This window comes from Aquibium microcysteis (assembly GCF_014495845.1).
GTDB classification, from domain to species: domain Bacteria; phylum Pseudomonadota; class Alphaproteobacteria; order Rhizobiales; family Rhizobiaceae; genus Aquibium; species Aquibium microcysteis.
Genome location: NZ_CP061080.1, coordinates 2,265,814 through 2,716,094, shown reverse-complemented (window position 1 = coordinate 2,716,094; position 450,281 = coordinate 2,265,814). Strand labels below are relative to the sequence as shown.

The window sequence follows — 450,281 nt, the reverse complement described above, 5'->3', positions numbered from 1 at the left end:
GCCACCGAAGGCTTGCGTCCGGCGATCAGGAGCCGCGCGACGTCGTGGAGGATGGCCATGCGGCGCCGGGCGATGTCGGGATCGCTCGTCATGGCCGAGATGTCGCCGCCCGACGAGAAGCTGCCGCCGGCGCCGGTGAGGATGATGCCCGTCACGTCCGCGTCGTCCTGCGCTGACGCGATGGCTTCGCGCAGTTCGGCGCGCAGCGTGTCCGTCAGGGCGTTCTTCTTGCCCGGAACGTTCAGGGTCAGTCGCAGGATGCCGCCGTCCTTCACGCAATCCAGTTCCTGCACGTCGCGACGCCTCCCCAAACCCATGCCCGCGATCGCCGCCCGGCGACCTTGCCAGCGCCATAGCACGGGACGGGGGCGCCGGGGCAAGCGGCAACCGTGTCCGTCTCGGCCCATCGATGCGATCGGCGTTGTCGACGGCAATCTGGCGGCCTATGGAAGACCGATGATACCCTGGATCCAGCTCGACAGCGCGCGCGTGCCCGGCGGCGGCGAATTGCGCCTCAAGCAGCGCGGCGGCGAATTCTCCATCATGCTCGGCACCAACGAACTGATGAACAGCCGGCTGAGCGGCTCCGAGGAGGCGCTGGCGAAGCTGGCCTGTGCGCGCATCGGCGGCCGCGCGGCGCCGCACGTGCTGATCGGCGGGCTCGGCATGGGGTTCACGCTGCGCGCGGCGCTGGCTGCGCTCGGGCCGGGCGCCCGCGTGACGGTCGCCGAACTCGTGCCGGAGGTCGTGGCATGGGCGCGGGGGCCGATGGCGCCGATCTTCGAGGGATCGCTCGACGACCCGCGCGTTCTCGTGCGCGAACACGACGTCGCCGACCTGATCCGATCGGCGAAGGCCTCTTACGACGCCATCCTGCTCGACGTCGACAACGGGCCGGAAGGGCTGAGCCGGGCGGCGAACGACGCCCTCTACGATCGCGCCGGCCTCGCCGCGGCACGGGCGGCACTTCGGCCGGGCGGGGTACTGGCGGTGTGGTCCTCCGGACCGGACGCCGGGTTCACCCGCCGTCTCGGGCAGGCGGGCTTCGATGTCGAGGAAACAAGGGCTCGGGCCCGGCGCGGCGGGGGAGGGGCGCGCCACGTCATCTGGCTGGCGGTGCGGAGATAGTCCAGCACCGCACGATCTCTTCCGGTGATGCCCGTGACCGACCATCGGTTGCATGATCGATAGGGAGGAGTTCGGGCGCCTAACGGATGCGCTGGCAGGCGGTCTCCACGCGGGCGTCCTGATGCGCGAAATAGTTGTACATGTTGTTCATGTCACGCGGGATCACGAACAGTGAAAACATCGCCTGGTTTGGCGGAGCGATCTGGATGCGAACCATGGCCTGCCCGTTGTCGCCCGGACCAATACTCCATCGTCCGCTCGCGCGGGTGTAGGGAAAGTAACCGCTCGTCCCATTGAGAATGACGATGCCGTCGGCGACGGCCGAAAAGTCGGGCGCGAGATACACGGTCGTTTCTACCGTTGCGGGGACCGAGTTCATCACGCAACGCCATGTCCCGCTGAGTGCTGCGGCATTCTGGGCCAGCAACGGTGTTGGGCAGAGCGCAAGAAGCGCAGCCGTCGCCAAGATCCGTCCCGACATCGGAAGACTCCCGCATTCGCTCGAAGACGACGTTACCGTATCTCAGCCTTGCCTCCACTGCCAGCAGCATTGTGTTCTTCAGTATGGCGGGTGGCATGCATGTCATGATCAATTTCGTCGCCCGTCGGTGCAGGTCGGGGCAGCGTTCCTCATCCGGGGACCGCGTGGCGGATCCCCGCCTGCCAATTTCCGGGAGAGGGAAATCCGGCCGGGACGGCTTCCCCTTCGCGCCGCGTGCGATAGCTTCCGGGCATGCTTCTCGACATCGACGCCATCACCAAATCCTACCCTGGTCCCGACGGGCCGGTCCCGGTCCTGCGCGGGGTGACGCTGACGCTCGGCGCAGGCGAGAGCCTGGCGCTGACCGGCGAGTCCGGCTCCGGCAAGAGCACGCTCCTGCATCTCGTCGCCGGGCTCGATCGCGCGGATGGAGGCCGCATCCTGATCGACGGGACGGAGGTGACGGCCCTGGACGACCGGGGCCGCGCGGCCTTGCGGCGAAAGGCGATCGGTATCGTCTTCCAGCAGTTCAACCTGATCCCCTCGCTCGACGTCGCGGCCAACATCGCCTTCCAGGCCCGGCTGTCGGGAGGCGCGGACGAGACGAGGCTTCGCGATCTCGCGACGGCGCTCGGGCTCGAAGCGCATCTGCGCAAGTATCCCGAGCAGCTGTCGGGCGGCCAGCAGCAGCGCGTGGCGATCGCCCGCACGCTCGCCGCGCGCCCCAGGCTCATCCTCGCCGACGAACCGACCGGCAATCTCGACGAGAGGACGGCGGACGAGGTGATGGACCAGTTCCTCGGCCTCGTCGGCGAGGCGGGTGCCGCGCTCCTGATGGTCACCCACTCGCCGCGCCTGGCGGCCAGGCTCGGCCGGCACGCGCATCTGAGCCGGGGACGTCTGGCATGACGGCGGCGACGCTCGCCGCGCTCGTCTCCCACTGGCGCCGCAACCCTGTCCAGTTCCTGACCCTCGTCGTCGGGCTGGCGCTGGCGACAGCCCTGTGGTCGGGCGTACAGGCGATCAACGCGGAGGCGCGCGCGAGCTACGATGCGGCGGCCGCGACGCTGGGCGAGGGCCGGCTCGACCAGCTCGTGCCGGCGGCCGGGGAAACGATGCCGCAGGAGCGCTTCGTCGCGTTGCGCCGCGCCGGGTGGCTGGTCAGCCCGGTCGTCGAGGGACGGCTTCGCGCGGGCACGACGTCGCTGAGACTGGTCGGGATCGACCCGCTGACGGTGCCGGCCGGCGCCGCGGCGGGCACGGCGCTCGGCAGCACCGACCTTGCCGGTTTCCTCGGAGCCGACACGCTGCTGGCCGGGCCGCAGGCGGCGGACGTGCTGCGGGGCGCGTTGCCGAACCCGGTGATCGTCGATGCCTCGATCGCGCCGGGAACCGTGATCGCCGACATCGGGGTGGCGCAGCGTCTGCTCGACCGGGCGGGGCAGATCAACCGGCTTGTGGTCGCCGAGGTCCAGCCGCTGCGCCAGCGGCCGCTTGCCGAGGTGGCCCCCGACCTCGTCCGCCAGCGGGCCGACGGGGCGAGCGACGTCGGCCGCCTGACCGACAGCTTCCACCTCAATCTGACCGCCTTCGGCTTCCTGAGCTTCGCGGTCGGCATCTTCATCGTGCATGGGGCGATCGGACTCGCCTTCGAGCAGCGGCGCGGCATGGTGCGCACGTTGCGCGCGCTCGGCGTCCCGCTCGATCGGCTGATCGTGCTGATGATCCTCGAACTGGTCGCGCTGGCGACGCTGGCGGGCGCCATCGGGATCGTGCTCGGATATGTCGTGGCAGCAGTGCTGCTGCCGGACGTCGCGGCGACGGTCCGCGGCCTCTATGGCACCGACGTCGCGGGCACGCTGCAGATCCGGCCCGTCTGGTGGGCCTCCGGCCTGGGCATGGCCGTCGGCGGCGCGCTGGCCGCGGCGGCCGGCGCGTTGTGGCGGATCGCGCGCATGCCGATCCTGGCGAGCGCCGGCGGCAGGGCCTGGGCGGTCGCGTCGGGTCGCGGGCGGCTGGTCCAGGGTTCGACGGCACTCGTCCTCTTCGCTGCCGCAGGCGGGTTCGCGGCCATGGGCACGGGGCTGGTGGCCGGGTTCGCCATCCTCGCCTGCCTGTTCCTCGGCGGGGCGCTCGCCCTGCCGCTCTGCCTCGCCGTGATCCTGAAGGCGGGGCAGGACCGGTCGACGGGCGTTCTGGCGCAATGGTTCTGGGCCGACAGCCGGCAGCAGCTGCCGGGTCTCAGCCTCGCGCTGATGGCGCTGCTGCTGGCCATGGCGGCCAATGTCGGCGTCTCCACCATGGTGTCGAGCTTCCGGCTGACCTTCACCGGCTTCCTCGACCAGCGCCTGTCGGCCGAACTCTACGTCGACGCGGCGGAGGTTCAGGATCGTGCGGCGCTGGAGCGTTTCCTCGGCACGCAAGCCGACGAGATCCTGCCGATCCTCTCGGTCGAGACCGAACTCGCCGGGCTGCCGGCGGAGCTCTACGGCGCGCGGGTCGGGCGGACCTACCGCGAGAACTGGCGCTTCCTCACCGCCGAGGCGGATGTCTGGGACCGCGTGGCCGATGGCAGCGCGCTGATCGTCAACGAGCAGCTGTCGCGCCGTGCCGGCCTCGCGCTCGGCGATCCGCTGACGGTGGCGCCGGGCGTGACGCTGCCCATCGCCGGCATCGTCGGCGACTATGGCAATCCGATCGGCCAGGCGATCATGGCCGAAGACCTGTTCCGGCAGGCCTATCCGGCCGTCGCGGCGGCGCGTTTCGGCCTGCGAACGGGCGATGCCGCGGCATTGCGGAGCGCGCTCGTCGACACGTTCGGCCTGCCGCCGGCGTCGATCATCGACCAGGCTGCGATCAAGCGGTTCTCGCTGTCGGTGTTCGAGCGCACCTTCTCCGTCACCGGCGCGCTCAACGTGCTGACGCTGGCGGTCGCGGCCTTTTCCATCCTGATGAGCCTGCTGACGCTCGCGGCGATGCGGCTGCCGCAGCTCGCGCCGGTCTGGGCGATGGGGGTGACGCAGCGGCGCCTGGCGGGACTGGAGGTGCTGCGCACCGTGCTCCTGGCGATGCTGACGGCGCTGCTCGCCATCCCGCTCGGGCTGCTGCTCGCCTGGGTGCTGCTTGCCATCGTCAACGTCGAGGCTTTCGGCTGGCGCCTGCCGATGTATCTCTTCCCGCTGGAATATGCCCGGCTGGTGCTGCTGACGCTGGCGGCAGCGCTTGCCGCCGCGTCCTGGCCCGCCCTGCGGCTGTCGCGCATGGCGCCGGCGGCCCTGCTCAGGATCTTCGCCCATGAACGATAGCATCCGGTCGCTTGCCGTCATCGTCTGGCTGTTCGGCTGCGGCGCGGCGTTCGCGCAGGGGTTCGCCGGGCTCGGAACGGAGGCCGAAGGCTTCGCCCTGCCGCAGCCGGGGCGCGCCTTGTCGTTCCCCCAGGATCACGGCGCTCACCCCGACTTCCGCATCGAGTGGTGGTACGTCACCGCCAACCTGACCGGCCCCGACGGCACGCCCTACGGCCTGCAATGGACGCTGTTCCGCTCGGCGCTGAAACCGGGTGAGGCGGGCGGATGGGAGAGCCCGCAGGTGTGGTTCGGCCACGCGGCGGTGACGAGTGCGACCATGCACAGGGCCGCCGAGCGCTTCGGGCGCGGCGGGACGGGACAGGCCGGGGTGACCGCGGCGCCCTTCCAGGCCTGGATCGACGACTGGCACATGACCGGCGACCTCCTCGGCACCGCCCGGCTGGCCGCCACGGGGACGGATTTCGCCTACGAGATGACCATGCGCGCCGCCGGGCCGCTCGTCTTCCACGGCCAGAACGGTTTCTCGGTCAAGTCGGCGGCGGGGCAGGCGAGCCATTATTATTCGCAGCCCTTCTTCGAGGTCGAAGGCAGGCTCGTCCTGCCGGAAGGGGAGATCCCGGTGCGCGGTTCGGCCTGGCTCGACCGGGAATGGTCGTCGCAGCCGCTCGCCGAAACCCAGTCGGGCTGGGACTGGTTCTCCTTGTCCTTCGCCAGCGGCGAGAAGCTGATGGGCTTCCGGTTGCGCGATGCGACCGGCGGAGACTTCACGTCCGCGACCTGGATCGAACCGGACGGAACGGCGACCGCCTATGCCGACGGCGCATTCGCGGCGGTGCCGCTCGCGGAGAGCCCGGTGGCGGGGCGCCGGGTGCCGACGCGCTGGCGGGTGACCCTGGCCGAGCGCGGTCTCGACGTGACGGTCGCGGCGCTGAACGACCAATCCTGGATGGGGCTGACGGTGCCCTACTGGGAAGGACCGGTCACCGTCAGCGGCAGCCATGACGGCCGCGGCTATCTCGAAATGACCGGTTACGGGGAGGAGTGAATGCCGGCGGCGGATCCGTTGCCCGATCGGCAACGCTGATGACGACAATCGATGATTGTTTGGAACGCATCCGACTGCGACACTCGCCGCATCGAGGAGATCCGACGGCACGATGGCCTACATCATCACCGAGCCCTGCATCGACGTGAAGGACGGCTCATGCACCGCCGCCTGTCCCGTCGACTGCATCTACGAAGGCGGACGGATGTTCTACATCCATCCCGAAGAATGCATCAATTGCGGGCTCTGCCTGTCGATCTGCCCCGTCGACGCCATCGTCTGGGACGGCGAGATGAAGCCGCAGCACAAGCCGTTCGAGGCGGTCAACCGCGACTTCTTCGGCGACGCGGTGACGGGATGGCACTCGCCGGGCGGCTGGGACGCCACCCGCAGGACCGAGCTCGACCATCCGCTGGTCGCCGGCTGGGAGCAGCGGGGGAAGGATCAGCCGGCGTAGCCCGCAAAGTGGCGCCGGACGACCTGCGAGAGGAAGCGCGCATCGTCGCGCTGCCCGCCGAGCTTGCCCGCTGAAAGGCGCGCCTGACCGACCAGCTCGCGGCGCGCCGCCTCGAAGTCGACCGTGGCCAGCCGTCCGTCCGCCACCACCGAGCGGCCGCCGACCACGAGCCCGCGCACGTGGCCGGCCGTCATGCGGCCCAGCAGCAGCTCCGCCTCGTCCAGATCGTCGAACATGGCGTCTTCCAACAGGGCCGCATAGTCGACGACGACGAGGTCGCGGGCCGGCGGCTGGTTGACGACGGCCGCGCCGCGCAGGATCGCGGCGTCGAAGATTTCGGCGGTCGGGACCGCCGGGTCCAGACCGCGCCCGCCGTGCAGGAGATGGAACAGCCGCATCTCCCGCCAGATGTCCTGGTCGTCGTCGATGCCGGTGCCGTCGAGGCCGATGGCATAGGACAGTCCCGCCTTGCGGATCGCCTCTACCGGCGCGACGCCCGACCGCAGGCGCAAATTGGCCGAGGGGTTGCTGGCGAGGATGACGCCGCGCTCGGCCATGAGTTCGCATTCGTCCGGCCTGAGCTGGACGCCGTGAGCGACTGCCAGCCGCGGCGACAGGAAGCCGATCTCGTCGAGGAACCGCACGACGCCCTGCGGGAATCGCCGGTCGAGCCAGACGCGCTGGCGCGGGCTTTCGAGCAGATGCATGTGGATGCGCCGGCCGGTCCGCGCCGAGGCCTCGGCGACGGCTTCGAGCAGCGCGTCGCTCGCCCATTGCGGGCCGATCGGGCCGTACTGGACGTCGACCATGCCGGAGCCGTGCAGGCGGGCGATGGCGTCGACGGCCGCGAGCTGCTCGCCGATCGGCGCGTAGGTCGGCGCCAGCGCTTCCACGCGGGTGCGCTCGGCGGCCGAAAGGCCGGGCAGCAGTTCCGGCAGGCCGCCATAGACGAAGGGCGACGTGTCGAGGAGCGGGCAGGAGAGGCCGAGCCGGATGCCGACGTCGCGCGCGGCCCGCACCACCGCGCCCGCCTCGTCGACTAGCGTCGCGACGTTGAGCGAGTTGTGGCAGTGCATCGTCGCGCCGCAACCCGATCGCGCAATGCGGCCAAAGGCCACCAGGGCTTCGAGATAGGGATCCGTCTTCGGCCGCAGCCGCATGAAGGGGATCCAGGGCTCGAGCGCGTCGTCGAGGCCGCCGAAGTCGTAGGGCCGGATGCCGTAGCCGTGGTCATGGGCGTTGACGGGCGCCGGCAGCGCAAGCAGGCCGGCGCCGGAGGTGCTGCTTCCCGTCGCTGCCAGTCCGTCCGCGCCCGCGGTGACCGCAACGTCGCGCGATGCGGCTGCGTGGCCCGGGGCCGGCAGGTAGCGCTCGACGGAGACGGTGATGCTCATCGGTTCAGCACCGCGTGAATGTCCTTGCTGTAGGCGACCAGTTCGGCGGCGATGAAATCGACGAAGGCCTGCGTGGCCCCGGTCAGGGGGCGGTTGCGGGGCACCATGACCGAAATCTCGAGTTCCTGGAGCCTCGACCCGGCGATGGGGAGGGCGACCACGCTGCCTTCGCGCAACTCGTTCAGCAGCCCGATGGGCGTGAAGAAGGCGACGCCGATGCCGGCCAGGATCAGCGGCTTCAGCATCATCTGGTTGTTGGTGGCGACCAGCGTGCGGCCGGTCCGGTCGAGCGCGGCGAGCTCGATCGAGATCATCGAGCTCATCACCTCGTTGTCGAGCTGGAGCAGGAGGTTGAACTGGGCGCATTCCTGCAGGGTGACGGACTTTTGCTTCGCCAGCGGGTGGCCCCGTGCCACCATGGCCATCAGCGGCATCGGCACGCCGGCGACGCGGCGGATGTCCTCCGGGCGGGCGAGGTCGAAGGTGATGCCGACGTCGACGTCGCCATCGGCGACGAAGCCGAAGATCTGGCTGTAGTTGTCGTTGCGGATCCGGAGGTCGATCGCCGGGTGGAGGCGGTGGAAGGTCATCGCCCGCTCGGGCAGGAACTGCACCGAGAGGCTGTCGAGGCAGGCGACGTGGACGCGGCCGGTCTTCTTGCCCTTCAGGTCGCCGAGTTCGCCGCGCATGATGTCGAACTGGTGCAGCGTGTCGCGCGCGTGGCGCAGGGCGATCTCGCCGGCCCGCGTGAGGCGCAGGCCGTTCGGCAGACGCTCGAACAGCGGCGTGCCGAGCTCGTCCTCGATCTTCTGGATCTGGCGGCTGACGGCGGAACTGGCGACGTGCAGTTCCTCCGAAGCCTTGCGGATCGAGCCCGCGCGCGCCACGGCGACGAAGTAGCGCAAGACGGCGGCATGCATGGTGACGGGTCGCTCCTCCGCGATGGATGGTCGGGCGACCCTACCGTCCCTTCCACACCGGCGCACGCTTTTCGTTGAAGGCGCGGACCCCTTCCTGCGAGTCCTCGCTGGCGAGCGCTGCGACGAGGGCGGGCGTGCGCAGCGCCTGCGCCTCCGCCGGCGACAGATGCCCGGTGCGGTTGACCGTCTGCTTGATGGCGCGCAGCGACAGCGGTGCATTGGCGACGATGTCGGCCACCCAGCGGTCGACGGCCGCGTCGAGCCCATCGGCGGGCGCCACCTCGTTGACGATGCCGAAGCCGGCCATCTCGGCGGCCGAGAAGCGGCGGCCGGTCAGCATGACGCCCATGGCGAGGTTGTGCGGGATCTTGCGCTGCAGCAGCACCATGCCGCCGTCGAGCGGCATGCGCCCGACGCGGCCTTCAGGCAGGCCGAACTGCGCCTTCTCGGAGGCCACGACGATGTCGCAGCCGAGCACCATCTCGAAGCCGCCGCCGAGCGCATAGCCGTTGACGCGGGCGATCACCGGCACGTCGAGCGAGCGCCGGTAGGCGATGCCGCCGAAGCCGTGCGGTCGCGCGTCGGCCCAGTATTCGAGGCCGGACTTGCCGACGTCCTTCATGTCGGCGCCGACGCAGAAGGCCTTCTCGCCGGCACCGGTCAGCACCACGCAGGAGACGTCGCCGCGGCGCTCGATCTCCTGCCAGGCCGCCTCCAGTTCGGCCTCGTGCGCCGCATCGATGGCGTTCAGCCGGTCGGCGCGGTCGATGACGACGCGCGCGACGCGGTCGGCGATGTCGAGGCGGACGCTCATGCAGCCCCCCGCCGGCGCTCGTCGGCCATGCCGAGCACCTCGTCATTGTGTTCGCCGAGACGCGGCGGCGCATGCCGGACCACGACCGGCGCGGCCGACATGTCGATCGGGCTGCCGATGAGGCGGATCGGGCCGTTCGGCGACCGGCCGGCATCGAGGATCATGCGGTTGACCAGCGTCTGCTCGTCCTCCAGCGCCTCGGCCAGCGTGCGCACCGGCGCGCAGAGGATGTCGACCTTCTCCAGCCGCGCCAGCCAGTGGTCGCAGCTCCTTTCGGCGAAGCGGGCGCGGAAGACGGCCTGCAGCTCGGCCTTGTGCTCCATCTGCCGGTCGAGATCGGCGAAGCGCGCCTCCTGCGACAGGTCGTCGATCTCCAGCGCCTCGCAGATGTCGCGCAGCGGGTTCTGCTTGAAGGCGCCGACCATGACGATCGGCCGGTCGGTGGTCTCGAAGACGCCGGTGAGCGGGAAGGCCGCCCAGTTCAGGTCCTTGCCGCGCATCATGTGGGCCGCACCCTCCTGCATCTGCATGGCGAGCATGGAGTTGTAGAGCGACACCGAGACAACCTGGCCGAGGCCGGTCTTCTGGCGCTGCAGCAGGGCGAGCAGCACGCCCTGCACCAGGTGCATACCGGCGGAATAGTCGCACAGCGCCGTCGAGTAGATCGACGTGGCCTGGGTGGCGTCGGCCTTGCGCGCCATGACGCCGGTCATCGCCTGGGCCAGCACGTCCTGGCCGCCCTTGTGGACGTTGGGGCCTTCGAGCCCGAAGCCGGAGCCGATGGCGAAGACGATGCCGGGATTGCGTGCCCGAAGCTCCTCGTAGCCGAAGCCCATGCGCTCCATGACGCCCGGGCGGAAATTGCTGACGACGACGTCGGCGCCGTCGATCAGCGCCAGCACCTGCGCCTTCGCCGCGTCCGACTTCAGGTCGAGCGCGACGCTCTTCTTGTTGCGGTTGAGCGAGGAGAAGACCGGGTTGTTCAGGCCGTCCGGATCGGAGCCGAGCGACCAGCGCGACAGGTCGCCGATCCGGTCCTTCTCGATCTTGATGACCTCGGCGCCGTAGTCGGCGAGCATCTGGGTGCAGCAGGGACCCATCATCACCTGGGTGAAGTCGATCACCCGGACGCCGTCGAGCGGGAGAGGGTTCATTCGGCGGCCTCCAGGAGCATGGCGTTTTCGGACGGGACGTCACCCGGATCGGCACCCTGGGCGCGCATCTGGCGCTGGATGGCGGCGACGTCGGCATGGCGCACCTTGACGCCGGCGTTGAGCGCCACGGTGGCGGCGATGCCGGCGGCCTCGCCCATGGCCATGCAGGGCGGGATCTCGCGGCTCGACTTCTGTGCCTGCGGCGTCGCGGAATAGTGCCGGCCGGCGACGATCAGCTGGTCGACCTCGCGCGGCAGCATGGCGCGGTAGGGCGTGTAGTAGTCGCGGCCGCGGCAGACGGTGTCGGCGAAGTGCCGGCGCTGCATCACGTCGTCCTTGGTGACGACGTACTCGCCTTCCAGCATGCGCGTCTGGCGCACGCCGGTCTGCGGCGCGAAGTCGACGACGTAGGCCTTCTCGAAGCCGGGCATGTTCTCGCGCGCGAAGGTCATCAGGCGCTCCATCCGGGCGCGGCCTTCGATCTCCACGGCGGTCAGGTCGGCGACCTTCAGCCCGTGCAGCTTGGGCACGTGCGGGCAGTTGAGCCAGACGACGCCCGGCAGCGGCGTCTTCAGCCACCAGAAGTTCCAGCAGCCGCCGATGATGCGCTTGGCCTCGTGGTCGAGCCTGGCGAATTCCTCCGGCCGCTCGAACTGGAAGGCCTCGGCGCGGTCGGTATCGACGCCGCCCCAGCGCGAGACGGTGGTGAGGATGAAGGAACTCTCCTGCGACTTCGCGCCGGCGCTCGCCGCCACGTCGAGATCGCCGGTGGCGTCGATGACCACGTCGCCGAGGATCGCCTGGCGGCCTTCCTTGGTCTCGCAGATCACGCCCTTGATGGCGCCGTCCTCGACGATCGCCGAGGAGAACCAGGAATGGGCGCGCAGCTTGACGCCGGCATCGCCGATGACGGCGTAGGAAGCGCGCTTGAAGGCGTCGGGATCGAAGGCGGCGGCGAAACAGGCCGGGTGCGGCATGGTCTGGGTGTGGAAGTCGAACAGGCCCCAGCGCGCCCATTTGCGCCACATCGCCTCGGTCTCGCGGACGCCGGGCCGCAGGTCCTCTTCCGGCGGGGTGACGCAGAGGCCCCAGGCACGCATGCGGTCGATCATCTCCATGCAGATGCCCCGCACGGTGATCTCCTCGCCATTGTGCATGTCGTCCAGCACCAGCACCATGCCGCCGGAGGCGAGGCCGCCGAGATAGGGATAGCGCTCGAGCAGGGTGACGCTGGCGCCGTTGCGGGCGGCCGAGACGGCGGCCGAGATGCCGGCCGGTCCGCCGCCGACCACGACGACGTCGGAGCGGTCGGCCACCGTCGCCTCGCGCGCGGCTTCACGAATGGTCACGGGTGCCATGGTGTTCCTCCGTTTTTTTTCTGGTCGACAGACGTTGCGGTCTCAGTGGACGTCGGACGTCTTCCACCGGATCAGGCGCGTCTCGGCGACCGAGACGAGGGTGAAGAGCAGGACGGCGAGCAGCGCCGCCGTGAAGACCGTCGCGTAGAGCAGCGGCGAGCGGAAATTGTAGGTCGCCTCGATGATGAGCGCGCCGAGGCCGTAGTTGGAGCCGATCCATTCCGCCACGATCGCCCCGATCACGCAGGTGGTGCTGGCGATCTTCAGCGCCGCGAAGAGGAAGGGCAGGGAACTCTGGATGCGCACCTTCCAGAAGATCTCGCTCTTCGAGGCCGAAAGGACGCGCATCAGATCGAGGGTGGCCGGGGTGACCGCCTTCAGGCCGCGCACCATGTTGACCAGCGTCGGGAAGAAGCAGATCAGCGCGGCGATGATGACCTTCGGCAGGTAGCCGCTGCCGAAGATCAGCACCAGGATCGGCGCCACGGCGATGATCGGGATCGTGTTGATGAAGACGGCGATCGGATAGAAGGCCTTTTCGGCCGTGCGTGAATGGACGAACCAGATCGCGAGCAGGATCGCGACGAGATTTCCGAAGATGAAGCCGAGCACGGACTCGAAGAAGGTCGGCCAGAAATTGCTCCACAGTGTCCAGCCGTCGTCGCGGAAGGAGGCGAGAACGTCGAGCGGGCCGGGCGCCATGTAGGTCGGCACCGAGAAGGCCCAGACGATGAATTGCCAGCCGGCGACGAGCCCGACAACGGCGAGCAGGGCGGGAAGCTTGTCGCGAAACCGGTCGGCGAAGCCGAAGGCGGCCGTCTGGTTGAGGGCAGGGGAGCGATGCGCGACGTCGGCCATCAGCATTCCTCCAGAAGGCGGCGCAGATGCGCCGTGATCTGCACGAATTCGAGCGTGTCGCGCATGGCCAGCCGCCGCTCGGCGGGCAGGTCGACGGTCACAAATTCCTTCACGCGGCCGGGGTGGGAGGCGAGCACGAGGACGTGCTGGCCGAGGAAGGCGGCCTCGGGAATGGAGTGGGTGACGAACATGATCGTCGTGCCCGTCTCGCGCCAGATGCGCAGCAGCTCCTCGTTGAGCTTGTCGCGGGTGATCTCGTCGAGCGCGCCGAAGGGTTCGTCCATCAGCAGGATCTTCGGCCGCGAGACCAGCGCCCGGGCGATCGCCACGCGCTGGCGCATGCCGCCGGAGAGCTCGGACGGCAGCGCCTTCTCGCGGCCCTTGAGGCCGACGAGCTCCAGCAGTTCGGCGGGTTCGGCGTGGGCCGAGCCGCCGCCGCCGACCTCGAGCGGCAGGCGGACGTTGTCGATGGCGCTGCGCCACGGGAGCAGCGTGGCGTCCTGGAAGACGAAGGAGAAATTGCGTTCGCGCCGCGCCTGCTCCGGCGACCGTCCGAGCACCGTGATCTCGCCCGCGCTGAGCGGTACGAGATCGGCGATGGCCCGCAGCAGGGTCGACTTGCCGCAGCCCGACGGTCCGAGCATGGTGACCAGCGACCCGGCGGGAATGTCGACCGACACCCCCGACAGCGCGGTGACGGCGCTGTCCCTCTCGCCGAAGACGACGTCCACGCCGCGAACCGCGACGGCGACGTCCGCCTTCTCTGCGGGTGCCGCGGGCATGGCGGCCGACCGGGCCAGCGCGCTCGCGCCCATGACCTCAGCCGACCTTCTTGCGGATGTCGGCGGTGGCTTCGAGGATCGCCAGCGTCATGATGTCGTCGACGGTCGGCACCGTGCCCTTGAACTGGTCGAGATCGGCGTAGGTCTTCAGCTGGGCCTCCCAGTTCGCCCGGTTCATCGCGCCCCAGCCCTCGGCCTTGGTGGTCTCGCCGAAACTGAACTCGAGCACCGGCTTGACCGCTTCGAGCTCGCTCGCCTTGTCGAGGTTCGGATAGGCCTCGACGAGGATCTCGACGGCCTCTTCCGGGTTGTCCTTGGCGTAGCCCCAGCCCATGGCGGAACCGGCGATGAACTTCGCCAGCACGTCCGGCGTCTCGGCGATGGCCTTGTCGGTGGCGAAGTAGACGTTGGCGTAGAGCTGGATGCCGGTATCCCAGAGCATCATGTCGACGCGGTCGTCGCCCAGGATCTTCAGCGCGTTGGTGTTGGTGAGCCAGCCGGTGGCGGCCTGCGCCTGGCCGGTGAGCAGCTGGTTCATGTCGGCGCCCATGTTGACCAGCGTCACCTGGTCCTCGGCGATACCGTTCTTGGCGAGCAGCGCGCGGGCGAGGATGAAGGCGGTGGGCTGGGTCGCGATCGTCTTGCCGATCATGTCCTTCGGCTCGCGGATCGGATCCTTGGCGAGCGAGAAATAGGTGAAGGGGTGCTTCTGGTAGCCGCCGGCGATCGCCTTGATCGGGATGCCGGCCGAGCGGGCGAGCATGACGGAGGGGCTGGACGAGGTCTGGCCGACCATCGCCTGGCCGGAGGCGACGCTGGCGACGCCGTCGACGTTCGGGCCGCCGGGCGTGATCGTGAGCTCGACGCCCTGCTCGGCATAGAAGCCCTTCTTGATGGCCACCACTTCGCCGAGGATGCCGTTGGAGGCGAGCCAGCCGAGCTGCATGTTGACCTTGGCCGGCGACTGCGCCGAGGCGCGGGTGACGTTGAGCAGGCTGTGGCTGGCGACGAGGCCGCCGACGGTGGCGGCGGTCTGGAGGAATTGACGGCGCGTGCTGCGGAATTCAGGCATGGTCGATCTCCCGTTGGTGGACCCTGGCGCGTTCCCGTGCGCCGGCTGAGCTCTGAGGTCGGAGCGGATGATGCGGCCGACGGACGTTCGAATAAAGTAGAATGATTCGGACCGCCCGTTGCCGATGCGGCAACGGGTGCGCGACCAGCGGCGGGATTTGCGGCTCCTGGCGGGGGCGGCGATCGACGGCCGGCGGGCGGGACCGGGGCGACAAGGGGCGGGAAATGCAGTCGGCTTGAAATGCGGCGCCGGGAAATGCGGTGACCGTCTACGTAGTCCGCGTGATCCCGCCGCTCAGGCGGACGCGCTGCTATCCCGAGTTGAGTACACGGTCCCTGTTTTTCCTGTCGCTGCGCAGACCGCACCGCGCGGCGATGCGGCCACTCGCAACGCGTGCTGAAAGAAATTTCATCGATAGAATTTTATGTCGATTCACTTGACAGGGTGCGTGACCGCTGATTGTATCCGCGACGTCGCGATAACATTCGCGCAGTGAAATTTCTTGCAAACCTTGTGCCGTGCTGGCAGCATCGGTGCGGTGGCAGGAGCCAAAGTGGAGGAGACAATGAAGACATTCGGACTGGCCGCGCCCCTGGCAGCGGCAACGATGACGGCCGTCCTCGCCTCGACCGCGGGGACATTCGCGCAGAGCAAGTTCCAGTGCGAGCCCGGCGAGACCTTCGTCATGAACGTGATGGTGTCGGCGCATCCCTACTGGGTGCCTGTCTACCAGGGCTTCAAGCAGGCCGCCGAAGCCATGGGCTGCGAGACCGTGTTCTCGGGCACGCCCGACTACGACATCACCAAGCAGATCGCCTCGTTCGAGCAGGACCTGGTGAAGAACCCGTCCGGCATCCTGCTGCATCCGATGCAGTCCGATCCGTTCATCGAGCCGATCAACCGTGCGATCGACGGCGGCGTCTCGGTGGTGACCTTTGCGGCCGACTCGCCGAAATCGAAGCGGACCGCCTACATCACCTCCGACAACCTTGCCGAGGCGAAGTTCGCGGCCGAAGAAATCGTCAAGCAGGTGGGCGACAGCGCCGAGTATGCGGTGCTGGAGAACCCGGGCCAGAGCAACCACGACCTGCGCGTCACCGCGCTGATCGCCTATTTCGAGAAGAACTATCCGAAGATGAAGCTGGTCGGGCGCCAGGCCACCAACCAGGATTCCAACGCGGCCTACCGGGCGACGGCCTCGATCCTGCAGGCCAACCCCAATCTCGCGGCGATGTGGATCCCCGAGGCGGGCTCGGCCGAAGGCGCCGTGGCGGCCGTGCTGGAGGCCAAAGCGAAGGTGCTGATCATGCATGCCGACGTGACGCCGACGACGCTGGAGCACATCAAGGCCGGCAACATCCACATGTCTCTCAACCCCAACCAGGGCGTGCAGGGCTTCATGGGCTTCATCGCCACCTTCCTCGCGACGCGGCCCGAGATGTTCGACCCGTTCAACGACTACAAGGTGTCGGGCTACAACCCCATGCAGATCCCCTTCGTCGACAACGGCTTCGCCGTGATCACCAAGGAGAACGCCGATTCCTTCGACCTCAACGCCTACATGAAGGGCCGCGATCCGAGCTGATGATCTCAGCCCGACGAGACGGCATCCGCGCGCCCCGCGCGGATGCCGGTTCCCACCGCGCATGCGAGGACCAGCGGCATGGCGAGCGCCGATCGCGACGACCCGATCCTGAAGATCTCCGGCCTGACCAAGGCGTTCGGCCCGATCAGGGCGCTGCGCGGCGTCGACTTCGAACTCAGGCGCGGCGAGATCCACGCCCTGGCCGGCGAGAACGGGGCCGGCAAGTCGACGCTGATGAACATCGTCGACGGCATCCTGAAGCCTGACGGCGGCGAGATCCGGCTCGACGGCGTGCCGGTGACGATCACCTCTCCGGCCATGGCGCAGAGGCTCGGCATCGGCTTCGTGCACCAGGAGATCGCGCTCTGCCCGGACGTCACGGTGGCGGAAAACATCTTCATGGCCGCGACGAACACCAGCCGTTCTCTGCTGATGGACTACCGGACGCTGGAGCGGCGCGCCGCCGATATCCTGCATCGCCTCGGCGACATCGATCCCAGCGCGCTGGTCGGCACGCTGTCGATCTCGCAGCAGCAGCTGGTCGAGATCGCCAAGGCGCTGACGCTCGACTGCCGCGTGCTGATCCTCGACGAGCCGACGGCGGCGCTGACGGAACGCGAGGCGCAGGTGCTGTTCGAGATCATGCGCAAGCTCGTCGCGCAGGGCATCTCGATCATCTACATCTCGCATCGCATGGTGGAGATCTTCGACAACTGCCACCGCGTGACGGTGCTGCGCGACGGGCAGTACATCACCACGCTCGACGTCGCCGACACCACGCCGGGCGAAGTGGTGAGCGCGATGGTCGGCCGGGTGATCGACAGCCTGTATCCGCCCAAGCTCGCAGAGGCGGAGCGGTCGGACGAGATCGTCCTCGACGTGCGGGGCCTGACGGAGCGGCGGCGCTTCAGCGACGTGTCGTTCCAGCTGCGCAGGGGCGAGATCCTGGGGCTCGCCGGCCTGATCGGGGCCGGGCGCAGCGAGATCGTGAAGGGGATCTGCCGGCTCGAAGGGGAGGTGACGGGCGAAATCCGGCTGCACGGCCGGCCGCTGCGGCTGGCGCATTATGCCGACAGCATCGCGGCGGGTCTGGTCTACCTGTCGGAGGACCGCAAGGGCGACGGGCTGTTCCTCGACATGTCGATCGCGGCGAACGTGTCGGCGCTGAAGCTGGAACAGGTGGCGGGCCGCGCCGGTATCATCGACGAGCGGGCCGAGGCCGCGCAGGCCGAGCGGCTGGGCGCGCGGCTGAACCTGCGATACGGCCGTGTCGGCCAGGCGCTGTCGTCGCTGTCGGGCGGCAACCAGCAGAAGGTGGCGATCGCCAAGATGCTGTCGGTCGACCCGAAGGTCATCTTCCTCGACGAGCCGACGCGGGGGGTCGACGTCGGCGCCAAGGCCGAGATCCACCGCATCCTGCGCGACCTCGCGCGGAGCGGCGTCGGGATCGTCGTGATCTCGTCAGAGCTTCCCGAACTGATCGGCGTCTGCGACCGGGTGCTGGTGGTGCGGGAGGGGCGGCTCGCCGGGGAGGTGACGGGCGAGGCGATGACGGAGGACCGCATCCTGTATCTCGCCTCCGTCGGCGACGGGCGGCGGCTTCAATCATGAAGGCGGAGGAAACGATGACCATGGCGACGACCCCCGCCGCAAAGGACGGCGGTTCGGCCGGCGGCCTGGCCGGAACGCTGCGGCGCCTGCTGCGGATGCGCGAGACGGGGCTGATCCTGATCATCCTCGTGCTGTTCGTGGCGATGTCGTTCGCCTCGCCCTATTTCCTGACCTGGAACAACATGCGTGCCATGGCGATGGCCTTCGCGGTGGAGGGCATCGTCGTCGTCGGCATGACCATCCTGCTGATCTCGGGCGGCATCGACCTGTCGGTGGGCTCGGTGACGGCGCTGGCCATGGTGATCGCCGGCCTGCTGTTCCTCAACGGCGTCGACCCCTGGGTGGCATCGGCGATCGCGATCGCCGCCTGCACGGCGATCGGCGCCACCATGGGCTTCTTCGTCACCCGGGTGGGGCTGCATCATTTCATCGTGTCGCTGGCTGTGATGGTGATCGCGCGGGGCCTTTGCCTTCTCGGCACCGGAGGGCGGCCGATCGGCCTCTACACGCTGCCGCCGGAGTTCAAGTTCATCGGCCAGGGCTCGATCGGCGTCATCCCGGTGGTGATCATCCTGTTCGTCGTGGTGGTGGTGGCGTTCGACTTCCTGCTGCGGCGCACGACGATGTTCCGGAAGGTATTCTATACGGGCAGCAACGAGAAGGCGGCCGCCTATTCGGGCATCCGCACCAAGAAGGTGGTGTTCCTGACGACGACGCTGTGCTCGGCGCTGTGCGGCGTCGCCGGCATCATCTACATGGCGCGCTTCGGCTCGGCGCAGCCGACCTTCGGCGTCGGCATGGAGCTCAACGTCATCGCCGCCGCGGTGATCGGCGGGGCGAGCCTGTCGGGCGGCACCGGGACGATCCTCGGTGCCATCCTCGGCACGATCCTGCTTTCGGTGGTGTCGAGTTCGCTCGCGCTGCTCGACGTCTCGGTCTACTGGCAGGACATCATCCGCGGTTCGATCCTGCTCGCCGCGGTGACGATCGACCACTACATCAACAGGCGGCGCGGCTGACATGGCGGACAACAAGGACGATTTCGAAGCGATCCGGCAGATCTACACGGTGCTGATGCTGCATTTCGTGGACGGCATGAAGCAGTCGGACATCGCCCAGGCGATGAACCTGTCGGCCTCGAAGGTGAACCGGCTGATCGCCCAAGGGCGCAAGCTCGGCATGGTGAAGATCGCCATCGAGAGCCCGTTCCAGCGGCTGGTCGAGCTGGAGCGGCGGCTGACCGCGGCCCGGGGCGTGTCGAGCATCGTCACGCCGGCCGTCGCGGGGAGCCCGGACACGACGCTGCAGCAGGTGGGACGGGCGGCGGCCAACCAGGTGCTGGAGACGCTGCGCGACGGCGACGTGATCGCGATCACCGGCGGTCGGGCAGTGAGCGCGGTGGTGGAGAACATGCAGCCCGAGCGCGCCTTCGACGTGACCGTGGTGCCGCTGACCGGCGGCGTGCAGGGCAAGTTCTACACCGACGTCAACCATCTGGCCTCGCGACTTGCCGAGCGCCTCGGCGGCCGCACCATGCTGGTGCACGCGCCGCTGTTCGCCGAGAGCCGAAAGCAGCGCGACATGCTGATCGAGATGGCCTCGATCAGGGAGGTGTTCGACCTCGCCCGCAAAGCCGCGATCGCGCTGGTGGGCATCGGCTCGATCGTCACGCCGGGCTCGAGCTATTACGACCTGCATCCGCTGCCCGACCTCGACCGGGAGAACCTGATCCGCAGCGGCGTGCGCGGCGAATTCCTGGCGCATCTGATCCGCGAGGACGGGACGGTGGCCGACCATCCGTTCAATTCGCGCCTCGTGGCGCTCGAACCGGCCGAACTGGCGGCCTGCCCGCGCCGGATCGGCGTCGCGGCGGGGCCGGCGAAGGTCCTGCCGATCCGCGCCGCCCTCAACGGCCGCTTCCTCGACACCCTTGTCGTGGACGAGGAGACCGCCGCCTCCGTGCTCGAAACCCTGGAGCCCCTGCAGAATGTCGCATGAGATGATCACACGGGAGATCGGCCGGTCGGGCATCACGGCCTCGGCGATCGGGCTCGGCACCTGGGCCATCGGCGGCTGGATGTGGGGCGGGACCGACGAGGCCGCCTCGGTCGCCGCCATCCAGGCCTCGATCGACGAGGGCGTGAGCCTGATCGACACCGCGCCGGCCTACGGGCAGGGGGTCGCGGAGGAGATCGTCGGAAAGGCGATCCGCGGCCGGCGTGAGGCGGTGGTGCTGGCCACCAAATGCGGGCTCGTGTGGCATACGCGGAAGGGCAACCACTTCTTCGACTATGACGGCCGGCCGGTGCATCGCCACCTCGGGCGCGAGTCGATCGTCCACGAGGTGGAACAGAGCCTGCGGCGGCTCGGCACCGACCACATCGACCTCTACATCACGCATTGGCAGGACCCGACGACGCCTGTGGAAGAGACGGTGGCGGCGCTGCAGGACCTGAAGCGGCAGGGCAAGATCCGGGCGATCGGCGCGAGCAATCTCTCGGTGGCCGAGCTCGAGGCCTATGTCGCGGCGGGCGGCCTGGATGCCATCCAGGAGGAATACAGCATGGTGAAGCGCGGCATCGAGCGGACGCTGCTGCCGGTCTGCCTGCGCGAGGGCATCTCGGTGCTGTCCTATTCGTCGCTGGCGCTCGGCCTGCTGTCGGGACGCATCGGGCCGGAGCGGGTGTTCTCCGGCGACGACCTGCGCCGGGACAATCCGCGATTCTCGATCGCCAACCGCGAGAAGGTGGCGCGGCTGATGGCCGAAATCGCCCCGATCGCCGCCGTGCATGACGCGACGCCCGCCCAGATCGTCATCGCCTGGACGATCCGGCAGCCCGGGATCACATTCTCGCTCTGCGGCGCGCGCAACCCCGACCAGGCGCGCGAGAACGCCCGGGCCGGGCGTATCCGCCTGTCTGACACGGACATCACGACGATAAGCGAGGCAGCCACGCGCCATCTGATCGACCTCGACGCCTGACCGCACGACCACAACCCGGAAGGACAAGCGCCGTCTCGCGACGGCGAACGACACGCCATGCCCCGAAACAGAGACGACACTCTGGACCAGCTGCGCCGCGACGGCGCCTTCGACGTCGTCGTCGTGGGCGGCGGCATCAACGGCATCGGCGTCTACCGGGAGCTTTCGCTGCAGGGGCTCAGGGTGCTGCTGGTCGAGCGCAACGACTTCTGCTCGGGCTGCAGCGCGGCACCCTCGCGGATGATCCATGGCGGGCTGCGCTACCTCGAGAACGGCGAGTTCGACCTCGTCTGGGAATCGCTGCGCGAGCGCGACGCGCTGCTCGTCAACGCGCCGCACATGGTGCGGCCGCTGCCGACGACGATCCCGATCGGCCGGATCTTCTCCGGGCTGATGAACGGGGCCGCCGGGTTCCTCGGCCTGTCGAGCCGGCCGGCGAGCCGCGGCGCGCTGCCGATCAAGATCGGGCTGATGCTCTACGACTGGACGACCAGGCACCGCCGCCTGATGCCGAAGCACCGTTTCCGCAAAGCGGCCGAGACGATGCGGCTGTGGCCGGCGCTGTCGCCGCGGCTGCGGTTTTCGGCCACCTACCACGACGCCTGGATCAGCTATCCCGAGCGGCTGGGCGTGGAACTGGTGCTCGACACCGCGCGGCTGGCGCCCGGAAGCCTGGCGCTGAACCATGCCGAGATCGCGCGCTCGGGCGACGGCTTCACCGTCACCGACCGGCCGACGGGCGCCGTCCTGCCGGTGACGGCACGCGTGATCGTCAACGCCACCGGCGCGTGGCTCGACGAGGCGCTGGCGAGCCTCTCGGACCAGGGGGAGGCGGCGGAGCCCTTCATCTCGGGGACCAAGGGATCGCACCTGATCCTCGACTGCCCGGCGCTGCACCAGGCGCTGCACGGCCACATGATCTTCTTCGAGAACGACGACGGCCGGGTGTGCATCCTGTTTCCCTATCTGGGCAAGGTGCTGGCCGGATCGACCGACATCAGGGTGGACAGGGCCGACCGGGTGCGCTGCGAGCCGGAGGAGCGGGACTATATCCTGGAGGCGGTGCGGGAGGTGTTTCCGGGCGTCGCGGTCTCGGCCGACGACGTCGTCTACAGCTACAGCGGCATCCGGCCCTTGCCCCGCAGCGACCAGGCGTTCACGGGACGCATCTCGCGCGGCCATTCCGTCCGGCCGATGGGCGGCCTGATCCCGCAGTTCTGCATGATCGGCGGCAAGTGGACGACGTTCCGCGCCTTCGCCGAACAGACCGCCGACGTGGTGCTGGCCGAACTCGGCCGCCCCCGGCTCACCGACACGATCGGGCTGCCGATCGGCGGCGGAGCCGGGTTCCCGAAGAACCCCGCCGATCTCGTGGCCGAGCTGGCCGGCCGCGGCATCGCCTGGCAGCGCGCCGCCTGGCTCGCCGACGCCTACGGCACGCGCGCCCGCGACGTGCTCGACTTCTGCCTCGCCCGCAGCGACGATGTACCGCTGGCTGCGGGCGGCGTCATCACGGCGGCCGAGATCGTCTTCCTGACGCGCAGCGAATGGGCGGTGCGGCTGGAGGACATGCTGTTGCGGCGCACGCCGCTTTCGATCCGCGGCGACGTGTCGATGGCGATCATCGCGGCCGCCGCCGCGGCCATGGCAGGGGAGCTCGGCTGGGACGACCAACGCCGGGCAGGCGAGATCGACGATTTCGTCCGCGACCTCGCGGATTATCACGGCGTCTCGCGCGAGATGCTTCAACGACGAGACGAGGACGGGAGACAGGGATGAAACTGAGCACCAAGGCGCGGATGAACCGGCTGTTCACGAATGGCGGCTGCCTCGACGTCGCCGTCGACCACGGCGTCTGCAACGAGCCGGGCTTCCTGGCGGGTCTGGAGGACATGCCGGGCGTGGTCGACACGCTGGTGCGCGCAAGGCCCGACGCGATCCAGATGGCCTACGGCCAGGCCGACCTGCTGCAGGGCCGGCCGGAGAAGGACAAGCCGGCGCTGGTGATGCGCATCGACATGGGCAACCCCTACAATGCCGAGCGCCACCGCGTGATGTGGTCGATGCTGCAGAACCAGGACGAGCCGCTCGTCGGCGCGCTGGAGATGGATGCGGCCTGCGTGGTGGTGAACCTGTTCATGCTGCCCGACGAGCCGGAGCTGTTCCGCCAATGCGTGGAAAACATCGCCCGCGTGCGCGCCGACTGCCACCGCTACGGCATGCCGCTGATGATCGAGCCGCTGGTGATGCTGCCGAACGCCGTGCGCGGCGGGTATCAGGTCGACGGCGACACGAAGAAGATCGTCACGCTGGTGCGGCTCGCCGCCGAGATGGGCGCCGACATCATCAAGGCCGATCCGACCGACGACCCGGAGGATTTCCACAAGGTGGTGGAGGCGGCGCGCGTGCCCGTGCTGGTGCGCGGCGGCGGCAGGGAGGAGCTGAAGGCGGTGCTGGCGAAATCGGCCGTGCTGATGCGGCAGGGCGCGAAGGGCATGGTCTATGGCCGCAACGTCTACCAGCACGCCAATCCGAAGGCGGTGGTGGCCGCGCTGATGGCGATCATCCACCAGGGAGCGGACGGCGAGGGCGCCCTCGAGGTCTACGCGCGTGGCTGAGGGGCAGAGCTACCTGCTGGGGCTCGACGCCGGCAACACGGTCATCAAGGCGGTGCTGTTCGACGCGGCCGGCCGGCAGATCGCCCAGCATGCCATCGACGGGAAGACACACAAGCCGGCGCCCGGCATGGTCGAGCGGTCGGTGCCCGAACTCTGGCAGAACGCCAGGGCGGCGATTGCCGGCTGCATCGCTTCGGCCGGCATCGACCCGCGCGCCATCGCGGCGATCGGGACCGCCGGGCACGGCAACGGCCTCTACCTGCTCGACCGCGACGGCCAGGCCCTGATCGGCATCCAGTCGCTCGACACGCGCGCCGCCGGGCTTGCGGCGGAGCTCGACCGCGCGGCGGGGGCAGCACTTCACGCCATCGCGCTGCAGCGGCCGTGGCCGTCGCAGACGCCGGTTCTTCTCGCCTGGCTGAAGCGGCACAGGCCGGACCTCTACGCGAAGGCGGGCACGCTGCTGTTCGCCAAGGACGTGGTGACCTTTCACCTGACGGGCGAGCGCGTCAGCGAGATCTCCGACATGTCGGGCGCCGGCCTGCTGCGGCTGCCGGAAGCCGCCTATGACGACGCGCTGCTCTCGCTCTACGGCATCGCGGATGGAAAGGCCCTGCTGCCGCCGCTGCACCAGCCATCGAGCGTCGTCGGCGCCGTCACGCCCGAGGCGGCCGCGGCGACCGGGCTCGCGGCAGGCACGCCGGTGGTGGCGGGCTATTTCGACGTCGTCGCCTCCGCGCTCGGATCGGGTGCGGTTGGCGCGGGGGCCGCCTCGATCGTCGCCGGCAGCTGGTCGATCAACCAGGTGTTCTCGGACGCCCCGGTGCGCGACGAGCGGGTGTTCATGGTGGCGGCGTGGCGCCCCGGGCGCTTCCTCAACATGGAAAACAGCGCCACCTCGGCGGCGAACCTCGAATGGTACGTGCGCACGCTGGTGGAACGCGGCGGCCACCACGACGATCCGTTCGATTTCGTCAACCGCGCCGTCGGGGCGGTCGAGCCCGCGCCCGACGATCCGCTGTTCCATCCGTTCCTCTATGGCGGACGACAGGGCGCCCACCAGCGCGGCGGCTTCCTCGGCCTGGCCGGCTGGCACGGCGAGGGGCACCTGCTGCGGGCGATCTTCGAAGGCGTGATGTTCGAGCACCGGCGGCATGTCGCGGTGCTGGCTGAAGCCGGCGTCACCTTCGCCACCGCCGCGCTCTCCGGCGGCGGCTCCCGCTCGCCGCACTGGCCCCAGATGTTCGCCGACGGCCTCGGCGTCGCGGTCACCGTCGCCGAAGCGCGCGAAACCGGCGCGCTGGGCGCCGCCATCGCCGCCGCGATCGGGGCCGGGCTGTACCCCGACGAAGCCGCCGCGGTGGCGGCAATGACGCGTCCGGCCCGGACCTACGTGCCCGACCCGGCGATGCGGGCGCATTACGACCGGCGGTATGCGATCTGGAGCCGGTGGACGGAGGCGATGGAACCGCTGTGGCGGGCGATGGCGGGGGAAGGGGCGGGGTGAGGGCGGGGCTGGCAACGGAGCTGGCGGGCCAAGTCCTCGCTCTCACCTTGATTGCCGCCCCGCGGGTCGTCGTCGTATCGGGACCCGGCCGTCCTCTTCCGGGGAGGCCGCGCAACGTAGCATTGAGCAACGTCGGTCTGGCACTCGTCCATCATATCGAGATGCACGACCTTGGAAACCCGATAGGGCGCGCGTACAACTTGAGCATGTACGACTTCCGGGGAAGACGGAAATGCCCAGAGCCGCCGAGAATGCCAACAAGCGCTTGACCCTGAGGGTCTCCCCGGAGACGAAGGCCAAGCTCGCGCGCGCCGCTGCGCTGCGCAACACCGATCTGACCAGCTTCGTCACACAGAGCGCCTTGCGTGAAGCCGAAGCCGTGATCGAGGCGGCCGACATCGTCCGCCTGACGACGCGCGACCATGCGCGCGTGCTCGAACTCCTGGAGAATCCGCCCAGGCCCAACGCAAAGCTGCGGGCGGTGATCGCGGCGTTGCCCAATAGTCTGTGACGCTGCCCGGCGGGAGTAAGGAAGCCGTCGCGACATCGCATGATCGCCAGTGCGCAAACGAGCGCGGGCCTCCTTGAAGCGTCCGGCTGTAAGCCGTACAATCTCCTCCAGGCAATCATCAAGGCAATAGCCCATGAAACGTGCGGCGGGCAAAAGGCGGGTCGCGGCCCGGAGCGAGCGACTGGAGGCGCGCGTGTCCTCCGATCAGAAGGAACTGTTCCTCCGTGCCGCCGAGTTGCAGGGCCGAACGCTCACGGACTTCGTCATCGCGAGCGTGCACGAGGCCGCCGTGCGCACCCTTGAGGACCTGCAGTCGGTCAGGTTGGCGGTTGATGAAAGCCGCGCTTTTGCCGAGGCTCTTCTGAACCCGCGAGAACCAGGCCCGCGACTTGCCGCGGCCGCGCGACGCTATGTGGCGTCGGTTGCGGCGCATGATCCGAACGCTCGTTAGCTCTTGTTAGTCGAGCCACTCGACGACTCCCACGATCGCGCCGGCTTCGAATCCGGCGTGGACGTGCTCGACCGATATTTCCGCACCCAAGCCGGTCAGGACGTTCGCCGACGCGTCGCCTCCTGTTTCGTCCTCGTCGAGGATGATCGCGTGCCTCTCGCGTTCTCGACACTCGCCGCGACATCGATCGCGCTGTCCGACCTTCCGGCAACGCTGGCCAAGCGCTTGCCGCGCTATCCCACCGTACCGGCGACGTTGCTGGGGCGCCTCGCCGTCGACCGGCGCCATCGGGGACGCCGACTGGGCGAGCACATGCTTCTGGATGCATTCGCGCGAGTGCTGCGCAGCGAGATCGCCACATTCGCTATCCTGGTCGACGCGAAGGACGAAGCCGCCGCCGCCTTCTACCGCGCCTATGACTTCCTTCCCCTGGACAACGCCGGCCGTCGTCTTTTCATCCCGATGGTCGAGGTCGCCCGCCTCTTCGCCTGACGTGGTGGGCCTCCAAGCGCGAGTTCCCCCTCGAAAACCAAAAAGAGCTCACCGAGCGGCGAGCCGCAGAGCGCCACCTGCCGCGATCGTGGTACCAACCAAACCTCCCCATCACCCCCGCCCCGCGCTCCGCCTTCCAAACTCCCTGTCCGCAATGACCCCGAGCAGGATCACCGAGCCCATCACCGCGAAGTTGAGGGAACTCGGGATGCCCAGCAGGTTGACGAGGTTCTGGAGGATCTGGAGCAGGACGGTGCCGAGCACGACGCCGAGGATGGAGCCTTCGCCGCCGCGCAGCGAGCAGCCGCCGAGGACGGCGGCGGCGATGGCGTAGAGTTCGTAGAAGCTGCCGTGCGAGGATGGGGAGATCGAGCGGGTGTACATGGCGACGAAGATGGCGGAGACGGCGGTCAGGCCGCAGCAGATGACGTAGGCGGCGATGACGATGCGGTCGGCGTCGATGCCGCTGTAGCGTGCGGCCTCCTCGTTCCTGCCGACGGCGAAGAGATGGCGGCCGTAGACCGAGCGGTGGAGGACGACGCCCATGACGATCGTGATGGCGAGGAAGGCGATGAGGCTGTGCGGCACGCCGAAGAAGCGGCCGGTCGTCAGCCATTCGAGCAGCGGGAACGAGGCGCCGAAGGGAAAGCCGGCGGTTGCGTCCTCGGTGTAGTAGCGGGCGGCGCCGCGGTAGATCAGCAGGCCGCAGAGCGTGACCACGAAGGGCTGGAGACCCATCTTCGTGATCAGCAGGCCGTGCGCGAGCCCCATCAGGCAGCCGAGCGCGAGCACGAGGATCGCGGCCATGCCGGGGGGGATGGCGCCGCCGGCGACGAGGTCGACGAAGATCACGCCGAGCAGCGCGATGATCGAGCCGACCGACAATTCGATGCCGCCGGAGATGATCACGAAGGCCTGCGCCACCGCGAAGATGCCGAAGAGGCCGATCAGGTTGGCGGTGTTGGCGAGGTTGATCGGCGACAGGAAGCGCGGGTTGATGGTCGCGACGACGGCGCCGACGACGAGGATGAGGGCGAGGAGGCCGAGGTCCTTGCGGCTGATCATGGGCGGCGGTCTCCTCAGAGCGTGTGAATCAATCGAGGATGCGGAAGAATGCCCCCTGAAATCCTCGAGATGTCTGGCTCGAGCGGCGCGGAAGCGGGCATTCCTTCGCTTCCTCTCAGTGGTCCTGCGCGGCGAGGCGGCCGACGGCGAGCGACAGGATGGCCGCCTCGCTCAGGCCGTCCCGTTCGAGAAGGCCGGCGATGCGGCCCTCGTGCATCACGGCGACGCGGTCGCTGACGCCGATGATCTCCTCCATGTCGGACGAGATCATCAGGATGCCGACGCCCTCGTCGGAGAGCTGCCGCATCAGCCGGTAGATCTCGCTCTTGGCGCCGACGTCGATGCCCCGCGTCGGCTCGTCGAAGATCAGGACGACCGGACGCATCGACAGCCATCTGGCGAGCACGACCTTCTGCTGGTTGCCGCCGGACAGCGACCCCGCCCGGACGGCAATGCCGGGTGTCCGGATGTCGAGGCGCGCGCATTGCGCGACGGCCTCCCGATCCTCGGCGGCGCGGTTGACGAGGCCGCGGCGGGCATAGGCGCGGAGGTTGGCGAGCGTGACGTTGGCGCGGATCGGGAAGTCGAGGACGAGGCCGCAGCGCTTGCGGTCCTCGGGGACGAGGTAGAGGCCGGCGGCGATGGCGCTCCTGGGGGAGGCGGGCGGGAGCGGCCGGCCGTCGATGCGGACCGTGCCGGAGAGCGGCGGCTGCAGCCCGAAGGCGGCGCAGGCGAGTTCGGTGCGGCCGGAGCCGACGAGTCCGGCGAGGCCGAGGATCTCGCCGCGGCGGACCGCGAGGTTCACCGTCTGATCGGGCCTGTAGGCGGTGCGGACGGCTTCGAACTCCAGCACCGGCGCGCCCGGCGGGGCGGCGGGCGACCGGTAGACAGCGTCGAGGCCGCGGCCGATCATGTGGCGTATCATGGCCGGCGCGGCGATCTGCGCCTGCGGCAGTTCGGCGACGCACCGGCCGTCGCGGAGCACGACGACCCGGTCTGCAGCATGCTCGATCTCGGCAAGGCGGTGGGTGATGAGGATGACGGCGACGCCGTCGGCCTTCAGGCGGGCGATCACGGCGAGCAGCCGCTCGGTCTCGGTCGACGTCAGGCTCGAGGTCGGCTCGTCCATGATGACGAGACGGGCCTTCAGCGACAGCGCCTTGGCGATCTCGACGATCTGGCGCTGTGCCAGCGACAGACGTGCGACCGGCGCGGCGGCATCGAAATCGGCCCCGAGCTGGCCGAGCAGCGGCGCCGTGCGGCGCTCGAGCTCCCGTTCGTCGACGAGGCGCAGCGGGCCTGCCCTCAAGGGTTCGCGGCCGATGAAGACGTTGGCGGCGACGCCGAGATTGTCGAAGAGGTTGAGTTCCTGGTGGACGAAGGCGATCCCCGCCGCCATCGATCGCGCGACCGTCAGGGCGGGCAGGTCCTCGCCGTCGATGGTGATGGTTCCGGCGCTCGGGGCGATGACGCCGCCGAGGATCTTCATCAAGGTCGACTTGCCGGCGCCGTTCTCGCCGACGATGCCGAGGACCTCGCCCGGCATGACGGACAGGCTGACGTCGTCGAGCGCCCGGACGCCGGGATAGGTCCGGGAGATGCCCGTCATCGCGAGAAGGGGTGTCGGCATGGCGTGCGCGCGTGGCTGGCTCGGTGTCGGTCGGGTGCCAGGCAGGCCGGCGGGAGGTACGTGCAGGCCGGCCTGCCGGCTCGAGACCGTCAGCCGCTGATCCTGGACTTCAGCTCGGCCTCGAACGCGTCGACATTGCCCTTGTCGATGATCTTCGTCGGGACGATGACCAGACCGTCGGCGGGAATGCCGGATTTGTCGCCCTCCAGGAACTTCGCCATCAGCTTCATGCCCTGGTATCCCCATTCGTAGGGCTGCTGGACGACCGTTCCGGCGATTGAGCCCTCGCGGACGCCGCCGAGCGTGATCGGATCCTCGTCGAAGGCGATCACGGTGACCGCGCCGAGCTTGCCGGATTCCTTCAGCACCTCGTAGATGCGCGGCGGGTTGTAGGAGTAGAAACCGACCATGCAGTCGATGTCGGGATTGGCGGCGAGCGCGTCCTCGACGTTGCGCTTGGCCCGCGTCATGTCGATGTCGTCGCCGCGCACGTCGACGAGCTCCACCTTCGAGCCGGCGATGGCCGCCTTCATGCCCTCGATGCGCTCGCGCGCGTTGTCGGCGCCGGGAAGGCCGACGAAGCCGATGCACTTGCCGCCGTCGGGCAGGGCCTTCAGTGCGATCTCGCCGGCCTGCCGGCCGGCATCGCCGTTGGACGAGCCGATATAGGCGATGCGGTTGGTGTCGGGCGCGTCGGAATCGGTGGTGAACAGCGGCACCTGGCCGCCGATGCGGTTGAGCGCGTCGGTGGAGGATTTCGGGTCGACGGCGCTGACCATGATGGCCGAGACGCCGGCGGCGACGAGGTCGTCCATCAGGCGCTGCTGCACGGCGGCGGCGGCCTGCTCGGGATATTTGAACTGCAGATCGTAGCCGGGCAGTTCGGCCTGCGCCTTCTTCACGCCCGCCTCGGCGAGCTTCCAGAAATCGGACGCGCCGTTGACCACGAAGGCCATCGACTTCTTCTCCTCAGCGACCGCCGTCGTGGCGGCGAGCGCCGCCGCAAGCGACAGCGCCAGGGCCGTGGTGTGGAGTCTCATCGTTCTCTCCTTGCGTTGACTGGAACACGTGACGTCCCGTCCCGGGCACATGGGCGGCCGGGGCTCGACGGGACAGGGAAGGGGCCCGGCCGAAGCCGGGCCGGTTGGTGGGCTAGCCGCCGATGCAGCTGTCGGCGTTGTCCTGGGTGCATTCGTCGAGCCCGGTGTAGATGATCGGGTCGACCGGCTTGCCGTCGATCAGGTCGATCATCACGCTCGGCGCCCGATAGCCCATCTCGAACGGCCGTTGGCCGACCTGGACGTGGCTGCGGCCGGCCTTCAGCGCTTCCATCTGCGGCGGCAGCGTGTCGCCGGCGACGATGGCGAGCGTCTTGGACTTCAGCTTGTCCATGACCTGGTCGGTGACCTGGACATAGGCCTGCGGGGCGAACTGGGCCCAGCCGCCGATCAGCATGAAGGCGGTCAGGTCGGGATTGGCGGTGAAGGTGTCCGCCATCTGCTGGTTGGCGAGGTCGGCCTGGTCGTTGGTGAAGACCGGACAGCCGGCGATCTCGGTCCAGCCGCCCTGGCCGGCCAGCCGCTCGATGCCCTTTTCGCCGCCCAGCGTGTCGCGCGTGCCGGCGGCGCGCTGGTTGATGTTGTCGGCCGCGACGTTGCCGAGCTGCAGGCAGACGGTGCCGCCATCCGGCTTGAGCGCCTTCAGGTGCTCGGCGAACTTGACGCCCATCAGATAGTTGTCGGTGCCGAGATAGGTCTTGCGCAGGGCCGCGTCGTCGGCGCCGAGGTCGGCGTCGATGGTCATGACGGGGATCTTGGGCGCGCGGTCGCGCAGCAGGCGCGCCATCAGCGGGGCGTTGGAGGGCGAGATGGCGATCGCCGCGACGTCCGGCCGCGTCAGGAGGTCGTCGACGACCTGGATCTGGCCGGCTTCGTCGGCGCTCGAGGCGGGGCCGGTGTAGAGGCACTTGTACTCGGAGCCCTTGTTCTCGGCGTTCCATTTCTGGCAGCCGAGGTTGACCTGTTCGAAGAAGGGGTTGTCGAGCCCCTTTACGACGATGGCGAGGGTCTTGTCCTGGGCGAGCGCGGCGCTTGCGAAGGCAAGCGTGGCCGCGCCGGCGAGAAGCAGTGTGGTGATCTTCATGATGTTTGGTCCTCCCTTGGTCTGTGCAGTCGTCTTCGGTTCATCCGTGCCGGCGCTGCCGGCGCGGCTTCAGCCGGGGTACCAGACCCGCCGCGGTTCCTCGGGCGGGCGGGCATAGTCCCAGGCGGAATCGATCAGTCGCGCCAGGTCGTAGGCCGGGCGCCAGCCGAGCTCGGCCTTGGCCCGGCTGTTGTCCATCCAGTTGCCGACATAGGGGCCGCGCACCGGGGTCGCGGGCAGGCCCCGCGTCCGCGCCAGATGGGCGGCGACCTTGGCGTAGTCGACCGGCTCGTCCATGCAGATGTTGTAGAGGCGCTGGCGCGCCGCCTTCGCGGTGAGGGCGAGCAGGATCGCCTCGACCAGATCGTCGACATGGACGAAGTTGCGGCGCAGCGGCGTGCCGTCCTCCTCGAGAAGCAGCGGCACGGCGCCGGTCTCGCGGCTCCGGCGGGCGACCTCTGGGCCGACCATCTCTTTCCAGTCGGGACCGCCGAAGAGATCGTCGCCGAAGGACAGGCTGCAGCGGAAGTCGTCCTTCTCCATGATCCATGGCGCGCGCAGGCAGCACCAGTCGATGCCGTACTGGATGCCGAATTGCTCCAGCATCACCTCTTCCAGAACCTTGGAAAGCGCGTAGCAGCCGGGATAGGCCCTGTGCGGTGCATCCTCGGTGATCGGCTGCGGGTGCCGGTGGAAGAAGTGGCCGACGGCCGCGTCGCCGCCGATCAGGACGAAGCGCTGCGCCACGGGGCTCTCCCGGAAGGCTTCGAGGAGCCAGAACAGGCCCTTCACGGTGACGTCCATGACGTCGTCCGGCGTCTCCTTGCAGGTGGCGAGGTGAACCACGTGCGTCACGCCGTCGAGCGCGGCGCGGCAGATCTCCCGGTCCGCGATGCTGCCCCTGACGACGGACAGCGTGTCGGTCTCGGGCAGCACGCGGTTGTGGCAGAGGGCACGGACCTTGACGTCCGGCGCCATGGCGCCGAGCCGCGCGATCAATGCGCGGCCGACCTTCCCCGTCGCTCCAGTCACGAGAACCAGCATCGGCTTCCTCCCGCCGCGCAATACAGAACAGGGCAGGGCGGCTTGTCAAGCATTTGTCTGATAAATACGATAAATCGGATTTGTCTACTATTGACGGATGACGGCGGCATCCGCTACCTCGTCTGACGGGAGGAACGGGCATGACGGCTCTGCGGCTGGAAGGAATCTCCAAGCAGTTCGGCGCGATTCACGCGCTCAACGACGTGTCGCTGTCGCTGCAGCCGGGCGAGATCCTCGGCCTGATGGGGGACAATGGTGCGGGCAAGTCGACGCTGGTGAAGATCATCGCCGGCAACTTCCGGCCGACCCATGGCAGGGTCTTCATCAAGGACCGGCCGATCGTCTTCGACGGGCCGCTGGACGCGCGCCAGCACGGCATCGAGATCGTCTACCAGGACCTCGCATTGTGCGACAATCTGACGGCGGCGGTGAACGTCTTCCTCGGCCGCGAACTGACGCGGTCGGTCGGGCCGTTCCGCATCCTCGACTACGGCGCGATGAACCGGCGCGCGGCCGAGCTGTTCAAGGAACTGAAGTCGGAGACGCGGCCGCGCGACACGGTGAAGTCTATGTCGGGCGGCCAGCGCCAGGCGGTGGCCATCGCCCGCACGCGGCTGAGCGACGCCGACATCGTGCTGATGGACGAGCCGACCGCGGCGATCTCCGTGCGCCAGGTCGCCGAGGTGCTGAACCTGATCCGGGAACTGAAGCGGCAGGGGATCGCCGTCGTCCTGATCAGCCACCGCATGCCCGACGTCTTCGCCGTCACCGACCGCATCGTGGTGATGCGGCGCGGCACCAAGGTGGCCGACAAGCCGACCGCGGCGACGTCGCCGGAGGAAATCACCGGTCTCATCACCGGAGCGATCGAGCATGCCTGAGACGACGAACACGACAGCCGCGGCCGGCATCGACGGTGCGATCGCGCGGGAAACGCATTCGCCGCTCGGCCGACTGCTCTCGCAGCAAGCCTTCTGGGTGTTCGTGGCGGCGGTGATCGCCTGCGTGTCGCTGGCGCTCGCTACCGACACCTTCGCCACCTCGCAGAACCTGTTCAACGTGACGCGCAATTTCGCCTTCGTGGCCATCGTCGCGCTCGGCATGACGGTGGTGATCATTTCCGGCGGCATCGACCTGTCGGTCGGATCGGTGCTGTGCCTGTCGGCCATGGTGCTGGCGATCACCATGAATGCGGGATATCCGCTGGCCGTCGGCGCGGCGCTCGCGCTCGCGGCGTCGCTTCTGGTCGGCTTCGTCAACGGCGTGCTGATCGCCTATCTGCGCATCCCGCCTTTCGTGGTGACGCTCGGCATGCTGTCGATCGCCCGCAGCGCGGCGATGGTGCTGTCCAACAACAAGATGATCTTCCAGTTCGGCCCCGACGAGAAGCTGCTGTTCTTCCTCGGGGGCGGGGCGAGCTTCGGCATCGCCAATCCGGTCATCGCTCTCTTCGTCCTGGCCGTGGTGACGGGACTGATCCTCAAATGGACCCGCTGGGGCACGCATGTCTTCGCCATCGGCGCCAACGAGCGGGCGGCCGTGCTGACCGGGATCGCGGTGACGCGGGTCAAGATCAGCGTCTACATGTTCTCCGCGCTGATGGCCGGCATCGCCGGTGTGCTGGAGGCCGGCTGGCTCGGCGGCGTCACCACCAATCTCGGCCAGTCGATGGAGCTCTCCGTCATCGCCGCGACCGTGATCGGCGGGGCAAACCTGCTCGGCGGGGCCGGCACCGTGTTCGGCTCGGTCGTGGGCGCGGCGCTGATCGAGGTGATCCGCAACAGCCTGATCCTGCTCGGCATCAGCACCTTCTGGCAGGGCGCGTTCGTGGGCAGTTTCATCGTGCTCGCCGTTGCGTTCGACCGCATCCGGGCCTATCGCGAAAGCGATCATTGAGGGCGGGCATCGTGGCGGGCAGGAAGACCAAGGACGGCGGATCGGGCAGGACGCCAGTTCCCGAGGCCGCGCCGCCCGCCGCCCGGCCGATGGTCACGAGGCAGGTCTCGCCGCGCATCGCCGGCACCTTCGTCCATTTTTCGGTCGCCAACGAGATCGGCCAGCGGATCGTGCGCGGCGACTATCCGCCCGGCTCGATCCTGCCCAACGAGGCGGAATGGTCCGAGATGTTCGGCGTGGGGCGGTCGGTGGTGCGCGAGGCCATCAAGATGCTGATGGCGAAGAACCTGCTCGCCTCGCGGCCCAAGATCGGCAGCTGGGTGGAGCCGCGGGAGCGCTGGAACCTGCTCGACCGCGAGGTGCTGACCTGGTACGCGGCCTCGCCGGAACGCCACGCCTTCCTGAAGACCGTGCAGGAATTCCGCTACATCATCGAGCCGGAAGCGGCCGCCCTCGCTGCCGTGCGGCGGAGCGAGGACCAGATGGAGGCGATCAGCAAGGCCTGCCGCGAGATGGGCACGGCGCCGACGCTGAGCGAGCGGACCGCCGCCGACACGCGCTTCCACCTGGCGATCCTGCGGGCGGCCGGCAACGAGCTGCTGCTGCCGCTCGGCGCCCTGATCGATTCGGCGCTCGAAGGCCTGTTCGTCTTCGTCACGCGCGAGGTCAACGACATCCGCCATGCGCAGGACCTGCACGAGGAGATCGAGCGAACGATCCGGCTCCAGCGGCCGGACGCAGCGCGCAAGGCCGTCCGACGCCTGCTTGCGAATACGGACGAGGTGATCGCCACGCAGGGGGGCGGCGGCCGACCGCGCTGAGGCGGAGGCCTGGCGGGGATTCCAACGCCGTGGCAACTCCGCCGCCGTCATCCTCGCGTCTGTCCCGAGGGTCTGCCATGGCCGGCGATCCTACGCGTCTCGACATCGCGCGGGAGCCTCGGAACAGCCCCTCTGGCAACGGCTGGCAGATCCTCGGGACAAGCCCGAGGATGACGCCCCGCCCCGTTTCGAACGTGCCCTCGTAACGGCAGAGGCGGAGGCGGAGGTGTCTCGCCCGGTCGAAGCCCGGAGATGCTGGTGTCAAGCCCTGCCGGCGAACCGGCTTGCGATCGTCTGAGCGACGATTGCAAATCGCGCTGAGGCGGAGGCGGCGCCTGCCCGTCACGTCCCGCCGCCGTCATCCTCGGGCTTGTCCCGAGGATCTGCCAGCCTTTGCCGGCAAAGCGCTTCCGTGGCTTCCGTACGACGCCGAGAAGCGTGCAATCGCCCGCCATGACAGATCCTCGGGACAAGCCCCATACGCGCTAACATAGCGTTGACGGTGCATTCGCCGCGTGATTCGTTTGGCGCATGAATGATTCGCTGCACGCATGGAATTGGGACGAGCTGGTCGCGCGACTGGGCTCGGAGGAGGAGTTGACGAGGAGCGCGCGGGAGGCGGGTGCGCTGCTTCGAAAGCGGCAGGTGTCCAGCGCCACAATTCTGTTGCGGTTGTGTTTCGCCTATGTGCTGGGGCGGTTTTCGCTTCGCACGCTGGCGGCCTGGGCCGAGCAGCGAGGCCTGGCGTCGATGTCCGACGTGGCGATGCTCAGGCGGCTGAAGGCCAGTGCCGACTGGGTGGGCGACCTGGTCTCGGACCTGCTCGCCGAGCGCTGCCCCGAAGCCCTGGCCGGTTCGAGCGGCGGACTGCGGATGATGGCGGTCGACGCCACGGTGGTGGCGCCGCCCGGACCCAAGCGGGCCTATTGGATGGTGCATACGGTGTTCGACCTCTCGAGGCTCAGGCTGTGTTCGGTGGACGTGACCGATCGGCATGATGCCGAGCGGTTGTCGCGCGGCGTCGTCCAGGCCGGCGAATTGCGGATCGCCGATCGCGCCCACGCCAGGGCGGACGATCTGGCTCGGGTGGTCGAGGCTGGCGGCGCGTTCCTGGTTCGCGCCCCTTCGACCCATCCGCGCCTGGTGGATGGGGAGGGTCGGCTGCTGGATCGTCTGGCGCTGTGCCGCGAGGCGGGCGAGAAGGGCGTGCTCGATCGGCCGGTGAGGGTCCAGGACCGCAAGTCGAAGGTCGAGGTGGCCGCCCGGGTGGTGATCCTGCCCCTGCCGCCCGAGGCGGCGGCGAAGGCCAGGCGCGCGGCGCGCCGTCTGGCCGCCAAGGCGGGGTACGAGCCCAGCGAGGCCGGCATCGAGATGGCCGGTTGTCTGGTGCTGCTGACGTCGCTCCCGTCGGACGGCTGGCCGCCCGAACGGCTCGCCTCGACCTATCGGCTGCGATGGCAGGTCGAGCTGGCGTTCAAACGGATGAAGTCGCTGGTGGGCCTGGAAGACCTCCGCGCAAAAGATCCCAACCTGGCGCGCCTGTGGATCAACACCGCCCTTCTGGCCGCCCTGCTGACCGAAGACGACCTGCCGGCCCTCGGTCCCGAGGCGCCGGACTCTCTCCCCCTGGCCGCCTGAACCGGGCCGCCCTGCCGATCTGGCGTCTCGCAGCCATGGCGCTCGCCAACATCTCCCTGGCGGTCCTGCAGGGACCAACCAGACGGATCCCCATCGACCGTCTGCTCCACCGACTGCGCGAGCCACCGCGACGACGGCGCGCAATTGCACATCGGCAGCTATGTTAGCGCGTATGGGGACAAGCCCGAGGATGACGGCGTTGCTACGTTGCAGGTGCTCCCGGAACGGCAGGGGCAGGGGCAGAGGCGGAGGCAGGCACTGGCAGAGGCGGAGGCGTCTCGCCCGTTCGAAACCCGGAGTCGCCGGTATCAGGTCCTGCCGCCGAGCCGGTGTGCGGTGGTCTGCGCGGCGATGGCGAGGCGGGTGACGGCGAGCGCGTGGCCCGGCGGCATCGCGGTCGCGGTGCGGTCGCGGAGGTCGGCCTGGAACCGGGCGAAATAGGTCAGCGGTTCGGACGAGCAGTCGATGTGACGGGCGCCGGCGCCATCGACGAGGAAGAGGTGGTCGGCGCCGGGACGGCCGTCGACGTCGACATATTTCCGGAGTTCGATCGTTCCCCGGGTGCCGAGCAGGAACAGCCGCCCGTCGCCCCAGGCCGGCAGGCCGTCGGGCGTGTACCAGTCGACGCGGATGTAGCCGGAGGCGTTGCCGGCGCGCAGCAGGATCTCGCCGAAATCCTCGAAGGCCGGCACCTCCGGCAATGCGTGGTTGGCGACGGTGCTGGCCACGATCCCGGCATCGGCATTGCCGGTGAAATGCAGGAACTGGTCGATCTGGTGCGAGGCGATGTCGGTGAGGATGCCGCCGAAGGTTTCGGGCCGGAAGAACCAGTCCGGGCGGATCGCCCTGTTGAGCCGGTGCGGTCCGAGACCCGTCGTCTGCACCACGGGGCCGATGGCGCCCTCGGCCACCAGGCGCGATGCCGCTTCGCAGGCCCGCACGACGAAGCGCTCGGAGAAGCAGATGGAGAAGATGCGCCCCGTCTCCCGCGCGACGCGCTCGATGTCGGTGACCTGCGCATCGGTCACCGCGCCCGGCTTGTCGACCATCACGTCCTTGCCGGCGCGCATCGCCGCGACCGCGATGGCGGCGCGGTCGACGGGGATGGCGGCGCAGACGACGAAGTCGATCGTCGGGTCGTCCAGAAGCCGCCCGCGTTCGACGGGCCTCAGATGCGGGAAGCGCTCGCGAAAACCGTCGAGCACGCGCGGATCGCTGGTCTGCGGGCAATAGCCGACGCATTCGGCGCCCGCCGCGACGTTCTCGCCCACCAGATGGTAGATGTGGCGGTGGTCGAGGCCGATCGCGGCGAAGCGCAGGCCGCGCCTCATCGCACGACCTTCGCGGGCGCGCCGGTGCGGCCGGTCTCGATCAGCGCGTCGATCAGGCGATGGACCTTGAGCGCTTCCTCGCCCGTCACCTTCGGCTGGCGCCCCTCGCGGATGGCGGCTGCGAAATCGGCCATGACGGCGCGGTGATAGTCGTGCGGGAAGGCCATCGGGTCGGCCCCCGTGCCGCCCGCGCTCCGGTCCGCCTCGATCGCCACCCTGCGACCGTCCTGCAGATGTACGAGGAGTTCGGTTCCGGCGAGCCGCGCCGTGCCCTTCTCGCCCGTGACGACGATCTCCTCGAGGAAGCCCGGATAGGCGGCGGTGGTGGCGTCGACGGTGCCGAAGGCGCCGTTGTCGAAGCGCATCGCCGCGCAGACCATGTCCTCGGTTTCCATGCGGTGGACCGGCGTCGTGGTGGCGAAGCCGGTGACCATGTCGACCTGGCCGGCGAGCGACAGCATCAGGTCGAGCGTGTGGATGCCTTGCGAGATCAGGACGCCGCCGCCGTCGCGGGCGAAGGAGCCGCGGCCCGGCTCGTCATAATAGGTCTGCGGCCGCCACAGCCGGATGGCCGTGGAGCAGCCGACGATGCGGCCGAGCTCGCCGTCGGCCAGCATCTGCGCGAGCTTCATGCCCGCCGGGCGGAAGCGGTGCTGGAGCACCACGCCCATGGTGACGCCGGCGCGTCGGCATCCCTCCACCAGTTCGACGGCGCGGGCGGTGGTGATGTCGAGCGGCTTTTCCATCAGGACGTGCTTGCCGGCGGCGGCGCAGGCAAGCCCGATGTCGCGATGGGTGCTGGCGGGCGTGAAGACCGCGACGGCCTCGACGCTTTCGTCGTTCAGGATGGTGTCGAGGCTGTCGCAGGTCGGGAACGGGAAGCGTTCCGCAAACGTCCGGCGGCGATGCTCGCTCGGGCTGAAGGCGTGGACCACATCGATCTCGCCCGACAGATCCATGAGGCCCCTGGCATGCGGCGTGACCGCCATGCCGAGGCCGACGATTGCAATGCGCGTCTTCTTCACTCGACGAACTCCGGATGATCGACCGTCAGGGCCCGAGCCATCGCACAGGCAGCAGCGTGAAGCCGGGTACATACGTGATCAGGAGGAGCACGCCTACCAGGGCCAGGATGAAGGGCACGATCGCCTTGAAGGTCTCGGTCTGGTTGGCGCCGCCGACGCGGGCGGTCGTGAAGACCAGCACGCCGAGCGGCGGGGTCAGGGCGCCGATGACCAGGTTCATGACGATGACGATGCCGAAGTGGATCGGGTCGACGCCGGCTGCGATGACCAGCGGCACGAGGATCGGCACCAGGATCACCAGCGAGGCGATCATTTCCATGAACAGCCCGACGATCAGCAGGAAGAGGTTGATCGCCAGCATCAGCAGCACCGGCGTGGAGACGAGCCCCGACAGTTGCTGCGCGATCTTCTGCGGCACCTGCTCGAAGGCGAGCACCCAGGCGAAGGGGGCGGCGGCGGCGATGATGACGACGATGACGACGGTGTCGAAGACCGATTCGCGGATCGCGGCCAGGAGGTTCGACGGCGTCAGCTTGCGATAGAGCAGGGCGCCGCACAGCAGCGCGTAGAGGAAGGCGATGGCGCCGGCCTCGGTGGCGGTGAACATGCCGAAGCGCACGCCGCCGACGATGATCACCGGGAGGATGAGTGCGGGAATCGCCAGGCCGAGCGACGTCATGCGTTGCCGCAGCGAGGCTTTCGGGATGTCGCCACCATAGCCGCGCAGCCGCGACAGCCCGTAGACGACCAGCATCAGGGAGGCGGCGACCATCAGCCCCGGAACGATGGTGGCGACGAACAGCGCACCGACGGACACGGAGGCGAGCGCGGCGTAGATGATCAGGCCGAGGCTCGGCGGGATGAGGTTGGCGAGCGTCGCGCTGGCCGCGGTCAGGGCGGCGCTGAAGGGCCGGCCGTAGCCACGCCGCGCCATTTCCGGCACCATCAGCTTGGCAATCGTCGAGGCGTCGGCGGTCGACGATCCGGAAATGCCGGCGAGCATGGTGTTGGTGATGACGTTGGCCTGGCCGAGCCCGCCGCGGAGGTGGCCGACGAGTTGCATGGCGAGATCGACCAGCCGCGGGGTGATGCCGCCCGCGTTCATCACCGCAGCCGCGAGGATGAAGAAGGGGATGGCGAGCAGCGTGAAGGAGTTGAGCGCCGCGCCCATGTTCTGCGCGATGGTGACCAGCAGGATGGGGTTGAAGGCGGCGAACGCGGCGAAGGCGCCGAAGGAGAGCGCGAAGGCGACGGGCACGCCGATGACGATCGAGACGATGCCGACCAGGACGAGGACGATCGCGCTGCCGCTCTCGCCATAGACGCTGGAGGCGCCGAAGCGGATGGCGAGATAGAGCGCCAGACCGCCCGCGATGACGGCTGCGCCCTGCAGCAGGCTGCGGCCGGGCCTCGGCCAGAACAGGAAGAACAGGTTCAGCGCACCGCCGACCGGGACGGCGAGGAAGAAGTACTTCATCGGCCATTGCAGCGCCGGCGACGCCGCGATCGCGCGGCTGACATAGTCCCAGCCATGCATGACCAGCATGATGCTGGCCGCCGCCATGACGGCGCGGTTGAAGACGAGCAGCAGTTCGCGCGGCCGTGCGGGCAGCGCGCGGGTGACCACGTCGATGGCGATGTGGGCGTCGCGCCCCGTCGCCACGGCCATGCCGAGAAAGACCGCCCAGGCGAAGACCCAGGTGGCGAACTCCTCCGGCCAGGGCAGGCCGGAGTTGAAGCCGTAGCGCAGCACCACCTGCAGGCAGGCGACCGCGACCGCCGCCAGCATCAGTCCGACGCAGAGCGCCTCCAGCACGCGGTCGACGATCCGCGCGAAGCCGGCCAGCGACGTGTCGGCCGCCGCACCGTCCGGTGCGGCGCCGGCCTCGGCATTCATCGGCATCCGACCGGTCTCAGCCCAGCGCCCGGATGGCCATGATCATCTCGGCGGTCTCGGGGCTCTTGGACCCGAACTCGTCGAAGAGCTTCGCCGTCTGCGCCTCCATCCTGGCGAGTTCCTCGGCCGGCAGCTGCTGAACCGAGACGCCGAGGCCCTTGAGGTCTTCGAGCGTCTTGGCGGCGTTGGCGCGGTTGACCGTGCGCTGCTCGGCGAAGGCCTCCTTGGCGGAGGTGCGGACGAGATCGCGCAGGTCTTCCGGCAGGCTGTCCAGCCAGGCGGCGTTGACGCGCACGGCCTTGGGCAGGAACCAGTGGCCGGTCAAGGTGAGGTTCTTGGCCTGTTCGTGGAACTTGAAGCCGACGATCGAGAAGACGTCGGAATCGATGGCGTCGATGATGCCGGTCGACAGCGCGGAATACTGCTCGGAATAGGGCAGCGGCGTCGGCGCGGCGCCGAGCAGTGACCAGAAGTCGACCCAGATGCGCAGCTGCGGCACGCGAATCTTCAGGCCGGCGAGATCGGCCAGATTGCCGACGGGGCGCTTGGACAGGATGTGGCGGAAGCCGGTCTCGCCATAGGCGACGAATTCCACGCCGGTCTTGGCGCGCGCGATGTCGGAGCATTTCTGGCCGAGTTCGCCCTGCAGGACGGCATCGACATGCGCCTCGTTCTTGTAGATGAAGCCCGGCGCTCCGCCGAAAGCGGCGATCTCGGGGGCGATGGCTTCTTCCGAATCCGGACCGGCCGTGGTGACCTGGATGGTGCCGATGCGGCTTCCTTCCAGCGCCTCGGCCAGGCCGCCGAGCTGGGCGGCGGGGAAGTGCTGGGCGTCGATGCGGCCGCCGCTCTTCTCGTTGAGCACCTTGGCCCAGGCGTCGAAGGCATTGGTGATCGGCGTGCCGATGCCCTCGGTATGGGCGATCTTGCAGACGTATTTCTCCTGCGCGCGCGCATCGCGGATGAAGGCCGGCATCGCCAGGGCGGCGGTTCCGACGGCGATGAAGCCGCGCCTCGAGATATGTGTACGCATGGCGGTCATTGTTTCCTCCCTCGGACGTCTTCTGGTGTCTCATCCCCATGCTTGCGGTATGGCACCATACTGGTAGGATACATCGTCGAGCGGCCAGCGCAAGTGTGGTCGGACCAGTTGCAGGAAATCATCGCGTGGCCCGGCGACCCAGAGCGGGCTTCGGAGGATCGTGACGGATGGACATCGCGCTGCGCGCCCGGGAGCCCATCGCGCCCCAGCTCTTCTCAGCCCTGCGGCAAGGGATCGTGGAGTTGCGCCTGCGGCCCGGGGAAGCCCTGTCGGAAAACGACGTCGCCGCCCGGTTCGGCGTGAGCCGGCAGCCGGTGCGCGAGGCCTTCATCAAGCTGTCCGAAGCCGGGCTCGTTGAGATCCGGCCGAGCCGCGGCACCTACGTCATGAAGATCTCGGCGCGCGAACTCGCCAATGCGCGGTTCGTGCGCGAGGCGATCGAGTGCGACATCGCCAGCAACGCCGGACGGCTTGCCGGACCAGAGCATGTCGTGACACTGCGCAGGCACCTCGACCGGCAGCGCGTCGCGGCCGCACACAACGACTACCGCAGCTTCAACGACCTCGACGAGGCCTTCCACCGCGCCATCGCCGACATCGTCGACTGCGACTATGCCTGGCGGATCGTCGAGAGCGCGCGGGTGCAGACCGACCGCGTGCGCTTCCTCAGCCTCCCGGACGCCTCGCCGATGCCGCTGCTCATCCGCCAGCACGAGGCGATCGTGGAACGCCTGGCCGCCAATGATCCGGACGGGACCGAAGCGGCGATGCGCCGGCACCTGCGCGAGATCCTGGTGGCACTGCCGCAGATCGCCGCCGCCCATCCCGACCTGTTCGCCGACACCGACCTGCCGGCCCACTCCGCCGGTCTTGCTCCGGTGGACTGAGCCATGGCGGCGTTCACGCTGGACTCCGATGCGATCGTCCTGCCGCCGGGCGCCTGGGCGAAGACTCATCGGCTTCGGCTGCGCCGTCATGGCGCCGGCGTGCTGGCGCTGACGCAGGGACCCTTCCGGCCCTATCTGCACCCGCTGTCGACGCCCGCCGGCTATTGTGTGACGGCCGAAGCGCCCGCCGACCACCCGCACCACAGCGGTCTCTGGATCGGTGCCGACCATGTGCATGCGCAGGTGCCGGCCGCGCACGGCATGATCGAGGAGTACACCTACAATTTCTACGTCGACGAGATCTTCCAGGGGCGCGCGCCGGGGCGGATCGTCGGGACCGAACACAGCGGCGAGGCCCTCGACGACGACCGGTTCCGCATCGTGCAGCGGCTCTGCTGGCGCGGGCCGCGGGAATGGGCGGCTCCGCAGGGCCGGCTGGTGGCCGTCGAGACGCGGACGATCACGGTCGAGGCCGGGGACAGGCGACACCGAATCGATCTGGCCTCCCGGCTCGAATGCGGCGAATTCGCGCTGAAGCTCGGTCCCACCCGCCACGCCTGGTTCAACGTGCGCGTCGCCGAATCGATGATCGTCGGCAATGGCGGCGCCGTGACCGACGACAAGGGGCGCAGCGGCGGCGGGGCGGTGAGCGGGGCAGGCGCGCGCTGGATCGATTTCACCGGCCCCGTCGGCGGCGGCGCGGTGGCCGGCGTCAGCGTGATCCCGCATCCGGGCGCGGGCCGCGCGCCCTTCTGGTTCGTGGCGGACTGGGGCGTCGTCACCGTCGGGCCGTTCCGCGAAGAGCCACTCGTTCTCGACCGCGGTGAAGGTTTCGACAGTCGGTGCACGGTGCTTCTGCACGACGGTCCCGCCGACCGCGACGAGATCGAACGCATCGCCGCATCGGGAGGAACAGGTTGAAGGGGAGGGGGACGACGATGCTCATCGCGCGATACCGGATCGGCACGGCCATCCACTACGGGGTGCTCGAGGACGATCGGCTGCACCGGCTGGCCGGCTCGCCCTTTGCGGCAGTGGAGCGGGCCGGCATCACCGACAGCCTCGCCGACGCCGCGCTGCTGGCTCCGGTCGAGGCACCGCGGATTTTCGGCGTCGGGCTCAACTACGTGGCCCATATCGAGGAATCGGGGGCGAAGACCCCGGTGCGGCCGCTGTTCTTCATGAAGCCGTCGACCACGGTGGTCGGACCGGGGGCGCCGATCGTCTATCCCCGCGAGGCCCGCAACGTGCATTTCGAGGCCGAGCTCGCGGTGGTCATCGGCCGGTCGGGCCGTCGTATTGCGCCGGAGGCCGCACCCGACCACGTGCTCGGCTATACCTGCGCCAACGACGTCTCCGAACGGGTGATCCAGAAGGAGGAGATGGACCAGGGCGCGCTGCTGGTCGGCAAGGGCTTCGACAGCTTCTGTCCGCTCGGCCCGGTGATCGCGACGGGGCTCGATCCGCGCAGCCTTCGGCTGGGCGCCCGCGTGAACGGGATCGAGCGTCAGTCGAGTTCCACGGCCGACCTGCTGTTCGGCGTCGCGGAACTCGTCTCCTATCTCAGTTCGGCGATCACGCTCCAGCCCGGCGACGTCATCATCACCGGAACGCCGTCCGGTGTCGGACCGGTGACGCCGGGCGACAGCGTCGATATCTGGGTCGAGGGCGTCGGCACGCTGACGAACCCGGTGGTCGCGGAGTAACCGGACCCTGCTGGCTCCTGCCGAACCGGCCGCGGCCGGGCGATCCGGCCCGAGCGCGGTTTGCGGATGCCCGGCGGCGCCTCGACGTTCAGCCTCGCCGCGCGGACAGGAGCCAGAACAGGTGGGCGACGAAGGAGCCGGCGAGTGCCAGCAGGATCGGAACGGCGCCGTGGCCGCGCAGTGCCAGACCGAGAGCGGCGAGGATCAGGATTCCGGCGAGGCCGTTGGCGGCGAAGGCGGTCCGTCCCGGATTGCCGCTCAGCCAGACGATGACGACCTCGGTGGCAATGATGGCCGCGGCGACGAGCGCGACGGCGCCGCTCTCCACCAGGGCGATCAGCACGGGAGGACTCGCGGCTTGCGGCGCCAGCCGCCGCAGCAGCAGTCAGCCGCGATCGGTCGCGCCGGGCACATCACGTACCCTGGAAGGCGAGGCGCACCATCTGGCCGAGATCCTTCACGAAGACCCGCAGATGGGCGAGCGGGTCGCTGCGCTGCAGGCGCTTGTCGAGATAGGAGGTCCAGGTCAGCCGCTGCACGTCGGGGTCGGCGCAGATCGCGACGAAGCGCTCGCGCCGCTTGTCGCTGCGGTACCAGAAGGACTGCATGAAGCCGAGGACCATGAAGACGCGGCCGTGATCGGCCATGAAGCGCCTGCGCGCCGTGGCGAGCGCGCGGGCGTCGCCGGTGCGCAGGAAATCGTTGCCGGCCTCGGCGGCCAGCCGCCCTGCCGTCATGGCGTACCAGATGCCCTCGCCCGAGGCAGGCGCGACGATGCCGGCCGCGTCGCCGGCGAGCAGCACGGCGCGACCATCGTCCCAGCGCGACAGCGGCTTCAGCGGCAGGGGCGCACCCTCGCAGCGGATCGTCTCTGCATCGGCGAGGCCGGAGGCTTCGCGCAGCATGCGGGTCGCAGCCTTGAGGTCGAAGCCCTTGACGGCGGAGCCCACGCCGATGCTGGTGGCTTCGCCATGCGGGAAGACCCAGCCGTAGAAGTCGGGCGAGACGCGGGCGTCGTAGTGGACCTGGCACGCGGCCGGATCGAAGCCGGCGGTCGTGGCGGCCGGCGAGCGGACGATCTCGTGATAGGCGAAGACGTAGGGCGGCCGGCGATCGGGGCCGAAGGCGGCCTTCCGGACGAGCGAGTTGGCGCCGTCGGCGCCGATGACGAGCCGCGCGCGGATGCTCTGCGTGGCGCCGCCCTGGGCCGGCTTCAGCCGCACGACCGCGCCGCCGGCCGGATCGTTCTCGATCTCGGTGAAGCGGCCGATGGCGAGCGTGGCACCGGCGGCCTGCGCGCGCGCGCGCAGCCAGGGGTCGAAGCGGTCGCGGTCGACCATGCCGACATAGCCGCCCTGGACCCGCATGTCGACGCGCCGGCCGGAAGGCGCGACGATGTCGGCGGCGGCGATGCGGGCGGTGAGCTGGCTCTCGGGCACGTCGAAATCGGCGAGCAGGCGCGGCGGGATGGCGCCGCCGCAGGGCTTGATGCGATCGGCGCGGTCGACGAGCAGCGTGCGCCGTCCGGCGCGCGCCAGGTCCGCCGCGGCGGTCGCGCCGGCAGGGCCGCCGCCGACCACGACGACGTCATAATCGAAAGGGCGGGCTTCGGCGCTCATTCGGCAGGCACCATGGCGGGAGAGGGGGAGGGCCGCGCGCCGGCGAGGCGCAGGGCGATGACGGCAGCCGCGACGAAAGCAACGCCTTCGAGCGCGAAGACCGCGCCATAGGCGGAGGCGGCATCGTCGGTGACGAGGCGTAGGAGATCGACCGCCACGGTGCCGGCGAGACCGCCGAGGCCGAAGGCGATGGCCTGCGCGGCACCCCAGAGGCCCATGCGCATGCCGCTGCGGCGGGGACCGGCCGAGCCGGCGAGCGCCATCATGGAGCCGATGGCGGCGACGGCGAAGACGCCGTTCGCAACGCCGAGCGCGACCACGTTGGCGAGCAGTGGCCAGCCTTCCGGTGCCGCGGCGGCGAGAACGAGCCCGCCGATCATGAGCGCGGAACCGAAGCAGCCGGCGACCGTGAACGCCCGCAGCACGCCCGGATGGCGGGTCGACAGCCACGTACCGACGATACCGGTGAAGACCATGCCCAGGAAGACGCCGCCATGCTGCATTCCGGCGAGCGTCGTCGTCTCGCCGGGCGTCATGGCGAAGACGAGCCCGGCGAAGGGCTCGAGGATCAGGTCCTGAGCACTGTAGGCGAGCATGGAGACGAAGACGAAGACGGTGAACAGCCTCGCCTGCGGGTCGGCCCAGGCGTCCGCGAGGCTGACACGGAAGCCCGGCGCCAGAGGCTCGGCGGCGACGACCGCCGGGCGGGCGAGGCGGCTCTCGACGCGGAGGAGCGCCGCGCAGGCGAGCAGGAAGGCGAGCCCGGCGACGGCCCCGGTGACGGCGACGAGCCGCAGGGGCGAATAGGGATCGAGGAGCCCGCCGGCCAGGACCGCGGTGACGGCCATGCCGAGGATCATCATCAGCCAGACGATGGTGGCTGCCGCCGGACGGCGGGCCGGGGCGACGGCGCTCGCGAGCAGCGCGAGCAGCGACGTGCCCGCTGCGCCGACGCCGATGCCGACCAGGAGGAAGGCCAGGATGGCGAGCGTCATGCCGAGGGCGAAGCGGTCCGCCATCAGAGCGACCGAGAGGGCGGCCAGCACGCCGCCGAGCCCCAGCGTCGCCATGCCGCCGAGAATCCAGGGCGTGCGCCGGCGGCCGCGGTCGGATCGATGGCCCCAGACGGGCCGCAGGATCTGGACCGCATAGTGCAGGCCGACGAGGGCGCCCGGGATGGTGGCGGCGAGTGCCAGTTCCACCACCATGACGCGGTTGAGGGTGGCCGTGGTGAGCACCACGATCGCGCCGAGCGCGGTCTGGACGAGGCCCAGCCTGACGATGCCGATCCAGCCGAGTGTCGCGTGCATGGCGGTCATCCCATGGCCTGGAGTGCGAAGGCGGCAGCCAGCATGCCGAGCACGTAGAAGGTCGTGCCGGTGGCGTTGTACCAGGCGGCATGGCGCTGCGGATCGGACAGCAGCCGCAGCATGCAGGCCGCCTGGAGCAGGAGGAGCAGGGCGACCGCGCCGGCGTGCCAGGGGAAGCCCCAGGAGAAGAGGAGGCCGATCACCACCAGCTGCGGGGCGGCCATGACGGCGCAGGCGACGCGCGCGGCGAGGCTCTCGCCGAGCAGCACCGGCAGGCTGTCGATGCCCGAGACGCGGTCGCCACCGACCGCCTTGAAGTCGTTGAGCGTCATGATGCCGTGCGCGCCGATGCTGTAGAGCAGCGCCATGGCCACCACGGGCCAGGCCGGAAAGCCGCCGGCGACGGCGGCGGCCGCGGTGAACCAGGGCAGGCCTTCGTAGCAGAGCCCGACGGCGGAATTGCCCATCCAGCCGTTGCGCTTCAGCCGGAAGGGCGGCGCGCTGTAGGCCCAGGCGAGCGCGAGCCCGACCAGAGCGGCGAGGAACACGACGAGACCGAGGATCGCGGCGACCAGGAGCGAAAGCAGCGTGCCCGCCACCGCGACGGCGAGACCCCAGCGGCCGGGCATCCGGCCGGAGGGGATGACCCGGTCCGGTTCGTTGATGGCGTCGACCTCGCGGTCGAACCAGTCGTTGATGGCCTGGCTCGTGCCGCAGACGAGGGGACCGGCGAGGAGGATGCCGGCCAGCGCATAGGGCCAGCGGTCGACGGTCGCGCCTCCGACGGAAACCAGACCGCAGCCGTAGGCCCACATCGGAGCGAACCAGGTGATCGGCTTCAGCAGTTCGAGCACCGCGCCCGGCGTGGGCGTCCGGACGGCGACGGCTGCGATGAAGATCGGTGAGGCCATGCCGCAGACTAAGTCGGCCGGTCCAGTTCGTCAACCTAAATTGACACTTCGGAGTGTCAATCCGTATCGTCTTCGACGTCCGAAATGCCGTAGCGGCGGAGCTTGATGTAGAGGCTCTGGCGGGACAGGCCGAGCATGTCGGCGGCCGAGGCGCGGTTGTTGTCGGTGAGCTTGAGGGCGGCTTCGATGCAGAGCTTCTCGATGATGTCGGCGGTATCGCGCACGAGATCCTTGAGCGGGACGCGGCCGACGAGTTCGGTGAGCTGGCCGGCCGACTGGGCGTTCATCGCGCCGAGCGGCGAGGGGACCGCGTCGCCGCGCGGTGCGGTCCGGACGGAGAGGCCGTAGCGCGGGCCGTCGTGCCCGGCGACGCGGGTGGCCGAGATTTCCACGGTCTCGGTGCCGCCGAGGTCGTCGCGCACCATGGTTGAAAAGCGGCGGACGGAGCCGTGCTCGCGCAGATTGGCGATCAGAACCTGCAGGTCGACGGCCGAACCGCCGATCCAGGCATCGGCGCTCTTGCCCTCGATCCGGTCGAAGCCGACGACCCGGATCATGTCGAGGAAGGCCATGTTGGCTTCGAGGACCCGGCCCTCGCCGTCGACGACGACGAGGCCATCCGGCAGGCTCTCGGCGAGGGACAGCATGGCCGACACCGAGGAGACGCCGCCCTCGAGGTCGCGGTCGGCCAGGAAGCAGACGAGCAGGTTGGTCCGCCCGAACTCGCGAAAGGGGGTGACGCGGATCGACAGGGGCTCGTCCAGCGTCGCGATCCGCGCCGTGATGACGTCCTCGCGCCCGCGCGCCGCGATCGCCGACAGCGCCTCGGAGACGGCCTGCTGTTCCGTCCGCGCGAAGGCGGCGGTTACCGGCGAACCGGTCAGCTTCTTGGCCGGCCGCGCGAACAGCCGGGCGGCCGCCTCGTTGGCGTCCATCACCTTGAAGCTCTGCGAATCGACGACCAGCAGGGGCTCGTAGGCGAGATGGAAGATGATCCGGTAGCGCGCCTCGATGTCGCGGACGCGCCGGTAGTCGCGCTCCATCTCGAACTGGGCGCGCACCAGCCGCTGCTGCATGTCCGCCATCGAGCGGGAGTCCGAACCGAGCGCCAGACGGGCGCCGCTGCCGGGAATCGAGGCGAGACGGTAGGAAACCGGGAGGTCGCGTGTACCCGTACCCGGATGGTTGACCTGACGGGAGCGTGTAATCTGGACCGTCGCCGCGTCGCTGAGGAGATCGCGCAGTTTCTCGCGGCTCTCGATCGTCACGGTATCCTGCCAGTGCCTCCCGACCCAGCCGTCGAGCCCCCAGGCCTTCAGCTCGCTGTCGCGATAAGCGATGTCGAGTATGTCGCCGTCGGGCGACAGGACGAGTGCGATGTCGGCGCCGGCCGTGACGATCGTCGATACGGCCTCAGCGTCCAGCTCCTTCAAGAACCGGCCACTGTCGCGAAACGAGCGGCACACGTCCCGTGAAACCAGCTTGTCCATCTGAGACTTTCGAGTTCCAGTTCATACCGGCGGCGACCGTCGGACGCGTACCGCCCGCCCTGTCGTCGGATAGGGCGGCGATGGCCACCGCATGCCGAGCGTTCAGGGCCAGGGAATCGGCCCCGACCTCCAATGCCAGTTCCGGCTTATCGACGAATATCGGTCCGCCGACAAGAATGGTGGCCGATTTGTTGCGCATCGAAGACTTCAGTCTGGCGATCGCAGACGCGAGTTCGGGCAGCAGCGCCGAACCGGAGAGCGAAAGGCCGACGAGGGCATAGTGGCCGCTCTCCGCCAGCCTGAACAGGTCCGGGCCATCGCCGCAGCCACAGCAGTCGACGTGCCAGCCATCGCGCCGCAAGGCATCCTCCACGATGCTGAGGCCGAAGGAATGCTGTTCGCCAGGCGTCGGAGCGAGCAGCGCCGTCCGCCCCGGGCGGACCGCGCCGACCGCGGGATACTCCGTCGCCAGCCGCCAGAACAGTCGCTGGATCCGGGTCATGACGACCGTCACCTGCATGAAGTCGCAGATGTCCATGCGCCAGTACTCGCCGACGAGGCGCGCCGCCGGCGCGAGCAGTTCCTCGGTCGCCGCCTGCGGGTCACCGTCGAGCGACACGAAACCTTCCAGCACGTCCTCGCAGCGCGAACTGTTCTCGTCGAGGAGGAGGCGGGTGAAGTCGTCGATGGCCGGGCTTCGCGAGGACACACCGCCGCGGCGCTGGGGCCTGCCCTGGGCATTGCGCCCGACGAGCATGGGCACGACGTTCTCGCGCAGGGTGGCGGCGAGCCGCTCCGAAACATCGAGCTCGGCGCCATGGGATCTGCGCTCGCCATGACCGCGGCCGACCGGCACGAGGCCGCGTGTCGCGGTGACGCTGCAGGTGGAGTCGGGGCTTCTGCTGGTCATGACTGGCGATCCCTCCGTTCGCCAGCGTAAAGGTCGCGCGCTGTGCTTCCCCCCGCGCCGGTGCTGCCGCACGGGGCGCCGATGGTGGCATGGCGTGGTCTTCGCGCTGATCCTTATTGTTGTTCCAACGATACTCCCTTCACGCCGCTTGTCCAGCGGAATCTGTCCATCGGTTTTGACATCGTCAATTCGAATGGACGTCAATCCAGATTGACACTTCCGGTGTATCGGGATTACTCTCCCCGGACTGCTCGAAAAGAACGACAAGACACAACGAGAGGGAGGCGGTCGGGCAAGACGATGAGGGAGGCACCAGCAGAGGGTTCGGCCAGACGCCCGCTCTACACGCCCGAGCAACGGCTTCGGCGCGATGCGACCGCCTGGACGGTCGTGCAGGGTGTGCTCGCCCCGCTGCAGTTCGTGGTTTTCCTGGCCAGCCTGATCCTCATCCTGCGGTATCTCGCGACCGGCGAGGGGATCGCGGCCGCCAATGCGTCGGTGGTCGCCAAGACCTGCGTCCTCTACGCCATCATGGTCACCGGCTCGATCTGGGAAAAGATCGTCTTCGGCCGCTGGCTCTTCGCCCCCGCCTTCTTCTGGGAAGACGTCTTCTCGATGCTGGTGCTGGCGCTGCACACCGCCTATCTCGTCGCGCTCTTCCGGGGCACGCTTGACCCGGCGGGCCTGATGCTCCTGGCGCTCGCGGCATATGCAGCCTACGTCGTCAACGCCACGCAGTTCCTGGTGAAGCTGCGCGCCGCGAGGCTCGACGCCGCCCGCGTCCGAGCCGTGCTTCCGGAGGCAGGCCGATGAACGCGATGCCGCCCCGGATCGGCGCGCAGGACTGCGGCCCCGCCGCGCCCCTGCGGCAGCGCGGCCAGCACGAAGTCTTCTGCGGCCTGACCTCGATCATCTGGCTGCACCGCAAGGTGCAGGACGCCTTCTTCCTGATCGTCGGGTCGCGCACCTGCGCCCATCTCATGCAGTCCGCCGCGGGCGTCATGATCTTCGCCGAGCCACGGTTCGGCACCGCCATCATCGAGGAGCGCGACCTCGCCGGAATGGCAGACCTGCACGAGGAACTCGACCGCGTGGTGGCGCGCCTGCTCTCGCGCCGGCCGGACATCCGCATGCTGGTGCTGGTCGGCTCCTGTCCGTCCGAAGTGATCAAGCTCGACCTCGGCAAGGCCGCCGAGCGGCTCGCCCGCCTGCATGCGCCGGCGACGCGGGTGCTGCACTTCTCGGGAAGCGGCATCGAGACGACCTTCACGCAGGGCGAGGACAATTTCCTGGCGGCGCTGGTGCGCGAACTGCCGGCGGCGGACGCCAAGGCGCCGCCGTCGCTGATGGTGGCGGGGGCGCTGCCGGACGTCGTGGAGGACCAGTTCCGCCGAATCTTCGATGCGCTGGGCATCGGCCCGGTCGCTTTCCTGCCGTCGCGCGCCTCCTCGGGACTGCCGGCGGTCGGCGCCGCGACGCGCGTGCTTTTGGCGCAGCCCTATCTCGGCGAGGCGGCGCGGGCGCTGGAGGCGCGCGGCGCCACTGTGCTCGCCGCGCCGTTCCCGCTCGGCGAGGAGGGCACCACCGCCTGGCTGCGCGCGGCCGCGGACGCCTTCGGCGTGGCGCCGGGCCGCTTCGATGCCATCACCCGGGCCGGACGGCGGCGCGCGCGCGAGGCGGTGGGGCGCCGTCGTGCCGAACTCGAAGGCCGGCGCGTGTTCCTGTTTCCCGATTCGCAGCTCGAGCCCTCCATCGCGCGCTTCCTGGCGCGCGAGGCGGGCGCCGAGATCGTCGAGATCGGTTCGCCCTACCTGCACCGCCAGCATCTGGCCGGCGAGTTCGCGCTGCTGCCGCCCGGAATTCCGTTCTCCGAGGGCCAGGACGTCGATCGCCAGCTCGACCGCTGCCGCGCCGCGCGGCCCGATCTCGCGGTGTGCGGCATGGGCCTCGCCAATCCGCTCGAGGCCGAGGGCATCGCCACCAAATGGTCGATCGAGCTCGTCTTCACCCCGGTGCAGGGCTACGAGCAGGCCGGCGACCTCGCCGAACTCTTCGTGCGGCCGCTCGCGCGCCGCGCCGTGCTGAAGCTGGGGGCCTGACCATGCAGCTCACCGTGTGGACCTACGAAGGACCGCCCCATGTCGGGGCCATGCGGATCGCCGCATCGATGCGCGGCCTGCACTACGTGCTGCATGCGCCGCAGGGCGATACCTATGCCGACCTTCTGTTCACGATGATCGAACGGCGCGACACGCGTCCGCCGGTCACCTACACCACCTTCAAGGCGCAGGACCTCGGCGCCGATACGGCGGAGATCTTCAAGATCGCCTGCCGGGACGCCGTGGAGCGGTTCCAGCCGGAGGCGATCATCGTCGGCGCCTCGTGCACGGCGGAACTGATCCAGGACGATCCGGCAGGGCTTGCCGCCGCGCTGGCGCTTCCGATCCCGGTGATTCCCCTCGAACTGCCGTCCTACTCCAAGAAGGAGAACTGGGGCGCGGCCGAGACCTTCTACCGGCTGGTGCGCGCCTTCGCGCCGGCGCCGCAGCGTCCCGCACCGCGGGTCGTGCGCCCGGCCGGCGAGCGCAGCTGCAACATCCTCGGTCCGACGTCGCTCGGCTTCCGCCATCGCGACGACATCGAGGAGGTGCGCCGCATGATCGAGGGGCTGGGTGTGGCGGTGAACCTCGTGGCGCCGCTCGGCGCCAGTCCGTCGGACCTCGCGCGGCTGCCCGAAGCGGACTTCAACGTGGTGCTCTATCCCGAAATTGCCGGCACGGCGGCCGACTGGCTCAAGCGCAACCACGGCCAGGCCTTCGTGACGATCCCGCCGATCGGTGTGCGCGCCACCGCCGAGTTTCTTGCCGCCGTGGCCGGCCTCGCGGGGGTTGTGCCACCGGCACCGCCCGCGACGCTGCGGATGCCCTGGTACTCGCGCTCGATCGATTCGACCTATCTCACCGGCAAGCGGGTGTTCATCTTCGGCGACGCCACCCATGCGGTTGCCGCTGCCCGCGTGGCGGCCGACGAACTGGGCTTCGTCGTCTGCGGGCTCGGCACCTACAGCCGCGAGTTCGCCCGCGAAGTCCGAGCGGCTGCGGTCCGGTACGGCGTCGAGCCGCTGATCAGCGACGACCACCTGGCAGTCGAGGACGCCATCGTCGCCGCGCAGCCCGAACTCATCCTCGGCACGCAGATGGAGCGGCACGTCGCCAAGCGGCTGCGCATTCCCTGCGCGGTCATCTCCGCCCCGGTCCACGTGCAGGATTTTCCCGCGCGCTACTCGCCGCAGATGGGGCACGAGGGCGCCAACGTGCTGTTCGACAGCTGGGTGCATCCCCTGATGATGGGGCTGGAGGAACATCTGCTCGGCATGTTCCGGGACGATTTCGAGTTCAACGACACGGCCGCGCCGTCACATCTGGGCCATGCGGCTCCGGCGGCGTCGGAAACCGAGGAGCAGACCCTCGTGGTGCTGGAGCGGCCCGTCGCCTGGACCGGCGAAGCCGAGAAGGAACTGAAGAAGATCCCGTTCTTCGTGCGCGGAAAGGCACGCAGGAACACCGAGCGCTTTGCGGCCGAACGCGGGCTGCAGACCATCACCATCGAGACATTGTACGATGCCAAGGCCCATTTCAGCCGCTGAAGCGACGCCGATCGCCGTCACCATCGTGACTCTCGACAGTCACATGGCGAGCGCCGTCGAGCGCGCGTCGATCGTGCTGAAGCGGGAACTGCCGGGCCTGAGGCTGACGCTGCATTCCATGGCCGAATGGGGATCCGAACCGGCCGCGGAAGAGCGCTGCCGCCGCGACGTCGAGACGGCCGACATCGTCGTCGCCAACATGATCTTCCTCGAGGAGCACATCCGGAAGGTCCAGCCCTGGCTGGAGGCGCGGCGCGAGGCCTGCGACTGCATGGTGGGTTGCCTCTCGGCCGGCGACATCGTGCGGACCACGCGGCTCGGCGGCTTCTCGATGTCGGGTGCGCCGGGCGGCGCGCTGGGGCTGCTGAAGCGCCTGCGCGGCGCCTCGAAGCCCGGCCAGTCGGGCGGCCGCCAGCAGATGAAGATGCTGCGCCAGATCCCGCGGCTGCTGCGCTTCATCCCGGGCAAGGCGCAGGACGTGCGCGCCTATTTCCTCACCCTGCAATACATGCTCGCCGGTTCCGACGACAACGTCGCCAACCTCGTGCGTCATCTGGTGTCGCGCTATGCGGCCGGCCCGCGTGCGGCGCTGCGCAAGGCGGTGACGGCGCGCGCGCCGCTCGACTATCCGGAGGCCGGGCTCTACCACCCGCGGCTGGCCGGGCGCATCGGCGAGACCCTGCGCGACCTGCCGGGAGCCGGAGCGGCCGGAACCGTCGGCCTCCTCGTGATGCGCTCCTACGTGCTGGCGGGCAACACGGCCCACTACGACGCGGTGATCGGCGCGCTGGAGGCGAGGGGACTGAAGGTCGTGCCGGCCTTCGCCGCCGGGCTCGACGCGACGCCCGCCGTCGAGCGTTTCTTCATGGCCGATGGCCGCGCGACGGTGGACGCCGTCGTGTCGCTGACCGGGTTCTCGCTGGTCGGGGGACCGGCCTACAACGACAGCCGCGCGGCCGAGGAGATGCTGGCCCGGCTCGACGTGCCCTATCTCTCGGCCTTCGCGGTGGAATTCCAGACCATCGAGGAGTGGCGCACGGGCGATCACGGACTCACCCCGGTCGAGACCACCATGATGGTGGCGCTGCCCGAGATCGACGGCGCGACGGGACCGATGCTGTTCGGTGGCCGGACCTCTGCCGGCGGCGCGGACCGCGGGGCGGGGCGCCGCGACATGGCCGGCGAGCCCGAGCGTGCGGCCATGCTCGCCGCGCGGGTCGAGAAGCTGGTGCGCCTGCGGCGCACGGCGCGGGCCGAGCGCAAGGTGGCGGTGGTGCTGTTCAACTTCCCGCCCAATGGCGGTGCGACCGGTACGGCCGCCTATCTCTCCGTCTTCCGCTCGCTCTGGAACACGCTCGCCGCGATGAAACGGGCCGGCTATTCGGTCGACCTGCCGGCCAGCGTCGAGGCGCTTCGCACGAAGATCCTCGAAGGCAATGCGTCGCGCTTCGGCCATCCGGCCAACGTCGCCGCCCGCATCCCGGCCGAACGCCATGTGCAGCGCGAGACGCATCTGGCCGAGATCGAGGCGCAATGGGGTGCGGCGCCCGGCCGCCACCAGTCCGACGGCTCCTCTATTCTCGTGCTCGGCGAGCGCTTCGGCAACGTCTTCGTCGGCGTCCAGCCGGGCTTCGGCTACGAGGGCGATCCGATGCGCCTGCTGTTCGAGAAGAGCTTCGCGCCGACGCATGCCTTCGCCGCCTTCTATCGCTGGCTGCGCGAGGATTTCGGCGCCGATGCCGTGCTGCACTACGGCACGCATGGCGCCCTGGAGTTCATGCCCGGCAAGCAGGTCGGCCTGTCGCGCGACTGCTGGCCGGACCGGCTGATCGGCGACCTGCCGAACCTCTATCTCTACGCCGCCAACAACCCGTCGGAAGGCGCGATCGCCAAGCGGCGCGGCAATGCGACGCTCGTCAGCTACCTGACCCCGCCGGTCGCGGCCGCGGGCCTCTACAAGGGGCTGGTGGAACTCAAGGCGTCGCTCGACCGGTGGCGCGGCCTGCCGCCATCCGACGTCCATGAACGGACCCGGCTGGAGGAGACCATCGTGGCGCAGGCCGGCGCGCTCGATCTCGAGACGGCCAGCCTCGTGAACGGCCGGCCCGACGTGCCGACGCTGGTCGAGGCGGTCGCCGAACTCGAAGCGACGCTGATCCCGCACGGGCTGCATGTCGTGGGCGAGGCCGCGACGGCGGAGGAGCGGGCCGATCTCCTGCAGGCGGTGGCCGAGGCTTCGCACGGCATCGTCCTGCCGCGCGACCTGGCGCAACGGCTCGCGGAGGGCGAGGTGCCGGTCAAGGCGCTCGAAGCCCTGCAGATGGCCGGGGACGAGCGCCTGCGCGCTGCCGCTCCGATGCTGGCCGAAATGGCCTCGCAACTCTCCCACGACCACGAACTGCCGGCGCTGATCGCCGCGCTCGACGGCCGCTACATCCGCCCCGTCTCCGGCGGCGACCTGATCCGCTCGCCGCAGATCCTGCCGACGGGCCGCAACCTGCACGGCTTCGATCCCTTCCGCCTGCCGTCTGCCTTCGCGCTGGCCGATGGCGCCCGCCAGGCGACGCTGCTGGTCGAGCGGCACGTCAAGGACAAGGGCGCCCTGCCGGAGTGCATCGCGCTGGTGCTCTGGGGCACCGACACGATGAAGACCGAAGGCGCCCCGATCGGCCAGGCGCTGGCGCTGATCGGCGCCAGGCCCCGCTTCGACAGCTACGGCCGGCTGGCCGGCGCCGACCTCATCCCGCTCGCCGAGCTCGGCCGTCCGCGCATCGACGTGATGATGACGCTGTCGGGCATCTTCCGCGACCTGATGCCCCTGCAGACGAAGCTCCTGGCCGAGGCGAGCCTGCTCGCGGCCGAAGCCGACGAGCCGCTGGAGCGCAATTTCGTGCGCAAGCACGCGCTCGCCTATGCGGCCGAGAAGGGCTGCGGCATCGAGGAAGCGGCGCTGCGCGTCTTCTCCAACGCCGCCGGCGCCTACGGCTCCAACGTCAACATGATGGTGGAATCGGGCTGCTGGGAGGACGAGGACGAACTGGCGGAAGCCTATTCGCGGCGCAAGTGCTTCGCCTATGGCCGCGACGGCAAGCCGGTGAAGCGGCCCGAGCTGATGGGTGCGATCCTGAAGGACGTCGACGCCGCCTACCAGAACCTCGAATCGGTCGAGCTCGGCATCACCACCATCGACCACTACTTCGACACGCTGGGCGGAATCAGCCGCGCGGTGCGCCGCGCTTCGGGCGGCGACGTACCGGTCTATGTCGGCGACCAGACGCGCGGCCAGGGCAAGGTGCGCACGCTGTCCGAGCAGGTGGCGCTCGAGACGCGCACCCGGACACTCAATCCGAAATGGTACGAGGGCCTGCTCGCCCATGGCTACGAGGGCGTGCGCCAGATCGAGGCGCACGTGACCAACACCTTCGGCTGGTCGGCCACGACCGGTCAGGTCGCGCCCTGGGTCTACCAGAACATGGCCGAGACCTTCGTTCTCGACGAGACGATGCGCCGGCGCATGGCGGACCTCAATCCGCGTGCCGCCTCCAAACTCGCCGGCCGCCTGATCGAGGCGACCGACCGTGCCTACTGGACCCCGGATGCCGCCACGCTCGATGCGCTGCGGGCCGCCGGAGACGAACTCGAGGACCGCGTCGAGGGCGTGGGCGTGGAGGCTGCCGCATGAACGTGTTTACCCATCCCAGGGACCTGAAGGCCGCTTCCGGCCGGGAGGACGGCGAAGGCAGCGTCCAGGTGAGGCTCGATCCGACGCTGGAGATCGGCCAGGCCAAGGTCTTCGCCATCTACGGCAAGGGCGGCATCGGCAAGTCGACGACCTCGTCGAACCTGTCGGTCGCCTTCTCCATGCTCGGCAAGCGCGTGCTGCAGATCGGCTGCGATCCCAAGCACGATTCGACCTTCACGCTGACCAAGTCGCTGATCCCGACGGTGATCGACATTCTCGCGCAGGCGAACTTCCACACCGAGGAACTGCGCGCCGACGACTTCGTCTTCGAAGGCTTCAACGGCGTGCGCTGCGTGGAGGCGGGCGGTCCGCCGGCCGGCACCGGCTGCGGCGGCTACGTGGTGGGCCAGACGGTCAAGCTCCTCAAGGAGCACCACCTGCTCGAGGACACCGACGTCGTCATCTTCGACGTGCTGGGCGACGTCGTCTGCGGCGGCTTCGCCTCGCCGCTGCAGCATGCCGAGCGGGCGCTGATCGTGGCGGCCAACGACTTCGATTCGATCTTCGCGATGAACCGCATCGTGGCGGCGATCAAGGCGAAGTCGAAGAACTACAACGTGCGCCTCGGCGGCGTCATCGCCAACCGTTCGCGCGAGACCGACCAGATCGACCGCTTCAACGCGGCGATCGGGCTGAAGCGGGTGGCCCACATCCGCGATCTCGACGCGGTGCGGCTCAGCCGGCTGAAGAAGCGGACCCTGTTCGAGATGGATCCGTCGCCGGAGGTGCTGGCGGTGCAGCGCGAATATCTGCAGCTCGCCGAGATGCTCTGGGCGGGGTCGGAGGAACTCGACGCCAACCCGATGCCCGATCGCGAGATCTTCGACTTCCTGGGGTACGACTGATGGACGGCGCAGCCTATATCGAGCGGCGGGACCGGATCCGCACCTATTTCGACCGCACCGCGGTGGATGCCTGGAAGCGGCTCGCCACCGAGGCGCCGCTCGGCCGCATCCGGGCGACCGTGCGCGAGGGCAGGGCGCGGATGCGCGCGGCCATGCTCGACATGCTGCCGCAGGACCTCTCCGGCTGGCGCGTGCTCGACGCCGGCTGCGGTGCCGGCATGTTCTCGGTCGAACTCGCCCGTCGCGGAGCGGACGTCACCGCGATCGACCTGTCGCCCGAAATGGTCGACTTCGCGGCGAAGACCCTGCCGGCCGACCTCGGTTCCGGCCGCATCCGGTTCCTTTCGGGAGACATGCTTTCCGACAGGCTCGGCCGCTTCGACGCGGTGGTGGCGATGGATTCGCTGATCCACTATCCGCTCGCCGACGCCGCCGAGGCGCTGGCGCGCCTCTCCGCGCGCACCGAGCGCAGCATCGTCTTCACCTTCGCGCCGCGCACGCCGGCGCTGGCCGCCATGCATGCGGTGGGCCGGCTGTTCCCGCGCGGCGACCGGGCGCCGGCGATCGAGCCGGTGCGACCGGAGGCGATCGCCGCGCGCATCGACGGCATTCCCGGCTGGCACGCCGGCCGCACGACCCGCATCGGGCACGGCTTCTACACCTCGCAGGCGATGGAGGTGGTGCGGTCATGAGCAGGCGCGGCGGTTTCGCGATGTCCTCGGCATGGATCCGGCTCGGAAGCCGGTTCCTGCCCTTCGCCGATGCCGCAACGGACGGCCTGCCGCTGTCACGGCTGCTGCGCCTGTCGCTCTTCCAGGTCTCGGTCGGCATGGCGATGGTGCTGCTGACCGGTACGCTGAACCGCGTCATGATCGTCGAGCTCGGCGTGCCGGCGACGGTGGTGGCGGTCATGGTCGCGCTGCCGATCCTGCTTGCGCCGGCACGTGCGCTGATCGGCCACCGCTCCGACACCCACCGCTCGCATCTCGGCTGGCGGCGCGTGCCCTACATCTGGTTCGGCACGCTGCTGCAGTTCGGCGGCTTCGCGATCATGCCGTTCGCGCTGCTCGTGCTGTCGGGCGGCGGCGAGGCGGCGGTACCCTATGCCGGCGAAGTGGGCGCAGCACTCGCCTTCCTCCTGGTGGGCGCCGGACTTCATACCGTGCAGACGGCCGGGCTCGCGCTCGCCTGCGATCTGGCGCCGGAGGACAGCCGCCCGCGCGTCGTGGCGCTGCTCTATCTCGTGCTGCTCGTCGGCATGTTCGTCTCGGCGATCGCATTTTCGCTGCTGCTGGCCGATTTCGGCCACGTGCTGCTCATCCAGGTCGTCCAGGGGGCCGCGGCGGTCACCATGGTGCTCAATCTCGTGGCTTTGTGGAAGCAGGAAGGCCGCGATCCGCGCGTCACCGCGCACGACCGCCCGCGCCAGCCTTTCGGCGAGGCCTGGGCGATGTTCGTCCGTGCACCGGGCGCCCGGCGCCTGCTGGTCGCGGTGTCGCTCGGCTCGGCCGCCTTCGCCATGCAGGACGTGCTGCTCGAACCCTATGGTGGCGAGGTTCTGGGGCTCGACGTGGGCCAGACCACGCTGCTGACGGCGATGCTGGCCGGCGGCACGATCGCCGGTCTTTTCCTTGCGGCGCGTGCGCTCGACCGCGGCGTCAATCCCTATCGCCTCTCGGGTGTCGGCGGGGTTGCCGGCATCCTGGCCTTCACGCTGGTCATCATCTCGGCGCCCCTGGAATCCGGCGGCCTCTTCAGGGTGGGCGCGGCGCTGATCGGCTTCGGCGGCGGTCTCTACACGGTCGGCCTGCTGACGGCGGCGATGAACATCGGACGCATGACGGACAGCGGCATCGCGCTCGGCGCCTGGGGGGCGGCCCAGGCGACCGCCGCGGGTCTGGCCGTCGCGGCAGGCGGGGCGGTGCGCGACATCGTGACGACGCTTGCCGCCAACGGCACGCTCGGCACGGTCTTCCAGGGACCCGAGGCCGGCTACGGCGTGGTCTATCATGTCGAGATCGCGCTCTTGTTTGCGGCACTCGTCGCCGTCGGCCCGCTCGCCCGCTACGCGGGGTCCGAGACGATCCGGCGGGACGGAGACACTTTCGGTTTGGCGGCTTTTCCCGGCTGAGGCCGGTACAGGGGAGAAAGAGCATGTATCCCAACGAGTTCTCCAGCTACATCGACGCGGCGCAGGTGGCGCTCTACGTCTTCTGGCTGTTCTTCTTCGGCCTGGTCTTCTGGCTTCGGCGCGAGGACCGGCGCGAGGGCTATCCGCTGGAATCCGATCCGACGGGCAAGGTGAAGGACCGCGGCTTCCTGCTGCTGCCGAGCCCGAAGACCTTCCTTCTGCGCGACGGCACGACGGCCACCGCTCCGAACTTCAAGCGGGACCAGAGGCCGGTCGCGGCCGTGCGCGTCGGCCCGTGGCCGGGCGCACCGCTGACCCCCACCGGTGATGCGCTGGCCGACGGCGTCGGCCCGGCCGCATGGGCCGAACGCCGCGAGGTTCCGGACCAGACCTGGGACGGCCACAACAAGATCGTTCCGACACGGGTGGACGGGCATTACGGTGTGGCGAAGGGCGACGTCGATCCGCGCGGCCTGGCGGTCGTCGGCCTCGACCGCAAGGTCGCCGGCACGGTCGTCGATCTCTGGATCGACCGCGCCGAGCACGTGATCCGCTACCTCGAGGTCAAGGTCGACGTGCCGGGCATCAACAACGTGCTGATCCCGATGACCCTTTCGACGATCGAGGGATCCGGACTCTCCGGCCACAGCGTCAAGGTGCGGTCGCTGAAGGCCGAGCAGATCGGCCGGGCGCCGCGGCCGGCGTCGGCCGATTCGGTCACCTTCCGCGAAGAGGACCGCATCTGCGCCTATTTCGGCGGCGGGCACATGTATGCGACGCCGCTGCGTTCGGAGCCGCTGCTATGACACAGGGCCACGACGACTTCGCCTTCGAGGCAGCACCCGGCCTGCCGGCGCCGCTGCCGCGCGGCGAGCGCCTGTTGTGGCAGGGTCGGCCGCAGTGGACGGCGCTGGCGCTCTCGGCGTTCAGGCTGCGGGGCGTCGCGATCTACTTCCTCCTGGTCGGTGCGTGGCGCGCCGCCTCGGTGTGGGCCAATGGCGGCTCGGCCGGTGACATCGTGGCCGCCGCCGTCTGGATCACGCTGCTCGCGGCGATCACGCTGGCGATCCTTTCGACGCTCGCCTGGTTCTACGCGCGCACGACGGTCTATTCTCTGACGTCGAAGCGGCTGCTGATCCGGTCGGGCATCGCGCTGCCGATCACGCTCGACATTCCGCTGTCGCTCGTCGAGACCGCAGCCGTCCGGTCCGCGCCTCTGGGCACGTCGAGCATCAGTTTCGTGATCGCGCGGCCGAACCGCATCGCCTGGCTGGCGCTCTGGCCGCATGCCACCCCCTTCGCCTTCAACCATCCACAGCCGATGCTGCGCGCCATCGCCGACGCACCCGCGGTCGCGCCGCTGATCGCCGAGGCGATGGCCGCGACCGGACAGGGCACCGTCGGTCCGGCGGCGCGCCTGCCGGGCCGCGCCTCCGCCGCCTCGTCGGCGTCGCCGGGCCCCATCGGCCTGCCAGCCTGAGAAGGAAGCCGCCATGACCCAAGCCATCCGCCAGCCCGACCCGCTCCGCCGCCCGGCGATCGCCTGCGGCGCGCTTGCGATGATGGGGATCCTGATCGCGGCCTTCTCGCCCAGGTCCGAGGCTCCGTTGCCGGCTGGACCCGTGGAGGTCACCCTGCCGCTCCGCTTCACGGACGAGCCGGGCGGCGTCGTCGTCGTCAGCGACGCGTCGACCGGCGATCAGCTGGCGCGCCTGGGCGTCGGCGAGGGCGGTTTCGTTCGAACGACCGTGCGTGGCCTTGCGACGGCCCGCAAGAAGCGCGGCATTTCCGATGCCACGCCCTTCGACCTCGTCCGCTATGCGGACGGGGCCCTGCGACTGGTGGATCCGGAGACCGGACGGACCATCACCCTGAATGCCTTCGGTCAACCGAATGCCGCAGCATTCGGTGCTTTCATCGATCAGAGGAGGGAACCGCAATGATCGAGCAACTGGGACTGGGACGCGAGAAGATCGACGTCCGCTGCATCATCGAGATCGAGAACACCTGGGAGAGCCTGCATGCGCATGTCGAACTGGACGGCGTCGACGTCGGTCCGGGCGACGAGGTGCACGTGCAGGGCGGCGAGATCGTCGTGCCTTACGGCGAGCGCGTGACGCTCGAGCGGATGGCGACCGTCACCAGGGCGGCCGCGCCCGAGCGCCTGTGGGTCAGGATGACCGGAGACTTCGAGTTCATGGAACTGCTGGAGTTCAGCTTCTCGTCGGGGAGGGCGTCATGACCATCGAGAAACTCTCGCTGAAGGCCGCCGACACCGACGGAATGGCCGCGCAGTCGACGCTCTTGTCGCCGCGCTTCTACACCACCGACTTCGAGGCGCTCGACCGCATGGACGTGTCGAGCGTCCGGGCAGAATGGGATGCGCTGCTGCAGGAGATGGAAGACGATCCGAACCGCGGCCATTTCAAGCGCAACGCCGACTGGGACAAGATCGATTTCGAAGCGCTGCCGGAAGGGCTGCGCAACGAGTTCGTCGACTTCCTCGTGTCGTCGCTGACGGCGGAATTTTCCGGCTGCGTGCTCTACAAGGAGATGAAGAAGCGCGGCAAGAATCCGGAGATGGTGCGCCTGTTCGGGCTGATGAGCCGGGACGAGGCGCGGCATGCCGGCTTCATCAACGATTCGCTCAAGGAGTTCGGGATCGGCGTCAATCTCGGCTTCCTGACCAAGGCGAAGAAGTACACCTATTTCCGGCCGAAGTTCATCTTCTACGCCACCTACCTGTCCGAGAAGATCGGCTATGCCCGCTACATCAACATCTACCGCCATTTCGAGCGGCATCCGGAGCGGCGGTTCCATCCGATCTTCAAGTGGTTCGAGAAGTGGTGCAACGACGAGTTCCGCCACGGCGAGGCCTTCGCGCTGCTGATGCGCGCCAATCCGGACTATCTGAAGGGCATGAACCGGCTCTGGGTGCGCTTCTTCGTGCTCGCCGTCTACGCGACCATGTACGTCCGCGACCATGCGCGGCCGGAGTTCTACAAGGCGCTCGGCATGGATCCGACCGAATATGACTACAAGGTCTTCCGGCTGACGAGCGAGATCACGCGGCAGGTCTTCCCGCTGGTGCTCGACATCGACCATCCGCGTTTCCGCAAGGGGCTGGAGAAGCTGCGCCGCATCAACGAGAAGGCCGACGCGATCAAGGGCGACGGCCTCGTCGCCAGGATCCGGCGCGCCGGCTGCGGGCTGTCGGCGGCGCTGACCTTCGTGTCGCTCTACACGATCCCGACGATCGAGAACGAACTGCCGGACACCAGCCGCATGCAGCCGGTGTGGTAGGAGGCGTCATGTCCGGCTACGCGGCACCCGTCCTGTTCGCCCTGTTCGCCTGGTGGTTTTCCACCGGGGCGATCATCTGGCTCGACGGGCTGCCGCGCGTCACCTTCAAATGGACCATGGCCGGCGCCACGGCGCTGGCCGTGGCCGGCTTCTGGCTCCTGTGGACGTCGGCCGGCGGTACGGATGCGCACGACGCCTACATCGCCTTCTGCGGCGCGCTGGCGGTCTGGGCCTGGCTGGAAGCCAGCCTCTATCTCGGCTTCGTCACCGGGCTGCGGGTCGAGCGCTGCGCGCATGACTGCAAGGGATGGCGGCATTTCGGCCATGCCCTGAAGGCCAACATCTGGCACGAGCTCGCCATCGTGGCGCTGTTCGGTGCCGTTGCCTGGATTTCCTGGGACGCGCCGAACAAGACGGGGCTCTTCACCTTCCTGATCCTGTGGTGGATGCACGAGAGCGCCCGCCTCAACGTCTTCCTGGGCGTGCGGAACCTGAACGAGCATTTCCTGCCCGAGCACCTGGAGTTCCTGAAGGGGTTCATGCGCAAGGCCGACATGAACCTCCTGTTCCCGGTCTCCGTGACGGTCTCCACCGTCGTTTGCGCGCTGACGGCCGTCGCGGCCGTCGAGGCCGAGAGCGACTTCGAACGCACCAGCATGATGTTCCTCACGACCATCATGGCGCTCGCCATCATCGAGCACTGGTTCCTGATCCTGCCGCTGCCCTTCGAGGCGCTGTGGAACTGGAGCCTCGGCTCGCGGGAGCGGGCGGCCAGGCCGCCTGCGGCAGCCGGCCGCATCGCGCCGGCGACCAAGATCAAGCAACCGAGGCCGGCCGCATGAGCGCCGTGCCGAACGACCGGGAGCGGCAGGGCCGCGCCCGCGCATGGAGGAGGACTGCCCCGTGAACTTCGAAGCCTTTTTCGCCACGAAGCTCGACGGCCTGCGCGGCGAGGGCCGCTACCGGGTCTTCGCCGACCTGGAGCGGCAGCGCGGCACCTTTCCGCGGGCGACCCGCCATGTCGACGGACAGACGCGCGAGGTCACCGTCTGGTGCTCGAACGACTATCTGGGCATGGGCCAGCACCCCAAGGTGATCGCGGCCATGCACGAGGCGATCGACCGCTGTGGCGCCGGCGCCGGCGGCACGCGCAACATCTCCGGCACCAATCACTACCACGTGCTGCTCGAGGACGAACTCGCCGACCTGCACGGCAAGGAATCGGCGCTGCTGTTCACCTCCGGCTACGTCTCGAACTGGGCGGCCCTCGGCACGCTCGGCTCGACGATCCCGAACTGCGTCATCCTGTCGGACGCCGGCAACCACGCCTCGATGATCGAGGGCATCCGCCAGTCGAAGGCCGAGCGCCGCATCTGGCGCCACAACGACGTGGAGGACCTCGACCGGATCCTGTCGGAATACGGGCCGGAGCGGCCCAAGATCGTCGCCTTCGAGAGCGTCTATTCGATGGACGGCGACATCGCGCCGATCAAGGACATCCTCGACGTCTGCGAGAAGCACGGCGCGATGAGCTATCTCGACGAGGTGCACGCGGTCGGCCTCTACGGGCCGCGCGGCGGCGGCATCGCCGAGCGCGAGGGCCTGATGGACCGCGTGACGCTGATCGAGGGCACGCTGGGCAAGGCCTTCGGCGTGGTCGGCGGCTACATCGCCGGCTCGGCGGCGCTGTGCGACTACATCCGCTCCTTCGCTTCGGGCTTCATCTTCACCACCGCCCTGCCGCCGCACGTGGCGGCCGGCGCGCGGGCCTCGATCCGGCACCTGAAGGAGAGCCAGATGGAGCGCGCCCGCCACCAGGAGCGGGTGCGCAAGGTGCGCGCGCGCCTCGACGGCATCGGCATTCCGACCATGCAGAACCCGAGCCACATCGTGCCGGTGATGGTGGGCGACGCGGCCAAGTGCAAATGGCTGTCGGACCTCCTGCTCGACAGCCACGGCATCTACGTGCAGCCGATCAACTATCCGACCGTGCCGCGCAAGACCGAGCGGCTGCGCATCACGCCCACACCGTTCCACACCGACGCCGACATCGACCACTTCGCCGGCGCCCTCTCGGACCTCTGGTCGCGCTGCGCGCTGGCCCGGAAGGTGGCGTGACGGGAAGCACCATGCCGGGGAGGTCGGGTCGATGAGAGCAGCGAGCGCGAGCCTGCAGCGCCGGAATGCGGACGAGGAGACCATCGTCGCCATCGAGAGCGACGGGTCCTTCCTGCCGGTCGGCAAGCTCGAGGCCCATTATCGTGGCCAGAAGCACCTCGCGGTGTCGGTCTTCGTCTTCGCCGGCGACCGGCTGCTGGTGCAGCGCCGGGCGTCCGGAAAATACCATTCCGGCGGCCAGTGGGCCAATTCCTGCTGCACCCATCCCAACTGGGCCGAGGCGCCGGCTGCCTGCGCGCGCCGACGCCTGCAGGAAGAACTCGGCTTCACGCTGCCGCTCGCCGCGCGGAGCGTGGTCGACTACCGCGCCGACGTCGGCAGCGGCATGATCGAGAACGAGCGGGTGCACATCTTCGAGGCCAACCTGGCGCCCGCGTCCGCAGCGGCCGGAGGCGCCGCTGCGCTCCCGCTCGACCGCTTCGACCCGGCCGAGGTGCAGGCCGTGGCCTGGCTGGACCGGGACGAGCTGCACGCGGCGATCGCCGCCGACCCCCAGTCCTTCACGCCGTGGTTCCGGATCTATCTGGACCGCTGGAGCGAGCTCGGCCTCCAGGCTGCCTGAGCCGGGCAGGGGAAAGCACGACGATCGTCCTGCCCCGCCACCAACCGCCGAAGATGATCATCCAGCGTCATCGTCCCCCCGACACGCAGGGGCTCCCAACCAAGCGACTTGCGCTTTGCAGATCGGGCAATGAACGGCGCGTCCTTCCGCGGTGAATGCAAGTGGCGCGCGGCGGCGATGGGCGTCAGCCATCTCGAAACTCTTCGCACACGTACCGACAGCACCGCCTGCGGCGCGGGGAGGAAGGACGAGCACCACCTGCACCGCAGCCGCACCGGCTTCGAGCCGTCTGTGAAGGAACTGGCCCGCGTCGACGGATCGGTGCACCTGCTCGGCCCGGAAGAGATGGCTGGGCGCGGTCGATAGCCGCTTCCGGCCGCGCTCCTGCCAGCGCGTACCGGACAGACCTGGTCGGTCTCCTTCGGGCGCCATCGCAGGTCCCCCGCCAGACGGCGAGGGCCCGGATCCTGCTCGGATCCGGGCCCTTTCCTTCAGGACGAACAGGAGGGGACGTCCGTCCCTGCCGCGGCGCCAGGCGTTGCGATCCCGCCTTGCGCCGACGTCGAACCGGGCTTCCGCAGGTCGCCCGGCCCGTCTCGATCAGCCCGGGGCGAGACCGTGCTTGACGCCCCAGCCGAACCAGTCGTCGACGACGGTCCCGGTCAGCAGGATGCCGATGCCGCCGGTGAGCGGGCAGAGAACGGCGAACCACCAGGCCCAGCGGTGGATCGATTCCATCGTGGCGTTGAAGCCCATCGTCCAGCGCCAGAACAGCGCCGCCCTCTCCGAGGCCGTTCCACGATCGACGATCTGCTCGATCTCGCGCTCGCCGCCGAAGCGGCTGACGGCCAGGATGGTCGCGCCATGCATGGCGAACAGCACGGCCGAGCCGTAGAGGAAGGCGATGGAGAGCGCGTGGAAGGGATTGTAGAACAGGTTGCCGTAGACCAGCGAAAAGTTGTTCGTCCAGTCGAGATGCGGGAAGATGCCGAAGGGCACGCCCTCGCTCCACGATCCCATCAGCAGCGGGCGGATGAAGCCCAGGACCAAATAGAGCCAGATCGCCGAGGCGAAGGCCCAGGGCACGTGCGTGCCCATGCCGAGCGCCCGGGCGCGGCGGTACATGCGGGCCCACCACAGGAGGATCGCCGAGGTGAGGAAGAAGCCGGCCATCAGCCACCATCCGCCTTCCTTCAGCGGCGGCAGGATGCGCAGCCCGTGCTCGGGCAGGGGCGGATCGAGCGACAGCCAGAAGAACTGCTTGATGAATTCCTGCGGATCCCAGTTGACCTTGGCCAGCATGTTCAGGCCGATGATCTCGATGGCGACGAAGCCGCACATCAGGGATGCGAGACCGAGCCAGCCGAGGTAGATCGGGCCGATCTGCGCGTCGCCGAAACGACCGAACAGATGGACGAAGCGGGTTTCCGTCTCGCGGTTCCAGATCCCGGCGGGGATCGGCACGCCCATGTCGGGGGCGCCGCGCACCTGGACCCGGGTGAAGATGTTCTGATTCTCGAGCATTGTCGTTTCCCCTCAGCTCCAGACCGGAATCCGGCGCCACCACTCCCACCATTCGGACCAGGCCTCGGTCCACAGCGGCCCGGAGATGATGATGCAGACCGCGCTCCAGAAGGACGCCGAGATGGCGAGGAACAGTCCGAGCCGGTGGATGCCCAGCGTCCCGATCGAATAGCCGATCGTGTCGCGGAAATAGGTGTTCTCGTGCTCGGCGGTCTTCACCGCCTGGCCCTTCTTCGGATTGGTGGCCGACAGGATCAGGCCGCCATGCATGGCCAGCGCCAGGCAGTTGGTGAAGAAGAAGGTGATCGCGATCATGTGCGCGGGGTTGTAGTGGAAGTTGCCGTAGGCGTAGCCGGTGGCCGACACCCAATCGAGATGGGTGAAGATGCCGTAGGGAAAGCCGTAGGACCACGCGCCCATCAGCACCGGTCGGAACACGACCAGCGTGACGTAGGCCAGGATCGCGAAGGAAAAGGCCCAGGGGATGTGCATGCCCATGCCGAGCTTCCGCGCGATCTCGGCCTGGCGCAGCGCCCAGGAGCCGAAGGCACCGATGGCGCAGATGGTGATCACCTGCCACAGCCCGCCTTCCTTGAGCGGGGCGAAGCCCAGACCGATCTCCTCGGCCGGCGGATTGATCGAGATCTGCCAGATGTTCCAGGTCGGACCGAGTGACGCGCCATAGGCGATCAGCGCCACGCCGAGCGCGGTAAAGAAGATGGTCGTGACCCCGAAGAAGCCGACATAGAAGGGGCCGACCCAGAAATCGAAAAGGTCACCGCCGAGCAAGGTACCGCCCCTGACCCGGTATTTGCGTTCAAAACTCAGCATCGCCATGTCGAGCCTCCCCCATCAGGGCGCGAATTGCGCGGCGCGACGGCGCCGCCGAACTGGATCGGCGCGGGCGGCACGGTCGCCGCCCGCGTCATTCTCGGTTCCGTCCCGGCCTCGCCCGTCAGGCGACGTCGGCGACCAGCTCCACCGTGGCGGCGGCAGCGGCAGGCCGCGGCCCTTCCAGCCAGTTGAAGCGATCGGTGCTGAGCAGGATGAAATGAATCACCAGCGCCAGCACGAACAGGAAGGTGAACAGTGCGACCAGCGACCTGCGCGGATCGAACAGAAGCCAGATTCTCCACATCGTATGTTCCCCCTTATGCGACGAGCGAGAGGAGGGCGCTCGCGATCGGCTTCACGCCGTTCTCGAGCGATGCGTAGCCTTCCGGCCCGGGAAGCCACGGACGCCACATCCAGGCGAGGATGTGGGCGATGACCGCGACGATCACGAACGCAATAAAGCTACTCATGAACACGGAATGGAATTCCCTGGCTTCCGCTTCTGAGAGCCCCGACAGGGACCCGTCACTTGCAGCCATGGCTACCTCCTTCAGTTCGGCCTTTCGGCCATGGACCGGACGGTGATCCGCCCGGCGGTTGTGCCGGCGGCCCGTAGGCCGTCGACCTCCTCCGGCGGGTCGCCCCGCCGGAAGCTCTGACGTTCACCGAAAGGCGAACGGAATGCAGGATCGCGCCGCGGCGCGGGCTTCCGAAAAGACGTTGCGGCGCGGCGTGCGCGGTGCCTCGACCAGGCCGACGAGACCGAGGAGACGTCCGATCACGACCGCGAGCAGGAACAGCGGATAGGCCAGGATGCAGATCAGCCGGTATTCGCGCTGCTCCGCCCGGCGGCGGCTGTGGCGCGGGTAGCGGGCGTCCATTTCGATGCTTGCCATGGTCGTTCTCCCCTTGTTGGTCCGCTTTTCAGGCGAGCTCGAGCGCCTCGGCCAGGATGGCCTCGATGCGTTCGCTGGTGACGCGCCGTTCGCCGGCGCTGCGGGCGGATCGTTCGGTGCGGTCGCGCAGTCGCTTGGCCGCCGAGATGCGCACCAGCACCGGATAGGCGTCGACGGCCCGGTCGAGCGCAGTACGTGCGTCCTCGTCCCAGGCGAGTTCACGCTGCGACCGCGCCGGCGTCGCCTCGACCCGGTCGAGGTCCGATGCCATCGGCAGGATGCGGAAGAGCGCGTCGAAGAGCGCGTTGCAGACCTCCTGGATCAGGTAGGTCGCACCCGAATAGCCCATGAACGGCGTTCCCGTGTGCCGGCGGATGATCGCGCCGGGAAAAGAGGCCGGAATGTATGTCGAGCGGCCGCCTGCCTCTGCGGCGTACATGCGCTCGTTGAAGGAGCCGAACAGGACGAGCGGCTGCTTGCCCCTGACCAGCGCCCGCACCGCCTCGTTGTCGGGCTTCTCGCCCGGCTTTCTGGCCACCGCGAAGGCGCAGGGAAAGCCGAGGTCGGTCTCGAGGAAATTGCGCACGCCGCGCGCATAGGTCTCGGTGGCGACGATGCCGAAGCTGGCGGTGGCGAAGAAGTCCTGCGTCACGGACCTCCACAGATCCCAGGCCGGCTTCAGCGTCGTCATCTTCTCGCGCTCGATGAAGGGTTCGGGATCGACCCCGGTCAGCTCGCCCAGCTTGCGCAGGAATGCGGTGGTGGAGTGGAGCCCGATCGGGGCCTGCAGATAGGGCTTGTCCAGCGCCTCGCAGAGCTTGCGGCCGAACTCGCGATAAAGGCAGACGTTGACGTCGGCATCGGCGAGCTTCGGCGTCTCGGAGAGGTCGGCGCCGAGCGGATAGACGAGGTTTATCTCGCAGCCGATGCCTTCGACGAGCCGGCGGATCTCGGCCAGGTCGGACGGCATGTTGAAGGTGCCGTAGATCGGGCCGATGATGTTGACCCGGGGCCTGGCGCCCTCGGGCCGGACCGGCGCCTTCTTCGGCTTCTTCTTCTGGCCGAACTCCTTCCAGAGCCAGAGCAGCGCGCGGTCTGCGCTCTGCCACTGATCCTCGTCGATGGTGCGCGGCAGGAAGCGCATGATGCGCGTGCCCTCCGGCGTCACGCCGCCGCCGATCATCTCGGCGATCGAGCCGGTGACGACGACCGCGGGCTTGTCCGGATCGAGTGTCCCATGGGCGCGTTTCATCGCCTGTTCGGTGCCCTTCTGGCCGAGTTCCTCCTCGGCGAGGCCGGTGACGACGATCGGCAGTTCGTGCGGGGGCAGCGCGTCGGTGTAATGAAGCACGGCCGTCACCGGCAGGTTCTCGCAGCCGACCGGCCCGTCGATGATCACCTGCAGGCCCTTGAGCGCGGTGAAGACGTAGACGGAACCCCAGTATCCGCCGGCGCGGTCGTGATCGGCGACCAGCATCAGAAGTCCTCCATCCTGACGGAGGCCTTGGCGGCGACGAGCGGCCTGGCCGCGACGGGCTTTTCCTTCGGCGGGAGCCTTCCGGCATCCGGCCAGATGCCCGACCGGTGGCCCTCGCCGACGCCGTCGAAGAAGTCCGACATGCGCCTGAAGCGGCCCTTGTTGGCGACGGCGGCATTGACGACGGCGGCGAGCGAGCCGGCACCGGCCGGACCCATCAGCGGCCGCGCCGAGATGAGGTTGGTGAAGTAGAGCGAGGGGATGGACTTCTGCTTGGCGTGCTGGACGACCGGCGTCGTGCCGATGGCGAGGTCCGGTTCGTATCCGTCGACCGCGGCGAGATCGGTCTCCAGGGAGGCGCGGAACTCGACGTGGATGCCCTGCGCGCGCAGCCAGGCGGCATCCTCGGCATTCCAGCGGGTGGCGGGGCAGGCGGTGCCGACATAGCGGAGATCCGCTCCGGATTCCTTGAGGAGCCGGCCGACGATCAGTTCGGATCCCTCGTAGCCCGACAGCGTGATGCGGGCCTTGACGGGCGCGGTCTCGAGCGCGCCGCGGATCGCGGCGAGGATCGGCGCCTTGGCCCTGTCGACGGTCGATCGGGAGACGCCGCAGGCGCGTCCGACCGCATCGAGCCAGGCCGCCGTTCCGGCGATGCCGACCGGGGCGGAGCCGACGACGGGTCTGCCGGCAGCCTCGAACTCGCGGATCGAGGCGGTGTAGAAGGGATGGATGGCGGCAACCGCCACGCAGTCGAGCGCGGCATAGAGTTCGCGCCATTCGCGCGTCGGCACGACCGGGCCGGCGGCGAGGCCGAGCGGCTCCAGCATGCGGCCGATGGCGATCGGATCGGCCGGGAACATCTCGCCCAGAAGCGCCACGGCGGGCAGTTCCTTGCGGCCGCCGGCCGGCGCCTGCACGGGGCCGGACTGGGCTTCGCGTCGGGCATAGGCGAGCATGGCGCCGGCAAGCACGTCCTTGGCTTCGGCATGGGTGGGGACGCCGAAGCCCGGCACGTCGATGCCGATGATGCGCACGCCGTTGATCTCCTTCGGCAGCGCGCGCAGCGGCACGCCAGAGGCCGTGGGGACGCAGAGATTGGTGACCACGATCGCGTCGTAGAGCGCCGGGTCGGCCAGGCCGTGCACGGCGTCGCGGATGTCTTCGTAGAGCTTGCCGGTGACGAGCGTCTCGGAGTTGAAGGGCACGTAGCCGACGGTGCGCTTGGCGCCGTAGAAGTGCGAGGTGAAGGTCAGGCCGTAGACGCAGCAGGCCGAGCCCGACAGGATGGTCGCCGTGCGGCGCATGCGCAGCCCGACGCGCAGCGAGCCGAAGGCGGGGCACATCGACTGCGGCTGGTCGTGCGGGCCCTGCGGGTAGTCTGCCTTCAGCCGCTCCATCAGCTCGGAATTGCCGGAAGCCATCGCCGCCCGTGTCAGCTCGGCCTTGCCGCCATGGCAACCCTGGCCCGCAGCGCCGTCGACCTCGAGGGCGACCGGATGCGCTGCGGCCGGGGCGGCCTGCGCCGGATCGCGGGAGGATGCGACCGGCAGGTTGTCCAGTCGGGTCTCGGCGGCGCGGTCGTAGACGACCTCCGGGCCGGCGGTGTCGTGCGACCTGTCTGGGCTGTGCGGAAGGCTTTCCATGGGGGGCGCCGCTCAGATTTCGTCGTAGACGACTTCGAGGGACGGGCGCTCGACGACGATGCCGCCGCGCATGTCGGCCTGGGAAGCGGGTTCGAGCACGACGTTGCCGCCGGTGTCGCTGGCCGAGAACAGGCCGAGCAGCATGTCCTGGGTGAGCGGGGTGGGGCGTTGCGGCGGTGCTGCCGCGACGTTCTCGGCGAGTTCTGCGAAGAGCGAGCCCCACTCGCCGCCGGGATAGCCGACGATCTGGTAGTTGGCGCTCTTCTTGCGGATATCGTCGTTGGCGGGAATCGAGGCAAGGACGGGAATGCCGACCGCCTTGGCGAACTCCTGCGCCTCGCCGGTGCCGTCGTCCTTGTTGATGACCATGCCGGCGACGCCGACATTGCCGCCGAGCTTGCGGAAGTAGTCGACCGCCGAGCAGACATTGTTGGCGACGTAGAGCGACTGCAGGTCGTTGGAGCCGACGACGATGACCTTCTGGCACATGTCGCGGGCGATCGGCAGGCCGAAGCCGCCGCAGACCACGTCGCCCAGGAAGTCGAGCAGGACGTAGTCGAAGCCCCAGTCGTGGAAGCCGAGCTTCTCCAGCAGTTCGAAGCCGTGGATGATGCCGCGCCCGCCGCAGCCGCGGCCGACCTCCGGACCGCCGAGCTCCATGGCGAAGACGCCGCCGCGCTTGAAGCAGACGTCGCCGATCTGGACGTCCTCGCCGGCGGCCTTCTTGCGTGCCGAGGTCTCGATGATGGTCGGGCAGGCACGGCCGCCGAACAGCAGCGAGGTCGTGTCGCTCTTCGGGTCGCAGCCGATCAGCAGGACGCGTTTGCCCTGCTGCGCCATCATGTGGGAGAGGTTGGCCAGCGTGAACGACTTGCCGATGCCGCCCTTGCCGTAGATCGCGATGATCTGCGTCTCCTTCTTCACCTCTCCCTGGTGAACCGGATCCGGTTCCTGCGCGGCCTCGGCCCGTACGGCCTCGACCAGAGCGAGCAGGCCGCCCTCCGGCGATTTCACGGGAGCGTTCATGCGGCAGTCCTCCAGTCCAGCACCATCTTCAGGCAGGACGAGTCGCCGAAAGCGGTGCGGTAGGCATCGCCGGCGTCGGCCGGGCGAGCGTGGTGCGTGACGATGCCGTCGAGCGACAGTCGGCCGGCCTCGATGAGCGCCGTGACGCTGTCGAGGTCACCCGGGCGCCACTCGGCCGCGACGCGGAACCGCGCCTCCCGCATGAAGGCCGGGGGAAGGAAAAGGAGACGCGGTCGGCATAGAAGCCGCCCAGCGCGATCTCGCCACCGCGGGCGATCCGGGCGACGAGGCTGTCGAAGATCGCGGCGTCGCCGGACAGGTCGAGGATCCGGTGGTAGTCGCGGCGCTGGTCGTCGTCCGGCGCGACGACCGCATAGGGGAAGTCGCCCGCGCGGCGCATGGGATCGGTCTCCCACACGGTCGGTGCGCGTCCGCCAGTGGCAAGGACGATGCGCGCCGCCAGCCGCCCGAGAGCGCCGTGGCCGACGATCAGCTCCGGCGGGCGGCACTGGTCGGGCGACAGGGCGTGCCAGGCGGTGGCCGCAAGCGCCAGCAGCACGGCGTCGTCGCCGATGGACGGCGAAACGGCCATGGTGCGGCGGCCGGGGACGACGATGCGCGAGGCGGCACCGCCGAACAGGCCGCGCACGGGACCGTAGCAATTGGCGCCCGGGACGAAGACACGGTCGCCGACGCGTCGCATGGACTGCGGCCCGGCTTCGGCGACGAGGCCGACCGTCTCGTAGCCGGGAACCAGCGGGTAGGCCATTCCGGGGAACGCCGGCATCCGGCCGGTGAAGAGGAGCTTCTCGGTTCCGGTCGAGATGCCGCTGTGCTCGACCTCGACGATCACGTCATCGTCGCCCGGGTCGGTTAGATCGAGTTCCGCGAGTGAGATGTGCCCGGGGCTCTCGAGAACGACGGCCTGTGACCGCATCCCCTCCTCCTTGTCGCCGGCTCAATCCGGCGATCTGCTATGAGTGTCATCTTATATTTACAGTTATAGCTGTCAATTAAAATGTACAGCGATCGCCGTCAGGCCTGTGCGCAGAGCACGCGCACGAGAAGCGGCGTGGCTGTGGGACGCTCCCGGACTCGCCGGAAACCTGCCGCCTCCACCATCCGGGCGAGCTCCTCGAAGCGTCGCGGGCGGCCCTGCCGCATGGCCAGGAGATAGAAGCCGAAATAGGCATGACCGGAGCGTTCCGCGCCCGGCGTGCCGGCCATGGGCTCGGCGATGGCCAGCGTTCCGCCGGCCGGCAGGGCCGCCCGGACGGCCGCCAGAATCGCCAGCGCCGCGGGCTCGTCGTGATCGTGGAGGACGCGGTTGAGAGTCACGATGTCGGCGCCCGCGGGCAGAGGGTCGGCGAAGACGTCGACGCCGTGGACACGGATGCGGGACGCCAGGCCCCGAGCCGAAAGGCGCGTCCTCGCGAGAGCGGCCACGTCGGGCAGGTCGGCAAGGATGAGGCCGATGCCGGCGGAGCGGCGCGCGGCCGCCGCGACGAAGGCGCCGGTGCCGCCGCCGACGTCCATCAGGCGGTGATGCCCTGACAGGGGCAGGACGTCGAGCACCTCGTCGGCGACGAAGGCCTGCGATGCCTCCATGAGTGCGGAGTAGGATGCCGATTCGCCGGCCGCGCCGGGATCGCGCGCAGCATAGCTCCAGAAACGGGACAGCGCCGTCTCTCCGTCCGAAGCGAGCAGGTGCACGGGATCGCGCAGGTCCTCGTAGAGCAGCGCGTGGTGCTCGATCATGGCGGTCACGCCGTCATTGCCGACGAGGGCGGCGCCGCGCTCGCCGAGCCCCCAGCGGCCGTCCCGCCGGCGCCGCGCCAGGCCGAGCGCCGCGGCGGCCTCGAGCAGCCGCTCGGTCCGGTCGGCGGGGAGCCCGATCCGCGCGGCGACTTCCTCCAGCCGGCGGGGAGCGGCGTGAAGCAGGCCCGGAAGGCGCAGCCGCACGAAGCCGGCGAGAACCTGGGAATAGACGAAGCCGGCCGTCAGGTCGAAGAGGTCGGCCGCGGCGCGGCGGGCGACGAAACGCGTCGGCCAGAACCGGGCGGCGAAGCGGCGGAAGCGGGGGTCCGCCAGGCGGCGGATCTTCCAGTCGGCGAAGGCGTCGGCGAGACTGGTGCCCGCCGGCGCCGGCGCGTCGCTGCGTTCGAGGCCGCCGTCGGCGCTCACGCTGCGACCCTGGAGGCCTCCCGCGGCAGGAAGCGCGAGGCCTGGCTCTGGATTTCGGCCCGAAGCACCGTCTGCCCGGGACAGGCCGGGACCGATGCCACCGCTTCGTCGACGAGGTCCTTCAGCCGCCGGGCAGCGCCGGCGACGCCTAGTTCGCGCACCATGTTCGGCCGCCCGAGCGCCTCGTCCTGACCGATCGGTTTGCCGATCTCGGCCTCGCTGCACAGCACGTCGCGGATATCGTCAGCCACCTGGTAGGCCTCGCCGAGGCAGAAGCCGAGCGCACCCCAGGGCTCCGCATCATGTCCGGCCGCCGCCGCGCCCGCCATCGAGGCACCGGCAAAGAGCGAACCGGTCTTGGCACGCTGATAGGCGACGAGGTCGGGTGACGGCTCGCTCTCCCAGGCCTGACCGGCGACGATCCCGTAGGGCATGCCGACGGCACGCGCCACGACGCCCGAGAGTGCCGCCGCGCGCAGCGGATCGGCCGCGGCTGCGAGCGCCACCGTTTCAAAGGCGAGCACGATCAGGCCGTCGCCTGACAGCAGCGCGATCTGCTCGCCATAGGCGGCGTGCACGGAAGGCCTGCCGCGCCGTATGCCGGCATTGTCGAAGCACGGCATGTCGTCGTGAACGAGCGAGGCGCAATGCAGCAGTTCCACCGCAGCCGCGCCGGCGGCCGACAGGAGCGGCACGTCGTCGCCGCACGCCGCGGCGATGGAGAGCGTCAGCCGGGGCCGGATCCTCTGGCCGCCCGGGAAGACCGCATGCTGCATGGCGGCCGCAATCCTCGGCGGCGCAGAGCGTCCGCAACTTCGCGCCAAGGCGTGCCGGAGGGCCTGTTCGATGCGGTTGGCGGCATCGTCGAGGGACATGGGCGGTATCCTCCAGCTGTCACGTTGTTTGGACTACATTGCATGTAAAAAATAGTTTACACAAGGGCATGGCGAAGGAAGCGTTCCGCAGCGGCGGGGGGGAGACCGGAAGACGGGTGGCGGTCGTCGGCGCAGGCGTCGGCGGGCTTTCCGCCGCCCTGCTCCTGGCGTCCCGCGGGCATCGGGTCACGGTGCTCGAGAAGGAACCGCGCCCCGGCGGCAAGCTCCGTGCGATCGAGGTGGCGGGCCGTCCGGTGGATTCGGGGCCGACCGTGCTGACCATGCGCGGCATCTTCGAGGGGTTGTTCGCGGCGGCCGGGCTGAGTTTTGCAGAGCGCGTGCCGACGACGAAGGCGGACATCCTCGCCCGGCACTGGTGGCCCGACGGGTCCCGCCTCGACCTTTACGCAGACGTCGACCGGTCGGCGGAGGCCATCGGCGTCTTCGCCGGCACGCGGGAAGCGAAAGCCTATCGTGCCTTCTGCGACCGGACGCGGGAGGTATTCCGCACGCTCGACGCATCCTTCATGCGCGAACCCGAGCCGGGGCTGCCGAAGCTCGTCGCCGGCGGCGGGATCGGCGGCCTCGCCGCGCTCGCCCGCATCCGGGCCTTCTCGTCGCTGTGGCAGGTGGTGTCGTCCCATTTCGCGGACGAGCGCCTGCGCCAGCTCTTCGGCCGCTATGCCACTTATTGCGGATCCTCGCCCTATGCGGCACCCGGCCCCCTGATGCTTGTCGCCCATGTCGAACAGTCGGGCGTATGGCTGGTCGAGGGCGGCATGCGCCGGCTGGCGGAGGGGCTGACGGGCGCCGCGACGTCGGCCGGCGCGGCGATCCGCTGCGATGCGGCCGTGGAGGAGATCGTGATCCGGGCGGGCCGGACGGCAGGCGTGCGGCTTTCGTCTGGCGAGATGGTGGAGGCCGATGCCGTCGTCTTCAACGGCGATCCGGCCGCGCTTGCGGCCGGCCTGCTCGGCGCATCGGCGGGGCGCGCCGTCCCGCCGGTCGCCGACACGGAGCGGTCGCTCTCGGCGCTGACGCTGTCGATGGTCGCCGGTTCGGACGGTTTCCCGCTGACCCGGCACGGCGTCTTCTTCTCGGCCGACTACCGGAGCGAGTTCGACGACATCTTCGCACGGCGCAGGCTTCCCGCGGACCCGACCGTCTACGTCTGCGCGCAGGACCGCGACGACGGTGCCGCCGCGCCGGCCGGGCCGGAGCGGCTGTTCGCCATCATCAATGCGCCGGCCGAGACCGGTACCACGTCACTTCGGAGCGAGGAGATCGCGGCATGCGTCGAAGCCTTCGAGAGGAGACTGCGGCGGTCGGGTTTCGCGCCGACGATCGTCGAGACGAAGACGACGCCGCCGGCGGCGTTCGGGCGGCTGTTCCCGGCGACGGGCGGAGCGCTCTACGGCAGGGCTTCGCACGGCTGGGCGGCGTCCTTCCAGCGGCCGACGGCGAGGAGCCGCGTCCCGGGGCTCTACCTCGCGGGAGGGGCGGTGCATCCGGGGCCCGGCCTGCCGATGGCGGCGCTCTCGGGCTGGCACGCGGCGGATCTCCTGACCCGCGACTTCGCTTCGACGGCGACGTTCCGCCCGGCGGCTATGCCTGGTGGTACGTCGACGCGACCAGCGACGACGGACGCCACGCGCTGACGATCATCGCCTTCGTCGGCAGCGTCTTCTCGCCCTACTATGCCTGGGCGCGGGGGCGCGGCCGAAGCGACCCGCTGGACCATGTCGCGGTGAATGCCATCCTCTACGGCGCGGGTCCTGGACGCTGGGCCATGACCGAGCGGGGCGCGGGGGCGCTGGCGCGGACGCCGGACCAGCTGACGGTCGGCCCGAGCAGGATGCGATGGGACGGAGGCAAGCTCGTCATCGAGATCGAGGAACGGGCCTTTCCGCTGCCGCGACGGATGGCGGGGCGCGTCGTCGTGGATCCGGGGCCGCTGTTCGGCACGGTGCACGCGCTCGATGCGGACGGCCTGCATCGCTGGCGGCCGGTGGCGCCGCTGGCGCGTGCGGCGGTATCCTTCGACGATCCGCGCCTGGCCTGGAGCGGATCGGCCTATGTCGACATGAATGCCGGCGACGAGCCGATCGAGAACGGCTTTCGCAGCTGGACATGGTCGCGCACGGCCGTCGCCGGCGAGACGACGATCTTCTACGACGTCGAGACGCGGCGGGGCGGGGAGAGGGGGCTGGCGCTGTCCTACCGTGCCGACGGCAGCATCGGGCAGGCGGCGCGTCCGCCGGTCCGGCCGCTGCCGGGTACGCTCTGGCGGGTGGCCCGCAGCCTCCGCTCGGCGCAGGCGCCGTCCGGCATCCGCACCTTCGAGGACACACCCTTCTACACCCGGACCGGCTGCATCGCGGGCGAGCCCGGCCGGGCCGGACCCACCGTCTGCGAAAGCGTCGATCTCGACCGCTTCGCATCGCCATGGGTGCGCATGCTTCTGCCGTTCCGGATGCCCCGGCGCCGCTAGCGGCTGCCGGTGCATCGTCCGCCCGCAGCAGGCTCAGTCGCCGCCCTGGCCGTCCTCCGCGCGTCTGGCCGTGGCTGCCGCCTGCCGGTTCCGTTCCGCCCGCTCCCGGTCGAAGCGCCGCAGGTTGCGCAGTTCGCGCACGCCGAAGACGAGCGCCAGGCCGAGCACCAGCACCAGTTCGAAGAGGATGATGTAACCGGAGCTCACGGCTGCGAACGCTGGGCCCGCCCCAGCGGCAGCCGCCCCGCCTGCGGGCGGCGTTGGAACGTATGGAGCAGTTCGACCATCCGCAGGGCGCGCGCCTCGACCCGCCACCAGGGAGGCATCGCGGGGCTGCGCGCGGGCGGCGCCGACCGGACGACCGCGCGGATCATGCCGCGAGCCTCGTCGAGCGCCGGCCACGCGGAGGGCGCCTCCGCCGGATAGGACTGGCCGACCGCTTCCAGCATGAGGGCGAGCTTGCGCGGCGCGGCGACGACGGAGCGACGCGCGACCGGGTCGAGGCCGGCCGCGACGCCGCGTCCGATCTCCCGGTAGAGCAGGCGTGCGGCCGCGATTCCGATCCGCGTCGATGCCGGAAGCGCCGCGATGCCGCTGAGAGAGCGGTCGTAGAGCTTCTCGGCCTCGGCCAGCAGTTCCGCCACGACCGCCCGCAGCGCCGGCGTGCAGACGGGGTCGGCGAGGAACCGCTGTGGATCGATGCCGTGTCGCCGCAGCATGTCGAGGGGCAGATAGAGCCGTCCGGCACGGGCATCCTCGCCGACGTCGCGGCAGATATTGGTGAGCTGCATGGCGACGCCGAGGTCGCAGGCACGGGCGAGAACCGCCGGCAGGCGGCGGTCCATCACCAGCGTCATCATCGCGCCGACGGAGCCTGCGACGCGCATGGCATAGGCGCGAAGATCGGCCAAGGTCTCGTAGCGGCGCGCCTGCGCATCCCAGGCGAGCCCTTCCAGCAGCGCGTCGGGGAGGGCGCGGGGAATGGCGAAGGCCATCACGACATCGGCGAAGGCGCGCTCGACGGTGCTTTGGCCGGGCGCGCCGGCGTAGACGCGGTCGAGCAGCGCCCGCATGTCCGCCACCGCGTGCAGTCCGCCGTCTTCCTTGTCGATGCGGTCGTCGGCCATGCGGCAGAAGGCATAGACGGCGTAGGCCGGCTCCCGGATCGCCACCGGCAACAGGAGGGAGGCGAGGTAGAAGGAGCGCGAGCCCTGGCGGATCGCCTGGCGGCAGGCCGCGCAGTCGGCCGGGGTCGAGAAGCGTCTATCGAAGGTAGGCGCTGGCATCGGGCACGACCGTGTCGAGGATGCGGGCGGACGACAGCACACCCGGAAGTCCGGCGCCCGGATGCGTTCCCGCGCCGACCAGGAAGAGGTCGCGGACGGTTTCGCTGCGGTTGTGCGGGCGGAACCACGCGCTCTGCGTCAGGACCGGTTCGAAGCCGAAGCCGGCGCCGTAAGCGGACAGGTAGTCGTCGCGAAAGTCGACCGGCGTGATCACCCTCGAGGTGACGATGCGGCCGGGCAGGCCCGGCATCACCGTTTCCGCGAGACGGCGCTCGATCGCCGCGCGGCGCCGCTCCGATTCGACCGACCAGTCGACGTCGCCCTTCAGGTTGGGGACAGGGGTCAGCGCGTAGAAGGCATCGCAGCCCGCGGGCGCGACGCCGGGATCGCTGGCGCTCGGACGGTGGAGGTAGATGGAGAAGTCGTCCGTCAGGCGCTTGCGCTCGAAGACGTCCTCGATCAGGCCCCTGTAGCGCGGGCCGAGCAGGATGGTGTGATGGCCGACGGCATCGAAGCGGCCGCTCGTGCCGAAGAACCAGACGAGCAGGCCCATCGAATGGCGCGCGCGCTCGATCCGGCGGTCGCTCCAGCGGCGGGCCGCCGCCTTGTCGAGCAGGCGGCCATAGGTGGTGGCCGCATCGGCGTTCGAGACGACGAGATTCGCAGCGATGCGTTCACCGGAGACGAGCCGCACGCCTGTGGCGCGGCCGTCCTTCGTCTCGATTTCCGCGACTTCGGCCCGCGTGCGCAGCATCCCGCCTTGCCCGGCGATCAGTCCTGCGAGGCCGTCGACCAGCCGGCCGACGCCGCCGAGGGGATAGTGCACGCCCCAGCGCCGCTCGAGATCCGGGATCAGGCAGTAGATGGCGGGGGCACGGAACGGGTTGCCGCCGATGAGGAGAGGATGGAAGCTCAGCACGGTGCGCAGCTTCGTCGAGCGGACGAAGGACGCGACGAGACCGTGGACGCTGCGCCAGCCCTGAAGGCGGATGAGATCGGGTGCGATGCGCAGCATGTCGGCGAAGGACGAGAACGGCCGGTGGCCGAGCTGCTCGAAGCCGATGCGGCAGATCTCGCGGGCCATCGTCATGAAGCGGTCCCAGCCCTCGACGTCACCGGGTGCGACGCGCGCGACTTCGGCGCGCATGGCGTCGGCGTCGCGCCAGCAGTCGACATGCGAGCCGTCGTCGAAGCGGATGCGGTAGAAGGGGTCGAGCGCGCGCAGGTCGAGGTCGTCCTGCATCCGCCGCCCGGCGAGCGTCCAGAGTTCCTCGAACAGGAAAGGCGCCGTGACGATGGTCGGTCCCCGATCGAAGGTGAACCCGTCCTGGACAAGGACGGAGGCGCGGCCGCCGAGCCGCTCGAGCCGCTCCAGAACGGTCACCCGGAAGCCGCGGGCCCCGAGCCGGACGGCTGCCGCGAGGCCGCCGAAGCCGGAGCCGACGACGACCGCGTGCGGCCGCCGGCCGGTCGGGTCGAACCTTCGGTTGCGGTCGGGGCTTGTCAACATGAATGGACAGTATGCGATGTCATTCGAAATGACAAAAGAAAACGTCAGGCGTGCTCCGCCGCTGCCCGACCGGCGATCAGCGCGGCGATCTCGTCCGGGCGCTCCTCATGGACGAGGTGCCCGCCCGTCGGCAGCAGCAGCGCTTCGGCCCTTGGCGTGCGGCGCGCGAGTTCGGTCGCGTCGCCGGGCGGGATCGCCCTGTCGCCGGCGGCGGCCACGAGCAGCAGCCGCGGATTCAGCTGTGCGATGCGCCGCGGCAGGTCGTCCAGGTCCCAGGCCGCCATCATGCCGAGCGTCGCCTCGATATGGCCCGCCGTCCGGAACAGCCTCTCATAGAGCGCGACGCCGCGCGCATCGATGGTCGAGCCGGTCCCGGCCAGCAGCCGTTCCGTCGCGCCCGGTGCCTGCGCCCGCCAGGAAAACAGGCGCGGCGCGAGCGGATTGAGGAAGAGCAGTCTGGCGAGCGGCGAGAACACGCCCGCGCCGCGGATGGGCTTGATCGCGCCGTTCAGCGAGAGGATCAGGTCGGGCGCCAGGCGCAGGTCGAGCGCCATCTGGATGGCAATGGCCGCGCCCGCCGAATGGCCGACGACGACGCCGGGCGCCAGGCCCAGTTCGGAGACGAGGGCGGCGACGCGCATTGCCATTCCGGGCAGGGACATTCCCTCCGACGGCGGCATCGCCGTGAAGCCGTGGCCGGGGAGATCGGGCACGATGACGGTGTAGCGGTCGGCGAGACGGGGAGCGACGTCGCGCCAGCTGTGGCTGGCCGCCCCGGTTCCGTGCAGCAAGAGCAGCGCGGGTCCCCGGCCCATCACCTGGACGTGCCAGTTCAGACGCGCGGCCGACACGAAACGGCTCGCTTCGCGGTTCGGCCAGTCGCGGCCCTGCCTGTTCCAATCCGGCCGCTCCATGCAGCGCTCCAGGCTTCGCTGAGTCAGGTCCGGGCGTGCAGGTGCGCGGAGAGCTCGCGGCTGATCCGCCGGCTGTCGCCGTGCGGCAGGGGAGAATACTCCGCGCCGAGCCTGCGCGCGAGGCCCGCCAGTGCGGCCTGCGGGCGGGAGGCCGTGTCGATGACGACGCCGCGCGTCCGGCCTGCACGGAACACCGCGGCCGCACGTTCGGCGTCTTCCGCCGCCCGTTGCCGGCCCGGCGCGCCGCCGAAGCCGATGTTGGGGCGGCCGTCGGTCAGGAACACGGCGACAGCCTCCCGCCCCGTGCGCGTGACCGTGCCGGCCAGCGAGTCGGCCGCCAGGATCGCATCGGCGAGCGGGGTGCCACCGCCGCCCGGCAGAGCGGCGAGCGCCCGCTTGGCGCGAACCAGCGATCGCGTCGGCGGCAGCACGAGGTCGGCGCCGGTGCCGCGGAAGGCGATGAGCGCCACTTCGTCGCGCCGGCGGTAGCTCTCGGCCAGCAGCAGCTCGACGGCGCCCTTGGCTTCGGCCAGCCGCGCGGCGGCGGCCGAGCCGGAAGCGTCGACCACGAACACCACCGTGGTGCCCTGCGGTTCGCGGCGGCGCAGCCAGCGGAAATCGTCGGTCCGCACCATGATGCCTCCTGCCGGAGCATCCCCGCGGTCTTCGCGACCCTGACCGCGGCGGATCGCCTGCCACGGAGCCGCGGCGCGCAAGGTGGCGAGCACGTCCGGCCGTGCTCCCGGATAGGGTGCCTTCGACGCGATGCCGACGGCCGGTCCGCGGCGCCCACCCGTCCTCGCCGCTCCGGCGCCGCTGCTGCGGCCCTTGCGGGTGGCGGGCGCGCCGGCCCCTTCGAGCAGGCCTGGCGGCAGTACGGCGGCGGCGGCCTCCAGCACGACATCGGCCAGTTGGGCGCCGTCCTCGGCGTTCTCCCGCCGCTCCTGCGCAGGATCCGGCGGCGGTGGCGGCGGGGATTGCTGCGCGGCTTCCGCGACGGCCTGAACGCCGAGGACGAGCCGCAGGGCCAGGGCTGCGTCTTCGGTCTCGACGGCCGGACTGCCGCGCATCGCGGCTGCGGCACGGGTGGCCCGGACCAGGAAGAGGAGCCGGCGCGGCGAATGCGCCATGGCGAGCGCAGCCAGCGCATCGAGCAGGCCATCGTCGAGACGGATACCGGGCAGCCGCGATCGCGCGGCGAGGAGCGTGTCCATGTCCGGGGCGCATTCTTCCATGGCGGCGACGCCCGAAAGATCGATGGCGAAGGCGAGCCGTTCGGCGAGCGGGAACGGAATCGTCTCGCCCGGCTCGGCGCCCTCGTCGAGAGCGAGCAGCGCGAAACGCGCCGGCAGGTCGCCGGAAAAGCCGTCGCGCTCGAGCCTCACGGCGCCGCGGTCGATGGCGGCGCAGACGGTGGCCGTCTGGGCGCGGTCGAGCCGTTCGGCCATCGGCACGACGATCGTGCCGCCATGCGCTGCAGCCAGAAGCCCGATGTCGAGGATCGGCCGGCCGGCGGCCAGCGTCGCTGCCACGTCGAGACCTCCCGCCAGGCGGGCAGGGTCGCAGCCGGCCGGGAGCCGCCGCCGCGCTGCCCCTTTCGGGAAGCAGCCGAGGGCAAGGTCCACCCAGCGGTCGCGCGCGGGGCCGGCGCGGGCCCGAAGATGCACCCCGACGAGGCCTTCGGGGTCGATCGCGAGGAGACAGGCGGCGGCGACGGCGTCGGCCCAGCTCCGGTCGGGCCCGGCATCCCGGCTCATCGGCCCGCGAGTTCCGCGATCGCGCGTTCGATGCGGACGGTCGAGCCTGCTTCGTCGAGCGGATCGCGCCGCAGGCGATGGCGCAGGGCCGCCGGCGCGATCGCCGCGATCGCGGCGGCGTCCACGCGTTCGCGACCGTCGAGCGCGGCCGCGGCGCGAGCGGCACGCAGCAGCGTGAGTTCGCCGCGCAGTCCGTCGACGCCGAGCGCGAGGCACAGGCGGCTGGCGAACTCCATCGCCTCGTCGGGGGTCTCGACCGAGCCGATCCCGCGCCGTGCCCGCGCGATCCTCGACCGCAACCGGGCGTCCGCGCGCTCCCATTCGGCGGCGAAGGCTTCGGGATCGCGATCGAAGCGGTCGCGACGCTTCACCACCTCGATGCGCTGGGCGATGTCGGACGGCGATCTCACGTCGACGGACAGGCCGAATCGATCGAGCAGCTGGGGCCGCAGCTCGCCTTCCTCGGGGTTGCCGCTGCCGACCAGGACGAAGCGTGCCGGGTGGCGGACCGACAGGCCGTCCCGCTCGACCACGTTGACGCCCGAGGCGGCGACGTCGAGCAGCAGATCGACGAGATGGTCCTCGAGCAGATTGACCTCGTCGATGTAGAGGAAGCCGCGGTGGGCGGCGGCGAGCAGGCCGGGTTCGAAGGCCTTCTCGCCATGCGCGAGCGCCTTCTCGAGGTCGAGCGCGCCGGCGACCCGGTCTTCCGTGGCGCTGAGCGGAAGATCGATCACGGGGACCGGGACCTTGCGCGGGCGGCCGGGCTTGCGCGCCCGGCATGCCGGACAGAGACTCGCGGGCGCGGCCGGATCGCAGTTGAAGCGGCAATCGCCGGCGACCGTCATGGGCGGCAGCAGCCGGGCGAGGCCGCGAACGGCGGTGGACTTGCCCGTGCCGCGGTCGCCGAAGACGAGGATGCCTCCGATCGTCGGATCGACGGCGGCCAGCATCAGGGCATGCTTCATCCCGTCCTGTCCGACGATGGCGGAGAACGGGTAGGTCGTGGACGAAAGTCCGGAATGATTTACGAAGGCGTATGTCAACTTCGTTTACCTCGCCCTATTCAAAGCACGGGTCGGATCGGTTATCAATCGGAATTGTCAGTGCGAACCGCCGATCGTCCAACCGGCTTGACAGTAAACGCTTGACGACGCAGCGTCCCGGCCTAAGTGTCGGGACGAAGGGAAACAGTCCGGGAGGAACCCATGACAATGTCCATACGCCTTGCCGCCGCCGCTGCCTTGCTCATCGGCATTCCGTCGATTGCCGTCGCGCAGGACGCCGCCAAGGGCGAGACGATCTTCAAGCGCTGCGCCACCTGTCACGGCATCGGCGACACCACCAAGCCGATCGCGCCGAACCTGAACGGGGTGATCGGCCGGGTGGCCGGAACGCAGGAGGATTTCGTCAAGAAATACTCGAAGGCCATGGTGGCGGCAGGCGAGGGCGGACTCGTCTGGACCGAGGCCGACATCGACGAGTACATCACCGACCCGAAGAAGAAGGTGCCGGGCAACAAGATGGCCTTCCCCGGCCTGAAGAAGCCCGAGGAGCGCGCCGACGTGATCGCCTACATCAAGACCTTCTCGCCGGAAGCGGGCTCCCAGTAACCGCACAAGTCTATGGACAGTGACGGCGCTTGGTGTCAATCTGAGTGGACACCAAGCGCCGCCGGTCTCCTGGTTACTGCCGGCTCTGGCGCCTGAACGGAGGCGGCGTGCCGTGTCGCGTCGCCGGGGAGGACGCATGGACAGACCGGCAACCCCGTTGCTCGACCGGATCACGGATCCCTCCGACCTTCACCGGCTTGACGACGCCGAACTCGTCCGGCTCGCGGACGAACTGAGGTCCGAGACCATCTCGGCCGTGTCAGTGACGGGCGGCCATCTCGGTGCCGGGCTCGGCGTCATCGAACTCACGGTCGCCATCCATGCGGTGTTCGAGACGCCGCGCGACCGGCTGATCTTCGACGTCGGGCACCAATGCTATCCGCACAAGATCCTGACGGGCCGGCGCGACAGGATCCGCACCCTGCGCCAGGGCGGGGGCCTTTCGGGCTTCACCAAGCGGTCCGAAAGCGACCATGATCCGTTCGGCGCGGCCCATTCCTCGACGTCGATCTCGGCCGGACTCGGCTTTGCCGCCGCGCGTGACCTCGGTGCGGACGTCGGCGACGTGGTCTGCGTCATCGGCGACGGCGCGCTTTCGGCGGGCATGGCCTACGAAGCGATGAACAATGCAGGCGCGCTGGGAAAGCGGCTGGTCGTGATCCTCAACGACAACGAGATGTCGATCTCGCCGCCCGTCGGTGCGATGTCGCGTCATCTGACGCGGCTGCAGGCGGGCACGCCTTCGCCGCAGGTCGCGACGGATCGGGCGGACTCAGCGGCGCGGCTCAGGTCTCCCGCGTCGTCCGGGGCAGAGCGCGCGCGCGACATGGTGGCGGGGCTCCTGCCGGAGCGTTCGCTGTTCGAGCACCTCGGCCTATCCTATGTCGGGCCGGTCGACGGTCACGACATGCACGCCTTGCTTTCCGTGCTGCGGATGGTGCGCGGGCAGGCGGACGGCCCGGTGCTCGTGCATGCGGTGACCTGCAAGGGCAAGGGCTATGCGCCCGCAGAACGCTCCGCCGACAAGTACCACGGCGTCGGCCGCTTCGACGTCGCGACCGGTGCGCAGGTCAAGGCGCCACCCGGACCGCCGTCCTTCACGAAGGTGTTCGCAGACAGCCTGATCGCGGAGGCCGAAGCCGACTCGCGCATCGTCGCCGTCACCGCCGCTATGGCCAGCGGCACAGGGCTCGACGCGTTCCAGAAGCGGTTTCCCGACCGCTTCTTCGACGTCGGCATCGCCGAACAGCATGGCATTACCTTCGCGGCGGGAATGGCGGCAGCGGGAATGCGTCCCTTCGCGGCGATCTACTCGACCTTCCTGCAGCGCGCTTATGACCAGGTGGTGCACGACGTGGCGCTGCAGCGGCTCCCGGTGCGCTTCGCCATCGACCGTGCCGGGCTGGTGGGGGAGGACGGACCGACCCATGCCGGGTCCTACGACCTCGCCTATCTCTGCAACCTGCCGGACTTCGTGGTCATGGCCGCCGCCGACGAGGCGGAACTGGTCCACATGGTCGCCACAGCCCGCACCATCGATGACCGTCCCTCCGCTTTCCGCTACCCGCGCGGGGCGGGGACGGGCGTGTCCCTGCCTGCCTGCGGCGTTCCGCTCGAGATCGGCCGCGGCCGTCTCCTGCGCGAAGGGTCCTCGGTGGCGCTGCTTTCGCTCGGCGGCCGGCTGGACGAATGCCTGGTGGCCGCCGACGAACTGGCCAGGCGCGGCATCACCGCGACCGTGGCCGACGCACGGTTCGCCAAGCCTCTGGATCGTAGGCTGATCCTGGCCCTGGCGCGCGACCACGAGGCGCTGATCACGGTGGAGGAGGGGGCAGCCGGCGGCTTCGGCGCGCATGTGCTGCACCTGCTCGCCGCGGCAGGGGTGCTGGACAGGGGCCTGCGGATCCGGACGCTGACCCTTCCCGACCGCTTCATCGAGCATGACAAGCCGCGCACGATGTACGAGGCAGCCGGGCTGAACGCGCCGCAGATCGTGCTCTCGACGCTGGACTGCCTGGGCTTGATGGAGCGCAGGCTCTATCCGGTGCCGGCGATGCCCGCCGCCTGAGCCGTCAGGCGACCTGCGGGTTCCTGCGCCAGACAGACCGGTTCAGCGCCGCCGCGATCGACACCCAGACCAGGTAGGGGACGAAGAGCAAGGCCGCCCAGCCCGACAGGGCAGACGCGCTGACGATGAAGGCCGCGATCAGGAGCCAGAGAAGCACCACGTCGACGAAGGCGAGGTCCATGCGGCGACGGCCGAAGAACAGCCAGGACCATGCCGCATTGACGACCAGTTGCGCGCCCCACAGCACGACCGGAAGCGACCAGCCGCCCGCGCGCCAGACGAGCCACCCGGCGACCGCTATCATCAGGAAAAGGATGGTCCAGACGACGCCGAAGGACCAGTTGGGCGGCGTCCAGGATGGTTTGTCGAGCGTCTCGTACCAGGCACCCGGCTGGAACAGCGCGCCGCTCGACGCAGCAACGATGCAGAGCACGACAAAAACGGCGAGGGACCAGTCCAACATGACGCGGACTCCGGCTGGGGTTCGTCCGCATCACATAGCGCCGCTGCGTTCCTGCGCAAGCGTCAACGACATCTCAGGCCTTGGATTCGTAACCTTCCTCGGTCGCCTCGCCGAAATCTGCCGCGCCGGCAACGAGACGGTAGACCCGCGCAATCTCCGAGAGCAGGCCGAGCCGGACCAGTTCGCGCGCGGCTTCCGACCGGTCCGCCACGCGGTTCGCGTAGCGCCAGCCCTCGAGAGCGGCGAACTGCTCCTCGTCCAACATCAGTTCAATGCGCCGGATGCCGGATGTTGCGCCGGCCGCCGGAGCATCGCCGTTGCCATTCTTCGGGGCGGACACGCCACCTACTCCCTGTATCGCCGATCCAGAGCCCGAAACCGCCCGGACGGCTGCTCGGCGTTCCTCCACGATGCCGAAGGTAGGGCCAAAGTGCTCGCGCCTCCATTGCGGAAAAACGCCTACGGGAAAACTACGTACGGAGCGGGACGCCGCGCCCATCAGGCATCCGCAGCGGTCCGGCGCGACGTCCGTGCGCAGCCGTGACACGTCTCATCGAAGCCGGTCCGGTCCTCCGCTGAGAATGCGGGGATCCGACTCGCCGAATCGCGGAGCGTCGATCCCGAAGAGCGCGACACGCCTCAGCGCATCATCCGGATGAGGTCGGACAGGCCGCGCGCCTCGAGCTTTTCGCGGATCCGGGCGCGGTGGATCTCGACGGTGCGCTGGCTGATGCCGAGCTGGTCGGCGATGGCCTTGTTGGTCTCGCCGAGCACGAGGTGATCGAGCACTTCGCGCTCGCGGACCGTCAGGCGCGCGAGACGGTCGGCGACCTCTTCCGGCGCGATGGCGCTGGGCGCGCGGTTGGCAACGGCGTCGGCGGCAAGTTCGATGGCCGCAAGGATCTGCTCTTCGGTGCCGGGCTTCTCGATGAAGTCGAGGGCCCCTGCCTTCATGGCTGCGACGGCCACCGGCACGTCGCCATGACCGGTCAGGATGACGATGGGAATGGCGTCGCCCTTCTCCCGCAGGTGTCGCTGCAGTTCCAGCCCGTCCATGCCCGGCATCCGCAGGTCGAGAAGCAGGCAGTCGGCGGGCGTCCGGTCCCCGGTTGCGAGGAAGGCTTCCGCCGAGACGTGCACGACCGCCCGGGCCCCGTGGGCGACCAGGAGCGCCCGCATCGAATCGAGCACCGATGGGTCGTCGTCGACGACGTGGATGCGCAGCCGCTCAGCTCTCCAGGGCATGCGCGCCTCCGCCGATCGGCAGGGAAAAGACGATCAGGGCGCCCTGCGACACCGGCCGCGAGCCGATCCGTCCGCCGTGGGCCTCGACGATCGACCGGCAGAGCGACAGGCCGAAGCCCATGCCGCTGCTGGTCGAGGGATGGAAAGGCTCGAAGAGCCGAGCGACGATCTCGGGCGGGATACCGTGCCCGGTGTCGCGCACGCCGATCTCCGCTTCCGCGCCTTCCCTCCGCACGGTCACTTCGAGAAGCCGTTCGTCGCTGTCGCGCATGGCCGCGAGACTGTTGCGAACCAGGTTGAGCACCAGCTGGCCGAGCTGGATCGGATCGGCCACGACGGCTGGCAGCGATCCCTCGAAGGCGAAGCGCACCGTCGGTTCGGGATCGTCGGAGGCGGCGAGCGCCAGTTCGACACCCTGGCGGACGACCAGGCGCAGGTCGACCGGCTCGGCGACGAGTTCGCCCTGGCCGATGAAGTTGCGCAGCCGCCGCACCAGCTCCGCCGCCCGCCGCGATTCGACCACCGCGCGGTCGATCAGGCCGTTGATGTTGTCGGGAATGGCGACGCCGTGGTTGCGCAGTTCCTGCCGGCAGGCGTTGACGTAGTTGGTGACGGCGGCCAGAGGCTGGTTGAGTTCGTGCGCGAGGGCGGAGGCGAGCTCGCCCATCGAACTGCGCCGCGCGGCGTCCATGACCATGAGGCGAAGTCTCGCCTCCTCGGCCTCCGCCAGCTTCTGCGCAGCGACGGCCGCCCGTTCGCGGTCGAGGCTGTTGAGCGCGAAGAGGGCGCGGCGCAGGATGCGAAGCGCTTCGCGGTCGCTCTCGGAAAACGGCTTGCTGCGGCCCCGCCGCTCCTCGCTCCACAGCGCGAAGGAACCGCGCGGCGACAGGCGTACGGTCCCGTCCGCACCGATCCGCTCGACCTTGTCGGGCTTCCCCGCCCAGGCGATGGTGTGCTCGTATTCCTCGCGCAGGAAGACGAGGAAATCCTCGCCGTCCTTCGACAGTTCGAGATAGGCCGCGCCGGAGGCCGTCGACCAGTGGGCCGGATCGAGATCGAGCTGTGCAGGCAGGGAATCCTGGGTGGCCAGGCCTTCGACGAGGTCGCTGCGCAGGCCGTCGAGCGGCGGCAAGGGTCGCGGCGTGCGTCCGAAGCAGGTGACGGCGCCGCCGAGCTTCAGCACCATGCCCTGGGCATCGGCGTGCTGCATCAGTTCGGCGGCCTTCTCCGTGATGATCGACGCGAGCGGCCGTCCCTCGCGCGCGCTCCGCTCGATCTCGGACGCCGTCCGCTCCGCCCTGATGCTCTGGCGCAGCTGGGCCGCGTTCTCGAGGCTCTGCAGCAGCGCGGAGATCGTGCCGCCGAGCAGTTCGCAGAAGCGGAAACGGCTCCACGGAAGGTGCAGCGGTCCGTAATGGTGGCAGGCGACGAGGCCCCAGAGATCGTCGTTCGAGATGAGCGAGATCGACATCGACGCGCCGACACCCATGTTGCCGAGATACTCCACGTGGACCGGAGCCACGCCGCGGAGTTTGGAATGGGTCAGGTCGAGGGCGGCGGGATGGGATGCGTCCGCGATCGCGCCGCGATGGGTCAGGATCGGCACCGGTTCCGCCATGATGTCGGGGATCGAGCGGATCACGTTCAGCGCGAAGTGCCGGCGCGCCGGCTCCGGAATATCGGAGGCGGGGTAGTGCAGGCCGAGGAAGGAATCCTCCCGGACGGTGCTCTCCGCGATGACCTCGCCGTGCAGGTCCTCGGCGAAGCGGTAGATCATCACCCGGTCGAAGCCCGTCACCTCGCGCACGATCTGCGCGCTCGCCCGAGCAAGTTCCGTCAGCGTGTCGGGGCGGATGAGTTCTGTGATGACGCGCTGACGCAGTTCGTCCTCTTCCCAGACCCGGTCCGGTCCGTGCTCCGGCAGCACGAACTCCAGGATGAAGCTGCCGCCGTAGAGGTGGGGGAAGCACTCGAGGCGGACCGGGCCGTCAGGGCGGACGAGGTCCACGAACCACGGCTTGATCAGGTCCGGGCGCCGCGGCTCCAGCGCGCGCGAGTGCAGTTCGTCGGCAAGGACCGGACCGAGCAGGTCCTCGACCGGCCGCCCCAGCAGCTTTTCCGGCGCATGACCGAGATAGGCGGCGGTATTGGCGCTGACGTAGTCGATGCGCCGGGAAACGACATCGGCGGCCACCAGCGCTCCATTCGGCTGGATGGACCCGATGAAGTGTATCGGTTCGGTGTCGCACGACGTCAGGTCGATGCGCGGTCGCATGTACGATCTCCCGGCGCCGGTCTGGCGGTATCCGGCGAAAGGACGCTTTCCGGCGCTTTTTTCGCCGGCGCGGGTGGCGATCGCGTCCTCCGCTCCCCATCTGCGCCAAGTTAGGCAAGGCCACCCGCCAAGGCAATGGAATGAGTTGACACCGCCGGGCCCCGGCGCGAAGACGAAGCCACCGTCAGATGCGGCCGAACCCCGCGCCTCCTCGGCCTCGAAAGCCCGCAGAACAGCCATGTCGGGACAGGACATCCTCCACACCGCCTTCGGAAAGGCCGATCCGGATTCGCTTGCGCGGATGATCGCCTCCGTCGCCGACGTCGCCGTCGTTCTCGACCGCCAGGACCGGGTGCGGGATGCCTCGTGGGGAGGGCGATCGGGCGGGTTCGCGGCGGACGTCGCCTCGTGGACGGGACGCAGCCTGCCGGATCTCGTGGCGGCGGAGAGCGTGGACGACCTGCAGGATCTGCTGGCCGCGGCACGGGCTGGCGGGAACGGCCTGCCGAGGACGATCCGTCACCCGACGCCATCCGGCCATGTTTCGGTCGAATATGCCGCGATGGCTTTCGGCGGAGAGGGCGAGATCGTGCTCATCGGCACCTCCGCGCCGCCCGTTCCGCGTCCGCAGTCGTCCTCGGAGAGCCTTTTCCACAGGCTGTGGGCGATCGGCAGCGAGGCAATGCTCCTCGTCGATGGTCGCACGGGTGCCATCCGCGACGGCAATCGTGCCGCTGCGGTGCTGCTCGGCATCCAGGCGGAGGCCGTCCGGTCCGGGCGCCTCGCCGACCACATCGAGGGAAATTCCCGCGCGGAGGTCAGCGTCCGGCTGCGGGGGGTGTTGTCGTCGGGGCGTCCCGACCGCTTCCAGACGCCCCTGCGGGGCGACCGCGGGGGGCGCCTGTCGCTGGTGGCCGAACCCGCTGCGGGTGGCGAGGCCGGGCTCCTGCTCGTGCGGCTGTCACAGGCAGGCGAACGCGACGCGGGCGAAGATCCGTCCTCGTCGTTGCCGCAGCTGATCCGGGAGAGCCCCGATCCGGTCGTGCTGATCGATCCGGCCGGCTCCATCCTCTGGGCCAATGATTCGTTCCTCGCCGCGGTCGGCGCGCCGGCCGAGGTGCTCGCCATCGGACGCGGCATCGACGAGTTCGTGACGGTGGACGGCGGGCGGCGTCTGGCCGATCTGCTGTCGGCGGCCGAACGTCAGGGACGGCTTCTGGCCGGCGGGCTCGGTCTGGAGGCACTCGATCACGGAACCACCCCGTGCGAGGCCGTCATCTTTCACGCCCCCGATCCGGTGCTGCCGCGATTCGGCATCGTGCTGCGGGTCCTGCGTGCGGGGGCCGGCTCGGCGCCCTCAGACGGGGACAGGCTCGACCTGACGGCTCTGACCGATCTGGTGGGCCGCACGCCGCTGCGCGATCTCGTCCAGAACACGACGGATCTGATCGAGAAGATGTGCGTGGAGGCTGCCCTCCGGCTGACTGGCGACAACCGGTCGGCCGCAGCGCGCGCGCTCGGTCTCAGCCGTCAGGCTTTCTATCTGAAGCTCCGGCGGTTCGGACTGGCCGGCACCGCCGACGACTGACGCGGCCGGCGCGGAGCAGCCGCAGAGTGACGGTTGCGCGGCGGGCGCAGGCGTCTGCTATGACACCGTAGCACCGTGATTCCCGAAGAAGGCCGATTTGTCCGCCGATCCCCGACACATTCTCAAGACCGTCTACGGCTACGACGCCTTCCGGGGCCCGCAGGCGCGGATCGTCGACCACGTGGTGGCAGGAAACAACGCCTTCGTGCTGATGCCGACGGGCGGCGGCAAGTCGCTGTGCTACCAGATCCCTGCGCTGGCGCGGCCGGGGATGGGGCTGATCGTCTCGCCGCTGCTGGCGCTGATGGCCGACCAGGTGGCGGCCCTGCGGCAGGCCGGCGTGCGCGCGGCGGCGCTGAACTCCGACCTGCCGGGCGATGAGCGGTCCCAATTGTGGCGCGACATCGGGCAGGGCGCGCTCGATCTCCTGTATGTGGCGCCGGAGACCCTGCTCCGATCCGAGACGCTCGACCGGCTGCGCCGGGTTCCCCTGTCGCTGATCGCCATCGACGAGGCGCATTGCCTGTCGCAGTGGGGGCACGACTTCCGGCCGTCCTACCGGCAGCTCGATGCGATCGTCGATCTGTTTCCAGGCACGCCGCGCATGGCCCTGACGGCGACCGCCGATGCGCCGACGCGGGCGGAAATCCTCGATCATCTCAAGATCGCCGAGACGGACGCCTTCATCGCCGGTTTCGACCGCCCCAACATCCGCTACGCCATCAGCGAGAAGGACAATCCGCGCGCGCAGCTGAAGCGCTTCCTGGCGGGCCACGAGGGCGAGAGCGGCATCGTCTACTGCCTGTCGAAGCGCAAGACGGAGGAGACCGCCGAATGGCTTCGCGGCCAGGGCTACGACGCCCTGCCGTATCACGGCGGCATGGACAAGGCCGCGCGCGAGGCGAACCAGCTGCGCTTCCAGCGCGGGGAAGCCGTCGTGATGGTGGCGACCATCGCCTTCGGCATGGGGATCGACAAGCCCGACGTCCGCTTCGTCGCGCATACCGACCTGCCGAGCAGCATCGAGGCCTATTACCAGGAGACCGGGCGCGCCGGGCGCGACGGTCTGCCGTCCGATACGCTGATGCTCTACGGCTCGGAGGACATCGCGCTGCGCAGCCGGTTCATCGAGGAGTCAGATGCGCCCGACCAGCGCAAGCGCACCGAGCGCCAGAAGCTCGACGCGCTGCTGGGCCTCGCCGAGACGGCCGGCTGCCGCCGCCAGGTGCTCCTGTCCTACTTCGGGGACAACTGCGCGCCGTGCGGCAATTGCGACACCTGCGCCAAGCCGCCGGACCTGTTCGACGGGACGACGGCCGCGCTGAAGGCGCTGTCCTGCATCTACCGGACGGGCGAGCGCTACGGCCAGGCCTATATCGTCGACGTACTTCTCGGCGTCGAGAATGTGCGCATCGCGGAACAGGGTCATGACCGGGTCTCCACCTACGGCATCGGCAAGGAGCACGACAATCGCACCTGGCGCGGCATCCTGCGCCAGCTTATCGCGCTGCGCCTGATCGACGTCGATCTCGCCGGCCATGGCGGTCTGTCGATCGGCGAGGCGGGGAGGCAGTTCCTGCGCGAGAAGCCGACACTGATGCTGCGGCTGCCGTCTGCGCCCCGCGCCGAACGGACGAAGGTCTCGTCGCGCAGGCAGGCGACGGAGGCGCTGCCGGAAGAAGACCGCAGCCTGTTCCAGGCGCTGCGGGAAAAGCGCATGGAGATCGCCCGGGCGCAGAACGTGCCGCCCTACGTGATCTTCCACGACCGCACGCTGATGGAACTGGCGTCGGCCCGTCCGCGGACCCGCGGCGCGATGAGCGCCGTTCCGGGCGTCGGCGAGGCGAAGCTGGAGCGCTACGGACCCGCCTTCCTGTCGGTCATCGCCCAGCACGCCGATTGATCCGCAGTTGCCGCGCGCGTATTCCCGGCGTCTCAGAACAGGAGGTCGGGCAGGAAGGTGACCAGCGGCGGAACGTAGGTGAGCAGCAGGAGGACGGCGATCGCGGCGGCGAGGAAGGGCAGGAACGCCTTCGTGAAATCCTCGACCGAACAGCGCGTGATCGAGCAGACGGTGAACATGACGGTCCCGACCGGCGGCGTCAGCGAGCCGATGGTCGTGTTGAACACCAGCACGACGCCGAGATGGACCGGGTCGATGCCGAGGCTCTGCGCCACCTGCACCAGCAGGGGACCCAGGATGACGATGATCGCCAGCCCCTCGAAGACGGTGCCGAGAAGGAGCAGGGCGACGTTGATGACGAGCAGGACGACGAGTTTGTTGTCGGACACCGACAGAAGCGCGGTGACGAGCTGCTGGGGCATCTGTTCGAGGCTGAGGATCAGCGAGAAGACCGAGGCGGCGGCGACGATGAAGAGGACGCCGGCGGTGGTGGCTGCGGATTCCTTCAGGAGCGACAGGGTGTCGCCCATGGTGAGCCCGCGATAGACGAGCACGCCGACGAGGAAGGCGTACACCGCCGCGACCGCGCCGAGTTCGGTGGGGGTGAACCAGCCGCTGCGCAGCCCGAGAAGCAGCATGACCGGCATGGCCAGCGCCCAGAGCGCCGCGCGGCCGTTGGCGAGCACCTCGCGCGGTTGGGCGCGGTTCTCGCGCGCCGGTGCCAGGTTCATGCGCCCGGCGGTCCAGCGCACGGTCAGCATCAGGGCGATGGCGATGATGAAGGCGGGCACGATGCCGCCGACGAACAGGCGGCCGATCGAGGTGTTGGTCAGGAGGCCGTAGACGATCAGCGCGATGCTGGGCGGCATGATCGGCGCGATCATGGCAGAGGCCGCGCTGACGACCGAGCCGTAGGCGTTGGAATAGCCGCGCGCCCGCATCACCGGCACGATGGTGCGCGCGTCGATGGCGGCGTCGGCATTGGCCGAACCGGACATGGCGCCCATGAAGACGGAATTGAGCACCGCGATCTGCGCCAGCCCGCCGCGCCAGTGGCCGACCAGCGTCTCGCAGAAGGCGTAGAGCCGATCGGCGATGCCGCCGCGCGCCATGGCCGCGCCGGCGACGACGAACAGCGGGATGGCGAGAAGCGGGAAGGACTCGAGGCCGGACGACATGCGCTGCGCGACGAGGCTCGCCATCATCGGGTTGACGGCGAAATAGGCCATCGAGGCGCCGAGCATCACGAAGCCGACGGGCAGGCCCAGAACCAGCAGGAGGACGAAGACGATGGCGACGATGGTCACGGGCGGCTGTCCCGGAGGCTGTCGCCCATCTGCACGAGGCGCCCGGCGATGACGAGGCCCATGCCGACGACCAGGATCGCCGCCATGATCCATTTCGGCCAGCCGAGCGTGAGGAAGACCGTGAAGCGCGCCGTCGCGATCTGCGCGAAGGCGGCGCGCATCACCTCGGCGGCGATGACGAGCACCAGGAGGTCGGCGACGAGCCGGGCCCAGAAGGCGGCCCGCGGCGGCAGACGGTCGACGAAGAGCGCGATGCCGAAGAGCTGTCCCTGCAGAGCGGCCCCCGACAGGCCGAGCCAGACCGTTCCGCCCAGGAGAATGACCGCCAGTTCCTGAGCCCACAGGATCGACATCGCGAAGGCGTTGCGCGCGACGACGTCGGCCATGACGATGGCCACCAGCGCCGCCAGCAGCAGGGCCGGCAGCGTCAGGCCGAGAAACTCCAGCAGCCTGCGCAGGGACGTCATCGTCTGAACCGCCTCCATCGGTGCAGGGGCGCCGGGCGAGCCGAAAAGGCCGCCCGGCGAACGGCATCACTTCCCGGTAGCCGCGGCCCGGACCTGATCATAGAGGCCGGCCGGCCAGTTCGGGAAGCTCGTGTAGAAGCTCGCCGTCGCCTTGCGGTAGGCGTCGATGTCGGCCTCGTGGAAGGTCACGCCCGACGCTTCGAACTCGGCGCGGATCTCGGCTTCCAGATTGGCGGAGATTTCGCTCAGGTCCTGGCCGCCCTTGCGGAACTCCTCGAGCAGAATGCCGCGATCCTCCTCGCTCATCTGCTGGAACGCAGCCTCGCTCATCACCCAGCCGGTGAAGAGGTTGAAATGGCCGGTGAGCGTGATTTCCTTGGCGACCTCGGGCCATTTCGAGGCGCGCAGGCCGGTGAGCGGGCTCTCCGCCGCCGTCACCACGCCCTGCGACAGGGCCGAATAGACCTCGGCCGCCTCGACCGTGGTGGCGACGACGCCGAGCGGCTGGAACGTCTTCAGCCAGGTCTCGACCGGCGGAACGCGCATGCGCACGCCCTTCAGATCGTCCGGCGACGGATAGCCGGCGGTGCCGATCATGTGGCGGGGGCCATCGAACCAGTTGATCGCGACGACGCGGATGCCTGCGGTCTCGGCCAACCGGTCGTAGTAGCCCTTCATCAGGTCGGAAAAGGCGAGGGTCTCGGCTTCGGCCGTGCCCGAGACGATGAAGGGACCTTCGACGATCGACAGTTCCGGCACGCCGAAGCGCGAGAGGAACGAGGCCGAGGTGAAGGTCATGATCGGCAGGCCCTGGCTCGCCTGCTCGATGGAATCGGTGGTGGTGCCGAGCTGCCCGGAGGGAAAGCCCTCGAACTTCACGCGGCCTTCGGTGCGCTCGGTGACACGCTCGGCCGTGGCCATCACACCCTTCCAGGACTCGCTGGTGGGGGCATTGACGCTGGCGATGCGGATCGTCAGGTCCTGCGCGAGGGCGATACCGGTGAGCATCGTCGTCATCGAAGCCGCGGCGGCGAGTAGCCGGATCGGGGCGGTGTAGCGGTTCATGGTGGTCCTCCTTCCGTGGGCTCTGCCCGTTCTGGTTCGGTTGTTTCGTTCAGGCACGTCCGGGCGGGGCGGAAGGCGTTTGTGAGAACGTTTTCCGCCCGCTCTCATTGTCATTCCGCAGCCGTGGGGTCCGCTCCGGGACCGGGGACGGGACGCGTCGAGGCATAGATGTCGTCGATGGTGAGCATCGTCGACATGTCGAGGTTCATCGGCGCACCGTGTCCGAAAGCGCCGGGGGACAGGCATGTGCGAGCGGCTGCCTCCGCCGCCTCGCCCAGGATGGATCCCGGCGCTTCCCCGCGCAGCAGGCCCACGAGCGTGCGGGCGATGAAGGTATCGCCGGCGCCGAGCGTGTCGACCGGCCGCACGGGGACTGCCGGCGCTTCGTGGACGCCGTGGCGCCCGGCCAGCAGCGCGCCTCTGTCGCCGCGCGTGATGACCACCCATTCGGCGCCGTGCCGGAGCGTCATCGATGCCAGTGCGAGCGCTTCCGCATGGTCGAGGTCACCGCCGGAAAAGCCGGCGAGATGGCAATGGGGAGCGACGGCGGCGATGCGTCCTTCGTCGCGGATCGTCGCGAAATCGTAGGAGATTCGCGTGAGCGAGGCGAAATGGCCGAGCCAGGAATCCACATGGCTGGAGCGGCCGGTGTGGACGGCGTCCGCCGTCCGCATCCAGCCGAGATCGGCGGGGGAGGGCGCGATGATCGAGACGCCGAGATTGGCGCCGACGAAGACGCGCTCGCCGCCCTCGGTTGCGATCACGCAATAGGCGGTCTGTCCCGGCAGGAAGCGCAGCAGCGACGTCTCGACACCTTCGGCGACGAGGGCATCGCGGATGGCGCGGCCGGCCGCATCGTCCGCCACCGCGCCGGCATAGGCGGTCGTGGCGCCGAAGCGCCGCGCGAACACGGCATGGTTGACGCAGTTGCCGCCCGGAAACATGCGCTGCCGGTCGCGGTAGCAGTCGACGACGTTGTCGCCGAAAGCGAGGATCCTGGGGGTGGTGCGTGACACCGGCATCTCTTCCCTGTGACGGTATGAGAACGTTCGCAAGAAAGGCGGCGGCTTGTCAATGGCGCCTTGACACTCGGACAGCGAAATTAATATGTCTTATGTCATCATATCAGAAGGCGCCCCGCAGATGTCCTTACCAGACCGTTATCACCCGGCCGTTTCCGCCGCGCTTTCCGCCATCGACGTGTCGGCGCTGCGCCACGTGTTCTTCGTGGCCTGCGGCGGCTCGCTGTCGATCATGCACCCGGCGAAGTTCATGCTCGACCAGCACGGCACGCTGCCGTCGGACGTCTTCAACGCGGCCGAGTTCGTCGCCCGTGCGCCGAAGCGCCTCGGGCCTGACACGCTCGTCGTTCTGTGTTCGATGACCGGGACCACGAAGGAGACGGTCGCCGCCGCCCGCTTCGCACGCGCCGGTGGAGCCGTGACCATCGGCCTGACCGTGGAGCCCGGCTCTCCGCTGGGCGAGGCGGTCGACCATCCGGTCAGGTTCGAGGCACCCTACACCACCGGCGTGCCGATCGACGCGAAGGACAGCAACTATTCGATCATCTACCAGATCGTGCTCGGCCTCGTGGCCGGATCCGGCGGCGAGGATCTGACCGAGGAACTGATCGACAGCCTCTGCAACCTCCAGGTCGTGATCGACCGCGCGCAGGAGAGCTTCGCGCCGCTCTGGGACCGCTATGCCGAGCACTTCGCCAGGCAGGACGTGATCTACACGATGGCCTCCGGCGCCAGCTACGGCGCGGCCTATTCCTTCGCCATCTGCGTGCTGATGGAGATGCAGTGGATCAACAGCCAGGCCATCCACTCGAACGAGTTCTTCCATGGCCCCTTCGAGGTGCTGGACGAGACGCGCTGCTTCGTCCTGATGAAGGGCATCGATTCCACCCGCGATCTCGACGTCCGGGCCGAGGAATTCCTGCACCGGTTCGGGAAGGCCGAAAACATCCTCGTGCTCGACGCCCAGGCGCTCGACATGACGGGCATCGACCCGCGCTTCCGCGGCAACGTCGCGCCGCTCATCTTCTTCGACACGCTGTGGCGCTTCATCTACAAGGTGGCCGGGTTCCGGCAGCAGGTGATGCTGGACGGTCGCCGCTACATGAAGAAGCTCTCCGACTACTGAGGTGCCGATGACGCAAGACGGCCTCCTGCCGCTCTACGAACAGGTGAGGCGCAAGCTCCTGTCCGAGATCGAGGCCGGCCGCCTTGCCGAAGGGAGCTTCCTGCCGCCCGAGTTCGAACTGTGCGAGACCTATGGTGTCAGCCGCATCACGCTGCGCCGCGCGGTGGGGGAGCTGTGCGCCGAAGGGCTGCTCGTGCGCCAGCAGGGGCGCGGCACGCTGGTGGCTCCGCGCAAGATGCAGCTGACCATCTCGCTGTCGGGCTTTTCCGACGTGGTCGAGGGCCGCGGGCTGAAGCCCGGCCACCGTATCATCGAAGGTCAGGAGCGAGCCGACGCCCCCGCCGTGGCGGCGCGGCTGCAGGCCCTGCACCTGTTCCGCTTCGTCCGGCTGCTTGAGGTGGACGACCGGCCGATGACGCTTGAGACGCTCTATTTCGACGCCGAGCGCTTCGCCGACGCCTTCGGCCCGGTCGCCGCCGGCGGCAGCTTCTTTTCCAGCCTGCGCAGCGCCTACGGCGTCGAGCCGGCCGGCGCCGAGCGGGTGATCGACGTCGGTTTCGCGGGCGGCAGCGAGGCACCGCTGCTCGGCGTGTCCGCCACGCAGCCGGTCTACCGGATCGAGAAACTGGTGCTCGACGGCGAGGGCCGGCCGCTCGCCCTGTCGCAGTCCGTCACGCCCTGTCACCTCGTCACGCTTGCCGTGAAGAACTGAAGCCCGGCCCACGGGGCAAGGAGGAAACGTCATGAAGGTCTTCGATGCAGCGGCGGTCCACGCGGCCTTGCCCTGGCCCTACCTGATCGGCGCGCTGTCGCGGGCGCATCGCGGCGCGATGCCGGTTTCGGACGTGGTGGTTCAGAGCGATCCGGCGGGAAGCGGCAATCAGTTCATCACGCTTCCGGGATGGGTGCCGGGCGGTCCCGTCGCGGTGAAGATGGTGGGCGTGTTCCCCGGCAACGAGAGGCTCTCGCCGCCGCAGCCCAATGTGCAGGGACTGGTCGCCATGTTCGACGGCGCCACCGGCGCGCCGCTTCTGGTCGCCGACGGCGCGGCGATGACGGCGCGCAAGACGGCGGGCGATTCCGCGCTGGCCGCGTCGCTGCTCGCGCGCGAGGATGCGCAGGTGCTTCTGGTGGTCGGGGCCGGGGCGCTGGCGCCGCATTTCGCAGCCGCGCACATCGCCGCCCGGCCCTCCCTGAAGCGCGTCCTGATCTGGAACCGGACGGCGGCCAAGGCCGAAGCGGTCGCGGCAGAACTTCAGGGCAAAGGGCTCGACGCACAGGCCGTGAGCGACATCGACGCGGCGGTGGCTGCCGCCGACGTCATCACCTGCGTGACCATGTCCGACCGCACGCTGGTCAGAGGCGCGCTGCTCCGGCCGGGCACGCATCTCGATCTCGTCGGCGCCTACATGACGAGCCTGTGCGAGACCGACGAGGAGGCGCTCTCGCGCGGCCGCATCTTCGTCGACACGCGGCGCGGGATGGAGAGCACCGGCGACCTCGGGCCTGCCCTGGCTTCGGGCCTCGTGCCGGCCACGTCGATCGCCGGCGATCATTTCGATCTCGCGCAGGGCAAGGTGCAGGGGCGCCGGTCGGCGGACGAAATCACTGTCTTCAAGAATGTCGGCGGCGCGCATCTCGACGTCTTTACTGCTATCGCGCTGAATGACGCCGCGTGATTGAAACGACGCGTTGCGGTGGAGGCGATTCGCCGCGAGCGCGGGACGGCTTGGCCGGCAGACGGGCGTAAAGGGAACGGCAGGCGGTGGCGAAGACCTCGAAGGCGACGATCGCGGACGTTGCGCGGCTTGCCGGCGTGTCGACGGCGACGGCCGGACGCGTTCTCGGCCGATACGGCTACACCCGCGAAGAGACGCGCCAACAGGTCCTGCAGGCGGCTGCCAAGCTCGGCTATCGCACCAACGCACTCGCCCGCAGCCTCATCACCGGCAAGACGCGCACAATCGGCGTGGTGGCCGGCGACATCCAGAATCCGTTCTATGCGTCCATCCTGCGCGGCATCGCCGACGTGGTCGAGCGGCGCGATTTCGGGCTGCTGATCGTCAATTCGGACGAGAGTCTCGACAAGGAGATCCGGGCGGTCGACCTGCTTCTCGAGAAGCAGGTCGACGGATTGATCGTCTCGCCCTGCGACACCCGCAACGCGCGGCACCTGCGCGACCTCCACTCGGGCGGACTGCCGCTCCTGCTGCTCGACCGCAGCGTGGCCGGGCTGGAAGTCGATCGCGTGGGAATCGACAACATCGCCGCGGCCGAGCGTGCGGTTGGCGTGCTGATTGCGGCCGGCCACCGGCGGATCGGGCTCGTCGGGGAGATGCTCGAGGAGCAGGATGGCGGCTTCGATGCCTTCATCGCCCGCGGTCTCGCAGGCGAAGTGCTGTCCACCGACACGCTTTACCCGAGCTGGCAGCGCCTGCTGGGCTATCTGCGCGCCCACCGGCAGGCGGGCATGGCGGTCGATGCGTCGCTGATCCGGCGGGTCGGCGCCTATTCGGCGCAGGCTGCACGAGAAGTCGCCCGCACCCTGATCGCGCGGCCGGACCGGCCGAGCGCGGTGTTTGCGACCGACGGCACCATGTCGGAAGGCGTGATCGGAGCCGTCACGGAAGCGGGGCTGGTTCTGCCCGATGCTCTTTCGCTCGTCTGTTTCGACGACCTGGACTGGATGAGCTTCCTGTCGCCCGGCATCTCCACGATGGCACAGCCGCGGCTTGCGATGGGGGAAACGGCCGCAAGCATGCTGCTGGAGCGGATCGAAGGATCGAGAGAGCCGATGCGCACCGTGGTGATGCGGGCGGATTTCGTCGAACGTGGATCGATCGCGGCCGCGCCGGCGTGCTGACGGGGACTTCGTTGCCGGCTGCGCGCGGCCCTCGTCACGGGCGCACCCGGAAGCGAGGATCGGTCCTCGACGTGCCGTTCCTCCTGCCAATGGCCGACCGGCGCCGGGATGCGCCGGTCGAGGGTGCGGCGTCCTACCCGATGTCGAACGACACGCCCTGAGCCAGCGGCAGGGCCCGCGAATAATTCACGGTGTTGGTGGCGCGGCGCATGTAGGCCTTCCAGGCATCCGAGCCGCTTTCGCGGCCGCCGCCCGTCTCCTTCTCGCCGCCGAACGCGCCGCCGATCTCGGCGCCCGATGTGCCGATGTTGACGTTGGCGATGCCGCAGTCCGAGCCGTCGGCCGACAGGAAGCGTTCGGCCTCACGGACGTCGAGCGTGAAGATGGAGGAGGAGAGGCCTGCCGCGACCGCATTGTGATCCTCGAGCGCCCGCTCGAAATCGGCGTAGCGCATGACGTAGAGGATCGGCGCGAAGGTCTCCTCCAGCACCGGACCGCACTGGCTGGGCATCTCCACCAGCGCCGGCCGCACGTAGTAGGCCGTATCCTTGCCGGCCTCGGCCACGCGCTCGCCACCCGTCACGACGCCACCCTCGGCCTTTGCCTCCGCCAGCGCCTTCTGCATGCCGTCGAAAGCCTGCCGGTCGATCAGCGGCCCGACCAGCGCGGACGTCTCCAGCGGATTGCCGACGGAAACGCTCTCGTAGGCTCGTCTCAGCCGCGGCACGAGGGCGTCGTAGACGCTGTCGTGGACGAAGAGGCGGCGCAGCGTCGTGCAGCGCTGGCCCGCCGTGCCCATGGCGCCGAAGGCGACTGCGCGCAGCGCCATGTCGAGATCGGCCGAGGGGCAGACGATACCGGCATTGTTGCCGCCGAGTTCCAGGATCGAGCGGGCGAAGCGCCGGGCGAGCCGGGGACCGACCTCGCGGCCCATGCGGGTCGAGCCCGTCGCCGACACCAGCGCCACCTTCGGGTGGTCGACCAGCGCCTCGCCGATCGCGCGGTCGCCGATCAGCACCTGCGACAGCTTCTCCGGCGCGTCGCCGAAGCGCGCCAGCGCCCGTTCGAGGATCGCCTGCGAGGCGAGCGCGGTGAGCGGCGTCTTTTCCGACGGCTTCCAGACGATGGCGTTTCCGGCAACGAGCGCCAGCGCGGCGTTCCAGGACCAGACGGCGACGGGGAAGTTGAAGGCCGAGATGATGCCGACGACCCCGAGCGGGTGCCAGGTCTCCATCATCCGGTGGCCGGGCCGCTCGGTGGCGATGGTCAGGCCGTAGAGCTGGCGCGAGAGGCCGACGGCGAAATCGCAGATGTCGATCATCTCCTGCACTTCGCCGAGGCCTTCCGACGCGATCTTCCCGGCCTCGATCGAGACAAGCCGGCCGAGATCGGCCTTGGCGGCGCGAAGCTCCTCGCCGAGCAGGCGGACCAGCTCGCCGCGGCGCGGGGCCGGCACCAGCCGCCAGGCCCTGAAGGCTTCGTGCGCAGCCTCGATGGCGGTCTGCGCGGCTTCGGGAGACGTGGTCGCGACGGCCGCCACCTGCTCGCCGCTCACCGGACTGAAGGAGGCCATGTCGCCGCCATTCCAGGAGGCGCGCGGCACGCCCAGCCGGTCGAGAAGTTCCGCCGTTTCCCGCTTCACGTCGATGCCAGCGCCCATCGCTCTTCTCCGTTGATGGTGATCCAGATCGCCCGGACGCAGCATTCCGGACCCAGCATCTGGTAGCCATGTGAAAAGCGGCCCGCAACATGCTATCGCATGCTTTCTCGGACTGACTTGATGCGAAAGCGGAATGAACCTCAATCGTGCCTCCATTCCCGACCTGGCGGTGCTGCAGGCCTTCGAGGCGGCCGCGCGCCATGGCAATTTCACCAAGGCGGCCGCCGAACTCAGCCTCACGCAGAGCGCAGTCAGCCGTCAGGTGCGGACGCTGGAAGTCCTGTTCGGCGTACCGCTGTTCGAGCGGTCGCGCCAGAGGGTACATCTTTCGGTTGCGGGACGGCAGGTCCTGCCCGGCGTGCAGCGCCTGCTCGCCCAGTCCGAGGAACTCGTCGTGAAGGCACGCTCGGCGGTCGCAGCCGATGGCCGGCTGTCGATCGCGGCGCTCCCGACATTCTGCAACCGCTGGCTGATGCCGCGCCTGCCGACGTTCCTCGCGTCCCGGCCGGGGCTGACGGTAGAAATCGCGTCGCGGTCGGCACCGTTCGATCTGCACGAGGCCGACGTCGACATCGCCATCCATTTCGGCCAGCCGGTGTGGGCCAACGCCACCTGCACCTACCTGTGCAGCGAAGTGATCCTCCCGGTGGCCGCGCCGGCGCTCGCCCGGCCCGGCGACATGCGCACGGCTGGCGACGTCGCGCGCCTGCCGCTGCTGCACCTGACCACCCGGCCGATGCTGTGGGCCGAGTGGTTCCGGGCCTGCGGAACCGGCGACCAGGTGGCCTACCGAGGCAGCCGCTTCGACCAGTTCTCGACCGTCATCGAGGCGGCGCTCGGGGGATTGGGAGCGGCGCTGCTGCCGACCTATCTGATCGAGACGGAACTCGCATCGGGCGCCCTGGAGGTCATCCTCGACCTGCCGATGTCGACAGAGAACGGCTACTACGTGGTTCTTCCCGACGGTCGACGGCAAGGCTCGGCGGGCTTCGAGTTCCAGGAATGGCTCATCGGGCAGGTCCGCCGGCCCTGAGGGAGCCTCCGGAACGAACGGCGCGACCGGGGCGGGCCGGCCGCCCGGCGCCCGGCAGCCACCGGCGGAAACGGCGGACGGAGACCGGCGCCGCGAGCCGCCGACGTTCGCCGCGGTCGGGAGTCCAGGCCGCACCGTACACCGGCGGCGAGCGGTGGAAAGGCACGGCGAGACGGTTGCGAAGATCCCGCGACTACCGCAATCCTCGATGGCGCGATCCGAAGTCAAAAATTCACAGCTGTGTATACATTTTTCGTTGATTTTCGGATTGGGTTTGTTAGCTTTCGGTTTCGTCGGGAGGCGAAGGTTGCCTGCTGGCAAACGAAGGGGAGGATCACATGAAGTTTTTCAAGCCCGCACTCGGGCTCGCGATGACGTTCGCCGCGGCCTTGACCGTGGCGCCTGCCCATGCGCAGGACGAGGTCGAACTGCTGCCCAACAACCTTCTCAACATCAAGTCCGCCGAGATGACGGAGCCCGGCAAGTTCAAGAAGGACGGTCCGTACCGGATCGGCGTTTCCTTCCCCGGCGTCGGCAATACCTGGATCGTGCAGATGCACCAGGAGGCCGAGTTCGAGGCGGCGAAGAACCCGCAGGTCAAGGAGTTCATCTTCTCGGAAGCCAACTGGCAGCCTGCCAAGCAGGTGGCCGACATCGAAGACCTGATGACGCGCGATCTCGATGCGCTGGTCGTCACGCCGATCGCCTTCCCGCTGGTCAAGAAACAGATCGAGGCGGCGCTCGCGACCGGAATTCCGGTCATCACCTTCGGCAACAGCAAGGGCGCGCTCGATTCGACCGTCGAGATCATGGGCGCCGGCGACTATTTCGGTGAGGTCGGCGGCACCTTCCTGAAGGAGAAGCTCGGCGGCAAGGGCACGATCTGGGCCTTCCGCGGCGTCGCGGGCGTCGAGGAAGAGGCGCAGCGCTACGAAGGCTTCCGCCGGGCCATCGACGGCACCGACATCGTGATTGGCGCCGAGGTCTATGGCGACTGGAACTATGCGAAGTCGAAGCAGCTCTGCGAGAACCTCGTCCTCTCCGGACAGCCGGTCGACGGCATCTGGTTCTCCGGCGCCGAGATGACCCGCGCCTGCATCGACGTCTTCACCTCGGTCGGCAAGCCGCTCGTCCCCATGACCGGCGAAGGCAACAACGGCTTCCTGAAGACCTGGAAGGAATCCGGCGTGGAGGCGGTGTCGCCGGTGTTCACGCCCGGTCTCGGGGTGGCGGTGGTCCGCGCGGCCGTCGCGCTGCTCGAAGGCAAGTCGCTGCACAAGACCTACTTCTCCGCGCCCGAGCCGATGACCAACGAGGACATCGACGCCTACTATCGTCCCGATCTGAACGACGCGTACTGGGTGCCGTCGACGCTGCCCGAGGAAGAGCTGCAGAAGCGTTTCAAGCGCTGAGCGGTCGTCGGCAGCGAGACATCGAGGCGGGGCGATGGCCGAAGCAGGATCGTCGAACGGCCACGCTCCCGGCATGCCGGCCGGGAGCGAGATGGTCCGGTTCGAAAACGTCACGAAGCGCTTCGGCGCGCACGTCGCCCTCAGGGACGTCTCACTCGTCGGGCGCGCCGGATCCGTGCATGCGGTGACCGGCGAGAACGGCGCCGGCAAGTCCACTCTCATGAACCTTCTTGCCGGCGTGCATCAGCCGTCGTCCGGCACGATCTATCTGGACGGGAAGCCGGTCGTCATCGCCGGCCCCCGCGAGGCCCATCGCGCGGGCGTCTCGACGGTCTACCAGGAACTGACGCTGCTGCCGAACCTGACGGTCGCGGAGAATCTCTTTCTCGGACGGGAGCCGCGGCGGATGGGAATGGTGGACCGGGCGGCCATGCGGCGCGACGCCGGAAGCGCGTTCCGGCTGCTCGACGTCGAACTCGACCCGGACATCCCCTGCGGCGACCTCACCATCGCGCAGCAGCAGATGGTGGAGATCGCCAAGGGCGTGGCGGTCGCCGCGCGGGTCTTCATCTTCGACGAACCGACCGCGGCACTGAACGGGCCTGAAATCGAGAAGCTCGAGCGGCTGATCCTGTCGCTCAAGCGGGACGGAAAGCTCGTCTTCTACATCAGCCACCGGCTCGATGAGATCTTTCGCTTCTGCGACACGATCAGCGTCATGAAGGACGGCAGCCACGTCGCGACCCGCCCGGCCGACGAACTGACCCGCGACATGCTGGTGTCGCTGATGGTCGGGCGCGAGCTCGACCGGTTCTTTCCGCACCGCGGTTCCGTGCGTGCGGATGCCGAAGCGGCGATCGAAGTCGACAGCCTTGTTCCGGTCGCCGGTGCTCCTGCGGTTTCCTTCACGCTCAGACGGGGGGAGATTCTCGGCCTGACGGGTCTCGAAGGGCAGGGGCAGCGCGAGATCATCCGTGCCGTGGCGGGGCAGGTTGCGCCCGTCTCGGGCGAAGTGTCGCGTCATGCAGGCGGCGGCGGATCCAGGCCGCTCCTGCCGTCTCCGGTCGCGGCGGCCCGTGCCGGCGTCGGCTTCGTGCCCGAGGATCGCAAGTCCGAGGGCCTCTTCCTGCCGCTGGGGATCGACAGGAACGTCGGCGTCGGCATGCTGCGTCTTTCCTCCGTCTGGAGCCGGGCGCGGATCGACCGGGAGCGGCTCGCCGGACTGCTCGAGAGCATGAAGGTTCGTGCGACCGGGCCGCAGCAGGAGGTCCAGGCGCTGTCGGGCGGCAACCAGCAGAAGGTGCTGATCGGCCGCTGGCTGGCGGCCGGAGTCGACATCCTCCTGGTCGAAGAGCCCACCCGGGGCGTCGACGTCGGCGCCAAGTCGGAAATCTACACGCTGCTGCGGGCGTTCGCCGACGACGGCGGGGCGGTGCTGATGACGTCGAGCGAACTGTCCGAACACATCGGGCTGTGCGACCGCATCCTGGTGGTGCGTGAAGGCCGGCTCGTGGCGGACATGCCGGGCGCAGCCGCCACCGAGGAGACGATCATGTCATCCGCTCTCACCGGACTACCCTTCCAGGCCCATGCCGGGGGCGCGTCGTGACCGGCCGTGTTCGCTCGAAGACCTCGCGCAGCGGTATCCGCTTCATCACGATCGCATTGCCGGTAGCGATGTTCGTGATCCTCTCCTTCACCGCGTCGAGCTTCTTCACCGCGCAGAATCTCGCCAATGTCGGCAACCAGGTCACGGCGCTGCTCATCGTCTCGCTCGGCCAGCTGATCGTGGCGATCGGCGGCGGCGTCGATCTGTCCGTGGGGTCGATGCTCAGCCTGACCAGCGCCATCATCGTGACATACGACCCGGCGATCGTGATCCCGCTCGCCATCCTGGCGGGATGCGTGCTCGGGGTCGTCAACGGGACGGGCGTCGCCGTGTTCGGCGTCCACCCGCTCGTGATGACTCTGGCGACGGGCACCTTCGTCCAGGGACTGACGCTTCTCGTCAGCCCCGTCCCCGGAGGTGTCGTGGCTCCTGCCATCGAAGCTCTGGCCCATGGACGGCCGTTCGGCATCCAGCCCTCGCTGCTGTGGTGCGCGGTGGCCATCCTTCTGTGCTGGCTTCTCCTCGCCCGTTCCGCCTTCGGCCTGCGCCTCTACGCGCTCGGCGCCAACGCGCGCAACGCATCGCTCAACGGCGTCACGGTGGTTGGCCCCATCATCGCCTGCTACGTCATGTGCTCGCTTGCGGCGGTCGCCGCCGGCATCTTCCTCACGGCGCGCGTCTCGACGGGCGACCCGACCATCGGTGCGGCCTTCGGACTGGACTCCATCACCGCGATCGCGCTCGGGGGCGTGCAGCTGTCCGGCGGCGTCGGCAGCGTGCCCGGCGTGATCCTGGGCGTCGTGACGCTCGGGCTGGCCACCAACGGCATGAACCTGCTCGGCGTGTCGCCGTTCCTGCGCATGGCCGCCACCGGGCTCCTGCTGCTCGGCGCCGTCAGCCTGCAGCGCCGCAAGACGATCGGGGTGTGAGACGATGACCCTGTCCGACACCGCCGTTCGCACCCGCGGCCTGCGCCTGCTGAACATGGCGACGGCCTTGCCGATCGCCTATGCCGGGACGCTGATCCTGCTCGTCTGCGCCTATGTCTTCCGGCCCGCGCTGCTTTCGCCGCTGCTCCTGCTCCTGATCATCCGCCAGGCGGCGCCGCTCGGTCTGGCCGTGATCGGCCAGTCGCTTTGCATGCGCATCCTGTCGATCGATCTCTCCTTCGGCGGGGTGGCCATCGGCGTGAGCTACATCCTCACCAGCGGCTACGTTCCCGGCAGCGAGGCGGTGCTGATCGGTTGTGCCCTGCTCTTCGGGGCGGCCGTCGGTCTGGCCAATGCGTTCTTCATCGTGCGGCTGCGTGCGTCGTCGGTGATCGTGACGCTCGCCATGGGGCTGCTGCTCACGGGGGTCGTGATCGCCTTCAGCCAGTTCCGCGCGCCGGGCGACGCGCCCGCCCTGCTGAAGTACATCGGCCAGTCTCGCGTCTCGGGCGTGCCGCTGGCACCGCTCCTCTGGCTGGCGCTGCTCATACCGGTCGCCTGGTTCCTGAGGCGCTCCGTGCTCGGCCACTACATCGACGCGATCGGCGCCAATCCGCGTGCCGCTCATGCCACGGGGATACCCTATGGCGCGATCGTGGTGATCGTCCACGTCGCGTCGAGCCTCTTTGCCGTCTTCAGCGCCTTCCTGCTGGTCGGGTTCGTCGGCATGGGAAGCCTGGACATCGGCCGGGACCTCGCGCTCAATTCGCTGGCCGCCGTCATCCTGGGCGGCGTCACCTTCGGTTCCGGACGCGGCGGCGTGCTCGGTCCGGCGGTGGCGGCCTTCATGCTGACCTTCCTGTTCAACCTGCTCACCAGCTTCGGCCTCGGAGAACCGAGCAAGCTGATGCTGCAGGGCGCCATCATCGCCGTGGCGGCGATCGCCTATTCCGCACGAACCAAGACCTGAGGGAGAGACCATGACCACCATCATGCAGGGTGCCGAACCGTTCCGTTTCGAAGGCAAGACCGCATCCGTGCTCGCGCTGCACGGCTTCACCGGCACGCCCCAGAGCATGCGCTACGTCGGCGAGGCCATTCACGAGCGCTTCGGCTTCACCGTCGCATGCCCGCTGCTCGCCGGACACGGCACCACGCCCGACGAGATGGAGAAGACGGGCTATCTGGACTGGCTGAACTCCGCCGAGACTGCGCTCAAGGCTCTCGCGGCCGACGGCCTGCCGGTCTTCGTGATCGGCCTTTCCATGGGCGGGTCGCTGACGCTGAACCTCGCGGCGCGCTTTCCCGAGATCGTCAGGGCGGCCATTCCGGTCAACGCGCCCGCCATCTCGCTCGGCCCGGACATGGCCTCACTCCTCTGCAATCAGGATTCGTCGATGCGGGTGCCGGGGGTCGGTTCGGACATCAAGGCGCCGGGCGTGATCGAGGTCGCCTATTCGGAGTTCCCGGCAAGCCGGCTCGCGCATGGCCATCTCCTGTTCGGCGTCACGACCAACCTCTTGTCGCGGATCAAGTGCCCCGTCACGGTCATCCAGTCGCGCGAGGACCATGTCGTGCCGGCGCGCAACGCGCTCGACATCGTCACCGGCCTGACCTCGTCGGACCATGTGAGGCTGGTCTGGCTGAACGAGTCCTACCACGTCGCCACGCTCGACAACGACAAGGACCTGATCGTGTCCCATGCCGGCGACATGATCAACCACGTGCTGGCCAACGGCTGACCGGCCGCGACCGGCGCGGACCCCCCGCGCGGGACCGCGCCGGGACGAGCCCCCGCCGGTCCCCGCGCGATCGGTCCGCCGGACGGGGCGCGGTCGGCGACCCCGCAATGAGGCTCGAACGGGATCGCCGTCCTGCCTTGCCGGCGGGCTCGTGGCTGTCCCCCGCGACGCCGTCCCTGTCCGGACCCGCACGATCCGCCGTACGGCCACCGTTCTCGCAGACGGGCGGTTTGCATCCGACCTCGCGCGCGGTAGATCGATGGAACGCGAGAACCGGAGCACGAGAATGGAACTGCCGAAAATGCCGAGCATGCGCCTGGACGGGCGCCGCGCGCTGGTCACCGGCGCAGGACGCGGCCTCGGCCTCGCCTGCGCGTCCGCGCTCGCGGAGGCCGGCGCGCATGTCACGCTCGTGGCACGAACGGGCGCCGAGGTCGAGGAGGCTGCCGCCGCGATCCGCGCGCGCGGCGATCAGGCGACCGCAGTCGCGCTCGACGTGACGGATCTCGACGCGGTGGCGGCCTTGCTGCAGGCGGGCGAGGCGCACGACATCCTCGTCAACAATGCCGGCACCAACAGGCCCGGACCCATGGCGGAGGCGACGGTCGCCGATTTCGACCTGGTGATGGGGTTGAACCTGCGGGCCGCCTATTTCCTCTCGCAGGCCTTCGTCAGGCGGCTTCTGGCCGGGAAGCGGCCCGGATCCGTCATCAACATGTCGTCCCAGATGGGGCTCGTCGGGGCCGCCAACCGCACGATCTACTGCGCCTCGAAGCACGCCGTCGAAGGGCTCACCAAGGCTATGGCGGTGGAACTCGCGCCGACCGGCATCCGCGTCAACTCGATCTGTCCCACCTTCATCGAGACGCCGATGACGAAGCCGTTCTTCGAGAACGCCGCGTTCCGCTACGCCACGCTTTCCAAGATCAAGCTCGGCCGTATCGGCTCCGTCGAGGACGTCATGGGCGCGGTGGTCTATCTGGCATCCGATGCCGCGTCCCTGGTCACGGGGAGCGCCATCGTCGTGGACGGCGGCTGGACCGCGGAATGACGAGGACGAGCCGCCTCCGCGGCGGGAGACGACGGTTCGCCGGCCACGACGGGCGGGGCGACATCCGCATGCGCCTCTGCGACGGCAGGAACGCCGCCTGAGGGTGGCCGCAATGCACCGCACGAGACGGCGTCGCTTGGAAGCGCGCGGCAGGGGACGGCACGACAGCCGCTCGATCGCGTCCCGTTTCAAGCCGCAGTCCGGGGAAGGGCTGCCGGACGTCGGACGAGACTCGACCCGGCTGCGCCAGCCCGTACAGGGGGGCTGCCTGCCGGATCGACCGGCCGGACCACGACGCCATCATCGCCCTGGCCTCGGCGAGACATCGACGCCAGGCGCGTCTATCCTGCCAGCGGCGAATCGACCGGTCTCGCCGGCGCGAGCGTCCGCGACGACGCCCGTTCGCCCGCATTGCCAATCTGCAGAAGGACGACCGAAGCATGATCATCGAAGTGGCCTCCATCCGTGTGAAGGATGGTTCCGAGACGGAGTTCGAGGCAGCGGTCGGCAAGGCGGTCGAGGTGTTCCGCCGCGCCAGGGGTTGCCTTGGCCTGCACCTCCAGCGCTGCATCGAGGAACCGTCGCTCTACGAGGCGGTCATCCGCTGGCAGACGCTGGAGAACCACACGGTCGACTTCCGGGGCTCCGACCTGTTCCAGGAGTGGCGGGCGCTGGTCGGGCCGTTCTTCGCCGAACCGCCGGCCGTTCGTCACTATACGGTCGCCGTTCCGCGCGCCGACTTCTGACCGTCCCGTGTCCTCTCGGCCTGCACGTGAGGATGACCGGCCGCGACGTCGGACGACTGCCGCCGCCAGGGGGAGAGCAAGACGCACGAGCAAGGGCGCGGTCGGCCGGACCGGGCCATGCGCGGCCGCAGGTGAGTTGCCGAGGCGGGCTCAGGCTTCACCGAGACCCTCCAGCCCCCTGACGGCGAACTGCAGCAGCGCGTCGTAGGCGGCGTCCAGATCGTCCGCCGTCACCGTGCCCGCCGACAGCGCGTCCAGGCGCCGATTGCGCGACAGCGTCTGGAGCATGGCGACAAGCACCATCGAGAAGCCGCGCAGGAGCAGGGGCCGGGGGACGGAGGGAAGGGCGGCTTCGAGCCCGGACAGGAAAAGCTCCGCCGTGGCGTCGAAGTTCTCGCGCAGCAGATGGAGCCAGCGGTTCGTCTGACCCAGCTGGGCGAGGATGAGGAGATAGGACGGCCATCCGGGCAGGCCGCTCGCCATCTGTTCGAACAGCGGGCGCATGAAGGCGTCGACGATGCTGCGGGTGTCGAGCCGGCCCTCGGCCTCGGTCGCGGCGAGGCGCTCGCGCCGCATCTGGTCGAGGATGTGGGCACGTCGCCCCACCACCTCGGCGAAGAGCCGTTCCTTGGTTCCGAAATGGTAGCTGGCGAGCGCCAGGGTCACGTCGGCCCGCTGGGTGATGTCGCGCAGGGAGACGGTGTCGAACGTGCCCTCGCCGAACAGCGTCTCGGCCGCGTCGAGAATCCTGTCGCGGGTGCTGTCCATCGACGGCTTCTGCTGCCGCTTCGTGGCCGGCCCGGCTGCAGCACCCCATTTTCCGGTCATGGCCAATCCTCTCTCGAATGCGGCCGCTTCCCGGTACCATCCCTCGGCCGACGCGGAGGGGGCCCGGCCTCGCCGTCGTCAGCCTCGCCGGCGGTGTGGCGACGCCGGAGCGGCCAGCGAAGCCTGAATCACCGCGCGACCCGAGGACTATCCACCGCCGACCATCCCGTCGGCAATGCCTGAACCCGTCCTCGTGCACGGCCTGGATGCGCCGGCGATGGCCCGCGCACGGCGTCCGTCCGCGCGCGTCGCCGATCCAGGCTGGTGGAGACTGCGGCGCAGAAGCGTCACGGCGTGCCGAGGCTACCAGTGGATCAGCGGGAGGCCCGGGACCGGCGACCGGAACGCCGGGATGCGGCTGCCGCGCAGGCTGCCGAGATAGACCGTCCTGAGGTCCGGTCCGCCGAAGGTGACGCTGGCCATCCAGGGGCAGAGCGTGCCCGTGGCACCTGCCATGACGGCCGGCGTCACCGTCCCGGCGGCCCAGGCCGCATCGAGGGCCGCCGTGCCGGCGGGGTCGCCGTCGTCGAGCAGCACCAGCACCTCGCCCTGCGGCGTGAGGGCGATCAGGCGGTCGGCCATGATCAGCGTGCTCCACAGATTGCCGACGGCATCGAAGGCGATGCCGTCGCAGAATCCGCCGACGTTCTCCGGCCCGTACGTCTCGCGATCCGACAGCGTTCCGTCCGCGCGCACCTCGAAGCGGGAGATGCGCCGGGCGGTCGTCTCGGCGACGTAGAGGAAGCGCTCGTCGGGGTCGAAGCGCAGTTCGTTCGTCCCGCACAGTCCGTCGGCGACGATGCGCGCGCCGCGCTGGTCGATGAGGGCGATGTAACCGTCGCGGCTCATGGTCTCGACGTGGCGTGTCCAGGGAACCATGCGCGTGGTGACGGTCAGGTAGAGCCGGCCCCTGCGGTCGCGCGTGACGAAGTTCGCCTTGCCGACCGGCCGCCCGTCGATACGGTCGAGCAGGGTCGTCGTCGTTCCGTCGCGGGTCATGCGCTCGAGCGCGTCGGTGCCGAAATTGGCGATCAGGAAGGTGCCGTCCGCGTCGATGGCGAGACCGTTGGGCAGGCTGCCGGCGGTGTTGACGTAGCGGTCTTCGAAGGACCGCGCCTCGTTGACCGTGCGGGTCGACTGGAGGATCAGCGTCTGGCTCCCGTCGGGGTCGATGCGCACCACCCCGCCGCGCCCGTCGGCGCTCCACAAGGTGCCGTCGCGCTCGGCGACGATGCATTCGGGGCGCTCGAGATCGCGTCCGACGAAGCGGATCCCGCGGCGGTCGACCTGCCAGCCGGCGAGGGGATTGTGTCGATCGAGAATGATGACCTCCCGGTGCCCATCCGCCGACCGGCGCTCATGCCGCCGGCGAATACGGATTGCTTGGTCGTACGACCAAATCGCATGAGCGGTCGGATGTCAATCCGAAGCGGTTGTGCCGCCCGGCCTGCTGGACATCGGGATGGGATCGGCGCGGCGTCGGCGTCAGGACGTGTCGTGGACCTGCGGCAGCGGCAGGCCGGGCAGGACGGGGCAAGAACCGGCCCGGCACGCGCGGCATCCGGGGATCGCGTCGCGGCCGGGCGCCCAGGCGGTGCCGCCCATGCTGGCCAGCACCGCGGAGAGCATCGCCGCGCACCAGCGGTAGCGCCAGGCGACCAGCGCGGCATCGAAGGGGCTGTCGTCATCCGGCCCGGCGGCGGCCGCCAGTTCGTCCTCGATCACGGCGACGTCGATCTGCAGCGCGTCGGCGACGCTGACCCGCGCGGCCCGCTCGCCGCGGCGCAGGAAAAACAGCACCAGCCAGCGCACGGCAAAGCAACGGCCGGCGGCGGCGTCGGCATGCGCGGCGAGCGACAGCAGGAGCGTGATCGTCTCCCGCAGCTTCCGCCCGTTCAATCCCGCCCCGCCCATCTCCGCCCTCCTTCAGCTGCGGCCAGTCTGTCGTGGACCGGCAGGGGTGTGGACAGAATTTTCGCAAGGCGTTGATTTCGCTGGAAGGGCCCGTCCTCCACCCCACGAAGTGGGGGCGGAGGTGGCGTCGCGCAGCGACGACGGAGGGGGGGCGCAGGATGTGGCGCTCGCGGCGGCGACCGGGCGGCACGTGCCTCGTCGTGGACCGGATCGCGGGGACGGATGGCGAGGCATGGATCCCGGATACGTCGTCCTGCGCTGCGCTCGGACGCCGTTCCGGGATGACGAAGATGGGGGGATGGCGCTACTTTCACCTTCGTCATCCCGGGCGAAGCCGGAGCGAAGCGGAGGCGCAGACCCGGGATCCATGCCTCGGCGGTCGTCGAAAGGCGGGGCGGTGCAGACGACGCACCGGTCCTTCTCCATCGTCCCGTTCGATGACCTGCTCCGAGGCATGGATCCCGGATACGGCGTCCTTCGCTGTGCTCGGACGTCGTTCCGGGATGACGAAGATGGAGGCGGCGCGACAGCGACGGGGGTCGCGGACCTGCCGGCCGCTGAGGGCGCGAGGGTGGCGGTCTGCCCGGCCACGTCCGTCGTGCCGACCGTCGACCGTCCCGGACTGGTCCGTCGGGGTCCCCCCCTCCGCCTCGCTTCGCTCGGCACCTCCCCCCCACTTCGTGGGGTTGGAGGATGGGCGGCGGCGCTTGGGGCGGGCTTCCTCCACCCCACGCAGTGGGGGCGGAGGTGGCGTCGCGCAGCGACGACGGAGGGGGGGCGGCGCAGGATGTGGCGGCGACGGTACGTGCCTCGTCGTGGACCGGATCGCGGGGATGGGCGGCGAGGCATGGATCCCGGATACGGCGTCCTGCGCTGCGCTTGGACGCCGTTCCGGGATGACGAAGGTGGGGGGCGCGCGACGGGTTGGATCCTCGTGCCGTCGATGCGCGGGAGCGTGATGGACGGCCTGGCCACGTCCGTCGTGCCGACCGTCCACCGTCGCGGACTGGTCCGTCGGGGTCCCCCCCTCCGCCTCGCTTCGCTCGGCACCTCCCCCCCACTTCGTGGGGTTGGAGGATGGGCGTCGGCGCTTGGGGCGGGCTGTCCTCCACCCCACGCAGTGGGGGCGGAGGTGGCGTCGCGAAGCGACGACGGAGGGGGGGCGGCGACGCTGGAGGATGTGGCGCCCGCGGCGGCGACCGGGCGGCAGGTGCCTCGTCGTGGACCGGATCGCGGGCATGTTCGGCGAGGCATGGATCCCGGATACGTCGTCCTTCGCTCCGCTCGGACGTCGTTCCGGGATGACGAAGGCGGGGGGGCGGCGGCGGCGGCGAAAGGACGGCGGCGGGGGCCGACCGGACCGACGGCGCCGACGGTGGCGGCACGGGCCTCGTCGTGGGCCGGATCGCGGGCATGGGCGGCGAGGCATGGATACCCGGAACTGGTGGCCGGGCAAGCGGACCCTGGTGTTGCCGAAGGCGTTCCGCCAGGTCAGCTGGCACGAGCGCGCCGTGACGGCCGACCTCACGAGGGACCGCATCAGGAGCGCGCCGGAACATGACCCTGCGCGCACGGTCGACCGGGCCTACGAGGAGCAATTCCACGCCTACTACGGCTATGCCGGCTACCGGGTCAGAGGTCCGCCGGCGCAGCAGAAGGAGACAGCGACGTGGGACTTCTGGTCCTCCTGATCCTCATCGTGCTCTTTGCGGCGACGGTGCCGATCTATCCCTACAGCCGCAGCCGGGGCTATTCTCCGGTGAGCGTCATCCTGCTCCTCGTGGCATTCTGGCTCATCCTGATCTATTTCTGTCTCGTGGCCGTCTGGTGGCCCGCGGTCGAGGGTCCGGCACCGGTCACCTGAGGAGCGTTCCCGTCCCTTCGACGCCGCCCGCGGCGCGGCTCGGGACGGACATCGAGGCGGCAAGGCTCAGCCTGCGCCTCAAAGAACGGCGCCGCCCCGCCATCGGGGCGATGTGGCCGCGGTTCGCCGCGCGGCGAGAAGCGCCCGATGCCTGCTGCAGTTTCCCGGCCCCCGTTCCAGGGTCCAGGCGTCATGATCCCGTCCATCCGCCGTCGACGGCGATCGATTCTCCCGTCAGGTATGTCGAGGCATCGGAAGCCAGGAAGACCACCGCACCCGCAATCTCGTCGGTGCGTCCGAAGCGGCCCATCGGCGTGCGGTCCATGATCTTGGCCCCGAGGACCGGATGCTCCGCCAGTCCCTGGGTGAGATCGGTCTCGACATAGGCGGGCGCCACGCAGTTGATGCGGACGCCCCTGGGCGCCCAGTCGATCGCCAACGATTTGGTGAGCAGTTCGACGCCGCCCTTGGAGGCGCAGTAGGCGGCGGTCCTTGCGAGCCCCGTGCGTCCGCCGATCGAGCTGATGTTGACGATGGAGCCGCTGCCCGCCGCGAGCATCTGCCGACCGAACTCGCGGCAGGTCAGGAAGACGCCGGTGAGATTGGTGCCGATGATGGTGTTCCATTCCTCGAGCGTCGTCTTCTCGGCACCCTTGTAGATCGCGTTGACGCCGGCATTGTTGACGAGCACGGCGGCGGGGCCGTGCCGCGCAGCGATCGTTTCGGCGAGCCCCACAACCTGCGCCTCGTCCTGCATGTCGGCGACGAGCCATTCGGCCGCGCCGCCTGCGGTGCGGATGTCGGCGGCGACGGCCCTGAGCGTATCCTCCGAGCGGCCGGTGACGACCACCGTGCCGCCATGGGCCGCGAGCGCCAGGGCGATCGACCGGCCGATGCCGCGGCCCCCGCCGGTGACGACACAGACCCGGCCGCCGAGGTCGAACATGGACCGCGACGCCATCAGTGCCTCCCGCCCGCGATCCGGCGCGCCAGCGACCAGCGGTGTACCTCCGAGGGACCGTCGTAGACGCGGAAGGCGCGGATGTCGCGGAAGATGCGCTCGACGACCGTGTCGCGGGTCAGGCCGAGCCCGCCCAGAATCTGCACGCAGCGGTCGGCGACGCGCCAGACCGCTTCCGAGCAGATGACCTTGGCGCGCGAGCTCTCCATGTTGCCGCGTCCGCCCTGGTCGAGCACCCAGGCCGTATGCCAGATCGCAAGCCGTGCCACGTGGATGTCCATGTCGTTGTCGGCGAGCATGAAGCCGACGCCCTCGTGCTCGGCGAGCGGCTTGCCGAAGGCGGTGCGGCGCTGGGCGTAGTCGCGGGCGATGTCGTGGGCGCGCACGGCAGAGCCGAGCCATCGCATGCAGTGGGTGAGGCGGGCGGGCGCGAGCCGCACCTGCGCATAACGGAACCCTTCGCCGACGGCGCCCAGCACGTCCTCCTCCGGCACGAAGAGGCCGTCGAAGCGTATGACCCAGTGGCCTCCGGTGAAGGAGGAATCGATGGTGTCGAGCTGGCGTTCGAGGACGATCTCCGGCTGGTCCATGTCGGCGAGGAACATCGTGGCCGAACCCGCCCGCTCGCCCGAGCCCAGCTTGGCCATGATGATGGCGAACCGAGCGTCCTCGGCGCCGGTGATCAGCCATTTGCGGCCCGAGATACGGTAGCCGCCGGGGACCGGCTCGGCCACCGTCCCGAGCAGAGCGGGGTCGGAGCCCGCTCCCATCGGCTCCGTCATGGCGAAGCAGGAGCGGCTCTCGCCCGACGCGAGCGGGCGCAGCCAGCGCTCCTTCTGCCGCCCGTCGGCCACCTCGGCCAGCAGATGCATGTTACCTTCGTCCGGCGCCGCGCAGTGCAGCGCGACCGGCCCCAGCATCGAGTAGCCGGCCGCCTCGAAGGCGACGGCCCGGCCGAAATGCGACAGGCCGAGCCCCCCGAATTCGGTGGGAACGTGCGGCGCGAGCAGGCCCTCCGCCCGCGCGCGCGCCACCAGTTCGAGCCGGAATTCCTCAGACGGCCCGTGGCTGCCCCAGCGCGGATCGCGTTCGAGCGGAATGATCTGCGAGCGAACGAACGCGCCGATGCGGTCTGCGAGGTCCTTGAGGTCGGAAGGAATGGAGAAATCCATGCGAATGCCTTTCCTAGATCGGCCGCGATGTCGAGGCGGCTGCGAAATCGAGAATGTCGACGCCGAGTTCCGCGAAGCCGGCGTAGCGGGCGTCGCCGGCCGCGCCGCGCGCCCAGTTCCGGTGCAACTGGATGAAGATGATGCCGAGCTTGAGCAATGCCAGAATCCGCCAGGCGCCGAAGCCCGACACGTCGCGGCCCGACTGGCGAGCGTAGAGTTCGACGACGCCTGCGCGCGTCAGGAAGCCTGGCCGCGCCGTGGGCATCTGCGCCAGCCTGTGCATGCATTCGGGATCGCCGGACTCGGTCCAGTAGCTGGTGAGGGTGGCGAGATCCATCAGCGGATCCCCGCGCGTCCCCATGTCCCAGTCGAGAACGGTGGTGATGCGTCCCCGTGAGTCGAGCATGCAATTGTCGAGCTTGAAGTCGGAATGGAGGAGCGTCGGCGCCGACGGTGCGGGTTCCACCGCGCCGAGCCACGCGGAAATCGTCCCTACGCGTCGCGCCGGCCGCTCATCGAGCGCGAGCGCCTCCGCTCGCCGGACCCAGCCCCCGACGCTGCGCCGGTAGAAGCCGTCCGGCCTGCCGAAGTCTCCAAGCCCGATCGCGTCCGCATCGACGCGATGGAGCGCGGCGAGGGTCGCGACCAGTTCCCCGGACAGGTTTCCCGCCGCGGAGGGGGAGTCGAGATCCGGCGGCAGACGGTCGCCGCCGACGACGCGGCCCCTTCGGTGCTCCATGATCTGGAAGGGCGCTCCGATCACTTCGGGGTCGGTGCACAGGAAGAAGCTGTCGGGCGCGGGCGCGAAGACCGTCGACAGCCGCGACAGGATCCGGTGCTCCCGCGCCATGTCGTGCGCGCCCGGCGCAAGTTCGCCGCCGGGCGGGCGGCGCAGGACGGCCTGTCGTCCGTCCACCGTGACGAGGTAGTTGAGGTTGGAGAGCCCGCCCGACAGTCGCTGCGCGCCGGCTTCGACCTCGAGCGTCATGCCGTGTGCAGCGAGATGGGTCGCCACTGCCACGACATCGAGCGCGAACGGATCCGAGTCCGCAGGTGCGGTGCTCTCTCGCACGTTGTCCATCTCCCGATAGGTCCGGCAAACCTCATGCTGAGGGGGAGGGCGGTATGTCAATCTGGCACTAGTGGCAGGGATGACCGTTGCCGAAGGGTGGACGGCGGCAATTCCGTTCGACAGAAACGTCGGACAGAGTTCCGGGGAAGCAATCGGCCGGCAGAGCAACATTCCCGGGGCCGCAGGATGCAGGACGGGCACGGCGTCGAAGGGCGCCCCCGGATCCCGCGCGGGCTCCGGAGGCGAAGCGGGTGTGTCGAGCCGGTCGGACCGGTGTCGCCGCACCTGCGCTTTTGGCCGGCTTGACGATGCAGGTGCCGCCGTAAACTTTCCGACCGTCGGAGCGGGGAGATTGCGGGTCGGCTTCCGGAGATGTCTCCTCCCGTCCCTCGCCCAGGCATTTCGGCCTGGGCGATACTCGTTCCGTTTGGCTGTGACAGGAGGAATCATGCTGCTCAAGGATCATGTCGTGGTGGTGACCGGCGCGGGGGGAGCGCTCGGGTCCGCGCTCGTGGCGGCCGTCGCCGCGCAGGGAGGCATCGTCCTCGGCACCGATCTCGTCGCGGGAGCGGGCGTCGACATCGTTCACGACGTCACCTCGGAAGCGAGTTGGCGCGCGGTCTGCGAGGAGGTCGAAAAGCGGCACGGTCGCATCGACGGGCTGGTGAACAATGCTGGCATCGTTCACGTGGGCCACGTCGAGACGACGGAGATCGACGATTTCCGACGTGTGCAGGCGGTGAATGTCGAGGGCGTGTTCCTGGGGTGCAAGGTGGCATGGCCGCTGCTGCGCCGTTCCACCGCCGCGTCGATCGTCAACGTCAGTTCGACGGCCGGGCTCGTGGGAAGCCCCAATCATGTCGCCTACGTGGCCTCGAAAGGCGCCGTGCGGCTGATGTCGAAGTCGATCGCGCTCCACGGCGCCACCTTCGATCCCGTGATCCGCTGCAACTCGCTGCATCCCAGCCTGATGGACGGGCACATGGCGCGGGTTCTGACGGGAAATGCCGAGAACCAGTCGGAAGCCATTCAGGCGATCGTGGCCGCGCGCAACCCGATGCGACGCCTCGCGCTGACCTCCGAGGTGGCGGGCGCGGCCGTCTTTCTGCTGTCGCGCATGTCCGGGTTCGTGACGGGCAGCGAGTTGGTCAGCGACGGCGGCTCGTCGGCGCAATAGGGAGCGGCCGAACCTCGGCCGCCCGGCGGAAGGCCTGCCGGAGCGGCGCCGGCGGCGAAGGGGGTTGACAGCGCGAAACCTTGCTGCTTTCAGTGAGCCGACTGGTCAGTCGGTTATTTCCGGCACTAGGATCACCTTAACAGGGCGCGCGCCCCGACCGAGAGGAGACTGTCGAATGAGTTCTAGGGATGTCGTCGAATACGAGGTCAACGGCCCCGTCGCCACGATCTGGATCAACCGCCCCGAAGTGAAGAATTGCGTGAGCCCGCGCGTGCTCGACCTGCTCGGCGAGTTCGGTCGCAAGGCGGAAGACGACGCGAGCGTGCGGGCGGTGGTCTTCCGCGGCCGCGGCAACACGTTCTGCGCGGGCGCCGATCTCGGCCAGCTCGTGGGTCCGGCTCTCCACACCACTGTGGACTCGCTCGCGCTCGCCCAGAAGTCGGCCCGCACCTACAACCACTTCTTCAACATGCGTAAGCCCACCATCGCGGCCGTCGAAGGTCACGCGGTCGCCGGCGGCTTCGAGCTCATGATCTCGTGCGACTTCGCCCTTGCCGCCACCACGGCCAAGATCGGCGACTTCCACATCCGTCGCGCGCTCTTCGGCGGCGCCGGCCCGATCTATCGCCTGCCGCGCTACATCGGCCTCCGCAAGTCCAAGGAGCTCATGCTGACCGGCAAGCTCCTGAGCGGGACCGAGGCCAAGGAATGGGGTCTCGTCAACGACGTGTCCGAGCCGGACCAGTTCGATGCGCTGATCGAGAAGTTCTGCGAACCGCTCATCGACAAGAGCCCGTTCTGCATGTGGATGACCAAGGAAGCCATCAACCGCGGCCTCGATGCGGACACCGAGTCGCTGATCACCCTCGAAACCATGACCTGCAACGTCGTGCACCAGTCTGCCGATGCGAAGGAAGGCGTCACGGCCTTCCTCGAGAAGCGGACGCCGACCTGGGTCGGCAACTAGGTCGCGGAAAATGGACCTGCTGAGCCGCATCGCAGCCGAACTCGATTGTGTGCAGCTCGTGCACGAATACGCCAACCGTCTCGACGCCTACGACCATGACGGCTTCATGCAGCTGTGGGCGGAGGACGGCGTGCTTGCGATGCTCGGGACCGAGCATCGCGGACCGGCGGCGATCCGCCGCTGGCTGGAGGGGCGCGAGCAGGGCATGATCTGCCGCCACCTCGTGACCAACACCGTCATCCGCCCGGAGACGGAGAGTTCCGCTTCGGGCTCCTGCTATACGCTTGCCTTTCGCGCCGGACAGGCGGCCGACTCCCCGCCCGGCGCGCTCGTCAACCCGACCTTCCTCGTCAGCTATCGCGACCGCTTCATGCGCGATGGCGAGCGGGGATGGCTGCTTGCGCGGCGCGAGGTGGTGGCCGACCTCGTCGGGCCCGACCAGATGCGCGCGCTGCTTCTGGGCGCGCGCGCGACCGCTTCCTGAGGAGACACCATGCCCCAGTTTCTCGTATTCGCCACCGACCACCCGCCGCACTCGATGCCGCTCCGCGACTCGGTCCGGGCCGAGCACCGCGCCTACGTGCTGGAGAACGACGACCGCATCATGCTCGCCGGCCTGATCGCCGACGACGACGGCAACCAGTGCGGATCGGTCTATTCGTTCAGCGCCGCGAACATCGACGAGGTGAAAGCCTGGCTCGCGGCCGAGCCTTTCGTGAAGGCCGGGGTCTATGCCGATATCCAGGTCGTTCGGTGGTCGCCAAAGCTGAACAGGCTGAACCCTGTCGAATGGGCGGTCAGCAAGTAGGCTGGAGGCCGGCGGTCCGCAGCGCCCGGAACGCGAAGGTCGCGGCCAGCGCCAGGCCGCCGGCATAGCCCTTTCGATAGACGTTTCCGACATCGGCCCCGGCAACGTAGAGACCGGGGATGGGCTCGCCGAAGGCGTCGAGCGCGCGCGCCCGTGTGTCCGTCGACAGGCCGCCGAAGGTGAACGTAATCGCGCTGTCCACCTCGAGGACGTACCAGGGGGCTTCCTCGAGCGCGCGGCCGTTGCTCTCGCGCGGAGGGCGGGCCTGCTCGGGTCCGCTCTTCATGTGGCGATTGTATTCGAGCAGTGTCGCGATGCAGGCCGCGCCGTCGTAGCCGATCGAGCTTGCGAAGGCTCCGATCTCCTCGATCGTGTCGAACACGCCTCCGGGACACCCGGCCTCCATCGCCAGGCGATGCCGGTCGATCGGTTCGGCGCCCGCTACCGGGGCGGACACGCCGAATTCGCGCTGGGCGCGTGCGTCGAGAACGAGGAGCGCGGCCGCGCCTGGCTGGCGCAGCGTGAGTTGCGCGCTCGAATGATCGTCGAAGCTCTCGTCGCAGAAGCGTTTCCCGGATCCGTTCAGTAGCACGCCGTGAATCGAGTGGTACTGGGTGAACCGGACGAAGTCGGAATCGCCGCGCATGGGGCAGCCGCGTGCCAGCAGATGGCCATAGAAGCCCGCGTTCGGACCGGCCATCGCTCCGCCTGCGGCGATCGCCAGCCGGTGGCCGCCGCCGTCGCTGTGAGGGTTGGAACGAAGCCGCATGCTCCTTGCCGCCAGATGGACCATGCGCGCACGAAGGTCAGGGTCGGCCTGCGCCCCGCCGGTTGCGACCAGCAGATGCTCTGCCTCGAGTTCCGTTTCCCCGTCCGCATGCGCGGTGAGGGCGCCGGCGACGCGACCGCCGCGCATGATGATCTCAGTGACCTGTGTGTCGGGCACGACGAAGCCGCCCGCCGCCTCGACGCTCGCCACACAGCCCCGCATGTAGGCGGCAATGTCGATCTGCTGGCCCCTGCCGTAGAGCACGCGCACGGGCGGCCCGGTCTCCACCCGCCCGCGCAGCCATTCCATCACGTGCGGAAACTCCTCCACCACGACCGCATGAAGCGCGGGGTCGCCGTCGTCGTGGCGATCCATCTGCGCCCGTGAGGTGGCTGTCCAGACGAAGCCTCCCGACAGAAGCGCCGAGCCGCCGATGGCGGGCGCCTTTTCCACGACGACCACGCGCGCTCCCGCTTCGGCGGCGCGCGCGGCTGCGGTCATGCCGGCCATGCCGCCGCCGATCACGATGAGATCACATTGCATCCTGTCGTGAGCTGCCATGAAGAAGTCCTTCCGACTGGTGCAGTTTTCCAAGCTGCTCGCGCGCCAGCAGCGCGAGATCCGCGCGGCGCACCTTCAGCGAGGGAGTTCGAGGGAATTCGCGGAAGTTCAGCAGCAGTTCCGGCCACTGGTATCGCGGCAGTCCCACGGATTGCAGATGCGCGCGCATGGACTCGAGGTCGGGCGCCAGGTCGTGCGACAGGATGCAGGCGCAGGCGCGTTCGCCGAGCCGCTCGTCGGGAATGCCGATCACCGCAACCTCGGCCACGCCGCTCATGCCGCGAAACGCGGCCTCCACTTCGGCCGGCTGGATCATCATGCCTCCCCGGCGGATGACCTCCGAGGCGCGGCCCTGGAAGGTCATGCAGCCGCCTTCGGAAACGCGCGCCTTGTCGCCGGTGTCGAACCATCCGTCGGCGTCGATCACCCGCTCGTTCAAGTCGGGCCGCGACTGATAGCGGCGCAGGCGGTTGGGGCCGCGCAGATAAACGCGGCCGGTTTCGCCCGGCAGGGCCGGCTGGCCTGCCTCCGTCAGGATGCGCATCTCCGTTCCCGGCAGCGCGCGGCCGTCGACGGTGACCCGCATCTCCTCGGGGTCGTCGAGGGCACAGGTGCAATGCGCCATCGACTCCGACATGCCGTACATGGGCAACGCGATGGCGCAGAAGGCGCCGGTGGCGCGGCGACGCTGTTCGGTCGAGCCTCCGGCGAGAATGGCGCGGCGCATCGAGCTGCAGTCCACGGCTCCCAGCGCGGGGTGGTTCACCACATCGTAGACATGGGTCGGCATCAGCAGGGTGTAGGTGCAGCGCTCGCGCTCGATCGTCGACATGCAGCGGCCGGCGTCCCACTTGCGCATCAGGACGGTCGATGCACCGGCCATGAAAGCGAGCAGGGCGCCCAGAACGGTGCCGCCGACGAAGCCGAACTCGAGCACGACCAGAACACGGTCGGCCGGGGCGACCTCGTGGAAACGGGCCAGCGCCTCGATCGCGAAGCGAAGCGAGTTGCCCGAATGGACGACGCCCTTCGGTGCGCCGGTCGAACCCGAGGAATAGAGGACGAGCGCATCGGCGTCGGGGCCGGGCGGGCTCGCGGGTGCTGGCGCGGCATCGCGCGCGTTCGCCCATGGCTGCATGCGTGCGTCCGCGTGCTGAGGGACCCGGTCGCCGACGAAGGCAGCCTTCAGGTCCGGCAGCGCCGAAAGAAGCTCGGCAGCGACACCGGCCGAGCCTTCCTCGAGGAGAACCATCGCCCGCGCGTTGCTGTTCGACGCCACGGCGATCAGCTGGCCCGGCGAGAACATCGGCGGAACCGGCACTGCGACGATGCCCTGGGAGAAGCCGGCCAGCACCGCCGCATAGGCGTCGATGGAGTTTCGCGCCTGCACGACGACGGCGTCGCCGGCCCCGACGCCCGCCGCCCGGTAACCGCCTGCGACCCTCAGCGCCGCCGCGAGCAATCCCGACAGCGAAACGGTGCCTGCCTCGTCGCGCACCGTTGCATTTCGTCCGGGGCCGTCGGCTGCCGCGACGAAGCTCGACCAGAGGTCATCGTCCCGCCACAGGCCCATCGCCCGCCAATCCGGCTCTTTCGTCCCGTTCACCCGCGTCCTCCCGCAGTGTTCAGAGAATTTCGAACAATCCCGCCGCTCCCATGCCGCCTCCCACGCACATGGTGACCACGCCATAGCGCGCGCCGCGCCGCTTGCCCTCGAGCAGGACGTGGCCCGTCATGCGCGCGCCGCTCATCCCGTAGGGATGGCCGATGGAGATCGCTCCGCCCGAGACGTTCAGCCGCTCGTCAGGAATGCCCAGCCGGTTCCGGCAGTGGATGACCTGCACGGCGAACGCCTCGTTGAGCTCCCAGATGCCGATGTCGTCGACCGCCAGGCCGTGTCGCGCCAGCAGCTTGGGCACCGCGAACACGGGGCCGATGCCCATCTCGTCGGGTTCGCAGCCGGCGACGGCGATGCCCATGAAGCGTCCGAGCGGTTGCAGGCCGCGGCGGACCGCCTCCGCTTCGGCCATGACGACGCAGGCGCTCGCGCCGTCGGAGAGCTGGCTCGCATTGCCTGCGGTGATCGATCCGCCGTCGCGCACCGGCTTCAGCGCCGCGAGGCTTTCGGCCGTCGTGTCCGGACGGTTGCCCTCGTCCTTGTCCAGCGTGACCTCGCGCAGGCTCGTCGCGCCGGTGGCCTTGTCGGTCACTTCCATGCGCGTGGCGAGCGGGACGATCTCTGCGTCGAACCGGCCCTGGGCCTGGGCGGCGGCCGTGCGGCGCTGGCTCTCGAGCGAATAGGCGTCCTGCGCCTCGCGCGACACCCCGTATCGTGTTGCCACCGTTTCGGCGGTGTCGATCATGGGCATGTAGAGCGCCGGCTTCGCGCGCAGGATGTCGTCGTCGTTCCAGCGGAACAGGTTGTAGTGCTTGTTCTGGACGAGGCTGATGCTCTCGACCCCGCCGGCGACGGCGATCGAAACGTCGCCGGCCGCGACGGCCCGCGCAGCGTTCGCGATCGCCTGGAGCCCGGACGCGCATTGCCGGTCCACCGACGTTCCGGCCACCTCGACCGGCAGGCCGGCGCGGATGACCGACTGCCGCGCCGCGTTGAAGCCCTGCGTTCCCTGCTGCTGCGCGACGCCGAGGATCACGTCCTCGACCTCGTCCCCGGACACTCCGGCGCGCGCCATGGCGTGAGTTATCGCATGGGCGGCGAGGGTGGGTGCGGAGGTCGTGTTGAACGCGCCGCGATAGGCGCGCCCGATCGGCGTCCGCGCCGTCGCCACGATCATGGCCGATGTCATGCCCATACCCCGAAGCTCCCGATAATTACCCGACCGTCCAGTCGATTGACTATTATCCCCGCCGGCCCCGATGTCAATCGACACGAGGCTTGAATAACGCCCCCTATCCGGGCCGTCTTTGAAGCGCTACGGCCGTCCGTCGCGCTCCGCCGCCGACCAGGCGAGGTCGGCCGCCTGCTCGGCAAGTCTGCCGACCGCGAGCGCATTCTCGTTCGACGCCGTCCCCTGCAGGGCGCGGGCGTGGACCCCCTGGAGGATCGCGGCCGTCCGGAACAAGGAGAAGGCCACGTAGTAGTCCCAGTGGTCAATCTGCCTGCGCCCCGTCCGCTCGCAATAGGCGGCAACGTACTCGGCTTCCGAGGGGATGCCATGCTCCGGCGGCAGGCCGACCAGTCCGCCGATGCCGGGAAAATCCGGCGTCACATTCCAGGGCAGGCAGTTGTAGGCGAGGTCCGGCAGCGGATGGCCGATCGTCGCGAGCTCCCAGTCGAGCACGCCCAGCACGCGAGGCTCCGTCGGATGGAACACCATGTTCTCGGCGCGGAAATCGCCGTGATTGATCGCGTCCTCGTCGCCGGGCGGAACATTGCGGGCCAGCCAAGGCATGACCTTGTCCATCGACCCGATCTCGTGCGTGCGGGTCGCCTCGTAGGCCTTCGTCCAGCGCGCGACCTGCCGGCTGACATAGCCCGTCGGCCTGCCGAATCCCTCGAGGCCGATCGAGCGCCAGTCCACGCTGTGAAGGGCGGCGAGCGTCCGGTTCATCGTGTCGTAGATCGCGCCGCGTTCGGCAGGCGAAAGCTCGGGCAGGCGGAGGTCACGGAAGACCCGGCCTTCGAGACCTTCCATCACATAGAAGGCCGTGCCGAGGATTTCGGCATCCTCGCAGAGATGCAGCATGGCGGGCACCGGCACCTCCGTGCCGGCAAGCGCCTTCATCACCGCATATTCGCGCTCCACGGCATGCGCGGACGGCAGCAGCGCGCCCGGCGGCTTCTTGCGCAGGACGAAGGCACGGTCGCCGCTCCGGATGAGGAAGGTCGGGTTGGACTGGCCGCCGCGAAACTGCCGCACCGTCGCATCCTGGCCGATTCCCGGAACGCGCCGCGTCAGGTAGTCGAGCAGGCGGGGTTCGTCGAATGCATGCCCCGGCCGGACGGGGCTGGTCTCGTCGTACAGAGGCATCGGCTTCACCACGGCCTTGCGGGAAGATCGCGTTTCAGCTCGATCCTGGCGATCGCGCGCAGGTGAACCTCGTCGGGCCCGTCGGTCAGACGCACGGCGCGGGTGAAGGTCCACGCGGCCGCGAGGCCCGTGTCCTGCGACACGCCGGCGCCACCATGCACCTGGATTGCCCGATCGAGTACGCGAAATGCCATGTTCGGCGCGGCAACCTTGATCTGGGCGATCACCGACTGGGCGGCCTTGTTGCCGACCGTGTCCATCATGTGCGCGGCATGGAGCGTGAGCAGCCGCGCCTGATCGATCTCGATGCGGGAGAGCGCGATCTGCTCCTGCACCATTCCCTGCTCGGAAAGCGGCTTGCCGAAGGCGACGCGCTGGCGCGCCCGCGCGATCATGGCGTCGAGTCCGCGTTCGGCGACGCCGATCATACGCATGCAATGATGGATGCGGCCGGGTCCGAGTCGGCCCTGCGCGATTTCGAAGCCGCGGCCCTCGCCGAGCAGGACATTCGATGCCGGCACGCGCACGTTGTCGTAGACGATCTCGAAGTGTCCATAGGGGGTGTGCTCGTAGCCGAAGACCGTCAGCGAGCGGATCAGCTTCACCCCCGGCGCGTCCTTCGGAACGAGAATCATCGAGTGCTGCGCGTGGCGCGGGGCTTCAGGGTTCGTCTTCGCCATGACGATCAGAAGCGTCGTCCGATTGTCCCCGGCGCCCGAGGTCCACCACTTCCGGCCGTTGAGCACGTAGTCGTCGCCGTCCCGGACCGCCGACAGGCTGATGTTGGTGGCGTCGGAGGACGCGACGTCCGGTTCGGTCATCGAGAAGGCTGAGCGGATGACGCCGTCGAGGAGCGGCTTCAGCCAGCGTTCCTTGTGCTCCTCGGTACCGTAGCGCTCGATGATCTCCATGTTGCCGGTGTCGGGCGCCATGCAGTTGAAGACCTCGGGCCCGATATAGGAGCGGCCCATCAGTTCGCAGAGCGGCGCATATTCGAGGTTGGTCAACCCCGCGCCGAGATGGCTTTCCGGCAGGAACAGGTTCCAGAGCCCGGCCGCCTTCGCCTTCGCCTTCAGTTCGTCCATGATCGGCGGGCTGTCCCAGCGATCCGACAGTTTCTCCTGCTCGGCGAAATAGACCGCTTCGTTGGGAATGACGTGCGTGTCCATGAAGTCGCGGACACGGTCGTGCACCTCTCTGGCGCGCGCGCTGAACTCGAACATCGTCTCGATCCTTCTCGTCAGATACGTGTAAGCGCGTCGCGACCACCCAGCAGCATGGCGAGGACGACGCCGATGGCTGTGACGCCGGTCATGATCAGCGCGATGGCGGCAACGAGCGGGTAGCCGCCGTTCTGCCAGTAGTCGAACAGCACGGTCCCCATGACCTGGTTGCGCGGGGTGCGGATCAGGACCGAAGCCGTGAATTCATGGGTCAGGAGAACGAACATCAACGCCGCCGCGCCACCCAGCGTGGACCGCATCAGCGGCAAGGTGATCCAGAGGTCCGTCTTCAGATAGCTCGCGCCGCAGACGCGCGACGCCTCGATGTAGGCCGAGCCGAGCTGCAGCATGCCGGCGAGTTGCATGCGCGTCGTGAACGGCAGCATCAGCGTCACGTAGACGATGATGATGAGCCAGCGGCTGCCGTAGAGCATCAGCGGCGGCATGGAATAGGCCAGCAGGAAGCCGACGCCGAAGATGACGGCGGGTACGCCGAGCGGCAGGGCGACGATGATGTCCATCACCGACCGCAGCAGCCAGTACCGGCGGCCGCGTATGGTCACGACGGCCACGATGAAGCCGATGACGAGCGATATGGCGACCGCGACCAGCGACGTCATGACGGAGTTGATGATCGCGCCGACGATCACGGACTCGCCGAAGGCCACGCGGAAATTCTCCAGCGTGAAGTTGGAGATCTTCGGGTTCGCGCTCCAGAACGGCGAGAGCGAAAGGATCGCAAGCGAGACGAGCGGCAGCAGGGTCGTGAGAACGAAGTAGGTGAAGATGCCGACCGCCGCGAGCACTGACGGCTTTCCGGCCGCACGGAACGCACGGCCGCCATGCGTGACGTATCGCGTCTGGTCGCCGAGCAGCATCTTCTGCGCGAAGACCATGATGATGCCGAAGACCAGGAGCGGAGAGCCGATGGCGGCCGCCGCCGCGTGGTTGATCGGTTCGGACTGCGTCGCCCAGTACATCTGGGTCGTGAGCACGTTGATGCCCTGGTTGGTGCCGAGCAGCAGCGGCGCGGTGAACTGGCCGAGGCCGAGAAGCAGCGCGACACCGCCGCCGTAGACGAGCACGGGGCGCAGCAGGGGCAGCGTCACCTGGAAGAAGGCCTTGAAGGCGGAGGCGCCGGATGTCCGCGCGGCTTCCAGAAGCTCGGAGTTGATGTTGCGCAGACCCGAACTGACGAACAGGTAGACGAAGGCCGACAGCGCAAAACCGGTGATCGCGACGATCCAGAAAAGGGTATAGATGTCGACCGGACCGAAGCGCAGATCCGACCACCACGGCAGCTGCCGCAGAAGGGCGTTGAGGTAGCCCGGGCGCGGCGAGAACAGGAAGGCCCAGCCCGAGACGGACGCCACCGCCGGGATCACGATGGGAAGGATCGGCAGCACGCGCAGCCATTGAAGCCGCGGCGATAGCTGCGTCGCCCACCACGCCAGAAGCGTACCGAAGACCAGCGCGACCGCGGTCGAACCGATCGCGAGGCCGACCGTGTTGAGGATGGTCTCCCAGATCGCGGGCGTGCCGAAGGCGTCGCGATAGCCTTGGCCGCCGTTCGAGAAAGCCAGCCACTGCAGCCGCGCCAGAGGCAGGAGAACGAGCAGGGCGAGAAGGGCGACGAAGACGAAGAGAGCCATGCGCCTGGCGGCGAACCGGCTGGCATTGCCGTTCAGGACCTCAGTGGCCATGGAGTGAGCCCCCGGTCAGGAGATTTCCGGCCAGGCGCTGTCCGTCCGTCGCATAGAAGGCGGCGCGATCGGCGGCGAAACGTGCGCAGACCTTCTGGCCGGGCGCGATGCCTCCGGTGCCCGTTCCCGGCATGGTGCGGCCCTGCATCCGGCGTCCCCCGGCGCTCACGACGATGTCGGAGAAGCGCCCGGCGAAGGCCACGTCCTCCACCGTCGCCGTGAAGCAGACCGAACCCTCCGGCGGCTGGGTACCGTCCGGTTCGATGTAGAGGTCCTGCGGCCGCACCCGGGCCACCATCTCGGCCCCAGCTTTCAGCGCGGGGGGAATGCCCTTCAGCGCCGACTCTCCGGCCAGCATCCAGGCGCCATCCCGCAGCGTCATCGGCAGGCGTTCTGTCATGCCCATGAAGCCGGCGACATATTCTGTCGCCGGTTCTTCGAAGACGCGGCGCGCGGTGTCGAGCTGCTCGATCGAACCCTTGTTCATGACGGCGATGCGGTCCGCCAGCGACAGCGCTTCCGACTGGTCGTGGGTGACGAAGACGGCCGTGAAACGCAGGCGCGAATGAAGCTGATGCAACTGGCTGCGCACCTGGTCGCGCAGGCGGGCGTCGAGGTTGGAGAGCGGTTCGTCGAACAGGACGAGCCCCGGCCGCGCCACGAGACCGCGCGCCAGAGCCACGCGCTGCTGCTGTCCGCCCGACAATTGGCCGGGATAGCGGTCCATCAGCGACTCGACCTCGACCAGCTTCGCCATTTCCAGCGCCCAGCCGTCCTGAAGCCCCTCCCGCAGCCTGCGCGCCTTGAGAGGGTATTCGATGTTCTGGCGCACCGTGAGGTGCGGCCAGAGCGCATAGGACTGGAAGACCATGCCGATGTCGCGCTTCTCGGGCGGCAGGTCGGTGCCGCTCGCCGCATCGAGCGCCACGCCCCTGCCGATCGTGATCTTGCCGCGATCGGGCGATTCGAGGCCCGCGAGGCAGCGCAAGGTGGTCGTCTTTCCGCAGCCGCTCGGCCCGAGAAGGACGAGGAATTCGCCATCCCCGATGGTCAGGTTCATGTTCCTGGCAGCGACCGTCGGCGGTTTGCCTCGAAATTCCTTGTGCAGCGCCTCGATACGAACTTCGGCCACAGCTGCTCCTCCCGCTGGTCCTCATGCTTGCGGACATCATCATCCGCAAAGGCATCGGCAGCGAACGTTCCTCATCCGCCGGCGCCGATCCCCGTTGTTCGATTAAAAACTATCAACCGACCAGTCGAACTATTGTAATTTCGAGGGGTCGAGTCAATCCCACCGCCTGGCCTGTACGCGTTGCGCCACCACTTGCAAGTGGCACTTGACAACGACAGGGCGTACCTGCGACGAGAAGGCTCGAATAGTCGACCGTATGGTCGGTCTAGAAAATACCGACGCGGCAGGGAGGTGCTGATGGCGGCACGTGCGTTTCCGCGACTTTTCTCCGCCTACCGTCGCGGCCGGCTCGACCTGCAGAGCCGACTCGTCATGCTGCCGCATGGGACCGCGATGGTGCGCGACGGCCTGCCCACGGACGACGACCTCGCCTATTACGAGATCCGGAGCCGCGGGCTCGGACTGGTGATCACCGGCGCGACCGTCGCGACGCCGGATGCGGCGTTCCGCGCGAGAATCCTTGCTGAAGGCTTCAACCCCGACGCCCGCGCGATCATGCGTCGGCGCTGCGACATCGTGCATGCGAACGGCGCGCGCATCGTGGGCCAGCTCTGTCATCTCGGCCGCGAGACGATCGGCATGGAATCGGAGTTCGCTCCACGAGGCCCTTCCGCCATCCGCGGCCCGCGCGACGCCTATCCGCCGCACGAAATGGACGAATCGGAGATACGGGGATTCGTGGACTCGTTCGCTGCGTCCGCGGTGAACCTGCGCGACGGCGGTTACGACGGCGTCGAACTTCACGCCGCCCATGGCTATCTCTTTGCACAGTTCCTGTCGGCAGCGAGCAATCGCCGCCGTGATGGCTGGGGCGGCGATCTGGAGAACCGGACGCGCCTGGTGACCGAAACGGTCGCCCGTGTTCGCGAAACCTGCGGCGATGGCTTCATCATCGGCGTCCGCCTGTCGGCGGATGAGGAAGTTCCGGGCGGACTCGGCATCCGCGATACGGTGGGCATCAGCCAGCTGCTTACCCGCCAGGGAGAGACCGACTATCTGAGCATCACCATCGGCATGCGCGGCGCCTACGTGAAGGACGCGACCCATCCTGCCGCGCCGGCGGCGCGCGTCGCGGGCATCATTCGCGCCGAATGCGGCCTGCCGGTCATCGTCGGCCAGAAGATCCAGACGCCGGAACTGGCTGAACGGCTGTTGGAGGACGGCGTCGCCGACATGATCGGTATGGCGCGGGCCTTCATCGCCGACCCCGAATTCTCCGACAAGGCGCGCGATGGCCGCGCTTCGCGGATCCGTCCCTGCATCGGGCTGAATCAGGAATGCCGCGCCTTCTCGCCGCATCTGCATTGCTCGATCAATCCCGAGACCGGCCGCGAGATGCGCACCCCTTTCGACGGGCTCGCCCCCGCCGGACGGCCGAGGCGTCTGGCGGTGGTGGGCGGCGGGCCGGCCGGCATGGAGGCGGCTCGAATCGCGGCCGTCCGCGGCCACGCCGTCACGCTCTTCGAAGCCACCGAGGCGCTCGGCGGCCAGTTCCTCCTGGCTGCCAGCCTTCCCCATCGCGCCGGCCTGCTGCGCATCGTCGACCACCTGATCGGCGAACTGCGGGAATCCGGCGCAGAAGTCAGGTTCAACAGCCGCATCGCCGAGCTGGCGGCGCTGGAGGCCGATTTCGATGAAGTCGTCCTGGCGACCGGCGCGGTGCCGGCCGGATTGTCCGGCGACGTCGGTTCTCCTGCCGTCCTGAGCTGGGCGGATGTCCTGAGGGACGGCGCGCCCATACCGTCCGGCGCGGGACGCGCCGTTTTCGCCGACGAGGGGACGGGCTTCTGGTTCAGCTATGGCGTCGCCGAGATGCTCGTCGAAGCCGGCTGGCGCGTGACATTCGCCACCACATCGGCCGCGCTGGGCGCGCATCTGCCGAACGAAAGCGTGGCCCCCATGCTCGGGCGGCTGGGGGCTGGCGGAACCTCCTTCCGCGTGCTCACCGCCGTCGAGGCCGCCGCCGGCGGCGGAGCGGTGGCGATCAATCTCGCGTCCGGCGAGGAGGAGCAATTGCCGGCGGATCTTATCGTGGCGCAGACCGGGCGCATCGCCACGCCGCCGCCGGGCGGAGGGCGACTGCCCGTGCACATGATCGGCGACTGCGTCGCGCCACGCCGCATCACGCACGCCCTGTTCGAGGCGCAGCGTCTGGCGCGAACCATCTGAAAGGCGGGTCCGGCATGACCGAAACCATCTCCCCCGGATTCGTCGATCGGCTCACGCGGCTCGACGGCCGTTCAGCCCTGGTTCTCGGCGGCCATGGAGAAATCGCCCGCGTCATCGCGGCCACGCTCGCCGACAGGGGCGCGAGAGTCGCGCTGGCGGCGCGCAAGCTCGACCAGTGCCGCAGTCTGGCGGACGAGATCCGGGCCCGCTTCGGATCGGAGACGATGGCGCTTGCCTGCGACGTGTCCGACGAGACGATGGTCAGGAACGTCGTCGCGCAGGTCGCCGATTGCTTCGGCGGCCTCGACATCCTGGTCAACAATGCCGGCGCGAGCTGGTCCGGCGCGCCGGAGGACATCCCGCTTTCCGGCTGGAACAAGGTGATGGGCGTCAACCTGACGGGCGCCTTCATCGCCGCGCGCGAGGCGGCCCGGATCATGCTGGAGAAGGGGTCGGGCAGCATCGTCAACATCGCCTCGACCGGCGGCCTCGTGTCGTTCACGCCCGACCGGGCGCAGATCGTGCCTTACACGACCTCCAAGGCCGCCCTCATCCATCTGACGCGCGACCTTGCTGCGCAGTGGGCCGGGCGAGGGATTCGCGTCAACGCGATCGCGCCCGGCCAGATGGAATCCGGCATGACGCTGAGCGTACCCGACGAGATCGTGGAGGCCATGCGCGCCGACGTGCCGATGCGGCGGCTGGGCAGACCCGGGGAACTCGCCGCCGCGGTCGCCTTCCTCGCGTCCGACGGTGCCAGCTACGTGAGCGGCCAGACGCTTGTCATCGACGGCGGGCTCACACTGCGCTGAGGCCGGCGGCTGTTCGCGTCTGGCCGAGGGGCGGGCATCTTCACACGTCTGGTCAACGCATAAAAAAAACCGGCGACCACGAGGGCCGCCGGCAGGACGTTCGGCTTGGGAGGGACGTCAGTTCGAGCCGAACAACTGGTTGAAGCGCGCCTGGAACGCCTCGACATTCTCCTTGGTCAGCTTCGACGCGTCCGGAACGCGAACGCTGTCGATCTCGGCGACGGCTCCCGGAATGTTCGGCAGGGTCGCGGCGGTCTTGCGGGCGATCGCAGCCTGGCCTTCCGGCGTCACGATGAAGTTGGCGAGCAGCTGCGCGGCGTTCGGATGCGGCGCGACCTTGGTCACGTTGCCGAAGAAGCGCGCGCCCCAGACGACCTTGCCGAACCCGGACTCGACCGGAGCCCCGGCGGCCTTCTCGTCCACCTGCGGCTCGCCGAACAGGATCACGCCCACCTCGCCGGCCGACAGCGCCTGGGCCATCGTCAGCGCGCTCGGATAGATGCGCGGCTTCATGGCGGCCAGACGCTCGACATAGTCGGCGCCATAGTTTTCCTCGAGGTAGAAGTAGAAGTCCACGATCGTCGATACGGACGCGCGCGGGATGCCGATCAGTCCTTCCAGTTCCTTCTTGAAGATGTCGTCGTAGTCCTTGATGCCGTCGGGAACGAGTTCGGTGTTCCACGAATAGGTCAGGATCGTCGCGTTCGTCATGAAGGACATTCCGTCCGTCATGCGTTCGGATTTCTTGTAGTCGGGATTTTCGAAGGCCGGGCCGGTGGCCGGCACGAAGTAGCCCTGCTGGCCGAGGTCTTTGAGGGCGATCGTGCTGGTGATGATCGCCACGTCCGCGATCCCGGTGCCCGAATCGAATTCCGCTTTGAGCTTCGGCAGGAAGTCGGCTTCGATGGCGCGCACCACCTCGACCTCGATGCCGTATTTCTCCTTGAACTTCGCCCCCAGATCATTGAGCTGCTTGAGGCCCTGGGCAGAGTAGATCGTGACGCGGCCTTCCTGCTTGGCGGCGTCGATGACCTTCTGCCATTCGGGGCTCACGTCCTGAGCCATGGCAGGAGCGGCAAACATCAGCGCTCCGGCGGCGGCCAGTGCGCGAAAAGTCTTCGAAAACATGTCCTTCCTCCCTTGCAGTCGTCGTTTGTAATAACAACCGACTGGTCGGACTAGTATTTATATGCGACCGAGGCTTGTCAAGGAGTCCGCCCCTAGCCCTTTGGGGAGTGGGCGGCGGCTTGCGTCGGTTTTTCGGCCGGTCAAGCATGGCGTGGGAGGAGCGCTATGCAGCATCACGGCAAGGTGGCACTGGTGACCGGGGCGGGGCAGGGCATCGGCCTCGCCTGCGCCGAGCGGCTCCTGCGGGATGGCGCGCGCGTCGTCCTGCTCGATCGCAACGCGGTCGTCGCGGCCGAACAGGCCGGACGCCTTGGCCCCGACGCCCTGGCGATGGAGGTGGATCTTCTCGGTCTCGGGCCTGAAGCTGCCGCCGGCGTCGTCGAACGCGTGAGCGGAATCTTCGGCGGTATCGACATTCTCGTGAACAATGCCGGACTCGTCGCCACGCGGCCGTTCCTGCAGCTCGATCCGGCCGAGTTCGACCGCGCGATGGACGTGAACGTCCGTGCCCCGCTGGTGCTCTCGCAGGCAGCAGCGCGCGCGATGATCGCGGCCGGGAAGGGCGGCGCCATCGTGAACATCACCTCGGTGACGGCGGAACTCGCCCAGCCTGGCCTCGCCGCCTATGCGTCTTCCAAGGCCGCGTTGCGTCAGCTGACCCGTGTCATGGCGCTCGAACTGATCGATCACGGCATCCGGGTGAATGCGGTGGGACCCGGCACGATCGGAACCGAAATGGCGGCGAAGGTCGTCCAGAGCGATCCGGCCGTCACCGCGGCGATGATGTCGCGCACACCCGCGCGGCGGCTGGGCAAGCCCGAGGAGATCGCCGCGGCGGTCTCGTTCCTGGCCTCCGACGACGCCGGCTACATCGTCGGACAGACCATCTATGTCGACGGAGGGAGGCTGGTGTTGAACTACACCGTGCCCGCGCAGCCGCAATGAGCGCCATCGATCTTTCCGGCAAGGTCGCCGTCGTGACCGGTGCGGCAAGCGGCATCGGACGGGGCCTTGCCGAACGCTTCGCCGGGGAGGGCATGCGTCTGGTGCTGGCCGACATAGAGCAGGCCCCGCTGGACAAGGTCGCCGAGGCGCTCCGTGCCGGTGGCGCGGACGTGGTGACGTCGCTGACGGACGTGGCCGACGCGGCAGCCGTCGGCGAACTGGCCGACACCGCATGGCGCAGCTTCGGCGCGGTACACGTGGTCTGCAACAATGCCGGCGTCGTCCCGGGGGCGCGCCTTCGCCCGATTTGGGAAACGACGCCCCAGGACTGGCAGTGGAGCCTCGGTGTCAACCTGATGGGCGTGGTGCACGGCATACAGTCTTTCGTGCCGCGCATGCGCGCACAGGGTGGATGGGGACACGTGGTCAACACGATCTCGGTGGCAGGGCTCGTCAGCGGAACGCATTCGCCCGCCTATGGCGCATCCAAGCACGCCGCGCTCCGGGCGACGGAAGCGCTCTACGCGAACCTTCGCGCCGAAGCTTCGCCGATCGGCGTCACGGCACTCTGTCCGGGCGTCGTCGCCACCGCGATCGGAGACAGCGAGCGAAACCGGCCTGCGGGCATGACGCCACCGGGCGGCGTTCTGGCCGACAGCGCAGAAAACCTCAGCCGCTACCGCAGCGCCAAACGGCATGCCATGGAACCTGCCGAGGTCGCCGACATGGTGGTCCGGGCCATCCGGCTCCGCATCTTCTACGTCGTCACCACGCGCGCCTTCGATCGCGGGGTGCGAGAGCGGATGGAATCCATTCTCGATCGCCGAAATCCCGATTTTACGGAGATACTCGCAATGTCCAAGGAGGATGCCGATGGCCGCAGCTGACCGTCACAGGGACCGCATCGTGATGATCACCGGCGCCGCCAAGGGGATCGGAGCCGCTACGGCGCGCGCCTTCGCCGATGAAGGCGCGACGCTCGTTCTGGCCGACATCGACACGGCATCGCTCGAGAAGACCCATGCCGGCCTGACCGGCCAGGGACACATCAGCATCAGGCTGGACGTCACGTCCAGCGCGGAATGGAAGGCGGCGATGGACGCGGTGGGGGCTGCCTTCGGGCGCCTGGACGTGCTCGTCAACAATGCCGGCTGGGGAGAGCTTCGTTCGATCTTCGATACGACGCCGGAGCAGTGGCGCGCCAGTCTTGCCGTCAATCTCGACTCCGTATTCCTCGGCACCATGGCGGCGATGCCGTGGCTGGAAAAGTCCGGGGATGCGGCCATCGTCAACGTATCCTCGATCCGCAGCAGGGTCGCCGGCTGGGGATCCGGTCCCTATTCTGCGGCGAAGGCCGGCGTGGAGATGTTTTCGCGCGTGACGGCCGTCGAATGCGCACAGAGCGGCCGACAGGTGCGGGCCAATTCGATCCACCCCGGATTCGTGGATACGCCCCTGTCGAAGGCCATACCCGCCGCGGCGCGTGACGAGCGCATCCGGACGGTGCCGCAGGGACGACTCGCCGAGCCGGAGGAGATCGCCGCCGGCATTCTGTTCCTGGCATCCCGGGAAGCCGCTTACGTCAACGGCTCGGCCATGGTCATCGACGGCGCGTTCACGGCCGTGTAATGCGTCATCGGCGCTACGTCGCCCGCAGGGCCTGGCGCTGCTCGACGCCCGCCAGCGCCACGCGGACCTCGCGGCGCGCAAACAGCCATCCCTGATCGTCCTTGCGTTGGAAGCTGTCGATGAATTCGACGGCGTAAGCCTGCGGGACCATGGGTCCCGGCTCCCTTCCGCGCCACCCGCGCACGCGCCACGTGCTGCAGTACGAGGTCGCTTCGGCGGTCACATCGTCGATGACGTCGACGATGACGTTGGTGACGATGTGGCGGCAGATCATGTCCTTCTCCCGCTGTCCCATCCATCGCCTGATTTCGCCTTGCCCGGCGTGGTCGCGACCGGGGACGCACAAGACCCCGTCTTCGGACCAGAGCGCCAGCGCGGCATCGTAGTCGTAACGATCCAGCGCACGCGCGAGGGCGTAGATCAGCCTTTCGCAGGCACGTTCGTGGGTGAGGCGCGTCAATGGATCCATCGCGCGACCGTACCGATTAATTAATCGCCCGTCCAGTCGGTAGTTCTATATGGGCCGAAGGCCGATGAATGCCGCGGGCCTCGTCCAGGGTCTCAGGCGGAGGGGTTCGAAACCATTCCGCGGCTGAAGATGTCGAAGCATTTCGTAGCGACGGTTTCGGGGTCGCCGTCCCGGACGGGGTTGTACCACTGGTAGGCCCAGTTCACGACGCCGAAGAAGCAAAGCGCCGTGAGCCGCGGGTCGGCGCGCGCGATCAGGCCGGACGCCATGCCTTCGGAGATGATCTTCACCACCACACGGTTGAAGGCATCGCGCTCCTTGCGGATGTCTGCCTGATGCTCGGCTCGCAGTTCGCGGCCGTGTTCGAAGAAGGATCGGATCGTACCCGGCGCCTCGTTCAGTTGCCGGAAGATATCCTCGTAGACCCCGCGCAGCAGATTCAGGGGCGGCTCGCCCGCCGCTGCCCTGTCGTCGATTCCTTGCCGGACGCCGACGATGACCGCCTTCTGCATCATGTACAGGATCTCGTCCTTACCCTTCACGTAGTGATAGAGCGTCGGCTTCTTGAGCCCCGCGGCTTCCGCGATCATCTCCATGTTCACCCCGTGATAGCCGACCTGATCGAACAGGTTGGCGGCTTCGCGCAGGATGTCTTCCCGCCGCTGACGGGTCAGTTCCACGTCGACCTTCGGTCCGCGCCGTTTGGGCAGCGGCGCTCGCTCGGGCGTCTGTTGCGCTGAAGTGGCTGGGGCGTCGCTCAAAGGATTGGTCCGGTGACGTTACAGTTGCTCGCGACCATAGTCGGCGGCGCGGCAAGCGTCGACACATTATTGGACCGTCCGGGTGGTTCGTAGTTTTTCGCGAGGGATCCCGTGGCCCGATCGTGGGGCGGTCGGGCAAATCAGCCTCCAGAACCCTGGGAAGCCCGCGAGGACGATGCCGACTGCAACCCGAAAGAGCGCGCGCGTCACGTCGACGCCGCGCGATCGGCACGGCGCCGTCACGTTCTCAGGCCTCGGCGGCGCTCAGCCTGTCGAAGTTTCGGCGGGAGCCGGCGGCGCTGCCATGAAGACGCGACAGCATCATCAACTGCTTGTGGCCGCGGCTGACGGCAAGCTCCCGCGTGATGCCCATCCCACCATGGAACTGCACGCATTCGTGAGCCAGCTGCATGGACCGCTCAATCGTCAGCGCGTGGGCGGCGGCGGTCATGCGGCGCCAGTCGCGCCCTCCCTTCGCGGCGCCGAGCGCAGCGGCCATCACCAGCGACCGGCATTGGGCCACGGATACGTAGAGCCGCGCCAATCGATGCTGAACGACCTGGAAACTGGCGATCGGGACGCCGAACTGGTGACGTGTTCTCACATGGGCGAGCGTGTCGGAGAGCAGCCGTTCCATGATACCGACGGCCATGGCGGCGGCGGCCGTCATCGCGCGGGCCGAAGCATCTTCGACGTCCTGCGGCGACGCGCCGATGGCTTCGACCGGTACTCTCTCGAACTCCAGGGCAGCGGCAAAGCTGTCGTCGACGAGGCGAAGGGCGCTGCGCGTGACGCCGGCCGAGGCGGCGCGCGCCACGAAGACGCCCGCCGGGCCATGAAGCAGTATCACGTCCGCCGTCGCCCCGTCCGGAACGAAGGGGGCCGAGCCCGTCAGCAACCCGCCATCGATCGCTGCGGCGTCCATCCGACCTGTGGCGACCCGGATCCTGCCTTCGATCGCGGGCGTGAGCCACGAGGCGTGCTGTGACGGCGTTCCGTGACGGCCGAGGAGATCGGCGAAGGCGTTCAGGCCGAGAGCCGGCGTGCCGAGCAGCTGATGGCCGATGGTCTCCATCATCACCATGACGTCGTCGCAACCGCCATCGAGTCCGCCCGCGGCTGCCGGCACGGGCAGGGAAAACAGCCCCAGCTCGATCAGTCCGGCCAGATGACGATCGGGAGGCGCGGCGGCTTCGGCCTGCCCGAAACGTTCGATGCTGTCGCGCAGCATCACCTGCTCGTCGCTCGCACGAAAATTCATGTCCACCTCGCTGAAGGTCAGAATATCGGTCGGGCGGAGCGCGGAACCCTATCGCAACGGCTAGTTCGGTTGGTCGGCGGCTCTGGGTATCTTCCGACGATGGCAAGCACGCACCCCATCGAACCCGTCGGCGCCGAGCTATTCGAACCGTCGACCGACGGCCGGATTACCCTGCTCGGAGGCCGCCATCGCGCGACCGGGCGGCTCGTGTTCCCCAAACCATCCGGTCAGGACCATGAGCCCGAACGGCTGCCGTCCCGCGGCACCCTGTGGTCATGGACGGTCCAACGGTTTCGACCCAAATCCCCACCCTATGCCGGTCCGGAAGACTTCGAACCCTATGCGGTGGGCTATGTCGATCTCGGGGGACTGATCGTGGAGGGGCGGCTGACCGGCGCGCCGCTCGACGGATATCGGATCGGGATGCCGATGCGCGTCGTGCCGCTGGAGCTGATGCTCGGTGGCCCGCCGCGCCAGGTCTTGACCTACGCTTTCGAACCGGAGGGCCTTTCCGAATGAGTTCCGTCTTCATCGTCGGCGTCGGCATCCATCCCTTCGGCCGGACGGAGGGACGAAGCGGTCTCCAGCAAGGTGTCTTCGCCGTCCGGCAGGCGCTTGCGGATGTCGGTCTTTCCTGGGCGGACATGCAGTTCGCCTTCGGCGGCTCGGACTCGGCAGGGAATGCCGACACGATGGTGTCGGAGCTCGGACCGACCGGCCTCCAGTTCATCAACGTCGCCAACGGTTGCGCCACGGGCGGATCGGCCCTGTTCGGCGCCTACAGCGCGATCGCATCCGGTCAGTTCGATCTCGGCCTGGCGGTCGGCTTCGACAAGCATCCGCGCGGATCTTTCGATCCCCTGCCGCGAAACTGGGGGCTGCCCGACTGGTACGGCGACACCGGCCTGATGCTCACGACGCAGTTCTTCGCCATGAAGATCAGGCGCTACATGAACGAGTTCGGCATCACCGAGCCGTCGCTCGTGCGCGTCGCGGAGAAGGCCTACCGCAACGGCGCGCTCGCCGATCACGCCTGGCGCCGCACTCCGGTGGACGCGGAGACCATCGCGACCTCCACCATGGTCGCCGACCCGCTGACGAAATTCATGTTCTGCTCGCCCGCCGAAGGCGGGGTCGCCCTCGTTCTCGCCAGCGAGAAGAAGGCGCGCGAGATCGGCGGGATGGCGGTGCGGCTTCGCGCGGCGGCCGTACGGAGCCGCCCGCAAGGTTCGTTCGAGGTCTTCGCACCCATGATCGAGGGCGACGGCCGAAACAGCGCCACGCGGCTGGCCTCGCGCGCCGCGTTCGAGATCGCGGGCGTCGATCCCGGCGACGTCGACGTCGCGCAGCTGCAGGACACCGAATCCGGCGCCGAGATCATGCACATGGCCGAGAACGGCTTCTGCGCCGACGGCGAGCAGGAGCGCTGGCTGGCCGAGGGCCGCACCGAGATCGGCGGCGCGCTGCCCGTCAACACCGACGGCGGCTGCCTCGCCTGCGGCGAGCCGATCGGCGCCTCGGGCCTGCGCCAGGTCTACGAGAACGTCCTGCAGCTGTCCGGGCGAGCCGGCGCGCGGCAGGTGCCGGGCGAGCCGCGCATCGGCTACACGCATGTCTACGGCGCGCCGGGCGTCTCGGGCGTGACGATCCTGGAGCGCTGAGATGGAACTCGCATTCTCCCCGCGGGACGAGGCCTTCCGGGACGAAGTCAGGGCGTTTCTCGACGTCGCGCTCGACGAGCGCTTCAGGCGGCTCGCTGCCGGCACCACCGGCGTGTTCTCCGAGCCGCCGCTGGTTCTGGAATGGCAGCGCGTCCTGGACGACCGCGGCTGGCTGGTGCCGCACTGGCCGCGCGAGGCCGGCGGGATCGGCTGGTCGCCCCTGCAGCGCTTCATCTTCGAGCAGGAGCTCGCGCGGGCCGGCGCGCCGACCATCCCCGGCATGGGCCTCAAGCTCCTCGGACCAGTGCTCTGCGCCTTCGGCACCGCCGAGCAGAAGGAGCGCTACCTCCCGCCGCTGCGCCGCGGCGCCCATTTCTGGGCGCAGGGCTTCTCCGAGCCCGGCTCCGGCTCCGATCTCGCCAGCCTTCGGACCCGCGCAGAGCGCGACGGCTCGGGTGACTTCGTCGTGAACGGCGCCAAGACCTGGACCACCATGGCCCAGCACGCCACGCACATCTTCTGTCTGGCGCGCACGGACCCGTCCGTGAAGCCCCAGCGGGGCATCAGCTTCCTGCTCGTCGACATGAACCAGCCGGGCGTGACGGTCCGGCCGATCCGCAGCGCCTCGGGCGACCACGAGGTCAACGACCTCTTCCTCGACAACGTCCGGGTTCCGGCGGCCGATCTGGTCGGAGAGGAAGGGCAGGGCTGGTCGATCGCCAAGTTCCTTCTCGAGAACGAGCGCGGCGGCAGCTTCTACGGTCCGGCGCTGGCGGCCGAAGCGAGGCGGCTGAGAGAATCGTTCGACCGGCTTCCCGGGCGCGACGATCCCCTGCTGCGCGACCGGCTCGCCCGCATCGAGATCGAGGCCGTCGCCCTCGAGATGACCGAACTGCGGATCGCCGCCGCGATGGAGGCGGGCGAACCGCCCGACGCGCTCAGCCTGACGACGAAGCTCGTCGCCTCCGAGATCCGGCAGGATGTCGAGCAGTTCGCGAGCGAGATGATCGGCGCGGCGGGCCTGGCCCTGCCCGAGAGCGGCGACGAGCGCATCCCGGCGGCGCGATACCTCAACAGCCGCGCCTGGTCGATCTTCGGAGGGACCAGCGAGATCCAGCTCGGCATCATCGCGCGCGCCGCCCTGAACCTGTGATCCCCGGGCCGAAGGAGGCCAGCATCATGACCACAGCCAGTCCGAAGGCGGCCGAACGCGCGGCGATCACGGCCGCCGCCGCCGCCGACCCCACACGCCGGCCCCGCCCGCTCGGCGGACCGCTCGCGGGCGTTCGGGTGGTCGATTTCTGCTGGATGGGCGTCGGCGCCATCGCCACGCGAATGCTGGCGGATTTCGGAGCCGAGGTGATCCGCATCGAGGACAGCAAGCGTCTCGACCTGCCGCGACGCCTGCCCATCAACAAGACCGCCGGCGCGCGCGCCTACGGCGACGAGGATGCCGATCCCGACCCCAATGCGGGCGGCCTCTTCAACAACTTCAACCGCAACAAGCTGGGCATCACGCTCAACATGCGCGACCCGCGGGGGCGGGCCCTCTGCGAAAGGCTCATCTCGCTCTCGAGCGTGGTGACCGAGAATTTCGCGCCCGGCGTGATGGAGCGCTGGGGTCTCGTCTATGAACGCATCCGCGAACTCACCCCCGAGCCGATCATGGCGCGGATGAGCGGCTACGGCCATTCCGGCCCGCACGCCGACTTCAAGAGCTACGGCCCCGTGGTCCAGGCCGTCAGCGGCCTCTCGCATGTCAGCGGCCTGCCGGGGCGCGAACCTTCCGGCTGGGGGCTGAGCTACATGGACAACATGGCGGCGTTCCACAACGCCGCCGCCCTGTTGACGGCGATCTACCACCGCAACCTCACCGGCAGGGGCACGGAGATCGACGTATCGGCGGTGGAGGCCGGCATCACGCTGCTCGGCCCGGTCATGCTCGAGGTCACCGTCAACGGCCGCAAGACCCGCGGCGGCAGCTTTCCCACCGGGAACCGTCTCGAGCACCCGCCCATGGCGCCGCACGGCGTCTACCCGGCGCTGGGGACCGATCGCTGGGTCGCCATCGCCGTGGCCAACGACGCCGAATGGCTGAGCCTCCTCGCCGAACTCGGCCATCCCGAATGGAACGACGATCCGCGCTTTGCCTCCCAGGCCGCCCGCCACGAGAACCAGGACGCGCTCGACGCGCTGGTAGGCCGGGCGACCGCCGGCCGCGACCGTCATGATCTCATGCACCGCCTCCAGCAGCGCGGCGTAGCGGCGGCCGCCGTCCAGACCACCGAGGACGTGTGCGACCGCGACCCGCAGCTGGCGCAGGCCGGCGTCTTCTTCGAGCTCGATCACCCGGTCATCGGCCCGGCCCGGTTCGAGGGAATGCCAGTCCGCTTCTCGCGCCTCAGGCAGGACAACTGGCGCTCCGCGCCCCTGCTGGGCGAGGACAACCGCCATGTCGCCACGCAGGTGCTCGGTCTTGCCGAAGACGAGTACCGCAGGCTCGTCGACGAAGGAGTGTTCGGATGAGCGCGCATCCCTATGCCGGTCTGAAGATCGTCGAGATCGCCGATCATGTCGGCGGCGAGTACCTCGGGCGTCTTTTCGCCGAACTCGGCGCCGAGGTGACGAAGCTCGAGCCGCCGGCCGGCTCGGCGACGCGCCATGTCGGCCCCTATGCCGGCGGCGCGGAAGGGCCGGAGAACAGCCTCACCTTCTGGTACTACAACACCAACAAGAAGAGCGTCCTCGTCGATCTCGCCTCGGGCGACCCCCACGCGGCGCTCGTGCCGTTCCTCGCGGATGCCGACATGCTGATCGTGACGTTCCAGCCCGGCGTGCTGAGGCAGCTCGGGCTCGATCTGGACCGCTTGTCCCAGGACTTTCCGCGCCTCGTGATCGTGTCGATGACTCCCTACGGCCTCACCGGGCCGTGGGCGGACTATCGCAGTTCCGATCTCGTTGCGCTCGCGGCCGGCGGCCCTCTGCACATGTGCGGCTATGACGACCATTCCATCCCGCCCATCATGCCGGGCGGCCCGCAGGCGCACCACACGACGGCGGCCTTCGCCCACATCGCGGTCATGGCCGCGCTGATCGAGCGCCAGACCACTGGCCTCGGGCAACTGCTCGACGTCTCCATGCACAGCGCCAGCGCGCTGAACACGGAACTCGGAAATCCGTTCTGGCTCTACAACAGGGTGCCGGTGCTGCGTCAGACCTGCCGTCACGCGCAGCCGGTCATGACCCAGTCGCCGATGTACGAGTGCGCGGACGGGAGCTACGTCTACTATACGCTCATCCTGGCCGATCAGCACAGCTGGAAGATTCTCGTCGCCTGGATGGACGAGCTGGGCATGGCCGCGATGCTGACCGAGCCGGCCTATGGCGATGTGCTGCATCGGCAGGCCAACATGGGCCAGATCCAGGAGCTGGTGGAGTCCTTCTTCCTGATCCAGAACGGCCATGACGCCTATCTGGAAGGGCAGCGTCGTGGCCTGCCGATCGGCATCGTCAACGCGCCTGAAGAACTGCTCGACGATGAACATCTGAAGGCGCGCGGCTTCTTCGTCCCGGTGGAAACCGACACCGCGCATGGCACGGTTCTGTATCCCGGCGAAAGCTGCCGCTACTCGGCCTTCGGCGCGGTCGAGCGCCGCCGGGCGCCCCGGCTGGGCGAAGATGGATGACTATTTCTGATCATAAACTTGCATCTTCGCCGCGCAGCCGTTAGTCTGCCTGCAGGGTTTCGCCGGTGTCGCTCCTGACGCCGGTGATCGGAGGACCCTGGGAAGAGGAGTTCCGGGAGGATGCTGGAATCCAAGGAGTTGGCGGGCGTTCGCGTGCGCTCGCCGGAAGGCGTCAAGGACGCCGCGCTCTGCCTGAAGCAGGCGATCGTGCAGCGGCTCGGCGACTGGCGCGTGGCCACCACGAGCAACATCGCTTCCCGTCGGGCCATGTGCGATGCGGATGGCCGGCTTCTTGCCACCGAGGTTTTCGGCTGGACCGAAAGGGCGGAAGACAGCTGGTGGCGCAGGCAGCGTCTGGCGCTGGAATCGCCTCTGCCGACGGCCTGCCGCTACGAGAGCGAGCCCATGTGGTGCAATGCGCTGGGCTTCAGGTCTCTTTCGCCGAACCCCATGCTCCATCGCATCGACGTTTCCGACTTCGCGCGCCGCGCGTTCTGCAATGCGGCGATCGTCGTGCCGGTGCACATGCCCTTCGGCCGCATCGGAGCAGCCAGCGTCGTGCCTCGCGACGCCTCTCTCATCGACCTCGAACGGCCCTTTTCGGAGCATGGCGAGGCGATCGGTCAGCTCTGCCGCACCTTCGTCACGAGCCATGCGAACGTCATGGACGAACCGTCCCGGCTTCCGGTCGGCGTGACGCTGTCCCGGCGGGAGGTGGAGTGTCTGCGCTGGGCGGCGGTCGGGAAAACCGATCTGGAGATCGGGATGATCATTTCGCGCAGCCGCGCCACGATCCGTTTCCACATGCACAACGCCACCGCCAAGCTCGATGCTGTCAGCCGCAGCCAGGCGGTCTTCAAGGCGGCGCAGCTCGGCTACATCAGCCTCGGCCACTGACGCCCGATCACGGGGCACCCTGTGACAAAGGCGAGGTGAGCCGTCACGGAAGGCGTGACATACCCCGACCATTGCCGGGGCGGTCAACGCCTCGCGGGCAGCATGATGGGAAATGCGCATGAGTGGCGTCGCAGTCTTCGGTGGTAGCGGACGGCTGGGCGCGGAAGTGGTTCGCCACCTCGCGGCCATCGGTCCGGTCCATTTCGCCTACCATTCCAAGGGCGCGGAATCCCACAGGCTGGCGGAGGAGCTCGGGAGCGAGGGCCGCCACGTGCGGGCCGTGCAGGTCGACGTGCGCGACGCGGCCGCGGTGGAGAGCTTTCTCTCGGACGCCGATCGCGCTTACGGTCTCTCCGCGGTCGTATCGGCCAACGGCGCGCCGTTCCCGGTGGTGCCGTTCCATGAAGCCGACGAGGCCGACTTCCGCCGCATCGTCGAGATCGACGTCTTCGGTACGTTCCACATCATGAAGGCCGCGACGCGTCTCCTGGCCGCGCGGGGCGGCGGGGCGATCGTGGTATTCCTGACTGCAGCCGTGATGCGGACCGCCGTGCTCGACGGTCTGTCGAGCATCTCGAAGACCGCGGTGGCCGGCATGATCCGCCAGCTCGCCCGCGATGCCGGGCCGCTCAACGTGCGGGTCAACGGCATCGCGCCGGGCGTCGTCGATACAGACAAGCTGGCCGATGTCGCATCGCTTCCGCCGCACAAGCGGCGGCTGATCGAGACCTTCATCGCCGACACGCCGCTTCCTCGCCTGAACAACCCGCAAACGATCGCAGCGCTCACCGCGTTCCTGACGACGCCGGTCGCGGCCGACATCAGCGGCCAGATCATCGGTGCGGATGGCGGCTACAGCGCCTGACCCGGCGGCCGCAGCGCGCCGCCGATGTCGGGCATGGCAGCGCGCAGCTCCGCCCTGACCTCGTCGAGATGATCGCGCATCGCCTCGGCCGCGGCAGGGCCGTCGCCCGCGATGACGGCCCTGGCGATCGCCTCGTGGGCGTGAACCGTGGCGTCGCTGAGTTCGAAACTGCTGGTGCGCAGGCGCACCTGTTCCGTCACGAGGGCGCCGACGGCCCCCAGAACCAGGCCCAGCACGGGATTGCCGGACAGTTCGGCGATGGCGTCGTGAAAGTCGAGGCCCGTCTGCATCGCGCGCTCGCCTTCGGCTGCGCCGCTCGCGAAGGGTTCCATGAGCGCGCGGACATAATCCCGATCCGCGTTGCGCGCGGCCAGATCGGCCAGAAGCGGCTCCACCATGCCCCAGGCGTCGAGCAGTTGCTCCATCTCGGCGCGGTCCATCATCAGGTAGAGCGCGAGCGTGCCGGCCAGATTGGCGGGGTTGATGCGCCCCACTTCGGTGCCGCTGCCAGGCCCTGACCGGATGGTGACGAGGCCCTGGACCTCGAGAAGACGCAGAGCTTCGCGCAGCGACGAGCGGCTCACCGCGTACTTCCCGAGCATCTCGACTTCGTTCGGCAGCTTGTCGCCCTCCCGCTTCCGTTCGGTGACGATGTCCTGGATGATCTGCAGCGCCACCTTTTCCGCCCGCTTCGGCGCGCGCTGGGCAGGATGGGCGCGTGAGGCCGATCGACGCCGGCGTTTCGCAGGAGGCGATTTCATTGCGGTTCTCCAGGGCGAGTGCCACCCGGCGCCGATCGTCGGTGGACGAGACGCCCCGCGATCATCGTCATTGCGACGGGGTCGAGGTCAAGTCCGGGCTGCGCTCCGGGGGCGAGGACCACGAGGTCGGCTTCGTCGCCATCCCGAAGGTCGGGCGCGGGGCAGTGCAACCCGAGCGCATGTTCGGGATGGAGCGCTTCCGTTCCGCCGAGCTGCCGGCCAGCCGCGGTGCGGCGATCGCTGGCGGCGCGCATGATGGCCCAGGGATTGAGCGGACCGTAGGGCGAATCGGAGCCGGCAGCGAGAGGGATCCCGACGCGGCGCAGGCTTTCCAGCCGGTAGAGATCGCAATGGTCGCCCTCCGGAACCTCCCGAATGTAGCGGTCTCCATGCACGGCGACGAAGCCCGGATTGGACACCACGGTGAGACCGAGAGCCGCGACGATCGGAATCGCCTCAACAGGAATCATGGCGCCATGCTCGATCCTGTCGCCTGCATGCGCGCCGACCGATTCGTACGCCGCGAGCGCGACCGCGAGTTCAGCGTAAGTCACCGCGTGAATCGCTGCCGGACGTCCCTCGACCCGCGCCTGCCCAATCCGGTCGGCGACTTCGCCGATCGCAGGCAGGGCGCGGTCGTCCAGAACGATCTTCCGGGCGCTCACGGTCCAGCGCGGGTCGCTGCGCAGGCTGCCGCCGCTCATCAGGTTCAGGCGCTGCGGCAGACCCGACGAAGCGAGGATGTCCGCCTGCCTGTCGTCTGTCGTCACGCTGGCATCGGTCAGCGCGGTCACGCCCCATCCTGCAAGGGAACTTCCGAGCGCCGCAAGGTCGGGTGGTTCCGATTCCGTGTGGCGGAGAAACGCGTCGCCGCGCCACACCCGTCCCGTGGGCCTGCCGTTCCGGTCGCGCTCGAAGGCGTCCGGCAGGGTGCGGTGCTCCAGCTGGTCGAGCGCTGCGCTGTTCAGCACCCAGAGCCCGCCTGTCCGTGCCTGAACGCGCACCGGGACCGATCCGGCGATCCGATCGAGCGCGTCGGCGTCGAGCCGGTCGGCATTGTCGGCTCCGATCGCGCGCACCGGGCCCTGGCGGGCGGCGTGGCCCAGGCGTTCGGCGAACGCGTCGTCGCCAAGTCCCGAAACGTCCAGCGACGACAGGGCCGCCGCGCTCGCCATCAGGTGGATGTGATGGTCGCAAAGCCCCGGCATCAGCCGTCCGCCGCCACAGTCGATGCGTTCCGCTGCGGCCGAGGGGCGGCCCTGGAGCCACACCCGGCCATCCGCCACCGCGGCTTCGATCCGGCGCCCGTGACTGTCTCTGGCGTTGAAGAGCAGAAGATCAGCCATGGGCGGCTCGTGCTGCGACCGTCGCGAGTTCGACCGGATGGCGGCCGCCCTCCCGCAGCGCGAGCGCGCGGAAGGCCACCGCGGCAGCCGTCAGCCCGGTGAGCGGATCGGCGACCGCGTCGCCGAGGAAGTGCGGCGCGCCTTGAGCAAAGGCGACGAGGCCGCCGGCGACGGCGCAATCGTCGCCGAAGCCGATGCGGTCTCCGTCGCGATGGGCCTGGATCGCGATCCAGCAGCACGTTCGCCGAAGCAGATCCGGCAGCCATGTCAGGGAACGCGGCCTTGCGCTGGTGATCACCACGTCGGCACGCCCGATCAGATCGGCGAGGCGTGCACGGTCTCCGGGGTCGTCGCCATCCATGACCCAGCGGCGCTTGCCGCCGTTCAGCAGCGCGTCGAAGACGGGGGAGCGACCGGCGGTCGTGTCCGGCCGCCGCCGGCTTTCGACCTTGAGAACGTCGCAGCCCGCCTCGGCAAGCAGGCCTCCGCACAGGGGACCGGCCCAGAGCGCGGAGAGATCGACGACGCGGGGGGGCCGCATCCACGGCCTTGCGTCGCCCGCTTCCGCCCGCGCGGCAGGCGGCGCCGACGTCTCGCCCAAGGCGGTCACGGCGAGGCCGAGCAAGCGGGCGCGTGCAAGCGTCCCGGCGACGCTTCGCTGCGGAAGTGCCGCTTCGATCGCTGCCCATGCGTCTTCGGTTTCCTCCTCCAGCAGCGCCGGCGTCATCGCGCGGTCCTCGGGGCGCGGCAGGTTGACCGCCAGCCAGCCGTCCCGCGCCCTGACGATGCGGCAGGACCCGTTGCGCGAGACGCGTCCCGGTTCCGGAAGGCCGAGCAAGGCCGCGCGTTCGTGCAGGATCCCGGGCCGCGGCTCGACCGGACAGCCTGCCGCCCTCGACCAGCAGGCCACGTCCTCGGCCAGCCGCTCTTCGGCGCGGTCCGACGCGCTCATTCCGGCGCCATCGCGTCGACGAGACCCCAGGCCAGCGCCCGGCGGGCCGGGAGGCGCGCGCCGGTCAGCATCAGCCAGGCGGCGCGGTGGCGGCCGATCCGGCGCGGGATCGACACCGTGCCGCCCGCGCCCGGGATCAGGCCCATGGCCAGTTCCGGCAGCTGGAACCACGCGCGCGGGCCTGCGACGAGACGATGAACCGCGGCGGAAATCTCCGCCCCCGACCCCACCGCCGCGCCTTCGACCGTCGCGCGGGAACAAGATCCCAACCGGAGAAGACGGGCGGTTGCCGATTGCGTGGTGCGGATCAGGTGAGCCTGGACGAGGTCCCGTGCCGTCCCGAACTCCGAGAGTTGCCCGCCCGAGCAGAACACGCGCGGATCGCCGCGGAGTTCGACGGATGCCAGCGACGCATCGTCGAGGCAGGCGTCCAGGGCTTCGGCCAAGGCGTCGCGCATGACGGCCGAGTAGGCGTTGCGAGAAACGGGGTCGACCATGGTGAGAATGACGGCGTCGCCGGCACGCGCATATTCCAGAGGCTCCGCGGGCGTGGCGCGGATCGGCTGCGGAGGACGGAGCGCCAGCCAGCGGCGAAACTCGTCGCCGCCCAGCAAGGAAGAATAGGCCAGAGATTCCATGGCCAGGGCAGCTTCGAGCGGGAGGTGCCCGGACTGTCTGAGCAGTCCGAGCACCATCGTCGCCGCGAGCGGATTGCGCGAAACGGCGCGGCTCACGCGTTGCTGCGCCTGCTGAAGATCCCGAACGCTCACCCAGGGCGCGGGCGCCTCCGGCACGTTCGTCAGGAGAAGGTCGAATCCGGCGGGATCGATGGCGGGAAGGGCGCCGTCGATGTCGACGAACGTCTTCGGCGCTTCGCTCAAGCTCCCGAGATCAGCGATGCGAAAGCTCATCGCGCAAGATCCTTCGGAGGAGCTTTCCTGCTTCGTTGTAGGGGAGTCCGTCGCGGAAATGGATGTCTTCCGGAACCTTCGTGCTTCGCAGGATGCCTCGAACGTGATCGCGCAGCTGGGTCTCGGTCGCGCTTGCGCCGTCGCGAAGCGCAACGAAGGCGGCAATCCGTTCGCCCCACCTCGAATCGGGCGCGCCGACCACCGCAGCGTCCGCGATGGCGGGGTGGCGGCGGAGCGCATCCTCGATTTCGCCGGGTGAGATGTTCTCGCCGCCACGCACGATCACGTCGTCCAGACGACCGTCGAGGTAGAGACAGCCGTCCGTGTCCAGCCAGCCACGATCACGCGTGGCGAACCAGCCGCTTGCCTTCGTCTCGCCCTGCTCGGCGTAGCGGCCCGACACCTGATCGCCGCGCACGAACACCTCGCCCGCGATACCCGTCGCGCAGGCGCTCCCATCCGCATCGCGAATTTCGATCTCGATCCCGGGCAGCGGACGTCCGACGGAGTCGAGCCTGCGCACGGCGGCCGGATCGCCGGAACGAGCGGCGTCGTGATCGTCGGGACCGAGCACGCAGATGGTGGAACTGGTCTCGGTCAGGCCGTAGGCGTTGGTGAAGGAAACGCCGGGCAGCAGCCGGAGGGCGCGCTCGATCACGGGTCTCGGCATGCGGCCGCCGCCATAGGCGATCGCCCGCAGACGAGCCGGCGCGGCGGACTGGTCCTCGATCACGTCGAGGATCCGTCCGAGCATGGTGGGCACCAGCATCGCGTGCGTCACCCGATGGCGTTTCGCGGCATCCACCCAGGCTTGCTCTTCAAAGGCTGAGAGTTGCACGTTCCGCCGTCCGGAATAGAGCGAGGTGATGAGCGCCGAGATCCCCGCGATGTGATAGGGCGGCACGCTGAGCAACGCCGCCTCGTCCTCGCCCGCGCTTGCGAAGTCCACGCTCTGGAAGACATAGGCGGTCAGGTTCGCATGGGAGAGCAGCGCCGCCTTCGGTTCCCCGGTGGTGCCGCTGGTAAAGAGCTTTACGGCGGTTTCGGAGCCTTCGACGCCGGTGTATTCGGAACTTCCCAGTTCGCACAGCGATGCCGACTGCCACAGGTCGATGCCCTGGATGCCCCGCAGCCTGGGCGCCATGTCGGCATCGGCCACGATCAGCGCCGGCGCAAGCCGGGCCGCCAGCCGCCGCAGCGCGTCATCGCTAAGGCGGTAGTTCAGCGGCGTGAAGGGGATGCCCGCGATCGCGGCGCCAAACAGCGCGACCGGCAGCGATGGACCGTTGACGCCCAGATAGCCGACGGCCGAGATCGGGCGGCGGGCAAGCATCTCTGCAAGACCGCGTGACGCCGACCGGAGATCGCCGACCGTCAGCCGGCCGCCGTCACCGTCGATCGCAATGCGATCCCCGAACGTGTCGGCGGCGAGGTCGAGTATCAGGGGCAGCCGCATCGGGTCAGTCCGAGGACGGCAGCTGCTTGGCCTCGACCATGGCGAGCCGCGTGTCGCCAAAGCCGAGCGAGCCTGCTCCCGCCTTCGTGCACAGCAGCTCGATGCCGACCGCTTCGTCGCGATAGCGCTTGCCCACGATGCAGCCGCCGTCGAAACCTGGACGCAGCTCGGCGGTCTCGGCCGGTTCGCCGAGCGGCGCCATGTCGACGCCCCCGCATTGCGGCAGTCCGCCGGCGCGGGCGGGCCGCACGACCACCGCCTCCGCGTCGCAGACCCGGCTCTTCCACCGGCTTCCTGGCTTCATGCTCATCGTTCCCCTCCCGTCACACCACTATGCCGCCATCCACGCGGACGATCGTGCCCGTGACATAGCTCGACTGGGCGGAGGCGAGGTAAAGCGCGGTCGTCACGACTTCCTCCGGACGCCCCATCCGGCGCACCGCGGAGGGCGCGTTGGCGTCGTAGTCCTCGCGCCAGCTCTTCGAGATGTCGGTCCAGAACGGGCCGGCCATGATGGCGTTGACGCGCACGTCCGGTCCGAATTCCATGGCCAGCGAGCGCGTGAGGATGTTGGTCGCGCCCTTGGCCGCCGCATAGACGGGATAGGCAGGGTCGGGCCGGAGGGCCGCGATGCTGGTCACGTTGATGATCGAACCCCCGGTGCGCGCGAGGTGAGGAAATGCGAGCGCGGAAAGCCGGAAAGGACCCTTGGTGTTCACGGCGAACGTCTTGTCGAACAACGCTTCGGTCATGTCTGCCGAACTCCGGACCGTCGGAGCGATGCCCGCATTGTTGACGAGGGTGTCGATGCGGCCGAAGGCGGAAAGGGCTCCCTCGACGAGTCCGGCGAGGCTGTCCCATTCGCCGACGTGGCAAGGCACGGCCACTGCCCGTCCCCCGAGCGCCCCGATCTCCGCGACCACCTGCACGCAGGCGTCGGCCTTGCGGCTCGAGACGACGATATCGGCGCCGCGTGCGGCGAAGCCGAGCGCCATTGCGCGTCCCAGGCCACGGCTGGCGCCCGTGATCACCACGGTGCGGCCAGTGAAGTCGAAAGCGTCGTCGGGCATCGTCCATCCTCGATCAGGGTGTGTGGACAAGGCTATTCATGATCATAAATAGGTCAACCTAGCCTCATTGCTGGGTTATGGGTTTGCCCGGACGAGCCCATTCTGCCCGCGTTGGGTCGAGCGCGACCCGCCAGAGAACGACAGACGATGAACGGAAGAGATTACGCGCCATTTCGCGATCGCTGTGCGATCGCGGGCATCGGCCACACGGAATTTTCGCGCGATTCAGGCCGAAGCGAACTGACGCTGGCGGCCGAAGCGGCTCGCGCAGCGGTTGCCGACGCGGGGCTCGCGCCCGGGGATATCGACGGCATCGTGAGATGCGACATGGACAATACGCGTCCAGCCGCCATCATCGCTGCGCTTGCCCTGAAGGATGTGGGATTCTGCGCGGATGTCGGTGTGGGTGGCGGCGCGCCGGCGGCGATGGTCGGCACGGCGGCGGCGGCCATCATGTCCGGTCAGGCCCGGCATGTCCTCGTCTACCGGTCGTTGAACGGACGCTCGCAGGGACGACTCGGCGCGGCCATCGCGCCGCGCACCGAGGCCGGCGGGCTTGGCAGCTATGACGAGTTCTTCACGCCCTACGGATTGCTGACCGCCCCGCAGAGCTTCGCGCTGATCGCGCAGCGCCACCGGTCGCTCTACGGGACGACCGACGCGCAGTTCGGCGCGACCGCGATCCTGTGCCGGAACAATGCGAACAGAACACCCCACGCGCAGATGTTCGGCAAGCCGCTCGACATGGACCAGTATCTGGCCTCGCGCATGATATCGACGCCGCTGCGGCTGTTCGATTGCTGCCTCGAAACGGACGGCGCCGCCGCCGTCGTCGTCACCTCGTCCGAGCGTGCGCGGGACCTGCGGCAGCCGCCGGCTCTGGTGCGGGCAACCGCGCAGGCCGGCGCTTCCGGCATGAGCGGCGGCATGATGTTCCCATCCATCACCTGGACGGAACCCACCGAGGTCGCGGCATCGAATGTGGCGCGCCAGCTCTGGAGCCGCGCGGGGCTGGGGCCCCGCGAGATCGACGTCGCGCAGATCTATGACTGCTTCACCATCACGATCCTGCTGCAACTGGAGGCCTACGGCTTCTGCGCGGCCGGCGAAGCGGGGCCGATGGTCGAGTCCGGCGCGGTTTCGGCGACCGGGCGGATGCCGATCAATACGGATGGCGGCAACATGTCGGGCGGCTACATCCACGGACTGAACCACATCGTCGAAGGCGTCCGCCAGATACGCGGCACGGCGAGCGTGCAGAAGGCGGACGCGCAGACCTGCCTGGTGACGAGCGGGCCCGTGGGGATGAGCAGCGCCCTTGTGCTGGCGAGGGCGGCATGAGCGAACGCCTGCACCCGGCCGAGTGGGACCGCGACACGGGTCCGTTCTTCGCCGCGGCCCGCGAAGGTCGCCTCGTCTACAGGCGCTGCAATGCCTGCGGGCGCGGCAACCACGTGCCCATGGCGTCCTGCCGGTACTGCGGCAGCACCGAAACCGAATGGCGCGAGTCGGAGGGCACCGGCACGCTGTACAGCTGGACGACGGTGATGCACGGCGTACACCCCGCCTGGCCGGTCCCCTATACGGTCGTCATCGTGGCGCTCGACGATGCGCCGGACGTGCGGCTCACCGGATCGCTGCCGGGCGCGCCGGAACTGAATGCCGGACAAGCCATGCAGGTATGGTTCGAGTCCATCGGCGAAGGTCGCGTACTGCCAAACTGGCGGCCGGCCGAAGCAAAGCAGGAGAGGGGACAATCATGAGCGAAACCAATCGTCGCTGGCTTCTGGCGCGGCGTCCGCAGGGACGCGCCGCCGAGAGCGACTTCGCATTCGATTCGCAGCCATATGCGCCACCGGAACTCGCCGAAGGCGAGGTCCTGGTGCGGACCAAGGTCTTCTCCTGTGCGCCGACCATGCGGAACTGGATGAACGAGCCGGGCCGGAGCTACCGCGCCTCCATCGGCATCGGCGAACCGATCATCGGCGTCAGCGCCGGTATCGTCGAGAAGTCGCGTCACCCCCGCCACCCGGTCGGATCCAAGATCGCGGCGGTCATGCACTGGCAGGACTTCTGCCTCGTGCGACCCGATCAGTCGCCCACGCCGGTGCTTCGCATCCCCGACGATTCCCCGATCGAGGATGCGCTGGGGATCTTCGGCCTCAACGCCCTGACCGCCTATTTCGGAATGTTGAGGGTCGGCCAGCCGAAGCCGGGCGAAACCGTCGTGGTTTCGGGGGCGGCCGGCTCGACCGGCTCCGTCGCCGCGCAGGTCGCGCGGAATGTCGGCTGCCGTGTCATCGGCATTGCAGGCGGCGCCGACAAGTGCTCCCGGCTGCTGACCGAACTCAAGCTCGATGGCGCGATCGACTACAAGAGCGAGGACGTATCGAAGCGGCTGGGCGAACTCTGCCCCAAGGGCGTCGACGTCTTCTACGACAATGTCGGCGGCGACATCCTCCAGGCGGTGATGGAGAACGTCGCCGTTCACGCGCGCATCGCGGTATGCGGACAGGTGGCGGCCTACGACACGGACAAGCCGGCTCCCGGTCCGCGCGACATGATGAAACTGGTCTACTGGCGCGTGCGCATCCAGGGTTTCGTGATGGGCGACTATGCCCATGACGCCGATGCGGCTCTGGCCGAGCTGAAGCGCTGGCGGGACGAAGGCAAGCTCATCTACCGCACCGATATGCGCGAAGGCTTCGAATCGCTGCCTCGCACGTTCCTCGACCTCTTCATCGGCGCCAATGACGGCGCGTTGCTGGTCCGGACCTAGCGGGCAGCCGAGCTGAATGCCTGGCGCGGCCGGCGCGACCCATGGGGTCCGGCCCGACCGAAGGAGCCTGCTTGCATCGTCATGCGGAACGTCCAGACGCCTCGATGCAGAAAAAGGGCGCGGGGGCGGCCGTGGAGACTTGCGCGCCTGCCGGTCGGCCGTTCCGGACGCGAGTCCCGGGTGAGGTGGTCCACGCGATGATGACCTCCCGGTGAAACGCCGGGACGGTGAACTGGCAAAGGTCGCGAGGAGGCGTACAAATCAGGAGGGCTGTCGGTTCTTGCTCGGACACTGTGTCACAGGGTCTCAAGGGACGCGTGCATCGGACGTTCCGGTTGCGGATCGACTTTGCTTCAACCCGTCAAGAGGACGAACGGCGGATGGGAGAGACAACTCGATCCCGCATCATCGGCGCGGCGGAAGCTCTGTTCTACGAGCATGGGCTGCGCAGCGTGAGCCTGGATGCGATCGCGGAACGCGCCGGCTCGGTCGGCTGGATAAGCCTGATCGTCGCGGGAACGCTCGCCGCGCTGCTGCAACTCACCGCGGACGGCGACAAGGAACGCCGCCTGCAAACGCAGTAGGCAGCGACCTCGGCGGCATCGCATCGAAACCGGAGCCCCGCCTCAGTCCGTGGAAGGACCGTCAGATCGAACAGCGTTGCCAGCGATGGTGAAAGACGCAACTGCAGGCAACGGCGACCGGTGCGACGGGTGAGATAGTTCACGCCAGCGCAACCCTGTAACCAGTGGCTCCGCATTGTGACACGAGCCTGGCCACAAGCGGGTTCCCACGAACCCGCTTCGCGTGCAAGCCATTGATTTCAATGAGGTGGAAAACCGGTCCGGAAGTGGTAGCGGAGGAGGGATTCGAACCCCCGACACAAGGATTATGATTCCTCTGCTCTAACCAACTGAGCTACTCCGCCCCTTCGAGGCGACGCCGCGAGGCGGGGCGCCGCGCCGGCTTGCGCCGAGGCTGGGCGGATATAGTGGGCGGCCGCGCGCGCTGTCAAGCGCGAAGGGAGGTGTTTTCGGGGATGGCCAGCCTTCGGTTCCGGCCGCCGGTGGCTGGTCCGCCGACGGTCCGTCGCCTTTTCGCCTGATGCGGACGCCGGGCGGCGCGGCCCATGGAATCCCGCGGGCGCGGATCCCCTCCGCCGCTCAGACGCCGGTCGGCGCGAAGGCCACGACGGTGAGGTTTTCCGTCACCGGCCGGGCGCCGGCCGCGGTCTGCGCCGCCACCACCACGGCGCGACGGACGCGATCGTCGGTGACCGTACCGCGCAGCACCACCTTGCCCGCGGTCACTTCGACGTCGACCATGGCACTGCCGCTCCAGATCTGATCCTCGATCTCGTCCAGGATCGTGCGCCGCACGGCGATGTCGTCGGCGGCGGGCGCCGGCTCGTCCGTGAGACGGTGGGTCAGCGCCACCAGGAAGTTGGCGCGGCTGACGATGCCGACGATCCGGCCGTCGCGCAGGACGGGCAGGCGCTTGAAGCCGCGCTTCTCCATGATCGTGACCACCTCTTCCAGCGGCGTTTCGGCCGAAACCGAAACGGCCTGCGGGCTCATCACGTCGCGCACGGTGCGCCCGTGGGCATGGACGTAGTCGTCGGCGGCGTCGCCCGGCGTCACCCACAGGTCGAACCAGCGCGGGCGGTGCTTTTCGGTGCCGAGTTCGGCACGGCGCAGGAGATCGCGCTCGCTGACCATGCCGACCAGCCCTCCGTCGGCATCCACGACAGGAAGGCCGCTGACACGATGCTGCACCATCATCCTGGCCGCATCGGCCACGCTCGCCTCCGCACCGATGGTGGCAGCGCCCGCCGTCATGATGTCTCCGGCCTTCATGGTCGTTCTCCCTTCTCGATCCGTCGGGTGGGCCGGCGCACGCCGCCACGTCCCCGCCTGCCCCTGCTAGGCAATGGCGGGCGCGGCCACCTTGATCCCGGTCAAAGCCGGGGGTTGCAGCAGTTGACGGGAATCAATGACCTTCGCCGCCGGCCGGGCTTGTCTGCGCGGATCGGCGACGGGCCGCGCGGAGGAGCATCATGACCCTGGACGGATCCAACGGAAGCACGAGAGGCGCGGTGTCGGTGGTCGGATTCGAGACCATCGGGCGCGGCGACGTCGGGCGCGTCGGCGGCAAGAACGCCTCGCTCGGCGAAATGATCGCCACGCTCGTGCCGCGGGGGATCCGCGTGCCGCCCGGTTTCGCCACCACCGCGCAGGCCTATCGCGACTTCATCGCGGCCAATGGTTTCGAGGAGACCATCCGTACGCGGCTGGCCGATCTGGCGGCCGGCAGGGTCGCGCTGGCACAGACGGGGGAGGCGGTGCGGGCGCTGATCCTGTCGGGCGCGTGGCCGCCGGAGACGGAGGCCGCGATCCGCGCAGCCTACGCGGCGCTCTGCCTCCGCACCGGCAAGCCTGACGTGGACGTGGCGGTGCGGTCGAGCGCCACGGCCGAAGACCTGCCGGATGCGAGCTTCGCCGGCCAGCAGGAGACCTTCCTCAACATCCGCGGGGCCGACGCGCTGCTCGACGCCTGCCGGCGCTGCTATGCCTCGCTGTTCACCGACCGGGCGATCAGCTACCGGATCGCGAAGGGCTTCGACCACATGGCGGTGGCGCTGTCGGTGGGCGTGCAGCAGATGGTGCGGTCCGATCTCGGCGGGGCGGGCGTGATGTTCTCGATCGACACGGAGACGGGGTTTCCGGACGTGGTGGTGATCGATGCGGCCTGGGGGCTCGGCGAGAACGTCGTGCAGGGCGCGGTCGATCCCGACGAGTACCAGGTGTTCAAGCCGCTGCTGACCAACCCCGCGCTGAAGCCGATCGTCCACAAGGCGCTCGGCGAGAAGACGCGCAAGATGATCTATGCCGACGGCGCGCAGCCGACGCGCAACGTGCCGACGTCGAAGGACGAGCGCGCGCGCTTCGTGCTGTCGGACGAGGAGATCCTGACGCTCGCGCGCTGGGCGGTGACGATCGAGGCGCATTATGGCTGCCCGATGGACATGGAATGGGCCCGCGACGGCGAGACCGGCGAGATGTTCATCGTCCAGGCGCGGCCGGAAACGGTGCAGTCGCGCGCCGGGGCCGGGTCGCTCAAATCCTACAGCCTCACGGGCAGGGGCAGGACGCTCGCAAAGGGTCTCGCGATCGGCAGCGCGGCGGTCGCCGGCCGCGTCTGCATCATCGAGAACGCGCGCGACATCGACCGCTTCGTCGACGGGGCGGTGCTGGTGACCGGGACGACCGATCCCGACTGGGTGCCGATCATGAAGCGGGCGGCGGCGATCGTCACCGACCATGGCGGGCGCACGTCGCATGCCGCCATCGTCAGCCGCGAACTCGGCCTGCCGGCCATCGTCGGCACCGGCAATGCCACGCAGGTGCTGCATGACGAGCAGGACGTGACGGTCTCGTGCGCCGACGGGGACGAGGGCTTCGTGCTGGAGGGTACGGCCGGGATCACCGCCGAGACGATCCGGATCGACGACCTGCCGGAGACGCGGACGAAGCTCATGCTCAACCTCGCCAATCCGGCCGCGGCGTTCCGCTGGTGGCGCCTGCCCGCGGATGGGGTCGGGCTGGCGCGGATGGAGTTCGTCGTCTCCAACCACATCCGCGTCCACCCGATGGCGCTGGTGCGCTTCGAGGAACTGCGCGACGAGACGGCCCGGGTCGAGATCGAGCGGCTGACGGCGGGATACGTCGACAAGACGGAGTACTTCGTCGACCGTCTGTCGCGCGGGCTCGCCCGTATCGCCGCGGCACTCCATCCGCGGCCGGTGATCGTGCGGATGAGCGATTTCAAGACCAACGAATATGCCGGGCTTCTCGGCGGGGCGCAGTTCGAGCCGGCCGAGGAGAACCCGATGATCGGCTTCCGGGGCGCGGCGCGCTACTACTCGCCGCGCTACCGGGACGGCTTCGCGCTGGAATGCCGGGCGATCAGGCGGCTGCGCGAGGACATGGGCTTCGACAACGTCGTCGTCATGATCCCGTTCTGCCGTTCGACGATCGAAGCCGACAAGGTGCTCGACGTCATGGCCGGGAACGGGCTGAAGCGCGGCGTGAACGGTCTGGAGGTCTACGTCATGTGCGAGATCCCGTCCAACGTCGTGCTGGCGGCGGAGTTCGCGAGGCGCTTCGACGGGTTTTCGATCGGCTCCAACGACCTGACGCAGCTGACGCTGGGCGTCGACCGGGATTCGGGAGAGCTTGCCGACCTGTTCGACGAGCAGGATCCGGCGGTGAAGTGGATGATCTCCAACGTCATCGCCGCGGCGCGGAAGGCGGGCGCGAAAATCGGCCTCTGCGGACAGGCGCCGAGCGATCATCCCGATTTCGCCGGCTTCCTGGTCGAGTGCGGCATCAGTTCGATCTCGGTCAGCCCCGACAGCTTCGTCCAGGTGAAGCGGGTGGTGGCGAAAGCGGAAGCCCCCGGCTGACCGGCGGCCGGCATTTTTCGGGTACGGCGGAGGCCGGCGCCCGCGCGGCAGTGGAACGCGGCGCGGCGTCGCCGTGTTCTGCCGGCACAGACAGGAACGCACATGGCCAAGGTTCTCACGCTCACGCTCAACCCCACCGTCGACGTCTCGGGGGATGCCGACGTCATCCGGCCGGTGCGCAAGGTGCGCACGTCGAACGGCCGCTTCGATCCGGGCGGCGGCGGCATCAACGTCGCGCGCGTCCTGGCCAAGCTCGGCTGCCCGGTCGAAGCCGTCTATCTGGCGGGGGGAGAGGTCGGACAGATGCTCGACAGGCTCCTCGCCGAACAGGGAGTCGCGACGCGGCGCATCACGGTCGAGGGCCAGACACGGCTCGGCTTCATAGTCCACGAGACGTCGACGGGGCTGGAGTACCGCTTCGTTCCGGAAGGACCGGCGGTCGACGCCGACAGGCTCGATGCGGTTCTCGAAACCGCTGCCGCGCATGACGGCGACTATGTCGTCGGCTCGGGCAGCCTGCCGGCCGGTGTGGCGGAGGATTTCTATGCGCGGGCAGCGGACGCCGCCGCCCGTCGCGGCGCCCGCTTCGTGCTCGACACGTCCGGTGCCGCCCTGAAGGCGACGCTCGACAGGGCGAGGGTGTTCCTCGCCAAGCCCAGCCTTGGCGAACTCGAGCAGTATGCAGGGCGCAGACTGGGCGCCGAGGATGCGGGCACGGTCGCCGCCGAAATCGTCGCGCGCGGGGCGGCCGAGCTCGTGGCGGTGACGCTCGGCGCAGACGGAGCGATCCTGGCCGGCCCCGACGGGGTGGTCCGGCTGCCAACGATCCCCGTGCGGGTCCGGTCGGCGGTCGGCGCAGGCGACAGTTTTCTCGCCGGCATGGTCTGGGCGCTGATCGAGGGAAGGGAGGTCGCCGAGGCTTTCCGTTTCGGCATCGCCGCCGGCGCCGCAGCCGCCATGACTCCCGGCACCGAATTGTGCCGCGTCGAGGACATCGGGGCGCTCCTGCAGCGCCTCGGGCCGGCCTAGGGACGATGCGCCACCCGGGCATCGCCTTGCCTGCCGCGGGGGCCCTGTCCGACGGCGCCCGCCCGGGGGTTGAGTTCCGGTGGACGGCCCGATATGTCAGGCCAGATTCTTTCGGACATTCTCGCACATGGCGCCACGTTTAGCAGTCCTCGGTTGCGGCTACTGGGGCAGCAACCACATTCGGACCCTGAAGTCGCTGGACGCCCTCTACGCCGTGTCCGACGCCAATGCGGCGCGTGCGGAAGGCTTCGCGACCGAACAGGAATGCCTGTCCATCGCCCCCGACGATCTCGTCCGCTGCGCGGAGGTGGACGCCATCGTGCTCGCCCTGCCGCCGCAGTTCCATGCCGAATTCGCGATCCGGGCGGTGGAGGCCGGCAAGGACGTGCTGGTCGAGAAGCCGATCGCGCTGACCGTGTCCGACGCCGAGCGCGCCGTCGCGGCGGCCAAGGCCAACGGCCGCGTCTTCATGGTCGGCCACGTGCTGCGCTTCCACCCCGCCTTCGAGAAGCTGAAGGCGCTGATCGATGCCGGCGAACTCGGCGAGGTCAAGTACATCCATTCCCACCGGCTCGGTCTCGGCAAGTTCCACACCGAGAACGACGCGCTGTGGGATCTCGCGCCGCACGATCTGTCCATGATCCTGGCGATCACCGGCCAGGCGCCGCTGGAGGTCCGCGGCGAGGGGGCGGCGATCCTCGACAATCTCAGCGACTTCGCCCATCTCCACATGCGTTTTCCCGGCGGCGTGCGGGGGCACCTCTTCACCTCGCGGCTGAACCCCTATCGCGAGCGGCGGCTCACCGTCGTCGGGACCAAGGCGATGGCCGTGTTCGACGACGTGGAGCCCGGTCCGCGCAAGCTCGCCGTCTACCGTCATGCCGTGTGGCAGGATTCGGGGCAGTGGGCCTTCACCGCCAACGAGCCCGCCTATGTCGAGTTCGACAACACCGGCATGCCGCTGACGCGCGAGCTCGAGCATTTCATCGACTGCATCGAGACGCGGGCCGAACCGCGCACGAGCGGAGCGGAGGCGATCACGGTGCTGCGCATCCTCACTGCCGGGAGCGTCGTCCACGACTGACGCCGGCCGGCTTCGCAGGCGCCGGACGACGACGTCCGGCGTGGTCCGTCAGTACCCCTGGAGGGGTCAGGCCTGCATCGCCGCAAGCGTCGACAGCATCGCTTCCGCCTTGCCGGACCGGCGGGTACGCTCGATGAAGCCGCCACCGAAGACCCTCGCCTCGCTTCCCTCGTCCGAATAGAGCACGCAGGCCTGGCCGGGCGCGACGCCGGTCTCGCCGTCGGCAAGCTCGACCTCGACCTGTCCGTCGTCGCCGACGTGCAGCACCGCCGGGCGCGGCGGGCGGGTGGAGCGGACCTTGGCGTAGACTTCGAGGTCCGCTCCCGCCAGAGCCGCGACCGGCGTGTCGCCCAGCCAGTTGAAGTCGCGCAGCGCGATGCGGCGCGTCTCCAGCGCCTCGCGGGGACCGACCACGACGCGCGCAGCCGCCGGATCGAGGTGCACCACGTAGAGCGGCTCCCCGGATGCGACGCCGATACCGCGGCGCTGGCCGATCGTGTAGTGGACGATGCCCTGATGGCGTCCGAGCCTTCGCCCGTCGATATGGACGATGTCGCCGGGCGTGGCGGCGGTCGGCTGCAACCGGGCGATCATGTCCGAATACTTGCCCTGCGGCACGAAACAGATGTCCTGACTGTCCTGCTTGCCGGCCACCGACAGGCCCATCTCCTCGGCCATGGCCCGGACCTCCGGCTTGGAGCGTCCTCCCAGCGGAAAGCGCAGAAAGTCGAGCTGCTCCTGGGTCGTCGCGAACAGGAAGTAGCTCTGGTCGCGGTCGGCATCGAGCGGACGGTAGAGCGCGCGATGGGCGCCGTGAGCCCGGCTGCGGATGTAGTGGCCGGTGGCGAGCGCCTCCGCTCCCAGGTCGCGCGCCGTACCGAGCAGGTCGGCGAACTTGACGGTCTGGTTGCAAGACACGCAGGGGATCGGCGTCTCACCCGACATGTAGCTGCGGGCGAACGGATCGATCACCGCCTCGCGGAAGCGCTGCTCGTAGTTCAGGACGTAGTGGGGGATGCCGAGCGTCTCGGCGACGCGGCGCGCATCCTCGATGTCGCGGCCCGCGCAGCAGGATCCGGCGCGGTGGACGGCTGCACCGTGATCGTAGAGCTGCAGCGTGACGCCCACGACGTCGTAGCCTTCCTTCTTGAGAAGGCCGGCCACGACGGAGGAATCGACGCCGCCCGACATCGCCACGACGACGCGGGTGTCTTCCGGCCGGCCGGGAAGATCCAGGCTGTTCATCGGCTCGTTCGCTTCCTTGTTGTCCGTATCGAGGGGTCCAATGCCCATCCCCGACAGATAGGTCAAGAACCGTCCGGATGCCAGCATCGCGCGCAAGCAGGTGGCCGGCAGGAGGCGAATCTCTCGTATTTTAGAGAGTCCCGAATCGTTACGTTTCGATTACCGGCCGCTTAGCCAATTTTTAAAGCTACACCGGTAGTCTGCGCTCTGTTGGTGCCGAGTTGTGTCGGGTGTAGAGAGTAAAATGACCGATCTGGTGAGACCGCGGGTCAAGTACGTGATAGGGCCAGACGGCAGCCCGCTGACCATTGCAGACCTGCCGCCGAGCAATACGCGGCGCTGGGTCATCCGTCGCAAGGCGGAAGTGGTCGCCGCGGTCAGGGGTGGTCTTCTCAGCCTCGAGGAAGCCTGCCAGCGCTACAAGCTCACGGTCGAGGAGTTCCTGTCATGGCAGGCCTCGATCGACGAATACGGCCTCGCCGGCCTCCGCACCACGCGCATCCAGCAGTACCGCCACTGAGGCGAGGCGCACGACGCCGGCTCCGGTACCGCTGATCCCGGCATCCCGCTCGCAGCCCACGATCCATCCTTCGACGTGGTGACCGCAAGCCGGTCGTGGCGCATCCGTCTCCGCGCGAAGCGCTATCCGGCCGACCGCTCGCGCCGCAGCAGCGCCGATACCGCGACCGTCAGGATCACCGACAGCGCGAAGCACCACAGGCCAGGCTTGGTGAATGCGGCCGCGAGGCCGCTCGTCTTCGCCGCGAAGATCACCAGCGCCACCAGTACCACATCCATCATCGACCAGTTCGACAGGCCGCGCAGCCAGGACGGCAGACGGTCGTGGGCCGCCGCGCCCGAATGACTAGCGACGTGCAGCAGCATCAGCTTGACCGCGGGAAAGACGATCGAGAAGAGGGCGATGATCGTGGCCAGGAGCGGATCTCCGCCCTGCCAGAGCGCGGCGACCATGCCGGCGAGCGACGGCTCCTCCGTGAAGAAGTAGAGGCGCTCGACCCGGATCAGCGGCAGCGTCACGCCCAGCGCGAAGGCGGCCGTCGCAACGAACAGCAGGAGGGGCGGGGCAAGGCGCATGCGCGCCGTATAGATGAAGACCCGCCGCCGCGAAAGCCGGACGGAGGCGGGAGGGGCGGGGACCGACCGATCGCGCGGGTTCGCCGATCAGCCGGCGACGGCGCGGCGCAGGTCCGCTTCGGCGTCGCGCACCCGGGTGTCGCGGTTCTCGAGCTGCTCGGCCTTTGCAAGTTCCGTCTCGGCTTCGGCGAGGGCCATCTCGGCGGCACCCTTCTGCTGGAGCAGGTCGAGGCGGGAGTTGTTCAGGTTGTCCCGGCGCTGCCGGGCGGCCCTCGCGAAGGTGGGGTAGGCGAAATGGTTGGTGTCGGTGATTCCCGACTTCCTCTCCTCGATGGCGACCTGCGCATCGAGTTCGGCGGCCATCCGGTCGAATTCCGCGATCATCATGTCCAGCTGCGACAGCTGCCGGCGCTTCTCATTGACCTGGAACTGCTTCAGGCGAACCAGATTCCCACGTGACTTCATGTCCGCTTACTCCCGAATACGCGTACCTGCCGGAAAAATCACGCCCGACCCACGGCTCTGCGCGGCGATGGCGGAGGGCAAACGAAATCCTAAGGATTTTCGGTGCCGGTAACCATTCGTTTACGCGCACCGTTAATCATAAGGTCGAGGGCTTAAGGGGCGGTAAAAAAAGCCGGGTGCCTTTTCGGGAAACCGACAACGCGAGTCGCTAGAGTCGGTTACTGCGGCTTCTTAAGCTTCAGCCTTAACGGCTTCACGTGTTGATTCATGTTTGGATTCAACATGCTGTGTCGGACACTTCGGAAGGATGATTGCGCTTGCCATGCGGAATCAGATTTTGTTAACCATTTCGTGGCAGCCTTCGAGTCACGTAACGACTGCTCCCGGGCCGGCACGTCGGCACATCCGGCTCGGCTGCAGAAGAGGGGATTGAAATGCGCGTCCTGCTGATTGAAGACGACAGTGCCACGGCACAGAGCATCGAACTGATGCTCAAGTCGGAGAGCTTCAACGTCTACACGACGGACCTGGGCGAAGAGGGTGTCGATCTCGGCAAGCTGTACGACTACGACATCATTCTCCTCGACCTGAACCTGCCCGACATGTCCGGGTACGAGGTTCTGCGCACGCTACGCCTCTCGAAGGTCAAGACCCCGATCCTGATCCTCTCCGGCATGGCCGGCATCGAGGATAAGGTGCGCGGCCTCGGCTTCGGCGCCGACGACTACATGACCAAGCCGTTCCACAAGGACGAGCTGGTCGCCCGCATCCACGCGATCGTGCGCCGCTCCAAGGGCCATGCGCAGTCGGTCATCACCACAGGTGACCTGATCGTGAACCTTGACGCCAAGACCGTCGAGGTCGGTGGCCAGCGCGTGCATCTGACCGGCAAGGAATATCAGATGCTGGAGCTGCTTTCGCTGCGCAAGGGCACCACGCTGACGAAGGAAATGTTCCTCAACCACCTCTACGGCGGCATGGACGAGCCGGAGCTCAAGATCATCGACGTCTTCATCTGCAAGCTGCGCAAGAAGCTCGACGCGGCTTCCGGCGGCCAGAACTACATCGAGACGGTATGGGGGCGCGGCTACGTGCTGCGCGAACCCGAGGACGTGCGCGTCAGCGCCTGATCCCGTTGGGCGGATAACGAAAGCGCCCGCGATCGTCCGATCGCCGGGCGCTTTTTCGTGCGAACGACGCGTGGCGGCGGCGCGTGGGGCCGTGGATCAGGCCGCGATCTTCAGCTCGCGAAACCGGTCGAGCAGCTGAGCCCTGTTGAAGGGCTTCAGCATGTAGCCCGTGGCGCCGGCGCGCTTGGCCCGCATGATCGCCCCGATGTCGAATTCCAGGATCGAGACCAGGATCCGCACGTCCCTGGCGCCGGGAAGCGCCTTGACCGCGTGAATGAACTCGGGCGCCTGCATGTCGGGGAGGGTGCCGTCGAGGATGATGGCGTCTGGAAGCTCGGCCGCGCACATGTCGAGCGCGTCGCGACCATTGCCCGCTTCGACGACCGCAAGCTCCGGTCCGCCGAGTATGCGCTTGACCACCTTTCGGATGATACTCGAATCATCAACGATCATGCAGCGTTTCATGTCGACATTCCCTCCGTCGCGGCCGCATCATGCGGCAACCTCTGATGGCCCCGCACGAAGACTAAGCGAAACAGTGAAAGAATTGGCGAAACGGATCGCTAAACTTGAATGCAAAGCAACTGCCGGTCGCAGCCGGCGGGTTTCTACGCGGCGGTGAGGGTGATCTCTTCGGCGGAGGCATGGATGGAGATCGTCATGCCCGCCTCGCGCGCCAGGAGCAGCGTGTAGTAGGGCTGGACGGTGTGGGCATCGATCGGCTCTTCCGGCCGCGTTCCGGAATGCAGTTCGAGGAACTTCGGCGGAACGCGCACCATCGGCCCGGTGGAGACGATGGTGAATTTCGGCGTGGTCATCAGGTCCGAGAGCTCGACCCTCATCGTGCCGCCGCGCGGAATGGCGCCGGCGGCGATGAGCAGCAGGTTGAGGAGCAGCTTCACCTTGTTCTTCGGGAGGAGGGCGCGCCCGCCCGTCCATTCGAGGTTCGGCTTCTCGTTGCGGAAGTAGGCGGTTGCCACGGACTCGGCGTCACCGGTGTCGATCTGCATCCCTGCCGACCCGGCTGCGCCGAAAGCGATCCGCGCGAACTGCAGACGTGCCGAGGCGGTTCGCGCACTGGCCCGGATCAGGTTCATCGCGTCCTCGTCCGCGCCTCCCTCGTCGAGGAGCTCGAGACCGTTGTTGAGCGCACCGACCGGCGAGATGATGTCGTGGCAGACCCTGCTGCACAGAAGAGCCGCCAGATCGGGCGCGGACAGAGAAAGCAGTTCGGACATCGGGGTCTCCAGCACATTCGGCACGGCGGCGGAAAGGGGCAGCGAGATGGCGGTCGAATCAGAAGGGGCTGCCGCAGGGTCGACGTTACACAAGGCTGACGTCGCCGCAAGAAATGCCGACCGCTCGGACGCTGCGGGGCGTCGGGGCGGCCCCGCCGCGCCGAAAGATGCTTAACGGAAGGAAAACGATTTGGGGCTAGTTTTCGCGAAGGCCGATCGGGTGGACGGGCATCAACCAAAGGCGCGCTGCCCCGGCAGCAGCTGCCGACGGAGTATGGATATGACACTCTCGAAACTGGCGCGGTTCCTGTCGCGGGCCTTCGCGGCCCTCGTCCTCGCGCTCGCCCTCTCAACGGCCGAGCCGGTTCCCGCGTCCGCGAATTCCGAATTCACCGCGCAGGAGATGATCGACAAGGGTCACGAGTTCTTCGGGTCAGCGTCCGGCGGCGTTGCCGCGGCGATCGAGACCATCTTCGCGCGTTACGGCGTCCCCAATGGCTATATCCTCGGGGAAGAGGGATCGGGCGCGATCGTCGGCGGTCTGACCTATGGCGAGGGCACGTTGTTCACCAAGAACGCAGGCGATCACACGCTGTTCTGGCAGGGACCCTCCATCGGCTGGGACTTCGGCGGGCAGGGCTCGCGGACCATGATGCTGGTCTACGACCTCAACACGGTCGACGAGATCTATCACCGCTATGTGGGCGTGGCGGGGTCGGCCTACCTCGTGGCCGGCGTGGGATTCAATGTCTTGCGCTACCGCAACGTGCTGCTCATTCCGGTGCGGACGGGCGTGGGCGCAAGGCTCGGCGTCAACATAGGCTACCTGAAGGTCACGTCCCGCCCGACCTGGAACCCCTTCTGAGAGAAGGTCCCGCCGGGCGACGCAACGACCTTCGCCGCTGGCGCTTAACCTTAAGGCGAAGTAAAAAGCCGTGCAGGGATGGATCGGGACGGTGCCCCTGTGGCACACCCGATCATCCGGTGCGGGTATGGGCGGGCTTTCGGCGTGATCGAATCCATTCTGTTCTTTTCGCTCGGTTTCCTGTGCGCGGGTTTCCTGGCACTGATGATCGCTCCGGCCGTCTGGCGCCGGGCGGTCCTGCTGACGCGCAGGCGCATCGAGGCGTCCGTTCCGCTCTCCCTCAACGAGATCCAGGCCGACAAGGACCGGATGCGCGCCGAGTTCGCGATGTCGACGCGGCGCCTGGAAATGAGCATCAAGGCGTTCCGCGACAAGGCGTCGAGCCAGATCGTCGAGATCAACCGGCACCAGGCGCAGCTCAAGGAACTGACGGACGAGATCGGGGAGAAGAACGCGGCGATCACCGCGATGGAGGCTCAGGGCAGCGAGATGCGCGCCGAGCTTCGGCGGCGGGAGGAGCAGTTGCAGGTCCTGTCGGGCCGCCTCGACGAGGCGACGCGCAAGATCGACGAGAAGGCGCTGGAACTCGACAAGCTCGGCCGTCTCTACGACGACGCGGCGTTCAACTCCAGCAGCCGCCAGATCGAACTGGTGGCACGGGAGGCCGAGTACGAAAGAGTGTCGGACGACTTGAACGCCTTGCGCGGGAAGCGCAGGGACGTGGAGCGACAGCTGCGCGAGGCCCTGGCCGAGAACAAGCAGAGCCAGGAGCTTTTGAAGGCCGAGCGGCTGAAGATCACCGAGCTCGAAAAGAAGATCGAGCGCATGGAGTCCACCCTGGCCGACCGCGAGGAGCGCCTCGACCGTCGCGAGAAGGACCTCGCCAGGCTGCGTGAGCACGCACGTTCGGGAGCGTCGAGCGAGAACGACCTGAACACGAAGCTGTCGGCTTCCGAGGCCCGCCGCGTGAAGCTCGAGGCCGATCTCGCCGATCTCACGCTGCAGATGTCGACGCTGCTCTCCGGCGCGACGGGGGGCGACGTCGAGAAAGCGATGTCAACGCTGAGCGAGGAACGCGACCAGTTGCAGCAGCGCCTGACGAAGCTGGTCCGCGAGAACAAGAAGCTGAGGGCGGACCTCGCTGTCTACGAGCGCGACAAGTCCGAGGACTGGGATCTGCAACGTCGCGAGAACGCTCTGCTGCGCGAGCAGATCAACGACCTCGCCGCGGAGGTGGTGCGGCTGACCGAAACGCTCGACGGGCCGGAATCCCCGATTACCGTGGCGCTGGCCGCCGATGTCGTGGAGCCGCTCAAGTCCTCCGCCGAACGCAGGCCGACCAGCCTTGCCGAGCGCGTGCGTGCCCTGAAGGAGGCCTCTGCGGCCCGCTGAGCCTGTCTCCCGGAGGTGACCATCGGCTTCGTGTGACGGACTTGTGCAGGAGCACGGATCTGACGAACCATGGAGCCAGTCCGCAGGATCGCGACGCTTCGGGCCTGACCTCGCGGTCGTCTCACCGCCCGTCGCCGTCCCCGTCGCCGGCTCCCCGCCACAGCCTGTGCAGCGCGATGGCTCCGGCGGTCGCGACGTTGAGGCTGTCGAAGTTGGCGGACATTCCGATCCGGACGGTCGTCAGCCGGGCGAGCAGGTCAGGCGGAAGGCCGGTGCCCTCGCTGCCCAGCAGGAGAGCGGTGCGCTGCCGCGGCCGGATTTCGGTGACGTCCGTCGTGCCGCCGGGGCTGAGCGCCAGGCAGTCGAATCCGGCGGCGGCAAGATGCGCGAGAAGCGCCTCGGCCGTACCGCCGCGCCAGTGCGGTACCCTGAGCACTGCGCCGACCGAGACGCGGATGGCCTTCCGGTAGAGCGGATCGCAGCAGGTCGCGTCGAGCAGCACGGCATCCGCCTCGAAGGCGGCGGCGTTGCGAAAGATGGCACCGACATTGTCGTGATTGGAAATGCCGATCAGCACCAGCACCAGCGCGCGCGGGGGGAGGGCGGCGACGAAAGCGTCGAGATCGCACTCGTCGGTCCGGCGCCCGAGGCCGAGCACGCCGCGATGGACATGATAGCCGGCGACGGCGTCGAGGATCGGCTGCGGCGCGACGTAGACGGGCAGATCGGCAGGCGCACCTGCCAGCAGATCCGAGAGGCCGTCGACCCGGTTCTCCAGGAGCAGCAGCGATTCGGCCGCAAACCGGGCGTCGCCGAGAAGCACGTTGAGAACGACCCGTCCTTCGGCAATGAAGCGGCGCCGTCGGCCGACGAGATCGCGCTCGCGGATCTGCCGGTAAGGATCGAGCCGCGGATCCTGCACGTCATCGATGCGGATGATCTCAGGCATGGACAGGCAGACCTGCCGCGCGTCTACGAAATGGGAATGCAGTGCTCATCCGCGCATGCCGAACGGGTCCGTCCTGACGACTGCGACAGGTCTGGACGGCAAGAGCGGCAAGGTCAAGACGACGATGAAGGAACCCGCAGGTGACGGCGCAGGCCGTTCAGAGGGGTGCGCCCGACTTGCGCGACTCAAGCACGAAGATCTCGTTCAGAGTCCCAAAGAGCCGGCGGACCTGATCGGAACTGCAGGAATAGTAGATCGTCTGCTTGTCGCGACGGGTGTTGACGAGGCGGAGGCCGCGCAGTCGCGACAGATGCTGAGACAGGGCCGACTGGCTCAGTCCCACTTTCTGGGCGATGACACCGACCGGCAGTTCCGAATCGAGCAGTTCACAGATGATCTGGATGCGTTTTCCGTTGGAGAAGGCTGCTAGAAACACGGAAGCTTCATCCGCGTAGAAGCGCAAATCGTCCGTTCCCAAACACCGCCTCCTGCGAGCCCACGCACATACCGCGCATTCCGGGCGCAAGAGGGTCGGGCCTTCAGCGCGCAACCCACCCTCGTTTCGCCGATCCATCAAAAGTTAATCCAGAACGCTTCGCAGGGGAAGCACTGTCCGGCAATTTCCTTCCGGGGACCGGCAAGAATTGCCTATCCGATGTTTTCGCGGGCGATCCGGGCCATCGAAACGAGGGCCTGGCGCATCGCGGCCGCCCCGGTCAGCGGTTCGTCGAAGAAGACGCGACGCGAATCATCGCCACAGGCGAGGTCGAAGCCGTCGACGTCGAGGCCGGTCATGACCCAGTTGCCCGCGCCGGCCCTGGCGAAGTGACGGGCGTAGAGTTCGACGGCGTCGCGGTGATCGCTGTTCATATGGGCGATCGCACCCTGCTCCGCCGCCGCGATATCGGCCATGGCGGAATGATCGACCAGCAGATCGCCGCGGGTCAAGGCATAGGCCTTTCCGAACCCGCCGTTCAGGCCGGCCCGCTGCGGCTCCAGCCGGAAGAAGGAGAAGTCTGCGAAATCGACGTAGAGTTCGGCCTTGGGATGGCGGTTCAGGTAGCGGCGGCGCGCCCGCCTACCGTCATCGCTCTCGCGGTCGAGCCTCGTCGCCAGGCAGGACAGGGTGATGCGCGGATGGGCGAGAGGGTCACCCTTGCCCGGTTCTCCGAGCAGAAGCGAACACCGAGGGTCTGCGAGAAGAGCTCCGGTGTGCGGCGACAGCATGGAGACGAGGATCAGCGGCGCCCCGTCGGGATCGGTAGCGGTCGCGACGCGGCTGGCGGACGGCGCGCCGGTGTCGGGTTCGAGCACGGCGAGGGCACCGAAGCGCGAAGCCCGCAGCAGCCGGCGGCCGAGACGCACGGCCTCCGCATCGGTGGGACGCAGGACGTCCTTCTTCTCGTCGGTCATGTTTCGAACTCCCGCGCGATCGCTTCCGTCCATCCGCCGCGTCGGCGTTCGCGAAAAGCGGATGGTTTCGGTCACCTTATCCCGCGATCAACCCGCTTCTGGCAAGGGCCTCGGCCCGGGCAGACGCGATGCCGAAGGCTTGCAGCACCGGCGGCAGCGGGTTCGACTGTGCGGCCGGGTCCGGTGGCCCTGCGGGCGCGGAGGGTGTGCGTGAAAAGCGCGGAGCCGGCGCCCCGCGGACAAGCCTGCTTTCGTGCCTGAACGTGCCGCGGGCGACGTTGTGCGGATGTTCGGGCGCCTCTTTCATCGACAGCACGGGCGCCACGCAGGCATCCGTCTCGGCGAAGATCTCCCACCATTCGTCCCGGGTTCTCGCTGCCAGGCGTTCGGCGATCGCAGAGCGCATCTCCGGCCAGAGACGCGGGTCGTATTGCGCCGCGACGAAGCGATCGTCCAGAGGCAGCAGAGCGGCGAACTCGGCAAAGAACTGCGGCTCGAGACAGGCCACGGCGACATGCTTCCCGTCGGCGGTCGGGTAGGTGTCGTAGAAGGGAGCGCCCGAGTCGAGAAGGTTCGAGCCGCGCCTGTCACGCCACAGACCTGCTGCCAGAAGGGCGTAGGGAAGAGTGCCCAGCGTCGAGGCGCCGTCGATCATGGCCGCGTCGACCACCTGCCCGCGGCCCGACCGCGACCGCTCGAAGAGGGCGGCGAGCACGCCGGCAATGAGGAACATCGTCCCGCCGCCGTAGTCGGCCACGAGGTTGAGCGGCGGAACGGGCTTGCCGTCCCGCGGTCCGATGGCGTGCAGCATGCCCGTCAGGGCGAGATAGGTCAGGTCATGCCCGGCGCGCCGGGCAAGAGGCCCCTCCTGTCCGAAGCCGGTCATGCGGCCGTAGACGAGGCCGGGATTGGTCGCCAGCATCTCCTCCGGGCCGAGCGTGAGCCGCTCCATGACCCCCGGCCGGAAACCCTCGATCAGGACGTCGGCCCCGGTGGCGAGATCGTGCATAAGGGCGATCCCCTCCGGGGCCTTCAGGTCGATCCGGAGAGTATCGCGACCGTGTCGGTCGAGATCGAATTCCGGCGGAAGGTTCAGGAAGGAGGGCGAAGCCTTCAGCCGGTCGATGCGCAGGACGCTGGCGCCCATCTCCGACAGGATGAGGGCTGCGAGCGGCACCGGGCCGAGGCCGGCCATCTCGATGACCTTCAGACCGGCGAGCGGCCCCTTCCGTTCCTCCTCCCCCATGAATGCGCGCCTAGCGCGGCGCCATGCGGATCGCGCCGTCGAGACGGATGGTCTCGGCGTTGAGCATCTGGTTCTCGACGATGTGGCAGGCCAGTGCGCCATACTCCGCCGGCTCGCCGAGGCGGGACGGGAAGGGGACCTGCTGGCCGAGCGAACGCTGCGCGTCCTCCGGCAAGCCGGCGAGCATCGGCGTCTTGAAGATGCCGGGCGCGATGGTGCAGACGCGGATGCCGGCGCGCGACAGGTCGCGGGCGATCGGAAGCGTCATGCCGACGACGCCGCCCTTCGAGGCGGAATAGGCGGCCTGGCCGATCTGCCCGTCGAAGGCGGCGACCGACGCGGTGTTGACGATGACGCCGCGCTCGCCACCTTCCAGCGGTTCGGACTTCTCGCACAGGCCGGCGAACAGGCGGATCATGTTGAAGGTACCGGCGAGGTTCACCTCGATGACCTTCTTGAACATGTCGAGCGGGTGAACGCCTTCCTTGCTCGTCGTCTTCATCGCGATGGCGATGCCGGCGCAGTTGACCAGGATGCGTGGCGAGCCGAGCTTCTCGACCACTGTGGCGAAAGCGGCCTCGCCGCTCTCGGCGCTGGAGACGTCGCACTTGACGGCGATCCCGCCGATGTCGGCCGCGACCTTCTCGGCGCGCTCCATGCCGACGTCGAAGATGGCGACCCTGGCGCCGCGCGCAGCCAGCGCGCGGGCCGTCGCCTCGCCGAGACCCGAACCGCCGCCGGTGACGATTGCGACCTGACCCGATGCGTCCATGAGATGTCCTCCAGAAATGTTATGAAGCAAAACAATATCGCGTCATCGTAGCTGTTGCCCCCGCGCCAAGGCAAGATGCCGGACGACCCATTCCGGGGGATGCGACGCGATCGGTCCCGGGGCCGCGGCCGGGGTTCCGTCCGTCTCCGGCCGGTCGTCGGTGCCTCACCGGTCCAGGACGGAGCGAAGCTCGACGAGATTGGAGCGCACGCGCAGCACGTAGAAGCCCATCGTCGCCAGATGGGTCGGCATGATCCAGCCGGCTTCGTCTCCGTTCGAGATGATGAAGGGCTGGATCCTAAGCGCGGATCGAAGCTGGTCTTCCGTCGCGTCCCAGAGCGGCTTGACGGAACGCTGGGCGATGACGTCCTCGAAATCGGCGCCGGCGGCGTGGAGAATGCCGTAGTAGCCGTAGAGCTGGCCATAGGCGAACCAGAAGCGATCGTCGGCGCGCACGTCGAACCAGCCGCGATTGTAGAGTTCGGAACGCTCGCGCAGGATCGCCGATGTGGAGCCGATGTCGTTGGCGATGCGGTCGAGGAACTGGATGAGATTGTCGGCGCGCGCGTCGAAGACGGCGTTGCAGGCGGCCAGGCGCTCGTTGAAGGCCCGCAGGTCGCGGATCGCGGAGCGGTAGAAGGCGGGAGTCGGCGTCTTCGGGCCGAAGGGATTGACGCCGAAGTACCAGGTCGATTCGTCGAACTGCATGTTGCCGCGGGCATCCTGCAGGTTCGAATCGATCTGGGACGTGCCGCGCACGCGGCCGAGCGTGTCGACCAGTTCGACGGTCGTGCGGCGGATGGCCTGGTTCACTCCGCGCTGGAAGGACGCCTCGTTGTCGAAGAAGGGCGTGCTGTCCCAGTCGAGGCCGAACAAGCCGGTCTTGTAGAGCAGCATCGACGAGATCCAGGCGTTCTGGTTCACGTTGAAGTCGATCAGATCGGCGGTCACGTCGGCGATGGCGGAGCGCCCGCAGGTCCTCGTCGTATCGCCGGCGCCGCCGGCGGTGATCTGCTCGCCGGCGGACACGGCGCGCTGGTCGAGCTGGTAGGGGTCGACGTAGTCAGGATCGAAGCCGGCCCAGCGCTGCGTCTGGTAGAAGAAGTTGGCGTAGAGGCCGAAGAGGACGAGGAGGGCGATGCCGATCGGGCCCTTGATCAGCCAGCCGCGCCGCGCATACCAGCGGCCGGCCGCCAGGAAGGGCCACAGGATGATGCCGATGACCCATCCGATGCCGCGGCCGATGGCCTGGAAGACCCGCGAGAAGAAGTCGATGATCGGATCCAGCATACTCTCCCCCTAGTCCGTCAGTCCGTAGAGCTTCCGTCGAAGCCCGGCCTTGTCGGACAGATAGGCGGTCTTCAGCATCTCCACAACGTGGCGTCGCCAGTTAGGCTCGAAGGTCTCGTAGTCCCTGTAGAAGGCCTGCTTGTTGAAGACGTAGCGCGAGATGAAGTCGTCGGGCACGAAGTCGGCGATCAGCATGTTCGTGAGCCAGGCATCCGGATGTTCGGGCTTGGCGCGCACCACGAGGAAGCGACGGGCGGGCTCGATTTCGTCGAGATCGATGCGTCCGGTGCGCCCGACCTGCCGCTTCATGGCGTTAAGGAAGGGAAACACGCCGTCGCTGTTGACGAGATTGGCATGGCCGTGAATCCAGGTCTGCAGCCAGACCTTGTCGGCGTGGGACAGGTCCACCGTGGGATCGTTGCGACAGACGAGGGTCCGGATCGCCATGTCGGCACGATGCTCCAGATATCCCGAGGTCTCGATCCATGATGCCCGCGGCAGGTCGAGCCGCCCCGTGGAGAGCAGGAACTGGAACACGCTGTCGGGGTCGTGGATCGACAGGTAGCTGACCTGCCACGGGCGTGACCGGCGGAATCCTGGCGCCGACGGATCCGAGATCACCGTCGTCACGTCCGGGTCGACGAAGACGTAGAGACCGCCGAAATGGCTGGTCCAGAAGGCGTTGTGGCGGAAGATCACCTGGTCGGGAACGAGCGCATTCTCGCGGATGTCGCCGCAGAGCTTCGCCAGCTCCACCATCTGCTCGAGCATGGCCTTGTCGCGCCATGCGTCGGGCTCCCGTTTCAGCCGGTCGGCCAGCCGGCCGAGTTCGGCGGCCTTGCCGAGCACGTCCTCGGCCGACAGCACCTTGAATTCGACCTGGTGGATCGACAGCAGGTCCTCGATGTCGTCCACCCTGGCGACGCTGTCCTCGATCTCGCCGTAGATCACGTCCTTGATGGTCAGCGCATCGATGGCGCGGCGGTTTCGCGAGAGGAACTCGAACATCAGCTGCGAGGTGTTCGAGAATGCGGTGTGCACGACCGGGAGTTCGATCTGTGACGGCGTGAGAACGATGAAGCGGCGGTTGATCCCGTTCGGGTCGAGGTAGCCGTAATCGCCCAGTTCCTCCGCCACCTGCGGCGAAAAGCCGGTGCGGTCGATCTCGAAGCTCTCGAGCTTCGTCGGCGCCAGCCCGAAGGCCATGAGCGCCTTGTTGTAGCGCGCGATCAGATGCGGCTCCTCGACCGTCAGGAGCCGGCCGTAGATGAGTTGCGAGTCGCGGAGGAGGTTCATGTCGGATGTCGCCAACCTGTCATGTGCGAAGCCGGCCGACGTCGAGCGCTGCCTTTGCGAGCCGTTTGTCGAGGGTAGCCAGCGGCAGTCCCGTGCGGAGGGAGAGTTCCAGGTAGAGCCCGTCGTAGAGCGTAAGCCCGTGCTCATCGGCCAGTTCGACCGTATCGGTCCACAGCGCGGTACCGCCTGCGCGATCGGTCGTCAGTTCCAGATCCGAGATGCGTTCGAATGTCCTGCGCCGATCGTCCCGGTCGATCCGCTTGCGGTGGACGGCCACCACCGGAGCGTTTCCGAACTCGACTTGAAAGTTCTGCGGCACCACGGCCCCGCTTTCGGTCACCTGCATCAGAACACCAAGCGCCAGAGGACTGTTCTCATCCGGCAGGAACCAAGCCAAAGCGATGGAGGAGTCCACGACGATGGTCAACAGCGACGGCCCATCTCGATGTAATCGCGAATCGTCAGTCCGTCGGGATCGGGTTTCACTTCTTTACGCATCTCCATGATCGCCGCGACCACCTCTCTTGCCTTGGCCTTCTGCTCTTCGGACCGCGCAGGCGGGACCAGCCGCGCGACCGGCTTGCCGTGCCGCGTGATGGTGATCTCCTCGCCCTTCTCGACGCGTTCCAGGAGGGCGCTGAGCGAGTTGCGCGCTTCCAGCGTTCCGACTTCACGCATCTCACTGCCCTTTCTAGCCAGCCACGCCAGAATCTAGGGCCGCGGATCGGCGTTTACAATCGCGATCCGCGCCCGCCGAACTCCCCTTCTCCCCGTTCACGGGGAGAAGGTGCCCGAAGGGCGGATGAGGGGCGGCGCGAAGGTTTTCGGTCATGGCTCTACCTCGCGAACCGCCGGAAGGAACCTTGCGTCGTGACCGACCATGCGTTCGCGAAGTCGCCCCTCGACGGCCGCCCCGATCGTATCGATGACCAACGCTCGTTCACGCAGCACGTCGGCGTGCCACACCCTCAGCACCGACCACCCATTCGCATTCATCGTTTCGTTCCGAAACCGGTCCCGCGGCTGGCGAGCGTGCTGGCTGCCGTCGACCTCGACGAGCAGATTGGCCTGCCGGCAGGCAAAGTCGGCGTAGTACGGTCCGATCGGCAATTGCCTGACGAACTTCCAGCCGTGGAGCCGCCGCCCGCGCAGTTTGTTCCACGACACGTCCTCCGCATCGTTCTCGACCTGCCGAAGAGACCGGGCGCGCTTCGTCCTCCTCGCGTTCTCGCCACGCATTGCGCCGCCCCTCATCCGCCCCTTCGGGGCACCTTCTCCCCGTGAACGGGGAGAAGGAGGTCAGCCCCACAAACCCTTCGCCTTCATCGCCTCGATCTCGCCGATCGCCCGCTCGCGCAGCTTCGCGTCGCGCACCATCTTTGACACGGCGGTGTCGTCGGAGCGGTCGGAGTAGCGGAACTCGCTGTCGGCGTAGCGGTTGATCTCCTGCATCACCATGGCCATCGAGAAGGGGCCGCGCAGGTCCTCGATCATCGCCTTCTTCTCGTCGTAGGGCCGGTGCATGAAGGCGTCGGGCGTCGCGAACCATTCGTCAGGAAGGTCGAAGTCCATGGCGCGCATCTTGATGGCGTCGGTGACGTTCTTGATGGCCCGGCCGGTGAAACGCGGCTCGGCTTCGCGGATCAGGTGCAGATAGGTGCCAACGTCGGTCATCGTGCGCGGTTCGCCGAACTGGTCGAGGAAGCGCTCCCAGACCTTGCGGAGGCCTTCCTCCTGCGGCTTCGAATGCTCCTCGTAGGCGACCGATATCGCCTTCCGGATCGACTGGTTCTGCAGGAGCGCGTGGTCGCCGAGCGGGATCTGGTGGTTCTTGCCGGCCAGCAGCACGAAGATGTCGATGTAGTCGTCGCGGGTCTGCGGGCCGTCGACGAGCCAGCGGGCGCCAGCCCGCTGGCGCAGCGCGTCGTCGACGTTCTCGGGATAGTTGGAAAACATGCCGAAGGAGCAGTTGCCGCGCACCACGGTCTCGGCCCCCGCGAAGGCCGCCATCAGCACGCCGGTGATCTCGTGCTGGCCGGCCGAGGCGCGGTCGTCCGAGCGCTTGGCCGCGACCTGGTCGATGTCGTCGATGGTACCGAAGCCGATGGCGCGCGGGTTGATGACGTTGTTGACGAACTGCCGGCAGTTCTGACCCGACTTGCCCTGATAGGACGAGATCTGGTCGACGCCGAAATTCTCGTAGTGGAAGGGGTAGCCGGCCACCTGGCAGTAGTCGTTGATCAGGCCGGCCGTCATCTGGATCAGCATGGTCTTGCCGGTGCCCGGGGCGCCGTCGCCGATGAAAGTGAAGAGGAAGCCGCCGAGTTCCACGAAAGGGTTCAGCTGGCGGTCGAAATCATAGGCCATGATCATCCGGGCCAGCCGCATCGCCTGGTACTTGGCGATCTGGTTGCCGACGATGTCCTCCGGCTTCTTGAACGTCATCGACAGCGGCTTGCGCTTCTGACCCGGCGTGACATCGAAGCCGTCGAGCGTGAAATCGTCGGAATCGAGCCGGATATGCGCGTCCTCGAAGGCGCCCAGCCCGTCGAACCGGGCCTTGCGGGCCAGCAGTCCCTCGATCGCCTCGCGGGCGAAGGCGCGGGCGCGCGCCGTCATTTCCTGCTCGTCTGCCGCACCGGTGATGGCCCTGTCGAGACCCGAGACCATCGACTTCAGCGCATCCTGCTGGGTGTCGAACAGGAAGTCCGGCTCGGCGGTATCGTTCACCGGCTCGCTCTCGCCGTCGATCAGTTGCAGCAGGTAGGAGGCGAAGGCGAAGGCAGCGACATAGGCCGATGCCGAGAGCAGCTTCCGGTAGCGGGTCGCATCCTCGCCCTGCAGCGGTGCCTGAAGGTTCTTCGCCTGCAGGCTTTCGAGGTCGGAGGCCTTCGCGAAGACGTCGCCGATGGCGAGCGACACCTCCAGCCCGCGCCGGGCGCGGAAGAGCAGCGTATGCTGGGGGATGGAGAGCATCTGGTCGCCGGGCCGCAGCGCCGCGATGGTCTTGGAGAGTTCGACCTCGCGCGTGCGGCGCGTCGCACCCGTCGAGACGGTCGATACGAAACGCCTGCCTGTGCCGGCGAGCGCGGTGGCCGAGCGTCCGCCATCATCCTCCAGCACGATGATACGCGTGACCATCGACTGTGCGACGGCGCGATGCTTCTCGATGTCCTGTTCCGTGATGGTGGTCAGGCCGGCGTCCATGCGTCACTCCTCTCCCTACGGGCTAGACATCGCTGATCACGCCGGAGCCCGACAGGATGTGGACCTTGTACCCCGAGAAGATCTTCTGCGCCTCGCCGGCGGCATAGAGCGCCTGGTAGGCCTCATGCGGGATCAGCGCATGCTTCTCGTAGGCGGAGACGCCCTGGCGAGCCGCTTCGAGGTCGTCGGTCTCCAGGTGGAATTCCTCGCGCGCCGGCTCGCTTGTCCACAACCCGCGCCGGGCGGGCTTCTCTGCCTTGGAAAAAACCTCCTGGATCGTCCAGGTGAGCAGCCATGCGTTCTGCGGACGACGGACCTTGTCGAGGACGGCCGCCACCGTCGAATTGTGCTCGGTGATGCCGGCCGAGTAGAACGGGCCGAGCACCACGCGGCGGAGCTGCTTGGGATGCAGGTTCTCGAAATCCTTGTCGAGATTGCCCGCGATCGTGGCCGGCGACAGCGTGTAGGCCGAATTCTTCTCGGCGAAATCGTCGAAGCGTCGCGCGAGCGCGGGGTTGAGCAGACCCTCGACGGGAAGCGGGATCGGCACCTTGTCGTTCAGCCTGCCGTCGCGCGTCACCAGCATCTCGACGAGGTCGGGAGAGGAATCCTCGACCATCGCCATGTAGACCAGCGGAAGATTGGCCGAACCGTCGAACGCGCCCCAGTGGACGAGATAGAACGGCCGGCCGCTCCTCGGATTGACCGAGACGCGCACGGTCTGCGGCAGTACGTGGGGAGCGAAAACCAGTCCGCCACTCGCCTGCTCCAGATAGAGCCGCTCGGCCATCATGCGCTGGAGCGTGTCCGGAAACGCCTTGTGTCGCAGGATGAAGTCGACCATCTCGGCGCGCAGTTCGGACGGCTGGGGAATCGCCGCCAGACGCTTGTCGGCCGTGCGCCTGTCGTTCTCGAGTTCCAGGACGTTCTGGAACACCGGAAAGCCGCTCTCCGCCCTCGAGATGCGGAAGCTGTCGGTAAAGCCGACACGGTTCTTCCAGCAGGCGAAGGAGTTTTCCAGCCGGACGATGTACTCCGACACGATCTGCGCCACGAGGCCGTGCGTCTGGAGCTTCGAGCGTTCGTCGCGCATGAACACGTCGAGGCCGGCCAGAGCCGCGGAGATGGCATCGAAATAGCGGCCGGCGGCCGTTTCGGCAGGTGTCATGGCTGCGCCATCCCGTGCGTCCGGAGCCGCGCGATCAGGCGCCCGTCTTCACGTAGTCTGCGGCATTGTGCTTGCGCAGCACCTCCTCGAAGCGGCGGGCGAAGGCATCGTCGGCGAGTTTCTTGCGGCGCTGGATGTCGGCGGTCGCAACCATGTTCTTCTCGTGCAGTTCGAGCAGGTCGCCGATATGCTTCTGGGCCGCGGCCCCGATGCCGGCCATGGTCTGTTCCGCGGTCGTGTCGACCTGGCTGCCCAGCGTGTTGATCTTGTGGGCGACGTCCTGCTGGGCGGCGGTCTTCAGCGAATCCTCCAGCGCCTTGTAGAGGACGATGCGCTGCTCGGTATCGATGGTCAGCTTGTTGATCAGCGTGTTCTGCGCCGCGATCTGGTTGTTGAGCGAATCCACGAAGGTCTGGAACATCGAGGTGTAGCGTTCCAGCGTCTGGCTTTCGGCGAGCAGTTCCTGCTCCTTGGCCTGCCGCTCGTTGTATTCGGTGGCGAGCTTGGAACGCTCGGATTCCAGTTCGGTACGCTGGGTCTGGTCCGTCGAGGCGGCGATGCGGTTCTCGATGTCGAGCAGCATCGGGTTCAGTTCCTCGATGCGCTTCTGGGTGGCGGTCAGGCCGGCGATCGTACCCTTGCGGCGTTCGATGACCTGCGACAGGCTGGCTTCCGAGGTCGCATAGCGCTGGGCGAGCACCTGCTTCTGGGCCTTGAGGATGCCCACGATCGTGTCCGACTTGGAAAGCAGTTCCTGCAGATTGCCTGCCAGCGACATGTTGCGGACCCGCTCGCTGCGCATGCGCTGCTGGCTCTGCTTGGAGAAGATTCCGACGAAGCTCTCCCAGCCGGTGTAGTTCTTCATGCTCTCGAACTCGGCGCCGAAGACGTTGGTGGCGTCCTCGAGCCCGATGATCAGGTCGGCGATGTTGCCTTCCATGACCTTCTGCTGCTTCAGCACGTCCTGGATCCGCGCGTTCTCGATGTCGAACTCCGCATCGCCGATCGCCTTGTCCGCCGTGGCGAACTTCTCGAGAAGAATACCGGAGTTCTCGATGCGCGAACGCATGTCATCGACCACTTTTCTGGTCCGAGCGATCTCGGCGTCAAAATTCTGCAGTGTTGCCATGGCCACCCTCCGGCTGCGTTCGCTTGCTGTGCAGAATATATGGATCGATCGTTTCGATTGAAAGTCGCCATCTCCGAAGCGCGCAGCATTCGGCGGCACGAAAAAGCCCGCCCCGGTGAAGGGGCGGGCAGCGTCGTCTCATCCGGAACCGCAGGACGTCAGCTGTACGGCGAATAGCACTGCTGGCGCGGGCCGTTGTAGGGCTGGAAGGTGTTGTCCGACGCGCGGTACGAGCGGTAGCGATTGTAGCACCACTGGACGTGGGCGCTGCCTGACGGGCGGACCGTGACCGCATTGTTGCCCAGAGCGCCGCCGATGATCGCGCCTGCGATGAAGGCGGCCGGCGGGAACCAGTAGCCGTTATACTGGCGGTAACCGGGACGACGTTCGCGGTAGCCGCGATGGTTGTTGTAGTAGGCGTAGTTGCCCCGACGCTCGAACCTGGCTTCGCGCCTGTCCTGGCGCCGTTCGAACCGGCGCTCGCGCCGCTCCTGCCGGCGCTCGAAGCGGCGTTCGCGGTCTTTGCGGTTCTGGACCTGGATGACGTCGCCGGCGGCCGACTGCGCCTGAGCGGGCTGGACCAGGAGCGGCGCAGCAGCGGCGGGAAGGGCGGTGGAAGCGGTCATGGCGAACGCAAGGGTGGCGCAGAGCGCTGATGTGAACCTTTTCATTGGTGTGCCTTTCGAAGCGATGTCCCTAGGCCGGAGATACGTTCCGGCGCGGGGTTCGTTCCATTAAATCGCGGTAACGAATGGGGAAAACCTCAGACGCTAGCGTGCGAAGCCGATGAAATCCTCGGCGCTCCAGCGACCCATCTCCTCTTCCCAGTGCCGTCGGCAGAGCGAGACGTAGACGTCCTTGCCGATGGCCACCTGATCACCCTCCCGGGCTACCCTTCCGTCGGGACCGAGCCGGACCACCATGGTCGCCTTGCGTCCGCAGCGGCAGATGGTGCGGACCTCGCGCAGCTCGTCCGCGATGGCGAGCAATGCGCGCGAGCCGCTGAAGAGGTTGCCCTGGAAATCGGTGCGCAGGCCGTAGCACATGACCGGGATGCCGAGGCGGTCGGCCACCCGCGCCAGCTGCCATGCCTGATCCTCCTCCAGGAACTGCGCCTCGTCGACGAAGACGCAGTGGACGGTCGCGCGGGCGTGATGGTCCGCGATCGCCGCATAAAGGTCGTCGCCGTCGCGAAACATGCGCGCGTCGGATTCCAGGCCGATGCGCGACGAGATGTAGCCCATGCCCTCCTTGCGGTAGTGGCCCGCCACGAAGAGCATGGTCGACATGCCGCGCTCCCGGTAATTGTACGACGCCTGCAGCAGCATCGTCGATTTCCCGGCATTCATGGTGGCGTAGTGGAAGTAGAGCTTGGCCATGGCGCCTTTAAGCGCAGTTTCCGCCGCGAGGGGAGTCCGCCGTTCGGGAGATGCCGCGAAGGCTGCCGCTCATCCACGGGAAACCGGATCGCCGGCCGCCGTTGACGTAAGCTGACCAGTCCGTGGCGCCAAGCGGCTTGAAACGCCGCCGAAATGATGTTTGGCTTCCGTCATGCGCTGCCGCGCTTGCGACCGCCTCATCCGTGCGCAGCCGAACAAGGGGAGTTACCAGAATGAAGCTCGCAAAGACCACTGCATTCGCCTTCGGGCTGGCCACGGCACTGTCGTCCGGCGCGTTCGCCGCGGATGCCGGCAGCTGCAAGGAGGTGACGTTCTCCGACGTGGGCTGGACCGACATCACGGCCACGACCGCCACCGCCTCCGTCGTGCTCGAGGCACTCGGCTACGAACCCTCCACCGAGATTCTCTCCGTGCCGGTCACCTACGCCTCGCTCAAGAGCGGCGACATCGACGTCTTCCTCGGCAACTGGATGCCGACGATGGAAGCCGACATCGCGCCATACCGCGAGGACGGTTCGGTCGTCACGCTGGTGACCAATCTGGAAGGCGCGAAGTACACGCTCGCGGTACCGAAATACACGTTCGAGAAGGGCCTGCAGAGCTTCGCCGACATCGCCAAGTTCAAGGACCAGCTCGACGGCAAGATCTACGGCATCGAGGCAGGCAACGACGGAAACCGCCTGATCCTCGACATGATCGCCGGCGACAAGTTCGGCCTTGCCGGCTTCGAGGTGGTCGAGAGTTCGGAAGCCGGCATGCTGTCTGCGGTCAAGAAGGCGGCGGGCAGCAAGGAGGACATCGTCTTCCTCGGCTGGGAGCCGCACCCGATGAACGCCAATGTCGAGATGGCTTACCTGTCGGGGGGCGACGACGTCTTCGGCCCCAACTACGGCGGCGCCACCGTGCATACCAACGTGCGAAAGGGCCTCGTCGAGGAATGCCCGAACCTCGGCAAGCTGCTCGGAAATCTCGTGTTCTCGCTGAAGATGGAGAACGAGATCATGGGCGCCATCCTGGACGAGGGGAAAGACCCCGCGGATGCCGCGACGGCGTGGTTGAAGGGAAATCCGGATGCGCTCGGGCCGTGGCTCGACGGCGTGACCACGCTCGACGGGGGCGACGCGATGGCCGCGGTGAAGTCTTCTCTGGGCATTTGAGCCGTTTCTGCGTCATATGACGAACGGAACGCCCGTAGCCACCATGGGGGAGCCTCGAAATGGATCCGGTCTCGGAGTGGATCGCCGACTACAAGATACCGATCGGCCGGTGGGGCAAGCAGTTCTTCGACTTCCTGACGGACAATTTCGAGTGGTTCTTCGATTCGATCGCCGAGGGGCTGACCTTTCTCCTCGACGGTCTCGTGGACATTCTCCTCGCCGTTCCGCCGGTGCTGCTGGTGGCGCTGATCGCGGGCTTCGCATGGTGGCTTAAGAAATCCTGGAAACTGGCGGCGGGTGTCGCGCTCGGACTGCTCTTCATCATCAACCAGGGCCTGTGGAAGGAAACCTGCGAGACGATCGTTCTGGTCGTCGGAGCCACGGCGATGTCCATGGCGCTCGGCGTGCCGATCGGCATCTGGGCGGCGCACAGCGAGCGCGTCTATCGTGTCCTGCATCCGCTGCTCGACCTGATGCAGACGCTGCCGACCTTCGTCTATCTGATCCCGGTCCTCATCCTGTTCGGCCTCGGGATCGCGCCTGGCATGATCGTCACGGTGATATTCGCGATGCCGGCTCCGATCCGGCTCACCTATCTCGGCATCACGTCCGTGCCGAGACCGATGATCGAGGCGGGCGAGAGCTTCGGCGCCACGAAGGGCCAGCTGCTCTGGAAGGTGGAGCTGCCGGCCGCGCTGCCGACGATCATGGCGGGTCTCACCCAGTGCATCATGCTGTCGCTGTCGATGGTCGTGATCGCGGCCCTCATCGGTGCCAACGGCCTCGGCAAGCCCGTCGTGCGGGCGCTGAACACGGTGAACATCCCGCTCGGCCTCGAAGCCGGCCTCGCCATCGTGGTGCTGGCCATCATCCTCGACCGCGTCGCACGCATCGGGGAGGGGAAGGCCCGATGAGCACGGCGGTCGAATTCAGGCATGTCGACATCGTTTTCGGCGACGATCCGCGTGAGGCGCTGGCGCTGCTCGACGGCGGCGCGACGCGCCAGGAGATCCTCGAGAAGACCGGGTCGGTGCTCGGCTGCGCCGACTGCAACCTGACCGTCGAGGAGGGCGAGATCTCTGTGCTCATGGGCCTCTCCGGCTCGGGCAAGTCGACCCTGCTGCGCGCCGTCAACGGGCTGAACAAGGTCACGCGCGGCGAGGTCGTGGTGCACGACGGCGACTGGTCTGCCGACGTGGTCTCCTGCGGTTCCGACACGCTGCGCAAGATCCGCCGCGAATGCGTGGCCATGGTCTTCCAGCAGTTCGCGCTCCTGCCCTGGCGGACGGTCGCCGAGAACGTCGGCTTCGGGCTCGAGCTGGCGGGCGTTCCGGAAAAGCAGAGGCGCGAGCGCGTGCAGGCGCAGCTCGAACTCGTCGGCCTGTCGCAATGGGCCGGAAAGTACGCGCACGAACTGTCGGGCGGCATGCAGCAGCGCGTGGGCCTGGCGCGTGCCTTCGCAACGGAAGCGCCGATCCTGCTCATGGACGAGCCGTTCTCGGCGCTCGATCCGCTCATCCGCACCAAGCTGCAGGACGAATTGCTGCAGCTTCAGGCCGATCTCAAGAAGACCATCATCTTCGTCAGCCACGATCTCGAGGAAGCGCTGAAGATCGGCAACCGGATCACCATCATGGAGAGCGGCCGCATCGTCCAGTCGGGCGCGCCCGAAGAGATCGTGCTGAAGCCTGCCAATGATTACGTCCGCGACTTCATCGCCAACGTCAATCCGCTGTCGGTCCTGACGGCCTGGAACGTGATGCGCGACCGGCGCGATCTGGTACAGGCGGGAGACGGATGGGTCTGGCTCGACCGGCGGCAGACGACGCGCTTCCAGCTGGACGAGAACCAGATGGTGGTGGCCGCGGAGAACAATGGTCAGCCGGCGATCTGGTCGTCCTGCGACGACGTCGAGGCGTTGCCGCGCGACCGTCCACCCGTGTTCTGGGCAAAACCCGGCACGTCCCTCAAGACCGTCATGCACGCCATGCACCAGTCACAGACCGCACCCGTCGCCATCTTCGACGAGCAGGCCCGCTTCATCGGCTCGATCGGCGTTCGCGACGTGCTGCGGGCCGTTTTGCGCCGCTGACGGAAAGCCATGGAGCGGTTCTCTGCCCACGGGAAGGAGCGACCTCTACGTTTGCGGTCCGGCGGATCGCGGGCGACGGCGGCAACCGCCTGCATAGACGATGCAGGGACGGCGTCTGACGTGACCCCGGTCGTCTCGCCATGATCGCGACCTCGGACGTCGCGACGTCGGCTTCCCGCAAGCGCCGCCTGGGCTCCATGGGCCTGTCGGCGCGTTTCGCCATCGCGGTGGTCCTGGCGATGACGTTGTCGGGCCTGATGGTCGGCATCGTCGTGAACCGCATCATCACCCATGCCGCCATCACGAACGCCGCTTCGGCAACGGCGCTCGTGATGGACGGGGTCCTGCTTCCGCTCGTCCGCGAAGTGGACAGACAGGGAAGCCTCTCGATCGGCGCGCGCGAAGAACTGGAGACCCTGCTGTCCACGGGTTCGCTGGGCGGACGGATCCACTCGATCAAGCTCTGGCGCCCGGACGGGGTCGTGGCCTATTCGCCGGACCGGGCGCTGATCGGCGAGCGCTTCGAGATATTCGATGCTCTGGAGAGCGCCCTCAAGGGCCAGCTTGCCGCCGAAATAGAGGAACTCGACGACGCCGAAAGCGTCTTCGAGCGGGATCTCGGCATCCCGCTGCTCGAGGTCTACGCGCCGATCCGCGATCCGTGGAGCGGCAAGATCCTCGGCGTCGCAGAATTCTACGAAAACGCCGAAGCGCTGGTGGAAACCCTGCGCCAGGCCACGCTGGTGGTGCTGGCGATCACCATCGGCACGACCCTGCTGATCGGGACGTCCCTCTTCGGCATCGTCCACCAGGCGAGCAGGACCATCGAGCGCCAGCGCCGCGACCTGCGGGCGCGCACGCACGAGGCCGAGCGGGTTTCGGAAGTGAACCGGCAACTGCGCATCCGGGTCCAGCGCGCGGCCTCGCGCGGCCTTGCCATGAACGAGCGCCATGTGAGGCAGCTGAGTGCGGACCTGCACGATGGTCCGGCTCAGCTCATCGGCTTTGCCGCCTTGCGCATCAGCAGCCTCAAGGACATCCCGCCGGCCTGGGAACCCGAATGCGCCACCATCAAGCAGACACTCGACGAGGCGATGCGGGAAATCCGCAACATCTGCGCCGGGCTGTCTCTGCCTGAGATCGGCGGGCTCGAATTCGGCGAAGTGCTCCGTCGCGCCGTGCAGGCGCATGAGAGGCGTACGGGAACGCGGGTCACGCTGGAAATCGGAAAAATTGACGGCTTCGTCGCTTCTTCTATGAAATATTGCGCATACAGATTCGTCCAGGAAGGGCTCAACAACGCCTACAGGCACGCCGAGGGACGTGATCAGTCCATCATGTGCGAAACCCGCGACGGAGAACTTTTCATCATGCTCACGAATGGACCAGCCGTCTGTCCGTGCCTGGAGGACGGCAAGCGCCCGCTCGGCCTGGTCGGGCTGCGCGAGAGGGTGGAGGTGCTCGGCGGCACCTTCGGCTTCTCGGCGAAACCGGATGCCCATGTGGAGATGTGGATGTCGCTGCCTTTCGGCAACGGAGATTCGGATGAATAAGAAGATCAGCGTCATCGTCGTCGACGACCATCCGCTCTATCGCAGCGGCGTCGTGCGCACGCTGGAAGACGACGGAGGTTTCGACGTCGTTGCCGAAGGAAGCGATGCGGTGACGGCCGTCCAGCTGGCCCAGCAGCACAAGCCCGACCTGATCGTCCTCGACATCTCCATGCCAGGAAACGGCCTGGAAGCCGCCCGGCGCATCGCCGACCTCGTGCCGCGCACGCGGATCGCGATGCTGACGGTTTCGGAAGCCGACGACGACGTCGTGCGCGCGCTCGACCTCGGGGCCTCGGGCTACATTCAGAAGGGTGTCGGCGGACCCGACCTCGTCCGGATCGCCAGGAGCATCGCCATGGGTCAATCCTACGTCGCTCCGGGGCTCGCGGCTCGTCTTCTCGTCGGCATGCGGACACGGACCGGGGGCGTGCAGGCGCAGGCCGACCTCACCGCGCGCGAGGAGCAGATCCTGCGGCTCGTCGCCAAGGGCCTGAGCAACAAGGAAGTCGGCCGGTCGCTCAACCTCCAGGAAAAGACCGTCAAGCACTACATGACGAACATCCTGCAGAAGCTCCAGGTCCGCAACCGCGTCGAGGCGGCCATCAAGGCAGGCGAGATGTGGGGCAAGGTCGGCTGACGGCTCGCCGGCCGCCGCCGGCGGCCGACCCGCAGCGTTCACGGCAAGCTGTCGCAATCGGTGCATTGGGCGGCTTTTTTGGGACGGCAAAACAGGCGTCCCCGCGCTCATATCGCGCCGGCGCGGACGGAGGATCTCCGCGACCGGAAAAGAATGCGGGGGAGACGCAATGGCCGACGTGAAATCCGACATCGAAATCGCGCGAGCAGCGAAAAAGAAACCGATCATGGAGATCGGTGCCCGGCTCGACATTCCGTCGGAGCACCTGCTGCCCTACGGGCACGACAAGGCAAAGATCTCGGCCGAATTCATCGCCTCGACGAAGGGCGGCCGGGACGGCAAGCTGATCCTCGTCACCGCGATCAACCCGACGCCGGCCGGCGAGGGCAAGACCACCACCACGGTCGGCCTCGGCGACGGGCTGAACCGGATCGGCAAGCGCGCGATCACCTGCATCCGCGAAGCCTCGCTCGGCCCCAATTTCGGAGTCAAGGGTGGTGCCGCCGGCGGCGGCTATGCGCAGGTGGTGCCGATGGAGGACATGAACCTCCACTTCACCGGCGACTTCCACGCCATCACAACGGCCCATAACCTTCTGTCGGCGCTGATCGACAACCACATCTACTGGGGCAACGAACTCGGCATCGACACCCGCCGCGTGGTGTGGCGGCGCGTGATGGACATGAACGACCGGGCGCTGCGCGAGATCATCTGCTCGCTCGGCGGGGTCGCCAACGGCTATCCCCGCGAAGCCGGCTTCGACATCACCGTCGCCTCCGAAGTGATGGCGATCCTGTGCCTCTCGACGGATCTCAAAGACCTGCAGAAGCGGCTCGGCGACATCATCGTCGCCTATCGCCGCGACAAGACGCCGGTCTACGCCCGCGATCTCAAGGCCGACGGCGCCATGGCGGTGCTGCTCAAGGACGCCATGCAGCCGAACCTCGTTCAGACGCTGGAGAACAATCCGGCCTTCGTGCATGGCGGCCCCTTCGCCAACATCGCGCATGGCTGCAACTCGGTCATCGCCACGACGACGGCGCTCAAGCTCGCCGACTACGTCGTCACCGAAGCGGGCTTCGGCGCCGATCTTGGAGCGGAGAAGTTCTTCGACATCAAGTGCCGAAAGGCCGGCCTCAAACCCGCAGCGGCGGTCATCGTGGCCACCGTGCGGGCCATGAAGATGAACGGCGGCGTGAAGAAGGAGGACCTCGGCCGGGAAAATGTCGAGGCGGTGAAGAAGGGCTGCGCCAATCTCGGCCGCCACATCGAGAACGTGAAGCAGTTCGGCGTGCCGGTGGTGGTGGCGATGAACCATTTCACCACCGATACGGACGCCGAGATCGCTGCGATGAAGGAATACGTGGCGGCGCAGGGATCGGAGGCGATCCTGTGCAAGCATTGGGCGCATGGCTCGGCCGGCATCGAGGATCTGGCGCACAAGGTGGTCGCCCTGGCGGAATCGGGTGCCGCACAGTTTTCGCCGCTCTATCCCGACGAGATGCCGCTGTTCGAGAAGATCGACACCATCGTGAAGCGCATCTACCGCGGCTCGGAGGCGATCGCCGACAAGAGCGTGCGCGACCAGTTGAGGCAATGGGAAGAGGCGGGCTACGGCCATCTCCCGGTCTGCATGGCCAAGACGCAGTACTCGTTCTCGACCGACCCCAACCTGCGCGGCGCGCCGACCGGGCACGCGGTGCCCGTCCGCGAGGTGCGGCTCTCGGCGGGCGCCGGGTTCATCGTGGCGATCTGCGGTGAGATCATGACCATGCCGGGGCTGCCGCGCAGCCCGTCGTCGGAAAAGATCTTCCTCAACGAACAGGGCCATATCGAAGGGCTCTTCTGACGGAGGGCGCGTCCGTCGTGCGGGACCGGACGTCAGGGCTATGAATATGCGGCGGATGCCCTAGTTTCGACCCGAAATCGAGGGTTGTACGTATGGTGTCGCGCTGGTCCTGGCTGATCTCCCTGTTGGGGCGCCAACTCTGGTTCAGGGCGGCGCTGATCTCCCTTCTGGCGATCCTGGCGCCGCTCGTGGCCATTCTGGCGGCGCCGATCATCCCACCCGGGCTGGCGGACAAGCTCGGCGCGGATTCCGTCTCGCAGATCCTCAACATCCTCGCGTCCAGCATGCTGGCCGTGACCACTTTCTCTTTGACCACCATGGTCTCGGCCTATTCGGCCGCGACCACCAGCGTCACGCCGCGGGCGACGAAGCTGATGATCGAGGATACGACGTCGCAGAACGTGCTCGCGGCGTTCCTCGGATCGTTCCTCTTCAGCCTGGCCGGCATCATCACCCTGGCGATGAACCTGCAGGGCGAGCGGGGCCGCCTCGTGCTGTTCGTCTTCACGCTCATCGTCGTCCTGATCATCGTCGTGACGCTGGTGCGGTGGATCGACTACGTGGTTCGACTGGGACGGGTGAACGAGACCACCGAAAAGGTGGAGATGGCGATCGAAGACGCGCTTCGGGCCTGGCTTCAGCGGCCAAATCTCGGAGGGACTCCCCTCCCGGCCGGTTCGGAGCGGCGGCACGGGCATGTCTATCCCGTCCTCATCCCCGCCGTCGGCTATGTCCGGCACATCGACGCGCCGGCGCTGGCGGCCTGGGCCAAGGCACACGACACGACCATCAGCCTCGCGGCGATGCCCGGCACGCTGGTCGATCCGACACGGCCGGTGGCCTATCTCGAGAAACGGCAGGAGGAGGAAGAGCTGGGGGCGATCCGCTTTGCCTTCTCGCTCGGCAAGGAACGCAGCTTCGATCAGGATCCCCGCTTCGGCTTCTCCGTCCTCGCCGAGATATCGTCCCGTGCGCTGTCGCCGGGGATCAACGATCCCGGAACGGCGATCGACGTGATCTCCCGCGCGGCACGGCTGCTGATCCACTGGGACGTGGCCGAAGACCGCGCGGAGCCGGAACATCCATCCCTGCACGTGCCGGCGCTGACGGCGGAGGAACTCCTCGATGACGTCTTCACTCCGATCGCGCGGGACGGCGCCGGTCTGGTCGAGGTCCAGATACGCCTGCAGAAGGCCTTCGCGGTGCTTGCGCGGCAGGGCGGAGGCCGATGCCGCGAAGCCGCTGTGCATCACTCGCAGATGGCGTTGCGCCGCGCGGAACACGCCCTGTCGTTCGAGCCGGACCTGGAGCGGGTCAGGACGGCTGCGGCCGCGGTGACGGCGTGAGCAGGTCGGCGGCGCTCAAGGGCCTCGTGCGGGGCATGCGCGACTCTCGCCTGGCGAGCCTGCCCGTCGCGATCGCCGCCCTCTTCAGCTTCGGCGTCTATGCCTTCCTGCAGATCGCCGATGAGGTCTCGGAGGCCGAGCTGGACAGGTTGGACAGCTGGCTGCTGCTGGCGTTGCGCAATCCGGCCGACATCGCCGACCCGCTGGGGCCGGCCTGGTTCGAGGAGTTCATGATCGAGCTCACCGCGCTCGGCGGCTATCCGCTGCTGACGCTCATCGTCGTGGCCGTCGCCGGCTTTCTCGTCGTTTCGCGGCGGTATGGCCCGGCGGTCTATACCGTCCTGTCGATCGTGCTGGGCACATCGCTCTCGCACGGGCTGAAGCTGATCTACGACCGTCCGCGGCCGGATCTGGTCGAGCAGCTCGTCAGCGTCCATACGCCGAGCTTTCCCAGCGGCCACGCGTCGATGAGCGCGGTGGTGTACCTGACGCTGGCGACGGTGATCGTGCGCTTCGTCGACGGGCTGGCGGTGCGCGCCTACGTGCTCTGGGTCGCGGTGCTGCTGACCGTCGGCATCGGTTCCAGCCGCGTCTATCTCGGCGTACACTGGCCGTCGGACGTCGCCGCCGGCTGGGCCTTCGGGGTCTCCTGGGCCTGTCTGGCATGGCTGATCGTGACGGCCCTGAGGGCCTGGAGGCTGCGAAGGCAGGAGCCGTCGCCAGGGGACCGGCGGCTTCCGCCCGACCCTCGTGCGGGCACGTGACGAATCCTTGTTGCGCGGCCGGAATTCCGCCGCTAAGCATGCAGCCATGATCAACCTGTCGACGATCGCGAACTGGTGGCGGCCCGCAATCTAGCGGCCATCGACGCGCGCGCGTGGATAACTCGAATGGCCGCAACGGAATGTCCGGGCGGCCTTTTCCTTTTCCGCCCGGAATGCCCAGCGGGATGAACGGAGAACGGGAATGACGACGGAACTTCGCGCCGACGGGTCGGAACTCTTTGTCACTGCCGGCGGCGTCGCCGTCACGCGGCGGCGGACGGCCACACCCTACGAGGGCGCCATCGAGACCTATATCGAGGGGCTCAACGAGCGGCGCGGCGCCGTCTTCTCCTCCAATTACGAGTATCCCGGCCGCTATACGCGCTGGGACACGGCGATCATCGATCCGCCGGTTTCGATCAGCGCCACCGGCCGCGCCATGCGCATCGAGGCGCTGAACAGCCGCGGCGAGGCCCTGCTGCCGATCATCGCCACCGCCCTGCACGGACTGACGGACATCGTGGTGGCGCAGGAGGGGCCGCGCCTCATCCGCATCGATGTCGCGGAGCCCCGCAGGGTCTTCGCCGAGGAGGAGCGCAGCCGCGTGCCCTCGGTCTTCACCGTCCTGCGCGCGATCGTGTCGCTGTTCCGCAGCAGCGAGGACAGCAATATCGGCCTCTACGGCTCCTTCGGCTACGACCTCGCCTTCCAGTTCGATCCCGTCGAGCAGAAGCTGGAGCGGGCGCCCGGCCAGCGCGATCTGGTGCTGTTCCTGCCCGACGAGATCCTGGTGGTCGACCACTACACCGCGCAGGCCTGGCACGACCGCTACGATTTCGCGCTCGGGGAGCAGTCCACCGAGGGCCTGCCGCGCGACAGCGTTGCCGAACCCTTCCGGCAGACGGACACCATTCCCCCTCGCGGCGACCATGAGCCCGGCGAGTATGCCAAGCTGGTACGCAAGGCCATGGAGAGCTTCCGCCGGGGCGATCTGTTCGAGGTCGTGCCCGGGCAGATGTTCTTCGAGCGCTGCAGGTCCACCCCGGCGGACATCTGCCGCAGGCTGAAGTCGATCAACCCCTCCCCCTACTCCTTCTTCATCAATCTCGGGCAGGGCGAGTACCTGATCGGCGCATCGCCGGAGATGTTCGTGCGCGTTTCGGGCCGCCGGGTGGAGACCTGTCCGATTTCCGGCACGATCAAGCGCGGCGACGACGCGATCTCGGATTCGGAGCAGATCCTGAAGCTCCTGAACTCGAAGAAGGACGAGTCGGAGCTCACCATGTGCTCGGACGTCGACCGCAACGACAAGAGCCGGGTCTGCGAGCCCGGATCCGTGCGCGTCATCGGGCGCCGGCAGATCGAGATGTATTCGCGGCTGATCCACACGGTCGACCACATCGAGGGTCGGCTGCGCGAGGGGATGGACGCGTTCGATGCCTTCATGTCGCATGCCTGGGCCGTCACCGTCACCGGCGCGCCGAAGCTCTGGGCGATGCGCTTCATCGAGCAGAACGAGAAGAGCCCGCGCCGCTGGTATGGCGGCGCGATCGGCATGGTCCATTTCAACGGCGACATGAACACGGGCCTGACGCTGCGCACCATCCGCATCCAGGACGGCATCGCCGAAGTGCGGGCAGGGGCGACGCTGCTCTACGATTCCATGCCCGACGAGGAGGAGGCCGAAACCGAGCTCAAGGCCTCGGCCATGCTCGCGGCGATCCGCGAGGCCGGCTCCAGCAACGCGGCGCGGCAGGAGCGCGAGGCGGCGAGGGTAGGCGAGGGGGTGCGTATCCTGCTCGTCGACCACGAGGACAGCTTCGTCCACACGCTCGCCAACTATTTCCGCCAGACCGGCGCCATCGTCACGACGGTGCGAACGCCGGTGCCGGAAGAGGTGTTCGACACCGTCCAGCCGGATCTCGTCGTCCTGTCGCCCGGCCCCGGCTCACCGAAGGATTTCGACTGCACCGCCACCATCCGCAAGGCGCGAGGTCGCGACCTGCCGATCTTCGGCGTCTGCCTCGGTCTGCAGGCGCTGGCCGAAGCCTTCGGCGGCGAACTGCGCCAGCTGCACATTCCCATGCACGGCAAGCCGTCGCGCATCCGGGTGACGAAGCCGGGCGTCGTCTTCTCCGGCCTGCCCAAGGAAGTGACCGTCGGCCGCTATCACTCGATCTTCGCCGATCCGGTGCGGCTGCCCGACGAGTTCATGGTGACGGCGGAGACCGAGGACGGCGTGATCATGGCCTTCGAGCACAAGCGCGAGCCGATCGCGGCCGTCCAGTTCCATCCCGAATCGATCATGTCGCTCGGACAGAACGCCGGCATGCGCATGATCGAGAACGTGGTGGCGCACCTTCCGCGCAAGGCCAAGGTGAAGGCGGCGTGATCCTGGACGTGCAGCCCGCTGCGCCGCCGCGGAGAGACTGATCATGCCCGTCAAGCAGCGCATCCGGCGACTTGCCTTCGCCTCGATCTTCGTCGCCTTCGGGGTGATGGCCCTCAAGTTCGCCGCCTGGCGCGTGACGGGCTCCGTCGCGCTCTATTCGGATGCGCTGGAATCGATCGTCAACGTGATCGCGGCGGGCGCCGCCTACTGGGCGATCCGCGTCAGCCACAAGCCCGCCGACGACGATCATCCGCACGGCCATCACAAGGCCGAGTATTTCTCGGCCGTGACCGAAGGCGTGCTCATCGTGCTGGCGAGCATGTTGATCATGCGCGAGGCCTGGACGGCGCTCCAGGCGCCACGTCTGATGGACGAGCCGTCGCTCGGCCTCGCCATCAACGGTCTGGCTGCGCTCGCCAACGCCGCCTGGGCCGCCGTGCTGATCCGCACGGGCAGGCGGGAGCGGTCGCCTGCGCTCGAGGCCGACGGCCGCCACATCATGACCGACGTGGTCACGTCGGTCGGGGTGATCATCGGCCTCGTCGGCGCCATCGTGACCGGCTGGGCCGTGCTCGACCCGCTGCTTGCCGTCATCGTCGCGCTCAACATCCTCTGGCAGGGCTGGAAGGTGATCGGCCAGTCGGTGCAGGGCCTGATGGACGTGGCCGCCGATCCCGAGGACACCCGCAAGATCCGCGACATCATCTCGCTGAACTCCAAGGGTGCGCTCGAGGTGCACGACCTGAAGACGCGGATCGCCGGCCGCGCGACCTTCATCGAGTTCCACCTCGTCGTCGACAGCACGATGACGGTGGGGGAAAGCCACGTCATCTGCGACCGCATCGAGGCGGCGCTCCAGGCGGAAGTTCCGTCGGTGCGCGTCATCATCCACGTCGAGCCGGACGACGAGGCGAAACTGCCGCCGGGCACCACCGCGGTCCCCTTCGCGTAGCATCATGGGAGGGCCGCAACGGGCGTCGGGAGGGTCCCTCATCCGATCCCTGCGGATCGTTACCGGATCGTCATCGGACCGTGTCCGGCGCCCCTTGACCTGACGGCCTTTCGTTCTTCATTTGTTCCGGATGACCAGAACGATCGACACCATCGGGCGGGCCGCCCGCCACGACATGCTGATCCGCGTGGAATGCGGCCATTGCCGCCATGTCGGGCACCTTCGGGCCCGCGACGTCGCCCGGGTGGTGGGGCAGGGGCGGTCGATCGACACGCTGCGCTTCGTCTGCTCGCGCTGCGATGCGCGGGCAGCCAAGGCACTGCCCGTCGAGTACGACCGGGATCGGCCGCCGAAAGTGATGATCTGGGTGCCGATGGAGTTCCGGCGATAGCGGCGCCGTCAGCGGATCCGCAGGGCCGAGGAGAAATCCGCGATGGCCGCCTTCAGGCGCGTCCGGTAGGCCTGCTTGTCGTATCGGTACCGTCCCAGGCCGGGGACGAGGCGGCCGGGCTCCCGAAACAGGTCGGGACCCTCGGGCACGGCGTCCTTGGGCGCGTCGAGGGTCGTGAAGTAGTCGTCGAACTTGAAGCGTCCGCCCTGCATGGCCTCCGACGGCGCCACCCAGACGTTCTTCACGCCGAGCGCGTCCGCCACGATGAGGCCGTGCAGCGACTGGCTCACGATCGTCTCGCAGGAGGCGATCTCGTCGACGACCCTCCAGGCGGGCGCGGCAGGGTCGATCAGCTTGTGCCGGTTCCCGTTCCAGGACCGCCACCTGTGGACCGAGCGCACGTGGGGGACGAAGCCCCAGCGGTGGCGCTTGTGTCCGGGCGGCGACACGAGTTCGCTGACGAGCACCGCCGGATCGCCAAGAAGCACGTCATCGGCGGGCGATGCCAGCGCCCGAAGGGAAAGCTCGCCGCGCACAGCGACCGCGCGCGTCGCGATGGTGGTCCCGACCGGTTCGATCAGGCCGCTTCCGCAGACGATGGACGCGGCCGTCGCCTTCTGGAGGATGCTTCCCATGCCGAGCAGGTGGGGTGTCGTCCGCCGCGGTTCGAAGCGAACCGGAAAGCCGGCCAGGCGTTCGAACAGGTCCGGCGTCAGGTCGTCGCCGAAGTTGGGGCGCCCGACATGCCACCAAAGGGGCAGGCCCTGCGCGGCGAGCCGCCAGTGCCAGTACCGACGATGCTTCTCCAACGTGCCGGCCAGGCTCTTCATGGCTTCCCTCGCCGCATTGCCGCGGCCGGCTGTGGCTCAAAAACACATCTCCCGAAAGCGGGCACCGGAATCGGGTGAAAGACATGCGCTAAAGACACAGACCTACAACCTGGGGGGCGAGTCTGGAAGATCGCGACGTGCTTCAGACGAACAGGTTGCGAGCCCGGGTGAAGCCGCGATAGGCGGTGCGTGTCACCCCGCGCGCGACCTCGCGCAGCAGCGACTTGTTGCTCGACTGGATGGTCGACCCGCCGAGCTGCCCGGAAATCTCATGGATCAGGACGGGCCGCAGCGCATAGACCGGCAGCCTGTGCAGCCAGCGCATCTGGACGAAGACGTCCACCGGCCTGTCGAAGACTTCCGTCCGCGCCAGCAGTTCGCGCGCGGCGTCACGGCCGATCCACTGCATCATCATGTTCAGTCCCGGCGAGTTCTCCCGCACCAGTTCCAGCCCGTCGGCCGCCGCCACGACCTGCCCCGCCGCGGACCTGAACTTGTTGGGGAAGCGCACGACGTCGCCTGGCGACGCAAACCGCTTCACCAGATCCAGCGCCGCGGGCAGTCGAGCCATGTCGATCTCCACGTCGTCTTCCATGACGAGCCCGCCGGCCTGTTCCCCCTCGACGATCGCCTGCCAGGACCGGCGATGCGAGAGAAAGCAGCCGATCTCTCCCTTCGACAGGCGGAACGGGTAGGGCGGCCAGTGGATCGACCGGCAATAGGTCGCATCGATCTCGCGGGCGGAGAGGCGCGCGCCCGCCACGGCGTCGAGGATCTGGCACGGAATCGGCAACCGCTGCGCCAGTCGTTCCACCTGGGGCAGTCTGCCTGCCGCATCCTTCAGATGGATCACATAAGCCTTCAAGTCACTCTCCGCTCCATCGGGCCCGGGACCAACCCGGTGCCGTCATGGTGGCGGCTTCTGCCCGCGGATGGGGGCAAGAAAGTGGCCCCGCCGCCGCCGATGCAGCCCGCACTCCGGCCCGCCGCTTTCGGACACGAGCGGACGGCCTTCGCGCCGCTCGCCATGGCGGAGCCGTTCCGGTGCGCGCTTCGACCCCGGCCACGGCCCCGGATGCTCCACAGAACACCGATACACCGGCGCAGCAATCGTTTGCAATTCGATCGGAGCCGTCATCGTCCATGGACCTCGCGGTTGCGGCAGGCCGGTTCCTGCAGGTGATCGGCAATATGGCCGGGATGGCACCAGCATCGGCCTACATCCTCGGCGATCCCCGGGGTCCGAAATGGCAGCGTGAGCGGCGATACGGCCACGGCTCTCGATCTGTGCCTTGATCCCGGGCGACGGGATTGAGTATGCAGCGATGGTATCGGCCGGTAGGGCGGGGCACACCTCGAAGGATATGGTCACGCCGCACGCAGGGTTCGTGTGATAGGGGTTGTCCGCATCGGCTTTCGATCCGGCGCCGGTTTACCCGGCTGGTCCGGCAGACGGGCTTTGAATGCGGGTGCGTGCGGATCTCCACGCGATGGCGAGGATAGCCGTTCTGAGGATTGGACCGGGAATTTGGCTGCTCCAGAATGTCCCTTTCCGTCGCGGCGTTCGACCGGTCGGCGTCCGCACGCGAGCGCAGGAAGGGCAATCGGACCTCAGGTCGCCGCGACCCGCGATCGTGAAGGCGCTGCACCGACCGATCCAGCCCGCCGTCGCGTCATGGGTGTCTCCGAGAGACGTGCGCACAGGCCGCCCGACAGCCGCCGCTGCGCCCGATCACGAGACCTGCCAACCGATCTCGGGCATTTCCAGGGAAGCAGACGTTTCCACTCCTGCGGGAATATGGCAATTGCCCGGGAGCAACGGGTGGAGTCGCGGACGCGGCAGCCGGTGGCCGCCCTGACGCACGACACCGAATCGGAGTATCGCCCGACGTCATGAAACAGATCCTTCAATCCCTTCGGAGCGGCGTCACGGAGGTGGCCGAGGTGCCGTGTCCGGCGGTGGGGGCCAGACAGGTCCTCATCCGGACGACGCGGACACTGGTCTCGGCCGGCACGGAGCGCATGCTGGTCGATTTCGGCCGGGCGGGGCTCGTCGGCAAGGCGCGGCAGCAACCCGAACGCGTGCGGCAGGTGCTGGCCAAGATGCGAACCGACGGTCTGGCTCCGACGCTGGAAGCGGTGTTCAGCAAGCTCGATCAGCCTCTGCCGCTCGGCTACTGCAACGTCGGGACGGTGATCGAGGCGGGAAGCGGTGTCGCCGGCCTCGCACCGGGCGACCGCGTTGTCTCCAACGGCCGCCACGCAGAGGCGGTCGCGGTGCCCCTCAACCTCTGCGCGCGCGTGCCCTCGGGCGTATCGGACGACGCGGCCGCCTTCACCGTTCTCGGCGCCATCGCGCTGCAGGGCATCCGCCTCGTGCAGCCGACGCTCGGCGAGGCCGTGGTTGTGACCGGGCTCGGCCTGATCGGCCTGATGACCGTCCAGCTTCTGCGCGCGCATGGCTGCCGCGTGCTCGGCATCGACATGGACCCGGCCAAGCTGCGGCTCGCCGAAAGTTTCGGTGCGACGACCGTCGATCTTGCCGCTGGCGTCGATCCGGTCGCGGCCGCGGAGGCGTTCTCGCGCGGTCGCGGGGTGGATGCCGTTATCATCACGGCCTCCACCAAGAGCAGCGAGCCGATGCATCAGGCAGCCCTGATGTGCCGCAAGCGGGGGAGGATCGTGCTGGTGGGCGTTGCCGGGCTGGAGCTCTCCCGAGCCGACTTCTACGAAAAGGAACTGCAGTTCCAGGTGTCGTGCTCCTACGGACCGGGCCGCTACGATCCCGACTACGAGGAGAAGGGGCAGGATTATCCGGTCGGCTTCGTGCGCTGGACGCAACAGCGCAACTTCGAGGCGGTGCTCGACATGCTGGCCGAAGGGCGGCTCGACGTCCAGCCGCTGATCTCGCACCGCTTCGCGCTTGACGATGCAGCCGAAGCCTATGATCTCGTGACGGGTGGGGTGCCTTCGCTCGGCATCCTGCTCGACTATCCTGCCGCCGGCGGAGTCCCGGACGCGGAGCTGACGCGCCGCACCGTGGTGCTGCCCGGCACTGCAGGCATCGCGACGGTGCCGGGGAAGGCCGGTATCGGCTTCGTCGGTTCGGGTAACTACGCCACGGGCGTGCTGATCCCCGCATTCAGGACGGCCGGGGCGCGGCTCGTCTGCGTGGCTTCCAGCGCGGGTGTCACCGGACTTCACGCCGGTCGCAAGTTCGGTTTCGAAAAGACGACGACCGATGCCGCAGTCATTCTCGACGATCCCGCGGTCGATGCCGTCGTCGTCGCCACGCGCCACGACAGCCACGCCTCTTTCGCCTGTTCCGCGCTGAAGGCCGGCAAGCACGTGTTCGTGGAAAAGCCTTTGGCGCTGACTCATGCCGAACTCGAGCGTATCGAGGCCGGGCACGCGGCCGCAGCGTCCAGTGGCGTCGCGCCGCTGCTGATCGTCGGTTTCAACCGTCGCTTCGCGCCGCATGTCGTGAAGGCGCGGGCGCTGCTTGCCGGCACCGGAGAGCCGAAGTCTTTCGTCATGACCGTGAATGCGGGAGCGATCCCCGCCGATCACTGGACGCAGGACAGGGCAACCGGCGGCGGCCGCATCGTCGGCGAAGCCTGCCACTTCATCGACCTGCTGCGGTTCCTCGCCGATGCGCCGATCGTCTCGTTCGATGCGCGGGCAATGGCGGCCCGAACGGGCGACACCGCGAGCATATCGTTGTCGTTCGCCGACGGGTCGCTGGGGACCATCCATTACTTCGCCAACGGGTCCAGGAGTTTCCCGAAGGAACGGCTCGAGATCTTCTCGGCCGGCCGCATCCTGCAGCTCGACAATTTCAGGAAGCTCACCGGTTTCGGCTGGAAGGGTTTCTCGCGGATGTCGCTCTGGCGGCAGGACAAGGGCCAGAAGGCCTGCGCAGCGGCCTTTTTGCGCGCGATCGAAGGCGCAGGACCGCCGCCGATCCCGCTCGCCGAGACCATCGAGGTTGCGCGGGTATCCATCGACGTCGCGGAGGCATTGCGGCCATGACCGTCATCGACATCGTCGCCGGCGCGCGGCCCAACTTCATGAAGATCGCTCCGATCATCCATGCCATGGAACGCAGGCGGAACGCTGGCGGGCCGCTGAGATACCGCCTCGTCCATACCGGCCAGCACTACGACGCGCGCATGTCGGGCGACTTCTTCGAACAGCTCGGCATCCCGCATCCCGACGTCAACCTGGGAGTCGGCTCAGGTACCCAGGCCGAGCAGACCGCCGGCATCATGGTTGGCTACGAACGGCTGCTGCTCGACGCGCCGAGCGCCGCCTGCCTCGTCGTCGGCGACGTCACGTCGACGATGGCCTGCGCCATCACCGCGCAGAAAATGAGGATCCCGGTCGCCCATGTCGAGGCGGGCATCCGCTCGGGCGACTGGGCGATGCCCGAAGAGATCAACCGGATGGCCACGGACGCGGTGAGCAACTGGTTCTTCACAACCAGCGCCTTCGCGAACGAGAATCTGCGGCGCTCCGGCGTCGCCGCCGACCGCATCTTCTTCGTCGGCAACACGATGATCGACACGCTTCTGGCGAACATGGAGCGACTGCGGCCCGCGGATTTCTGGCAGGAACTCGGGCTCGAAGCCGGCCACTACTTCGTCCTGACCCTCCATCGCCCCTCCAATGTCGACGGAACCGACCATCTGGAACGGCTCCTCGACGCGATAGGCGCGGGCACGCGAGGACGCCCGGTCGTGTTCCCCGTGCATCCGCGCACGCGCAAATCGATCGAGACGCTGGTGAACCTGCCTGCGACCCTGCACCTCGTCGACCCGCAGCCCTACCTGGAATTCAATCATATGGTCCGCCACGCCATGGCGGTCATCACGGATTCCGGCGGCATCACGGAAGAGACCACCGTCATGGGTGTTCCGTGCATGACGCTCCGGGACTCCACGGAGCGCCCGGAGACGGTGTCGGTCGGCACGAACGAGATACTGGGGACCGATCCCGCCGCCCTCCATGCGGCTCTCGACCGCCTTTTCGAACACGGCTGGAAGAAGGGTGGAATACCCGAGATGTGGGATGGCCGCACCGGTGAGCGCATCGTGACGGCACTCGAGGGACTCCTCGCTTGAGACGGCGGATCGGCCAGGCCGTCCTGCTCTGGCATACGGTCCGCCACCTCAAGCCGGTCCAGATCGGCGGGCGGGCGTGGTTCCGGCTGCATCGGCCGAAGCCGGATCTGGCACCCGCTCCGGCCCTGCGGGACCGGGCCGGCCCCTGGGTCCGGCCGGCCGGACGACAACCGAGCCAGCTCGGGCCCGACCGCTTCTGCTTCCTGAACCAGGAGGGCGATCTGGGCGGAGGCTGGGACGACGGCCGCCGCGACAAGCTGTGGCGCTACAACCTGCACTATTTCGACGACCTGAACGCCGACTCCGCGCAGGACCGCGTCGCCTGGCACCAGAGCCTGATCCGGCGCTGGGTGGCGGACAATCCGCCCGGCGTCGGGACGGGATGGGAGCCGTATCCGACCTCCCTGCGGATCGTGAACTGGATCAAGTGGACGCTCGCCGGCAACCGGCTGCCGCCGGAAGCCGTGCAGAGCCTCGCGGTGCAGGCGCGCTGGCTGTCGCGACGCCTGGAGCATCACCTGCTCGGCAATCATCTCTTTGCCAATGCCAAGGCGCTCGTCTTCGCCGGCAGCTTCTTCACGGGCGACGAGCCGGCACGCTGGCTATCGCGGGCGGCAACGATCCTGAAGCGCGAGATCCCCGAGCAGATCCTCGACGACGGCGGCCATTTCGAGCTGAGCACGATGTACCACGCGCTGGCGCTCGAGGACGCGCTCGATCTCGAGAATCTGTGGCGGGCCTACCCGGATTCCCGAAGGCTCACGGCCGGTATCGACGGACTGGTCGCCGCGCGGATCGCGCCGATGCGACGCTGGCTGACGGCCATGTGCCACCCGGACGGCGAGATCGCATTCTTCAACGATTCAGCCTTCGGCGTCGCTCCCCCACCGGCAGCGCTGGATGCCTATGCGTCGCGGCTCGGGCTGGATCCGATTGGTCCGGGCAAGGCGGGTCTGCTGCGCGACAGCGGCTATGCACGCCTGGAGGCGGGACCGTCGGTGGTTCTGGCCGACGTCGCGCGCGTCGGTCCGGATTATCTTCCGGGCCATGCCCATGCCGACACGCTCTCGTTCGAACTGTCGGTGGGCTGGCAGCGGGTACTCGTCAATTCGGGAACGTCCGTCTATGCCGCCGGACCGGAGAGGCTCAGGCAACGCGGCACGGCGGCCCACAACACGGTGGTCATCGCAGGCGAGAATTCGTCCGAGATCTGGTCGGCCTTCCGCGTCGCGCGGCGCGCGCGGCCGTTCGATCTGTCGATCGAGGACGACGGATCGACGACTGTCCTTGCCTGTTCCCACGATGGGTACACCCGGCTCGCGAGAGGCGCAGTCCACCGCCGAACGCTCATCCTGCAGCCCGGCGGCCTGACGGTCGAGGACGTGCTCGCCGGCGGCGCGGATCCGGCCGAGGCGCGGTTTCACTTCCACCCTTCCTGGGACGTCGCCGTAGACGGCGCGCATGGGCGCGCAGTCTCCGACCGGGGGCAAGTCGTCGCTTGGGTCATCGAAGCCGGCACCGCCTCCATCCAGGCGGGCACCCATCATCCGGAGTTCGGAATCAGCCTGCCGTCTGCTTGCCTCGTCGTCGGGCTTGAGGCAGGACGCAGCCTCGTACGGTTCACGTGGTCTTCCGTCTCCAGTTCTTCAGGCTCGATCTGATGCACATCCTGTTCCTCAGCGACAATTTTCCCCCGGAGGTGAACGCTCCGGCCAGCCGGACCTTCGAGCATTGCCGCGAATGGATCGCCGCGGGTCACGAAGTGACCGTGATCACCTGCGCTCCCAACTTCCCGCAGGGACGCGTCTTCCCCGGATACCGGAACCGCCTGTGGCAGAAGGAGACGATGTCGGGGATCACCGTGATCCGCGTCTGGTCCTACATCACCGCCAACGAGGGCTTTGCCCGGCGTATCGCCGACTATGTCAGCTACATGATCAGCGCGATCGCCGCGGCCCCCTTCGTTCGCCGGGCGGACGTCGTCGTGGGCACGTCGCCGCAGTTCTTCACTGCCGTGGCTGCCTATGTCGTCGGCCTCGGAAAGCGCGTCCCGTTCGTCTTCGAGCTGAGAGACCTCTGGCCCGAGTCGATCCGCGCCGTCGGAGCGATGTCGAAGAGCCGGATTCTAGACTGGCTGGAGCAGGTCGAACTGTTCCTCTATCGGCGCGCCGCGCTCGTCGTTTCGGTGACGGAATCCTTCCGGAGCGATCTCCAGCGGCGCGGGATCGACCCGTCGAAGGTCGCGGTCATCACCAACGGGATCGACGCCAGCCGCTTCCAGCCGCGGCCGAAGGACGAAGCCCTGCTCGACCGGCACGGTCTGAAGGGCAGGTTCGTCGCGGGCTACATCGGGACGCACGGCATGGCCCATGGACTGGACACGATCCTGGATGCGGCCGCGCTGCTGAAGCGCGAGCCCGGCGGCGAGCGGTTCCGGCTTCTGCTCCTCGGCGACGGTGCCGGGAAGGCAGCGCTCGTCGAACGCGCCAGGCTCGAAGGTCTCGACAACGTCGTCTTCGTCGACACCGTGTCCAAGGATGAGGTGGTCCGCTACTGGTCGCTTCTCGACGTCTCGATCATCCATCTGAAGAAGACGGACCTCTTCCGGTCCGTCATTCCCTCGAAGCTTTTCGAATGCATGGGCATGGCCATCCCCGTACTCCACGGCGTCGAAGGCGAATCGGCCGCGATCGTCGAGCGCGAGAAGGTCGGACTTGCGTTCGAGCCGGAAAATGCCGCCGAACTGTGCCGATTGCTCGTCGAGCTAGAGCAAGACAGGATGCGTCTTGAAGCCCTGGCTGCGAATGGTCCGGTGGCGGCACTCCGCTATGACCGCAAGGAACTGGCCCTGAGGATGCTGCGGTATCTCGAGAAAGTGGTCCGGCGGGAGCCCCTGTCCGATCCGGTCTGACGGGATTGAACGAATGAAAGCTGCGGGTTGGTGATGGAATGAACGAACACATCAAGGCACTGAACGACCACGGTCTCGGCGGCAGGCTTGCCCGCCGAGAGGCGGTCATCGGCATCATAGGGCTCGGCTATGTCGGTCTGCCGCTGGCGGCAGCCTGCGCACGGGGCGGGTTCGGCACGGTGGGTTTCGACGTCGACCTCGGCAAGATCGAGGCGCTGGAGGACGGGCGGTCCTACATCGACGCGGTGGCGTCGGAGGAACTGTCGGCCTTCATTGCGGCGGGACGCTTCCGGGCCACGGGCGACTTCGCGCAGCTCGCCGCCTGCGACGTGATCGTGATCTGCGTGCCGACGCCCCTTACCCGTCACCGGGAACCGGACCTGAAATACGTCACCGGCACCGCCGAGACGATCGCGGCAAATCTGCGGCGCGGCCAGCTGGTGGTGCTGGAATCGACCACCTTCCCGGGCACCACCGACGGCGTGGTGCGGCCGATCCTGGAGCAGAGCGGGCTCGTGAGCGGCACCGACTTCTTCCTCGGCTTCTCGCCCGAGCGCGAAGACCCCGGCAATGCGTATTTCCACACCGCCTCCATCCCCAAGGTCGTGGCGGGCGAGGGACCCATCGCCTCGGCGCTGGTCCAGGCCTTCTACGGCGCCGTGGTGGCGCGGGTGGTGGCCGTGTCGACACCGGCGGTGGCGGAGGCGGTCAAGATCACGGAGAACGTCTTCCGGGCGGTCAACATCGCGCTCGTGAACGAGCTCAAGGTGATCTACGACGCCATGGGCATCGACGTCTGGGAGGTGATCGATGCCGCCGCGACCAAGCCCTTCGGCTACATGCCGTTCTATCCGGGACCCGGGCTCGGCGGCCACTGCATCCCGATCGACCCCTTCTACCTCACCTGGAAGTCGCGCGAGTTCGGCCTGACGACCAAGTTCGTCGAGCTCGCCGGCGAGATCAACGTCTCGATGCCGCGCTACGTGATCGCCAGCCTCGAGCGCCATCTCGACCTGCGTCAGAAGACCTCGCTCGGCGCCGCGCGCGTGCTGATCCTCGGCCTCGCCTACAAGAAGAACGTAGCAGACATTCGCGAGAGCCCGTCCTTCCACCTGATGGACATCCTGGCGGCACGGGGCGCTGCTGTGGACTACCACGATCCGCATGTGCCGGTGATCCCCGCGACACGCGAGCACGCCCAGTACGAGGGCATCCGCTCGGTGGCGCTGACGGCGGACAGCCTCGCAGGCTATCATGCCGTGCTCGTCTCGACCGACCACGACGCGGTCGACTATGCGCTGGTCGCGCAGCACGCGCGGCTGGTGGTCGACACCCGCAACGTCTTCGCCCGCAAGGGCATCCCGTCCGAGGTCGTCGTCAAGTCCTGAAGCGCTCGGGATCGTCGCGGATCGGCGATGCCCGGCGGAGCCGTGGCGGAGCGGACGGGACGGCGGGCGGACCACCTGAGCGCATCGGCCGTCCGGCGCGGTCACCGGTCGCCGGCCGGGTCGAGGCCGGCGGGATCAGGGCGATTCGTCGGCGCCGTCCGGCCGGGCGCGGTGCGGGCGCCAGCCCTGCCGCGACGCCCGCCAGTACCGGGCCCTGTGCTTCGCCCGCCTGAGCCGCAGCCTCAGCACTTCGGTGTCGACGAACGACAGCCGCTGCCGCGATCGGTCATAGTCGGCGAGCGCGTGGTCGATCTCCGCCACCAGGCCTCCGCACCTGCCCGCCGTGGCTGCGGCCTGGCGGAGATAGACGAATTCCGAGCGGATGGCGTCGTCGGAGATCGTGAAGCGGTCGGCCGCCCTGTCGCGCATGGCCCGGACACGCGCCCGGCTGGTGCCGCCGGACAATCTTGTCCATCCCGGTGCCTTGCGGACATCGTGCGGGAAGGTCGGCGCCTCGCCGGCCGCATCGAGCACCTCGAGACAAGCGAGGGCGAAGCGGCACTTCCGGCAGCGGCCGCAATTGACGAGGGAATCGTTGTTGCAGATGTGCAGCCGCTGCATCAGCGCGGGCTCGGCCAGGATCGCCCGGACCTTGTCCAGCCGCTTGACGAGACCGTGGTGCTCGATGCGCGCACCGGGCGTGCCGAGGAGAGGGTCGAGGGCGGGGTGCGAGCCCCACGGTTCGTCCCAGGCCGTCTCGTCGCCGGACGAGGCGATCAGCACGGTCTCGAACGCGGCAGCCAGCAGATGGCGGATCCCGGCCATGGCCGATCCGTGGAATTCGATCCAGCCGAGGAAGGGCTGCATGGCGGCCCGCACGTTGCTCTCGACCACGACCGGCCGCAGGCCGAGGGCCGCGGCGGACTGTTCCAAGCCGCCGGCCAGCCGGCGCCCGGCCGCTCCGCCTTCCCCCGGAGCCCGCGCGTCGACGATGGTGACGAGAGCGTCGAGACGCGCCTTCTCCGTTGCCAGCGAATAGGACGAATCGATTCCACCCGAATAGAACAGCGCCGTGCCGCGTCCGGCGGACCAGGACCGGCCGGCCGGCGTGGCCGAAACGTCCACGCGGCGATAGTCGGGATACCACGAACAGAGCAGGTCCTGGATCGCCGCCGCATTGGCGAGGAGCGCCGGATCCACGCCGCCCTCGACGCGAAGCGGCGCGCCGATTTCCATCGCCGGTACGAGGCCGAGGCAGAGCAGGGCGTCGGGATTGGCGACGAGCGGCAGGGCGTCGCAGCGGAAGAAGATCGTTCCGACCCTCCGCGCGCCGGCGGACAGGCGGATGCGGATCTCATGCGCGGTGCTGCCTTCTTCGAAGGCAAGGGACAGCGGTTGCATGTCAGGCTGTCCCGCGCGCGGAGACCGATCGCAGGGCCTCCACCTTGCGCGCCCAGACGAGCGCCTTCGACAGCGGCGTACGCCGGCGCAGGCGCAATCGGGCGTCCTTCACGTCGAGTTCCACCTCGCGCAGCCCGACGCGCGGCGGCAATCCGGTCGGCAGGCCGAGATGCCGGCTGAAGCCTCCCAGCGAAACGATCGTTCCGCCGGCGCCGACGCAGTGCAGGCCGCCGGTGTCGCCCAGGGTCTCGCAGAGGAAGCGTGCCCGTGCCGCGTCGACGGCCGGCCCGATGGCGAGTTCGGCCCGCGTCGGGCGACGGTAGCTGCCGCTGCCCGGCACCTGGGGCGTGGCCGCGAGGCGGCCGGCGAGGTAGTCGAGGAGCGGGCCGCCGGCCAGTTCTCCCGCCGCGACCGCCTGCAGCGCTTCCCAGTGATGATAGCTGCGGGCCTGGCTGCGCGGCACCGGGCGGCTGGCGATGACGGGACCTTCGTCGATGCCGGGTGAAAGCACGTGCAGCGTGACGCCGCCGGCCAGGTCGGCCTGCCCGTCGAGCAGCATGCCGATGCGCGGCGAGGGGCCCTTGTAGTCGGGCAGCAGGGCCGGATGGAGGTTCACCGCCCTGCCACCGAAATGGCGCAGCAGCGGGGCGGGGACGATCTGATGCGTCATCAGCGTCATCAGCACGTCCGCTTGCACCGCGTCGGCCCGCGCGGCGGCCTCGTGCCAGCCCTTCAGCGGCGGGCAGAGCCGCACCGGCACGCGGTGGCGCGCCAGCAGCCTGACGACGTCCCATCGGGGAAAGAGCCGGCCGATGAGCCCCCGCGGCGGGCGGAGCAGGGGACTGTCCGCCGCAAAGCACCAGACCTCCGCGATCCCGTTGCCTGCACGCAGCCAGGCCCCGGCCACGCCGGCCGGTATCCAGCCCTTCTCGGCGATGAGGATGGCGGTATGCGGCACGCGGTCACCCTGTTCTGCGACCTGCCGCGCCGCGCGGGATGCGCCGCGAAGGGCCTGGACACGACTTAGATTCAACGACGCGCTTGCGTCTACCGCAAACCCGATCGGGTTCGCGGCGGGAGGACGGTAAGGGATCGGAGGAGTGGTGCCCAGGGGCGGAATCGAACCACCGACACTGCGATTTTCAGTCGCATGCTCTACCAACTGAGCTACCTGGGCGTGACGGGCGGGCCGTCTTTTCGTCTCGGGCATCGCCCGAAAGCGCGTGGGTTATAGCATGCAAAATCGCGGTGTCCAGCGCCCCGTGACAGAAATCCGACAGCAAATCGGCGGCCCTTGCGGAAGGTCCTCGTGACGCCGCCGGGCATGGCGGCAAGCCGGTCGCGCCTGCGCGGCGGCGCCTGCCGGGGACGCCGTCGAACGGATTCCGAAAACTGCCGCAAGTCCTTGAAAGACAGACGCGATGGCCGGCACAGGATGCGGCGCCGGGCGCCGTGGCAATGCGGTCTGGGGACCGGTTCCCGCGATGCAGGCGGGCCGAAGCTCGGCATCCGCCGCCGCCTGCGCGCCGCCGCATCCTGCCAACCGCCCGCATGCTCCGCCAGCGCCTGGGCGGGTGCGGCCGCCGCCGCCGCGGCTTAGTCCTCGTCGCGGTCGCGGCGATCGCCCGGATCGGCGTCGGCGGGTTCGCCGGGGATGACGTAGGCGCCCGAGAGCCAGCGGTTCAAGTCGCGGTCCTTGCAGCGGGTGGAGCAGAAGGGATAGGTCTCGCGCGCCGAGGGCCTGCCGCATTCGGGACATTTGACGCGGGGGCGCAGCGGCGTGACGCTCGAGGGAACCTTGGCCGTCATCGGCGCCTCACGCGGTCCCCAGGCCCGAGACCCAGTTGAAATGAACCTTGTAGCCCTCGCCCGCGAGGAGCGAGACGGTCTCGTAGAGCGGCAGTCCGACGACGTTGGTATAGGAGCCCACCAGCTTGATGACGAAGGTGCCCGCCAGACCCTGGATGGCATAGCCGCCGGCCTTTCCCCGCCATTCTCCGGAAGCGAGGTAGCTCTCGGTCTCGTCGCGCGACAGCCGCTTGAAACGCACGCGCGTGTCGACGAGGTTCTGGCGGACCTTGCCGGCAGGCGTGATCAGGCAGAGGCCGGTGTAGACGCGGTGCGACCGTCCAGAAAGCAGGCGCAGGCAGGCGGTGGCGTCGTCGAGCAGTTCGGCCTTCGGCAGGATGCGCCGTCCCACGGCCACCACCGTGTCGGCGGCGAGGACGTAGGCATCGCGTTCCCAGCCGTCCTCGGCGGACAGGGTCGCGAAGGCCCGCTCGGCCTTCTCCTTCGACAGCCGCTTGGCCAGCGAGCGCGGCTGTTCGGCCCGCTGCGGCGTCTCGTCGATGTCGGCGGGGCAGATCCGGTGCGGTTCGATCCCGGCCTGCTGGAGCAGTTCGATGCGGCGGGGAGACCCCGAAGCGAGCACCAGCTTCTGGAAAACGCTCATCGAAATCCTGTCGGCGCTGCAGGCGCACGCATGGAGCCGCGGCGCGGCTACTTGAAGCGGTAGGTGATGCGGCCCTTGGTCAGGTCGTAGGGCGTCATCTCGACGAGCACCTTGTCGCCCGTCAGCACGCGAATACGGTTCTTGCGCATGCGGCCGGCGGTATGAGCGATGATCTCGTGCTCGTTTTCGAGCTTCACCCGGAACATCGCGTTGGGGAGCAATTCCGTGACGGTGCCCGGAAACTCGAGGACTTCTTCCTTCGGCATTCGATACCTTTTCATGAGTGAAAGCCCGGCGCGGAGCGGGTCCGGGCCGGGAATTGCGCGGAACCTATCGTATTATGCCCGGATTGTGAACCTCGTTCTTCACCGGGGCGGAATCCTGGCGTCGACGCCGAAACGCGTGCCTATCCGCCGCGCGAGGCGGTCGCGCACGTCGCGGTAGGCTGCAAGGATCTGGTCGCGCGTGCCGCCTGCGGTCGAGGGGTCGGGCATCGGCCAGTATTCGACGTCCGAGGCAAGCGCGCGCGTCATGTCGAGGGCGGCATGGTGCGCCTCGGGCGCCAGCGTCACGATGAGGTCGAAATAGCCGTCCTCCAGATCGTCGAGCAGGCGCGGCTGACGCTGACCGAGCGACAGGTTCTGCTCGGCGAGGACGGCGTCGACGAAGGGATCGCGCTCGCCGGGCCGCACGCCGGCCGATGCCACGTAGACTCCGGGCAGCAGCCGGCGGGCGATCAGTTCGGCCATGGGCGACCGGATCGCGTTCATGCCGCACAGGAAGAGGACCGATCCGGGCGTGCGGCCGGACGGCGCGCCGGGCACGGCCTGGTCGGTTGGCGGCGTGTCGGCCACGCCTTCTACCCGCGCCAGTGCAGCACGCAGACCAGCGTGAAGAGCCGACGCGCCGTATCGAAATCGACCTCGATCTTCCCCGACAGGCGGTCCATGAGGGTGCGCGATCCCTCGTTGTGCAGACCGCGGCGGCCCATGTCGATCGCCTCGATCTGGGAGGGCGTGGAGGAGCGGATCGCCTCGTAGTAGCTCTCGCAGATCATGAAGTAGTCCTTCACGATGCGACGGAACGGCGTCAGCGACAGGATGTGCGTGACGATGGCGCTGCCGTCCTCGCGCGAGACGGCGAAGACGAGGCGCGAATCGACCAGCGACAGCTTCAGCCTGTAGGGACCGCCGTCCGCGTCGCCGACGGGGTGGAAGACGTTCTCCTCGATCAGGTCGAAAATGGCGACGGCGCGCTCGTGCTCGACGTCGGGCGTGGACCGTCCGATCGACTCGTCGAGCTCGACGTCGATCAGCCGATGGTTGCTTGCCGCGTCCGCACCCACCGCAGGCTCCTAGAGATTGAGGCGAATGGCGACCGATCGCGCATGCGCGCCGAGCCCCTCGGCTTCGGCGAGCGCGATGGCGGCCGGCGCGAGAGCGCGCAGCTGGTCCGCTCCGAGCTTGAGCAGGGAGGTCCGCTTGACGAAGTCGAGGACCGACAGGCCCGACGAGAAGCGCGCCGAGCGCGCCGTCGGCAGCACATGGTTCGACCCGCCGACATAGTCGCCGATGACCTCCGGCGTGTGCCGGCCGATGAAGATCGCGCCGGCATTGCGGATCTTCGGCACGAAGGCCTCGGCACCTGCGAAGGCCAGTTCGAGATGCTCGGCCGCGATGCGGTCGGCGAGCGGCACGGCCGCGTCGAGGTCGGGCACGACGATCACGGCGCCGAAGTCACGCCAGCTGGCCGCTGCGGTTTCAGCGCGGGGGAGGGTGGCGATCTGCCGCTCGACGGCCTGCTCGACGCTGCGGCCGAAGGCGGCGTCGTCGGTGATCAGGATCGACTGCGCGGCCGCATCGTGTTCGGCCTGGGCGAGCAGGTCCGCGGCGATCCAGTCCGGATCGTTTTCCGCATCGGCGATCACCAAAACCTCGGATGGGCCTGCGATCATGTCGATGCCGACGGTGCCGAAGACCTGCCGCTTGGCCGCCGCGACATAGGCGTTGCCGGGACCGACGATCTTGGCGACGGGGCGGATGGTCTGCGTCCCGTAGGCCAGTGCCGCCACGGCCTGCGCGCCGCCGATCCGGTAGATCTCGCTGACGCCCGCCAGGTGCGCCGCGACGAGGACGAGCGGGTTGAGCACGCCGTCGGGGGCGGGCACGACGATGACGATGCGCTCGACGCCGGCCACCCGGGCGGGCACCGCGTTCATCAGCACGGAACTCGGGTAGCTCGCCGTGCCGCCGGGCACGTAGAGGCCGACCGATTCGATCGCCGTCCAGCGCGAGCCGAGTTCCACGCCGATCGGGTCGACGTAGCGGTCGTCGTGCGGCATCTGGCGGGCGTGGTGGGAGGCGATGCGGTCGCGCGCCAGCGTCAGCGCCTCGACCGTCCGCGGATCGGCGCCGGCGACGGCTTCGGCGATCTCGTCTCGCGTCACCGCCAGGCTCGCCGCCGTGAAGCCGTTGCGGTCGAAGCGGTTGGTATACTCGACCAGGGCTGCGTCGCCTTCGGCGCGCACCCGGGCGAGGATCGCGCGCACCGTCTGGTCGACGTCCTCCGAAACCTCGCGCTTCGTCGACAGAAACGCGACGAAGTCCGCTTCGAACTCCGGGGCGGTGGAAAGGAGCGTGATGGCCATTCGGATTCCCAGCGGATATCAGACGCGGTGCGCGGGGCGGGAGGTTGCCTCCCACGCGCCGCCGATGTCGGCGACCCGCGCCTCGATGCACTCGACCTCGAGCCGCATCGTGGCGCCGCCCGAGAAGAGCAGATCGACGTGCCCGGCCGGCGCGTCCGTCTCCTCGAAGCGGACCGCCAGCAGCGACAGCACCTCGGCCGGCCTGTCGCGGTCGATGCCTGCGGTCCTGACGGAAAGCACGCGGTCGAAATGGAGGGCTGCCCTGCGGCGCTCGTCGTGCCGGCTGAACAACCTCTTCGGCGCCTCCCACACGAAGCGGTTCATGGCGATCACCACCCGCTTCTCCTGCGCACGCCAGTCGATGTCGCCGACCCGCAGCACGGCATCCTGCACATGCGCGGACACCACCTGCAGGTCTTCGGCATCGAGGGCGAGCAGTTTCAGCGGAGGCATGAACTCACGTCCGATCGTTCGGTATCGGCCCTGTGTTAGGCGGTCTCGTCCGATCATGCAATGCGGCGATCGGGCGGGACTTGCGCCCCTTCCCGCCACCGGCGGGCGGCACTCAGCCGGAGATGCGCTCCACCGTCGCGCCGCAGCGCGACAGCTTCTCCTCCAGCCGCTCGAAGCCGCGGTCGAGGTGGTAGACACGGTTGACGGTGCTCTCTCCTTCGGCCGCCAGCGCCGCGATGACGAGCGAGACGGAGGCCCGCAGGTCCGTCGCCATCACCGGCGCGCCCTTCAGCCTGGACACGCCGTCGACGATGGCCGACTGCCCCGACAGGCTGATGCGGGCGCCGAAGCGGGCGAGTTCCTGGACATGCATGAAGCGGTTCTCGAAGATCGTCTCGGTGATCCTCGAGCGTCCGGTCGCCATCGTCATCAGGCCCATGAACTGGGCCTGCAGATCGGTCGGGAAGCCCGGGAAGGGCTCCGTGGTCACGTCGACGGGCGCGATGCCGGCGCCGTTGCGGGCGACGCGAATGCCTTCGTTGGTCTGGGTGACGTGCGCTCCGGTCCGCGTCAGCGTCTCGAGTGCGCTCTGCAGAAGGTCGGCGCGGGCGCCCTGGAGCAGCACGTCGCCGCCGGTCATGGCGACGGCCATGGCATAGGTGCCGGTCTCGATCCGGTCCGGGATGATGCGGTGGCGCGCGCCCTTGAGCGACGTGACGCCCTCGATGGTGACGGTCGAGGTGCCGGCACCCGTGATCCGGGCGCCCATGGCGTTCAGGCAGTCGGCGAGGTTGACGACCTCCGGTTCGCGGGCGGCGTTCTCGAGGACGGTCTCGCCGCGGGCGAGCGACGCCGCCATCATCAGCACGTGGGTCGCACCGACCGAGACTTTCGGGAAGACGTAGCGCGTGCCGATCAGGCCCTTCGGCGCATTCGCCACCACGTAGCCGGTGTCGATGTCGATCTCGGCGCCGAGCGCGCGCAGCCCGTCGATGAAGAGATCGACCGGGCGCGTGCCGATGGCGCAGCCGCCGGGCAGCGACACGCGCGCCTCGCCCATGCGCGCCAGAAGCGGGCCGATCACCCAGAAGCTCGCGCGCATCTTCGACACGAGGTCGTAAGGCGCGGTGGTGTCGACGATGTTGCGGGCCGTGAAGTGGATCGTCCGCGAATAGCCGGTGTCCTGGCTCTCGCGACGGCCGTTCACTGAATAGTCGACGCCGTGATTGCCGAGGATCCGGATCAGCTGCTCGACGTCGGCCAGATGCGGGACGTTCTCCAGCGTCAGCGTGTCGTCGGTGAGAAGCGAGGCGATCATCAGGGGCAGCGCCGCGTTCTTGGCGCCGGAGATCGGGATCACACCCTTGAGTTCGTTGCCCCCGACGATCCTGATTCGATCCATGTCCTGTCCTTCCGCCGATGGGCGTACCGAGGCCGGGACCGTTGCGACTCCCGCCTGAATTGGCCGCTCCTAGAGCAATGACGGCGTTCCTTCAAGGAAAGCCTGTCCCCGGCAGCCGATCTGCTTGCAGAAACCGGCGGAAATTCGACCGGTCAGCTTTCCGGCACCTCCGGCCCGACGTCCAGTCCCTGGCGCTCGTCGGCATCGCCGGCGCGGCGCGCGCGCGCCTGCTGCTTGCGGCGCTGCAGGTTCACCCGCAGCTGCTCGGCCAGCCGGGCCTTGCGGCGCTCGGCGGCCGCATTCTCCGCCCGGCCGGCTCCCGTACCGCCGCCTGCCGCTTTGCGTCCGTCCTCGTCCATCCCGGCCTGCGCCCGATTCCCCGATGCGTCGATGCACGTCATACTACGCTTGCGCTTCGGATTTCGATATGCAAGAAGGCGACCGCATTCGACGGATCGCTGCCGTAGCTCAGTGGTAGAGCACTCCCTTGGTAAGGGAGAGGTCGAGAGTTCAATCCTCTCTGGCAGCACCATTTTTCCGCAATGTTTTCAACATCTTAGTTACATGTCGCCCCGGGCGGCCGGCTCGCCTGTAGGGCCGGGCAGCACCTGGGCAGCACGCGGCGGGCGAAGCGGTCCCGGCGCCCGGCATTGCGTGCCCCGCGAAGCTGTGCATGGATATCCTTCAGAAATGTGCCGCGTGGAAGTATCGTCCGGCGCGCGGGCCGCTCGGCGAAAGCACCGAGCCCTTGATGAAGGACAAGCAACGTGTCGGATGCTGGAACGCTCCTGATCCTCGTCGTCGGCGGCGTACTCGGCATCGTCGTTCTGTTCTGGCTGACGCTGTTCATGGGCCTGGCTGTGCTCGGAATCATCCTCGAAGTGCTTTTCCTGCCCTTCAGGATCCTCCTCGTGGTCGGGGCCGTGTTCGGCGCCTTGGCGTCCGGGATCGGCCGATTCTTTTCGAGGCGGCGCCTTCGCTCGATCGCACGCGGACCGGAAGCCCCGCCGCTCGCCAGCGGGGGCTCGTCTCGACCCGTGCTGCCCACGCAGCCGCGGCCAGGCCATCCCGACTATCTGGCGTGGGCCAACCGGGAAGGCCGTTTCTCGGATTGAGCGGCGGCGCCGACGAACGTCAGCGGGCTTCCATGGTGCGGAAGTAGTCTTCCCACGTCTCCGCGCCGGACGGCGGCCTGACGGTGCGCTGCCCGATCTCGTCGACCTGCGAGACGCCTTCCCCGATCCAGTCCATGGCGGCCTGAACGTCGTCGTCTTCGGCAAGAGCGCCGGTCAGCACGTCCGCCCAAGCCGGCGCGAAGCCGATCGCCTGCGATTCCGTCACGGGGTCGAGGCTGATCCGCTTCGTGTTCGTCATCCACTGGCGGAAGCCGGGATTCGTGACGAGCTGCGCCAGGCCGCGAGAGATGGCGGCTGCTTGGATGGCACTGGCCGGGCGGGAAAGGATGCCCGTGATCGCCGCGCCCGCTGCGAGCCCGCCGATCGCCGAGGTCGTGGCGTCCCGCTCCTGCCGCCGCGCTGTGATGACCGCCAGATCGCGAAGGGCCTGGCGGGTGTCGGGCGAAAGGAGCGCGTTGACCCGTTCCGCCTGCTGGCGGGAGACGCTGTCGCCGCCGGCTCCGAGGATTTCCGCGATGCCCTCCGCGTCGGCGGGGTTCGCTTCGGTGCTCACGAGCCGGCGCACGGCGTCGAGCCCGGATCGGCCCTTCGTGATGGAGCTTTCGACGATGTCGGCAACGATGCCTCGCTCGACGTTGGCCCGGACATCGGGCGGCATCTTGCCGAGCACCATGCGGGCCTCGTCCGGCGAGGCGCGGCGATACAGCCACGGGACAAGCTCTTCGGCCTTCATCCTCGCAGCGGCGCCGCTCTCGCCGCGCAGGAACGGCGCGATGACGCCGGTGCGGTACTCACGGGCGATCTGATCGTCGGCCGCGGCAGCGGCGCGCAACTGCCCGAGGATGTTCGGCGTGCCCTGGGCCGAAAGCGCGTCCGCATCGAGGTACTTCGACCGGTTCGACACGTCGGCAGCGAGATTGCGAAGCTGCGTCGCGTCCTTCACGCCGAACAGTTCCCGCACCGTCTCGTCGTCGAGCCGGTTCAACTCGGAAACCAGCCCGTTTGCGTTGACCAGCCGGCGACCGTAGAGCGTTTCGCTCCGGCCGGTGCCGAGGATTTGTTCGACGGCGTTCCGGCGCGTGCTCGCCCACTCGGGGCTCTGCGCGCCCATCAGGTCTCGCGTCTCGCGGATGACGCCGGGATTGCCGCGGCCCGAGAGCATGCGTTCCACGATGCGATTGTCCTCGACGTAGCCGAGATTCGTCGGATCGCGGTAAAGCTCGACCACACCCTTTCGGGAGAAGCGATCGATGTTCTTCGCATAGTAGGTGTTCGCGTCACGGAGCGCGGAGCGGAGTTCCGGCGATCCGGCGGTTGCCACGCTCCCATCGATCGCCCGCGACAAGGACTGCCGGAGCTGTTCCAGGTAGCGCTCCGGAACGCCGGGAAGAAGACCCTTGTCCTCGATCGCGTCGCTTACGAGGGTGCGCATCTGGCGCGCCTGGTCGATCGTGATCTGCGGCGCGATCTCGTCCACGCCGGTCAGGAACCGGGACAGTCCCGGAGGGGCGAATTTCGAGCTGGCGCCGCCGTCCTTGCTCGGCGGCAGCGCGTCCCGAATCCGCTTCACCTGATCGCGAACCTGCGTCATGTCGACGATCGGGTCCATCCCGCCCGGCGCGGCGCGGGCGATGTCATAGAGCCGCTTCGCTTCGCTTCGGAACTGCTCCCGCGAGCGGTCCAGGCCGGAACGGGTCCGCCTGCCGGCAGCTTCCGCGCTCATCTCAGGCCCCTGGCGGGCAGTCAGAGCGCGTTCGTTGCCGTCGATCATGTCATCGGCGCGGCCGAGTGCCTGTTCGCGGTCGATGACGAGATTCTGGCGCTGCGTGCCAAGCTCCGCGACGGCCTCACGGCCTGCTGCGTTCGGGTCGACGCCGCCCGTGAGGTCGCGCTGGTACTGGTCGACGGCGCGGTCCCCGCTTTCGCGGTACTGACGCATCTTCTCCGACGAGCCCGGCAGCTTCTCCAGCAGGCCCTCGACGCGCGGGATGAACCCGCCCGCTCCTCCTTCGGAAGGAAGCGGCGCGATGTCGTAGCCCTGGCGCTGCAGCCGATCGGCCGCGGCGCGGTACTCCACTGCCATCGGGTCGGACGCACTGGCCGCAAACGGCGCCCGGGCCTTGCTGAGCAGCGCGGTTCCGGCATGCATGCCGCCGCCGGTGATCAGGCCGATGATCGCATCCGTCGTCAGTTCGCCGCCGGCGCGCGGCAGCACGTCGCTAACGATGCTCGGCTCGGCCGCCCGGTTCTCGGGGAACATCCGGCCGACGCTCTCGCCCACCAACTGCGCGCCGGTGGCCGAGAGGGCAGCGGACGCCGGGATCCCGGCCGCAGGACCGGCAGCATAGGCCGGTACGGACGCCGCAGCGCCGCCGACTGCGCCGACCACGTCCGGCACGCCGCCGGCCATGCCCGCGATGTCGCCGAGGTCGATGCCGGGCGGGTTGAAGAGGCGTTCCGTACCGTCCTCGGCCCGCGTCACGATGCGGTCGGTCGGGTTCCCGAAACGGTCTGCCATGCGATACCAGCCCTGGCCCTCCTGGCCGTACCGCTTCGTGAGATAGAGCCTCTGCGCTTCGGGCGTGTTCAGGAAGCTCGAATAGACGCGCTCCCCGATCGGAGCCCCGCCGTCCAGGGCGACGCCAGGCGAGGAGGCGGCGATCTGCTCCGCTTCCCGCCTGCCGCTCATCTGCTGCATCGTGCCCTCGATGAAGCGCGAGCCCATGAATGGCGTCTCGCTCGTCGGAGCGCCGACGGCGGCGAGGATTTCGCTCATCATGTCGATCGGAGAGCCGAGCACACCGGCTGACGTCTGCATCGCCCGGTCGCCGAACGTCGGGGCGGGCGAGGCGTCCGCGCGAGGCATCGGCTGGCCTCCAGGAACGCCGCGCGCGTCGCGCCTGTCCCACGCAGGCGTATTGTCGGCCGCAGACGCCGCGCCCTGCGCACCTTGGCGGAGCGCCGTCTGCTGCTTCGCCACGCGCGCGATGACCTCCGGCGCGGTGCCTTCGGGAAACTCGAGGATGGTCCCGTCGAAAAGCTCTGCTTCCATCACTGCACCTGGTTTCCGTTGGCGTCGAAGCGAAGCCGCTGCGGCGCGACGGCCGGCGCCGTCGACCGCGGGGCCTGAGCGGGCATGTCCACGCCCGGAATCACCCCGTTGGGCGAGTGCGGGACACGCGAGAGAACATCCGTTGCGTAGGTCTGAGCGACGCGCGGAGAGATGGCGCCCTCGTCGACCAGACGGCCGAGCATCGCACGGTCCAGCGGCGGCAGCGGCCCGGCGCCTGTCCGGATCGACCCGGCGAACTTCTGGCGGTAGGCATTCAGGGCGATCAGCGAAGCCAGCTTGGCTCGCGCGCCCGGAAGGCTCTCGCCGAGGCCGTCGGAGACCATGACGGCGTTCGCAGCGCGCCTGTCCGCGTCGGAGAGGCGATCGTCGGAGACGAGGGCGCGGGCGAGTCCGAGCGTCGTCGCCTTCATCTGGTTTCTCGCGGCCGCAACGTCCGTGCGCGCGAGGTCCGGGTAAATCTGCGCCGCGTAGTTCGTCAGCAGGTCGTTGACGTTGCCGGCCACGCCGAGATCGTCGGAACGGAGGTTGTCGAACAGCGCCGTCAACTCGCTCGACGCGCGCGCCGACTCCGCTTCCTGGCTCTGAAGGTCGGTCTGGCGGGATACCGTCTGGTCGCCGCCCGTGGAGAAGCGAACGCCGCCCTGCCCATCGACTTCGAAGGACATGCCGCCGCCGGTGCCCTCGCGCCGGATGACGTTCGGAACGGGGTTTCCGGTGTTGCTGTCGCGGATCCTGCCATCGGGGCCGACGTAGCCGGGGAAGCGGACTTCCCGCCCGTCTTCGCCGACCGCCAGGAAGTTGTCGACGCGCTCCGCGGAAGGGCGATCGTAGGGCTGCGCGCCGGTGCGCACGGCGGCTCCGGGCGTCATGTACCGCGGACCGTCGGGGCCGGCCACTTCCACGGGAGCCCGTTCGCCGACGATGGCGTCCACGAGCATCTGGTTGCTGATCTCGCCGCTGTCGATCAGCCGCTGCTGTACGCCGGCCTTCATCTCCGTCTCGGAGAGCGGCTTCGGAGCGCCGGCCACGCCGGGCACCGTGACGTCGGGCATGCCGTACTGCGCCGCGAGGCTGGACGGCAGTTCCGGCCGGACCTGGCCCGGATTGAGGGGCTGGAACAGCGTCCCGAGCAGGCTGCGGTTGTTGTCGAGCTGGTTCGTCTGCAGCATGCGCGCGTTGTCGGCCGCGTTGTTCGCGCGCGACGTCGTGGCCTGATTGTCGTAGCCGTACCGCTGCGTGGCGTTGTTCCGGTCCACTGCTTCGAGCGACTGGCTCGGATTGAAGCGGCCGGCGCCAATGCCCGCGCGGTCGAGCATTTCCCAATCCGTTTCGGGGTTCAGGGAAAGGTCGAAGTATTTCGCCAGCCGCGAAGCCTCTTCCCGCTTCGCATTGGCGTCAGCCCATGCCGAGGCTTCCGCGCCCGTGGGAGGACGGAACATCTCGACGAGGTTCGACGCGGCCTGTGCGAAGCCAGCATCGTTGAAAAAACGGTTCGAGCGGATGCCTGTCACGGGATCACCGATAAATCTTGCTGGGGTCGTTGGGATCTGCCGGCTTGAAGCCGTACAGCGATGGGTACCGGAAAGGCCCCATGAATTCGTCGATCGCGGCTTGCTCGGCGGCCTGCTTGCCGGCCTTGACCTTGGCGCCGTAGGCCGCCGTTCCGGCCGCTCCGACGCCGAAGAGGTCGCCGAGCAGTTGGAAGCCGCCGCCCTGACGCGACGCTGCGTCAAGTTCCAGCGGAAGCGCGCCGGCGGAACCGCGCTTGAAGTCGCCGATCTGCGCGATCTGCCCGGCCGTCCGGGCCTGCTTGCGCGCCTTGTCGCCGGCCACGTCGCCGAAGGCCCGCAGGTTCCCGAGCGCCATGCCCTGCGCATTGGAGAAGTCGCGCGCCTTGCCGCGCTGGTTCGCTTCCTCGCGCATGACCAGATTCGAGGACGTCGGTGCGACCGACGCCATCTCCTGGGAGGCCGCCGCGTTCTGCCCGGCCGACGACGCGCGCTGCTCCGTGAACATCTGGCCGAGTTCGCTGGCGCGTTGCTCCTGATCGGCGCCGAACGTGTCGTAGCTCTGCTGCGCCTCGGCGTTCAGCGCGCTCGCCTGCTGGTCGAAGCCGCGCTGGCGAATGCGCTCGGCGCGCAGCGCGTCGTCGCGCGCGGCCTGCTGCTTGCTGGCCGCGATCTGGTTGCTGACGACGGAGCCCGCGGTCAGCGCGATAGAAGTGATGGTCAACGGGTCGCACATAGCGGTTTCCTTAGTGGAGATGCCGGTCCGGCTGCGGCATGGCTGCTACGGCGTCGCGGATCATGAACGACCGCAGGAGCGGGTCGCCCCGCGCGTTGATCTCCTGCCGGTAGGCGAGGGCACGCAGTTCCGCCGCGAAGCGCCGTGCGTGCAAGTTGCGATCCCAATTCAGGGTGGTATCGCGATCGGCAAGCAGCCCCGAAGCGGCTGACATACCAAGCGATATCGCTGGCCACGATATCTTGTGGCCGACGCGATCGAGGAGGTCGTCCGCCATGCCGGCGAGAAGCTCGCGGAACGCGTTGCGGAACCGGTCGTCCAGGTTGGGGAAGCCCGGCGTGGCAAGCGCGGCGCGGCACAGATGCTCGATCGCGTCGGCGATTTCCGTCAGATACACGGTGCGAACCTGCGGCGCGCGCAGGATCGTGGCGGCTGCGCGCAGGTGGCGGTCGGCCTGGACGGCTGCGTCGTCGCTGGAGGCTTCGCTGTGGGGCGTCATGCTGCCTTCCTCGCGATTTCGAAGAACACGGGCTCCGCTTCGCCGCACGCGCGGCGCTCGGCCTTCTGGCGGCGAAGATCGGCCGTCCAAGCAGCGTTGCAGAAGATGCGGGCGTCAGCGCGAGCGTCGGCGATACGGTCCTTCGCGTTCGCCCGCTCCGCACGCGGCCTCGCCCAAAAGCAAACCAGCGTCGCGAGACCGGCGAATCCGTCGGCGATGATCTCCCGATCGACCTCCGGCGGGAAGAAGCGAAGGGCGTCAACGTGGTCCTCCGCGACCCGCTCCAGCAGGTAGTCGCGATCATCCTCGCCTATCTGCCCGGTGAGGGCGCGCCTCAACAGGGCGTCGGCCTTGGTGCCGATGAGCGTCGCAGCCGTATCCGGCTGTACCGCTGCCGGATGCCAGGACCACCGCTTCCAGTCGTCGATCGTGGTCATGCCGCTCTCCGTCCATAGAGGTCGTGGGAACCGGAATGGCGGTGGCTGCCCACTTCGTGTAATCTCTGGCCGACGACCAGGAGACAGCCGATGCGCCTTCCGCGAGAACTGGCCGCGCCATACGCAGATGCGTTGTCGCGGGTGATTGCTGCCGATGAGCGCCGCGGAGCGGACCCCGACCGGATACGGCGCGCCCAAGCGCTGCTGATCGACGTGCGGGCGTCGTCATGCGCTCCGGCGGCTACGGTGCCGGGCGCCGAAATGGCGAAGATCGTCGATCTCGCGGCATACCGACGCGAGCGCCTGGCGTACCGCTGAAGCGGGCTGTTTCCGGATGTCTGGCGGGGTTCGCGGCTCGGCATCGCGTTCACGGTTGGCTTGACGAACTGTAGCGTTCGCGAAGTGGGCCAGTGACGGGCTCCGAAACGGAGCGGCGATGCGGCTTCCCGGGATCCGCAGGTTGACGGGATGTTCCCATATACCATGGGCGCCCAATCGGGCGAAGGGGCCATCTGCCATTTTGCGACCGGCGTCATCATGCCGTGCAGAATCGGCCTGCGAGGCGTACGATTCAACGCCTCCTTTCCCGACAGAAATGGTCCAAATCCTGCGCCGCGCCCCGGGCGCACGCGCCCGATGGACGTCGTCTCGGGCCTCGTGAAGTCGCGATCTCGTCGAGTGCGACGACGGATAGGGCGCGACAGGTCGGATGCGACGGCAAATCGATCGCAACGACGGGTCAACGGCTCGATCGCAGCGGCGGGTCAAAGTTTCAGATGACCGTAAATTCCTATGGGGCGGGGCCGCCGGCGGGCGAGGGGGGCCGGGACTGCCGGCAGGGGGCGGGGCGGGGGTCGGCCGCGGATGAGGGGGCAACCGGGGCTAGTGCAGCCGACTGTCGCGAGCGTAGTATAGACAGGGGAGAATACAAGCAACGTTCGTATAAGTTGTATCTTTGAGTATTGTATAATGAACAAAATCAACATGATACACAATAAGTTCTTGCATCTATCCATAGTTCGTCATAGCTTGAGGGTGCAATGACAACTCCAAAGGAGGAATTACAAATGCACATCGAAGCTTCTGATACCGCCCCTGCCGCTAGCCGGTTTGTCAATGAACTGATCGCCGAACGGGACGTCACCACGCCTGAGCGTCAGGTGTTCAACCGAGTGGCGGGCGAACTGCTCGAGTTCTACGCTCTTACCGGATACGCCATCCACGGCAAGAAAACCGCCATGTGCGAAGCGGCCGATGAGATCGCAACGATGTGGCGCCTGACGAGAGATCCGCTCATCCGCGTGAAGGCGGTTCAGCTTCTCGCCCGCTAACAGTCCAACCGACGCGAACGCCCGGCGCAAGCCGGGCGTTTCGCATTTTGGGAGTCCATGATGGAAGAAACCGTACTGCTCACCGAGGACGAAGTCGCCGAGCGCTTGCGCTGCCACAAATCGAAGGTCGCCAGGTTCCGCAAGCGCGGCTTGCTGCCGCACATCGTCGGCCGCCCGATTCTGATCCGCCTTGCGGACCTGGAAGCCTTTATCGCGTCTCAGGTGGTGAACCCGCCGTCACCCGAAGAGACCAGAATCGCCGAGAATGAGGCTATCCGCGAGCGCGCGGCGCGTTCATTCCTGAAGATGTCGATGCGGGGCGAAACGCGGCCGATCCTAGCCGGTTCGATTTGGGTGTACCTCAATGGAACCGGTGATCCGACCGGTTCCATAAGTACCGTTTGACACCCTAACCGAACCGGATATAACCGAACTACCCTAATCGAACCGGGAGACCGAAAATGTTCGTTCGTGCCTACATGCGCGCTTCTACGCGCGACCAGGACGCGGAACGCGCCCGAAAGCAACTCGAGGAATTCGCGGCCGGCCGCGGTCTCACGATCGCAGCCTGGTACGTCGAGAACGAATCCGGCGCCAAGCTTGACCGGCCGGAGCTATTCCGGCTCCTGCGCGATTGCCAGCCGGGCGACGTGTTGCTCGTCGAGCAAGTCGACCGGCTCAGCCGGTTGCGGGCGGACGACTGGCGCACCTTGAAAGCGCAGATCGCGGAACGCCGCGTGAAGGTCGTCGCGCTGGATCTTCCCACCAGCCACCAATTCTCCGCCAGTGGCGCCGACGATATCACGGAACGCATCTTTGACGCCATGAACGCGATGATGCTCGACGTGCTCGCTGCAGTCGCCCGGAAGGACTACGACGACCGGCGCCGGCGCCAGGCGCAAGGGATCGGCAAGGCGAAAGCCGCCGGCCGCTACTCCGGTCGGCCGGAGAACGTGAAGCGGAACGCCGCGATCATCCGGATGCTGAAGGAAGGGCAGCCGTGGAGCTCAATCCAAGCCGCGTCCGGCTGCTCACGCTCGACGCTCAGCCGGTTGGCCCGGCGCCTGAAGGAAACCGCGTGAATCAGATATTGGCGCAACCGCCAGAACGCGAGATGGAGACGATCTGCCAATCGTCGGCAACGCCAGATGCGCCGGTCTGCGTAGTTTCGACCATCATTCGGCATGTCGCGTCGACCGCGACGGCCGGCGCGCCGTAAACCGATGGCTGAAAGACTTGGATCGGCGGACCGGAAACGACAAAGACGCGTCCGCCAGCCGTAGGCATGAAGTCTGTCGGGAAAAGCCCCGTCTGGGCCGAAAATTCGGCCATAGTCAGGCCGTTGAAGGACCGGAAGCGAGCGTCCTCGACGTCGGCCATTTGCTGCGACACGTTTGTGCAAGCGGGCAGGACGCCTATCGCGATCCCAAAAACGAAGCGGAGAATGTGACGTTGGGTAGCATGAAAACGCGCTCTCATGAACCTCACCTTTGGCTTTCTAAATAATGGAGGAATGGCCGAGAGATGTGAAGCGCCGAATGCCCCTCCAAGGAAAAATATCTATGGCGCGGAAGCTGCGTGGAACCGAGAAAATGCAAACGCGAAATTGCATGGGGCTAATTCTGATCTGCTTGGCGTCGGCTCTTCCCACCGCCTTCGCCCACGCTCAGACCGTCACCGGCCGTGCGTCCGTGGTCGACGGTGACACGATCGAGATTGCGGGCGAACGGATCCGGCTCCACGGCATCGACGCGCCGGAGAGCGGCCAGCGTTGCCAGGACAAGGCCGGTCGGGCGTATCGGTGCGGACAGGTCGCCGCGAACGCCCTTGACGCCTTCCTGGCCCAATCGAGACCGATTTCCTGCAGGTTCGTCGAGCGCGACCGTTACCGGCGCTTTGTGGGCGACTGCTACCGCGCCGATGGGGCGAGCGTGGCCGCGTGGATGGTGCGCAACGGGCACGCGCTCGACTGGCCCCGGTACAGCCGAGGCGCCTATGCAGCGGACCAGGCCGAAGCTCGACGGGTCGGCGCAGGCATGTGGCAGGGGCGGTACGTCGAGCCGTGGGAATGGAGGCGGGGCGCGAGGTAGTGCGGAAGGCGTCGTCCGCCTACGCTGGCCAGAACCGCGGCAGCTCGTCGCCAGCGCAGGGATTATATCCCCTACCACGGGGAGCTGGATGGAACGCCTCGCCCGTTTACCAGTTGACAAGGTGCGTAGTTTACATACTTATGAAGGCATGCACACAGTATCGGAACTGAACGCTTTCCGTAGGGCGGCGCAGGCAGCCGGGATGTCCGATGAGGACATCGAGGACTTCGTCGACCACATAGCAGTCAACCCGGATGACGGTGAAGAGATCGTCGGAACGGGCGGTTGCCGGAAGGTCAGGTTTTCGATTCGTGGCAATAACAAAGGCAAGAGCGGAGGCGTCCGCACGATCACGTTCTTCACAGGCACTGACCTTCCTGTCTTCCTAATTACAGTCTTCGGGAAGAGCCAGAAGGTCAACCTCACGAAGGCCGAGCGCAACAGCCTGAAGAAGCTGACCGAGGCCATAGTGGAAGAATATGTAAGGCGCGTCCAACCGCTAACCGCAGGTGGAGAAAGAGCATGAGCAAGAAGGTATTCGATCAGATCGCGGAGGGCCTGCAGGAAGCGCTAGCCGTCGCACGCGGCGAGGCCGAGCCCTACAAGCTTCATGTGCCCGCAGAGATTGACGTCAAAGCCATTCGGACAAAGACCGGTCTCTCGCAAAAGGATTTCGCCTCGACGTTTGGCTTCGGCTTTGACCAGTTGAAGCAGTGGGAACAGGGCCGCTCGCGCCCGGTTCAGGCCATGCGTGCCTATCTGCTGCTGATCAACTCAAAGCCTATCGAGATGATCAAGGCGCTTCGCGATCTTCACAGCGAGATTGTCAGCGATCTGCCGGCACGCAAGGTCGGCTAAGTGAACTATACCCCGGCCTAGCGCCGGGGAGTCCGGCTTAGTCACCACTCCACCATCCTCGTCCGCGCTCCAAATAGCTCGCGCGACGGCTCGACGCCGGCCGCGGCCTTCTCTTCCTGGCGATCGATCGGCCACCGAGATCGGAACAGGATGCTTCCATGTGCAACCTCTACAACATCTCCAAGGGACCGCAGGCGATCCTCGACTTCACGCGAGCGATGCGCAGCGCGGCCGGCAACCTGGCGCCGGGCAGCATCTATCCGAACTACCCGGCGCCCGTGGTGCGCGTCGGCGAGGACGGCGAGCGCGAGCTGGCGATGCTGCAGTGGGGAATGCCGTCGCCGCCGGCCTACGTGAAGGGTGCCGACCGCGGCGTGACGAACATCCGCAACGTTGGCTCGCCGCACTGGAGGCGGTGGCTCGGCGTATCGAGCCGGTGCGTGGTGGCCGCAACGTCCTTCGCCGAGCCGAGCCCCGCAAAGGACGAGAACGGCCGCACGCCGAACGTCTGGTTCGCGATCGACGAGAGCCGGCCGCTGTTCTTCTTTGCCGGGATCTGGACGCGCTGGCACGGCGTCCGGAAGGTGAAGGACGGACCCGGCGACTTCGAGCTGTTCGGATTCCTGACGACGACGCCGAATGCCGTGGTGGCGCCGGTGCATCCGAAGGCTATGCCGGTGATCCTGACCACGGCCGGCGAGATCGAGACATGGCTGTCGGAACCGTGGGAGGAAGCGAAGGCGCTGCAGCGTCCGCTCGCCGACGATCTGCTGACGGTCGTGCCAAAGCCGGAGACCCTCGATGCCGTTTGAAACCAAGGGCGGCTTCTTTGCGCCAAACGCCCTCCTGCCGTTTTTCGCCGGAATGGGAGCGGCACTAGTGATCGCGGCCATCGTCTGGCCTGCGGCGTGACCTCCGCTGCGCACCGATCGTAACAGAGTGGGGAAAACCGTGAACGAGACTTGCCGCAAGGGCACTGCACGCTTATCCAAGTGGACGGCATTCTGGAATCAGCCGCCTCCTCGGCGCATGTCCGTCACACCATACAATGACGGGAGGCGTTAGCTTCGGCGCGATGATGTGCTGGAGGGGGAATTAGGCACCCCAGGATGCTGCGGATGAAAGGATTGTTCCCATGAGGGTTCAATGCTCCATTCACCGGCCAGTGTCGGTTATCGACTACTGGCGATTCCGCCGGGGGCAGTTTGAGCACGTGTGCTCGCACTGCAGACGGTGGCCGCGTTCCAGCGCGGTTGCGTCCAAACCCGGACGGTTGCTGTAAGACTCGAGCCCCGCTTCGGCGGGGCTCGTTTGCTTCACCGATTTCCACCGGCTTACGTTTCCATAATCACGCGCCCATGCGGGTTCGTCAAGGGTTATCCCCGTTTTCCCCGTCGCCAAGACGGGCGTCGAATCGACGACGGCAGAAAAAAGCTCAAATATTCAATGACTTATGGGCAGACCTGCGCTTTATCAGCTAATGGACATAGTATCAAGAGGGTTTTCAGGGGGCGGCTGTGGACAACTGTGGATAGCTGTGGAAAGCATCCGCTGACGGTCGCGTCGAGCTGAGGGCATTTTGCAGCGACTCGTCGCAACGTGAAGAAGCTTCGGCCGTGGTCCGTGGACCGGAGCGCGGCACGAGCTTGCCGACTGCGGCTCCGCTGTCGGAGATGGATAGCGATCTGAAGCATATTGCCGAATTTCCACGGAGCTGGCACTCGCCCGATGTGAGTACTGGTTGCCATGCTCTCCGATCTAGGAATAAATTCTCCAAGGGCGTCGGCCCCAGCCGAAGGAGAGTCGTCTTGCAGAACCCGTTCTACGATCTCGGTTTCGTCGTGTACGAGATCGACCCCCACACCCATGACGACATCGGCGTTGTCGCCTTCGGCCGGAACGCGCTCGTCGCGCAGGCGGCGTTCGCCGCCGCGCTGGAACGGATGCCGCGATCGATGCTGATGCTCCGGCACCGCGCCCGGGTCATACAGACGGGCGTCGGCGAGGCGCTGAAGCAGGACGGCAGCTTCACGCCCGCCTAAGCCGCCGGCCAGCGCCGTCGCCCTCTGCCGGGCTGCAGCGGGCCAATACGCCTGTCAATCGAAGACGTCGTCAGGTCTACGCTTGTGTCTGGCCCGCACCGCCCGGGTGCGCTCGCTCAGTCGAGCCAGCTCCTCGCGAAGCTCCTCGCCGTTCATCTCGTGCAGGTCGCGCGGAAGGTCGCTGCCACGGTCGCGCCGGTCCAGGAGGCCGGCGAGCTGCAAGACGGCCCTCTGCGCGCTTGCGCGGGCCTGCGCCGGCGCCTTCTTGTCAGCGCAAAGCTCCATCGCCGATCGGAGCGCGACCTTCGCGCCTTCGGTCTTCGCAAGCCTGACAATTTCGAGCGTTAGATCCTCGCCGTCGAGGTCGTCCAGATAGTCGAGGTCAACCATCACCCAAAAACTCCCATGTCTGTTTCAGTCCTCGCCGCTGCAATCTCCGCACGTAGCCGCGCCGCCGCGGCGTCGAGTTCGGCGATCTCTTTCTGAAGCCGCAGAGCCTCGGGCGAGGGGAGCCGTTCCGGCCGATCGCCAAGAGACGCCAGATAGGCCGCGTCGGCCTTCAACTTCCTGCGCATCTGACGCTCGCCAACCCTGCCGGGCTTCAGCTCGCTCCGCCGCTTCTCATGCCGCGCGCGTTCCTCCGGCGTCATCGAGGCAACACGCTTCTCCCGGTCACGCCGCCGGATGTCCAGCGTCTTCAGCTTCGAATGGAGCTTCTTCTCGGCGACCGGGGACTTCCCATCAGGCCACCTTGTGCGGTGCCAGTCGTCGCCGCTCGGCGTAGCGCCGCCGTGGAAGCGGCAGCGGCCATTCTGCATCGGATGGTTCAGGCAGGGCTCGCCGTCCGACCGACGCCGCGCTCCGCAGCGCGGGCGCAGGTGCGCCTCGGCGTTGATCTTGGCGACGCCCTGGCGCCCGATCTCCTTCAGCCGCGGAGACGAGTACCAGGCGATTTGTTTCGCGGTCAGCGGACCGCGCTTCCCGCGCTTCTTCACCGGCGCTCTCCCATATTCGGACTCAAGAGGTAATCTCCCACTTGCCAGTTCTCATCCAACGGGCAGCCTACGCCCTTGGGGCGCTGCGGCTTGGAAGCCGAGCAGAGACCCCGTAGGGGTTCCAACACTTCCAACACTTCCAACGTTGAAATCATTGGGTTTTTTCCTTAGTTGGAAGCGCTTTTCCATTTCCAACGCTTCCAATCCCCTAGCCGAACACGCTAAGTGATTGCTCCGCTTCACTTTTTTCGTTGGAACTTCCAACCGATTTCCAACCGCTTCCAACCGTCGCCGCCTCGACCGTTCCAACCGTCCCGGCCGGCTCGATGATGCCCGTCCAAGCGGAATTCGCCCGATCAGGGTTCTCCTTGTAGGTCCGGACGCGGACGTCTTGTCCGTTGATCTTCCCGACGACGCCGTCCCCTCTGAGGGCTTCGCTCACTTCCGCCATCAACGCGCGCTTGGTCGTGGCCTTCGTCAAGCCGGCCTTCCGAAGCATCTCGCCGACGAGGTCGATATAGCCCGTCAGACTGAACCGGGGCTCCTCGCCGACGGCCTCCACGACGATGCGCGCGATCTGCTGCTTCCTCGCGTCCTCCTTGCCGCTTGCCGCCTTGCTGCTGGCGGCACGAGCGGCGACGTCGACCACGTCCAGGACAGGCGCGTAATCGCCCTCGGCTCGAAGACGTTCGAGCGGGCTGTCCCGGAAGAGCGCTTCAGCGGCAACGGCCGGCATTCCCTGCCCGTTGCCGACGGAGACGTTGAAGCGCCGGAGCACGATCGGCGTCTTCGGCTTGCGTCCATGGGAGACCTTCGCGAAGTCGATGCGCACAAGATCCTCGTCGTCGCCGACTGCCCAATCCTTCTCGTCCTCGGCGCGGCCGGTCACGCGGCAGAGCGTGTAGGCCGACCGAACTTTGCCGACGGCCGCAAAGCCGCCTCGGCCCGCCGCCATGTCGCCGTGATTGTCCCTGCCGGCCTTCCCGGTGTGGTGGACGACGCCGATGGAGACGCCGTGACGCGCCGCGAGGTTGGCGAGTTCCTGGAGAAGCGCGTTCATGTCGTCGTTCGAGTTCTCGACGCCGCCGGAATAGAGGCTGATCTGCGGGTCGAGCGAGACGTGAATCGCCCCGCTCTGTACGATGAGTGATTCGAGCCGGTCGGCGCCAGGCGCGCGCAGGAGCGGGGCGCCCGACGACTTACGCTGCATGATCGTCAGCGGCTCGGCATCGACGCCGGAAAGGAGATAGATAGGGTGGGGCAGGGTGGCGACACCGAAGTACCGCTGCGCGGCCGCAAGCCTCCGCTCCATCTCCGCAAGCCGGTCCTCGGCGTTGTAAATGAGAACCGGGCCGGCGCGGTGCAGCCGCTCGGGGCTCGCGCCTGTCTCTCCGCGCAGTATCCGCTCGCTTCCTGTCGCGATGGCGAGGGCGTCTCGCAGGGCGAGCGTGGACTTGCTGACGCCCGGCTCGCCGACGCACTGGCACACGTCGCCAAGCGGCAGCCTCGGCTCGATCAGGTACTCGCGCACGGGGATAGAGGCCGGCTCGATAAGCGAGGTCACGATCCGAAGCCCTCGGGAACCCTTCGGCCCCCTCGGCCCCTCGGCCGTTGCGGCAGCGCCCAGCATCGGCTCGAAGAAGCGCTCGATGATCCCCTGCCGTGCTTCCTCGTCCTGCCGACGTCTCTCGATCATGGGAGCAGCCACGTTGCCCCATGCGCGCGATAGTGCGCGTTGCGACAGGTGCTTGTCGTTGTCGGCCATCTTGGGCCATGCGGCAGCGAGGGTGCCGAACTCCGTCACGTCGAAGGTCTCGACCGTAGAGCCGCCGAGCCGCGCCGCGAGGTTCGCCAGCCACGCGGAATCTGTCGTGTCAGTGCCCGAGAGTGCGGCGGCGTCGCCTTCCCACAACGCGGCCAGCCTGGCGTCCGCCGACATCGCGCTCCTCAACTTGCGCTGGACATCCCAAGGCAGTTCGGTGAGCGACCGGCCTTCTTCCACCGGCCCCATGTCGATCTCGTCGTAGGCCGCGCGAACAAGGGCAATCTGCTGGTCCTGATCGGTGAGGCCCCCGCCGTCCTGCGGCGGGATCAGGGCCGCCAGCTCGTCGAGAGCGTATCGGTGGTCGACGTGGCGCAGCAGCGCCGCCGGCCGCTCCGACCGGCCCGCCGCGCGCTTCTTGGCGTCCGGGATGTTGAGCGTGCCCGGCAGGCGGAACAGTCGGTCGACGTTCTGGATGGCGTCGCCGCCGAGCAGCTTCCGAAGCCCCCGGCCCTGCGCTTCGGCGCGCTCGCCCGCTTCGGCCGCGGGCTGCTTGTCCACCCTCCAGAGAAACTGGACGCCGCCTCCGCTGTCGACGGTCCAGGTTGGCGGGGCCGGATGGCTTTGCAAGAACTCGACCAGATCGGATAGGCGCTGGCGCTCTTCGTGGAAAGGCTTCGTCTTGTCGGGGTCGACGTCCGCATAGACGCACCGGATCGCGGCGATGTCGTCTTTCTTAAGCTTCCGGTGGGGCTTCTCGAGCCCGCCGCAGGGCTCATTCGCCGTGAAGTAGAGGTTCTTGCGCCCGCTGCGGGCGCGGATCCAGTTGCGCATCGCATTGAATTCGCCGGGCTCGAACGTCCGGCCCTCCACGCTTCCGCTCGGATCGTAAGGATCGATGGCGACGAGATTGTGCCTCCCGGTCGCATCCAAGCTCTGCAGAAAGGAAACCGCGGCCTCTGCGCCAGCGGCGATTTCGTTCGGGCCGAAGTGGGAAGAGGGTGCGCTGTCGAGAATAGCCGGTTGTATTGGCGCCGGAGCCGTGCTATCAGCAGGGTGCATTTGTAATACCTCTGGCCGGCACTGTTTGCGCAGTCGCCGGCTTTCTTTTTGTCAGGTGTTGTTCACGATCAGGAACAGGCGGGGCCTCGGCCGGCGCGCCCTGGCGCGCCGGATCAGATGGTTCTGCAGGCCGATCTCGTTGACCAGCACTCGCCTCCCGTCGCGCCAACTGTCGATAATGCCAGCGGCGCACCAATCGTAAATCGTAGCGGCCGAGACGTCGGCGCGTTCCGCTGCGTCGGCTGCGGTGATGTAGGTCGTCATCGTTTCAGGCTTCATCGGTTCCTCGCGCGAAGGTTTGGAATCTGTCACGTCGATTTGTACGAAGACAGCGCGTCCGGAGCCGTGAAAATGGTTCAAGCCGACTTCGCCCGGTCAATGCGGGCGACAGCGCGCTCCAGGCACGCAGCCATGCCGTGGGTGCGTTCGATGGCGTGGGCGAGGGACGCGCCGGACTTGTTGCGGTACTCCGGCCTCGACTTCGCCTCGCGCTCGATCCGCGAAAGGGAAAGCACCACGGCGAAATGAGCCCACAGGAGCGCGGTTGCTGTGAGCTTCAGCGCTTCGTCCCGGTCCTGAAACAGCCGCAGCATCCGGTTTCCGAACTTCACGCTGTCGTTCGTGTAGCGGGCCGTGGCTCGAAGGACATGGTGCGGACGAAGACGGTGCCCTTTGTCCTTCTCCGGGATGCCCTCGTTCAGCTTCTCAATCGTCGCCACTCTGAGCCCGCGTTCCGACCGCCGCTTGCCATCCGTCGGCAGGCCCCGTGTCACGTTGGCGATGGCGACGCTGGCGGGCTCCCAGGAGAACGGCTTCGCTGGGCTTGCTTGGCTCGCCTGATCGACGAGGCGCCACAACTGTCGCCGTTCCGCCACCCGCTGGCCGATGTACGCCGCCGCGGCGGGGCTGTCGGTATCGGCTCCCACGCCTTCGAGTTCGCGGCGGACGTCGTCCCGCAAGACGCGATCGATGGGCGCCAGAAAGTTCCGATTTGCGCGCTCGATCGGCTGCGCGACCTCTGGCGGCGTGCCCCTTGGCACCACGATCGGCGGCGACCAGATCGGGACATCCGGCTCCCTGTCGAGAATGCTCATAGCCTCGACGAGGAACGCCAGATGCGACGACGGATGCGGCTTCCAGTAGAAGACCGAGTAGTGCCCGGCTTCGGCCATGTTAGGACTGCGACCTCTGGATCCACGCCCGCACGTCGGAGACCTGGTAGCGAAGGCGGCCTTCGATCTTCCTGAACTTCGGGCCGCGGCCTTCGCTGGCCCACATCTTCAGCGACTGCTGCGTGAAGTTGGTCGCGAGCGCGACCTGCTTGCGGGTCATGTACGCATGATCCGGCAGTTCGTTGATGTTCGGAATCTCCGATGTCGGCACGGCATGTCTCCAGTGTTGCGAGCGGGTTTCCCCGGGGCGGAGCCCCTTATACGCCTCGGCGGGTGCTGGAGCCAAGTAAAAAAGGGTTAGTCTGCGTCCGTCATGGTACGCTCTTCAAGTGTTATACATATGGACGGCAAATGTTATACGTATCTAAGCTGTTGTCCCGCAACAAAGACGCGGTCAGGTCTTGCGAGACGGAGGGCGCGAAGAAAATTCTCGCAGGCGTTCGCGGTGCTGATCTCGAAGGGCGGGCGCCAGCCGAAACGCCGGGCCGGCCGCGCCTCACCGGGCCGGGCTGGCCTGCAGGACGTTCTCCTTGACGTGGGCTTCCCATCGCGTGAACGCGCTTCGGAGCCGGTCCTTCGCGTCGTCGCGATTATAGATCGCCTCCAGGTCGCCGCGGGCGTGGCCCAAGGCCAACTCGGCGACTTCCGTCTCGACGCCAAGCCGAGACATGCCTGTCCGCACGGTGCGGCGCAGATCGTGCAGATGGAAATCGACCTTCGCAGCCTTGCAGACGGCCGGAAACATCTTCGACCATCCCTGCATCGGGCCGCCCGTGCGCGCCGACGCGAAGACGACGTCCGACCCGGCGATCCTCGGGCAGAGGTCGAGAACTTCCTGCAGGGCGTCGCCGTAGGGCACGAGATGGTCTCGGCCCTGCTTCACGAACATCGCGGGCAGGCGGATGCTGCGGTCGGCGGCGTCGATCATGCCCCAGGTGAGTCCGGCGGCCTCGCCGCGCCGGCAGCCGGTCAGGATCAGGAAGCGGAGCAGGCGCCCGATCGGCTTGCTCGTGTCGGCTGCCTTCCACACCGCGGCAAGCTCGTCATCGGACAGCGCGCGACCATGCTGAGCCCTGCCGATGCGGTCGGCCCGGGTGTCCCGGGGTCTGCGATACCCGACCAGCGGGTTTCTATCGATCACGCGGGCCTTCGCCGCGCACCAGGACAGGAAGGCGCTGCAACGGGACCGAAAGTCAGCAGCCGCGCCGGCGGAGCCTTGCTTCTCCAGGCCCTCGATCACTTCGACGAGGTCGACGGCCGTCACGCTCGCGATGTCATGCGTCAGGAACGGCCCCAGGCGTTTCTTCAGCCCTGCCACGACGACCGACCGGTTCACGTAGCCGCGGCGCTTCAGGTCCGCGTCGTAGCGCGTCAACAGATCGCCGACCCGGGAGCTTTCCTTCCGCTTCGCCTCTCTCCGCTCGACGGCCGGGTCCATGCCGCTGGCGATACGGCCGAGCATGACGCGGGCAAGGCTGCGCGCCTCGGCGCACTTCATGGCGGCGACCGTTGCGAGCTTCAGGCGCTTCGTGTTAGCGCTGCGCCCGACGCCGGCCGGTCGGAAGGCGAGGATCCAGCTCTTCCCTTGCGGGCGAACCCGAAGGCCGAATCCGGTCACGTCGGCGTCCCATACGATCAGGTCGGACTTGCCCGGCTCGAGTTCGGTCCTGGCGGCGAAACCGTCGGTTAGGCGTGTCTTCATCAGGGGCTCCGGGCAGCACATGGGCAGCACGGCAAAAAATTCTCGTGCTATCCTCCACTACCCCACTACGAGGCGCGCATCCACCGCAAGATGATGATTTATATAGCCGAATACAGCCTGCGCATAACCGTTCTTACCTCGTGAGCATTACCTTGGTAAGGGAGAGGTCGAGAGTTCAATCCTCTCTGGCAGCACCATCGACATTCCCGCAAATCCCTGAAGTCGCGAAGAAACCTCGCTCCCATTGCCGGTCCAGACGAGCAAGACGACGGGTGATTCCTGTCGGTGCTGCTGCAATGCGGCAGTCGATGTTCCCCGAGGGTTCCGGTCGCTCCGGGACAGGAGGCTTCCCGGCCAGAATTTTTTTCCGCGGTCCAAGGAATTTGCAGGCGCCGCGCATTATGTGCGCCGTCCCTAAATTAGAAAGTATCAAGACACCATCCCGAATCTCTGTTACGGCAAAACGTCTGTCGGCTCCGGATTCATTTCGTCCAAGTAACGATTCGCTCGACCGGCATTCAGGAATCTGCGGAATTGAAATTTTGTTTGCCGTTTATTTTAAATATTTTCTGAAATCGAGATTTCTTTTGTATTCACATATTTATTGTATGGAATTTTCTGCAATCCAGATGCTAAATGTAGATGATGACTGGGTCCGGTTATGATTGCTGATTTTGACGTGCCCCTCGGTCAGAAGCCCGTTAAACCGTGCCGAGTATGTGGTGCGGGAGGTGCCGTTCTGCACCTAAGGCTACTGCCGCAGCCGGGTGAAAGTGTTGATCAGCTCCTTCTGTTTCGGTGTGTTTCCTGCGCCTCCTTCTACTTTGACGGCGACGAGCCGGCTTCGGCCTACGAGAGCATGCCGAAATCCGATTCTTTCTGGCTCGACTATGTACAGGTGGGCGCCGGCATAAGCGCTATGCTCGCGCCGCTCCTCGCTCTTCGTCCCCTACCCACCACGTCTTTGGTCGACGTCGGTTCCGGCTTTGGATACATCGTCGACTTCTGGCAGCGACAGGGCCAGCGGGCTGTCGGTATAGAGCCGTCCTCTTACGGCGAGCTTGGTCGCGAGAAGCTCGGGATCGACAACCGTTCCTGCGATCTGGAGGGGTTCATCAAGGCCTATCCGCAAGAGCGATTTGGACTGGTGTTCAGCAGCGAGGTGATCGAACACACTTCTGATCCACGTCGATTTGTCGATGCGCTCGTCACGATGATGGATGACGATGCTACGCTCATTCTCACGACACCCTCTACTTCTGCCATCTCTCCCCAGACGGAGAGTGCGAGCTTGATCGCGGCGCTGTCACCTGGCTTCCACTACACCATACTTTCTCCCGAGGCGCTGGTTGGCATGCTGAGCCGCCACGGATTGCGGGTGAAGACCCATACTGAAGGCGTACAAACCTTTGTATGGGCCAGGCGCGGCGCGATGCCAGATGTGGCCGTGAACGAGCCCCAGTGGACGCGTTATCTTTGTTATCTCGAAGATCTTTCACGGGTTGCCGACCGGCATGTGTCAGGCGGAGCGCTGTGTCGCCTGTTCAAGGATGCGCTCAACACGGGCGACTCTGCCCGCGCCGGGAAGGCGTACCAGTGTCTCTTGCGCGCCGCCGAAGACAGCTACGGGATACGTCTGGAAGACCCCGAGCTGTCGGAACTGCTGGAAAATACTCAGTCTTTGGCCATGCTTGACCGCTTTCCAGCGTGGCTCGGCAACGCACTTCTGTTCGGGGCACTACAGGTGGGATTCACGAGGGGAGACTACCGTACGAAGGTGCGCATGCTTGATGCCGCTCTGCGCGTGCTCGAGCGGCGGGCGCACGTCGAAAAACAGTTCGGCCAGGAGGCGGCACATTTTCTGCCCTTCGCTCGCCGTCAATATCAGATCGCATTGTGCGAGGGACTGCAGACTTCCCTGCCGTATACGGAGACTCCGTTTCCGGAAGATCTTCGCCGTAACCTTCTCTCACTCCAGATGCTGGCCGCGGCACTGACGGACCGGGCATGACGACAATTCTGAGGACCGCCGGCACCTTGGTCGGTGATCTCTACCTTCGATCGATTTCTGCCGTTCGGGGCGAGATGCGTTCACGCGCCATCGGGGAGGATCCCAACCGTCACTCGCAGTCCTTCTGCATCTACGTCCACTACGACAGGGGGCGTACGCTACACCGCTACGTAAGGGATCAGGTCGCTGCCCTTGCAGTCCATGGCTACCGGATCATTTTCGTCTCACATGCCCGCTCCAGGCCAGATCTGGAAGCTTTAGCGCCGCACTGCATGCAACTGTTCCACCGACGCAACATCGGTCATGATTTCGGCGCCTACGGTTTCGGCCTGAGGTGGCTTCATATGCAGGGCCTTCAGCCTGCCGACGTAATCCTGACGAATGATTCCTGTTACGGTTATTTTGCCGGGCTCGGCGACATGCTGGCCGCTTCGCGTGCCTCGAAAGCGGCACTCTGGGGCGTTACGGAATCCTATGACATCGCCTATCATCTCCAGAGCTACTTCCTGCGCATTTCGGCCGAGCTGTACGCCAGCAAGCGGTTCTGGACATTCGTTGACCGCCTGCCGCGCACCGGCAATCGGAGGCGGGTTATTCGCGCAGGCGAGATCGGGTTGACGCAGCATCTCCTCCGGGAAGGATTTTCGACCGAGAGCTTCGTGGCCTACAAGGATCTCGTCGCGGACTGGAACACCTGTCGCGAGAAGCGCCCCGCCTTGCGCCCTGGAGAGCGCGAATTCGCCGAGTGGCTGGAGAGTTGCCTCATCCGTGGCCGCCCCATGAACCCGACGCATTGCTTCGCCGATCGGCTGATCGAACGCTTTCACGTCCCCCTTGTCAAGAAGGACCTCCTGCGCGTGAATCCGCTCGGCGTTCCCCATCTCGACAGGATCGAGCAACTCGTCACAAGCGGCGGCGGCGATTTCTCTTCGGTGGCAGAACATCTGAAATTCGGGGATCTCTAGGCCGCATGAAGTATTTCTCGGAAAAGAATCTCCACGTCGCGGACATATCGGCCGGAAATCCAAGCCGTTCGTCCACGGTGCCCCCTGTCGCGGTGGATTCGGCGATCACCATGCTTCTCGCGAACGGCCCTACATACCGGGTCGACAGCCACGGGGGCCAAGCGGCGCTGGGTTTCCCGTTCATCTTCATCGCGGGAGCAAGGCACAATGTCACGCTTGAGGTGCAGGTGGGGACCGCCGCAGGTTTCCGCGTCGAAGTCCACGGCAGGGTCACCAAGATGCAGAAGGCCGTGGCGAAGATTGGGTCGGATGGCTCAATCCACAGTATCTCGGAGGAGATCCGTGACCTGTCGGTCAAGGTCCTCGCGGTTGGACGCCTTGAAATAAGCTTCTGCTTCGTGCCCTTCCGGACACGTCTTGAATATCTCTACCTTTTCGCCTTCAATGATGCAGAAAATGTTTCTGAAAATTGTCTTCTTGAGGTAGCGCCGGCGCTGTTCGAATCTTGGAAGGCGCCGTTACATCTTCGATCCATGGAGCATGTAGAGGCAAATATAGAAGGAGAATATGTATGTGCAATTCAGGAAGTATTGATAATTGAGAATTACATCAAGATAGAGTTCGAGATACACAAGCGTGGATCAGAATTGCGAGCCATCGGTGTACGCCATGGCTCCATGCGGATAGCAACGTCTCAATGGTGGAACTGGCTGGCAGGGGGAAGAACTTCGCCAACCGGAGGAGACGACGCATATTGTTGGCCGGCACCGCAGCAGCCGTCTGCGCCCATAATGGCTCCCGCTCTCGTTGATTGCTTCGGCCCGGACTTCGTGCATCACGGCCACGCCGTGACGCTGCTGCTGAATGATCTCCCCGATTTCCAAGCACGCCCGTTGATGGAGATCGGGCGGCTGGGGGAGGTGTTCCTGAGGGCCGAGTTTCAAGACGGCTCCTCATACGAAATCGATGTGGCTGCAGAGCTGGCGAAGGGTGGTCCGGACGATTGGAACACCGTCCTTAGCCGTTCTGTCGCTTCATTGCTCGCTTCTGCGGGGGATAACCCGCTTTTCCTGGAAGTGGGTGCACGGGGCGACGCGAGTTGCGCCATGCGCAATTGGGCCAACGCCTCAGGGTTGCGCTATCTGGGCCTCGATATCGTCCCATCTCCAAACGTCGACATGGTGGGAGATGCCCACCAACTCTCCCGTTACCTCGACGAGGGATCGGTCGATGTTGTCTATTCGTCGGAAGTTCTCGAACACCTCGTAAGCCCCGTCGCCTTCATTGCAGAATCCGGCCGTGTGCTCCGGCCCGGCGGCCTGTTCATCTGCCGTGCACCCACGACCTGGCCCCTGCACGCCGAGCCATGGGATTTCTGCCGCTTCAGCCGCCACAGCTGGCAGGGGTTGCTAAACGCAGGAACTGGCTTCGAGATAATCGGAACCTATGAGTTTGGGAGGGCGTCGGTGCTTCCCCGGCGTCTCGGTGGAGCAAGTGGCATCATGATGTCCTGCCATCCGGCGCCGATGTTGAGTGCCGTTATCGCGCGGCGAACCGATGTGGCGGGGTCCGTTGCCAATTCGCCGGAGCGGATTCTTGCTGAAGGGCACTACGACCCTGCATGACTGATACAGGACGCCGAGTAGGAAGGTCGTCTTCGGATAACACCAACGGCTCTTCCCGCAGGTTCTCCGCAACCGGGCGTCAGCAGGTCGGGTTCGGTCAGGTGCGGGAGGCAAGCAACCGGCGGAGGCGGCGGCGCTGTGCTTCGAACCGCGACGGCGCGGGAGCGATGGTGTCGGCGAACCGCGGCGGAAGGCGGCAGAGGCGGCCCTGGTGATGGACATCATCGGGGAAGCGTCGCAGATGGTCGAGATCTCCCGCGGGATCGAACTCTGCTGCGCGGCCGGTTTCCTCCGGTTCGGGAAACACGTGCGCGAGATATCGTTCGGCATCGAGACCGAAGTGCATGCTGTGGCCTGCCTCAAGATCGCTCTGCGACATCCGGATCGCGTTGAGACGCCTGTTGCGGGCACGCGCGATCGTCTCGTCGGCCGCCCGCAGGTGGAACATGTAGAGGTCATCGCTCTGCCGGCGCGGCCGGTCGCAGCGATGGAAGCCGGGGCTCCAGTTCAACGGCACACGGCTGACGAGAGGCTTGCAATAGCCTGCGTCGAACTGGACCCAGGCACGCTGCCGCAGCAGGGGCCTGCGGGTGTCGAGGGCGGGCTCTCGTCCGCGATCGTGGACGACGTTGAACCCGACCACGTCGAAATAGGGGTGCTCCCCGTTCTTCTCGAGGAAATCCGGCAGCCCTGCGTGCCGCGCCGGGTCGGGCACGATCAGTTCGTCCGCATCGCTCATGACGACCCAGTCGTACCGATGCAGCAGCATCGACTGGAGCGAACTCATCATCGCGGCGCGACTGACCTCGTCGAACTCGCCGTCCGGCAGATCGATCAGCTGATAGGGGCGGGACCTGTCGGCGCGCTGACGGTGGTCGGCGAACGAAACGACGAAAAGGTTGTTCTCGCCGACCATGCGCCCGTAATGTTCGAGCCACAGCGGCAGGAACTCCGGCTCGTTGAAAGCCATCGTGATCGCGGCGATACGCGGCATCGGGCCTCGGGCTCCAGATCGTGCGGCGCCATGGCGCCGTCCGCCGTCTGACAACACTGCGGCGCGGGGGTGTCAAGCCGCCGTCTGCGGGGCGGCCGGGTTCGCCGACCGCGCCGGCGCGACCGGCTTTCGGGCTCTGCGCCACCGGGGACGTTCGAATCCGATCGATCCCGGCAAGGGGGCGTTCACCGCCAGCCGCATCGGCAGGTGCGCCCGGCGGCAGAAAGGTCCATGGCAGCGGCCATGCTGCGTCTCCTCTCCATCATCGTGCTCGCCAGCCTCTGCACCACGCCCGCCCGGGCCGAGTGGGAGTGGACGCGCTGGGGCATGACGACCCATGCGGTACGCCTGGCTGCGCCGGCCAATCTCGTGCGCCTCGACGAGCCGGTCGGCCGGTCGCGGCTGCGCATGCTCTTCTCGGTCGAGACCGAGATGATGGGGATCGCCGTGCTGGCGCGTCTGGGCTTCGGCAGAGGCGGCGAACTGGGCATGGTGGAACTGCGGCCGGTCGACCCGGCGGTCGGCTGCCCTGCCGCATCCGGTGAACTGGCGCGGCGTCTCGGGGCTCCCGTATCGCAGCGGCGGTCGCCGTCGCCGAGGCTGCTCTGGGCCGAGGCGGGCATCAACCTGATCGAGTTCCGCAGCGCCGGAGATGGCGCCTGCATCATCCGTCTGACGCCGCTACCGAAGCGGCAGCCCTATCTCGGCGGCTGATCGTCGCGACGCGGCTGCCAGGGAAAGCGACCTTCGATCTCCACCTCCAGAGCGATGCTGAGGAAGGTCCGGATGAACACGATGCCGGCCAGGACCGCCACGCTTTCCAGCGTCGGATCGACGGCGACCGTGTTGATGATGTCGGCGGCGACCAGGAATTCCAGCCCGAGCAGGATCGCCCGCCCGACGTCGCCGCGGTAGCGCTGGAACGTCATGTCCTGACCGCTTTCGACGACATGGCGAAGCGCGAACCGCCCGGTGGCCATCACGATGCCGAGCACGATAGCCGCGATCCCTGCGGCCTCGATCGAGCGGGTCGTCCAGTGGAGCAGGGTGGTGAAGAGGCTGTCGTGCATGGTCGGCACTCCCGGTCACTGTTCGGGCATCGCGGCCATGATGGCCGGCTGCTCCGGCGCCAGCAAGCCCGGGTGAAAGAGAGGCACGGGCGTGGCAGACGTCCGGTGAAGCTGGAAACGGGAGCATGGTTCCCGGCTCTACCCTGGATCCAGTAGCCGCCCGAACCCTGTGCCGCATGGTCCGGCGGCCGCAGGTTCGAACGGAAACTGCGGACGCCCAGCCGTTCCCGACCGTCAGGAACCGGTCGGCGGACGTGCGGCTGCGGGGAGTCAGGTCGCGGAATTTTTCCGCGACAGGCTCTCTTCCCAGGCGAGCGACGTCTCCATGATGTCGTCGATGGCGTCGAAACGCGGCGTCCAGGCCAGTTCCTTGCGGGCCCGGGCGGCATTGGCGATGACGGAGGCGAGGTCGCCCGGCCGGCGCGGGGCGAAGGCGACGGAGAAGTCGCGCCCCGAGACGCGCCTGGCGCTCTCGATCACCTCGCGCACGGAATAGCCGCGGCCGTAGCCGCAATTGGCAATCAGGTTGCCGCCGCCGCTGCGCAGCCGCTGCAGCGCCAGACGGTGCGCGAGCGCCAGGTCGGAGACATGGATGTAGTCGCGCACGCCCGTGCCGTCCCGCGTCTCCCAGTCCGTGCCGTAGACGTCGACGCGCTCTCGGCGGCCATGGGCTGCCTCGCAGACGACCTTGATCAGGTGCGTGGCGCCCTTCGTCGACTGACCGGTGCGGCCTTTCGGATCGGCGCCGGCGACGTTGAAGTAGCGCAGGATGGCGTAGTCGAGCGCATGGGCGACGGCGACGTCGCGCAGCATCAGTTCGACCATGAGCTTGGACATGCCGTAGGGCGTCTGCGGCGCGACCAGCGCCTCCTCGTCGAGCGGCAGCGTGTCGCCGGGGGCATAGATCGCGGCGGTCGAGGAGAAGATGAAGTGGCGGACGCCGCCGGTCACGGCGTGCTCGATCAGCGCCCGCGACTTGCAGGTGTTGTTCTCGTAGTAGAAGAGCGGCTGCGAGATGGATTCCGGTACCACGACGGAGCCGGCGAAATGGATGATCGCGTCCACCGCATGCTCCTCGATGACCCGACGGACGAGCCGGCCGTCGGCGACGTCGCCCCTGTGGAACACGGCTTCAGGTGCGAGCGCCCATTCGAAACCGGTCGACAGGTCGTCGATGACGACGACCTCCTCGCCGGCGTCGAGCAAATCCCACACCATGTGGCTGCCGATGTAGCCGGCGCCACCCGTGACGAGCACAGCCATTGGAGAATTCCGCCTGTTGTCCCGGCACACGTCCCGGTGCGCCAACGAGCGGACTATGCGCAGAAATCGTCTGAGGTGCCGTTAAGTCGGTCCCTGCAATTTTAGCGATTGCTCTTCAGCGGCTGCCGATCCACCGGGCGATGCGTCCGGCGGCCTCCTCAACCTCGTCCAGCCGCCGGTGGAAGCAGAGCCGCAGGTAGCCGTCGCCGCCCGCACCGAAGGCGGTTCCGGGGGCGAGGCCGACATTGGCCCTGTCGACGATCTCGGCTGCCGCGGCGCGTGCGTCGGGCAGGCCGTCGACGGCGAAGAACAGGTAGAACGCGCCCGCCGGGGGCGACAGGCGCACCCGGTTGGTGGCGCCGAGGATGCGGCAGACCATGTCGCGCGCGGTCGCCGCGCGCTCGACCTGTCCGGCGACGAAATCGTCGCCCTGGTCGAGCGCGGCCACCGCACCGCGCTGCAGGAACTGCGGAACGCCGGAATTGGAGTACTGGATCAGGTTCTCGAAGGTCTGCTGCAGGCTCGGATGGACCCGCATCCAGCCGACGCGCCAGCCGGTCATCGCCCAGTTCTTTGAGAAGCTGTTGACGAAGATGACGCGGTCTTCCGGCTCCATCACGTCGACGAAGGACGCCGCGCGGCCGCCGTCATGATGGAACAGGGCGTAGATCTCGTCGGCGATGATCCAGAGACCGTGCCTGCGGGCGAGTGCCAGGATGTCCGCCAGCGTCTCCCGGTCGGCGGTCCAGCCGGTGGGATTCGACGGCGAGTTGACGAAGAGCACGCGAGTCCTCGGGGTGAGCGCGGCGGCGAGCCGTTCGACGTCCAGCGTCCAGCCCCTGTCGGAAAAAATCAGTTCCACCGCGACCGGCTTCGTGCCCATCACGCCGGCCGCCGCGGCGAAGTTCGGCCAGGCCGGCGAGAGATAGACCGCCTCGTCGCCGGCGCCGGCGGTCGCCTGCAGGGCCATCTGGATGGCGTGCATGCCCGAACCCGTCACCAGGAATTCCTCGGCGGCGGCCGGTCGGCCGAAATGGCGGCGATGATAGTCGGCAAGGGACTGGCGCAGTTCGGGCATGCCGCGCTGCCAGGTGTAGAAGGTCTCTCCGGCTTCCAGGCCGGCGATGGCGGCGCGGGTGATGAAGTCGGGCGTCGGCAGGTCGCCTTCGCCCGCCCACATCGGAATCAGGCCCGGACGTCCGCGACCATAGTCGATGATCGCCGAGATGCCGCTGTCGGGTGCGAGCCGGGTTTCGGCCCGGAGGTCTTGAAGGAGGCTCATGGCGAACGCTGTCCGTGTGCGAAAGCCGCCGGATACGCCCGCCATGGGCGGTACTGCAATAGGCCAGCGCGGCGCAAACCGATCCGCCGCGCCGCGCGGGTCAGACGCTGCGGCCCGGCTCGTCGCGCTTGGCCAGGAGGTCGCGAATCTCCGTCAGGAGCAGGATGTCGGCCGGCGGCGGTGCCGGCTGGTTCGGCGTGGCCTTCGGCCTCTCGATGGTGCGGCGCATCCGGTTCACGCCCTTGATCATGATGAAGATGATCCACGCCAGGATGAGAAAGTTGATCACCACGGTGACGAAGTTGCCATAGGCGAAGACTGCGCCCTGCTCGCGTGCCGCCGCCAGCGTCGTGGCCGTCACGCCCGAGGCGAGCGGCAGGAAATAGTTCGAGAAGTCGACGCCGCCGAAAATGGCGCCGACGATCGGCATGATGATGTCGTCGGTCAGCGACTTGACGATCAGTCCGAAGGCCCCGCCGATGATGACGCCGACGGCGAGATCGATCACGTTGCCTTTCGAGATGAATTCCTGGAATTCCTTGAGCATGTCCCCTCACTCTTCCCGGCTGCGGGCCCCGGGACGCGGCGCTTGTTGCGGCAGAAGATATAGCGCCGGCCGGCGCAAGAAGAAACGTCCTTCGGTCGGACCTGGACAGTACTTGGACGACACGCTCTGCCCGGGTGCCCGCCGCCCCCGTCGTCGTCGACTGCGGCAGGCAGTGTCGACCCGAATGGCAGAGCGTCGGCGTTCCGGGGCAGCCGAGGGCGGGCGGAGGGTCGAAGAGCCGATCCTCGTTACCGGCAAGGGTCCAAGCATCTCGGCATGCAGCCGGGGCTTGGTTCCTGCACGGGAATTTGCTTTTTCGGGTGAAGTCGTCGCAACATCCGCGCCGGGAGGAACGGGTGAATGCGCGGCTGGGTCGTCGTCATCATCGCCATCGCCTACGTCACGCTGCTCTTCGCCATCGCGAGCCTTGGCGATCGCAGGGCGTCGCGGCATCCCGACCGCGTGCGTCCCTACATCTACGCGCTCAGCCTTGCGATCTATTGCACCTCGTGGACCTTCTTCGGATCGGTCGGCCTCGCCTCCGAGCGGGGGCTGGAGTTCCTGGCGATCTATATCGGCCCGGTCCTGGTGTTCCTGTTCGGCTACCAGCTGCTCCACCGCATCGTGCGCCTGTCGAAGGCGGAGAAGATCACCTCGATCGCGGACTTTCTGGCCGCCCGCTACGGCAAGAGCTTCGTGGTCGCCTCGATCGCGACCATCATCGCCACCGTCGGTGCGATCCCCTACATCGCGCTGCAGCTGAAGGCGATTTCCGATTCCGTCAGCCTGATGGTGCAGCATTACACTGGGCGCCCGCCGGAGATCGATCTCTTCATCGGCGACATCTCGCTGCTCGTGGCGATCCTGCTCGCGCTCTTCGCCGTGCTCTTCGGCACGCGCCATGCCGATGCGACGGAGCACCAGGACGGGCTGGTGCTCGCGGTCGCGGTCGAATCGGTGGTCAAGCTCGCCGCGTTCCTCGCCGTCGGCATCTTCGTCGTTTTCCTCTTGTTCGACGGCCCGGCCGATCTCATCGCCGCCGTGCGCGACCATCCCGAGGTCGCGGCCGCATCGGTCTATCCGACCTCCTTCGCCACCTGGTTCGTGCTGACGCTGCTCAGCACCTTCGCCATCATCATGCTGCCGCGGCAGTTCTACGTGATGATCGTGGAGAACCGCGGGCCGAGCGAACTGCGGACGGCCACCTGGCTGTTCCCGATCTATCTCGTCCTGATCAATCTCTTCGTGATCCCGATCGCCTTCGCAGGTATCGTCACCGTCGGAAGTCAGACGAACGCCGACCTCTACGTCCTGTCCCTGCCGCTCCTGACGGGCAACGATCTGCTGGCGCTCGCGGCCTTCATCGGGGGGCTGTCGGCGGCGACGGCCATGGTGATCGTCGCCAGCGTCGCGCTGTCGATCATGATCTCCAACGATCTCGTCATTCCGCTGCTGTTCCGGCGTCTCATCCGCTCGGGACGGACGGGCTACGAGGACTGGTCGCAGATCATTCTCAACGTCCGCCGCGCGGCGATCTTCCTCGTCCTCTTCGCGGCCTTCCTGTACTACCGCGAGACGACCAACAATACGCGGCTGGCGTCGATCGGCCTCATGTCGTTCGCCGCCATCGCCCAGTTCGCCCCCGCCTTCTTCGGCGGGCTCGTCTGGAGGAGGGCCAACGGTCGCGGCGCGATCATCGGCATGTCCGGCGGCATCCTCGTCTGGGCCTACACGCTGCTCCTGCCGGCGCTCGTGCCATCCGATCTGCCGCTCGTCGTCCACGGCCCCTTCGGTCTGGAGGCGCTGCGCCCCCAGGCGCTTTTCGGGGTCGTCGCCGAGCCGCTCAACCACGGCGTCTTCTGGAGCCTGCTCGTCAACACGCTCGGACTGGTGCTGGGTTCGCTGTCGCGCGCGGCGCGGCCGCTCGAGCGGATCCAGGCGTCGATCTTCGTCCCGCGCGAGGTGAGCCCGATGCCGAGCCTGCGCCGGTTCCGCACCACCGCGACCGTCGACGATCTCAAGGACACCATCTCGCGCTATCTCGGTGCCGAGCGCACCGAACGCTCCTTCGAGAGCTACGCGCTGCAGCGCGGCCGCGCCATCGACGGCGGCGAGCCGGCCGACATGGCCATCATCCGCTTCTCCGAGCAGCTTCTCACCAGCGCGGTCGGCTCGTCCTCGGCGCGTCTCGTCCTGTCTCTCCTGCTCCAGCGCCGCGACAAGACCGTCAAGGACGCCTACAAGCTGCTCGACGACGCTTCCGAGGCGCTGCAGCACAACCGCGACCTGCTGCAGACGGCACTCGACCAGATGGGGCAGGGGGTGACGGTCTTCGACCGCGACTTCCGGCTGATCTGCTGGAACCGGCAGTACCGGCTGCTGCTCGACCTGCCGGACGAGCTCGGCCAGGTCGGCGTCTCGCTCGGGCAGGTGCTCGACCATCTCGCCCGGCGCGGCGACATAGAGCACGGCTCCGAAGGCCTCGCCCTCGAACGCCTCAACACCTTCGGCAGTCCCTGGCAGATCGAGCTGAAGGCCAGCGGCCGCATCCTCGAGGTCCGTTCCAATCCGATGCCCGACGGCGGCATCGTCGCGACCTATGCAGACATCACCGCCCGCGTGCGCGCCGACATCGAGCTCAAGAGCGCCAACGAATCGCTCGAACAGCGCGTCGCGCGTCGCACCGCCGAACTGCTTCGCGTGAACGAGGAACTGGCCCAGGCACAGATGCTGGCCGAGGAGGCCAATCTGGGCAAGACCCGCTTCCTGGCCGCCGCCGGCCACGACATCCTGCAGCCGCTGAACGCCGCCCGGCTCTACTGCGCCTCGCTGCTCGAACAGGCGGGGAAGGGACCGACAGCTGCGGCGGCCACCAACATCGAATCGGCGCTGGAATCGGTCGAGATGATTCTCGGCGCGGTGCTCGACATCTCGCGGCTCGACGCAGGCGCGATGCGTCCGAAGGAGACGGCGTTCCGGCTCGACGGGCTGCTGCGCCAGATCGGCACGGACTTCCAGCCCATGGCGCGCGAGAAGGGGCTGCGGCTGCGCATCGTTCCCTCGTCGCTGACCGTGACGACGGATCGCAATCTGCTGCGCCGCCTCATCCAGAACCTCGTCTCCAATGCGGTGAAATACACCCGCAAAGGCACGGTGCTGGTGGGAGCGCGGCGGCGCGGCGAGCTCGTGGAGATCCAGGTTCTCGACAGCGGCATCGGCATCCCGCCGGATAAGCTCAACCTCGTCTTCCGCGAGTTCACGCGCCTCGACGAGGGCATGCGGGAGGCCCAGGGTCTCGGGCTCGGCCTGTCCATCGTCGACCGCATCGCGCGGGTTCTGCGCCTGGAAATCCGGATCCTGTCGCACCAGCACCGCGGCACCCGTTTCTCGGTGATCCTGCCGGTCTCGGAGCCGATGGCGAAGGAAACCGTGGTCACGCCGATGCGCACGGCAGACGGCGGACAGTCGCTGGCCGGCCTCGACGTGCTGTGCATCGACAACGAGCCGCGCATCCTCGAGGGCATGCGGCTGCTCCTGGAAGGATGGGGCTGCCGCGTGACGACTCACGGCGCCATGCCCGACGTATCGGAGGGAGCGCTCGGCGATCCACCGGACGTCATCCTGGCCGACTACCACCTCGATCGCGACGACGGAATCCGCGTCATCCGGCGCCTGCGGGAGGCCTATGGCCGCGACGTGCCCGGCGTGCTGATCACGGCCGACCGGTCGAGCGAAGTGCGCGAGAAGGCGGCAGCGCTCGACGTCGTCATCCTCAACAAGCCGGTGAAGCCGGCAGGACTGCGCACCGTCCTGCGGCGCTGCCGCAAGATGTCGCCGGCGACGGAATAGCAGCACGCCTATTCGGTTGTCCGACTTTCCTCAGGTCGCCGGTGCGGCGATCGTGTCCGTGGCGATGCGCGAGAGCTGGATCACCGCCTGGGTGCGGCTGTCGACGTCGAGCTTCTGCAGCACCGCCGACACATGCGCCTTGACGGTGGCCTCCGAGACGCCGAGCTCGTAGGCGATCTGCTTGTTGAGCAGTCCCTCGGCGATCATCGACAGGACGCGGGCCTGCTGCGGCGTCAGGCTGTGCAGCCGGTGGATCAGGTCGGCGATCTCGGGGTCGGTCTCGGTGCCGAGATCCCCGTCGGGCGGAGCGTGGATGCCGCCGTCGAGGACGGTCCGGACCGCCATGCGGATCTCTTCCATGCTCGCCGACTTCGAGATGTAGCCGGAGGCGCCGAGGTCGAGCGCCCGCCGGATGGTCTCGATCTCGTCATGCGCCGAGACGATCATGACGGGCGCGCCGACGTTTATCGCCCGGATCGCCACCAGGCCCGACAGTCCGCTCGCGCCCGGCATCGTCAGGTCGAGCAGCACGAGATCGATGTCGTCGCTGCCGGCCACGATCTCCTTCGTCTCCGCGAAGGTTCCGGCCTCCAGGATGACCGGATCCTCTGCCACGCTCGCGAGCGCCTGCTTCAGCGCGCCGCGAAACAGCGGGTGATCGTCGGCGATCACGATTTTCAGGCCCGATGACACTGGCCGTCCTCCCTGGATCCCGTATCCGATTCTTGTTGTGTCGGTGGATGACGGGAGTTCGATTATGCGGCGTTGCGGTCGCATTTCAAGCCGCATGACATGCTGCCGGCTCCGGAACGGGTGGATTCGCCGTGCAATCGGCGCCTCTCGGCACGAAACCTTTGCCCCAGCCCGTCGTTGCGCCTCCCGAAAGCCGAAACAGTGGAGCAAGCCGTGGAGCCCGTCCGGCAAGTGGCCTTCGTATGCATCGGTCGAGCCGTGGGTTTCGGTGCCCTCGGCATCGTCCTTCTGATGCTCTCCTTCGCCTTCGACGCAGCCCTCGCCTTCCGGTGCGGTGCGATCTGCACGCTGCTGATGGCGGGCATCCTCACCCGCAAGGCCCTCGTTGCGCATCGCCAGCCGCCGCGCCGCACGGAGGTCTGGCTTCACCTCGACGAGCGATCGCGTCCGTCCGACGAGCGCAGCATCCGCGCCTTCTCGGAGATGATGAGCGGGGTGTATGCCGAGTTCGCCCGTCTGGCGCTGAACGTCGCCTGCGGCTTCTTCGCCGTTTCCGTCGCGATTTCACTCGTCTGACCTTCGCGCGATCAGCGCCCGGGAGCGTCGGCGGCTGCCGAACCCCGCCGACCTCAGGCTGTTCGCCCGGACATGCTTCCTCCACGAGGGGCAACTGGAACTGGCCGAGATCGCCGGAGCGGGCGGGCCGGCCGCGGACGCATCCGTTCGATCTGGCCCAAGCGCCCGCGGTTGCGCCTGCGGCCGCACCGTGCAAACGGGGTTGCGGCGAATAAGGCGGGGAGGGCATGCCGTGACGGCGATGCACCGGGATGGAATGACGCGTGCGGCGAGGGCGAGGCTCCGGCGATGACCGGCTTCGTCGAGAGCCACCGCTCCTATGTCAACACGTGGGAGTGCGACGACAATGCGCACATGAACGTACAGTTCTACTTCAAGCGCTTCGACGAGGCGGCCCGCTTCTTCGCCGGAATGAATGGCGGCGACATGGCCGGACCGCTGCCGCGGACCCGGCACGTGCGCTATCATTCGGAACTCCACGCCGGTGGGATCGCGCGGATGCGCTCGGCGATCGTCGCCGACGGACGTTTCGCCGGATTTGCCGTGCATCTGCTCGACGACTTGGAGACGGGAAGGATCGCGGCGACCGCGCTCGACGCGCCGTCCGGGATCCGGGCTCCCGGTCGTCTGGTGCAGGAGACCGACATCGCGCCGGCTCTGCCACGCGGAATCGCGCCGGAGCCGGCCGAACCGGAGCGGCCGGAGGACGTGCTGGCGCGGGGCGGCCTGGTGTCCAGCCGCACGATCGTCCAGCCGATGCAGTGCGACGCCGCGGGCGAACTCCTTGCCCAGGGCTTCGTCGGCCGCCTGTCGGATGCCGCGGCCCATGTCTGGGAGGTCGCCGGCGTCGGCATCGCGACGTTGCGGGAACGCGGCTACGGCCGTGTCGCGCTGGAGATGAAGCTCACGCACCACCGGCCGGCAAAGGCGGGCGAGGCGCTGCTGATCCATTCGCGCCCGATCCTGACCGGCGGCAAGGCGCTGCGCCTGCACCACGAGATTTCGCGCTTTCGGGACGGGGCGCCGGTCGTCACCGCCGAGGTCGTGGCCGTGATCCTCGACCTGGCGACGCGCAGGTCAGTCGCCGCGCCGACCGCCGCATCCGGCGACTGACGCTACGTCCGGTCGGGCGCGCGCGTCTCCTCGTCGAGCTCCCTGACGATGCCCATGAAGCGGCGGAAGAACTGCTCCATGTAGCTCAGCCCCTGCTCGAACTCGTCTTCATTCGGCAGACCGGCGGCCGGGACGCCTTCCAGCGCGGAGAGACGATCCTCCACGGCCGCGAGCCGTTCCTGGAGCGCGTCGAGGTCGTCCTGCAACGCCTCGCGGTCGTCGACGGCGAGGCGGCACACCAACTGGCCCGACTCTTCCGAGCACAGCGACATCTGCCCGGTGCGCGTGTCGAGCCGTACGTAGCCGTCTTCCTTGCGTTCGATCGCGTAGCGGTCCTCCTGCGCGGATGCGCCTGCGGTGGCGGCGAGCGCGAGGAGCATGGTTGCTGCGGCGAGTCTCGTCGGCATGGCATCCTCCTGACGATGATTGCGGCATCAGAGGCACGGCAATACGCCGGAATTGGGACGTTGGCTTCCGTCGCGGCCGGTTTCGCCCTATAGAGCGCGCATGACCGACATCATCTACAAGATCTCTCCGGCGACCGAGTGGCGGGAGGCAGAGGAACGCGGCCGCTTCGAAGGCGCGCCCGTGGATCTCGCCGACGGCTTCATCCACTTCTCGACCGCCGGCCAGGTGTCGGAGACGGCCGCGAAGCACTTCGCCGGGCAGGGCGACCTCCTGCTGGTGGCGGTCGACGCGAGAGCGCTGGGCGATGCGCTGAAATGGGAAGTGTCGCGGGGCGGCGCCCTGTTCCCCCATCTCTACGCACCGCTGGACCCGCGCGCGGCACTCTGGGCGAGGCCGCTGCCGCTCGACGCCGACGGCCGCCACGTGTTTCCGGACCTGTCGGCGTGAGGCGGCTGCTCGACACGGTCGGCCGCCGTGCGCTCTTCGCCTTCGATCCCGAGACGGCGCACGGGCTGTCGATCGCGGCGTTGAAATCGGGCGCACCGCTCGGCTGCCGGCCGAAGCCCGATCCGCGTCTCGAGACGCGGGTGGCCGGCCTCACCTTTCCCAATCCGCTGGGCATGGCTGCCGGCTACGACAAGAACGCCGAGGTGCCGCAGGCACTGCTTCGGCTCGGTTTCGGCTTCGCCGAGGTCGGCACGATCACGCCGCTGCCGCAGGGCGGTAATCCCAGGCCGCGCATCTTCCGCCTGACGGAGGACGGCGCCGTCATCAACCGCCTCGGCTTCAACAACGAAGGCCATGACGCGGCCTTCGCCCGCCTGTCGCCCCTGACGGCAAGGCGCGGCATCGTCGGGGTCAACATCGGCGCGAACAAGGATGCCGAAGACCGCATCGCCGACTACGAGAGCGGCATCCGTCGCTTCGCCGCGGTCGCCTCCTATCTCACCGTCAACATCTCGTCGCCGAACACGCCGGGCCTGCGCAACCTGCAGGGCCGCGAGCAGCTGGCGCAGCTCCTGTCGCGGGTCGCGGCCGCGCGTGCGGCGAGCGCGAAGCCGGAGATCGCGATCTTCCTCAAGATCGCGCCCGACCTGCACGAGGCCGACCTCGACGACGTCGCCGCCGAGGTTGCGGCGCACGGCATCGACGGCGTCATCGTGTCGAACACGACGCTGTCGCGCGCCGGCCTCACGGCTCGCGAGAGGACGGAGACCGGCGGCCTCTCGGGCCGGCCGCTGTTTTCCCGTTCCACGGCCGTGCTCGCCCGCATGCGGCAGCGGCTCGGTCGATCGTTCGCGCTGATCGGTGTCGGCGGCGTGGATTCGGCGAAAGCCGCGGCCGAGAAGATCCGCGCCGGGGCCGATCTCGTCCAGCTCTATACCGGCATGATCTACGACGGGCCCTCTCTGCCCGGCCACATCGTCGAGGGACTCTCGGCCATTCTCGACCGCGAGGACGCCGCGTCGCCGGCTGCGCTGCGTGACAGCCGCGTCAAGCACTGGGCGGCGGTTCCGCTCGACTGATCAGGCCGGCGCCGGGAAGGTCTGGCGCAGGCGCAGGGGCACCATCGCCGACAGGCTGAGGCCGCGGGCGAGCAGGAAGACGTGCAGTGCGGCCCAGATGCCGTGGTTGCCGTAGAGCCCCGGCAGCACGAACAGTGCCGCGAGAAACAGCGCGAAGGACAGCAGCATCATGTTGCGCATGTCGCGCGACCAGGTCGCGCCGATGAAGACTCCGTCCATCTGGAAGGCCAGCACGCCCGACACCGCCGTCAGGGCGGCCCAGGGCAGGTAGGTCGCAGCCGCCTCGCGCACGCCGGGGGCGGTGGTGATGAAGGCCACGAGCGCGTCGCCGGTCAGCATCACCACGACGGCCACGGCTCCCGACATCGCAAAGCCCCACAGGCTGGTGAGCCAGATCGCGTCGACGAAGGATTTGCGCTGCCGGGCGCCGACCGAACGCCCGGCCAGCTGTTCCGCCGCGGTGGCGAAGCCGTCGAGGAAGTAACCCGCGACGAGGAAGAAGTTCATCAGGACGGCGTTGACCGCGAGCGTCAGCGTGCCGAGCTGCGCGCCCTGGCGGGCGACGAGCGCGAAGGCCGAGAGCAGCACGAAGGAGCGGATCATGATGTCGCCGTTCATGGCGAGCATGCGCCGCAGCGCCGCACGGTCGAAAACCGCCGCCATCGACAGTCGCGGCAGCGCCGAGAAGCGCCTGTACACGACGCCCAGTCCGATGACGAAGGCGATGATCTCGCCGCAGACGGTGCCCCAGGCGACGCCCTCCAGGCCCCATCCCAGCACGAGGCCGAGCCAGATCGACAGGAGGATGTTGGCGCCGTTGAGCACGATCTGCAGGAAGAGGCCGAGCATGCCTTCGCCGCGTCCGAGCACGTAGCCGAGGATCGCGTAGTTGGCGAGCGCGAAGGGCGCGCAGAGCAGGCGCACGATCACGTAGCTCTTCATCGCCGCGCTCACCGCCGGCTCGCCGTCGATGAACAGCGCACCGGCCCACGCGACCGCCGGCCCGGCCAGCGCCAGGACGATGCCGATGGCGATGGCCAGCATGAAGGCGCGCCAGAACCAGGCCTGCTCGGCGCGGCCGTCGCCGCTGCCGAAGGCCTGCGCGACCAGGCCCGAGGTGCCGGAGCGGAGGAAGTTGAAGGTCGAGAAGACGAGGTCGAAGACGATGGCGCCGGCGGCGAGACCGCCGAGCATGGCGGCGTCGCCGAACTGTCCGACGACCGCCGTGTCGGTGATGCCGAGCAGCGGCGTCGTCAGGTAGGCCAGTGTCATCGGCACGGCGATCGACAGCACCAGCCGGTTGGTCACCGTGAAAGGCCGACCTGCCGTCGACGGGGCCGGGGCGGCTTCGACGCCAGCATCCATGGTCAAGTTCCCGCAATCGTCCAGAGCGTTCTATTGCCGTGCTTCGGTCCGCGATAGTGCGCCGCAGGCCTTTTCTTCGCTCCCGCACAGACCTAGCTAGGAGAGGATGCCGATCGATATCGTCCACCATCCCGATTACGACGCCCGGTTTCCGGCACATCACCGCTTCCCGATGGGGAAGTACAGCTTTCTCATGGATGCCCTGAGGAAGCGCGGCCTGATCAAATCTTCGCACCTGCACGAGCCCGGGCCGGTCGGCGCCGATCTCCTGTCGCTCGCCCACGACCCGATCTACGTCGAGCAGGTTCTGGCGCGCAGCGTTCCCGAAGCGATCGAGCGCGACATCGGCTTTCCGGTGGACGACCGGGTTGCCCGGCGCGCGCATCTGGCGACGTCGGGCACGCTGCTCGCCGCCCGTCTGGCGCTCGCCAACGGACTGGCCTGCAATACGGCGGGCGGCAGCCATCACGCGCGCCGAGGCCAGGGTGCCGGCTTCTGCACGTTCAACGACGTCGGCGTGGCGGCGCTCGCCCTGCTGGCCGAGGGCGCCGTGCGGCGGGTGCTCGTCGTCGATCTCGACGTCCATCAGGGGGACGGAACGGCCGACATCTTCTCCGCCGAGCCGCGTGTCTTCACCTTCTCCATGCACGGGGACAGGAACTATCCGACGCGCAAGATACCGTCGGATCTCGACGTGAGCCTGCCCGACGGCACCGGCGACGCCGCCTACATGGCCAAGCTGGAGCCACTGCTTCCGCTCCTGTCTCTCTATGCGCGACCCGATATCGTCTTCTACAATGCGGGCGTCGATCCGCATGCCGACGACAGGCTGGGCAAGCTCGCACTGACGGACGAGGGGCTGCGTTCGCGCGATCGCGCAGTGCTCGGCCATTTCAGGCAGGCCGGCGTGCCGGTATGCGGCGTGATCGGCGGCGGCTATTCCGACGACGTCGCGGCGCTCGCCGAGCGCCACGCCATCCTGTTCGAGGTCGCTGCCGCTCTGGCGGACGCGACCGAGCGCGAGCCGGTCAGCGCCTGAAGCTCAGCAGGCGTATCAGGAGGAAGATCGGAACGACCACGACGGCCCCGATCACGAAGTAGCTGAAGAAGCGGCCCAGCGCGTCGAACCCCATGCGCCAGATGTCGAGCGCGGCATCCCGCAAGGCGTACCAGACGTCGATCGGCATCCAGCCGAAGGCATGCATGGCGAAGCCGACGAGAAAGGAGAGAACCGCGAGCTTGAGCAGCACGCGCAGGGGACTGTCGCCTAGGAAACGGGAAACGGAACCGGACACTTGCGCGACATCCTTCAATGGGCACGTGGAAATGCGAGATAGGACTTTATCGCGCCTTCATCAAGGCGACCCGCGGCTCATGCGACGGGCGATCGTCCTGGCGAGCGGCGGCCCGACGAGCAGCACGATCAGGAAGCGCGTCATCTGCAACGTCATGACGAAGGACAGGTCGACACTGCCGGAGGCGGCAGCGATGATGGCCACCGTGTCCATGCCTCCGGGGCTCGTGGCGAGGAAGGCGGTGAGCGGGTCGACGTCGAAGCTCGACGCGAGCACTGCGCCGATCGCCGCGCAGAAGCCGATCAGCACGAGGATCGCGGCCGCAATCTGCGGCAGGGCGCGCGCGGCATGCAGCAGGACGGGCCGCGTGAAGCGAAGGCCGATCGTCCAGCCGATGAGGGCGTAGCTCGCCGCCAGCAGCCATTCGGGCAATTGAAGGTCGAGGCCGAGGCCCAGGTGCAGCGGTATCCCGAGCACCAGGGGACCGAGCAGAGTGGCTCCCGGAATGCCGCTCATCCGCCCGCCGAAGGCGCCGATCGCGGCGATCGCCAGCGTCATCGGGAAGTCCGGCACGGCAAGACGCGGAAACCAGACGATCGCCTCACGCTCGAGATCGCCCGTGTCCACCCAGATCCGCGCCAGCAGCGCCGCCGAGATCGAGACGACGATCATGCGCAGGTACTGCATGAAGGCGACCAGGCGGGCGTCCGCGCCGAAGGCGTCGGCCATCACCACCATGGCGCTCGCCGCGCCGGGCGCCGACCCCCAGACCGCCGTCGTGCCTGGCAGCGAACCCCAGCGCGCGACCATGGCGCCCAGAATGCTCGACGCCGCGAGCGTGGAGAGCACCGCCGCGAGGATGACCGGCCAGCCGGACAGGAGCGTCCTGAAAAGGGCGGGTTCGATGGCGCTGACGATCATGCAGCCGATGATGCCCTGCGCAGCCACGAACAGCGACGGCGCGGGGCGTACCGTGGCGCCTGAAACGCCGGCGGCGACGGCGGCGATCATGGGGCCGATGAGGAGCGCGGCCGGAAGCGCCGCCCATTCGAGCAGCGCCGCCAGGACGAGCGACAGGGAAGCGAGCAGCACCCACTGCCAGGGGCGGCGAGCGAGGCGAGACGTGAGCGGGGTTCCGGGTCGATGGCCATTGTGCAGCGCAACAGTGATCCGGCCCTTATGCGCGTCTCTCCGGACGAAGCCAATGACCGGTTGCTGCTGGCGCAAGCGAAAAGCGATTTGGCCCGCCCTTATCCTCGCGAACCGAATCCGCGGGCCGGCTCAAGCCCCTGGCGGCGCTGCAGGATCCGCAGTCAGCGGGAGATAGGAGCGGATATGGCCCAATGCCTCGGCCGAAACCTCGATCTCTTCCGATGCGCAACGGCGAAGGGCTGCCGCCTTGCCGCGACCCGGGATGTGGACGCCGGCCGCTTCCAGTCGCCTGGCGTGTCGGGCGAGACGGTCGCCGAATCCGGAACCGAAGGCAGCGGGCTCGATGGCGAGGACGAGGAGGCCGGTGCCGGGAGAGCGGTTGCCCTGCGTGATCGACGGCGCGTCGAGCGACCAGTTGGCGCCGGACAGGCCGGCCGACAGCACTTCCACCATCAGGGCGATGTTGGCGCCGCGCGGACCACCGAAGGTCAAGAGCGCGCCCTTCATGGCCGCATCCGGATCGGTCGTCGGCCGCCCATCCGGGTCGATCGCCCAGCCGGCAGGAAGAGCTTCGCCGCGCTCGGCCGCCTCGCGAACCTTGACGTAGGCGGTCTGGCTGGAGGCCTGGTCGACCAGCAGCACGTCGCCGTCGGCCATGGGCGCCGCGAAGGCGAGCGGATTGGTGCAGTACACCGGGATCCGCCCGCCCGGAACGGTCATCAGCGCCGGGCCGTTGGTCGCGGCGAGCGCGACCAGCCCTTCCCCCGCGAGCCGTCGCGCGAAGGTGCCGAGCGAGCCGCAGGTGTAGGCGTTCTTCTGCGCGAACAGCGCGATGCCGCAGCTGCGGGCCGCCTGCACGAGCAGGTCGTGCGCCCGGTCGTAGCCGAGATGGGCCGTGCCGCCATGCGCGTCGACATGGATGACGGCCGGCAGCAAGCGATCGATCGTCGGCTCCGCCCGGCCGTCGATGCGGCCTTCCTTGAGCGCGTCCAGATAGAAGGGCAGGTGGGCGATCCCGACCGCCCGATTTCCCTCCCTTTCGGCCGCGAGCGTGGCGCTCGCCAGCGAAGCGGCTGCGTCCGGGCTCGCGCCGGCGGCGAGGGCTGCGTCCCGACACAGCGCTTCGAGCGCGCCGATACCGATGACGAAGCCCTTGTCCATGACGAAACCCGCTGTTGGCGGACATATTCCTAGACGGAAAGGCGCGCCGACGGAACGCTGCCGTTGCCCCGGATTCTCCCGCCCTGCCAACGGGGGCATTCCGCGGCCTTCCAGCGCCGCATACTGTCTCGTGGAGGTTCGGTATCGGGATGCGGGTTCTTCGCTCTGCCGCGCCGGACTGTTGACCGGATGGAACCACGGTGCTAGGCAAGATTTGAATATAGTCGATCCGAAAATTTCTTTTGTCATAGGTCTGTTGGCATGTTTGCGCGCATTGCTGGATCGGCTGCCTTCATCTTCAGTCTATACATCGTGCCGGCCCAGGCGCAGGATCCGCAGGTCTATCACCGGCTCTGGACCCAGTTCCGCGGGCCGTCGATGAATCTCGACGTCTTCAACGGCGGCGACAAGAACGACATGACCCATCTCGCGCAAGCGGCCGACTATTCGGGCCAGTACTGGCGTCTCACGCCCGCGGGGAATGGCTATTTCAAGCTGACCACGATGTTCCGGGGCAAAGGAATGTGCCTCGACGTGTTCAACGGCGGTCCGCGCGACAATCAGGTGCATCTGACGTCCTGCGCCAACTACAGCGGCCAGTTCTGGGCCTTGTCGAACCAGAATGGATGGTACCGCCTCACGACGCAGTTCAGAGGTCCCGGCATGTGCCTCGACATCTTCAACGGCGGTCCGGACGACAACCAGCCGCACCTGACGCCCTGTGCCAACTATTCCGGCCAGTTCTGGCAGATCTCTCCGACCGACAAACGGATCAACTGATCCGGGCGATCTCGGGCTTTGCCCGGACGCCGTGGCGACGAGAACCCGGGGCGACAGGGCACGTTCGCGCTTTCGTCGTTTGACAATCGCGCCCGATCATCTGCTATCAGCGGCAAGCCATCGCCAACAGCCGGATAGCATTCCATGACGAACGTCGCCCTGACCGGGCTTGCCCGGGACCTCGCCCGCCGCGCCGACGAGGGGCGCCCGGTGCGCATCGGCGTGATCGGATCGGGCGAGATGGGGACCGATCTCGTCACGCAGTGCATGCTGATGAAGGGCGTCCATCTCGCGGCCATCTCCACCCGCCGCCCCCACACCGCGCGGGAGGCGATCCGCATCGCCTATGGCGACGAGGCCATGGCCTGCGAGGCCGAGACGGAATCGAAGGTGACGGCGGCGATCGAGGCCGGCCGCATCGCCATCACGTCGAACGAGCGGCTGGTCACCAACCCGCTGATCGACGTGGTCATCGATGCGACGGGCAAGCCGGGCGTGGCCGCCGACTTCGACCTGATGGCGATGGAGCACGGCAAGCACGTCGTGATGATGAACGTCGAGGCCGACGTCACCATCGGCCCATGGCTGAAGCGGCAGGCCGACCGGCTCGGCGTCGTCTATTCGGTCGGGGCCGGCGACGAGCCGTCCTCCTGCATGGAACTGATCGAGTTCGCGTGCGCGCTCGGCTACACCATCGTGTCGGCCGGAAAGGGCAAGAACAACCCGCTCAACCACGACGCGGTGCCCGACGACTATGCCGAGGAAGCCGCCCGCCGGAACATGAACCCGCGCATGCTGGTGGAATTCGTCGACGGGTCGAAGACCATGGTCGAAATGTGCGCGATCGCCAACGCCACCGGCCTCGTTCCCGACGTGCCGGGCATGCACGGCCCGAACGCCGGCCGCGACGACCTCGCCAGGGTTCTCATCCCGCGCGAGCATGGCGGCGTCCTGTCGAGAAAGGGCGTCGTCGACTACACGGTCGGCAAGGGCGTGGCGCCCGGCGTCTTCGTCGTCGTCGAGGCCACGCATCCGCGCATCATCGAGCGGATGGACGATCTGCACGTGGGGAAGGGGCCGTACTACGCCTTCCACCGTCCCTACCATCTGACCTCGCTCGAGGTCCCGCTGACCGCGGCGCGGATCATGCTGACGGGCAGGCCCGACATGGTGCCGCTGCCGCGTCCGGTCGCGGAAGTCTGCGCGGTCGCCAAGCGCGACCTCGCGCCCGGCGACCCGCTCGATGCGATCGGCGAGACCTGCTACCGCTCCTGGACGATGCTCGCAGGCGACGCGCGGGCGGCTCAGGCCATTCCGGTCGGGCTGCTCGAAGGGGGCAGGGTTACGGCACCCGTCAAGAAGGGCGCATTGCTCACTCGGGCCAACGCCACGCCCGACACCACCACCAGGCTCTACGCGTTGCGCCAGGCACAGGACGCAATGATCCACGCCGACGGCTGAACGGCGGTTTCCATCCGCCGACACCGACCAGCGGGAACGGGAAGCCGCCCGCCGCCGCCTACTTGCCCAGTTCGACGGAACGCGCGCGGGCGGCCTCGACGGCCTCGGTCAGCAGCTTCGTCAGCCGGTCGTCGCCCATCAGAACGGCCAGTGCGGCGGCGGTCGTGCCGTTGGGGCTCGTCACCTGTTCGCGCAGGCGGCCCGGCTGCTCGCCGCTTTCCCTGGCGAGGCAGGCCGCACCATAGACGGTCTGCAGCGCGAGCAGCTTCGCCGTCTCGGCGGGCAGCCCGGCGGCTTCGCCGGCCTGGGTAAGGCCTTCGATGAAATGGAAGATATAGGCCGGGCCGGACCCCGAAACGGCGGTCACGGCATCCATCAGGTCCTCGCTGGCGATCTCGGCCACGGCGCCGCTGCTTTCGAGCAGTTCCCTCACGAATGCTTTCGTCTCCGCGCCGGTGACGGCATTGGCGAAGGTGACCATCATGCCTTTGCCGATCGCGGCCGGGGTGTTCGGCATGCAGCGGATAATGGCCGCGTCATCGCCCAGAATCTCCTGGATGGTCGCGATGGGGACGCCGGCAGCGATGCTGAGGAAGGCGGAGCGTGCGGCGAAACGCCGGTACTCCGGCACGACAGTCCGCATCACCTGCGGCTTCACCGCGAGGATGACGAGGGTCGGATCGAGATCCGCGGGAAGTTCGCCGGCCGAGGCCGCGGTGCCGACGCCCAGGCGATAGGCGCGCTCGCGCAGGGCCTCGTTCGGCTCGACGACGAAAACCTCGCCCGGCACCAGCCTGCCGGAGAGCAGCCAGCCGTCGAGCATGGCGTGGCCCATGTTGCCGCAGCCGACGAGGATCAGTCTGACGCTCATGTTCGGATCCTTCCGTTTGTCCGCGCGTAGCACCGGCCTTGCGGTTCGCGCAAGGCGCCATCGTCGCGCGGCGACGTGGAGGTCCGCGGCGGCTCAGCCCGAGATCGCGTCGCCCTCGCGCCAGGCGCGACGGCCCCAGTTCCTGAGGCGCATGCGCGCGGCGATGAAGCCGCCGACGATCGGCGCCAGCAGGAAGGACGCCAGCACGACCGCGGGGATCAGGATCTCCGCACGGTCCGCCAGGGCGGGAACGGACAGGACGGTCACCGTGCCGATGCCGAACAGCATCGCATTGACCTGCATGGCGCAGACGATCCTGAGCCAGATATCTGTCGAGAACATTGCCGGTCTCCTCTGAAGGACGGGTCAGCCGGTCAATGCGGCTGCGGGTCAGGGGTTCCGGGCTGTTGCGGGTCGCGCCGGTCGCAGCAGGCCGCTCCAGTCGATCATCTTGCGCGCCCGGCGTCTCTGCGGCGCGACGCTGGCGGGGATGGCGAAGCGCGCCACGTAGCGCAGCCCGAAGACGGCGAGAACGAAAAACAGCCAGACCGGATCGACGCGGCGGAAAAAGAAGCTTTCCAGGAAGGCGTTGAAGGCGGTGAACATCAGGGTCATCATGAAGAAGTCGGCGAGGAACACGTTCTCGCGGTTTTGCGGGACCCGCAGATAGTCGATCATCGGCACGACGAGGAAGGCGACGACCGCGACGACGAGCGTCGGCAAGCCCATCAGCACGGCCACGTCGAGGTAGCCGTTGTGGCCGTGGACGATGCCGCGGATGTCCCAGTCGCTGTCGAAGGGCTTGTCCTGGAGCTGCACCACCGGCGTCCCCCAGAAACTCTCGTAGCCGTATCCGAACCACGGTTTCCTCTCGATCATCTCGAGCAGGAACGTCCAGAGTGTCGTTCGTCCGGTATAGGTGAGGCCGGGCGAAATCTGCTGCGACAGATCCCAGAGCGGCTGCCACACGACGATCCCCACCGTGCCGACCGCGGCCGCGACGAGTGCGATCGCAAAGACCAGCGGCACCGCGCGGCGGAGGCCGACGAGGCTCGGCCCCATCACCATCAGGAAGGCGAGCGGGACGAGACCCGTCGTCGTCTTCGATCCGGTGTGGGCCAGGAAGACGACGGCCGACAGCAGGAGAACGCTGCCGGACCAGCGCCATCCCCGGCGTATCAGGTAGAGCCCCGCGAAGCTCAGACCCGCCATCACGGGGCCGGCCACGTTCTTGTGCGAGAAGGCGCCGCGCCAGAGGCCCGCATGCTGCGGTTCGGTGGAGTCGGTGCCGTGGATCGCGATGTCGGGATAGACGACCAGCCCAGCGTAACACAGGCCGACGATCGCCAGACCGGTCACCGCGAGCACGGTGGAGATCGCGTCCGCATCTCGTGGCACCGTCAGCACCGTCACCATCGCGAGCACGCCGATCAGCGTGAAGACTGCGGTTCGGAAGGCCGAAGAGGGATCGGCCGCATGGGCGACGGATACGAAGAACAGGCCGAGGAGCACGGCCCACCAGAATCCGACCAGGCTTGCCAGCACCCTCCGGTCCACGAAGGCGAGGAGACAGAAGAGCGACAGGGCGCCGACCGCGCCGAAGCCCAGCTGGTTGACGATGTCGCCGCCCGTCGCTTCCGCTGCCATCGGCGAGAAGGGGCGGAACGAGATGATGGAGATGCCGAACAGCAGCATCGCCAGCAGGGTCGCCGTGCCGCGCCGATCGAGGAGAGGGGTACCGGACACGACCTCAGTTCTTTTCGGCCTGGCGGTACTGCTCATTGACGTATCCGAACTCCGCGAGCAGTCGCCCCACCGCGACGTAGAAGGGGTAGAGACCGTTCGCGACCGACCCCGTCCGCGCGAAGCGGATCGTGCCGCGGACCGGAGATGCGGCGAGGAGGGCGAGGCTCTTGGCGGCCACCCGCATGCGTGCGGCGAACGACGAGCCGCGCCGGCGCTTTTCCACCCGGGTCGACAGGGCGCCCTCGCGCAGCGAGCGGGAGCGGATCCAGTCCGGTTCCAGGCGGCGTGCCGGCACGGTCTCCCGAACCGGAGCCTGGGCACACCAGCCGAGCGTGAAGCCGCGCATCGCCGCGCGACTCAGGAAGTCGGAATCGCCGCCGCCGGTGAAGTTGAACGACAGGTCGAGGAAGGGGCGCGGCATGGCGTCGAGCACGCGCCGCGCGACGAGGAGGTTGCCGGACGAGTAGAGCGCGGGAACGACGCCGGTCTCCCGGTAGGGTGGCGCGAAGACCGGGTGCTCGGCCCAGTGCTCGTGCCCCGGTTCGTGGAAGACGGGAACCTGCGGGCCGCCGACGATGTCTGCAGCGAGCGTCTCGGCACTGCGGCACATGGTTTCCAGCCAGTCCGGTCCCGCGATCTCGTCGTCGTCGATCACCAGGATCGACCGGAGGCCGGGGAATTCGGCGAGTGCGGTCGTCCACCCGGCATTGTAGGCGCAGCAGTTGCCGCGGTCGTGGGCGATGACGAGCAGCCCCGGCGCCGTCCCGTTTTCGAACAGCGGCGCGACGGCATCGGCGCCGGCGTGCCATTCCGCGTCATTCTCCATGACGATCACCGCGAAAAGGCGTGTCGTCCTCTGGCCGATCACCGACTGGAGCGTCGCCAGCACCTGTTCGGGACGCTTGTAGGTCGGAAGCGTGACGACGACCTCGACCTCGCCGGAGCGAAGTCCGGGGGAGCGTGCCACCACGGTGACGTTGCTGGCGCTGGAGTTCGGCTGCATCCGCGGCTCTTTCGGGCGATCGACCCATAAAGACAGTGCGCCGTTAAGACATGGTTAAGCACTGCGAGAGGTAGGCGGCTCCCCAACCATATCCGGGCCGCGCCGCGGCATGGCCGTTGCGAGACCTTAAGCGAGACTTCACCGGCCTTCGCTAGGCATGTCCCGACCTGGACGGACACGATGCACCTGATTTTCGTCACCTCGCTTGTTCCCGACGGCGACCCGACGACCGGATACGAGATCGCCAATGCGGCGATCATCGCCGCCCTGCGCCGCAACGGCGCGCGGGTGACGGTGCTCGGCTATACCTGGCCCGGCAAGACGCCGTCCGATCCGGAGAACACGATCTCGCTCGGCGAGGTCGGCGTGCGGACGGAAGGTGCGGGCGCATTCCAGAAGATGCGATGGCTGGCGGGTGCCGTGCTTTCCGGCCTGACCTTCGCGTCCGCGAAACTCCGGGCCGCGAGCGAGGCCGACATCCGTGCGGCCCTTCGACGTGCCGGACCCTATGACGGCTACGTCCTCAATGCGGCGCAGTTCGCCGGTGCCTTCGAAGGCCTCTTCGGGGATCGACCCTCCATCTTCGTGGCGCACAACGTCGAGCACCGCTCCGCCGAGGAGAACGCGCTCGCGGTCGACGACATCGTCCAGCGCACCCTGTTCCGTCGCGAGGCCCGCCTCGTGCGCGGGGTGGAGGAACGGCTCTGCGCCCGCGCCGCCTTCGTCTTCACGCTGGCCGAGGAGGATCGTGACGCCCTGGGGGTGCCCGGGGACGCGCGGTCCGCCGCGCTTCCGCTCGTCACCCGCCCGTCCGCGCCCGTGCCGGGCTCTTCGCGGGAGATCGTCTGCGATGCAGCCCTGATCGGCACCTGGACCTGGCAGCCGAACCGGATCGGTCTCGAATGGTATCTGCGCGAGGTGACACCCTGGCTGCCGCGCAACTTCCGCACGCGCATTGCCGGCAGCATACCGGCGAACCTCGCCTGTCCGCCAGGTGTCGAGTTCGCCGGCCGCGTTCCCGATGCCGTCGGCTTCGTGCGGGGGGCAGCCGTGGTGCCGCTGATCGCCCGGGCAGGCACCGGCGTCCAGCTGAAGACCATCGAGGCGTTCGAGCAGGGCCTCGCCTGCGTCGCCACCAGCCGCTCGCTGCGGGGGATCGCGTACCTGCCGTCGAACTGTCGGATGGCCGACGACCCGGCGGCCTTCGCCGCGAACCTCGCCGCCATGGCCGCCGACCGCATCGCCGACGTCGACGGACGCGCCTTCCATGCCGCTCAGCTTCGGGCGCTGGACGACAGGATCACCCGCGGTCTCAGGGCCATCGGCGCCATGGCGGTGAGCGGGGCGGCTGCGGCATGAACACCGGTGCAAAGCAACTCGGAAGCGCGGCGCGTTTGCCGCTGCCCGCTGAACGGTCCATCCTCGGCGTCGACGTCATGCCGATGACCCAGGAGCAGGCGGTCGCCTTCCTCGGCCAGCGCATCCGAGCCGGGCGCTTTACCAAGATCGCCTTCCTCAATGCGCATGTGGCCAATCTCGCCACCGCCGACCCGTCCTTCCGGCAGACGCTCTCGGACTTCGTGGTCTTTCCGGACGGCATCGGCGTCGACATCGCCTCGAGCGTCCTGCATGGGCGCCCCTTTCCGGCCAACCTGAACGGGACGGATTTCGTCCCCGCGTTCATGGCCGCGCAGACGGCCCCGTTGAGGATCGGGCTGATCGGGACGTCGCGGACCAATGTCGAACTGGCCGCGTCCCATCTGCGCGCCTTCGCGCCGCAGCACGAGATCGTCATGGTGCAGGACGGATTCTTCGGCGACGCCGAGGTCGCGGGCATTCTCGCCCGGCTGGAGGCGGTCCGCCCGGACGTGCTGCTGGTCGCAATGGGCGTGCCGCGCCAGGAGCGATGGATCGCCGATCACCTGTCGGAGCGCCATTGCACCCTCGCGCTCGGCGTCGGCGCCTTGCTCGACTTCATGAGCGGCACCATCCCGCGGGCGCCGCTGCGGCTGCGTCGCCTCGGCCTCGAATGGCTGTTCCGGCTGCTCGTGGAACCGGCACGGCTGTGGCGTCGCTACATCGTCGGCAATCCTCTCTTCCTCCTGCGCGTCCTGCGCCGCAAGCTGTCCGGCGGCGGCCCGCGTTGATCGATCCGGGCCAGGCCATACCGAGAGAACCGCATCCGCCGACGGCCATCGTCACGGCGAGCTACGCACCCGACTTCGAACGGTGCCGGCTGCTGTGCGAGACGATCGACGCCCGTGTGACGGGCTTCACGCGCCACTATATCCTCGTCGAGCATTCCGACGTCGCGCTGTTCCGGCAGCTCGAAGGGACACATCGCCTGGTGATCGACGAACGCGACCTCCTGCCGCCCTGGCTCCGGTCGTTCCGCGATCCCACCAGCCGGTTCCGCCGCCGCATCTGGCTCAGCCCCCGCACGATGCCGCTGCGCGGCTGGCACGTTCAGCAGCTGAGACGGATCGCCATCGCGCTGAACGCCCCGGAGGACGCATTCGTCTACTGCGATTCCGACGTCGCCTTCGTGCGGCCGTTCGATTGCGGGTACTTCTGGCACGACGGCGCGGTGCGGCTGTTCCGCCGCGAGGATGCCCTGGCGGGGCAGACGGGCAGCGAGCAGCGGGAATGGTCGGCGCATGCGGGCCGCATCCTCGGCGTCGCCCATCCGGAAGTCTCGCCGCACGACTACATCGCCACGCTCATCGCCTGGCGGCGCGATTCGACGGAAGCCATGTGCCGCCGCATCGAGGCGATCACGGGCCGTCACTGGGTGGCCGGCATCGCCTCGCGCCGCATGTTCTCCGAATGCATGATCTATGGCCGCCATGCCGCCGAGGTCGCTGCGCTGCGGGGGCATTTCCTGTCCGGCGAGGAGCTGTGCCGCGTCTACTGGACGGGGCCGCGGATGTCGGAAGCCGACATGCGCGACTTCCTCGCCGCGCTGGCACCGCATCAGGTCGCCGTGGGCATGCAGTCCTTCATCGGAACGGACGTGGCCACGATCCGCAGGCTCGTCGCCTGACCCTGCTCAGAACGGTCGCGGCCGCATCTTCATCGCCGAGTAGGTGAGTCCCGCCGATGCCAGGTACAGCAGGGCGAAGGCCGCATTGAGGGCCATCACCATCGTCTCCGTCGCGCCCGCGTTGAGCAGGAGCACGACGAGCAGCAGCGCCTTCAGACCTGCCAGCAGGGCGAGGTTGAGTGCGCGCAGCAGCGTCTGGCCGCGGGCGAAGAGCAGTTCGGCATGGTACTCGACCAGATTGCGCAGGCCCGGGACGAAGAGGGCGAGCAGGACCAGTGGCGCTGCCTCGGCGACATTGCTGCCGAGCAGACGGGGCTCGATGCGCAGCGCCAGCGCCAGCGCCAGAAGCCCGGCGGTCGAGACGACGAACACCCCTGCTTCGAGGCCGATCCTCAGCATCCGGCGCGAGAGCATCTCGGGAGCGCGCATCATCCGCTGCACCAGCATCATGGTGAAGGTGCGGATCGGAATGGCGGTGAGATCGATGAGCCGCATCACGATCGCGTAGATGCCGGCGAGGTGCGGGCCACCGATCGCCAGCACCAGCAGCTTGTCCATCTCCATCTGGAGGTAGAAGATCATCTCGGCTCCCGCGACATACACGGAATCGGCAAGCCGGCGCAGATAGAGCCGCATGCGGAAGCGGATGCGCCGGCGGGGATGGAAGAAGCCGACGGCGACGGTCAGCGACAGGGCGTTGGCGGCGAGATACCACGCCGCCCAGCCGGCGAGGTCGGGCGAAGCCGAAAAGGCGAAGGCCATGGCCGCCATGGCCCGGATCGCCGTGGTCAGGATCGCCAGGAACGCGGCCCGTCCGAATCGGCCCATGCCGTTGTTGACGATGATGACTGCCTCGACCGGCCTCCAGAACAGTGTCTCGGCCACGATCAGCAGGGCGAAGACGCCCGGCGCCATCTTGCCGGCGAACAGGACCAGCCAGACGGCATAGCTGGCCGCCGCCAGGACGGGCAGCGACAGTGCCGACATGACCAGGAAGCCGCCGGTGAAGACCCCTATCAGCAGCGGCTTGACGGTGGCGGCCCGGTAGAGCGCCGAGACGAAGCCGAAGGCGAGGATGCGCGACAGCATCACGCCAGCCGCCGAGGCGGTCGCGAAGAGGCCGAACTCGGCGATCGACAGGGTGTTGGCGAGCGCGACGAAGTAGACCAGCGAAAAGACCAGCCGGCCGACCGACCCGCTCACCGCCGTCGCGTAGTCGCGCAGCAGCCCGGTTCGTGCAGCGAGGAAGCGGATGATCCTTTGCATGGAGCCCGACCCGGGGACCCCGCCTGCCCAAGTCACGATGCGGGTTCCCGATGGCGTCGATCGTCGAAACCGCAGGCTAGCTGAGAATCCTTAACCCGGCGTGATGCGCGCCGGGTCCCGCCTTTTCCCGGTTTGCGGCATGCTCCGGCGTCGATCCGGTGCATGCGCGTTAACCATTTGTTTCCCACGCCTCTTTAGTTTGCCTTAACGAAGGTGCGGCTCGGCGCACCCGTTGGAACTGCAGCGCGTCATGCCCGACCACGACAACCGCCATCGGAGCGACAGGATCGGCTCGCTCCTGAGCCTCGTTCCGGCCTTGCACGCTGCGACGGGCACGGAGGGCCGCCGTCCGTCCGACGATGACGGCGTATCGGCGTCCGAGCGCCACCGGCGGGCGCGCTCGCGAAGGGAAGCCGCGGCGAGCCCGCTGATGGCGGCCCTTGCCCAGGCACGCATGAAACGGGAGGAACCCGAACCGCGCTCCGCAGAGCCTGAGACTTTCGCCGAACACGAGCGCGAGCTTCGCGCGCTTTTCGCATCCGATGCCCGTCGCCGTGCATCCGCGCCAGCGCCCGCCGCGGCGCCGGAGCCGCAACCCAAGGAACTGGCGGACGTCGGCTTTCCGGCGAACGTCGACGCCGGCCGTCCGGTGAAAGGGGACACGCCCGAACCGCCGCCCGCCGTCGCCCCGGCCGCCGCTCCGCCACGGGTTCCGGCACGGGCCGCGGACGAGGAGCCGCCGGCGATCCGGCCCGTCTACGCGTCGGCTTCCGATCCGGGCGACACCCACTGGCGTCCGCTCATCGATCCGGTGCAGGTGGTGCGCGGGGTGCTGCGATCAGGTTGGATCATCGCCGCCACCACGGTGTGCGGAGCCGCGATGGCTGCCGCGCTCGCGCTGTCGACGCCCAAGCAATACGTCGCGCTGACCGAGCTGATCGTCGACCCGCGCCAGCTCCGCATCGTCCAGAACGAGCTCACCGACGGCGGCCTTTCGGCCGAAGCCATGCTCGCGGTCGTCGAGAACCAGGTCCGTGTGCTCCGGTCGGGCGTCGTGCTGGGCAAGGTCGTCGACACGCTCGGCCTTGACCGCGATCCCGAGTTCAACGGGACCCGCAGCGGCGGCCCCCTGAGCTTCCTCGGCAACCTTCGCGCGCTGATCTCGTCAAGCGGCGATTCGGGGGACCCGTCGCTGCGCCGGCGTACCCTCGCGATCGAGCATCTGGGCGAGGCCACGGACGTGGTTCGCGGCGGCAAGACCTTCGTCGTCGCGGTAACCGCGCGGACGGAAGATGCCGGCAAGTCCGCCCTGATCGTCAACACGCTGACCGACGTCTTCCTCGAAACCTACGGTTCCATCCAGGCCGGTGCCGCGGGACGGGCATCCGACGAGATCTCCGCCCGCCTCGCGGAGCTGCGCAGCGGGGTCGAGGACGCCGAGCGGAAGGTCGAGGCGTTCAAGTCGGAGAACGACATCGTCGATGCCCAGGGCCGGCTGATCACCGACGACGAGATCGTGAAGCTGAACGACCAGCTGTCGACCGCGCGTGCCCGGACGCTGGAACTGCAGGCGCGCGCCGATTCGGCGCGAACGGTCACGGTCGACGCCGCGCTGGCCGGAAACCTTCCCGAGCAGACGAGTTCGCCGGTCCTGACCGAGCTGCGCACACAGTATTCGCTGCTGCGGCAGGAGGCCGACCGCATCGGCACGCGCCTCGGACCACGGCATCCGGAGCGTGTCGCCATCGATGCGCAGGTGGACGCGGCGCGTGCCCGCGTCGAGCAGGAACTGCGGCTGGTGGCCTCGTCGATCCAGGTCGAGCTGCGCCGGGCCGTGCAACTGGAGCAGGACCTGGCGGCCCGGCTGGCGCAGCTCAAGGCGCGGCAGGCCGGCCTGAGCGGCGAACTGGTGACGCTGCGCGAACTCGAGCGCGAGGCGACGGCCAAGCGGGCCGTCTACGAAGCCTTCCTGCTGCGCGCGGGAGAGACCGGACAGCAGCGCGACCTGAACACGGCCAATGTCAGCGTCATCTCGAAGGCCACGCCGCCCCTCGAGCCGTCGGGGCCGTCGCGCAGCATGATGACGCTTCTGGGTGCCTTCCTGGGCTTCGGTGCGGGAGTGGGTATCGGCGTGGCGCGCGGCGTCGTCGGCAGCCTGCGTGCGGACGGGGCGGGCGAACGGCCGGAACAACCGCCCCGCACGCCTTTCCCGCGGGCGGCAGCCCGGCTGCTGCGCCGCCCGGAACATGCCGACGAAACGACAGTAAGCGCGCGTTCAGATGCGCAGGACGCAAACCGCCCCGAACAGACGGCCGCCTTGGCCGAGGAGACAGACATGCATCACGCACGTGCCCCGATGGGCTGGACTCCGAACGACAACCCGATGCCGGCCGATCGCTATCCGGCCCCGCAGAGCCTCGCGCCCTATCCCCAGGGGGTTCAGTCCTCCGAGCCGCCGCGCCAGTGGATGCATCCTGCCGGTCCGGCTGCAGGATACGCGCCTTACCCGCAGGCACCCGCCTATCCGCCGGCGCCGTCCTATCCGCAGGGCTACGCACCGGCGCAGGGCCATCCGGGCATGCAGCCGCAGGCCTATGGCCAGCCGGCCGCGCCGCAGATGCCGCCGCAGGGAGCGGGCTACGCACCCTATCCGGGGCATCCGCAGAACTGGACCGGTCAGGCGCCCGCGCAGAACTACCCCTCCCAGCCGATGGATCCGCGTGCCTATCCCTACGCCGAGCGCCCGGCCTGGAGCCATGCACAGCAGGCAGCCATGGCCGAGCCGGTATATCCCTATGGCTACCCGCAGCCGCAGCCGCAGGCAGGTGGCTGGCCGCAGTCGGGCTGGCAGCAGCCCGCTGCCCCGCCGCCGGTGCGCCGCGATGCGCCGCCCGCGCCGCAGGCCTCGTCCGGCGGCGACGGCGACAAGAGCGCCATCGAGGAGATCCGCGACAGCCTGCGCGAGTTCCGCGTCGCGCTGCGGGACCTCGCGGAAAGCCGCGGCCGCCGACGGTTCCTCTGAGCGCATTTGCGGCAGAACGTCATCGAGGGGCGCATTGACGCGCTTACGATCGCTGCGAATGTCGGATAAGGCTGACCTTCACCAGGCATGGCAGGAGGAAGCGGGATGACCGATGTGATCGATGGCAAGAAGGTCGCCGAGGAGGTGGTCGCGGCCGTCAAGGACGGCGCGGCGAAACTGATCGCGGAGACCGGCGTGACGCCGGGCATCGCCGTGGTGATCGTCGGCCACGATCCCGCCAGCCAGGTCTACGTCAACTCGAAGTCGCGCAAGGCAAAGGAGTGCGGCTTCCATTCGGACCAGCACGAACTGCCGGACGATACGTCCGAGGCCGATCTTCTCGCGCTCATCGACCGGCTGAATGCCGATCCCGCGATCCACGGTATCCTCGTGCAGCTGCCGTTGCCGAAGCAGATCGATTCGGGCCGGGTGATCCAGGCGATCTCGCCGGACAAGGACGTCGACGGCTTCCATTTCGTCAATGTCGGCAAGCTCGGCACCGGCGAGATCGCGTCCGCCTTCGTGCCCTGCACCCCGGCGGGATCGATGCTCCTGATCGAGCGGGTTCGCGGTCGCGACCTGTCGGGCCTCACAGCCGTCGTCGTCGGACGATCCAACATCGTCGGCAAGCCGATGGCGAACCTGCTGCTTTCGGCCAACTGCACGGTCACCATCGCCCACAGCCGGACGAAGGACCTTCCGGCGCTCTGCCGGACGGCCGACATCCTCGTCGCCGCGGTCGGCAGGCCCGAAATCGTCAAGGGCGACTGGGTCAAGCCCGGTGCGACCGTCATCGACGTCGGCATCAACCGCATCGACGCGCCGGAGCGCGGCGAGGGCAAGACGCGCCTCGTCGGTGACGTCGCCTTCGACGATGCGGCCAGCCAGGCCGGCGCGATCACGCCGGTGCCGGGCGGGGTCGGCCCGATGACCATCGCCATGCTGATGGCCAACACGCTGGTCGCCGCCTGCCGCATGGCCGGGGTGGAACCGCCGCGCTTCTGACGCGGCAGGGGACGGCGCCGCCGTCCTCGCCCGGACCGTTTCCTCCTGTGCAACCGGAACCCATGGCCGACAGCGTCGATCCCGCCCGACAGTTCGCTTTCCTGCTCGTGGACAAGTTCTCCATGTTCTCGCTGGCGGCGGCGATCGACACGTTCCGGTCGACCAACCGGCTCATCGGCCGCGACTTCTACGCCTGGACGACGGTCTCCGTGGACGGCGAATCGGTGATCGCCTCCAACGGGCTTCCGCTCAAGGTCGATTATTCGGTCTCCGACATGCCGGCGGCCGACATCCTGTTCGTCTGCGTCGGGCTGGCCACCGAATTTCCCGGCAAGAGCCGGGTGCTCGGCGCGCTGCGCTCCTGGGGGCGCAAGGGCGGCTCGCTCGGCGCGCTGTCGGTGGGCGCGCATCTTCTTGCCGAGGCAGGGCAGCTCGAAGGCCATCGCTGCACCATCCACTGGGAAAACCGCGCCGGTTTCCAGGAGCGGTTTCCCGACATCCAGTGCACCGGCAACGTCTACGAGATCGACCGCAAGCGCTACACCTGCGCCGGCGGCACCACGTCGATCGACCTGATGCTGGAGATCGTACGCGCGGATTTCGGCGCGAGCGTCGCCAACGAGGTCGCCAACCAGTTCCACCACGAGCGCATCCGCGGCGCCACCGATAGGCAGCGCGTCGGGCCGGAGCGCGACCTGACGGGCAAGTCGGAGAAGCTGAAGAAGATCGTGGCGCTGATGGCCGAGCGCCTCGACGAGCCGCTGTCGGCGGTCGAACTGGCGAAATCGGCGGGGCTGTCTGTGCGTCAGGTCGAGCGGCTGTTCCTGCGCCACCTCAACATGACGCCGGGGCGCTACTACATGCGGCTGAGGCTCGAACGGGCGCGCGAACTGCTGCGCCAGACCAATCTGCCGATCCTCGACGTCGCCATCGCCACCGGCTTCACGTCGCATTCCTATTTCGCGCAGAGCTACAGGCTGCAGTTCGGCCGGCCGCCGAGCGAGGAGCGGCGCACCACCTACTGAACGCCGGTCTTCGCCGGTCGCGGAAACGTCAGCGGCCGCTTCTCGACATGTCGATCTGGCGTTCGCGAATGATGGCGTCGAGACGCTCCTGGGTGAGCACCTCCGGGGGCGGCTCGACCGTGTCGCGGGTCTCGACCCGGTAGGGGGAACCGCCGCAGGCGGACAGGACCAGGGGCGCGCACAGGGCGAGCAAGGCGATCTTCTTCATGCCGGCATATCTAACGGTGACGGCGGCGGCCGGCAATCGCTTTCGCTACCCGCCGTGAACGCGTGTTCGCGTGAGACGATCCGGCCGCGGACCTACTGGCCGGCCGACGCCTTCGTGCCCGCTGGCGCCCTGTCCGACGGACCGTTCCGCGGCGCGACCCGCCGCGCCCGCTGGTCGGCCGGTCCCTCGGCGCCGGCGAGGTTGCAGGCGGTGTTGACGAGGCCAATGTGCGAGAAGCCCTGCGGGAAGTTGCCGACGAGGCGGCGGGCGACCGGGTCGTATTCCTCCGCCAGCAGTCCGAGATCGTTGCGCAGGCCGAGCAGCCGCTCGAACAGCGCGTTGGCCTCGTCCATCCTGCCGAGCATGGCATAGGCGTCGGCGAGCCAGAACGAGCAGGCGAGGAACGCGCCCTCGCGTCCGCCGACGCCGTCGTCGACCTCTTCCGTCGCATAGCGCAGCACGAAGCCGTCATGCAGCAGCTCGCGCTCGATCGCGGCGACCGTCCCGGCGAGCCGCGGATCGTCGCGCTTGAGGAAACCGACCTGCGGCATCAGAAGCAGGGACGCGTCGAGCGCGTCTCCGCCGTAGTGCTGGACGAAGCTGTTCTTGCCCGCGTCGAAGCCGTTGCTCACGACGTCGCGGCGGATGGCGTCGCGCACCCGGCGCCACCTCTCGACCGGCCCGTCGAGACCGTGCCGCTCCGCGCTCCTGATGGCGCGGTCGAAGGCGACCCAGCACATCACGCGCGAATGGGTGAAGGCCCGGGGCGGGCCGCGGACTTCCCAGATGCCGTTGTCGAGCGTCTGCCAGACGGCCTCGACGTGTTCCAGCAAGGCCTTCTGGAACTGCCAGGATTCCTCCAGCGAGCTCAGTTCCGCCTCGCGGGCGGCGTGAAGGGCGTCCATCAGCTCGCCGTAGATGTCGAGCTGCAACTGCTCGGCCGCGCCGTTGCCGACGCGCACGGGCCGGCTGTTCTCGTAGCCCGGCAGCCAGGGAATCTCGATCTCCGGCAGCCAGCGCTCGCCGGAGATGCCGTAGACGACGTCCAGCTGCTGCGGGTGGCCGGCGGCCGCGCGCAGCAGCCATTCGCGCCAGGCGGCCGCCTCCTCGCGGTAGCCGCAGTCGAGCAGGGCGTAGAGCGTCAGCGTGGAATCGCGGATCCAGCCGTAGCGGTAGTCCCAGTTGCGGGTGCCGCCGAGTGCCTCGGGGATCGAGGTCGTCGGTGCGGCGACGATGCCGCCGGTGGGGAGATAGGTCAGGAGCTTGAGGGTGATCAGCGACCGCATCACCGCCTCGTGGTGCGCGCCCCGATAGGTGCAGCGGCGCGACCATTCCCGCCACCACAGGGTCGTCTGATGCAGGCTCTCGGCATGATCCTCGACGAAATGCGCCATCTTGTGGGAGCGGTGGTAGGACAGCGTGAAGGAGACGTCCTCGCCGGCGCGCACGACGAAATCCGCATGCGTCGTCATGTTGCGGCCCGACAGCGGCACGCGGGAATGCAGTTCCACGGCATCGGGGCCGCTGATGGCGCTGAGGCCGTAGTCGCGACGGCGCACCCACGGCACCGCTTCGCCGTAGTTGAAGCGCAGGATGAACTCCATGTGCATCGGCACCGCGCCGCTGACGCCGCTGACGATGCGCACGACCTCGATCTTGTCCTCGTCATGGGTCAGCGGCATGAAGTCGGTCAGCGTGACGACGCCGGCCGCCGTCTCGAAGCGCGTTTCGAGAATGGCCGTGCCCGGAAGATAGCGGCGCGTCGTCCGCCCCGGCTCCACGGGCGCGACGAGCCAGCGTCCATGTTCGGGTCCTCCCAGAAGAGCGGCGAAACAGGCGGGCGAATCGAAGCGCGGGGCGCAGAACCAGTCGATCGAGCCGTCCCTCGCCACCAGCGCGGCAGAGACCATGTTGCCGATCAGGCCGTAATCCTCGAGCGGCTTCGATCGTGCGCGGGAGGCTCCGGTGCCGAGAACGTCAGCCATCAGCCGGCTCCGCGGAAGGATGGATAGAGGCTCATGCCGCCGTCGGCGACGAGGCTCGTGCCGACAATATAGTCGGCATCGTCGGAGGCGAGCCAGGCCACGGCGCGGCCGACGTCGTCGGGGGCGCCGATCCGGCCGTAGGGGATGAGTTCGAGCAGTGCATCGCGCGCCTCGTCGGACTGCCAGGCATCGGCATTGATCGGCGTGCGGATCGCGCCGGGCGCCACGGAGTTGACGCGGATGCGGCGCGGGGCGAGTTCCTGCGCGAGCGATTTCATCAGCAGCATCACGCCGCCCTTCGAAGCCGCGTAGTTCGCCTGGAAGGCCCAGGGGATGAATTCGTGCACGGAACTCGTGAAGATGATCTTGCCCGCTGCGCGCGACACGTCGGGGCGGAGCCCCTGGCTGAGGAACCGGCGCGCCGCGGCGCGTGCTGAAAGGAAGGCGCCGGTGAGGTTGACGTCGATCACCTGGCGCCAGGCCGCCAGCGACATCTCCTCGATCGGCGCCGCCTGCTCGATGCCTGCATTGGCGACCATGATGTCGAGCGCGCCGTAGCGTTCGACCGCCGCCTCGGCCATGGCTTCCACCTGCGCTTCGTCGGTCACGTCGGCCGGAAACGGGCTCGCGGTATCGCCGGCGCGGCGGATCGCCTCCACCACCGCGTCCGCCTCGGCCGCCGATCGCGGGTTGGGGCGATGGTTGACGATGACGGATGCGCCGGCGGCGGCGAGCGCCGTCGCGATCGCGGTCCCGATGCCGGAGGATGCGCCGGTGACGACCGCCACCTGGCGGGAGAGCGATCGGCTGTTTTCCGGTTTCGGCCGGACGTCGCCGGAGGAGGGGGAGCGGGAGGGCTCGCGGTACGCGTGATCAGCCATGACGACCGATCTAGCGCATCTTGCGCGCGTGGAAATGGCGCCGGTTCGTTTTTCGGCTCCCCCACCTCGGCGCGTCAGCCGAACACCGCGGCTCCCATGTCCGCCCGGCCCGCCATCGCGCGGAAGCCGGCGAAGAGTTCGCGGCCCATGCCGTAGCCGTTGGCGGTCAGGTCGGGCCGGGGGGCGGGGCGCGCAGCCAATTCGGCTGCGTCGACCAGAACCTCGAGCCGGCCGGTCTCGCCGTCGACGCGGATGACGTCGCCGTCACGGATGCGGCCGATCATGCCGCCCTCGACGGCCTCCGGCGTGACGTGGATGGCTGCGGGGATCTTGCCGCTCGCGCCCGACATGCGCCCGTCGGTGACGAGCGCGACCTTGTGACCGCGGTCCTGGATGACGCCCAGCACCGTGGTCAGGCGGTGCAGTTCCGGCATGCCGTTCGCCTTCGGGCCCTGGAAACGCACGACGGCGACGAAGTCGCGGTCGAGTTGCCCGGCCTTGAAGGCGGCGTTCAGCGCTTCCTGGCCGTCGAAGACGAGCGCCGGCGCCTCGACCACGCGGCGCTCCGGCTTGACCGCGGAGGTCTTGATGATGGCGCGGCCGAGATTGCCTTCGAGCACCTTCAGTCCGCCGGTCGGCTGGAACGCCTTGGGGAAGGGGGTCAGCACCTTCTCGTCGCCGCTCACTGCCGGTGCCGGCTCGCGCGCGACGGAGCCGTCCGGCGTCAGCTTCGCCTCCACGGCGTAGGGCCTCAGGCCCGTCCCCCAGACCGTCTCGACGTCCTCGTGCAGCAGTCCGGCGTCGAGCAGTTCGCGGATCAGGAACCCCATGCCGCCGGCGGCATGGAAATGGTTCACGTCGGCGAGACCGTTCGGATAGACGCGGGCGAGCAGCGGCACGGCGTCCGAGAGGTCCGAGATGTCCTGCCAGGTGAGGGCGATGCCGGCGGCGGCGGCCATGGCGATGAGGTGGATGGTGTGGTTGGTCGAGCCGCCGGTGGCGTGTAGCCCGACGACGCCGTTGACCACCGAGCGCTCGTCGATCATCCGGCCGGCCGGGCGGAAGTCGTTGCCGAGCGCGGTGATCGCCAACGCGCGCCTCGCCGCCTCGCGGGTCAGTGCGTCGCGCAGCGGCGTGCCGGGGTTGACGAAGGAGGCGCCGGGCAGGTGCAGCCCCATGATCTCCATCAGCATCTGGTTCGAGTTCGCCGTGCCGTAGAAGGTGCAGGTGCCGGGGCCGTGGTAGGATTTCGACTCGGCCTCCAGCAGTTCCGCGCGGCCGATCTTGCCCTCGGCGTAGAGCTGGCGGATGCGCGCCTTCTCGTCGTTGGGCAGGCCCGACGTCATCGGACCGGCCGGGATGAAGACGGCCGGCAGGTGGCCGAAGGTCAGCGCGCCGATGACCAGTCCCGGCACGATCTTGTCGCAGACGCCGAGATAGACGGCGGCGTCGAACATATCGTGCGACAGGCCGATGGCGGTCGCCATGGCGATCACGTCGCGCGAGAACAGCGACAGTTCCATGCCGGGCCGCCCCTGCGTGACGCCGTCGCACATGGCCGGCACGCCGCCCGCCACCTGCGCCACGCCGCCCGCCTCGCGCGCGGCCTGCTTGATCAGCGCCGGGAAGGTCTCGAAGGGCTGATGCGCCGACAGCATGTCGTTGTAGGAGGTGATGATGCCGAGATTGGCGATCGTGTCGCCGGCGAGTGCCGCCTTGTCGCCCGGCACGCAGGCGGCGAAGCCGTGCGCGAGGTTGCCGCAGGACAGGACGGCGCGGTTGACGCCCTTACCGACGGCTTCGTCGAGCCGGCCGAGATAGGTCTCGCGGGTCGGGCGCGAGCGCTCGCGGATGCGATCGGTGATGGCCTCGATGGCGCTGGTGGCGGTCATGGCTTCTCTTCCTGGCTGGGAGCCCAGTAGATGATCGGCGTCGTCTCGGCGGCGTCGAGGACGCGGCGGACGGGCAGGCACGCGTCCGGCGCGGCCAGCGCCGCCTCCAGCACGGTCCGCTTGGCGCGACCCTCGATATGCAGGACGAGCATCCGTGCGTCGGCGAGGCGCGGCAGCGCCAGTGTCAGCCGGGGCTCGCCGGCGCTCGGCGCGTGCACCGCAAAGACGGCCTGGCGGGTCAGGGGATCGAGCAGTTCGTCGAGATTCTCGGCATCGGGAAAGAACGACGCGGTGTGGCCGTCGCCGCCCATGCCGAGCACCACGACGTCGATCGGGAACAGGATCTCCAGCATCCGCAGGTCGGCGCGCTGGGCCGCCACCTCGACGCTGTCGGCATCGCTGTAGAGCGCAATCAGGTGGGAATCGGCCGCAGCCTCTTGAAGAAGGTTCTCGCGGACCAGGCGCTCGTTGGATCGCTCCGACGAAGGCGGGACGTATCTCTCGTCGACGAGGGTGATGGCGACCTTCGACCAGTCCAGCGCCCGCGTCGCCAGCGCGCGGAAGAACCGCACCGGCGTCGTGCCGCCGGAGACGGCGAGCGTCGCGCCGCCGCGTTCGGCGATGGCCGCGCGAAGCGCCTCCGCCACGGCATCGGCCTGGGCTTCGGCGAGATCCTGCGGCGTGGCGAATTCTCTCCAGTCCAAGGCGCCTCTCCCTTCCTGCCTATTGCGGGTCGTGCCAGGTCCGGCCGTCGCGCTCGATCAGTGCGATCGACCCGGACGGACCCCAGGTCCCGGCGGTGTAGCCGTGCGGCTCCTGGCCGGAATCCTCCCACGAGGCGTGGATCGGATCGATCCACCGCCAGGCGGCTTCCACCTCGTCGCGGCGCATGAACAGCGTCTGGTTGCCGCGCACGACGTCCATCACCAACCGCTCGTAGGCGTCCGGGTTCCGCACGCCGAAGGACTGCGCGAAGCTCATGTCCAGCGGCACGTGGCGCAGGCGCATGCCGCCCGGGCCGGGATCCTTGATCATGATCCACTGCCGCACCCCCTCGTCGGGCTGCAGGCGGATGACCAGCTGGTTGGCATAGACCATGCCGGCCTGCTCGCCGAAGATCGAGTGCGGGATGTGCTTGAACTCGATCACGATCTCGGATGCGCGCGTCGCAAGGCGCTTGCCGGTGCGCAGGTAGAAGGGCACGCCCGCCCAGCGCCAGTTGGCGATCTCGGCCTTGATGGCGACGAAGGTCTCGGTGCCGCTCGGGCCGCCGAGCTCGTCGGCATAGCCGCGCACCGCGCCGCCCGACGACGCTCCGGCGCGGTACTGCCCGCGCACCGTGACCTTCGAGGCCTCGCCGCCATTGATGCGGCGCAGCGAGCGCAGCACCTTCAGCTTCTCGTCGCGCACGGCGTCGGCGTCCATCGAGGCGGGCGCCTCCATGGCCACGAGGCAGAGCAGCTGCAGAATGTGGTTCTGCACCATGTCGCGCAGCGCGCCGGCCTTGTCGTAATAGCTCACGCGGTCCTCGAGCCCGACGGTTTCGGCCACCGAGATCTGGACGTGGTCGATGTGGGCGGAGTTCCACAGGGGCTCGTAGAGCGCGTTGGCGAAGCGCAGCGCCATCAGGTTCTGCACCGTCTCCTTGCCGAGATAGTGGTCGATGCGGAAGATCTGGTGCTCGGCGAAGACCTGGCCGATCTGGTCGTTCAGAGCCCGGGCCGAAACGAGGTCGCGGCCGATCGGCTTCTCCACCACGATGCGCGCCTGGGGCGAGGCGAGGCCGTGCTCCTTGAGCTTCAGGCAGATGGCACCGAACAGCGAGGGCGCCACGGCCATGTAGAAGACGCGGATGCGGTCGCTGTCGCCGATGGCGTTCTTCAGGTCGTCGAAGCCTTCGCCGCTGACGGCGTCCACCGCGACATAGGACAGCCTGGCGAGGAAACGGTCCAGTTCCTCCTCGACGATGTATTTCTCCGGCACGTGGTCGACGATCGCCTTGCGGGCGAACTCCCGATACTCCGCCTCGCTCAGCTTGGAGCGCGACGCGCCGACGACCCGGGTCGGTTCCGAGAACTGCCCGGCAATCTGACGCTGGTAGAGTGCCGGCAGCAGCTTTCGCTCGGCGAGATCGCCGGTCGCACCGAAGGCGATGAAGTCGAATGGCTCGACGGGGATGATCTGGCTCGTCATGGTCGGTACTTTCCGGACGTTCTGCGGAGGCTATAATCTAATCGATTTAGAAAGGCCAGAGCGGCCCATCCCGAAAGGCCAGCCCGATCGCGTCCCGGGAACGTGCTTGACACCCGCGGTGGGCGGGGCTTTCACCATGTCTCGTCGACGCGCCCCTGCTGCACTGCAGCATAAGTCGGGGCGGTTTGGAAGCGCAAACGGAGCAGGCAGGATGGGCACGCATATCTCGCGCACGGTGGCGGAAGGCCTGGCCTTCATGAACTTCATCGGCGGCCGCCCGGTCGATTCGGCGTCCGGCCGGCGCATCGACGTCGCCTCGCCGTCCGACGGCAAGGTCTTCGCCTCGATCCCCGAAAGCGCCGCGGAGGACGTGGACCGTGCGGTCCGCTCCGCCGCCCGCGCCTTCGAGGAGGGGCCGTGGAGCCGCATGCCGGCCGTCGAGCGCGGGCGCTGCCTCACCCGACTCGGGCTCCTGATCGAGAAGCATGGCGACGAACTCGCCGCGCTCGAATCGCGCGACACCGGCAAGCCGATCCGGCAGGGCCGGGCCGACGTCGTCGCCACGATGCGCTATTACGAGTTCTACGGCGGGGCGGGGGACAAGATCCATGGCGACACCATCCCGTTCCTGCCCGGCTACACGGCGCTGACGCTGCGCGAGCCGCACGGCGTGGTCGCCGGCATCATCCCGTGGAACTATCCGATGCAGATCCTCGCCCGGGTGGCGGGCGCGGCGCTGGCCATGGGCAACACGCTGGTGGTCAAGCCCGCGGAGGACGCCTCGCTCACCACCATCCGCATCGCCGAACTGGCGCACGAGGCAGGCGTGCCGGAGGGGGTGTTCAACGTCATCACCGGCTACGGCCGCGACGCGGGTGCTGCGCTCTCGGCGCATCCGCTGGTCGACTACGTCACCTTCACCGGCTCGACGCTGACGGGCACGGCCATCCAGCAGGCCGCCGCCGTCAACAACCGCGGCGTCACCATGGAACTCGGCGGCAAGTCGCCGCAGATCGTCTTTTCCGACGCCGACCTCGGCGCCGCGATGCCGGTGCTCGTCAACGCCATCATCCAGAACGGCGGCCAGACCTGCTCGGCCGGCAGCCGCATCCTCGTCCAGCGCGCGATCTACGAGACCGTCGCCGCGGGGCTCGCCGAGCGCTTTTCCAGGCTCGTCGCCGGTCCGCACGACGCCGATCTGGATCTCGGCCCGCTGATCAACCGCAAGCAGCAGGAGCGCGTGGCGGGCATGGTCGCCGCCGCCGAGGAGGCCGGCATCGAGGTGCTCGCCCGCGGCTCGGTCGCCGCCGATGCGCCCGCCGGCGGGTACTACTTCGCCCCGGCCCTGTTCGGTTCGGTCGACCCCGGCAAGGCGATCGCGCAGGAAGAGGTGTTCGGGCCGGTGCTCGCCGTCACCCCGTTCGACGACGAGGCGGACGCGATCCGCATCGCCAACGGCACCGATTTCGGTCTGGTCGCCGGGGTGTGGACCCGCGACGGCGGACGCCAGCACCGCGTCGCCAAGCGCGTGCGCGCCGGCCAGGTCTTCGTCAACGGCTACGGCGCCGGCGGCGGTATCGAACTGCCCTTCGGCGGCTTCAAGAAGTCGGGCCACGGCCGCGAGAAGGGCTTCGAGGCGCTCTACGACATGAGCGCCACCAAGACGATCGTCTTCAATCACGGGTGATTCGCGTTTATGCTGACCCCGGAACGTTCGCCGGGCAGATGGATGGAGCGGTCAGATGCTGCGTATCGAACTGGAACGCGAGGACGACGGACGCTGGATCGCCGAGATCGGAAGCTTGCCCGGGGTGCTTGCCTACGGAGCTACCCGCGAGGAAGCACGTGGTAAAGTCGAGGCTCTGGCCTTACGCACCCTGGCCGATCGGATCGAGCACGGTGAGGACGTACCGGAGGTCGGTGCCTTCTTCGTCGTCGCGGCATGAGCCCGTGGCCAGCCACGCAGGCTCGGCGCGTGCTGGCCGCGCTTGCCGACATCGGCTGGACCGTCAAGCGGCAAAGCGGATCGCACCGCGTGCTCGCGCGGGAGGGTTGGCCCAACGTCGTCTTCGCCTTTCATGACCGCGAAGAGATCGGACCGAAGATGCTTGCGCGCATCGGCCGGCAGACAGGCCTGAAGCCTGATGACCTTTGACAGCCGGCCCCCGGATCGTCGAAGCGGCAACAACACGGATGGGAGAAGTACGATCTTGCGTCTCGAGAACAAGGTCGCCGTCATCACCGGCGCCGCGTCGGGCTTCGGCGAAGGCATGGCAAGACGATTTGCGGAGGAGGGAGCGAAGGTCGTCGTCGCTGACCTGAACTCGAAGGGCGCGGAGCGCGTTGCGGGCGAGATCGGGGAGGCGGCGCTGCCGGTGACGGCCGACGTGACCATGGCGGCCGACATCGAAAGAATGGTCGCGGCCTGCATGGAGAAATTCGGCCGGCTCGACGTGATGGTCAACAATGCCGGCTATTCGCACCGCAACGGGCCGCTGACGGAGGTGGACGAGACGATCTTCGATCTGATCACCGCGGTCAACATGAAGGCGATCTACCACACGGCCCGGCTGGTGGTGCCGATCATGGAGCGGCAGGGCGGCGGCTCGATCATCACGACGGCCTCGACCGCGGGCCTGCGTCCTCGTCCCGGCCTCACCTGGTACAACGCCTCGAAGGGCTGGACGATCACCGCCACGAAGTCGATGGCGGTCGAACTCGCGCCGAAGAACATCCGCGTCAACTGCCTCTGCCCGGTGGCAGGCGACACGCCGATGCTCGCCACCTTCATGGGCGAGGACACGCCGGAGAAGCGGGCGCAGTTTCGCGCCTCCATCCCCCTCGGCCGGCTGTCGACGCCGCTCGACGTCGCCAATGCCGCGCTCTGGCTCGCCTCCGACGAGGCCGCCTTCATCACCGGTGTCGCGCTCGAAGTCGACGGCGGACGCTGCATCTGAACGAACCGCCGCAACCGCCGGGAACGACTTGCATGTCCCGGCGTTGAGGCGCGGCGAATTCGGGGGCGATGCACATGACCGGCGAGCAGATCTTCATCTTCGGACTGCTCGGCGTGCTCCTGGTGCTGCTCGTCTGGGGGCGCGTCCGCTACGATCTGGTCGCCTTCGGCGGCCTGATCGTAGCGGTGCTCGGGGGTGCCGTCGAGCCCGCCGAGGCTTTCGTCGGTTTCGGCAACGACGCGGTGGTCATCGTCGCGCTCGTGCTCATCGTCTCGCGCGCGCTCATCAATTCCGGAGCCATCGAACTCGTCGCGGGCATCGCCCTGTCTGCCGGGCGCTCGGTCAGCGTCCATGTCGGCGTCATGGCGGTCATGGGCGCAGCGCTGTCGGCCGTCATCAACAACGTCGCCGCGCTGGTCATGCTGATGAACCTCGACATCGAGGCCGCGCGCAAGGAAAAGCGTGCCGTCGGACTGACCCTGATGCCGCTGTCCTTCGCCACCATCCTCGGCGGCATGATCACCATGATCGGCACGCCCCCCAACATCGTCGTCGCGCAGATCCGCGAGCGCGCGACGGGCGAGCCCTTCCGGATGTTCGACTTCACGCCGGTCGGGCTCCTCTGCGCCGTCGCGGGCATCCTGTTCGTTGCGACGGTCGGCTGGCGGCTGATCGCGCGCCCGGCCGGCGCCGAGCCGAAAGAGGCGGCCGCCGACCGCTTCGTCGTGGAGGCGAAGGTCTCCGGCAGTTCGAAGTCCATCGGCAGGACGGTCGCGGAACTCTACACGATCGGCGACGAGCACGACGTGACCGTGCTCGGGCTCGTCCGCGACGGCCAGCGCCTGCCCGGCTTCGCCATGTCCCATACCGTGGGGGAGGGCGACCTCCTCGTTCTCGAAGGCGCCACGAAGGCGATCGAAGGCTTCGTCGGCGCGGCGGGGCTCGATCCCTATGCCGAGGACACGCATGGCGGCGTCACCGGGCAGTCGCTGACCCTGGTCGAGGCCATCGTGCCGGACGGGTCGCGCATGGTCGGCCGCACGGCCGACAGCCTGAGGCTGCAGTATCGGCGCGGCGTCACCCTGTTCGGCCTGTCGCGGCAGGGGAAGCGGTTCCGCGCACGGGTGCGCCAGCTCGCCGTGCAGCCCGGCGACGTCGTGCTGCTGCTCGGGCCGCATGCGCGCGTCGCCCAGGTCATGGAGTGGCTGGGCGTCCTGCCGCTGGAGAACCGCCGTCTCGACGTGATCAAGCGGGAGAAGGCGCTGGCAGCGATCGGCTTCTTCGCCGCGGCGATCGCGGTGACGGTGGCGGGCCTCACCACCTTGCCGATCGCGCTCGCCGTGGCGGTCTGCGCCTATGGCCTGCTCGGCATCCTGTCGCCGCGCGAGGTCTACGAGTCCGTCGAATGGCCGGTGATCGTGCTCCTCGCCTCGCTGATCCCGGTCGGCATCGCGCTCGAGGAGAGCGGCGGCACCAAGCTCATCGCCGACCTGATCGTGGCGCAGTCGTCGGCTCTTCCGGCCTGGGCGATCCTGACGATCATCATCGTCGTGACCATGACGCTCTCCGACTTCCTGAACAACGTCGCGACCGCGCTGATCGCCGCGCCGATCTCGATCGAAGTCGCCAACGCGCTTCAGGTTTCGCCGGATCCGTTTCTGATGGGGGTGGCAGTGGCATCGTCCTGCGCCTTCCTGACCCCGATCGGCCACCAGAACAACACCATCATCATGGGGCCGGGGGCCTACCGGTTCGGCGACTACTGGCGCATGGGCCTGCCGCTCGAGATCCTGATCCTGGCGGTCTCGGTGCCAGCGATCCTCTACTTCTGGCCGCTCACGCCCGGCTGACCTGGCGCTTGCACGACGTTCCGCGCTCGGCAACATGGCGGCGGGAGGAACGCCACTTGTCCGATGCACCGCATGTCCCGATCGATCCCGAAGCCTTCGCGCGGGATCCCTATCCGGCGCTCCGGCACCTGCGCGCGGAGGCACCGATCGCCTTCGTGCCGCAATTCGGCGCGACGCTGATGACGCGGCGCGACGACATCTTCGTCTGCGAGAAGAACGTCGCGGTCTTCTCGTCGCACCAGCCGGGCGGGCTGATGAACCGGCTGATGGGGCAGAACATGATGCGCAAGGACGGCGACGCGCACATGGCCGAGCGCAAGGCGATCTTCCCGACGGTGTCGCCGAAGACGGTGCGCGACGTCTGGCGCGAGCGGTTCCAGGCGCATGCGGACGCGGTCCTCGACGATCTCGCGCCGCGCGGCGCGGCCGACCTCGTCAGGGACTTCGCCCTGCGCTTTTCGGCCGAATGCCTGAAATCCATCACTGGCCTCGCCTGCATGCGCTTCGAGGACATGGACGCCTGGTCGCAGGCGATGATCGACGGCATCGCCAATTATGCCGGCGATCCGGGCACGGCGGCGCGCTGTCACGCCGCGACCGCCGGCATCGACGCGGCCATCGACGAGATGGCGCCGATCCTGACGCGCAGGCCCGACTACAGCCTGCTGTCGGTGCTGCTGTCGAGCGGCATGGCGATGGACAGCGTGCGGGCCAATGTGAAGCTGGCCATCAGCGGCGGCCAGAACGAGCCCCGCGATGCGATCGCCGGTGCGGTCTGGGCGCTGCTGTCTCATCCCCAAGAGCGGCGCAAGGTGGACGGCGGTGCAGCCGGCTGGATGCAGGTCTTCGACGAGTATTGCCGCTGGATGGCGCCGATCGGCATGTCGCCGCGCCGGGTGGCGGCTGCGCACGATTATGGCGGGGTGCGCTTCGAGCCGGACGACCGGGTGTTCTTCATGTTCGGCTCGGCGAACCGCGACGAGGCGCATTTTTCGCAGCCGGATCGGTTCGACGTCGGCCGCGATACCTCGAAGTCGATCGCCTTCGGCGCCGGCCCGCATTTCTGCGCCGGCGCCTGGGCCTCGCGCGCCATGGTCGCGGAGGTGGCGCTGCCGACGCTCTTTGCCCGCCTGCCGGGGCTTCGCCTGCGGGACGACGAACCGGTGCGGATCGGCGGCTGGGCCTTCCGCGGTGTTCTCAACCTGCCGGTCGAATGGGACACGGCCTGATCGCCGCTAGTTTGAAACCGGTACCGCTCGTCGGTAGATGTGCCACGTCGCATGCCCCAGCACCGGCAGGACGATCAGCAGGCCGAGAAAGAACGGTGCGCAGGCGACCAGCATCGCGAGCGTGACGAAGATGCCCCAGCCGAGCATGGGCCCCGGGCTGGCCAGCACGGCCTTGACGCTGGTGATCATGGCGGTCACGAAATCGATCTCGCGCTCCATCAGGAGCGGGATCGAGACGACCGTGATCGAGAACAGGATCAGCGACAGCGCCGCACCGACGACGTGGCCGACCGCCAGGAAGATCCAGCCTTGCTGCGTCGTGAAGACGATCGTCGCGAACTTCTCCAGCGTGGCGAACGACATCCGTCCCAGGAACAGGGCGATCAGCAGCCGCACCTGGTACATCCACATCCAGAACACGAAGAGCATCACGAAGGCCATCCAGGAGATTTCCCGCCGCCGCTGCGCCCAGACCACGGACAGGATCTGCGCCCGGTCGAGCGGCCGGCCGATTTCGAGCCTGCGGCTGACCTCATAGAGACCGGCGGCAGCGAAAGGGCCGAGCAGCGGAAAGCCGATGGCGAAGGGGTAGATCATCCACGGCATGTCCCACGCCGTCAGCCCCAGCACGATGGCCATGCCCGCCGCGGCGAACACGCCGCCGAAGAACAGCCCGTAGAGCGGCGCTCGGGCGAAGTCGGACAGGCCGAGCATCAGGCAGTCGCGCAGGTCGCCCGCTCTCAGCGCGTGCACCCTGGGCATGGCCGGCGCCGTCGTCTGCCGCGCTGGCGGCGCCTCCTGCGGCCCGTTCGTCATGATGTCTCCCCCTCGCAGCGCCGGCCGGAGCGGCGCAGGGGACAGCATGAATTGCGCGCGTGCGCGCAGCCTTGATCCGGATCAAGGACGCGTTGCGGATCAGAACCGGTCCCTGAGCGCGTACCAGTTCAGCGCCAGGAACAGCAGCGGGGCGCGGAAGCGGCGGCCGCCGGGGAAGGGGGGGATCTTCAGATCCTCGAACAGCTTCAGCCGGTCGCGGTTGCCGGCGATCGTCTCGGCATAGAGCTTGCCGACGAAGTTCGACAGCATGACGCCGTGGCCGGAATAGCCGCCGGCGGAAATCACCCCCGGCATCACCTCGCGCACGAAGGGGGTCCGCGGCAGGGTGATGCCGACATAGCCGCCCCAGGCATGGGTGATCTCGACGTCCTTCAGCACCGGATAGATCTCGGCGATCTGGCGGCGGATGCCCTTGTGGATGTCCTTCGGGTCGTCGACCGCATAGATCTCGCGGCCGCCGAACAAAAGCTCGCCTGTCGGCGCCCGGCGGAAATAGCGCACGACGAAGCGCGAATCCGAGACGGATTCGCCGCCGGGCAGGATCGGGCTGTCGGCGCCGAGCGGCACGGTGGCGCCGATGAAGGAGCCGATCGGCATGATGTGGGCCGCACTCTTCGGCTCGATGTCGTTGCCGTAGGCATTGGTGGCGAGCAGGCATCTGTCGGCGGTGATCGTGCCGCGCGCGGTCGAGACGACGACCTTGCCGCCCTTCGCGGCGATCCCGGTCGACGGCGTCTCCTCGAAGAGTTGCGCACCCGCGGCCGCCGCCACGCGCGCGGTGCCGACGGTGAGCTTGAGCGGGTGGATATGCCCGGTGCCGGCGTCGCGCACGCCGCCGACATAGTGGTCCGATCCGAGGCGCGCGCGGGTTTCCGCCGCGTCCATCATGGTCAGGTGCGGATAGCCGAATCGTCCGGCCATCGCCTCGGCATGGACGCGGTAGTCGGCGAGTTCGCGGGGCTTGTGGGTGACGTTCAGGTGGCCCGGCCGGAAGTCGATGTCGATGCCATTGACCTCGGCGAACTCCAGCAGGTGAGCCTTGGCCTCCTCGGCCACGTCGAACAGGGCCTTGGCGCGGGTGAAGCCCAGTTCGGCCTCCATCTCCTCCGCGCCGGCCCGCTGGCCGGTGCCGAGCTGCCCGCCGTTGCGGCCCGAGGCGCCGTCGCCGAATCGGCATGCCTCGATGAGAACGACGTCGACGCCTGCCTTGGCCAGATGCGCGGCCGCGGACAGTCCGGTGAAGCCCCCGCCGACCACCACCACGTCGGCGCGCCGGTCACCGTCCAGTGCCGGATAGCGCGGGCGGGCGCCGACGGTGGCCTCGTACCAGGAATAGCCGGGGGAGATCGGGGAGGCATAGGTCATGGTGGCTCATCGATAGCGGCCGTGCCGATCCCTGTCCACAGCACAGGCCGGTCGGCGTCGGCGCGGGTGCTGCCCGACGGTCGCGGCCATCGACCGGCGAAAAAAGGGATTGGAAAAAGCGCCGGGCTGGCGCAATAGCTTGCGCCGGTTTCCGCCAGCCGCAGCCAGCCCGCCGTCCCTCCGAGGAGCCCCTTGAACAGCCTTGCTTCGAGAATGCCGCTGGAGCATCGCCTCGCCTGGGCGCAGGACCCGAACTGCGGCTGTCTCGCGTTCGTCGCCGCCGAACGCGGCATCCGGACCCGGATGGTCCCCTTCCGCAGACGATGGAAGGAGCCGAAGACGCCATGGCTGGAGATGCGCATCGGCAGGCGCTTCTACATGGTGCGCCGCGCAGCGATCGTCTATCGGGAAAGCGTGCCGTTCGGCCGCTGGCGGCACGTCAATGGAAAGACGGTGCACGTCACGTCCGACAAGGCGGCGTCGGCTGAAATCCTGCGCATGGCGGGATGTTCCGTCGCATCTTCACGTTCGTTCCGGCCATCCGAACGCGACGCCGCAATCGCCCATTTCGAAGCATCGGGTACCGAGGTCTGCCTGAAGCCGGTCCACGGCTGGGCCGGGCTCAACGTCTTCCCGGCGATTCGCGACCGCGCCGGTTTCGGTCGCGCGTTCGACGTGATCGCGGCGTCGGGCGACGACGTCTTCGTCGAAACCCACCTGTCGGGCGACGTCGTCCGCTTCATCTTCGTCGCCGGGCGGCTGGTCGGAACGCGCATCGTCAGGCCCGGCGCGGTGACCGGCGACGGCCGCAGCACCGTCGCGGAACTGATCGCGGCGGAGAACGCCTGGATCGCGTCGAAGAACGTGCCGTCATGGGGGATGATCGAGGTGCCGCTGCGGGAGCCCGAAGTGCTGGCGCGGCAGGGGCTCGACCTGTCCTCGATACCGGACGCCGGCCGCTACGTCCCTCTCAGCCTCGTGTCCAACATCTCCAAGGGCGGGCGCAGCATCGGCGAGCCGCCCGATGTTCATCCGAGCTACGCCGGAGAGGCGAAGCGAGCGGTCGACGCGTTCCCGGGGCTCGCCATCACCGCCCTCGACGTGATGGTGGCGGATTGCAGGACGCCGGCCGCGGCAGGCAACCACTGGATCATGGACGTCAACTCCGCGCCCGGGATCGCGACGTTCCATTTCGTCCACGAAGGCAGGCCGGCGGAGGTCGCGGACGCGGTGATCGACTGGCTGCTCGCGGGCGGGCCGGCCCGAAGGACATGACCGGAGATGACAGCTTGAGCGACGCGCCATCCGTCGAACGGCAGCCCCGCATCCTGCTCTTCACGATCCAGACCAGCCACCCCGGCAGTTGCCGGTTGCCGAAGTACCTGAAGGCGGCGGGCTTTCACGTCGGCGTGCTGGGGCTTCCCCGCAGCCTGATCCTGGCGTCCTCGCATGCCGACGAGCGCTTCAGGCTGATGGCGCGACGCTTCGAGCCGTTGATCCGGGCGAGCGTCGAGCGGGCCTTCCGTTCCTTCCGTCCGGATATCGTCGTGCCCTGCGACGAGCGCGCCGTCTCCGTGGTCGGAAGCTGGCTGGGCGACGAGGCACCGGCGCTGTCGGTCGACCTGATGCAGTGCCTGCGGCGATCGCTCGGCTCGCTCGAGACCTTCTCCCGGCGATACTCGAAGATCGAGACCCTGCAGATGGCACGGGAGGCGGGAGTCGATTGCCCGCGCGACACGGTGGTGGACAGCCTCGAAGCCTGCGAAGCCGCCGCAGAGGCGTTCGGATATCCGGTGGTGCTGAAGATCTCGCACGGCGCGGGAGGCGCGGGGGTCGTGCTTTGCCGCGATCCTGCGGCGCTGCGGACGACCTGGGCGGAATTCACCTCACGCTACACGCAATCGAAGTCGCTGCGCCGCAAGCTGCTGCGGCGCGACTGGTTCGGAGAGGGACATTCCATCCTCGTCCAGGAGTATGTCGCCGGCAGTCCGGCGATGAGCTGCGCCAGCGCGCTCGACGGTCGCACCCTGTCCGTCGTCTCCGGCCGGGTGAGCACGACCTCCGGACGGATGGGGCCGGCCAGCGTGACGACGGTCTGCAGGGATCCGATGATCGAAGCGGCGACCGCGCGCATGATCGCGCGCATGGGGGCGAGCGGCTTCATCTCCTTCGATTTCGTCATCGCGGAGAACGGGGCGGCAAAGCTCGTCGAGTGCAACCCCCGCCCGACGCAGATCCTCCATCTGGCGCCTTTGGTGGGGAGCGATCCGGCGCGGGCGCTGAAGGAGGCCCTCGCCGGTGCGGAATGGACGCCGCCTGCCGCGGGCAGGACCGTCGAGGTTGCATTCTTTCCTCAGGAATGGAAGCGGGACAGCGCAAGTCCCGCTCTCATGTCGGCCTATCACGACGTGCCCTGGGACGATCCCAGGCTGCTCCGGGCCATCCTCGGCAAGCGCCCCACCAACTGGCTCGGCCGGCCCATGCCGTGACGGACGGGCCGGCGGGCGCGGCGTGGTTATTCCGGAATCGATGCTGGAGCTTGCGAGGTTTCCTTCGTGCTTCGCGTCAACCCGAAGCGACTTGACCGGCGAAAGGCCTGCTCACACGTTCAGCAGCAGATACTCCCGCTCCCAGGGACTGATCACCTCCATGAAGGTCTCGAACTCGGCCTTCTTGATGGCGGCATAGGTGGAGACGAAGCCGTTGCCCAGCATGTCGCGCAGGGTCGTGTCGCTCTCGAACCGCTCCACCGCTTCGAGCAGCCCGCGCGGCAGGTCGATCTCGTCCTCGTTGGCGGTGGTGCCGATGGGCGCGTCCGGCTTGATCTGGTTGATCAGGCCGATCAGCCCGCAGGCCAGCGAGCCGGCGAGCGCCAGGTAGGGATTGGCGTCGGAGGACGGAATGCGGTTTTCGACGCGGCGGGCGGCAGGGTCGGAACGCGGGATCCGGAAGGCCGTCGTGCGGTTGTCGTAGCCCCATTTGGTGTTGACGGGCGCCGAGGCAGCCTGCGTCAGCCGTCGATAGGAATTGACGTAGGGCGCCATCATGACGAGCGCGTTCGGCATGTGCTTCTGCATGCCGCCGATGAAATGGAGGAAGGCCTCCGATTCCGACCCGTCCTCTGCCGAGAAGATGTTCCTCCCCGTCTTCTTGTCGAGGATCGACTGGTGGATGTGCATGGCGGACCCGGGCTGGCCCTGGATCGGCTTGGCCATGAACGTGGCGTAGGTGTCGTGCTTCAGCGCCGCCTCGCGGATCGTCCGCTTGAAGAGAAAGACCTGATCCGCCAGTTCGATCGGATCCCCATGCCGCAGGTTGATCTCCAGCTGGCCGGCGCCTTCCTCGTGGATCAGCGTGTCGATCTCCAGCCCCTGTGCCTCCGAGAAATGATAGATGTCGTCGATCAGTTCGTCGAACTCGTTGACGCCCGCGATCGAATAGCCCTGGCCGCCGCCGATGGGCCGCCCCGAACGCCCCACGGGCGGCGTCAGCGGATAGTCGGGATCGGGATTCTTGCGCACGAGGTAGAACTCGATCTCCGGCGCCACCACCGGCTTCAGGCCGCGGCGCGCATAGGCGGCCACCACGCGACGCAGCAGATTGCGCGGCGTGAACTCCACGGAGCGGCCGTCCTGGTGGACGAGATCGCAGATGACCTGCGCCGTCGGATCGGTTTCCCACGGCACCACCGACAGTGTCGAGAGGTCGGGGACGAGCTTCAGGTCGCCGTCGTCTTCGGGATAGGAGAATCCGTTGCCGTCCTCCGGATAACCGCCGGAAATGGTGGTCATGAAGACCGCGGAGGGGAGGGCGAGCGAGGTGTTCGAGGTGAACTTCTTCGACGGCATCATCTTGCCGCGGGCCACGCCGGCCTGGTCGGGCGTGATGCACTCGATATCCTCGATCTGGCGCCATTCGAGCCAGGTGGAGGTTTCCTTCCAGTTCTTGATGCCGCGCAGGTTCTTGACGAATGCAGGGGCGCGTGCGCGGGCCCCGCGGCCTGCGTTCCGGACGTCCTTCTTCTCGGGAGGCATCAATCACCAGTTCTTGAAGAGCAATGCCGGACTATAGCCATTCGGCCCCGCGTCTGGGAAGGGCTCAGGCCACCGGCCGCGCGAAATCACCGTTGCGGGCACGCAGGCTCTCGATCGCCGGCTGGAGCCGGTCGACGGTGAGGGGCTTCGCGACCACCATGTCGACCACGGGCGCGATCGGCATGTCCTGCGTGCCGTGATTGGCCGTCGACAGCAGGATGACGGCAGGGAACAGCCCGGCCGATGCATCGCGCTGCTGGCGCAGGTCGTCGAGCAAGACATCGCAATCGCGATTCTGCGCCCCTCCGTCGAGAATAACGATCGCCGGTTCCATGGACAGCAGCGTCACGGCGGCAACGTTCGGACGTTCAGATTTCACCTTCAGGCCCATCCGCTCGACCACTCTCGAGACGACGACGCAATTGATCGTCGATTCGCCGACGACGAGGACGAGCGAGCGATTGACTCCGCTTGTTTTCGACATCCGTGAAGGCTCCGTGACGATCGGTATGGTAGGACATATTCTTTGGATCGCCCGATTTAACGGGCGGTAGCAACGGCAGGTTGAAGTTTCTACTGTTCTTCTATGCGGCATTTCCCGCAAAACGCAAGTCGAAAACGCAGGTGAAGAGATCCGCGCGTCCTCGAAATCTGGGGTCAACGATATCCATCAACACATGCGTTCTCGTCAAGCTGCGGGCAGTAGATGCGGCCTTATCCTGATTTATAGAGTTTAGTTCAGGTTCGGTACAGGCTCCGGATCGGCAAACTTATACAACTTTTCGTTGGCGCGACTTGCGGTCGCACTTGCCGGGACTGCACGAGCGGCGGCGTATTTTTCCGTATATGCCCGGAAAGAAACGAGAAAGGGGCCGAACGCCATGGCGTCCGGCCCCTTCGGATGCAACCCCTGATCCTGAAGATCAGCCGTGGCCCTGGGTGACGATCACCGGGATCAGCAGATCGCCCCAGTTCCCGTTGCCGCCGTGATGGCGGGCCGAGCGGACCAGTTCCACCGACACGCCTGATTCGACGGCCTTCATGACCGACTGGTTGAGGCGGTGCAGGTCGTTGGCGACCATGCGGATCATCGCCTGCTGGTCCGCGTTCATCGCCGAGGCCTGTTCCTCGGCCCGTTCCTTGACGCGCGTGTTGGGAGCCATTTCGTCCTCCTGTCCTTCTTCTGCCCTGCGGGCGTTTCCTCGATGACGGGTGCGCGCGGCCTATTCGGCCGCCGGGCGGAACTGGTCGTGCTCGGTCGATTCCTTCATGGCGGTCGTCGACGACTGGCCGGCGGTGATGGCCAGCGACACGGCGTCGAAATAGCCGGTACCGACCTCGCGCTGATGCTTGGTGGCGGTGTAGCCGTTCACCTCTGCCGCGAACTCGGCCTCCTGCAACTCGGAATAGGCCGCCATCTGGCGATCCTTGTAGCCGCGTGCGAGTTCGAACATGCCGTAGTTCAGCTGGTGGAAGCCGGCCAGCGTGATGAACTGGAACTTGTAGCCCATGGCGCCGAGCTCGCGCTGGAACTTGGCGATGGTGGCGTCGTCGAGGTGCTTCTTCCAGTTGAACGAGGGCGAGCAGTTGTAGGCCAGAAGCTTTCCGGGGTGGTGCTTGTGCACGCCTTCGGCGAAGCGCCGGGCCTGATCGAGGTCGGGCTTGGAGGTCTCGCACCAGATCAGGTCGCAGTAGGGCGCATAGGCCACCGCTCGGGAGATGCAGGGCTCGAGGCCGTTCTTGACGTTGTAGAAGCCTTCGACCGTGCGGCCTGCATCATAGTCGACGAAGGGCTGGTCGCGCTCGTCGATGTCGGACGTCAGCAGCTTGGCGGCTTCCGCGTCGGTGCGGGCGATGACCAGCGTCGGCGTGCCCATCACGTCGGCGGCGAGGCGCGCGGCCGTCAGGTTGCGGATGTGGGCGGCGGTCGGGATCAGCACCTTGCCGCCGAGATGGCCGCACTTCTTTTCCGAGGCAAGCTGGTCCTCGTAGTGGACGCCGGCCGCGCCCGCCTCGATGAAGGCCTTCATGATCTCGAAAGCGTTCAGCGGCCCGCCGAAGCCGGCCTCGGCGTCGGCGACGATCGGCGCGAACCAGGTGTCGACCGAAAGGCCCTTGCCCTCCGACGTCTCGATCTGGTCGGCGCGCTGCAGCGTCTTGTTGATGCGCTTGGCGAGTTCGGGGGCGGCGTTGGCCGGATAGAGCGACTGGTCCGGATACATGGCGGAGGCCGTGTTGGCGTCGGCGGCGACCTGCCAGCCCGACAGGTAGATCGCCTTCAGGCCGGCGCGCACCATCTGCATGGCCTGGTTGCCCGACAGCGCGCCGAGCGCGTTGACGAAATCCTCCTCGTGGATCAGCTTCCACAGGCGGTTGGCGCCCATCTCGGCCAGCGAATGCCTGATCTGCACCGAACCGCGAAGCCGTTTCACGTCCGCCGGGGAATAGGGCCGTTCGATGCCGTCGAAGCGGCCTTCCGGTGCCGTGGGAACGAGGTTGTAAAAGTCGGTCATGGCCGTCTCCGAAGCCGAAGTTGTAAATCTGGCGGCGCTGTCTGTGCCGTCGTCGATGCGACCGGATTTACATTGCGCTGCCGAAGAGAACGAGGAAATACCGCTTTTCGTTCAGAAAATTCGGGTGAAGCTGTCTTGCGATTGACAGGGGGCTCCTGTAAATCTGTCAATCTTGTAAAGACGAGGCAAGCGGTTGGCCGAGCAGAAGATCTTCGCGGGACCGCGCATCCGGCGCATCCGCAACGCCAGGGGGCTCACCCAGACGGCGATGGCCGAGGGGCTCGGCATCTCGCCGTCCTATCTCAACCTGATCGAGCGCAACCAGCGACCGCTCACGGTGCAGCTCATCCTCAAGCTGTCCGCCGTCTACAAGGTCGATCCCGAGGATCTGCAGGGCGAGGCGGGCGGCTCGATCGCCGCGCTGAAGGAGGTCTTCGCCGATCCGCTGCTCGCCGGGGAGCTTCCGGGCGATCAGGAGATGCTCGAACTGGCCGAGTCGGCGCCCAATGCCGCCGCCGCGATCGTCAAGCTCTTCCGCGCCTATCGCGAACAGGCCGGGCGCCTGTCGGATCTGACCGACATGCTGGCGCGCGAGGGGCGCGCGACCGCGCTGTCCTCGGCGCGGCTGCCGATCGACGAGGTGCACGAGGTCTTCGAGCGGCGCGCGAACCACTTCGCCACCATCGAGGAGGAGGTGGAAGCCTTCCACGCGCTGCTCGATCCCGGCGAGGACCTTTCCGGCGCGCTGAAGGCGTGGCTGAAGCGCGAATACGGCATCGTCGTGCGCGTGCTGCCGGTCGCCACCATGCCCAACTGGCGCCGCCGCTACGACCGCCATTCGCAGCGCCTGTTCCTCTCCGAGCGGCTGTCGCCCTTCGACCAGCTGCGCGAGATCGCGATGGAGGCCTGCCTGATCCGCATGACGGTGGCGGTGGCGGGCGAGATCCAGTCGCTGAAACTGTCGTCCGACGAAGCCCGCCGTCTCGCCCGCTTCGAACTCGGCCGCTATGCCGCCCATGCGCTGATGATGCCCTATGCCGCCTTCCAGACGGCGGCCCTGCGGGCGCGCTACGACGTCGACGTGCTCAAGTCGCGCTTCGGCGTCTCCTTCGAACATGCGGCCAACCGCCTGACGACGCTGCAGCGGCAGGGGGCGTCCGGCGTGCCCTTCTTCATGCTGGAGGTCGACAATGCCGGCAACCGGTTCCGGAAGGCCGGGGCGCAGGGGTTCCCGCACAGCCGGTTCGGCGGCGGCTGCCCCAAGCTGCCGGTCCATGCCGCCTTCATGCAGCCCGGCCAGATCCTGGTCGAAGCGGTCGAAATGCCGGACGGTGCCGAGTTCCTCACCATTGCCCGCACGCTGGAGGGGCCGCAGGGCGCGTTCTCGGAGCGGCCGCGCCGCACCGCGCTCCTGATCGGCTGCGACATCGGGTTCCGCGACGAGATCGTCTATTCGGCAGCGCTCCCCGGCGGGGCGCCGGGCATGGCCAGGGGCAGCGTGCCGGCCACGCCCGTCGGGCCGGCCTGCCGCCTGTGCGAGCGCTCCGGCTGCCTCGCCCGTGCCGAGCCGCCGGTGACGCGCCCGCTGGGGCTCGACGAGATGGTGACGGGGCTCAGCGCTTTCGACTTCCGGTGAGAGGCGCGCGTTCGACGACGTCCGCCCTCAGGCCGTCGCCTGCACCCCGCCAGGCGCGTCCACCTCATAGGTCCAGACCCGGAAGCCCTTCAGGACATGGGGCCCGAAGGAGTTGATCAGCGGGATGTCCGCGGCATCGCGGCCGCGCGCCACGACGATCCGGCCAATGCGCGGGATGTTGTTGCGGGGATCGAAAGCGTGCCATTCGCCTTCCAGGAAAACCTCGATCCAGGCACTGAAGTCCATGGGATCCACCACCGGAACGCCGATGTCGCCGAGATGCCCGTTGACGTAGCGGGCGGGGATGTTGAGGCAGCGGCAGAATGCCACCGCGAGATGGGCGAAGTCGCGGCAGACGCCCACGCGCTCGTGATACGCCTCGAAAGCGGTTCTCGTCGAGCGTGCCTGCATGTAGTCGAAGCGGATGTGGCCGTGCACGAAGTCGCAGATCGCCTGAACGCGGGTCCAGCCGGAGGTGACGTTGCCGAAAAGGTCCCACGCGGTCTGGCTGAGCCGGTCGGTCTCGCAATAGCGGCTGCCCATCAGGAACACGAGGCAATCGTCGGGCAGGTCCGGCACCGGGTGCTCGCGCGCCGACGGAAGGATCGGGTCCGGCAGGCCGGTGTCCTCGATCGTGGCGTCTCCCCAGATCGTCAGGTCGCCAACGGGGGCCACGAGCCTGAGGCAGCGGTTGCCGAACAGATCGCGATAGGTGCTCGTGGGCACGTCCGGCATGGTGAACGTGGATTCGGGAACGCGGATGTCGGCGGCCCGATCGTCATGCAGCGACAGCAGGCACACGAGCGCCGTCGGTTGCGGGCACGTCACGGTGATCTCGTAGCCATAGCGAATGTACAAGCGGCGTGTCCTATCGAAGATCGGCGGACGTGAGCGTGTAGCTGACCCGTCGGGTGCTGGCGCAGATCGAACGGGCGACGTCCTGGATGGATGGACGCTGCGCGTCGAAGGCGGCAAGGCATGTGTCTTCAAGATCAACGTCGCCGGCCGGCGAAACGTTCCGCAGCGACAGCGCATCCGCCTCCACGAAGAAGCGCACCTCGAACATGCCGTCATAGCCGCTGAAGCGCACGGCCCTGCGCGCGTCGTCGAAGCTGCGGCTCCGGTTCGGAAATTCGAGGCTCATGGGCTCATTCTCCTCGACGAAGACGGCCGGTCGGGCTCCACGAGGGCATCCTCACCCGCGCCCGAAGGTCCGCTCGATGAGCGATTCCTGGTCCGGCGACGACGGGATGCTTTCCAAATCTTCCTGCGACGTCACCCGCTCATGCCGCTCCTCGTCGTTGCGGATGCGATATTGCGGCGAGTTTCCCTGCGGCGGCAGCGTGCGGGTGACGTGGTAGATCTCGGTCGAATCGGCCTTGAGGCCATATCCTCCCTTGAACCGGACGGCCTGTCCGACGGCGAAGCGATGGGTGGCAGCTTCGCGGCGCGCCGTCGGCGCCTCGCGTGTGCCGACCTTCAGGGGGGAGACGGTCATGTTCGGTCCTTTTCGATCGCGGCTTCCAGGTCCGCAGGGGCAATGGGCAGCATCTGCCGGGTCAGCGACCCGGATCCGATCGCGGGAAGGTGGATGAAGGCGCCGGTTCGGCGCCACGCGATCCGGGACAGGTCGTCGATCGTCTCTTCGTCGTGGTCGACGAGGTAGTCTCCGGCAGGCAGCGGCCCGTCCAGGCCGGGCAGTTGCACGGGGGATGAAAAACGGACGGTGGATCGGGTGGTGCGCGTGGTCATGTGTCCGGTCCCGCGAGGGCTCATCGCCATCGCTCCGCCCGAGCCAGACCGCGACGACTGCCGGCCGCGGCAAGCCGCAGTCGAAAGACGGACGATCCTGGGTCGAAAGGCGGCAGGTTGCCGGGCCCGCTCAGCGGAATACGGTCACGGTCGTAAAGAAGGTCGCGACGGGCAGGCCCCGCTGTCGATGGGCACCGTATCTCGACGACACTAATATGCGCTTCAATCGCGGTCCAAACAAGGCGCAGGCCGGATGAATCGACGGACGCCGGTCTTGGACCCGGCATCGCGCGGAAGCGGCGGCGGTCGACGTGCCCCCCTTCGCTGCCGCACCATCGTCTCCGTCGGCGTCATGATCACCGCGGGAACCGGACGGCGGAAACTCGAAAGGCCGGGTGCTCGGGACCGCGGCTCCGTCCTGCGCGACGTCCGCGCAGGACGCAGAGGCTCCGCGGCATCGCGGCGGCACGCCATGCGACGGCCGAACCAAAGCCGCTTCCGCAGCGGCGGGGAGGCGGCTTCGGCGCCGTCTCAGCCTATGTCCAGCACCACGTTCCCCACGACGTCGCCGTTCTCCACCGCCTCGTGCGCGGCCGCGATGTCCTCGAGCGGGTAGCGGGCGCCGATGCTGTGCTTCAGCGTTCCCGCTTCCAGCATCGCCGTCAGCTCGGCAATGGCCGCCTCCCGTTCCTGCTGCCGCAGTTCGTAGACCAGGTAGAGCTGCAGCGTCAGCGATCCCCACAGCATCGCCGTGAACGAGACCGGAATGTCGGCCGGCACGTTGGAACCGTAGCAGACCAGCCTGCCGTATGGCGCGAGCACGCCCTGCGGCAGCAGCGGGGCCGTGGTCGAAAGGTCCATGTCGAGGATGGCGTCGACGCCCTTGCCGCCGGTCAGCGCCTTCACGCGTTCGGCGATGTTCTCCGTCTTGTAGTCGATGATCTCCGCCGCACCCGCCGCGCGAGCGTGGTCGGCGCGGCGAGCCGAGGCCGTGCCGATGACGCGGGCGCCGCGTGCCGTCGCGATCTGCGTGGCGTAGTGGCCGACCGCCGCCGCAGCTCCGGTGATCAGGATCGTCCTGCCCGGTGCGGCCTCGGCGAGCCGCACGCCGTGCAGGGCGGTCAGCGCCGGGATGCCGAAGCAAGCGCCGGCGGCGAAGTCGGTGGTGTCGGGCAGGCGCACGGCCTGCGCCTGCGGCAGCACGATCGCCTCGGCCGCCGTCCCCATCGGCCGCTTCCACTGGCCGTTCCAGACCCAGACGCGCTCGCCGAGGCGGCCGGGCGCGACGCCTTCGCCGATCGCGTCGATCACGCCCGCGCCGTCCGAATGCGGCACGACGCGCGGAAACACCGGAGGGCGGCCGCGCCGCGACTTCACGTCCGACGGATTGACGCCCGACACGTGCAGACGGACCCGGACTTCGCCTGCGCCGGGCTCCGGCAGCGGCATGTCGCCCACGGTCAGCACGTCGCGCGCGGCGCCGTTGCGTTCGTACCAGGCTGCTTTCATCGTCATCCTCCGCTGTCTGCGCGCGTTCCATCGCATCCATGCCTTCGCGCCGGCGCGGTGTAGACCAAATCCGAAGGCTTGACGACAGCCAAGGCGCCTGAGGGACGGGGCGACGGGCGGGTCGCGGCACGGGGCGTCCCGACCGGACGTGATCCAACGACAAGACGGGGCTGGATCAGGCCTGCGCCGCCGTTTGCCGCTAGCGGATGCGACGGCGTATCGAGGCGGGAGGCCTCGCCGGGAGCAAGACCATGTCCAGCAGCCAGGCGTCTCCTCCGCCTGCCTTCGCCGCACCGGCGAACGAGGAGCGCATCGGGTTCCTGCTCGTCTTCCTGGCGGCCCTCGCCTGGAGCCTCGGCGGCACGATCGGCCGTTTCCTGGGCGAGAACGATGCCTGGACGAACGTCTTCTGGCGCTCCGCCTGGGCCGCTGCCTTCCTTCTGGGCTTCATGCTGTGGCGCGACGGGCTGCGCGGCATGCTCGGGCTGTTCCGCGCCATGGGCCTGCCGGGACTGGTCGTCGCGGCCTGCTTCGCCACGGCCTCCACGGCCTTCGTCGTGGCGCTTTCCTACACGACGGTCGCCAACATCCTCCTGATGCAGGCGGGGGCGCCGCTGATCGCGGCCCTGCTCGCCTTCCTGTTCTTCCGCGAGCGCATCTCCCTCGCCACCTGGGTGGCCATCGTGGTCGTCATCGCGGGCGTGGCGGTGATGGTGTCGGATTCGCTCGACGGCAACGTCTCGCCGGTCGGCGACGGGCTGGCGCTGCTGATCGTCGTGGTGTTCTCGCTCGCCACGGTGCTGACGCGCCGCTTCGCCGACGTGCGCATGACGCCGGCCGTCTGTCTCGGCACCCTGATGGCGGGCGCCTTCGCGCTGACGCAGGCCGCCACGCTCGCCGTCTCGGCCGTCGACATGGGCTTCCTCTTCGCCTTCGGCGCGGTCAATCTCGGTCTCGGGCTGGCGCTGTTCTCAACCGGCGCGCGGCTGATCCCGGCGGCCTATGCCGCGCTGCTCGCCACGTTCGAGACGCTGCTCGGCCCGGTCTGGGTCTGGCTGGTTCACGGCGAGGTTCCCTCGCAGCGGACGCTGATCGGCGGATCGATCGTCTTCGCCGCGCTGCTCGTCCACATCGGGCTGGAGTTCCGGCGCCAGATGCGGCCGCAGCGCCCCGGCACCACCGGCCTGCCGCTGCCCGACTGACCCCGTCCGATCCGCGCACCAGGCGATGGCGCGCCCGTGGTTGCGCGTTCGCGCCCCATTGACAGAATTGTGACGGCCGGGGCAGCCTGTCGTCATCGGCAACAACCAGACAGGCTCATCTTGCCCCTCTCGGAACCCGGCGCCTTGCTCGCCGGCACAAAGAACGGATCATCGCTCGCTGCCGCCTCGCTCTCCGCGACCGCCGAAGCGCTCCTTCCCGCCAATGACGAGAGTTCCCGCTTCATCTCCCCAGACCACGAGGCGGAGTATCGATCCTTCGTCGAGAGACATCCCGACATCGAGGCGGTCGAGTTCCTCATGGTCGATCCCAACGGCGTCCTGCGCGGCAAATGGGCGCCGGGCGATGCGCTGAAGAAGGCCTTCCAGGAAGGTGTCAACTTCCCGATGTCGCTGCACGGGCTCGATGTCTGGGGCCGGGAGGTGAGCGAGACGGGGCTGCACATCGAAACCGGGGACATGGACGGCTACTGCCGCGCCACACGCGGGTCGCTGTCGATGGTGCCCTGGGCCAAGCGCCGTACCGCGCAGGTCTTGCTGCAGACGTTTTCACCGGAGGGCGAGCCCTTCATGGCCGATCCGCGCCAGGTGCTGAAGAAGAAGGTGGCGGAGGTCAACGCGAAGGGCTTCTTCCCGGTGGTCGCCTTCGAACTGGAATTCTATCTGCTCGACCCGGAGCTCGAGTGGAGCGACGGGATGCCGGGCCCGGTCGGTGCGGCGGCGGGTCCCGACCGGCTGCGCATGTACGGGCTCGACGACCTCGCCGAGCATGCGGCGCTGTTCGACATGATCCGCGACGCCGCCGATGCCCAGAAGCTGCCGATCGACACCATCATCAAGGAGGCGGCGCCCGGCCAGTTCGAGGTCAATCTGAAGCACCGCAACGATCCTCTGCGGGCAGCCGACGACGTCATCATGCTGCGGCGCATCGTCATGGGCTGCGCGCGGGCGCACGGTCTGCAGGCGACCTTCATGGCCAAGCCGTTCCTCGAATATGCGGGCAACGGCATGCATGTCCATGCGTCCATGCTCGATGCCGCGGGCAGGAACGTCTTCGGCGGCCCGGACGGACGCCGGACGCTCGAGGCGGCGGTGGCGGGGCTGCTCCAGACGATGCCGGAATCGCTGCTGCTCTTCATCAACACCTGGAACGGATTCCGCCGCATCACCCCGGGCTCCTATGCGCCGACGCGCGCGGTCTGGGCCGAGAACAACCGTTCGGTTGCGCTGCGCATCCCGGTTTCCAACGATGCCAACCGTCGGGTCGAGCACCGTATCGCGGGCGCCGACGCCAATCCCTATCTGGTGATGGCGGCGCTGATCCAGGGCATGGTCGAGGGGATCGAGGGCGAACTCGTCCCGCCGCCGCCGATCCAGGGCAACGCCTACGACGAGGAGGGACTGTCGCTTCCCGACGACATGGACGACGCGCTGCAGTTGATGGCGAAGGGCACTTTCGTCGACCGGGCGCTCGGTCCTCTGCTCTCCAAGGTCTACCGGGATCTGAAGAGAGCCGAGATCGTCGCCTTCTGGGGCGAGATCACGCCTCTGGAGCGGACAACCTACCTTTGAGGGATGACGGGAAATTGGCGCTTGTCGCAGTGCGAAAACGCCAATAGTCTCAAAGGACTGAAACCTGGCCGCGTTGCATCACTCGCGCGAGCCGGGAAACGGGGCATAACAAGAGGAGAAATCGCGATGAAGCGAAAGACACATCTTCTGGCGGCGACGGCTCTTGCCGCGCTCGTCTCGTCCGGGGCATCGGCGCAGGACCGGACCGTCAACGTCTACAACTGGTCCGATTACATCGACGATACGATCCTGGAAGATTTCACGAAGGAAACCGGCATCAAGGTCGTCTACGACGTCTTCGATTCGAACGAGATCCTGGAGACGAAGCTGCTCGCCGGCGGCACCGGCTACGACGTCGTCGTGCCGACGGGCACCTTCCTCGCCAGGCAGATCCAGGCCGGCGTCTTCCAGAAGCTCGACAAGTCCAAGTTGCCGAACCTCTCCAACATGTGGGACGTGGTGTCGGAACGGACGGCCAAGTACGATCCCGGCAACGAGTACTCGATCAACTACATGTGGGGCACCACGGGCATCGGCTACAACGTCAACAAGGTGCAGGACGCGCTCGGGATCGAGAAGATCGACAGCTGGGACGTCGTCTTCAATCCGGAGATGATCGCCAAGCTCGCCGACTGCGGCGTCTACATGCTGGACGCGCCGGCCGAGATGATCCCCGCCGCGCTCAACTATCTCGGGCTCGACCCGAACACCACCAGTCCCGACGATCTCGGCAAGGCCGAGGAACTGCTCCTGTCGATCCGTCCGTCGATCCGCAAGTTCCATTCGTCCGAATACATCAACGCGCTCGCCAATGGCGACATCTGTCTGGCCGTCGGCTGGTCCGGCGACATGTTCCAGGCACGTGACCGCGCCGCCGAAGCGGACCAGGGCGTGGCGATCTCCTATTCGATCCCCAAGCAGGGCGCGCAGATGTGGTTCGACCAGATGGCCATTCCAGCCGACGCGCCGCATCCCGAGGAAGCGCATGCGTTCCTGAACTACATGATGCGGCCCGACGTCATCGCGAAGGCGTCGAACTACGTCTTCTACGCCAACGGCAACGCGGCCTCGAAGGACCTGCTCGACGAGGCGGTGATCGGCGACCCGGCGGTCTATCCGGACGACGAGACCATGAACAAGCTCTTCACCACCGTTCCCCTCGATGCCAGGACGCAGCGCCTCGTGACGCGGATCTGGACCCGGGTCGTGACGGGTCAATAGGCGAACGATCCGGCCCCCGGCGGCAGCGCCGGGGGCCTCGCTTTTGGGGAAGCGGGTAACCTGGGGACCACATGAAATCGCTCGGCAGCATTCGCAGAAGCTTCGCGCCCTGGGCCGATCCGGCCGCCAAGCCCTACATCTCCTTCGAGAACATCACCAAGCGTTTCGGCGACTTCGTCGCCGTGAACGACCTGTCGCTCGCCATCTACGAGCGCGAGTTCTTCGCCCTCCTGGGTGCATCGGGCTGCGGCAAGTCCACGCTGCTGCGCATGCTGGCCGGCTTCGAGGAGCCGACGTCGGGGCGCATCCTGCTCGACGGCCAGGACCTGCGCGGCATCCCGCCCTACCGGCGGCCTGTCAACATGATGTTCCAGTCCTACGCGCTGTTCCCGCACATGAGCGTGGAACAGAACATCGCCTTCGGCCTGAAGCAGGACGGCATGCCGAAGGCACAGATCGCCGAACGCGTCGCCGAGATGCTGAAGCTGGTCAAGCTCGAGCAGTTCGCCCGGCGCAAGCCGCACCAGCTGTCGGGCGGCCAGCGCCAGCGCGTCGCGCTCGCCCGCTCAGTCGCCAAGCGGCCGAAGGTGCTCCTGCTCGACGAGCCGCTCGGCGCGCTCGACAAGAAGCTGCGCGAGGAAACCCAGTTCGAGCTGATGGATCTGCAGCAGAATCTCGGCCTCACCTTCGTGGTCGTCACGCACGACCAGGAGGAGGCCATGACCATGGCCGACCGCATCGCGATCCTGGACAAGGGCCAGGTGATGCAGGTCGCAACCCCGGCCGAAATCTACGAGGCCCCGGCGTCGCGCTTCGTCGCCGGCTTCGTCGGTACGGTCAACCTGCTCGAAGGCCGCGTGATGGCACGCGAGGGTGCGACGCTGCGCATCAAGGGTGCCAGCGGCGCGGAAATCCTGGTCGAGAACGCGCCCGACGCCGTCAGTTCGGGAGAGGTCGCCTTCGCGATCCGTCCGGAGAAGATCCGGGTTTCACCGCGCCAGCCCGCGGAAGGAACGCCCAACGTCATGCCGGGCGAGATCTTCGACCTCGCCTATCTCGGCGACATGACGGTCTACCACGTGCGTCTGGCCGACGGGCAGGTGGTCAAGGCGAGCGCGCTCAACAGCGCGCGCGTCAGCGAAGACCAGCTGACCTGGAACGACCGCGCCTGGGTGTCCTTCGCGCCGGATGCCGGCGTCGTTCTGACGAGGTAGCGCCATGGCACAGTCGATTGCTTCCGACCGGCTGGACGCTGCTCCCGCAGCGCGCACTGGCGGGCTCGGCAAGGCCCTGGCCAACCGCCTCGTCATCATCGTCCCGTATCTGTGGCTGTTCGTCTTCTTCCTCGTTCCCTTCCTGATCGTGTTCAAGATTTCGCTGTCGACGACGGCGATCGCGATGCCGCCCTATTTTCCGGTGTTCTCGCTCGAAGAGGGTCTCTCCGGCCTCGTCGCCGGACTGCGCGACCTGACGTTCGACAACTATCTCTGGCTGGCCGACGACGCGCTCTACTTCAACGCCTATGTTTCCAGCATCTCGATCGCCGCGGTCTCGACGCTGATCACGCTCGCCGTCGGGTTCCCGATCGCCTACGGCATGGCGCGTGCGCCGGCCGCGCTGCGCCCGACGCTTCTGATGCTGGTGATCCTGCCGTTCTGGACGAGTTTCCTGATCCGAGTCTACGCCTGGATCGGCATTCTGAAGCCGGAGGGCCTCCTCAACCAGTTCCTGATCTGGACCGGCGCCATCGACACGCCGCTGCTCATCCTCAACACCAACACCGCCATCTACATCGGCATCGTCTATTCCTATCTTCCCTTCATGGTGCTGCCGCTCTACTCGGCGCTGGAGAAGATGGACTACTCGCTGATCGAGGCGGCGCAGGATCTCGGCTGCCCGCCGATGGCGGCCTTCTGGAAGATCACCTTCCCCCTGGCGCTGCCCGGCGTCGTCGCGGGATCGATGCTGGTCTTCATCCCGGCGATGGGCGAGTTCGTCATTCCGGATCTGCTCGGCGGCTCGCAGACGCTCATGATCGGCAAGACGCTCTGGAACGAGTTCTTCAACAACCGTGACTGGCCGGTCTCGTCGGCTGTCGCCGTCATCCTGCTCCTGCTGCTCGTCGTGCCGATCATGCTGTTCCAGCAGGCGCAGGCGCGGGCGCTGGAAAAGGGCAGGTGAGGGCGGCGCGATGAACACCACCTGGTCCCGTTTCAACATCGTCTCGATCGTGCTGGGCTTCGCCTTCCTCTATCTGCCGATCGTGCTGCTGGTCGTCTTTTCCTTCAACGAGTCCAAACTCGTCACGGTCTGGTCCGGCTTCTCGACGAAATGGTACGGCGAGCTGTTCCGCAACCAGGGCCTCATCGACGCGGCCTGGGTGACGGCGCGGGTGGCCTTCCTGTCGGCGAGCGTCGCCACGGTTCTCGGGACGCTCGCCGCACTGGCGCTGACCCGCTACACCCGCTTCCGCGGCAGGGTGCTGTTCTCCGGAATGGTGTTCGCGCCGCTGGTCATGCCCGAGGTCATCACCGGCCTGTCGCTGCTCTTGCTGTTCGTGGCGATCGGGCTCGACCGCGGATTCCTCACGGTGACCCTCGCTCACATCACCTTCTCCATGTGCTTCGTCGCCGTCGTCGTCCAGTCGCGGCTGATCACCTTCGATCGCTCGCTGGAGGAAGCCGCGATGGATCTCGGCGCGACGCCGGTGAAGACCTTCTTCGCCATCACGCTGCCGGTCATCCTGCCGGCCATCGTGTCGGGCTGGATGCTCGCCTTCACGCTGTCGCTCGACGATCTGGTCATCGCGAGCTTCGCCTCGGGACCGGGCGCGACCACGCTGCCGATGAAGATCTACAGCCAGGTGCGGCTGGGCGTGACGCCGGAAATCAACGCCGCCTGCACGATCCTGATCGGCATCGTGGCGGCCGGCGTTCTGATCGCCTCGGTCGTCAACAAGAGCCGGGAAGTGCAGCGCCAGCGCGACGAGCAGGCGGCGCAGCGCACCTGACGCAGGCCTGGACCGGCACGACGGCGGGCCGTCGTGCCACGGGCATCAGCTGCGCGGCGGCCGCAGGAGGTAGATCACCAGCCATACCGGCAGGATCACCATCGATCCGAGCACGATGTTCGGTATTGCCCAGGCGCCCCCGCGCTGCAGCATGTCCAGGACGTTCTCGGGCGTCAGGCCGACTTCGGCGAGCACTTGCGCCGCGGTGATGTCGAATGCAGACAGGGCGGCGCCGGTCACGAGCGACACGAGAAGGATCTTCAGCACGGCCGACACGTAACGCAGCAATCCGCCCTCCGAGACGCTGGTCGTCAGCGGCATCGATCATGGCCTTTCGGGCCTGTTGACAGCCGCCGCGGTCGGGAGCGTAGCGCGATTCGTGCCGCGTGAGTATCTCGCCCGTCGATGCGGGCGCGGATGGCCTATTCCATCGGAAAGTCGCCCAGCAGCGGCGACACGAAGGGCGACCGCCAGGATCCGCCGACGAAGAAGGCCGCCAGTGGTGCGGCGCCGGACGGGACGGTGGTGCCGTCGGTGGCGGGCGGATCGCGCGGCATGATCGTGCCGGACAGCGCGATACCCTGTCCGACCAGCGGCAGGATGCCGCTGAACCTGACGACCTGGCGCGGCTGCATCACCTTCGCGACGTCCAGCCTCGCCACCCCGCCCGTGACGGTGGACCGGACTTCGGCCGCCTCGAAGGCGATGGTGCCGGCGGCGACCTCGTTGAGCGGGAAGAAGCCGCCTTCGGCAGCCCGCTCGCGGAAGGCATCCAGGTCGAACCAGGCCACCGAACCCGGACCGAGCTTGACCGAGATCGAGCCCTCGCCCCCCGCCAGCATGGCGTCCCATCCTCTTGCCGGGCCGCCGACCAGTGCCGATAGGGTCGCGCGGGCCTGGGGCAGGGCGCTTCCGAAGCCCATGGCGGTTCCGAACGCGTTGAAGTCGACGTCGCTCGCCAGGAAGCGGAGTTCCGCCCTGTCGGTGTCCGTCCGCCGGTCGATCCGAAGCCCCGCCTGGATGGTGCCGCCGAAGGCGCTGGCGTCGGAGATGTCGAAGGCGGCCAGGCCGTCGTTGATCTGTGCCGTTGCCGCGAGCTGGCCGAGTTCGAGGGAACCTGCGGTCGCGCGGGCTGCCGACAGTCGCAGGTCCAGCTGAAGCTTCCGGGCGAAGTCCAGCTCGATCGGGCCGGCCCAGTTGCCGATGTCGCCGGGAATCTGGACGAAGGTACCGAGGAAGGCCCGGAGGTCGAGCGACTGGAAGGCCAGCGTGCCCGACAGGGCCGGCGTCTTTCCGGCGAACGAGACCTCCAGCAGGCCGTTTCCTGGGTGACCGCCGAGCGCCAGCTGTGCCTCTTCCAGCTTCAGGCGCTGGGCGTCGCCGATCAGGCGTCCGGAAATCGACGCGTTTCCGGCGATGACGCCGGTGGTGATGTCGGTCCGCGACCATTCCAGGGTCCTGCGCAGCGACGGCGAGGACAGCTTCATGACGCCATCGAGGAAGCCTCGCCTGGAGAAGGTCGCAAGGCCCTCGAAGCTGCCGTTGAGCGGCGTCGACACGAGCGAGACGGAGGTGCGCGAATTGCCACCGGCGAGGAGTGCCAGCGGCTGCTGGACGCTTGCTTCCGCTGCGATGCTCTCCCCGCGCCAGATGGCCTTGATGCTGATCGACGCCGGCCGGTCGAGCGTCGGCCACGACCCGCGGCCGGTGATGCTGGAAAGGACTTCGTGTTCGCCTGTGGCATCGAGGCGAACGACGCGTCCGTCCAGCAGTTCGAGCGAACCCAGCGGGTCAGACGGCATGCGCGCGGCATCGGGCTTGGCAGGGTTCTCGTCCACGACCGTGCGTGCCGCCTCGATGGCGCGCAGCATGCGGCCGCCACGGGGCGGAACGGGGAAGGGGACGACGCCGTCCTGGTGGGATACCCGCAGCACCGGCCGCAGAAGCGTGACCTTGGTGAAGGTGATGTCGCCCCGGAGCGCGGCGATGGCCGACAGTTCGATCTGCACCCGCTCGGACTGCAGCACCGGCGGCGCTTCCGGCCTTCCCCATTCCTGCAGCGAGACGTCGGCCAGTTCCGCATGGAAGGACGGCCAGACGTGGATGCGCGGAATGCCGCTCAGGACGACGCGATAGCCGCTCCAGGCGCTGAGTTCGGCGGCGATGCGGTTGCGCACGATCTGGGTGGAGGCGATGTAGGGAATCAGCGCGATGACGGCGAGGCAGAGGATCGCCAGCGTCGCGATGGCCCAGATCGTCCGTTTCGCCCCCTTGGATGGCATCGCGCCTCGTCGCTTCCCGCGCTGCTCGCGCCGTGACGGCCACTTCGCGAAGGCCGCGCTGCGAGCCATTTCAATCCATTGTGGCCCGCAGATGGCGCTGGTGCGCAACCTGCGGCCGTCTTGCCCTCCCGCCGCGCAATATGCATAACGCATCGCCCATCAGGAGGATGTCCATGTCCCGATCCGCGCCGCTCTGGACCCCGTCGCCCGACGTCGTCGCGCGCTCGCCGTTTATGGCATTCATGGGGGAGGCGACCAAGCGCTCCGGTGGGACCCTTTCAACCTATGAACAACTTCATGCGTGGTCCGTAACAGATCGTGAGGGGTTTTGGAAACTGGTCTGGGATTTCTGCGGCGTGATCGGCGCGCGCGGGGAGCGCGATCTGATCGATGGTGACAGGATGCCGGGCGCGTCCTTCTTCCCGGATGCGCGGCTCAACTTCGCGGAGAACCTGCTCCGGAAGACGGGGGCCGGCGACGCGCTGGTGTTCCGCGGAGAGGACAAGGTCGCTTACCGCCTGTCCTGGGACGCGCTGCGCGCCATGGTGTCGAAGCTGCAGCAGGCCTTCGCTGCCGAGGGCGTGAAGGCGGGCGACCGCGTTGCCGCCATGATGCCCAACATGCCCGAGACGATCGCCGCCATGCTCGCGGCCGCCTCGCTCGGCGCGATCTGGTCGTCCTGCTCGCCGGACTTCGGCGAACAGGGCGTGCTCGACCGGTTCGGCCAGATCGAGCCGGTCGTCTTCGTCACCGTCGACGGCTACTGGTATGCCGGCAAGCACATCGAGGTCGGCGACAAGGTTGCCAAGGTGGTGGCGAAGCTGCCGACGGTCCGGCGCACGATCGTGGTCGACTATCTCGGCGGTGCCGAGGCAGTCGCAGCTGCCGTGCCCGGCGCCCGGACGCTCGCGGCCACGCTCGCCGCGCATAACGACAAGCCGCTGACCTTCGAGCGCCTGCCGTTTTCGCATCCGCTCTACATCTTGTTCTCCTCCGGCACGACCGGCATCCCGAAATGCATCGTGCACTCGGCCGGCGGAACGCTCCTGCAGCATCTCAAGGAGCAGCGGCTGCATGCCGGCATCGGCGAGGGCGACCGCTTCTTCTACTTCACCACCTGCGGCTGGATGATGTGGAACTGGCTGGTCTCCGGCCTCGCCACCGGCGCGACCTTGCTGCTCTACGACGGCTCGCCCTTCCATCCGGACGGCAACGTCATCTTCGACTACGCCCAGGCCGAGAAGATGACCTATTTCGGCACCTCGGCGAAGTTCATCGACGCGGTCCGCAAGTCGGGCCTGGAGCCGATCCGCACGCACGACCTGTCGTCGGTCCGCGTCATCTCGTCGACGGGCTCGCCGCTGTCGCCGGAAGGCTTCGACTTCGTCTATTCCGGCATCAAGTCCGACGTGCATCTCGCCTCGATCTCGGGCGGAACCGACATCGTGTCCTGTTTCGTGCTCGGCGTGCCCACGCGTCCCGTCTGGAGCGGCGAGATCCAGGGCGCCGGGCTCGGCATGGCGGTCGAGGTCTGGAACGACGACGGCCAGCCGGTGCGCGGCGAGAAGGGCGAACTCGTCTGCACGAAGGCCTTCCCCTCGATGCCGGTGATGTTCTGGAACGATCCCGCCGGCGCCAAGTATCATGCCGCCTATTTCGACCGGTTCGAGAACGTCTGGTGCCATGGCGACTTCGCCGAGGTGACGGAGCATGACGGCTTCATCATCCACGGCCGCTCGGACGCGACGCTCAACCCCGGCGGCGTGCGCATCGGCACGGCCGAGATCTACAACCAGGTCGAACAGATGGAGGAGATCGTCGAGGCGATCTGCATCGGCCAGGATTTCGACGACGACGTGCGCGTGGTGCTGTTCGTGCGGCTGGCGCCGGGCGTGGTGCTCGATGCCGACCTCGAGAAGCGTATCAGGACGACGATTCGCACCGGCGCCAGCCCGCGCCACGTGCCGGCGAAGATCGTGGCGGTCAGCGACATTCCGCGCACCAAGTCGGGCAAGATCACGGAGCTCGCGGTGCGCGACGTGGTGCACGGCCGCGCGGTGAAGAACAAGGAGGCGCTTGCCAACCCGGAGGCGCTCGATCTCTTCCGCGATCTGCCGGAGCTGAAGGTCTGAGCCGGCGCGGGGCGAGGGTTAACGAAGGATGACCGGGGAAATTTACCTCGTTGGAAGTGACCCATCCAGTCTCTCGACTTTTCCTTAACCAGGTAAGGTTTCGTTAAGGGTTGGCCCCGATACTCCTCGTTAACTTGAGGGAGAAATCCCGCGCCTGTTCCAGGCTTCGTTTCGCTCAAGTCCTCGTTTTGACAGCAATCCCAATTCGACGGGGCGTTCTCACGAACGCCCCGCTTTTTTTTGCGCGCGGCCAGGGCTGCGGCGACCCGGGGCGCTCGCCGCGGGACGGCGCTACAGCGCCGCGTCGCCGTCGCGCATCAGCGCGCCCGACAGAAGCACCACCGGCACCAGCGCCGTGACGATGATGAGCAGCGCCGCGATGGCGCCGTCCTCCACCACGCCGCGCGAGGCGTTCTCGTAGACGTGGGTGGCGAGCGTCGAGAAGCCGAAGGGACGCAGCAGGATCGTCGCCGACAGTTCCTTCACCGTGTCGACGAAGACGAGGACGGCGGCGGTGAAGAGGGCGGGCCGCAGAAGCGGCAGCAGGATCTCGCGCGCGCTCGCCAGCGGCGGGCGGCCGAGGCTGCGGGCGGCCTCGTCGATGTTGCGCGGCAGCTTCTCCAGGCCCGAGCGGATGGCGCCTTCGGCCAGCGCCAGGAAGCGGATCGTGCAGGCGAGAACGACGGCGCCCGCCGAGCCGGTGAGAAGCAGGCCTGTCGAGACGCCGAAATGGTCGCGGGCGAAGCCGTCGAGCGTGTTGTCGAAGCGGGTCAGCGCGAACAGCAGCCCCAGCCCGAGGATGGTGCCCGGCACCGCATAGCCGCCGGCCGCGACGCGCGCGACCGCCGTCATCGCCGCCGAGCGGGAGAGCCGCGCCGCGTTCATCACCGCGAGCGCGGCTGCCACCGTCAGAACCGCCGTCGCGCCGGCGGTGAGGATGCTGTTGACGAAGGCGGCGTGCAGGGCGGGGCTCGCGATCTGGTCGAGCCTTCGGCTCGCATAGTCGCCGAACACGGCGAGCGGGATGCCGAAGCCCGCCAGCACGGGGAGCATGGCCGCGGCCGTCGCCAGTCCGGCGCGCCAGCCGGCGAGGCGCACCCGCGGCGGCCTGGCCTTCATCTGCGTGGCCCGGGCGCCATGGAAGCGCTGGCGGCGGCGGGCCCACTGCTCGGCCCAGACGAGGCCGAGCACCAGCAGCAGCATCAGCATGGCGATCTGGGCCGCGCCTTCCAGGCTGCCGCGGTTGAGCCAGGTCGAATAGACCGAGAAGGTGAGCGTGCGCACGCCGAGATATTCGACCGCGCCGATGTCGTTGACGGTTTCCATCAGCACGAGCGCCACGCCGGCGAGGATCGCGGGGCGGGCGACCGGCAGCAGGATGCGGAAGAACACCTTGGCGGGGCCGGCGCCGAGGGTGCGCGCCACGTCGGCGATGTTGCGGCCCTGCATGATGAAGACCACCCGCGCCGTCAGGTAGACGTAGGGGTAGAGCACCGACGACAGAACCACGGCCGCGCCGCCGGTCGTCCGGATGTCGGGAAACCAGTAGTCGCGCATCGTCTGGAAGCCGAACAGCGCACGCACGGCGCTCTGCACCGGACCGGTATAGTGGAAGAACTCGCCGAAGGCGTAGGCGGCGAGATAGGTCGGCACCGCGAGCGGCAGCACCAGCGCCCAGGCCAGCAGCCGCCGCAGCGGGAAGTCGTAGGCGACCACCAGCCAGGCCGTGGTCACGCCGATCGAGGCGGTCCCGCCCGCCACCAGCAGGAGCAGCCAGAGCGTCGTCCGGGCGGATCCCGGCAGGACGTTGCGGGCGAGGTGGGGCCAGTCGGCGCCAGTGCCCGTGACGGCGATGGCAGCGAGCACGGCGACCGGAACGAAGACCACCCCGGCGATGACGAGCGCCAGGACGAAGGCCGCCGGATGCCGCTCGCGGCGCGCGCGTGCGGGAAGGGCGATGCCGGGGGCGGTGTCTCTGCGGCTGGTTTCCTGCATCAGGCGCTCAAGAAAAAGGGTCCGCGTCGGTTACCCGTGCGGACCCCGTCATGCAAGCGACCTTGGTCGCGGCAGCGTCAGCTGGCCGGACCGTCGTCGAGGCCGACGCGGTCGACCATCTCGGATGCCGCCTTGCGGTGCTTGGCGATCTCGGAGAGCGGCAGCGTGTCGGCCTTCAGCGTGCCGAAGGACTTCACGACGTCGGAGGGCTCGACGTCCGGCGAGGCGGGATATTCGAACACCTCGGCGGCGTAGATCTTCTGGGCCTCCACGCTCGCCAGGAATTCCATCAGCCTGATCGCGTTGTCGCGGTTCGGCGCGTTCTTCGCCATCGCCATGCCGGAGATGTTCACATGCGTGCCGGAATCGTCGATCGACGGGAAAACGACGTTGATGGCGTTCGCCCAGTCCTTCTGCTCCGGCTCCTTCTCGTTGGTCATCATCAGGCCGACGTAATAGGTGTTGCCGAGCGCGAGGTCGCATTCGCCCGACATGATCGCCTTCGCCTGGCCGCGGTCGTTGCCGTCCGGCTTGCGGGCGAGGTTGGCCTTGAAGCCCTTCATCCACTCCTCGGTCTTCGCTTCGCCCCAATGCGCGATGAGGGCCGAGAAGAGGGCGAGGTTGTAGTCGTGCTGGCCCGAGCGGATGCAGATCTTGCCTTTCCATTTCGGGTCGGCGAGATCGGCATAGGAGATGTCGGTGTCGGTGACGCGGTCCTTGGAGGCGTAGACGACGCGCCCGCGCTTGGTGACGCCGAACCAGTGGCCTTCCGGATCGCGATACTCGGCCGGCAGGGCCGCGTTGATGTCGGCATCGTCGACGGCCTGGGTGATGCCCTTGTCCTTGGCGGCGGCGAGCCGGGCGATGTCGACGGTGAGGATCACGTCGGCAGGCGAGTTCGCGCCTTCGGCGGCGATCCGTTCCTCCAGGCCCTTGTCCAGGAACAGGACTTCGGTGGCGATGCCGGTCTCGGCCGTGAAGGCGTCGAGCACCGGCTTGATCAGGTCGGGCTGCCGGTAGGAATAGACGTTGACCACGCCGTCGGCCTGCGCGGCGGGCAGGATGGCGAAGGTCGATGCGAGCGCGGCTGCGGCGACACCCAAGCGGGAGAGACTGGCGGTGAGGCGGGACATGGAAGCTCCTCTTGTCTGCGACGTCCGCCGCTGCATGTCCCACGTCCCCCGGTGAGGTCAAGGGTATTGCGAAGCAATATCAGGAGTTTAGAAGAATTCTAAACTGCGACGATCAGGATTTGTGGAGCCAAATCAGAGGCAAACGCTCAACAATTAGCCGCGCGCAGGACATCACGTTTTCGTGATCGCCTGCGCGAACGTCGGACGTCATTCTCAGTCGGCGAGCACGCGGGTCGAGGGGAAGCAGATTTCCACCAGCGTGCCCTCGCCGGGAGCGGAACTGATGGTGAAGCGGGCGCGGTTGGCCTCCACCATCGCCTTGGTCAGCGGCAGCCCCAGCCCGGTCCCGTCGTTGCGCGTGCGCTTCAGCGAGTTGATCTGCTTGAACGGTTTCAGCGCCTGCTCGATCTCGGCGCTCGACATGCCGATGCCGGTGTCGCGCACACGCATGACGACGTCGCCCGACGCCTCGTAGGCCGTCGACACGATCACCTGGCCGCCCGGCTGCGTGAAGCGCACCGCGTTCGACAGAAGGTTGAGGCCGATCTGCCGGACCGAGCGGAGATCGGCGACCACTTCGGGCAGGCGCGAGGCGAAGCTCGAGCGGATGATCACCCGCTCGCGGTTCGCCTGGGGCTGCATCATCGCCACCGTCTCGGCCAGCACGTCGTTCAGCGCCACGGCCTCGTAGGCCATCTCCTGCTCGCCCGCCTCGATCTTGGAGATGTCGAGCAGGTCGTTGACGATGTCGAGCACGAGATTGCCCGACCGGTTGATGTCGCGCAGGTAGTCGCGGTAGCGCTCGTTGCCGATCGGGCCGAACTTCTCGTCCATCATCAGTTCCGAGAATCCGATGATGGCGTTCAGCGGCGTGCGGATCTCGTGGCTGACGCGGGCGAGGAATTCCGACTTCTGCGACGAGGCCCGCTCCGCGAGCGTCCGCGCCTTGGTCAGTTCCTCTTCCGCCCGCTTCCAGGACGTGATGTCGCGCAGCACCGCGCAGAAACCGTTGCCGCCGGGCAGGCGCCCGATGGTCATGAAGAGCGGGATGAAGCGGCCCTGCGCCTCGCGGCCGATCACCTCCCGGCCGTCGTTGAGAACGCTCGCCACGCCGTTGTCGGAGAGGCCCTGCAGGTAGTCCCGCGCCGCGCGCTGGCTTTCGACCGCGAGCAGCGCCACGAACGGCTTGCCCGCCACCTCGCGGTCGTCATAGCCGAACAGCGCTTCTGCCGGACGGTTGATCGAGCGGATCGTGCCGTCCGGTGCGATCACCACGACCCCGTCCGTGGCCGTGTCCAGGATCGTGCGCATCTCCTCGACACGTCCGGCGAGGTCTGAAGCGGGACGTTCCTCGACCCGCTCCTGCGCGCCGTCGGCGGGGCGCAGCGCGAGAAGCAGCGCCTTGCCGCGCTCCCACGCGATCGACTGGAGATGCGCGCGCACGGGCAGCGTCGAGCCGTCCTGGCGTCGCAGCATCGTGGCGTGCGCCGGCGCGTCGGACGGTTCGGCATCGTCGCTTCGTTCGGCAAACAGCGCGCCCAGCCCGCCGGCCTGCTCCAGATCGGCGAGCGCCGCGTATCCGGTGAAGTCGAGGAAGCTCCGGTTGGCGAAGTGGAGCACGTCCCCTGCGTGGACGAGCATCGGCAGGGGCAGGCGTGTCAGGATCGAACGAACGGAGCCGGTCTCGGCCGGCGCTTCCTCAGCCTCTGCCTGTTCCCCGTCCGCGACCGGGCTCTCGGCTGCGCGGGATGCCTCGAGCGGCTGCGCGGCGGGCGGAGTTTCCCCGGTACGGTTTCCGGCAGCCGGGGCGTCCCCATCATCGGCTGCCGGAGGATGCTGGCGTTCGATCGAGCCCAGCGCGGCCGGCGGCTGTTGCGCCATCGGCGGCGTTGCGTCGCGGTCGCGCGGCGGATCACCGGCAGCAGGCGTCGCAGCCTCCGGCCGTGCGGCGGTCTCCTGTGGAACCTCCGCGAGGGGCTCCTCGACGACCGCGCTTCCGGTCCGGCCGCTAACCGCATCCTGCGCATCGGGAGCGATCGGTTCCTCCGACAGTTCCTCCTCCACTTCGATGAAGAAGGGATTCGCGGCGCGCGGCAGGGTATGCCCATCCTCCTTCGAGCCGGGATGTTCGGGCCGCTCGGGACGAGCCGGCGCCTGCGGTCGGACGGGCTCGCCGGCCGGGGCGGGCGGGCGGGACGGGAGAGACGCCTCTTCCGCGGGTCCGGATCCTGCGGAGGTGCGGGGCGCGGCGGCCTCCCGATCCGGGGCCGGCTTGCCGGGCGTCTGCGGAAGCCTCTTCGGACGGGCGCCGTCCGGCCCTTCCTCGCGGGGCTCGGTGACCTTCTTCAGCCGGTCGCCGATCTCGCGGAACGCATTGCGCTCGCCGGGCGAGAGATTGCGCTCGATGGCCGGGGGCCGGTGCTCGGCCAGCCGGATGATCTTGTCCGAGAAACGCCGCGAGCGGGCCTCGTCGAGCGGAATGACGGTCGATCCGCCCATCTCCTGACCAGGCGCGGCTTCCTGCGGAGAGGAAGCGGGGTCTGCGCTCGCAGAGGCGTCTTCCCTTCGTCCGGTCTCGCGCCCACGGTCGGCGACGACGAGATGGCCCTCGCGGTCCGGCGGCGGCGCGTCCGCAGCCGCTTCCTCCGGCGCCTGCCGACGCGCATCGACCGGCCCCTCGGGCGCCGGCTTGGCCGAAGGCACGAAGACCGAATCGGCCAGTCTCGCGATGCCGAAGCCGCGGAAGCCCTCGAAGCTGCGGTCCCGGGAATAGACCGGCAGTGCCGCAAGGTCGACCGGCGCCCGCCATCCCGTGCCCGCGAGCGGCCACAGCACCGTCTTGCCCGACCATGTGTCGCGGCGGGCCAGGAGGCCCTCGATCTCGCCCTTCGGGTCGATGCCGAGTTCGCCGGCGAGGTCCGCGAAGGAGCGGCCGATCACGGCCGCTTCATCGGCGCCGACCGCCGCCAGGAAATCGCGCGACATGGCGCTGAAGCGGCCCTCGGCATTCGTCCGCCAGGCGAAGCGGACCGGGCCGGCGGCGCGGGTGAAGGGCAGGTCGGCCGACTCGACCGGTCGCGACGAACCGGCGGTTTCCGCAGCAGCGGTCGGGTGAGCGTCGTCCGCCGCGCCCTCGGCCGCCGGTTCCGGCGCCTGCATGGCGCGCGCTTCGGGGCTGCCCCCGTCAGGCGCGGGTGCGGCCGGCGCAACCGCTGCGGGCGCGACCGGGGCTTCGTCGGCCTTGCGGCTGCCGGCGGGCGCGTCGGCTTCGAAATACCAGCGATCGATCGGATGCCGCTGCACACCGTCGTCCACGGGCGCCTCCGGCGCCGAGGGAGCGACGACTGGCCTGGGCGCCGCCTCGTCGTCGGTATGGGCGGAGGGCGGCTGCGCGGCTGTCGGCGCGTCGTGGCGCGGTGCGGCGGGGTCGTGCCGCTGCCGGGACGGAGCCTCGCTCTCGATGGCAGCCGTCTCCTGTTCCGCGACCGCGCCCGGCGATGCCCGATCGGGCGTCCTGGCCGGCGCCTCTTCGGGGAAATCCGCGGCGCGGTAGAGTTGCGGATCGTCCACCACGACGAGCAGGTGCACCGCCGGCTCGTCCGAGAGGCGGGCGATGCCCGCGGGAATGCGGCCGCTGGCGGCGGCGATGCGGCGCTTCACGAGGCGATCGGACGCGTCGGCCACGTCGGTCACCATCGCCGCCACGGTCGTCGCGGCGATGCCAAGTTCCTCGTAGCCCGGCGTGCAGGCGACGATCCGGCCTGCCCGCAGGTAGGCGGCATAGTAGCCGGCTTCGGTGAAGCCGGAGATCGCGCGTGCGGCAACCTCCATCGGGTCGCGTGCGCCTGCCGCGGCGGCCGGCGCCGCCAGCAGGATCGCCCGCTCTCCGTCGGGCAGCCGCACGGCGCTCGCCAGCAGGCTGACGGCGCGGCTGGTGTGGCCGGCGGCGAGGCGCAGGAGCAGCGCGCGGTCGGTCCCGATGTCGGGAAAGCCGGGCGAGGCGGCGATCTGGCGCTTCTGGGGGAGCCCGAGACCTGCCGCCGCGCCCATGATCGCCTCGATGTCGGGGTAGCCGAACATGTGCGCGCCCGGCCCGTTCGCCCAGATCACCTCCTCGAGATCGCTCGACAGGATCGCCAGCGCGTCGCCTGCGGCAAAACGTCCGCGCACGTCGTCGAGCACGGCGATGTCGATGAACGAATACTCGCTAGCTGACATGTCCCGGATGATCCCGATCTGCAGGCGCCGCCCCGCCTGACCTTAACGCTTTGTTAAATAAAAGTCTCCGCGGCCAAGGTCCACAATTGCGGGTGGCATTGCGACCGTTTTCTGCCTCCGTGGTTAACCGGATCGCCTTAATGGTGCGTTGCAAGAAAAATGTTGCAACGCACAAGATGGATGCCTATATTGTGGGCATATGACGCGCAAACGGTTCGCGTCAGCCCGCCCCACCAGAAAGGAATGATGCAGATGTCGAAAGCCGCCAAGACTGCCGAAACCATCGAATTCCCCACCTTCGACGCATCCAAGGCCACCGACCAGTTCCGCGCCTTCGCCGAGAAGGGCGTCGAGCAGTCAAAGGAAGTCTACTCCAAGATGAAGGCTTCCGCCGAGGAGGCCCAGAAGACCGTCGAGACCGCGATGGAGACCATGAAGAAGGCCGGCAGCGAAATGTCGCTGAAGGGCATCGGCGCGCTGCGCGCCGGCGCGGAAGCTGACTTCTCGTACATGGAGTCTCTCGTGAAGGCCAGGTCGCTGTCGGAAGTCATCGAGCTGCAGACCGGCTACATGCGCAAGCGCATGGAGATGCTCGTCGACCAGGCGAAGGACATGCAGGCAGCCTCCACCAAGATGGCCGAGGAGATCTCCAAGCCCGCCAAGGACGCCTTCGAGAAGACGATGAAGGAACTCAAGGTCGCCTGATCCGTTGAAGGCGCAAGTGTAGGGGCGCGCACCTTCCTCCCGCGCGCCCTGTGCGGAAAAGGCCGGCCCGCTGCGGGCCGGCCTCTTCCTTCCCCCCTCCGGCCTTCCCCCCTCCGGCCCGCCGTCCACCGCATGGCGGCGCCCGCGGCAGCGTCCCGGCCGGAACGGTCCGCGCTTGCGGTTTGCGGACTTGCAATCGTGGTCGTTTGACCGTATTGCACACTCGCTTCTCAGCATCGCGTGCGGTTGTAGCTCAGCTGGTTAGAGCGCCGGATTGTGGATCCGGAGGTCCTCGGTTCGATCCCGAGCAACCGTACCATCTCCCCATTTTTTCGCTGCTGCATCCTGCCGGCAACATCGCAGCGCTCCCGCTGGGCCGCCTTCGAAGGGCCCCGAAAAAGCGGCCCGGCTCGGTGTCCCCCGCGACCGTGACCCGTCTACCAGGGGACGGTATCGCCCCGATGGTCGACGAAGCTGCCGCTCTGCGCCATCCCGAACTCCCGGCACTGCGCCAGCACGCCGCCAGCCGATTCCTCGACCGGGATGTCCGCGTCCGGACCGCCCATGTCGGTGCGGACCCAGCCGGGATGGACGAGTCGAACGGCAATGCCTTCCGGGGCGAGATCGGTCGCCAGGCCTTGCATGATCTTGTTCACGGCGGCCTTCGAGGCGCGGTAGGCGATCTGGTCCGACTTGGCGTAGCTCATCCGGCCCATGGCGCTGGTAACCGTGACGATGCGGGCGATGCCGCTTCGCTCGCGCGCGGCGCGCAGGTTGGGCAGGAAGGCCTGGACGACGCGCAGGGGGGCCAGCGCATTGACCTCCAGCGTCTCGCGAAAGCCGTCGAAATCCATGTCGAGGGTCGACTGGCGCGCCGGACCGATGATGCCGGCATTGTTGACGAGGAGATCGACCGGCCGACCGCCGAGCATGTCCGCCGCGCGGGCGAGGGCGGCCGCGTCGGTGACGTCGATGCCCTCGAGGAGGTCGATGCCGCTCTGGACCATGCCCTCCGGCCTGCGCCGAACGAGCCCGACGACGGAAAAGCCCTGGCGAGCGGCAAGGCCGGCCAGCGCGCGACCGATGCCGCGGGCCGCGCCGGTGATGACAACGGTCCTGATCATGAACGACTGGTAGCCGCCGGCGCGGTTCCGTTCAATGGCGGCCGGAAGGGAGAACGGCCGCACATGCGCCGCCCGACGGCGCCACCTCGACGGACGGCTCGTAAGCACGTGCTTATCGGCAGCCCGTTAATCCTTTCGCCAATTCAGGCGGAGCGGGAAGTCCGCCATGTGGAGACCGCGGAGGCCGGACGGTCCGGCGTTCCCCTCGAACCCCAAGGAAACCAACCATGCGCAGAATTGCTCTCTCCACGCTTGCCGCCCTCGCTCTCGTGATGCCTGCCCTCGCGGAGGACCTCACCTTGTCGACCGTGCTCGGGACCACGATGGACGAGGTAAAGGCGTCGCTGACCAGGCTGGGCTTCGAGGTCCGCAAGGCCGAGATCGAGGACGGCCAGATCGAAGTCTACTTCGTCGGCGACGGCAAGATGGGCGAAGTCTACGTCAGCCCCGAGACCGGAAAGCCGACCCGCATTTCGATGAAGTGAGCCCTCCATGTCGATCGGCATTGCAAGATCCGGACGTGCCGGCGTCCGCGAGGTGGCGGTCTGGGACCCGCTGGTCCGGCTGATCCACTGGTCGGTCGCGGTCGCGGTCCTGGTGAACTCGTTCGCGGACGGCGAGGAGGCGTTCCACCACTGGGTCGGCTATGTGGCGTCCAGCCTCGTGGCGCTTCGGCTCGTCTGGGCGGTGGTCGGACCGCGGGCCGCCCGCTTCGCGGCCTTTCCACCCGATCCCGCCGCAGCCCTGCGGCATGCCGGAGGCATGATCCGCGGCCGCTTCGGCATTCACCTGTCGCACAATCCGCTCGGCGCGCTGATGGTCTACAACATCTGGGCGACCATCGCCGTGCTGGCCGCCACCGGCTATCTGATGGGGACGATGCGCTATTTCGGCGTGGAATGGGTGGAGGAAGGCCATGAACTCGCCTACGACTGGCTGCTCGTGTCCGTGGCGCTTCACGTGGGCGGCGTCCTGCTCGACGGCTGGCGCACGAAGGTGCCGCTCGTCCGCGCCATGATCACCGGCCGCAAGCGCATACCGGACGGGGCGGAGGTGGAATGATCGTCAGACTGCCGATGCCTGAAGGAACGGAGCGGCGAGCGACCACGCTCGCCGCGCTGATCGTGGTGCAGGCCCTCTGCGCAGTCTTCTTTCTGGCCGACGTCATCGTCGACTTCGGCGATGACGGCCGCCTCGAAGGTGCGCATGTGATCGCCGAGGCGGTCGCGACCGCGGCGCTCATCGGCGGCGTCGCTTTCCTCATGATCGAACTGCGCCGCCTGCTCGGCCGGATGGAGCGGATGGAGATCGGGCTGCGCTCCGCCCGCGGCGAAATGGCGGCGATCGTGGAGATGTTCTTCGAGCGCTGGATGCTCAGTCCGGCCGAGCGCGACGTCGCGCTGCTGATCCTCAAGGGGATCGACACGGAGACGATCGCGGCGATGCGGGGAACGGCGAAGGGCACGGTCCGGGCACAGTCGGCGGCGATCTACGCCAAGGCGGGCGTCGACGGCCGGGGCCAGTTCGTCAGCCTGTTCCTCGAGGAACTGCTGGCCGACGACGGTCGACCACCGGTGGCGGACCCGTCGGGCAACTGACGCCCAGAACGTGTGAATCAATCGAGGATTCGAAAGAACGCCCGCTGAAGACCTCGGGATTCGAGGCTTGAGCCGAGCGGAAACGGGCACTCTCTCGCATCCTCTCAGGCGGAGCCGCCCGGCCGAAACGCGAAAGGCCCGCCGGACGAACCTGCGGGCCTTCGGGATGCGGCTGCCCTCACGGGAGGGAACGGGCGGCCGACGGGGGCAGGGCGGGAGGGAGCCCTGCCGCACTTTCCTGTCGTTCAGCGGCCGCGGCGCGCGACGTGCGGGATGTCGGCGCGGGTGATGCCGATGTCGTCCAGCTCGCGGTTGGACAGGCGCGACAGCTCGTCGATCGCGCTGCGGAAACGGCGCCAGTTGCGGTAGTTCTTCAGGATGCTCATGATCTCTGTCTCTCTTTCGGGCAATTGCAATCTGATGCGGCTCAGATAGTCGCCATGTTGCAGTGCCGCAAGAGCGCCATACGCATGGATCGCCTGCGTTTTTTGCATATCGATGAAAGAATGGGCAGGGTGCGTTTCGCGGTTGCGAAGGAGGCGGGGGGAGGGAATGGCGAATGGCGAATAGGGAATAGGGAATAGGGAATAGGGAATAGGGAATAGGGAATAGGGAATAGGGGGAGGGCGCGGTCTTGTGCCTTTCAGCCGCTACTCACCCCCCCCGCTATTCGCCATTCGCCCCTTCCCCGCCCCCTCAGAACAGCGACCCCTGACCGCCGCCGCCTGCCTTTGCCGGACGGGGGCGCGGTTTGGGGGGGGCGCCGTCGCCGGCGATGAGGGCGCTGGTGGAGGCGTCGGCGAACTGCAGCGTCACCTGATCGCCGGGGGACAGGCCGGCTGCACGCTTCACCGGGGCGCCGGCGGCGTCGTGGACGACGACGAAGCCGCGCTCCAGCACTGCCTTGTAGGACAGCGAGGCATTGAGGCGGCCGGCCTGTGCCAGCCGGTCGGCCAGCCGGGCGAGGCGGACGTCGGCGGCGCGGTCGGCGCGGCGGGCGAGGTTCGTGACGCGGTCGCCGCAGGCCGACATCCGGCGCAGGAGCGGCTCGAGGCCGAGCCGCGCATCGGCGCGGCCGAGCCGGTGCAGGCGGTCGCGGCGCAGCGCGAGGTGGGCGGCCGGCAGGCGGGTGCCGAGCCGGTCGATCAGGCGCGTCGCCTCGGCGATCCGGCGCGACAGCGTCGCCGGCGTCAGCCGCAGCCGCTCGAAGCGGGCGCGCTTGCGCTCCAGCCCGACGTCGAGACAGCGGTCGAGCCGGGCGGCGGCCTCGTCGAAACGGCGGCGCGGCAGCGCGAGCAGCTGGTCGGCGGAGGGAAGGGCACGGGCGGCGGCGCGCAGCGCCTGACGCTTGCGGTCGATGCCGCGCACCTCGCCGTTCCGCAGCCGTGCGCCGAGGGCGGCGAGCGTCGCCTCGAGATCGGCCTTCACCGGGACGGCCATTTCCGCCGCACCCGTCGGCGTCGGAGCCCGTACGTCGGCGGCATGGTCGATCAGGGTCCAGTCGGTCTCGTGGCCGACGGCCGAGATCACCGGGATCCGCGAGGCGGCCACCGCGCGCACGATGGCCTCGTCGTTGAAGCCCCAGAGGTCCTCCAGGCTGCCGCCGCCGCGCGCCACGATCAGGACGTCGGGCCGGGGGATCGGCCCGCCCGCGGGCAGGGCGTTGAAGCCGGTCACCGCCGCCGACACCTCCGCGCCCGTCGTCTCGCCCTGGACGCGCACGGGCCAGACCAGCACGTGCAGCGGAAAGCGGTCGGAGATGCGGTGGATGATGTCGCGGATGACGGCGCCGGTGGGCGAGGTGACCACACCGATGACCCTGGGCATGAAGGGCAGCGGCCGCTTGCGCGTGGCGTCGAACAGGCCCTCGGCGGCCAGCCGGCGGCGGCGCTCCTCCAGCAGCGCCATCAGCGCGCCGGCGCCGGCGGGCTCCAGGCTCTCGATGACGATCTGGTACTTGGACGAGCCCGGATAGGTGGTGAGCCGCCCCTGCGCGATCACTTCCATGCCCTCCTCGGGCCGGAAGCGCAGGCCCCGGAACGTGCCCTTCCAGATCACCGCCTCGATCCGCGCGCGGTCGTCCTTCAGCGCGAAATAGGCGTGGCCCGACGAATGGGGCCCGCGATAGCCGGAAATTTCGCCTCGCACGCGCACGTTGCCGAAGGCATCCTCCACCGTGCGCTTCAGGGCATTGGAGATCTCCGACACCGTGAATTCGGCGGCGTTGGAGGGGGAATCGCTGGCGAAGAGGTCGGTCATGGGCGGATTCTAGCGCGGCGGGGCAGGGAAGGCGAGTGAACGGGGCAGCGAGGCGATGCGGGATCTGGCGCTCAGGGCGGGTCGGCTTGCCGAAACCGGATGTCCGGCGGCGTAAAGGCCGATGCCGCGCCCGCCGGAAATCCGGGGACGGTTTCCTCAATCCGGCACCGGTCGCCGCCCTTTCGCGGTCGGTTTCAGGTCGAATGCAGTGAACTGTCCCCGCATTTCCGCCAGCACGGGCGGGCCGGGAAGCGGCGCTGCCGCCCGGCCTGCGGGACATCGGGATGGGATCGGCGCGGCGTCGGCGTCAGGAGGTGTCGTGAACCTGCGGCAGCGGCAGGCCGGGCAGGACGGGACAAGCACCGGCCCGGCACGCGCGGCGTCCGGGGACCGCGTCGCGGCCGGGCGCCCAGGCGGTGCCGCCCATGCTGGCCAGCACCGCGGAGAGCATCGCCGCGCACCAGCGGTAGCGCCAGGCGACCAGCGCGGCATCGAAGGGGCTGGCGTCGTCCGGTCCCGCGGCGGCCGCCAGTTCGTCCTCGATCGCGGCGACGTCGATCCGCAGCGCGTCGGCGACGCTGACCCGCGCGGCCCGCTCGCCGCGGCGCAGGAAGAACAGCACCAGCCAGCGCACGGCAAAGCAACGGCCGGCGGCGGCGTCGGCATGCGCGGCGAGCGACAGCAGGAGCGTGATCGTCTCCCGCAGCTTCCGCCCGTTCAGTCCCGCCCCGCGCATATCCGCCCTCCTTCAGCTGCGGCCAGTCTGTTGTGGACCGGCAGGGGTGTGGACAGAATTTTCGCAAGGCATTGATTTCGCTGGAAGGACCCGTCCTCCACCCCACGAAGTGGGGGCGGAGGTAGCGTCGCGCAGCGACGACGGAGGGGGGGCGGCGCAGGATGTGGCGGCGACGGGGGCGGCGGCGGCGCGTGCCTCGTCGTGGACCGGAGCGCGGGGACGGATGGCGAGGCATGGATCCCGGATACGTCGTCCTGCGCTGCGCTTGGACGCCGTTCCGGGATGACGAAGGCGGGGGGCGGCGCTATTCTCACCTTCGTCATCCCGGGCGAAGCCGGAGCGGAGCGGAGGCGCAGACCCGGGATCCATGCCTCCGCGGTCGTCGAAAGGCGGGGCGGTGCAGGCGACGCACCGGTCGGACCTTCTCCATCGTCCCGCTCGATGACCTGCTCCGAGGCATGGATCCCGGATACGGCGTCCTTCGCTGCGCTTGGACGCCGTTCCGGGATGACGAAGGTGAAGGGGCGCGCGACGGGTCGGATCCTCGGGCCGTCGATGCGCGGGAGCGTGACGGACGGCCTGGCCACGTCCGTCGTGCCGACCGTCCGTCGTCGCGGCCAGGCCCGGCGGGGTCCCCCCCTCCGCCTCGCTTCGCTCGGCACCTCCCCCCCACTTCGTGGGGTTGGAGGATGGGCGGCGGCGCTTGGGCGGGCTTCCTCCACCCCACGCAGTGGGGGCGGAGGTGGCGTCGCGAAGCGACGACGGAGGGGGGCGGCGACGCTGGAGGATGCGGCGCCCGCGGCGGCGACCGGGCGGCACGTGTCTCGTCGTGGACCGGATCGCGGGGATGGGCGGCGAGGCATGGATCCCGGATACGTCGTCCTGCGCTGCGCTTGGACGCCGTTCCGGGATGACGAAGGTGGGGGCAACGATGGCTCCGATCTTCGGGCCGTCGATGCGCGGGAGCGTGATGGACCGCCTGGCCACGTCCGTCGTGCCGACCGTCCACCGTCGCGGACTGGTCCGGCGGGGTCCCCCCCTCCGCCTCGCTTCGCTCGGCACCTCCCCCACTTCGTGGGGTTGGAGGATGGGCGGCGGCGCTTGGGGCGGGCTGTCCTCCACCCCACGAAGTGGGGGCGGAGGTGGCGTCGCGCAGCGACGACGGAGGGGGGGGCGGCGACGCTGGAGGATGCGGCGCCCGCGCCGACGACCGGCGGCACGTGCCTCGTCGTGGGCCGGATCGCGGGGATGTCCGCCGAGGCATGGATCCCGGATACGGCGTCCTGCGCTGCGCTCGGACGCCGTTCCGGGATTGTTTGAGCCGAACGGGGTAGTGTTGGATGAGGCTGCGGGCTCGAACACCCGCAGCCTCGGCGGCAGGCGACCGTTTCCGGGATCGGGCCGACACCCGACGTCATCAAGGCTCCCTGCCGCCTTTGCACCACCGCTTGGAGAGTTGATCGGGCCCCTGACGCGCCGTCACGCCCGCAAACAATCCGAAGCCCGCAAAGGATAGCACCCTCATGGCCTTTCTGCACCACCCGCCCGCCTGCTGCCTCGGCGTCGATGTCGCCAAGGACAGTCTCACCGTCAGCAACGGCCGCCAGGCCGCCGCGACCATCGACAACAGCCGATCCGCCATTCGCGCCATGCTCAAGAAAGCCCGGCCCGACCTCGTCGTCTGCGAGCCTACCGGCGGCTACGAACTGCTGCTTCTGGAGGAATGCCTCAAGGCCGGAATCGCCTGCCACCGTGCCGACACCCTGAAGCTCAAGAGCTTCATCCGCTCCTTTGGCACGCTCGGCAAGAGCGATGCCATCGACGCCGCCCAAATGGCCGCCTATGCGCGCGAGCGCTGGGCCAAGCTGTCTTTGTGGCAGGCGCAAGACGCCGACGAGAGGCAGTTGCAGGTCCTGGTGCGGCGTAGGGCCGACCTCGTCGCCTTCAGGGTCGCCGAGCGCAACCGCTCCAGGGCGCCCGGCGCCAAGGCACTCGCAGCCTCCTTCAAGGCCATGCTGGCCGCCATCGAGCAACAGATCGACAAGCTCGACGCGGCGATCGCCGCCCTCGTCGCACGCAGCCAGAGCCTGCGCCAACGCATCGCCGTGTGCACCGCCATGAACGGCATCGGCCTCACATGCGCCGCAACCCTCATCGCCCAGATGCCCGAACTCGGCTCCCTCCAGCGCAGGCAGGCCGCCGCCCTGGCCGGGACAGCTCCCCACCCCAACGAGAGCGGAACCGCAACCGGCCGGCGGCGGCAACGCGGCGGCAGGCCGCAGATCAGAACAGCCCTGTTCATGCCGGCACTGCGCGCAGCCGCCGGCAGAGGCGAGTTCGCATCCTTCTACAAACGCCTCGTCGACAACGGAAAACGCCCCATCGTCGCAATCGCCGCAGTCATGCGAAAGATCATCGTCACCCTCAATGCAAGGCTCAGAGACGCACAATCGGCTCAGAGTTGATGACGAAGCGGAGGGGGCGGCCATGCCGGGGGTCGCCTTGGTGGGGGGGCGGGTGAGGGGGCGTCTGCAGGCCGCTTCGTCAATCTCGGGCGACGCAGGTCCCGAATGGGTCGCGGGGATCGGCTGGACCGTCGCGCGGATGGCTTTCGTCGGGGGCGTGCGTCACCAGCCCGCCATCTGGCCCGGCTTGTGGCGGCGGCCGCGCATGGCGAGGCCGACGGCGGCGAAGTCGAAGCTGCCGGGGTCCTCGGGGCCGGGGAGCGAGATGTTGTCGAGGCTCTCGGCGATGTGGCGGGCGAGCGCCTCGACGATCTCGGGCTGGCTGGAATGGCCGCGCAGGATGCCGATGCGGCCGTCGGGAAGGGCCGGAAAACCCTCGCTTTCGGTCAGAACCCGCATGCCGGGGCGCAGCGCGCATTCGGGCAGGACGGCGACGGCAAGCCCGGCCAGCACCGAGGCGATGATGACGGTGGCCGACCAGGAGGTGAACAGGATGCGGTGCTCGCGTTCGACGCGGTCGAGCGCGTCGAGCGTCTCCCGCCGCCACAGGCAGGTGGGGCGACCGACGGCCAGCGGCACCACGGGTTCCTCATGCACCATGTGGTTGGCGGAGGTGACCCAGAGCAGCGGTTCGCGGCGCACCACCTCGGACGGCGAGCGTTCGTCGTCATGGGTGACGATGGCGATGTCCAGCTGGCCGCGGCGGATCAGTTCGACGAGGTTGACGGTGGGTTCGCAGAGGACGGAAAGCTCGACGCGCGGATTGGAGCGCGAGAAGCGCGCCATGATCTCGGGCAGGAAGCGGTCGGCGTAATCGTCGGGCGTGCCGATGCGGATCGAGCCTTCGAGCCGGTTGTCGTCGAGGGCCGCCAGCGCCTCGCGGTTCAGCCGCATCATGCGCCGGGCATAGGCGAGCAGTCGCTCGCCGTCCTCGGTCAGCCGGTTGGTGCGGCCGTCCTTCTCGAACAGCGGCTTGCCGACGCGCTCCTCCAGCCTGCGCATCTGCATGGAGACCGCCGACTGGGTGCGGAACACCTCGTCGGCGGCGCGGGTGAAGGAGCCGGTGTCGGCGATGGCGATGAAGGTCTGCAGCTGGTCGAGGTCGAGCGGAGCGGCCATGGGGATGATCCATCAGCTTGGTTGATGTCAAAGATTAAAAACATTCGTTCGACTAATCAATCCGGGGCTGCGAGAAGAGCATCGTTCCGCCAACGGGCACGAGACACCGAGACGCGCCGGAGAATGAGCTCCCGCGCAGAGGCTTCGTGCGTTCCGCGGCCTGCCACGAAGGAGAACGACCATGACCGCCCTCGACACCCGCACCACCCTCACGCCCGCCACCGTGCGTCCGGCGCTCGGGCTGCGCGTGGCGAACGCCGTCGTGGCCGCGATCAACCATGCCGCCAAGGTCTACCGCGCCTGGCGCAACCGCCGCGAGATCTACCGGCTCGGCGAGATGAGCGACGCGCAGCTGTCCGACATCGGGCTGACGCGCAGCGACCTCTTCGTGGTCTGGCAGTCGCCCTTCGGCGTCGACCCGACCGAGCAGCTCGGCCAGATCTCGGAAGCGCGGATCCGCGCCTACGAGGCGCTGGCGCGGCGCATCGGCTGAGCCGTCCCGGACGAATTCGCCCGGCGCCGGACAGGCGCCGGCGTCTCCCACCGCAGGCTCTGACTCCCGCCGGTCCCCCCCGGCCATGCCTGCCACCTTGCCCGGCCGCTCCCACCCAGGAGCCGCCGGGCATTTTTCGTTGGCGTGTCGGGTCGGGGAAACCCGACCGGGTCGGGGAGACCCGACCGGGTCAGGCGAAGGATTCGTAGGCGGCGATGATCGAGGCGAGCTGCTGGGAGCTCATCACGGCGGTCTGGCTCGACGTCAGTGCCTGCAGCTGGACCTGGCTGAGGCCGAGGATCTGCGATGCTGACAGGCCGGGGATGGCGGTCGCGGCGATGGCGGCGACGTCGTCGGCGGAGAACTGGGCGAGGTCGCCGGTCTCCAGCGCGCCGATCTGTTCGGCGGTCATGGCCGCCACCTGGGCCGGGGTGAAGGCCTCGACCTGCTCGGCCGTGAGCGCCGAGAGCTGCGCGGTCGAGAAGCCGGAGATCGCGTCGACGTCGATGGCGGCGATCTGCAGCGGCGTGATGGCGCCGATCCGGTCGGCGCCGAGCGAGGCGACCTGCAGCGCGCTCAGCGCGCCGACCTGGACGGCGGACAGCGCGCCGAGCTGGCCCGCGCTCATGGCGCGCAGCTGGTAGTAGGTGAGCTTCTCGATCTGGGCCGGCCGCAGCGCCGCCGTCTGTTCGAGCGACAGCGCGCCGACCGTCTCGGAGGACAGGCCCTGCAGCGCGGTGGCGTCGATGGCGGCGATGTCCTCGGCGGAGAAGGCGGCGATCGTCTCGGCGCCGAGGGCGGCGAGCTGGGCGGATTTCAGGGACGCGACCTGCGTGGTGGTCAACGCGTCGATCTGGGCGGAAGACAGCGCGCCGATCTGGGCGGCACTCAGGCTGGAGACGACGCCCGTCGTCAGCGCCGCCACCTGCTGCGGCGCGAAGGCGGCGATCTGCGCGGCGCCGAGCGCCAGGAACTGCGTGCCGGTGAGCGCGCCGGCCTGCGCCGTGGTCAGTGCGCCGATCTGCTCCGGCGTCATGGCGGCGACCTGCGCCGGTTTCAGCGCCGCGACCTGTGCCGTGGTCAGGGTCGAGATGGTGGTCGGGGCGAGGCCGGCGAAGCTGGCGGCGGGAAGGCCGGAGAGGCCCGCGGGGCTGAACGCGGCGATGGTCTCGGGGTTCAGGCTCTCCAGCACCGCCCCCGACAGGGCGCCGACCTGCGAGGCCGTGAGGGCTGCGAGCTGGGTCGACGTCAGCGCGGAGACCTGGGTCGCCGACAGGGCGGCCATGGCATCGGTGGAGAGGCCGGAGAGCCCCTTCGTGGACAGGGCGGCCAGCCGGTCCGGGGCGAGTGCTGCGACGGTCTCGGTGGACAGCGCCGCGACCTGGACGGCGGCCAGCGCGCCGATCTGTCCGGTGGACAGGGCGTCGAACTGGGCAGGCGTGAGGGCCGCGACCTGCGCCGGCTTCAGGGCGGCGACCTGGGCGGTGGTCATCGCCGCGACCTGCTCGGTGGCGAGGCCTGCGACGGTCTCGGCGGAGAGGCCGGCGATCGCGGCAGTGGCGATCGCGGCGATGTCGGCGGAGGAGAAGGTCTGCAGTGCGGCCGTTCCCAGGGCGCCGACCTGGGCCGAAGACAGCGCGGCGATCTGGGCGGGCGTGAAGGTGTCGACCTGGCCTGCGGTGAGGGCCGCGACCTGGGTCGTGGTGAGGCCGGCGACGGTCTTCGGTGCGAGCGCGCCGATCTGCTCGGCCGACAGGCCGGACAGGGCCTGCGCGTCGACGGCGGCGACCTGGGTCGCCGTGAGCGCTGCGACCTGGGTGGTGGAAAGCAGGGCGAGTTGCGCCGGCGTCAGCGCCGCGACCTGGGTGGACGTGAGCGCGGCGATCTGTGTCTTCGTCAGTGCGGCGACATGGTCGGCGCCGAGCGCGGCGATGGCGTCGGCCGGCAGGCCGGTGATGGCGGTCGTGCGGATCGCGGCGATCTCGGCCGCGGTGAAGGTGGCAAGCTCGGCCGCGCCGAAGGCCGCGACCTGGGTGCCGCCGAGGCCGGCGACCTGCGCGGCGGTCAGCGCCTCGGCCTGCGCGCTCGACAGCGCGGCGATCTGGGCGGTGGTGAGGCCGGCGACGGCGCCGGCAGACAGGGCTGCGATCTGGGTGGTGGAGAACGCCGCCACCGCCTCGACATCCAGGGCCGCGACCTGGGACGAGGTCAGCGCGCGGACCTGCGTGGCGCCGAGCGCCTCGACCTGCGCGGGCAGCAGCGCCGCCACCTGGGCCGGCTTCAGCGCGGCGATCTGTGCGGCCGTCAGCGCGGCGACCTGGGTTGAGGAGAGCGCGGCCATGGTGTCGGCCGACAGGCCGGAGACGGCGGTGGGCTTGATCGCGGCGAGTTTCAGCGTGGTGAAGCTTTCGGCGACCGCATCCCCGAGCGCGGCGACCTGCGCGGCGGTCAGCGCGCCGACCTGCGCGGTCGACAGCGCCTCGACCTGGGCGGTGCCGAGGGCGGCGAGCTGGGCGGCGGTGAGGCCGGGGATGGCTTTCGGGCCGAGGGCTGCGAACTGGTCCAGGGAGAGGCCGGCGACCGCATCGGCCGGCAGCGCGGCGACCTGTGCTGCCGTCATCACCTTGACCTGGGCGGTGGTGAGGGCTGCGACCTGCTGGGCGTCGAGCGCGCCGACCTGGCCCGGGCGAAGTGCTGCGACCTGGCGGGTCGTGAAGGCGGCGACCTGGCCGACGTCGAGGGCCGCGATGGCGTCTGCCGTCAGCCCGGCGAGCGCGGTGACGTTGATCGCCGCGATCTCGGTCGTGGAGAAGGTCTGGATCGCCGCGACGTCGAGCGTGCCGATCTGGCGCGCGTTGAGCGCCGCGATCTGGCCGGCGGTGAGGGCGTCGGCCTGCTCGATGCCGAGCGCGCCGATCTGGGCGGTGGTGAGGCCGGGGATCGCGCGGGCGGAGAGTGCCGCCACCTGGTCCGTCGAGAAGGCGGCGATCGCCTCGGTGGAGAGCACCGCGACCTGCCGGGACGTGAGCGCCGCGACCTGGGCGGCAGTCAGCGCGCCGACCTGCGCGGTCGACAGGGCGGCGACCTGCGAGGGCCGCAGCGCCGCGACCTGGGCAGGCTGCAGGCCCGCGACCTGCTCGGCGGAGAGCGCGGCGACCTTCTCGTCGGAGAGGCCGCCGATGGCGGTGGTGCGGATCGCGCCGATGTCGCTGGCGGAGAAGGCGGCGAGCGCCTCGGCTGGGAAGGCGGCGAGCTGCGTGGCGTTGAGCGCACCGATCTGGCCGGTGGAGAGCGCGCCCACCTGGCCGGTCGACAGCGCGCCGATCTGGGCAGCCGTCAGCCCCGCCACGGCGCGCACGGACAGCGCGGCGACCTGATCGGCCGAGAAGGCGGCCACCGCCCCGGCGCTCAGCGCCTTGACGTGGGAGGAATTGAGCGCGCCGATCTGGTCCGTCGAGAGAAGCGCGATCTGGCCGGTCGTGAAGGCGGCGACCTGGGCGGGCTTCATGGCGCCGACCTGCGACGGCGTCAGGGCCGCGATCTGGTCGGCACTCAGCGCGGCGATGCCGTCGGCCGTCAGGCCCGGGATCGCGGCGGTGCGGATGGCGGCGATGTCGGCGGTGGAGAAGGTCTGCAGCGCCTCGGGGTCGAGCGCGGCGAGCTGGCGCGAACTCATGCTGGCGACCTGCGACGACGTCAGCGCCTCGGCCTGTGCGGTGGCGAGACCGCCGACCTGCGAGGCGGTGAGGGCCGCGACCTGCGCGCCGCCGAGCCCGGCGATGCGGTCGGTGGCGAGCACGGCGAGCTGGTCCAGGCTGAAGCCGACGATGGCGCGCGGGGCGATGGCGCCGACCTGGGTGGTGGTGAGTGCCGCGACGCTGTCGGGCTGCAGCGCGCCGACCTGGCCCGACGACAGCGCCTGGATCTGGGCGGTGGACAGCTGGGCGACGTCTTCGTCCGTCCAGGTTGCGATGGTGGATGCCGGCAGCGCCCGGATCTGGATGACCGACAGCGATGAGATGGACATGACGCAAGCCCCCGCAGCCTTTCGTCCCGGACCCGCGCGGTCGCGAAACGGCGACACCCGGCCCCGGCGGGGACGGCGATCCCAGCGGAAAGGCCCGGCGACGCCGGCAGACTAGGAGGTCTGGCTTGCCCGAGCCTGTGTTCTCGCGGGGACGCGAAGGAGGGGAGGAGAGGACGCTGTGCGACGGTGTCAGCCCGGCCGGCTCATCCCCTTCAGGAATTCGCCGACGACGCTTTCCATGGTCTTCTGGACCTCGTCGCGCTGCTTGGCGCCGGTCTCGAACATCTCGCCGAAGAGATCGTCCCAGGGCGTGCGCGGGCGGCCGGAAGGGTTGGTCGGCGCGGGCTCCGGTTCCGGCTTCGGCTGCCAGGCGCCGATCATGTCCCCCATCATCTTGCCGAAGGGATTCTGGCCGAAGGGATCGAACGGGTTCCCGGGGGCGGGCTCCGGCGCCTTCTTCGCCGCCGGCTGGGCGCCGCCGAACATGTCCTGCATCATCCTGCCGAAAGGGTTGGCCATCGGGTCGGGCTGCTGCGGCTGGCCGCCCGACAGCGCGCCGGCCTGGCGCATCATCTCGGCCAGGACGGCGCCCATCGGATTGGTGGCGCCGCCGAGCCCGGCCGTGCCGAAATTGGGCTGGACGCCGGCTCCGAGCTGGCCCGACGCCTGCTTGAACAGGCCGCCCATGATCATGGCGGCGATGGCCGGCAGCATCTGCTTGATGATCTCCTGGCCGATGCCCGTGGCGGTGGCGGCATGCGCGGCGACGGCGCGCGACAGGTCCTTGGAGCCGAAGATCCGGCTGAGCACGTCGTTGCCGGCCGCCTGGCCGCCCGGCGTGAAGGCGGACATCGGGTTGTCGAAGAACTGTGCGTGATTGCCCGCCGCCAGCGTCTGCAGGAAGGTGCCGACGCCGTAGGGATCGGCCACGTTGTGCTTCAGCCCGGTCGAGAACGCCGGCAGCAGCGCCTGCACCACCTGGCTCGTCTGCTGCTGCGTCAGGCTGAACTGACGCTGCAGCGCCTCCATCGCGAGGCCGTTCTGCGCGGCCAGCATGTCGGAAAGGGGCAGCATGGCGGGGTCTCCGTGGCGGGCCGGCGAAGCGGCGCGAATATGTCGTTCGGGATCATGCCACCGTGACGGGGAATTGCCCAGAGCGGTATCCGGCGACCGGTTCGGCGTTCACCGTCCGAGCCATCCGGTCCACGACGAGGCGCGTGGCGCCGTCCCTCCGCCGGTGCCGCTCCGCGGACGTGGCCTCGTCCTCCGGCCTCGCTCCCCCCCTCCGTCGTCGCTTCGCGACGCCACCTCCGCCCCCACTTCGTGGGGTGGAGGATAGCCCGCCACCAGCGCCGACGCTCATCCTCCAACCCCACGCAGTGGGGGGAGGTGTCGAGCGCAGCGAGGCGGAGGGGGGGACCCCGCTGTCCCAAGGCGGTAACCGCACAGACCTGCCTCGCCCGGCCTGGCCTCCACCGCCTTCGTCATCCCGGAACGACGTCCGAGCGCAGCGAAGGACGACGTATCCGGGATCCATGCCTCGCCATCGCAGGCAAGCGTGACGTCGACGGAGCGCCGGGACGCGGCCGCCGTTCTCCGTCGTCCCGCCTCTTGACGAACGCCGAGGCATGGATCCGGGGTCTGCGCCTCCGCTTCGCCCGGGATGACGAAGGAGAAGGGGCGCCGCAACGGGGGAAGCGGGGCCACGGCAAAGGGCGAAGCACGGACGCAGCGCCCTCCGGGCGCGTCATTCCGGACCGTGCGCCGAGCGAAGCGGAGGCACCCGGAGCCGGAATCTGTTCCGCGGCCTGCGCGGCAGGGGGCGACACCTTCGGCATCACGGAATGGATTCCGGACAGACTCTGCCGCGCTCCGCGCGGCTCGCCTTCCGGAATGACACTCGAAGGGGTGTCGGAGCGATCAAGGTACGGGCGTCGCTGCCCTCAATACGCATATTCCATGAAGGCCGGCTCGATGGAGCCGCCCCAGCGGGTGTGGTAGGCGGTGAGCATCTCGTCGGCGGAGGTGGTGCCGCGGGCGACGACCTCGTCGAGGGTGGAGAGGAAGGTGCTCTCGTCGTAGCCGTCGCGGTTGAGGCGCCTGCGGTTCTTCAGGCCGAGGCGCGAGATGGCCAGCACCTCGCGGGCGACGTCGCGCAGGGTGCCGGAACCGAAGGGCATGTCGATGCCTTGCGCCGGAACGGCGTCGCGCATCGCCAGCACGTCCTCGTAGGTCCAGGAGCGGGTCAGGGCGTCGGCGGCGTCGAGCGCCTCGTCGTCGTAGAGGAGGCCGACCCAGAAGGCCGGCAGCGCGCAGATGCGCCGCCACGGGCCGCCGTCGGCGCCGCGCATTTCCAGAAAGCGCTTCAGCCGCACGTCGGGGAAGAGCGTCGACAGGTGGTTGGCCCAGTCGCCCATGGTGGGCAGCCCGTCGGGCACGGAATTGCGCAGCGCGCCGTCCATGAACTGGCGGAAGGTGACGTGGGTGCAGTCGTGGTAGCGGCCGTCGCGGATGACGAAGTACATCGGCACGTCGAGCGCCCACTCGACGTAGTCGGCGAAGCCGAAATCGGGCGAGAAGCAGAAGGGCAGCAGGCCCGAGCGCTGGTTGTCGGTGTCGCGCCAGATCTCGCCGCGCCAGGACTTGAGCCCGTTCGGCCGGCCCTCGGTGAAGGGCGAGTTGGCGAAGAGTGCGGTCGACAGCGGCTGCAGGCGCAGCGACACCTGCATCTTGCGGCGCATGTCGGCTTCCGACGAGAAGTCGAGGTTCACCTGGATGGTGCAGGTGCGGTACATCATGTCGAGACCGTGCCGGCCGACCTTGGGCATGTAGGCGGTCATGATGTCGTAGCGCGACTTCGGCATGCGCGGGGTCTGGGCGAGCGACCATTTCGGGCTGCCGCCGAGGCCGAGGAAGCGGATGCCGAGCGGCTCGGCGATCTCGCGCAACTGGGCCAGATGCGCGTTGCCCTCGCGGCAGGTCTGGTGGATCGTCTCCAGCGGCGCGCCGGAGAGTTCGAACTGGCCGCCCGGCTCGAGCGAGATGGCGCCCTGGCCGGTCGGCTCGACGAGGCCGATGATGTTGCCCGCGTCCATGATCGGCTCCCAGCCGAGCGTCTTCTGCATGCCGTCGAGCAGGGCCTTGATGCCGCGCGGGCCCTCGTAGGGCACGGGCGCGTTGCCGTCGACGTAGAAGGGGAATTTCTCGTGCTCGGTGCCGATCCGCCACTGGTCCTTCGGCTTGTTGCCGGCGGCCATGTGGGCGACCAGGTCGTCGAGCCCCTCGATCGGGCTGGAATCGGTCGTGTCGCGCGCCATCGGGGTGTCCTCTTGAAGGCTACTTGCGGCCGATCCGGCGTCGGCGCGCGAGTGATGGCCGAAAGGGGGCAGGCCGATCAAGCCAAAAATGCTGAGCGGTGGATCAAGGCCGGTTGATCGGCCGATCGACCGCCGGCCGCCGCCGCGGGGTCAAGCCGCCCAGCGGGCGACGTCGCCGCTCTCGCCGATGAGGGCGAGACCGTGGGCGATGGAGAGAAGCTCGCCGCCGCTCTCGATGCGGCCGGCGTCGAAGCGGCGCTCGAAGATGTTCCGCACGGCGGGCACGAAGGAGGTGCCGCCGGTGAGGAAGACCTTGTCGACGCCGTCGGCGGGGGTGTTCGTCGTGTCCAGCACCTCGTCGAGCGCGGCTTCGATGCGGGCGAGGTCGTCGGCGATCCAGGCCTCGAAATCGGCGCGGCGGACGGTCTTGCGGCCGGCGGCGCCGAGCGGCGCGAAATGGAACTCGGCCTCCTCGGCCTGCGACAGCGCCATCTTGGTGGCCGAGATCGCCTGGTAGAGCGGATAGCCCTCGTCATACTCGATCAGGTCGACGAAGAGCTGCAGCCTGTCGGGCTCGACGGCGTGGCGGATGAGCGACTTCAGGTCCTGGAACTCGCGCGTGGTCTTGAAGATCGACAGCTGGTTCCAGCGGCCGAAACTGGCGAAGTAGCTCGCCGGCAGATCGAGCAGCTTGCCGAAGCTCCTGAACTGGCTGCCCTTGCCGATCTCGGGCGCGACGAGGTTGTCGATCAGCCGGTAGTCGAAATGATCGCCGGCGATGCCGACGCCGGAATGGCCGATCGGGACGGCGCTGAGTTCGCCCGCGTGGCGCTCGAAGCGGATCAGCGAATAGTCGGTGGTGCCGCCGCCGAAATCGGCGACCAGCACGGTGGCGTCGCGGGTCAACGACTGGGCGAACCAGTAGGCGGCGGCCACAGGTTCGTAGACGTAGTGGATCTCTGAGAAGCCGAAACGGGTGAGCGCGGCCTGGTAGCGTTCGAGGGCGAGGTCCTCGTTGGGATTGGACCCGGCGAAGCGGACGGGCCGGCCGACGACGAGGCGCGAGATGTCGGAGGGCCAGCCGTCGCCGGCATAGGCTTCGAGGCGCCGCAGGAAGGTCTCCATCAGGTCCTCGAACTGCTGGCGCTTCGCGAAGACCGTGGTGGCCTGGAAGGCGGCGCTGGCGGCGAAGGTCTTGATCGACTGCAGGAAGCGGCAGTCGCCCGGGTGGTCGATGAACAGGCGGATCGCCGCCTGACCGGCTTCGACGGCGAGATCCTGCGTCGAGCGGCCCTGCTTCATGTAGGCGAGCGCGGTGCGCATGGTGTCGGTGGTGCCGGCGGGCGAGGTGAAGGGCAGCGAGTGCGTCGCGCCGCCCGGATCCGCGAGGGCGAGGACCGAGTTGGTCGTGCCGAAATCGAGCCCGAGCGCGCGTGCCATGGCAGCGTCCTTCTTTTGTCTGATCTGTCTTGCTGGCAGGGACGCGCGGCGTCCCGGAGCGGGGAGGGCGCGAACGCCCCCGTGCATGAGGGCGCGCTGGTCGCACGGGAGAGGGGGGGATGGCAAGGGGGATGATGCGGGTTGGGCGGGCGTGCTGGCAGCACAGCGACGGCTTGCTTGCCGATCCGCGCTCTCGCCGCTATAGATATGGTGTGTTTCTATAGGACGGCTGTAATGGCGACGACGCTCTCGACCAACATCGACGACAAGATGGCACAGAAGGTCCGGATGGTCGCCGAAAGGGAGAACCGGTCCGTCTCGAACATCGTTTCCAGCGCGCTGATGGTGTTTACGGGTCTCCCCAAAGACGTGCGCGATACGCTGCTCGAACTTCAGTCGCGACAGGATGCCGAAGGGATCAGACGGCTGTCGCGGGTGATCATGGCGGCGGTCTCCAGGCTGCGTCTGGAAACGGCGATGGAGCGCCTCGCCGATGAGCAGCTTTTCGCGAGCCTGGAGCACACGACCGATGAGATCGACCTCCTGGAGGAGGCGACGCGACTGACCGAAGCCACGAGGCAGATAAAGCCCCGTCCATGAGCGCGCCCCTGTGGGTTCTTCTCGACGTCAACATCTGGGTCGCGAATCTGATGGCGACCGGCCGGGGGCGAAGGGGCACCACGGCGCAGCGGATCGTCTCCATGATTGCCAATGGACGATGGGGAGACGGGGGGCGTGAGGTCCAACTCATCGTCTCACTCGATATGCTCGATACCCTCGAGCAAGTGCTCGGACGCCTGGAGGCGTCATCCGTCAACGCCCAGGCCTATTCCGAAGCCGTGAGGGACATCATGAAGCACGGACCCGAGGAACTCGATCCCTATCTGCTGCTCGGCGGACGTGAACAGTTCGCGATCGCCGATGTCGAGGATGCGGGTGTCCCTGCAACGGCATTCGCCGCGCGCGCGCATCTCGTCGTGACGGACAATCTCAAGGATTTCCGGACCAAGGAATCGCTACGGGTCGATACGCGCATCGTGGCGACATCCGCGGGTCCGAGGCAGTTGCATGCCCTGCGACATCGTCGAGCGGACGTCGATCTGATCGTCGCGCATCCGCTGGACGTCATGTCCTGGCTGGAGCGGCGCATCGATTTCGAGCCGGCCAGCCTGTGGCGCCAGATTTCAGCGGGTCCTTGAGTTCGCGGGCCTCGCAGCCCGCCCGCCATCCGGCCGGCGGGTTTTTTCATGCTCTCGAACCGAAGGATGGAAACGCCCGTGCAACCGCTCACCCTGACGCCGGCCGAGGGCGGCGATGCCGATTCCGTGCGGGACCTCGTGCGGGCGGCCTATGCGAAGTGGATCCCCGTGATCGGCCGCGAGCCGAGGCCGATGACGGTCGACTACCGCAAGGCCATCGCCGAGCACGACGTGCTGCTGGCGCATGCCGGCACGACGCTTGCGGGCATCATCGAGACGATGATCTTCGCCGATCACGTCTGGATCGAGAACCTGGCGGTTCTCCCGTCGTTCCAGGGCAGGGGCGTGGGACGACGGCTTCTGGAGACGGCCGAGGACCAGGCGAGGCGTGCCGGGCTGTCGGAGCTGCGCCTGTTGACCAATGCCGACTTCGCCGAGAACGTCGCGTTCTACACAAGGCGGGGCTTTCGCGTGACGAAGCAAGAACCCTTCATGGGCGGCACGACCCTCTACTTCGCCAGGCACCTCGACGGGTGACTCCAGCCTTCCGCCCGGCTAGCGCCAGTCGCCGATCGCCGCCTGCACGACGGCGAGCGCCGCCACCGCCGCCGTGTCGGCGCGCAGGATGCGGGGGCCGAGCGGGATGGGGGTGACGAAGGGCAGACCGCGCAGCTGTCGGCGTTCCTCGTCGGAAAAGCCGCCTTCGGGTCCGACGAGGACGCCGAGCCGGCGCTCGCGCACGGTGGCGAGGATGTCGAGCGGGTTGTTGGTGGCCACGCCCTCGTCGCAGAAGATCAGCCGGCGACCTTCCTCCCATTCCCAGAGCAGCCGCTCGAGCTTGATGACCTCGTTGACGACGGGCACGGCGAGGATGCCGCACTGCTCGGCCGCCTCCAGCGCGTTGGACTGCAGGCGCTCGACGCCGACGTTCGACATCTGGGTGTGCTGGGTGATGACGGGCTGCAGCGTGCCGGCGCCCATTTCGACCGCCTTCTGCACCATGTAGTCGAGCCGGCCCTGCTTCAGCGGCGCGAAACAGTAGAGCAGGTCGGGCAGGCGCGGCTGGGCCCGCGTCTGGCCGAGGGGCACCAGCGAAGCCTTCTTCTTGCCCGCCGCGGCCACGCTCGCCAGCCATTCGCCGTCGCGGCCGTTGAAGACGAGAAGTTCCGAGCCCTCGGCCATCCTGAGCACGTTCAGCAGGTAGTGCGCCTGGGCGGGGTCGACCTCGAAGGGCTGGCCCTGGACGAGTTCGGTGGCGACGAAGAGCCTCTGCATACGGTAGTTTGCGCGCATGCCGTGTTCCTGCGTCAGTCGCGTGGCGCGGTCAAGGCCGGGAGGGAAAGACCGTCAAGCGCCCGTCACATCCGGTAGTCCGGCCGACGGTCTTTCCAGTGATTGAAATTCTCGCTGGGAAGACCGGCATTCTGCGCGGCCACGTAGAGGGCGACATCCGACGTCAGGATCAGGGTCTCTTTGGAGGCAAGAAGCAGGTTGACGGTATCGCTCAGGCCCAGCCACCGGAACTCCGGCCGCTCAATCCAGTGCCTCTTTCCGCTTCATCGAAAGAACTTCGCCGTCGGATTCGCGAATGCGAATGACCCTGTACGCCCGCCGTGCCGGTATCTCGCCGGACAGGGTCGAAAGAGGTCCCTTCGCGGTGTTCCATGGTCGCGAAAAACCGACGGTGATGTTCCACGTCTTCTCGGCGTCGTCTCGTTCTATCTCTTCAAGTCCGAGATTGACGATGCCTTCTTCCGAAAGCATCTCGGAGACATATCTCTTGGCGGATTTAACAGCTTCTTTCGCATCCATCGGTCTGCTCCAGTCGCCTGCCCGGCGCGGCGAGGGAAGATATAGTTGAAATCTGCATCGGCGACCAGAGTCGGACGCATCAGGCCCGACCGTGCGCCGTCGCATGCCAGACGGGCGCATAGCCTGCGGCGAGAGCGGCGAGGGTGGCGGGCGGCGTGAGGACCGTGAGGCCGGCCGTCCCCGTCGCGGCCATTGACGGCAGGGGCGGGCCGTAGCCCTCGAATCGCCAGGGCAGCAGACGGCCGGCGCGGACGGCGAAGACATCGTCGCCTTCGGCGAGCATCGCGCCGTCCGGGAGTGCGGCCGGATCCATGCAGGGCGGGCGCAGCGCGTCGGGCGCCGAGGCGAGACGCTCGGCGTGCAGGATGGCGTCGATCTGCGGCGCGGACAGGCGCGCGCGGCCCTGCCCGGCGGCGAAGGCCGTCGCAAAGCGCGTTGCGGCGTCGCGCCGGCAGGTGAAGCAGGGGCGGTGGCCGGCGGCGAGCGCTGTGACTTCGTCGAGGAAGAACAGTTCGGTCCAGCCGGCGCCGCCGCCCGGCGCGTTGCGGCCCATCGGCTCGCGCTTCTGCCCCTTGTAGACGCAGGCGCAGACGATCCAGGCCTTCGTGGTCCAGCGGCGGGACAGGAGCGTCTTCGTCGCGGGATCGTGGAGGATGCCGCGATTGCCGGTGAAGAGCCCGCGGGCCGGGTCGGCGCGGATCGTTCCGAAAGGGTCGACGCGGTTCTGGAGCGGCATCCCGGTCTCCCTGCGGCTTGCGCGGCGTGCCCGCCATGCTATCGCTTCGGCCGTCCCATCCGCCACACGGAAACCGCCGCATGCGCATCCTCGCCGTCCAGAACCACGCAGGCACCGGCCTCGGCCAGATCGCGAGGGCGCTCGCCGAAGCGGAAGCCGCGGTCGACCTGGTGCAGGCGCACGAGGGCGAGGCGCTGCCGTCGACGACCGACGGGCATGACGGGCTGATCGTGCTCGGCGGAGCGCAGAATGCGCTGGCCGACGACGAGCACCCCTATCTGCCGGAGCTGGTGGCGCTGATGCGCGACTTCGCGCTGGCCGACCGCGCGGTGCTCGGCGTCTGCCTCGGCTCGCAGCTCCTGGCCCGCGCCTTCGGGGCGAAGAACCTGATCGGCGCGGCGCCCGAGTTCGGATGGCGCGAGGTGTCACTCACGGAAGAGGGCGCGGCCGACCCGGTGCTGCGGGCGGCGGGAAGGCGGTTTCCGACCTTCCAGTGGCACGACGACACCTTTACGCTGCCGAGGGGGGCGATCAGGCTGGCCGGCAACGACGTTGCCGAGAACCAGGCCTTCCGCATCGGCCGCGCGGGTTACGGCATCCAGTTCCACTTCGAGGCGGACACGAAGCTGGTGCATCGCTGGAGCGGAGAATTCTCAGACTATCTGGCGGAGCGGCAGCCGGGCTGGCAGGACCGGCTCGGCCCCGAATCGGCACGGCACGGCCCCGTCGCCGATGCGGCGGGCCTAGCGCTCGCGCGCGCCTGGGTGGCGATGGTCTGAGCTCTCCCGCGCCGGTTTCGCGCGGCTTTCGGGAAGGGTCGTTTTTTGCCGGAACCGAATGATGCCGCGTGACATTTTGGGCACGCGCCCGGGAAACCGTGTGGAAGACTTCACGGACCGCTGGCGTGCCGGAGGCTACAGCCCTATGACGACGCCGCCCGGACGGGGGCTTCCGGGACCGCCGAAAAAAGAAACCGAGACCTGCGGTCGTCTTTTCCACGCACGTTCTTAAAGCGTGGAAGACGAAACCGAAAAGTAACCGCGGTCGATTCAAATGCGACGCAACGAGACAACCGAGATGACTCCCGTGAAAGCTGCCCTTCTGTCGTTCTTCATGTTGTCCGGCATCGGCATGTGGGCCGCCGGCATCTATGCCGCCGATGCCGCCTCCGGCCATCAGGTCGTCGACGGCTACGGCGTGGGCGCCACCAAGCGCTGACTTCGCCGCAGGGCTCGAGCTGCCCCGATCACCGAATCCCGTCCGGGACTTGCGCGGCCTTTCTCCCGTTGCGGAGGAAGGCCGTTTCGCGTTGCGGGAGACGCGATCGATGGCGGCCGTCAGGCCCGCGCGACCGCCTGGAGGATCCGCTTCTCGACACCCTCGATCACCAGGGCCGTCAGCCTGCCGGTCTGCCAGGCGGCGGTGTCGACGTTGACACGGTTGGCGAGAATTTCGGGCTCGGCGTTCGGCGTGTGGCCGTGGACGATCACCTTGGGGTGCAGCTCTCCGGTATGGTGAAACGCCTGGCGGATCCAGACGAGATCGTCCCGCGACTGATCCGACAGCGGGATGCCCGGCCTGATGCCGGCGTGGCAGAAGAAAAAGTCGCCGAAGCTCAGCGAATAGGGGAGTCCGGCGAGGAACGCGCGGTGGCTCGCCGGCACCGCGGCCTCGAGCGCCGTCCAGCCGCTCGCCAGGGCAACCGGGTCGCGGGCGTCGAGCGACACGCCGTAGGAACGGGCGGTCTCGACGCCGCCATGGTTCATGAACAGGCCGTCGGGCTCGGGAACCGCGAGGAAGTCGAGAAAGCCGAGATCGTGGTTGCCGACGACCGAGAGGAAACGCGGCTCCTCCGTCGCGCGGCGCGCCAGCAGGTCCAGCACGCCAGCCGATTCGGGACCGCGATCGACGAAGTCGCCGAGGTGGATCACCCGCCAGTCTGCCGGGCGGTCGCGCTCGATCTCGGCGGCGATCAGGTCGTGCATGCGCGCCAGCAGGTCGAGCCGGCCGTGCACGTCGCCGATGGCGTAGATCCGCACGCCCTCCGGCCCCGCCGCCTCGAGAAAGTGGACGCTCATCCTACGACGATCAGATGCACCGCGCGCGGACCATGCGCGCCGAGGATGATCTTCTGCTCGATGTCGCCCGACCGCGACGGGCCGGTGATCAGGTTCAGCGTGCGCGGCATCTCGCCCTTGCCGAACTTGCGCCGGACCTTGCCCATCACCGTCTCGAGATCGCCGGCGATGTCCTTGGCGTCGACGACGACGATGTGGTGTTCGGGCAGGAAGTTGATGGTGGTCGGGTTGTCCTTGCCCGACGCCAGCACGAGCGTGCCGGTCTCGGCCACGCCCGCCAGCGCATGGGAGAGGCCCGCCTCGTCGTTGCCGTCGGAGGCGCCGCGGCGGATTTCCAGCGTCTTGATCTGGTCCCAGGGCAGCGACTTCAGGCGCTTGTCGTCGCCGACGCGGACGGCGTGGGGGAGATTGCGGGCGCGCAGATAGTCGCTGACGGCCTTGGGAACGTGGTCGTGCGAGCGGACGCGGGCGACCGTGCAGGTGACCTTCTCGGCCATGGCGCAGAACAGGTCGATGCGGGAGACGTCGTCGAGCTGGCCGCGCGCCGGGATGACGCCCTTCGGCACCTTCGACAGACGGGCCTCGACGGCGGCGCGGCGCGCGGCGTCGTCGGCACCGGACAGGGCGCTGCGGATCTTGCCCAGGATGGCTGCGCGCGGGGTCATGCCCGGCCTCCCTGCTTCAGCGCCTCGCGCTGGCTCCATTGCTGGCGGAAGGTACGGGTTTCGGGCGCGGGCATCTCGCGGTGCTTCGTCCAGCCGCCGGCGAAGGGCAGCCAGGAGAAGCGGCCCTTGGCCTTGCCGACGGCGCCGAGCACGGGAATGGCGATCGAGGTGGCGAGCGCGTAGAGCCGCGGGCGGCGGGCGAAGAAGGCCCAGGCCTTCAGGCCGTAGCGCTGCGTGGCGGGATTCAGGCCTCGCTCGAACTCCTTCTCGCGCCAGTGGCGCATCATCTTCGGCAGCGGGATCCTCATCGGGCAGACGCTCTCGCAGCGGCCGCAGAAGGTCGACGCGTTGGGCAGGTGGCCGCCCTTCTCGACGCCGACCAGGGCGGGCGTCAGCACCGCGCCCATCGGTCCGGGATAGACCCAGCCATAGGCGTGGCCGCCGATCGAATGATAGACCGGGCAGTGGTTCATGCAGGCGCCGCAGCGGATGCAGCGCAGCATCTCCTGGAACTCCGTGCCGAGCATGGCCGAGCGGCCGTTGTCGAGCAGGATGACGTGATACTCGTCCGGCCCGTCCGGGTCGCCCGGCCGCCGCGGGCCGGTGGAGAGCGTGGTGTAGACGCTCATGTCCTGGCCGGTGGCGGAGCGGGCGAGCACGCGCAGGATCTGGGCGGCGTCGTTCAGCGTCGGCACGATCTTCTCGATCGAGGCGATGACGACGTGGATGCGCGGCAGGATCTGGGTGAGGTCGCCATTGCCCTCGTTGGTGACGATGATCGAGGAGCCGGTCTCGGCGACGAGGAAATTGGCGCCGGTGATGCCGATGTCGGCCTCGAAATACTTGGCGCGCAGCACCTTGCGCGCCTCGTCGAGCAGTGTCTCGGGTTCGGTCAGGTCGCGGTCGGCGGGCAGATGGGTGTGGACGCGGCGGAAGTCGGCCTCGACCTGGTCCTGGTTGACGTGGACGGCCGGCGCGATGATGTGGCTCGGGTGCTCGCCGCGCAGCTGGATGATGTATTCGCCGAGATCGGTCTCGACCGGGACGATGCCGGACGCGTCGAGGAAATCGTTGAGCGCGATCTCCTCGGTGATCATCGACTTGCCCTTGGTGACCGTTCGGGCGCCGCGGGTGCGGCAGAGGTCGAGCACGATGCTGCGGGCGTCGGCGGCCGTCTCGGCCCAGTGCACGTGGCCGCCCGCCGCGGTGACCTTCTGCTCGTAGGCCTCGAGATAGAGGTCGAGGTGCTCCAGCGTGTGGTTCTTGATGTCGCGGGCGCTGTCGCGCAGGGCATCGAACTCGGGCAGGGCGTCGACGGCCTTCTGGCGCTTGTCGATGAAGCCGGCGCGGACATTGCCCAACGCCTTCTGCAGCTGGACGTCGTCCAGCGCGTGGCGGGCGTTCTGCTTGAAGGAAGGGGAGGTGATCTGCATGGTCAGTCCTTCCCGCCGATCGGTGCGCCGTCGGTGAGGCCGGCGAGCACCTCCGCCACGTGGCGGGCCTCGACGGGCGCCCCCTGGCGCTTCAGCTTGCCGGCCATGTTCATCAGGCAGCCGAGGTCGCCGGCGAGCAGGGTGCCGGCGCCGCTCTCGACGATGGCCCGCGTCTTGGTCTCGACGATCGAATTGGAGACGTCGGGATACTTGACGCAGAAGGTGCCGCCGAAGCCGCAGCAGACGTCGGGGTCGCGCATCTCGCGCAGTTCGATGCCGGGCATGGAGGCGAGGAGCGCGCGGGGCTGCGCCTTCACGCCGAGCTCCCGCAGGCCCGAACAGGAATCATGGTAGGTGACCGAGCCGCTGCCCGACGCCGTCACGCGGTCCATGCCGCGCACGTCGGCCAGGAAAGAGACCAGCTCGTGCACCTTGGCCGAGAAGGCTTTCGCGCGCTCCTCCCAGCGGGGATCGCCCTTGAAGAGGGCCGGATAGTGCTTCTTCAGCATGCCGGCGCAGGAGCCGGAGGGCGCCACGACGTAGTCGAAGCCTTCGAAGGCGCGGATGGTGTTCTCGGCGATCATGCGTGCGTCGTGGCGGTCGCCGGAATTGTAGGCCGGCTGGCCGCAGCAGGTCTGCGCCATCGGCACGTCGACGTTGCAGCCGGCCTCCTCGATGAGCTTCACCGCGGCGAAGCCCACGACGGGCCTGAACAGGTCGACGAGGCAGGTCACGAAGAGCCCCACCTTCGGTTTGTCACTCGCCACGGTCAATGCGTGCTCCCTGCGGTCTTGCCGGTTTCGGTACCCATGCGCTGCATACGGCGCAGCCGCGAGACCTTCTGCCAGTCCTGGCTGCGCTCGGCTTCGTCCTTGGCGCGCTCGACATAGTCGATGTGGTCGCGCGCCGCCGCACGGGCCCGCGCGGGATCGCCCGCCAGCACCGCCTCGGCGATCGCCCGGTGCTGGGCGAGCAGGTCGTCGCGGGCGCCGGGCAGGCCGTAGATCAGCGTGCGGTTGACGAAGACGTCGTCGGCGAGCAGCCGGTAGCAGGAGCGCAGCGTGTGCAGCAGGATGACGTTGTGGGCGCATTCGCCGATCGCCGAGTGCAGTTCGACGTCGAGCGCGACTTCTTCCTCGAAATCGCTGCGTTCGTGTGCGTCCTTCATGCGCAGGACGATGCCGGCGATGAGCGAGCGGTCGTCTTCCGTCGCCCTGCGGGCGGCGTAGTCGGCGGCGATGCTCTCGAGTTCGCGGCGGTATTCCAGAAAATCGCGCGCGGCCTTCTTGTGGGTGGCGACGAGATCGCGCACCGGCTTGGTGAAGACCTCGCCGACGATGTCGGCGACATGGGTGCCGCCGCCATGGCGCGAGACCAGCAGGCCCTTCGCCTCCAGCGTCTTCAGCGCGTCGCGCAGGATCGGGCGCGAGACGTCGAAGCGGCGCGACAGGTCGCGCTCGCCCGGCAGGCGGTCGCCGGCCCGGAAGATGCCCTCCAGGATCAGCCCCTCGATGCGGTGCACCACCTCGTCGGAGGTGCGGGCATGTTCGATGCGGGTGAAGATCTCGTCCACGGGCTCCTCCGGCCGCGCGCATGCCGGCCGGCGCGGACATTATAACTGGTCAAGTTTCTTGTCCAGTTGGCAGGCAGGCGCGATGCCACATGGACGTGGCCGCGCGTTGCGGTATTCTGCATCGTCCGCCGGGAGGACGGGGAGGGCACGATGGCAGACGATGCAGGGGCGAGACCGCAGGAAACGCCGCTCACCGGCTCGGTGATGGGGTTTCGCGCGCATGAGGCGCGGGCGAATGCCGTGGGCGAGGTGCATGCCCGGCCGCATCCGCTGATCGAGACGCCGCGCAACCTGATCCAGCTCGCCTTCATGACCGAGGGCGGCTCGACGGTCGACCATGCGGTGCTCGGCGAACTGTCGCGCCGGCTGGGGGTGGCGCCGCCCGACCGGCAGGCGCGCCACCACGCGATGAAATGGGGCCGGGGCACGCTGCGCTGGGAGCGGCACACGGAGTTTTCGACCTATCTCTGGGAAGGACCGCCGGCCGCGGCGGGCGAGGAGGACGAGACGCCGTTCGGCGCCGGCTTCTCGGCGCCGGGACTGGTCGTCTCGGGCGTGCGGCTGGAGATCCGGCCGTGGACGGACGTCAACGAGGCGCGGATAGCGGCCTTCGATCCGGCGAGCCTGTGCCATTCGCTGGTCGACGGCGGCATGGCCGCGGCCGTGACCGACTTCCGCCAGGACGGCGACGGGATGACGCGGATTCTCGTGCTCGACAAAGGACTGGCGCCCGCCCGCATCGGCGCGCTGGCGCAGCGGCTGATCGAGATCGAGACCTATCGCACGCTCGCCATGCTGGGCCTGCCGCTGGCGCAGTCCCTGTCGCCGCGCATGCGCCGGATCGAGGACCGGCTGGCCTCGATCACCGGGCAGATGCGCAATGCCGCCGGCCGGCGAAACCAGGACATGCTGGCCGAGCTGACCGAACTGGCGGCCGAACTGGAAGCGGATGCGGCCGCGAGCCTCTACCGCTTCGGCGCGAGCCGGGCCTATCACGGCATCGTCGAGGAGCGGCTGGCGGCGCTGGGCGAGGAGCCGGCACCGGGCGGCGAGAGCTGGTCGGCCTTCCTGCAGCGGCGGGTGGCGCCCGCGATGCGCACCTGCCGGTCGATCGAGGAGCGGCAGGCCAACCTGTCGCGCAAGCTCGCCCGCGCGGCGACGCTGCTCAGGACCTGGGTGGACGTGGAGGTGGAACAGGGCAACCGCGACCTGCTCGCCTCGATGAACCGCCGCGCGAAACTGCAATTGCGGCTGCAGCAGACGGTCGAGGGCCTGTCGGTGGCGGCCGTCTCCTACTACGTCGTCGGTCTCGTCGGCTATCTGGCCAAGGGCGCGTCGCTGTTCGGCGGGGCGGTCAAGCCGGAGGTGCTGACGGCGGCGCTGGTGGTCCCCGTGGTCGCGGGCGTTTGGTGGATGGTGCGCCGCATCCGCAGCCGGCACGGCGAAGGCGTGGACTGAGGCCGCGGGCGCTGGGCGCGCGGCGACCCCGCCAGCCCGCGCGCCCGGCGCGAAGCCTATTTCGCCGATCCGTCGGCGTTGAACTGGTTCAGATAGGCGATGACGTCGGCGCGCTCGTCTTCCTTCTTGAGCCCGGCGAAGGCCATCTTGTTCTTCGGGACGTAGCTCTTGGGGTCGGCGAGGTACGCGTTCAGGGTTTCGGCATCCCAGGCCTTGTCGCCCGCGCCGAATTCGGTCATGGCCGGCGAATACTTGAAGCCTTCGACCGAGGCCACCTTGCGGCCGACGATGCCGTTGAGTTCCGGGCCGACCTTGTTCTTGGCGCCGGCGCCGACGGCGTGGCAGGCGGTGCACTTCTTGAACACCTTCTCGCCGGCGACGGGATCGCCATCGGCGAGCGCAGCGCCCGACAGGGCCAGCAGGGCTGTGGCGGCGAGGATGGAAAGCTTCGTCATGTTTCTCTCCCTGACGGAAACGTTTCGTGGCTCGGTGCTGACTTGCGCCGATCACCGCGCCGCGGCAAGTGCCGGAGCAGGCGGCGGCCCGCCGAAGGCACTATGTCGCAGCGTTCTGGATCGGCGGCAGAGCCCCGGCGCCCCTTCGCCGTCGTCACCCCGGGCGGAGCCGGCGTGGAGCGGAGGCGCGGACGCGGGACCGAGGCCTCGGCGGCATTGTCGGGAAGAGGCAGAAGGGAACGGCGGCGAACGGTGGGTCGTCCTGCAACGAAGCGCGGGGATGGACGGCGAGGCATGGATCCCGGATACGTCGTCCTGCGCTGCGCTTGGACGCCGTTCCGGGATGACGAAGGTGGGTGGGGCGGCGCGACGGGTCGGATCCTCGGGCCTTCGATGCGCGGGAGCGTGATGGACGGCCTGGCCACGTCCGTCGTGCCGACCGTCCATCGTCGCGGACTGGTCCGGCGGGGTCCCCCCCTCCGCCTCGCTTCGCTCGGCACCTCCCCCCCACTTCGTGGGGTTGGAGGATGGGCGGCGGCGCTTGGGGCGGGCTTCCTCCACCCCACGAAGTGGGGGCGGAGGTGGCGTCGCGAGGCGACGACGGAGGGGGGGAAGACGCTGGAGGATGCGGCAGGGGCAGCGGCGACGACCGGCGCCACGCGCCTCGTCGTGGACCGGATCGCGGGGATGGACGGCGAGGCATGGATCCCGGATACGGCGTCCTGCGCTGCGCCTGGACGCCGTTCCGGGATGACGAAGGCAGGGGGCCATGCCGGGGGAGGCGGGCCTGAGCGGTTACCGTCCCGGGGCAGCGTGGCCCCTCCCTCCGCCTCGCTGTGCTCGGCACCTCCCCCCACTTCGTGGGTTTGGGGGATGGGCGCTGCGGGTGGCCCCTCGTCCTCCACCCCACGAAGTGGGGGCGGAGGTGGCGTCGCGCAGCGACGACGGAGGGGGGGCGGCGACGCTGGAGGATGCGGCAGGGGCAGCGGCGGCGACCGGCGCCACGCGCCTCGTCGTGGACCGGATCGCGGGGATGGACGGCGAGGCATGGATCCCGGATACGGCGTCCTGCGCTGCGCTTGGACGCCGTTCCGGGATGACGAAGAGAAGGGGGGCATGCCGGGGGAGGCAGGCCTGAGCGGTTACCGTCCCGGGGCAGCGGGGTCCCCCCCTCCGCCTCGCTGCGCTCGGCACCTCGCCCCACTTCGTGGGTTTGGGGGATGGGCGCTGCGGGTGGCCCCTCGTCCTCCACCCCACGGTGGGGGCGGAGGTGGCGTCGCGAAGCGACGACGGAGGGGGGGAAGACGCTGGAGGATGCGGCAGGGGCAGCGGCGGCGACCGGCGCCACGCGCCTCGTCGCGCACCGGATCGCGGGGATCGACGGCGAGGCATGGATCCCGGATACGGCGTCCTGCGCTGCGCTTGGACGCCGTTCCGGGATGACGAAGAGAAGGGGGGCATGCCGGGGGAGGCAAGCCTGAGCGGTTACCGTCCCGGGGCAGCGTGGCCCCTCCCTCCGCCTCGCTGCGAACCGCCCTTTGCGGCGGCGCCGGGAACTGGTAAAGAGTTTTGACCACTTGGCGACGGGAGGCCCGACATGACTGGACTGGCGATGCCCAAGCCGGACGCCGCGACGCTGGCGCGGCGGGCCGAGATCGTGGCCGACATGAAGATCATCGTGCCGGGAGAGGGCGTGGTCGACGCGGTCAACGGCATGCGGGCCTTCGAGACCGACGGGCTGACGGCCTACCGGCAGCTGCCGCTGGTGGTGGTGCTGCCCGAGACGACGGCGCAGGTGGCGCGCATCCTCAGATACTGCAACGACCGCAACATCCGTGTGGTGCCGCGCGGCTCCGGGACCTCGCTGTCGGGCGGGGCGCTGCCGCTGGAGGACGCGGTGCTGCTGGTCATGAGCCGCTTCAACCGGATCCTCGACATCGACTATGCCAACCGCACCGTGACGGCGCAGCCCGGCGTCACCAATCTCGGCATCACGCATGCCGTGGAGCAGGAGGGCTTCTACTACGCACCCGACCCGTCCTCGCAGATCGCCTGCTCGATCGGCGGCAACGTGGCGGAGAATTCGGGCGGCGTGCACTGCCTGAAATACGGGCTCACCGCCAACAACGTGCTCGGCATCGAGATGGTGCTGATGGACGGCCAGGTGCTGCGGCTCGGCGGCAAGCACCTCGACGCGGAAGGCTACGACCTGCTCGGCATCATGACCGGATCGGAAGGGCTGCTCGGCGTGGTCACCGAGGTGACCGTCCGCATCCTGAAGAAGCCGGAGGCGGCGCGGGCGCTGCTGATCGGCTTCCCGACGAGCGAGGCGGCGGGCCAGTGCGTGGCCGACATCATCGGCGCCGGCATCATTCCCGGCGGCATGGAGATGATGGACCGGCCGGCGATCCACGCCGCGGAGGACTTCGTGCGGGCCGGCTACCCGCTCGACGTCGAGGCGCTGCTGATCGTCGAACTGGACGGGCCGGGACCGGAGATCGACCATCTGATCGGGCAGGTGGAGGCGATCGCCGCGCGCAACGGCTCGACGGCCTGCCGCATCTCGACCTCGGAGGAGGAGCGGCTTGCCTTCTGGGCCGGGCGCAAGGCGGCGTTTCCGGCCGTGGGCCGCATCTCGCCGGACTATTACTGCATGGACGGGACGATCCCGCGCAAGGAACTGCCGAAGGTGCTCGCCGGCATGCGGGCGATGTCTGAGCGCTACGGGCTCGGCGTCGCCAACGTCTTCCATGCCGGGGACGGCAACCTGCACCCGCTGATCCTCTACGACGCCAACAGGCCGGGCGAGCTGGAGAAGGCGGAGGCCTTCGGTTCCGACATCCTGCGGCTCTGCGTCGAGGTGGGCGGCGTGCTCACCGGCGAGCACGGCGTGGGCGTGGAGAAGCGGGACCTGATGGGCACGATGTTCACGCAGGACGATCTCGATCACCAGATGCGGGTGAAATGCGCCTTCGACCCGAACCATCTGCTCAACCCCGGCAAGGTGTTCCCGCAGCTCAGGCGCTGCGCCGAGATGGGGCGCATGCACGTGCACAAGGGGCAGATGCCGTTCCCCGACATTCCGAGGTTCTGACTTTGGCCGATCGGCGGTTTTTCGCTATGGTGGCTCAAGGAAGGAGGAAGCGTCGATGAACACGCATGTCGCGCCACCGCCGGGCAGGCTGACCGCCGAAGAGTTCCTCGCCTTCATCGAGGACCGTCCGCGCGAGGAACGCTGGCAGCTGATCGACGGGGAGGCTTTCGTGATGATGTCGCCGGCCAGGCTGCCGCACCAGCGGATCGGTCTCAACCTCATCCTGCACATGAACGACGCGCTTCGGAAGCACCGTCCCGACCTCGTCGCGATGCACGAAGTGGCGGTGCGGGTCGACGCTTTCCCGGATTTTCGTGCCATCGCCGACGTGGCGGTGATCGGTTCCGAGGTCGAGGACGAGGTCTATGGAACCGGGTTCCACATGGCCGCCGAAGTCCTGTCCGAGTCGAACACGCGCGAACTCATCAGCCGCAAGCGGACCATTTATGGATCGTCGCCGGACTGCCAGCATGTGCTGATCATCTCGCAGAAGGATTTCGCGGTCGAAGTCTGGTCGCGATCGAGCGGCTGGAAGGGGCGCGTCTATCGCTCGCCGGAGGACGTGATCGAGCTGCCGGAATTCGGGTTCGCGTGCCGGGTGGCCGACCTCTATCGCGGGACGCCGGTGAAGGGATGATGGGCCGGCCTTGCTCGGGTGTCGGTCGCGCGGACGCAGGGCCGGTTTTGGCCGGGCGGCGGATTCGGGCTATGATGGCTCCAGCAAGGAGGGCGTCTGAATGAACACGCATGTCGCGCCACCGCCGGGCAGGCTGACCGCCGAAGAGTTCCTCACCTTCATCGAAAACCGTCCGCGCGAGGAACGCTGGCAGCTGATCGACGGGGAGGCTTTCGTGATGATGTCTCCGGCAACTCATCCGCATCAGATGATCGGTCGAAATCTCGCGCGCCTGCTGGACAAGGCACTGGAGCAGCACAGGTCCGACCTCGCCGCACTCCAGGAAGTCGGTATCAGGTCCGATGAGCATCCGGATTTCCTCGCGGTCGCCGATGTCGCTGTGGTCGACGGGCAGGTCGAAAACGAGGTGTATGGGTCGCGCTACTATCTCGCTGCCGAAATCCTATCGGACTCCAACACGCGCGAATCGATCAGCCGCAAACGCTTTCTCTATGCGGCCTCGCAACACTGCCTCCATGTGCTGATCATCGCGCAGAAGGAATTCGCAGTCGAAGTCTGGTCACGCTCGAACGGCTGGCAGGGGCGCGTCTTTCGTTCGCCAGACGACCTGATCGAGCTGCCCGAGTTCGGCTTCTCGTGCCGGGTGGCCGACCTCTATCGCGGGACGCCGGCGAAGTGAGACGCTCTTGACCCGTTTTACCCCCACCACATCGGCCGAGGTGCTGGACGTCGTGCGCTGGGCGGCCGGCGAGGGCGAGCCGATCGAAATCGTCGGGCAGGGCTCCAAGCAAGGGATCGGGCGGCCCGTGCAGACCGAGCATGTGCTCGACTGCTCGGGCCTGTCCGGCGTGACGCTCTACGAGCCGGAGGAACTGGTGCTGTCGGCACGCGCCGGCACGCCGGTGGCCGAGATCGAGACGCTGCTTTCGGAGCGGAATCAGGAATTCGCCTTCGAACCGATGGATTACGGACCGCTGCTCGGCGGCGAACCGGGGCGCGGCACGATCGGCGGGCTGCTGTCGGCCAATCTCGCCGGGCCGCGCCGGCTCAAGGCGGGTGCGGCGCGCGACCATATCCTGGGCATCAACGCCGTGTCCGGTCGTGGCGAGGCCTTCAAGGCGGGCGGGCGCGTGGTGAAGAACGTCACCGGCTACGATCTGTCGAAGGCCATGGCCGGCGCGTGGGGCACGCTCGCCGTGCTCACAGACGTCACCTTCAAGGTGCTGCCGCGATCGGAGACCGAGACCACGCTGGTGCTTCGGGGGCTGACGGAGGAGCAGGCGGTCGCGGCCATGGCGGTGGCGACGGGATCGAGCGCGGAGGTTTCGGCAGCCGCGCATCTGCCGGAGACGGTGACGGGAAAGGTGCTCGACGGCGCCTTGTCGGGTCGCGCCTCGACGCTGCTGCGCGTCGAGGGTTTCGGGCCGTCGGTGGTCTACCGGTCGGAGATGCTGAAGCACCTGTTCTCGATGCTCGCGATCGACACGATCGACGAGAGCGCGTCGCGGCGGCTCTGGCGCCAGGTGCGCGACGTCGCGCCCTTCGCCGACGGCTCTGCCAGGCCGGTGTGGCGCGTGTCGATGGCGCCGTCGGACGGCCACCGCATGGTGATGGCGCTGCGCATGCAGGCGGCGGTCGATGCGTTCTACGACTGGCAGGGCGGGCTGGTGTGGCTGCGGATGGAAGGCGAGAGCGAGGCGGCGGCGCTGCGCGGCCTGATCAGGCGGCATGGCGGGGGGCATGCGACGCTGGTGCGGGCGAGCCTCGCCGAGCGGGCCGCGGTGCCGGTGTTCGAGCCGCAGCCGGCGGCGCTGGCGGCGCTGTCGGCGCGGCTGAAGGCCGAGTTCGATCCGAAGGGCATCCTCAATCCCGGCCGGATGGCCGCCGCGCATGCGGTGGCCGGTGCGGCTCTCGAAGCGACAGGAGGCTGACATGAGCGACGCCAACTCCGGCGGACGCCAGACGGACAAATGGCTGGAAGCGGGCAAGACCAACATCCAGGTGATCTACGTGCTCTACCTGGCCGGTTTCGCCTTCGCCTTCACGCCGCTGATCGGCGTCGTCATGGCCCATGTCAACCGCGACAAGGCCACCGGCTGGGCGGCGACGCACTACACCTATGCGATCCGGACCTTCTGGATCGGGCTGCTCTATTCGCTGATCTCGCTGATGCTGGCGATCCTGCTGGTCGGCTTCCTGCTGATGATCGCGACGGCCGCGTGGTTCGTGGTACGATGCGTGATCGGCCTGATGGCGGCCTCGCGCGACGAGCCGATCCGGAATCCGGACGGATGGCTGATCTAGGACAGGAAAAGTGTGATGAGTGGCGCAGACGTGACCGAAAAGGATCTCTTCGAGTCGAACCCGGACATCGTAAGCGGTGCTCTGGTCTTCAAGGGCACGCGGATTCCAGTGGAAGCGTTCTTCGAGAATCTCGCCGCAGGCCTGTCGCTCGACGAGTTGTTGCGAAACTATCCGGCGGTCGGACGGGAGAGGGCCGAAGCGGCGATCATGCTGGCTGCGAAGAAGTTCCGGGCAGCCGCGTGAGATTTGCGATGGTGGACGAAGGCGTTCCCGCAGACATTGCAGACCTCTTGTCCACCCCGGATTTTCCAGTCGATCGGTTTGCGGACGTTTGGAGGAGTCTGGATGATGGCAACCTCATTCGGCAAGCCGATCAACTGGGTTACCGGTGGCTGATCACCGGTGACCGGAAGATGCCCTATCAGCGGAATCTGAAGGGCAGGGCGATTTCCGTTCTGGTGCTCCACAGTCCGCGGCTGCCGCAGGTGCGGGCGATTGGACATTCGATACGAAACGCTCTCCTTTCACCGGTTGCCGGACATTTCGTTCTTCTGGACGTCAATGGGTGCGTGGCGGGAACCCCCACGCCCCATCTTCAGGGCGTATGACAGCCGAAAGCCATGCAAACATCCTTCTCCCCCGCCCAGCTCGCCGATCCGCACGTCGCGGAGGCGGAGTCGATCCTGCGCAAATGCGTGCATTGCGGGTTCTGCACCGCGACCTGTCCGACCTACGTGACGCTCGGCAACGAGCTCGACAGTCCGCGCGGGCGCATCTACCTGATCAAGGACATGCTGGAGAACGGCCGGCCGGCGGACGAGGAGATCGTCACGCATGTCGACCGCTGCCTGTCCTGCCTCGCCTGCATGACGACCTGCCCGTCGGGCGTGAACTACATGCATCTGGTGGACCATGCCCGCGCGCATATCCAGAAGACCTACCGGCGGCCGCTCGTCGACCGGCTGACGCGCGGCGTGCTCGCGGCCGTGCTGCCGCATCCGGCAAGGTTCCGCGCGGCCTTGGCCATGGCGCGGTTCGGCAAGCCTTTCGCCGGGCTGTTCCGCGCGATCGGGCTGAAGCCCTTCGCCGCCATGCTGGCGCTGGCGCCCGAAACCATCCCGGCGCGGTCGCCATCGGCCGAGCCCGGCACGCGGACGGCGGCCGGCGTGCGGCGCGGGCGGGTGGCGCTCCTGTCAGGCTGCGCGCAGCCGGTGCTGAAGCCCGGCATCAACGAGGCGACGATCCGGCTCTTGACGCGGCTCGGGGTCGAGGTGGTGCTGCCCGAGGGGGAGGGCTGCTGCGGCGCGCTGGTGCACCACATGGGTCGTGAGGAGGATGCGCTCACGTCGGCGCGTCGCAACGTCGACGCCTGGACGGCGGAGATCGAGAGGGGCGGGCTCGACGCCATCGTCATCACCGCGTCGGGCTGCGGCACGACGATCAAGGATTACGGCTTCATGCTGCGGCTCGACCCGGCCTATGCGGACAAGGCGGCAAGGGTCTCGGCGCTGGCCAAGGACGTCACCGAGTATCTGGCCACGCTCGACCTGCCGGCGCCGGAGCGGCCGGGAGGCCTGACTCTCGTCTATCACTCGGCCTGTTCCATGCAGCACGGCCAGAAGATCACGCGTCAGCCGAAGCAGCTGCTGGCGAAGGCCGGCTTCACGGTGAAGGACCCGCGCGAGGGGCATCTCTGCTGCGGCTCGGCGGGCACCTACAACATCCTGCAGCCGGAGATCGCCGCGACGCTGCGCGACCGCAAGGTGAAGAACCTCGAAGCGACGGGCGCGGCGCTCGTGGCGACCGGCAACATCGGCTGCATCACCCAGATCGCCTCGGCGGCGAGGATGCCGGTGGTGCATACGGTGGAGCTGCTCGACTGGGCCTATGGCGGACCGCGGCCGGAGGGCGTGCCGGATCAGGCGGCGGCTCTCGCGACCGCCGGGTAGCTCCGCTCGGCGAGCCGCCTTCGCCACAGGGTGAAGGGGATGACCAGCAGATACATGGTGACGCCGTAGACGCCCGACGGGACGCTGTAGGCGGGCACGCCGACCTCCGGACCCGCGACCAGCGCGCCGATGGCGATGCCGAGTGCTGCGTTCTGGATGGCCGTGTCGATGGAAATGGCCGTGGCCTGGGCGGTGCCGAGGCGCGCTATGCGGGCGAGCCCGAGCGCCGTCGCCAACAACAGGGAGCCGAGGATGACGATGCTGGGACCAAGCGTCGGCAGCGCGGCGACGAACAGGGTCCAATTGCTGATCAGGGTTCCGGCCACGAACACGATCAGGAGCAGCGAGGCGATCTTGCGCATCGGTTCGTCGAGACGGCCCGCCACGGCCGGCAGATAGAAGCGCACCGCCATGCCCGAGGCCACCGGCAGCGTGGTGAGCAGGAACATCGAATAGCCGAGGGACCCCAGATGGACGTCGGGTGCCGCCGCGCCGAGGAAGTGGCCGACGAAGAAGGCGACCAGCAGCGGCATGGTGAAGAGGGACGCGAAGCTCGAGACGCCGTTGACGGAGATCGACAGCGCCACGTCGCCGTGTGCGAAGCGCGTCATGAGGTTCGACGTCGGGCCGCCGGGGCAGAGCGACAGGATGACGAGACCGAGCGCCATCTCCGGCGACAGCGCGAAGATCCGTGCGATCAGATAGGCCATCAGCGGCAGCATGACGAACTGCGCCAGCGTGCCCACGGCGAAGGCCTTCGGGTTGCGCAGAACGTTGCGGAAATCCTGGAGCGTGAGGCCGAGGCCGAGCGAGAACATCATGACCGACAAGGCGGCCGGCATCAGAACGGTGACGAGCGGGTTCATGGCGTCCTCCAACTTCCTGTCTCCGGCGCCCGGGATCGGGCGCCGGCATGATCCGGCCGAGGGCCGGCCCGGATCAGATCACGATCACCTTCGTGCCGACGCCGACGCGTTCGTAGAGGTCCATCACGTCCTCGTTGCGCATGCGGATGCAGCCCGACGAGACGGACTGGCCGATCGTCCAGGGCTGGTTGGTGCCGTGGATGCGGTAGAGCGTCGAGCCGAGATAGAGCGCGCGCGCGCCGAGCGGGTTCTCGGGACCGCCCGCCATGTGGACCGGCAGGTGCCGGCCCTTGGCCTTTTCGCGGGCGATCATTTCGGCCGGCGGGCGCCAGTCGGGCCATTCGCGCTTCTGCGTCACCTTGTGGGTGCCCGACCATTCGAAGCCCGGCTTGCCGGTGCCGACGCCGTAGCGGCGGGCCTGGCCGCCGCTTTCCACGAGGTAGAGAAAGTTCTTCGTCGTATCGATGACGATGGTGCCGGGCTTCTCGGGACCGTCATAGGCGACGACCTGCGGCAGGTAGATCGGGTTGATCTGCGGCTGCACCGGACGCTGGATGGCGGCGGTGCGGATCTGCCGGTCGGGCGCCGGCAGCGCGGACCGCTGGCCGCGCGGCTTGTCCATCACGCGCAGCGCATCGCGGTCGACGGCGGCATTGTCGCGACCGGGATAGTAGACCTGGCGCTGCTCGGCGCGCGGCTGGCGGGCGAGCTGGCGGCCGGGCGCGCGACCGAGCTGCATGACCCAGGGCGCGGTCAGGTCGGGGCTGACCACCAGCGGCGGACGCTGGCCGTAGCGATCCTGCGCCGCGGACGGCTGGGCGGCGAGCGCGGCGGCCAGCGCCACGCCCGCGAGGGCAAGGGATTTCTTCATCGGACGTACACTCCACACATCGCCTGATGCCGGCAGCCGGAACTGGACGGCCGGGTCGGAGGCGATTGTGGTTAACCGGGGAGTCTGAAAGGTGAATCGAATTGTCTCGAAGGCGCGATTGTCAGGAAAGATCGTGCCGTGGTTACCGGGCGGTTCAGGAATCTGGTAAAGCGCCGCTTAAGGCCGGACGACGACGGTTAACCATCGCATCGAGGGACAATGAGCGGGGAAAAGACGGGGCTGACGGCCGGCGACGACGGTGTGACACGCTGCTTCTGGGCGGGCGACGATCCGCTCTACCGGCACTATCACGACCAGGAATGGGGCCGGCCCGTGGCCGACGACCGGCGCCTGTTCGAGAAGATCTGCCTGGAAGGCTTCCAGTCGGGACTGTCCTGGCTGACCATCCTGAAGAAGCGCGAGAATTTTCGCGAGGCCTTCGCGAACTTCGAGTTCGAGCGCGTCGCGGCTTTCGGGGACGGCGACGTCGAACGGCTGCTCGGAAATGCCGGCATCGTGCGCCACCGCGGCAAGATCGTCTCCACCATCAACAATGCCAGGCGCGCCCGGGAGATGGCAGACGAGTTCGGTTCGCTGGCGGCCTGGTTCTGGCGCTTCGAGCCGCAGCCGCATCAGCGGCCGGAGCGGGTGGACTATCCGACACTCACCGCCAATCCGAAGACGGAGGTGTCGACGCGCATCTCCAGGGAGCTGAAGAAGCGCGGCTGGAGCTTCGTCGGGCCGACGACGATCTACGCCTTCATGCAGGCGATGGGGCTGGTGAACGACCACATCGAGGGCTGCGCCTGCCGCGCGGGCGTCGAGGCCGAGCGGCTGCGTTTCAGCCGGCCGCGCTGACACCCGAGGTCGGCATGCGCGCAGGCACGTTTCCGCGCCCGCGGTCGACAACGGGAGCCTCGCGACAGAGTCCTTCCGTCCGCTGCAAGGCCATCAGAACTCTTCCCAGGACTCGTCCTGCCGGGCGAGGGCGAGGTTGCCGGTCGTGGCGGGACGGCCGGAGCGTGCGGCGGCCTGGCGTTGCGCCGGCCGGGGAGAGGGTGCCCGCATGGCCTGACCGGCCTGGCGCAGGTCTCCCGCTTCCGCACCGGTGCGGAAGCGGCCGAGCATCTCGGCCAGCCGCGCGCTCTCCAGACGCAGTTCGTCGCCCGACGCGCTCACCTGCTGCACCATGGCGGCGTTCTGCTGGGTGTTCTTGTCCATGTCGTTCATGGCGATGTTGACTTCGCCGAGGCTGTTGGACTGGTCCGCCGCTGCCGCCGCGATGGCGTCCATGTGGGCGTCGATCGACCGCATCAGTTCCTCGATCGCCGAGATGCTGCCGCCGGCGTCGGTGACGAGCTGGACGCCTTCGCCGACGGTGCGTTCCGAATTCGCGATCAGGCCCTTGATCTCCTTGGCGGCCTCGGCCGAGCGCTGGGCGAGCGCGCGGACCTCCTGAGCGACCACGGCGAAGCCGCGGCCGGCATCGCCGGCACGTGCGGCTTCGACCCCCGCATTGAGCGCGAGCAGGTTGGTCTGGAAGGCGATCTCGTCGATCACGCCGATGATCTGGGTGATCTGGCGCGCCGACTGGTCGATGCGCTCCATGGCGCCGACGGCGTTGCGGACGACCGCGCTCGACTGTTCGGCCCTGTCGCGGGTCGAGCGGACGAGGTCGCGCGCCTCTGCGGTGCGGCGCGAGGTGGCGGTGACGTTGGCCGTGACCTGGTCGAGCGCCGCGGCGGTCTCTTCCAGCGCGGCCGCCTGCTGTTCGGTGCGGCGGGCGAGGTTGCTCGATGCCTGCGAGATCTCGCTGGAGCCGCTGCCGACCACGGCGGCCGAGCGCACAGCCTCCGCCATGGCGGTGCGCAGCTGGCGTATCGAGGTGTTGAAGTCGTTGCGCAGCGGCTCGAAGCGCTCGGCGAAGCGCTCCTCGATGTCGCATCCGAGATCGCCGGCGGCCAGACGTCTCAGGCTCGCCGCCAGCGAGCCGGTCGCCTGGTTGAGGCGTTGCTCGGCATCGGCCTCGGCTCTCGCCTGCATGGCCTGACGCTCGCGGTCGGCCGCCTCGCGCTGGCGCGCGTTTTCGGCTTCGAGCCGACGGTTGCGCAGCGCCGCCTCGCGGAAGATCTCCACCGACCGCGCCATCTCGCCGATCTCGTCGCGGCGGTCGCGCAGCGGAATCACCGTCTCGACGTCGCCTTCGGCGAGGGCCTGCATGCGGCCGGCGATGCCGCGGATGGACGTGCCGATGCTGCGGACGGCCAGGACGCAGAGCGCCGACACCAGCAGGACCACCGTCGCGGTGAGCGCGACATAGAAGAGGTAGGACGAACGCGCGTCGGCGAGGCGGGTGAGAGCGAGGCTTTCCAGAGCATCGGCCGTCTGCCCGATCGCGGCGCGCAGGACCGGATACTGTTCCTGCTTGGCCCTGGTCCACTCTTCGAGCGTGACGGCCGACGTCCGCGCGGCCTGGTCGTTGCGGAAGACGTCCTGGCGGGCCGCCTTCAGGGTCCCGCCGCCGGGCCCGGCTTCGAAGGAGCGGATTCCCCGGGTGATGCCGGCGGGGAGGAGGTCCATCAGGGCCGGGCGGTGGATCTCCGTCAGGCTGCGCGCATGGATCATGTAGGCGAAGGCGGGCGCTGGAAGCGTTTCGCCGCTCAGGAAGGTGATGCCGAGGTTGTTCTCGATCAGCGCCGCGTCGTTGGTCTGCATCAGCGCGTGGAAGCCGGAGACGAAGCGGGCGATGGCGAGGTCGGAAATGACGGCGCCGGCGCGGTCCATCAGCTTGAGGCCGGCGGCCGAGACCGGCTGCAGGATGTAGAGCGACTCGTTGAAGGCGGCCTTGCCTTCGTCGATGCGGACGCGGTGCGGACCGACCTTGGCGATGCCGTCGCGGATGACCGCCATGGTCTCCTCGATCACCGGGTCCTTCTGGCCGCTCGCCAGCAGCGCCGCATGCGCGTCGAGCACCTGCCTTAACACCTGGTCGGTGCGCGTCCGCGCGGCGGCCCGTGTCTTCTCGTCTGCGAGCGCCTCGGCGGGGAGTGCCAGCGCGAGCTGCGACCCTGCCTCTGCCAGATCCTTGACCGGCATGGCCTGCCGCAGGTCCGCGTACTCCCGGTAGGACGTCCAGGCCAGATATCCGCCCAGCAGCGCGATGATGGCGAGCGGCAGGATGGCGAGGCCATACAGCGTGCTGCGAATGGAAATCGCACGGAAAGTCATCTCGTCCCCCGAATGACGAAGCTGGTCCCGACGAGCGCGGAACCGAAGGAAGGTTGCCCTTCAAATCATTGGATGACGTGCGTTAAGATTTTGCCTTCAATCTTAACGGCTGCGCTACAATGCGCAGAGCGGATAGCCGGCGCGCAGGGCGCTGCAGAGTTCGGGCTCCCATCCGCCGAAGCCGAGCAGCAGTGCGGCGGCGAGCAGGGTGAAGACGGCCACCGCGATGGCCGCGCGAAGGCCTGCGCCTTCCGCGGGCAGGTCGTGCGGGCGGCCGCGGCGGTCGTCCATGCCGCTCATCCCGCGAGCGCTCCGCCGGCGAGGAGCAGCGCGGCGATCACCACGGTGACCGAGCCGACGAGCGGATAGAGCGCGATCACCAGCGTCATGGTGGCGCCGCGCATGGCGCCTTCGGAGCTGCTGCTGCGGACGTCATCGCCGCCGCGGGCGGGCCTGAGGCCGCCGGTCCGAGGCCGGGAGGGGGTGTCGTGGCTCATCGTGTCCATCTGCGTCTTGCCGGGACCCTTGTCCCGTTCCTTTCGAAGCCATGCCTAGTCTTCGGCCGCGGCCGGCGCGGCGAAGAATTTCACATGCCGCGGAAGATGTTCGGGCGGCTGGGCGCAATTTGGGCGCGATCCGGGCGGCTTCGGGGCAGGCGGCCGGCCCCCGGCACCTGTTGCCGGGAGCCTCACCTCCGCCGCCAACCCTTGCCGCTTCCGGCCCCATCGGCTAAACGCGCGCAGGATTGTTCTCCAGGGCCGGGGGCAACCGCGAACCGGCCGGAAATGCGACGGAAATGACCGGAAAGAGCGAGAAGATGAAAGCGCGCATGCCGCGCGGCTTCGTCGACCGGCAGGCGGCCGACATCCGCGCCGTGGACGAGATGTGCGCGAAGATCCGCGCCGTCTACGAACTCTACGGCTTCGAGCCGGTCGAGCAGCCGATGATCGAATACACCGACGCGCTCGGAAAATTCCTCCCCGACCAGGACCGGCCGAACGAGGGCGTGTTCTCCTTCCAGGACGACGACGAGCAGTGGCTGTCGCTGCGCTACGACCTGACCGCGCCGCTCGCCCGCTACGTGGCGGAGAATTTCGAGAAGCTGCCGAAGCCGTTCCGCAGCTACCGCCAGGGCTGGGTGTTCCGCAACGAGAAGCCGGGCCCGGGCCGCTTCCGCCAGTTCATGCAGTTCGACGCCGACACGGTCGGCACGCCGGGCGTCGCCGCCGACGCCGAGATGGCGATGATGATGGCCGACGTGATGGAGGCGCTGGGGATCGCGCGCGGGGACTATGTGATCCGGGTGAACAACCGCAAGGTGCTGGACGGCGTGCTGGAGGGTATTGGCATTGTCGATTCTAGCCAGAAGCTGGCTGTGTTGAGAGCTATCGACAAGGCCGACAAATTCCCCCGTCGAGAGATTGAAAAGCTGCTCGGCGAAGGGCGGTGGGACGGCGGCGAGATAGGCGTTGGGGACTTTACCAAGGGCGCAGGGCTGGATCGGGAGCAAATCGACGTGGTCTTGGCGATGACAAGACCTACGGCTGCGGTAAACGCTGATCCGACCGAGGACCGGCTGAAGGAGCGAGAGCGGTTATCCAAAGAGGGAACTGGACCGCTGCTGAATTGGGGGCTTCCGATTTTTAGTCGCTTTTCTGTTCTCGAGAACAATACCTTCATCGAAGGGGACAAGGAACTAGCGGACATACAAAGCCTCTGCGTTCGCTCCGGGTACCTCCGCGACCGCATTCGCATCGACCCCTCCGTCGTCCGCGGCCTCGAATACTACACCGGCCCGGTCTACGAGGCCGAACTTCTGGCCGAGATTCCCAACGAGGACGGGCAGATCGTGCGGTTCGGGTCGGTCGGCGGCGGCGGGCGGTATGACGGGCTGGTGTCGCGCTTCCGCGGCGAGCCGGTGCCGGCGACGGGGTTTTCGATCGGCGTGTCGCGGCTGATGACGGCGCTGAAGAACCTCGGCAAGCTGCAGACGGCCGAAATGCCCGGCCCGGTGGTGGTGCTGGTGATGGATCGGGATACCGAGAGCCTCGGCCGCTACCAGAAGATGGTGGGCGAGCTTCGCGCCGCCGGCATCCGCGCCGAGATGTATCTCGGCGGCTCGGGCATGAAGCCGCAGATGAAGTATGCCGACCGGCGCGGCGCCCCTTGCGTGGTGATCCAGGGCGGCGACGAGCGCGCCAAGGGCGTCGTGCAGGTCAAGGACCTCGTCGAGGGCGCGCGGATGGCCGAAAAGATCACCGACAATGCCTCCTGGCGCGAGGGCCGGCCGGCGCAGGTGGAGGTGCCGGAGAGCGAGCTGGTGGCGACGGTGCGCGGGATCATCGCGGCGCAGGCGGCGGAGCGGGGCTAGGGTGTTCGAGGTGCTCGTCCTGTCCGGGGTTGGTGCTTTGTCGCGCCCCCCTCTGCCCTGCCGGGCATCTCCCCCACAAGGGGGGAGATCGGCGGTTCGAGCCTCTGCGCTCGTCTTGCAACGCTGGCGATTGGCGAGGTTGGCGGAGAGAGTGATCTCCCCCCTCGTGGGGGAGATGCCGGCAGGCAGAGGGGGGCGCGACGGAGCGCGGCATCTGCGTTCGGGTCTGGCGTCCTCGCCGAGGGCGATCTGGTGGCCACGGTGCGCGGCATCATCGACGCGCAGGCGGCGGAGCGGGGCTAGGGTGTTCGAGGTGCTCGTCCTGTCGGAGGGTGGCGCTCGGCGAGGTCCCCCCCTCCGTCTCGGGCTTCGCCCGAGCCACCTCCTCCCCGCTTCGCGGGGTGGCGGACGGGCCTGCGGCCCGGCGCGCGTCCTCCGCCCCACGCAGTGGGGGGGACCGTTCGTCATTGCGGGGGCTGGCGCCCGGCGGCGGCGCCTCGTCCTTCCTGACATCTGCGCGAGCGCGACAGCTTTGCCGCCGCTCCGTGCCGTGGTGGGTTTGCCTGCGAGCGCGCTGCCCCCCCTCCGTCTCGGGCTGCGCCCGAGCCACCTCCCCCCCGCTTCGCGGGGTGGCGGACGGGCCTGCGGCCCGGTGCGCGTCCTCCGCCTCACGCAGTGGGGGAGACCATTCGTCATTGCTGGGGCTGGCGCCCGGCGGCGGCGGCGCGTCCTTCCTGAGATCTGCGCGAGCGCGACGGCGTTGCCGCCGCTCCGTCCCGGGGTGGGTTTGCCTGCGAGGGCGCTGCCCCCCCTCCGTCTCGGGCTTCGCCCGAGCCACCTCCCCCCCGCTTTGCGGGGTGGCGGATGGGCCTGCGGCCCGGCGCGCGTCCTCCGCCCCACGCAGTGGCGGGGACCGTTCGTCATTGCGGGGGCTGGCGCCCGGCGGCGGCGCGTCCTTCCTGAAATCTGCGCGAGCGCGACAGCGTTGCCGCCGCTCCGTGCCGGGGTGGGTTTGCCTGCGAGCGCGCTACGCCCCCTCCGTCTCGGGCTGCGCCCGAGCCACCTCCCCCCCGCTTTGCGGGGTGGCGGACGGGCGTCCAGCCTGGCTCCTATCCGCCCCACCACGAAGTGGGGGGGAGGTGGCTCGGGCGAAGCCCGAGACGGAGGGGGGGAAACCTTCCCTAGCCGGGGCGCAATGCGGGACGGAGCGACGGCCGGACCGTCCGCTGCAGAGTGCCGCCCATGACCCGTGTCCCCGCCATCGCCCCCGCCATCACCGCGCTCTTCGCCGAGCGGGGTGCGCATGTGGTCGACGTGCCGATCATCCAGCCGGCCGATCCGTTTCTCGACATGGCGGGCGAGGACCTGCGGCGGCGGATCTTTCTCACCGAGAGCGAGACCGGCGCGAGCCTGTGCCTGCGGCCGGAGTTCACCATCCCGGTCTGCCTCGACCACATCGCCAGCCAGGCCGGCACGCCGCGCCGCTATGCCTATCTCGGCGAAGTGTTCCGGCAGCGGCGCGAGGGCGGCAACGAGTTCTTCCAGGCGGGAATCGAGGATCTGGGCGAGCTCGATGCGGCGATGGCCGACGCGCGCTCGATCGCCGATGCGCATGCGCTCCTGTCGCGGGCGCTGCCCGGGCGGGCGCTTGCCGTGACGCTCGGCGACCAGTCGGTTTTCGAGGCGGTGCTGGCCGCGCTCGGCCTGCCGCGCGGCTGGCGCATGCGGCTGGCGCGGGCCTTCGGCTCGGCCGAACAGCTGGAAGCGGCGCTCGCCGACCTCGCCAACCCGCCGAAGGCCTCGGTGCTGCCCGCGCGGGTGGCGGAACTCGTCGCCGACGGCGACCGCGCAGCACTCGCCGCGCAGATCGCCGAGGGCATGGCCGAGAGCGGCCTGTCGCCGGCGCTCGGCCGCACGCCCGACGAGATCGCGCGGCGGCTGATCGAGAAGGCGGAGCTGCGCAGCGTGCGGCTGTCGGCCGAGGCCTTCTCGGCGCTGAAGGCGTTCCTCGCCATCCGCGCGCCGCTGGACGCCGCCGCCGACGTGCTGGAAGGCTTCGCCAATGGCGCGGGCGTGTCGCTCGGCGCGGCGCTGGAGCGGTTTTCCGCCCGCGCGACGGCGGTGGCGGGACACGGCCTGCCGGGCGAGACGATCACCTACGACGCCGCCTTCGGCCGGCCGCTCGACTACTACACCGGCCTCGTGTTCGAGATCTCCGCCGAGGGCGCGACGCGCACGCTGGTCGGCGGCGGCCGCTACGACCGGCTCCTGACGCTGCTCGGCGCAAAGACGCCGATCCCGGGGGTGGGCTTTTCGGTGTGGCTCGACCGGGTGGACGCATTGCGGGGAGGGGGTGCCGGCGCTGCAGGAGGTGGGAATTCTGCCAGGGCCGCCGGCGCGACAACAGCGGAACCCCGCCCATGAGCATCACCATCGCTCTTCCCTCCAAGGGGCGGCTGCGCGAGCAGGCGCTGGAGGTGTTCGCGCGGGCGGGGCTGCCGGTGGAGGAGCCGGCCGACCAGCGGCGCTACCGCGCCAGGGTCGGCGGGCGCGACGACATCGAGGTGGCGTTCCTGTCGGCCTCCGAGATCGCCAGCGAGCTCGGCCAGGGCAATGTCGATTGCGGCGTCACCGGCGAGGATCTGGTGCGCGAGACGCTGGCGGAGTGGGACGCGAAGGTGGAGATCGCCGCGCGGCTCGGCTTCGGCGAGGCCGACGTGGTTGTGGCGGTGCCGGACATCTGGCTGGACGTGGCGACCATGGCCGATCTCGACGACGTGGCGGCCGAGTTCCGGCAGCGGCACGGCCGGCGCCTGCGGATCGCGACCAAGTACTGGCGTCTGACGCAGCAGTTCTTCTCGCAGAAGCACGGCATCCAGGTCTATCGCATCGTCGAGAGCCTCGGTGCCACCGAGGGCGCGCCGGCGGCGGGCTCGGCCGACATCATCGTCGACATCACCACCACCGGCTCGACGCTGCGGGCGAACCACCTGCGCATCCTCGACGACGGGGTGATCCTGAAGTCGCAGGCCTGCCTTGTCGCCGCCCGGCGGGAGCGGCCGGCCGCGGATGCCGCGGTGCTGGCCGAGGTCTGCCGGCGGGTGCGCGAGGCGTAGGGGCGCCGCCGCCGGAGGCTGCGGGGGCGGTTTCCGCCCCATGCTCCGCTGCGGCGGGATGTGGCGGCGCCGTGCTGCCTGTGCCGCTTCCGATTGCGCTCGACCGGCCGCCTGATACACTGGCGCGAAGGACGCCGGCGGCGCGGAGACGTCTGCCGGCGACGTGCATCGGGAGGACCATCCATGACCACTGACGCCGGCGCGACGCATTCGCTCGCGCCCATCGACGGCCTGTCGCACGTGACGGGCGACCGCTCCGTGCCGCTGCTCGAGGAGACGATCCCGCAGGCGCTGGCGCGGACGGTGGCGCGCTTTCCCGACCGACCGGCCGCGGTGTTCTGCGCACAAGGGGTGCGGGTGACGTGGTCGCAGTTCGCCGCCGCGGTGGACGATCTCGCCGCAGGCCTGCTGGCACTCGGCCTCGAGAAGGGCGACCGCATCGGCATCTGGTCGCCGAACCGCTGGGAATGGCTGCTGACGCAGTTCGCGACGGCGCGGATCGGGCTGGTGATGGTCAACATCAACCCGGCCTACCGGCTCTACGAACTGGAATATGCGCTGAACAAGGTGGGCTGCCGGGCTCTGATCACCGCGGCCGCGTTCAAGTCCTCCGACTATCTCGGCATGGTGACCGAACTGGCGCCTGAACTGGCCACGGCAAAGCCCGGGGAACTCAAGGCGGCGCGGCTGCCGCACCTGCAGACCGTCATCCGCATGGGCGACGCGGTATCGCCGGGGATGTTCAATTTCGACGCCGTGGTGGGGCTGGGGACGGCGAAGGAACGGGCGCGGCTGGATGCCATCACGCAGGGCCTCGACCGCGACGAGGCGATCAACATCCAGTTCACCTCCGGTACCACCGGCGCGCCGAAGGGCGCGACGCTCAGCCATTCCAACATCTTGAACAACGCCCATTTCGTCACCGCGGCGATGAACCTGACCGAAGCGGACCGGCTGTGCATCCCGGTGCCGCTGTACCACTGCTTCGGCATGGTGATGGGCACGCTCGGCTGCGTCACCAAGGGTGCCGCGATGGTGTTTCCGGGCGAGGGCTTCGACCCGGAGGCGACGCTGAAGGCGGTGGCGGCAGAGCGCTGCACGGCGCTCTACGGCGTGCCGACCATGTTCGTGGCCATGCTCGACCATCCAAGCTTCAGGGGCTTCGATCTTTCGTCGCTCAGGACCGGCATCATGGCCGGCGCGCCGTGCCCGATCGAGGTGATGAAGAAGGTGCAGAGCCAGATGAACATGCGCGAGGTCACGATCGCCTACGGCATGACCGAGACGAGCCCGGTCTCGTTCCAGAGCGACGTCGACGACCCGCTGGACAAGCGCGTCTCGACGGTCGGGCGCGTCCACCCGCATGTCGAGGTGAAGGTGGTCGATGCGGACGGCCGTACCGTGCCGCCGGGCGAGCGGGGTGAATTGTGCACCCGCGGATACTCGGTCATGAAGGGCTACTGGGACGAACCGGAAAAGACCGCCGAGGCGATCGACGAGGAGGGCTGGATGCACACCGGCGACCTCGCGACCATCGACGCCGAAGGCTATTGCAACATCGTCGGCCGGGTGAAGGACATGATCATCCGCGGCGGGGAGAACGTCTATCCGCGCGAGGTGGAGGAGTTTCTGTACCGCCACCCCAAGGTACGCGAGGTGCAGGTGTTCGGCGTGCCTGACCCACGCTACGGCGAGGAGGTCTGCGCGTGGATCGTGCCGGGGGCCGAGGTGCCGACAGAAGAGGAGATCCGCGCTTTCTGCCAGGGCCAGATCGCGCACTACAAGATCCCGCGCTACGTGCGGATACGGCCCTCGCTGCCGATGACCGTGACGGGCAAGCCGCAGAAGTTCATCATGCGCGACGAGATGGTGGACGAACTGGGGATCACGGAACTGAAGACGGCCTGAAGCCGCACGGCGCCTGGAGCCAGGATGCGGAAAAGGCCCGGCTTGGGAAAGCCGGGCCTTTTCCGTTTCGCGGCCGTGCCGAAACGCGCCGCCTCAGCGGCGCGCCGTGGAGGTCAGGCCGTCGCGAGCTTGCCGGTGCGGGCATCGACCGAGAGCGCGCCCGGGCCGGACACGTAGAGGGCGAGGAAGCCGCCGGCGATGGTCAGGTTCTTCATGAAGGAGATCATCTGCATCTGGTCTTCCGGCTGGAAGTGGAAGACGTAGCCGGCGAAGACGCAGAAGGCGGCGAGCAGGAGGGCTGCGATCTTCGTCTGGAAGCCGACGAGGATGGCGATGCCGGCGACGGTCTCGAAGATCGCGGCGAGCCAGGCGAGCGCGACCGGCGCGGGCAGGCCGACCGAGCCGATGTAGCCGGCAGTGCCGTCGATGCCGCCGAACTTCTGGAGGCCGGACATGATGAACATGACCGACAGGAGGATGCGGCCGATGAGGAGGATGACGCTGTTGGACATGGGTATCTCCGAGGGATGGGTGGTGGCGGCGACCATAGCCGGATCGGCGGAAACCGATAGCGCTGCGGGGGCCGACGATACGTTCACTATTGTTGAACGATGAGGGGAGCGGTCGAAGGCCGCGCGCTCGGCGGGACTGGGAGGCGCCCCCGTCACCTTCGTCAACCCGGGCGAAGCCGGAGCGAAGCGGAGGCGCAGACCCGGGATCCATGCCTCGGCGGTCGTCGAAAGGCGGGACGACGGAGACATGGAGCGATGTCCGGGACGCTCCGGCGACCGGACGCGCGTCGGCGATGGGGCGCGCCGGCGGTGGCGCCACGGGCCTTGTCGTGGACCGGAGCGCGGGCATGAACGGCGCGGCATGGATCCCGGATACGGCGTCCTTCGCTTCGCTCGGACGCCGTTCCGGGATGACGAAGGCGGCGGGGGGCATGCCGGGCGAGGCAGGCCTGTGCGGTTACCGGTTCGGGGCGGCGTGGTTCCCCCCTCCGCCGCGCTGCGCTCGGCACCTTCTCCCAATGCGGGGGGTTGGAGGATGGGCGTCAGCGCTGGCGGCGGGCTATCCTCCACCCCACGAAGTGGGGGCGGAGGTGGCGTCGCGCAGCGACGACGGAGGGGGGGCGGTGGAGGATGAGGGGCGACGGCGGAGCGGCGCCGGCGGTGGCGCAGGCCTCGTCGTGGACCGGATCGCAGGCATGGGCGGCGAGGCATGGATCCCGGATACGTCGTCCTTCGCTGCGCTCGGACGCCGTTCCGGGATGACGAAGGCGGGGGCGCGCAGGCCTCCAACGCCTCGTCCTCAGCGTCCTCATCCCAAGGCGCGCGCGGAGCGAGCCTCTGGCGGTGTGATGCGGGACGGGAACGCCGACCTCAGCCCGGCTGCGTCATCAGCTCCGGCCGCACGATGCGGTCGTAGTCTTCGGCGGTGACGAGGCCGGTGGCGAGCGCCTCCTCGCGCAGCGTGGTGCCGTTCTTGTGCGCGGTCTTGGCGATCTTCGCGGCGGCATCGTAGCCGATGGTCGGCGCGAGCGCGGTGACCAGCATCAGCGAGCGGTCGAGTGCGGCCTTGATGTTGTCCTCGCGGGCCTCGATGCCCACCACGCAATTGTCGGTGAAGGAGCGGGCGGCATCCGACAGGAGCTGGACCGACTGGAGGAAATTGTAGGCCATCAGCGGATTGTAGACGTTGAGCTCGAAATGGCCCTGGCTGCCGGCGAAGGTCAGCGCCGCATTGTTGCCGAAGACCTGGACGCAGACCTGCGTCAGCGCCTCCGACTGGGTCGGGTTGACCTTGCCCGGCATGATCGAGGAGCCCGGCTCGTTCTCGGGCAGCGACAGTTCGCCGAGGCCGGAGCGCGGGCCCGAGCCGAGGAAGCGGATGTCGTTGGCGATCTTGAACAGGGCTGCTGCGGCGGCGTTGATGGCGCCGTGGCTGAAGACCATCGAATCATGCGCCGCCAGCGCCTCGAACTTGTTCGGCGCGGTGACGAAGGGCAGGCCGGTGATGGCGGCGATGCGCTCGGCGACCTTCTCGGCGAAGCCGATCGGCGCGTTGAGGCCCGTGCCGACGGCGGTGCCGCCCTGGGCGAGCTCGCAGAGGCCGGGCAGGGTCAGCTCGATGCGCCTGATCGACGAGGCGACCTGCGCGGCATAGCCGGAGAATTCCTGACCGAGGGTGAGCGGGGTGGCGTCCTGCGTGTGGGTGCGGCCGATCTTGACGATGTGGTCGAAGGCCTTCGCCTTCGCGTCGAGGGCGGCGTGCAGGTGCTTCAGCGCGGGCAGGAGGTCGTGGACGATGCGCTCGGCGCAGGCGACGTGCATGGCCGTCGGATAGGTGTCGTTCGACGACTGGCTCATGTTGACGTGGTCGTTGGGGTGGACCGGCTTCTTGGAGCCCATCACGCCGCCCAGCATCTCGATGGCGCGGTTGGAGATCACCTCGTTGGCGTTCATGTTGGACTGGGTGCCCGAGCCGGTCTGCCAGACGACCAGCGGAAAGTGGTCGTCGAGCCTGCCGTCGATCACCTCCTGTGCGGCCTTCACGATGGTCTCGCCGATCGTGGCGTCCAGCCTGCCAAGCGCCATGTTGGCCTCGGCCGCCGCCCGCTTGACGATGCCGAGCGCGCGGACGACCGACAGCGGCTGCTTCTCCCAGCCGATTCTGAAATTGCCGAGCGAGCGCTGCGCCTGCGCGCCCCAGTAGCGGTCGGAGGCGACTTCGATCGGGCCGAAGGTGTCGGTCTCGGTGCGGGTGGCGCGGGCGTCGGACATGGCGTGCTCCTCGTGTGCGGTGAGGTCGGGTAGCGCGGGGGCGGGACCGCTTCAAGCGAAGATTGCGGGCGCGCGGCTGCCAAATCGATTCAATGACGGCCGCCAAGGGACTGGAATCGCTTCCTGGACGGCGCGCACCCTGCCAGGGGATGCCGCGCCTTCGGCACCGTCGTCGGGGTGGCGTCGTTGACCCCGAAACCCGGACGTTCTACCGCTGACGGCATGTTCGAACTGATCGTCGCGGCGTGCCTCATCCTGCTCAACGGCGTCTTCGCGCTGTCGGAGCTGTCGGTCGTGTCGGCGCGCAAGCCGCGGCTGGCGGTTCTGGCCGAGCAGGGGCGGGCCGGTGCCAGGGCCGCGTTGCGGCTGGCGGAGGAGCCCGGGCGCTTCCTCTCGGCCGTCCAGATCGGCATCACGCTGATCGGCATCCTGGCCGGCGCCTTCTCGGGTGCCGCACTCGGGGCGCGCATGAGTGCGATCCTGATGGGCTACGGCCTCGCCGAGAACGTCGCCGAGGTCGCCGGCTATGGAATCGTCATCGGCCTGATCACCTTCCTGTCCGTGATCATCGGCGAATTGGTGCCGAAGCATCTGGCGCTGAAGAATGCCGAAGGCTTCGCCTGCATGGTGGCGCCGGCGATGGAGATGTTCTCGCGCTTCGCAGCACCCGTCATCTGGCTGCTCGACGCCTCCACGCGGGCGATCCTGCGGGCGGGCGGCATGGGTGCGGAGGCGGAATCCACGCTGACCGACGAAGAGATCCGCACCGTGATCGCCGAGGCGGAAAGCGCCGGCGTCATCGAGGCGGCCGAGCAGGCCATGATTTCGGGCGTGATGCGGCTCGGCGACCGGACGGCACGCGCGCTGATGACGCCGCGCACCGAGGTCGAGGCCATCGACACGGCGCTTTCAGCCGAGGCGCTGCGCGCGGCGCTGCTGGCGACCAGCCATACGCGGGTGCCGGTCTACGAGGGCAGCGTCGATTCGGTCATCGGCGTGGTGCGCGTCCGCGACGTGGCGACGGGACTGCTGTCGAAACCGCAGTCCCTGCTTGCCCAGCACGTCAGGTCCGCGCCGGTGGTGCCGGACACGATGTCGGCGCTGGCGGTGCTCGAGACCCTGCAGAAGGCCGACGTGCCGATGGTGCTGGTGCATGACGAGTTCGGCCATTTCGAAGGCGTGATCACGCCGGCCGACATTCTCGACGCGATCGCAGGCGCCTTCCGCTCCGACGAGGAGGAGGGAGCCGAGCCGGAAGCGCACCAGCGCGCGGACGGGTCCTGGCTGCTCGCCGGATCGATGCCGGCCGACGAGATGGCCGACCTGCTTCGGCTCGAACTGCCGGCGCGGCGCGGCTACGAGACCGTGGCCGGCTTCCTGCTCGACGCCTTCAAGCGGCTGCCGGACACGGGCGAGGCGATCGACATCGGGACGTGGCGATTCGAGATCGTCGATCTCGACGGCCGGCGCATCGACAAGGTGCTGGCGGCGCGGAAAGGGTGAGAGCGCGCCTGCGCGCGCCCCCGATTTTAGCCTTCGCTTGATTTCCCGTTCCATCCTGTCGATACTCCTTCCGGAGGATCGGGAGAGGCAGGAGGATGTACACCCGGCGAGGTCCGGGGCAGCGCCAAGACAAACAGAAAGATCGGGCGGGAGGAGCCGCACCGAACCACAGATTTCTCGGGAGGAGACGATCGTGAACACCATCAAGACGATGGCCGCTCTGGCCAGTTCAGCTGCCGTTTGCCTTGCGGCGACGGTGCCCGCATCGGCGGAAACAGCGCTCAAGTGGGCCCATGTCTACGAAGTGAGCGAGCCGTATCACACGTGCGCGGTGGCGGCGTCCGACAGGCTGAAGGCGGCGACCGACGGGCGCTATTCGGTCGAGGTCTTCCCGGCCTCCTCGCTCGGCAAGGAATCCGACATCAACGAGGGGCTCGGGCTCGGCACCGTCGACATCATCTATACCGGGCAGCTGTTCGCCGGCCGGTCCTACGGCCCGATCGCCATCGGCGGCGCGCCCTACATGTTCCGCGACTACGCGCACTGGGACAACTACCGCAACTCCGATCTCTTCAAGGATCTGGCCAAGGGCTATACCGACGCCACCGGCAACCACATCACCTCGATGACCTATTACGGCCAGCGCCACGTCACCTCCAACAAGCCGATCGACAAGCCGGAGGATCTCGCCGGCCTGAAGATCCGCGTTCCGGACGCGCCGCTCTACATGATGTTCCCCAAGGCGGCCGGTGCCAACCCGACGCCGATCGCCTTCGCGGAAGTGTATCTCGCCCTGCAGCAGGGCACGGTGGACGCGCAGGAGAATCCGCTGCCCACCATCCAGGCCAAGAAGTTCTACGAGGTGCAGAAGCACATCAACCTGACCGGCCACATCACCGACGCGCTTCTGACCATCGTCGGCGGCCCGGCCTGGAACGCCATGGACGCGGCCGACCAGGCGGCGCTGGAGACCGTGCTCGACGAAACCTCGGTCTGCGCCACCGAGCAGATCATCGAGGCCGAGAAGAACCTCGTCCAGTGGTTCCGCGACCAGGGTGTCGACGTGCGCGAGGTCGACCGCGCGCCGTTCCGCGAGGCCACGATGACGCTGCACAACGGACCGGACGCGACCTGGGACCAGGCGACCTACGACAGGCTGCAGGCCATCCAGTAGCGACGGCACGGCGCTGGCTGCCTGCTGCCGCCCTTGCGGGCAAGGGCGGCAGGGACGGCGGCCTTCCTTGCGGTTCCCGGCGGCGCAGTTGCGTGCCGCCGGCCTTCCTCTGCGGAGACCAGGATGCGGCAGGACGACCCGGGCACCGGCGCGGAGCCGGACGAGAGCGAGCGGCTGGACGACATCAAGCTTCAGGACGGCATCGTGCTCGTCGTCTTCTGGACGCTGGCCGTCGTCGTGTTCCTGCAGTTCTTCACGCGCTACGTGCTCAACAATTCGCTCGGCTGGACCGAGGAGATCGCGCGCTACCTTCTGATCGGCGTCACCTTCGTGGGGGCGGTGATGGCGGTGCGCAAGGAGAGCCACATCGCGGTCGAGCTCGTCTACCGCTGGCTGCCGCGCCGCGCCCGCCTTGCCCTGCAGATCGGCGTCGACCTCGTGGCGCTCGCCTTCTACGCCATCACGGGATGGCTCTGCGTGGGGCTGGCGCAGCGCACGCAGCAGATGATGGGCGCGATCGACCTGCCGAAGTCGATCGTCTACTGGGCGGTCGCGGCCTGTTTCGCGGGTATGACCCTCTACGGCGTCGTCGTGCTCGTGCGCCACATCCGCACCGGCACCAGCCGCCTCGTTGATCCGGAGCTGTTCTCCGCCACCGGCCCCACCCTCTAGCGCGGCGCCCGATCATGCTCCTGACCCTGCTCTTCGTGCTCCTCCTCGTGATGCTCATGCTCGGCGTGCCGGTGGCGATCGCGCTTGCCGGCGCCTCGGCGGTGTTCATCTTCCTCGACGGGCGCATCCCCGACGTCGTCGTGGTGCACCGGATGATCAACGGGGTGGATTCCTTCCCGCTGCTGGCGGTGCCCTTCTTCATCCTGGCCGGCAACCTGATGAATTCAGCCGGCATCACCGAGCGCATCTTCGATTTCGCAAAGGCGCTGGTGGGCTGGATGCGCGGCGGGCTCGGCCACGTCAACATCGGCGCCTCGGTCATCTTCGCCGGCATGTCGGGGGCCGCGGTGGCGGATGCCGGCGGGCTCGGCGCCATCGAGATCAAGGCGATGCGCGACGCCAACTACGACCCGGGTTTCGCGGTCGGCATCACGGCGGCGTCCTCGACGATCGGCCCGATCATCCCGCCCTCGCTGCCGATGGTCATCTACGGCGTGGTGGCGGGGGCCTCGATCGGCCAGCTCTTCGCCGCCGGCTTCGTGCCCGGGCTGATCATGGCGGTGTCGCTGATGATCATGGTGGCGATCTATGCGCGCCGAAACGGCTACCCGCGCGACCAGGCCTTCTCGCTGCCGGTGCTCGGCACCAGCTTCCTGCGCGCCTTCCTGTCGCTGATGACGCCGGTGATCATCGTCGGCGGCATCCTGTCGGGCGCCTTCACGCCGACGGAGGCGGCGATCGCCGCCTGCGTCTGGGCGCTGTTCCTCGGGCTCGTGGTCTACCGCACGCTGTCGCTGCGGCGCTTCCTGCGCGTCTCGTTCGACACGATCGAGACGACGGCGGTGGTGCTGTTCATCGTGGCGGCGGCGTCGATCTTCGCCTGGATCCTCGCCTCCAACAGGGTGCCCGAGCACTTCGCGGCGCTGGTGCTGACGGTGTCGGAGAACCCGATCATCGTGCTTTTGCTGATCAACCTGATCCTGCTCGTCGTCGGCTGTTTCCTGGAGACGGTGGCCGCGATCACCATCCTGGTGCCGGTGCTCCTGCCGATCGCCGTCAAGGTGGGCGTCGACCCGGTGCATTTCGGGGTGATCGTGGTTCTCAACCTGATGATCGGCCTGCTGACGCCGCCGGTGGGACTGGTGCTCTACGTGCTGGCGCGGGTGTCGAAGGTGCCGTTCGAGCGCTGCGTGGTGGCGACCGCGCCGTTCCTGATCCCGCTCGGCATCGTGCTGGCGCTGATCACCTTCGTCCCTGCGCTCACGCTCTGGCTGCCGACGCTGCTGTACCGGTGAGGGGGCGGGGCGCCGGCCGATACCGTCAAGCGGAACGAGGTCTGCGGCGCCGTTCCCGCACGTCCGACAGGGCTCCCGCAAAACTGCTGTAGTCGTGAAAGGTCCGAATTGCCTGTTCATCGGCCTCACGGTTCACCGAGAGGGCTGGAGACGAACCGATCCAGAGTTCGCGACGATTTCCGAGGCTTGCGCCCAGCCGTTCCAGCCGTTCGCGCGCCACGTCCAGCCCCGTCGCATCCGTGGTTACGGACAGCACGACCACGTCGACGTCGAGAGCCTCCGCGCCGGCGACGATCTCGTCGACATCGAGGTCCGGTCCGAGGTAGAGGGCGTCGTGTCCCGCCGCCAGGGCAAGGTACCAGGCGAAGATGGCGCCCAGTTCATGCCGGTCTCCGGCCAAGGTGCTGAACAACAAACGCACATGTAATTCGGCAGGCGTCCGGGTTGCGGCCGCAATCGATACGACCTGACGCATGATCGCCGACGCCAGATGTTCCGCGTGGACCGGGAGATCGCCCCGGGACCACGCCTCGCCCATGTGCCGCAATAGCGGTGCGAATACGCTCTCTATGGCATCGAGCGGCGACAGCAACGTCAGGGCCTCGACCAATCGCGCGCGGAAACCGACGAAGTCGCGGTTTTCCAGAGACTCGACCGCCCTCCGATAGAGCGCCTGAGCAGCCGCATTCTCGGTGCTCTCCGCTTCGCCTTTCGCGACGAGGTCCAGCAGCGCGGTGAACGACATCCCTGCAAGGGTCGTGATCGCATGGCCGCGTCCGAGGAGAGTCGCGATCGCGACGAGGCGGTCAACCTCCCCGGCGGAATAGCGTCGCCGGTTTCCCTCGCTGCGTTCCGGGGCCGGCACCCCGTAGCGGCGCTCCCATGTCCGCAAGGTGGATGCGTTCAGGCCGGTGAGACGGCAGACGGCAGTCATGGAATACACGAAGCGTTCAACTCCTTCGACAAACCGGAATGTTGTTCAGAACCTATTCATTGTTGTGGGGCTCAATGCAAGCAGACAATCCCCAAACCCGACCTGATCCGGAGGAATGATGTTCAGCAGGCTACGTCGTAGTGGCAGCATGCGCTCTGCAGCGCTGGCTATGGAGGCCCTGAGGGCCAATGTCATGATAGCCGACGAGAATTTGACGATCGTCTACGTCAATCCGGCTTTGCGATCCTTCCTCGAGAAGGCGGAAGCCGAACTGAAGCGGGAACTCCCGCGGTTCAGCGTCGCGTCCCTCATCGGCAGCAACATCGACATCTTCCACAAGAACCCGACGCATCAGCGAACGATGCTCGCCCGTCTCGAGCAGACACACGTGGCGACGATCTGGGTCGGCAGCCAGGCTTTCGATCTGGTCGTCAATCCCCTCAAGCAAGGCGGCCGCCGAAAAGGCTTCGTGGTCGAGTGGGCGGATGCCAAGGCGCGGATCCTGAACGTCGACTACGCCGCACAGATCGCCGCCATCGGCAGGTCGCAGGCTGTGATCGAGTTCCAGCCCGAGGGCACGATCATCGGAGCGAACGACAACTTCCTGAAGACGATGGGCTATGCCCGCGAGGAAATCATCGGTCAGCATCACCGGATGTTCGTTGACCCGACCGACGCCAGCGATCCGGCCTATGACCGGTTCTGGGACGACCTCCGACGCGGCCAGCACAGGACGTCGGAATTCCGTCGGATCGGCAAGGGCGGACGCGAGGTGTGGATCCAGGGGTCATACAACCCGATCCTGGACGAGAACGGCAAGGTGACCAAGATCGTCAAGTTCGCGACCGACATCACGGACAACGTCCGTTTCGTCAACAATATCGGCAACGCGCTCTCGGCACTTGCGGATGGCGATCTCGAACAGCGCCTGACGGAGCCGCTGTCGCCCGCCTTCGAACGGCTTCGTCTGGACTTCAATGCGGCGCTGTCGACCCTCCAGAAGACGATAAGCGCCATCGCCGGAAGCTCGACCTCGATCGAGGAACGCACCACCGTGCTGCGCACGTCTTCCGACGATCTCGCCTATCGTTCGGAAGAGCAGGCGGCGAGCCTGGAAGAAAGCGCGGCGGCGCTCAGCCAGATCACACAGACCGTCAAGCGCACGAGCGAGAACACCCGGAATGCGCGCGGCGTCGTCGCGACGACGACGACCGACGCGGCCAAGGCGTCCGAGGTGATGAAGCTGACCGTCGCGGCCATGAAGAGCCTCGAGAACTCTTCCACCCGGATCAGCGAGATCATCGGCACGGTCGACGAGATCGCGTTCCAGACGAATCTCCTCGCGCTCAATGCGGGCGTCGAGGCGGCGCGCGCCGGCGAGAGCGGTCGCGGCTTTGCGGTGGTGGCGAGCGAGGTTCGCGCCCTGGCCCAGCGCTCGGCGGAGGCGGCCAAGGAGATCAAGACCCTGATCGCGGAATCGTCCCGCCACGTTTCCGAGAGCGTCGATCTCGTCGCCCAGACCGGTACGGCCATCGAAAGCGTCGTGCGCGGGATCGGTGGCATCAACGTCATCGTGGAAGGCATCGCCGTTTCGGCCGAAGAGCAGGCGATGAGCCTCGATCAGGTCAACAGTTCGGTCGACCAGATGAACCAGGTGACCCAGAAGAACTCCGTGATGGCGCAGGAGGCGACGGCGATCTCCTCGGAACTCGCCGCCGAGACGATCAGGATGGGAGAACTGCTCGGACAGTTCCGCGTCGGATCACCCGCCCGCTCGTTCGAAGCGGCCGTGCCGACGGTCAACGCGTCGCCGAAGGATTGGCAGGTGCCGCATCGCAAGCGCGCAGCCTGAACGGGGGACGACCATCGGCGCGCGCCGATCCGGAGGGCGGTGCGCGTCGAGGCGTCGGGATCCGCCCGATGACGCCGGTGTGCGCCGGAGGCAAGGGCAACGCGATGGCGCAATGAAGAAAGGCGGCCCGTGAGGACCGCCTTTCTTCATTTCTTCGCACCGGCCCGAAATCGGCCGAAGCGAAAAGGGGCGGCCCTTGCGGACCGCCCCTCGCATTTCCGACCGGTTGGCTGGAAGGAGCCGGATCCTCGGGTCAAGCCCGAGGACAGGCTTAGAAGTCCATGCCGCCCATGCCGCCGCCCATTCCGCCGGGCATGCCGCCGCCGGCGACTTCCTTCTTCGGAGCCTCGGCGATCATGGCCTCGGTGGTGACCAGCAGGCCGGCGACCGAAGCCGCGTCCTGGAGGGCGGTGCGGACGACCTTGACCGGGTCGACGATGTCCCTGGCGATCACATCGCCGAACTCGCCGGTCCGGGCGTCGTAGCCGTCGCTCCGGCTGGCGTCGTCTCGGTCTAACGAATACCCTCGGGTTTCGGTGGCGCATCGTCGGCGAGGTCTTCGAGGAGTTCCGAAGGCGCCCGGGCATCCTCCTGGCGACCGTGCCGAAAGGCGACGATTTCGATGGTGTCGCCCTGGGTTCGCGTGGTGATCACGTAGGGCGCCATCACGATCCTTCGTGTTCCCGGGATATCCCCGCGAACGCCGAGATTGGGGAAGGTGATCAGCCGCGCCTGGAGCGCGCGCATCTCCTGGACGATGCGTTCGGCGGCGGCGGGGTTGCGTTCGGCGACGTAGGCGATCGCCTCGAGAAAGCGGCGCCTGGCCGCCGGCGCCATGCGGGCCCGGCGCGGCGCCATCAGCCAGCCTTGGCACGCCGGTTCGAACGCGCCGCCGCGGCGAGGGTCTCGGCTTCGTCCAGGACGTCGTCGAGATCGATGCCTTCCCCGGCGTCGAGTTGATCCAGTCCCTCGATCTCGTCCAGCACCTGCCGGCCTTCGCCGTCCAGATATGTCCGGAACGCGCGGAGCATGACCCAGGTCCGGTCGCGATCGAGCGCGCGCGCGATGCGCTCGAAGTCGCCGATCATCGCAGCCGGGACGCGGATGGACACCTGTGTCTTGTCGTCGGCCTTCATGAGCGATCCTAGCGTATGTCAATGGGATGCAGCGTATACCATGAGCCGCACCCGGTCAAAGCGGTGCGCTGAGCCTTCCACGCCTCGTCGGCGGTGTCGACGGCGTGGCCATACGCAAGAGGGGCGGCCCTTGCGGACCGCCCCTCGCATTTCCGACCGGTTGGCTGGAAGGAGCCGGATCCTCGGGTCAAGCCCGAGGACAGGCTTAGAAGTCCATGCCGCCCATGCCGCCCATGCCGCCGCCCATTCCGCCGGGCATGCCGCCGCCGGCCGCTTCCTTCTTCGGAGCCTCGGCGATCATGGCCTCGGTGGTGACCAGCAGGCCGGCGACCGAAGCCGCGTCCTGGAGGGCGGTGCGGACGACCTTGACCGGGTCGACGATGCCCATGGCGATCATGTCGCCGAACTCGCCGGTCTGGGCGTTGTAGCCGTAGGTCTCGCTGCCGTTGTCGAGGATGCGGCCGGCCACGATCGACGCCTCGGCGCCGGCGTTGGACGCGATCTGACGGCAGGGAGCCTGCAGGGCGCGGCGGACGATGGCGATGCCGGCCTTCTGGTCGGCATTGGCGCCTTCACCCTGAATGGCCAGCGAGGCGCGCAGGAGCGCGGTGCCGCCGCCGGGAACGATGCCTTCTTCCACGGCCGCGCGGGTCGCGTTGAGGGCGTCGTCGACGCGGTCCTTCTTCTCCTTGACCTCGACCTCGGTCGAGCCGCCGACGCGGATCACCGCGACGCCGCCCGCGAGCTTGGCCAGGCGCTCCTGGAGCTTCTCGCGATCGTAGTCCGAGGTGGTCTCCTCGATCTGCTGCTTGATCTGGGCGACGCGGCCCTGGATCTCTTCCTTCTTGCCGGCGCCGTCGACGATGGTGGTGTTCTCCTTGGAGATCGACACCTTCTTGGCGCGGCCGAGCATGTCGAGGCCGACGTTCTCGAGCTTGATGCCGAGGTCTTCCGAGATCACCTGGCCGCCGGTGAGGATCGCGATGTCCTCCAGCATGGCCTTGCGGCGATCACCGAAGCCCGGAGCCTTGACGGCGGCGATCTTCAGGCCGCCACGCAGCTTGTTGACGACGAGCGTCGCAAGAGCCTCGCCCTCGACGTCCTCGGAGATGATGACCAGCGGCTTGGAGGTCTGGACGACCGCCTCGAGCACCGGCAGCATCGCCTGGAGGTTCGACAGCTTCTTCTCGTGCAGGAGGATGTAGGCGTCCTCGAGCTCGGCCACCATCTTGTCGGGGTTGGTGACGAAGTAGGGCGACAGGTAGCCGCGGTCGAACTGCATGCCTTCGACGACCTCGAGCTCGGTCTCGGCGGTCTTGGCTTCCTCGACGGTGATGACACCCTCGTTGCCGACCTTCTGCATGGCCTCGGCGATCATCTCGCCGATTTCCTTCTCGCCGTTGGCCGAGATGGTGCCGACCTGCGCGACTTCTGCGGAGGTGTTGATCTTCTTGGCGCTCTTGACGAGGCTGGCGACGGCTTCCGTCACGGCGAGGTCGATGCCGCGCTTCAGGTCCATCGGGTTCATGCCGGCGGCCACGGCCTTGTGGCCTTCCTGGACGATCGCCTGGGCCAGAACGGTCGCGGTCGTGGTGCCGTCACCGGCGATGTCGTTGGTCTTGGAGGCCACTTCGCGCACCATCTGGGCGCCCATGTTCTCGAACTTGTCCTCCAGCTCGATCTCCTTGGCGACGGTGACGCCGTCCTTGGTGATGCGCGGAGCGCCGAACGACTTGTCGATGACGACGTTGCGGCCCTTCGGACCGAGGGTCACCTTCACCGCGTCGGCGAGGATGTTGACGCCGCGCAGCATCCGCTCGCGGGCATCACGGGAAAAACGTACTTCCTTGGCAGCCATGTCTCAGCTCCTCAACAGTTTCGGCCGGTCGTCGTGCCTGGCCGTGGATCGGTTTGAATCAGGGGCTCGGCTCAGCCGATGATGCCCATGATGTCGGATTCCTTCATGATCAGCAGGTCTTCGCCGTTGAGCTTGACCTCGGTGCCCGACCACTTGCCGAAGAGCACGCGGTCGCCGGCCTTGACGTCCAGCGGAACCAGCTTGCCCGACTCGTCGCGCGCGCCGGAGCCGACGGCGATGATCTCGCCTTCCTGCGGCTTCTCCTTGGCGGTGTCCGGGATGATGATGCCGCCCTTGGTCTTCTCTTCCGACTGGACCCGGCGGACCACCACGCGGTCGTGCAGCGGGCGGAAATTCGTCTGTGACATGTTGGTATCCTCGATGCGGATGATGGAATTGTCCCGTCCGGCGGAACCGGACCGCGTTAGCACTCACCCGAAGGGAGTGCTAACGCGCCGCTCAGATAGGCGGATCGATCCGCGCTGTCAAGGGAAAGTGGAGAGCGTCCGGAGGGGGCGAGGCCCCCCTGCGCCGCGTACGGAACCGGACTTCACGCCGGCACCGCGCGGGCTACAGATGGCCATCCGCCGGTCGCCGTTCAAGACGCCCGCGACCGTTCGCGCGACCGCACGCCGCAGGACGACGAGGGGGACGGCCGGCGCGTGTCCGCCGGCCTTGCCCGGAGCATGCGCCGCGTCAGCCGACGAAGCGGAGGTTGGACAGTTCGTCGGCGATTTCCTTGAAGGTCTTTTCGAGCTCGCCGCCGGTGGTGTTCCAGAACAGCTTGGCGGCGTTTCCGTCGGCGTCCTTGCGGAATTTCGAATCGGAGGCGCAGGCCTTCAGCGCGGTAATCTGGCCGGCTTCGTCGGTCTTGCTGGAACTCAGGTCGAGCGCCACCGTCATCACGGTGACGCCGCTGGACTTGGCGTTCTCGCAGATGGCGTTCATGTGCTGGGTCATCGCGGTGGTGTAATTGGAATTCGAATAGGTGGAACTGCTCGCCGTCGTCCCCATGAAGATGCGCGACTTCGACTGTCCGGACTGGTTGACGGCCGTGTAGCCGTAGGCCGAGTAGATCGACTTGTTGCCCGCCGCATCGGCATAGCCGAGCGAGCTCGGCGTGTAGTAGGTGTTCGCGCCATCGGTGAGCACGATCACCACCTTGTCGTTTCCCTTCTCCGCCTCGGAGCGTCCCTCGGTGAAGGGCGCCGCGTGCGACAGCGTGCGCCAGCCCCAGGCGATGCCTTCCGGCACGTTCGTGGCGCCGAGCGGCGACATGGCGTCGATGGCGTTGGTCATGGCGGTCTTGCCGGCGACGGTCGTCACGTCCGTCAGGGCCGTGATGGGCTTCGTCGTGCAGGATTCGTTCGGTCCCGCGCCGCTGCCCGCCGCCGACGTGTCGTTGGGCTCGAAGTATTTCGGCATGTACTTCTGGCGTGTGCTGCTGCTCGACGACGAGGTCTGGTCGGCCCAGTAGCTGTTCGGCGCGCTTCCGTTCGAGCTCAGGTCCGTCTCGTCCGGGGCGAACATGGGCACGAAGAGGGTCGCCGGGGTCGAGGTCGTCGGTGCGGCATCGTTGAGGTTGTAGGGATGCGGTCGGACCTCGACGCAGCCCTGCCAGCTGGCATAGCTGCCGTAGGTGTAGCTGTAGGAACCGTAGTCGACCCAGCCATAGTTCCGGCAGCTGCCGCTGCTGCGGTAGCGCGTACAGACATACTGCCAGTCGCTGTTCCAGGTCTGGCTCGTGACGCGCTGCATGTCGTTGAAGAGGCTGAAGCGTGTGACCTTCTGGCCGGCGGCGCTACCCCAGCCGCTGCCGGCCTTGTAGTAGATGCCGCCCGACAACGTGACCTGCCTGTTCGACGGCATGGTCGACCAGTCGAAATTCTCGTGATGCACGGGCGAACGGCCGTCCGTGTCCATCCATGCCGCCGAGGCGTTGGTCGGTCCCACGTTCACCGAGGCGGCGAAAGGGACGAGCGAGAACTGCACCGGCTTGTCGACCTGCTTGATCTGGGCGGCCTGTCCGGCCAGCGTGTCGACCAGCTGCTTTGCAGCCGTCTTGAGGAGATCGATGCGCTTCTTGCCCGAGCCCGAGCCGGTGAAGTCCATAGAACCGGAGTTGTCGAGGACGAGCGCGACCTCCAGCGTGTTCTTGAGCCGCACCTTGGTCTGCGCGGAAATCTCCAGCGCGGTCTCGTCGAGCGAGAGGAGGGAGGCGAAGGTGTCGAAGAAGAAGGGCTGGAACGAAAAGGTGGCGTCGATGGTGAGCAGCCCGCCGCCGGTGTCGCTGCTCGGAAGGGTCAGGTTGAAGTCCGCGCTGCTGGTGTCGATGCCGTTCATGTTCGCCTGGAAGAAGTCCTTGGCATAGGTCTCCGTATCGGCCGCCGTGCCGCCGGCGATGTAGAAGCGGGCCGCGGCGATGCCGGCGGCATCCAGCGCGTTCAGCGCCAGCGAACGCTGCCGGCTCATTTCCGAGTAGTCGACCGCCAGCGCCAGCGCCCCGAGGATCGGCACGATCGACACCGCCGTCGCGATCGCGAAATTGCCGCGCCGGTCCTCAAGAAATCTGCGGAACATCCTGCACCCCTGCACCATCATGCCGGCGCATCCTGCCAGAGCGGTGCTAAGGTCCCGTTTGCGGTACGGTTCGAATGCCGGGTGCCGCGTCAACCGGGTGTTAACCGGCCTGTGCGTCGGCCATCGCGCCCGGCGTGTTCGCCGGCCCCGGGCGCAACCGCTTCGGCTCGGCGAAACGCGGACCGACCATCAGGTCGATGCCGAGGTCGAGCAGTTCGACCGCGTCCTCGTCGCTGCGGATCCCGCGCGCGACCAGCGCCAGACCTTCGGCCCGGGCCATGGCGACCAGTTCGGCGCCCATGGCCGCACCGCGGCGGATCTTCAGTCGGTCGAGCAGACGGTCGGCGTCGGCCTTCAGCGCCACGGTGCCGCGGTCGCGCAGCATGCGGATGCCTTCGGCCGGCTTGTCCCAGCCCTCGGCGGCGAAGCCAAGCCCGCAGGATGCGAGCGTGTCGATGCCGGCGGCGACGGCACCGGTGGAGGCGGCCAGCAGCGGGGCAGGGACCGACAGCACGAGCTGGTCGGCGAGAGCGGGATTGATGGTCACGAGCGCGGCGATCTCGGCGCAGTCCTTCGGATTGAGCAGCAGTTCCTCCGACACGGGGCAGTGCAGGGGCAGCCTGTCGCCCTTCGACCCCAGCCGGCGGCGCGCGATCTCGGCCGCGCGCAGGACCAGTGCCTTCTCGAACGCATTGCGGCGGACATGCCTTGTGGCGGACGACAGCCGGTGGATGTGGAGCGTCCTGCCGTCGATCTCCAGGCAGGCGTGGACGTCGAAGGCGACGCCGGCGTTGCGCGACACCGACACGATCGGCTCCAGGCTGAGCTCGAGTTCGCCGTCGTCCAGGATCCGGGCGAGGGCGATCTCGGTCGCGTCGGCGGGATCGGTCTTCGGCAGGCGGCGCCTGCCGGCCATCACCGGGTGTGGGATGACGTCGGCGGCGAGGGCGGGGGCCGCCGCCGACGCGCCGCGCAGGGCGACCGTGTCGATCTCGGTGCGCAGGCGCTCCTCGAGCAGCAGCCGCTCCGCGTCGGCAGCCTTGGTGCGGGCGTCGAGCGCGGCCAGCGCCGCATCGAGACCACGAGACAGCCGCGCCAGCTCGGACCTCGCCTTCCACGCCGTCCAGGTGGCGAGCCCCGCGGCCGCGAGCGCGACGGCCGCCAGCAGCAGGCTGACGAGGACCATGCCCGGCGCCGCGGCAGGGCCACCCGCACCTGCCGCAGCCGGCGAAGCCGCCGCGGCATGAAGCGCGGTTCCAACAACGGCCGCGGCAATGGCGGCACAGGCGATCTGTCGCATAACCCGTCCCTGGGGTCGGTGACGCGGACGCTCCCTCGCCGGGCGCCCGCCGTCACACGTCTCGTCCATCATACTGCAAGCCATTCTGCACCGCGAATGTGAAGCGAAACATAATGACAGGGTGAACGGCTTCAGTTAATGCCGGGGCCGCCGCGGCCCGGCGGGCGGCGGCAGGATCAACGGCCCAGCGAGGAGCGCCGATGCCCGACCAGCCGAGAATGATCGCATCGCTCGACGAGGTGGCCGACGGGTACGCCGCCCTGCTGTGCGACGTCTGGGGCGTGATTCACAACGGCATCCGGGCATTCGACGAGGCTTCCGAAGCGCTGGTGCGGGCGCGCGGGAAGGGCCTCGCGGTCGTCCTGATCACCAATGCGCCGCGCCCCTTTCCGGATGTCGAGGCGCAGCTCGGCGCGCTCGGCGTGCCTACGGAAGCCTATGACCGGATCGTCACCTCGGGCGACGTCACGCGGGACCTGATCGCGGAAGGCTCGCGGCGGGTGTTCCATATCGGACCCGATCGCGACCTGTCGATCTATGACGGCATGGACGTCGAACTCTGCGAGGAGCCGGAAGCGTCGAGCGTCGTCTGCACGGGACTGTTCGACGACGAGACGGAGACACCGGACGACTACGCCGACCTCCTGCAGCGGCTGCGCGCCCGCAACCTGCCGTTCATCTGCGCCAATCCCGACATCGTGGTGGAGCGCGGCGACCGGCTGATCTGGTGCGCCGGCGCGCTCGCCCGCGACTTCTCGCAGCTCGGCGGCCGCACGCTGATCTCGGGCAAGCCGCATCGCCCGATCTACGAGGCTGCGCTGAAGGCCGCCGGAGAGGTGCTGGGTCGGACGATCGGACCCTCCGACGTGCTGGCGATCGGCGACGGCGCGCTGACCGACCTGAAAGGCGCGACGCAGAACGACATCGACGCCCTCTACGTGTCCGGCGGCATCCACGCCCGCGACTACGGCGACACGCTGTCGCCCGATCCGGTGCGGCTGGCCGCCTTCCTCGACAGGCACGGCCACGCGCCGGCGGCCGTCATCCCGCGGCTGCGCTGAGAAATCGCCAGGACGAAGAGCGCGATGAGCCCGAAGCCCTTTCAGCGGATCGCCGATCCGGCAGCCCTGCCTGCTTCCCTGCGCGGCGGGGTGGCGGCGATCGGCAATTTCGACGGGGTGCATCGCGGCCACGTGTCGGTGCTCGATCGGGCGCGGGCGCTGGCCGAACGGATGGGCGCACCGGCCCTGGCTCTGACCTTCGAGCCGCATCCGCGGTCGGTGTTCCGGCCCGAGAAGCCGGTGTTCCGGCTGACCCCGGCGCCGCTGAAGGCCGAACTGATCCGCCGCGCGGGTTTCGATGCCGTCGTGGAGCAGGCGTTCTCGCGCGAATTCTCAGGCCTCAGCGCGGAGGACTTCGTCGGCCGTGTGCTGACCGACGGCCTCGGCATCGCCCATGCGGTGACCGGATTCGATTTCCATTTCGGCAAGAATCGCCAGGGCGGACCCGCCTATCTGATGGAAGCCGGACAGCGGCATGGCTTCGGCGTCACGCTGGTCGACGCGCTGCGCGACGAGGGGGCCGACGTCGTCTCGTCGAGCCGCATCCGCACGCTGCTGGAAGAGGGCGCCGTGGCCGAGGCGGCGGGACTGCTCGGCTACCGGTACACGGTGGAGGCCGAGATCGTCGGCGGCAAACAGCTCGGCCGGACCCTCGGGTATCCGACGGCGAACATGGCCCTGCCGCCGGAGACGGGCCTGAAATACGGCATCTATGCCGTGCGCCTGCGGCGGCCGGACGGGTCGCTCCACGACGGCGTGGCAAGCTTCGGCCGGCGCCCGACGGTGGACGCCGACGGCGCACCGCTGCTGGAGACCTTCGTCTTCGACTTCTCGGGCAGTCTCTACGGCGAGACCTGCCGCGTCTCGCTGTTCGGCTTCCTGCGCGGGGAGGAGAAGTTCGACGGACTCGACGCGCTGGTGGCCCAGATGAAGCGCGACGAAGCCGAGGCGCGGGCGCTGCTGGCGGGCGTGCGTCCGCTTTCGGCCGTCGACGTGGAGCTGTGCTTTTCGGGCTGACGATCACGCGGCTGTTTATCGACGCGGTGCCGGGGTTCTGGCAAAGCTCCGGCAGATGGGGAAGACGGGGCAGACTGCGGGACAGAAGCGGATCCTGATCACGGGGGCGACGTCGGGCATCGGCCTGGCGCTCGCCCGCCGGCACGCTCTGCATGCGACGGTGCTGGCGGCGGGGCGGAGACCGGCCGCGGAGGCCCGCGAGGTGCTTCCCGACGGCGTCGTCTACGTTCAGGCAGACCAGCACGAGCCGGAGCAGGCGGCTGCTGCGGTCCTCTCGGCGCTGGACGAGCTCGGCTGGGACGGCCTCGACCTCGCCATCCTCAATGCCGGCACGGGCCATGCCGTCGATCCCGCCGAGGAGACGCCGCAGATGCTGCGCGCCGTGCTCGACGTCAATCTTTTCGGCGCGATCGTGCTTTCGCAGGCGCTGCGGCCGCGGCTCGAGGCGGGGCAGGGGCGGCTGGTGCTGATCGGTTCGACCGCCCGCAAGGGGGCGGCCGCCTTTGCCAGCTACGCCGCCGCCAAGGCCGGTCTGCACGGATTCGGCCGCGCGCTCGCCGAGGAATGGCGGGGGCGCATCGCCGTGCAGGTGATCCATCCCGGCCCGACCGACACCGGGATGCACGCCCGCGCCGGACACGACCCCGGCCCGCTGCTGCGGCTGTTCGCCCGCACAGGGACCATGGCGCGGCTGATCGAACGGGCGATCGAGCGGGGGAGGGCGGTGGAGAGCATCGGCTTCGCGCGCTTCCTCGGACGCGGCGAGGGCGGACGGTGAAGAGCGCGCTGGTTACCGGAGGCAGCGCGGGTCTCGGCCGCGCCATCGTCGAGCGACTCCTGGCGGAGGGCTGGCGGGTGGTCTCGGTCGACCGGGCCGAAGGCGCGGCGATGCCCTATCTCGAACGGATCACCTGCGACCTCTCGGACCGGCCGGCCGTGGACGCGCTTTGCGGCAGGCTCGCGTCTGCGGGTCCGTTCCAGCTCGCCGTCTTCAATGCCGGCGTGAGCGCCACGGGCCGCTTCGAGGCGATCCCGCCGGAGGCCTACCGGCGGCTGACGACGGTGAATGCAGAGACGCCGATGATCCTGGCCGCGGACCTCGTGCGGACCGGACATCTCGCGGGGCCGATGTGCTTCGTCTCGTCCCTGTCGCATTTTACCGGCTATCCGGGCGCCGCCGTCTACGCGGCCACGAAGGACGCGATCGCCGTGTATGCGAAGAGCGTGCGCAAGCCTTTCGCGCGGCGCGGCGTCTCCGTCACGCTCGCCTGTCCCGGACCGCTGCGGACGGAACATGCCGAGCGGCATGCGCCGGCTGGCGCGGATGCCGGCCGGCGCATGCCGCCGGACCTCGCCGCCCGCATCATCCTCGACGCGACCTTCGCGGGGCGGCGGCTGGTGGTGCCTGGCCGGACGAACCGGCTCGCCGCGCTCGCCGGCACGCTGCTTCCCGGGACGATGATCCGCCAGATGCGCCGCCTGATCCTGGACCGGCTCGACCGGGAGGTCTGGTGAGACCGTTCACGAAAGATTCACCCGGCTGGTACAGGTTTCGTCAACCACAGGTCCGGTGTAGGATCGGCTGCGTAGAAGCAGCATCTTCACCTTCACCCGTCGTCCGCCCCTCGATCCGAGAGTGACCATGCCGAGAGCCTTTCTTGCCGCCCTGCCCGCCCTGGCGATCGCCGTTTCCGCCGTGCCAGCGCAGGCCGAGAGCTGGTTCTCCGGAGACTGGTACCTGAAGGTGGGCGGCGCCGGCTTCGTCGCGCCGGAGTTCAAGGGCGACGACGACTACCGCCTGCGCGGCCAGCCGCTGATCTCGTTCGGCCGGCAGGGCAGCTCGACGCCCTTCTCCTCGCGCAACGACAACATCTCGATCGGCCTCATCGACCAGGGCTATTTCCGCGCCGGCCCGACCGGCAAGCTCGTGTTCGGCCGTGACGACGACGATTCGGACGATCTCGCCGGCCTCGACCCGGTGCGCTTCGGCGGCGAGCTCGGCGTCTTCGCCGAATTCTACCCGGTCGACTGGCTGCGCCTGCGCGGCGAGGTGCGCCACGGCATCCGCTCGCATGACGGCATCACCGGCGATCTCGCCGCCGACGCCTTCATGGACGTGACGCCCGCCATCCGCATCTCGGGCGGTCCGCGCCTTGCCTTCGGCTCCGACGACTATTTCGACGCCTGGTACGGCGTGTCGCCCGACGAATCGATCGCATCCGGCCTGTCGGCCTATGATCCGGACGGTGGGGTCGAATCCGTCGGCTTCGGCGGCGCCATCACCTGGAAGGCCACCGACACGATCGAGACCAGCCTGTTCGGCGAGTATTCGCGGCTGATGGGAACGGCGGCGGATTCGAGCCTGGTGAAGGAACGCGGCTCCGAGCACCAGTTCCTGCTCGGCGTCTCGGCGACGTACCGGTTCGATTTTTCGATGTGACGAGTGCAGCGAGCGCCGGTTGCCGGTTCCCTCGCGACAACCCCCTTTCTTCCGCGCGGTTCGTCGGTTACAGGGTGCGCCATGACACCGAGCGCGGTCCTTCGCCCCTTCGCGATCCGAATTACCGGCCCGGCCTTCCGGGCGGCCTGAGCCGCCGGACGGTCCGGGACAGTCTACGCGCGCGATGCGCATTTCCAGTTCGAAGGAACCGGCCCGGCGCGGCGTCATGCCCCGGGTCCATGCAATGGCGAGACCATGACCGACACGCTCGACTATTCCAAGACGCTCTACCTGCCGAAGACCGACTTCCCGATGCGGGCGGGCCTGCCCGAGAAGGAGCCGCAGATCGTGGCCCGCTGGCAGGAGATGGGGCTGTACCGCCGCCTGCGCGAGGATGCCGCCGGCCGGCCGAAATACGTGCTGCACGACGGGCCGCCCTATGCCAACGGCAACATCCACATCGGGCACGCGCTGAACAAGATCCTGAAGGACGTCATCACGCGCTCGTTCCAGATGCGCGGCTTCGATTCCAACTACGTGCCGGGCTGGGACTGCCACGGCCTGCCGATCGAGTGGAAGATCGAGGAGAAGTACCGCGCGGCGGGCAAGAACAAGGACGAGGTGCCGGTCAACGAGTTCCGCCGCGAGTGCCGCGAGTTCGCGCAGCACTGGATCTCGGTGCAGGCGGGCGAGTTCAAGCGGCTCGGCGTCGAGGGCGATTTCGACAACCCCTACACGACGATGGCCTTCCATTCGGAGGCGCGGATCGCCGGGGAACTGCTGAAGTTCGCCATGAGCGACCAGCTGTATCGCGGCTCGAAGCCGGTGATGTGGAGCGTGGTGGAGCGGACCGCGCTGGCGGAGGCGGAGGTCGAGTATCACGATTACGAGTCGGATACGGTCTGGGTGAAGTTTCCGGTGGTTGAGCAGGCAGGTGCGGCTCCCGGTGGAGAATTTCCGGCCATGTTGATCGGCGCGTCCGTCGTCATCTGGACGACTACGCCCTGGACAATGCCGGGCAACCGCGCCGTCGCCTTCTCCCCGCGCGTGGCCTACGGGCTCTACGAGGTGACGGCGGCGGAGAACGATTTCGGGCCGCAGGCCGGCGAGAAGCTGATCTTCGCGGATGCGCTTGCCGAGGAGAGCTTTGCCAAGGCCAAGCTGTCGTTCAGAAAATTGAGTTCAGTTAACGATGCTGAGTTGTCTGGCCTCGTTCTGGCCCACCCCCTCCGCGGTCTCGGCGGAGGGTATGAGTTCCCCGTCCCGATGCTGCCCGGCGACCACGTCACCGACGATGCCGGCACCGGATTCGTGCACACGGCGCCGGGCCATGGCCGCGAGGATTTCGACGCGTGGATGGATGCGGCGAAGGAGCTGCGGGCGCGGGGGATCGAGACCGCGATCCCGTTCACGGTCGACGATGCCGGCTTCTTCACGAAGGACGCGCCCGGCTTCGGGCCGGACCGGCCGGGCGGGGCGGCGCGGGTGATCGACGACAACGGCAAGAAGGGCGACGCCAACAAGGTCGTCATCGAGGCGCTGATCGAGCGCGGCATGCTGTTTGCGCGCGGGCGGCTGAAGCATTCCTATCCGCATTCCTGGCGGTCGAAGAAGCCGGTCATCTTCCGCAACACGCCGCAATGGTTCGTCCACATGGACAAGGAACTCGGCGGGTACGGGCTTTCCTCCTTCCCTGCGGGGGAGATGGCGACGGTGGGGGAGGTCGGCGCCAAGGCACCCCCCTCTGCCCTGCCGGGCATCTCCCCCTCAAAGGGGGAGATCGGCCAGTCGCCGAAGCCCGACACCTTGCGCACCCGAGCCCTCGCCGCCATCGACGCGACGCGCTTCGTGCCCGCTGCCGGGCAGACGCGGCTGCGGGCGATGATCGAGGAGCGGCCGGACTGGGTGCTGTCGCGCCAGCGCGCCTGGGGCGTGCCGATCTGCGTGTTCGTGGCCGAGGACGGCACCGTGCTGAAGGACGCGGCGGTGAACGCCCGCATCCTCGACGCCTTCGAGCAGGAGGGGGCCGACGCCTGGTTCGCGGAGGGCGCGCGCGAGCGTTTCCTGGGTTCCCGCGCCGGCGAGCCGTGGACGATGGTTCGGGACATCCTCGACGTCTGGTTCGATTCGGGCTCGACGCATTCCTTCACGCTGGAGGACCGGCCCGACCTGAAATGGCCGGCCGACGTCTATCTCGAGGGCTCGGACCAGCATCGCGGCTGGTTCCATTCCTCGCTGCTGGAGTCCTGCGGCACGCGCGGCCGGGCGCCCTACGATGCCGTCATCACCCATGGCTTCACCATGGACGAGGACGGCCGCAAGATGTCGAAGTCGCTCGGCAACACGGTCGTCCCGCAGGACGTGATGGCCAAGTCCGGCGCCGACATCCTGCGGCTCTGGGTGATGACCACCGACTACTGGGAGGACCAGCGGCTCGGCAAGAACGTGCTGCAGACCAACATCGACGCCTACCGCAAGCTGCGCAACACGATCCGCTGGATGCTGGGCACGCTCGCCCATGACGAGGGCGAAGAGGTCGCACTCTCCGACATGCCCGAACTCGAGCGGCTGATGCTGCACCGGCTGGCCGAACTCGACCAGGTGGTGCGCAAGAGCTACGACGCCTTCGACTTCAAGCGCATCACCAAGTCGCTGATCGACTTCATGGTCGTCGACCTGTCGGCCTTCTATTTCGACGTCCGCAAGGATGCGCTCTACTGCGACGCGCCCTCGAGCCTGCGCCGCAAGGCCTCGATCGTGGTGGTGCGGCACCTGTTCGACTGCGTGGTGACGTGGCTGGCGCCGATGCTGCCCTTCACCATGGAGGAGGCCTGGCTCGACCGCCACCCGCAGGCGACCTCCGTGCATCTCGAACAGTTTCCGGAGGTTCCGGCCGGCTGGCGGGACGATGCCCTGGCCGAGAAATGGCGCAAGATCAGGCAGGTGCGGCGGGTCGTGACCGGCGCGCTCGAACTGGAGCGGGCGCGCAAGACGATCGGCTCCTCGCTGGAGGCGGCACCCATCGTGTATGTGGCCGACGAGGCCCTGATGGCTGCGCTCGACGGCACCGACATGGCCGAGATCGCCATCACCAGCGGCATCTCGCTGCGCGCCGGCGCGGCGCCGGCCGAGGCCTTCACGCTGGACGAGGTGAAGGGCGTCGGGGTGATGTTCGCACAGGCCGGCGGGACGAAATGCGCCCGTTCCTGGCGCTATACCGACGACGTGGGCTCCGATCCGGACTATCCGGACGTCTCGGCACGCGACGCGGCGGCGCTGAAGGAACTGAAGGCGCTGGGGCGGATCTGACGGCTTGGCGGGCGGCCGCCACCGCCCGCCTGCCATCCACTCCGGCCCGCGCATTGCCGTGCCGGGCCGGTTGCTGTACACGACGTCAGCGCTCGCGCGTCATCTTGTTGCCGGATTTCCGACCCAACAGTCGGCAACCACGACGCGGCGAGCGAACGGCCGTCGGGAAAGGCGAATTACGGATGAAGTCTGGCGTCACACACGCGCTTCGCAGGAAGGCACCGCAGGGGCTGGTGCTGGCCGCGACGATCGCAACGCTGTCGGGTTGCATGGGTTCGCCGACCTACGGCACCGACAAGCCTGCCGACCAGCAGCTTCTGGAAGACATCACCGGCGTCCTGTCTCTCGCGCCGAAGAACGACCAGCGCATCGAGTACAAGCCGCGTCCGGAACTGGTGAAGCCCGCCTCGCTTTCAACCCTGCCGACGCCGCAGGACAGCGTGGTGGCCTCGGCCAACCCCGACTGGCCCGAATCGCCCGAGCAGCGCCGTGCCCGCATCCGCGCCGAGGCGACCGCCAACCGCGACAACATGGATTTCTCGCCCGAGGTGGTGGATACGGCCGCCGTATCGGCACCGGCGCCCGTGCGCAACGCGCGTGGCGACGTGGTCGACACGTTCACCGGCAACGGCAAGCAGACCCGCAAGGAGTTCAACCGGCGCCTCGCCGAGAACCAGCAGGGCAGCGCCACCACGCGCCGCTACCTCAGCGAGCCGCCGACGGAGTATCGCAAGCCGGTCGAAACCGCGCCCGTGGGCGACGTCGGCGAGGAAGAGTGGCGCAAGGAACAGCGCCGCAAGGCGGCTGCCGGCGGCGGCAGCACGTTCAGCTGGCGCGACCTTATCCCGGGCTTCTGACCCGGCTCGGTCGGCTGGCGGGAGGTCGACCGGAACGCGCGCGGTCATCGCGCCGGCCCTTCAGTTTTCCTGCCTGCGCGCGCGAAAGAAGTCGCGCAGGATGGCCGCAGCCTCCCGTTCCCCGATTCCCGGATAGACGTCCGGGGCATGGTGGCAGGTCGGCTGCGTGAAGAAGCGCGGGCCGTTGACCACCGCGCCGCCCTTCGGGTCGTCCGCGCCGAAATAGAGGCGGCGGATGCGCGCGAAGGAGATTGCGGCCGCGCACATTGCGCAGGGCTCCAACGTCACGTAGAGATCGGCCGAACCGATGCGTTCCGAGCCTGCTTCGCTGCAGGCCTGGCGGATCGCGAGGATCTCGGCGTGGGCGGTCGGATCGGCGCGTTCGCGGGTCCGGTTGCCGGCGCGGGCGACGATGACGCCGTCGACCACGACGACCGCGCCGACCGGCACCTCGCCGCGTTCGGCGGCCGCGCGGGCCTCGGCCATCGCTTCACTCATGAATTCCGGGCGTTTCAACGCTCATCCTTCCTGACTATTCCACTCGCGCCGGGCTGGCGTTGCTGTTAGTTAGCCGCGCGGAAAGGCAAAGGCCACATGGACGACGATACGAACGAAAAGGGCGGCAAGGGCCGGCGCGGCGGCGACGCCCCGCGCAAGCGGTCCTCCAGGCCGCAGACCGATGGCTATGCGGGAGCGAAAAAGCCGGCGGCCGCGGGTGCGAAGGCCGGCGAACGCCCTGCGCGGCGCTTCGACGGCGACAAGCCGCGCGGCCCGGCCGGCGAGGGCAAGCCCTATCGTTCGAAGGCGCCCGCGGGTGACAAGCCGTATCGGCCCCGTCCCGAGGGCGAAGCCAGGCCCTATCGCGCCCGCAAGCCGGACGGCGAGGCAGGCTCCGCGGAGCGTCCGTCGCGCCGGTTCGACCGCGACGAGACGCGCTCTTCGGGCGGCGATCGTCCGCGCAAACCCTATGTGAAGCGTGCGCCTTCCGGCGACGGTCCGGCCGGCGAACGCCCGGCGCGGCGCTTCGACGGCGACAGGCCGCGCGGCCCGGCCGGCGAGGGCAAGCCCTTCCGGTCCGGCGGCGCATCGGCCGGCGGCAAGCCGTATCGTCCTCGCCCCGAGGGCGATGCCAGGCCCTATCGCGCCCGCAAGCCGGACGGCGAGGCGGGTTCGGCGGAGCGTCCGGCGCTCCGGTTCGACCGCGACGAGACGCGTTCGGGCGACGATCGCCCGCGCAAGCCCTACGTGAAGCGTGCTCCCGCGGGAGACGGGCCGGCCGGCGAACGCCCGGCGCGGCGCTTCGACGGCGACAGGCCGCGTGGCCCGGCCGGCGAGGGCAAGCCCTATCGTTCGAAGGCGCCCGGCGGCGACAAGCCGTACCGTCCCCGGCCCGAGGGTGACGCAAGGCCCTATCGCGCCCGCAAGCCGGAAGGCGAGGGTGCGGCGGAGCGTCCGGAGAGGCGCTTCGGGGCCGACAAGCCGTTCGGCGACCGCAAGCCGCGCGAGGAGCGCGGCGAGCGGCAGTTCCGCACCGACAAGCCGTTCCGCGGCGAGAAGCCCGGCTTCCGGGAGCGCCCGCGCGGCGCATCGGCGGAAGGGCGCGGCGGCGACCGGTCCTCGGCTGCGACGGAGGAGGCGGGCGCCGTGCCCGAGCGGATCGCCAAGCGGCTCGCCCGCGCGGGCGTCGCTTCGCGCCGCGATGCCGAATCGCTGGTGGCCGATGGCCGGGTGGCGGTGAACGGCACGGTTCTGACGAGCCCGGCCTTCAACGTGACCGCTTCCGACCGGATCACCATCGACGGTCAGGCCATCCCCGAGATCGAGCGGACGCGGCTGTTCCTGTTCCACAAGCCCGGCGGGCTGGTGACCACGAACCGCGACCCCGAAGGCCGGCCCACCATCTTCGAGGCGCTGCCCGAGGAACTGCCGAGGCTGATCACGGTCGGCCGCCTGGACATCAACACCGAGGGCCTGCTGCTCCTGACCAACGACGGCGGGCTGGCGCGGCTGCTGGAACTGCCCGCCACCGGCTGGCTGCGGCGCTACCGCGTGCGCGTGCACGGGCATGTCGACGAAACGCAGCTCGCCGCGCTGCGCGACGGCGTGGCGGTCGACGGCGTCTTCTACGGCGCCGTCGAAGCGACGCTCGACCGCGAGCAGGGCTCCAACGCCTGGCTGACGATCGGGCTGCGCGAAGGCAAGAACCGCGAGGTGAAGAACATCCTCGCTTCGCTCGGCCTCGAGGTGACGCGGCTCATCCGCATCTCCTTCGGTCCGTTCCAGCTCGGCGAACTCGCCGAGGGCGCGGTTCAGGAGATCAAGGGCCGCATGCTGCGCGACCAGCTCGGCGAGCGGCTGATCGAGGAATCGGGAGCCAATTTCGATGCGCCCGTGATCACGCCGTTCTCGAACAAGCCGACCGTCGCTGCACGCCCGGAACCCGCGTCCGACCGTCCCGAGCGCGGCGGCGCCCGTTCGGAGCCGGGCGAGGGCGGGCTGATCAAGAACCGCAAGCGCGATCGCGAGGCGCATCGCGAGACCGTGCTCGGCCGGCTGCAGACCACGCGGCCGTCCTTCGGCAAGAAGCGCGAGAACCGCGAAGAGCGCGAGGAGAAGGCCTATACGTCGCCGCGGGCGCGCTCGTCCAACGTCTGGATGGCACCCGGTGCACGGCCCCAGGGCAAGACGGACGAGACCGAGGCCGCGCCCAAGCGGGCGTCGCGTCCAGCGCCGCGCAAGGCCGGCGGCGATTCGCGTCCCGCTCCGTCGCGCAACGGCCCCGGCAAGGGGCCGGCAGGCGGGGTCGGCCGCGGCCCGCGCAAGCCGCGCCGGGACGACTAGCCGATGCGGATCGTCGGAGGCGCGTTTCGCGGCCGCACGCTCGCGACGCCGAAGAGCCAGGCGATCCGCCCGACGACCGACCGCACGCGCGAGTCGATCTTCAACGTGCTGTCCCATCGCAATGGCGGGCTGCTGGAAGACGCGCGCGTGCTCGACCTGTTCGCGGGCACCGGCGCGCTTGGGCTGGAGGCGATCTCGCGCGGCGCCGCGCACTGCCTGTTCGTCGAGGAGAGCGCGGAGGGACGCGGTCTCATCCGCACCAATGTCGAGGCCTTCGGCCTGCAGGGCCGGACCAGGATCTTCCGCCGCGACGCGACGTCGCTCGGCAGCGTCGGCACGATCGCGCCGTTCGACCTCGTCTTTGCGGATCCACCCTACGGCAAGGGCCTCGGCGAGCAGGCGCTCGCCTCGGCACGGGCGGGAGGCTGGCTGAAGCCCGGCGCGCTCTGCGTGGTCGAAGAGGCCGCGGCCGCGGCCTTCGGGCGGGTCGAGGGCTTCGCGGTCGTCGACGAGCGCCACTATGGTGACACGATCATCCGCTTCATCGAAGCGGACTGAGCTCCGGCTCGGCCGCATCGATTCCGCCTGCGGCGACATGACGGATAATTCATCCGCCAGGCGCTTCACAGGCCAGGCCCGCCGCCCCATGTCAGCGGCATCAACAATCCGAGGTGATTGCGAATGGACGAAAAACGCCACGGCACGCGGGGACGGAGGATCATCCCGGCGCTGCTGATCGCGCTCATGGCGGGCGCCGCTCCCCTGTCTCCGGCGGCCATGGCCGCGCAGACCGCGTCGGCGCCACAGCAGCAGTCCAGCGACGTGACGAGCTTCGTGCTCGACAACGGACTGCAGGTGGTGGTGATCCCCGATCGCCGCGCTCCGGTCGTCACCCACATGCTGTGGTACAAGGTGGGCAGCGCCGACGAGGATCCCGGCAAGTCGGGCATCGCGCATTTCTTCGAGCACCTGATGTTCAAGGGCACGAAGAACCATCCGGCAGGCGCGTTCTCGCGCCGGATCGCCGAGATCGGCGGCCAGGAAAACGCTTTCACATCCTATGATTACACCGCCTACTTCCAGCAGGTGGCACCCGATGCCCTGGCCGACATGATGCGGTTCGAGGCGGACCGGATGACCAACCTCATCCTCACCGACGAGGTGATCGGCCCCGAGCGCGACGTCATCCTGGAGGAGCGCAATTCGCGCGTGGAGAGCGAGCCCGGCTCGCTGCTGGGCGAGGAACTCGACGCCACGCTCTACCAGAACCATCCCTATCGCATCCCGGTGATCGGCTGGATGCACGAGATCGAACAGTTGAACCGCGCCGACGCGATCGACTTCTATCAGCGCTATTATGCGCCGAACAACGCCGTGCTGATCGTGGCCGGCGACGTCGAGGCGTCCGAGGTCCGGCTGATGGCGGAGGAGACCTATGGCAAGGTGCCGCGCGGGCCCGACCTGCCGCCGCGCATCCGGCCGAGCGAGCCGGAGCAGAACACGGCGCGCACGGTGACGCTTTCGGATCCGCGTGTCTCGACGCCGAGCTTCCGCAAGGCCTGGGTCGTGCCGTCCTACACGACGGGCGCGGACGGCGAGGCCGAGGCGCTCGACCTCCTGTCGGAAATCCTCGGCGGCGGACCCCGCTCGCGCGCCTACGAGGCGCTGGTGGTGGAACAGGGCATCGCCTCGTCGGCGGGAGCCTGGTACCAGTCCGACGCGCTCGACGAGACCTCGTTCCAGATCTACGCCTCGCCGCGCGGCGACGCGACGCTTCAGGATGTGGAAAAGGCGATGGACGCAGAGATCGCCCGGATCGCCGACGAGGGCGTCACGGAGGCGGAACTCGCCGCCGCCAAGAAGCGCTACGCGCGCAGCCTGATCTTCGCCCGCGACAGCCAGAGCGGCATGGCTCGGATCTACGGCTCGACCCTGACCACGGGCGGCACGATCGAGGACATCGAGAAATGGCCCGAGCGGATCGAGGCCGTCACCGCCGAACAGGTGCGCGACGCCGCGCGCCGCCATCTCGACCAGAGCCGCTCGGTGACGGGCTACCTGCTGCCGGCCGGAGGAGACCGCTCATGAGGCGCTTCGTACTCGCCACCCCTTCATCGGACATCATCATGAAACCGGTCACCGCTGCATTCCTGGCTCTGTCGCTCACCGCGGTCGCGATGGTCGCGCCTGCTCAGGCGGCGGTGAAGATCCAGGAAGTCACCAGCGAAAGCGGCGTCACCGCCTGGCTGGTCGAGGACTACACCGTGCCGATCATCGCGGTGAACTTCGCCTTCGAGGGCGGCAGCACGCAGGATCCGGTCGGGAAGGAGGGGCTCGCCGAGGTGATGAGCGGGCTGTTCGACGAGGGGGCCGGCGACATGCCGCGCGCTTCGTTCCAGGAGGCGCTCGACCTGTCGGGCGCGGAGATGTCGTTCAACGTCAGCCCGGATGCCTTCTTCGGGTCGCTGCGGACGCTGGCGGAGGATCGCGAGGAGGCGTTCCGCCTGCTGCGGCTCGCCGTCAACCAGCCGCGTTTCGACCCGGAACCCCTGGCGCGCATCCGGGCCCAGATGATCGCCGGCATCGAGGCGCGCGCCAACGATCCGGACCAGGCGGCCTCGATCGCCTGGGCGAACGCGATCTATGGCGACCACCCCTATGCGCGCCGCAGCGAAGGGACGCCCGAGACGCTGGCCACGATCACCGCCGAGGACCTGAAGGCGCTGCACGAGAACCTGTTCGCCCGCGACAATCTCGTCGTCGGCGTCGTCGGCGCGATCGATGCGGAAACGCTCAAGGCCGAACTCGACCGCGTCTTCGGCGCGCTGCCGCAGACGCCCGACCTGCGCCCCGTCGCGCGCGTGGAGCCGAAGCTGGACCAGGAGATCGCGGTGTCGTTCCCCGTTCCGCAGGCCAGCCTGCGCCTGGCCTTTCCCGGCGTCGATCGCGACGATCCGCGTTTCTTCGCGGCCTACATGATGAACCACGTCCTGGGCGGCGGCACCTTCTCGTCGCGGCTGTTCGACGAGGTGCGCGAGAAGCGCGGCCTCGCCTACGGCGTCGGGTCGTCGCTGGTGAACCGCGACCACTCGTCGGCGCTGATGATCGGTACGTCGACGCGCGCCGACCGGGCGGCGGAGACGCTGTCGGTGATCCGCGACGTCATCGCCCGCATGGCCTCCGAGGGGCCGACGGAGCAGGAACTCGCCGATGCGAAGGCCTACGTGATCGGCAGCTACGCCATCAACAACCTCGATTCGTCGGGAGCGATCGCGCGGACGCTGGTCCAGCTCCAGATGGACGATCTCGGGATCGACTACATCGACCGGCGCGGCGACCTCATCGCGGCCGTGACGCTGGACGAGGTGAAGGCAGCGGCAAAGGACTTGCTGTCGGCGCAACCTGCCATCATGATCCTTGGACCGGATGCATCCGCCGGGGGCCAGTAGCGCGCCGACGGACAAGGATCACGCCGATGCACGGGCAAATCCCCGCTTCGCATGACGCTTCGACGCGGTCGGGGCCGACCTTCGCCATCGCCTTCGGCGGCGGAGGCGCGCGGGGACTCGCTCACATCCATGCCATCGAGGCGCTCGACGAACTCGGCATCCGGCCCGTCGCCATCGCCGGATCCTCCATCGGCGCGATCATGGGCGCGGGCATGGCAGCGGGCATGTCGGGCCGGGAGATCCACCGCTACGCCCATTCGATCCTGAGCCGCCGCGCCGAGGTGGCGGCGCGGATGTGGCGGGCGCGCCCGGGCACGTTCGCCGAATTCATGGATGGCGGGCTGCGGCTCACCCAGTTCAACGTCGAGCGCATCCTCGGAGCCTTCCTGCCCGCCGCGATCCCGCAGACCTTCGAGGAGCTCGACATTCCGCTCAGCGTGACGGCAGTCGATTTCTACCGGCACGAACAGGTGGTCTTTGCCGAGGGTGATCTGCCGTCGGCCATCGGGGCCTCCGCGGCCATACCGGCGGTTTTCCGTCCGGTGCGTCGCGACGGGCGGATCCTGATCGACGGCGGCATCTGCAATCCGGTGCCCTTCGACCTGATCGAGGGCAAGGCCGACATCACCATCGCCATCGACGTCGTCGGGACGCCGTCGCCGAACAACCGGCGCATCCTCAATTCGCTCGAACTGGTGTTCGGCTCGACCCAGCTGATGATGCAGACGATCATCCAGATGAAGCTCAAGACCTGCCGGCCGACGATCTTCCTGCGCCCGCCGGTGTCGCGTTTCAGGGTCCTCGACTTCCTGCGCATGGAGGCGATCATGGCACAGACGGCGCCGCTCAAGGACGAGCTGAAGCGCTCGATCGAAGCCGCGCTCGCCGCGCACGAGACATTCGAGCCCGTCTGAGCGGCGGCCTGGTCACTCCAGCATGGTCGAGGCCTTGCCCGTCGAGAAGGGCGAGTGGGAGGCGGGTGGCGGCGCCGGCAGGGGCGGACCGGGCGGGGCGCGGTCGGCCACGTCGCGGACGATCCGGAAGCACCAGACCAGCGCCGCCGTTCCGAACATGACGGAGCCCAGCGCCCAGCCGCCGATGACGCCTGCCGCGCCGTAGAAATGCGCGCCTGCCCAGACGAAGGGGATGGTGCCGAGGGTTGCGCGGCCCCAGTTGAAGATCGTCGAATAGCCGGGATAGCCAAGGTTGTTGAACGCGGCATTGGCGACGAAGAGCGCGCCGTTGAACAGGAAGCTTCCGGCCGCGAACAGGCAGAAGAACTCGATCAGATCGCGCGCGGCGGCGGTGGCACCGAAGAGGTCGGCGACGCCGTGCCGGAAGACCGCCAGCAGCGCCCAGGCGCCGATGACGTAGACCAGTGTGACCAGCAGGCTGTCGCGCATCACCGACATCAGCCGGTCGTAGCGGCGGGCGCCGTAGTTCTGGCCGAGGATCGGGCCGACCGCGCCCGACAAGGCGAAGATGGCGCCGAAGGCGACCGGCACCAGCCGGCCGATGATGGCCCAGCCCGCGACCGCGTCGTCGCCGAAGCGGGCGATCTCGGCCGTCACATAGGCGTTGCCGACCGGCGTGGCGAGCTGCGTGGCGACGGCAGGAAGGCCGATGACGAAGAAGGGGCGGGCCGCGATCCGCAGGCGGGTCCAGTCCGGCCAGGCGACGAGACCGTGGACGACCATTGCCCCGTGCAGGCCGACGGCCACCATGACCAGCCGCGCCAGGACGGTCGAGATCGCCGCGCCGTCGAGGCCGAGTCCGAACCCGAAGATGAGGATCGGGTCGAAGACGGCGGCGGCGAGCCCGCTCGCCAGCGTCACGTACATGGAACGGCGCGCATCGCCCGCCCCGCGCATGATGCCGGTCGTGCACATGCCGACGGCGACCAGCGGCGAGGACGGCAGCACGATCTGCATGAAGCGGGTGGCGAGGTCCAGCGTCTCGCCGGTGGCGCCGAGCATCGCCAGAAGCGGGTTCAGGAATGGCCAGACGATCGCCGACAGCACGGCCAGCGTCAGCGCCATGATGACGACCGCCGCGCCGCCCATGGCGGCCGCATCGGTCCGGTTGCCGCGGCCGAGCGCGCGCGAGACGAGGGCCGAGGTGGCAATGGTGAAGCCGATCCCGACCGAGACGGTGAAGAACATCAGCGTCGCGGAAAAGCCGATCGCGGCGGCGAGTTCCTTCACGCCCAGAAGCGATATGTAGAAGAGGTTGAGGGCATCGACGAGGAAGATGGCGATGAGGCCGATCGATCCGGTCGCGGTCATGACGACGACGTGGCGCAGGGTGGAACCGGTGGTGAACTTCGCCGGCGCTGGTGTGGCTGGACTATCGGGCTCGGTCATCACGTCGTCCCTCCGGCATCGACGCGCGACCGCGTCCCGTTCATGCAATAGCGCCCGACCCGTGAAAGGCGAGTGTCGATCGTGCGTCCGGCCGGTCAGCCGCTCACGGGCGCAGTGGTGTCGGGCATGTCGGGCACGCGGTCGATGCGCCTGCCCTCGTGCCTGGGACGGATCAGGGGCTCCGGGCTGGAGATCGAGACGCCCGGGTCCTTGAGCCCCGCCGCCTGGATCGACAGCCGTTCCTCGTCGCGGTGGCGCACGTCCTCGACGATGTCGGCGGCCGTCACCTCGTCGAGGCCGACGGCCTCCAGCGTCCGTCTGCCGAAGGTCAGGCCGGACTCCAGCGTCTCCCGGATCTCGTACTCGACGTCGCGGGCGCGCAGCGTCAGGGTGTGGTCGCGGTCGTAGGAGCGCACGAAGAGGCGCACGTGCGGGAACTCGCTCTGGATCAGGTCGACGATCCTGTCCGTCGCCTCGCGGCCATGCGTGCAGACGGCGACGATGCGGGCCTGGCGGATGCCGGCGGCCTCGAGCACGTCCTTGCGCCGGCCGTCGCCGAAATAGATGCGGAAGCCGAACTTCTCGACGGCGCGGACCCGGTTGGCGGAATGGTCGATGATCGTCACCCGCGCGCCGCCCGACAGGAGCACCTGCGAGGCGATCTGGCCGAAGCGGGAGAAGCCGATCATCAGGACGTCGGAGCCGGCACCGTCGAAGTCTTCCTCCATCGTCTCCTCCTTCTCGGCGGGAATGAGGAAGCGGCCGAGCGCCACCGCGAGCGGCGTGGCGACCATCGACACGGTGATGATGGCGATGAGCAACGAGGTGAGTTCGGGCGGCAGCAGGAAGGCGGCAGTCGCGGCCGAGAAGATGACGAAGCCGAACTCCCCGCCCTGCGGCAGCAGCAGCGCGACCCGCACGGCGTCGGCATGGGTGGAACCGAACGCGCGGCAGAGACAGTAGCAGATCACTGCCTTGACGAGCATCAGCACCGGCACGGCGACGAGGATGACGAGCCACTCGGACAGGATGATGCCGAGATCCAGCGACAGCCCCACCGCCATGAAGAAGACCGCGAGCAGGATGCCGCGAAAGGGCTCTATGCTGGTCTCGAGTTCGTGCCGGTAGGACGATTCGGCAAGCATCACGCCCGCCACGAAGGCGCCCATCGCCATCGACAGGCCGACCGACTGCATCAGGGTGGCGGCACCGAGCACGACGAAGAGGGCGGCGGCGATCATCGCCTCGCGCGCGCCGGTGTTGGCGATGATGCGAAATAGCGGGTTGAGCAGGTACCGTCCGGCTGCGATCAGCGCGGCGACGGCCACGACCGCGACGGCGAAATCCCCCGCACCGAAGGCGTCCGCGCCGTCCGTTCCCGGCGCCAGCAAAGGCACGAGCGCCAGCAGCGGGACGATCGCAAGGTCCTGGAAGAGCAGGATCGAGAAGGACGTCTGGCCGTAGCGGCGGTTCGTGTCGCCGCTCTCCTCGAGCAGCTGGAGGGCGAAGGCGGTGGAGGAGAGCGCCAGCGTCATGCCGATGATCGTCGCCTGTTCCCAGCCGAAACCGGTGGCCGAGCGGACCAGCGCGGTCAGGACGATGCCGGTGACGATCACCTGTGCGGCGCCGAGGCCGAAGATGTCGCGGCGCATCGACCACAGCCGGCTCGGCTTCAGTTCCAGGCCGATGACGAACAGCAGGAGGACGACGCCCAGTTCACCGAAGTCGAGCAGGTCGTCGCCGCCGGTGATGAGCGTGGCAACCGGCCCGAGCGCGACACCCGCCGCGATGTAGCCGAGCACGGTGGCGAGCCCGATGCGCTTGAAGAGGGGCGCCGACACGGCGGCCGCCCCGAGCAGCACCAGGATCTCCGTGAACTGGGCACCGTGTTCCGTCGCCATCCGCGTCTCCTTGCCGGTCTGCGCCCGGCTGCACGCTGCCACCCATTGCACAGGCTCCTCCGGAGCCATAGATGCACCAGCAGACGGACCGGCGCGCCAAGCCGATGCGTCCGGATTCGTCACGGCACCCAACCGGAACTATCGCATGTCGCTGAACACAGACAAACTCACCGATCTCGTCGGTTCGCTGGTGGATGCGGCGCGCCGCGCCGGAGCGGACGAAGCCGATGCGGTCGCCGTCCGCGGGCGATCCGGCAGCGTGACGGTGCGTCTCGGCAAGGTCGAATCGACCGAGGCATCGGAAGGCGACAGCATCGCGCTGCGCGTGTTCGTGGGCAAGCGGGTGGCCAGCGTGTCGGCCACCGTCGACGCAGACGTCAACGCCCTGGCGGAGCGCGCCGTGGCGATGGCGAAGGTCTCGCCGGAAGATCCGTTCCAGGGTCTGGCCGATCCCGATCGGCTTGTGAAGGACGTTCTCGACCTCGACCTGTTCGACGCGACCGAGGTTGCGGCCGAACGTCTGCGGCAGGACGCGCTGGCGGCGGAGGCGGCCGCCATGGAGGTGCGGGGCGTGACCAACTCCAGCGGATCGAGTGCGAGCGCCGGGCTGGGCGGGCTCGTGCTGGCGACATCCGCCGGTTTCCTCGGCCACTACGTCGCCTCCCGCTTCTCGCGCTCGGTGAGCGTGATCGCGGGTGAGGGGACGGCGATGGAGCGCGACTACGAGTTTTCGTCCCGGCTGTTCTTCGACGAGCTGGAGACGCCCGAGACGATCGGTCGGCGTGCCGCCGAGCGGGCGGTGCGGCGTCTCGGCGCCCGCAAGGTCAAGAGCGGGCCGGTGACGGTGGTGTACGATCCGCGCGTGGCGCGGGGCATCGCGGGACATCTCGCCGGCGCCATCAACGGTGCTTCGGTGGCACGCAGGACGAGCTTCCTGCGCGACCGGATGGGCCAGCCGGTGGCATCGGCCGCCATCACCGTCACCGACGACCCGCGCAAACCGCGCGGCACCGCGTCGCGGCCCTTCGACGGCGAGGGTGTCGCCGGCGAACCTCTGACCATGATCGACCGCGGCGTGCTGCGGCACTGGTTCCTGTCGACGTCGACGGCGCGCGAACTCGGCCTCGCCACCAACGGACGCGGCGCCCGTTCGGGAACGTCGGTCAACCCGAGCTCGACCAATCTCGCCATCGAGCCGGGCACCGCGAGCCCGCAGGACCTGATCTCCGGCCTGTCCAGCGGATTCTACGTCACCGAGGTGTTCGGCCAGGGCGTGAACATGATAACCGGGGAGTACAGCCGGGGCGCTTCCGGATTCTGGATCGAGAACGGCGCGCTGTCCTACCCCGTGTCGGAGGTGACCATCGCTTCGAACCTGAAGGACATGTTCATGGCCATGACGCCGGCCAACGACATCGACCGCACCTTCGGCACGGCCGCGCCGACCCTGCTCGTCGAAGGAATGACCCTTGCCGGAAGCTGACGAGACGCGCGATGCCGCCGACCTCGACCTGGTCCTGTCGGCAGCCCGGCAGGCCGGAGACATCGCCATGGGCTATTTCGGCCGCAAGCCGGAGGTCTGGCTGAAGGAGGGAAGTTCGCCCGTCAGCGAGGCTGACTTCGCCGTCGACCGCTTCCTGCGCGAGTCCCTCTCGGCCGCGCGTCCGTCCTATGGCTGGCTCTCCGAAGAGACGGCCGACACGCCCGAACGGCTCGGCGCGGAGCGCACCTTCGTCGTCGACCCGATCGACGGTACCCGCGCCTTCATCGAGGGGCGGGACACCTGGTGCGTCAGCGTGGCGGTGGTGGAGCAGGGGACGCCGGTGGCGGGCGTGCTGGTGTGTCCGGCGCTCAGGGAAACCTACTGGGCGCGTTCGACCGGTCCCGCCTTCCTCGACGGCCGTCCGATCCGGGTGCGGCCGCCCGAGGGCCAGCCGCGCGTCGGCGGACCGAAGACGATCTTCGCCATGCTGCCCGACGCGTTGCGCGACCGCTTCGCGGTGACGGGCTACGTCCCTTCGCTCGCCTACAGGCTGGCGCTGCTGGCGCGCGGCAGCCTCGATGCGGCCCTCGTGAAGCCCAATTCGCATGATTGGGATCTGGCGGCGGCCGACCTCATCCTGAGGCAGGCCGGCGGGCAGGTGGTGGACGAGCACGGCCGGGCGCTGAGTTACGCCGGCGAACACGTACGCCACGAGATGCTGGTGGCTGGAAGCGGCGCGCTGCTGGCGGAAATCCTGGACGCCTTCGCCTCGAGGCGCGTCGCGCCGGTTTCCAACACCGGCGGAATGGTCTAATCAGGCTCGGCTCAACCGACATCCGCGGACGGGAAAATGACTGAAAACGCCGACGGCAAGCAGCTCTTGCACCTCGTTTTCGGCGGCGAACTGAAGTCGCTCGGCGAAGTTCGCTTCCGCAATCTCGACGACCTCGACATCGTCGGCATCTTTCCCGACTACCAGTCGGCCCAGCTGGCGTGGCGCGCGAAGGCGCAGGCGACCGTCGACAACGCGCACATGCGCTACTTCATCGTCCACCTGCATCGTCTTCTCGACCCCGGAAGCGACAAGCCCGCCCGGACCGGCGAGGGCGGATGACCGACGTGCCTCCCGTGGCTTCCGCCAGCAAGATGGACGGCCGGCGACGGTCGAGATCTGCCCGGCCCGGCCCTCTGAAGGCCTTCTGGCGTCGCATCCGGACGCCGCTGGCCGAATCACGTTTCGTGGCCGATCTGGTCGCCTTCGCGCTGGCGGCGGCGCTCCGCTTCATCTACCTGACCAACCGCACCGTCGAGGGGTCTGACAGTCTCGAGAAGGCCTATGCCAGCCTGGCGCCGGGAATCGCGGCGTTCTGGCACGGCCAGCATCTGATGGCCCCCTGCCTGAAGCCGCGGTGGCTGAAGATGGCGGCGCTGTTCTCGAAGAGCCGGGACGCCGAACTCAATGCGCGCGTGGCCGAGCGTTTCGGCTTCGAGACGGTGCGCGGATCGGGCGGACGCGCCAACGCGCACAATGCCGACAAGGGCGGCGCGCGCGCGCTCATCATGCTGAAGCGGCTGCTCGATACCGGGCGCTCCGTGGCGATGATCGCCGACATCCCGCACGGAACACCGCGCGATGCAGGGCTCGGCATCGTGATGCTCGCCAAATTCTCGGGGCGGCCGGTGGTGCCGGTCGCGCTCGCCACGAGCCGGCGCAAGGTGATCGCGTCGAGCTGGGACAGGACGACGATCAACCTGCCGTTCGGACGCAAGGCGGTCGTGGTGGGCGAGCCGGTCTACGTGCCCGCGGATGCGAACGAGGCATTGCTGGAACAGAAGCGGCGGGAGGTGACGGCGAGTCTCGACGCCGCCACCGCGAAGGCCTACGGGCTGGTCGATCGAACCTCATGAGCGAACGCTGGGCACGCGCGATGCTGACGGCCTATCGCTTCGCCGGAGCGGCCGCCTACCCGTTCGTCGGCGGCTACATCGCCTGGCGGACGACGCGCGGCAAGGAAGAGCGCTCGCGGCGCCGCGAGCGCTACGGATACGCCGTCGTGAAGCGGCCGCCCGGGCCGCTGGTCTGGATCCATGCGGCGAGCGTCGGCGAATCCTATGCCGTCATCCCGCTGGTGCGGCGGATCTCCGGATTCGACATCAACGTCGTCTTCACCACCGGCACGGTGACCTCGGCGCAGATCGTCCAGTCGCGCTTCGACGAACGCGTGCTGCATCAGTACGTGCCGCTCGACCTGAAGCCTACGGTGAGCCGCTTCCTCGACCACTGGAAGCCGGATCTGGCCATCATCGCCGAATCCGAAATCTGGCCGATGACGATCCTGGAGCTCGGCGCGCGACGCGTGCCGCAGGTTCTGGTCAACGGGCGCCTGTCCGACCGGTCGTTCGCGGCGTGGACGAAGCGCGCCTATCTCGCCGAAGCCCTGTTCGAGAACCTGTCGCACGTGGTGGCGCAGTCGGAGACCGACGGAGAACGCTTCCGCCAGTTGGGCGCGCGGCCCGTCACGGTTTCGGGCAACCTCAAGGTCGACACAGATCCTCCGGCGGTCGACGAGCGGGAACTGCGGCTGCTTCGCTCGCAGATCGGCAAGCGTCCGACCTGGGCGGCGATCTCCACCCATGAAGGCGAGGAGGCGATCGCGATCGAGGTGCACCGGCTGCTGAAGCGGCGCTACCCCGGCATCCTGTCGATCATCGTGCCGCGCCACCCGGAACGGGCAGAGGGACTGCTCGGCGCCTTTCGCGAGGCCGGGCTGACGGTCGCGCGCCACAGCCTCGGCGAGCCGGTGGAGCCGGAAGTCGACGTGCTGCTCGGCGACACGATCGGCGACATGGGTCTCTTCCTCCGCGTCACCGAGATCGCATTCGTCGGCCGGTCGCTGACGGCGGAGGGCGGACAGAACCCGCTGGAGCCGGCCATTCTCGAGACGGCGATCCTCGCGGGTCGGAACGTCCAGAACTTCCGCGATTCCTACGAGAGGCTGATCGAGCGTGGCGGGGCCCGACTGGTGACCGACCGCGACATGCTGGCGGGTGCCGTGAACTTCCTGCTCGCCAACGAGGGCAAGCGGCGCGAGATGATCGACGCTGCGCTGGCGACCGTCAACGAGATGCGCGGGGCGCTGCCGGCGACGCTGAAGGCGCTGGAGCCCTACATCAATCCGCTCATCGTGAAGGCCCGGCTCGACGAAGGCACGAGGCGCTGAGGCGATGACGAGCGAAGCGCCGCCGTTCTGGTGGGAGAAGCCGGACTGGCGCGCCTGGGCGCTCTGGCCGGCATCGGCCCTCTATGGCTTCGCCGCCGCGCGGCGCATGATCGGGGCCAGGCGGGAGCCGCTCGACGTTCCGGTCTTCTGCGTCGGCAACTTCACCGTCGGCGGCGCCGGCAAGACCCCGACGGTCGTGGCCCTGGTGCAGGAGGCCGAGCGGATGGGGCTGAAGCCCGGCGTCCTGTCGCGCGGCTATGGCGGCAGCGTTGCGGAACCGCATCTCGTCGACCTTCACCACGACACCGCACGCCATGTCGGCGACGAGCCGCTGCTGATCGCCCAGCATGCGCCTGTGGCGGTGTCGCCGGACCGGGCGGCGGGAGCGAGCATCCTGATCGGCCTCGGCTGCGACTTCCTGATCATGGACGACGGTTTCCAGAGCGCGCGCATCCATTTCGACCATTCGCTGCTGGTCATCGACGCCCGGCGCGGGCTCGGCAACGGCCATGTGGTGCCGGGCGGACCGATGCGTGCGCCCTTCGTGAGCCAGATCCGCCATGCCGATGCCGTCCTGGCGATCGGGACCGGGGACGGAGCCGCCGCCGCCATCCGCAAGGCTGCGCGCGCCGGCCGGCCGGCCTACCGGGCGCGGGTGAAGCCGCGCGACGCGGCGGCGATTGCCGGCCGCCGCCTCCTCGCCTTCGCCGGTATCGGTGACCCTGCGAAGTTCTTCGGCACGATCGAGGATGCCGGCGGGACGATCGTGGTGCGGCGGGTGTTCGGCGACCACCATCCCTTCACCGACGGCGAGATCGCCGAGCTCGCCCGCGATGCGGATGCGTCGGGTCTCGACCTCGTGACGACCGAGAAGGATGTCATGCGCCTGAGGAGCGGAACGGCGGCTGCGCGCGCTCTGGCGGAGCGGACGCTGACGCTGCCGATCGACCTCGTCTTCGATGATCCGGTGGTGCCGCGACGCCTGATCGACAACGCGATACGGGAGTTCGAGAAGCGGCGCTATGCGCCCGGAACCAGGCGGTAGGCGCAGGGGCTGCTGGCGCGGGAGGCGTCAGCCGCGCCGACGCAGATGCGGATTGGCCTCGAGCTCGCGCGCGAGCGAGACGGACGCGCTGACATAGGCTTCCTGGCGCGCGACGGACCAGTACTTGAGTTCGTCGAGCGGGATGCTCTCGCCGGTAACGGCGCAGCGCACGAACGCGCCCGGGCTGGCGACCTGGAAATCGCCGTCCAGATACCGCAGCCGCGCTTCCCTCGCGCCCGGACCTTCGAACCTGTTCATCGCTCTCTCACTTGCCGCGTCCTTAGCGCCACAAAACCTTCGTCCGGTCAAGCTTCCGCGCGCTCGGCGCTGTCAATGACGGCCGAACAGCCGCTCGATGTCGGAGAGCTTGAGCTCGATGTAGGTCGGACGACCGTGATTGCACGTCGCGGAGCCGGGCGTCGCCTCCATCTGGCGCAGCAGCGCGTTCATCTCCTCCGGCTTCAGCCGCCGTCCCGACCGCACCGAGCCATGGCAGGCCATGGTGGCGGCAATGGCGTCGAGCCGCTGCTTCAGCCCGTCGGCCGAATCAGTCTCGGCGATCTCGTCGGCCAGGTCGCGGACGAGGCCCTGGACGTCGGTCTCGCCGAGCATGGCGGGCGTCTCGCGCACCGCCACCGCGCCCGGGCCGAAGCGCTCGAGACCGAGGCCGAAGCGGGCGAGCGTGCCGGCGTGCGATGCGAGCCGTTCGGCATCCTCCTCGGGAAGGTCGACGATCTCGGGCAGGAGCAGCATCTGGGCGGGCAGGGGACGGGCATGGATCGCCTGTTTCAGCGCCTCGTAGACGAGCCTTTCATGCGCGGCGTGCTGGTCGACGATGACCAGCGAATCCTCGGTCTGCGCGACGATGTAGTTGGCATGGACCTGGGCGCGGGCCGCACCCAGCGGATGGCGCAGCGTCTCGGGCGCCGGTTCCGCGGCCCCCCGTGCGTCGGCACCCGGCCGGTGCGCGAAGGCGGCCTGGGCGGCCTCGCCGAAGCCGTCGAGCGGGCGGCTCGGCGAACTGTCGAGGTCGAAGCCGCCGGACGGCCAGCCGCGCCGCGCGGCATCGTCGCTGCGGTGCGCGCCCGCAGGGCCCGCATGCGGCGCGGGCGCGCCGCCCGGGCGGAACGCGGCCATCATGCCGGCGGTGCCGGACGTGGCGGGACGCATGCCGGCCTGCGCCAGCGCCTGGCGGATCGCGCCGATGATCAGCCCGCGCACCAGCCCCGGATCGCGGAAACGTACGTCGGCCTTGGCGGGGTGGACGTTGACGTCGACCAGCCCCGGATCGAGCGTCAGGAACAGGGCGGCGATGGCATGGCGGTCGCGCGGCAGCACGTCGGCATAGGCGGCGCGGATCGCCGCGGCGATCTGGCGGTCGCGCACGGGTCTGCCGTTGACATAGGCGAACTGCATCAGCGCGTTGGCGCGCGTGAAGGAGGGGATCGACACCTGGCCGCCGAGATGCACGCCCTCGCGCAGTGCGTCGAGCGGCAGCGCGTTCTTCGGGAACTCCTCGCCCAGAACCTTCGCCAGGCGGCGCAGCCGGCCGTCCTCGTCGTCGGTCTCGGCCGGCAGGTCGAGCCGCGTGCGATCGGTGCCCGAGAGCGTGAAACGGACGGCGGGAAAGGCGACCGCGATGCGCTTGACGACGTCGGTGATGGCGGTGGATTCCGCACGCTCGCCCTTCATGAACTTCAGCCGGACGGGCGTGGCGTAGAAAAGGTCGCGCACCTCGACCTGCGTTCCACGGTTGGCGGCGGCCGGCCGCAGCGGCGAGACCCGGCCGCCCTCCACCGCGATCTCCATCGCCTCGTCGGCTTCGACCGTGCGCGAGCGGATGGTGAGCCGCGAGACCGAGCCGATCGAGGGCAGGGCCTCGCCGCGGAAGCCGAGCGAGCGGATGTCGTGGATGTCGTCGGACAGCTTGGAGGTGCAGTGGCGCGACACCGCGAGCGACAGCTCGGACGCCGGAATTCCGCCGCCGTCGTCGACGACGCGGATCAGGTTCAGCCCGCCGCCCGCGGTGGCGATCTCGATGCGCGTCGCGCCGGCATCGAGCGCGTTCTCGACGAGTTCCTTCACGACGCTGGCCGGCCGTTCGATGACCTCGCCGGCGGCGATCTGGTTGATCACGGTCTCTGGAAGCTGGCGGATCGGCATCCGGGGCTTCTAGCGGGATTCGGGTGGCCGGACGAGGGCCGAAGCGCAGCGAGGCGCAAACAGGCCGGGGGACGGCGCTGCGCGGCCTATCGGGCGGCATGCCCGGCACATTAGGCTCCGGGCGAGGATATCGGGAGGAGCGACGATGGCCATGGTCGAGGAGAGCCGGACCAGACGCGAGCGCTCCGGCCGCCAGGCGCGGCGCGAGCAGCGCAGCCATGGCGAGCGCGGGCTCGGGCGGCCCTACATCGTGCGCAACATTCCCACCTACGACATCCTGTCGGAAGAGAACCTCGTGCGCATCGAGGCCGCGGCCGACCGGATCCTGGCCGAGATCGGGATCGAGTTCCGCGACGATCCGGTGGCGCTCGACCACTGGCGGCGGGCCGGCGCCCGGGTGGACGGCGTGCTGGTGCGGTTCGAGCCGGGGCTGCTGCGCGCGGTGCTGAAGACGGCGCCGGCCAGCTTCACCCAGCACGCGCGCAATCCGGCGAAATCGGTGGAGATCGGCGGCCGCTCCGTCGTCTTCTCGCCGGCCTACGGCTCGCCCTTCGTCATGGACCTCGATCGCGGCCGCCGCTACGGCACGATCGAGGACTTCGAGAACTTCATCAAGCTGGCGCAGGCCTCGCCCTGGCTGCATCATTCGGGCGGGACGATCTGCGAGCCGGTCGACGTGCCGGTGAACAAGCGCCATCTCGACATGGTCTATGCCCACATCCGCTATTCGGACCGGCCCTTCATGGGGTCGGTGACGGCGGAGAGCCGGGCGGAGGAGTCGATCGCGATGGCCCGCATCGTCTTCGGCGAGCGCTTCACCGACGAGAACTGCGTCATCCTCGGCAACGTCAACGTCAACTCGCCGCTGGTCTGGGACGCGACCATGACGACGGCGCTGCGCGCCTATGCCCGCGCCAACCAGGCGGCCGTGGTCGTGCCGTTCATCCTCGGCGGCGCGATGGGGCCGGTGACGAATGCGGGGGCGATCGCCCAGTCGCTGGCCGAGACCATGGCGGGCTGTGCGCTGACGCAACTCGAGCGGCCGGGTGCGCCGGTGATCTTCGGCAACTTCCTGTCGTCGATGTCGCTGCGCTCGGGCTCCCCGACCTTCGGCACGCCGGAACCGGCGATCGGCTCGATGGTGATCGGCCAGCTGGCGCGGCGCCTGAACCTGCCGCTGCGCTGCTCGGGCTCGTTCACGACGTCGAAGCTGCCGGACGGGCAGGCGATGAACGAGAGCACCATGTCGATGCTGGCGGCCGTGCACTGCGGCGCCAATTTCATCCTGCATTCGGCCGGCTTCCTCGACGGGCTCCTGTCGATGTCCTACGAAAAGTTCGTGATGGACGCCGATTTCTGCGGCGCGCTGCACAGCTATCTCGACGGGGTGAAGGTCGACGACAACCAGCTCGCGCTCGACGCCTTCCGCGAGGTCGGTCCGGGCAGTCACTTCTTCGGCTGCGCCCACACCATGGCCAATTACGAGACGGCGTTCTGGGATTCGGCGATCGCGGACAACGAACCCTTCGAGAAGTGGGAGGCGGCCGGATCGGCAGACGCGGCGACACGCGCCAACGCGAAGTGGAAGCAGATGCTGGCCGACTACGAGGCACCGCCGCTCGACGAGGGGATCGACGAGGCACTGAAGGATTTCATTGCGCGCCGGAAGGCGGCGGTGGAGGATGCGTGGTATTGAACCCCGCGCCCGTCCGGAGGGACGACCATGCCGTCTCGTCTTTTCGCCCCCGCCATCATCGCAGCGTCGCTCGCTCTGCCGGCCACTGCCGCCGCCGCTGCGACGCCGCAGGAGATCGTCAGGCTGTTCTACCAGAGGCCGGGGGCCGAGACGGACCCGGCGCTGCGCTCCCACTTCACCGATCCGGCCCGGACGATCCTCGACGACAACGACAAGCTGAAGTCTTCCGGCGAGGGGGAATGCCTCGATCCCAATCTCGCCTTCGCCTTCGCGGAACCGGCGGCGTCGGAGACCGGCGACGCGGTCCGGACGGTGGAGGCGGTGCGCGGCGACCAGGCGACGGTGATCGCCGCCTTCACGGCCGGCGGCCAGCGGCATCGAATGGAATGGCGGCTGAAGCGCGTCGACGGCGAATGGAAGGTGGCGGATTTCCTGTCGGCCGACGGCGAGCTGGTGCTGAGCCGCTACAATTGCCAGTGAGGCCGGCGGCGCGGCGCATCCGTGCGCCTGAATCGACGCACGCAAGGGTGGCGTCGGCGAAGCGCGGACCGGTGACCCGTGGCAGAGGGCGGCTCGAAATGGTAGAGTGCGGCCATGACCCGACTTCTGGAAATCGCCATCGAGGCGGCCCGCCAGCTCGACCCCGCCGAGCAGGATGAACTCGCGCGCACGATCATGGAGATCGTCGGCGGTGCGAATGAGAGCGTCTACGTGCTTTCGGAGGAGGAGCGGGCGGCCGTGGAACGGTCCCGTGACTGCGTTCGCAGGGGCGAGTTCGTTTCCGAAGAGGAACTCGAAGCGATGCTTGCCAAGTATCGCTGATGCGTGTGCGGGTCACGCCCCCGGCGGCACTGGAGATCGAGGAAATCCTTGTCGGTCTCAAGCAGGAGGCACCGCAGGCGGCGAGCGGGCTTGCGAGGCGCATCGATGCAATCCTGCTGCGATTGCGGGACTTTCCCGAAACCGGAGTCAAGACGTCGGAGGACGGAGTCCGGCGCGTCAACCTGTCTCCGTATCGATACCTCATCCTTTACGAGGTTCATCAGGGCGAAGTCGTGGTTCATGCCTTCCGTCATGGGGCAAGGCATCCCGACGAGTTGAAGGTGTTCGGCCGATGACGCTCTGCCGGGACTCTGCCGGCTCGAGCATCCGACACCTGAAGGACCGCGCGATGTCGAGCGGCCGGCCCAGCTTTCCCGGAACGGAGGCGGCAGGCTTGCGCGGCCGGCATGGCGAACCGACTCTCGAAATGGTAGGATGCCGTCATGACCCGACTTCTCGAAATCGCCATCGAGGCGGCCCGCCAGCTCGACCCCGCCGAGCAGGACGAACTCGCGCGCACGATCATGGAGGTCGTCGGCGGGGCGAATGAGAGCGTCTACGTGCTTTCGGAGGAGGAGCGGGCGGCCGTCGAAGAAGGGCTGGCGCAAGCCGAGCGTGGCGAGTTCGCTTCCGACGATGAGGTCGCGGCCCTTCTGTCGAATCGCCGCCTGTGAAGATCAGGCTCACGCGCGCGGCCAGCGACGAGATTCGGGACATCTATGGTTATCTTCCAATCCAGTCGCCGTCCGCGCGTGCCGGCTTCCAAGAGAGGTTGCTGCAGGTCCTCCGCGACATTCGCGATTTTCCGGAGACGGGACGTGCGACGGACAAGACATCCGTCCGCATCCAGAACACGCGCCCTTATCCCTCTCTGATCTACTATCGAACCAGTGCCTCGGAGGTCGTTCGCGTTCTCCACGGCGCCCGCGACCCCAAGACTCTGCCCGCCAGACCACGCTAGCCGGAACCCATGTCCTCGCCCAACGATCCGCTCCTCCAGCCCTACCGTCTGAAGCATCTCACGCTGAAGAATCGGGTGATGTCGACCAGCCACGAGCCGGCCTATTCGGAAGATGGCATGCCGAAGGAGCGCTACCGGCTCTATCATGCCGAAAAGGCCAGGGGCGGCATGGCGCTGACCATGACGGCGGGATCGGCGCTGGTCTCGCGCGACAGCCCGGCCGCCTTCGGCAACCTGCAGGCCTATCGCGACGAGATCGTGCCGTGGCTCGCCGAACTCGCCGACGCCTGCCACGAGCACGACTGCAAGGTGATGATCCAGCTCACCCATCTCGGCCGCCGGACGGGCTGGAACAAGGCCGACTGGCTGCCGGTGCTGTCGGCCTCGCCGGTGCGCGAACCGGCGCATCGCGCCTTCCCGAAGGAGGCCGAGGACTGGGACATCGAGCGGATCGTCGCCGACTACGCCGCGGCGGCGCAGCGCTGCCAGGCGGCCGGGCTCGACGGGATCGAGTTCGAGGCCTACGGCCACCTGTTGGACCAGTTCTGGTCGCCCGCCACCAACCGGCGCGAGGACGCCTATGGCGGATCGCTCGACAACCGAATCCGGTTCTCCATGCAGGTGCTTGATGCCGTTCGGCAATCGGTCGGCCCGGACTTCGTCGTCGGGATCCGGATGGTTGCCGACGAAGACTGGGACAGGGGGCTGTCGCGCGACGAGGGCGTGGAGATCGCACGGCGGATCGTGGCGTCCGGCAAGGTCGACTTCCTCAACATCATCCGCGGCCATATCGAGACCGACGCGGCGCTGACGGACGTCATACCGATCGCCGGCATGCGCTCCTCGCCGCATCTCGATTTCGCCGGGGAGGTGCGGGCGCAGGCGAAGATTCCCGTGTTCCACGCCGCGCGCATCGCCGACGTGGCGACGGCTAGGCACGCCATCGCGACGGGCAAGCTCGACATGGTCGGCATGACCCGCGCCCACATCGCCGACCCGCACATCGTCGCCAAGGTGATGGCCGGAGCGGAGCATCGAATCCGGCCCTGCGTCGGCGCGACCTACTGCCTCGACCGCATCTACGAGGGCGGCGAGGCGCTGTGCATCCACAATGCCGCGACCGGGCGCGAGGCGGCGATCCCGCACGTGATCGCGCGCACGGAGGGCGCGGCGAAACGGTTCGTCGTGGTGGGGGCGGGCCCAGCGGGACTTGAGGCCGCGCGTGTCGCGGCCGAGCGCGGGCATCATGTGACGGTTCTCGAAGCCGCGTCGCAGGCGGGCGGGCAGATCCGGCTCGCGGCGCTCAACCCGCGCCGGAAGGACCTGATCGGCATCATCGACTGGCGGCTCGCCGAGCTGGATCGGCTCGGCGTCGACATACGCACCGACGTCTGGGCCGAAGCGGACGACGTAATGGCGCTCTCGCCGGACGTCGTCGTGGTGGCGACTGGCGGTCTTCCGCAGCTGCCGGAACTGGAGGAAGGCTCCGACCTCGTCACCTCGAGCTGGGACCTGATCGCGGGCGCAGCCGCGCCGGCCGAGCGCATTCTCGTCTACGACGACAACGGCGGACATCCGGGCATGACGGCTGCCGAAGTGGCGGCCGTCGCCGGTTCATCGGTGGAACTCGTCTCGCCCGAGCGCTTCTTCGCGCCCGAGATGGGCGGCATGAACCACGTGCCTTACATGGCGGCCTTTCACCGGCACGGCGTGCAGGTGACCATCAACACGCGGCTCGTCTCGGTTCGCCGCGACGGAAACATGCTGGTGGCGGTGCTTGGATCGGATTTCGCGAAAGGCTGGCGGGCGGAGCGGCGCGTGCAGCAGGTGGTCGCCGAACACGGCACGGCACCGAACGCCGATCTCTACCATTCGCTGAAGCCTGCCTCGCGCAACCGCGGGGCCGTCGACTACGAGCGGCTCGTCAAGGGCGGGGAGGTGTTTCCTGCCCGTCATCCGGACGGCCTCTTCACGCTGTACCGCATCGGCGACGCGGTCGCGTCCCGCAACATCCACGCGGCGATCTACGACGGCATCCGCCTGACGCTCAGGGCCTGATCAGGCGGCATCGCGGCCGTTCTCTCCCGTGTCCGCGTCGCCCCTGCGCAGGCTCGTTGCTCCCCCGGCCAGCCAGGCCGACATCGCATCTTCGGGCATAGGAAAAGCGATGCCGAAGCCCTGGACTTCGTCGCAGCCGAGCGCGGCGAGTTCGGCGAGTTCGGCGTCCGTCTCCGCCCCCTCTGCGATGATGCCGATCCCCAGCCGGTCGGCGAGGTCGATCACGGCGCGCACGATATGGGCGTTCTGGTCGTTGTCCTGAATGTTCTGGACGAAGCGCCGGTCGATCTTGATGCGGTCGATCTGGCGCGGATCGACATGCGTCAGCGAGGCGTAGCCGGTCCCGAAGTCGTCGAGCTCGAGATGGACGCCGGCGGCGCGGATCGTCCGCAGGGTTGCCGCGATGCCGGTCTTCTCGTCGTCGAGAATGACCGACTCGACGATTTCGAGAGCGAGCCGGTGCGGCGGAAGCCCCGTCTCCGCCAGCGTGTCGAAGAGAAAGCGCGCGAAATCCTGCTGCGCCAGTTCGCTGCCCGAGGCATTGAGCGCCAGGCGGCCGAACTGGAGGCCCTGCTTGTGCCAGCGTGCGGCCGCAACGATCGCCTCGCGAAAGACGATGCGGCCGATGGCGGGCATGAGGCCCGATTTCTCCGCAATCGGCAGGAAGATGGCGGGAGACACGAAATCGCGTCCCGGAGGATGCCAGCGGACCAGCGCCTCGATGCCCGTCACCGCCCCGTGCCCGAGCGAGACCTGGGGCTGGAAGCGCACCGCGAAATCGCGCCGCGCGATCGACATCACGAGTTCGCGCTCGATCTCCTTGCGTTCCTCCAGTTCGCGCCGCAGCTCTCCGTTGAAGAAAGAGAAGGCGCCGCCCCCGGACTTCTTGGCAGCGTAGAGCGCGACGTCGGCGTGGTTGAGCAGCTCCGACGGTTCGCGCCCGTCCTCCGGGAAGAAGGCGATGCCCGCGCTGGCGCCGGCGTGGATGGTCTGGCCCTCGAACTCGATGGGCTGGTTGATCAGGCGAAGAATCCGCTCCGCCGTCGCCGCCACGCCTGCATCGTCGAGGGCGTGCGGGACGATCACCACGAACTCGTCGCCGCCGAGGCGGATGCAGACGTCGTCCGATCCTCCGGCACGCCGCATGCGCTGCGCCGTCATCGTCAGCACGTGGTCGCCGGCAGCATGGCCCAGGGTGTCGTTGATCTGCTTGAAGCGGTCGAGGTCGAACTGGAGAACGGCGAGCCGGTGACCTCGGGTCGCGGCCTCTTCGAGGAACGTTCCGAAGCGATAGTTCAGGAACACCCGGTTGTGGAGGCCGGTCAGGCCGTCATGGATGGCGTTGTGGGCCATGGCGTTGCGGGCTTCGACGAGCTGGTCCGTGCGTCGTCCGATCAGGAGGGCCATCGGCCTGAAGATGAACGCGGCGACGAGCACGAGGACGAAGAGCGTCGCCGCGAACAGGGTCCGGTGCGCGGCGACGAGGCGGGACAGATGGTCACGGGACAGGATCGAGAGGCGATCGCGCAGAGCCGAGTATCCATCCATCGTCGCCGTGGCGAGCCGCTCGTCCATCTGCGCCCGTTCCTTGCCCCCGCGATAGACGAGCCGACTCGTCACGGGTGCGTTCTCGGTCTGCAGCGAGGCGATGAGCCGCCAGCTGTTGGCGGCCAGTCCGTCGGTGAAGTATTCGAGATGAAACGGCTTCGCGTAGAGGATGTTCTCGATCGTGCCGGCTTCCAGCCTTGCCGCGGATTCCGGCACGGCCTTCGTCTCGGACAGCAGTTCGGCATAGTTGCGCTCGAACTCGATCGTCGCCTGCCGGAGAGCGAGCACGATGGTCGACTGGCGCTCCGGTGCAGCGCGCTGGGCGGCGTTGGCGAGAAACACGATCCGCTGGGACAGGGCGCGCTGCGTTTCTGCGATGGAAACCCGATGCTCCTCGCGCTGCTGCGCACCGATCATGTGGTTGAGCAGTATGAAGGACGCAAACAGCATGGATGCGATGATCACCAGTGCCGCCACGTAGGCCCTCTGGATCATCTTTACCGGCTTTCGCAGGACTGCGGCCGAGCCCGTTCTGAACATCGTGCGCTTGGCCCCCGCCCCGGCGCTTCCTCGAGGTTCGACGCTAGCCCGCGACGGTTAACCGGTGGATAGCGAATGATCGAAAGCGGAACCTCGCCGCGCCGACTTCCGGCCATGGTTACCGAAAGCTTCCGGCCTGCGGATTTCGGCGCCAGGGGAGGAGGCGTCTTTCCCCGCCGGGTCTCCTTGCTTTAAAGAGGGTCCGGACAACACCTGACGAGGACCAGATCGATGAACATCCAGAAGCCCGTCTCGAAGGAGGCGCTCGCCGCCTTCGCCTGGGAGGACCCGTTCCTTCTCGACGACCAGCTGTCGGAGGACGAGCGCATGGTGCGCGACGGGGCGGCGGCGTTCTGCGCGGACCGGCTGGTCCCGCGCATCGAGGCGGCGTATCTGGGCGAGACCACCGATCCGGCGATCTTCGCCGAGATGGGCGCGGCCGGGCTCCTCGGCGTCACCGTGCCGGAGGCCTATGGCGGGCTCGGCGCCGGCTACGTCACCTACGGGCTGGTCGCGCGCGAAGTGGAACGCATCGATTCGGGCTACCGCTCGATGATGAGCGTGCAGTCCTCGCTGGTCATGTATCCGATCCAGGCCTACGGCTCGGAGGCGCAGCGGCAGAAATACCTGCCGAAGCTCGCCTCGGGCGAATGGATCGGCTGCTTCGGCCTGACCGAGCCGGACGCCGGCTCCGACCCGGGCGGCATGAAGACGCGGGCCGAGGCGATCGACGGCGGTTACCGCCTCTCCGGCTCCAAGATGTGGATCTCCAACGCGCCGATCGCCGACGTGTTCGTGGTCTGGGCCAAGCTCAGGGGCGCCGACGGCAAGGACGAGATCCGCGGCTTCGTGCTGGAAAAGGGCATGAAGGGCCTGACCGCGCCGAAGATCGAGGGCAAGCTCTCGCTGCGCGCGTCGATCACCGGCGAGATCGTGATGGCGGGCGTCGAGGTTTCCGAGGACGCGCTGCTGCCCAACGTGTCCGGCCTGAAGGGACCGTTCGGCTGTCTCAACCGGGCGCGCTACGGCATCTCCTGGGGTGCGATGGGCGCGGCCGAGGACTGCTGGCTGCGGGCGCGCCAGTACGGTCTCGACCGCAAGCAGTTCGGCCGGCCGCTGGCGGCCACGCAGCTCTACCAGAAGAAGCTCGCCGACATGCAGACCGAGATCGCGCTCGGGCTGCAGGCGTCGCTGCGGGTCGGGCGGCTGATGGACGCGGGCAGGATGGCCCCGGAGATGATCTCGATCGTCAAGCGCAACAATTGCGGCAAGGCGCTCGACATCGCCCGCCAGGCCCGCGACATGCATGGCGGCAACGGCATCCAGATCGGCTACCACGTGATGCGCCACGCGCAGAACCTCGAGACCGTCAACACCTACGAGGGCACGCACGACGTCCATGCGCTCATCCTCGGCCGGGCGCAGACGGGCATCCAGGCGTTCTTCTGAGGCGGGCGGCGGGCGGGGCGGTGGCCGCGCCCGTCGCATTTGCGGTAGCGCCGGGCGATCGGCGGGGCGATGATCGGTCGTCATCCAGGAGCACGCGCGCCATGAACAAGGCCTACCTTTCGCATCTCGCTGTCGAACTCGAGGGGCTGAAGGCGGCAGGGCTCTACAAATCCGAACGCATCATCACGTCGATGCAGTCGGCCGAGATCGCGGTCGCCGGCGGCGCCAAGGTGCTCAATTTCTGCGCCAACAACTATCTCGGTCTCGCCGATTCGCCTGAACTGCGCGAGGCCGCGAAGGCGGGGCTCGACCGCTACGGCTACGGCATGGCGTCCGTGCGCTTCATCTGCGGCACGCAGGAGGAGCACAAGCAGCTGGAAGCCCGGATTTCCGGCTTCCTCGGCTTCGAGGATACGATCCTCTACGGCTCCTGCTTCGACGCCAATGGCGGCCTGTTCGAGACACTTCTGTCCGAGGAGGATGCGGTGATCTCGGATGCGCTGAACCACGCCTCGATCATCGACGGCGTCCGGCTCTCCAAGGCGAAGCGTTTCCGCTATGCCAACAACGACATGGCAGCGCTGGAAGAAGAGCTGAAGAAGGCGGAAGGCTGCCGCTTCAAGATGATCGCCACCGACGGCGTCTTCTCGATGGACGGCATCATCGCCAATCTCGGCGGCGTCTGCGATCTGGCGGATAAATATGGCGCGATGGTCATGGTCGACGACAGCCATGCCGTCGGCTTCGTCGGCGCGCATGGGCGCGGCTCGGCCGAGCACTGCGGCGTCGAGGGCCGCGTCGACATCGTCACCGGCACCCTCGGCAAGGCGCTCGGTGGCGCGTCGGGCGGCTATACGGCGGGGCGGCGCGAGGTGGTCGACTGGCTGCGCCAGCGCTCGCGGCCCTATCTCTTCTCCAACACGCTGATGCCCGCCATCGCCGCGGCCTCGCTGAAGGTGCTCGACATCGTGGAGCAGGGCGACGACCTGCGCGCGAAGCTCCGCGCCAACGCCGAGCGCTTCCGCGCCTCCATGACGAAGCTCGGCTTCACGCTCGCCGGCGCCGACCACCCGATCATCCCGGTGATGATCGGAGACGCCGCACTTGCCGGCGCGATGGCGGAGAAGATGCTGGCGCGCGGCATCTACGTCGTCGGGTTCTCGTTCCCCGTGGTGCCCAAGGGCCAGGCACGCATCCGGACGCAGATGTCGGCCGCGCACAGTTTCGCGGACATCGACCGGGCGGTGGCGGCGTTCGACGAGGTGGGGCGGGAGTTGGGGATCGTCGGTTGATGTGCGACATTATTCCAGATATCGTCGCTTGAGGAGGTCACGATGTCAGATGTGATGAACCTGAACGTTCGCATCAGCGGATCGCTGCGCGATTTCGTCACCGAGACGATCTCTGATGGCGACTACGAGAGCGTCAGCGAATATGTCCGAGACCTTATCCGTCGTGACAAGGAACGGGCCGAACACGAGGCGATGGAGGCCATGAAGGTCCGGTTGCAGGACGCGTTCGCCGTCGCAGACAGCGAATACGAGTACCTCTCCGCCGACGACATCCGTCGGCGCGCGTTGGCCGCTCGATAGTGAGGAAATATTTCATCCAGCCGGCAGCGTCGGCTCGGCTGGAAGAAATCTACCGCTACAGCCTTCAGCAGTTCGGTAAAACCCAGGCCGACAGATATCTGGATGGTGCGTTCGCGCGGTTCGACGACATCGCCGAAAGAAAGGTGACCTGGCGGCGCATTCCCTCGGAGTTCGGTGTCGACGGTTTCTTCACGCGGTACCAGAGCCATTTCATCTTCTGGAAAATGCGGGCCGATGGCGAGGTGGCGATCGTCGCGATTCTCCACCAGCGGATGGACCTTGCGCGCCGGTTGCAAGAGGATGCGTCGGAACCCTGAATGACGCGGTGGAGCAGACCAATGTCCAATATGATGCGCGCCCTCGTGAAGGCGAAGGATGAGCCCGGTATCTGGATGGAGGCCGTTCCGATCCCAGAGATCGGCCCCAACGACGTGCTGATCAGGGTGAGGAAGACGGCGATCTGCGGCACCGACGTCCACATCTACAAGTGGGACGACTGGGCGCGCAGGACCGTGCCGGTGCCGCTGGTGACGGGACACGAGTTCGTCGGTACCGTCGCCGATTTCGGCTCGGCGGTGACCGGCTACCATGTCGGGCAGCGGGTCTCGGGCGAAGGTCACATCGTCTGCGGCCAGTGCCGCAACTGCCGGGCGGGCAGGGGGCATCTGTGCCGCAACACGCTGGGGGTCGGCGTGCAGCGGCCGGGCGCCTTCGCCGAATATCTCTGCCTGCCGCAGCACAACGTCGTGCCGATCCCCGACGACATCCCCGACGAGATCGCCGCGATCTTCGACCCGCTCGGCAACGCCGTGCACACGGCGCTGTCGTTCGATCTGGTGGGGGAGGACGTGCTGGTGACCGGCGCGGGGCCGATCGGCATCATGGGCGCGCTGGTGGCGCAGGCGGTGGGCGCGCGCAAGGTCGTCATCACCGACATCAACCCGACCCGGCTGGACCTCGCGCGCAGGCTCGGCATCCGCCACGTGGTCGACGCCTCGAAGGAGAAGCTCTCCGACGTGATGCGCCAGGAAGGCATGCGCGAGGGCTTCGACGTGGGGCTCGAAATGTCGGGCTCGGCGGTCGCCTTCCGCGACATGATCGACGCCATGAACAATGGCGGCAGGATCGCCATCCTCGGCATCGCGCCGACCGGCTTCGAGATCGACTGGAACAAGGTGATCTTCAAGATGCTGACGCTGAAGGGCATCTACGGCCGCGAGATGTTCGAGACCTGGTACAAGATGATCGCGCTGGTGCAGGGCCCGCTCGACGTCTCGGGCCTGATCACCCACCGGCTGGCCGTCGGCGACTACATCGAAGGCTTCGAGGCGATGAAGAGCGGCAACTCCGGCAAGGTGGTGCTGGACTGGTGAGGATCAAGCGGTGAAGGCGCAGCCTTCGGCCGCGGCCGCCGCGGCAAGGCGCGTGTCGAGGGTGGCGAGGGGAAGCCGCCGACGCGTGGCGAGTTCGAGGTAGGCGGCGTCGTAGGCCGTGAGGGCGTGCCGGCGTGCAAGCAGCACAATCCCGCTTCCATTGTCCGCGGCGTCGACCAGATGCGGGAGGGCGGCGATCTTCTGCAGCGCCAGGGCCGTCTGCGCGGCCGCCAGGCGGCCGCGTCTCTCGTTGACCACCAGCACGTTGCGAAGCTCGTGCCAGAACAGGTCGGGCACGACCATTCCGAGGCGAACGCCGCCGTCGAGCACACGGTTGGCATAGTCCGAGACCTCGTCGGGCAAGGCCCAGCAGGCGGCGACGGAACTGTCGACGACGATCGCCACTTATCTGCGGCCTTCTTCCCGGGCGGAGAGGATGTCGGCGAGCGTGATGTCCGACGCGGGAAGCGACCTGCGCCACGCCTTCAAATCCTCGACCGCGACGTCGGCCGCAGCCGACCGGGCAGAGCCGGGCTTCGCCTCCGGCACCAGCCTTGCCACCGGCCGTCCGTCACGGGTAATCACAATCGTCTCGCCGCGCTCGACGTCGTCGAGCAGATCGACCAGTTGCGGCTGCAGTTCGGAGGTGCGGACTTCGCGCATGGCGTCAGGATAGGCCAGCCGGCGTAGGGGGTCAAACTCCTCGGGACGTCGCAGGACCTTGTGCAGCGGCGGGCCACCGCCGCCGCACCCCCTGCAGCCTCAGTGGCCTTCCGCCTCGTAGTTCTGCGGCGGCTGCGCGGTGTTGCTCAGGCGTGCGGGATCGAGGCCAGCCGCCTGCATGGCCGCTTCCGCCTCGGCGCGAACCTCTTCAGACACGTCCGGCGACCGGGCGAGGATCCAGCCGAAGCCTTCGCCCGGGCCTCGCACCACCGCCCAGGCGTACTGGTCCCCCTCCTTGGGGCCGACCGCCTCGATGACGTAGTTGGCGCCTTCCTCTTCGGGCGATTGCGGGAAGTCGACCTTCAGCCGGCGGAAGCCGTCGCCGACGGTTTCGGCTGTGCCCTCGACACTGTTGACCGTGCCATCCGGGAGGTCGCACCGGTTGACGACACCGATCGCTCCGTCCTCCTCGATCACATAGGAGGCGGTGACGCCGCCGTCGCACTGGTCCTGGAAGGGAGCGGGCGTGCGGGCGATCTCGTACCAGAGGCCGGCATAGGCTTCCGGCTCGATGGCCTCGCCGGCACCGGTCGAGCCGGTCTCCTGCGCGAAGGCGGTTGTCGTCAGGGCGACCAGGGCTGCCGCTTGGAGAATCGTGCGTTTCATCAAAAACCTCGCTTGTCTGGCGTCAGGTCTCGAAACCGAACGCGACGGCGAATGTTCCGATGCTCTACCGACCGCCGAAGCGGCGCTCGATTGCCGCCAGGCCTACGGACAATGCCTCCCGTTCGGCTGGAGCCAGCATCGTGAGCAGATCCGACTCGAAGCGGCGGGCGAGCGGAACGATCTCGGCATAGGCCCGCTCGCCGGCCGGCGTCAGTGCCAGCCGTTCCACGCGGCGGTCGTCGGGATCGGTCTCCCGCTTCAGCCAGCGTCGCTCCTCGAGCGCCGTCACGGCCCGGCTCACCTTGGTCTTGTGCATGGCGGAGTCGCGGCCGACTTCGGTCGCCGTCATCGTGCCGTGCTGGCCGAGCGAGGCGAGCAGCCGCCATTCCGGCCGGGTGAGACCGTAGCGCGTCCGGTAGATGGTCTGGAAGTCGCGGCTCACCGCCTCCGCCAGCCGGTTGAGGCGGTAGGGGAGGAAATTCTCCAACTCCAGACTTGCCGCTTCGACGGCGCCATGCTCCATCTGATGTTCCATTGGGCGTTGATGGTTACAAAGTCGACGGTTACCGATGCAACGAAATCGGCGGCGGGTCAAACCGCCGACCGCGACAAGATCCAGGGAGCGAACCGGGTGAAACTCGCGACATTGAAGAACGGCAGGCGCGACGGACGGGTGGTCGTCGTGTCCAGGGACCTGACCCGCTGTACGGACGCCTCGTTCCTGGTGCCGACGCTTCAGGCCGCGCTGGACGACTGGACGCGAATCGCGCCGCATCTGGAAGCGCTCGCCGAGAGCCTGGAGCATGGCGCGGTGCCTTCGGAGCGATTCCACGAGCACGACGCGCTGTCGCCGCTGCCGCGCGCCTACCAGTGGGCGGATGGCTCGGCCTACGTCAACCACGTCGAGCTCGTGCGCAAGGCGCGCAACGCGGAGATGCCCGAGACGTTCTGGACCGACCCGCTGATGTACCAGGGCGGCTCCGACGCGTTCCTGGCGCCGCGCGATCCGATCCGGATGGCCGACGAGGCCTTCGGCATCGACATGGAAGGGGAAGTGGCGGTCGTGGTCGACGACGTGCCGATGGGGGCGACGCGCGATGAAGCCGCTGCCGCCATCCGGCTGGTCATGCTGGTCAACGACGTCTCGCTGCGCGGGCTGATCCCGGCCGAACTCGCCAAGGGCTTCGGCTTCTTCCAGTCGAAGCCGTCCTCGGCCTTCTCGCCGGTGGCCGTCACGCCGGACGAACTCGGCGCGGCCTGGGACGGCGGCAAGATCCATCTGCCGCTCTGCGTCGATCTCAACGGCAAGCCTTTCGGCCGCGCCAATGCCGGCATCGACATGACGTTCGATTTCCCGACGCTGGTCGCGCATGCCGCCAAGACGCGGCCGCTCGGCGCAGGCGCCATCATCGGCTCGGGCACCGTGTCGAACAAGCTCGAAGGCGGTCCGGGCAAGCCGGTGGCGCAAGGCGGGGCGGGCTTTTCGTGCATTGCGGAAATCCGCACGATCGAGACGATCGAGACCGGCAGGCCGGTCACCCCCTTCATGCGTTTCGGCGACGTGGTCCGCATCGAGATGAAGGATGCGTCGGGCCATTCGATCTTCGGCGCGATCGAGCAGACGGTGGAGAAGTACGAGCACTGACGACATCGCCGCCTTGCCCGGGCCTCGTTCGCCGCTAAGGTGACGCAGGCAGGGGAGGAGGCGGCAATGGACGTCGGCGCGTGGTTCTATATCGTTTCCGGCGTCTGGGCGGCGGGAATGCTCGCCGTCTTCATCCAGGCGATCCGGCTGAGCTACCGAATCGAGAAGCGATCCGCGGCGCTGCGCAACGAGACGGGGGTGCCGCGCTATGCGGCGATGCCTTTCACGGTGACGAACTGGCGCGTCTCCCGCGACGGCGAAACGCAGGCGCTGCGCCGCCGGATGCTGCAGCTGCTCGGTCTCAACCTCGCGGGCTTTGTCGTGTTCGGCGGCATCGTGCTCGCGGCGCTGCCGGCCTGAGCCATCTCGCGCGCCGCACACATGCGCCGGATGGCGCGGAACAACCGCTGGTCCGACGACCGGCCGTGCCGGGCCGTTCTCTCGCTACAACCCGGCGAATTCGAAGCGCCTCGGACGAGCGTCTTCCCGGCGATCGCGGAGACGCTCAACCACATGCTGGTGGTGGACCAGCTGCATGCAATGCTGGCGAAGCCGCCGCGCCTCGACCAATTCCCGCTCGACTTCGACAGGCCTGTCCGCCGTGCCGAGATGGTGCGGCCGGGGATGGCCGAGAGGGGCGGCTGAGCGGAGAGGCTTGCGAGCGGGATGGAGAGGGGCTATTTATCGTAGGTACGCAATATGCGGATCCTGTGGGACGAACCGAAGCGACTGGCGAACATCGACAAGCATGGCCTCGACTTCTCCGCCCTGACCGAGGACTTCTTCGCGTCGGCGGTGATCCGGGTCGCGCGGGGCGAACGCTATCTCGCGGTCGGGGAACTGAGCAGTTTCTTCGTCGCGGTCGTGTTCCGGCCGCTTGGAGCGGAAGCCCTTTCCGTGATCAGCATGCGGCCGGCCAACAGGAAGGAGACACCGCCATATGACGCCTCGTAAGCTTCAGGCGGAGTTCAAGCCCGGACGCGGCTACAGCCGCGAGGATTGGGACGCGGTCTCCGACAACCCCGAATGGACCGAGGAGGATTTCGCCCGGGCGCGGCCGTTCGCGGATGTGTTCCCCGAACTCGCCGCCAGCATCCGGCGCGGGCGGCCGCCGGTGGAGAACCCCAAGAAGCAAGTGACGCTGCGGCTCGATGCGGACGTCGTCGAGCGCTTCCGGGCCGGCGGGCCGGGGTGGCAGAGCCGCATGAACGAGGCACTGCGCAAGGCGGCCGGCCTCGCGGATTGACCCCGGATCCGTCGGCCTCGCATCGGCACCGCACCCCGGTACCTGCGGCGCCGGCCGGCATGCGTGAAAACGGGGCCGGCGTTCCTCCGCACCGGCCCCGCATCCCCTCCGGCCGACGCTATTCCGCGGCTTGCGCGCTGATGATGCCGCGGCGGATCTGGTCTTCCTCGATCGACTCGAACAGGGCGCGGAAATTACCCTCGCCGAAGCCCTCGTCGCCCTTGCGCTGGATGAATTCGAAGAAGATCGGGCCGATCACGGTCTTGGAGAAGATCTGCAGCAGGATCCTGGTCATGCCGCCGTTCACCACGCCTTCGCCATCGATCAGGATGCCGTGCGTCTTCATCCGCTCGATGGGTTCGTCGTGGCCCTGCACGCGGTCGTGCGAAAGGTCGTAATAGGCATCCGGCGGACCGGGCATGAATTTCAGCCCGTTGGCCGCCAGCCGATCGGTCGCGTCATAGATGCCGTCGGTGCCGACGGCGATGTGCTGGATGCCTTCGCCCTTGTATTTCTTGAGGTACTCCTCGATCTGGCTGGTGTCGTCCTTGGACTCGTTGAGCGGGATGCGGATCTTGCCGCAGGGCGAGGTGATGGCGCGGCTGACGAGGCCGGTGATGCGGCCGTCGATGTCGAAATAGTGGATCTGCGTGAAGCCGAAGAGCTCGCGATAGAAGGCCCACCACTTGTCCATGTTGCCGCGGTAGACGTTGTGGGTGAGGTGGTCGAGATAGTAGAATCCGACTCCGGCGGGCTTCGGGTCACGCGCCCCGAGCCACTCGAACTCCGCGTCGTAGGCCGAGCCCCTGTTGCCGTAGCGGTCGACGAAATAGAGCAGCGAGCCGCCGATGCCGACGATGGCCGGGACGTCGAGCGCCTTGTCGCTGCCCGTATACGGGGTGGCGCCCCTCGAGACCGCATGCTCGAAGGCCTTCCGCGCATCGACGACGCGCCATGCCATCGAGGGCGCGCAGGGTCCATGGTCCTCGACGAACCGCATCGCATGCGAACCCGGCTCCGCATTGACGACATAGTTGATGTCGCCCTGGCGCCAGACGGTCACGTCCTTCGTGCGGTGCTTCGCCACCGCCACGTAGCCCATGCGGGCGAACAGTTCGGCGAGCTTCGCGGGCTCCGGATGGGCGAACTCGACGAACTCGAAGCCGTCGGTGCCGGCGGGATTCGCTTCCGTGATCGTGGCGGGCGGCGCGTCGTGCGGGAAGGGACCCATGTCATCCTCCTTGGCTGAGCTGGATTTTCGGCAGGAGCCGAGTTTCATCAGGATAGACGGATATGGATGCACGAGGGTTGCAAACTGGCTCCGCAGATGCTGTCCTCATGCACGGAACGTGCATGACAACGGGGAGTGCCGCGCAGCATGAACGGACTCGACGGTTTTGACCGCAAGATCGTGGCGCTGCTCCAGATGGATGCGCGGCTGACGAATGGGGAGCTGGGCGAGCGGGTGAACCTCTCGGCGTCGCAGTGTTCGCGCCGGCGCCAGAGGCTCGAAGAGGACGGCTACATCCGCGGCTATCGGGCCGTGCTCGACCGCGAGAAGATGGGCTTTCCACTGGTCAACATCATCTCGGTCACCCTCGCCACGCACAACCGCGACAACGCGCGGCGCTTCGCCGACCTGCTCGCCCGCCTTCCCGAGGTGCAGGAGGCGCATGCACTCACCGGGGAAATGGACTACGTGCTCAAGGTCGTGACGCCGGATCTGAAGTCGCTGTCGGAGTTCGTGAACGGGGTGCTTCTGCCGCATGAATCGGTGCAGCACGTGAAGACGGCGATCGTCCTGGAAACGCTGAAGGAGGGCGGCGGACTGCCGGTCTGAGGTGCGGCCAAGGCGGCCCGCGGGGCAGGAATGGCCCAGAAAAATGTTACGAACTTTCTGGGTGTAGCCGCTTTATTGTTACCCGTTTTCGGGTAAGCTGCGCTGGACCGCAAGCCGGTCATGGCCGATGCTCGCGCCCGCGGGTTCGTACAGCAATGGGAGGAAGAATTGAAGGCATTCACTTGGAAGTCGCTGGCGCTCGCCGGCGCAGTCGCCGCCGCATCCTGGGTGTCGACGGGGGCGAGCTTCGCCCAGGAGGTAACCCTCAAGCTGCACCAGTTCCTGCCCGCGCAGGCCAACGTCCCGAAGCTCGTGCTCGACGTCTGGGCCGACAAGATCGAGGCGGATTCGGGCGGCCGCATCAAGGTCGAGCGCTATCCCTCGATGCAGCTCGGCGGCACGCCGCCTCAGCTCATCGACCAGGCGATCGACGGCACGGTCGACGTCGTCTGGACGGTGGTCGGCTACACGCCGGGCCGCTTCCCGCGCGTCGAGGTGTTCGAGCTGCCCTTCATGATGACGAATGCCGACGCGACCTCGCGCGCGTATTGGGATCTGTTCGAGAAGGAGATGAAGGACACCGACTTCAAGGACGTCCACATCGTCGGCACCTGGGTGCACGGCCCGGGCGTCATCCACAGCAAGACGCCGGTGGCCAAGCTCGAGGACATGAAGGGCCTCAAGCTGCGCGCGCCGACCCGCATCATCACCGGACTGCTCGGCGAGCTCGGCGCCACCGCCGTCGGCCTGCCGGTCCCGGCCGTGACGGAGGCCCTGTCGAAGGGCGTGATCGACGGTGCCGTCATTCCCTGGGAAGTGACGACCGCTCTCAAGGTGCCGGAGCTCGTCAACAACCACACCGAGTTCGGCGGCGACCATGCACTCTACTCGACGGCCTTCGTGCTGGCGATGAACAAGGACCGCTACGAGAGCCTGCCCGACGACCTGAAGAAGGTGATCGACGACAATTCCGGCCGGGAGTTCTCGGCCTTCGCCGGCAGCACGCAGGCCGGCGCCGACGGGCCGGCCCGCCAGATCGCGGTCGACCGCAAGAACAACATCATCACCCTCGATGCAGCGGAAGTCGCCCGCTGGCAGGCAGCCGCCCAGCCGGTCTATGACAAGTGGGTCGAAGAGGTGAAGGCCAAGGGAGTCGACGGTCAGGCGCTGATCGACGAGGCCCGCGCCCTGATCGACAAGTATACGAAGGCCCAGTAAGGCGCGAACGACCGGTTCGCCGGCGGGGCGGGCAGCGATGCCCGCCCCCTCGCATGACGGGGACCGTCGGCGCGGCAGCGCCCGCCTTGCGTCGCTGCACCGCTATCTGCTTCGTCGTCGGCGATCATCGTTGCACGACAAACCTCGGCGTGGCATCTAGCGATGTCGGAGCCGCTTGGTTATTGTTCATAACAATGGTCCGGCACAGTGCCGTCCGCGGGCAGCGACCCCGACGGCCGGACCGAAGGGTGGGAGGTGCAGCGTGGCCGTTTCGAGGTTCATCCATGGGCTGGCGCGCCTGATGGCGATCCTGGGAGGGATCGTGCTCGGCCTGATCACGATCATGACGGTGATCAGCATCACCGGCCGGGCCATCGTCACGATCGCCTTCATCTTTCCCGGCTCGGTCTTCCACTATCTGCCGTTCTTCGACGGCATCCAGCTCTGGCTGCAGTGGCTGGTGGCGCAGGAGTGGAACGCCTTCGGAGCGACCTTCAAGGTCGGGGCCGTCCCGGGCGATTTCGAACTGGTCGAGGCGGGCACGGCCTTCGCCGTCTTCGCTTTCCTGCCCTGGTGCCAGCTCAACCGGGGCCATGCCACGGTGGACCTCTTCACCAGCTACCTGCCCGCGAGCGCGAACCGCTGGATCGACCTGCTGGCTGAAACGCTGATGACGATCGTCTTCATCGTGCTGGCCTGGCGGCTCTGGGTCGGGATGATGGACAAGATCCGCTACGGGGAAACCACCTTCATCCTGCAGTACCCGGTGTGGTGGGGCTTCGCGTCGGCGATGGTCGGCGCGGTGGTGTGCGTGATCGTCTCCTTCTACATGACCGGCGTTCGCGTGCGTGAAGTCGCCACCGGCCGCTCCAGTTTCGCGCCGACGCATGGGGGCATGCATTGAGCAATCTCGAAATCGGGATCTGGTCTTTTCCGGTCCTCCTCATCCTCATCTTCCTGCGGCTGCCGATCGGTCTGGCCATGCTGCTGTGCGGCATGGTGGGGACGTGGCTCGTCACCGGCAACTGGAACCCGATCCTGGCGAAGCTGAAGGCCGAGACCTATTCGACCTTCTCCAGCCACTCGCTCTCGATCATTCCGCTGTTCCTGCTGATGGGGCAGTTCGCGGGGCTCGGCGGCATGTCGCAGTCGCTGTTCAGGGCCGCCAATTCATGGCTCGGCCATCGCAAGGGCGGCGTCGCCATGGCGGCGATCGGCGCCTGCGCCGGCTTCGGCGCGATCTGCGGCTCCTCGCTGGCCACCGCTGCAACCATGGCGCAGGTGGCGCTGCCGGAGTTGCGCCGCTACGGCTATTCGGGCGCGCTGGCGACCGGCACGCTGGCGGCCGGCGGAACGCTGGGCATCCTGATCCCGCCGTCGATCGTGCTGGTGATCTACGCCATCCTGGCCGAGCAGAACATCGCCAAGCTGTTCCTGGCGGCTTTCGTTCCAGGCATCCTGGCGGCCATCGGCTACATGATCGCGATCTCGATCTACGTCCGGCTCTATCCGGAGTCGGCCGGCGACAGTCCGCGCCAGCCCTATCGCGAACGCTTCAAGGCGATGTTCGACGTGTGGCCGGTGCTGCTGGTCTTCTTTCTCGTCGTCGGCGGCATCTATTTCGGCTGGTTCACGCCGACCGAGGCCGCGGCCATCGGCGCGGCCGGCACCGGGCTGATCGCCCTGATCAATGGCGGCCTCACCCGAAAGACCTTCGTCGATTCGGTGCTGGCGACGGCGGTGGCGACCGCAATGATCTTCTTCATCGTCTTCGGTGCCTCGATCTACAACGGCTTCCTCGCCCTCTCGCAGGTGCCGCAGCAGATCGCCGCCATCATCGTGGAATCCGGCTTCAATCCCTGGGCCGTGCTGGTGACGATCCTTCTGCTCTATCTGGTGCTCGGCTGCGTGATGGACTCGCTGTCGATGATCCTGCTCACCATCCCGATCTTCTTCCCGATCGTCTCTGCGCTCGACTATGGCCTCGGCCCTGAGGAGTTCGCCATCTGGTTCGGCATCATCGTGCTGATCGTCGTGGAGGTCGGGCTGATCACTCCACCCGTGGGCATGAACCTCTTCGTCATCAACTCGATGGCGAAGGACACGCCGATCTCGGCCACCTATCGCGGCGTGACGCCCTTCGTCATCAGCGATCTGGTGCGCACGGTGATGCTGGTGCTGTTCCCGGCGATCTCGCTGTTCCTGCTGCGGTGGCTCTACTAGCAGCCTGAAGGCGCTTCCGCCGCGATCGAGCGGCGGTTCCGGCAGACAACGGTCGTGCACCCTTCGGAGCACGGCCGTTCGTCAGTTCGCGGCACTGTCGTGCAACCGGCTTGCCGGTGCTACTGCGCGGCGAGCGGCGCCTGATCGCCCGGCCCCGGCCCGGCCAGTTCGCACATCGCCATGTGGTGCGACAGGAACACCTTGCCCGACAGGTGCTCGAGGAAGTCGGTGCGCCTGAGGGCGTCCATGACCGGTCCCTTCACTTCCGACAGGTGCAGTTTCACGCCCATGTCGGTCAGACGGCGGTCGATCGCCTCGAGTGATTCCAGTGCGCTCATGTCGATCAGATTGACCGCAGGGCAGGCGAGAACGACGTGGCGGATGTCGGGGCGCGTCGCGACCAGATCGTAGACGTAATCCTCCAGATAGCGCGCATTGGCGAAATAGAGGCTCTCGTCGACGCGCAGCGAGACGATGCCGGGTTGGGTGATGACCGCGTGACGCCTGACGTTGCGATAGTGCTCCGTGCCGGGCACCCGGCCGACGATCGCCATGTGCGGTTTCGACGTCCGGTAGAGGTGGATGAGGATAGACAGCACCACGCCCACGGATACGCCGATCTCGACCCCGAGCGACAGCGTGGCGAGGATGGTGGAGGCCACCGCTATGAAGTCGGGCTTCGAGTACGCCCAGGTCTTCTTCAGGATCGAGAAGTCGATCAGCGACAGCACGGCCACGATGATGGTGGCCGCGAGAGTGGCCTGCGGCAGGAAGGCCAGCAGCGGAGTCAGCAGCAGGGTCGCGACGGCGAGGCCGACGGCCGTGAAGGCGCCGGCTGCCGGCGTCTCGGCGCCGGCGTCGAAATTGACCACGGACCGGGCGAAGCCGCCCGTCACCGGATAGCCGCCGGTGAAGGCCGCGGCGACGTTGGATGCGCCAAGGCCGATCAGTTCCTGGTCGGGGTCGATGCGCTGGCGCTTGCGTGCAGCGAGCGTCTGCGCGACCGAGACCGATTCGACGAAGCCTATGAGCGAGATCAGCGCGGCCGGTCCGATCAGGGCGAGGACGAGGTCCGGCGCGAAGGAGGGCAGCGAAAGCGGCGGCAGGCCCTGCGGCACGGTGCCGACGAGCTTCACCCCCGCCGCGCCGAGGTCGAGGCCCCAGGCGGCCAGCGTCGTTGCGGCGACGGCCGCGACCGGACCGGCCTTGGCGAGGATGTCGGCCAGCCGCGGCCGCAGCCCCGCGCGGGAGAGAAGCGGTTTCAGCCCCTTCCGGACCCAGAACAGGAAGGCGGTGGAGACGACGCCGATCGCGAGCGTGATCGGATTGGTGCCGGCGATGCCCGAGATCAGCGAGATCAGGAGGTCCAGCAGGTTGTGGCCATCGGCCTGGATGCCGAAGATGTGCTTCAGCTGGCTTGCGGCGATGATGATGCCGGACGCGGTGATGAAGCCGGAGACGATCGGATGCGACAGCAGGTTGGCGAGAAAGCCCAGCCGGAAGACGCCCATCAGGATCAGGAACACGCCCGACAGGAAGGCGAGCGTGATGGCGGCCACGACGTAGCCGGCGGTTCCCTGCGCGGCGACGGCGCCGACGGAGGCCGCGGTCATCAGCGAGATGACGGCCACGGGACCGACGGCCAGCGCGCGGCTCGTGCCGAAGATCGCGTAGGCGACGAGCGGGAGGATCGATGCATAGAGTCCCATCTCCGCCGGCAGGCCCGCCAGCAGCGCGTAGGCCAGCGACTGCGGGATGAGCATGATCGTGACGATCACGGCCGCGACGAGATCGTTGGTCAGTGCATCGCGATCATAGGTCCGACCCCAGGCGAGGATCGGCAGATAGGCTTTCCAGCTTCGCCGCGCGGACTTCGGGGTCGTCATCGGTTGTCCTTCCCGCGTTGCATGGCTCCGCCGTCGCGTGCGCGGATGCGCACGCGCCCTGTCGTCGCCAGGACCGGTCGAGAGCGGCGGTGACCGCCGTCCCGCTCAGCCGTTCATCTGCTGGACGAGGCCGTAGAGGTTCATGCAGCGGCCACCGGTGCGGCAATAGGCCAGAACCGGGGTCGGCAGCGCCTTCAGCGCGGCAGCCATCTCGCGGACATTGTCCTCTGTGATGGCGCCCGAGACGACTGGGATGAACCGGAACTCCAGGCCCGCCGCCTTCGCGGCCTGCTCGACCCGGTCATGCGGAACGGCACCGTCTTCCGAATCGGGCCGGTTGCAGACGATGCTCCTGAAACCGGCCTTGGCGATCGCCGGCACGTGCTCGGCCGCGATCTGGGGCGCGACGGCGATGTCGTCGTTGATCCTGCGGATTTCCATTTGCTCGATCCCTTGCGAGTTGTGCCGGCGGATCGGTCCCGCCGGTGCTGCGTCGATGTTTCTTCAGAGGCCGTTGACCGGCACCTTCAGGAAGGTTTTGCCGCTTTCGTCGCGGGGCGGCAAGCGGCCCGCCCGCATGTTGACCTGCAGCGAGGGGATGATCAGCTTCGGCATCGCGAGCGTGGCGTCACGCGCCTCGCGCATCTTGACGAACTCGTCTTCCGAAATCCCGTCGCGGACGTGGATGTTGTGTTCGCGCTCCTCGGCCACCGTGGTCTCCCACCTGATGTCGCGGCCGTTCGGCCCGTAGTCGTGGCAGATGAAGAGCCGTGTCTCGGGCGGCAGCGACAGCACGCGCTTGATCGAACGGTAGAGGATGCGGGCATCGCCGCCCGGAAAGTCGGCGCGGGCAGAGCCGCCGTCGGGCATGAACAGCGTGTCGCCGACGAAGGCGGCGTCGCCGATCACATGCGTCATGCAGGCCGGCGTATGGCCGGGCGTGTGCATGGCATGGGCGGTCATGGTGCCGATCGTATAGGTGTCGCCATCCTTGAACAGCCGGTCGAACTGCGAGCCGTCACGCTGGAACTCGGTGCCTTCGTTGAAGATCTTGCCGAACGTATCCTGGACGATGGTGATGTTCTCGCCGATGCCGAGCTTGCCGCCGAGCTTCTGCTGGATGTAGGGCGCGGCCGACAGGTGGTCGGCATGCACGTGGGTCTCGATGATCCATTCGAGCGTCAGGCCGTTCTTCCGGATGTGATCGATGATCGCGTCGGCATGATCGTAGGTGATGCGGCCGGCCGCATAGTCGATGTCCATCACCGAATCGACGACGGCGCAGGCATGGGATGCCGGATCCCTGACGACATAGGACACCGTGTTGGTGGCCGGGTCGAAGAAGGCGGTGACGTCGGGCTTCACCGAAATGTCGGGCGTGAAGGGCAGGGGAGAAGTCATCGGGTGGTCTCCTTGTCTCACGGGTCTTTCAGGCCGGTGCGGCCTGGGCGGTGCGGGTTCTGACGGCCCGCGCCAGAACGATGCCGACCATCATGGCGGCGATGAAGATGACGGTCTCGGCATAGCCGAGGCCAAGGGCGGGCACGGCCCCGCCGGGGCAGAAGCCGGAGATGCCCCAGCCGATGCCGAATACCGCCGAGCCGCCGACGAGCTCGGCATCGATGCGGCGGGCGGTGGGCAGCGCATAGCTGGTTTCGAATACCGGCTTCGGCCTGGCGCCGAAGACGACGCGGTAGCCGATCGCGGCCGTCACCAGCGCGCCGCCCATCACGAACAGCAGGCTCGGATCCCAGGTTCCGGCGACGTCGAAGAAGTTCAGCACCTTGGCGGGATTCGCCATGCCGGAGACGGCGATGCCGAGGCCGAAGACGGCGCCGATGGCAAAGGCGGAGAGGATCTTGTTCATGTCGGTCAGGCCCCGATCACGTGGCGGATGACGTAGACGGTGGCGATCGAGAACGCCATGAAGACGAGCGTGGCGACGATCGATCGCGGCGACAGGCGGGCGATGCCGCAGACGCCGTGGCCGCTGGTGCAGCCGGACCCGTAGGTCACGCCGATGCCGACGATGACGCCGCCGATCACCAGCGCGGTGGTGGAGATCGGTACCGCAAACGCGATCGTGTTGCCCGCGGCGACGTAGGCGAGAGGCGAGATGATCGCGCCGGCCAGGAAGGCGGCGCGCCAGGCCCAGTCCGCGGGCACCGGCGGGATGATGCCCGCAAGGATCGCGGTCATCCCGGCGATCCGGCCGTGCAGGGCCATCAGCAGCACGGCCGAGAGGCCGATGAGTATTCCGCCGGCAAGCGACGTCCATGGTGTGAAATCGGTCATTCGGTGCCCCTGTGCGTTTCGGCTATGGTTGCCAAATTCGAACAAGTCACTACATATGACAACGTATTCATGTGTTCAAGGGATAGATCCGATGAAAATGGACATCGCCAGGCTGGACGCGTCGGCGGAGAAGGCGGCCGAACTCCTGTCGGCTCTCGCCAACAAGAACCGTCTGATGATCCTGTGCAACCTGCTCAACCAGGAAATGGCGGTGCAGCCGCTGGCGGACGCGGTGGGCATGTCGCAGTCGGCGCTGTCGCAGCAGCTGGCGAAGCTGCGGCTGTCGAGGCTCGTCACCACGCGGCGGCAGGGCAAGGAGATCTACTACAGCGTCGCCTCGCGCGAGGTGGAGGAGATCCTGCAGACCCTCTACGGGCTCTATTGCCGGCCGGCGGCGGGGGACGCCGGTGCCCGGACGCTCGCCACGGTCGGCGCCTGATCCACCTCGTGAATCGCGAAGGCGCGCCGGCCGGGCGCGCCTCCGTGGCGGCTTCGCAGGCGCCTTCAGGCGGCCGCTGAAAACAGCCCGCCGGCCCGTGCGAGTTCGCGCAGATGATGGTCGGCATTGCCGAAGGCGACGTCGATCATGGTCATGCGCTTGAAATAGTGGCCGACGGCATATTCCATCGTCATGCCGACGCCGCCGTGGATCTGGATGGCGTTCTCGCCGACGACGCGGCCGCCACGGCCGATCTCCGCCTTGGCGGCATGCATGGCGCGCGCCCGCTCGGCCTCGTCCCCGCTGTCGGCCATCATCGTGGCGTAGAGCGCGATCGACCGCGCCTGCTCGATGGCGACGTACATGTCGACGGCCTTGTGCTGCAGCACCTGGAAGGAGCCGATCGGCACGCCGAACTGCTTGCGCACCTTCATGTAGTCGACGGTGAGTGTGTGCATCGCGCTCATGACCCCGACCGATTCGGCAGCAAGCGCTGCGATGGCCTGGTCGACGACGCGGCGGGCGAGCGGCAGGCCGTTCTCCGGGTCGCCAAAGACCGCATTGGCGGGCACGCGCACCTTGTCCAGCGTCAGTTCTGCAGCGCGCAGGCCGTCCTGCATGGGATAGCCGCGGCGCGAGACGCCGTCGGCGCTCGCATCGACCAGGAAGACGCCGATGCCGGTCTCGTCGGCCATGCCGCCCGCGGTGCGGGCGGTGACGAAGATGCGGTCGGCGCAGTCACCGTGCTGGACGACGCTCTTCGACCCCGACAACACCCAGCCGTCGCCGTCCCTGGTCGCCGTCGTGCCGACATGGGCGAGATCGAAGCGGGAGTGCCGCTCCGTGTGACCGAAGGCGAGCCGGAGCGAACCGTCGGCCACCTGCGGGATCAGATCCGCCTTCTGCGCCGCCGAACCGCCGAGCCGCAGGAAACCGCCGCCCAGCACGACGGTGGCGAAGTAAGGCTCGAGCGCCAGCGCCTTGCCGAGCGATTCCATGACGATCATGGTCTCGACCGGGCCGCCGCCGATGCCGCCGTCCGCCTCGGCGAAGGGCAGGGCCATCAGGCCCATCTCGGCCATCTGCCGCCAGATGTCGGTGCTCCAGCCTTCGGGCGCGGCCATGAAGCGCTTGCGGTCTTCGAAGCGGTAGGCATCGGCCAGCAGCCGGTCGAGCGAATCCCGGAGCATCGACTGCTCCTCGGAGAGATCAAAATCCATCGCGTCCTCCTGTCGTCGAATTGCGGCCGGAGCCCGTCACAGCCCCAGCACCGCCTTGGCGATGATGTTCTTCTGGATCTCGTTCGAGCCGCCGTAGATCGAGACCTTGCGGTTGTTGAAGTAGTTCGGCGCGGCCGGCAGGGCATAGTCGGGAACGTCCGACGGCTCGTTCCAGCGGTCGTCGCGGTGGGGCAGATAGGGCGCGGCGTAGGGACCCATCACTTCCATCAGGAGATGCGTGGTCGCCTGCTGGATCTCCGAGCCCTTGATCTTCAGGATCGACGATGCCGGATCGGGCTTGCCCGTGTTGCCGCGCTTGGCATCGGCGGCCACGACCCTCAGCTGGGTTAGTTCCAGCGCTTTCAGGTCGATCTCGATCGCGGCCAGCTTCTCGCGGAAACGCTCGTCCTCGATCAGCGGCCGGCCGCCGCTCCGTTCCACCGCCGCGAGCTCGCGGATGCGGGCGATGCGCTGCTTCGAGACGCCGATGCGGGCGATGTTGGTGCGCTCGTTGCCGAGCAGGAACTTCGCATAGTCCCAGCCCCTGTTCTCCTCGCCGACGCGGTTCTCGACCGGAACGCGCACGTCGGTCAGGAATACCTCGTTGATCTCGCTGCTGCCGTCGATGGTCATGATCGGGCGCACCTCGATGCCGGGCGTCTTCATGTCGATCAGCAGGAAGGAGATGCCTTCCTGCTTCTTGGCGGCCGTGTCGGTGCGCACCAGGCAGAAGATCCAGTCGGCGTGCTGGGCCATGGTGGTCCAGGTCTTCTGGCCGTTGACGACGTAGTGATCGCCGTCGCGCACCGCGCGCGTCTTCAGCGAGGCGAGATCCGATCCGGAACCCGGTTCGGAGAAGCCCTGGCACCACCAGTCGTCGAGATTGGCGATGCGCGGCAGGAAGCGCTGCTTCTGCGCTTCGCTGCCGAAGGTGTAGATCACCGGGCCGACCATGTTAACGCCGAAGGGAAGCGGCTGCGGCGCCGGGTACTTCTGCGTCTCCTCCAGATAGATGTACTGCTTCATCGGCCCCCAGCCGGTGCCGCCATGGATCTCCGGCCAGTGCGGCACGGCCCAGCCATGGGCATTGAGGATGCGCGTCCAGCGCACGAGGTCCGGCTTGTTCAGGTGCTCGCCGTCGATCATCTTTTCGCGGATGTCGGCGGGCAGGTTGTTGCGAAGGAACGCGCGCACTTCCTCGCGGAAGGCGATCTCCTCGTCGGTGAAGCGAAGGTCCATGATCATCTCCTCCTAATTCCTCCTCCCCGTTCACGGAGAGACGGTGGCCGGCAGGGCCGGACGAGGGGCAGTGCGAGCAATGACATGTCGGCGCAGCCCCTCATCTGCCTGCCGGCATCTTCTCCCCGCAGACGGGGAGAAGAGAGCTCTCCTCAGTTGATCTCGAGCAGTCCGGCCGCGCCCATGCCGCCGCCGACGCACATCGTGACGACGGCGTATTTGACGCCGCGGCGCTTGCCTTCGATCAGCGCATGGCCGGCGAGGCGCGAACCCGACATGCCGTAGGGGTGGCCGACCGCGATGGCGCCGCCGTTGACGTTGAGCTTTTCTGGATCGATGCCGAGCCGGTCGCGGCAGTAGAGCACCTGCACGGCGAAGGCCTCGTTCAGTTCCCACAGGCCGATGTCGTGGACGGTGAGCCCGTGGCGCTCCAGCAGCCGCGGCACGGCGAAGACCGGGCCGATGCCCATCTCGTCTGGCTTGCAGCCGGCGACATTGAAGCCGCGGAAGATGCCGAGCGGCGAGAGCCCCCGCTTCTCGGCCTCCTTCGCCTCCATCATCACGCAGGCCGACGCGCCGTCGGAGAGCTGGCTGGCATTGCCGGCGGTGATGAAGCCGCCCTCGCGCACGGGCTTGAGACCGGCGAGACCCTCGGCCGTCGTCTCCGGACGCGGACCCTCGTCATGGGAAAGCGTCACCTCCCTGTGGCTGACGGCCTTGGTCTCCTTGTCGACGACGGCCATGCGCACCGAAATCGGCGCGATCTCGGCATCGAAGAGGCCGGCCTCGCGGGCGGCGGCGACGCGCCGCTGCGATTCCAGGCCGTAGGCGTCCTGCGCCTCACGCGAGATGCCGTAGCGGTTGGCGACGTTCTCGGCGGTGTCGATCATCGGCAGGTAGACGTCGGCCGCCGGGCCGGACAGGGACCTGTCGACGAGGTGGAAGGTGTTGCGGTGGTCGTTCTGGACGAGGCTGATCGATTCGAGGCCCCCGGCGATGCCGGCCTTGACGCCGTCGTTGCGGATGGCGTTGGCCAGCAGAGCCATCGACTGGAGGCCCGACGAGCACTGGCGGTCGATCGTCGTGCCCGCCACCGTGATCGGCAGGCCGGCCGACAGAAGCGCGCGGCGCGCGACGTTGAGGCCGGTGGTGCCCTCCTGCATGGCGCAGCCCATGATCACGTCCTCGATCTCGCCGCCCTCCAGGCCCGAGCGCGTCAGCGCGTGGCGGATGGCGTGGGCGCCGATAACATGGCCTTCCGTGTCGTTGAAGGCGCCGCGATAGGCCTTGCCGATCGGCGTGCGGGCGGTGGATACGATGACGGCTTCTGCCATGGTTTTTCTCCCTTACGAGGCGCGCGCGATACGCGCAGCCTCTTCCTGCTTCAGTTCGAGTTTCGACAGTTTTCCGACCGGCGTCCGCGGCAGGGCGTCGCGCAGCTCGAGCGCGGCCGGCATCTCGTGCGGACCGAGCCGGTCCTTCAGGAAGGCGCGCAGCGCCTCCAGCGACAGCATCGGCGCGCCGGCCCGCAGCTTGACGAAGGCCTTCGCCGCCTCGCCGCGATAGGCGTCGGCGATGCCGATGACGAGCACCTCCTCGACGTCGGGATGCTGGTAGATCATCTGCTCGATGAGTTGAGGATAGACGTTGAAGCCGCCGGACAGGATCATGTCCTTCTTGCGGTCGACGATGGTGAAGAAGCCTTCCTCGTCCATGAAGCCGATGTCGCCGGTGAGAAACCCGCCGCCGGAGAAGGCGCGGGCGTTCTCTGCCGGCTGGTTCAGGTAGCCGACGGTCACGTTGGGTCCGAAGACGCGCAGTTCGCCGATCTCGCCCTGCGGCAGCACGCGGGCCTGGTCGTCGAGTGCGACGATGTCGAGGAAGATGCCGGGCAGCGGCACGCCGATGGTGCCCACCTTGTCCGGGCGGCTCGGCGGGATGTTGGTTCCTGCCGGCGAG

At 68.3% G+C, this 450,281-nt stretch carries 427 protein-coding genes, 4 tRNA genes and 2 pseudogenes (2 of these 433 only partly in view); 218 read left to right on the top strand and 215 right to left on the bottom strand.

All coding sequences use genetic code 11. The features are described from left to right. A protein-coding gene (locus IAI54_RS12655) for an enoyl-CoA hydratase/isomerase family protein (RefSeq protein WP_187972672.1) crosses the window boundary here: on the bottom strand, positions 1–293 show its start. 460 nt of this gene lie to the left of the window's left edge; only the first 293 of its 753 coding nucleotides appear in the window; the start codon lies at positions 291–293; its stop codon lies beyond the left edge, outside the window. A 163-nt stretch (positions 294–456) separates the two neighbouring features. On the opposite strand from IAI54_RS12655, the gene IAI54_RS12650 reads away from it, so the two are divergent. Then, positions 457–1,128: a spermine/spermidine synthase domain-containing protein gene (locus IAI54_RS12650; protein WP_187972671.1), complete on the top strand. Its 672-nt coding sequence runs from the start codon at positions 457–459 to the stop codon at positions 1,126–1,128. Between the two features lie 79 nt (positions 1,129–1,207). Here the strand turns inward: IAI54_RS12650 and IAI54_RS12645 are convergent, their stop codons facing one another. After that, entirely contained in the window at positions 1,208–1,609 is a 402-nt protein-coding gene (locus IAI54_RS12645; protein WP_187972670.1) for a hypothetical protein, read from the bottom strand. 252 nt (positions 1,610–1,861) lie between these two features. Between IAI54_RS12645 and IAI54_RS12640 the strand changes: the two genes are divergently transcribed. The 4 genes from IAI54_RS12640 to fdxA all read left to right on the top strand — a co-directional run bounded on the left by IAI54_RS12640 (position 1,862) and on the right by fdxA (position 6,419). Next, positions 1,862–2,518, top strand: a complete 657-nt coding sequence (locus IAI54_RS12640; RefSeq protein ID WP_187972669.1) for an ABC transporter ATP-binding protein — start codon at positions 1,862–1,864, stop codon at positions 2,516–2,518. Continuing rightward, positions 2,515–4,914 carry an FtsX-like permease family protein gene (locus IAI54_RS12635; protein ID WP_187972668.1) on the top strand — a complete coding sequence of 800 codons (2,400 nt, stop codon included), beginning with the start codon at positions 2,515–2,517 and terminating at the stop codon, positions 4,912–4,914. Before IAI54_RS12640 ends, IAI54_RS12635 begins: the two co-directional genes overlap by 4 nt. After that, a complete protein-coding gene (locus IAI54_RS12630; RefSeq protein WP_187972667.1) occupies positions 4,904–5,962 on the top strand; it encodes a lipocalin-like domain-containing protein in 1,059 nt (352 codons plus the stop codon). Before IAI54_RS12635 ends, IAI54_RS12630 begins: the two co-directional genes overlap by 11 nt. Before the next feature lie 112 nt (positions 5,963–6,074). Continuing rightward, positions 6,075–6,419, top strand: coding sequence for a ferredoxin (gene fdxA / locus IAI54_RS12625; protein ID WP_187972666.1), 345 nt, complete (start codon positions 6,075–6,077; stop codon positions 6,417–6,419). Here the strand turns inward: fdxA and IAI54_RS12620 are convergent. From IAI54_RS12620 to IAI54_RS12585, 8 genes are read right to left on the bottom strand one after another with little or no spacing between them, the layout of a single operon-like run. Further along, entirely contained in the window at positions 6,407–7,813 is a 1,407-nt protein-coding gene (locus IAI54_RS12620; protein ID WP_187972665.1) for an amidohydrolase family protein, read from the bottom strand. The two genes, fdxA and IAI54_RS12620, sit on opposite strands and share 13 nt — an antisense overlap. Then, positions 7,810–8,733 carry a LysR family transcriptional regulator gene (locus IAI54_RS12615; protein WP_187972664.1) on the bottom strand — a complete coding sequence of 308 codons (924 nt, stop codon included), beginning with the start codon at positions 8,731–8,733 and terminating at the stop codon, positions 7,810–7,812. The genes IAI54_RS12620 and IAI54_RS12615 overlap by 4 nt, the downstream gene beginning before the upstream one ends. A gap of 40 nt (positions 8,734–8,773) precedes the next feature. After that, a complete protein-coding gene (locus IAI54_RS12610) occupies positions 8,774–9,547 on the bottom strand; it encodes an enoyl-CoA hydratase-related protein (protein ID WP_187972663.1) in 774 nt (257 codons plus the stop codon). Continuing rightward, positions 9,544–10,701: a CaiB/BaiF CoA transferase family protein gene (locus tag IAI54_RS12605; RefSeq protein ID WP_187972662.1), complete on the bottom strand. Its 1,158-nt coding sequence runs from the start codon at positions 10,699–10,701 to the stop codon at positions 9,544–9,546. The genes IAI54_RS12610 and IAI54_RS12605 overlap by 4 nt, the downstream gene beginning before the upstream one ends. Continuing rightward, entirely contained in the window at positions 10,698–12,059 is a 1,362-nt protein-coding gene (locus tag IAI54_RS12600; protein ID WP_187972661.1) for an FAD-dependent oxidoreductase, read from the bottom strand. Before IAI54_RS12600 ends, IAI54_RS12605 begins: the two co-directional genes overlap by 4 nt. Before the next feature lie 42 nt (positions 12,060–12,101). Continuing rightward, positions 12,102–12,917: an ABC transporter permease gene (locus IAI54_RS12595; protein WP_187972660.1), complete on the bottom strand. Its 816-nt coding sequence runs from the start codon at positions 12,915–12,917 to the stop codon at positions 12,102–12,104. Continuing rightward, positions 12,917–13,732: an ABC transporter ATP-binding protein gene (locus IAI54_RS12590; RefSeq protein WP_187972659.1), complete on the bottom strand. Its 816-nt coding sequence runs from the start codon at positions 13,730–13,732 to the stop codon at positions 12,917–12,919. Before IAI54_RS12590 ends, IAI54_RS12595 begins: the two co-directional genes overlap by 1 nt. 4 nt (positions 13,733–13,736) lie before the next feature. Beyond that, the gene (locus IAI54_RS12585) at positions 13,737–14,771 is read right to left on the bottom strand and encodes an ABC transporter substrate-binding protein (protein ID WP_187972658.1); all 1,035 of its coding nucleotides are present in this window, start codon (positions 14,769–14,771) and stop codon (positions 13,737–13,739) included. Positions 14,772–15,336: 565 nt separating this feature from the next. Between IAI54_RS12585 and IAI54_RS12580 the strand changes: the two genes are divergently transcribed. The 11 genes from IAI54_RS12580 (at position 15,337) to IAI54_RS12530 (ending at position 26,529) form a co-directional block, all read left to right on the top strand. Then, a complete protein-coding gene (locus IAI54_RS12580; RefSeq protein ID WP_187972657.1) occupies positions 15,337–16,356 on the top strand; it encodes a substrate-binding domain-containing protein in 1,020 nt (339 codons plus the stop codon). Positions 16,357–16,434: 78 nt separating this feature from the next. Then, positions 16,435–17,967: a sugar ABC transporter ATP-binding protein gene (locus tag IAI54_RS12575; protein WP_187972656.1), complete on the top strand. Its 1,533-nt coding sequence runs from the start codon at positions 16,435–16,437 to the stop codon at positions 17,965–17,967. Between the two features lie 14 nt (positions 17,968–17,981). Continuing rightward, entirely contained in the window at positions 17,982–18,986 is a 1,005-nt protein-coding gene (locus tag IAI54_RS12570) for an ABC transporter permease (RefSeq protein ID WP_420838280.1), read from the top strand. A 1-nt stretch (position 18,987) separates the two neighbouring features. Next, positions 18,988–19,965, top strand: a complete 978-nt coding sequence (locus tag IAI54_RS12565) for a sugar-binding transcriptional regulator (protein WP_187972654.1) — start codon at positions 18,988–18,990, stop codon at positions 19,963–19,965. After that, positions 19,955–20,950, top strand: a complete 996-nt coding sequence (locus IAI54_RS12560; RefSeq protein WP_187972653.1) for an aldo/keto reductase — start codon at positions 19,955–19,957, stop codon at positions 20,948–20,950. Before IAI54_RS12565 ends, IAI54_RS12560 begins: the two co-directional genes overlap by 11 nt. A 57-nt stretch (positions 20,951–21,007) precedes the next feature. Further along, a complete protein-coding gene (locus IAI54_RS12555) occupies positions 21,008–22,729 on the top strand; it encodes a glycerol-3-phosphate dehydrogenase/oxidase (RefSeq protein ID WP_187972652.1) in 1,722 nt (573 codons plus the stop codon). Then, positions 22,726–23,568, top strand: a complete 843-nt coding sequence (locus IAI54_RS12550; RefSeq protein WP_187972651.1) for a class I fructose-bisphosphate aldolase — start codon at positions 22,726–22,728, stop codon at positions 23,566–23,568. Before IAI54_RS12555 ends, IAI54_RS12550 begins: the two co-directional genes overlap by 4 nt. Further along, entirely contained in the window at positions 23,561–25,075 is a 1,515-nt protein-coding gene (locus tag IAI54_RS12545) for an FGGY-family carbohydrate kinase (RefSeq protein WP_187972650.1), read from the top strand. Before IAI54_RS12550 ends, IAI54_RS12545 begins: the two co-directional genes overlap by 8 nt. A 232-nt stretch (positions 25,076–25,307) precedes the next feature. After that, entirely contained in the window at positions 25,308–25,586 is a 279-nt protein-coding gene (locus IAI54_RS12540; protein ID WP_187972649.1) for a type II toxin-antitoxin system TacA family antitoxin, read from the top strand. 133 nt (positions 25,587–25,719) lie between these two features. Further along, the gene (locus tag IAI54_RS12535; RefSeq protein WP_187972648.1) at positions 25,720–26,037 is read left to right on the top strand and encodes a type II toxin-antitoxin system TacA family antitoxin; all 318 of its coding nucleotides are present in this window, start codon (positions 25,720–25,722) and stop codon (positions 26,035–26,037) included. 57 nt (positions 26,038–26,094) lie between these two features. Continuing rightward, positions 26,095–26,529, top strand: a complete 435-nt coding sequence (locus IAI54_RS12530; protein ID WP_235679347.1) for a GNAT family N-acetyltransferase — start codon at positions 26,095–26,097, stop codon at positions 26,527–26,529. Between the two features lie 111 nt (positions 26,530–26,640). Here IAI54_RS12530 and IAI54_RS12525 read toward each other — a convergent pair whose 3' ends face one another. From IAI54_RS12525 to IAI54_RS12505, 5 genes are all read right to left on the bottom strand, one after another. Continuing rightward, positions 26,641–27,591, bottom strand: a complete 951-nt coding sequence (locus tag IAI54_RS12525) for an ABC transporter permease (RefSeq protein ID WP_187973143.1) — start codon at positions 27,589–27,591, stop codon at positions 26,641–26,643. A 118-nt stretch (positions 27,592–27,709) separates the two neighbouring features. Further along, entirely contained in the window at positions 27,710–29,224 is a 1,515-nt protein-coding gene (locus tag IAI54_RS12520) for a sugar ABC transporter ATP-binding protein (RefSeq protein ID WP_187972646.1), read from the bottom strand. Between the two features lie 89 nt (positions 29,225–29,313). Beyond that, positions 29,314–30,264, bottom strand: a complete 951-nt coding sequence (locus IAI54_RS12515; RefSeq protein ID WP_187972645.1) for a sugar-binding protein — start codon at positions 30,262–30,264, stop codon at positions 29,314–29,316. A gap of 112 nt (positions 30,265–30,376) precedes the next feature. Beyond that, positions 30,377–31,366 carry a substrate-binding domain-containing protein gene (locus IAI54_RS12510; protein WP_187972644.1) on the bottom strand — a complete coding sequence of 330 codons (990 nt, stop codon included), beginning with the start codon at positions 31,364–31,366 and terminating at the stop codon, positions 30,377–30,379. A gap of 69 nt (positions 31,367–31,435) precedes the next feature. Next, on the bottom strand, positions 31,436–32,410 hold the full coding sequence (locus tag IAI54_RS12505) for an NAD-dependent epimerase/dehydratase family protein (RefSeq protein ID WP_187972643.1): 975 nt from the start codon (positions 32,408–32,410) through the stop codon (positions 31,436–31,438). 140 nt (positions 32,411–32,550) lie between these two features. Here IAI54_RS12505 and IAI54_RS12500 point away from each other — a divergent pair, with 140 nt between their 5' ends. The 4 genes from IAI54_RS12500 (at position 32,551) to IAI54_RS12485 (ending at position 36,765) form a co-directional block, all read left to right on the top strand. Beyond that, positions 32,551–33,291, top strand: coding sequence for an ATP-binding cassette domain-containing protein (locus IAI54_RS12500; protein ID WP_187972642.1), 741 nt, complete (start codon positions 32,551–32,553; stop codon positions 33,289–33,291). Then, positions 33,284–34,306 (top strand): ABC transporter permease, encoded by a 1,023-nt coding sequence (locus IAI54_RS12495; RefSeq protein WP_187972641.1) that lies wholly within the window; start codon positions 33,284–33,286, stop codon positions 34,304–34,306. Before IAI54_RS12500 ends, IAI54_RS12495 begins: the two co-directional genes overlap by 8 nt. A gap of 89 nt (positions 34,307–34,395) precedes the next feature. After that, a complete protein-coding gene (locus IAI54_RS12490) occupies positions 34,396–35,127 on the top strand; it encodes a FadR/GntR family transcriptional regulator (protein WP_187973142.1) in 732 nt (243 codons plus the stop codon). 597 nt (positions 35,128–35,724) lie between these two features. Then, on the top strand, positions 35,725–36,765 hold the full coding sequence (locus IAI54_RS12485; protein WP_235679346.1) for an IS4 family transposase: 1,041 nt from the start codon (positions 35,725–35,727) through the stop codon (positions 36,763–36,765). Positions 36,766–37,073: 308 nt separating this feature from the next. Here the strand turns inward: IAI54_RS12485 and IAI54_RS12480 are convergent, their stop codons facing one another. Genes IAI54_RS12480 through IAI54_RS12465 form a run of 4 tightly spaced genes read right to left on the bottom strand, consistent with a single transcriptional unit; the run spans position 37,074 to position 42,060 of the window. After that, on the bottom strand, positions 37,074–38,096 hold the full coding sequence (locus IAI54_RS12480) for a Gfo/Idh/MocA family protein (protein WP_187972639.1): 1,023 nt from the start codon (positions 38,094–38,096) through the stop codon (positions 37,074–37,076). Then, the gene (locus IAI54_RS12475) at positions 38,093–39,121 is read right to left on the bottom strand and encodes a Gfo/Idh/MocA family protein (RefSeq protein ID WP_187972638.1); all 1,029 of its coding nucleotides are present in this window, start codon (positions 39,119–39,121) and stop codon (positions 38,093–38,095) included. The genes IAI54_RS12480 and IAI54_RS12475 overlap by 4 nt, the downstream gene beginning before the upstream one ends. Before the next feature lie 25 nt (positions 39,122–39,146). Further along, positions 39,147–41,024, bottom strand: coding sequence for a TRAP transporter large permease (locus tag IAI54_RS12470; protein WP_187972637.1), 1,878 nt, complete (start codon positions 41,022–41,024; stop codon positions 39,147–39,149). A 10-nt stretch (positions 41,025–41,034) separates the two neighbouring features. Then, positions 41,035–42,060, bottom strand: a complete 1,026-nt coding sequence (locus tag IAI54_RS12465) for a TRAP transporter substrate-binding protein (RefSeq protein WP_187972636.1) — start codon at positions 42,058–42,060, stop codon at positions 41,035–41,037. A gap of 167 nt (positions 42,061–42,227) precedes the next feature. Between IAI54_RS12465 and IAI54_RS12460 the strand changes: the two genes are divergently transcribed. From IAI54_RS12460 to IAI54_RS12450, 3 genes are read left to right on the top strand one after another with little or no spacing between them, the layout of a single operon-like run. Beyond that, the gene (locus IAI54_RS12460; RefSeq protein ID WP_187972635.1) at positions 42,228–42,947 is read left to right on the top strand and encodes a GntR family transcriptional regulator; all 720 of its coding nucleotides are present in this window, start codon (positions 42,228–42,230) and stop codon (positions 42,945–42,947) included. 3 nt (positions 42,948–42,950) lie between these two features. Continuing rightward, complete coding sequence (locus tag IAI54_RS12455; protein ID WP_187972634.1) at positions 42,951–43,868, top strand: DUF6807 family protein; 918 nt, start codon at positions 42,951–42,953, stop codon at positions 43,866–43,868. 17 nt (positions 43,869–43,885) lie between these two features. Further along, positions 43,886–44,653, top strand: a complete 768-nt coding sequence (locus tag IAI54_RS12450) for a fumarylacetoacetate hydrolase family protein (RefSeq protein ID WP_187972633.1) — start codon at positions 43,886–43,888, stop codon at positions 44,651–44,653. 88 nt (positions 44,654–44,741) lie between these two features. Here the strand turns inward: IAI54_RS12450 and IAI54_RS12445 are convergent, their stop codons facing one another. From IAI54_RS12445 to IAI54_RS12420, 6 genes are all read right to left on the bottom strand, one after another. Continuing rightward, positions 44,742–44,996, bottom strand: coding sequence for a hypothetical protein (locus tag IAI54_RS12445; protein ID WP_187972632.1), 255 nt, complete (start codon positions 44,994–44,996; stop codon positions 44,742–44,744). Between the two features lie 70 nt (positions 44,997–45,066). Continuing rightward, positions 45,067–46,272: a geranylgeranyl diphosphate reductase gene (locus IAI54_RS12440; protein ID WP_187972631.1), complete on the bottom strand. Its 1,206-nt coding sequence runs from the start codon at positions 46,270–46,272 to the stop codon at positions 45,067–45,069. Then, positions 46,269–47,582, bottom strand: a complete 1,314-nt coding sequence (locus tag IAI54_RS12435) for an MFS transporter (RefSeq protein WP_187972630.1) — start codon at positions 47,580–47,582, stop codon at positions 46,269–46,271. The genes IAI54_RS12440 and IAI54_RS12435 overlap by 4 nt, the downstream gene beginning before the upstream one ends. Positions 47,583–47,587: 5 nt before the next feature. Beyond that, positions 47,588–48,493, bottom strand: a complete 906-nt coding sequence (gene chlG / locus IAI54_RS12430; protein WP_187972629.1) for a chlorophyll synthase ChlG — start codon at positions 48,491–48,493, stop codon at positions 47,588–47,590. A 56-nt stretch (positions 48,494–48,549) separates the two neighbouring features. Beyond that, on the bottom strand, positions 48,550–49,926 hold the full coding sequence (ppsR, locus tag IAI54_RS12425) for a transcriptional regulator PpsR (protein WP_187972628.1): 1,377 nt from the start codon (positions 49,924–49,926) through the stop codon (positions 48,550–48,552). Further along, positions 49,907–50,839: a cobalamin B12-binding domain-containing protein gene (locus IAI54_RS12420; RefSeq protein WP_187972627.1), complete on the bottom strand. Its 933-nt coding sequence runs from the start codon at positions 50,837–50,839 to the stop codon at positions 49,907–49,909. Before IAI54_RS12420 ends, ppsR begins: the two co-directional genes overlap by 20 nt. A gap of 354 nt (positions 50,840–51,193) precedes the next feature. Between IAI54_RS12420 and bchF the strand changes: the two genes are divergently transcribed. The 16 genes from bchF to IAI54_RS12340 all read left to right on the top strand — a co-directional run bounded on the left by bchF (position 51,194) and on the right by IAI54_RS12340 (position 67,666). Continuing rightward, positions 51,194–51,706, top strand: coding sequence for a 2-vinyl bacteriochlorophyllide hydratase (gene bchF / locus IAI54_RS12415; protein WP_187972626.1), 513 nt, complete (start codon positions 51,194–51,196; stop codon positions 51,704–51,706). Next, entirely contained in the window at positions 51,703–52,992 is a 1,290-nt protein-coding gene (locus IAI54_RS12410) for a ferredoxin:protochlorophyllide reductase (ATP-dependent) subunit N (RefSeq protein ID WP_210321240.1), read from the top strand. The genes bchF and IAI54_RS12410 overlap by 4 nt, the downstream gene beginning before the upstream one ends. 2 nt (positions 52,993–52,994) lie before the next feature. Further along, positions 52,995–54,539, top strand: a complete 1,545-nt coding sequence (bchB, locus tag IAI54_RS12405; protein ID WP_187972625.1) for a ferredoxin:protochlorophyllide reductase (ATP-dependent) subunit B — start codon at positions 52,995–52,997, stop codon at positions 54,537–54,539. Beyond that, entirely contained in the window at positions 54,514–58,221 is a 3,708-nt protein-coding gene (locus IAI54_RS12400) for a magnesium chelatase subunit H (protein ID WP_187972624.1), read from the top strand. The genes bchB and IAI54_RS12400 overlap by 26 nt, the downstream gene beginning before the upstream one ends. Continuing rightward, positions 58,218–59,126 (top strand): ferredoxin:protochlorophyllide reductase (ATP-dependent) iron-sulfur ATP-binding protein, encoded by a 909-nt coding sequence (gene bchL, locus IAI54_RS12395; protein WP_187972623.1) that lies wholly within the window; start codon positions 58,218–58,220, stop codon positions 59,124–59,126. Before IAI54_RS12400 ends, bchL begins: the two co-directional genes overlap by 4 nt. Next, positions 59,126–59,818, top strand: a complete 693-nt coding sequence (gene bchM, locus IAI54_RS12390) for a magnesium protoporphyrin IX methyltransferase (RefSeq protein ID WP_187972622.1) — start codon at positions 59,126–59,128, stop codon at positions 59,816–59,818. The genes bchL and bchM overlap by 1 nt, the downstream gene beginning before the upstream one ends. Continuing rightward, positions 59,815–61,257 carry a BCD family MFS transporter gene (locus tag IAI54_RS12385; RefSeq protein ID WP_235679345.1) on the top strand — a complete coding sequence of 481 codons (1,443 nt, stop codon included), beginning with the start codon at positions 59,815–59,817 and terminating at the stop codon, positions 61,255–61,257. Before bchM ends, IAI54_RS12385 begins: the two co-directional genes overlap by 4 nt. Positions 61,258–61,280: 23 nt before the next feature. Beyond that, a complete protein-coding gene (gene puhA, locus IAI54_RS12380) occupies positions 61,281–62,063 on the top strand; it encodes a photosynthetic reaction center subunit H (RefSeq protein WP_187972621.1) in 783 nt (260 codons plus the stop codon). After that, positions 62,060–62,737, top strand: a complete 678-nt coding sequence (puhB, locus tag IAI54_RS12375) for a photosynthetic complex putative assembly protein PuhB (protein WP_187972620.1) — start codon at positions 62,060–62,062, stop codon at positions 62,735–62,737. The genes puhA and puhB overlap by 4 nt, the downstream gene beginning before the upstream one ends. 13 nt (positions 62,738–62,750) lie before the next feature. After that, the gene (puhC, locus tag IAI54_RS12370) at positions 62,751–63,200 is read left to right on the top strand and encodes a photosynthetic complex assembly protein PuhC (RefSeq protein WP_187972619.1); all 450 of its coding nucleotides are present in this window, start codon (positions 62,751–62,753) and stop codon (positions 63,198–63,200) included. Then, the gene (locus IAI54_RS12365; protein ID WP_187972618.1) at positions 63,197–63,499 is read left to right on the top strand and encodes a hypothetical protein; all 303 of its coding nucleotides are present in this window, start codon (positions 63,197–63,199) and stop codon (positions 63,497–63,499) included. The genes puhC and IAI54_RS12365 overlap by 4 nt, the downstream gene beginning before the upstream one ends. Continuing rightward, on the top strand, positions 63,496–64,560 hold the full coding sequence (gene acsF, locus IAI54_RS12360; RefSeq protein ID WP_187972617.1) for a magnesium-protoporphyrin IX monomethyl ester (oxidative) cyclase: 1,065 nt from the start codon (positions 63,496–63,498) through the stop codon (positions 64,558–64,560). Before IAI54_RS12365 ends, acsF begins: the two co-directional genes overlap by 4 nt. An 8-nt stretch (positions 64,561–64,568) precedes the next feature. Then, positions 64,569–65,402, top strand: coding sequence for a putative photosynthetic complex assembly protein PuhE (puhE, locus tag IAI54_RS12355; RefSeq protein WP_187972616.1), 834 nt, complete (start codon positions 64,569–64,571; stop codon positions 65,400–65,402). Positions 65,403–65,463: 61 nt separating this feature from the next. Next, complete coding sequence (gene hemA / locus IAI54_RS12350; protein WP_187972615.1) at positions 65,464–66,678, top strand: 5-aminolevulinate synthase; 1,215 nt, start codon at positions 65,464–65,466, stop codon at positions 66,676–66,678. 31 nt (positions 66,679–66,709) lie between these two features. Then, on the top strand, positions 66,710–67,300 hold the full coding sequence (locus tag IAI54_RS12345; protein WP_187972614.1) for an isopentenyl-diphosphate Delta-isomerase: 591 nt from the start codon (positions 66,710–66,712) through the stop codon (positions 67,298–67,300). Positions 67,301–67,429: 129 nt separating this feature from the next. After that, positions 67,430–67,666 carry a hypothetical protein gene (locus IAI54_RS12340; RefSeq protein WP_187972613.1) on the top strand — a complete coding sequence of 79 codons (237 nt, stop codon included), beginning with the start codon at positions 67,430–67,432 and terminating at the stop codon, positions 67,664–67,666. Between the two features lie 234 nt (positions 67,667–67,900). Here IAI54_RS12340 and pufM read toward each other — a convergent pair whose 3' ends face one another. From pufM to IAI54_RS12285, 11 genes and pseudogenes are all read right to left on the bottom strand, one after another. Next, positions 67,901–68,824 carry a photosynthetic reaction center subunit M gene (pufM, locus tag IAI54_RS12335; RefSeq protein WP_187972612.1) on the bottom strand — a complete coding sequence of 308 codons (924 nt, stop codon included), beginning with the start codon at positions 68,822–68,824 and terminating at the stop codon, positions 67,901–67,903. A gap of 12 nt (positions 68,825–68,836) precedes the next feature. Next, complete coding sequence (gene pufL, locus IAI54_RS12330) at positions 68,837–69,661, bottom strand: photosynthetic reaction center subunit L (protein WP_187972611.1); 825 nt, start codon at positions 69,659–69,661, stop codon at positions 68,837–68,839. A 118-nt stretch (positions 69,662–69,779) separates the two neighbouring features. Then, on the bottom strand, positions 69,780–69,962 hold the full coding sequence (pufA, locus tag IAI54_RS12325; RefSeq protein WP_187972610.1) for a light-harvesting antenna LH1, alpha subunit: 183 nt from the start codon (positions 69,960–69,962) through the stop codon (positions 69,780–69,782). Positions 69,963–69,975: 13 nt separating this feature from the next. Next, a complete protein-coding gene (gene pufB, locus IAI54_RS12320) occupies positions 69,976–70,197 on the bottom strand; it encodes a light-harvesting antenna LH1, beta subunit (RefSeq protein WP_187972609.1) in 222 nt (73 codons plus the stop codon). A 123-nt stretch (positions 70,198–70,320) separates the two neighbouring features. Further along, the gene (locus IAI54_RS12315; RefSeq protein WP_235679344.1) at positions 70,321–70,554 is read right to left on the bottom strand and encodes a hypothetical protein; all 234 of its coding nucleotides are present in this window, start codon (positions 70,552–70,554) and stop codon (positions 70,321–70,323) included. A gap of 28 nt (positions 70,555–70,582) precedes the next feature. Further along, a complete protein-coding gene (gene bchZ, locus IAI54_RS12310) occupies positions 70,583–72,031 on the bottom strand; it encodes a chlorophyllide a reductase subunit Z (RefSeq protein ID WP_187972608.1) in 1,449 nt (482 codons plus the stop codon). Next, on the bottom strand, positions 72,031–73,677 hold the full coding sequence (bchY, locus tag IAI54_RS12305; protein ID WP_187972607.1) for a chlorophyllide a reductase subunit Y: 1,647 nt from the start codon (positions 73,675–73,677) through the stop codon (positions 72,031–72,033). Before bchY ends, bchZ begins: the two co-directional genes overlap by 1 nt. 12 nt (positions 73,678–73,689) lie before the next feature. Continuing rightward, positions 73,690–74,703 (bottom strand): chlorophyllide a reductase iron protein subunit X, encoded by a 1,014-nt coding sequence (locus IAI54_RS12300; protein WP_187972606.1) that lies wholly within the window; start codon positions 74,701–74,703, stop codon positions 73,690–73,692. Then, a pseudogene (gene bchC / locus IAI54_RS12295) lies at positions 74,700–75,640 on the bottom strand (chlorophyll synthesis pathway protein BchC). The gene IAI54_RS12300 and the pseudogene bchC overlap by 4 nt, the downstream one beginning before the upstream one ends. Before the next feature lie 98 nt (positions 75,641–75,738). Continuing rightward, entirely contained in the window at positions 75,739–76,887 is a 1,149-nt protein-coding gene (locus IAI54_RS12290; RefSeq protein WP_235679343.1) for a methyltransferase, read from the bottom strand. After that, positions 76,884–77,762, bottom strand: coding sequence for a polyprenyl synthetase family protein (locus IAI54_RS12285; RefSeq protein ID WP_187972605.1), 879 nt, complete (start codon positions 77,760–77,762; stop codon positions 76,884–76,886). Before IAI54_RS12285 ends, IAI54_RS12290 begins: the two co-directional genes overlap by 4 nt. Positions 77,763–77,830: 68 nt before the next feature. On the opposite strand from IAI54_RS12285, the gene crtD reads away from it, so the two are divergent. Next, positions 77,831–79,420, top strand: coding sequence for a 1-hydroxycarotenoid 3,4-desaturase CrtD (gene crtD / locus IAI54_RS12280; RefSeq protein ID WP_187972604.1), 1,590 nt, complete (start codon positions 77,831–77,833; stop codon positions 79,418–79,420). A gap of 131 nt (positions 79,421–79,551) precedes the next feature. Further along, positions 79,552–80,253, top strand: a complete 702-nt coding sequence (locus IAI54_RS12275; protein ID WP_235679342.1) for a hydratase — start codon at positions 79,552–79,554, stop codon at positions 80,251–80,253. 33 nt (positions 80,254–80,286) lie between these two features. Here the strand turns inward: IAI54_RS12275 and IAI54_RS12270 are convergent, their stop codons facing one another. The 6 genes from IAI54_RS12270 to IAI54_RS12245 are packed head-to-tail and all read right to left on the bottom strand — an operon-like array spanning position 80,287 to position 86,688. After that, positions 80,287–80,460 (bottom strand): hypothetical protein, encoded by a 174-nt coding sequence (locus tag IAI54_RS12270; RefSeq protein WP_187972603.1) that lies wholly within the window; start codon positions 80,458–80,460, stop codon positions 80,287–80,289. After that, positions 80,457–81,539, bottom strand: a complete 1,083-nt coding sequence (locus IAI54_RS12265; protein WP_187972602.1) for a phytoene/squalene synthase family protein — start codon at positions 81,537–81,539, stop codon at positions 80,457–80,459. The genes IAI54_RS12270 and IAI54_RS12265 overlap by 4 nt, the downstream gene beginning before the upstream one ends. Then, positions 81,517–83,049, bottom strand: coding sequence for a phytoene desaturase family protein (gene crtI, locus IAI54_RS12260; RefSeq protein WP_187972601.1), 1,533 nt, complete (start codon positions 83,047–83,049; stop codon positions 81,517–81,519). Before crtI ends, IAI54_RS12265 begins: the two co-directional genes overlap by 23 nt. A gap of 44 nt (positions 83,050–83,093) precedes the next feature. Then, positions 83,094–83,963: an alpha/beta fold hydrolase BchO gene (gene bchO / locus IAI54_RS12255; protein ID WP_187972600.1), complete on the bottom strand. Its 870-nt coding sequence runs from the start codon at positions 83,961–83,963 to the stop codon at positions 83,094–83,096. Between the two features lie 23 nt (positions 83,964–83,986). Next, a complete protein-coding gene (locus IAI54_RS12250) occupies positions 83,987–85,720 on the bottom strand; it encodes a VWA domain-containing protein (protein WP_187972599.1) in 1,734 nt (577 codons plus the stop codon). Further along, positions 85,717–86,688, bottom strand: a complete 972-nt coding sequence (locus IAI54_RS12245) for a magnesium chelatase ATPase subunit I (RefSeq protein ID WP_187972598.1) — start codon at positions 86,686–86,688, stop codon at positions 85,717–85,719. The genes IAI54_RS12250 and IAI54_RS12245 overlap by 4 nt, the downstream gene beginning before the upstream one ends. A gap of 240 nt (positions 86,689–86,928) precedes the next feature. On the opposite strand from IAI54_RS12245, the gene IAI54_RS12240 reads away from it, so the two are divergent. Both IAI54_RS12240 and dxs read left to right on the top strand, forming a co-directional pair. Then, on the top strand, positions 86,929–87,333 hold the full coding sequence (locus IAI54_RS12240) for a c-type cytochrome (protein ID WP_420838279.1): 405 nt from the start codon (positions 86,929–86,931) through the stop codon (positions 87,331–87,333). Positions 87,334–87,469: 136 nt separating this feature from the next. Next, entirely contained in the window at positions 87,470–89,401 is a 1,932-nt protein-coding gene (dxs, locus tag IAI54_RS12235; RefSeq protein ID WP_187972597.1) for a 1-deoxy-D-xylulose-5-phosphate synthase, read from the top strand. 4 nt (positions 89,402–89,405) lie between these two features. Here the strand turns inward: dxs and IAI54_RS12230 are convergent, their stop codons facing one another. The 4 genes from IAI54_RS12230 to IAI54_RS12215 form a co-directional block, all read right to left on the bottom strand. After that, a complete protein-coding gene (locus tag IAI54_RS12230; protein ID WP_187972596.1) occupies positions 89,406–89,864 on the bottom strand; it encodes a TspO/MBR family protein in 459 nt (152 codons plus the stop codon). 73 nt (positions 89,865–89,937) lie between these two features. Next, on the bottom strand, positions 89,938–90,204 hold the full coding sequence (locus IAI54_RS12225; protein WP_187972595.1) for a hypothetical protein: 267 nt from the start codon (positions 90,202–90,204) through the stop codon (positions 89,938–89,940). 299 nt (positions 90,205–90,503) lie between these two features. Next, positions 90,504–91,109, bottom strand: coding sequence for a response regulator transcription factor (locus IAI54_RS12220; RefSeq protein WP_187972594.1), 606 nt, complete (start codon positions 91,107–91,109; stop codon positions 90,504–90,506). After that, positions 91,093–93,384 (bottom strand): ATP-binding protein, encoded by a 2,292-nt coding sequence (locus IAI54_RS12215; RefSeq protein WP_187972593.1) that lies wholly within the window; start codon positions 93,382–93,384, stop codon positions 91,093–91,095. Before IAI54_RS12215 ends, IAI54_RS12220 begins: the two co-directional genes overlap by 17 nt. A gap of 238 nt (positions 93,385–93,622) precedes the next feature. Here IAI54_RS12215 and IAI54_RS12210 point away from each other — a divergent pair, with 238 nt between their 5' ends. Further along, entirely contained in the window at positions 93,623–94,972 is a 1,350-nt protein-coding gene (locus IAI54_RS12210) for a PAS domain-containing protein (RefSeq protein WP_187972592.1), read from the top strand. A gap of 97 nt (positions 94,973–95,069) precedes the next feature. Then, a complete protein-coding gene (gene recQ / locus IAI54_RS12205) occupies positions 95,070–96,875 on the top strand; it encodes a DNA helicase RecQ (RefSeq protein ID WP_187972591.1) in 1,806 nt (601 codons plus the stop codon). Positions 96,876–96,907: 32 nt separating this feature from the next. Here the strand turns inward: recQ and IAI54_RS12200 are convergent, their stop codons facing one another. From IAI54_RS12200 to IAI54_RS12185, 4 genes are all read right to left on the bottom strand, one after another. Further along, positions 96,908–98,182 carry a TRAP transporter large permease gene (locus IAI54_RS12200; protein ID WP_187972590.1) on the bottom strand — a complete coding sequence of 425 codons (1,275 nt, stop codon included), beginning with the start codon at positions 98,180–98,182 and terminating at the stop codon, positions 96,908–96,910. Next, positions 98,179–98,649, bottom strand: coding sequence for a TRAP transporter small permease (locus IAI54_RS12195; RefSeq protein WP_187972589.1), 471 nt, complete (start codon positions 98,647–98,649; stop codon positions 98,179–98,181). Before IAI54_RS12195 ends, IAI54_RS12200 begins: the two co-directional genes overlap by 4 nt. 66 nt (positions 98,650–98,715) lie before the next feature. After that, a complete protein-coding gene (dctP, locus tag IAI54_RS12190; RefSeq protein WP_187972588.1) occupies positions 98,716–99,714 on the bottom strand; it encodes a TRAP transporter substrate-binding protein DctP in 999 nt (332 codons plus the stop codon). 110 nt (positions 99,715–99,824) lie between these two features. Then, positions 99,825–100,730: a PfkB family carbohydrate kinase gene (locus IAI54_RS12185; RefSeq protein ID WP_275403609.1), complete on the bottom strand. Its 906-nt coding sequence runs from the start codon at positions 100,728–100,730 to the stop codon at positions 99,825–99,827. Positions 100,731–100,857: 127 nt separating this feature from the next. On the opposite strand from IAI54_RS12185, the gene IAI54_RS12180 reads away from it, so the two are divergent. The 4 genes from IAI54_RS12180 (at position 100,858) to IAI54_RS12165 (ending at position 104,725) form a co-directional block, all read left to right on the top strand. Then, positions 100,858–101,862: an SIS domain-containing protein gene (locus tag IAI54_RS12180; protein ID WP_187972586.1), complete on the top strand. Its 1,005-nt coding sequence runs from the start codon at positions 100,858–100,860 to the stop codon at positions 101,860–101,862. 7 nt (positions 101,863–101,869) lie between these two features. After that, entirely contained in the window at positions 101,870–102,574 is a 705-nt protein-coding gene (locus IAI54_RS12175; RefSeq protein ID WP_187972585.1) for a GntR family transcriptional regulator, read from the top strand. Between the two features lie 31 nt (positions 102,575–102,605). Continuing rightward, positions 102,606–103,541: an ornithine cyclodeaminase gene (locus tag IAI54_RS12170; RefSeq protein ID WP_187972584.1), complete on the top strand. Its 936-nt coding sequence runs from the start codon at positions 102,606–102,608 to the stop codon at positions 103,539–103,541. An 86-nt stretch (positions 103,542–103,627) separates the two neighbouring features. Continuing rightward, positions 103,628–104,725: a LacI family DNA-binding transcriptional regulator gene (locus IAI54_RS12165; RefSeq protein WP_187972583.1), complete on the top strand. Its 1,098-nt coding sequence runs from the start codon at positions 103,628–103,630 to the stop codon at positions 104,723–104,725. Positions 104,726–104,858: 133 nt separating this feature from the next. Here the strand turns inward: IAI54_RS12165 and amaB are convergent, their stop codons facing one another. Continuing rightward, positions 104,859–106,385, bottom strand: coding sequence for an L-piperidine-6-carboxylate dehydrogenase (gene amaB, locus IAI54_RS12160; protein WP_187972582.1), 1,527 nt, complete (start codon positions 106,383–106,385; stop codon positions 104,859–104,861). Positions 106,386–106,518: 133 nt separating this feature from the next. On the opposite strand from amaB, the gene IAI54_RS12155 reads away from it, so the two are divergent. The 8 genes from IAI54_RS12155 (at position 106,519) to IAI54_RS12120 (ending at position 114,907) form a co-directional block, all read left to right on the top strand. Further along, positions 106,519–107,418 (top strand): LysR family transcriptional regulator, encoded by a 900-nt coding sequence (locus tag IAI54_RS12155; RefSeq protein WP_187972581.1) that lies wholly within the window; start codon positions 106,519–106,521, stop codon positions 107,416–107,418. A gap of 338 nt (positions 107,419–107,756) precedes the next feature. Then, the gene (locus IAI54_RS12150; protein WP_187972580.1) at positions 107,757–108,830 is read left to right on the top strand and encodes an ABC transporter substrate-binding protein; all 1,074 of its coding nucleotides are present in this window, start codon (positions 107,757–107,759) and stop codon (positions 108,828–108,830) included. Between the two features lie 34 nt (positions 108,831–108,864). After that, complete coding sequence (locus IAI54_RS12145) at positions 108,865–110,439, top strand: sugar ABC transporter ATP-binding protein (RefSeq protein WP_235679341.1); 1,575 nt, start codon at positions 108,865–108,867, stop codon at positions 110,437–110,439. Beyond that, positions 110,436–111,368: an ABC transporter permease gene (locus tag IAI54_RS12140; protein WP_187972579.1), complete on the top strand. Its 933-nt coding sequence runs from the start codon at positions 110,436–110,438 to the stop codon at positions 111,366–111,368. Before IAI54_RS12145 ends, IAI54_RS12140 begins: the two co-directional genes overlap by 4 nt. Before the next feature lie 4 nt (positions 111,369–111,372). After that, complete coding sequence (locus IAI54_RS12135; protein ID WP_187972578.1) at positions 111,373–112,338, top strand: ABC transporter permease; 966 nt, start codon at positions 111,373–111,375, stop codon at positions 112,336–112,338. Between the two features lie 10 nt (positions 112,339–112,348). Next, on the top strand, positions 112,349–113,110 hold the full coding sequence (locus tag IAI54_RS12130) for an alpha/beta hydrolase (RefSeq protein ID WP_187972577.1): 762 nt from the start codon (positions 112,349–112,351) through the stop codon (positions 113,108–113,110). Positions 113,111–113,396: 286 nt separating this feature from the next. Beyond that, positions 113,397–114,161 carry an SDR family NAD(P)-dependent oxidoreductase gene (locus tag IAI54_RS12125; protein ID WP_187972576.1) on the top strand — a complete coding sequence of 255 codons (765 nt, stop codon included), beginning with the start codon at positions 113,397–113,399 and terminating at the stop codon, positions 114,159–114,161. Between the two features lie 440 nt (positions 114,162–114,601). Then, positions 114,602–114,907, top strand: a complete 306-nt coding sequence (locus tag IAI54_RS12120) for an antibiotic biosynthesis monooxygenase family protein (RefSeq protein WP_187972575.1) — start codon at positions 114,602–114,604, stop codon at positions 114,905–114,907. Positions 114,908–115,057: 150 nt separating this feature from the next. Here the strand turns inward: IAI54_RS12120 and IAI54_RS12115 are convergent, their stop codons facing one another. From IAI54_RS12115 to IAI54_RS12105, 3 genes are all read right to left on the bottom strand, one after another. After that, complete coding sequence (locus tag IAI54_RS12115) at positions 115,058–115,735, bottom strand: TetR/AcrR family transcriptional regulator (RefSeq protein WP_187972574.1); 678 nt, start codon at positions 115,733–115,735, stop codon at positions 115,058–115,060. A gap of 303 nt (positions 115,736–116,038) precedes the next feature. Then, entirely contained in the window at positions 116,039–116,944 is a 906-nt protein-coding gene (locus IAI54_RS12110) for an SMP-30/gluconolactonase/LRE family protein (RefSeq protein ID WP_235679340.1), read from the bottom strand. 276 nt (positions 116,945–117,220) lie between these two features. Further along, positions 117,221–117,649 carry a hypothetical protein gene (locus IAI54_RS12105; RefSeq protein WP_187972573.1) on the bottom strand — a complete coding sequence of 143 codons (429 nt, stop codon included), beginning with the start codon at positions 117,647–117,649 and terminating at the stop codon, positions 117,221–117,223. A gap of 1,427 nt (positions 117,650–119,076) precedes the next feature. On the opposite strand from IAI54_RS12105, the gene IAI54_RS12100 reads away from it, so the two are divergent. After that, a complete protein-coding gene (locus IAI54_RS12100; RefSeq protein WP_187972572.1) occupies positions 119,077–119,340 on the top strand; it encodes a hypothetical protein in 264 nt (87 codons plus the stop codon). Continuing rightward, a complete protein-coding gene (locus tag IAI54_RS12095; protein ID WP_187972571.1) occupies positions 119,319–119,513 on the top strand; it encodes a DUF3309 family protein in 195 nt (64 codons plus the stop codon). The genes IAI54_RS12100 and IAI54_RS12095 overlap by 22 nt, the downstream gene beginning before the upstream one ends. A 190-nt stretch (positions 119,514–119,703) precedes the next feature. Here the strand turns inward: IAI54_RS12095 and IAI54_RS12090 are convergent, their stop codons facing one another. Genes IAI54_RS12090 through IAI54_RS12080 form a run of 3 tightly spaced genes read right to left on the bottom strand, consistent with a single transcriptional unit; the run spans position 119,704 to position 122,727 of the window. Next, on the bottom strand, positions 119,704–120,474 hold the full coding sequence (locus IAI54_RS12090) for an SDR family NAD(P)-dependent oxidoreductase (RefSeq protein WP_187972570.1): 771 nt from the start codon (positions 120,472–120,474) through the stop codon (positions 119,704–119,706). Then, positions 120,474–121,646: an acyl-CoA dehydrogenase family protein gene (locus IAI54_RS12085; protein WP_187972569.1), complete on the bottom strand. Its 1,173-nt coding sequence runs from the start codon at positions 121,644–121,646 to the stop codon at positions 120,474–120,476. Before IAI54_RS12085 ends, IAI54_RS12090 begins: the two co-directional genes overlap by 1 nt. A 13-nt stretch (positions 121,647–121,659) precedes the next feature. Then, positions 121,660–122,727, bottom strand: a complete 1,068-nt coding sequence (locus IAI54_RS12080; protein WP_187972568.1) for a phosphotransferase family protein — start codon at positions 122,725–122,727, stop codon at positions 121,660–121,662. A gap of 439 nt (positions 122,728–123,166) precedes the next feature. On the opposite strand from IAI54_RS12080, the gene IAI54_RS12075 reads away from it, so the two are divergent. The 4 genes from IAI54_RS12075 to IAI54_RS12060 all read left to right on the top strand — a co-directional run bounded on the left by IAI54_RS12075 (position 123,167) and on the right by IAI54_RS12060 (position 125,670). Next, on the top strand, positions 123,167–123,895 hold the full coding sequence (locus IAI54_RS12075; RefSeq protein ID WP_187972567.1) for an SDR family oxidoreductase: 729 nt from the start codon (positions 123,167–123,169) through the stop codon (positions 123,893–123,895). A gap of 175 nt (positions 123,896–124,070) precedes the next feature. Further along, on the top strand, positions 124,071–124,862 hold the full coding sequence (locus tag IAI54_RS12070) for an enoyl-CoA hydratase/isomerase family protein (protein WP_187972566.1): 792 nt from the start codon (positions 124,071–124,073) through the stop codon (positions 124,860–124,862). A gap of 10 nt (positions 124,863–124,872) precedes the next feature. After that, entirely contained in the window at positions 124,873–125,346 is a 474-nt protein-coding gene (locus IAI54_RS12065; protein WP_187972565.1) for a nuclear transport factor 2 family protein, read from the top strand. Positions 125,347–125,355: 9 nt separating this feature from the next. Then, complete coding sequence (locus IAI54_RS12060; RefSeq protein WP_187972564.1) at positions 125,356–125,670, top strand: YciI family protein; 315 nt, start codon at positions 125,356–125,358, stop codon at positions 125,668–125,670. On the opposite strand, the gene IAI54_RS12055 is transcribed toward IAI54_RS12060, so the two are convergent. The 7 genes from IAI54_RS12055 to IAI54_RS12025 all read right to left on the bottom strand — a co-directional run bounded on the left by IAI54_RS12055 (position 125,660) and on the right by IAI54_RS12025 (position 135,050). Then, positions 125,660–127,000: an FAD-dependent oxidoreductase gene (locus tag IAI54_RS12055; protein ID WP_187972563.1), complete on the bottom strand. Its 1,341-nt coding sequence runs from the start codon at positions 126,998–127,000 to the stop codon at positions 125,660–125,662. The genes IAI54_RS12060 and IAI54_RS12055 overlap by 11 nt on opposite strands. Next, complete coding sequence (locus tag IAI54_RS12050) at positions 126,972–128,606, bottom strand: class I adenylate-forming enzyme family protein (protein WP_187972562.1); 1,635 nt, start codon at positions 128,604–128,606, stop codon at positions 126,972–126,974. Before IAI54_RS12050 ends, IAI54_RS12055 begins: the two co-directional genes overlap by 29 nt. 19 nt (positions 128,607–128,625) lie before the next feature. Further along, entirely contained in the window at positions 128,626–129,807 is a 1,182-nt protein-coding gene (locus IAI54_RS12045) for an acetyl-CoA C-acyltransferase (protein WP_187973133.1), read from the bottom strand. Positions 129,808–129,933: 126 nt separating this feature from the next. Beyond that, positions 129,934–130,992: a phosphotransferase gene (locus IAI54_RS12040; protein ID WP_187972561.1), complete on the bottom strand. Its 1,059-nt coding sequence runs from the start codon at positions 130,990–130,992 to the stop codon at positions 129,934–129,936. A 5-nt stretch (positions 130,993–130,997) separates the two neighbouring features. Further along, positions 130,998–132,215 (bottom strand): acyl-CoA dehydrogenase family protein, encoded by a 1,218-nt coding sequence (locus tag IAI54_RS12035; protein ID WP_187972560.1) that lies wholly within the window; start codon positions 132,213–132,215, stop codon positions 130,998–131,000. Positions 132,216–132,232: 17 nt separating this feature from the next. After that, the gene (locus IAI54_RS12030) at positions 132,233–133,918 is read right to left on the bottom strand and encodes an ABC transporter permease (RefSeq protein ID WP_187972559.1); all 1,686 of its coding nucleotides are present in this window, start codon (positions 133,916–133,918) and stop codon (positions 132,233–132,235) included. Beyond that, complete coding sequence (locus tag IAI54_RS12025; RefSeq protein ID WP_210321239.1) at positions 133,908–135,050, bottom strand: ABC transporter ATP-binding protein; 1,143 nt, start codon at positions 135,048–135,050, stop codon at positions 133,908–133,910. The genes IAI54_RS12030 and IAI54_RS12025 overlap by 11 nt, the downstream gene beginning before the upstream one ends. A 198-nt stretch (positions 135,051–135,248) precedes the next feature. Here IAI54_RS12025 and IAI54_RS12020 point away from each other — a divergent pair, with 198 nt between their 5' ends. Both IAI54_RS12020 and IAI54_RS12015 read left to right on the top strand, forming a co-directional pair. Then, positions 135,249–137,279, top strand: coding sequence for an oxidoreductase (locus tag IAI54_RS12020; protein WP_210321238.1), 2,031 nt, complete (start codon positions 135,249–135,251; stop codon positions 137,277–137,279). 14 nt (positions 137,280–137,293) lie between these two features. Continuing rightward, entirely contained in the window at positions 137,294–138,091 is a 798-nt protein-coding gene (locus IAI54_RS12015) for an SDR family NAD(P)-dependent oxidoreductase (RefSeq protein WP_187972558.1), read from the top strand. Between the two features lie 117 nt (positions 138,092–138,208). Here the strand turns inward: IAI54_RS12015 and IAI54_RS12010 are convergent, their stop codons facing one another. Next, the gene (locus tag IAI54_RS12010; protein WP_187972557.1) at positions 138,209–139,219 is read right to left on the bottom strand and encodes an ABC transporter substrate-binding protein; all 1,011 of its coding nucleotides are present in this window, start codon (positions 139,217–139,219) and stop codon (positions 138,209–138,211) included. Between the two features lie 165 nt (positions 139,220–139,384). Here IAI54_RS12010 and IAI54_RS12005 point away from each other — a divergent pair, with 165 nt between their 5' ends. The 3 genes from IAI54_RS12005 to IAI54_RS11995 are packed head-to-tail and all read left to right on the top strand — an operon-like array spanning position 139,385 to position 141,793. Further along, a complete protein-coding gene (locus IAI54_RS12005) occupies positions 139,385–140,164 on the top strand; it encodes an SDR family NAD(P)-dependent oxidoreductase (RefSeq protein WP_187972556.1) in 780 nt (259 codons plus the stop codon). Continuing rightward, complete coding sequence (locus IAI54_RS12000) at positions 140,161–141,051, top strand: SDR family NAD(P)-dependent oxidoreductase (protein ID WP_187972555.1); 891 nt, start codon at positions 140,161–140,163, stop codon at positions 141,049–141,051. Before IAI54_RS12005 ends, IAI54_RS12000 begins: the two co-directional genes overlap by 4 nt. Next, positions 141,038–141,793 carry an SDR family NAD(P)-dependent oxidoreductase gene (locus IAI54_RS11995; protein WP_187972554.1) on the top strand — a complete coding sequence of 252 codons (756 nt, stop codon included), beginning with the start codon at positions 141,038–141,040 and terminating at the stop codon, positions 141,791–141,793. The genes IAI54_RS12000 and IAI54_RS11995 overlap by 14 nt, the downstream gene beginning before the upstream one ends. 13 nt (positions 141,794–141,806) lie before the next feature. Here the strand turns inward: IAI54_RS11995 and IAI54_RS11990 are convergent, their stop codons facing one another. The 3 genes from IAI54_RS11990 to IAI54_RS11980 form a co-directional block, all read right to left on the bottom strand. Continuing rightward, positions 141,807–142,253 (bottom strand): nuclear transport factor 2 family protein, encoded by a 447-nt coding sequence (locus tag IAI54_RS11990; protein WP_187972553.1) that lies wholly within the window; start codon positions 142,251–142,253, stop codon positions 141,807–141,809. A gap of 101 nt (positions 142,254–142,354) precedes the next feature. Beyond that, positions 142,355–142,942, bottom strand: coding sequence for a TetR/AcrR family transcriptional regulator (locus tag IAI54_RS11985; protein WP_187972552.1), 588 nt, complete (start codon positions 142,940–142,942; stop codon positions 142,355–142,357). Positions 142,943–143,270: 328 nt separating this feature from the next. Continuing rightward, on the bottom strand, positions 143,271–144,284 hold the full coding sequence (locus IAI54_RS11980; protein WP_187972551.1) for an acyl-CoA dehydrogenase family protein: 1,014 nt from the start codon (positions 144,282–144,284) through the stop codon (positions 143,271–143,273). Positions 144,285–144,383: 99 nt separating this feature from the next. Between IAI54_RS11980 and IAI54_RS11975 the strand changes: the two genes are divergently transcribed. The 7 genes from IAI54_RS11975 (at position 144,384) to IAI54_RS11945 (ending at position 151,393) form a co-directional block, all read left to right on the top strand. Further along, a complete protein-coding gene (locus tag IAI54_RS11975; protein ID WP_187972550.1) occupies positions 144,384–144,803 on the top strand; it encodes a Zn-ribbon domain-containing OB-fold protein in 420 nt (139 codons plus the stop codon). Beyond that, positions 144,800–145,945, top strand: coding sequence for a thiolase family protein (locus tag IAI54_RS11970; protein ID WP_187972549.1), 1,146 nt, complete (start codon positions 144,800–144,802; stop codon positions 145,943–145,945). Before IAI54_RS11975 ends, IAI54_RS11970 begins: the two co-directional genes overlap by 4 nt. A gap of 1 nt (position 145,946) precedes the next feature. Beyond that, positions 145,947–147,098, top strand: coding sequence for an acyl-CoA dehydrogenase family protein (locus IAI54_RS11965; protein WP_187972548.1), 1,152 nt, complete (start codon positions 145,947–145,949; stop codon positions 147,096–147,098). Positions 147,099–147,124: 26 nt separating this feature from the next. Next, a complete protein-coding gene (locus tag IAI54_RS11960; protein WP_187972547.1) occupies positions 147,125–148,471 on the top strand; it encodes a CaiB/BaiF CoA transferase family protein in 1,347 nt (448 codons plus the stop codon). Then, on the top strand, positions 148,468–149,631 hold the full coding sequence (locus IAI54_RS11955; RefSeq protein WP_187972546.1) for a CaiB/BaiF CoA transferase family protein: 1,164 nt from the start codon (positions 148,468–148,470) through the stop codon (positions 149,629–149,631). Before IAI54_RS11960 ends, IAI54_RS11955 begins: the two co-directional genes overlap by 4 nt. Positions 149,632–149,751: 120 nt before the next feature. Beyond that, the gene (locus IAI54_RS11950; RefSeq protein WP_187972545.1) at positions 149,752–150,528 is read left to right on the top strand and encodes a helix-turn-helix transcriptional regulator; all 777 of its coding nucleotides are present in this window, start codon (positions 149,752–149,754) and stop codon (positions 150,526–150,528) included. Positions 150,529–150,646: 118 nt separating this feature from the next. Beyond that, on the top strand, positions 150,647–151,393 hold the full coding sequence (locus IAI54_RS11945) for an SDR family NAD(P)-dependent oxidoreductase (RefSeq protein WP_187972544.1): 747 nt from the start codon (positions 150,647–150,649) through the stop codon (positions 151,391–151,393). Here IAI54_RS11945 and IAI54_RS11940 read toward each other — a convergent pair. The 7 genes from IAI54_RS11940 to IAI54_RS11910 are packed head-to-tail and all read right to left on the bottom strand — an operon-like array spanning position 151,381 to position 157,889. Continuing rightward, positions 151,381–152,154 carry a FadR/GntR family transcriptional regulator gene (locus IAI54_RS11940; protein WP_187972543.1) on the bottom strand — a complete coding sequence of 258 codons (774 nt, stop codon included), beginning with the start codon at positions 152,152–152,154 and terminating at the stop codon, positions 151,381–151,383. The two genes, IAI54_RS11945 and IAI54_RS11940, sit on opposite strands and share 13 nt — an antisense overlap. Beyond that, entirely contained in the window at positions 152,151–153,500 is a 1,350-nt protein-coding gene (locus IAI54_RS11935) for an amidohydrolase family protein (protein ID WP_187972542.1), read from the bottom strand. The genes IAI54_RS11940 and IAI54_RS11935 overlap by 4 nt, the downstream gene beginning before the upstream one ends. After that, complete coding sequence (locus IAI54_RS11930) at positions 153,493–154,452, bottom strand: CoA transferase (protein WP_187972541.1); 960 nt, start codon at positions 154,450–154,452, stop codon at positions 153,493–153,495. Before IAI54_RS11930 ends, IAI54_RS11935 begins: the two co-directional genes overlap by 8 nt. Next, on the bottom strand, positions 154,449–155,363 hold the full coding sequence (locus tag IAI54_RS11925; RefSeq protein ID WP_187972540.1) for an enoyl-CoA hydratase/isomerase family protein: 915 nt from the start codon (positions 155,361–155,363) through the stop codon (positions 154,449–154,451). Before IAI54_RS11925 ends, IAI54_RS11930 begins: the two co-directional genes overlap by 4 nt. After that, positions 155,344–156,819 carry a class I adenylate-forming enzyme family protein gene (locus IAI54_RS11920; RefSeq protein WP_187972539.1) on the bottom strand — a complete coding sequence of 492 codons (1,476 nt, stop codon included), beginning with the start codon at positions 156,817–156,819 and terminating at the stop codon, positions 155,344–155,346. Before IAI54_RS11920 ends, IAI54_RS11925 begins: the two co-directional genes overlap by 20 nt. Positions 156,820–156,823: 4 nt before the next feature. After that, positions 156,824–157,129: a hypothetical protein gene (locus IAI54_RS11915; protein ID WP_187972538.1), complete on the bottom strand. Its 306-nt coding sequence runs from the start codon at positions 157,127–157,129 to the stop codon at positions 156,824–156,826. Positions 157,130–157,142: 13 nt separating this feature from the next. After that, positions 157,143–157,889, bottom strand: coding sequence for an SDR family NAD(P)-dependent oxidoreductase (locus tag IAI54_RS11910; RefSeq protein WP_187972537.1), 747 nt, complete (start codon positions 157,887–157,889; stop codon positions 157,143–157,145). Between the two features lie 327 nt (positions 157,890–158,216). Here IAI54_RS11910 and IAI54_RS11905 point away from each other — a divergent pair, with 327 nt between their 5' ends. The 4 genes from IAI54_RS11905 (at position 158,217) to IAI54_RS29295 (ending at position 161,252) form a co-directional block, all read left to right on the top strand. Then, positions 158,217–159,230: a thiolase C-terminal domain-containing protein gene (locus IAI54_RS11905; protein ID WP_210321237.1), complete on the top strand. Its 1,014-nt coding sequence runs from the start codon at positions 158,217–158,219 to the stop codon at positions 159,228–159,230. Then, positions 159,227–159,652, top strand: coding sequence for a Zn-ribbon domain-containing OB-fold protein (locus IAI54_RS11900; protein ID WP_187972535.1), 426 nt, complete (start codon positions 159,227–159,229; stop codon positions 159,650–159,652). Before IAI54_RS11905 ends, IAI54_RS11900 begins: the two co-directional genes overlap by 4 nt. Continuing rightward, on the top strand, positions 159,649–160,668 hold the full coding sequence (locus IAI54_RS11895; protein ID WP_187972534.1) for an NADP-dependent oxidoreductase: 1,020 nt from the start codon (positions 159,649–159,651) through the stop codon (positions 160,666–160,668). Before IAI54_RS11900 ends, IAI54_RS11895 begins: the two co-directional genes overlap by 4 nt. A 335-nt stretch (positions 160,669–161,003) precedes the next feature. Next, the gene (locus tag IAI54_RS29295; RefSeq protein WP_420838278.1) at positions 161,004–161,252 is read left to right on the top strand and encodes a TetR family transcriptional regulator; all 249 of its coding nucleotides are present in this window, start codon (positions 161,004–161,006) and stop codon (positions 161,250–161,252) included. Positions 161,253–161,519: 267 nt separating this feature from the next. Here the strand turns inward: IAI54_RS29295 and IAI54_RS11885 are convergent. Next, positions 161,520–161,596 (bottom strand) — tRNA-Met (locus IAI54_RS11885). 235 nt (positions 161,597–161,831) lie between these two features. Further along, positions 161,832–162,524, bottom strand: a complete 693-nt coding sequence (locus IAI54_RS11880) for a CBS domain-containing protein (RefSeq protein WP_187972533.1) — start codon at positions 162,522–162,524, stop codon at positions 161,832–161,834. 200 nt (positions 162,525–162,724) lie between these two features. Here IAI54_RS11880 and ppsA point away from each other — a divergent pair, with 200 nt between their 5' ends. The 3 genes from ppsA to IAI54_RS11865 all read left to right on the top strand — a co-directional run bounded on the left by ppsA (position 162,725) and on the right by IAI54_RS11865 (position 167,246). Then, positions 162,725–165,133, top strand: a complete 2,409-nt coding sequence (gene ppsA, locus IAI54_RS11875; RefSeq protein ID WP_187972532.1) for a phosphoenolpyruvate synthase — start codon at positions 162,725–162,727, stop codon at positions 165,131–165,133. A gap of 102 nt (positions 165,134–165,235) precedes the next feature. Beyond that, positions 165,236–166,162, top strand: a complete 927-nt coding sequence (locus IAI54_RS11870; protein ID WP_187972531.1) for a 1-phosphofructokinase family hexose kinase — start codon at positions 165,236–165,238, stop codon at positions 166,160–166,162. Between the two features lie 127 nt (positions 166,163–166,289). Further along, positions 166,290–167,246 (top strand): Gfo/Idh/MocA family protein, encoded by a 957-nt coding sequence (locus IAI54_RS11865; protein ID WP_187972530.1) that lies wholly within the window; start codon positions 166,290–166,292, stop codon positions 167,244–167,246. 66 nt (positions 167,247–167,312) lie between these two features. Here the strand turns inward: IAI54_RS11865 and mnmA are convergent, their stop codons facing one another. Further along, complete coding sequence (gene mnmA / locus IAI54_RS11860) at positions 167,313–168,491, bottom strand: tRNA 2-thiouridine(34) synthase MnmA (protein WP_187973129.1); 1,179 nt, start codon at positions 168,489–168,491, stop codon at positions 167,313–167,315. 244 nt (positions 168,492–168,735) lie between these two features. Here mnmA and sciP point away from each other — a divergent pair, with 244 nt between their 5' ends. Further along, positions 168,736–169,011, top strand: a complete 276-nt coding sequence (sciP, locus tag IAI54_RS11855; protein WP_024849925.1) for a CtrA inhibitor SciP — start codon at positions 168,736–168,738, stop codon at positions 169,009–169,011. Between the two features lie 122 nt (positions 169,012–169,133). On the opposite strand, the gene IAI54_RS11850 is transcribed toward sciP, so the two are convergent. Then, entirely contained in the window at positions 169,134–169,586 is a 453-nt protein-coding gene (locus tag IAI54_RS11850; protein WP_187972529.1) for a paraquat-inducible protein A, read from the bottom strand. Positions 169,587–169,673: 87 nt separating this feature from the next. Further along, positions 169,674–170,051: a flagellar export protein FliJ gene (locus IAI54_RS11845; protein ID WP_187972528.1), complete on the bottom strand. Its 378-nt coding sequence runs from the start codon at positions 170,049–170,051 to the stop codon at positions 169,674–169,676. 434 nt (positions 170,052–170,485) lie between these two features. Between IAI54_RS11845 and ctrA the strand changes: the two genes are divergently transcribed. After that, complete coding sequence (gene ctrA / locus IAI54_RS11840; RefSeq protein WP_126700245.1) at positions 170,486–171,181, top strand: response regulator transcription factor CtrA; 696 nt, start codon at positions 170,486–170,488, stop codon at positions 171,179–171,181. 96 nt (positions 171,182–171,277) lie between these two features. Here ctrA and IAI54_RS11835 read toward each other — a convergent pair whose 3' ends face one another. Together IAI54_RS11835 and chpT are read right to left on the bottom strand one after the other, a co-directional pair. After that, on the bottom strand, positions 171,278–171,646 hold the full coding sequence (locus tag IAI54_RS11835) for a response regulator (RefSeq protein WP_187972527.1): 369 nt from the start codon (positions 171,644–171,646) through the stop codon (positions 171,278–171,280). Positions 171,647–171,789: 143 nt separating this feature from the next. After that, complete coding sequence (gene chpT, locus IAI54_RS11830) at positions 171,790–172,419, bottom strand: histidine phosphotransferase ChpT (RefSeq protein WP_187972526.1); 630 nt, start codon at positions 172,417–172,419, stop codon at positions 171,790–171,792. Between the two features lie 280 nt (positions 172,420–172,699). Between chpT and IAI54_RS11825 the strand changes: the two genes are divergently transcribed. Beyond that, positions 172,700–173,284 (top strand): DUF1134 domain-containing protein, encoded by a 585-nt coding sequence (locus tag IAI54_RS11825; protein ID WP_187972525.1) that lies wholly within the window; start codon positions 172,700–172,702, stop codon positions 173,282–173,284. A 144-nt stretch (positions 173,285–173,428) separates the two neighbouring features. Next, positions 173,429–174,676 (top strand): coiled-coil domain-containing protein, encoded by a 1,248-nt coding sequence (locus tag IAI54_RS11820; RefSeq protein ID WP_187972524.1) that lies wholly within the window; start codon positions 173,429–173,431, stop codon positions 174,674–174,676. Between the two features lie 121 nt (positions 174,677–174,797). Here IAI54_RS11820 and IAI54_RS11815 read toward each other — a convergent pair whose 3' ends face one another. The 15 genes from IAI54_RS11815 to IAI54_RS11745 all read right to left on the bottom strand — a co-directional run bounded on the left by IAI54_RS11815 (position 174,798) and on the right by IAI54_RS11745 (position 188,525). Continuing rightward, positions 174,798–175,625 (bottom strand): TrmH family RNA methyltransferase, encoded by an 828-nt coding sequence (locus IAI54_RS11815; protein ID WP_187972523.1) that lies wholly within the window; start codon positions 175,623–175,625, stop codon positions 174,798–174,800. Between the two features lie 157 nt (positions 175,626–175,782). After that, positions 175,783–176,103, bottom strand: coding sequence for an ArsR/SmtB family transcription factor (locus tag IAI54_RS11810; RefSeq protein ID WP_187972522.1), 321 nt, complete (start codon positions 176,101–176,103; stop codon positions 175,783–175,785). 170 nt (positions 176,104–176,273) lie between these two features. Next, complete coding sequence (locus IAI54_RS11805; protein ID WP_187972521.1) at positions 176,274–177,038, bottom strand: HugZ family pyridoxamine 5'-phosphate oxidase; 765 nt, start codon at positions 177,036–177,038, stop codon at positions 176,274–176,276. Positions 177,039–177,114: 76 nt separating this feature from the next. Next, positions 177,115–178,284, bottom strand: coding sequence for a CaiB/BaiF CoA transferase family protein (locus IAI54_RS11800; protein ID WP_187972520.1), 1,170 nt, complete (start codon positions 178,282–178,284; stop codon positions 177,115–177,117). A 10-nt stretch (positions 178,285–178,294) separates the two neighbouring features. Continuing rightward, positions 178,295–179,056, bottom strand: coding sequence for a 3-hydroxyacyl-CoA dehydrogenase (locus tag IAI54_RS11795; RefSeq protein ID WP_187972519.1), 762 nt, complete (start codon positions 179,054–179,056; stop codon positions 178,295–178,297). Between the two features lie 165 nt (positions 179,057–179,221). Beyond that, positions 179,222–180,346, bottom strand: a complete 1,125-nt coding sequence (locus IAI54_RS11790) for a DUF2333 family protein (RefSeq protein ID WP_187972518.1) — start codon at positions 180,344–180,346, stop codon at positions 179,222–179,224. 9 nt (positions 180,347–180,355) lie between these two features. After that, positions 180,356–181,642, bottom strand: coding sequence for a DUF6638 family protein (locus tag IAI54_RS11785; RefSeq protein WP_187972517.1), 1,287 nt, complete (start codon positions 181,640–181,642; stop codon positions 180,356–180,358). Positions 181,643–181,661: 19 nt separating this feature from the next. Then, positions 181,662–182,069, bottom strand: a complete 408-nt coding sequence (locus IAI54_RS11780; RefSeq protein WP_187972516.1) for a type II toxin-antitoxin system VapC family toxin — start codon at positions 182,067–182,069, stop codon at positions 181,662–181,664. After that, positions 182,066–182,320 carry a type II toxin-antitoxin system Phd/YefM family antitoxin gene (locus IAI54_RS11775; RefSeq protein WP_187972515.1) on the bottom strand — a complete coding sequence of 85 codons (255 nt, stop codon included), beginning with the start codon at positions 182,318–182,320 and terminating at the stop codon, positions 182,066–182,068. Before IAI54_RS11775 ends, IAI54_RS11780 begins: the two co-directional genes overlap by 4 nt. Before the next feature lie 150 nt (positions 182,321–182,470). Then, positions 182,471–182,881, bottom strand: a complete 411-nt coding sequence (locus IAI54_RS11770; RefSeq protein ID WP_187972514.1) for an endonuclease domain-containing protein — start codon at positions 182,879–182,881, stop codon at positions 182,471–182,473. A 60-nt stretch (positions 182,882–182,941) separates the two neighbouring features. After that, positions 182,942–184,849: an AAA family ATPase gene (locus IAI54_RS11765; RefSeq protein WP_187972513.1), complete on the bottom strand. Its 1,908-nt coding sequence runs from the start codon at positions 184,847–184,849 to the stop codon at positions 182,942–182,944. Between the two features lie 22 nt (positions 184,850–184,871). After that, entirely contained in the window at positions 184,872–186,017 is a 1,146-nt protein-coding gene (locus IAI54_RS11760; RefSeq protein WP_187972512.1) for a hypothetical protein, read from the bottom strand. Between the two features lie 34 nt (positions 186,018–186,051). Then, positions 186,052–187,146 carry a hypothetical protein gene (locus tag IAI54_RS11755; protein ID WP_187972511.1) on the bottom strand — a complete coding sequence of 365 codons (1,095 nt, stop codon included), beginning with the start codon at positions 187,144–187,146 and terminating at the stop codon, positions 186,052–186,054. Positions 187,147–187,304: 158 nt separating this feature from the next. Beyond that, positions 187,305–187,817, bottom strand: coding sequence for a BA14K family protein (locus IAI54_RS11750; RefSeq protein ID WP_187972510.1), 513 nt, complete (start codon positions 187,815–187,817; stop codon positions 187,305–187,307). Between the two features lie 99 nt (positions 187,818–187,916). Then, a complete protein-coding gene (locus tag IAI54_RS11745) occupies positions 187,917–188,525 on the bottom strand; it encodes a thymidine kinase (protein ID WP_187972509.1) in 609 nt (202 codons plus the stop codon). 233 nt (positions 188,526–188,758) lie between these two features. On the opposite strand from IAI54_RS11745, the gene IAI54_RS11740 reads away from it, so the two are divergent. The 11 genes from IAI54_RS11740 to IAI54_RS11690 all read left to right on the top strand — a co-directional run bounded on the left by IAI54_RS11740 (position 188,759) and on the right by IAI54_RS11690 (position 201,679). Next, complete coding sequence (locus IAI54_RS11740; protein WP_187972508.1) at positions 188,759–189,703, top strand: choline ABC transporter substrate-binding protein; 945 nt, start codon at positions 188,759–188,761, stop codon at positions 189,701–189,703. A gap of 59 nt (positions 189,704–189,762) precedes the next feature. Continuing rightward, positions 189,763–190,617 carry a choline ABC transporter permease subunit gene (gene choW / locus IAI54_RS11735; protein WP_187972507.1) on the top strand — a complete coding sequence of 285 codons (855 nt, stop codon included), beginning with the start codon at positions 189,763–189,765 and terminating at the stop codon, positions 190,615–190,617. Beyond that, complete coding sequence (gene choV / locus IAI54_RS11730; protein WP_187972506.1) at positions 190,614–191,795, top strand: choline ABC transporter ATP-binding protein; 1,182 nt, start codon at positions 190,614–190,616, stop codon at positions 191,793–191,795. Before choW ends, choV begins: the two co-directional genes overlap by 4 nt. 140 nt (positions 191,796–191,935) lie before the next feature. After that, on the top strand, positions 191,936–193,348 hold the full coding sequence (locus IAI54_RS11725) for a sensor histidine kinase (protein WP_187972505.1): 1,413 nt from the start codon (positions 191,936–191,938) through the stop codon (positions 193,346–193,348). Next, positions 193,341–193,985 (top strand): response regulator, encoded by a 645-nt coding sequence (locus tag IAI54_RS11720; RefSeq protein WP_187972504.1) that lies wholly within the window; start codon positions 193,341–193,343, stop codon positions 193,983–193,985. Before IAI54_RS11725 ends, IAI54_RS11720 begins: the two co-directional genes overlap by 8 nt. Positions 193,986–194,154: 169 nt before the next feature. Then, on the top strand, positions 194,155–195,834 hold the full coding sequence (locus IAI54_RS11715) for a formate--tetrahydrofolate ligase (protein ID WP_187972503.1): 1,680 nt from the start codon (positions 194,155–194,157) through the stop codon (positions 195,832–195,834). A gap of 92 nt (positions 195,835–195,926) precedes the next feature. Beyond that, positions 195,927–197,180 (top strand): DUF2254 domain-containing protein, encoded by a 1,254-nt coding sequence (locus IAI54_RS11710; RefSeq protein WP_187972502.1) that lies wholly within the window; start codon positions 195,927–195,929, stop codon positions 197,178–197,180. Then, positions 197,177–197,944: a phosphatase PAP2 family protein gene (locus IAI54_RS11705; protein ID WP_235679339.1), complete on the top strand. Its 768-nt coding sequence runs from the start codon at positions 197,177–197,179 to the stop codon at positions 197,942–197,944. The genes IAI54_RS11710 and IAI54_RS11705 overlap by 4 nt, the downstream gene beginning before the upstream one ends. A gap of 202 nt (positions 197,945–198,146) precedes the next feature. Next, positions 198,147–200,336 carry an anthranilate synthase gene (locus IAI54_RS11700; RefSeq protein ID WP_187972501.1) on the top strand — a complete coding sequence of 730 codons (2,190 nt, stop codon included), beginning with the start codon at positions 198,147–198,149 and terminating at the stop codon, positions 200,334–200,336. Between the two features lie 43 nt (positions 200,337–200,379). Next, a complete protein-coding gene (locus tag IAI54_RS11695) occupies positions 200,380–201,288 on the top strand; it encodes a cation diffusion facilitator family transporter (RefSeq protein ID WP_187972500.1) in 909 nt (302 codons plus the stop codon). A gap of 130 nt (positions 201,289–201,418) precedes the next feature. After that, positions 201,419–201,679: a hypothetical protein gene (locus tag IAI54_RS11690; RefSeq protein WP_187972499.1), complete on the top strand. Its 261-nt coding sequence runs from the start codon at positions 201,419–201,421 to the stop codon at positions 201,677–201,679. Between the two features lie 8 nt (positions 201,680–201,687). Here IAI54_RS11690 and IAI54_RS11685 read toward each other — a convergent pair whose 3' ends face one another. Together IAI54_RS11685 and IAI54_RS11680 are read right to left on the bottom strand one after the other, a co-directional pair. Beyond that, positions 201,688–202,509, bottom strand: a complete 822-nt coding sequence (locus tag IAI54_RS11685; RefSeq protein ID WP_187972498.1) for a polysaccharide pyruvyl transferase family protein — start codon at positions 202,507–202,509, stop codon at positions 201,688–201,690. 142 nt (positions 202,510–202,651) lie between these two features. Next, on the bottom strand, positions 202,652–203,374 hold the full coding sequence (locus IAI54_RS11680) for a glycosyltransferase family 25 protein (protein WP_187972497.1): 723 nt from the start codon (positions 203,372–203,374) through the stop codon (positions 202,652–202,654). A 1,028-nt stretch (positions 203,375–204,402) separates the two neighbouring features. Between IAI54_RS11680 and IAI54_RS11675 the strand changes: the two genes are divergently transcribed. From IAI54_RS11675 to IAI54_RS11655, 5 genes are read left to right on the top strand one after another with little or no spacing between them, the layout of a single operon-like run. After that, on the top strand, positions 204,403–206,541 hold the full coding sequence (locus tag IAI54_RS11675) for a bi-domain-containing oxidoreductase (protein WP_187972496.1): 2,139 nt from the start codon (positions 204,403–204,405) through the stop codon (positions 206,539–206,541). Beyond that, positions 206,538–207,632, top strand: coding sequence for a non-hydrolyzing UDP-N-acetylglucosamine 2-epimerase (gene wecB, locus IAI54_RS11670; RefSeq protein WP_187972495.1), 1,095 nt, complete (start codon positions 206,538–206,540; stop codon positions 207,630–207,632). Before IAI54_RS11675 ends, wecB begins: the two co-directional genes overlap by 4 nt. Beyond that, positions 207,629–209,293 (top strand): heparinase II/III family protein, encoded by a 1,665-nt coding sequence (locus IAI54_RS11665; RefSeq protein ID WP_235679338.1) that lies wholly within the window; start codon positions 207,629–207,631, stop codon positions 209,291–209,293. The genes wecB and IAI54_RS11665 overlap by 4 nt, the downstream gene beginning before the upstream one ends. Continuing rightward, positions 209,257–210,543, top strand: a complete 1,287-nt coding sequence (locus IAI54_RS11660) for a glycosyltransferase family 4 protein (protein WP_235679337.1) — start codon at positions 209,257–209,259, stop codon at positions 210,541–210,543. Before IAI54_RS11665 ends, IAI54_RS11660 begins: the two co-directional genes overlap by 37 nt. A gap of 38 nt (positions 210,544–210,581) precedes the next feature. Continuing rightward, positions 210,582–211,931, top strand: a complete 1,350-nt coding sequence (locus IAI54_RS11655) for a nucleotide sugar dehydrogenase (protein ID WP_187972494.1) — start codon at positions 210,582–210,584, stop codon at positions 211,929–211,931. A gap of 135 nt (positions 211,932–212,066) precedes the next feature. Here the strand turns inward: IAI54_RS11655 and IAI54_RS11650 are convergent, their stop codons facing one another. The 12 genes from IAI54_RS11650 to IAI54_RS11595 form a co-directional block, all read right to left on the bottom strand. Further along, positions 212,067–213,332, bottom strand: coding sequence for a hypothetical protein (locus IAI54_RS11650; RefSeq protein ID WP_187972493.1), 1,266 nt, complete (start codon positions 213,330–213,332; stop codon positions 212,067–212,069). 1 nt (position 213,333) lies between these two features. After that, positions 213,334–214,290, bottom strand: a complete 957-nt coding sequence (locus IAI54_RS11645; protein WP_187972492.1) for a formyltransferase family protein — start codon at positions 214,288–214,290, stop codon at positions 213,334–213,336. 143 nt (positions 214,291–214,433) lie between these two features. After that, positions 214,434–214,509 (bottom strand) — tRNA-Phe (locus IAI54_RS11640). Between the two features lie 419 nt (positions 214,510–214,928). Continuing rightward, entirely contained in the window at positions 214,929–215,141 is a 213-nt protein-coding gene (gene yacG / locus IAI54_RS11635; protein ID WP_187972491.1) for a DNA gyrase inhibitor YacG, read from the bottom strand. A 7-nt stretch (positions 215,142–215,148) separates the two neighbouring features. After that, positions 215,149–215,784 carry a Maf-like protein gene (locus IAI54_RS11630; protein WP_187972490.1) on the bottom strand — a complete coding sequence of 212 codons (636 nt, stop codon included), beginning with the start codon at positions 215,782–215,784 and terminating at the stop codon, positions 215,149–215,151. A 47-nt stretch (positions 215,785–215,831) separates the two neighbouring features. After that, positions 215,832–216,050, bottom strand: a complete 219-nt coding sequence (infA, locus tag IAI54_RS11625; protein WP_019172992.1) for a translation initiation factor IF-1 — start codon at positions 216,048–216,050, stop codon at positions 215,832–215,834. Between the two features lie 99 nt (positions 216,051–216,149). After that, on the bottom strand, positions 216,150–216,638 hold the full coding sequence (locus IAI54_RS11620; RefSeq protein ID WP_420838277.1) for an arsenate-mycothiol transferase ArsC: 489 nt from the start codon (positions 216,636–216,638) through the stop codon (positions 216,150–216,152). Between the two features lie 5 nt (positions 216,639–216,643). Then, positions 216,644–217,129 (bottom strand): UPF0262 family protein, encoded by a 486-nt coding sequence (locus tag IAI54_RS11615; RefSeq protein ID WP_187972489.1) that lies wholly within the window; start codon positions 217,127–217,129, stop codon positions 216,644–216,646. 9 nt (positions 217,130–217,138) lie between these two features. After that, the gene (gene hisD / locus IAI54_RS11610) at positions 217,139–218,431 is read right to left on the bottom strand and encodes a histidinol dehydrogenase (protein WP_187972488.1); all 1,293 of its coding nucleotides are present in this window, start codon (positions 218,429–218,431) and stop codon (positions 217,139–217,141) included. An 18-nt stretch (positions 218,432–218,449) separates the two neighbouring features. Beyond that, entirely contained in the window at positions 218,450–218,884 is a 435-nt protein-coding gene (locus IAI54_RS11605) for a DUF2948 family protein (RefSeq protein ID WP_187972487.1), read from the bottom strand. A 112-nt stretch (positions 218,885–218,996) separates the two neighbouring features. Further along, entirely contained in the window at positions 218,997–220,286 is a 1,290-nt protein-coding gene (gene murA, locus IAI54_RS11600; RefSeq protein ID WP_187972486.1) for a UDP-N-acetylglucosamine 1-carboxyvinyltransferase, read from the bottom strand. Positions 220,287–220,438: 152 nt separating this feature from the next. Continuing rightward, on the bottom strand, positions 220,439–220,645 hold the full coding sequence (locus tag IAI54_RS11595; protein ID WP_187972485.1) for a hypothetical protein: 207 nt from the start codon (positions 220,643–220,645) through the stop codon (positions 220,439–220,441). A gap of 98 nt (positions 220,646–220,743) precedes the next feature. Here IAI54_RS11595 and IAI54_RS11590 point away from each other — a divergent pair. Further along, positions 220,744–220,818: transfer RNA gene (locus tag IAI54_RS11590), tRNA-Thr, on the top strand. A 235-nt stretch (positions 220,819–221,053) separates the two neighbouring features. Continuing rightward, entirely contained in the window at positions 221,054–221,401 is a 348-nt protein-coding gene (locus IAI54_RS11585) for a hypothetical protein (RefSeq protein ID WP_187972484.1), read from the top strand. Positions 221,402–221,420: 19 nt separating this feature from the next. On the opposite strand, the gene IAI54_RS11580 is transcribed toward IAI54_RS11585, so the two are convergent. The 5 genes from IAI54_RS11580 to IAI54_RS11560 are packed head-to-tail and all read right to left on the bottom strand — an operon-like array spanning position 221,421 to position 227,675. Continuing rightward, complete coding sequence (locus IAI54_RS11580; protein WP_187972483.1) at positions 221,421–224,474, bottom strand: hypothetical protein; 3,054 nt, start codon at positions 224,472–224,474, stop codon at positions 221,421–221,423. Beyond that, positions 224,474–226,006 carry a hypothetical protein gene (locus IAI54_RS11575; RefSeq protein WP_187972482.1) on the bottom strand — a complete coding sequence of 511 codons (1,533 nt, stop codon included), beginning with the start codon at positions 226,004–226,006 and terminating at the stop codon, positions 224,474–224,476. The genes IAI54_RS11580 and IAI54_RS11575 overlap by 1 nt, the downstream gene beginning before the upstream one ends. A 4-nt stretch (positions 226,007–226,010) precedes the next feature. Then, positions 226,011–226,739, bottom strand: coding sequence for a hypothetical protein (locus IAI54_RS11570; RefSeq protein WP_187972481.1), 729 nt, complete (start codon positions 226,737–226,739; stop codon positions 226,011–226,013). 10 nt (positions 226,740–226,749) lie between these two features. Beyond that, positions 226,750–227,238 carry a hypothetical protein gene (locus IAI54_RS11565; protein WP_187972480.1) on the bottom strand — a complete coding sequence of 163 codons (489 nt, stop codon included), beginning with the start codon at positions 227,236–227,238 and terminating at the stop codon, positions 226,750–226,752. Continuing rightward, positions 227,235–227,675 (bottom strand): hypothetical protein, encoded by a 441-nt coding sequence (locus IAI54_RS11560; protein ID WP_187972479.1) that lies wholly within the window; start codon positions 227,673–227,675, stop codon positions 227,235–227,237. The genes IAI54_RS11565 and IAI54_RS11560 overlap by 4 nt, the downstream gene beginning before the upstream one ends. A gap of 90 nt (positions 227,676–227,765) precedes the next feature. Between IAI54_RS11560 and IAI54_RS11555 the strand changes: the two genes are divergently transcribed. The 4 genes from IAI54_RS11555 to IAI54_RS11540 all read left to right on the top strand — a co-directional run bounded on the left by IAI54_RS11555 (position 227,766) and on the right by IAI54_RS11540 (position 230,088). Further along, positions 227,766–227,993, top strand: coding sequence for a hypothetical protein (locus IAI54_RS11555; protein ID WP_187972478.1), 228 nt, complete (start codon positions 227,766–227,768; stop codon positions 227,991–227,993). Positions 227,994–228,742: 749 nt separating this feature from the next. Then, positions 228,743–229,006 carry a hypothetical protein gene (locus tag IAI54_RS11550; RefSeq protein ID WP_187972477.1) on the top strand — a complete coding sequence of 88 codons (264 nt, stop codon included), beginning with the start codon at positions 228,743–228,745 and terminating at the stop codon, positions 229,004–229,006. Between the two features lie 57 nt (positions 229,007–229,063). Beyond that, positions 229,064–229,411 (top strand): helix-turn-helix domain-containing protein, encoded by a 348-nt coding sequence (locus IAI54_RS11545; protein WP_187972476.1) that lies wholly within the window; start codon positions 229,064–229,066, stop codon positions 229,409–229,411. A 56-nt stretch (positions 229,412–229,467) separates the two neighbouring features. Beyond that, on the top strand, positions 229,468–230,088 hold the full coding sequence (locus tag IAI54_RS11540; protein WP_187972475.1) for a recombinase family protein: 621 nt from the start codon (positions 229,468–229,470) through the stop codon (positions 230,086–230,088). Between the two features lies 1 nt (position 230,089). Here IAI54_RS11540 and IAI54_RS11535 read toward each other — a convergent pair whose 3' ends face one another. Beyond that, positions 230,090–230,386 carry a hypothetical protein gene (locus IAI54_RS11535; protein WP_187972474.1) on the bottom strand — a complete coding sequence of 99 codons (297 nt, stop codon included), beginning with the start codon at positions 230,384–230,386 and terminating at the stop codon, positions 230,090–230,092. Between the two features lie 212 nt (positions 230,387–230,598). Between IAI54_RS11535 and IAI54_RS11530 the strand changes: the two genes are divergently transcribed. The 5 genes from IAI54_RS11530 to IAI54_RS11510 all read left to right on the top strand — a co-directional run bounded on the left by IAI54_RS11530 (position 230,599) and on the right by IAI54_RS11510 (position 233,996). Further along, positions 230,599–231,096 (top strand): thermonuclease family protein, encoded by a 498-nt coding sequence (locus IAI54_RS11530; RefSeq protein ID WP_420838303.1) that lies wholly within the window; start codon positions 230,599–230,601, stop codon positions 231,094–231,096. A gap of 88 nt (positions 231,097–231,184) precedes the next feature. After that, positions 231,185–231,622 (top strand): type II toxin-antitoxin system RelE/ParE family toxin, encoded by a 438-nt coding sequence (locus IAI54_RS11525; protein ID WP_235679336.1) that lies wholly within the window; start codon positions 231,185–231,187, stop codon positions 231,620–231,622. After that, positions 231,619–231,954, top strand: coding sequence for a helix-turn-helix domain-containing protein (locus IAI54_RS11520; protein ID WP_187972473.1), 336 nt, complete (start codon positions 231,619–231,621; stop codon positions 231,952–231,954). The genes IAI54_RS11525 and IAI54_RS11520 overlap by 4 nt, the downstream gene beginning before the upstream one ends. A gap of 158 nt (positions 231,955–232,112) precedes the next feature. Then, positions 232,113–232,766 (top strand): SOS response-associated peptidase, encoded by a 654-nt coding sequence (locus IAI54_RS11515; RefSeq protein WP_187972472.1) that lies wholly within the window; start codon positions 232,113–232,115, stop codon positions 232,764–232,766. 996 nt (positions 232,767–233,762) lie between these two features. Next, positions 233,763–233,996, top strand: coding sequence for a hypothetical protein (locus tag IAI54_RS11510; RefSeq protein WP_187972471.1), 234 nt, complete (start codon positions 233,763–233,765; stop codon positions 233,994–233,996). A gap of 54 nt (positions 233,997–234,050) precedes the next feature. Here the strand turns inward: IAI54_RS11510 and IAI54_RS11505 are convergent, their stop codons facing one another. The 7 genes from IAI54_RS11505 to IAI54_RS11475 all read right to left on the bottom strand — a co-directional run bounded on the left by IAI54_RS11505 (position 234,051) and on the right by IAI54_RS11475 (position 240,605). Next, complete coding sequence (locus IAI54_RS11505; protein ID WP_187972470.1) at positions 234,051–234,386, bottom strand: hypothetical protein; 336 nt, start codon at positions 234,384–234,386, stop codon at positions 234,051–234,053. Next, positions 234,386–234,991: an HGGxSTG domain-containing protein gene (locus IAI54_RS11500; RefSeq protein WP_187972469.1), complete on the bottom strand. Its 606-nt coding sequence runs from the start codon at positions 234,989–234,991 to the stop codon at positions 234,386–234,388. Before IAI54_RS11500 ends, IAI54_RS11505 begins: the two co-directional genes overlap by 1 nt. A 208-nt stretch (positions 234,992–235,199) precedes the next feature. Then, complete coding sequence (locus IAI54_RS11495; protein ID WP_187972468.1) at positions 235,200–237,815, bottom strand: AAA family ATPase; 2,616 nt, start codon at positions 237,813–237,815, stop codon at positions 235,200–235,202. Between the two features lie 51 nt (positions 237,816–237,866). After that, a complete protein-coding gene (locus IAI54_RS11490; RefSeq protein ID WP_187972467.1) occupies positions 237,867–238,175 on the bottom strand; it encodes a helix-turn-helix domain-containing protein in 309 nt (102 codons plus the stop codon). After that, entirely contained in the window at positions 238,172–238,987 is an 816-nt protein-coding gene (locus IAI54_RS11485) for a hypothetical protein (protein WP_187972466.1), read from the bottom strand. Before IAI54_RS11485 ends, IAI54_RS11490 begins: the two co-directional genes overlap by 4 nt. Before the next feature lies 1 nt (position 238,988). Continuing rightward, positions 238,989–239,198 carry a helix-turn-helix transcriptional regulator gene (locus tag IAI54_RS11480; RefSeq protein WP_187972465.1) on the bottom strand — a complete coding sequence of 70 codons (210 nt, stop codon included), beginning with the start codon at positions 239,196–239,198 and terminating at the stop codon, positions 238,989–238,991. A 285-nt stretch (positions 239,199–239,483) separates the two neighbouring features. After that, positions 239,484–240,605: a tyrosine-type recombinase/integrase gene (locus IAI54_RS11475; RefSeq protein ID WP_187972464.1), complete on the bottom strand. Its 1,122-nt coding sequence runs from the start codon at positions 240,603–240,605 to the stop codon at positions 239,484–239,486. Between the two features lie 745 nt (positions 240,606–241,350). On the opposite strand from IAI54_RS11475, the gene IAI54_RS11470 reads away from it, so the two are divergent. Genes IAI54_RS11470 through IAI54_RS11460 form a run of 3 tightly spaced genes read left to right on the top strand, consistent with a single transcriptional unit; the run spans position 241,351 to position 245,290 of the window. After that, complete coding sequence (locus tag IAI54_RS11470) at positions 241,351–242,700, top strand: class I SAM-dependent methyltransferase (protein ID WP_210321235.1); 1,350 nt, start codon at positions 241,351–241,353, stop codon at positions 242,698–242,700. Continuing rightward, complete coding sequence (locus tag IAI54_RS11465) at positions 242,697–243,665, top strand: rhamnan synthesis F family protein (protein ID WP_187972462.1); 969 nt, start codon at positions 242,697–242,699, stop codon at positions 243,663–243,665. Before IAI54_RS11470 ends, IAI54_RS11465 begins: the two co-directional genes overlap by 4 nt. Positions 243,666–243,670: 5 nt before the next feature. After that, complete coding sequence (locus IAI54_RS11460; protein WP_187972461.1) at positions 243,671–245,290, top strand: methyltransferase domain-containing protein; 1,620 nt, start codon at positions 243,671–243,673, stop codon at positions 245,288–245,290. 97 nt (positions 245,291–245,387) lie between these two features. Here the strand turns inward: IAI54_RS11460 and IAI54_RS11455 are convergent, their stop codons facing one another. After that, entirely contained in the window at positions 245,388–246,284 is an 897-nt protein-coding gene (locus IAI54_RS11455) for a glycosyltransferase family 2 protein (protein WP_187972460.1), read from the bottom strand. A gap of 231 nt (positions 246,285–246,515) precedes the next feature. Between IAI54_RS11455 and IAI54_RS11450 the strand changes: the two genes are divergently transcribed. Then, positions 246,516–246,998: a hypothetical protein gene (locus IAI54_RS11450; protein WP_187972459.1), complete on the top strand. Its 483-nt coding sequence runs from the start codon at positions 246,516–246,518 to the stop codon at positions 246,996–246,998. On the opposite strand, the gene IAI54_RS11445 is transcribed toward IAI54_RS11450, so the two are convergent. The 4 genes from IAI54_RS11445 to mscL form a co-directional block, all read right to left on the bottom strand. After that, positions 246,983–247,354 carry a DUF1622 domain-containing protein gene (locus tag IAI54_RS11445; protein WP_187972458.1) on the bottom strand — a complete coding sequence of 124 codons (372 nt, stop codon included), beginning with the start codon at positions 247,352–247,354 and terminating at the stop codon, positions 246,983–246,985. The genes IAI54_RS11450 and IAI54_RS11445 overlap by 16 nt on opposite strands. A 270-nt stretch (positions 247,355–247,624) precedes the next feature. Then, positions 247,625–248,617: a UDP-glucose 4-epimerase GalE gene (gene galE, locus IAI54_RS11440; protein ID WP_187972457.1), complete on the bottom strand. Its 993-nt coding sequence runs from the start codon at positions 248,615–248,617 to the stop codon at positions 247,625–247,627. A gap of 115 nt (positions 248,618–248,732) precedes the next feature. After that, complete coding sequence (locus IAI54_RS11435) at positions 248,733–249,899, bottom strand: pyridoxal phosphate-dependent aminotransferase (RefSeq protein WP_187972456.1); 1,167 nt, start codon at positions 249,897–249,899, stop codon at positions 248,733–248,735. Between the two features lie 100 nt (positions 249,900–249,999). Further along, on the bottom strand, positions 250,000–250,446 hold the full coding sequence (mscL, locus tag IAI54_RS11430) for a large conductance mechanosensitive channel protein MscL (protein ID WP_187972455.1): 447 nt from the start codon (positions 250,444–250,446) through the stop codon (positions 250,000–250,002). Positions 250,447–250,806: 360 nt separating this feature from the next. Between mscL and IAI54_RS11425 the strand changes: the two genes are divergently transcribed. After that, on the top strand, positions 250,807–254,295 hold the full coding sequence (locus tag IAI54_RS11425) for a hybrid sensor histidine kinase/response regulator (RefSeq protein WP_187972454.1): 3,489 nt from the start codon (positions 250,807–250,809) through the stop codon (positions 254,293–254,295). 30 nt (positions 254,296–254,325) lie between these two features. On the opposite strand, the gene IAI54_RS11420 is transcribed toward IAI54_RS11425, so the two are convergent. Beyond that, positions 254,326–254,988, bottom strand: a complete 663-nt coding sequence (locus IAI54_RS11420; protein WP_235679335.1) for a response regulator — start codon at positions 254,986–254,988, stop codon at positions 254,326–254,328. Between the two features lie 258 nt (positions 254,989–255,246). Here IAI54_RS11420 and IAI54_RS11415 point away from each other — a divergent pair, with 258 nt between their 5' ends. Together IAI54_RS11415 and IAI54_RS11410 are read left to right on the top strand one after the other, a co-directional pair. Beyond that, positions 255,247–255,564 carry a hypothetical protein gene (locus IAI54_RS11415; RefSeq protein WP_187972453.1) on the top strand — a complete coding sequence of 106 codons (318 nt, stop codon included), beginning with the start codon at positions 255,247–255,249 and terminating at the stop codon, positions 255,562–255,564. Between the two features lie 288 nt (positions 255,565–255,852). After that, on the top strand, positions 255,853–256,677 hold the full coding sequence (locus tag IAI54_RS11410; RefSeq protein WP_187972452.1) for a thioesterase family protein: 825 nt from the start codon (positions 255,853–255,855) through the stop codon (positions 256,675–256,677). Positions 256,678–256,679: 2 nt separating this feature from the next. Here the strand turns inward: IAI54_RS11410 and IAI54_RS11405 are convergent, their stop codons facing one another. Then, positions 256,680–257,084 (bottom strand): hypothetical protein, encoded by a 405-nt coding sequence (locus IAI54_RS11405; RefSeq protein ID WP_187972451.1) that lies wholly within the window; start codon positions 257,082–257,084, stop codon positions 256,680–256,682. 100 nt (positions 257,085–257,184) lie between these two features. On the opposite strand from IAI54_RS11405, the gene IAI54_RS28960 reads away from it, so the two are divergent. Both IAI54_RS28960 and IAI54_RS11400 read left to right on the top strand, forming a co-directional pair. Next, positions 257,185–257,532, top strand: a complete 348-nt coding sequence (locus IAI54_RS28960) for a DUF952 domain-containing protein (protein ID WP_235679334.1) — start codon at positions 257,185–257,187, stop codon at positions 257,530–257,532. Then, on the top strand, positions 257,529–258,611 hold the full coding sequence (locus IAI54_RS11400; protein WP_235679333.1) for a quinone-dependent dihydroorotate dehydrogenase: 1,083 nt from the start codon (positions 257,529–257,531) through the stop codon (positions 258,609–258,611). The genes IAI54_RS28960 and IAI54_RS11400 overlap by 4 nt, the downstream gene beginning before the upstream one ends. On the opposite strand, the gene IAI54_RS11395 is transcribed toward IAI54_RS11400, so the two are convergent. After that, positions 258,612–259,976, bottom strand: coding sequence for an MATE family efflux transporter (locus IAI54_RS11395; protein ID WP_187972449.1), 1,365 nt, complete (start codon positions 259,974–259,976; stop codon positions 258,612–258,614). Positions 259,977–260,082: 106 nt separating this feature from the next. Here IAI54_RS11395 and IAI54_RS11390 point away from each other — a divergent pair, with 106 nt between their 5' ends. Then, complete coding sequence (locus tag IAI54_RS11390; RefSeq protein WP_187972448.1) at positions 260,083–261,015, top strand: histone deacetylase family protein; 933 nt, start codon at positions 260,083–260,085, stop codon at positions 261,013–261,015. Here IAI54_RS11390 and IAI54_RS11385 read toward each other — a convergent pair. The 3 genes from IAI54_RS11385 to IAI54_RS11375 form a co-directional block, all read right to left on the bottom strand. Continuing rightward, complete coding sequence (locus tag IAI54_RS11385; RefSeq protein WP_187972447.1) at positions 261,005–261,271, bottom strand: DUF6460 domain-containing protein; 267 nt, start codon at positions 261,269–261,271, stop codon at positions 261,005–261,007. The two genes, IAI54_RS11390 and IAI54_RS11385, sit on opposite strands and share 11 nt — an antisense overlap. A gap of 60 nt (positions 261,272–261,331) precedes the next feature. Continuing rightward, complete coding sequence (locus tag IAI54_RS11380) at positions 261,332–262,363, bottom strand: AbrB family transcriptional regulator (protein ID WP_235679332.1); 1,032 nt, start codon at positions 262,361–262,363, stop codon at positions 261,332–261,334. Between the two features lie 189 nt (positions 262,364–262,552). Beyond that, positions 262,553–263,584 carry an Ldh family oxidoreductase gene (locus IAI54_RS11375; protein ID WP_187972446.1) on the bottom strand — a complete coding sequence of 344 codons (1,032 nt, stop codon included), beginning with the start codon at positions 263,582–263,584 and terminating at the stop codon, positions 262,553–262,555. Between the two features lie 261 nt (positions 263,585–263,845). Between IAI54_RS11375 and IAI54_RS11370 the strand changes: the two genes are divergently transcribed. Together IAI54_RS11370 and IAI54_RS11365 are read left to right on the top strand one after the other, a co-directional pair. Then, complete coding sequence (locus IAI54_RS11370) at positions 263,846–264,364, top strand: RICIN domain-containing protein (RefSeq protein ID WP_187972445.1); 519 nt, start codon at positions 263,846–263,848, stop codon at positions 264,362–264,364. A gap of 144 nt (positions 264,365–264,508) precedes the next feature. Next, positions 264,509–265,825: an NAD(P)H-dependent oxidoreductase gene (locus IAI54_RS11365; RefSeq protein WP_187972444.1), complete on the top strand. Its 1,317-nt coding sequence runs from the start codon at positions 264,509–264,511 to the stop codon at positions 265,823–265,825. Between the two features lie 58 nt (positions 265,826–265,883). Here the strand turns inward: IAI54_RS11365 and proC are convergent, their stop codons facing one another. The 4 genes from proC to IAI54_RS11345 form a co-directional block, all read right to left on the bottom strand. Continuing rightward, entirely contained in the window at positions 265,884–266,696 is an 813-nt protein-coding gene (gene proC, locus IAI54_RS11360; protein WP_187972443.1) for a pyrroline-5-carboxylate reductase, read from the bottom strand. Between the two features lie 93 nt (positions 266,697–266,789). Continuing rightward, positions 266,790–267,038, bottom strand: coding sequence for a hypothetical protein (locus IAI54_RS11355; protein ID WP_235679331.1), 249 nt, complete (start codon positions 267,036–267,038; stop codon positions 266,790–266,792). Positions 267,039–267,086: 48 nt separating this feature from the next. Continuing rightward, entirely contained in the window at positions 267,087–268,478 is a 1,392-nt protein-coding gene (locus IAI54_RS11350) for an O-antigen ligase family protein (RefSeq protein WP_187972442.1), read from the bottom strand. Then, positions 268,447–269,445: a glycosyltransferase family 2 protein gene (locus IAI54_RS11345; RefSeq protein ID WP_187972441.1), complete on the bottom strand. Its 999-nt coding sequence runs from the start codon at positions 269,443–269,445 to the stop codon at positions 268,447–268,449. The genes IAI54_RS11350 and IAI54_RS11345 overlap by 32 nt, the downstream gene beginning before the upstream one ends. A gap of 180 nt (positions 269,446–269,625) precedes the next feature. On the opposite strand from IAI54_RS11345, the gene IAI54_RS11340 reads away from it, so the two are divergent. Genes IAI54_RS11340 through IAI54_RS11330 form a run of 3 tightly spaced genes read left to right on the top strand, consistent with a single transcriptional unit; the run spans position 269,626 to position 272,488 of the window. Continuing rightward, positions 269,626–270,804, top strand: coding sequence for a glycosyltransferase family 4 protein (locus IAI54_RS11340; protein WP_187972440.1), 1,179 nt, complete (start codon positions 269,626–269,628; stop codon positions 270,802–270,804). Beyond that, on the top strand, positions 270,801–271,592 hold the full coding sequence (locus IAI54_RS11335; protein WP_187972439.1) for a WecB/TagA/CpsF family glycosyltransferase: 792 nt from the start codon (positions 270,801–270,803) through the stop codon (positions 271,590–271,592). Before IAI54_RS11340 ends, IAI54_RS11335 begins: the two co-directional genes overlap by 4 nt. Then, entirely contained in the window at positions 271,589–272,488 is a 900-nt protein-coding gene (locus tag IAI54_RS11330; RefSeq protein WP_235679330.1) for a DUF6492 family protein, read from the top strand. Before IAI54_RS11335 ends, IAI54_RS11330 begins: the two co-directional genes overlap by 4 nt. 6 nt (positions 272,489–272,494) lie before the next feature. Here IAI54_RS11330 and IAI54_RS11325 read toward each other — a convergent pair whose 3' ends face one another. Continuing rightward, positions 272,495–273,790, bottom strand: coding sequence for a lipopolysaccharide biosynthesis protein (locus IAI54_RS11325; protein ID WP_187972438.1), 1,296 nt, complete (start codon positions 273,788–273,790; stop codon positions 272,495–272,497). Positions 273,791–274,004: 214 nt separating this feature from the next. On the opposite strand from IAI54_RS11325, the gene IAI54_RS11320 reads away from it, so the two are divergent. The 3 genes from IAI54_RS11320 (at position 274,005) to IAI54_RS11310 (ending at position 278,806) form a co-directional block, all read left to right on the top strand. Beyond that, the gene (locus IAI54_RS11320) at positions 274,005–276,776 is read left to right on the top strand and encodes a GumC family protein (protein ID WP_187972437.1); all 2,772 of its coding nucleotides are present in this window, start codon (positions 274,005–274,007) and stop codon (positions 276,774–276,776) included. Between the two features lie 105 nt (positions 276,777–276,881). Then, the gene (folD, locus tag IAI54_RS11315) at positions 276,882–277,781 is read left to right on the top strand and encodes a bifunctional methylenetetrahydrofolate dehydrogenase/methenyltetrahydrofolate cyclohydrolase FolD (protein WP_187972436.1); all 900 of its coding nucleotides are present in this window, start codon (positions 276,882–276,884) and stop codon (positions 277,779–277,781) included. A gap of 62 nt (positions 277,782–277,843) precedes the next feature. Next, on the top strand, positions 277,844–278,806 hold the full coding sequence (locus IAI54_RS11310; RefSeq protein ID WP_187972435.1) for a GlxA family transcriptional regulator: 963 nt from the start codon (positions 277,844–277,846) through the stop codon (positions 278,804–278,806). 28 nt (positions 278,807–278,834) lie between these two features. On the opposite strand, the gene IAI54_RS11305 is transcribed toward IAI54_RS11310, so the two are convergent. From IAI54_RS11305 to zwf, 6 genes are all read right to left on the bottom strand, one after another. Continuing rightward, positions 278,835–279,014 (bottom strand): hypothetical protein, encoded by a 180-nt coding sequence (locus IAI54_RS11305; RefSeq protein WP_187972434.1) that lies wholly within the window; start codon positions 279,012–279,014, stop codon positions 278,835–278,837. 92 nt (positions 279,015–279,106) lie between these two features. After that, on the bottom strand, positions 279,107–280,999 hold the full coding sequence (locus IAI54_RS11300; protein WP_187972433.1) for a glycoside hydrolase family 15 protein: 1,893 nt from the start codon (positions 280,997–280,999) through the stop codon (positions 279,107–279,109). Continuing rightward, complete coding sequence (locus tag IAI54_RS11295; RefSeq protein ID WP_187972432.1) at positions 280,999–281,880, bottom strand: glucose 1-dehydrogenase; 882 nt, start codon at positions 281,878–281,880, stop codon at positions 280,999–281,001. The genes IAI54_RS11300 and IAI54_RS11295 overlap by 1 nt, the downstream gene beginning before the upstream one ends. 74 nt (positions 281,881–281,954) lie before the next feature. Continuing rightward, a complete protein-coding gene (gene edd, locus IAI54_RS11290; RefSeq protein WP_187972431.1) occupies positions 281,955–283,772 on the bottom strand; it encodes a phosphogluconate dehydratase in 1,818 nt (605 codons plus the stop codon). Beyond that, on the bottom strand, positions 283,769–284,476 hold the full coding sequence (gene pgl / locus IAI54_RS11285) for a 6-phosphogluconolactonase (RefSeq protein ID WP_187972430.1): 708 nt from the start codon (positions 284,474–284,476) through the stop codon (positions 283,769–283,771). The genes edd and pgl overlap by 4 nt, the downstream gene beginning before the upstream one ends. A gap of 19 nt (positions 284,477–284,495) precedes the next feature. Continuing rightward, positions 284,496–285,965, bottom strand: a complete 1,470-nt coding sequence (zwf, locus tag IAI54_RS11280) for a glucose-6-phosphate dehydrogenase (RefSeq protein ID WP_187972429.1) — start codon at positions 285,963–285,965, stop codon at positions 284,496–284,498. Positions 285,966–286,176: 211 nt separating this feature from the next. Between zwf and IAI54_RS11275 the strand changes: the two genes are divergently transcribed. The 6 genes from IAI54_RS11275 (at position 286,177) to IAI54_RS11250 (ending at position 292,001) form a co-directional block, all read left to right on the top strand. Next, positions 286,177–287,652 (top strand): aldehyde dehydrogenase family protein, encoded by a 1,476-nt coding sequence (locus tag IAI54_RS11275; protein WP_187972428.1) that lies wholly within the window; start codon positions 286,177–286,179, stop codon positions 287,650–287,652. Positions 287,653–287,707: 55 nt separating this feature from the next. Further along, entirely contained in the window at positions 287,708–287,911 is a 204-nt protein-coding gene (locus tag IAI54_RS11270) for a type II toxin-antitoxin system HicB family antitoxin (protein ID WP_187972427.1), read from the top strand. A gap of 29 nt (positions 287,912–287,940) precedes the next feature. Further along, positions 287,941–288,120: a type II toxin-antitoxin system HicA family toxin gene (locus IAI54_RS11265; RefSeq protein ID WP_210321234.1), complete on the top strand. Its 180-nt coding sequence runs from the start codon at positions 287,941–287,943 to the stop codon at positions 288,118–288,120. A 55-nt stretch (positions 288,121–288,175) separates the two neighbouring features. After that, the gene (locus IAI54_RS11260; RefSeq protein ID WP_235679328.1) at positions 288,176–288,922 is read left to right on the top strand and encodes an SDR family oxidoreductase; all 747 of its coding nucleotides are present in this window, start codon (positions 288,176–288,178) and stop codon (positions 288,920–288,922) included. Between the two features lie 74 nt (positions 288,923–288,996). Continuing rightward, the gene (locus IAI54_RS11255) at positions 288,997–290,772 is read left to right on the top strand and encodes an SLC13 family permease (protein ID WP_187972424.1); all 1,776 of its coding nucleotides are present in this window, start codon (positions 288,997–288,999) and stop codon (positions 290,770–290,772) included. Between the two features lie 56 nt (positions 290,773–290,828). Next, entirely contained in the window at positions 290,829–292,001 is a 1,173-nt protein-coding gene (locus IAI54_RS11250; RefSeq protein WP_187972423.1) for a cytochrome P450, read from the top strand. Between the two features lie 6 nt (positions 292,002–292,007). Here IAI54_RS11250 and IAI54_RS11245 read toward each other — a convergent pair whose 3' ends face one another. After that, a complete protein-coding gene (locus IAI54_RS11245) occupies positions 292,008–292,817 on the bottom strand; it encodes a DUF2189 domain-containing protein (protein WP_420838276.1) in 810 nt (269 codons plus the stop codon). A gap of 99 nt (positions 292,818–292,916) precedes the next feature. Next, complete coding sequence (locus IAI54_RS11240) at positions 292,917–294,203, bottom strand: NAD(P)/FAD-dependent oxidoreductase (protein WP_187972422.1); 1,287 nt, start codon at positions 294,201–294,203, stop codon at positions 292,917–292,919. A 192-nt stretch (positions 294,204–294,395) separates the two neighbouring features. Here IAI54_RS11240 and IAI54_RS11235 point away from each other — a divergent pair, with 192 nt between their 5' ends. Both IAI54_RS11235 and IAI54_RS11230 read left to right on the top strand, forming a co-directional pair. After that, positions 294,396–295,478, top strand: a complete 1,083-nt coding sequence (locus IAI54_RS11235) for a hypothetical protein (RefSeq protein WP_187972421.1) — start codon at positions 294,396–294,398, stop codon at positions 295,476–295,478. A 14-nt stretch (positions 295,479–295,492) separates the two neighbouring features. After that, positions 295,493–296,692: an ATP-grasp domain-containing protein gene (locus IAI54_RS11230; RefSeq protein ID WP_187972420.1), complete on the top strand. Its 1,200-nt coding sequence runs from the start codon at positions 295,493–295,495 to the stop codon at positions 296,690–296,692. Between the two features lie 111 nt (positions 296,693–296,803). Here the strand turns inward: IAI54_RS11230 and IAI54_RS11225 are convergent, their stop codons facing one another. The 4 genes from IAI54_RS11225 to aceA form a co-directional block, all read right to left on the bottom strand. Continuing rightward, positions 296,804–298,237 (bottom strand): glutamine synthetase family protein, encoded by a 1,434-nt coding sequence (locus tag IAI54_RS11225; RefSeq protein ID WP_187973117.1) that lies wholly within the window; start codon positions 298,235–298,237, stop codon positions 296,804–296,806. Positions 298,238–298,301: 64 nt separating this feature from the next. Beyond that, complete coding sequence (locus IAI54_RS11220) at positions 298,302–298,628, bottom strand: response regulator (RefSeq protein WP_235679327.1); 327 nt, start codon at positions 298,626–298,628, stop codon at positions 298,302–298,304. A 532-nt stretch (positions 298,629–299,160) separates the two neighbouring features. Further along, complete coding sequence (locus IAI54_RS11215) at positions 299,161–299,400, bottom strand: SMc00767 family acetate metabolism repressor (protein WP_187972418.1); 240 nt, start codon at positions 299,398–299,400, stop codon at positions 299,161–299,163. A 60-nt stretch (positions 299,401–299,460) separates the two neighbouring features. Next, positions 299,461–300,750 carry an isocitrate lyase gene (gene aceA / locus IAI54_RS11210; RefSeq protein WP_187972417.1) on the bottom strand — a complete coding sequence of 430 codons (1,290 nt, stop codon included), beginning with the start codon at positions 300,748–300,750 and terminating at the stop codon, positions 299,461–299,463. Positions 300,751–300,943: 193 nt separating this feature from the next. On the opposite strand from aceA, the gene IAI54_RS11200 reads away from it, so the two are divergent. Continuing rightward, the gene (locus IAI54_RS11200; RefSeq protein ID WP_187972415.1) at positions 300,944–302,386 is read left to right on the top strand and encodes a helix-turn-helix domain-containing protein; all 1,443 of its coding nucleotides are present in this window, start codon (positions 300,944–300,946) and stop codon (positions 302,384–302,386) included. A 27-nt stretch (positions 302,387–302,413) separates the two neighbouring features. On the opposite strand, the gene IAI54_RS11195 is transcribed toward IAI54_RS11200, so the two are convergent. From IAI54_RS11195 to IAI54_RS11175, 5 genes are all read right to left on the bottom strand, one after another. Further along, positions 302,414–303,244, bottom strand: a complete 831-nt coding sequence (locus IAI54_RS11195; protein WP_187972414.1) for a transglutaminase-like domain-containing protein — start codon at positions 303,242–303,244, stop codon at positions 302,414–302,416. A 10-nt stretch (positions 303,245–303,254) separates the two neighbouring features. Next, the gene (locus IAI54_RS11190; RefSeq protein ID WP_187972413.1) at positions 303,255–303,530 is read right to left on the bottom strand and encodes a DUF1488 family protein; all 276 of its coding nucleotides are present in this window, start codon (positions 303,528–303,530) and stop codon (positions 303,255–303,257) included. Positions 303,531–303,581: 51 nt separating this feature from the next. Continuing rightward, a complete protein-coding gene (locus tag IAI54_RS11185; protein ID WP_187972412.1) occupies positions 303,582–303,884 on the bottom strand; it encodes a hypothetical protein in 303 nt (100 codons plus the stop codon). Beyond that, complete coding sequence (locus IAI54_RS11180) at positions 303,881–304,138, bottom strand: hypothetical protein (RefSeq protein ID WP_187972411.1); 258 nt, start codon at positions 304,136–304,138, stop codon at positions 303,881–303,883. The genes IAI54_RS11185 and IAI54_RS11180 overlap by 4 nt, the downstream gene beginning before the upstream one ends. Before the next feature lie 531 nt (positions 304,139–304,669). Beyond that, entirely contained in the window at positions 304,670–305,647 is a 978-nt protein-coding gene (locus tag IAI54_RS11175) for an NADPH:quinone reductase (RefSeq protein WP_187972410.1), read from the bottom strand. Between the two features lie 251 nt (positions 305,648–305,898). Here IAI54_RS11175 and IAI54_RS11170 point away from each other — a divergent pair, with 251 nt between their 5' ends. The 6 genes from IAI54_RS11170 (at position 305,899) to IAI54_RS11145 (ending at position 312,670) form a co-directional block, all read left to right on the top strand. Further along, positions 305,899–306,849, top strand: a complete 951-nt coding sequence (locus IAI54_RS11170) for a DMT family transporter (RefSeq protein ID WP_187972409.1) — start codon at positions 305,899–305,901, stop codon at positions 306,847–306,849. Between the two features lie 243 nt (positions 306,850–307,092). Beyond that, positions 307,093–308,439 carry a glutamine synthetase family protein gene (locus IAI54_RS11165; protein WP_235679398.1) on the top strand — a complete coding sequence of 449 codons (1,347 nt, stop codon included), beginning with the start codon at positions 307,093–307,095 and terminating at the stop codon, positions 308,437–308,439. A 126-nt stretch (positions 308,440–308,565) separates the two neighbouring features. Continuing rightward, complete coding sequence (locus IAI54_RS11160; RefSeq protein ID WP_187972407.1) at positions 308,566–309,660, top strand: polyamine ABC transporter substrate-binding protein; 1,095 nt, start codon at positions 308,566–308,568, stop codon at positions 309,658–309,660. 71 nt (positions 309,661–309,731) lie between these two features. Next, entirely contained in the window at positions 309,732–310,874 is a 1,143-nt protein-coding gene (locus IAI54_RS11155; protein WP_187972406.1) for an ABC transporter ATP-binding protein, read from the top strand. A gap of 4 nt (positions 310,875–310,878) precedes the next feature. After that, entirely contained in the window at positions 310,879–311,841 is a 963-nt protein-coding gene (locus IAI54_RS11150) for an ABC transporter permease subunit (protein ID WP_187972405.1), read from the top strand. Positions 311,842–311,851: 10 nt separating this feature from the next. After that, on the top strand, positions 311,852–312,670 hold the full coding sequence (locus tag IAI54_RS11145) for an ABC transporter permease subunit (RefSeq protein WP_187972404.1): 819 nt from the start codon (positions 311,852–311,854) through the stop codon (positions 312,668–312,670). Positions 312,671–312,715: 45 nt separating this feature from the next. Here the strand turns inward: IAI54_RS11145 and IAI54_RS11140 are convergent, their stop codons facing one another. Both IAI54_RS11140 and IAI54_RS11135 read right to left on the bottom strand, forming a co-directional pair. Further along, positions 312,716–312,991 carry a DUF6460 domain-containing protein gene (locus tag IAI54_RS11140; protein ID WP_235679326.1) on the bottom strand — a complete coding sequence of 92 codons (276 nt, stop codon included), beginning with the start codon at positions 312,989–312,991 and terminating at the stop codon, positions 312,716–312,718. Positions 312,992–313,092: 101 nt separating this feature from the next. After that, positions 313,093–314,952, bottom strand: a complete 1,860-nt coding sequence (locus IAI54_RS11135) for an AsmA family protein (RefSeq protein WP_187972403.1) — start codon at positions 314,950–314,952, stop codon at positions 313,093–313,095. Between the two features lie 173 nt (positions 314,953–315,125). Between IAI54_RS11135 and IAI54_RS11130 the strand changes: the two genes are divergently transcribed. Continuing rightward, the gene (locus IAI54_RS11130; protein ID WP_187972402.1) at positions 315,126–317,084 is read left to right on the top strand and encodes an acetoacetate--CoA ligase; all 1,959 of its coding nucleotides are present in this window, start codon (positions 315,126–315,128) and stop codon (positions 317,082–317,084) included. 291 nt (positions 317,085–317,375) lie between these two features. Here IAI54_RS11130 and IAI54_RS11125 read toward each other — a convergent pair whose 3' ends face one another. The 3 genes from IAI54_RS11125 to IAI54_RS11115 form a co-directional block, all read right to left on the bottom strand. Continuing rightward, the gene (locus IAI54_RS11125; protein WP_187972401.1) at positions 317,376–319,079 is read right to left on the bottom strand and encodes an ABC transporter permease; all 1,704 of its coding nucleotides are present in this window, start codon (positions 319,077–319,079) and stop codon (positions 317,376–317,378) included. A 77-nt stretch (positions 319,080–319,156) separates the two neighbouring features. Then, positions 319,157–320,212 (bottom strand): Fe(3+) ABC transporter substrate-binding protein, encoded by a 1,056-nt coding sequence (locus tag IAI54_RS11120; RefSeq protein WP_187972400.1) that lies wholly within the window; start codon positions 320,210–320,212, stop codon positions 319,157–319,159. A 213-nt stretch (positions 320,213–320,425) separates the two neighbouring features. After that, positions 320,426–324,430, bottom strand: a complete 4,005-nt coding sequence (locus IAI54_RS11115; protein ID WP_187972399.1) for a PAS domain S-box protein — start codon at positions 324,428–324,430, stop codon at positions 320,426–320,428. A gap of 246 nt (positions 324,431–324,676) precedes the next feature. Here IAI54_RS11115 and IAI54_RS11110 point away from each other — a divergent pair, with 246 nt between their 5' ends. Together IAI54_RS11110 and IAI54_RS11105 are read left to right on the top strand one after the other, a co-directional pair. Beyond that, positions 324,677–325,135 carry a phasin gene (locus IAI54_RS11110; RefSeq protein ID WP_187972398.1) on the top strand — a complete coding sequence of 153 codons (459 nt, stop codon included), beginning with the start codon at positions 324,677–324,679 and terminating at the stop codon, positions 325,133–325,135. 242 nt (positions 325,136–325,377) lie between these two features. Next, positions 325,378–325,454 (top strand) — tRNA-His (locus IAI54_RS11105). A 118-nt stretch (positions 325,455–325,572) separates the two neighbouring features. Here IAI54_RS11105 and IAI54_RS11100 read toward each other — a convergent pair. Continuing rightward, positions 325,573–326,259 (bottom strand): SDR family NAD(P)-dependent oxidoreductase, encoded by a 687-nt coding sequence (locus tag IAI54_RS11100; protein WP_235679325.1) that lies wholly within the window; start codon positions 326,257–326,259, stop codon positions 325,573–325,575. 227 nt (positions 326,260–326,486) lie between these two features. On the opposite strand from IAI54_RS11100, the gene IAI54_RS11095 reads away from it, so the two are divergent. Genes IAI54_RS11095 through IAI54_RS11085 form a run of 3 tightly spaced genes read left to right on the top strand, consistent with a single transcriptional unit; the run spans position 326,487 to position 327,857 of the window. Further along, complete coding sequence (locus IAI54_RS11095) at positions 326,487–326,744, top strand: PepSY domain-containing protein (RefSeq protein WP_187972397.1); 258 nt, start codon at positions 326,487–326,489, stop codon at positions 326,742–326,744. 7 nt (positions 326,745–326,751) lie between these two features. Then, complete coding sequence (locus tag IAI54_RS11090; RefSeq protein ID WP_187972396.1) at positions 326,752–327,321, top strand: cytochrome b/b6 domain-containing protein; 570 nt, start codon at positions 326,752–326,754, stop codon at positions 327,319–327,321. Further along, positions 327,318–327,857, top strand: coding sequence for a helix-turn-helix transcriptional regulator (locus IAI54_RS11085; RefSeq protein ID WP_187972395.1), 540 nt, complete (start codon positions 327,318–327,320; stop codon positions 327,855–327,857). The genes IAI54_RS11090 and IAI54_RS11085 overlap by 4 nt, the downstream gene beginning before the upstream one ends. A gap of 245 nt (positions 327,858–328,102) precedes the next feature. Here the strand turns inward: IAI54_RS11085 and IAI54_RS11080 are convergent, their stop codons facing one another. From IAI54_RS11080 to IAI54_RS11070, 3 genes are all read right to left on the bottom strand, one after another. After that, a complete protein-coding gene (locus IAI54_RS11080; RefSeq protein ID WP_187972394.1) occupies positions 328,103–328,243 on the bottom strand; it encodes a DUF1127 domain-containing protein in 141 nt (46 codons plus the stop codon). A 310-nt stretch (positions 328,244–328,553) separates the two neighbouring features. Continuing rightward, on the bottom strand, positions 328,554–330,116 hold the full coding sequence (gene xseA / locus IAI54_RS11075) for an exodeoxyribonuclease VII large subunit (RefSeq protein WP_187972393.1): 1,563 nt from the start codon (positions 330,114–330,116) through the stop codon (positions 328,554–328,556). 307 nt (positions 330,117–330,423) lie between these two features. After that, the gene (locus IAI54_RS11070; protein WP_187972392.1) at positions 330,424–330,852 is read right to left on the bottom strand and encodes a hypothetical protein; all 429 of its coding nucleotides are present in this window, start codon (positions 330,850–330,852) and stop codon (positions 330,424–330,426) included. 1,523 nt (positions 330,853–332,375) lie between these two features. Between IAI54_RS11070 and IAI54_RS11065 the strand changes: the two genes are divergently transcribed. Beyond that, positions 332,376–333,317: an IS110 family RNA-guided transposase gene (locus IAI54_RS11065; protein ID WP_187968756.1), complete on the top strand. Its 942-nt coding sequence runs from the start codon at positions 332,376–332,378 to the stop codon at positions 333,315–333,317. A 162-nt stretch (positions 333,318–333,479) separates the two neighbouring features. Here IAI54_RS11065 and IAI54_RS11060 read toward each other — a convergent pair whose 3' ends face one another. Further along, the gene (locus IAI54_RS11060; RefSeq protein ID WP_187972391.1) at positions 333,480–334,436 is read right to left on the bottom strand and encodes a LysR substrate-binding domain-containing protein; all 957 of its coding nucleotides are present in this window, start codon (positions 334,434–334,436) and stop codon (positions 333,480–333,482) included. Positions 334,437–334,617: 181 nt separating this feature from the next. Between IAI54_RS11060 and IAI54_RS11055 the strand changes: the two genes are divergently transcribed. Further along, entirely contained in the window at positions 334,618–334,929 is a 312-nt protein-coding gene (locus tag IAI54_RS11055) for a DUF1127 domain-containing protein (RefSeq protein WP_187972390.1), read from the top strand. A 190-nt stretch (positions 334,930–335,119) separates the two neighbouring features. Here the strand turns inward: IAI54_RS11055 and IAI54_RS11050 are convergent, their stop codons facing one another. The 4 genes from IAI54_RS11050 to IAI54_RS11035 all read right to left on the bottom strand — a co-directional run bounded on the left by IAI54_RS11050 (position 335,120) and on the right by IAI54_RS11035 (position 343,713). Beyond that, positions 335,120–338,956, bottom strand: a complete 3,837-nt coding sequence (locus IAI54_RS11050) for a beta strand repeat-containing protein (protein ID WP_187972389.1) — start codon at positions 338,954–338,956, stop codon at positions 335,120–335,122. A 189-nt stretch (positions 338,957–339,145) separates the two neighbouring features. Next, on the bottom strand, positions 339,146–340,030 hold the full coding sequence (locus tag IAI54_RS11045) for a DUF937 domain-containing protein (protein ID WP_187972388.1): 885 nt from the start codon (positions 340,028–340,030) through the stop codon (positions 339,146–339,148). 869 nt (positions 340,031–340,899) lie between these two features. After that, positions 340,900–342,273, bottom strand: a complete 1,374-nt coding sequence (locus tag IAI54_RS11040) for a glutamate--cysteine ligase (RefSeq protein WP_187972387.1) — start codon at positions 342,271–342,273, stop codon at positions 340,900–340,902. A 150-nt stretch (positions 342,274–342,423) separates the two neighbouring features. Continuing rightward, positions 342,424–343,713: an Hsp70 family protein gene (locus IAI54_RS11035; RefSeq protein WP_187972386.1), complete on the bottom strand. Its 1,290-nt coding sequence runs from the start codon at positions 343,711–343,713 to the stop codon at positions 342,424–342,426. A gap of 234 nt (positions 343,714–343,947) precedes the next feature. Between IAI54_RS11035 and IAI54_RS11030 the strand changes: the two genes are divergently transcribed. From IAI54_RS11030 to IAI54_RS11020, 3 genes are all read left to right on the top strand, one after another. Next, a complete protein-coding gene (locus IAI54_RS11030; RefSeq protein ID WP_187972385.1) occupies positions 343,948–344,313 on the top strand; it encodes a hypothetical protein in 366 nt (121 codons plus the stop codon). Then, positions 344,310–344,912, top strand: a complete 603-nt coding sequence (locus IAI54_RS11025) for a PIN domain-containing protein (RefSeq protein ID WP_187972384.1) — start codon at positions 344,310–344,312, stop codon at positions 344,910–344,912. The genes IAI54_RS11030 and IAI54_RS11025 overlap by 4 nt, the downstream gene beginning before the upstream one ends. A 78-nt stretch (positions 344,913–344,990) precedes the next feature. Beyond that, on the top strand, positions 344,991–345,449 hold the full coding sequence (locus IAI54_RS11020) for a GNAT family N-acetyltransferase (protein WP_235679324.1): 459 nt from the start codon (positions 344,991–344,993) through the stop codon (positions 345,447–345,449). Between the two features lie 18 nt (positions 345,450–345,467). Here the strand turns inward: IAI54_RS11020 and IAI54_RS11015 are convergent, their stop codons facing one another. The 3 genes from IAI54_RS11015 to IAI54_RS11005 form a co-directional block, all read right to left on the bottom strand. After that, a complete protein-coding gene (locus IAI54_RS11015) occupies positions 345,468–346,205 on the bottom strand; it encodes a 16S rRNA (uracil(1498)-N(3))-methyltransferase (RefSeq protein WP_187972382.1) in 738 nt (245 codons plus the stop codon). Positions 346,206–346,445: 240 nt separating this feature from the next. Continuing rightward, a complete protein-coding gene (locus IAI54_RS11010; RefSeq protein ID WP_187972381.1) occupies positions 346,446–346,724 on the bottom strand; it encodes a hypothetical protein in 279 nt (92 codons plus the stop codon). Between the two features lie 79 nt (positions 346,725–346,803). Beyond that, entirely contained in the window at positions 346,804–347,460 is a 657-nt protein-coding gene (locus IAI54_RS11005) for a hypothetical protein (RefSeq protein ID WP_187972380.1), read from the bottom strand. Positions 347,461–347,540: 80 nt separating this feature from the next. Here IAI54_RS11005 and IAI54_RS11000 point away from each other — a divergent pair, with 80 nt between their 5' ends. Further along, positions 347,541–348,239 carry a type 1 glutamine amidotransferase gene (locus IAI54_RS11000; protein ID WP_187972379.1) on the top strand — a complete coding sequence of 233 codons (699 nt, stop codon included), beginning with the start codon at positions 347,541–347,543 and terminating at the stop codon, positions 348,237–348,239. 307 nt (positions 348,240–348,546) lie between these two features. After that, positions 348,547–348,678, top strand: a complete 132-nt coding sequence (locus tag IAI54_RS29135) for a hypothetical protein (RefSeq protein ID WP_275403627.1) — start codon at positions 348,547–348,549, stop codon at positions 348,676–348,678. Positions 348,679–348,797: 119 nt separating this feature from the next. Here the strand turns inward: IAI54_RS29135 and IAI54_RS10995 are convergent, their stop codons facing one another. The 5 genes from IAI54_RS10995 to IAI54_RS10975 are packed head-to-tail and all read right to left on the bottom strand — an operon-like array spanning position 348,798 to position 353,209. Further along, positions 348,798–349,538, bottom strand: a complete 741-nt coding sequence (locus IAI54_RS10995; RefSeq protein WP_187972378.1) for a metallophosphoesterase — start codon at positions 349,536–349,538, stop codon at positions 348,798–348,800. Then, the gene (locus tag IAI54_RS10990) at positions 349,535–350,203 is read right to left on the bottom strand and encodes a LutC/YkgG family protein (RefSeq protein ID WP_187972377.1); all 669 of its coding nucleotides are present in this window, start codon (positions 350,201–350,203) and stop codon (positions 349,535–349,537) included. Before IAI54_RS10990 ends, IAI54_RS10995 begins: the two co-directional genes overlap by 4 nt. Next, positions 350,200–351,636 (bottom strand): LutB/LldF family L-lactate oxidation iron-sulfur protein, encoded by a 1,437-nt coding sequence (locus IAI54_RS10985; protein ID WP_187972376.1) that lies wholly within the window; start codon positions 351,634–351,636, stop codon positions 350,200–350,202. Before IAI54_RS10985 ends, IAI54_RS10990 begins: the two co-directional genes overlap by 4 nt. Before the next feature lie 2 nt (positions 351,637–351,638). After that, the gene (locus IAI54_RS10980) at positions 351,639–352,409 is read right to left on the bottom strand and encodes a (Fe-S)-binding protein (protein WP_420838275.1); all 771 of its coding nucleotides are present in this window, start codon (positions 352,407–352,409) and stop codon (positions 351,639–351,641) included. Beyond that, positions 352,406–353,209 carry a FadR/GntR family transcriptional regulator gene (locus IAI54_RS10975; RefSeq protein WP_187972374.1) on the bottom strand — a complete coding sequence of 268 codons (804 nt, stop codon included), beginning with the start codon at positions 353,207–353,209 and terminating at the stop codon, positions 352,406–352,408. The genes IAI54_RS10980 and IAI54_RS10975 overlap by 4 nt, the downstream gene beginning before the upstream one ends. Before the next feature lie 150 nt (positions 353,210–353,359). Here IAI54_RS10975 and IAI54_RS10970 point away from each other — a divergent pair, with 150 nt between their 5' ends. Beyond that, a complete protein-coding gene (locus tag IAI54_RS10970; RefSeq protein ID WP_235679323.1) occupies positions 353,360–354,667 on the top strand; it encodes a DUF3422 family protein in 1,308 nt (435 codons plus the stop codon). A 56-nt stretch (positions 354,668–354,723) separates the two neighbouring features. Here IAI54_RS10970 and IAI54_RS10965 read toward each other — a convergent pair whose 3' ends face one another. After that, complete coding sequence (locus IAI54_RS10965) at positions 354,724–355,122, bottom strand: c-type cytochrome (RefSeq protein WP_187972373.1); 399 nt, start codon at positions 355,120–355,122, stop codon at positions 354,724–354,726. Between the two features lie 1,597 nt (positions 355,123–356,719). Here IAI54_RS10965 and IAI54_RS10960 point away from each other — a divergent pair. The 8 genes from IAI54_RS10960 to glcF all read left to right on the top strand — a co-directional run bounded on the left by IAI54_RS10960 (position 356,720) and on the right by glcF (position 363,106). Then, positions 356,720–358,216, top strand: coding sequence for an FAD-linked oxidase C-terminal domain-containing protein (locus IAI54_RS10960; protein WP_187972372.1), 1,497 nt, complete (start codon positions 356,720–356,722; stop codon positions 358,214–358,216). 55 nt (positions 358,217–358,271) lie between these two features. Beyond that, the gene (locus IAI54_RS10955; RefSeq protein ID WP_187972371.1) at positions 358,272–358,853 is read left to right on the top strand and encodes a Uma2 family endonuclease; all 582 of its coding nucleotides are present in this window, start codon (positions 358,272–358,274) and stop codon (positions 358,851–358,853) included. Between the two features lie 100 nt (positions 358,854–358,953). Then, a complete protein-coding gene (locus IAI54_RS10950; protein WP_187972370.1) occupies positions 358,954–359,532 on the top strand; it encodes a Uma2 family endonuclease in 579 nt (192 codons plus the stop codon). A gap of 7 nt (positions 359,533–359,539) precedes the next feature. Continuing rightward, the gene (gene glcE, locus IAI54_RS10945) at positions 359,540–360,784 is read left to right on the top strand and encodes a glycolate oxidase subunit GlcE (RefSeq protein ID WP_187972369.1); all 1,245 of its coding nucleotides are present in this window, start codon (positions 359,540–359,542) and stop codon (positions 360,782–360,784) included. Position 360,785: 1 nt separating this feature from the next. Further along, the gene (locus tag IAI54_RS10940; RefSeq protein ID WP_187972368.1) at positions 360,786–361,157 is read left to right on the top strand and encodes a DUF4870 family protein; all 372 of its coding nucleotides are present in this window, start codon (positions 360,786–360,788) and stop codon (positions 361,155–361,157) included. A gap of 15 nt (positions 361,158–361,172) precedes the next feature. After that, entirely contained in the window at positions 361,173–361,400 is a 228-nt protein-coding gene (locus IAI54_RS10935) for a DUF433 domain-containing protein (RefSeq protein ID WP_187972367.1), read from the top strand. An 8-nt stretch (positions 361,401–361,408) separates the two neighbouring features. Next, the gene (locus tag IAI54_RS10930; protein ID WP_187972366.1) at positions 361,409–361,765 is read left to right on the top strand and encodes a hypothetical protein; all 357 of its coding nucleotides are present in this window, start codon (positions 361,409–361,411) and stop codon (positions 361,763–361,765) included. 12 nt (positions 361,766–361,777) lie between these two features. Next, a complete protein-coding gene (glcF, locus tag IAI54_RS10925) occupies positions 361,778–363,106 on the top strand; it encodes a glycolate oxidase subunit GlcF (RefSeq protein ID WP_187972365.1) in 1,329 nt (442 codons plus the stop codon). Here glcF and IAI54_RS10920 read toward each other — a convergent pair. Beyond that, a complete protein-coding gene (locus IAI54_RS10920) occupies positions 363,076–363,972 on the bottom strand; it encodes a bile acid:sodium symporter family protein (protein WP_187972364.1) in 897 nt (298 codons plus the stop codon). The two genes, glcF and IAI54_RS10920, sit on opposite strands and share 31 nt — an antisense overlap. A gap of 73 nt (positions 363,973–364,045) precedes the next feature. Continuing rightward, entirely contained in the window at positions 364,046–364,843 is a 798-nt protein-coding gene (locus IAI54_RS10915; protein WP_187972363.1) for a L,D-transpeptidase, read from the bottom strand. Between the two features lie 219 nt (positions 364,844–365,062). Between IAI54_RS10915 and IAI54_RS10910 the strand changes: the two genes are divergently transcribed. Further along, positions 365,063–365,701, top strand: coding sequence for a DNA-3-methyladenine glycosylase I (locus IAI54_RS10910; RefSeq protein ID WP_187972362.1), 639 nt, complete (start codon positions 365,063–365,065; stop codon positions 365,699–365,701). Between the two features lie 93 nt (positions 365,702–365,794). On the opposite strand, the gene IAI54_RS10905 is transcribed toward IAI54_RS10910, so the two are convergent. From IAI54_RS10905 to IAI54_RS10895, 3 genes are all read right to left on the bottom strand, one after another. Next, on the bottom strand, positions 365,795–368,071 hold the full coding sequence (locus tag IAI54_RS10905; RefSeq protein WP_187972361.1) for a methyl-accepting chemotaxis protein: 2,277 nt from the start codon (positions 368,069–368,071) through the stop codon (positions 365,795–365,797). 114 nt (positions 368,072–368,185) lie between these two features. Next, positions 368,186–368,362: a hypothetical protein gene (locus IAI54_RS10900; protein ID WP_187972360.1), complete on the bottom strand. Its 177-nt coding sequence runs from the start codon at positions 368,360–368,362 to the stop codon at positions 368,186–368,188. A gap of 5 nt (positions 368,363–368,367) precedes the next feature. Beyond that, complete coding sequence (locus tag IAI54_RS10895) at positions 368,368–368,568, bottom strand: hypothetical protein (RefSeq protein ID WP_187972359.1); 201 nt, start codon at positions 368,566–368,568, stop codon at positions 368,368–368,370. Between the two features lie 299 nt (positions 368,569–368,867). On the opposite strand from IAI54_RS10895, the gene hisS reads away from it, so the two are divergent. The 4 genes from hisS to IAI54_RS10875 all read left to right on the top strand — a co-directional run bounded on the left by hisS (position 368,868) and on the right by IAI54_RS10875 (position 375,466). Next, positions 368,868–370,442 carry a histidine--tRNA ligase gene (gene hisS / locus IAI54_RS10890; RefSeq protein ID WP_187972358.1) on the top strand — a complete coding sequence of 525 codons (1,575 nt, stop codon included), beginning with the start codon at positions 368,868–368,870 and terminating at the stop codon, positions 370,440–370,442. Positions 370,443–371,684: 1,242 nt separating this feature from the next. Continuing rightward, positions 371,685–372,866: an ATP phosphoribosyltransferase regulatory subunit gene (locus IAI54_RS10885; RefSeq protein WP_187972357.1), complete on the top strand. Its 1,182-nt coding sequence runs from the start codon at positions 371,685–371,687 to the stop codon at positions 372,864–372,866. After that, positions 372,863–373,558 (top strand): ATP phosphoribosyltransferase, encoded by a 696-nt coding sequence (gene hisG, locus IAI54_RS10880; protein ID WP_187972356.1) that lies wholly within the window; start codon positions 372,863–372,865, stop codon positions 373,556–373,558. Before IAI54_RS10885 ends, hisG begins: the two co-directional genes overlap by 4 nt. Before the next feature lie 183 nt (positions 373,559–373,741). Further along, the gene (locus IAI54_RS10875; protein WP_187972355.1) at positions 373,742–375,466 is read left to right on the top strand and encodes an AMP-binding protein; all 1,725 of its coding nucleotides are present in this window, start codon (positions 373,742–373,744) and stop codon (positions 375,464–375,466) included. A 113-nt stretch (positions 375,467–375,579) separates the two neighbouring features. On the opposite strand, the gene IAI54_RS10870 is transcribed toward IAI54_RS10875, so the two are convergent. Both IAI54_RS10870 and fumC read right to left on the bottom strand, forming a co-directional pair. Then, positions 375,580–375,978: a DoxX family protein gene (locus IAI54_RS10870; RefSeq protein WP_187972354.1), complete on the bottom strand. Its 399-nt coding sequence runs from the start codon at positions 375,976–375,978 to the stop codon at positions 375,580–375,582. A gap of 870 nt (positions 375,979–376,848) precedes the next feature. After that, the gene (fumC, locus tag IAI54_RS10865) at positions 376,849–378,249 is read right to left on the bottom strand and encodes a class II fumarate hydratase (protein WP_187972353.1); all 1,401 of its coding nucleotides are present in this window, start codon (positions 378,247–378,249) and stop codon (positions 376,849–376,851) included. A 222-nt stretch (positions 378,250–378,471) separates the two neighbouring features. Here fumC and IAI54_RS10860 point away from each other — a divergent pair, with 222 nt between their 5' ends. The 4 genes from IAI54_RS10860 (at position 378,472) to IAI54_RS10845 (ending at position 382,893) form a co-directional block, all read left to right on the top strand. Continuing rightward, on the top strand, positions 378,472–379,752 hold the full coding sequence (locus IAI54_RS10860) for a hemolysin family protein (RefSeq protein WP_187972352.1): 1,281 nt from the start codon (positions 378,472–378,474) through the stop codon (positions 379,750–379,752). Positions 379,753–379,963: 211 nt separating this feature from the next. Next, on the top strand, positions 379,964–380,926 hold the full coding sequence (locus IAI54_RS10855; RefSeq protein WP_187973113.1) for a sialic acid TRAP transporter substrate-binding protein SiaP: 963 nt from the start codon (positions 379,964–379,966) through the stop codon (positions 380,924–380,926). A gap of 123 nt (positions 380,927–381,049) precedes the next feature. Beyond that, positions 381,050–381,598, top strand: coding sequence for a TRAP transporter small permease (locus IAI54_RS10850; RefSeq protein ID WP_187972351.1), 549 nt, complete (start codon positions 381,050–381,052; stop codon positions 381,596–381,598). 20 nt (positions 381,599–381,618) lie between these two features. Then, positions 381,619–382,893, top strand: coding sequence for a TRAP transporter large permease (locus IAI54_RS10845; RefSeq protein WP_420838302.1), 1,275 nt, complete (start codon positions 381,619–381,621; stop codon positions 382,891–382,893). Positions 382,894–382,918: 25 nt separating this feature from the next. Here IAI54_RS10845 and IAI54_RS10840 read toward each other — a convergent pair whose 3' ends face one another. Then, entirely contained in the window at positions 382,919–383,827 is a 909-nt protein-coding gene (locus IAI54_RS10840) for a MerR family transcriptional regulator (protein ID WP_235679397.1), read from the bottom strand. A 193-nt stretch (positions 383,828–384,020) separates the two neighbouring features. Here IAI54_RS10840 and IAI54_RS10835 point away from each other — a divergent pair, with 193 nt between their 5' ends. Continuing rightward, positions 384,021–385,679 carry a methyl-accepting chemotaxis protein gene (locus IAI54_RS10835; protein WP_235679321.1) on the top strand — a complete coding sequence of 553 codons (1,659 nt, stop codon included), beginning with the start codon at positions 384,021–384,023 and terminating at the stop codon, positions 385,677–385,679. 271 nt (positions 385,680–385,950) lie between these two features. Here IAI54_RS10835 and groEL read toward each other — a convergent pair. The 7 genes and pseudogenes from groEL to IAI54_RS10800 form a co-directional block, all read right to left on the bottom strand. Continuing rightward, positions 385,951–386,166 (bottom strand): annotated as a pseudogene (gene groEL / locus IAI54_RS10830) (chaperonin GroEL); the annotation flags it as partial. A 26-nt stretch (positions 386,167–386,192) separates the two neighbouring features. Next, entirely contained in the window at positions 386,193–386,537 is a 345-nt protein-coding gene (locus IAI54_RS10825) for a type II toxin-antitoxin system RelE/ParE family toxin (protein WP_187972347.1), read from the bottom strand. Next, positions 386,537–386,815 (bottom strand): CopG family ribbon-helix-helix protein, encoded by a 279-nt coding sequence (locus tag IAI54_RS10820; RefSeq protein ID WP_187972346.1) that lies wholly within the window; start codon positions 386,813–386,815, stop codon positions 386,537–386,539. The genes IAI54_RS10825 and IAI54_RS10820 overlap by 1 nt, the downstream gene beginning before the upstream one ends. Positions 386,816–387,020: 205 nt before the next feature. Beyond that, positions 387,021–388,673 (bottom strand): chaperonin GroEL, encoded by a 1,653-nt coding sequence (groL, locus tag IAI54_RS10815; protein WP_187972345.1) that lies wholly within the window; start codon positions 388,671–388,673, stop codon positions 387,021–387,023. Between the two features lie 71 nt (positions 388,674–388,744). Continuing rightward, complete coding sequence (groES, locus tag IAI54_RS10810) at positions 388,745–389,041, bottom strand: co-chaperone GroES (RefSeq protein WP_187972344.1); 297 nt, start codon at positions 389,039–389,041, stop codon at positions 388,745–388,747. Between the two features lie 328 nt (positions 389,042–389,369). Next, a complete protein-coding gene (locus IAI54_RS10805; RefSeq protein WP_187972343.1) occupies positions 389,370–391,253 on the bottom strand; it encodes a pilus assembly protein in 1,884 nt (627 codons plus the stop codon). A 100-nt stretch (positions 391,254–391,353) separates the two neighbouring features. After that, entirely contained in the window at positions 391,354–392,439 is a 1,086-nt protein-coding gene (locus tag IAI54_RS10800) for an EAL domain-containing protein (protein WP_187972342.1), read from the bottom strand. Positions 392,440–392,753: 314 nt separating this feature from the next. On the opposite strand from IAI54_RS10800, the gene IAI54_RS10795 reads away from it, so the two are divergent. The 7 genes from IAI54_RS10795 to IAI54_RS10765 all read left to right on the top strand — a co-directional run bounded on the left by IAI54_RS10795 (position 392,754) and on the right by IAI54_RS10765 (position 401,237). Continuing rightward, entirely contained in the window at positions 392,754–393,614 is an 861-nt protein-coding gene (locus tag IAI54_RS10795) for a TIGR01459 family HAD-type hydrolase (protein WP_187972341.1), read from the top strand. Between the two features lie 24 nt (positions 393,615–393,638). Further along, positions 393,639–394,631: a bifunctional riboflavin kinase/FAD synthetase gene (locus tag IAI54_RS10790; RefSeq protein WP_187972340.1), complete on the top strand. Its 993-nt coding sequence runs from the start codon at positions 393,639–393,641 to the stop codon at positions 394,629–394,631. Positions 394,632–394,686: 55 nt separating this feature from the next. Further along, complete coding sequence (locus tag IAI54_RS10785; RefSeq protein WP_187972339.1) at positions 394,687–395,409, top strand: SDR family NAD(P)-dependent oxidoreductase; 723 nt, start codon at positions 394,687–394,689, stop codon at positions 395,407–395,409. Beyond that, the gene (locus tag IAI54_RS10780; RefSeq protein ID WP_187972338.1) at positions 395,406–396,146 is read left to right on the top strand and encodes an SDR family NAD(P)-dependent oxidoreductase; all 741 of its coding nucleotides are present in this window, start codon (positions 395,406–395,408) and stop codon (positions 396,144–396,146) included. The genes IAI54_RS10785 and IAI54_RS10780 overlap by 4 nt, the downstream gene beginning before the upstream one ends. A 127-nt stretch (positions 396,147–396,273) precedes the next feature. Further along, the gene (locus IAI54_RS10775) at positions 396,274–397,071 is read left to right on the top strand and encodes a MipA/OmpV family protein (protein ID WP_187972337.1); all 798 of its coding nucleotides are present in this window, start codon (positions 396,274–396,276) and stop codon (positions 397,069–397,071) included. 255 nt (positions 397,072–397,326) lie between these two features. Further along, on the top strand, positions 397,327–400,380 hold the full coding sequence (gene ileS, locus IAI54_RS10770) for an isoleucine--tRNA ligase (RefSeq protein ID WP_187972336.1): 3,054 nt from the start codon (positions 397,327–397,329) through the stop codon (positions 400,378–400,380). Positions 400,381–400,562: 182 nt separating this feature from the next. Continuing rightward, positions 400,563–401,237: a hypothetical protein gene (locus IAI54_RS10765; RefSeq protein WP_187972335.1), complete on the top strand. Its 675-nt coding sequence runs from the start codon at positions 400,563–400,565 to the stop codon at positions 401,235–401,237. A 60-nt stretch (positions 401,238–401,297) separates the two neighbouring features. Here the strand turns inward: IAI54_RS10765 and IAI54_RS10760 are convergent, their stop codons facing one another. Continuing rightward, a complete protein-coding gene (locus IAI54_RS10760) occupies positions 401,298–401,753 on the bottom strand; it encodes a nucleoside deaminase (protein ID WP_187972334.1) in 456 nt (151 codons plus the stop codon). Between the two features lie 78 nt (positions 401,754–401,831). Here IAI54_RS10760 and IAI54_RS10755 point away from each other — a divergent pair, with 78 nt between their 5' ends. The 5 genes from IAI54_RS10755 to IAI54_RS10735 all read left to right on the top strand — a co-directional run bounded on the left by IAI54_RS10755 (position 401,832) and on the right by IAI54_RS10735 (position 408,441). Further along, complete coding sequence (locus IAI54_RS10755) at positions 401,832–404,078, top strand: pseudouridine synthase (RefSeq protein ID WP_187972333.1); 2,247 nt, start codon at positions 401,832–401,834, stop codon at positions 404,076–404,078. A gap of 3 nt (positions 404,079–404,081) precedes the next feature. After that, positions 404,082–404,636, top strand: coding sequence for a 16S rRNA (guanine(966)-N(2))-methyltransferase RsmD (rsmD, locus tag IAI54_RS10750; protein ID WP_187972332.1), 555 nt, complete (start codon positions 404,082–404,084; stop codon positions 404,634–404,636). A gap of 123 nt (positions 404,637–404,759) precedes the next feature. Next, positions 404,760–406,166, top strand: coding sequence for a M16 family metallopeptidase (locus IAI54_RS10745; protein WP_420838274.1), 1,407 nt, complete (start codon positions 404,760–404,762; stop codon positions 406,164–406,166). Further along, the gene (locus tag IAI54_RS10740; RefSeq protein WP_187973412.1) at positions 406,163–407,527 is read left to right on the top strand and encodes a M16 family metallopeptidase; all 1,365 of its coding nucleotides are present in this window, start codon (positions 406,163–406,165) and stop codon (positions 407,525–407,527) included. The genes IAI54_RS10745 and IAI54_RS10740 overlap by 4 nt, the downstream gene beginning before the upstream one ends. A 26-nt stretch (positions 407,528–407,553) precedes the next feature. After that, positions 407,554–408,441 (top strand): patatin-like phospholipase family protein, encoded by an 888-nt coding sequence (locus IAI54_RS10735; protein WP_187972331.1) that lies wholly within the window; start codon positions 407,554–407,556, stop codon positions 408,439–408,441. Between the two features lie 12 nt (positions 408,442–408,453). Here IAI54_RS10735 and IAI54_RS10730 read toward each other — a convergent pair whose 3' ends face one another. Then, positions 408,454–409,890 carry an MATE family efflux transporter gene (locus IAI54_RS10730; protein WP_187972330.1) on the bottom strand — a complete coding sequence of 479 codons (1,437 nt, stop codon included), beginning with the start codon at positions 409,888–409,890 and terminating at the stop codon, positions 408,454–408,456. Positions 409,891–409,985: 95 nt separating this feature from the next. Next, on the bottom strand, positions 409,986–411,791 hold the full coding sequence (locus IAI54_RS10725) for a monovalent cation:proton antiporter-2 (CPA2) family protein (protein WP_187972329.1): 1,806 nt from the start codon (positions 411,789–411,791) through the stop codon (positions 409,986–409,988). Between the two features lie 145 nt (positions 411,792–411,936). Here IAI54_RS10725 and IAI54_RS10720 point away from each other — a divergent pair, with 145 nt between their 5' ends. Genes IAI54_RS10720 through lpxK form a run of 6 tightly spaced genes read left to right on the top strand, consistent with a single transcriptional unit; the run spans position 411,937 to position 417,540 of the window. Continuing rightward, complete coding sequence (locus tag IAI54_RS10720; RefSeq protein WP_187972328.1) at positions 411,937–413,274, top strand: TldD/PmbA family protein; 1,338 nt, start codon at positions 411,937–411,939, stop codon at positions 413,272–413,274. Continuing rightward, the gene (locus IAI54_RS10715; protein WP_187972327.1) at positions 413,261–414,088 is read left to right on the top strand and encodes a 3'(2'),5'-bisphosphate nucleotidase CysQ; all 828 of its coding nucleotides are present in this window, start codon (positions 413,261–413,263) and stop codon (positions 414,086–414,088) included. The genes IAI54_RS10720 and IAI54_RS10715 overlap by 14 nt, the downstream gene beginning before the upstream one ends. A gap of 36 nt (positions 414,089–414,124) precedes the next feature. Continuing rightward, positions 414,125–414,388, top strand: coding sequence for a DUF4170 domain-containing protein (locus IAI54_RS10710; RefSeq protein WP_187972326.1), 264 nt, complete (start codon positions 414,125–414,127; stop codon positions 414,386–414,388). Between the two features lie 32 nt (positions 414,389–414,420). Next, positions 414,421–415,182 (top strand): lysophospholipid acyltransferase family protein, encoded by a 762-nt coding sequence (locus tag IAI54_RS10705; protein ID WP_187973111.1) that lies wholly within the window; start codon positions 414,421–414,423, stop codon positions 415,180–415,182. After that, positions 415,179–416,495 (top strand): lipid IV(A) 3-deoxy-D-manno-octulosonic acid transferase, encoded by a 1,317-nt coding sequence (gene waaA / locus IAI54_RS10700; RefSeq protein WP_187972325.1) that lies wholly within the window; start codon positions 415,179–415,181, stop codon positions 416,493–416,495. Before IAI54_RS10705 ends, waaA begins: the two co-directional genes overlap by 4 nt. Before the next feature lie 4 nt (positions 416,496–416,499). Next, positions 416,500–417,540, top strand: coding sequence for a tetraacyldisaccharide 4'-kinase (gene lpxK / locus IAI54_RS10695; RefSeq protein WP_187972324.1), 1,041 nt, complete (start codon positions 416,500–416,502; stop codon positions 417,538–417,540). A 27-nt stretch (positions 417,541–417,567) separates the two neighbouring features. On the opposite strand, the gene IAI54_RS10690 is transcribed toward lpxK, so the two are convergent. Both IAI54_RS10690 and mutL read right to left on the bottom strand, forming a co-directional pair. Then, complete coding sequence (locus tag IAI54_RS10690; RefSeq protein ID WP_187972323.1) at positions 417,568–417,798, bottom strand: DUF2093 domain-containing protein; 231 nt, start codon at positions 417,796–417,798, stop codon at positions 417,568–417,570. 72 nt (positions 417,799–417,870) lie between these two features. Continuing rightward, positions 417,871–419,703 (bottom strand): DNA mismatch repair endonuclease MutL, encoded by a 1,833-nt coding sequence (gene mutL / locus IAI54_RS10685; protein ID WP_187972322.1) that lies wholly within the window; start codon positions 419,701–419,703, stop codon positions 417,871–417,873. Between the two features lie 145 nt (positions 419,704–419,848). Here mutL and IAI54_RS10680 point away from each other — a divergent pair, with 145 nt between their 5' ends. From IAI54_RS10680 to IAI54_RS10650, 7 genes are all read left to right on the top strand, one after another. Beyond that, positions 419,849–421,399, top strand: a complete 1,551-nt coding sequence (locus IAI54_RS10680) for a trimethylamine methyltransferase family protein (RefSeq protein ID WP_187972321.1) — start codon at positions 419,849–419,851, stop codon at positions 421,397–421,399. Positions 421,400–421,426: 27 nt separating this feature from the next. Further along, positions 421,427–421,879: a hypothetical protein gene (locus IAI54_RS10675; RefSeq protein WP_187972320.1), complete on the top strand. Its 453-nt coding sequence runs from the start codon at positions 421,427–421,429 to the stop codon at positions 421,877–421,879. A 114-nt stretch (positions 421,880–421,993) separates the two neighbouring features. Next, positions 421,994–422,221, top strand: coding sequence for a hypothetical protein (locus tag IAI54_RS10670; RefSeq protein WP_187972319.1), 228 nt, complete (start codon positions 421,994–421,996; stop codon positions 422,219–422,221). Beyond that, positions 422,221–422,517, top strand: a complete 297-nt coding sequence (locus tag IAI54_RS10665; protein WP_187972318.1) for a type II toxin-antitoxin system RelE/ParE family toxin — start codon at positions 422,221–422,223, stop codon at positions 422,515–422,517. Before IAI54_RS10670 ends, IAI54_RS10665 begins: the two co-directional genes overlap by 1 nt. Positions 422,518–422,664: 147 nt before the next feature. After that, positions 422,665–422,895 carry a hypothetical protein gene (locus IAI54_RS10660; protein ID WP_187972317.1) on the top strand — a complete coding sequence of 77 codons (231 nt, stop codon included), beginning with the start codon at positions 422,665–422,667 and terminating at the stop codon, positions 422,893–422,895. Next, positions 422,892–423,182 carry a type II toxin-antitoxin system RelE/ParE family toxin gene (locus IAI54_RS29290; protein ID WP_187972316.1) on the top strand — a complete coding sequence of 97 codons (291 nt, stop codon included), beginning with the start codon at positions 422,892–422,894 and terminating at the stop codon, positions 423,180–423,182. The genes IAI54_RS10660 and IAI54_RS29290 overlap by 4 nt, the downstream gene beginning before the upstream one ends. Before the next feature lie 9 nt (positions 423,183–423,191). After that, on the top strand, positions 423,192–425,240 hold the full coding sequence (locus IAI54_RS10650; protein ID WP_187972315.1) for an NADH:flavin oxidoreductase: 2,049 nt from the start codon (positions 423,192–423,194) through the stop codon (positions 425,238–425,240). Here the strand turns inward: IAI54_RS10650 and IAI54_RS10645 are convergent, their stop codons facing one another. Next, entirely contained in the window at positions 425,241–427,283 is a 2,043-nt protein-coding gene (locus tag IAI54_RS10645) for a putative bifunctional diguanylate cyclase/phosphodiesterase (protein ID WP_187972314.1), read from the bottom strand. Positions 427,284–427,559: 276 nt separating this feature from the next. On the opposite strand from IAI54_RS10645, the gene IAI54_RS10640 reads away from it, so the two are divergent. From IAI54_RS10640 to tdh, 5 genes are all read left to right on the top strand, one after another. Continuing rightward, complete coding sequence (locus IAI54_RS10640; protein WP_187972313.1) at positions 427,560–428,777, top strand: acyl-CoA dehydrogenase; 1,218 nt, start codon at positions 427,560–427,562, stop codon at positions 428,775–428,777. 101 nt (positions 428,778–428,878) lie between these two features. Then, positions 428,879–430,069, top strand: a complete 1,191-nt coding sequence (locus IAI54_RS10635; protein ID WP_187972312.1) for a glycine C-acetyltransferase — start codon at positions 428,879–428,881, stop codon at positions 430,067–430,069. A gap of 42 nt (positions 430,070–430,111) precedes the next feature. Further along, a complete protein-coding gene (locus tag IAI54_RS10630; RefSeq protein WP_187972311.1) occupies positions 430,112–430,369 on the top strand; it encodes a ribbon-helix-helix domain-containing protein in 258 nt (85 codons plus the stop codon). Continuing rightward, on the top strand, positions 430,369–430,686 hold the full coding sequence (locus IAI54_RS10625) for a type II toxin-antitoxin system RelE/ParE family toxin (RefSeq protein ID WP_187972310.1): 318 nt from the start codon (positions 430,369–430,371) through the stop codon (positions 430,684–430,686). Before IAI54_RS10630 ends, IAI54_RS10625 begins: the two co-directional genes overlap by 1 nt. Before the next feature lie 21 nt (positions 430,687–430,707). After that, complete coding sequence (gene tdh / locus IAI54_RS10620) at positions 430,708–431,742, top strand: L-threonine 3-dehydrogenase (protein WP_187972309.1); 1,035 nt, start codon at positions 430,708–430,710, stop codon at positions 431,740–431,742. A gap of 3 nt (positions 431,743–431,745) precedes the next feature. Here the strand turns inward: tdh and IAI54_RS10615 are convergent, their stop codons facing one another. The 4 genes from IAI54_RS10615 to IAI54_RS10600 form a co-directional block, all read right to left on the bottom strand. Then, positions 431,746–432,147 (bottom strand): type II toxin-antitoxin system VapC family toxin, encoded by a 402-nt coding sequence (locus tag IAI54_RS10615; RefSeq protein WP_187972308.1) that lies wholly within the window; start codon positions 432,145–432,147, stop codon positions 431,746–431,748. Further along, entirely contained in the window at positions 432,148–432,405 is a 258-nt protein-coding gene (locus IAI54_RS10610) for a type II toxin-antitoxin system Phd/YefM family antitoxin (protein WP_187972307.1), read from the bottom strand. Positions 432,406–432,504: 99 nt separating this feature from the next. Further along, entirely contained in the window at positions 432,505–433,071 is a 567-nt protein-coding gene (locus IAI54_RS10605; RefSeq protein ID WP_187972306.1) for a lipocalin family protein, read from the bottom strand. A gap of 64 nt (positions 433,072–433,135) precedes the next feature. Next, positions 433,136–433,594 (bottom strand): MarR family winged helix-turn-helix transcriptional regulator, encoded by a 459-nt coding sequence (locus tag IAI54_RS10600; RefSeq protein WP_187972305.1) that lies wholly within the window; start codon positions 433,592–433,594, stop codon positions 433,136–433,138. Between the two features lie 108 nt (positions 433,595–433,702). Here IAI54_RS10600 and IAI54_RS10595 point away from each other — a divergent pair, with 108 nt between their 5' ends. The 5 genes from IAI54_RS10595 to IAI54_RS10575 all read left to right on the top strand — a co-directional run bounded on the left by IAI54_RS10595 (position 433,703) and on the right by IAI54_RS10575 (position 435,962). Beyond that, entirely contained in the window at positions 433,703–434,716 is a 1,014-nt protein-coding gene (locus IAI54_RS10595; protein ID WP_187972304.1) for a fumarylacetoacetate hydrolase family protein, read from the top strand. 66 nt (positions 434,717–434,782) lie between these two features. Beyond that, on the top strand, positions 434,783–435,076 hold the full coding sequence (locus tag IAI54_RS10590) for a hypothetical protein (protein WP_187972303.1): 294 nt from the start codon (positions 434,783–434,785) through the stop codon (positions 435,074–435,076). A 30-nt stretch (positions 435,077–435,106) separates the two neighbouring features. Further along, complete coding sequence (locus tag IAI54_RS29205; protein ID WP_338021496.1) at positions 435,107–435,361, top strand: DinB family protein; 255 nt, start codon at positions 435,107–435,109, stop codon at positions 435,359–435,361. Between the two features lie 54 nt (positions 435,362–435,415). Then, on the top strand, positions 435,416–435,670 hold the full coding sequence (locus IAI54_RS10580) for a BrnT family toxin (RefSeq protein WP_187972301.1): 255 nt from the start codon (positions 435,416–435,418) through the stop codon (positions 435,668–435,670). Then, positions 435,657–435,962: a BrnA antitoxin family protein gene (locus tag IAI54_RS10575; protein WP_187972300.1), complete on the top strand. Its 306-nt coding sequence runs from the start codon at positions 435,657–435,659 to the stop codon at positions 435,960–435,962. The genes IAI54_RS10580 and IAI54_RS10575 overlap by 14 nt, the downstream gene beginning before the upstream one ends. Before the next feature lie 118 nt (positions 435,963–436,080). Here IAI54_RS10575 and hppD read toward each other — a convergent pair whose 3' ends face one another. Further along, on the bottom strand, positions 436,081–437,193 hold the full coding sequence (gene hppD / locus IAI54_RS10570) for a 4-hydroxyphenylpyruvate dioxygenase (protein ID WP_187972299.1): 1,113 nt from the start codon (positions 437,191–437,193) through the stop codon (positions 436,081–436,083). A 147-nt stretch (positions 437,194–437,340) separates the two neighbouring features. Between hppD and IAI54_RS10565 the strand changes: the two genes are divergently transcribed. From IAI54_RS10565 to IAI54_RS10550, 4 genes are all read left to right on the top strand, one after another. Beyond that, positions 437,341–437,802 (top strand): Lrp/AsnC family transcriptional regulator, encoded by a 462-nt coding sequence (locus tag IAI54_RS10565; protein WP_187972298.1) that lies wholly within the window; start codon positions 437,341–437,343, stop codon positions 437,800–437,802. A gap of 168 nt (positions 437,803–437,970) precedes the next feature. Then, positions 437,971–439,020 carry a TRAP transporter substrate-binding protein gene (locus tag IAI54_RS10560; protein WP_210321233.1) on the top strand — a complete coding sequence of 350 codons (1,050 nt, stop codon included), beginning with the start codon at positions 437,971–437,973 and terminating at the stop codon, positions 439,018–439,020. Between the two features lie 262 nt (positions 439,021–439,282). Next, entirely contained in the window at positions 439,283–439,924 is a 642-nt protein-coding gene (locus IAI54_RS10555; protein ID WP_235679320.1) for a TRAP transporter small permease, read from the top strand. Continuing rightward, positions 439,921–441,243 carry a TRAP transporter large permease gene (locus IAI54_RS10550; protein ID WP_187972296.1) on the top strand — a complete coding sequence of 441 codons (1,323 nt, stop codon included), beginning with the start codon at positions 439,921–439,923 and terminating at the stop codon, positions 441,241–441,243. Before IAI54_RS10555 ends, IAI54_RS10550 begins: the two co-directional genes overlap by 4 nt. A 119-nt stretch (positions 441,244–441,362) precedes the next feature. Here IAI54_RS10550 and IAI54_RS10545 read toward each other — a convergent pair whose 3' ends face one another. The 5 genes from IAI54_RS10545 to IAI54_RS10525 all read right to left on the bottom strand — a co-directional run bounded on the left by IAI54_RS10545 (position 441,363) and on the right by IAI54_RS10525 (position 445,424). After that, positions 441,363–443,129, bottom strand: a complete 1,767-nt coding sequence (locus tag IAI54_RS10545; RefSeq protein WP_187972295.1) for a SulP family inorganic anion transporter — start codon at positions 443,127–443,129, stop codon at positions 441,363–441,365. 105 nt (positions 443,130–443,234) lie between these two features. Further along, positions 443,235–443,570 carry a protein tyrosine phosphatase family protein gene (locus IAI54_RS10540; protein ID WP_187972294.1) on the bottom strand — a complete coding sequence of 112 codons (336 nt, stop codon included), beginning with the start codon at positions 443,568–443,570 and terminating at the stop codon, positions 443,235–443,237. Positions 443,571–443,633: 63 nt separating this feature from the next. Continuing rightward, a complete protein-coding gene (locus IAI54_RS10535; protein ID WP_187972293.1) occupies positions 443,634–444,530 on the bottom strand; it encodes an MBL fold metallo-hydrolase in 897 nt (298 codons plus the stop codon). A 28-nt stretch (positions 444,531–444,558) separates the two neighbouring features. Continuing rightward, positions 444,559–444,996: a DUF6691 family protein gene (locus tag IAI54_RS10530; protein ID WP_187972292.1), complete on the bottom strand. Its 438-nt coding sequence runs from the start codon at positions 444,994–444,996 to the stop codon at positions 444,559–444,561. A 5-nt stretch (positions 444,997–445,001) separates the two neighbouring features. Continuing rightward, complete coding sequence (locus IAI54_RS10525; protein WP_187972291.1) at positions 445,002–445,424, bottom strand: YeeE/YedE family protein; 423 nt, start codon at positions 445,422–445,424, stop codon at positions 445,002–445,004. A 91-nt stretch (positions 445,425–445,515) separates the two neighbouring features. On the opposite strand from IAI54_RS10525, the gene IAI54_RS10520 reads away from it, so the two are divergent. Further along, the gene (locus IAI54_RS10520) at positions 445,516–445,863 is read left to right on the top strand and encodes an ArsR/SmtB family transcription factor (protein WP_210321232.1); all 348 of its coding nucleotides are present in this window, start codon (positions 445,516–445,518) and stop codon (positions 445,861–445,863) included. Between the two features lie 65 nt (positions 445,864–445,928). Here IAI54_RS10520 and IAI54_RS10515 read toward each other — a convergent pair whose 3' ends face one another. From IAI54_RS10515 to IAI54_RS10500, 4 genes are all read right to left on the bottom strand, one after another. Further along, positions 445,929–447,083 (bottom strand): acyl-CoA dehydrogenase family protein, encoded by a 1,155-nt coding sequence (locus tag IAI54_RS10515; RefSeq protein ID WP_187972290.1) that lies wholly within the window; start codon positions 447,081–447,083, stop codon positions 445,929–445,931. A 36-nt stretch (positions 447,084–447,119) separates the two neighbouring features. Next, a complete protein-coding gene (gene pimC / locus IAI54_RS10510) occupies positions 447,120–448,322 on the bottom strand; it encodes a pimeloyl-CoA dehydrogenase large subunit (RefSeq protein WP_187972289.1) in 1,203 nt (400 codons plus the stop codon). A gap of 152 nt (positions 448,323–448,474) precedes the next feature. Next, positions 448,475–449,656: an acetyl-CoA C-acyltransferase gene (locus IAI54_RS10505; protein WP_187972288.1), complete on the bottom strand. Its 1,182-nt coding sequence runs from the start codon at positions 449,654–449,656 to the stop codon at positions 448,475–448,477. Positions 449,657–449,668: 12 nt separating this feature from the next. Beyond that, a protein-coding gene (locus IAI54_RS10500) for an AMP-binding protein (RefSeq protein WP_187972287.1) crosses the window boundary here: on the bottom strand, positions 449,669–450,281 show its end. It continues 1,073 nt past the right edge of the window; only the last 613 of its 1,686 coding nucleotides appear in the window; the start codon falls outside the window, past its right edge — the gene reads right to left on this strand; it ends in the stop codon at positions 449,669–449,671.

What these genes read in the sequence shown, in the direction of transcription:
- IAI54_RS12505 (WP_187972643.1), bottom strand. Translation starts at nt 32,410, where the DNA reads ATGCTGGTTCTCGTGACTGGAGCGACGGGGAAGGTCGGCCGCGCATTG.
- IAI54_RS10895 (WP_187972359.1), bottom strand. Translation starts at nt 368,568, where the DNA reads ATGAGCCACGACACCCCCTCCCGGCCTCGGACCGGCGGCCTCAGGCCC.
- IAI54_RS11690 (WP_187972499.1), top strand. Translation starts at nt 201,419, where the DNA reads ATGACCAGAACGATCGACACCATCGGGCGGGCCGCCCGCCACGACATG.
- IAI54_RS11980 (WP_187972551.1), bottom strand. Translation starts at nt 144,284, where the DNA reads ATGAATTTTCGTGCGAGCGACGAGCAGGTGATGCTGCGCGACAGCATC.
- IAI54_RS11225 (WP_187973117.1), bottom strand. Translation starts at nt 298,237, where the DNA reads ATGCCTCCCGAGAAGAAGGACGTCCGGAACGCAGGCCGCGGGGCCCGC.
- waaA (WP_187972325.1), top strand. Translation starts at nt 415,179, where the DNA reads ATGAGCGAACGCTGGGCACGCGCGATGCTGACGGCCTATCGCTTCGCC.
- IAI54_RS10855 (WP_187973113.1), top strand. Translation starts at nt 379,964, where the DNA reads ATGGCCGCTCTGGCCAGTTCAGCTGCCGTTTGCCTTGCGGCGACGGTG.
- IAI54_RS12170 (WP_187972584.1), top strand. Translation starts at nt 102,606, where the DNA reads ATGAAGGTCTTCGATGCAGCGGCGGTCCACGCGGCCTTGCCCTGGCCC.
- puhE (WP_187972616.1), top strand. Translation starts at nt 64,569, where the DNA reads ATGTCCGGCTACGCGGCACCCGTCCTGTTCGCCCTGTTCGCCTGGTGG.
- IAI54_RS10785 (WP_187972339.1), top strand. Translation starts at nt 394,687, where the DNA reads ATGGGGAAGACGGGGCAGACTGCGGGACAGAAGCGGATCCTGATCACG.
- IAI54_RS11215 (WP_187972418.1), bottom strand. Translation starts at nt 299,400, where the DNA reads ATGGCTCCCAACACGCGCGTCAAGGAACGGGCCGAGGAACAGGCCTCG.
- IAI54_RS11310 (WP_187972435.1), top strand. Translation starts at nt 277,844, where the DNA reads ATGGCCGACAGCGTCGATCCCGCCCGACAGTTCGCTTTCCTGCTCGTG.
- folD (WP_187972436.1), top strand. Translation starts at nt 276,882, where the DNA reads ATGACCGATGTGATCGATGGCAAGAAGGTCGCCGAGGAGGTGGTCGCG.
- IAI54_RS10840 (WP_235679397.1), bottom strand. Translation starts at nt 383,827, where the DNA reads ATGACTGCCGTCTGCCGTCTCACCGGCCTGAACGCATCCACCTTGCGG.
- IAI54_RS12080 (WP_187972568.1), bottom strand. Translation starts at nt 122,727, where the DNA reads ATGGACAACGTGCGAGAGAGCACCGCACCTGCGGACTCGGATCCGTTC.
- IAI54_RS10745 (WP_420838274.1), top strand. Translation starts at nt 404,760, where the DNA reads ATGGACGAAAAACGCCACGGCACGCGGGGACGGAGGATCATCCCGGCG.
- IAI54_RS12580 (WP_187972657.1), top strand. Translation starts at nt 15,337, where the DNA reads ATGAAGACATTCGGACTGGCCGCGCCCCTGGCAGCGGCAACGATGACG.
- IAI54_RS12615 (WP_187972664.1), bottom strand. Translation starts at nt 8,733, where the DNA reads ATGCATGCCGCCGTCTTGCGCTACTTCGTCGCCGTGGCGCGCGCGGGC.
- IAI54_RS10985 (WP_187972376.1), bottom strand. Translation starts at nt 351,636, where the DNA reads ATGCAGATCACCTCCCCTTCCTTCAAGCAGAACGCCCGCCACGCGCTG.
- IAI54_RS10505 (WP_187972288.1), bottom strand. Translation starts at nt 449,656, where the DNA reads ATGGCAGAAGCCGTCATCGTATCCACCGCCCGCACGCCGATCGGCAAG.
- IAI54_RS12155 (WP_187972581.1), top strand. Translation starts at nt 106,519, where the DNA reads ATGAACCTCAATCGTGCCTCCATTCCCGACCTGGCGGTGCTGCAGGCC.
- IAI54_RS10850 (WP_187972351.1), top strand. Translation starts at nt 381,050, where the DNA reads ATGCGGCAGGACGACCCGGGCACCGGCGCGGAGCCGGACGAGAGCGAG.
- IAI54_RS11765 (WP_187972513.1), bottom strand. Translation starts at nt 184,849, where the DNA reads ATGGACGCCGGCCTGACCACCATCACGGAACAGGACATCGAGAAGCAT.
- IAI54_RS12345 (WP_187972614.1), top strand. Translation starts at nt 66,710, where the DNA reads ATGAGAGCAGCGAGCGCGAGCCTGCAGCGCCGGAATGCGGACGAGGAG.
- hisD (WP_187972488.1), bottom strand. Translation starts at nt 218,431, where the DNA reads ATGGCCATCACGCTCCTTTCCACCGCCCCGGAGTTCGAAGCGGACTTC.
- IAI54_RS11495 (WP_187972468.1), bottom strand. Translation starts at nt 237,815, where the DNA reads ATGCACCCTGCTGATAGCACGGCTCCGGCGCCAATACAACCGGCTATT.
- IAI54_RS12575 (WP_187972656.1), top strand. Translation starts at nt 16,435, where the DNA reads ATGGCGAGCGCCGATCGCGACGACCCGATCCTGAAGATCTCCGGCCTG.
- IAI54_RS12175 (WP_187972585.1), top strand. Translation starts at nt 101,870, where the DNA reads ATGACGCAAGACGGCCTCCTGCCGCTCTACGAACAGGTGAGGCGCAAG.
- IAI54_RS10675 (WP_187972320.1), top strand. Translation starts at nt 421,427, where the DNA reads ATGCCGTCTCGTCTTTTCGCCCCCGCCATCATCGCAGCGTCGCTCGCT.
- IAI54_RS12460 (WP_187972635.1), top strand. Translation starts at nt 42,228, where the DNA reads ATGGACATCGCGCTGCGCGCCCGGGAGCCCATCGCGCCCCAGCTCTTC.
- IAI54_RS11120 (WP_187972400.1), bottom strand. Translation starts at nt 320,212, where the DNA reads ATGTCCCGCCTCACCGCCAGTCTCTCCCGCTTGGGTGTCGCCGCAGCC.
- IAI54_RS11920 (WP_187972539.1), bottom strand. Translation starts at nt 156,819, where the DNA reads ATGCGGCTGCCCCTGATACTCGACCTCGCCGCCGACACGTTCGGGGAT.
- bchB (WP_187972625.1), top strand. Translation starts at nt 52,995, where the DNA reads ATGCAGCTCACCGTGTGGACCTACGAAGGACCGCCCCATGTCGGGGCC.
- ctrA (WP_126700245.1), top strand. Translation starts at nt 170,486, where the DNA reads ATGCGCGTCCTGCTGATTGAAGACGACAGTGCCACGGCACAGAGCATC.
- IAI54_RS11030 (WP_187972385.1), top strand. Translation starts at nt 343,948, where the DNA reads ATGGCGACGACGCTCTCGACCAACATCGACGACAAGATGGCACAGAAG.
- IAI54_RS12510 (WP_187972644.1), bottom strand. Translation starts at nt 31,366, where the DNA reads ATGAAGATCACCACACTGCTTCTCGCCGGCGCGGCCACGCTTGCCTTC.
- IAI54_RS12100 (WP_187972572.1), top strand. Translation starts at nt 119,077, where the DNA reads ATGGATACCCGGAACTGGTGGCCGGGCAAGCGGACCCTGGTGTTGCCG.
- IAI54_RS11720 (WP_187972504.1), top strand. Translation starts at nt 193,341, where the DNA reads ATGAATAAGAAGATCAGCGTCATCGTCGTCGACGACCATCCGCTCTAT.
- IAI54_RS11035 (WP_187972386.1), bottom strand. Translation starts at nt 343,713, where the DNA reads ATGGCACGCGCGCTCGGGCTCGATTTCGGCACGACCAACTCGGTCCTC.
- puhA (WP_187972621.1), top strand. Translation starts at nt 61,281, where the DNA reads ATGTATCCCAACGAGTTCTCCAGCTACATCGACGCGGCGCAGGTGGCG.
- IAI54_RS11375 (WP_187972446.1), bottom strand. Translation starts at nt 263,584, where the DNA reads ATGGACAAGGGCTTCGTCATCGGTATCGGCGCGCTCGAAGCGCTGTGT.
- IAI54_RS11125 (WP_187972401.1), bottom strand. Translation starts at nt 319,079, where the DNA reads ATGCAGGAAACCAGCCGCAGAGACACCGCCCCCGGCATCGCCCTTCCC.
- mscL (WP_187972455.1), bottom strand. Translation starts at nt 250,446, where the DNA reads ATGCTCAAGGAATTCCAGGAATTCATCTCGAAAGGCAACGTGATCGAT.
- mutL (WP_187972322.1), bottom strand. Translation starts at nt 419,703, where the DNA reads ATGCCGATCCGCCAGCTTCCAGAGACCGTGATCAACCAGATCGCCGCC.
- IAI54_RS11410 (WP_187972452.1), top strand. Translation starts at nt 255,853, where the DNA reads ATGACCGGCTTCGTCGAGAGCCACCGCTCCTATGTCAACACGTGGGAG.
- crtD (WP_187972604.1), top strand. Translation starts at nt 77,831, where the DNA reads ATGGCGAAGGAAGCGTTCCGCAGCGGCGGGGGGGAGACCGGAAGACGG.
- IAI54_RS12465 (WP_187972636.1), bottom strand. Translation starts at nt 42,060, where the DNA reads ATGACCGCCATGCGTACACATATCTCGAGGCGCGGCTTCATCGCCGTC.
- IAI54_RS11395 (WP_187972449.1), bottom strand. Translation starts at nt 259,976, where the DNA reads ATGGATGCTGGCGTCGAAGCCGCCCCGGCCCCGTCGACGGCAGGTCGG.
- IAI54_RS12585 (WP_187972658.1), bottom strand. Translation starts at nt 14,771, where the DNA reads ATGCCTGAATTCCGCAGCACGCGCCGTCAATTCCTCCAGACCGCCGCC.
- IAI54_RS11785 (WP_187972517.1), bottom strand. Translation starts at nt 181,642, where the DNA reads ATGAACCTCCTCCGCGACTCGCAACTCATCTACGGCCGGCTCCTGACG.
- IAI54_RS11160 (WP_187972407.1), top strand. Translation starts at nt 308,566, where the DNA reads ATGAAGCGAAAGACACATCTTCTGGCGGCGACGGCTCTTGCCGCGCTC.
- IAI54_RS10885 (WP_187972357.1), top strand. Translation starts at nt 371,685, where the DNA reads ATGACCCGTGTCCCCGCCATCGCCCCCGCCATCACCGCGCTCTTCGCC.
- IAI54_RS10795 (WP_187972341.1), top strand. Translation starts at nt 392,754, where the DNA reads ATGCCCGACCAGCCGAGAATGATCGCATCGCTCGACGAGGTGGCCGAC.
- IAI54_RS12610 (WP_187972663.1), bottom strand. Translation starts at nt 9,547, where the DNA reads ATGAGCGTCCGCCTCGACATCGCCGACCGCGTCGCGCGCGTCGTCATC.
- IAI54_RS11880 (WP_187972533.1), bottom strand. Translation starts at nt 162,524, where the DNA reads ATGAAGGCCGGAGACATCATGACGGCGGGCGCTGCCACCATCGGTGCG.
- IAI54_RS11560 (WP_187972479.1), bottom strand. Translation starts at nt 227,675, where the DNA reads ATGACCACGATCGACGACTGGAAGCGGTGGTCCTGGCATCCGGCAGCG.
- IAI54_RS10990 (WP_187972377.1), bottom strand. Translation starts at nt 350,203, where the DNA reads ATGACCCCGCGCGCAGCCATCCTGGGCAAGATCCGCAGCGCCCTGTCC.
- bchL (WP_187972623.1), top strand. Translation starts at nt 58,218, where the DNA reads ATGAACGTGTTTACCCATCCCAGGGACCTGAAGGCCGCTTCCGGCCGG.
- IAI54_RS12210 (WP_187972592.1), top strand. Translation starts at nt 93,623, where the DNA reads ATGTCGGGACAGGACATCCTCCACACCGCCTTCGGAAAGGCCGATCCG.
- xseA (WP_187972393.1), bottom strand. Translation starts at nt 330,116, where the DNA reads ATGACCGACCTCTTCGCCAGCGATTCCCCCTCCAACGCCGCCGAATTC.
- IAI54_RS11595 (WP_187972485.1), bottom strand. Translation starts at nt 220,645, where the DNA reads ATGGACGAGGACGGACGCAAAGCGGCAGGCGGCGGTACGGGAGCCGGC.
- hppD (WP_187972299.1), bottom strand. Translation starts at nt 437,193, where the DNA reads ATGGGTCCCTTCCCGCACGACGCGCCGCCCGCCACGATCACGGAAGCG.
- IAI54_RS11685 (WP_187972498.1), bottom strand. Translation starts at nt 202,509, where the DNA reads ATGAAGAGCCTGGCCGGCACGTTGGAGAAGCATCGTCGGTACTGGCAC.
- IAI54_RS11100 (WP_235679325.1), bottom strand. Translation starts at nt 326,259, where the DNA reads ATGATCAGGACCGTTGTCATCACCGGCGCGGCCCGCGGCATCGGTCGC.
- IAI54_RS12030 (WP_187972559.1), bottom strand. Translation starts at nt 133,918, where the DNA reads ATGGCCACTGAGGTCCTGAACGGCAATGCCAGCCGGTTCGCCGCCAGG.
- IAI54_RS12590 (WP_187972659.1), bottom strand. Translation starts at nt 13,732, where the DNA reads ATGGGCGCGAGCGCGCTGGCCCGGTCGGCCGCCATGCCCGCGGCACCC.
- IAI54_RS12180 (WP_187972586.1), top strand. Translation starts at nt 100,858, where the DNA reads ATGTCCTTACCAGACCGTTATCACCCGGCCGTTTCCGCCGCGCTTTCC.
- IAI54_RS10730 (WP_187972330.1), bottom strand. Translation starts at nt 409,890, where the DNA reads ATGACCGAGCCCGATAGTCCAGCCACACCAGCGCCGGCGAAGTTCACC.
- IAI54_RS10635 (WP_187972312.1), top strand. Translation starts at nt 428,879, where the DNA reads ATGAACAAGGCCTACCTTTCGCATCTCGCTGTCGAACTCGAGGGGCTG.
- IAI54_RS11700 (WP_187972501.1), top strand. Translation starts at nt 198,147, where the DNA reads ATGACGACGGAACTTCGCGCCGACGGGTCGGAACTCTTTGTCACTGCC.
- IAI54_RS10580 (WP_187972301.1), top strand. Translation starts at nt 435,416, where the DNA reads ATGCGGATCCTGTGGGACGAACCGAAGCGACTGGCGAACATCGACAAG.
- IAI54_RS11530 (WP_420838303.1), top strand. Translation starts at nt 230,599, where the DNA reads ATGCAAACGCGAAATTGCATGGGGCTAATTCTGATCTGCTTGGCGTCG.
- IAI54_RS12595 (WP_187972660.1), bottom strand. Translation starts at nt 12,917, where the DNA reads ATGGCCGACGTCGCGCATCGCTCCCCTGCCCTCAACCAGACGGCCGCC.
- IAI54_RS10960 (WP_187972372.1), top strand. Translation starts at nt 356,720, where the DNA reads ATGACTGGACTGGCGATGCCCAAGCCGGACGCCGCGACGCTGGCGCGG.
- IAI54_RS10790 (WP_187972340.1), top strand. Translation starts at nt 393,639, where the DNA reads ATGAGCCCGAAGCCCTTTCAGCGGATCGCCGATCCGGCAGCCCTGCCT.
- IAI54_RS11695 (WP_187972500.1), top strand. Translation starts at nt 200,380, where the DNA reads ATGCCCGTCAAGCAGCGCATCCGGCGACTTGCCTTCGCCTCGATCTTC.
- IAI54_RS10995 (WP_187972378.1), bottom strand. Translation starts at nt 349,538, where the DNA reads ATGAGCGTCCACTTTCTCGAGGCGGCGGGGCCGGAGGGCGTGCGGATC.
- IAI54_RS12195 (WP_187972589.1), bottom strand. Translation starts at nt 98,649, where the DNA reads ATGACGTCCCTGCGCAGGCTGCTGGAGTTTCTCGGCCTGACGCTGCCG.
- IAI54_RS12555 (WP_187972652.1), top strand. Translation starts at nt 21,008, where the DNA reads ATGCCCCGAAACAGAGACGACACTCTGGACCAGCTGCGCCGCGACGGC.
- IAI54_RS11190 (WP_187972413.1), bottom strand. Translation starts at nt 303,530, where the DNA reads ATGAGCCTCGAATTTCCGAACCGGAGCCGCAGCTTCGACGACGCGCGC.
- IAI54_RS12455 (WP_187972634.1), top strand. Translation starts at nt 42,951, where the DNA reads ATGGCGGCGTTCACGCTGGACTCCGATGCGATCGTCCTGCCGCCGGGC.
- pufM (WP_187972612.1), bottom strand. Translation starts at nt 68,824, where the DNA reads ATGCTCGAGAATCAGAACATCTTCACCCGGGTCCAGGTGCGCGGCGCC.
- IAI54_RS11470 (WP_210321235.1), top strand. Translation starts at nt 241,351, where the DNA reads ATGATTGCTGATTTTGACGTGCCCCTCGGTCAGAAGCCCGTTAAACCG.
- IAI54_RS11790 (WP_187972518.1), bottom strand. Translation starts at nt 180,346, where the DNA reads ATGCTGGATCCGATCATCGACTTCTTCTCGCGGGTCTTCCAGGCCATC.
- IAI54_RS28960 (WP_235679334.1), top strand. Translation starts at nt 257,185, where the DNA reads ATGACCGACATCATCTACAAGATCTCTCCGGCGACCGAGTGGCGGGAG.
- IAI54_RS12570 (WP_420838280.1), top strand. Translation starts at nt 17,982, where the DNA reads ATGACCATGGCGACGACCCCCGCCGCAAAGGACGGCGGTTCGGCCGGC.
- bchF (WP_187972626.1), top strand. Translation starts at nt 51,194, where the DNA reads ATGAGGGAGGCACCAGCAGAGGGTTCGGCCAGACGCCCGCTCTACACG.
- IAI54_RS12145 (WP_235679341.1), top strand. Translation starts at nt 108,865, where the DNA reads ATGGCCGAAGCAGGATCGTCGAACGGCCACGCTCCCGGCATGCCGGCC.
- IAI54_RS12520 (WP_187972646.1), bottom strand. Translation starts at nt 29,224, where the DNA reads ATGCCGACACCCCTTCTCGCGATGACGGGCATCTCCCGGACCTATCCC.
- IAI54_RS11655 (WP_187972494.1), top strand. Translation starts at nt 210,582, where the DNA reads ATGAACGAACACATCAAGGCACTGAACGACCACGGTCTCGGCGGCAGG.
- IAI54_RS11455 (WP_187972460.1), bottom strand. Translation starts at nt 246,284, where the DNA reads ATGCCGCGTATCGCCGCGATCACGATGGCTTTCAACGAGCCGGAGTTC.
- IAI54_RS12010 (WP_187972557.1), bottom strand. Translation starts at nt 139,219, where the DNA reads ATGTTTTCGAAGACTTTTCGCGCACTGGCCGCCGCCGGAGCGCTGATG.
- rsmD (WP_187972332.1), top strand. Translation starts at nt 404,082, where the DNA reads ATGCGGATCGTCGGAGGCGCGTTTCGCGGCCGCACGCTCGCGACGCCG.
- IAI54_RS11950 (WP_187972545.1), top strand. Translation starts at nt 149,752, where the DNA reads ATGCTGGAATCCAAGGAGTTGGCGGGCGTTCGCGTGCGCTCGCCGGAA.
- IAI54_RS11300 (WP_187972433.1), bottom strand. Translation starts at nt 280,999, where the DNA reads ATGGCTGACGTTCTCGGCACCGGAGCCTCCCGCGCACGATCGAAGCCG.
- IAI54_RS11520 (WP_187972473.1), top strand. Translation starts at nt 231,619, where the DNA reads ATGAGCAAGAAGGTATTCGATCAGATCGCGGAGGGCCTGCAGGAAGCG.
- IAI54_RS11845 (WP_187972528.1), bottom strand. Translation starts at nt 170,051, where the DNA reads ATGAAGTCACGTGGGAATCTGGTTCGCCTGAAGCAGTTCCAGGTCAAT.
- IAI54_RS10665 (WP_187972318.1), top strand. Translation starts at nt 422,221, where the DNA reads ATGCGTGTGCGGGTCACGCCCCCGGCGGCACTGGAGATCGAGGAAATC.
- IAI54_RS11185 (WP_187972412.1), bottom strand. Translation starts at nt 303,884, where the DNA reads ATGACCGTCTCCCCCCTGAAGGTCGGCACACGCGAGGCGCCGACGGCG.
- IAI54_RS12410 (WP_210321240.1), top strand. Translation starts at nt 51,703, where the DNA reads ATGAACGCGATGCCGCCCCGGATCGGCGCGCAGGACTGCGGCCCCGCC.
- edd (WP_187972431.1), bottom strand. Translation starts at nt 283,772, where the DNA reads ATGACCGCCACCAGCGCCATCGAGGCCATCACCGATCGCATCCGCGAG.
- IAI54_RS10530 (WP_187972292.1), bottom strand. Translation starts at nt 444,996, where the DNA reads ATGAACAAGATCCTCTCCGCCTTTGCCATCGGCGCCGTCTTCGGCCTC.
- IAI54_RS10930 (WP_187972366.1), top strand. Translation starts at nt 361,409, where the DNA reads ATGGTGGACGAAGGCGTTCCCGCAGACATTGCAGACCTCTTGTCCACC.
- IAI54_RS11710 (WP_187972502.1), top strand. Translation starts at nt 195,927, where the DNA reads ATGGTGTCGCGCTGGTCCTGGCTGATCTCCCTGTTGGGGCGCCAACTC.
- IAI54_RS11545 (WP_187972476.1), top strand. Translation starts at nt 229,064, where the DNA reads ATGATGGAAGAAACCGTACTGCTCACCGAGGACGAAGTCGCCGAGCGC.
- IAI54_RS12085 (WP_187972569.1), bottom strand. Translation starts at nt 121,646, where the DNA reads ATGGATTTCTCCATTCCTTCCGACCTCAAGGACCTCGCAGACCGCATC.
- yacG (WP_187972491.1), bottom strand. Translation starts at nt 215,141, where the DNA reads ATGACGGCCAAGGTTCCCTCGAGCGTCACGCCGCTGCGCCCCCGCGTC.
- IAI54_RS10600 (WP_187972305.1), bottom strand. Translation starts at nt 433,594, where the DNA reads ATGGAGCATGGCGCCGTCGAAGCGGCAAGTCTGGAGTTGGAGAATTTC.
- IAI54_RS11535 (WP_187972474.1), bottom strand. Translation starts at nt 230,386, where the DNA reads ATGGCCGACGTCGAGGACGCTCGCTTCCGGTCCTTCAACGGCCTGACT.
- IAI54_RS11390 (WP_187972448.1), top strand. Translation starts at nt 260,083, where the DNA reads ATGCCGATCGATATCGTCCACCATCCCGATTACGACGCCCGGTTTCCG.
- IAI54_RS10535 (WP_187972293.1), bottom strand. Translation starts at nt 444,530, where the DNA reads ATGACTTCTCCCCTGCCCTTCACGCCCGACATTTCGGTGAAGCCCGAC.
- IAI54_RS12120 (WP_187972575.1), top strand. Translation starts at nt 114,602, where the DNA reads ATGATCATCGAAGTGGCCTCCATCCGTGTGAAGGATGGTTCCGAGACG.
- IAI54_RS11275 (WP_187972428.1), top strand. Translation starts at nt 286,177, where the DNA reads ATGGGCACGCATATCTCGCGCACGGTGGCGGAAGGCCTGGCCTTCATG.
- IAI54_RS11570 (WP_187972481.1), bottom strand. Translation starts at nt 226,739, where the DNA reads ATGTGCGACCCGTTGACCATCACTTCTATCGCGCTGACCGCGGGCTCC.
- fumC (WP_187972353.1), bottom strand. Translation starts at nt 378,249, where the DNA reads ATGTCCGACGCCCGCGCCACCCGCACCGAGACCGACACCTTCGGCCCG.
- IAI54_RS10575 (WP_187972300.1), top strand. Translation starts at nt 435,657, where the DNA reads ATGACGCCTCGTAAGCTTCAGGCGGAGTTCAAGCCCGGACGCGGCTAC.
- IAI54_RS11080 (WP_187972394.1), bottom strand. Translation starts at nt 328,243, where the DNA reads ATGAGCATCCTGAAGAACTACCGCAACTGGCGCCGTTTCCGCAGCGCG.
- galE (WP_187972457.1), bottom strand. Translation starts at nt 248,617, where the DNA reads ATGGCTGTGCTCGTCACGGGTGGCGCCGGCTACATCGGCAGCCACATG.
- IAI54_RS10725 (WP_187972329.1), bottom strand. Translation starts at nt 411,791, where the DNA reads ATGGCGACGGAACACGGTGCCCAGTTCACGGAGATCCTGGTGCTGCTC.
- IAI54_RS10720 (WP_187972328.1), top strand. Translation starts at nt 411,937, where the DNA reads ATGTCGCTGAACACAGACAAACTCACCGATCTCGTCGGTTCGCTGGTG.
- IAI54_RS12035 (WP_187972560.1), bottom strand. Translation starts at nt 132,215, where the DNA reads ATGTTCGAGTTCAGCGCGCGCGCCAGAGAGGTGCACGACCGTGTCCGC.
- IAI54_RS10965 (WP_187972373.1), bottom strand. Translation starts at nt 355,122, where the DNA reads ATGACGAAGCTTTCCATCCTCGCCGCCACAGCCCTGCTGGCCCTGTCG.
- IAI54_RS10935 (WP_187972367.1), top strand. Translation starts at nt 361,173, where the DNA reads ATGAGTGGCGCAGACGTGACCGAAAAGGATCTCTTCGAGTCGAACCCG.
- IAI54_RS11715 (WP_187972503.1), top strand. Translation starts at nt 194,155, where the DNA reads ATGGCCGACGTGAAATCCGACATCGAAATCGCGCGAGCAGCGAAAAAG.
- IAI54_RS11060 (WP_187972391.1), bottom strand. Translation starts at nt 334,436, where the DNA reads ATGGCCGCTCCGCTCGACCTCGACCAGCTGCAGACCTTCATCGCCATC.
- IAI54_RS12245 (WP_187972598.1), bottom strand. Translation starts at nt 86,688, where the DNA reads ATGAAGCATGCCCTGATGCTGGCCGCCGTCGATCCGACGATCGGAGGC.
- IAI54_RS12645 (WP_187972670.1), bottom strand. Translation starts at nt 1,609, where the DNA reads ATGTCGGGACGGATCTTGGCGACGGCTGCGCTTCTTGCGCTCTGCCCA.
- IAI54_RS11305 (WP_187972434.1), bottom strand. Translation starts at nt 279,014, where the DNA reads ATGAAGAAGATCGCCTTGCTCGCCCTGTGCGCGCCCCTGGTCCTGTCC.
- IAI54_RS12220 (WP_187972594.1), bottom strand. Translation starts at nt 91,109, where the DNA reads ATGCCCTGGAGAGCTGAGCGGCTGCGCATCCACGTCGTCGACGACGAC.
- IAI54_RS12250 (WP_187972599.1), bottom strand. Translation starts at nt 85,720, where the DNA reads ATGAGCCGGGATGCCGGGCCCGACCGGAGCTGGGCCGACGCCGTCGCC.
- IAI54_RS12055 (WP_187972563.1), bottom strand. Translation starts at nt 127,000, where the DNA reads ATGGCAGCTCACGACAGGATGCAATGTGATCTCATCGTGATCGGCGGC.
- IAI54_RS11270 (WP_187972427.1), top strand. Translation starts at nt 287,708, where the DNA reads ATGCTGCGTATCGAACTGGAACGCGAGGACGACGGACGCTGGATCGCC.
- IAI54_RS11130 (WP_187972402.1), top strand. Translation starts at nt 315,126, where the DNA reads ATGTCCCGATCCGCGCCGCTCTGGACCCCGTCGCCCGACGTCGTCGCG.
- lpxK (WP_187972324.1), top strand. Translation starts at nt 416,500, where the DNA reads ATGACGAGCGAAGCGCCGCCGTTCTGGTGGGAGAAGCCGGACTGGCGC.
- fdxA (WP_187972666.1), top strand. Translation starts at nt 6,075, where the DNA reads ATGGCCTACATCATCACCGAGCCCTGCATCGACGTGAAGGACGGCTCA.
- IAI54_RS11095 (WP_187972397.1), top strand. Translation starts at nt 326,487, where the DNA reads ATGCGCAGAATTGCTCTCTCCACGCTTGCCGCCCTCGCTCTCGTGATG.
- IAI54_RS11760 (WP_187972512.1), bottom strand. Translation starts at nt 186,017, where the DNA reads ATGACACCTGCCGAAACGGCCGCCGGCCGCTATTTCGATGCCATCTCC.
- IAI54_RS11755 (WP_187972511.1), bottom strand. Translation starts at nt 187,146, where the DNA reads ATGGCAACACTGCAGAATTTTGACGCCGAGATCGCTCGGACCAGAAAA.
- IAI54_RS12300 (WP_187972606.1), bottom strand. Translation starts at nt 74,703, where the DNA reads ATGAACGCTCCCGTGAAATCGCCGGAGGGCGGCCTGCTCGCTCTGGTC.
- IAI54_RS12600 (WP_187972661.1), bottom strand. Translation starts at nt 12,059, where the DNA reads ATGGCACCCGTGACCATTCGTGAAGCCGCGCGCGAGGCGACGGTGGCC.
- IAI54_RS12105 (WP_187972573.1), bottom strand. Translation starts at nt 117,649, where the DNA reads ATGGGCGGGGCGGGATTGAACGGGCGGAAGCTGCGGGAGACGATCACG.
- IAI54_RS11370 (WP_187972445.1), top strand. Translation starts at nt 263,846, where the DNA reads ATGTTTGCGCGCATTGCTGGATCGGCTGCCTTCATCTTCAGTCTATAC.
- bchM (WP_187972622.1), top strand. Translation starts at nt 59,126, where the DNA reads ATGGACGGCGCAGCCTATATCGAGCGGCGGGACCGGATCCGCACCTAT.
- IAI54_RS12450 (WP_187972633.1), top strand. Translation starts at nt 43,886, where the DNA reads ATGCTCATCGCGCGATACCGGATCGGCACGGCCATCCACTACGGGGTG.
- IAI54_RS12115 (WP_187972574.1), bottom strand. Translation starts at nt 115,735, where the DNA reads ATGACCGGAAAATGGGGTGCTGCAGCCGGGCCGGCCACGAAGCGGCAG.
- IAI54_RS11935 (WP_187972542.1), bottom strand. Translation starts at nt 153,500, where the DNA reads ATGGCTGATCTTCTGCTCTTCAACGCCAGAGACAGTCACGGGCGCCGG.
- IAI54_RS10910 (WP_187972362.1), top strand. Translation starts at nt 365,063, where the DNA reads ATGAGCGGGGAAAAGACGGGGCTGACGGCCGGCGACGACGGTGTGACA.
- IAI54_RS12070 (WP_187972566.1), top strand. Translation starts at nt 124,071, where the DNA reads ATGAGTTCTAGGGATGTCGTCGAATACGAGGTCAACGGCCCCGTCGCC.
- IAI54_RS11140 (WP_235679326.1), bottom strand. Translation starts at nt 312,991, where the DNA reads ATGCCGCTGACGACCAGCGTCTCGGAGGGCGGATTGCTGCGTTACGTG.
- IAI54_RS10515 (WP_187972290.1), bottom strand. Translation starts at nt 447,083, where the DNA reads ATGGATTTTGATCTCTCCGAGGAGCAGTCGATGCTCCGGGATTCGCTC.
- IAI54_RS12340 (WP_187972613.1), top strand. Translation starts at nt 67,430, where the DNA reads ATGAACGGCGCGTCCTTCCGCGGTGAATGCAAGTGGCGCGCGGCGGCG.
- IAI54_RS11740 (WP_187972508.1), top strand. Translation starts at nt 188,759, where the DNA reads ATGAAGCTCGCAAAGACCACTGCATTCGCCTTCGGGCTGGCCACGGCA.
- IAI54_RS12515 (WP_187972645.1), bottom strand. Translation starts at nt 30,264, where the DNA reads ATGAGACTCCACACCACGGCCCTGGCGCTGTCGCTTGCGGCGGCGCTC.
- IAI54_RS10690 (WP_187972323.1), bottom strand. Translation starts at nt 417,798, where the DNA reads ATGAACAGGTTCGAAGGTCCGGGCGCGAGGGAAGCGCGGCTGCGGTAT.
- IAI54_RS12400 (WP_187972624.1), top strand. Translation starts at nt 54,514, where the DNA reads ATGCCAAGGCCCATTTCAGCCGCTGAAGCGACGCCGATCGCCGTCACC.
- IAI54_RS10805 (WP_187972343.1), bottom strand. Translation starts at nt 391,253, where the DNA reads ATGTTCCGCAGATTTCTTGAGGACCGGCGCGGCAATTTCGCGATCGCG.
- IAI54_RS12560 (WP_187972653.1), top strand. Translation starts at nt 19,955, where the DNA reads ATGTCGCATGAGATGATCACACGGGAGATCGGCCGGTCGGGCATCACG.
- crtI (WP_187972601.1), bottom strand. Translation starts at nt 83,049, where the DNA reads ATGTTGACAAGCCCCGACCGCAACCGAAGGTTCGACCCGACCGGCCGG.
- IAI54_RS12275 (WP_235679342.1), top strand. Translation starts at nt 79,552, where the DNA reads ATGACCGAGCGGGGCGCGGGGGCGCTGGCGCGGACGCCGGACCAGCTG.
- IAI54_RS12550 (WP_187972651.1), top strand. Translation starts at nt 22,726, where the DNA reads ATGAAACTGAGCACCAAGGCGCGGATGAACCGGCTGTTCACGAATGGC.
- IAI54_RS11180 (WP_187972411.1), bottom strand. Translation starts at nt 304,138, where the DNA reads ATGACCACGCGCACCACCCGATCCACCGTCCGTTTTTCATCCCCCGTG.
- IAI54_RS12315 (WP_235679344.1), bottom strand. Translation starts at nt 70,554, where the DNA reads ATGGCAAGCATCGAAATGGACGCCCGCTACCCGCGCCACAGCCGCCGC.
- IAI54_RS11815 (WP_187972523.1), bottom strand. Translation starts at nt 175,625, where the DNA reads ATGCCTGAGATCATCCGCATCGATGACGTGCAGGATCCGCGGCTCGAT.
- IAI54_RS10565 (WP_187972298.1), top strand. Translation starts at nt 437,341, where the DNA reads ATGAACGGACTCGACGGTTTTGACCGCAAGATCGTGGCGCTGCTCCAG.
- IAI54_RS12285 (WP_187972605.1), bottom strand. Translation starts at nt 77,762, where the DNA reads ATGTCCCTCGACGATGCCGCCAACCGCATCGAACAGGCCCTCCGGCAC.
- IAI54_RS12385 (WP_235679345.1), top strand. Translation starts at nt 59,815, where the DNA reads ATGAGCAGGCGCGGCGGTTTCGCGATGTCCTCGGCATGGATCCGGCTC.
- IAI54_RS11915 (WP_187972538.1), bottom strand. Translation starts at nt 157,129, where the DNA reads ATGAGCATGAAGCCAGGAAGCCGGTGGAAGAGCCGGGTCTGCGACGCG.
- IAI54_RS12265 (WP_187972602.1), bottom strand. Translation starts at nt 81,539, where the DNA reads ATGCCAGCGCCTACCTTCGATAGACGCTTCTCGACCCCGGCCGACTGC.
- IAI54_RS11135 (WP_187972403.1), bottom strand. Translation starts at nt 314,952, where the DNA reads ATGCCATCCAAGGGGGCGAAACGGACGATCTGGGCCATCGCGACGCTG.
- IAI54_RS11365 (WP_187972444.1), top strand. Translation starts at nt 264,509, where the DNA reads ATGACGAACGTCGCCCTGACCGGGCTTGCCCGGGACCTCGCCCGCCGC.
- groL (WP_187972345.1), bottom strand. Translation starts at nt 388,673, where the DNA reads ATGGCTGCCAAGGAAGTACGTTTTTCCCGTGATGCCCGCGAGCGGATG.
- IAI54_RS10525 (WP_187972291.1), bottom strand. Translation starts at nt 445,424, where the DNA reads ATGACCGATTTCACACCATGGACGTCGCTTGCCGGCGGAATACTCATC.
- IAI54_RS11090 (WP_187972396.1), top strand. Translation starts at nt 326,752, where the DNA reads ATGTCGATCGGCATTGCAAGATCCGGACGTGCCGGCGTCCGCGAGGTG.
- IAI54_RS11150 (WP_187972405.1), top strand. Translation starts at nt 310,879, where the DNA reads ATGGCACAGTCGATTGCTTCCGACCGGCTGGACGCTGCTCCCGCAGCG.
- IAI54_RS11445 (WP_187972458.1), bottom strand. Translation starts at nt 247,354, where the DNA reads ATGCACGACAGCCTCTTCACCACCCTGCTCCACTGGACGACCCGCTCG.
- pufA (WP_187972610.1), bottom strand. Translation starts at nt 69,962, where the DNA reads ATGTGGAGAATCTGGCTTCTGTTCGATCCGCGCAGGTCGCTGGTCGCA.
- IAI54_RS11015 (WP_187972382.1), bottom strand. Translation starts at nt 346,205, where the DNA reads ATGCGCGCAAACTACCGTATGCAGAGGCTCTTCGTCGCCACCGAACTC.
- IAI54_RS12130 (WP_187972577.1), top strand. Translation starts at nt 112,349, where the DNA reads ATGACCACCATCATGCAGGGTGCCGAACCGTTCCGTTTCGAAGGCAAG.
- proC (WP_187972443.1), bottom strand. Translation starts at nt 266,696, where the DNA reads ATGAGCGTCAGACTGATCCTCGTCGGCTGCGGCAACATGGGCCACGCC.
- ppsA (WP_187972532.1), top strand. Translation starts at nt 162,725, where the DNA reads ATGACCCTGGACGGATCCAACGGAAGCACGAGAGGCGCGGTGTCGGTG.
- IAI54_RS11955 (WP_187972546.1), top strand. Translation starts at nt 148,468, where the DNA reads ATGAGCGCGCATCCCTATGCCGGTCTGAAGATCGTCGAGATCGCCGAT.
- murA (WP_187972486.1), bottom strand. Translation starts at nt 220,286, where the DNA reads ATGGATCGAATCAGGATCGTCGGGGGCAACGAACTCAAGGGTGTGATC.
- IAI54_RS11045 (WP_187972388.1), bottom strand. Translation starts at nt 340,030, where the DNA reads ATGCTGCCCCTTTCCGACATGCTGGCCGCGCAGAACGGCCTCGCGATG.
- IAI54_RS12490 (WP_187973142.1), top strand. Translation starts at nt 34,396, where the DNA reads ATGGTCACGAGGCAGGTCTCGCCGCGCATCGCCGGCACCTTCGTCCAT.
- IAI54_RS12365 (WP_187972618.1), top strand. Translation starts at nt 63,197, where the DNA reads ATGATCGAGCAACTGGGACTGGGACGCGAGAAGATCGACGTCCGCTGC.
- IAI54_RS10955 (WP_187972371.1), top strand. Translation starts at nt 358,272, where the DNA reads ATGAACACGCATGTCGCGCCACCGCCGGGCAGGCTGACCGCCGAAGAG.
- IAI54_RS11965 (WP_187972548.1), top strand. Translation starts at nt 145,947, where the DNA reads ATGGAACTCGCATTCTCCCCGCGGGACGAGGCCTTCCGGGACGAAGTC.
- pimC (WP_187972289.1), bottom strand. Translation starts at nt 448,322, where the DNA reads ATGGACCTTCGCTTCACCGACGAGGAGATCGCCTTCCGCGAGGAAGTG.
- dxs (WP_187972597.1), top strand. Translation starts at nt 87,470, where the DNA reads ATGGACAGACCGGCAACCCCGTTGCTCGACCGGATCACGGATCCCTCC.
- IAI54_RS10800 (WP_187972342.1), bottom strand. Translation starts at nt 392,439, where the DNA reads ATGGTCCTCGTCAGCCTGCTGCTGGCGGCCGTCGCGCTCGCGGCCGCG.
- IAI54_RS10740 (WP_187973412.1), top strand. Translation starts at nt 406,163, where the DNA reads ATGAGGCGCTTCGTACTCGCCACCCCTTCATCGGACATCATCATGAAA.
- IAI54_RS10970 (WP_235679323.1), top strand. Translation starts at nt 353,360, where the DNA reads ATGGCAGACGATGCAGGGGCGAGACCGCAGGAAACGCCGCTCACCGGC.
- IAI54_RS12535 (WP_187972648.1), top strand. Translation starts at nt 25,720, where the DNA reads ATGAAACGTGCGGCGGGCAAAAGGCGGGTCGCGGCCCGGAGCGAGCGA.
- IAI54_RS12500 (WP_187972642.1), top strand. Translation starts at nt 32,551, where the DNA reads ATGACGGCTCTGCGGCTGGAAGGAATCTCCAAGCAGTTCGGCGCGATT.
- IAI54_RS11805 (WP_187972521.1), bottom strand. Translation starts at nt 177,038, where the DNA reads ATGACCGACGAGAAGAAGGACGTCCTGCGTCCCACCGATGCGGAGGCC.
- hisS (WP_187972358.1), top strand. Translation starts at nt 368,868, where the DNA reads ATGACCGGAAAGAGCGAGAAGATGAAAGCGCGCATGCCGCGCGGCTTC.
- pufB (WP_187972609.1), bottom strand. Translation starts at nt 70,197, where the DNA reads ATGGCTGCAAGTGACGGGTCCCTGTCGGGGCTCTCAGAAGCGGAAGCC.
- IAI54_RS10645 (WP_187972314.1), bottom strand. Translation starts at nt 427,283, where the DNA reads ATGATCCAGAGGGCCTACGTGGCGGCACTGGTGATCATCGCATCCATG.
- infA (WP_019172992.1), bottom strand. Translation starts at nt 216,050, where the DNA reads ATGCCGAAGGAAGAAGTCCTCGAGTTTCCGGGCACCGTCACGGAATTG.
- IAI54_RS11055 (WP_187972390.1), top strand. Translation starts at nt 334,618, where the DNA reads ATGACCGCCCTCGACACCCGCACCACCCTCACGCCCGCCACCGTGCGT.
- IAI54_RS12605 (WP_187972662.1), bottom strand. Translation starts at nt 10,701, where the DNA reads ATGAACCCTCTCCCGCTCGACGGCGTCCGGGTGATCGACTTCACCCAG.
- IAI54_RS12240 (WP_420838279.1), top strand. Translation starts at nt 86,929, where the DNA reads ATGACAATGTCCATACGCCTTGCCGCCGCCGCTGCCTTGCTCATCGGC.
- IAI54_RS11905 (WP_210321237.1), top strand. Translation starts at nt 158,217, where the DNA reads ATGGACAATACGCGTCCAGCCGCCATCATCGCTGCGCTTGCCCTGAAG.
- IAI54_RS11245 (WP_420838276.1), bottom strand. Translation starts at nt 292,817, where the DNA reads ATGACGAACGGGCCGCAGGAGGCGCCGCCAGCGCGGCAGACGACGGCG.
- tdh (WP_187972309.1), top strand. Translation starts at nt 430,708, where the DNA reads ATGTCCAATATGATGCGCGCCCTCGTGAAGGCGAAGGATGAGCCCGGT.
- IAI54_RS10605 (WP_187972306.1), bottom strand. Translation starts at nt 433,071, where the DNA reads ATGAAACGCACGATTCTCCAAGCGGCAGCCCTGGTCGCCCTGACGACA.
- IAI54_RS10765 (WP_187972335.1), top strand. Translation starts at nt 400,563, where the DNA reads ATGAAGTCTGGCGTCACACACGCGCTTCGCAGGAAGGCACCGCAGGGG.
- IAI54_RS11505 (WP_187972470.1), bottom strand. Translation starts at nt 234,386, where the DNA reads ATGGTTGACCTCGACTATCTGGACGACCTCGACGGCGAGGATCTAACG.
- IAI54_RS11895 (WP_187972534.1), top strand. Translation starts at nt 159,649, where the DNA reads ATGAGCGAAACCAATCGTCGCTGGCTTCTGGCGCGGCGTCCGCAGGGA.
- IAI54_RS11930 (WP_187972541.1), bottom strand. Translation starts at nt 154,452, where the DNA reads ATGAGCGCGTCGGACCGCGCCGAAGAGCGGCTGGCCGAGGACGTGGCC.
- choV (WP_187972506.1), top strand. Translation starts at nt 190,614, where the DNA reads ATGAGCACGGCGGTCGAATTCAGGCATGTCGACATCGTTTTCGGCGAC.
- IAI54_RS10860 (WP_187972352.1), top strand. Translation starts at nt 378,472, where the DNA reads ATGTTCGAACTGATCGTCGCGGCGTGCCTCATCCTGCTCAACGGCGTC.
- IAI54_RS11945 (WP_187972544.1), top strand. Translation starts at nt 150,647, where the DNA reads ATGAGTGGCGTCGCAGTCTTCGGTGGTAGCGGACGGCTGGGCGCGGAA.
- IAI54_RS11050 (WP_187972389.1), bottom strand. Translation starts at nt 338,956, where the DNA reads ATGTCCATCTCATCGCTGTCGGTCATCCAGATCCGGGCGCTGCCGGCA.
- ileS (WP_187972336.1), top strand. Translation starts at nt 397,327, where the DNA reads ATGACCGACACGCTCGACTATTCCAAGACGCTCTACCTGCCGAAGACC.
- IAI54_RS12090 (WP_187972570.1), bottom strand. Translation starts at nt 120,474, where the DNA reads ATGGCGTCGCGGTCCATGTTCGACCTCGGCGGCCGGGTCTGTGTCGTC.
- IAI54_RS11800 (WP_187972520.1), bottom strand. Translation starts at nt 178,284, where the DNA reads ATGGGGGAGGAGGAACGGAAGGGGCCGCTCGCCGGTCTGAAGGTCATC.
- IAI54_RS10940 (WP_187972368.1), top strand. Translation starts at nt 360,786, where the DNA reads ATGAGCGACGCCAACTCCGGCGGACGCCAGACGGACAAATGGCTGGAA.
- IAI54_RS12470 (WP_187972637.1), bottom strand. Translation starts at nt 41,024, where the DNA reads ATGCCGATGAATGCCGAGGCCGGCGCCGCACCGGACGGTGCGGCGGCC.
- aceA (WP_187972417.1), bottom strand. Translation starts at nt 300,750, where the DNA reads ATGACCGACTTTTACAACCTCGTTCCCACGGCACCGGAAGGCCGCTTC.
- IAI54_RS10920 (WP_187972364.1), bottom strand. Translation starts at nt 363,972, where the DNA reads ATGAACCCGCTCGTCACCGTTCTGATGCCGGCCGCCTTGTCGGTCATG.
- IAI54_RS11350 (WP_187972442.1), bottom strand. Translation starts at nt 268,478, where the DNA reads ATGAGCAGTACCGCCAGGCCGAAAAGAACTGAGGTCGTGTCCGGTACC.
- IAI54_RS11000 (WP_187972379.1), top strand. Translation starts at nt 347,541, where the DNA reads ATGCGCATCCTCGCCGTCCAGAACCACGCAGGCACCGGCCTCGGCCAG.
- IAI54_RS11825 (WP_187972525.1), top strand. Translation starts at nt 172,700, where the DNA reads ATGACACTCTCGAAACTGGCGCGGTTCCTGTCGCGGGCCTTCGCGGCC.
- IAI54_RS11975 (WP_187972550.1), top strand. Translation starts at nt 144,384, where the DNA reads ATGGCAAGCACGCACCCCATCGAACCCGTCGGCGCCGAGCTATTCGAA.
- IAI54_RS11065 (WP_187968756.1), top strand. Translation starts at nt 332,376, where the DNA reads ATGGCCTTTCTGCACCACCCGCCCGCCTGCTGCCTCGGCGTCGATGTC.
- IAI54_RS11870 (WP_187972531.1), top strand. Translation starts at nt 165,236, where the DNA reads ATGGCCAAGGTTCTCACGCTCACGCTCAACCCCACCGTCGACGTCTCG.
- bchO (WP_187972600.1), bottom strand. Translation starts at nt 83,963, where the DNA reads ATGGAGCGGCCGGATTGGAACAGGCAGGGCCGCGACTGGCCGAACCGC.
- IAI54_RS29205 (WP_338021496.1), top strand. Translation starts at nt 435,107, where the DNA reads ATGGCGCGGAACAACCGCTGGTCCGACGACCGGCCGTGCCGGGCCGTT.
- IAI54_RS12435 (WP_187972630.1), bottom strand. Translation starts at nt 47,582, where the DNA reads ATGCACGCGACACTCGGCTGGATCGGCATCGTCAGGCTGGGCCTCGTC.
- IAI54_RS11525 (WP_235679336.1), top strand. Translation starts at nt 231,185, where the DNA reads ATGGAACGCCTCGCCCGTTTACCAGTTGACAAGGTGCGTAGTTTACAT.
- IAI54_RS11110 (WP_187972398.1), top strand. Translation starts at nt 324,677, where the DNA reads ATGCAGATGTCGAAAGCCGCCAAGACTGCCGAAACCATCGAATTCCCC.
- IAI54_RS11865 (WP_187972530.1), top strand. Translation starts at nt 166,290, where the DNA reads ATGGCGCCACGTTTAGCAGTCCTCGGTTGCGGCTACTGGGGCAGCAAC.
- IAI54_RS11540 (WP_187972475.1), top strand. Translation starts at nt 229,468, where the DNA reads ATGTTCGTTCGTGCCTACATGCGCGCTTCTACGCGCGACCAGGACGCG.
- IAI54_RS11750 (WP_187972510.1), bottom strand. Translation starts at nt 187,817, where the DNA reads ATGAAAAGGTTCACATCAGCGCTCTGCGCCACCCTTGCGTTCGCCATG.
- IAI54_RS12480 (WP_187972639.1), bottom strand. Translation starts at nt 38,096, where the DNA reads ATGAGGCGCGGCCTGCGCTTCGCCGCGATCGGCCTCGACCACCGCCAC.
- chpT (WP_187972526.1), bottom strand. Translation starts at nt 172,419, where the DNA reads ATGTCCGAACTGCTTTCTCTGTCCGCGCCCGATCTGGCGGCTCTTCTG.
- IAI54_RS10705 (WP_187973111.1), top strand. Translation starts at nt 414,421, where the DNA reads ATGGACGGCCGGCGACGGTCGAGATCTGCCCGGCCCGGCCCTCTGAAG.
- IAI54_RS11580 (WP_187972483.1), bottom strand. Translation starts at nt 224,474, where the DNA reads ATGGAAGCAGAGCTTTTCGACGGGACCATCCTCGAGTTTCCCGAAGGC.
- IAI54_RS11405 (WP_187972451.1), bottom strand. Translation starts at nt 257,084, where the DNA reads ATGCCGACGAGACTCGCCGCAGCAACCATGCTCCTCGCGCTCGCCGCC.
- IAI54_RS11465 (WP_187972462.1), top strand. Translation starts at nt 242,697, where the DNA reads ATGACGACAATTCTGAGGACCGCCGGCACCTTGGTCGGTGATCTCTAC.
- IAI54_RS11085 (WP_187972395.1), top strand. Translation starts at nt 327,318, where the DNA reads ATGATCGTCAGACTGCCGATGCCTGAAGGAACGGAGCGGCGAGCGACC.
- pufL (WP_187972611.1), bottom strand. Translation starts at nt 69,661, where the DNA reads ATGGCGATGCTGAGTTTTGAACGCAAATACCGGGTCAGGGGCGGTACC.
- IAI54_RS10540 (WP_187972294.1), bottom strand. Translation starts at nt 443,570, where the DNA reads ATGGAAATCCGCAGGATCAACGACGACATCGCCGTCGCGCCCCAGATC.
- dctP (WP_187972588.1), bottom strand. Translation starts at nt 99,714, where the DNA reads ATGAACCGCTACACCGCCCCGATCCGGCTACTCGCCGCCGCGGCTTCG.
- acsF (WP_187972617.1), top strand. Translation starts at nt 63,496, where the DNA reads ATGACCATCGAGAAACTCTCGCTGAAGGCCGCCGACACCGACGGAATG.
- IAI54_RS10660 (WP_187972317.1), top strand. Translation starts at nt 422,665, where the DNA reads ATGACCCGACTTCTCGAAATCGCCATCGAGGCGGCCCGCCAGCTCGAC.
- amaB (WP_187972582.1), bottom strand. Translation starts at nt 106,385, where the DNA reads ATGGGCGCTGGCATCGACGTGAAGCGGGAAACGGCGGAACTTCTCGAC.
- IAI54_RS11240 (WP_187972422.1), bottom strand. Translation starts at nt 294,203, where the DNA reads ATGACCTATGCCTCCCCGATCTCCCCCGGCTATTCCTGGTACGAGGCC.
- IAI54_RS10640 (WP_187972313.1), top strand. Translation starts at nt 427,560, where the DNA reads ATGAACATCCAGAAGCCCGTCTCGAAGGAGGCGCTCGCCGCCTTCGCC.
- IAI54_RS11425 (WP_187972454.1), top strand. Translation starts at nt 250,807, where the DNA reads ATGCGCGGCTGGGTCGTCGTCATCATCGCCATCGCCTACGTCACGCTG.
- IAI54_RS12005 (WP_187972556.1), top strand. Translation starts at nt 139,385, where the DNA reads ATGCAGCATCACGGCAAGGTGGCACTGGTGACCGGGGCGGGGCAGGGC.
- wecB (WP_187972495.1), top strand. Translation starts at nt 206,538, where the DNA reads ATGACCGTCATCGACATCGTCGCCGGCGCGCGGCCCAACTTCATGAAG.
- IAI54_RS11770 (WP_187972514.1), bottom strand. Translation starts at nt 182,881, where the DNA reads ATGCGTGGCGAGAACGCGAGGAGGACGAAGCGCGCCCGGTCTCTTCGG.
- IAI54_RS11335 (WP_187972439.1), top strand. Translation starts at nt 270,801, where the DNA reads ATGAACACCGGTGCAAAGCAACTCGGAAGCGCGGCGCGTTTGCCGCTG.
- IAI54_RS10610 (WP_187972307.1), bottom strand. Translation starts at nt 432,405, where the DNA reads ATGCGCGAAGTCCGCACCTCCGAACTGCAGCCGCAACTGGTCGATCTG.
- IAI54_RS11550 (WP_187972477.1), top strand. Translation starts at nt 228,743, where the DNA reads ATGCACATCGAAGCTTCTGATACCGCCCCTGCCGCTAGCCGGTTTGTC.
- IAI54_RS10875 (WP_187972355.1), top strand. Translation starts at nt 373,742, where the DNA reads ATGACCACTGACGCCGGCGCGACGCATTCGCTCGCGCCCATCGACGGC.
- IAI54_RS11565 (WP_187972480.1), bottom strand. Translation starts at nt 227,238, where the DNA reads ATGACGCCCCACAGCGAAGCCTCCAGCGACGACGCAGCCGTCCAGGCC.
- sciP (WP_024849925.1), top strand. Translation starts at nt 168,736, where the DNA reads ATGACCGATCTGGTGAGACCGCGGGTCAAGTACGTGATAGGGCCAGAC.
- IAI54_RS12065 (WP_187972565.1), top strand. Translation starts at nt 124,873, where the DNA reads ATGGACCTGCTGAGCCGCATCGCAGCCGAACTCGATTGTGTGCAGCTC.
- IAI54_RS12015 (WP_187972558.1), top strand. Translation starts at nt 137,294, where the DNA reads ATGACCGAAACCATCTCCCCCGGATTCGTCGATCGGCTCACGCGGCTC.
- IAI54_RS12565 (WP_187972654.1), top strand. Translation starts at nt 18,988, where the DNA reads ATGGCGGACAACAAGGACGATTTCGAAGCGATCCGGCAGATCTACACG.
- IAI54_RS11910 (WP_187972537.1), bottom strand. Translation starts at nt 157,889, where the DNA reads ATGCCCGACGACGCTTTCGACTTCACTGGCCGCACCGTGGTGATCACG.
- IAI54_RS11010 (WP_187972381.1), bottom strand. Translation starts at nt 346,724, where the DNA reads ATGGATGCGAAAGAAGCTGTTAAATCCGCCAAGAGATATGTCTCCGAG.
- IAI54_RS11775 (WP_187972515.1), bottom strand. Translation starts at nt 182,320, where the DNA reads ATGCGTGAAGTCGGAACGCTGGAAGCGCGCAACTCGCTCAGCGCCCTC.
- IAI54_RS11460 (WP_187972461.1), top strand. Translation starts at nt 243,671, where the DNA reads ATGAAGTATTTCTCGGAAAAGAATCTCCACGTCGCGGACATATCGGCC.
- IAI54_RS10520 (WP_210321232.1), top strand. Translation starts at nt 445,516, where the DNA reads ATGAAAATGGACATCGCCAGGCTGGACGCGTCGGCGGAGAAGGCGGCC.
- IAI54_RS12040 (WP_187972561.1), bottom strand. Translation starts at nt 130,992, where the DNA reads ATGCCTCTGTACGACGAGACCAGCCCCGTCCGGCCGGGGCATGCATTC.
- IAI54_RS11295 (WP_187972432.1), bottom strand. Translation starts at nt 281,880, where the DNA reads ATGGCTGATCACGCGTACCGCGAGCCCTCCCGCTCCCCCTCCTCCGGC.
- IAI54_RS11795 (WP_187972519.1), bottom strand. Translation starts at nt 179,056, where the DNA reads ATGGACGCATCGGGTCAGGTCGCAATCGTCACCGGCGGCGGTTCGGGT.
- choW (WP_187972507.1), top strand. Translation starts at nt 189,763, where the DNA reads ATGGATCCGGTCTCGGAGTGGATCGCCGACTACAAGATACCGATCGGC.
- IAI54_RS12060 (WP_187972564.1), top strand. Translation starts at nt 125,356, where the DNA reads ATGCCCCAGTTTCTCGTATTCGCCACCGACCACCCGCCGCACTCGATG.
- IAI54_RS12640 (WP_187972669.1), top strand. Translation starts at nt 1,862, where the DNA reads ATGCTTCTCGACATCGACGCCATCACCAAATCCTACCCTGGTCCCGAC.
- groES (WP_187972344.1), bottom strand. Translation starts at nt 389,041, where the DNA reads ATGTCACAGACGAATTTCCGCCCGCTGCACGACCGCGTGGTGGTCCGC.
- IAI54_RS11175 (WP_187972410.1), bottom strand. Translation starts at nt 305,647, where the DNA reads ATGAAAGCAGCCTGGTACGAACGCAACGGCGCCGCGCGCGACGTGCTG.
- IAI54_RS11485 (WP_187972466.1), bottom strand. Translation starts at nt 238,987, where the DNA reads ATGGCCGAAGCCGGGCACTACTCGGTCTTCTACTGGAAGCCGCATCCG.
- IAI54_RS10650 (WP_187972315.1), top strand. Translation starts at nt 423,192, where the DNA reads ATGTCCTCGCCCAACGATCCGCTCCTCCAGCCCTACCGTCTGAAGCAT.
- zwf (WP_187972429.1), bottom strand. Translation starts at nt 285,965, where the DNA reads ATGACGAGCCAGATCATCCCCGTCGAGCCATTCGACTTCATCGCCTTC.
- glcF (WP_187972365.1), top strand. Translation starts at nt 361,778, where the DNA reads ATGCAAACATCCTTCTCCCCCGCCCAGCTCGCCGATCCGCACGTCGCG.
- IAI54_RS11355 (WP_235679331.1), bottom strand. Translation starts at nt 267,038, where the DNA reads ATGTTCTCGACAGATATCTGGCTCAGGATCGTCTGCGCCATGCAGGTC.
- IAI54_RS11835 (WP_187972527.1), bottom strand. Translation starts at nt 171,646, where the DNA reads ATGAAACGCTGCATGATCGTTGATGATTCGAGTATCATCCGAAAGGTG.
- IAI54_RS10820 (WP_187972346.1), bottom strand. Translation starts at nt 386,815, where the DNA reads ATGAAGGCCGACGACAAGACACAGGTGTCCATCCGCGTCCCGGCTGCG.
- puhB (WP_187972620.1), top strand. Translation starts at nt 62,060, where the DNA reads ATGACACAGGGCCACGACGACTTCGCCTTCGAGGCAGCACCCGGCCTG.
- IAI54_RS12075 (WP_187972567.1), top strand. Translation starts at nt 123,167, where the DNA reads ATGCTGCTCAAGGATCATGTCGTGGTGGTGACCGGCGCGGGGGGAGCG.
- IAI54_RS11900 (WP_187972535.1), top strand. Translation starts at nt 159,227, where the DNA reads ATGAGCGAACGCCTGCACCCGGCCGAGTGGGACCGCGACACGGGTCCG.
- IAI54_RS10710 (WP_187972326.1), top strand. Translation starts at nt 414,125, where the DNA reads ATGACTGAAAACGCCGACGGCAAGCAGCTCTTGCACCTCGTTTTCGGC.
- IAI54_RS12215 (WP_187972593.1), bottom strand. Translation starts at nt 93,384, where the DNA reads ATGCGACCGCGCATCGACCTGACGTCGTGCGACACCGAACCGATACAC.
- IAI54_RS11070 (WP_187972392.1), bottom strand. Translation starts at nt 330,852, where the DNA reads ATGCGCGGGGCGGGACTGAACGGGCGGAAGCTGCGGGAGACGATCACG.
- IAI54_RS12150 (WP_187972580.1), top strand. Translation starts at nt 107,757, where the DNA reads ATGAAGTTTTTCAAGCCCGCACTCGGGCTCGCGATGACGTTCGCCGCG.
- IAI54_RS10915 (WP_187972363.1), bottom strand. Translation starts at nt 364,843, where the DNA reads ATGAAGAAATCCCTTGCCCTCGCGGGCGTGGCGCTGGCCGCCGCGCTC.
- IAI54_RS12495 (WP_187972641.1), top strand. Translation starts at nt 33,284, where the DNA reads ATGCCTGAGACGACGAACACGACAGCCGCGGCCGGCATCGACGGTGCG.
- hisG (WP_187972356.1), top strand. Translation starts at nt 372,863, where the DNA reads ATGAGCATCACCATCGCTCTTCCCTCCAAGGGGCGGCTGCGCGAGCAG.
- IAI54_RS12135 (WP_187972578.1), top strand. Translation starts at nt 111,373, where the DNA reads ATGACCCTGTCCGACACCGCCGTTCGCACCCGCGGCCTGCGCCTGCTG.
- IAI54_RS12635 (WP_187972668.1), top strand. Translation starts at nt 2,515, where the DNA reads ATGACGGCGGCGACGCTCGCCGCGCTCGTCTCCCACTGGCGCCGCAAC.
- IAI54_RS11345 (WP_187972441.1), bottom strand. Translation starts at nt 269,445, where the DNA reads ATGCAGCCGAACTCCAGCGCCAGCAACGTCACCGTGGTGGCACGCTCC.
- IAI54_RS10545 (WP_187972295.1), bottom strand. Translation starts at nt 443,129, where the DNA reads ATGACGACCCCGAAGTCCGCGCGGCGAAGCTGGAAAGCCTATCTGCCG.
- IAI54_RS11630 (WP_187972490.1), bottom strand. Translation starts at nt 215,784, where the DNA reads ATGAGCGTTTTCCAGAAGCTGGTGCTCGCTTCGGGGTCTCCCCGCCGC.
- IAI54_RS11995 (WP_187972554.1), top strand. Translation starts at nt 141,038, where the DNA reads ATGGCCGCAGCTGACCGTCACAGGGACCGCATCGTGATGATCACCGGC.
- IAI54_RS12620 (WP_187972665.1), bottom strand. Translation starts at nt 7,813, where the DNA reads ATGAGCATCACCGTCTCCGTCGAGCGCTACCTGCCGGCCCCGGGCCAC.
- IAI54_RS11970 (WP_187972549.1), top strand. Translation starts at nt 144,800, where the DNA reads ATGAGTTCCGTCTTCATCGTCGGCGTCGGCATCCATCCCTTCGGCCGG.
- puhC (WP_187972619.1), top strand. Translation starts at nt 62,751, where the DNA reads ATGACCCAAGCCATCCGCCAGCCCGACCCGCTCCGCCGCCCGGCGATC.
- IAI54_RS11340 (WP_187972440.1), top strand. Translation starts at nt 269,626, where the DNA reads ATGCACCTGATTTTCGTCACCTCGCTTGTTCCCGACGGCGACCCGACG.
- IAI54_RS11155 (WP_187972406.1), top strand. Translation starts at nt 309,732, where the DNA reads ATGAAATCGCTCGGCAGCATTCGCAGAAGCTTCGCGCCCTGGGCCGAT.
- IAI54_RS11960 (WP_187972547.1), top strand. Translation starts at nt 147,125, where the DNA reads ATGACCACAGCCAGTCCGAAGGCGGCCGAACGCGCGGCGATCACGGCC.
- IAI54_RS11255 (WP_187972424.1), top strand. Translation starts at nt 288,997, where the DNA reads ATGACCGGCGAGCAGATCTTCATCTTCGGACTGCTCGGCGTGCTCCTG.
- IAI54_RS10900 (WP_187972360.1), bottom strand. Translation starts at nt 368,362, where the DNA reads ATGGACGACCGCCGCGGCCGCCCGCACGACCTGCCCGCGGAAGGCGCA.
- IAI54_RS11040 (WP_187972387.1), bottom strand. Translation starts at nt 342,273, where the DNA reads ATGGCGCGCGACACGACCGATTCCAGCCCGATCGAGGGGCTCGACGAC.
- IAI54_RS10825 (WP_187972347.1), bottom strand. Translation starts at nt 386,537, where the DNA reads ATGGCGCCGCGCCGGGCCCGCATGGCGCCGGCGGCCAGGCGCCGCTTT.
- IAI54_RS11555 (WP_187972478.1), top strand. Translation starts at nt 227,766, where the DNA reads ATGCGCCTTCCGCGAGAACTGGCCGCGCCATACGCAGATGCGTTGTCG.
- IAI54_RS12650 (WP_187972671.1), top strand. Translation starts at nt 457, where the DNA reads ATGATACCCTGGATCCAGCTCGACAGCGCGCGCGTGCCCGGCGGCGGC.
- IAI54_RS11605 (WP_187972487.1), bottom strand. Translation starts at nt 218,884, where the DNA reads ATGCCTCCGCTGAAACTGCTCGCCCTCGATGCCGAAGACCTGCAGGTG.
- IAI54_RS12000 (WP_187972555.1), top strand. Translation starts at nt 140,161, where the DNA reads ATGAGCGCCATCGATCTTTCCGGCAAGGTCGCCGTCGTGACCGGTGCG.
- mnmA (WP_187973129.1), bottom strand. Translation starts at nt 168,491, where the DNA reads ATGAACAGCCTGGATCTTCCCGGCCGGCCGGAAGACACCCGCGTCGTC.
- IAI54_RS11115 (WP_187972399.1), bottom strand. Translation starts at nt 324,430, where the DNA reads ATGTCAGCTAGCGAGTATTCGTTCATCGACATCGCCGTGCTCGACGAC.
- IAI54_RS11320 (WP_187972437.1), top strand. Translation starts at nt 274,005, where the DNA reads ATGCCCGACCACGACAACCGCCATCGGAGCGACAGGATCGGCTCGCTC.
- IAI54_RS11675 (WP_187972496.1), top strand. Translation starts at nt 204,403, where the DNA reads ATGAAACAGATCCTTCAATCCCTTCGGAGCGGCGTCACGGAGGTGGCC.
- IAI54_RS11450 (WP_187972459.1), top strand. Translation starts at nt 246,516, where the DNA reads ATGGCAGCGGCCATGCTGCGTCTCCTCTCCATCATCGTGCTCGCCAGC.
- IAI54_RS11925 (WP_187972540.1), bottom strand. Translation starts at nt 155,363, where the DNA reads ATGAGCTTTCGCATCGCTGATCTCGGGAGCTTGAGCGAAGCGCCGAAG.
- bchZ (WP_187972608.1), bottom strand. Translation starts at nt 72,031, where the DNA reads ATGCTGGTCGCCGATCACGACCGCGCCGGCGGATACTGGGGTTCCGTC.
- IAI54_RS12630 (WP_187972667.1), top strand. Translation starts at nt 4,904, where the DNA reads ATGAACGATAGCATCCGGTCGCTTGCCGTCATCGTCTGGCTGTTCGGC.
- IAI54_RS11220 (WP_235679327.1), bottom strand. Translation starts at nt 298,628, where the DNA reads ATGGGCCTGAAGGTGAAATCTGAACGTCCGAACGTTGCCGCCGTGACG.
- IAI54_RS12230 (WP_187972596.1), bottom strand. Translation starts at nt 89,864, where the DNA reads ATGTTGGACTGGTCCCTCGCCGTTTTTGTCGTGCTCTGCATCGTTGCT.
- IAI54_RS11025 (WP_187972384.1), top strand. Translation starts at nt 344,310, where the DNA reads ATGAGCGCGCCCCTGTGGGTTCTTCTCGACGTCAACATCTGGGTCGCG.
- IAI54_RS12540 (WP_187972649.1), top strand. Translation starts at nt 25,308, where the DNA reads ATGCCCAGAGCCGCCGAGAATGCCAACAAGCGCTTGACCCTGAGGGTC.
- IAI54_RS10630 (WP_187972311.1), top strand. Translation starts at nt 430,112, where the DNA reads ATGTCAGATGTGATGAACCTGAACGTTCGCATCAGCGGATCGCTGCGC.
- IAI54_RS11515 (WP_187972472.1), top strand. Translation starts at nt 232,113, where the DNA reads ATGTGCAACCTCTACAACATCTCCAAGGGACCGCAGGCGATCCTCGAC.
- IAI54_RS10670 (WP_187972319.1), top strand. Translation starts at nt 421,994, where the DNA reads ATGACCCGACTTCTGGAAATCGCCATCGAGGCGGCCCGCCAGCTCGAC.
- IAI54_RS11940 (WP_187972543.1), bottom strand. Translation starts at nt 152,154, where the DNA reads ATGAAATCGCCTCCTGCGAAACGCCGGCGTCGATCGGCCTCACGCGCC.
- IAI54_RS11725 (WP_187972505.1), top strand. Translation starts at nt 191,936, where the DNA reads ATGATCGCGACCTCGGACGTCGCGACGTCGGCTTCCCGCAAGCGCCGC.
- IAI54_RS10950 (WP_187972370.1), top strand. Translation starts at nt 358,954, where the DNA reads ATGAACACGCATGTCGCGCCACCGCCGGGCAGGCTGACCGCCGAAGAG.
- IAI54_RS12125 (WP_187972576.1), top strand. Translation starts at nt 113,397, where the DNA reads ATGGAACTGCCGAAAATGCCGAGCATGCGCCTGGACGGGCGCCGCGCG.
- bchY (WP_187972607.1), bottom strand. Translation starts at nt 73,677, where the DNA reads ATGGAAAGCCTTCCGCACAGCCCAGACAGGTCGCACGACACCGCCGGC.
- IAI54_RS10735 (WP_187972331.1), top strand. Translation starts at nt 407,554, where the DNA reads ATGCACGGGCAAATCCCCGCTTCGCATGACGCTTCGACGCGGTCGGGG.
- IAI54_RS11745 (WP_187972509.1), bottom strand. Translation starts at nt 188,525, where the DNA reads ATGGCCAAGCTCTACTTCCACTACGCCACCATGAATGCCGGGAAATCG.
- IAI54_RS10905 (WP_187972361.1), bottom strand. Translation starts at nt 368,071, where the DNA reads ATGACTTTCCGTGCGATTTCCATTCGCAGCACGCTGTATGGCCTCGCC.
- IAI54_RS11650 (WP_187972493.1), bottom strand. Translation starts at nt 213,332, where the DNA reads ATGCAACCGCTGTCCCTTGCCTTCGAAGAAGGCAGCACCGCGCATGAG.
- IAI54_RS10870 (WP_187972354.1), bottom strand. Translation starts at nt 375,978, where the DNA reads ATGTCCAACAGCGTCATCCTCCTCATCGGCCGCATCCTCCTGTCGGTC.
- IAI54_RS10680 (WP_187972321.1), top strand. Translation starts at nt 419,849, where the DNA reads ATGGCCATGGTCGAGGAGAGCCGGACCAGACGCGAGCGCTCCGGCCGC.
- chlG (WP_187972629.1), bottom strand. Translation starts at nt 48,493, where the DNA reads ATGGCCTCACCGATCTTCATCGCAGCCGTCGCCGTCCGGACGCCCACG.
- IAI54_RS11850 (WP_187972529.1), bottom strand. Translation starts at nt 169,586, where the DNA reads ATGCGCCTTGCCCCGCCCCTCCTGCTGTTCGTTGCGACGGCCGCCTTC.
- IAI54_RS10755 (WP_187972333.1), top strand. Translation starts at nt 401,832, where the DNA reads ATGGACGACGATACGAACGAAAAGGGCGGCAAGGGCCGGCGCGGCGGC.
- IAI54_RS11145 (WP_187972404.1), top strand. Translation starts at nt 311,852, where the DNA reads ATGAACACCACCTGGTCCCGTTTCAACATCGTCTCGATCGTGCTGGGC.
- IAI54_RS10835 (WP_235679321.1), top strand. Translation starts at nt 384,021, where the DNA reads ATGATAGCCGACGAGAATTTGACGATCGTCTACGTCAATCCGGCTTTG.
- IAI54_RS11435 (WP_187972456.1), bottom strand. Translation starts at nt 249,899, where the DNA reads ATGAGCCTCCTTCAAGACCTCCGGGCCGAAACCCGGCTCGCACCCGAC.
- IAI54_RS10590 (WP_187972303.1), top strand. Translation starts at nt 434,783, where the DNA reads ATGGACGTCGGCGCGTGGTTCTATATCGTTTCCGGCGTCTGGGCGGCG.
- IAI54_RS10775 (WP_187972337.1), top strand. Translation starts at nt 396,274, where the DNA reads ATGCCGAGAGCCTTTCTTGCCGCCCTGCCCGCCCTGGCGATCGCCGTT.
- IAI54_RS12440 (WP_187972631.1), bottom strand. Translation starts at nt 46,272, where the DNA reads ATGAGCGCCGAAGCCCGCCCTTTCGATTATGACGTCGTCGTGGTCGGC.
- IAI54_RS11170 (WP_187972409.1), top strand. Translation starts at nt 305,899, where the DNA reads ATGTCCAGCAGCCAGGCGTCTCCTCCGCCTGCCTTCGCCGCACCGGCG.
- IAI54_RS11005 (WP_187972380.1), bottom strand. Translation starts at nt 347,460, where the DNA reads ATGCCGCTCCAGAACCGCGTCGACCCTTTCGGAACGATCCGCGCCGAC.
- IAI54_RS12045 (WP_187973133.1), bottom strand. Translation starts at nt 129,807, where the DNA reads ATGACATCGGCCATGATCGTGGCGACGGCGCGGACGCCGATCGGGCGC.